The following is a 446,703-nucleotide window of genomic DNA, read 5'->3' as shown; positions in this document are numbered from 1 at the left end:
GCCGGCGGGACCCGCAGGACCGCCCGGGCAGGGGAGCGGGCACGCGCCGTACACGGGGGAGTGGAACGCCGAGGTGCTCGGTGACGGCCTGCTCGGAGTGCGCGGACGCACCCACGGGGTGATCCGGCTCCAGCAGGGCGTGCTGACGTTCGTGCCCGACTCCTCGCCCGCGCCGGCCTGGTCGGTGCCGTGCCACCAGCTCGCGGCGCGACGGCTCTCCTTCCTCGACCCCGCCGGCCTGCGCCTCGTGGGGCCCATGGGGGACCTGCGCTGCAACGTGAGCACCGAGCGGATCAACCGCTTCAGCCAGAACACCGCCAAGACCCTGCGCGAGAAGCGGTACGCCGAGGGGCTGGTGCGGCTGCTGCACGCCCACGGCGCGGGTCTCGCGCCGTGACCCCGCGCGGTGCCTGCCAACTCGGTGGGGGAATGCCCGGGCCTGGGCTATCGTTGTGCCGGTACAACTCAAGAGGGGCTGATCGGTTTCGACTTGGGACGTTAGTTCCAGGGGAAGCGGGTCGAGAAGCCAGCGTCATCTCGTAAACGATCGCTGGAACACACAGTTGCCGACTCTAATCGCAACGACTTCGCTCTCGCTGCCTGAGCAGTGATCGAAGGGTCTGACCGGGCATCCGTCCTCGTCCCGGACCCAGGCCTCATCTAGAGGACTTGCTGCTCATCTCCTGTCAGGAGGGGTGGGCGGGACTTTTTCCTGACTGAGCCTGTCGACGACGTGTCCGCGCGAGCGTCGGGGCCGAGAAAAGCGACATCACGGACTGCACCCGGAGAAGACCTGGATCGACGCTCGAGGACCGGGGTTCGATTCCCCGCAGCTCCACCAGCCAGCCCTCTTCACCAGAGCCGCCCCGAACCGTCGGGGCGGCTCTCGTGCTGTTCCGTGCGCCTCCGGCGCGCGCTGCCGGAAGAAGAACCTCGTACGCCGCGTAACACCGCGGTCGCCCCGCGGCAGGTAGGGGGCAAGAGACCCTCGCGGGTCTTCCCTCTCGAACAGGAGTACTCATGCACCTCTCCACCCGTGCCGCCGGTACCGTCTCCGCCCTCGCCCTGTCGCTGGGCGCCCTCGCCGCGCCCGCCGTGGCCAGCCCCCCGGAGACCCCGAAGAAGCCGGGGGCGTGCACCCAGCAGCAGGCCAAGGTGGACCGGGCCACGGCCGCCCTCGAGCGGGTCACCGCCGTCTTCGAGCGCCAGCAGGCCAAGGTCGAGAACGAGAAGGCCGCGAAGTCGGGGGCCGCGACCAAGGGCCAGCTCCGGGCCGCCGAGCGTCGCCTCGAGAACGCCAAGGACGACCGGTCCGAGGCGAAGAAGGACAAGAAGGCCCAGCAGATGCGCCTCGCCAAGGCCGTCGAGCGCCTCGCGACGTGCGAGGCCGAGCAGCCGGAGCAGCCGCAGGGCTGATCCGCCCTCACAGACCGCGGCCCCGTCCTGCCTGCTCAGGCCGGGGCCGCTCTGCGTGAGGGGTCGGTCGAGGGCCGCTCAGCCGCGCAGCCGTCGGAGCCCGCGGTGCCGGGCCACGCGCACGGCGACCGGGCTGATCCCGAGCACGGCCGCCGCCTCCCGGTTGTCGAAGCCGAGCCCGTCGACCAGGCCCACGACCTCACGCTCGCGGTCGGGGAGCGCGGAGATCGCGTCGCGGACCGCGTCCCGGGCGTCGACGACCAGGGTGGGGTCGGGCTCCGCAGGCAGGTGCTCCTCCACCTCGCCGGGATCGGTGCCGCGGCGCTGCGCGCGCCGGTGGGCGTTGGCGCTCAGCTTGTGGGCGATCCCGAAGAGGTAGCCGGCGAAGTCGGACGACGAACCCTGGAAGTCAGCGATCTTCGACGCGGCCACCAGCCAGGCCTCCGCGGCCACGTCCTCGGGCGACGCCATGCTGTCGCGGGACGGACGCGTCGACAGCCACGCGACGAGCCGTCCGGTGTGCGCCTGGTGCAGGGTCCGCCACGCGTCCTCGTCCCCTTCCTTGGCGGCGGCGACGAGAGCGTCATCGGCCACGGGCAGACGACTTCCTGATGCGGGGGTTCCCCTGCCGGGACTGGGCCTTCGGCTCGGGGACCGCCGTCGCCCGGGGCCGGGTGGTCGGTCGCGCCGTCGGCCTCGGCGTGGGCTGCGCCGGCTCGCTCCGGGCGGGGGTCCCGGCGCGGTCCAGCCGACGCTGCTGGCCGGGGTCGTCGGTGCCCGTGCCCCTGCCCCTGCCCTGCGGGCCCCCGTCCTGCGGGCCGGGGTTCCGGGGTCCCAGCCCCTGCCGGCCCCGGCCCTGCTCGCCCGGGACAGGCGTCGACCCCGGGCCACGTGTCGATCCGTTGCCGGGCGTCGACGGCGGCTTCCCCGGTCGACTCGGCTCCCCGCGCCCGCGCCGGGGTCCGGCGTCCTCGCCCCGGCCGCGGTCCCCGCGGACGTCGGGGTCCGCACCGGGACTGGCTGCGGGCGTGGGTGAGAGGGAGGGCGTGGGCGCGGGCGCCGGATCCGCGGGCGGGGCAGGGCGTCCCGGCACACGCAGGTCGAGCTCGGGGAGGCCGGGCAGGTCGACGGCTCCGGTCGCCCAGGCACCGCCCACCAGGAGCAGCAGCATCGAAGCGGCCGCAGCGCCGACCACCGCGAGCCGACCGCGTCGGGTCGGGGACGGCCGGCTGTGCCGGGCCGCCTCGGCGAGCTGCGCGACGACGTGGTCGGGCGTCTCGACGTCCGGCACGTGCAGCCGGAGCTGCGGCGACCTCGAACCCATGCGGAACCTCTCGGTGGTGCGTCTGACGGCGGCGTACGACGAGCGTCTCGCGGCACCCGTCTGCCAGGGACATGCCGCCGCCGGCCAGAAGTGTTTCACCGTCTCTGCCGCGGTGGGTCGGGCCGGCGACCAGCCGATACCGTGACGCCACCCGCTCGCCCCCTGCCCGCAGGTCTCCGTTGCGCCTGAAGCCCCTGTTCGTCACGTGCTCCCTGCTGCTGGCGCTCACCGCCTGCGTGGACGGGTCCGACTCCGAGGACGCCGCCGGAAGCGGGGCGACGCCGTCCGGCGCTGCCTCCGCCTCGACGTCCGGCGACCCGTCGGCCTCGGCGGAGGCGCAGGCGCTGGCGGAGGAGGTCGAGCCCTCGCCCACGCCGGTGCTGGAGATGGGCCAGACGCTCGAGGTCGAGGCCGCCCGCCTGCGGGGCCCGAAGGGCTGGGACAGCGACGACGCCCCCACCGACACCATCAAGATCCTCCAGTCGAAGGAGGACATGTGGGCCTTCATCTCGATCGCGGAGACCGAGGACGAGCTCGGCATCACCGAGACCGACATCCGGCGCAAGGGCAGGGTGGCGATGGACAACCACTCCAGCTCGCCGGGAGTGAGGCTGCGCAAGCCGGGCGAGCTCGGCGGGGTGCCCGCCTACCACCTCTCCGGGAAGTCCGACGACTTCACGTGGCTCGAGAAGTTCGGGGTGACGCACAACGGCTACTCGGTGTCGCTCCAGTTCGAGCTGCCGACGGACTACTCGCCCGCCCGCCGCCAGCGGATCGTCGACTCGGTGCTGGCCACCTTCGAGTGGAAGTGACTCCGAGCCGCTACAGCTTCCGCTTGCGGACCTTGGACGCCGTGACCTTGCGGCCCTTGACGGTGACCTTCGCGACGCGCTGGGTGCCGGTGAAGGGGTTGGCGACCCGCAGCGTCGCGCGGCCCTTGCGCACCTTCGCGTTGCGCAGGCCGGCGGGGTCGTCGCGCCGGTCCCACGCCTTCGCCTTGCGCACCAGCACCTTGCGGGCCTTCTTCGGCCCCTTCTTGCGGGCCTTCTTCGCGACCTGCTTGCGCAGCTTCTTCACCGCGGCGGGGAAGCCGGCGTTGGCGGCCGTGGTGGCGGCGACCTGGTCGTAGGTCTCGCCGGCGACGAAGAGGGCCGGGTCGACGGGCACGGCGCCGTTGGGGCCGTAGGTGTAGTCGTGGATCCGCTTGGCAGCCGGCTGGCCGACGGGGACGGTCTCCCCGACCACCACCCGGTCGAGGACGGTGACGACGGTCTCGGGGTTGCTGATCCCCTGCTCCGTGAGGTGGAACTCGGTGACGGTGGCGACCTGCCCCGCGGCCCCGGGGTCGACGTCGGTGATGACGAAGACGACCTTCTGGTTGTCCGTCCCGGGGATCGCCTCGAAGCTGATCACCCCGGTGACGTCGGGGTCGGCCTGGATCTCCGCGTCCTGCTTGGCCGCGAGACGCCGCGGGTCGGATGCCTCGACGAGGGCCGCCCCCGCGCCCGGGGCCGGCCGGGCGACGCCTGCGAACGACGCGAGCACCCAGGCCCGCACGTCGGCCGCGACGGCCTCGCCGGCCGGGCTGCCGGCCGTGTAGGCCACGTCGCCCTGGTGGAGGGTGCCGCCCTCGAGGACGAGCGCCCGGTCGGCGGAGAAGGCGAGGGGGGAGCCCGGGGTCGCCGTGCCCGCTCCGTCGACGAAGGTGGTCGTCGCAGCGGCCGGGGCCGTGGAGGCGACCGCGTCGGCCACGAACGCCGGGAAGTTGTTGCGCAACCCGCGGGTGTTGAGCTCGAAGCGCCGGGGGTCGGCCTGGTCGCTGCCTGACGGGGCGGCCTGTGCGGGCGCCACGACGGCGGTCAGGGTGGCGGCGAGGGCCAGGGTGGAGAGGCGGGCGATGGACTTCTTCAACGTCGTGCTCCGAGTCGGCTCGAGTGCGGCGGAGGGCTCCCCGGCCCTCCGCCGCCGTGTCTACCACAGGCCGTGCGGGCCTCAGCCGGTCGGAGCCACGGGGTCCACGTCGCGGATCACGGTGCCGTCGCGCAGGGTGACGTCGTAGCGCAGCAGCGGCGCGGGGTCCGTGCCGAGGTGGTCGTCGAGGTCCTCGGGGTCCAGCACGCGACCGGGCCACCAGGCGGCGTACGTGCCGTCCACCACGGAGGCGTCGACGCTGAGGTCGGGGGCATGGATCGTGACCCCGACGACGTCGGGACCCACCTCCCCGTTGGTCGTCGCCGCGCGCTCCGCCGCGCCCAGGCCGAAGGGGCCGCCGCCGACGCTGAACTCCGCCATCGGCCCCTCGACGAGCTCGCTCCCCGCAGGGACCGCCCAGCCGCCCCCGCCGGTGACGGTCGAGACCACGTCGGAGGCGTCGCCCGACACCCCGGCCGGCAGCCGCCCCAGGCAGGCGACGGAGAACTGGGTGCGATCGGCCGCCGTGCCGGTCAGCAGCACCGAGACCCAGTCGCCCCGGCGGTCGGTCAGCCGGGTCGCGAGGTCGGCGGTCGGCAGCTCGGGCGCGCCGTCGCCGCCGACCGTGTCGCCCACCTGGTCGAGGCACGCCTCCCGCAGGACGGCAGCGTCCCGCTCCGACGCGGCGACGGGCTCGGCCGTCCAGGAGGCGAAGGCCGGATCGCCCCCGGACCCCAGGGGGAGCACCACGCCGGCGCCCGCCAGCACGAGGGCCGCTGCCGCGCCCCACGCGAGGCGACGGGCGGGCCGGTGGCCGGGACGGCGGGCGGGGAGGGGCGCGGCGTCGCCGGACGGCAGCGCGGGGTCCGTGGCCAGCACGGACTCCAGCAGCGCGGCCTTCCGGTCGGCGTCGACCGGGGTGTCGCGAGGGGCGGGGTCCAGGGCCCGGAGCCGGGCGTCGAGGGTGCGGTCGTCGATCATCGGGAGCCCTCCTGGGCGGGGGTCGCCGCGGCGCGGGGGCCGCCGGCGAGGCGACGGACGGGGGAGAGGACGGGGGTGGGCGCCTCGTCGAGGTGGCGGGCCAGGCTGGCGCGGGCCCGGGCCAGGCGCACCCGGTACGCCGCCCCCGAGATGCCGAGGACGAGACCGGCCTGCGTCGAGGTGAGGTCCTCCCAGACGGCGAGCGCGAGGACCTCCTGCTCCGCGGGAGCGAGCCGCGCCCAGGCCTCGGTCATCTCGAGCCGGTCGCCGGGGTCGCCCGCAGCGCGGGAGGAGCCCGCGCCCGACCGGGTGGCGGCCAGCCGGACCGCCACCGCGCGCTGCCGGCCCTCGCCGCGAGCGGCGTTGAGCAGGCAGTGCCGCGCCACCGTGTAGAGCCAGGGCAGCGCCTCGCCGGGGCGCCGGGGGACGTCGTCCAGCCGCCGCCAGGCGACGAGGAAGGTCTCGGCGACGGCGTCGTCGGCCCGGGCGGGGTCGGTCCGGCGCAGGGCGAAGCGGAGGACGGGGTCGTGGTGGTCGGCGTACAGGGAGCGGAACCGCTCCTCCCGCGCCGATCTCGTGCGTCTCATGCCCCTCTATGTCCGGACGGGCCGCCACTGCAACGGGCGGCTCCGCGGCGTCTCCCGGACCGCACGCTAGCGTCGCCGCGCGCCGCTACCCTCGCGACATGACGGGGGAGTGGACGACGGGCGGAACGACGGTCGAGCTGGCGGAGGTCGCGCGCCTCGAGCGGGAGCGCGACGGGCTGGTGGAGCGGCTCGCCGCCGCGAACCGCCACCTGGCCGAGGCAGAGCGTCGGTACGACGAGGCGGCCGGCGCGCTCGCCGCCGAGCAGGCCGACGTGAGGCGGCTCGAGCAGCTCTCGGTCACCCGGATCCTCGCCGGGCTGCGGGGCAGCCGGGACGCCGACCTCGACCGCGAGCGTGCCGAGGAGCAGGCGGCCGAGTACGCCGCCGCCGAGGCCGCCGCGCGCCGGGACGCCGCGCGCGAGGAGGTCGACCACCTCGTCGGACGCCTGGCCGCCCTCGGCGACCTGGACGCCCGACGCGAGGAGCTGCTCGTCCGTCGGGAGGCGGAGGTCGCGGCCGACCCCCGGTCCGGTCCCACCCGGGACAGGCTCGCCGAGCTCGCTGGCCGCCAGGGCGTCCTCGAGGCCGAGGCGACCCAGCTGGACGAGGCGCTGGCCGCCGCCGACGCGGCGCGGCGCTCGCTCGACGAGGCGGCCCGCCACCTCGGCAGCGCCGGGTCGTGGGCCACCTACGACACGTTCCTCGGCGGCGGGATGGTGGGCGACCTGATGAAGCACCAGCGGCTCGACCGCGCGGGCGACCTCATGAGGCACGCCGACGCCGCCCTGCGCCACCTCGCCACCGAGCTGGCCGACGTCGAGGTCGGTGCCGTCGGCGAGGTCGGGGTGACCGAGCTCGCCCGGACGTTCGACGTCTGGTTCGACAACGTCTTCAGCGACTGGGCGGTGCGCGAGCGGATCAGGCAGGCGGCGGCCCGGGTGGCCCACCTGCTGCGCGGCGTCGACGAGGTCGGTGCCGACCTCGTGCGCCGCCGCGCGGGCGTCGGCGCGGCGCTGGCGGAGGTCGAGGAGGGTCGTCGGGCCCTGCTGTCGTCCTGAGTCGCGGAGCCGCCCGGTAGCCTCCGGACGTGGGCGCGGTCTCGAGGGCGGACGAGTTCCAGCGCCGCCATGGCGTGGTGGGGTTCCCGCTCGCGGTGGTCTACAAGTACTTCGACGACCAGGGGCCCTACCTGGCCGCCGCGCTGGCCTACTACGCGTTCGTGGCGATCTTCCCGCTGATGCTGCTCGGCACGTCGATCCTCGGCTTCGTGTTGCAGGGCCGCCCGGAGTGGCAGGACGCGATCCTCGACTCGGCCTTCGCCCAGTTCCCGATCATCGGGGACCAGCTGGGCCGGCCCGAGGGCCTGCAGGGGTCGGTGAGCGGCGCCGCGATCGGCGGCCTGGCAGCGCTCTACGGGTGCCAGGGGCTCGGCCAGGCGCTGCAGAACACCCAGCACACCGCGTGGTCGGTGCCCCGCAACAGCCGCCCCAACCCCGTCTACGCCCGCGTGAAGACGCTGCTGCTGCTCATCACGGCCGGCCTGTCGCTGCTCGCCGTCTCGGTGGTCTCGACCCTGGCCAGCACCACCGACGTCTTCTCCGACGCGCTGGCCGGCGAGGTGCGGCTCGCCGTGCAGGTGGTCACCGTGCTCGTGGTCGGCACCTTCCTCACGCTCCTCTTCCGGTTCGCCGCCACCGGGCAGCACTCGGCGGTCCGGGCGGCGCCGGGCGGCTTCGCCCTCGCGGTGATGTGGCAGGGGCTGCAGCTCGGCGGGGCGGCGTACGTCGAGAACGTCCTGCTCGGCACCACCTCGATGGCCAAGACCTTCGGCCTCGTCCTGGGGCTCGTCGGCTTCCTCTGGATCGGCGCGGTGATGGCGGTGCTGGCCACCGAGATCAACGTCGTCCTCGCCCGGCGGCTCTGGCCGCGGGCGTTGCTCACGCCGTTCACCGACCGGGTGCGGCTGACCGACGCCGACCGCCGGGCGTACGCCGGCTACGCGCGGATGCAGCGCCACAAGGGGTTCGAGCGGGTCGCGGTCGAGTGGGAGGACGAGCCCGTCGACGACCTCTACGCCGCGGACGTCCCGCAGGAGCCAGAATCTTGACTTGATCCAGTTTGGGTGGCAGGGTTCGAGGCATGCACGCACCGGACTTCGCGTCCGCGCTGCGCGGCGCCTCCCTGCGCGTGACCCGCCCCCGGCTGGCCGTGCTGGCCGCCGTCCACGCGGAGCCGCACCTCGACACCGACACCGTGATCGGCCGGGTCCGCGAGGACCTCGGCGCCGTCTCCCACCAAGCCGTCTACGACGTGCTGCGGGCGCTCACCGACGCCGGGCTGGTCCGGCGGATCCAGCCCGCCGGCGCGACCGCCCGCTACGAGGCGCGGGTGGGGGACAACCACCACCACGTGGTCTGCCGCGGCTGCGGCGAGATCGCCGACGTCGACTGCGCCGTGGGCGCCGCCCCCTGCCTCGCCCCCTCGCACGACCACGGCTTCTCGATCGACGAGGCCGAGGTCGTCTACTGGGGCACCTGCCCGCGGTGCGCCGCGGCCGCACCGGCCTGAGCCGGACCCGCTCCGTCCCCTTCGCACACCTCCACAGATCAGCCCTCACCGGAAGGAAGCAGATGACCGACAGCCAGGACCCCAGCACCCCCCAGGACGCGCAGGGGGTGGACCGGAAGGCCGCAGAGGGCTGCCCGGTGATGCACGACTCCGCGACCGGCAGCGGCGGCAGCGAGAGCGAGAACCCGGCGATCCCGTCGCCGGAGCCGAAGGTCGCCCGCCCGCGCGGCAACCGTGACTGGTGGCCCAACCAGGTCGACCTCTCGGTCCTGCGGGCCAACGCGCCGGTCAGCGCCCCCGTCACCCCGGGCTCCTACGCCGAGAAGTTCGCCGAGCTCGACCTCGAGGCGCTCAAGGCCGACGTGGTCGCCGTCATGCACGACTCCCAGGACTGGTGGCCCGCCGACTTCGGCCACTACGGCGGCCTCTTCGTCCGGATGAGCTGGCACGCCGCCGGCACCTACCGCATCTACGACGGCCGCGGCGGCGGCGGCACCGGCCAGCAGCGCTTCGCCCCGCTCAACAGCTGGCCCGACAACGTGAGCCTGGACAAGGCCCGCCGCCTGCTGTGGCCGGTGAAGAAGAAGTACGGCCAGAAGATCTCGTGGGCCGACCTGCTGGTCTTCGCCGGCAACGTGGCGATCGAGGACATGGGCCTGCCGACCTTCGGCTTCGGCTTCGGCCGCGAGGACGTCTGGGAGGCCGAGGAGATCTTCTGGGGTCCCGAGGACACCTGGCTGGGCGACGAGCGCTACAGCGGCGAGCGCGACCTGGCCGAGCCGCTCGGTGCGGTCCAGATGGGCCTGATCTACGTCAACCCCGAGGGCCCGGCCGGCAACCCCGACCCGCTGGCCTCGGCCCGCGACATCCGCGAGACCTTCCGCCGGATGGGGATGAACGACTACGAGACGGTCGCGCTGATCGCCGGCGGCCACACCTTCGGCAAGACCCACGGCGCCGGCCCGGCCGACCACGTGGGCCCCGAGCCCGAGGCCGCCCCGCTGGAGCAGCAGGGCCTGGGCTGGAAGTCGACCTACGGCTCCGGCAAGGGCGACGACACCATCACCTCGGGCCTGGAGGTCACCTGGACCTACCACCCGACCCGCTGGGACAACGAGTTCTTCCACATCCTCTTCAGCTACGAGTGGGAGCTCTTCGAGTCGCCCGCCGGGGCGAAGCAGTGGCGGCCGAAGAACGGCGCCGGCTCAGACATGGTGCCGATGGCGCACGACCCGTCGACGCGCCGCGAGCCGCGGATGCTCACCTCCGACCTCGCGCTGCGGTTCGACCCGGAGTACGAGAAGGTCTCCCGGAACTTCTACGAGAACCCCGAGGAGTTCGCCGAGGCCTTCTCCAAGGCCTGGTACAAGCTGCTCCACCGCGACATGGGCCCGGTCAGCCGCTACCTCGGCCCCTGGGTGCCCGAGGCGCAGTCGTGGCAGGACCCGGTCCCCGCCGTCGACCACGAGCTCGTCGACGACTCCGACGTCGCCGCGCTCAAGGCCAAGGTGCTCGACTCGGGCCTCTCGGTCTCCGACCTGGTCGGCGTCGCCTGGGCCTCGGCCTCGACGTTCCGCAAGACCGACTTCCGCGGCGGCGCCAACGGCGCCCGGATCGCGCTGGCCCCCCAGCGCGAGTGGGAGGTCAACGACCCGGCGACGCTGACCCGCGTGCTCGACGCCCTCACCGGCATCCGCGACGAGTTCAACGCGGCCCAGTCCGGCAAGGCGGTCTCGCTGGCCGACCTGGTCGTGCTGGCCGGCAACGCGGCGGTCGAGAAGGCCGCCCGCGACGCCGGGGTCGAGGTCACCGTGCCGTTCCACCCGGGTCGCACCGACGCCACCCAGGAGCAGACCGAGGTCGACTCGTTCAAGGTGCTGGAGCCGCGGGCCGACGCGTTCCGCAGCTACGTGCGCGAGGGCGACAAGGTGCCCGCCGAGATCCTCATGGTCGAGAAGGCCTACATGCTCGACCTGACCCCGCCCGAGATGACCGTCCTGCTCGGCGGCATGCGGGTGCTCGGCGCCAACCACGGCGGCACCCGCCACGGGGTCTTCACCGACCGCGTCGGCGTGCTGTCGAACGACTTCTTCGCCACGCTGCTCGACATGGGCACGGAGTGGAAGGTGTCCGAGCAGGAGGAGGGCGTCTACGAGGGCCGCGACCGGGAGACCGGCGAGGTCGTCCGGACCGCCACCGCGGTCGACCTGACCTTCGGCCACCACTCCGAGCTGCGGGCCCTGGCCGAGGTCTACGCCGCCGACGACGCCCAGGAGAAGCTCGTGCACGACTTCGTCGCCGCCTGGACCAAGGTGATGGAGCTCGACCGGTTCGACCTGCACCAGTGAGCTGACGCGGCCACGGCCGCAGCCACGGCGCACGGGCCCGGCCCCCCGCACCCGCGGGGACCGGGCCCGTGTCCCATTTCAGGGCTGCCCGCGTTGCCGGCCGTCCCGGGGGTCGGCTAGACAGGGCCGCGTCGTGCGCCGGCGCGACGTGGCTCTTGGGAGGGAACCACCATGCTCGTCCGCGCGCGCCGTCTCGCCGGCGTCCTCACGACCTTCGCGAGTCTGTGGGCGCTGCTCGTGCCGACCCCCGAGGTCGCCCCCGCCCCGGCGGGGACGCCGCAGGCGTCGGTGGCCCACCTCAGCGCGCCGCGGGGCTACGTCGAGTCTGAGCACGTCCTGGCCGGCCGCGCGAGTGCCTACGAGGCCGTCGGGACATGGGGTGCCGACGGCCGCTGGCACGCGCGCGCGGTGGGGGAGCGGACGCCGTACCGGACGCGGGTGATCGTCAACCGGCCGGCCGACCCGCGGCGGTTCAACGGCACGGTCTACGTCGAGTGGCTCAACGTCTCGTCGGGCATCGACATCGCGCCCAGCTTCGCGCAGGCCCGCGACCAGATCCTCTCCAGCGGCGCCGCGTGGGTCGGCGTCTCGGCCCAGCGCGCGGGGGTGGAGGCCGCCAAGCGGATCGACCCCGCCCGCTACGGGTCGCTGGAGGTTCCGGGCGACGCCTTCAGCTACGACATCTACTCCCAGGCCGGGAAGGCGGTGCGAGCCCGGGCGAGGCAGCTGCTGGGCGGGCTGCGGCCGCACCGGGTGATCGCCACCGGCGAGTCGCAGTCGGCGTTCCGTCTCACCACCTACGTCAACGCGTTCTCCCGCACCACGGGCGTCTTCGACGGCTTCCTGGTCCACTCCCGGTTCGCCCCGGCGGCGCCGCTGGGCGAGGGGCTGATGGGTCCGGTGTCGCCGCGGATCCGCGAGGACGTCGCCGTGCCGGTGCTCCAGCTGCAGACCGAGAGCGACCTCGGCGGCTGGGAGGCGGTCCGACAGCCCGACCGCGGCAACGTGCACACCTGGGAGGTGGCGGGCGCTGCCCACGCCGACGTCCACACGCTGGAGTCCAGCGCCGGGACCGACCTCGACCCCGAGTCCGCCGCCGCCCGGATGGGCTGCGCGCGCCCGATCAACGACTTCCCCTTCCGCTACGCCGCCGACGCCGCGTACGCCGCGCTGGAGCGCTGGGTCCGGACGGGTCGCCGTCCCGCCTCCGCCCCGCCGCTGGAGATCGTCGACGACTGGCTGCAGCGCGACGCCGACGGCATCGTGCGGGGCGGGCTGCGGCTGCCCGACGTGGAGGTGCCGCTGGCGGTGCACAGCGGCCAGGGGAACTACGCGCTGAACGGCGGCTTCTTCTGCCTCCTCTTCGGCACCACGGTGCCGCTGCCGGCCGAGCGGCTCGCCGCCCTGCACCCGAGCGTGGACGCCTACGTGGAGGCCTACACCGCGGCGGCCGACGCGGCGCTGCGGGCCGGCTTCATGACCCGGTCCGACCGGGACGCCGCCGTGGCCTCGGCGCGGGCCCGGGCCGAGGCCGTGCTCGTCCCGTAGCGAGGCTCAGGCGGGCCCGTCGGCGTTGCGGCGACGGGTCTCCCACGCCTTCCGGGCGGCCCGGCTGCGGCGCCGGTGCGCCCGCTCGGCCTCCTGCCGGGCCCGTGCGGCGGCGCGCTCCGCCCGGCGTACGGCGTTCTCCGCGCGCCGGCGCTCGGCCTCGACGACCGCGGGGGAGCGGACCGGCCACACGTAGGGCAGGTCGTCGGGGACGTCGGTGAAGAGGTCGGCGTAGTGCTCCGGCTCCTTGCGCAGCAGGGCGGAGCGGTGGCTGCGGTGCAGCGCCTCGTCGCCCAGCCACGTGGGGAGCGCCCCGGCGGCGGCCAGCTCGGCCTCCGACCGGACCCGGGAGACCCCGGCGGCGGCCAGGTCGGCGCCGATGGTGGCCGCGCAGGTGTCGCCGAAGCCGCGGTCGGTCCAGGCCTCGCAGCAGGTGAAGCCGTAGCGGCCGAGGGCCTCCTCGTGGCCCTTCCACATCAGCACGGCGGGGTGGTGGGCCCAGCCGTAGCCGGGCCGGGTGAGCGCCCGGACGACCTGGATGGTCTCCACCCGCTGCTTGCCCAGCCGCTTGTCGTCGAGCACCCGCGCCGAGCGCGCGAAGTCGGCGTACGGGAGGAAGGTCTGCACCTCCCCGAGGCTAGCCAGCCGCGCGAAGGGCCCCGGCTGCCCGAGCTGCCCCAGCCGCCGGGTTGCCGGGTCGCCTGCTCAGCTGGCCGCCGGCAGCCGCATGGTCTCCATCCGCAGCGCCGAGCCCTCGCGCAGCGGGACCTGCTCGCCGGTGCCGGTGAAGCCGTGCGCCTCGTAGACGGCCCGCGCCGCCGCGTTGCCCTCCGTGACGTGGAGCCGCACCTCGAGGTCCCGCTCGTGGCACCAGGCCACGAGCTCGCCGACCACCCGTCGGCTCAGCCCCAGGCCGCGGGCCCGCGGGGCGGTCCAGATGCCCCACAGCCACGCCGTCCGCGACTGGGGGTAGGCCAGGGCACCGCCCATGGCGACGGGCTCCTCGTCGTCGAGCAGCAGCAGGGTCGGGCCCGCCCCGTCGGCCAGCCCGCGCCAGACGGGCTCGGGGTCGCGGAGCGCCTGCTCGAGGCTCACCTGGAACGAGTCGGGCGAGTCGGCCAGCGCCTGCAGCCGGATCGTGCGCAGGGCCTGCCAGTCGTCGCCGGACAGGAGGCGGGAGGAGAAGGGCATCGGGCCATCGAACTGGGTGGGGGGCCGCCGATCAAACGGTTGAGACGAGCGCCACAGAGGTCGTCGTCCCGGGCTCCCCGACCGGGTCAGGGGCGCAGCGCCGCGCGGTAGGCGCAGCGCGTGGCCAGGGCCTTCTCCATGTCGTCGGTGACCCCGGTGAAGAACTGGCGGCGGTAGGTCTCGTCGGTGACCGCGTAGACGGCGAAGTAGAGCCCGGAGAAGGCGGCGAGGAAGACCGAGACGCGGACCAGCTCCCAGGAGAGCTCACCCACCGCCGAGGTCGGGGCCACGCCCACCCAGCTGGTGACCACCTCCTCGGGGATCGCGACCAGCCCGAAGCCCAGGAAGAAGGCGAAGACGGCGACGCTGAGCAGCAGCACCTGGACCGCCTGGGAGGCGAGCAGCACCAGCACCAGGTTGGCCCGCTCGAGCCGGGTGGGCGGGGGCAGGTCCTCGATGCGGCCGACGGCTCCTGCGAACCGGACGAAGGGCGTCCCGGCGCAGGCGCCCGCCACCGTCTCGCGGTCGAGCTGGGCGGTGAGCGCGTCGACCTCCTCGGGGAGCCGGAAGAGCAGGAAGCCCACCGCGGCCGCGGCGAAGCCCAGGACGGCCGTCCACATCACGCCCCCGGAGAGCCGGGCCGCGACCTGCCAGACCTCGGCGTTGATGAAGAGGAAGGTGATGAAGAGCATGAGCATCGGCAGCGCCCGCGCCACGAGCGGCACCATGAGCCCGAGCGAGGAGAAGGTCTTGCCCGTCGCCCACCGGAGCCAGAGCCAGATCCGCAGGGTGGCCAGGGCGTAGCCGGCGACGACCACGCCGACGGCGGTCAGCGCGGCGGCCCCGGCGACGTACCGGTCGGAGAGCGGCAGGGCGACGCCGAAGGTCACCGCCGCGAGCAGCGCGGCGGTGACGGCGACCGCGACGAGCCGCCCGCGGCGCAGGCCCCGCTCGACGCGGGCGCGGACGCCGTCGACGAAGTAGGGGAGGCCGTGGTCGAGGAACCACCGCTCCCCGGCCGCGAGCCCCGTCGGGGCCGCGGCGCCGCGGGGCTGGGGGTCGCGCTGCTGGAGGGCCACGCGCGGCATCGTCCCACGACCGCGGCTCGGCGGCGGTCGCGGTGTGTCCGCGACCACACCCCGGGCGGCTCGTGCGAAGGTCGCCCCATGCGCCTGCTGCTGACCGCCCTGCTCGGGTTGACGGTCTCCCTGCTCGCGGTCCCCGCCCCGAGCGCCACCGCGACGTCCGGCCTCGTCCTCCTCGCGCTGACCAGCGAGCCGGCCCGCGCCGACGAGCCGGCCGCCGTGCGGCTGGTCGCGACCGACGCCGCCGGCGTCGCCGTGCCCGGGCTCGTCGTGGGCGTCGAGCGGCTGGTCGACGGTGCCTGGACGCTGGTCCAGCCCGTGACCACGGACGCCGCGGGAGCCGCCTCCCTGCCCGTCACGGCGTCCCGGGAGCCGGCCGCCAACCTGCTGCGGGCGACGTACCCCGGCGACGCCGCCCGGCCGCCGGCGGCGTCCGCCGAGCACGCGCTCTCGCTGGTGCCGCGCGAGGGCCGGGTCCGGCTCCGGGGCCCCCGCACGGTCGTCGACGAGCGCAGCGCCACCCTGCGGGTGGAGTGGGCGGCCGCGACCGGGCAGCCCGTCGCGGGGACCGCCACGCTGCAGCGCCGGCTGGTGGCCGTGCCGGGGGAGTCCATGACGCCGAGGCAGCGGCGCCGCCAGCCGTGGCGCAGCGTGCAGCAGGTCGAGACCGGCGCCGACGGCACCGCGGTGGTCGAGGTGGCCCCGCGGGCCACCTTCCGCTGGCGCGTCGTCGCCCCGGAGCTGCCCTGGGTGACGGGGGCCCGCAGCCGGGTGCGGACGCTGCGCAACCTCCCGCCGGGGATCCCGGTGCGGCTGCCCGCCGGGGCGCCGCGCCCGCGGCGCACCCTGCCGCCGCAGCAGCGCGCCGTCGGCACCGGGGCCAACCCCGTGGTGACCCCGCTGCCCGACCCGGTGTGGAACCACATGCGCGGGCGCTCCTGGCGGCCCGGCTGTCCGGTCGGCCGCAGCGACCTGCGCCTGGTCCGGGTCAACTACCACGACTTCGACGGCTACCGCCGGCGCGGGGAGCTGGTGGTCCACGCGGCCGCGGCCGGCAACGTCGCGGCCGCCTTCGCCGAGCTGCACGCGCGCCGGTTCCCGGTCCGCTCGATGTACCGGGTCGACCGCTTCGGGTGGTCGGCCCGGCTGCGCGGCGCCGACGACTACGCCTCCATGGCGGCGGGCAACACCTCGGCGTTCAACTGCCGCCAGGTGGTCGGCAACCCGGCGGTCCGGTCGCCGCACTCCTGGGGGCGCTCGGTGGACCTCAACCCGTGGGAGAACCCCTACCGCAGCCGTCACGGCCTGGTGCCGAGCCCGTGGTGGGCCGGGCGCGAGCACCCGCGCTACGCGTGGCGCAGCCACCAGCACCCCGTGGTGGCGCTGATGCGCCGGCACGGTCTGAGGTGGACCTACGGCCGCAGCGACAACCACCACTTCGACGCGGTGGGCGGCGTGCGCGGCCGGCCCGCGGCCGGCCTCCCCGAGCGGCTCGCCGACCTGCTGACCGGCGACGCCTGCGGCGGGGTGTGCAAGTGAGCGCCGACGGCTGCCTCTTCTGCGCGATCGCCGCGGGCGGGGCGGCGGGGGAGGTGGTCCTGGAGACCGACGAGGTGGTGGCCTTCCTCGACGTCCGCCCCGTCTTCAAGGGGCACGTCCTGCTGGTGCCCCGCGAGCACGTCGTGACCCTGCCCGACCTGCCGCCCGGGCTGCGCGACGGCTTCCTGGCCGCGGCCCAGCGCCTCGCCACGGCCGTCGTGGACGGGCTCGGCGCCCAGGGGTCGTTCGTGGCGATGAACAACGTCGTGAGCCAGTCGGTGGCGCACCTGCACCTGCACGTCGTGCCGCGGACGAAGGGGGACGGGCTGCGCGGCTTCTTCTGGCCGCGGACGAAGTACACCGACGACGCCGAGCGGCGCGCGTACGGCGACCGCCTGCGCGCCGTGCTGTGACTGGGCGGACCGCCCGAGGACCGGGTCCGGGGCAGCACCTAGAGTGACGACCCGGGAGCGGGGACGGTCCTCGCACACGCAAGGAGGAGGCCTCTCATGGGTCGTTTCGACGGTCGCGTCGCAGTCATCACCGGAGCAGCCCGCGGGATCGGTTTCGGCACCGCGCAGCGCTTCGCAGCAGAGGGCGCCAGCGTCGCCATCATCGACCTCGACGAGTCGGCCGCGGCCGAGGCGGCGGGCCGCCTCGAGCTGACCGGCCGGGCCAAGGCCGTCGGCATCGGCTGCGACGTCAGCGACGCCGCCTCCGTCGACGCCGCGGTGGAGCGCTTGGTCGCCGAGCTGGGCGGGATCCACGTCCTCGTCAACAACGCCGGGATCACCCGCGACAACCTGCTCTTCAAGATGACCGAGCAGGACTGGGACCTCGTGATGAACGTGCACCTCAAGGGCGCCTTCCTCATGACCAAGGCCGCCCAGAAGCACTTCGTGGAGCAGAAGTACGGCAAGATCGTGAACCTCTCCAGCGTCTCCGCCCTCGGCAACCGCGGCCAGGCCAACTACTCCGCCGCCAAGATGGGCGTCCAGGGCTTCACCCGCACCCTCGGCATCGAGCTGAGCCCCTTCGGGATCAACACCAACGCCGTGGCGCCCGGCTTCATCGCCACCGAGATGACCGACGCCACCGCGGCCCGGCTGGGCCTGGGCGTGGAGGAGTTCCGCGAGCTCAACGCGAAGAACAACCCGGTCCGCCGGGTCGGCTTCCCCGAGGACATCGCGGCGGCCGTCGCCTTCCTCGCCAGCGACGAGGCCTCCTACATCACCGGCCAGACGATCTACGTCGACGGCGGCGCCAAGCTGGTCAGCTGACACCCCAGCAGCACCCCGACGGGGAGACCTGCCTCACGCCGCACGCGTGGGCAGGGCTCCCCGTCTTGAGTTGACGAGGGGTCATGTGCCTAACCTCTTGGGTCCTCGCACGAGGGCCACAAGTGAAGAGCCGCACCGGGCACGCCGAGTCCTGCCCGCCCGGTCGTCGGCACCGTTCCACCAGATCGAGGGCAGGAGTGGGGGACCCACAGGATCCGTGCCGCGCAAGCGGCTTGGGGTGAAGCCACGAGGCCGTGGCGGAGCACTTTCCAGCTCCAACCCGACAGCTCACCTCACAGGCGTGGGAAAGGACACCACTCCATGCCTGCGACAACTCGCACCCTCGGCGCGCGCCCCGACTCGCGCCGTACCCCCAGCAGCACCCGCTCGAAGCTCGGCGCCCACGTCGGCGGAACCCTCGTGGTCGGCCTCGTGGCCGGCCTGGGGATCACCGCCCCGGCCGCCGCACCGGCCTCCGCCGCGCCGGTCCGGCAGGTGGACGTCACGCAGTCGCCCGGCTCGCCGGCCACGACCGCCGACCAGCCCGACCGCACCGCCAAGGACCGGCGGCTCGCCCGGAAGGCGCGGAAGGCCAAGCGCGCCAAGGTCCGCGCCCGGAAGGCGAAGTGGGCCGAGATCCGTCGGATCGGACGGGCCAAGAACGTCGCCCTCGCCCAGCGCGGCGACTCCTACGGCTACGGCGCCACCGGCCCGAGCTCCTTCGACTGCTCCGGCCTGGTGCAGTTCGCCTACCACCGCGCCGGGCTCAAGGGGATGCCGCGCAGCTCCTCCGCGCAGGCCGGCCACACCCGCCGGATCCCCAAGTCGGCGATGCGCCCCGGCGACCTGATGTTCTTCGCCAACGGCGGCGGCGTCTACCACGTCGGGATCTTCACCGGGCGCGGCAAGGGCGGCGTCCCGCTGATGGTGCACTCCTCGCGCCCGGGCACCCCGGTCCAGGTGGCGGCCCCGTGGACCTCGAGCTGGTTCGCCGGCACCGTCCGCTGACCGCGCGGAGCGGATCCGCGCGTCCTGCCGCGGCGGGGGCTCCTGCACCCGCAGACTTGCCTCGGGTCCTCCGGGCCCCTGCCCCTGCACCACAGAATCGGAGAACGACGTGCGCCGCCCCCTCGCCCTCACCGCCGCCCTGCTGTCGCTCTCGCTGCTCCTCGCGGGGTGCAGCGGGGGCGACGGCGACGACGCCGCCCCCACCGCGACGGAGCCGTCCGCCAGCGAGTCGGCCCCGCCCGAGCCGGCCGCGCCGGAGACCTGGCCGCTGACCGGCCTGGAGGCGGCCGAGGGGCGCACCACCGCCGCGCGGCACCCCGTGATGGTCACCAAGATCGACAACACCGCGAGCGCCGCCCCCCAGCTGGGGCTCGGCAAGGCCGACCTCGTCGTGGAGGAGCTCGTCGAGGGCGGCACCACGCGCCTGGCGGCCTTCTTCTACAGCCAGCTGCCCGAGGTGGTCGGCCCGGTCCGCTCCATGCGGGCCAGCGACATCGGCATCGTCACCCCGGTCGAGGCCGACGTGATCACCAGCGGGGCCGCGCAGGTCACGAAGAACCGGATCAACGGCGCCGGCATCACCTTCTTCGAGGAGGGCGCCCGCGGGTTCTTCCGCGAGTCGAGCCGCTACGCGCCCTACAACCTCATGGCCCGCCCGCGCGAGGTCGCGACCGCGGCGAAGCAGGAGGCCGCCCGCCCGGCGGACTACTTCACCTTCGGCGACCCGGCGGCCCTGCCGAAGGGCCGGAAGGCGAGCACGCTGTCGGCCGACTTCGGCCGGCACACCACCACCTGGCAGTTCGCCGACGGTGCCTACCGCAACGTCGGGGGCTACATGGGCGCCGACGACCAGTTCGTCCCGGACACGGTGCTGGTGCTGCGGGTCCGCGTGGGCGACGCGGGCTACCGCGACCCGGCGGGGAGCTTCGTGCCCGAGACGATCTTCGAGGGCCAGGGCCCGGCCCTGCTCTTCCACGGGGGCCGGGTCGTGAAGGCCACCTGGTCCAAGCGGAGCCTCGGCGCCCAGCTCGTCCTGCGCGGCAAGGGCGGCGAGATCGCGGTGCCCCCGGGTCGCACGTGGGTCGAGCTGGTGCCCCAGGACGCGCACGGCGGCGCGGTCACCCACTCCCGGTAGGTCGTAGGGGGTTCAGGCGTCGCGGGGGAGCACCCGGGCGGTGACCTCCGCGAGGTCGGCCCCGGACTCCACGAGCTGGCGGACCGCGGCGAGCAGGAGGCCGACGACCTGCTCCACCCGCGCCACCTCGGTCTCGGGGTCGTCGCTCAGCGCCACGGCGGCGCCTGCGGTGTTGAGGGCGCCGAAGAAGAGCCGGCTGAAGGTGCGCACGGTGGCGTCGTCGGTGGTCCACCCGCCGGCCCCGAGGATCCCCTCGAGGATCCGGTGCACCAGGGCGAAGGTCGGCCGGGACTCCTCGGCGCGGACCCGGTCGGGGCCCAGCACGGCGGGGCCCTCCTGGACGACGATGCGTCGGTAGGCCGGCCGGCGGACCACCTCGAGGAAGACCCGCAGCCCGCCCGAGGCCTGCCGCCACGGGTCGGTCTCGGCGGCCACGGCCTGCTGGATCTCGCGCGCGGACGCCTCGTCGACGCGGGTGAAGACGGCCTCGAAGACGCCGGTCTTGCTGTCGAAGTGGTGGTAGAGCGCGCCCTTGGTGACCGACGCCCCGGCGACGATCGAGTCGAGCGAGGTCGCGGCGTACCCCTGCTCGGTGAAGAGCCGCTGGGCCACGTCGAGCAGGTCGCGCCGGGTGGCGGCGGAGAAGTCCTGCCTCCGGGTGGCCCCGCCGGCGCGGGACGCCTTGAGCTCGGTCATCCGGGCAGTCTAGGGCTTGGGGTGCGCGGCGCCGGGTTGTGTGCAGGCTCACCCGCGGCTCGTTTGCATACCGTCGGTATGGTCGCGTAGCGTTCACTCGTGCTCAGGACCTCGGTCCCTCCCCATGAGCCAGACAGCCCCGACCTGCTGCGCCTCGCGGTCGCTCCCGAGACGACCGCACCTCCCTCCCTCCCTGTGCGCCGGGTCGGGGCTGTCGCACGTCCGCGTCCCTGCCCCATGATGGAGCCATGGACGACGGAGCCGGACGCGGGACCGAGCAGGTCGACGCGCTCCGCGCCGGCGGGCTCCTGGTCGCCACCGCCGGGATGACGGACCCCAACTTCGCCGGCACGGTCGTGCTGCTGCTCGACGTGGACGACGCCGGCGCGCTCGGGGTGGTCCTCAACCGGCCGTCGCCGGTGCTGGTCGCCGAGGTGCTGGAGCCCTGGGGCGACGTCGTGGTCGCCCCCGAGGTGCTCTTCCGCGGCGGTCCCGTGCGGCCCGAGGGCGCCCTGGCGGTCGCCCTGCTGGCCGACGACCGCGACGCTCCCGTGGGCTTCCGGGCGGCCTGGCACTCCGACGCCGGGGTGCTGGGGATGCTGGACCTGGACGCCCCCGTGGAGGTCGTCGCCGGGTCGCTGGCCGGGCTGCGGATCTTCGCGGGGTACGCCGGGTGGGGCGCCGAGCAGCTGCAGGGCGAGGTGGGGCGGGGGGACTGGTACGTCGTGCCGAGCCTGGCCGGCGACGTGTTCCGCCCCGATCCCCGCGGGCTGCGGCGCGAGGTCCTCCGCCGACAGCCCGGCGAGCTGGCGTGGCACGCCACGCGGCCTGCGGATCCTGCCCTCAACTGACCTATGCTGGCCGGACCATGACCCAGATCGGATTCTCGCCCGGAGCCTCGACCGTCGAGGACACCCGCACCGTCCCCACCGACGACGGGGACCACGAGCGGTTCTCGCACTACGTGCCGAAGGACAAGCTCACCGAGGCGATGGTGATGGGCACCCCGGTGATCGCCCTGTGCGGCAAGGTCTGGGTGCCCAGCCGGGCGCCGGAGAAGTACCCGGTCTGCCCCGAGTGCAAGGAGATCTGGGAGTCGCTGAAGCCCGGCGGCGGCGAGCCCGGCGGTGGGGGCAACGACGCGTGAGCGACCGGGCAGACTCCGCCCCCGTCACTCCCGCGCTCTCCCCGGCCTGGCCCGAGCGCGCCGCGTGGGGCACCGCGCCGTCGCTGCGGGCGTGGCAGGCCGCGGCGATGGCGAGGTACCTCGAGGAGCAGCCGCGCGACTTCCTCGCGGTGGCGACCCCGGGGGCGGGCAAGACGACGTTCGCGCTCACCGTCGCCGCCGACCTCCTGGGGCGCCGGGTGGTCGACCGGGTGACGATCGTCGCGCCCACCGAGCACCTCAAGGTGCAGTGGGCCGAGGCCGCGCAGCGGGCGGGGATCCCGATCGACCCGGCGTACGCGGCGGGCAAGGGCCGCACGTCGCAGGACTACCTCGGTATCGCGGTGACCTACGCCGGCGTCGCGGTCAACCCGCTGGCGATGCGGATCCGCACGGAGCGGTTCAAGACCCTGGTGATCCTCGACGAGATCCACCACGCCGGTGACGCGCTGAGCTGGGGCGAGGGCGTGCGCGAGGCGTTCGAGCCCGCGACCCGGCGGCTGGCGCTGACCGGCACGCCGTTCCGCTCCGACGTCAACCCGATCCCGTTCGTCACCTACGCGCCCGGGCCCGACGGGATCCCGCGCTCGGTCGCCGACTACACCTACGGCTACGCGCAGGCCCTGGCCGACCACGTCGTCCGTCCGGTGCTCTTCATGGCCTACTCCGGCGAGATGCAGTGGCGCACCCGGATGGGCGACGAGATCACGGCCCGCCTCGGCGAGCCGCTGACCAAGGACATGCACGCCCAGGCGCTGCGGACCGCGCTGGACCCGCAGGGCTCGTGGATGCCCTCGGTGCTCGCGGCCGCCGACAAGCGCCTCTCCGAGGTGCGCCGCCACGTGCCCGACGCCGGCGGGCTGGTCATCGCCTCCGACCAGGACTCCGCCCGGGCCTACGCCAAGATCCTCAAGCAGGTCTCGGGGGAGTCGCCGACGGTCGTGCTCTCCGACGAGAAGGCGGCCTCGAAGAAGATCGGTGCGTTCACCGACTCCGAGGACCGCTGGATGGTCGCGGTCCGGATGGTCTCCGAGGGCGTCGACGTGCCGAGGCTGGCCGTCGGGGTCTGGGCGACGACCACCTCCACGCCCCTGTTCTTCGCCCAGGCCGTGGGCCGCTTCGTGCGCGCGCGCCGGCGCGGCGAGACCGCGTCGGTCTTCCTTCCGTCGGTGCCCCACCTGCTCGGCTTCGCCTCCGAGATGGAGGTCGAGCGCGACCACGTGCTCGGCCGCAAGGTCAACGACGACGGCGACATCTTCGCCGCCGAGGACCAGCTGCTCGCCCGCGCCCAGCAGGGCGAGGGCGCCTCCGACGAGCTCGAGGGCGTCTTCGAGGCCGTCGGCTCCACCGCCTCCTTCGACCGGGTGCTGTACGACGGCGGCGAGTTCGGCCACTCCGGCGAGGTGCACGTGGGGTCGGAGGAGGAGATGGACTTCCTCGGCATCCCCGGGCTGCTGGAGCCCGACCAGGTGCGCGAGCTGCTCCACTCGCGGCAGAGCGAGCGGGCCGCGCGCCAGAAGGCGGCCGCGCCGCGTCGCGGGCCCGTGGCCGCCGACGACCCCGTGACGGCGCTCTCCACCCACGAGCAGCTCGCGGTGCTGCGGCGCGAGCTCAACGGGCTGGTGGCGGCGTGGTTCCACCGCACCGGGCAGCCGCACGGGGTGACCCACGCGGCGCTGCGCAAGGAGTGCGGCGGTCCTGCGGCCGCGGTCGCGAGCGCCGACCAGCTCCACGCGCGGATCGAGACCCTGCGGAACTGGGCGGTCCGGAAGAGCTCCTGAGCGCCTAGACTCCGGCTCATGGCTGCCGAGACCTCGCAGACCCTCGACCGCGGGATCCGCGTCCTGGCGACGCTCGCGGGGGAGCCGGACGGCATGACGGTCACCGAGCTCGGGGCCCGGCTCGGGGTCAACCGCACGGTGGTCTACCGGCTGGTCTCCACGCTGGAGCAGCACGCGCTGGTCCGCCGCGGGCCCCAGGGCCGCCTGCAGGTCGGCCTCGGCGTGCTCCACCTGGCCTCGGCCGTCCAGCCGGTGGTGCGCGACCTCGCGGTCCCGGTGCTGCGGCAGCTGGCCGAGACCGTCGGCTGCACCGCCCACCTGACCGTGGCGGACGGCGACGAGGCGCTCGCCCTGGCGGTGGTGGAGCCCTCGTGGACCGACTTCCACGTGGCCTACCGGGTCGGCGCGCGCCACCCGCTCGACCAGGGAGCGGCGGGCAAGGCGATCCTCCTGGGGCGCCGCGGCTCGGAGCAGGGGTTCGTGGCCACGCAGGGCGAGCTCCAGTCGGGGGCGCACGGCCTGTCGGCCCCCGTGCGCGGGGTCCAGGGCCTCGAGGCGTCCGTCGGCATCGTCACGCTGGGCCAGCCGGTCGACGAGTCGGTGGTGGCGCCGCGGGTGGTCGCCGCGGCCGACGAGGTCGCCCGCCGGCTCCGCTGAGCGAGGCGCGGGCCAGCGGCAGGACCCGGTGGGGGACCTGCTCGGCGAGCGCGATCACGGTCGAGCTGCGGACGATCGCGGGGTCGTCGAGGACGAGGTCGATCACCCGCTGCAGGTCGGCGTTGGAGCGGGCCACCACCCGGGCCCACATGTCCCCGGCCCCCGTGATCGTGTGCGCCTCCAGCACTTCGGGCACCTCGGCGAGGTGGTCGGCGACCGACTCGTGGCCCGCGCCCTGCCGGATCTCCAGGGTGAGGAACGCCGTCACCGGGTAGCCCAGCGCCTCGGGGGAGAGGTGGGGCGCCCAGCCGGTGACGACGCCGTCGGCCGCCAGCCGGTCGAGGCGGGACTGGACCGTCCCGCGAGCGACCCCCAGGCGCCGGGACGCCTCCAGCACGCCAATGCGAGGCTCCGCGGTGAAGAGATCGAGCAGCGTGACGTCCAGGTCGTCCATCGCGGCCCCCTTGGGTGGACAAGTTGCACAGCGTGTCGGCACACGATTGCACATCCTGTCCCGTCTTCCCATGCTGTGGTCCATGACACAGCTCTCCTCGGCCCCCGACTCCTCGACCGCCACCGGCCCGGCCCCGACCGGGCAGCCCTCGACCGGTGGTGGGCTGACGGCGGAGGAGCTGCGCGCCGACCTCACCCTGGAGCAGCTGCGGGAGCTGGTCGGGCTGGTCGAGTACGACGCCAGCCGGGACCCCTTCCCGGTCACGGGGATGGACGCGATCTGCTTCGTGGTGGGCAACGCGACCCAGGCCGCCACTTTCTACCAGCTCGCCTTCGGCATGGAGCTGGAGGCCTACCGCGGCCCCGAGACCGGCCTGCGCGACGCCAAGGTCTTCGTCCTGCGCTCGGGCTCGGCCCGGTTCGTCCTCTCCGGCGGCGTCGCCCCCGACAGCCCCCTGCTCGACCACCACCGCCGGCACGGCGACGGGGTCGTCGACCTCGCGCTCGAGGTCCCCGACGTGGACCGGTGCATCGAGCACGCCCGGGCCGTCGGCGCCACGATCCTCGAGGAGCCCCACGACGTCTCCGACGAGCACGGCACGGTCCGCACGGCCGCGATCGCCACCTACGGCGAGACCCGCCACACCCTCGTCGACCGCTCCCGCTACTCGGGTCCCTACCTGCCCGGCTTCGTCGCCCGCTCCTCGACCGTCGCGCGCCGGGAGGGGCACCCACGCCGGCTCTTCCAGGCGGTCGACCACTGCGTCGGCAACGTCGAGCTCGGCCGGATGGACGAGTGGGTCGAGTTCTACAACAAGGTCCTGGGCTTCACGAACATGGCCGAGTTCATCGGCGACGACATCGCGACCGACTACTCCGCGCTCATGTCCAAGGTGGTCGCCAGCGGCAACCACCGGGTGAAGTTCCCGCTCAACGAGCCGGCCGTGGCGAGGAAGAAGTCGCAGATCGACGAGTACCTGGAGTTCTACGACGGCGCCGGGTGCCAGCACATCGCCCTGGCGACCAACGACATCCTGCGTTCGGTCGACATCATGCGCGACAACGGCATCGAGTTCCTCGACACCCCCGCCTCCTACTACGACGACCCCGAGCTGCGGGCCCGGATCGGCGAGGTGCGGGTGCCGATCGAGGAGCTGAAGAAGCGCGGGATCCTGGTCGACCGCGACGAGGACGGCTACCTGCTGCAGATCTTCACCAAGCCCGTGGGCGACCGGCCCACCGTCTTCTACGAGCTCATCGAGCGGCACGGCTCCCTCGGCTTCGGCAAGGGCAACTTCAAGGCCCTCTTCGAGGCCATCGAGCGCGAGCAGGAGGCGCGGGGCAACCTCTGAGGGACGGGGGCGACCTCCGAGGTGTCGCCCCCTCAGTGCAGGAGCAGCCCGACCCCGAGCGAACCCATGACGACGGCGACGGCGGAGTCGAGGACCCGCCACGCCGAGGGCCGGGCGAAGAGGCCGCGCAGCAGGCGGGCGCCGTACCCGAGCGCGAAGAACCACGTCGTGCTGGCGAGCAGGGAGCCCAGCAGGAACCACCAGCGGTCGTCCTCGAAGCTGTTGGCCACGGTGCCGAGCATGAGGACGGCGTCGAGGTAGAAGTGCGGGTTGAGCCAGGTCAGCGCCAGCGCCATCAGCACCGCGCGGCGCCGGCTCAGCCGCTCGCCGGACGCGGCCTCGAGGGCCTCGGGACGCCAGGCGCGCAGGGCGGCGTGCAGGCCGAAGGCGATGAGGTAGACGCCACCGAGCACCTGGGCCACGGGAAGCACGCCGGGCCAGCGCTCCAGCACCACGCCGAAGCCCGCGACGCCGGCGGTGATCGCGACGGCGTCGGAGAGCAGGCAGGCCAGCACGATCGGGAGGACGTGCTCGCCGCGGATGCCCTGGCGCAGGACGTAGGCGTTCTGCGCGCCGATGGCGACGATGAGGGCGAGGCCGGTCAGCAGGCCGGTGAGGACGACGTTGATCACGTGGGACAACGCTAGGCGCGCGGGAGACCTAAGACCAGCGCAGCATTGTGAGGAATCATTAGGATGTCTCATGTGAAAGACCTCACCCAGCTCGACCCCGCCGCGTTGCGCACCCTGGCCACCGCCGTCCGCCTCGGCACCTTCGAGGCAGCGGCGCGCGAGCTGCACGTCACCCCGTCGGCGGTGAGCCAACGGGTCAAGGCGCTGGAGACCCGCGTGGGCCGCGTGCTGGTCCACCGGGTCAAGCCGCTGGAGGCCACCGCGGCCGGTCAGGTGCTGGTGCGGCTGGCGGCCCAGCAGGAGCTGCTGGAGCGCGAGGCCGTGGCCGAGCTGCGCGAGGACGAGGAGGCCGGCGAGGACGCGCCGTACGCCGTGGTGCCGCTCGCGGTGAACTCCGACGCGCTGCACACCTGGTTCGTGGACGCGCTGGTCGCGGTCCAGGCCGACCACCGGGTGACCTTCGAGCTGGTCCGCGAGGACCAGACCCGCACGGCGGAGCGGCTGCGGCGCGGCGACGTGATGGCGGCCGTCACCTCCGACCCGCGACCGGTGCCGGGCTGTCGCGTGGTCCGCCTGGGGCGGATGCGCTACGTCGCGGTGGCGACGCCGCGCTGGGCGGCGGCGCACCTGGCGGACGGCCCCCCGTCGGTGACGCTGGCCCGGGCCCCGATGCTCGCGTTCGACCGCAGCGACACCCTGCAGCACGACTTCCTGCGCCGGGTCACCCGCCGGCGGCTCACCCCGCCGGTCACCTACATCCCCTCGGTCCAGCAGTTCGACGCCGCCGTGCGGCGGGGGATGGGCTGGGGGATGCTGCTCGAGCGCCAGTCCGCCGCCGACCTCGCCCGGGGCCGGCTGGTGGAGGTCGCGCCGGGGCGCCACGTCGACGTGCCGCTCTTCTGGCAGCACTGGCGGCTGGAGTCGCCGGTGATCACCGACCTCACCGCCGCCATGACGGCGGCCGCCGGCTCCTGGCTCGACTGACCGGAGCCCGCGCTCGGGCCGGGCTCAGAGCACCTTGGAGAGGAAGGCCCGGGTCCGCTCGTGCTGCGGGTCGGCCAGCACGGTCTCGGGGTCGCCCTCCTCGACGATCACGCCGCCGTCCATGAAGACCAGGTTGTCCCCGACCTCGCGGGCGAAGCCCATCTCGTGGGTGACCACCATCATCGTCATCCCCTCGGTCGCGAGGTCCTTCATCACCGCCAGCACGTCGCCGACCAGCTCGGGGTCCAGCGCCGACGTGGGCTCGTCGAAGAGCATGAGGTCGGGCTGCATGGAGAGCGCCCGCGCGATCGCCACCCGCTGCTGCTGGCCGCCGGAGAGGTGGGCCGGGTAGGCGTCCTCCCGCTCGGCCAGGCCCACCTTCTGCAGGTTGGCCCGCGCGATCGCCACCGCCTCGTCCTTCTTGCGCCCGGCGACCTTCTCCTGGGCGATGGTGAGGTTGCGCAGCACCGTCATGTGGGGGAAGAGGTTGAACTGCTGGAAGACCATCCCGATCCGGGCCCGCAGCCGGTCGACGTCGGCGTCGGGGTCGGTGATCTCCTCGCCCTCGACGAGGATCCGGCCGCTGGTCGGGGTCTCCAGGAGGTTGACGCAGCGCAGCAGCGTCGACTTGCCGGAGCCGGACGGACCGATCACGCAGACGACCTCGCCGCGGCCGACGTGGAAGTCGATCCCCTTGAGCACCTCGTTGTCGCCGAAGTACTTGTGCAGGTCCTGGACGTCGATCGCGGCCTCGCCGCGGGCCGCGGCCCGGTCGGCGGCGCCCTGGTGACGCGGCTGCTGGCTGGTCGGGACGGTCTGGTCGGATGACATCAGCGGGCCCTCTCCGCGCGGCTCTCCATGCGGCGTACGACGATCGACAGGGGGACGGTGATCAGCAGGTAGCACAGGCCGACCACGATGATCGGGGTGAGGTTGGAGGCGCTGTTCATGCCCTCGCGGCCGAACTTCGTCAGCTCGTAGCTGGAGAGCGACAGGCCCAGGATGTAGACGAGCGAGGAGTCCTTGGTCAGCAGGATCAGCTCGTTGGTCAGCGGCGGCAGGATGATCCGGAAGGCCTGCGGGATGACGATGCTCACCATGGCGCGCGAGTGCGACATGCCCAGCGACCGGGCCGCCTCCATCTGCCCCTTGGGCACGGCCTGGATCCCGGCGCGGATGGTCTCCGCCATGTAGGCGCCGCCGACCAGGCCCAGGGCCAGGGTCACGACGCCGAGGTTGCCGAAGGGGATCTCCCGACCCGGGAACGCGAGCCGGAACCCGACGCCCAGGGCGATGAAGACCACCAGCGCGGGCAGGCCGCGGAAGATCTCGATCACCGCGGTCGCCAGCCACCGGTAGGGCCCGACGCTCGAGAGCCGCATCAGGGCCAGCACCAGCCCCAGCACGAGGCCGAAGGCGAAGCCGCAGGCGGTGTAGATGATGGTGTTCTTCAGCGCGATCGTGATGACCCGGGGGAACTGCTCGCGCACGAGGTCGGTGTTGAAGAACGCGCGCTGCAGCTGGGCCCAGTCGGCGACCGCGACGAGGGCGACGACGACCGCGACGAGCACGGCGTACTGGACGTAGCGCCACCTGGCGGCGCGCTGGCGGGGACTCGCCATGGAGGCTCCTGCTCGGGATCGGGGGTGGTCGGCCGGGGCCCGGTCAAGCCCGGGGCCCCGGCCCCGGCGTCACTCGGCGCTGGTGCCGAACCACTTCTCGTAGGCGGCGTCGTACTCGTCGGAGGCGATCGCGTCGTTGATCACGTCGAGGAGGGCGTCGTTGCCGTCCTTCTTGACGGAGAAGCCGTAGACGTCGCCGGTCTCGAACTCGGCGCCGACCTCGACGTCGTCGTTCTGCGAGGCGAAGTAGTTGAGCAGCCCGTTGTCGTTGACGCCGGCGTCGGCGCGCCCGGTCTTGACGGCCTGCTGCATGAGGGCGGAGTCCTCGAAGGAGATGATCTCGGCGTCCTCGGGGGCGTTCTCACGGGTGTAGTCGGCGCCCGTGGTGGCGTCCTGGACGGCGATCTTCTTGCCCGCCAGGTCGTCGAGGGACTCGTAGCCGGCGCCGGCCTTCATCAGCAGCGCCTGCTTGGCCTCGAAGTAGGAGTCGGTGAAGTCCATGACCGCCTCGCGCTCCTCGGTGATCGACATGGCGCCCGCGGCGACGTCGCACTGGCCCGTGTTGAGCGCCTCGCCCGAGGTGATGGTCTCCCACGACGTGTCGATGACCTCGGTGTCGAGGCCCTCCGCGTCGGCGGCGATCTTGAGCACGTCCACGTCGAAGCCCACGACCTCGCCGCCCTCGGTGAACTCGAAGGGCTCGTAGGGCAGGTGGGTGCAGATCGTGAGCGTGCCGTCCTTGACCAGCTCGACGCCGGAGTCGGTCGTCGTCGTCTCGGTGTCGGAGGCGCAGCTGGCGAGGACGAGTGCGGCGGCCGCGAGGCCGATCCCGGAGGTGATCGCGCGAAGTGTCATCCCGGCACGATAGCGCCGGGGTGTGTCGCACGTCTCTCCGGGTGTGCGCCCCCGGGGGTCACGGTTCCGCCACAATGCTGCGGGAGCGAGGCCTCGGCGGGGGCCGGCAGCCGAGGGCCCACCGGGCCGGGAGCAGGGGGAGCGACGTGTCGAGCGCGCAGGACGGCGGGGATCCGATGACCCCGGGCGAGACGCCCGAGGGGTGGTACGCCGACCCCAAGGTCGCCCACCCGGCCGCCGAGCGGTGGTGGAACGGCGCGCAGTGGACGGCGCACACCCGCCTCTCCATGCCCGACGACGTCCACGACCGCCTCGGGGTCGCCGTGCCCGAGCCCGGGGCGCCCGCGCAGCACAGCCCGCTGCTGCCGCCGGTCCCGCAGGCGCCGCCGCCCGCCCCGCCGGTCCCGCCGCGCGAGCGGCCCGAGCCCGTGACGCCGTACGGCGTGGCCCTGGCGTCGTACGGCCCGCGGATCGGCGCGTTCTTCCTCGACCTCCTCGCCGTGGCGCTGATCTCCTTCCCGCTGTCGGCGGTGCTGGGTGTCGGCGACGGCGACCTCACGGACTGGGTCGCCGACCTCGTCCCGATGGTGGTCTTCTGGGCCTACCACTACGGGCTGCTGGCCCGCAGCGGCGCCACGTGGGGGATGAAGGCGCTGGGCATCGGGGTCCGGCCCTGGCTCGAGCACGCCCGCCTCACGCCCAGCCAGCTCGCGACCCGCACGCTCGTGGTCTCGATCGTCCACCTCTCGGCGGTCCTGCCCGGGACGGGCACGATCGCCGGGTTCGCCTGGCTGTTCGTCGCCGGCAGCATCCTGGTCGAGGGCAACCAGCGGCGCGGGCTGCACGAGACCTGGTCGGAGACCTGCGTGGTCCGGACCCGCTGACCGCGGGCCGCGCCGTACGCCGTGGGGTCAGCGCCCCAGGAACCGCGCGGGACGCTTCTCCACGAAGGCGAGCACGCCCTCGGCCACGTCGTCGGTGCGCAGCAGCAGGGACTGGTGCCGGCGCTCGGTCTCCAGCGCCGGTTCGAGCAGGTCGAGCGTGGCGGCGTTGACGGCCCGCTTCGTCGCGGCCTGGGCCAGCGGGGCGCCGGCGGCGAGCCGGGCGACGAGGCGCTCGACCTCGGCGTCGAGGTCGCCCTCGGCCGCCAGGTGGGAGACCAGTCCGGCCGCGTGCGCCTCGGCGCCGCCGAGGGGGTCGCCGAGCAGCGCCATCCGCATGGCGCGGGCGCGCCCGACCGCGGCCGCGACGGTGGCCGTCGTCCCGCCGTCGGGCATCAGCCCCACCCGGGCGAAGGAGAGGACGAAGGACGACGTCGGGGCCGCGACCACCAGGTCGCAGGCCAGGGCGAGGGCGCAGCCGAAGCCCGCGGCCACCCCGTCGACCGCCGACACCACGGGCTGGTCGGCCCGCACCACGGCGCGGACCAACCGGTTGGCGCGGTCCATCGCCGAGACGTCCAACCCGTCCTGGGCGGGCTGCCCGGCCTGGTCGGAGAGGTCCGCGCCCGAGCTGAAGGCGCCGCCGGCGCCCGCGAGCAGCACGACGCGGACGTCGTCGCGCCCCGGCAACGCCTCGAGCTGGGCCGTCATCTCGTCGACCATCGCGGCCGTCAGCGCGTTGCGGACGGCGGGTCGGTCCATGACCATCCGCAGGACCCCGCTCTCGCAGGAGACCCGCAGGTCAGCCAAGACGGACCCCCGCCTCGGCGAGCTCGACGAGCGCGGCGGTCGTGGACTCCTCGCCCACGCCGGCGCAGAGGTCGACCAGCACGCGGGTCGCGAAGCCCTCCCGGACGGCGTCGAGCGCGGTGGCCCGGACGCAGTGGTCGGTGGCGATCCCGCACACGTCCACCTCGTCCACCCGGTGTCGGCGCAGCCACTCCGCCAGCGGCACCCCGTCGGTGGTGGCGCCCTCGAAGCCCGAGTAGGCGGCGGCGTGCTCGCCCTTGAGGAAGACCGCGTCGAAGGGCTGGGGGTCGAGGTTGGGGTGGAACGCCTCCCCGTCGGTGCCGACCTCGCAGTGCACGGGCCAGGAGTCGACGAAGTCGGGCTCGTCCGACCAGTGCCCGCCCGGGTCGACGTGGTGGTCCTTGGTGGCCACCACGTGGGAGTAGTCGGGCGCCTCGGCCGCCTTCGCGTGCCAGCGGCCCACCAGGTCGGAGACCTCGGCGGCGACCCTGGCGCCGCCGGCCACCGGCAGCGAGCCGCCCTCGCAGAAGTCGTTCTGCACGTCCACGACGATGAGTGCGCGAGTCATGTCTCGCAGGCTAGCCCGAGAGCCCGCGTCTGCCGAGGGGCCACGAACCGTCCACAGGGCCCGGCACCAGGAGGACGGCGCGCTTCGTCATCCCCGGGTGCGAGCCCGACTCGCGCCACGAGCCCTCGCGCGCGGCAAGGTGGGGCCGGTGGAGGAGCTGTCGGCCGCGGAGGTGCGCAGGACCGGCCGGGGCGAGTGGGTCGGTGACGCGTGGGTCGGCGTGGCCCGGGGCGTGTGGCGGTCGCGCGACGCGGCCGACGAGGTCAGGGCTGAGCTGCGCGCCTGGCAGAGGGTGCTCGCACCCGCCTGGGTGTTCACCCACCTCACGGCCGCGCGGCTCAGGGGGTGGTGGCTGCCGCCCCTTCCGCACGACCTCCCGGTCTTCGTCGCCGCCCCACGGGGGACCGGCCGGGTCAGGCGCCCGGGCCTGGTCGCGATCCGGAGGTCGGCGGCCCCCGAGCCGGAGGGGCTCGACGGGCTGCGGGTCGATCCTGCCGCCGAGGTGCTGGCGGCGTGCGCCCGCGACCTGTCGCTGCTGGACCTCCTCTGCCTCGTCGAGTCAGCGCTGGCGGCGGGGGACTGCACCCTCGACGACGTCCGGGCGGTGGCTGCTCGCGGCGGGAAGGGGGCGCCCCGGCTGCGAGCCGCCTGCCGCATGGCCCGCGGGGACGCCGAGTCGGTCTGGGAGGTGCTGCTGCGAGAGCTGCACCGGTGCGCGGGAGCAGAGGTGGTGGCGCAGCACGAGGTGCTCGACGACCAGGGCCGGTTCCTCGCCCGGGCCGATCTGTGGCTCGTGGGCACGCGGACGATCCACGAGTACGACGGCGGAGACCACCTCGACGTCGGTCAGCAGCGTCGCGACCTGCGCCGGGCGCGGGGACTGGCCAACGAAGGGTGGACGCGGCGCGGGTACGCCGCCCAGGACGTGCTGCACCGGGGCGTCCGGGTCCTGGCGGACATCGACGTGGCACTCGGCCGGCCCCACGTGCCGGGTCGGATCCGCGCCTGGCACGAGCTGCTGCGCGACTCCCTCTTCACCCCGTCGGGCACGGCCCGGCTCCGGGCCCGGTGGACATCGGACTCGTCGCCGCGACACGCCCGAAGACCGTCGGGAAGTGGTCACTCGGAGTGGTGTGAGAGGCCACTGAACCCCTCCGGGTGACCACTTCCTGTGACGGGTCGGGCGAGTCGTCCCCGGACGCCCTCGTCGAGGTCAGGCGTCGAGGTGGATCGTCTCGATGGCCGGCTGGCCCTTGCTGAGCTGGCGGGCCGGGAGGGGGAGCTCGTCGCGGGAGGCGAGGTGCCGGGCCCGGGCGTCGGCGAGGGGCTCCCGGCCGACCACCTCCCCGTCGCGGACCAGCGGGACGAGCAGGGAGCGGTCGTCGCCGTCGTCCGCGGGGGCGGCGCCGATCCCGACCACCTCGGCCTGGGCGGTCCCGTCGGGGCCGCGCCGGCGCAGGGCGAACTTGCGGCCGCCCACCGAGCCCTTGTCCTTGCTCTTCTTCGCCACCGGCACCATCGTCCCCGCGTCGTCCTCGCGGGCGACCAGCTTGTAGACGAAGCCGCTGGTGGGGTGGCCCGAGCCGGTGACCAGCTGGGTGCCCACGCCGTACCCGTCGACCGGGGCGGCCGCGAGCGCGGCGATCGCGTGCTCGTCGAGGTCGCTGGTCACCACGATCCGCGTCTCGCCCGCCCCCAGGGCGTCGAGCTGCGCGCGGACCTGGTGGGCCAGCACGCCGAGGTCGCCGGAGTCGAGGCGGACCGCGCCGAGCCCGGGGCCGGCGACCTCGACGCCGAGGCGCACGGCCTCGGCCACGTCGTAGGTGTCGACCAGGAGCGTGGTGCCCCGGCCCAGCGAGTCGACCTGGGCCCGGAAGGCGTCGGCCTCGGTGTCGTGGAGCAGGGTGAAGCTGTGCGCCGACGTGCCGGCGGTCGGGATGCCGTGCCGCCGGCCGGCGGCGAGGTTGGAGGTGGTGTCGAACCCCGCGACGTACGCCGCCCGGGCGGCCGCCACGGCTGCCTCCTCGTGGGTGCGCCGCGAGCCCATCTCGATGCACGGGCGACCCTGCGCCGCCCACGTCATCCGGGAGGCCGCGGAGGCGATGGCGGAGTCGTGGTTGTAGACCGACAGCAGCAGGGTCTCCAGGACCACCGCCTCGGCGAAGCTCGCCTCCACGACGAGCAGGGGGGAGTAGGGGAAGTAGGTCTCGCCCTCGGCGTAGCCCCAGACGTCGCCGGTGAACTCGTAGTCGGCCAGCCAGGCCAGCGTCTGCTCGTCGACCACCCGGGCCTCGTCGAGGAAGCCGAGCACGGCGTCGTCGAAGCGGAACCGCTCCACCAGGTCGAGGGCGCGACCCACGCCCGCCACCACCCCGTAGCGCCGCCCCTCCGGGAGGCGGCGGCCGAAGAGCTCGAAGACCGAGCGGCGCTGCGCCGTCCCGGCGGCCAGCGCGGCCTGGAGCATCGTCAGCTCGTAGTGGTCGGTGAGCAGGGCGGAGGACGGGAGGTCCGAGGGGCTCGACTGGGTCACGGCCGACACTGTGCCACGATGAGGGGGTGTCCGCTCCGAGCCCCGTCGAGGTCGATCCCGACCTGAACGCCGACGAGTCGACGTTCCTGGACAAGCCGTGGGTGACGATCGTGTGGAACGACCCCGTCAACCTCATGTCCTACGTGACCTACGTCTTCCGGACCTACTTCGGCTACGACCGGAAGAAGGCGGAGAAGCTGATGCTCGAGGTGCACCACGAGGGGCGTTCGGTGGTGAGCACCGGCACGCGCGAGGAGATGGAGCGCGACGTGCAGGCCATGCACGAGTTCGGCCTCTGGGCGACCATGGAGCGCGCGACGTGACGGGCTTCTCCCGGCACCGGCGCAGCGGGCGGACGATCGCCCACTTCACCGGTCTCGAGGCCGACCTGCTGCGCTCCCTGGCCGCCCAGGTCGTCGAGCTCCTGCGCAACGAGCGGGCGGTGCCGGCCAGCGAGGTCGACCCGCTGGAGGCTCTGCTCGACTTCTCCGGGCCGACGACGGAGCCCGAGGACCCGGTGCTCCTGCGCCTCTTCCCGACCGCCTACACCGACGACCCCGAGTCGGCGGCGGAGTTCCGCCGCTACACCGAGGGTGCGCTGCGCGACGGCAAGGAGCGCACCGCCGTCGCCCTCATCGACGCGCTCGAGGAGGCCGGGCTGCCGCCCGACCTCGACGAGGACGGGCTCGTGATCGACGTCGAGCTCGAGCCCGCCGAGGCGCTGGACTGGCTGCGCGCGCTCAACGACATCCGGCTCGCCCTGGCCACCCGGCTCGGCGTGGTGGAGGGCGACGAGGAGTACTGGGAGTCCCTGTCCGACGACGACCCGCGCACCCAGGCCCACGACATCTACGAGTGGGTGGGCTACCTCCAGGAGACCCTGGTCGGCGCCCTCGACTGAGCACCCGCGTCGGCCCGGCCCCGGCGGGACCGCGCGCGTCCGGCCGTCTCAGGGGAGGGCGACCACCCCGCGGGGTCGGTCGTCCGCGCGGCTCCGGCGCGGGGCGGTGAGGCAGCCGGCCTGCAGTCCCGCGGTGCGCAGCCCCGCGAGGTCGCCGGCGCCCCAGACCACGTTCGCCCCGTCCGAGACGGGGAACATGAGCTGCTCGGCGCCGCTCGCGTGGCCCAGGCCGACGGCGTGGCCGATCTCGTGGGTGAGCGCCTCGAGCAGCTCCGCCGGCTGCCAGGGATGGTCCGCGCGGAGCACGGCGCCGCCCTCGACGATGCGCCAGACGTCGCCCAGCGCGGCGCTCCGAGCGCGCCTGCTGTCGGAGGCGCCGCCCCAGCCGATGGTCCGTCCGGCGCCGCCGAAGGGGGCGTGGGTCTGCGCCGCGGTGCCGAAGCCGACGACGAGGGTGGCGTCCGACGGGTACGCCGCGTGCGGGCCGCGGCCGTCGAAGAGCGCGGCGGTCGGGCCCAGGTGGCGGAACCGCAGCCCTGTCGCCAGCGCCACCTGCCGCACGGCCTCGGCGACGGCCTCGGCGGCGCCGGAGGGAGCCCCGTCGAGGTTGGTGCGGTAGTCGACGACCCGGCACGGGTCGTGGCGCAGCGGCAGGTCCGGGCCCAGCTCGGTCCAGTCGCCGGCCGCGCCGGGTGGCGTCCAGGTGGGCGTCACGGCGTACGGCGTCGTGGTCGAGGCGCCCTCCGCGCTCGTCGCGGTCTCGGGGACCAGCACGCGGGTGCTCAGCGAGGCGAGCCAGTCGGTGGGCGCGGCGAGCGCGAAGGAGCCGTCGGGCGCCACGACGGTGCTCGTCAGGTCGAACCAGCCGCTGGGCAGCGCGGCCTGGAGGACGGCGGTGCGCCCCGCTGCGTCGGGGGCGTGGACGAGACCGGTCACGGGGAGGGGGATGCCCAGGGCCGCGCCGGGCGCCGACCACGACGTCGTCACCGCGGTGGCGGCCTTCGGGACGGCGACCCGCACCACGAAGCGGGAGGTGGCGAGGAGCCGGCCCCCTCCGCGCGCCCGCAGCCGCAGCTCGCGCTCCGCCTCGGCGGCGCCCGAGCGGAGCCGGAGCCGGAAGGTGCCGCGCGGCGTCGTTCGGGCGCGGGCCCTCGTGCGCCACCTGCCGTCGACGCGCTCGGAGACCGTGACCGTGCGCCTCCCCGAGCCGACCCGGAGGGTGCCCCGGACGGCGAACCGGGTCCGCGGTGCGACCTCCTGGGGTGCGCGGAGGACGACCCGGGACGCCGTGGCCCCGGTGCTGGCCCCGGCGCCGGCCCCGGTGCTGGCCCCGGTGGTCGTCGGGACCGCGGCCTCGGTCACCGCGAGGGGACCGGCCAGGGCGAGCGCGGCCAGGGCGACGACGGTCGGGGCGACGACGGCGGGGCGGGCGGACGGGGCGGTCACGCGGAGACGCTAACCCGACCGGCCCCCCCCCGGGACGGCGACCTCGCTGGGCGGGTCACGGTGGCACCGGGCGGGTCACGGTGAGACTGGGGGAGGGGCGGTTCGGGGGGCCGTCCTAGGATTCGGGACGTGTTGACCATCAGCCGCGAGATCCACGACGCCATCGTCGCGCACGCCAGGCGGGACCACCCCGACGAGGCGTGCGGCATCGTGGCCGGCCCGGAGGGGAGCGACACCCCCACCCGCCTGGTCGAGATGGTCAACGCGGCGTCGAGCCCCACCTTCTACGAGTTCGACTCGACCGAGCTGCTCGCGCTGTACAAGGAGATGTGGGCGCGCGACGAGGAGCCGGTGGTGATCTACCACTCCCACACGGCCACCGAGGCCTACCCCAGCCGGACCGACATCGGGCTCGCCAGCGAGCCGGGCGCGCACTACGTGCTCGTCAGCACGCGCGACAGCTTCGACGAGGCCGGAGGGAATAACGACGGCCCCGTGGAGTTCAGGTCCTACAGGATCGTGGACGGCGAGGTGACCGAGGAAGAGGTCACCGTCGTCGACAGTCCCGGCACCGCACCAGCACCGACGACGAGGAGCACCGACTGATGGCCATCGAGGTCAGGATCCCCACCATCCTGCGTACCTACACGGGCGGCGAGAAGGCGGTGACGGCCGACGGCGGCAACCTCGCCGAGCTCATCGACGACCTCGAGGCCAACCACCCCGGCATCGGGGAGCGCCTGCTGGACGGCGGCGACCTGCGCCGCTTCGTCAACGTCTACGTCAACGACGAGGACGTGCGGTTCATCGGCGGGCTCCAGGCCGAGCTCAGCGACGGCGACCAGGTCGTCGTGCTCCCCGCGGTCGCCGGCGGCTGACCGCCGTGTCCGGTCGGCGGACCTTCGTCCTGGTCGACGGGGAGAACATCGACGCCACCCTGGGCAACTCGCTCCTGGGTCGGCGTCCCCTCCCCGAGGAGCGACCCCGCTGGGAGCGGGTCACCGACTACGCCGAGGAGCTGTGGGACCAGCCGGTCACCGGGCTCTTCTTCCTCAACGCCAGCAACGGCCAGTTCCCGCAGCCGTTCGTGCAGGCGCTGCTCGCGATGGGGTACCGGCCCATCCCGCTGGCCGGCCGCGCCGACGAGAAGGTCGTCGACATCGGCATCCAGCGCACGCTGCAGGCGCTGGTCGGCCGGGACGCCGACGTCCTCCTGGTCAGCCACGACGCCGACTTCGCCGACGACCTCGCGGCGCTGCTGGGTGACGGCCGCCGGGTGGCGGTGGCGGCCCTGCGCGAGTACGCGAGCTCCCGGTTCGACGCCCTCGGGCTCGAGCTGCACGACCTCGAGGACGACGTCGCCGCCTTCAACGTGCCGCTCCCGCGGGTGCGGATCATCTCCCTGGACGACTTCGACCCGGAGCAGTTCCTGCGCTGAGCCGGGCCCCGCCCCGCCGTCCCGTCTCCTGAAAGGCCGTCGCCATGCGCCACGACAACCTGCTCGCCTCCGTCGGGGACACGCCGCTCGTCGGCCTGCCCCGCCTCTCTCCGAGCCCTGACGTGCGACTGTGGGCCAAGCTCGAGGACCGCAACCCCACCGGCTCCATCAAGGACCGGCCGGCGCTGCGGATGATCGAGATGGCGGAGGCCGACGGCACCCTGCGGCCCGGCTGCACGATCCTGGAGCCCACCAGCGGCAACACGGGCATCTCGCTGGCGATGGCGGCCAAGCTCAAGGGCTACCGGATCGTCTGCGTGATGCCGGAGAACACCTCCGAGGAGCGCCGGCAGCTGCTGCGCATGTGGGGGGCCGAGATCGTCTCCTCGCCGGCCGCCGGCGGATCCAACGAGGCGGTCCGGGTGGCCAAGCAGATCGCCGCCGAGCACCCCGACTGGGTGATGCTCTACCAGTACGGCAACCCCGCCAACGCGCTCGCGCACGAGGAGGGGACCGGACCCGAGATCCTGGCCGACCTGCCCGAGATCACCCACTTCGTCGCGGGCCTCGGCACCACCGGCACCCTGATGGGCGTCTCCCGCTTCTTCCGGCGCGCCAAGCCCGACGTGCGGGTCGTCGCGGCCGAGCCCCGCTACGGCGAGCTGGTCTACGGCCTGCGCAACCTCGACGAGGGCTTCGTCCCCGAGCTGTACGACGCCTCGCTGATCGACTCGCGGTTCAGCGTCGGTCCCCGCGACGCCGTCCGGCGGGTCCGCGAGCTGCTCGAGCTCGAGGGGATCTTCGCGGGCATCTCCACCGGCGCGATCCTGCATGCCGCGCTGGGCCAGGCCGCCAAGGCCGTCAAGGCGGGGGAGCCCGCCGACATCGCCTTCGTCGTCTGCGACGGCGGGTGGAAGTACCTGTCGACCGGCGCCTACGAGGGCACGGTCGACGAGGCCGAGGGCCGGCTCGAGGGGCAGCTCTGGGCGTAGCCCCGGGGCTGCGGGGGGCGGCCTAGGCTGGTGGGCATGTCGACCCGCCCGTGGCTCCTGCCCGTCCTCGCGCCGGTCCTGCTCCTGGCGGGTCTCGCGGCCGGTCCCGCGGGGGCGGTGCCGCTGCCCGACCCGCGGCCGACCCCCGCGCCGGCGCCCGCGCCCCGGGCCGTCCCGAGCGACGGCCCGTCCATCGCGCCCACGCTCGAGCCGACGCCCACGCCGACCCTGGAGCCCACGCCGACCGCGACGCCCGCCGCACCGGTGGCGACGCGGCTCCCGCGGATCCGCGGGGAGGCCCGGTGGACCCGCACCCTGCGCGCCGACCCCGGACGCTGGACGCCACGCCGGGAGACGACGCGCTACCGCTGGCTCCGCGACGGGGAGCCCGTCCCCGGGGCGCGCGGGCGGACCTACCGGATCCGGCCCGACGACGTCGGGAGCCGGCTGCGCGTCGAGGTGCGGGTCCGGGTCTCCGGGCTGCCCGTCGGGGTCGCGGTCTCCCGGCCGACCCCGCGCGTCCGGCACAGGGTGCCCGCCCGGCGGGTCGTCACCTACCACGTCGAGACCCGGGGCGACGTCTCCGGCGTCCCGCGCTTCGCCCGGCTCGCGCAGCAGACGTTCGACGACCCCCGGGGCTGGCGCGACGCCGGGGTCGAGCTGCGCCGGGTGCGGGCCGGCGGCCAGTTCAGCCTGGTGCTGGCGGAGGCCTCGTGGCTGCCGCGCTTCTCGTCGGTGTGCAGCAGCACCTGGAGCTGCCGGGTGGGCCGGTACGTCGTGATCAACCAGACCCGCTGGAACCACGCGTCGCCGGCCTGGAACGCCGCCGGCCGCAGCCTGCGCGACTACCGGCACATGGTGGTCAACCACGAGACCGGGCACTGGCTGGGGCGCGGCCACCGGACGTGCCCCGGACGCGACCGCCCGGCGCCGGTGATGATGCAGCAGTCCAAGGGGACCGGAGGGTGCCGGTTCAACCCGTGGCCGCTGCCGTCCGAGCGCTGAGCCGGGTCAGGGCGCGACGAGGTCGAGCGGGGTGACCCCGAGCTGGCTGCCGGGGACCGGCGGCAGCCCGAGGAGGCCGAGCGACACGTTGGCGACCATGCCGTTGCGGATCGGCTGCCGGGCGTCGTCGTACGCCGGCCGGCCGTGCCCCGGGTCGGCGTAGTCGTCGTTGAGGTCGTAGAGGTCGGCGCCGGCGCTCACGCCGGGCGCCCGGACGAGGAACGGGACGCGGTAGTTGGCCGCGCGCGCGTGCTCGGCGTGGCCCTTGCCCGGCGTCCCGCCGTGATCGGCGGTCAGGACCACCGCGGTGGGGACGGCGGCCGCCCCGGCGGGCCCGCGCTCCACGGCCGCGAGCACCCGGCCGAGCAGCCGGTCGGTGCTGCGCACCGCGCGCAGGTAGGCCTCGCGCATGAACCCGTGTGCGTGGCCGGCGACGTCGGGAGCGGACAGGTGGAGGAAGCGGAAGGCCCGGTCGCGGGACCGCACGTCGCTGACGAGCGAGCGCACCAGGCTGCGGTTGTCGCCGTCGATGACCACCAGGTCGAGGTCGTCGGACCAGGAGCGGGTCCAGAGCGAGAACTTCTTCTTGCTGGCGAAGAGGGCGGTGGAGCCCCCGTGGTCGGCGACCGTGGAGAAGACCGAGCCGACCCGCTCGCCGGCGGCGCGCTGCACCGTCGACGGCGTCCTGCGGTCGTCGTTCCAGGTGACCCCGTGGCCGCCGAGGTCGCGGGAGATCCGGCGCCCGGTCACCATCCCGGTGTGGTTGGGCAGGGTGAGCGTCATCTCCACCTGGGTGCGCGCGTTGAGGGTGCCGGCGCTCTCGTCGACGAGGCGGTGCAGGTGCGGGGCGCGCGAGCGGCCGAGGCGGCGCAGGGCCCGCGGGTTGAGACCGTCGACCGAGACGACGAGCACCGAGGCGACCCGCGGCGTGGTGCTCGGGTCGGCCCAGTCGGCCTGGGCGGCCGGCCCCGTCGGCGCGGCGGGGGAGAGCAGGCTCGTGAGCACGCCGAGGACGGTCGCCAGGCCGGCGGCGGCGGGGACGAGGGAGGTCACGGGGACGACGGTAACCCGGCGAGGTCGTCCGGACCGGAACGACGCGGGCACCGACACCGCGGGTGTGACCCAGCGCTCGGGTGACCTCGGTCGCGCTCGGGTGACCCGGCGCGGTCGACCCTCTAGCCTTGCCGACTGTGTCTCCAACAGCTCCCGGGGTGGTCGACGCCCCGATCGGCATCTTCGACTCCGGCTTCGGCGGCCTGACCGTCGCCCGCTCGGTGATCGACCAGCTGCCCCACGAGTCGATCGTCTACTTCGGGGACACGGCTCGGCAGCCCTACGGCGCCAAGCCGATCGGGGAGGTGCGGGAGTACGCGCTGGAGTGCCTGGACCACCTCGTGCAGCTCGGCGTGAAGGCGCTGGTCATCGCGTGCAACTCCGCCAGCGCCGCCATGCTGCGCGACGCCCGGGAGCGGTACGACGTCCCGGTCGTCGAGGTGATCTACCCGGCGACCCGGCGCGCGGTCGCCGCGAGCCGGACCGGCCGGATCGGGGTGATCTGCACCCGGGCGACCGCCGAGTCGATGGCCTACGAGGACGCCTTCGCGGCGGCTCCCCACATCGACCTGCACGTGCAGGCGTGCCCGTCGTTCGTCGACTTCGTGGAGGCCGGGGTGACCGGCGGCGAGGAGCTGCTCTCGGTGACCCACTCCTACCTCGACCCGCTGGTCTCCGAGGGGGTGGACACGCTGGTCCTGGGCTGCACCCACTACCCGCTGCTCACCGGCGTCATCTCCTACGTGATGGGCGGCCAGGTCACGCTGGTCAGCTCCGCCGAGGAGTGCGCCAAGGACGTCTACCGGATGCTGGCCACCCGCGGGTTGATGCGGGAGGGTGGGGAGGCGACGTACACGTTCCTCACCACCGGGACGGCGTCGGAGTTCGAGACCATCGGACGCCGTTTCCTCGGTCCGGAGCTCCGGACCGCGCACCAGTTCGTCGGAGGGATGGCATGAGGCTGACCGTCGTGGGGTGCTCCGGGTCCTACCCGGGGCCCGACTCCCCAGCCAGCTGCTACCTGCTGGAGGCCGAGCACGAGGGTCGCACCTGGCGGGTGCTGATGGACCTGGGCAACGGCTCGCTGGGCGCGCTGCACCGGTACGCCGACCCGCTCCAGGTCGACGCCGTGCTGCTCAGCCACCTGCACGCCGACCACTGCCTGGACCTCTGCGGCTACCACGTGCTGCGCAAGTACCACCCCGCCGGACCGCAGCCCCGGATCCCGGTGTGGGGTCCTCAGGGCACCGCCCACCGGATGGCCCGGGCCTACGACCTGCCGCTCGAGCCCGGGATGACCGGGGAGTTCGACTTCCGCGAGTGGGACGGCGCGCTGCGGCTGGGGCCGTTCGACATCGAGGCCGTGCCGGTGGTGCACCCGGTCCCGGCCTTCGCGCTCCGGGTCACCTGCGGAGGGGCCACCCTGGCCTACACCGGCGACACCGGGCCGTGCGCCGCCCTGGACGACGTGGCGCGCGGGGCCGACCTGCTGCTCGCCGAGGCGTCGTTCGAGGAGGGCCGGGACAACCCGCCCGACCTGCACCTGACCGGTCGCGACTGCGGGCTGCTCGCCGAGCGCGCCGGCGTCGGGCGCCTGCTGCTCACCCACGTGCCGCCGTGGCACGACCCCCAGGTGGTGCTGGGGGAGGCGCGCGAGGTCTTCGGCGGCCCGCTGGAGCTCGCGCACCCCGGCCAGGTCGTCGAGCTGGGGGACTGAGCGGGTCGACCCCGTGCCGCCCCCCTCGCGCGGGCGGTCGGCGGGGGCGGGTGAAATTCGCTGGACGTCTGCGGCAGGCTGTCCCCCATGATCGAAGTGCAGGGACTGACCAGGAGGTACGGCGACTTCCTCGCCGTCGACGACGTGACCTTCAGCTGCGAGCCCGGGAAGGTGACCGGGTTCCTCGGGCCCAACGGCGCGGGGAAGACCACCACGATGCGGGTGATGGTGGGGCTCACCGCCCCGACGCGGGGGCGCGTGACCATCGGCGGGCACGCCTACCGCGACATCCCCAACCCCGGGCGGCACGTGGGCGTGCTGCTCGACGCCGGGGCGCAGCACGGGGGGCGCACGGGTCGGGAGATCCTGCAGCTGGGTGCCGCGACGATGGGGCTGCCCGACTCGCGGGTCGACGAGATGCTCGCCATGGTGTCGCTCTCGCCGAAGGAGGCGAAGCGGCGGATGCGCAACTACTCCCTCGGGATGAAGCAGCGGCTCGGCATCGCCCACGCGCTGCTCGGCGACCCCTCGGTGCTGATCCTCGACGAGCCGGCCAACGGCCTCGACCCGGCGGGCATCCGGTGGATGCGTGACCTGCTGCGCGGCTACGCCCAGCGGGGCGGCACCGTGCTGCTCTCCAGCCACCTGCTCAACGAGGTCGAGCTGATCGCCGACGAGATGGTGCTGATCGGCCAGGGCAAGATCGTCGCCCAGGGCGACAAGAGGTCGTTGCTCGCGAGCCGGGGCGGCGGGACGCTCGCGGTCTCGCAGGACAACGCGGCGCTGGCCGAGCAGCTGCGCCGCCAGGGCTTCGAGGTCGCGCCGGCCGGCGACGGCCTGCGGGTCGGGGCCGACGCGGCTGAGGTCGGCCGGGTCGCGCTGGAGGCTCGCGTGGTCCTCACCGAGCTGCGCCCCAGCGGCGGCGGGCTGGAGGACATCTTCCTGGAGCTGACCGGAGGGACCCAGCGCGAGCAGGTCGCCGGAGCCGGTACCGGAACGACCGTGGACACAGGAGCGAACGCATGAGCACGACCATGACCCTGGACACCAGCGGCACCGCGGCGGTGCCCTTCGGCCGGCTGCTGAAGGTGGAGCTGCGCAAGTCGTGGGACACCCGGGCCGGCCTGTGGCTCGTCGGCTCGATCGTCGCGATCACCGCGGTCGTCATGGTGGTCGTCTTCTTGGTCAGCGACAGCGACGAGCGGACCTTCGGCAACTTCGTCGGGGCCGCCTACGCGCCGCAGAGCGTCCTGCTCCCGGTGCTGGGCATCCTCCTGGTCACCAGCGAGTGGAGCCAGCGCACCGCCATGGTGACCTTCGCGCTCGAGCCGTCGCGGTCGCGGGTGGTGGCCGCCAAGACCGCGGCCGCGATGATCCTCGGCGCCGGGGCGTTCGTCGCCGCCGTCGGGCTGGCGGCGCTGGCGACGCTGCTGGGGGGTGCGGACGACGGGTTCCGCGGCTTCGAGTGGGTGGACACCGTGCCGTTCCTGCTGCTCCAGCTCTTCACGGTGCTGCAGGGCCTCGCCTACGGCCTGCTGTGGCTCAACACCCCCGCGGCGATCGTGACGTTCTTCGGTCTTCCGATCGTGATGAACCTGGTCTTCACCCTGGTCGACTGGCTGCGCGACGCAGCGGCCTGGGTGGACCTCACCACCGCCCAGCTGCCGCTGTTCGAGAACGACATCGACCTCAGCGGCGAGCAGTGGGCCCAGCTGGGCTCCACGGTCCTCCTCTGGATCGTGGTCCCCTTCGTGCTCGGCTGGCTGCGGCTCCTGCGCGCCGAGGTGAAGTAGTCCGGACGGGAGCGACCTGAGGGACGTTGGTCCCGAAGCGGTGCGGGGGTCCCGAAGATGTGCGTCGGGACCCTCGCGTCTGCCTAGGATCCCCCCATGTCAGCCAGCCTGCTGCGTGGTCTCCGCATCCTCGAGATGATCCGCAACGAGCCCCTCGGCGTCTCCGAGGTGGCCCGTCGGATCGGTGTCGACAAGGCCGGCGTCTCGCGGGTGCTGCGCTCCCTCATCGAGGAGGGCTGGGTCGAGCGGATGGGCCGACTGCACGTCCTCGGTCCGCGGGCGCTGCTGCTGACGGCCGACGCCCGGACCACCCCGCTGCTGCACCGGGCCGGGGCGACCGTGCGCCGGCTCCGCGAGGAGACCGGCCACGCGGCCGTCGTGATGCAGCTGCGGCCCCAGGGCCCGCTGCCCCTGGCCATCGAGTGGAGCGAGACCACCCCCGAGGTCCAGGAGGAGGCCTTCGAGCACCTCTGGGCGACCGCGGGCGGGCTGGCGCTGCTGGCCCAGCTGCCGGAGGAGGACCTCGACGACCACCTCGACGTCGACCCCTGGCCGTCGCGCGCCGGGGGGCCGGCCAGCGTCGACGAGGTCCATGCCCTGCTGTCGCAGGCCCGCAGCGGCGTACCGCTCGTGGAGAGGTCCTGGAACGTCCAAGGCCTCGGCTGCGTGGCGGTGCCCTGGCGCAGCGGCCACGAGGACGACGCCGTGCCCGCGCCGACCGCCGTCACGCTGCTCGGCCCCGAGACCGACATCCTGCGCGACCACGACCGCCTCGTCGAGCTGCTGCGCGCGGTGGGCGAGGACGTCGCCTGACGCCTGGCCGACTAGGGTCGGGCGCATGACTGAGACCGGCCACGCCCCCGCCCAGACGCGCGCCGACGGACGCGCCGACGACCAGCTCCGCGAGATCCGGTTCACCCGGGGCTGGCAGGACCACCCGGCCGGGTCGGTGCTGGTGGAGTTCGGACGCACCCGCGTGCTCTGCGCCGCGTCGACCTCGGTCGGGGTGCCGCGCTGGCGCAAGGGGTCGGGCCTGGGCTGGGTCACCGCGGAGTACGCCATGCTCCCGTCGGCCACCAACACCCGTTCCGACCGGGAGTCCGTCAAGGGACGGATCGGCGGACGGACCCACGAGATCTCGCGGCTGATCGGCCGCTCGCTGCGGGCGGTCATCGACTACCGGGCCCTCGGCGAGAACACGATCCAGCTCGACTGCGACGTCCTGCAGGCCGACGGCGGCACCCGGACGGCGGCGATCACCGGCGCCTGGGTCGCGCTCGCCGACGCGGTCGCCCACCTGCGGGAGACCGGCGCCCTGGCGGGGGAGCCGCTGACCGGCTCGGTGGCGGCCGTCAGCGTCGGGATCATCGACGGCGTGCCGCGGCTCGACCTCCCCTACGAGGAGGACGTGCGCGCGGAGACCGACATGAACATCGTGATGACCGGCGAGGGGAAGTTCGTCGAGGTCCAGGGCACCGCCGAGGGCGCGGCCTTCGACCGTGCCGAGCTCGACCGGCTGCTCGGGCTGGGGGAGAAGGGGTGCGCCGACCTCACCCGGCTCCAGCAGGAGGCGCTCGCCGGTCCCCTGCCCGGGAGGGCCGGTGCCTGAGGTCTTCCTGGCGTCGCGCAACTCCAAGAAGGTGGCGGAGATGCAGCGCATCCTCGCCGAGCACGTGCCCGACGTGGTGGTTCTCGGCCTCGACGACGTCACGCCGTACGAGGAGCCGGTCGAGGACCAGCCCACCTTCGAGGGCAACGCCCTGCTGAAGGCGCGTGCCGCGGTGGCCGCGACGGGGCGCCCGTCGGTCGCCGACGACAGCGGCCTGTGCGTGGACGCGCTCAACGGCATGCCGGGCGTGCTCTCGGCCCGGTGGAGCGGTCGGCGTGGCACCGACCGCGAAGAGGTCGACACCCGCAACAACGTGCTGCTGCTCGACCAGCTCGCCGACGTGCCCGACGAGCGCCGCACGGCCCACTTCACCTGCGCCGTGGCGCTCTGCCTGCCCGGCGGCGAGGAGCACGTGGTGCACGGCCGGATGGACGGCCGCATCATCCGCGAGCAGCGCGGAGCCGGGGGCTTCGGGTACGACGTCCTGTTCGTCGCCGACGAGCACGCGGCCGAGGGGCTCACCAGTGCCGAGCTCGACCCCGCCGAGAAGGACCGGATCTCCCACCGGGGCCGGGCCCTGCGCGAGCTGGCGCCGGTCGTGGCGCGGGTGCTCGCCTGAGCCGAGCCGTCGGGGCCCTGTCGGGGCCGTCGAGGGCCTGGTGCGGGACCGTCAGCCGACGCGGGCGGGGACCGGCTCGTCGGTCGCCACGCGCCGGGAGACCCAGCTGCCCCAGAGCGCCGCGAAGACGAACATGATGATCGAGTAGACGGCGGCGGGCACCGAGATCTCGGTGGAGTCCAGCACCTCGACGGCGACGAAGATCGCCAGCGTGGAGTTGTGCACCCCGATCTCCATCGACGACGAGATCGACTGCGGGCCCGAGACCCCGAGGGCCCGGGGGACGGCGTACCCGATGACGAGGCTCGCGGCGCAGAAGAGGGCGGCGACGAGACCGATGTCGGCGACGTAGTCACTGACGTTCTCGCGCTGGTCGACCAGGATGCCGATCACCAGGATCGCCAGGATGGCCGCGGAGCCGGCCCGGACAGGGCGGTCCATCCGCTCGGCGAAGCCGGGCCTGCGGGCACGGACCAGCATGCCCAGGGTGACGGGCGCGATGATGAGGGCGAAGACCTTGACGATCTCGACGAGCGGCATCGAGACGTCGTCCTGCCGGTCGTACCAGGCGATCGCGGCGCCGGTGATCAGCGGCAGCGTGACGACGGCGACGACCGAGTTGAGGGCGGTCAGCGAGATGTTGAGCGCGACGTCGCCCCGGAAGAGGTGGCTGAAGAGCGCGGCCGTCGTGCCGCCGGGCGAGGCGGCGAGCAGCAGCATGCCGATGCCCAGCAGCGCCGGCAGGTCGAAGACGACGACCAGGCCGAAGCAGACCAGGGGCAGCAGCACCAGCTGACAGGCCAGGGCGATCGTCACCGCCCTGGGGTTGCGCAGCACCCGCCGGAAGTCCCCGACCGTCAGGTCGAGGCCCAGCCCGAACATGATGATGCCGAGGGCGATGGGCAGCCCGATGGTCGTCAGCGCGGAATCCATGGCCGGACCGTAGTGGCTCAGGTCACACGCTGGGAAGGCCTGGCCCACGCACCGGCCCACGCACCGGCCCACGCGCCGGCCCACGCACCGGTCGGGGACCGGCGCGGGAGCCTGTGGGTGCCGAAGGCGGGACTCGAACCCGCACACCCGAGGGCACAGGTACCTAAAACCTGCGTGTCTGCCAGTTCCACCACTTCGGCCGCGCGGGCGAGTCTAGGCGGCGTCGAGCCCCAGGTCGCGGCGGAGCTTGGCGACGTGGCCGGTGGCCTTGACGTTGTACTGCGCGACCTCGACCCGGCCCTCGGGGTCGACGACCACGGTGGAGCGGATGACGCCCTCCACGACCTTGCCGTAGAGCTTCTTCTCGCCGAAGGCGCCGTACGCGCGCAGCACGTCCTTCTCGGGGTCGGAGAGGAGGGTGATCGTCAGGCCGTCGCGCTCGCGGAACTTCGCCAGCTTCTCGGGCTTGTCGGGGGAGATGCCGACCACCTCGTAGCCGGCCGCCTGGAGCGAGGCGAGGGAGTCGGTGAAGTCGCACGCCTGCTTCGTGCAGCCCGGAGTCATCGCGGCCGGGTAGAAGTAGACGATCACCCGGCGGCCGCGCAGGTCGGCGAGGGAGACCTGGTCGCCGGTGTCGGAGGTGAGGGTGAAGTCGGGGGCGGTGTCGCCGACGGCGAGGCGGTCGCTCACGGATGCTCCTGGGGGTCGCGGGACGGGCGTCCACGACCGTACCCGGCGGGCCGCGCGGCCCGCGCGGTGGTTGGTAGCCTTCCTCGTGTGACCCACGACGTGTCCGCGCTCGAGCGCGAGATCGAGACCACCCGGGAGCGGCTGGCCGACACCATCGACCAGCTCCTCTACCGCGCCCACCCCAAGACCATCGTGAATCGCGAGGTGACCTCGGTGAAGGCGCACTTCGTGGACCTCGACACCGGGGCGCCGCGCACCGACAACATCCTCAAGGCCGCCGCCTCCGTGGCGGGCGTGGTGCTCCTCTTCGCGGTGATCCGCAAGATCGCGCGTGACTGAGCCCGTCCCCGCGCGCGGCGACCGGCCCGGGGTCGCCATCAAGATGCTGCACGACCGGATCCTGGTCGACCTCGACCAGGAGGCCGGCGAGCGGCGCTCCACCGGCGGGATCGTCATCCCCGCCACGGCGGCGATGGGGGCGCGGCGGCTGAGCTGGGCCCGGGTGGTCGCCACCGGCCCGCACGCCCGCGCCGTCCAGGTGGGCGACCGCGTCCTCTTCGACCCCGAGGACAAGGCCGAGGTCGAGGTCAACGCCGACGTGTACGTCGTGATGCGCGAGCGCGACGTGCACGCCGTGGCCGCCGAGCGTCTCGAGGGCGGCGCGACCGGGCTCTACCTGTAGTCCTGCGGGACCGCTGGTCCTCGGCCCGGAGGCGCCCCCTCGAGCTGGGCTCCGTCATCCCGCCGGGCAGGAGCTGACGGCCTCGAGGGTCTTCTTGGCCAGCAGGTCGGAGCCGAGCCAGTTCGGGTGCACCGTGTCGGTGGTGATCGGGCCGTACGGCGCGTCGGCGGCGTAGTAGTCCTTCACCGCGTTGTTCCAGTGGGCGAGGCGGACCTTGGAGTTCTTGTTCTGCAGGTCGAACAGCGCCCAGAAGTTGAACTGGTCGGCCCAGGTGTTGATCTTGGCGACCAGGGTCTGGGCGTTGACCGTCGTCAGCACGAAGCAGCTGGCCGACGGGAAGGTGGCGATCATCCGGTCGAGGTCGGCCCGGGCCTTGGCCAGGGTCGTCGAGGCGGCGTCGCCGGGCGTGTTCGCGTCGTTCGTGCCGAGGTGGATGACCACGATGCTCGGCTTGAGCGAGCGGCGGGCCAGGTCGTTGGCGGTCGCCTGCTGGTCGGCGATCGTCGCCCCGGGCCACCCGTGCACCGCGACCCGGAACCTCGGGTCGAGGTACTGGTGGAGCGCGCTGTGGGCGTTGTAGGTGATCGAGTCCCCGATGACGGCCACCGTGCGGGCGCCGGCCTTGCCCTGGTAGGGCTCCACCGGCTGCCGCGGCCCGACCGGGACGGCGGTCGCGGGCGCAGCGGTGCCCACCGCGAGGGCGAGGGTGGCGAGCAGGGACGCGGCTGCTGCGGCGTACCGGCGGGGACGGGCGGGCTGACGGGACGTACGGCGCACGTGGGGCTCCTCCGAGAGTGGGTGCCTGACCGTCCCAGCCCCCTGACCCGGCGACAAGGGGGTGTCCCGACGGGCGGACGTGGCCGCCCGGCGGGGCCAGGAAATGCCAGAACCGCAGCTCACGACGGTGACCTGCGGTTCCTGCTGCGGTACGCCATCAGGGACTCGAACCCCGAACCCGCTGATTAAGAGTCAGCTGCTCTGCCAATTGAGCTAATGGCGCCTGAAGCGAGAGAAAGACTACCAGCGGGTGGAGCGGGAGAGAAATCGAGGGGGCCTCGGAGGTCGCCGTCACATGGACGAGCCGGGCTCCAGCCGCCCGCCCGCGGCGACCGAGGTCCGCGGCCCCACGACGGAGTCGCGGCCGACGAGCACGAGGTCCTCGTCCCGGGCCAGTCGGGCGGTGGGCGAGGACCCCACGACGGCGTCGTGCCCCACCTCCACCCGCTCGTCCAGGACGCCGGTCGTGACCCGTGCCCCCCGGCGTACGACGACGCCCTCGAAGAGCACGGCGTCCTCGACCACCGCCCCCTCCTCGACGACCACGCCGGGACCCAGGACGCTTCCCCGGACAGTCCCGGAGACGACGCAGCCGGGGGAGAGGAGCGAGTCCGTCAGCTCCCCGCCGGGGCGCACCCGGGCGGCCGCCCGGTCGGGCCAGTGGGTGATGACCGGCCGGTCCGGGTGGTCGAAGACGTCGACCTTGCCGGCCAGCAGGTCGCGGTGTCCCTGCAGGTAGACCTCGGGACGGCCCAGGTCGCGCCAGTAGCCCGGCAGGGGGACGGCCCGGACCAGCCCGCGCTCGACCAGGTCGGGGAGCAGGTGGTCGCCGAAGTCGCCCAGCCCGCTGTCGTCGTCCTCGGTCTCGCCCGCCAGCCGGGCCCGCAACCGGTAGAGCGTCTCCAGCAGGGGGGCGGTCTGGTAGACGAAGACCTCGGTGGCCACGGTCCCGGAGGCGGGGCGCGAGGGCTTGGCCGCCACCGCGGTGACCTGCCCGTCGGCGCGGGCCTCCACCACGACGTTGTGGGCGGCCTCCTTCTTCGTCACCTCGCTCGTCAGCACGGTCGCGGCCGCCCCGGAGGAGCGGTGCTCGGCGACCACGTCGCGCAGGTCCGCGTTGAAGACGTGGTCGGCGCTGGTCACCACCAGCGTCTCGGCGGCCCGGGCCTCGAGGTCGCGGGCCATCCGCAGGAGCAGGTCGCCGTTGCCGAAGGCGAAGCCGTCCTCGGTCGCCGGCCCACTGCCCGTCTGCGGCACCATCCGCCGGAAGCCGCCACGGGCCCGGTCGAGGTCCCAGGGGCGTCCGGCGGCGAGGTACTCGTCGATCGAGGCCACCTGGTACTCCAGGCTGACCCACACGTCGGAGATCCCGGAGTGCACCATGCTGCTGAGCGCGAAGTCGATCAGCCGGTGGGTGCCGCCGAAGGGCAGCGCGGGCTTGGCCCGCTCGCGGGTCAGCACGTCCATCCGGGAGCCCTGGCCCCCGGCCTGCACGAGCGCCAGCACGTCGTCCCTCACAGCTCCTCCAGCACGGCCTGGGCGGCGTTGTGCCCGCCGATGCCCGACACCGCCCCGCCGCGCCGGGCGCCGGAGCCGCACAGCAGCACCACGTCGGAGTCGGTCGCCACGCCCCAGCGCTGGGCGGGCGTCTCGAGACGGGCGCGGCCGGGGGACCACGGCCACTCCAGGTGGCCGTGGAAGATGTGTCCCCCGGGCATCGCGAGGTCCGCCTCGACGTCCTGGGGGACCTTCGCCTCCAGGCAGGGGCGCCCGTCGGCGTCGGTCATCAGGCAGGAGCGCAGGGGCTCCTCGAGGTGCTCGTCCAGGGAGGCCAGGGCCCGCTCCACGGCCAGCGTCCGGGCCGCCTCGGGGTCCTCGGCGAAGAGCGTGTCGGGGGTGTGCAGCCCGAAGTAGGTGAGCGTGTGCGCCCCGGTGCCGGCCAGGTCGCCGAGGATCGAGGGGTCGGTGAGGGAGTGGCAGTAGACCTCGCCCGGCAGCACGTCGGGCATCCCGCCCGCGGCCGCCTGGGCGTACGCCGCCTCGAGCTGGTCGAAGCGCTGGGCGAGGTGCAGGGTCCCCGCAAAGGCGACCTCCGGGTCCACGCCGGACCGCAGCCGGGGCAGCCGCTCCAGCAGCATGTTGATCTTCAGCTGCGCGCCCGACGGCTTGGTGCCGGGCTCGGCCTCCTCGCCGAGCAGGATCCGCAGCACCCAGGGGGCGACGCCCGAGAGCACCCGCCGGCAGGTGACGCCGCGCTCGCGGGTGCCGTCGTGCCAGCGGACCTCGGCCCCGTCGGGGCCCGGCCGGATCGCGCTGACCCCGGCGTCGGTGACGAGCTCGGCCCCCGCGGAGGCGGCGGTGCGCGCGAGGGCGTCGGTGACGGCGCCCATCCCGCCCACGGGGACGCGCCACTCGCCCGTGCCGTTGCCGACGAGGTGGTAGAGGAAGCACCGGTTCTGCACGAGGGAGGGGTCGTCCAGGGAGGCGAACGTGCCGATGAGGGCGTCCGTGGCTACCACGCCGCGCACCGTCTCGTCGCGGAAGCGCCGGCGCAGCGCCGCGCCGAGGGGCTCGGTGACCACGTCGCGCCACAGGGCGGGGTCGACCCCGGCGGCGACGTCGCGCTCGGTCGGCAGCGGCTCCAGCAGGGTCGGGGCGACGGCCTCGGCGAGCGTGCCGACCTCGGCGTAGAACGCGCGCCACGCGTCGTGCTCGTCGTCGCTCCCGGTGAGCTCGCGGAACGACGCCCGCGTCGCCTCGCCCTCGGGCCGCTCCACCAGGAGGCCGCCGTGCCGCCCGTCGCGCAGGTACGGCGTGTACGACGCGGTCCGTCGCGAGACCAGCCGGACGTCGAGGTCCAGGTCGGCCATCAACGCGTCGGGCATGAGGCTGACGAGGTAGGAGTACCGGGAGAGACGGGCCGGCTGACCGGCGAAGGCCTGCGTCGAGACGGCTGCGCCGCCGAGGCGACCGAGCCGCTCGAGGACCAGTACCGAGAGGCCGGCGCGGGCCAGGTACGCCGCGGACACCAGTGCGTTGTGCCCGCCGCCGACCACGACCACGTCGTAGTCATTTCTAGTCATGCCCGTGTTCACTCGGTCAACCTAGTCCACCGAACGGGTGATCCCGGCACCGAACCGTCGCCCCCGGGTTACCCGCGAGTTTAGGCTCGGGCCACCGGCACCGCTGCGCACGGGAGGAGGGCCAGATGGCACGTCGCGATCGCGTCGGCTTCGGCTTCCTCCTGCTCTTCTTCGTGCTGGTGGGCGGCTTCGTGCTGTGGTCCCAGCCCGGGAGCACCACCGTCGCCGAGGCGTTCCCTGTCGGCCTCATGGCGGGCTCCCTGCTGGTTGTGCCGAGGCCCCTGCGCCCCGCGGTGCTCGCCCTCCTCACCGTCGTCGCGGCCGGCCTCTACCTGGCCGCGGGTCGCGAGCCGGTCGTCGCCGTCGGCTGGGCGCTGGCGGCGGGGCTGGGCGCCGCGGTGATGAGCGAGGGCACCACCGCCCGGGGGACCCGCCGTCCGGCCCTGCTCAACCAGGACGACCTGCGCTACTTCGTCGGCGCCTGCGCCGCCGCCTCGCTGCTCGCCGCCGGCATCTGCGCCGGCGTCGGCGCGTGGGCGGGCCTCGCGGAGTGGTGGGTGATCCTCCTGGCCGTCGCCCTGCCCCACCTGGCCTCCTACCTCGTCATGGTCCCGCACTTCATGGGGCGTCCCCGGTTCCGCGGGGTGGCGGCCCTGCCCGAGCGGGTCACCCAGTGGGTGCTGACCGTCGTGGCGACCGTCGTCGTCTTCTCCCCGCTCGACCTCCCGGTGAGCCTCGCCTTCGTGCTGATCCCGTGCCTGGGCTGGGCCGCGCTGCGGGCCCCCATGCGGGAGAGCCTCGTGCAGCTCCTCGTCGTGGCCACGATCGCCCACTCGATGACCGTCCAGGGCATGGGCCCGATGGCCGCCGACGCCTCGGCCACTCCGGTGCAGGCCGAGATGCTCGGCGTGGTGCTCGCCCTCCTCGTCTGCGCCTGCGCCCTCACGACGATCCCCTACGCGATCGCGGTCGGCGCCCAACGTCGGGAGAGCTGGCAGGCCCGGCGCGCCCAGGCCCGGGTCGAGCAGCTGGTGCAGGGCGCGTCGGGGATAGCCATCATCGGCACCGACGGACTGGGCTGCATCGATCTGTTCAACCCCGGCGCGCAGTCGCTGCTCGGCTACTCCTCGGCCGAGGTCCTGGGGCACTCGCCCGCGCTCTTCCACGCCCCGGGGGAGATCACCCGGCTCGCCGGCGTCCTCGGGGTCGAGGACGACTTCGTCGCCGTGGCGCACCGCCTGTCCGGCGCCGACGAGGGCTCGATGGACGTGGAGTTCCTGCACCGCGACGGGGACGTGCTCACCCTCCAGCTCGCGATCTCCCGGGTGCACGACGAGAAGGGCCGCATCATCGGCTACGTCAGCACCGGCGAGGACGTCACCCAGCGGGTGCGGGAGCAGCGGGTGCTGGAGGAGGCGCTCGAGGTCGAGCGCAAGGCGCTGGAGCACCTGCGCGAGATCGACGCGGTGAAGGACTCCTTCGTCTCGGGCGTCAGCCACGAGCTGCGGACCCCGATCACCAGCATCCTGGGCTACCTCGAGATGCTGGAGGAGGGCGGCTTCGGGCCGCTCCGCCAGGGCCAGGTGCAGGCGCTCGGCCGGGTGAAGGGCAACAGCCGCCGCCTGCTGTCCCTCATCGACGACCTGCTCATGCTCTCCCGCATCCAGGACGGCAGCCTCGCCGTCGCCACCTGCCAGCTCGACCTGCGCGACGTCGTCGCCCAGGCCCACGAGGAGATGGCGCCCGCGATGCTGGCCGCGCAGATCGACTGCTCCCTGGTGCTCCCCGACGACGAGGTGCTCGTCACCGGCGACGAGGAGCGGCTCGGCCGGGTGCTGGTCAACCTGCTCGGCAACGCCATCAAGTTCACGGACCCGCTGGGCCGGGTCGACGTCTCGCTGCAGGTCGACGCGCAGGCGGCGGTGCTCGCCGTGCGAGACACCGGCATCGGCGTGCCGGTGGAGGAGCAGGCGCAGCTCTTCGAGCGGTTCTTCCGCTCCACCGTCGCCCACGAGCGGGCGACCCAGGGGAGCGGCCTGGGCCTGTCCATCGCCCGGGCGATCGTGGAGACCCACGGTGGCGTGATCGAGGTGGAGTCGGGCCACGGCGTGGGCTCGACCTTCCGCGTGCTGCTGCCGCTGGAGGGCGCGGCCCCCGTGCCCGTCCAGGTCCAGCAGGGCGCCCTCGCGGCGCGCACCTCCGCGGCGGACGACGAGGAGGAGTCGTCAGCGGCGGCCGACGAGCCGGGCATCCTCGCGAGCTGAGGTCCCGGACCCCGTCCACCCCGGGAACGCATCAGGTCCGGGAAAGCGTCAGGGCCGGACCCTCGGGTCCGGCCCTGCGTGGTTCCCCGAGGGGATCCGTTGGGGTGAACGACGGGACTCGAACCCGCGACATCCGCGACCACAACGCGGCGCTCTACCAGCTGAGCTACGCCCACCATGAAGCCCCGGGAGTGCCGGGGCCGGGAAACAGTGTAGCCCTACGTCGCGGAGGTGTCCGCATCGGGAGCGACCTGCTCCTGCTGGTCGTCGCCGGCCGGGGCGGCCCCGGGCTCCCCGAGGCCTGTCAGGGCGCCGGCGTGCCGCGCGGCTACGGCCTTGGCGGTGGCCGAGTCGGGGCCGGGCGGCGCCACGAAGACCGCCTCGCGGTAGTAGCGCAGCTCCTCGATGCTCTCCTGGATGTCGGCCAGGGCGCGGTGGTTGCCCCGCTTGGCGGGGGAGGCGAAGTAGGCCCGTGGGAACCAGCGCCGCGACAGCTCCTTGATCGAGGAGACGTCCACGTTGCGGTAGTGCAGGTGGCCCTCGAGCGTGGGCATGTCGCGGGCGAGGAAGGCACGGTCGGTGGCGATCGAGTTGCCGGCCAGGGGAGGCCTGCTGCCGTCGGGGCAGTGCTCGCGCACGTAGGCGAGCACCTGCTCCTCGGCGTCGGCCATCGTGGTCCCGCCGTCCAGCTCCTTGAGCAGGCCCGACGTCTCGTGCATGGACCGGACGAACTCGACCATCTGGTCCAGCGCCTCGGCGGGCGGCTTGATGATGAGGTCGACCCCCTCGCCCAGCACGTTGAGGTCGAAGTCGGTGACCAGGGCGGCGACCTCGATCAGCGCGTCCGCGCCGAGGTCGAGGCCCGTCATCTCACAGTCGATCCACACCAGTCTGTCGCTCACGCCGCCCACCCTAGCCGCGCCCGCCGACGGAGCGGGGCGCGCCCAGGGTGTCCCCGCGCGCCCCGTGGCGGGAGCCGCACGGCTCCTCGCAGGTCCTCAGGCGACGCTCAGCCTGCGCGGCTAGGGTGAGGATCGTGCACCACCCCGCAGCGCGCCCCTGGATCGGCACCCTCGCCCGTCTGGTGACCGGTGGGGTCTGGATCGTGGCGGGTGCCCTCAAGCTGCCCGACCCGATCGGCAGCGCCCGCGCCGTGCGCGCCTACGACGTGCTGCCCGAGGCGGTGGTCCCGACCCTCGGGGTGCTCCTGCCGGCGGTCGAGGTCGTCGTGGGGGCCTGCCTGGTCCTGGGTGTGCTCACCCGGGCCTCGGGCGTGCTCTCGGCGCTCCTCTTCGTGGTCTTCGTCGCGGGAATCGCGCAGGCGTGGGCGCGCGGCCTCGAGATCGACTGCGGCTGCTTCGGGGGCGGGGGCGAGAAGGAGGGGGCCTCCTCGGAGTACCCCCTCGAGATCGCCCGCGACGTGGCGCTCCTGGGGGCCTCCCTGTGGCTGGTGCGGTGGCCGCGGACGCGGCTGGCCCTGGACAACCTGATCTTCCGCCCGCACGGGCGAGACGACGACGTGGAAAGGAACGACGATGGCGAGCTCGCCGAAGAAGAAGCCGACCCGGTCAAGGGCTGAGGAGAAGGCGGCGCAGCAGGCCCGCCGGGAGGCCCGGCGCGAGAAGGCGGCCCGCCAGGCCGAGGCGCTGCGGCTGGAGCAGGCCCGGCGCAAGCGCAACGAGCGACTCATCGTGGGCGGGATCGTGCTGGCCGTCGTCCTGGCCATCGGCGGCGTGTTCTGGTACCAGGACCACCGCGCCGACCAACGGGCCAACGCGCCGGTTCCGGAGAACACGACCGACGGCTTCGCCCTCGCCGTCGGCGACGAGTCCGCGCCGCGCACCGTCGAGATCTACGAGGACTTCCTCTGCCCGGCCTGCGGCAACTTCGAGCGGGCCACCGCCGAGGGGCTCGCGGAGGCCGCGGAGGCCGGACGGGTGCAGGTCCGGTACTACCCCTTCGAGCTGCTGGGCCGGCTCGGCGACTACTCCAAGCGCTCGGCCAACGCCTTCGGCGTCGTGCTCGACGCCGCCGGGCCCGAGGTGGCCAAGGAGTTCCACGACCTCCTCTTCGAGGAGCAGCCGGACGAGGGCGGGGACATGCCCGACGACGACTGGCTGGTCGACCTCGCGGTCGAGGCCGGGGCCGAGGAGTCCGAGGTCCGCGACGGCATCGAGGACATGGAGTTCGAGCTCTGGGTGGAGAACGCCAACGAGCACGCCTTCGACCAGGGCATCCAGAGCACGCCCACGGTGCTGCTGGACGGCGAGCCGTTCACGGGCCAGCCCGACGAGCTGCTGGCGGAGCTGCAGTGAGCCCGGTCGACCCCGTGAGCCCCGCGCAGCCCGCCTCCGACCCCGGCCTCGCCGCGTTCGTCGCGGGCCTGCCCAAGGCCGAGGTCCACGTCCACCACGTCGGGTCGGCCTCGGAGCGGATCGTGCTCGAGCTGGCCCAGCGCCATCCCGGGACCGTCCCGACGGACCCCGACGAGCTGGCGGCGTTCTACGAGTTCCGCGACTTCGCCCACTTCATCGAGGTCTACCTCGCGGTGGTCGACCTGGTCCGGACGCCCGAGGACGTGCGGCTGCTGACCTACGAGGTCGCCCGCGAGATGGCGACGGGGCAGCACGTGCGGTACGCGGAGCTGACCTGCACGCCCTTCACCTCGGTGCGGCCGCTGGAGGCCGACCGGGGTATGCCGGTCGAGGCCTACACCGAGGCCATCGAGGACGCCCGCACGGCGGCCGAGCGCGACTTCGGCCTGGTGCTGCGCTGGATCTACGACATCCCGGGAGAGGCCGGGATCCCCGCCGCCGACGCGACGCTGCGCTACGCGCTCGACCACGCCCCCGAGGGGCTGGTCGGCTTCGGACTGGGCGGCCCCGAGGTGGGGGTGCCCCGCCCGCAGTTCCAGCGCCACTTCGAGGCGGCCCGCGCGGCCGGTCTGCGCTCGGTGCCGCACGCCGGGGAGACGACGGGCCCCGAGACGGTCTGGGACGCGCTGCGTCTGCTGGGCGCCGAGCGGATCGGCCACGGCACCACCGCGGCGCAGGACCCCGAGCTCCTGGCCCACCTCGCCGCCACCGGCGTCCCGCTCGAGGTCTGCCCGTCGTCGAACGTCGCCACCCGGGCCGTCGCCTCCCTCGCCGAGCACCCGATCGTCGCCTTCCGGGACGCGGGGGTCCGGTTCTCGGTCAACTCCGACGACCCGCCGATGTTCGGCACGACCCTCAACCGAGAGTACGTGATCGCCGCCGACCTCCTCGGGCTGGACCGGGCTGGCCTCGTCGACCTGGCGAAGGAGGGTGTCGCCGCCTCCTTCGCGCCCGACCACGTCCGGCGCGCGCTGACCGACGAGATCACGGCGTACGGCGCGGCGCACGACGTCGGACCGGGTGCCGCCCCCGGCGCCCGGCCCGTCTAGCGTGGGTGGCATGCCCAGCGACGACGCGCCCCTGATCCCGACCATGAAGGACCGGATGCTGGCCGGCCAGCCCTACGTGGCCGACAGCGAGATCGCGGCGCTGACGGCGGCCGCCCAGCAGCGGATGGCGGCGTACAACGCCTCCGACCCGGGCGATCCCGCCACCCGGCGGCGCCTCCTCGAGGAGCTGCTCGGCGAGGTGGGGGAGGACGCGGAGCTCCGGCCGCCGGTCTACGTCGACTACGGCGACCGGATCACCGTCGGCCCGCGCACCTTCGCCAACTTCGGGCTCACCGCGCTCGACGTCGCCCCGATCACGATCGGCGCCGACGTGCAGATCGGGCCGCACGTCCAGCTGCTCACCCCGACCCACCCCCTGGACGCCCAGCAGCGCAAGGACAGGTGGGAGAGCGCCGCCCCCATCACCATCGGCGACAACGTCTGGCTCGGCGGCGGGGTCGTCGTCTGCCCGGGCGTCACGATCGGGGAGAACACCGTGGTCGGCGCGGGCGCCGTGGTGGTCACCGACCTGCCGGCCAACGTGCTGGCGGTCGGCCAGCCGGCGAAGGTGATCCGTCACCTCTAGGCCCCGCACTCGGTGCGCGGCGGGACGGCTGGTTCCGGATCCTGAGATTTCCCGGTCGGGCAAATCCGCCGGGGCGTCCCGCGGCGAAAACCCTGCAGACGGGCGGCATCGGGCAGCCCGCGCACAGGGGAGGAACCCATGAAGATCCGCACCTCGCTCGCCACGCTGGCCACGACCGCCCTGCTCGCCGCAGGCGTCGCGACTCCGGCCCAGGCCGCCGACCCGGAGCCGCTGGGCAACCAGAGCCTCGCGGCCGTGCTGACTTCCGACGGCAACCAGTTCGACGGCAACGCCGCCGACTTCGACATCCTCACCGAGGCCGTCCTCGCGGTCCTCGCCGCCAAGCCGGACAGCCCGGTCTCCGTCCTCACCGACGGCGACGTGCCGCTGACCGCCTTCGCGCCGACCGACCTCTCGTTCCGGCTGCTGGCCAAGGACCTCTCGGGCCGCTTCCAGTGGTCGGAGAAGCAGGTCTTCCAGACCCTCGTCGACGCGGTGGGCGTGGACGCCATCGAGCAGGTGCTGCTCTACCACGTCATCCCCGGCGCCACGATCGACTCGAAGGCGGCGCTGCAGTCCGACGGGGTGGCTCTCGACACCGCCCAGGGCGGTCAGGTGACGGTGGACGTCCTGGCACCGCGGCTCGGGATCGTGCAGCTGCGCGACGCCGACCGCAACGACGTCGACCCCTTCCTGAAGCCGGGGAAGCTCGACATCAACAAGGGCAACAAGCAGATCGCCCACGGCATCTTCCTGGTGCTCCGCCCGCTCGACCTCTGACGCGACCCCCGGCCGCCCGCGGCCGGACGACGAGGCACCCGTGCGGGGCCGGGCCGGTGGCCCGGCCCCGCACGGGCCTTTCCGGTCGGCGCCCCCGGCAGGATTCGAACCTGCGACCGGCGGATTAGAAGGCCGCTGCTCTGTCCAGCTGAGCTACGGAGGCACGGGTCGCCGGCTCCGGCGCGAAGGACGACAGGAGTGACGTCGTCGTCGCTCGCTCGAGGCCTCCGACCCTGCCCGGAGTGTAGACGGAGCCGTCGTCCGTCCTCGCGCGACGGCCCGCGAGGGGGTCGGCGATGGGACCGCGCCGTCCCACCACGGCGTTACCCGATATCGGTGATGGACGCGGTGGTGCGTCATGCGACTGACTGGAGGTCGGCCAGGTACGACTCGGGGGAACTGGACCGGACACGAGCCTCCTGGCATGACACTGCGAGGAGGCAGACGTGACCACTGAGCTCAAGCGCTTCACCGAGGCGTACGCGACCCTGACCGTCGCGACCTACGAACCGCTCATCCTGCGCTGGGTCTCCCTGTGGGGGCTCTCGGCGATCTCGACCGACCTGGCGACCCGCCAGCCCAAGCTCAAGCAGATGTCGGACCTTCCGCTCGCGATCGCGATGGGCGGGACGCCGCGGCAACGGGCCGGCGTGCGCGGGCTGAAGAAGCTGCGGTACGCCGGCGAACAGGTCAACCCCTCGGCGTACGACGCCGACGGGGTCAGCCTGCCCAGCGGGCTCGTGGCCCGGGCCGACGACGCACAGGTCGTCGGCGACCCGGTGACCATCGGGCGGATCGGCTTCGCCCGCGGCGTCACGCGGCGGGTGACCGCGGGGCTGAGCAAGGTGGTGGAGGTCGCCGGTGACGAGCGGCGGGCAGCCGCCGCGGAGGCGGTCGCCTCCGTGGGGGTCGCGGGGCGGGACCTGGCCAAGGCGCTCGGCCGCCGCCGGGTGGAGATCTCGAAGACGACGTCGCCGGAGGACATCGCCTCCTACAGCGCCGTGCAGACCGTCCCGGTCGTGCTCAACCCGCAGATCGGGACGCTCCCGGACGACTTCGACCTGCCCGTCGTCCGGCGGCAGATCTTCGGTGCCCTGGTGGAGGCGGTGGACAAGGCGCTCGCCGCGGACCCCCGCAAGCTCGTCCTCGACCTCAACCCGTACCTGAAGGACAAGTCCTTCGCCTTCATCCCCGTGAAGGTCGAGGAGGCGCTCTCCCCGGTCGGGGTGGCGCACTTCTACCGCCAGCTCTACTTCAACGTCGAGGAGGGGGTCGGTCCGCTGGAGCAGGCCTTCACGGTCGCGCCCCTGGAGACGCTGGAGGTCGTCTACGAGTCCTCCCGCAAGCAGATCCACGAGGAGCAGCTCGAGCAGGGCTCCGAGGAGGTCAGCGAGATCGCGAGCGAGGTGAAGAACCTCGACGAGGTCTCCGACAAGGTCTCCTCGATGATCCAGCGGGACTCCTCCGCCGCGATGTCGGTCAGCGCCTCGGGCGGTGTCGGGGTGTGGCAGGCGTCCGCCGAGGCGTCGGCCGACATGAAGGTCTCCAGCCAGCGCAGCCGCGAGGAGACCTCCCGCCGGCTCAAGGAGGTCACGACCCGGGCCTCCGAGCGGATCACGAAGACCTTCACCCTCAAGACCCGCGACGTCACCGAGATCACCAGCTCGAGCATGACCCGGCGGGTGATCCGGAACGACTCCGCGGACCCTGTCAGCTACGGCCTGCGGCGGGTGCTCCGCCGGGTCCGGGTGAAGGTCCAGGACCTCGGCCCCCAGCTCGTGTGGCAGGTCTACGTCTGCGAGCCCGGCACCGGCCTGGCCAGGAGCCGCTTCGTCCACTTCCGGACTCCCTCCGAGGTGGCGCAGCCCGACGTGCCGCCCGGCTCCCCGCCGCGGCCCGCCGGCGGGACCGACACCGGCACCACGAGCTCCGACGTCGGGTGGGACGCGTCGAAGAAGTCCTTCTTCGTCACGCTCGTCGTGGCCGCCGGGTCGGGCCGGACGGTGAAGGCGGTGGCCATCGACTCCATCACCGACCTCGAGGGCGGGGGCAAGGACGACCTCGCGCCGTCCCCGCGCAACGGCATGCAGTGGGACGCCTCCTGGAACGCGACCACGGGCACCTACACCGTGAAGATCGGGATCCTCGAGGGCGACTCGGCCAGCGTCAGCCTGACCTACACCTACCAGTGGGAGCCCAGCCCGGCGGTCGTCGCCGCCTGGGAGGACCAGGTCGAGGCGCTGCGTGCCGAGGCCGACGAGGCCCGGCTCCAGCAGCAGTTCGAGCGGGAGAAGGCGCTGATCACCGAGACGAGCCGGATCCGCACCCGGCCCCCGGCCGACCTGCGCCGCGAGGAGCGCTACGAGGTCCTGAACCGGATGATCTCCACGCTCTTCGGCCGGGGCGACGACCCGTCGATGCCGACCCCGCTGGAGATCGAGTACTTCCACCGCTTCTTCGACATCGAGTCGATGTTCACCTACACGCACCCGTCGTGGTGGCGGCCCCGGTACGCCCCGGTGGCGACCGGGCTCGCGCGGTCGGAGTACGCGATCACGGCCGACTCCGAGCCCGCCCCGATGGGTTCGAGCCTCGGCTGGATGATCCAGCTGGACGGCGACACCCGGCGCAACGAGTTCATCAACAGCCCCTGGATCAGGGCCTGCCTGCCGATCAGGAAGGGCCGCGAGCGGGAGGCCCTGGCGTGGCTGGCGACGCACGTGGAGGGGGAGCGGGGCTACGACCCGGACAAGCAGCCCCTCAAGGGCGTGCTCGACGCCATCGCGGCCCGCCGGGCCGCCGAGGGCGGCCTGGGCGTGGACGGCCCGGAGTACGTCACCGCCGACACGGCGGTCGCCGATGCGGGGATCGACCCCGCCCAGCCGGAGGGGATCTTCCCGGTGGTCGACGAGTTCGACGTGACCCTGCCGACCGACGGCTTCGTCTACGAGCGCCTCGACATCGCCGGCGGGAGCTGAGCGGCGGGGCGGGGGAGGGAGGAGCCGTGCCGGGCCAGGCCCTGGCCACGCTGCCGACGGTGCTGTGCGGTCCGGTGCTGAGGCGGACGGAGGCCGAGCAGGTGCACGTCTGGCTGGCCACGTCGGAGCCGCTGCAGCAGCCCGAGCTGCACCTGCACGCCGTGGTCGCCGGCCGGGGCGGGCCCACGCTGGGTCCCCGTCTCGGCGGCGGCCAGGCGGTCGGCGGCGCCCCCGCGGCCCGGTCCCTGCAGCTCGGCGACCGCCTCTGGGTCCACCTGCTGCGCGGGACCGCCGGCACCTCCACCCCGCTGCCCACCGACACGCTCCTGGCCTACGACGTGATCGAGGCGGGTGGCCGACAGCGCCGGCTGCGCGACCTGCTCGACCTCTCGACCGTGGTGCTGGCCGGCCTGCCGCTGCCGACCTTCGTCGTGCAGGGGACCCGGACCCCCGCCCACGTGCTCTACGGCAGCTGTCGCAAGCTGCACGGCCCGGGGACGGACAACGCCCCGGTCCTGGAGCGGCTGCTCGAGCGGTACGCGCGGGACCCGCGGCACCGGCCCCAGACCCTGCTGCTGGGCGGGGACCAGGTGTACGCCGACGACGTCTCCGACGTGCTCGTCGGGCACCTCAACGCCTTGGGCGCCCAGGTGCTGGGCCGGGTCGAGCGGCTCCCCGGTGTCGCCGACGCCTCCCGCATCCCGGTGCACGGGCGGCAGCGCCTCGTCGAGGGGGTCGGCCACCTGACCTCGGGCGAGGCCGCCAACCACCTGCTCACCCTCGGGGAGTGGGTGGCGGCCTACCTGCTCTCCTGGAACCCCGACACCTGGCCGGCGCGACTGCCCACGATGGGGGAGACCTGGGGTCGGGTCGACCACCGCCAGCGACCGCCGGTCGCGGAGTGGGCGACGGCGTACGAGGAGCAGCTCAGGTCGGTGCGGGACTCCCGCACGGGCTCGGCGTCGATGCGGCGCGTGCTGGCCAACGTGGCGACCTACATGGTCTTCGACGACCACGAGGTCACCGACGACTGGAACCTCAACCCGCGGTGGGTGCAGCACGCGCGGCGCAGCGCGCTGGGGCGCACCGTGCTGCTGCACGGCCTGGCCAGCTACTGGGCGTTCCAGGCGTGGGGCAACGACCCGGCCCAGTTCCGTGACCCGTTCGGGACGGCCGTCGCCGACTACATGCGGACGGGGAACGGCGGGGACCGGGCGCTGCGCGTCCTGGACGACCACCCCGACTGGGGCTTCGTGGCCCCGACCGTCCCGCGGACCGTGGTGCTCGACACCCGGACGCGCCGCGCCCCCACCACCGGTTACGACGTCGTCGACGGTGTGCCGATGCCGCGCGCCACCACCGCGCCGCGGCTGCTGGACGCGGGCGGGCGGTCGGTCGTGCGCCAGCGGCTCACGGCCGCCCGCAAGGTCGACCGCGCCGCCATCGTGCTGGCCCCCTCGCCGGTCTGGGGGCTGGAGGACATCGAGTCGGTCCTGCAGCCCCTGGGGTACGTGGCCCCCGCGGCGGTCGACTTCGAGTCGTGGAGCGCCAACCCGCGCAGCCGGCTGGACCTCATGACGATCGCGCAGGACCTGGGGGTGCGACCGCTCGTGGTGCTCTCGGGCGACGTCCACTACGGGCTCTCGGTCGCCGCCCGGGCCACGGTCCGGGGGACGGACCACCACTACGCGCAGTTCTGCTCCTCGGCGATGAAGAACCAGGCGGGCGGCAAGCTCGCGTGGGCGCTGCGGATCGCGGGGTTCGAGCTGCCCGCCCCCGACACCCGAACGCACGTCTGGATCGGCGGCGGGGCGGACGGCCCCACGAGCCGGCTCACGGTCGACCCCCTCCAGCTCGCCACCGACCCCGTCTACGCGCTGCAGACGGAGGGGCTCCTCGCGCTCAACCGGGCCCTGCTCGGAGCGGAGGCGTGGACGGAGCGCCGGGCCTACCACGAGATGGCCTCCCACCTCGCGGGCCTGGTGGGGAGCGTGGAGGTCGCGCGCAACAACGTCGGCCAGCTGTGGATGCGCGGCGACGTCGTGAACCACCAGCACTGGCAGCTCGAGCGGACGACGCTGCGCGCCGTGGGCCGCCTGAGCTGGTCGACGTCCAGCTGGCCCGTCTGACCGGTTCCCGCCGCGGCCGTCCGCGCGTCGGGGGCCGGGGCGGACGGGGGATGGTCAGCGGGCTCCCGATGCCCTAGCGTGCGGCGGGTGAGGCTCGTCTCGGGACGGGCCCGGGCTTGGGAGGGCCACATGGAGGACCGTGCTGTCGCGCGTGCAGGTCGTGGACGTCCGGGGAGGGTCGGCGTCGTCGGGCTGCTCCTCGCGCTGGTCGCGGGACTGCTGACGGGCTCGGCGGGAGCCGCGGGCGCCCAGGTGGCCCCGGTGGACGTCACCGGGACGCTGACGCTCGCCTCCTCCGGGGAGCCCGTGCCGGGGGCCTCGCTAGAGCTCACGGTCCCGGCCGAGGGCGGGGGCCGGGCGACCGCGGCGTACACCACCACCGACGCGCAGGGCGGGTACTCCGTGCAGGTCCCGGTGGGTCGCTACGACGTCCTCGTGACCCCGCCGGACCGGCCCTTCGGTCCGCAGGTCGAGCTGGAGGCGGTCGTGACGGGTCCCGGTGTGGTGGACCTCGTGCTCGACGACACAGCGACCCTGCTGGCCGGCCGGGTCACCGGTGACGGTGCACCCGTGGCCGCCACGGTGGCGCTGCAGGTGAAGGGCCCGACCCCGGGCCTGGCGACGGTCGCGAGCGTCCGCACCGACGCGCAGGGCGCCTACCGGTTCCCCGCCTACGCAGGGACGGGCGACGGGTCCTTCTACGTCTCCGTCAGCCCCGACGACCGGGACCGCTGGGCGGCCGAGTACCACCAGGACGCCGCCGAGTGGCAGGCCGCCGACCTCGTCGCGGTGCCGCGGAGCGAGCCCCTCGACTTCGCGCTGGCCGCCCCCGCGGCCACGGACAACACGATCCGCGGACAGGTGACCGCCGACGGGACCGGCGTCCCCTCCTTCGTGCGGCTCTACCGGGCCGACGCCGAGGGCGTGGCGCGCGAGGTGGCGCCGGGCTCGTTCCGCCCGACCGACGGCGCGGGACGCTACGAGGTCACCGCGCTGCCGCCCGGCACCTACTACGTCCAGGCGGCACCGCAGGACGACGGGGGAGGAGAGCTCCTGCCGGCGTTCCACCTCGACGCCGCCGCGCTGTCCGACGCGCGAGCCGTCCAGCTGGCCGGCGGGACCGACGCGGTGGCGGACGTGCACCTGCGCCGGGCGCCCGTGATGGGCGGGCTCGTGACCGGCCCGGCGGGCGAGCCGCTGGCGGGGGTGTCGGTCACCCTCGAGGGCCGGGCGCCCGGGAGCGGGCAGATGTTCGAGGGCGGCACCACCACGACCGCGGCCGACGGCCGGTGGCAGCTCCGCGCCCGGACCGACCTGGAGTACCGGGTCTCCTTCGCCCTCGAGGGCTACCCGACGCAGTGGTACGACGGCGCCTCGCGCGAGGAGGACGCCCGCTGGGTCCGCGCCGACGGCACGCCGGTCGACGCCCGGTTGGAGCGTTCGACGGGCACCCAGCCGCCCCCGCCCTGGTGGCAGGAGCTGTGCACCGCCCCGTGGGCGGGACCGCCATGGCTGCGCGCCCTGGTCCGGTGGGTGTGTGGCGTGCAGGCCCAGGTGCCGGCTCCGCGCCGCTGACCTCCGCCGCTGACCTCCGGGGCATGGCTCAGTAGCGGCGCCGCATCGTCCAGACGTTGTGGCCGTCCTCGCGCTCCAGCAGGAGCTCGTCGAGCGCGGCCTGGGCCAGCGCGATCCCGCGACCGGACTCGGCCAGGGGGTCGGGCATCGCGGCGTCGAGGTCGCCGTCGTACTCCTGCCCGTCGTCGGCGAGCACCCCCTCGAGCAGGCCGGGCAGGACCCGCAGGGTGAAGGTCCAGCGCAGCTCGCCGCGCGGGCGCCCGTGCTCGACGACGTTGTTGGCCAGCTCGACCACGGCCGTCTCCAGCATCATGAACGCCTCGGGGTCGATCTCGGAGTGCGCCTCGCGGCCCTGCTCGAGCAGGGCGTGCAGGCTCGCCAGGCCCTCGGGGACCGCCCACCCCGTGAGGCTCAGCGTCCCGTCGTCGGCCTCACCAGCCATCGCGGGCCTCCGCGACGCCGGCGTAGGGCTTCAGCACCCGGTCCAGGTTGGTCAGGCTGAGGACCGACAGGACCTGCTCGGAGGCCCCGGCGATCCGCAGGTCACCGCCGGCGACCCGTGCCGCCTTGAGCCCGTTGACCAGGGCGCCCAGGCCGGAGGAGTCCACGAAGGGCGCGGTGGAGAGGTCCACGACCAGGCGGCGGGCGCCGCCGCCGATCGCCTCCTCGACGGCGGACCGCAGGGCCGGGGCAGCGACCATGGTCAGCCGTCCGTCGCAGCGCAGGACGGTGACGCCGTCGGTCACGCTCTTCTCGATCTGCATCAGCTCTCCAGCTCCTCGGGGGTGGTGGTGACGTGTGCCGGGATGCCGGCGCCGTGCTCCTCGTCGGACGGCCGGTGCAGCGCCGCCTGGTAGATCACGCTCATCACGAGCAGGTCGTACCCCACCCAGACCACGTTGACCGCGGTCCCGATGGTGCTGGTGGCCGAGCCGGTCCACAGCCGGACGACGCCGACCACGCAGGCGGTGACCAGCACCACGGTGGCGAGCAGCTGGGGCCAGATCAGCCGCCACGGGAAGCCGCCGCCGGCCTGCCGGGTCTTGGGGGTCACCACGAAGCCGAGCGGGCGGCGGAGGAAGACGTTGGCCGCGGCGGTGGTGCAGGCCCGGATCCAGAGCGGGAAGAGGGCGAGGCTGTACTGGTGGCCCCGCCACGTCTTCACGCCGTAGCCGACGACGAGGAAGAGCAGCTGGTTGAGGACCACGTAGGGCAGGAACCGCTGCAGGAACTCCATGCCGTAGGCGTTGACGGGCAGCACCCCGAAGCAGAGGTAGAAGACCGGGGCCGCCATGAACGCCACCGCCGCGAAGCCCGACAGGTAGCTCCACATCGTCCCGAAGTACATGAGGCGCTGGGCCACGGTGAGCCCGCGCTGCACGAGCGGGTTCTCCTTGAGCAGCACCTGCAGGGTGCCCTGCGCCCAGCGGAGCCGCTGCTGCAGCATGGTCCGCAGGTCCTCGGGAGCCAGGCCGTGGGCCAGCACCTCGTGGTGGTAGACCGAGCGCCACCCGAGCGCGTGCAGCCGCATGCAGGTGGCCATGTCCTCGGTGACCGAGACGGTGGCCAGCGGCATCATCGGCTGGGCCTCGTCACCGCGGTCGACGTCGACCGCCCGGGCGAGGGCGCGAACCGACTCGAGCGCCCCCAGGGGTGACCACTCCCGCTCCGCGAGGCGGTCGAGGGCGGCGTCGTCCACGACGAGCGCGCCCATCTCCTGGTCGACCTCGACCGGCAGCTCCCCGATCGCGGCCAGGTCCTCGGCGATGCCGGCGAAGTCGCGCTCGACGGCGCCGCGGCTGACGCCGTCGACGGCCTGCTGGAAGGCGTAGGTCACCTCGGCGACGGGGGTGCCCGCGCGCAGGTCCCGGCTGCCCTGCCGGGCCGACTCGCGCAGCTGCTCGAGGTCGCGCGCGAGCGCCGGGTCGGTGCGCCGTGCCGCCCGGGCGGCCCTGGCGAGGATGCGGCGCGAGGTGCGCAGCGCGTCCTCCACGGCGGCCCCCACCTCGCGGACGTAGCCCACGATGCCCAGCTGCATGAGGGCCTCCCGCCGCAGCACGGCGTTGGAGCCGCAGAAGAAGGCGGCGTTCCAGCCGTCCTTGCCCTGCTGGATGGGACCGTAGAAGAGGGGCGCCTGGCTGCCCAGCGGGTCGGAGTCGGTGACGTTGGTGAACCACTGGGGAGTCTGCACCAGGGCCACCCGGTCGTCGCGGAACCAGCCCAGCGTCCGGTCCAGGATCGCGGGGTCGGGGACCTGGTCGGCGTCCAGGACCAGCATGAACTCCCCGTCGGTGGCGAAGAGCGCGTTGTTGAGGTTCCCGGCCTTGGCGTGACGCGGCCGGTCGGTCCAGTCCTCGCTGCGGGTCAGGTACCCCACGCCGAGGCGCTCGGCGGCGGCCGCCAGCTCGGGGCGGTTGCCGTCGTCGAGGACCCAGGTGCTGTGCGGGAAGCGGATCCGCCGGGCGGCCTCGGCGGTCTTCATCACCATCTCGACGGGCTCGTCGTAGGTGGTGATGAAGACGTCCACGGTGGCGCCCTCGGGCGGGGGAGGGGCGTCCCCGCGCACCTTGATCCGCCAGACGGTCAGCCCGAAGAGGTAGGCGTCGACCAGGGCGTAGGTCTCCGCCACCACCAGCGGCACCGCGATCCACCAGTTCTCCCAGTTGACCGACCAGCCCCAGCGCCACACGACGTACGACGTCCCGGTGAGGAGGGTGCCGAGCACCAGGAGGCGGACGAGCAGCTGTCGCATCACGGGAGGTCCCTCCGGACCACCACGGCGGTCAGGTCGTCGTCGATCTCGTGTCGGGACAGGTACTCCTCGATGGCCGCGACGATGGACGCCGGCTCCCGCAGGTCTCTCACCAGCGCGGCTGCCGCGCCCACCGCCGACTCCTCCTCGGGGTGGATCTCCAGCACGCCGTCGCTGACCAGGAAGAGCATCTCGCCAGGGGCGATCCGGTCCTTCCCCGGCGTCCAGGAGTCGTCGTCGAGCGTGCCGAGCGGCAGGTCGTGGGAGGCGAGCCGCCGGGCCGGGCCGTCGGGCGGGACCACCAGGGCCAGCCCGTGCCCGGCGTCGACGTACTCGATGTCCCCGGTGGTGGGGTCGATCCGGCAGGCGAAGAGGGTGGCGAAGGTGCCGGTGGCGGTGAAGTCGTCGGCCATCCCGCGGGCGGTCCGGCGGACCGCCTCGGCGAGCGGGTTGAAGGCGGAGCAGACCCGCATCATCGACCGGATGCCGGCGGTGAGGACTGCCGCCGTGAGTCCCTTGCCCATCACGTCGGCGACCACGAGCTGCAGCCGGTCGTCGAGCAGCTCCCAGTCGTAGTAGTCGCCGCCGACCAGCCGGGCGGGGACGCAGCACGCCGCCATCGTCCACCCCTCGAGGTCGACGGTGCGGTAGGGGAGGAGCCGTCGCTGGACCTCGCGGGCCTGCAGCTCGTCGGCGTCGACGGCGAGCTCCCGCTCGACCCAGCCGGCCAGCGTCCGCAGCAGCTCGCGCTCGGTGTCCCCGAACTCCCGGGGCTGGTCCCCGACCAGGCACAGCGACCCCACCAGCTCACCGCCCGGCGCCGCCAGCGGCTGGCCGGCGTAGAAGCGGACGTCACCCTCGCCGACCACCCGGGGGTGGTCGGCGAAGCGGTCGTCGAGGCGGGCGTCGGGCACCACCAGCTGGTCGGGGGAGGTGACGGTGCGCGAGCAGAAGGACTCCTCGCGCGGGGTGTCCCCCAGGTGCAGCCCGACGGCGGCCTTGGTGAACTGCCGGTCGGTGTCGACCAGGTTGACCGCCACCATCGGCACGTCGAAGAGCCGCTGGGCGAGCCGGACCACGCGGTCGAAGCGTTCCTCCGGGGGAGTGTCGAGGACGTGCAGGCGGTGCAGCGCCGACACCCGTCCGCGCTCTGCGGCGTCACCCGCTGCGTCCACCACCACGTCCCCCTCGTGCCTCGGCCTGTCGACACGACCTCATACCCCTTCTTGGGGATGGGCAAGCCGCCACGCCGCCAGTCCGGTCAGTCGCAGGTGTCGCAGAGCCCGGTGGCGGGCAGCTGCATGAAGCACCGGGGGCAGGTCGCCGCCTTGGGCGGGTCGGGCTGCCGAGCCTTGCTCACGGTCTCCTTGGGCGCGCGGGGCTGGCGCGGCTCCCGGGGGGCCCTCGGGGCCGAGGTACGGGTCCCGCCGGGGCGGCGCGCGAGCTCGCGGCGGGGCGGGAGGGCCGGCTCCCCACCGCCCGGAGGCAGCTCCGCGCCGTGCCGCCGGTAGCACTCGAGCCGCTCCTCGGCGGCGTGCTGCTCGGGGTCGGTCACCACGTCGCCGCGGACGCTGTTGACCGTGTCGGCGTACCACTCGCTCATCCGGCCGTCGGGGCCCACGCAGAGCGCCCCGAGGAGCGGCTCGGCGCGCCGTCGGCAGTCCTTCGCGACGCGGTAGAGGACGTCGCCCATCCACAGGCTGGGGGCCTGCCGCTGCCGGATCTTCGTGCGCTGCTGGACGGCCTGGGCGAGCTCGGCCACGGTGATCACGGCGTGGTACTCGGTGGCGGTGTCGGCCAGCACGTGGCGGGCGGCGAGCGCGAAGGTCTCGCGGGTGGTCTCGACGTCCAGCGTGCGGGCTTCGATCCAGGCGACTTCGTCCACGCGGACGAATGTAACCGGCGACCGGGGAGCGGCCATGAATGGGTTGGCGGTTGGTGGGCACGGCACAATGGACGACCTGTGCCGCCACGGCGGCCGTCGCACCGCCCGCTCGACTGCTTCCTATCGTGAGGAAAGACCACCGTGACCGTCATCGAGAGGAAGCCGGCGAGCCAGATCGCCCACCTCCGTCCGGAGGACGTCGAGGCCCTCGGCCGCGAGCTGGACGAGATCCGGCAGTCCGTGCTGGACAGCCGGGGCGAGCGGGACGCGGCGTACATCCGACGGGTGATCGCCGCTCGGGCCGGCTTCGAGATCGCCGGTCGGCTCGTGCTCGTGGCGGGCAGCCGGCGCCGACCCGCCTGGGTGGTGGGCGCCGCGTGCCTCTCGGTGGCCAAGATCCTCGACAACATGGAGATCGGCCACAACGTCCTGCACGGCCAGTGGGACTGGATGCGCGACCCCAAGATCCACTCCGAGACCTGGGACTGGCAGCACGCCTCGCCCCCCTCGCAGTGGAAGCGCGCGCACAACGTGCAGCACCACCGGTTCACCAACATCCTCGGCAAGGACAACGACCTCGGCTACGGGATCATGCGGGTCGACGAGGACCAGGAGTGGAAGCCCCGCTTCCTCGTGCAGCCGTTCTGGAACGCGGTCAACGCCCTGATGTTCGAGTACGGCATCGCGACCTACGACATCGAGCTGGGCGACCACCTGCGCGAGAAGAAGGGGATCACCCCCGAGCTGCGCCGGCGGATCGCCGACACCCTGGTCCAGACCGGCAAGCAGGTCGTGCGCGACTTCGTGGCCTTCCCGGCGCTCTCGGGGCGCGGCTGGAAGTCCACCCTGGGCGCCAACGCCACCGCCACCGTGGTCCGCAACGTGTGGAGCCACTCGGTCATCATGTGCGGCCACTTCCCCGAGGGCGTCGAGACCTTCGAGCAGCCCGAGCTCGACGAGGACGAGACCCGGGGCCAGTGGTACCTGCGCCAGATGCTGGGCTCGGCCAACATCTCGGGCTCGCCACTCATGCACCTCATGTGCGGCAACCTCTCCCACCAGATCGAGCACCACCTCTTCCCCGACCTGCCGAGCAACCGCTACCAGGAGATCGCGCCGCAGGTGCGGGCCGTCTTCGACCGCTACGGGCTCTCCTACAACTCGCGCCCCCTGCCGCGGCAGGTGGCCAGCGCGTGGCACAAGGTCCTGCGGCTCTCGCTCCCCAACGGCTGGCTGGAGGAGACCACCTGGTCCTCCGCCCCCCGCCGGGTGGTCGGGCTCTTCCGTCGCCCCCGCGAGGAGCGCCGCGCCGGGGCCGCCGCGGCCCTGGCGATGGGGCGCGCGGCGCTCGTCTGAGCGGCGACCCCGCGCGACCGCGGACGTCATCACGGTCGGTCGTCCGGGATCTCCGCGCGACCGCGGACGTCGTCACGGTCGGTCGTCGGGGGGACCTCCCGTGATGACGTCCCGAGGGTCGTGGGGTCGCCTCGGCCGGGGCCCGGGCTCAGCCCAGGACGCCGGGTGCCGCTCCCTCGTCGTCGACCCAGTCCTCCTCGTGGGCGAGCCGGTCGCGCTCGCCCTTCCGGTCCCGGCCCGTCCTGCCCTTCCCGCCGCTCCCGGAGGCACCCCCTGCTGCGGCGCCGCGGCCGCCGGCGGCCCGGGAGCCGGAGGAGCCCGGCGCTCCGGTCGGCGTACCCCGCCCGCCGGACGCAGCGCCGGCGGCCCCGGCCGCCCCGGCGCGGGGTGCGGCACCGCCGGCGAGCGCCGAGCCGGACCTGCCGGCCCCCAGCGCACCGCCGGACGCGGCGGCGGAGGTGGCGGCGGAGGTGGCGCCCAGGGGGCGGACGCCGGCCGCGGCGCCGCCCGGAGCCGCGCCGGCCGCGCCGGCGTGGGCCGCGACACCCGCCGCCGGTCCGGGCGGAGGGCCGGGCAGGAAGGCGCCCGGCGAGACACCCGGCGAGGCACCGACCGAGGCGCCGGCGGAGGACGCGGCGATCCCGGAGGAGACCGAGGCGGAGGACTGGCCCAGGCCACCGGCGACCCCGGGGGCTCCGCTCTGCGTCGAGCCGCCCACGCTCCCGGTCTGCTCGGGCGTGAAGTCGATGTCGAAGTCGGGCGGCTCGTACTCCATCCGCGGAGGCAGCCCCTGGCGCTCCCGCTCCATGCGCTCCTGGCGCTCGCGCTCCACCTGCTCCTCGCGGTCGCGCCGCTCCTGCTCCTCGCGGTCGCGTCGTTCCTGCTCCTCGCGCTCCAGCCGCTCCCGCTCCCGGCGTTCCTGCTCCTCGCGCTCCAGCCGCTCACGCTCGCGGCGCAGCCGTTCCTCCTCCTCGCGACGGCGGCGTTCCTCCTCCTCGCGACGGCGGCGCTCCTCCTCGGCCCGGCGACGTTCCTCCTCCTCCTGGCGCTCGCGCTCGCGGCGCCACCGCTCCTCCTCGTCGCGGCGCCGCTGCTCCTCGCGCTGGCGCTCCCGCTCCTCCTGCTCGGCGCGGTCCTCCTCGAGCCACCGGCCGCGGGCCTCGAGCAGCTCACGCGCGTCGTCCTCGGCGTCCCGGCGGCGGGGCGGCAGCGGGGGCAGCGGCGCCCGGCCGCCGGTGCCGGGGGCGACCGGGACCTCGGGGTCGGGCAGGCCGTGGATGGCCTTCATCCGCTCGACGGAGGTGTCGAACGTCGAGTCGAGCGACTCCAGGGCCTTCCTCGCCGCCTCCTCCTGGTTCATGTGGGAGATCAGGAAGCTGTCGTTCCGCTTGCTCCACGCCAGCATGTTGCTGTTGAACGAGCTGACGTCGTCGTCGCTCGGGTTTGTGGGCAGCGTCGGCGGGGTGCCCGGGTCGGCCGGCTCGGAGAACGAGGCGTGCGTCTCGATCGCGTGGCTCAGGGCGTCGGAAGCGGACGAGAGCCCGCCGGCGCCCTTGCGCATCAGGCGGGCCTCGCGCAGCAGCGCCGAGCTGGACTCGGTGAGCGCGGCCTGGACGGCCTCCCCGGTGAGGCCCCCGATGGTCTCGTCGGCGTCGGGCGAGACCCTCGCCAGGGCGTCGGCCATCAGGGCGAGCGCGTCGGCGGCCCGCACCCAGCTCATGGCCGCCTGTGCGATCGGCAGGTCGTTGGCGCGCGCGACGGCGGCAGCCAGCTGGTCGCGGTAGTGGTGGCTCGGCATCAACGGTCCCCCCGGTCAGGTGCGTGCTGCCAGGGGCGCTGGGCGACCCGGTCGGTGGCGGCCTGGAGGGCACGCAGGTGTGCCGAGCTCTCCTCGTCCTTGGTCTGGATCTCGGCGGTGAACTGCCGCAGGCTGTCGGACTGGGTGTCGAAGGACTGGGCCATCGTGCGGATCGCCTCGACGAAGCGCTGGTGGACCAGCTCGGTGTGCTGCGCGAGCCGGTGGCCCCGCTCACCGAAGTTGCGCGCGGCGACGGGCTGCACCAGGCCGGGGCGCAGGGCCTCCCCGGCCGTGAGGAGGGCGTTCCTGATCTTCGCGATCTCGGCGTCGGAGACGTTGAGGGACTTCAGCCTGGACACGGCGGCGTCGACCGCGCCGGTCAGGCCCGTGGTCGGGTCGGGAAGCATGGCACTCCTCGGGCTGGTGGTGCCGGGTCGGAGGACTGCACGACCCGGGCGTCTCACGCCCGAACCCCCGGACCCCCACCGGCGGAACGCTCCCTAGTGTGGAGCAACCGTGACGGAGGGGGAACAGATCTCATGAAGCGGATCGTGGGCGCGGGTGCCGTGCTCCTGGCGGCGACCGGCCTGCTGGGGGCGTGCGGCGAGGAACGGGCGGCGGACGCGGGACGGGACGGGTCCGGGACGTCCGTGGCCGGCAGCCCGACGGCGTCTCCCACGGCGTCTCCCGGGGAGGACGCGCCGGTCGTGCCCGCCTCGGGCCTCGAGCTGGCGATCGAGGGGCTCTCGGTGCGGGTCCCCGAGGGGTGGGTGCGGGCCGAGCTCGTCCTCGACATCCCCAACACCGCCGACGCGGAGACGCCCGACAAGAGCCAGTCGGTCTCGATCACCGCGCCCCTCTACCGGGTGGGCGACGACCTGGACCGCGAGCAGCTCGAGGCCAACATGCGTCGCGACGACTTCCGGGTGCTGGAACCGACCGAGATCGCGGGCCACACGTTCGCGCGCGGCGTCCGCCGCGAGCGGGGACGGGTCACCCTGCGCCACGTGGCGGTGGTCGACCACGTGCAGCGGGCCGTGAGCCTCTACTTCGAGGGGCACGTCCCGCCCGAGGAGCAGGAGGCCGTGACGGCGTCCGTCCTGGCCACCGTCGAGCTCGGGTGAGCGCCGCCCCGCCCCGCGCCGGCGTCAGGCCGTCGCGGCGCTGACGACCTCGCGCCGGTCGTCGGGGTGACGCCGGGTCAGCCCGCGGCGGTCCAGCAGGTCGAGCAGGGGGAGGACGACGCGCCGGGTGGTGCCGAGCCGCTGGCGCGCCTCGCTCGTGGTGAACGGCTGGGGCAGCGAGACGAGCAGGCCGGCCGCCGCGCGGTCGGCGCCCGGGAGGAGCACGATCCCGGGGGCGACCCGCAGGAGCCGCCCCGCCCGCTCGGCCGCCGCGACCCCGCGACCGTCCAGCCCGAGCTCGGCGAGCCGGTCGGCGGTGGGGGCGGCGAACGCCGCGCGGCCCAGGTCGGCCTCGACGGCGCGCACGGCCCGCTCCACCGCCGGGGGGAGGACGGCGGACGACGCTCCCGCCGCGTCCGGGGCCAGCACGCGGCCCGCGCGGACCACCAGCGGCGCCGGGGACGTGCCCGCGAGCGCGGCGGCGAGCAGCCCGGGGTGCGGCAGGGAGAGTCGCTCGGCCAGCGCGACCAGGGGCACGCCCCGGTCCAGGGGGTGCTGGGCGTCGTGCGCGGCGACCGCCTCGGCCGCGGCGCCGGCCACCCGCGCGGCGCGGGCGGCGGAGAGCCACCACCCGGCCGCCCGGAGGGTCCCGGCGGGAGGGTCGCCCGAGAGGACCGACCCCGGGACGCCGAGGCGGCGCAGGAGGGTGGCGGGGACCAGGCCCCGGCGGGCGACCTCGTGCGCGAGGTCGGGCTCACCGGGGTGCCCCGCGAGCTGCCGGGCCAGCGCCGCGGCGGCGCCCCGGCGACGCAGCGTCGGGGGCGCGGGGTCGAGCACCCGGACACCGTGCACCGCCCGGCTGCCGGGGTCGCGCAGCAGCGCGCGGTCGCCGACCCGCAGCGGCAGGGGGCGCTCCAGGACGAGCCGGAGCACGCCGGGGCCCAGGGGGCGCAGCCGGGCGGGGACCGAGGCCGCGCCCACGTGCAGCTGGAGGTGGGCCGGCCAGCGCTCCGTCGTGCCGCCGGCCGTGCCGTCGGAGGAGGACGACCGGTCCGGAGCGACCCGGACGTCGACGACGTCGCTGTGCTGGAAGGCGTCGGGGGTGACCAGCGCCGCGCCCCGGTCGAGGACCTCGAGGTCGTCGCCGACCACGTTGAGCGCCACCCGGGCGACGCCCGTCGCGGCCTCGACGGGGGCGCCCAGCGCCTGCACGCCCCGCACCCGCACGCGGGCACCGCCGACGGCGAGCTCGTCGCCGCGGGCCACCCGCCCGGCGGGGAGGGTGCCGGTCACGACGGTGCCGGCGCCGCGGACCGTGAACCGCCGGTCGACCCAGAGCCGCACGTCGGCCCCCGCGTCGGGCTCGGGAAGGCGGGCGAGCACGGCCGACAGCGCGGCGCGCAGGTCGTCGAGGCCGGCGCCGGTGCGCGCCGAGACCGGGACCACGGGGGCGTCGCGCAGCGACGTGCGGGCCACCTCGGCGGCGGCCCGGGCTGCCGCCGGCGCCGGGTCGGCCAGGTCGGAGCGGGTCACGGCCACGACGCCGTGCCGCACGCCGACCGCGTCGAGGGCGGCGAGGTGCTCGGCGGCCTGCGGCATCCAGGGGTCGTCGGCCGCCACCACCAGCAGGGCGGCCGGGACGGGCCCGATCCCCGACAGCATGGTGGAGATGAACCGCTCGTGGCCCGGGACGTCGACGAACGCGACGTCGCCCAGCCCGGGCAGGGAGGTCCACACGTAGCCGAGCTCGATGGAGAGGCCGCGCCGCCGTTCCTCCTCGAGCCGGTCGGACCGCATGCCGGTGAGGGCGTCGACGAGGGTGGACTTCCCGTGGTCGACGTGGCCGGCCGTGGCGACGACGTGCACCGGTTCAGCCCTCGTCCGCCGGCGTGCCGGCGGCGCGGAGCGCCTCGTCCGCGGCGACGACGCCCACGACGAGGGCGTCCTCGTCCTCCGGGAGGACCGCGAGCAGGTCGAGCAGCAGGAGGCCCCGCTCGACCCGCCCCACGACGGGGGCCGACCGGTTGTCGCGCAGCGGGACGGCGTAGCGGACCGGGAGGGTGAGGGCGACGCTGGGCAGGACGACGCCCGGCGCCCCGCCGCCGCCCACGGCGGCCTCGGTGTCGACCACCCCGACCTCCACGGCACCGCCCAGCATCGGGACGAGCCGGTCCCGGAGGTGCCCGGCGCGGCGGCGGAGCTCCTCGGGACGGGTGGCCAGGGCTCGGACCACCGGCGCGGGCGGCCCCACCAGGGTGGCCTCGAGGGCGGCGAGGGTGAGCTTGTCGACCCGCAGCGCGCGGGCGAAGGGGTGCCGGCGCAGCCGCTCCACGAGCTCCGCCCGGCCCAGCAGCAGGCCGCACTGGGGCCCGCCGAGGAGCTTGTCGCCCGAGGCGGTGACCAGGTCGGCGCCGGCCCGCAGCGCCGCCGACGCGCTCGGCTCGTCGGGGAGCCTGGGGTGCGGGGCGAGGAGACCGGAGCCGATGTCGGCCACCACCGGCACGGGGCCGTGGGGGCCCTCGGTCCCCGCCAGCTCGCGCAGGTCGACCGAGGAGGTGAAGCCGGAGACCCTGAAGTTGGACGGGTGCACCTTGAGCACGAAGGCGGTCCGCTCGCCCACGGCGGCCCGGTAGTCGTCGAGGCGGACCCGGTTGGTGGTGCCGACCTCGCGGAGCCGGGCCCCCACCGACTCCAGCAGCTCGGGGATCCGGAAGCCGTCGCCGATCTCCACCAGCTCGCCGCGGGCCACGACGACCTCGTCCCGGCCCCCGTGGCCGGCCCCGGTGAGGGCGCAGGCGACCAGCGCCAGCGCGGCCGCCCCGTTGTTGACGACGTGGACGCCGCCGGCCTCCGGGACGGCGCCGGCCAGGGCGTCGAGCGCGGACCGCCCGCGCCGGCCCCGGCGACCGGTGGCGAGGTCGAGCTCGACGTCGGTGGCCCCCGCGGCGACCCCCAGGGCGTCGACCGCCGCCGACGAGAGGGGGGCGCGGCCGAGGTTGGTGTGGACCAGCACCCCCGTGGCGTTGACCACCGGGTGCAGGGCGGTCGCCGCGGCGGGCAGCGCGTCGAGCGTCGCGTCGAGCACCGCGGAGGGCGGGATCTCGCCGTCCCGGCAGCGCTGCTGGGCCTCCCGGACGGCCGCCTTCACCAGGCGGCCGCCGAGGCGCTCCGCGGCCTCGACGAGCGCGGGGGCGGCGAGCACGTCGTCGGTCCGGGGCACCGAGCGCCGCGGGTCGGCCGGCTCCTGCGACGGGTCCCGCACGCTGCCCCTCCCGAGCTCGGCCACCGGTGGCGACGTGGCGGAGGCGGACGGGAATCGAACCCGCCGGCCCTGGATGCCAGGACCCTACGGTGTTGAGGACCGCGCCCGTCACCAGACGAGAAACGCCTCCCCGCTACGTCACGGGTCACTCTAGGGGGGTGCTGGCTGGGGTGCTGGCCGGGGACGGCGGAGCGCAGGCCGTGTGGGCCCACCTGCGTAGGGTCGGCGCATGACGACTCCGGCGGGAATCCGGCTGACCCAGCTCGCAGCGGGCGGGGGGTGTGCCTGCAAGGTGCCCCCGGGCGAGCTGGAGAAGGTGCTGGCCGGGATGCCCGGCGGGCTGGTCCGCGCCGCCGGCGGCCCGCAGGGCGCCGAGGGCGAGCTCCTGGTCGGTCTGGACGACGGTGACGACGGGGCGGCGGTCCGCCTCGCCGGCGGGCAGGCGCTGATCGCGACCACCGACTTCTTCACCCCGGTCGTCGACGACCCCTACGACTGGGGCCGGATCGCGGCGGCCAACGCGCTCTCCGACGTCTACGCCATGGGCGGCGAGCCGCTCCTGGCCCTCAACCTGCTGGCCTGGCCGCGCGACAGGGTGCCCTTCGAGGTGGCCGTCGAGGTGCTGCGCGGCGGCGCCGACGTCTGCGCCGAGGCGGGGTGCCACCTGGCGGGCGGCCACAGCATCGACGACCCCGAGCCGAAGTACGGCCTGGCGGTGAGCGGGCTGGCCGACGCCGACCGGCTGCTGCGCAACGACGCGGCCCGGCCGGGGACGCCGCTCACCCTGACCAAGCCGCTCGGCCTGGGGGTGCTCAACAACCGGCACAAGGCGACGGGCGAGCGTTTCGACCACGCCGTCGAGGTGATGACCACCCTCAACCGGGACGCCTCCCGGGCGGCGCTGGCCGCCGGGGTCACCGCCGCCACCGACGTCACCGGCTTCGGGCTGCTCGGCCACCTGTTCAAGATGGCCCGGGCCAGCGGGGTCACCGCCGTCGTCGACAGCGCCGCCGTCCCCTACCTCGACGGGGTCCGGGAGTCGTACGCCGCCGGCTACGTGCCGGGCGGGAGCCGACGGAACCTCGACTGGGTGCGACCCCACCTCGAGTCGGCGGTCGGGGAGGACGAGCTCGTGCTGCTGGCGGACGCCCAGACCTCCGGAGGTCTGCTGGTCGCCGGGGAGCTGCCCGGGCACCCGGTGATCGGCGAGATCGTCGCCTCCGGCGGGTCGCCGCTGGTCATCCGTGCATGAAGGGCGCAGAGTGGGGTACAGGCGCCAGCACGTGAGGAGGACCACACCGTGAAGACGTTCCTTGACTGGCCGGTGCTGCGGCAGCTGCGCGGCGACGACGTGCTGGGCCGCGGCTCCGCGGTCCGGTCGCGGCGTACCGAGGAGCTCACCTCGCGCACCACCGAGGCCGACCACGTCGCGCGCAGCGTGTGCCCCTACTGCGCGGTGGGCTGCGGCCAGAAGGTCTTCGTCAAGGACGGCGAGGTCACCCAGATCGAGGGCGACCCCGACAGCCCGGTCTCCCGCGGGAGGCTCTGCCCCAAGGGGTCGGCGAGCAAGAACCTCGTGACCAGCCCGCTGCGCCAGACCAAGGTCCGGTACCGGCGCCCCTACGGCACCGAGTGGGAGGACCTCGACCTCACCACGGCCATGGAGATGATCGCCGACCGCGTCGTCAGGACGCGTCGCGACTACTGGCAGGAGCACGACGAGCAGGGCCGCCGGGTCCGCCGCACGATGGGGATCGCCAGCCTCGGAGGGGCCACCCTCGACAACGAGGAGAACTACCTCATCAAGAAGCTCTTCACCGCCATGGGCGCCATCCAGATCGAGAACCAGGCGCGTATTTGACACTCCGCCACCGTCCCCGGTCTGGGGACCAGCTTCGGGCGCGGCGGCGCCACCGGGTTCCTCCAGGACCTCGCGAACTCCGACTGCATCATCATCCAGGGTTCCAACATGGCGGAGGCGCACCCGGTGGGCTTCCAGTGGGTCGTCGAGGCCAAGGCACGCGGTGCCAAGGTCATCCACGTCGACCCGCGCTTTACGCGGACCAGCGCGCTGGCGGACACCTTCGTGCCGCTGCGCGTCGGCACCGACATCGCGTTCCTCGGCGGCATCGTCAACTACGTCCTGAGCAACGAGCTCGACTTCCGTGAGTACGTCGTGAGCTACACGAACGCGGCGACCATCGTGAGCGACGACTTCCTGGACACCGAGGACCTCGACGGGCTCTTCTCCGGGTTCGACCCCGAGACGCGTACCTACGACACCGAGTCGTGGCAGTACGCGACCCAGGAGCAGGACGCCGCGGGCGACGACGAGGCGATGCAGCGGGAGACCGCGAGCGCCATGCAGCACGAGACGCACGGCATGCAGGTCGAGGGCCAGCCGCCGCGGGACGAGACGCTGCAGCACCCGAACTGCGTCTACCAGGTCCTGAAGCGGCACTACGCCCGCTACACGCCCGAGATGGTCGCGCGCACCTGCGGCGTCACCGAGGAGGCGTTCCTCGAGGTCTGCCGGGCGTGGACGGAGAACTCCGGCCGCGACCGGACGACGGCGCTCGTCTACAGCGTGGGCTGGACCCAGCACTCGGTCGGCGTGCAGTACATCCGGACCGGCGCGATCCTGCAGCTGCTGCTGGGCAACATGGGCCGTCCGGGCGGCGGCATCATGGCGCTGCGCGGCCACGCCAGCATCCAGGGCTCCACCGACATCCCGACGCTCTTCAACCTGCTGCCCGGCTACCTGCCGATGCCCAACGCGCAGGACCACACCACCCTGGAGGAGTGGGTCGACGCCGTCCGGCACCCGGGCGCCAAGGGGTTCTGGTCGAACGCGGACGCGTACGGGATCAACCTGCTCAAGGCCTACTGGGGCGAGAAGGCGACGCCCGAGAACGACTTCTGCTTCGACTACGTCCCCAAGGTCTCGGGCGACCACGGCACCTACCGGACCGTGCTCGACATGATCGACGGGAAGGTCAAGGGCTACTTCCTGCTCGGCCAGAACCCGGCGGTCGGCTCCGCGCACGGCAAGGCGCAGCGGCTGGGCATGGCCAACCTCGACTGGCTGGTGGTCCGCGACCTCTTCGAGATCGAGAGCGCCACCTTCTGGAAGGACTCCCCGGAGGTCGCCACCGGTGAGATCGTGCCCGAGGAGTGCGCCACCGAGGTCTTCCTGATGCCGGCCGCCTCCCACGTGGAGAAGGAGGGCACCTTCACCCAGACGCAGCGGATGCTGCAGTGGCGGGAGAAGGCCGTCGACCCGCCGGGCGACTGCCGCTCCGAGCTCTGGTTCTTCCACCACCTGGGCCGGATGGTCCGCGAGCGCCTGGCCGGGTCCACCGACGAGCGGGACCGTCCGCTGCTCGACCTGGCCTGGGACTACCCGACCCACCACGCCGGGCACCAGCCCGAGGGCTGGGGCGAGCCGAGCGCCGAGGCGGTGCTGAAGGAGGTCAACGGCTACGAGGTCGCCACCGGGCGACCGCTGTCGACCTTCGCCGAGATGAAGGCCGACGGCTCGACCCTGGGCGGCTGCTGGATCTACACCGGGGTCTACAAGGACGGCGTCAACCAGGCCGCCCGGCGCAAGCCCGGGAGCGAGCAGTCCTGGGTGGCGCCGGAGTGGGGCTGGGCCTGGCCGGCCAACCGCCGGACGCTCTACAACCGCGCCTCGGCCGACCCCGAGGGCCGGCCGTGGAGCGAGCGCAAGGCCTATGTCTGGTGGGACGAGGAGGCGCAGGAGTGGACCGGCCACGACGTGCCGGACTTCGAGAAGGGCAAGCCCCCGTCGTACCGCCCGGGACCGGACGACGACGGCGTCGCCGGGATCGCGGGCGACGACCCGTTCATCATGCAGGGCGACGGGAAGGGCGCGCTCTACGTGCCGGCCGGCCTGCTCGACGGGCCGCTGCCCACCCACTACGAGCCGGTGGAGTCGCCGTTCCCCAACCCGGTCTACGGCCAGCAGGCCAACCCGACGCGCAAGGAGTACAGCCGGGCCGAGAACCGGATGAACCCCAGCCCGCCGGAGGAGCACTCGCAGGTCTTCCCGTTCGTCTTCACCACCAGCCGGCTCACGGAGCACCACACGGCCGGCGGGATGAGCCGGTACGTCGCGCGGCTGGCCGAGCTGCAGCCCGAGATGTTCGTCGAGGTCTCGCCCGAGCTGGCCGCCGAGCGCGGGCTGGAGAACGGCGGCTGGGCCACGATCGTCACCGCCCGGGCGGCGATCGAGGCCCGCGTCATGGTCACCGACCGGCTCACCCCGCTGCGGGTCGAGGACCGGGTGGTGCACCAGGTCTGGTTGCCCTACCACTGGGGCCAGGGCGGCATCGTCACCGGCGACTCCGCCAACGACCTCTTCGGCATCTCCCTGGACCCCAACGTGCTGATCCAGGAGAGCAAGGTCGGGACCTGCGACGTGCGGGCCGGGCGGCGGCCGAGCGGCGCCGACCTGCTCGGGCTGGTCGCGGAGTACCAGCGCCGCGCCGGCGTCGACCACGACCTGCTCCGGCCGATCGTCACGACCGGGCCCGGCGCCCTGGTCGACGACGAGGGCGACGAGACGCCCCGGCCGGCGGGCGACGACGGGACGGACGGGCACGACGGGCACGACGACACGAGCGGAGACCACCAGTGATCGGCGGCAGGAACAGCCTCTCCGGGCCCGTGGACCCCACGGCCAACGCGGGGTACGGCGACGAGCACCCGAAGCGGAAGGGGTTCTTCACCGACACCAGCATCTGCATCGGGTGCAAGGCGTGCGAGGTCGCCTGCAAGGAGTGGAACGACGTCCCGGCGGACCACTTCGACATGACGGCGACCTCCTACGACAACAGCCACTCGCTCAACGCCAACCAGTGGCGCCACGTCGCCTTCATCGAGCAGCCCAAGCGTCTCGGCTCGCAGGACCCGGGACTGCGGCCGCCCGAGGTGACCGACCTGGGGATGCCCTCCGTGCGGCCCACCGACACGGCCGGCGCGGTCGCGGACGGCGCGGGCGGGACGGGCGTGGGCGCCGAGGGGGAGAAGCCCGACTTCCGCTGGCTGATGTCGTCCGACGTCTGCAAGCACTGCACGCACGCCGCCTGCCTCGACGTCTGCCCGACCGGCTCGCTCTTCCGCACCGAGTTCGGCACCGTCGTGGTGCAGGACGACATCTGCAACGGCTGCGGCTACTGCGTCCCCGCCTGCCCGTACGGCGTGATCGACCGACGCAAGGGGCCCGACGGCGCCAAGAACGTCGGCATCGCGCAGAAGTGCACGCTCTGCTACGACCGGCTCGGCGCCGGCCAGACGCCCGCCTGTGCGCAGTCCTGCCCCACCCAGTCGATCCAGTTCGGCGACGTCGACGAGCTGCGGGAGCGCGCCAACGCCCGGGTGGCGCAGCTGCACGAGGCGGGCGTGATGGATGCCCGGCTCTACGGCAACGACCCCCACGACGGCGTCGGCGGGACGGGGTCGATCTTTCTGCTGCTCGACGAGCCCGAGGTCTACGGCTTCCCGCCCGACCCGCTCGTCACCACCGCCGACCTGCCGCACATGTTCCGGCGCGCCTCGGCCGCCGCGGCCACGCTGCTGGTCGGGGCGGCGCTCGCCTTCGTGGGGAGGCGGCCGTGACCGGGCCGGGGCAGCACCGGGCGGACGGTCCCGAGCAGGCGCACCCCGACGACGAGCGGCAGACCACCGCGGTGATCGGCTCCGCGGGCGGCCGCCGACCCCGCCGGGCCGGAGGCCGGCGGAAGCACGGTCCGGGGATCGAGCAGGTCGTGCCCGACGCCGAGTTCACCTCCTACTACGGGCGGCCGATCGTCAAGGCCGCCCCGTGGGAGCACGACATCCCGGCCTACCTCTTCAGCGGCGGCCTCGCCGCCGGCTCCGCGCTGGTCGCCGCCGGCGCCGACCTGACCGGGCGCCCGCAGCTGCGCCGTACCAGCCGGCTCGGGGCGCTCGTCGCCCTCGCCTTCTCGGGCGCCGCGCTCGTGCACGACCTGGGCAAGCCCTCCCGCTTCGTCAACATGCTCCGGGTCGCCAAGCTCACCTCGCCGATGTCGGTCGGCACCTGGATCCTCACCGGCTACGCGCCGGGCGCCGGCCTCGCCGGCCTCGCCGAGCTGCTCGACCTGGTGCCCGCCGACCGACGTCGCGACGGCGTGCTCGGCAGCGCCTCGCGGGTCCTCTCGTGGGTGGACCGGCCCGCCGGGCTGTGGGGCGCCCTCTTCGGCCCGCCGCTGGCGGCCTACACCGCGGTGCTGCTCTCCGACACCGCCACCCCGTCGTGGCACGAGTCCTACCGCGAGCTGCCGTTCGTCTTCGTCGGCTCCGCGGCCGCCGCCTCCGCCGGGCTGGGGCTGATCGGCGCGCCCGTCCACGAGACCGGGCCGGTCCGCCGCCTCGCGGTCGGCGGCGCCGTCCTCGAGCTGGTCGCCGAGCACCGGATGGAGCGGTCGATGGGGATCACCGCCGAACCGCTGCACGAGGGTCGGGCGGGCCGGCTGATGAGGGCCGCCAAGGTGCTCACCGCGGCCGGCGCGGTCGGCGCCGCCCTGAGCGGACGCAGTCGCGCCCTCGGCGTGCTGTCGGGCGCCGCCCTGATGGCGGGGTCGGCCTGCACCCGGTTCGGCGTCTTCGAGGCCGGCATCGAGTCGGCGAACGACCCGAAGTACACCGTCGTCCCCCAGCGCGAGCGCCTGGCACGGGAGGGCCCGCGGCACTTCCCGGAGTGAGAACGGGGTACGGGGGTGGCACCCGCAGGACACCCGTCACCCCGGCAGCATCTCCGCAGCATCTCGGCAGGTCTCGGCAGCATCTCGGCAGGAGGACGCGTCATGGTCGACCAACGGCACGACACCCGGACGGACCGGAGCCCGGGCGGCTTCCGCTGGCTCCTGGTGGGCGCCGGGCTGCTGCTGCAGTTCTCCATCGGTGCCGTCTACGCGTGGAGCGTCTTCGGCGGGGCCCTGGAGAACGCCGAGTCGTGGCAGCTGAGCAAGGTGCAGGCCTCCATGCCGTTCACCGTGACGATCGCCATGATCTTCGTCGGCAGCTACCTCGGCGGCCGGCTCCAGGACGTCAAGGGACCGCGGCTCGTGGCCCTGCTCGGCGGGGTCGTCTACGCCGTCGGGATCATCCTGGCCTCGTTCACCAACGGGAAGGACGACTACTGGCTCGTCATCGCGGGCTACGGCGTCATCAGCGGCTTCGGCCTCGGGGTGGCCTACATCGTGCCGATCGCGATGCTGCAGAAGTGGTTCCCCGACAAGACCGGCCTCATCACCGGCCTGGCGGTCGGCGGCTTCGGCTTCGGCGCCGTCCTCACCTCACCGGTCGCCCAGTGGCTCATCGACCGCGACCCCGAGGACCCCACCAGCGCCTTCCTGCCGCTGGGCATCGCCTACCTCGTGATGTCCCTGGTCGGCGCCTCGATCTTCCGCAACCCCCCGGAGGGCTACACCGTGCCCGGGTTCGAGAAGTCCGGCGGAGGCGCGTCGTCGGCCGGCCGCGACTACACCCAGGGCGAGGCGCTGCGCACCCCGCAGTGGTACCTGCTCACGGCGATCCTCACCCTGAGCGTCAGCGCCGGCATCTCGCTCATCTCGCAGGCCAAGCTGAGCGCCACCGACATCGCCGGCTACAGCGTGGGCGGGGCGGCCACCCTGGTGGGCGTGCTGGCGATCTTCAACGGCGGCGGCCGGATCTTCTGGGCCGCCGTCTCCGACAAGATCGGGCGGATGCGCACCTTCGCCGCGATCCTCGCGCTCCAGGGCGTCTGCCTCATCGCCCTCCCGCACGCCGGCAGCGCGGTCCTCTTCGCGGTGCTCGCGGCGGTCATCTACCTCTGCTACGGCGGCACCTTCGGCACGATGCCGGCGACGGCGGGCGACTTCTTCGGCGTCCGCAACGCGGGCGCCATCTACGGCCTCATGCTGGTCGGCTGGAGCCTCGGCGGCGTGCTGGGCCCGCTGCTCACCTCGGCGCTGCTCGGCGAGGACGAGGCCTACACGCTCGCCTACACCACCATCGGCGTGGTGGCGCTGGCCTCGGTGGCGCTGACCTTCGTCACCAGGGTGCCGAAGGGCCGCACCACCGAGGCCGTCCGCGGCTGAGCGCGCCCCTCAGGCCCGGGCGGGCTCGGGCGCGTCCTGCGAGGCGTCCCGGCGGGCCGCCGGCACGGTGAGGCCCTCGGCCCCGACCACCTCGCGGTCGGACCAGGCCTGCCCGCGGCGCGGGGCGTCGTACGCCGTCCGGTCGAGGATGCCCTCGCGCTTGGCCACCAGCGTCGGCACGAGCGCCTGGCCGGCCACGTTGGTGGCGGTGCGGCCCATGTCGAGGATCGGGTCGATCGCCAGCAGCAGGCCCACGCCCTCCAGGGGGAGCCCCAGGGTGGAGAGGGTGAGGGTGAGCATGACCGTGGCCCCGGTGACGCCGGCCGTCGCGGCCGAGCCGATGACGGAGACGAACGCGATCAGCAGGTAGTCGGTGAGCGAGAGGTCGACGCCGAAGAACTGCGCGACGAAGATCGCCGAGATCGCGGGGTAGATCGAGGCGCAGCCGTCCATCTTGGTCGTGGCCCCCAGCGGCACGGCGAAGGCGCTGTAGGCGCGCGGCACGCCGAGGTTGCGCTCGGTGACGGCCTGGGTGACCGGCATGGTCCCGATCGACGAGCGCGACACGAAGGCCAGGGAGATGGCGGGCCAGGCGCCGGAGAAGAACTGCCGGACCGACAGCCCGTTGGCCCTGAGCAGCGCCGGGTAGACGACGAAGGCGACCACCGCGAGGCCGACGTAGACGGCGACGGCGAAGGTGCCGAGCGAGCCGAGGGCGTCCCACCCGTAGGTGGCGACCGCCTTGCCGAGCAGGCCGACCGTCGCGACGGGGGCGAGCAGGATGACCCACCACAGGACCTTCTGCACCACGGCCAGCGCGGAGCGGACCAGGCCGAGGAACGGGTCGGCCGCCTCGCCCACCTTGAGGGCCGCGATGCCCACGGCGATGGCGACCACGAGGATCTGCAGGACGTTGAACGACAGGCCGACGGAGCCGTCCGCTCCCGGGGTGGCCTGGAGGCCCAGGAAGTTGGCCGGCACCAGGCCGTTGAGGAAGTCCAGCCAGGAGCCGGTGGTCGACGGGGCCGCGGCGGAGTCGGCGGTGACCGAGGTGTGGCGGCCGGGCTCCAGCACCAGGCCCAGCGCGATGCCGATCGCGACGGTGACCAGCGCGGTCCCGGCGAACCACGCGAGCGTCTTCCACGCCAGGCGGGCGGCGCCCGCCACCTCGCGCAGGTTGGCGATGGAGGCGACGATGGCGAGGAAGACCAGCGGCGGGACGATCGCGCGCAGCAGGGTGACGAAGATGCCGCCCACCTGGGTGAGGGTCTCGGTGAGCCAGTTGGGGTCGGCGACCCCGGCGGCGTCGACGCCGTCGGGGCCCATCTCACGTGCCACGAGGCCGAGGACGACGCCGAGCACCAGGCCGAGCAGCACCTGGGTGCCGAAGGACGGGAGACGCCGGCGCCGACGCGGTGCTGCCTCGGGCGCGTCGGAGGGTGCGTCGGACGGCGGGACGGAGGCGGGGGTGGGACTCAAGGGGTGACCTTTCGAGGAGCGCGCGGCAGCGGTCGCCGGCCGCGGGGGAGGCGGGGCGGGGGACGGCGTCCGCTCCGGGCCGCTGGGAGGCGGGCGGGCGACGCGGTCGGCGACGTCAGCGACAGAGGGTGCTCTGGGTGCGCAGGAGGTCGACGACGAGGCGACGCGTCAGCAGGTCGCCCTCGGTCGTGGTGTCTCCTCGCACGACCGGCACAACGTCGGCGCCGCCCGCGGCATTCCCCGCGGCGCTCCCGGGTACTCCCGGGTCGACCGGACGCCGCGAGAGGAGCGAGATGTCGAGCCACCACCCGTCCACCGCCGCCGGGAGAACGTCGTGAGGCCGCGCTGGAGCAGCGGTCCTGCCGGGTTGGTGCTGGTCCGGCACGGCGAGAGCGAGGGGAACCTCGCCGACGCCCGCGCCAGGGAGCAGGGGGCGGAGCGCCTGGAGCTGGACGCGCGCGACGCCGACGTCCCGCTCTCGGCCGCGGGCCGGGAGCAGGGCGGGGCGCTGAACCGCTGGCTGCACGGTCTGGCCGACGACGACCGGCCCACGCTGGTGGTGAGCTCGCCCTACGAGCGGGCCGCCCAGACCGCCCGTCTCGCGCTCGAGGGGCTCGACGTGCCGCTCGAGATGGACGAACGGCTCCGCGAGCGCGACCTCGGCCTGTTCGACGGGATGACGGGCAAGGGGATCCGGGCCCGGCACCCCGAGGAGGCCGCCCGTCGCGACCGGCTGGGCAAGTTCTGGTACCAGCCCCCGAGCGGGGAGAGCTGGGCCGACGTGGTGCTGCGGGTGCGCAGCCTGCTGGCCGACCTGCGGCACGGGCACGACGGTGCGCGGCTGTGGCTCTTCACCCACCAGGCCGTGATCATGTCCTTCCGGCACGCCCTGGAGGACCTCACCGAGGAGGAGCTGCTCGAGGTCGACCGCCGGGTCCAGATCCCCAACGCCTCCCTCACCGGCTACCGCCGCGAGGGCGACCTGCTGCAGCCGGTCTCCTTCGCCGACACCTCGGCGGTCGACGCGGACGCGGGGGCCGAGGTGACGCGGGAGCCCGCGCAGGGGGGCCGGGGCGATGGGCAGGCCTGAGCCGCGGGTGCTCACCCCGTCGGTCCTGCGGGACCGGCCGCTGCCGCGACCGGGCGACGACAAGCACGCCCGCGGCCAGGTCCTCGTGGTGGGTGGCGGCCTCGCCACCCCCGGCGCCGTGCTGCTGGCGGGGGAGTCGGCCCTGCGCGCCGGCGCCGGCAAGCTGCAGGTCGCGACGGTGGCCGGCACCGCCCCGGCGGTCGCGGTGGCGCTGCCCGAGGCCGCCGTCCACGGACTGCCCGAGCGCAACGGCGAGGTCTCGCCCGAGGCGACCGCCCGGGTGCTGGAGGTCGCGCACGGGTGCGACGCGGTGCTGCTCGGCACGGGGGCCGGCGACGTCGAGGCCGCGGCGTCCCTGCTCGAGCGGCTCGTCCCGCGGCTCGACGGACCAGTGGTGCTCGACGCCCTCGGCTCCTCGTTCCTCACCCGGCACCCCGACGGCCTCCACCACCTCGCCGGCCGGAGCGTGCTCACGGTCAACCCCGTGGAGCTCGCCCGGACCGCGCACCGGTCAGAGGAGGAGGTCGCGGCCGACCCGGTGGGCGTGGCCCGCGAGGTGGCCGCCGCCTCCCGCGTGGTGGTGGTCTGCGGCGGTACCGAGAAGCACGTGGTCGGACCCGACGGCGAGGCGTGGGTGGTGCCCGGCGGGGGGCCCGGCCTGGGCGTCTCCGGCTCGGGCGACGTGCAGGCCGGGGTCGTCGCCGGCCTCCTCGCCCGGGGGGCGGACCCCGCGCTGGCCGCCCTCTGGGGGGCGCACCTGCACGCTCGTGCCGGAGAACGCCTCGCGTCGGCGGTCGGGAACGTAGGCTTCCTCGCGCGCGAGCTGCCCGGGCAGGTGCCGGCCCTGCTCGCCGAGCTGGCCTGACTGACGCGCCGCCGCGGCGCGCGGGCGGCGAGGACGACGACCGCGCACGACCGAGAACGACCGAGAACGACTGCGAACGACTGCGAACGACTGGAGCGTGATGGGGGAGCCGGACGACACCGGGGCGACCGAGGTCCCGTGGCCGCTGGTATGGGGACAGGTGGCCACGACGGTCGGCGGCCACCTCGCCGCGGGACGGGGGCACCTGGTGACCCGGGACACCGTCCGGCTCGCGACGGTGCTCGCGCTGCAGGCCGTCGGCGTGGTGCCCTCCCGCCTCACCCTGGACCTTCCGCGACCCGGGGTGCAGGGGGTCGTCCCGCTCGCCGACCTGCTCCTCGACGGCCCCGGCGGCACGGTCCTCGACCTGCGCCTCCCGTGGGACGCCGAGCCGGGACGCAACACCCACACGATGGGCGTCCTGGTGCGAGACCTCCTGCGGATCAGCACCGTCCCCGCCCGGCAGCGTTGGCTCGTGCAGGTCCTCGCGACCGAGCGGATGGGCCATCTCGCCAGCGCCGCCGTCCGCCGCGGCCTGCCCTGGCCCGACCGCCCGGGCACCCGCATGCTGCTCGACCGGCAGGCCCTGGACGACCTGCCGCCCGGGGCGGCCGCCGAGCTGGCCGGTGGGCGGTGGCAGCTGCCCGTCGTCGTGGCCTGCGCGGGGGTCTGGCCGGTCTCGGACGACCTGGGCCTGCACGCCTACGAGGTCTCCGTGCCGCTGACGGGCCCGAAGGCTGCCTGGGCGCCCCGGGAGGAGCCGCCGCGGTCGTCGGCCGGACCCGGGGGCGTGGTCCTCGAGCCGGTCCCGATTCCGGAGCAGGTGCTGGAGCGGGCCCGGCCGGTCGCCCCGCCGTCGCCCCGGGGCACCGCGCGGGCCGAGGTGCTCGAGGCCGTCCGGGCGCTGGTGACCCGTCAGGGCCACGACGTCGTCCACGTCGCCGACGTGCTCGCGCACGTGCGGAGCTCGGGCAGCCGGTTCGCCGAGGCGACCGTGCGGACGATGCTGACCCAGCACATGTGCGCGCAGGTGCAGGGCCGCGGAGTGGCGTCGTACGACGACCTGGACCAGGTCGACGAGCAGCGCTACCGGTTGCGTCCCGGCCGCTAGGACCCGGGGCGGGGCCGGGGCGACGCCTCAGACGTAGCGGCGGTCGTCGGGCTCGGGGTCGCCGTCGGCCCCGTCGTCGACCCGGCCCTCGCGCAGCCGCTCCAGGCCGGCCATCACGTGGTAGAGCACCACCGCGGCGACCGTGCCCAGCGCGATGCCGGTGAAGGTCATCCGGCCGGCGTTGAGGGTGAGGTCGCCGATCCCGATGATCAGGGCGGCGGCCGCCGGGTACTGGTTGACGGCCCGGCCGAAGTCGACGTCGTTGTCGATCCAGATCTTGACGCCGATCAGTCCGATCAGGCCGTAGAGGGCGACGGTGACCCCGCCCAGCACCCCGGCCGGGATGGTGTTGAGCACGGCGCCGAACTTGGGGGAGAGGCTCAGCAGCACGGCGACGACGCCCGCCACCCAGTAGGCGGCGGTCGAGAAGATCCGGGTCGCGGTCATCACGCCGATGTTCTCGCCGTACGTCGTGGTCGCGGAGCCGCCGCCCGCGCCGGCGAGCGCGGTGGCCAGGCCGTCGGCCAGCAGCGCGTTGCCGGTGCGCTCGTTGATCGTCGGGTCGCCGACGAGGTGGGCGACGCTCTTGACGTGGCCGACGTTCTCGGCGACGAGGACCAGGACGACGGGGAGGAACATCGGGACGACCGACCACGTCACGCTCGGGGCGGTGAGGTCGGGCAGGCCGAACCACGCGGCGTCGGCCACCGGCCGGCAGCTGAGCGCCACCGGCTCGCGGGTGCACGCGAAGTCGATCTGGTCGGTGAGGGCCGCCGCCGCGTAGCCGACCGCGACGCCGATGAGGATCGAGAGCCGGGCGGCGAGCCCGCGGAAGACGACGGCGACGACCACGATGGTCGCCAGCGTCAGCGTGGCGATCCACGGGGACTGCTGGAAGTTGCCGGTCGCGGCCCCGCCGAGGTTGAAGCCGATGAGGGCGACGATCGCGCCGGTGACCACCGGCGGCATCAGCACGTCGATCCACCCGGTCCCGGTGACGTTGACGAGCAGGCCCACGGCGGCGAGCAGCACGCCGGTGACCATGATCCCGAAGAGGGCGGCCCCCATGCCGTGGTCGCCCATGGACGCCTGGATCGGCGCGATGAACGCGAAGGAGGAGCCCAGGTAGCTCGGCACCCGGTTGCGGGTGAGCAGCAGGAAGAGCAGCGTGCCGAGGCCCGAGAAGAGCAGCGTGGTCGCGACGGGGAAGCCGGTGAGGATCGGGACCAGGAAGGTGGCCCCGAACATCGCCACGACGTGCTGCCCGCCGAAGCCGAGGGTGCGCGGCCACGAGAGCCGCTCGTCGGGGCGGACGAGGGCGTCGGGGGCGACGCCCCGGCCGTCTCCGTGCAGGGTCCAAGCCATGTGAGCCTCCTGGGTGCGTGCTGCGGGCGTCGAGGTCGCCCCCACGACCGGGCGGGACTCTACCGAGCGTCCCGGCATCCCTCATCCGGGGGCTTACGTGTGATCTGGATCACGTCGTACGGTGCGGCGAGTGCCGGCAACGGGGCCGGCGGACGAAGGAGATCTCGGATGCGCAGAACCAGGACAGTGGCAGCTGCCGTGCTCACGGTCGTGCTCGCCGGCGCGCTGGCGGCGGCCCCCGTCGAGGCGTCGCCCCGCGGGTCGGACCACGCCCAGCAGAAGGCCCAGCAGAAGGCCCACCCGAAGGACCATGGCAAGGGCCACGGCAAGGGCCACGGCCACGGGCACGGCAAGGGCCACGGGCACGGGCACGGGCACGGCAAGGGTCACGGGCGCGGGCACGACGAGCTGGGCAAGCTGACCCGCAAGGTGACCGCCAAGGGCGTGCTGCGGCACCTGGACGCGCTGCAGGACGTCGCGGACCGGTACGGCGACCGCGCGGCGGGCCGGCCCGGCTACGAGGGCAGCGTCCGCTACGTCGAGCGCCAGCTGCGGAAGGCCGGCTACGAGCCCCAGGTCCAGGAGTTCACCTTCGAGTACGTCGAGGACGACTCCGTCCTCGAGCGCCTCGACCCCGCACCCAGGAGCTTCGAGGAGGGGGTCGAGTTCCTCCGCAACAGCTTCGACTCCGGGACCCCGGAGGGCGAGGCCACCGGGTCGCTCGTCGTCGTCGATCCCGGCAGCGCCAGCAGCGGCTGCGAGGCCGCGGACTTCGCCGGCTTCCCGGCCGGGCAGGTGGCGCTGGTGCAGCGGGGCACCTGCGGCTTCGCCGTCAAGGCGCTCAACGCCCAGGCGGCCGGTGCGTCGGCGGCGATCGTCTGGAACAACCAGCCCGGCCTCGTCTCGATGATCGGCGACGCCACCGGCCTGACCATCCCCGTGGTCTTCGCCGTCCAGGAGGCGGGCGCGGACCTCGCGGCCACGCCCGGCGCGACGGTGCGGGTGGTCGTCGACTACACCGCCGAGGAGCGGACCACCTGGAACGTGCTGGCCGAGACGCGGCGCGGCGACGACGGGAACGTCGTGATGGCCGGCGCCCACCTCGACAGCGTCCAGGACGGCGCCGGGATCAACGACAACGGGTCGGGCAGCGCGGCGCTGCTCGAGACCGCGATCCAGATGCGGAAGGTCGAGCCGCGCAACACGGTCCGCTTCGCCTGGTGGGGCGCCGAGGAGGAAGGCCTGCTCGGGGCCGAGCACTACGTCGGCCAGCTGACCGACGAGCAGCGGGAGGCGATCGCGCTCTACCTCAACTTCGACATGGTGGCCTCGCCGAACTACGTCTTCGGCGTCTACGACGGGGACGACTCCGGCGGGACCGCCGAGCCGGGCTTCATCCCGCCGGGCTCCGCGGAGATCGAGGACGTCTTCGAGGAGTTCTACACCGACCGCGGCGAGCCGTTCCAGGACAGCGAGTTCTCCGGCCGCTCCGACTACGGCCCCTTCATCGCCGTCGGCATCCCCGCCGGTGGCCTCTTCACCGGGGCCGAGGTCGAGAAGACCCCGGAGGAGGCGGCCCTCTACGGCGGCGTCGCCGGGGCGTCGTACGACCCCTGCTACCACCTGGCGTGCGACAACCTCACCGGCGAGGGGCAGGACGAGGCCCTCTACGACCTGCTGCGCCAGGACCAGCACCTGGTCGGCAACGTCAACGTGCACGCCCTCGACGTGAACGCCGACGCGATCGCCACCGCCGTGTGGACCTTCGCCCGGGACACCTCGACGGTCGAGGCGGGCGCACCGCAGGCCGACCGGGGAGCCGACCGCAGCCGCGTCCGACGGCAGGACCACACCGGGCACGGGGCGACGCCGCGACGTCGCTGAGCGGTGCGAGGGGGCCGGTCCGGGTAAGGGAAGTGGCATGACCCGGATCGGCTTCCACGCCTCGCACGAGCAGATCAGCCCGCGGCAGCTCCTCGCCGATGTCCAGCACGCCGAGCAGGCGGGCTTCCAGATGGCGATGTGCTCCGACCACCTCGTCCCCTGGAGCGCCCGGCAGGGGCACTCCGGCTACACCTGGGCCTGGCTCGGTGCGGCGCTGGCGACCACCTCGCTGCGGCTCGGGTGCGTGAGCGCACCCGGCCAGCGCTACCACCCGGCGGTGCACGCCCAGAAGATCGCCACCCTGGCCCAGATGTTCCCGGGACGGTTCTGGGTCGCGCTGGGCAGCGGCGAGGCGATGAACGAGCACGTCACCGGGGACCGCTGGCCGTCGAAGGAGGAGCGGACCCGCCGCCTGGAGGAGTGCGTCGACGTCGTGCGCCGGTTGCTCGGCGGCGAGGAGGTCAGCCACGACGGACTGGTCAGGGTCGACCGGGCACGGGTCTGGGACCTGCCCGACGAGCCGCCGCCGCTGGTCGGCCCCGCCGCGAGCGTGGAGTCCGCGGCGCGGGTCGCGGCCTGGGCCGACGGGCTGGTGACCTTCAACCGGCCGGTCGAGGTGCTGCGCGACCTCGTGGCGGCCTACCGGGACGCCGGCGGCCGCGGACCGCTGGCCCTGCAGGTGCACCTGTCGTGGGCGCCGACCGAGGACGAGGCCGTGCGGATCGCGACGGACCAGTGGCGGACCAACGTCTTCGGCGGGACCGTGCCGTGGGACGTCGACACCCCGGCCGCCTTCGACGCCCTCGCCGAGCACGTCGGCGTCGACTCCGTGCGCCGCGCGGTGCGGATCTCCGCCGAGCCGGCGCAGCACGTCGAGTGGCTGGAGGAGTACGCCGCGCTGGGCTTCGACGAGATCTACCTGCACCACGTCGGGCAGGAGCAGGCCGGCTTCCTCGACACCTTCGGCGAGAAGGTGCTGCCGGCCGTGGCGACCCGGGCGGGGGGTGCGTCGTGAAGGTCACCGACACCAGCGACCTGTGGTGGAAGAACGCGGTCATCTACTGCCTCGACGTGGAGACCTTCCACGACGGGAACGGCGACGGCACCGGCGACCTGCGCGGGCTGGCCCAGCGGATCGACTACCTGGCCGAGCTCGGCGTCACCTGCCTGTGGCTGATGCCGTTCTACCCGAGCCCGGACCGCGACGACGGCTACGACCTCAGCGACCTGTACGGCGTGGACCCCCGGCTCGGCACGCACGGCGAGCTGGTCGAGGTGATCCGCACCGCCCACGACCGCGGCATGAAGGTGATCGCCGACCTCGTCGTCAACCACACCTCCGACCAGCACCCGTGGTTCAAGGCGTCCCGACGCAGCAAGGACAACCCCTACCGCGACTTCTACGTGTGGCGCGACACCGAGCCCCCGGACACCTCCGACCTCGTGGTCTTCCCCGACCGGGAGGACTCCATCTGGACGCTCGACGAGCGGACCGGGGAGTGGTACCTCCACCACTTCTACTCCCACCAGCCCGACCTCAACCTCGCCAACCCCGTCGTGGTGGACGAGATCCTGCGGACGGTGGGCTTCTGGCTGCAGGTGGGCTTCGACGGCTTCCGCGTCGACGGGATCCCCTTCCTCGAGCAGACCTCCGAGGAGATCGGGGACCCCTCGCTGGTGGTCGACCCCCACGACCTGATGCGCCGGGTGCGGGCCTTCCTCAACCGGCGCAGCGGCCACGCCATGATGCTGGGCGAGGTCAACCTGCCCCACGAGCAGCAACTGGCCTTCTTCGGTGGCGGGGCCGGCGACGAGCTGCACATGCAGTTCGACTTCCTGGCCATGCAGGCGACCTACCTGTCGCTGGCGCGCGAGGACGCCGGACCGCTGGCCGGGGCCCTGCTGGCCCGCCCGGAGATCCATCCGACCTGCCAGTGGGCCACCTTCCTGCGCAACCACGACGAGCTGACCCTCGACAAGCTCACCGACGACGAGCGTCAGGAGGTCTTCGACGCCTTCGGCCCCGACCCCGAGATGCAGGTCTACTCCCGCGGGCTCAAGCGCCGGCTCCCGCCGATGCTGGGCGGGGACCCCCGCCGGGTCCGGATGGCCTACAGCCTGCTCTTCTCCCTGCCCGGGACGCCGACCCTCTACTACGGCGAGGAGATCGGGATGGGCGAGGACCTCGCGGCCGACGGCCGGATGGCCGTGCGCACCCCGATGCAGTGGGCGGCCGGGCGCACGGGCGGCTTCTCCTCGGCGCCGACCCGGCGGCTGATCCAGCGCCCCACGCCTGACGGCTACGGGCCCGACCACGTCAACGTCGCGAGCCAGCGCCGGGACCCCGACTCGCTGTGGACCTTCGTGCGCACCCTGATCGGCACCTACCGGATGTGCCCCGAGATCGGCTGGGGCGACTTCTCGCTCCTCGAGCAGCCGCACCGACAGGTGCTGGCCCACCGCTGCGACCTCGACGGCACCGCGCTGCTCGCGGTGCACAACCTCTCCGCCGACCCGGTCGTGGTCGAGCTGCCCGTCGAGGGGCTGGGGGAGGGGCGGGAGCTGGTGGACCTGCTGGCGCACGATCGGGTGGAGACGAGCGACGGGCGCGTGCAGGTCAGCCTCGAGGGCTACGGCTACCGGTGGCTGCGCCTGCGTCCCGACGACGGGCTGCGGCTGCCCTGACGGCGTACGCCGGGGCTCACGGGAACGGCGGCGGCCCCGTCACCACCCCGCGCACGGCCCGCTCGAGCACCAGCCGCGCCAGCGGGTCGGTGACCCGCCGGGGCCGGAGCAGCAACGCCGACGGCAGCTCGACCAGGCAGCAGCGCACGGTCACCAGGGCCGCCCGGTCCTGGCGCTGCCACAGCAGCGCGGCCAGCTGGCGCACGAGCCGGTCCAGGTCGTGGCGCAGCTGCGCCAGCTCCTGCTGCTGTGCGGGGGTGAGCGCGTCGGTGGTCAGGTCGCGGGGGCGGACCGAGAGGAGCAGGCGCGCGCCCTCCTCGTCGTGTCTGGCGTGCGCCGCGGGCGCGGTGGCGGCGACGACCAGCGCCTCGACGGGACCGCCACCCTCGTCCAGCGCCCGGGCCACCCCCGCCCGCTGACGCTCGACGAACCGGCGCGCCTCCCGGGCCCAGGTGAGGGCGAGCAGGCCGTCGCGGGAGCCGAACGCGTGGTAGATGGCGCCGTTGCTCATCCCCGAGGCCGCGCTGAGGGCACGGATGGTCAGGGCCCCGCGACCCTCCCGCGCCCACAGGGTGCGGGCGTGGTCGAGGACCTCGTCCAGGTCGTGCTCGCGCCGTCGTCCCACGCCTCGCCCCGACGTCGTGCCGCTGTCCGTGCCGGTTCGGCCGGTCAGCCCTGCGGGCGGGCGAGCGCCTCGACGACGTGGGCGTACATCGTCTGCTTGATCGTCCCCAGCGTCGGGCGGTGCTTGCCGGCCCGGTCGCGGACCAGGTCGGCCGCGGCCCCGGGCAGCTGCCCGAGGTCGGTCGCGGCGTCGACCAACCCCGTGGCGGCCGCCTCGGCGCCGCCGAACCGGCGGCCCGTGAGCATCGAGGTGACGGCGGCCTGCGGGGTCAGCTTGGCGGTGATCAGCGCCGACATCCCTTCGGTGAAGGGGATCTGGATGTCCACCTCGGGGAAGCAGAAGTAGCCGCGGTCGGACCGCATCACCCGGTGGTCGTGGGCCATCGCCAGCATGGCGCCGCCGCCGAACGCGTGGCCGTTGATCGCGGCGACGGTCGGCACCGGCAGCGTCAGGACCTGGGCGAAGAGCGCGTGGATGCTGTCGACGTAGCTGCCGAGCTGGTCGGGGTGCTGACCGAGCCACTCGAGGTCGAGCCCGTTGGAGAAGAACTTGCCCGACGCGGTCGTCACCAGCGCGGCCGGCTCGTCGGAGTCGGCCACCTCGTCGAGGAGCTTGGTGGCGGCGGCCAGCCAGTCGGGGGAGAAGCGGTTCTCGTCCTCGCCGAGGTGGAGCGTCCAGATCGGGCCGTCGGTGGTCAGGGTGGGCATGGGCTCTCCTCGCAGGTCGGTCGGGCCGGACGACAATAGCAGAGCGGATGCTCTGGAACAGCGCTCGGAGGTCACCTCGCGTCGGGGTGCCACACGGCGACCGGCAGGTCCACCCGACCCGAGCCCCGGAGCGGGACGCCCTCGGCGGCGAGCAGCCGCCCCGCCGTGCCCTCGTGGCAGTCGGCGGGACGCCCGTCGGCCCGCACCACCCGCCACCACGGCACCCCGCCCCCGTGCAGCGCCATCACCCGGCCCACCAGGCGCGGCCCGCCGCGGCCCACCGCGTCGGCCAGCAGCCCGTAGGTCACCACCCGGCCGGGCGGCACCCGCTCCACCAGCGCCAGCACCGCCTCGACGTATGCCTCGTCCAGCACCCGCCCGCCGGTCACGCGCAGGCCCCGGCGGGTGCGCGCTGCAGGAGCACCAGCACCTCGTAGTGGCCGGTGTGGGGGAACATGTCGAGCAGCTGCGCGCGGACCGGCCGCAGCGACGGCATGGCGGCGAGGTCGCGGGCCAGGGAGCCGGCGTGGCAGCTGGAGTAGACGACGGTCGGCACGCCCGAGGAGTCCAGCCATCCGGCGAGGTCGGCGCCGACGCCCCGGCGCGGCGGGTTGACCACCACGACGTCGGGCGCGTGGTCGGACGCGAGCGCCCACGCGGTCGCGTCCGCCGCCTCGAAGGTCGCCCCGGTCAGCCCGTGCTCGCGCGCGGTCGCCCGGGCGCTCGCCACGGCCTCGGCGCTCACCTCCACGCCGTGCACCCGCCGGCCCGGGGTCGCGAGGTGCACCGCGAAGCCGCCCACCCCGCAGTAGAGGTCCCAGACCTCGGCGTCGGGCGGGGCCGCCTCGGCCACCCACGTCGTGGCCTGCCGGTAGAGCGCCGTCGCGACCTCGGTGTTGGTCTGGAAGAAGGACTGCGGCCGCAGGTGCAGCACGAGGCCGTCGACGCGCATCGGCAGGGTCTCGCCGTGCAGCACGATCTCGCGCTCGCCCTCCAGCACCGCCTTGTGCTCGGGCTGCAGATTGGCCGAGACCACGCGCAGCCGCGGTAGCGCCGTCAGCAGGGCGGGCAGGTGCTTGCGGATCCGGGCCACCGGCTCCTGGGAGCGCAGCACGAACCGCACCATCAGCTCGCCGTCGGGGGACTCGGTGACCAGCAGGTGCTTGAGCTCGCCGCGGCGGGCGGCGACGTCGTACGGCGCGAGCGCGGCGTCGGTGACGAAGCCGGCGAGCACGGGGAGGGCGTCCCGCAGCCCCTGGGTGTGCAGCGGGCAGTCCCGCAGGTCCACCCCGGCCCGTCGCTCGTCCAGGATGCCGAGGGTCGGCGCGGCGACGGTCCCGCCGACCACCATCTTGGCCTTGTTGCGGAACCCCGCGTCGGCCCCGGCGACGGTGGGGAGCCACCGCGTCCCGCCCGCGGGCGCCAGCGGGTCGAGCAGCTCGCGCACGTGCCGCTCCTTCGCCGCCAGCTGGTCTGGGCGCGGCACCTCCAGCCAGGAGCAGGAGCGGCACCGGTGGGCGTCGAAGTGGGCGCAGTCCATGACCCGACGAATCTACCCCGGCGCAGGAGCCCCTCTAGGATGGGCGACGCAGAGGGTCCTGCGCGTTCTTGGAGGTGGGTACGGCGCGCGCCGTCCGTGCCTGCCCGAAAGTCCTCCCGTGTCACCCCTCGCCTCCTACCGGCGGCTCTACGAGCTCGCCGGCCCCGCCTACGTGGTCGTCGCCTTCCTGGGCCGCCTCCCGCTCTCGATGTCCCAGCTCGGGACGCTCCTCCTCGTCTCGGCCGCCACCGGCAGCTATGCCACCGGCGGGCTCGCCGCCGGGGTCCTGGCCGTCGCCAACGCCGTCGGCGCACCCGTCGCCGGGGCGGTGGCCGACCGGGTCGGCCAGCGCCCCGTCGTGCTCGCCCAGTCGCTGGCCGGGGCCGCGACCCTCGGCCTGCTCGTCCACGCCGCCGGGCGCGACGGGGTGCCGTCGGGTGCGCTGGTGCTGGCCGCCGCCCTCGCCGGTGCCTGCATCCCGCAGGTCGGGCCGCTGGCCCGGGCCCGCTGGCGGCCCCTGGTCGGGCGCGGCCACCCGCACCGACGTCGGCTGCTCGACACCGCCTTCTCCTACGAGGGCGCCATGGACGAGGCGTCCTTCGTCCTGGGGCCCGCGCTGGTCGGCGTCCTGGTGGCGCTCGCGTCCCCGGCCGTGGCCATGGGCACCGCCGCCGTCCTGCTCGTGGTGGTCGGCACGGCGTTCGCCCTCCACCCCAGCGCGCGGCTCACGGGTGCGGGCGACCGCGAGGGGGCACGTCCGGGCGGGGCCGCGCGGGAGCGGTTCCTCACGCCGTTCTTCGTCGTCCTGCTGGTGGCGCTGCTCTGCGTCGGGGCCCTCTTCGGGGCGACCCAGACCGGCACGACGGTCCTGGCGGACTCGGTGGGGCAGCCCGGCCTGGCCGGGCTGGTCCACGCGGTCCTCGGCGTCGGCAGCGTCGTGGCCGGCTTCGGCACCGCCCTGCTGCCGGCCGGCTTCGTGCAGGAGCGCCGGATGCTCGCCTCCGCCTCGCTCCTGCTCCTGCTCTCGCTGCCGCTGCTGGCGGTCGACTCGCTGGGCGGGCTGGTGCTCGTGGTGCTCGCCCTGGGCTTCGCGGTCGCGCCCTACCTGATCAGCGTCTTCAGCCTCGGCGAGCGCGCCCTGCCGCCGGGCCGCTCGTCGCTCGGCCTGAGCCTGCTGGGCAGCGCGGTCGGGATCGGGTACGCCGTCGGGGCCGGCCTGGCCGGCCGGCTCGCGGACGCGCTCGGCGACGGGCGCGGCCACACGGCGGCGTTCGCGGTGACGGTCTCGGCGACGGCGGTCGCAATCGCGCTGGCCGCGTCGCTGCAGCGGCCGGCCCGACGGCTGGCCGCGGCCGCGTCAGCCGCGGAGCCGGCCCATCCACTCCTCGACGTCGTGTGAGGCGCGGGGGAGCGCCGCCGAGAGGTTCCTGCTCCCGTCTGCGGTGACGAGGACGTCGTCCTCGATCCGGATGCCGATCCCGCGCAGCTCCTCGGGAACGAGCAGGTCGTCGGCCTGGAAGTAGAGCCCGGGCTCCACGGTGAGCACCATGCCCTCGGCCAGCTCGGCCTTGGTGTAGGCCTCGGGCGCGGCCCGGCCGCAGTCGTGCACGTCCATGCCGAGCATGTGCGAGGTGCCGTGCAGCGTCCAGCGGGCGTAGACCTTCGACGACGGGTCCAGCGCCTCCTCGGCGCTGACGGGGAGGAGGCCGAGGTCGGCCAGCCCGTGGGCCAGCACCTCCATCGCCGCCTCGTGGGCCGCCAGGAAGGCCGCGCCGGGCCGGACCGCCTCGATGCCGCGCTGCTGGGCGGCGAGCACCAGCTCGTAGAGGTCGCGCTGCAGGTCGGTGAAGGTGCCGGAGACGGGGAGCGTCCGGGTGACGTCGGCGGTGTAGAGGTTGCGGCCCTCCACGCCCATGTCGAGCAGGAGCAGCTCGCCGGGCACGACCGGCCCGGTGTTGTCGATCCAGTGCAGGGTCGTGGCGTGGGAGCCCGCGCCCACGATGGAGTCGTAGCCGATGTCGTTGCCCATCGCACGGGCCCGGCGGAAGAAGGTGCCCTCGATCCAGCGCTCGCCGTGCTCGAGCACGCGGTCCCACTCGCGCACGGAGTCCTCGAACCCCAGCGTGGTGACGTCGCACGCCTCCTGCAGCTGGGCGACCTCCCAGTCGTCCTTGACGAGGCGCATCTCGGAGACCACGCGGGCCAGGTCGGCGTCGGCGGTGTCGTCGCCCTCGACCAGCCGGTCGACGTCGGCGCTGACCCCCCGGTGCACCCGGGTCTTGGGGCCGGCCGCCAGGGCCTCGGGCAGGTCGGCGACGTGGCGGACCTCGAGGTCGAGAGAGGCGGCGACCTCCTCGAGGGAGGGACGCTCGCCGGCCCAGAGGGCGCCGTACTGCCGGTCGCGGAAGAACTCGTCGGAGTCGCGGCCCGAGCGGGGGCGCGCGTAGAGCACGTGCCGGTCGTCCTCGACCACCAGGACCGCGTCGGTGGTCTGGTTGCCGGAGAAGTACGTGTGGGCCGTGTCGGGGCGGAACCGGTAGTCGGTGTCGTTGGAGCGCACCTTGAAGGTGCCGGCGGGGAGCACGAGCCGCTCGCCGGGGAACGCCTCGGCCAGGCGGGCCCGCCGCGCGGCGGCCAGGGGGGCGACGTCGTGGCGAGGGACGTCGCGGGCCGGGTCGGCCCAGCCCGTCCGCATGAAGGCGGCGTAGGCCTCGGGCACCGCCGGGTCGTGGGACTGCGTCCCAGGGTCCCGGCCGTCGGGCTCCGGGTCGGTCCGCGGGGGTGTGGTCGACTCGCTGCTCGGCTGCTCGCTCACGCCGATCACTGTACGCCGGGGGACGTTCCTCCCGTTAGGCTGCCGCCCATGTCCAGCCACGGTCGCGACAGCGTCGCGTTCACGCTCGTCGTGACCCTCCTGGCGCTGCTGGGCGGCGTGGTGATGATCCTCCTGATCGCGCTCTCGGGAGCCCCCTCCACGCTGGCCCTCGCCACCCTGCTGGCGGTGCTCCCCGTCGGGCCGCTGCTCGGCTGCTTCCTGTGGCTGGACCGCTACGAGCCCGAGCCCCGTCGGCTGCTCGTCTCCGGCCTCGCGTGGGGCGCCTTCGTCGCCACCGCCGGTGCCGTCGTGCTCCAGGGCGTCGGCGGCTTCGTCGGCGGCTTCGGCGACGCGCAGATGCTGGCGGTCGTGGCACCGGTCACCGAGGAGGCGACCAAGGGGCTCTTCCTGCTGCTGCTCCTGTGGTGGCGCCGCGGCGAGCTGGACGGCGTCCTCGACGGCATCGTCTACGCCGGCATGGTGGGCGTCGGCTTCGCGTTCGTGGAGAACATCCTCTACCTCGCCGCGGCCTACGACGGCACCGACGCGATGGGCCCCGGCGGGACCGAGGCCGTGACCACCGTCTTCGTGCTCCGGTGCCTGATCAGCCCCTTCGCGCACCCCCTCTTCACGTCGTTCATCGGGATCGGGGTCGGGGTGGCCGTGGCGAGCCGCAGCGGAGCGCTCCGTGTGCTGGCGCCGGTCGCGGGGTACGTCCTCGCCGTGCTGTCCCATGGCCTGTGGAACGCCTCGACCCTCGCGGGCGCCGGGGGCTTCGTCCTCGTGTACCTGACCACCATGGCCCCGGCGTTCGTGGGCGTCGTCTGCTTCGCGGTCTGGCTGCGGCGCTCGGAGCGCCGGATGCTGGCCCGGGCGCTCGACGACGCCGCCCGCCGCGGGCTGCTCCCGGCCTCCGACATCGCCTGGCTGGTGGACCTGCGCGCCCGCCGCGCCGGCCGCCAGCACGCCCGCCAGCGCGGCGGCGAGGACGCGGAGCGGGCGATGCGCGACTACCAGCAGGCGGCCGTCGAGCTCGGCTTCCTGCACCACCGGTACCTCCGCGGCACCGCCCCGGCCGACTTCGCCGTCCGCGGCCAGCACTTCGTCCGCCGGCTCAACGCCGCGCGCCCCTACGTCTCCTTCCCCGGACAGGTGGTCCCCACGCGATGACCGAGCCCCAGACCCGGCCGGAGTCCCCGGCGGGGGATCCCTCGCCCGACGCCGGACGGATGCTGACCGCGCTGGTCCAGCTGCGGGGCGCGCTCCAGCAGGCCGTGCTGCCGCTGGAGGTCCCCGAGGTCGAGGTGCACCGCAGCGCCCGCGCCGACATGATCGCCCAGCTCGAGGACTACGTGATCCCGCGGCTGATGACGATCGAGGCGCCGATGCTGGCGGTCGTCGGCGGGTCGACGGGGGCGGGCAAGTCGACCCTGGTCAACTCCCTGGTGGGTCGGCGCGTGACCCAGCCGGGGGTGCTGCGCCCCACGACCCGGTCGCCCGTGCTGGTGCACAACCCCGAGGACGCCCACTGGTTCGGCCAGGACCGCCTGCTACCCGACCTGGAGCGCGTGACCACGGCGACCAACGACCCCTCGGCCCTGCAGCTGGTGCCCTCCGAGACCGTGCCCGCCGGGCTCGCGGTGCTCGACGCCCCCGACATCGACTCGGTCGAGGAGGCAAACCGGACGCTGGCCGCCCAGCTGCTCGCCGCGGCCGACCTGTGGCTCTTCGTGACCTCCGCGGCCCGGTACGCCGACCAGGTGCCGTGGCAGTTCCTGCGCGAGGCCGCCGAGCGCTCGGCGGCAGTGGCGATCGTGCTCGACCGCACCCCGCCCGAGGCCGTCGAGACGGTGGCCAGCCACCTGGCCCGGATGCTCGCGAGCCGTGGGCTCAAGGACTCGCCCCTGTTCACCGTCCACGAGGGACCGGTCGACGACGAGGGGCTGCTGCCCGCCTCGTCCGTCGCCGAGATCCGCGGCTGGCTGGAGTCGCTGGCCGCCGACGCCGAGGCCCGCGCCGGGGTGGTGCGGCAGACCCTCGAGGGGGCGATCCGCAACGTCGCCCAGCGGACCCACCTGGTCGCCGACGCGGAGACCTCCCAGGTGGAGGCGCTGACCCGGCTCCGGGAGGACGCGGAGAAGGCGTACGCCGCGAGCACCGCCGCCGTGCGGGAGGCCTCGGCCGACGGCACGCTGCTGCGCGGCGAGGTGCTGGCCCGGTGGCAGGAGTTCGTCGGCACCGGCGAGCTGCTCCGCTCGCTCGAGACCCGGGTGGGGTGGCTCCGGGACCGCATCGTCAACGCCGTCAAGGGCAAGCCGCAGCAGGCCGAGCGGGTGCAGGTCGCGGTGGAGTCGGGGCTGGAGACGCTCCTCACCGAGCACGCCGAGGCGGCCGCGGAGCGGGCGGAGGCCTCCTGGCAGTCCCTGGCCTCCGGCCAGGCCCTCCTGCGGGACGCGGGCGAGGACCTCGGCCGGGCCTCGCGCGACTTCCGCCGGCGCGCCGAGCGGGCCGTCCGCGACTGGCAGCGCGACGTGCTCGAGATGGTCCGGGAGGAGGGCGCCGACAAGCGGACCACGGCCCGCTTCCTCGCCTACGGAGTCAACGGCCTCTCCGTCGCGCTCATGGTGGTCGTGTTCGCCCACACCGGCGGCGCCCTCGTCGGCGCCGAGGCCGGCATCGCCGGCGGCGGGGCCGTGCTGGGCCAGAAGCTGCTGGAGGCGGTCTTCGGGGACCAGGCGGTCCGGTCGCTCGCCGAGCGGGCCCGGCAGGACCTCGAGCGGCGGGTCGCCGAGCTCTACGACGCCGAGCGCGCCCGCTACCTCGACCTGCTCGCCTCCCTCGGCGTCGACGAGGGGTCGCCCGAGACGCTGCGCCAGGCAGCGCGCCGGGTCGACGACCTGCGCTTCGCCCAGTCCGCCCGGCAGGAGCCGGGCGCGGGGTCGGCGCAGGGGTCTGCGCAGGCGTCGGTGCCGGGGTCCGGCACCGGGACGGGTGTGGCCGGTGGGACGGGAGACTAGGGTGGGCACCGTCAACCGAACATCCCGGCAGAGGACACCATGACGTCTCTTCTCGAGGGCGCCAAGAAGCTGGTGACCCGTGGCTCCGACATCGGCGCGCGGGTCGAAGGCCTCGCCCAGGCCGTGGAGGCGAGCCGCGGCCGGCTGGACGACGAGGTCGTCGACGCCGCCGGGGCCACCGCCGCCCGGGCCGCCCACCGACTGCGCCTCTCGGCCGACCACACGGTGGTCGCGCTCGCCGGGGCGACCGGGTCGGGGAAGTCGTCGACGTTCAACGCCCTCACCGGGCTCGAGCTCAGCGCCGTGGGGGTGCGCCGTCCCACCACCTCGTGGGCGACGGCCTGCGTCTGGGGCTCGGAGGGCGCGCCCGAGCTCCTGGAGTTCCTCGGCATCCCCGAGCGGCACCGCGTCGCCCGCGACAACCTGCTCTCGCAGGGTCGGGAGGACACCGCGCTCCAGGGCGTCGTCCTGCTCGACCTGCCCGACCACGACTCCACCGAGGTCAGCCACCACCTCGAGGTGGACCGGCTCGTCGCCCTCGCCGACATGCTGATCTGGGTCCTCGACCCGCAGAAGTACGCCGACGCCGCGATCCACGACCGCTACCTCGCGCCCCTCGCCACGCACAAGGACGTCATGCTCGTGGTGCTCAACCAGATCGACCGGGTGCCGGAGGAGCGTCGGGAGACGATGCTGGGCGACGTGCGACGGCTGCTCGCCGCCGACGGGCTCACCGGCGTCCCCGTGCTGGGCGTCAGCTCGCGGGAGGGCTGGGGCGTCGACGGGCTCCGCGAGGAGATCGCCCGCAAGGTCGCCAGCAAGAAGGTCACCAAGCAGCGGCTCGAGGCCGACGTCCGCGCCAGCGCGCTGCGGATGCGGACGGTCACCGGCGAGGCGGCCGCCCCCACGCTCTCCCGGGAGCGCCTCGAGGCGCTCGAGGACTCCTTCGCCGAGGCCGCCGGCGTCCCGACCGTCGTGAAGGCGGTCGAGGAGTCCACCCGGGTCCGCGCCAACCGGGCGACCGGGTGGCCCGCGACGGCCTGGCTGAGCCGGTTCCGGCCCGACCCCCTCAAGCGCCTCCACCTCGACCTGGGCCAGGTCGGGCGCGAGCTGACCGGCACGCCGCGCAGCTCGGTCCCCGAGCCCACCCAGGTCCAGCGGGCCCGGGTCGACACCGAGGTGCGGGCCCTCGTCGACGACGTCACCGCCGGCATGCAGCCGGCCTGGGGCCACGCCGTGCGCCGGGCGTCGGTCTCCCGCCTCCCCGACCTGGGGGACCGGCTGGACAAGGCCCTGGCGGCCACCGACCTCGGCGTCGAGAGGCTGCCGGTCTGGACGGGCCTGCTGCGGGCCCTGCAGTGGGTGCTCGTGGTCGCCGCTCTGGTCGGCGGCGCCTGGCTGGCCCTGCTGGGGGTGGCCACCTACGCGCGGGTGCCCGAGCCGCCCACCCCGGAGTGGAACGGGTGGCCGCTGCCGACCCTGCTGCTCCTCGCCGGGCTCGGGCTCGGGCTGCTGCTCGCGCTGGGGGCCCGGGTGCTCGTCTCGGCCACGGCCCGGCGCCGTGCCTCCGTCGCCGACCAGCGGCTGCGGCAGGCGATCGGCGAGGCGACCGAGGAGCTGGTGGTGGCCCCGGTGCAGGCCGAGCTCGACGCCTACGGCCGCGCGGTCGACGGGCTCGCCACCGCCCTGCGCTGACGGGCCGCCCGCCCTCCACAGGGGGACCCGGCGGACCCCTCCTCCACAGCCGCACGCGGCGGCGCCGCGCGGACGCCGCCGTCGCGGCAGCCTCGGGGTCGGGCAGACGGCCCGCGACGAGGCGAGGAGGAGCCAGATGAACGACAGCACGATCACCTTCAGCGGCTGGGTGGGGTCCGAGGTGACCCTCACCGAGGGCGTCAACCAGGTGGCGGTGGCCAGCTTCCGGGTGGGGTGCACCCCACGGCGGTTCCGGGGCGGGCGCTGGGAGGACGGCGAGACGATCTGGTACGCCGTGAAGGCGTGGCGGACGCTGGCCACCAACGTCGCCGCCTCGGTGCGGACGGGGGAGCCGGTGGTGGTCTCCGGCAAGCTCGTCGCCGACGTCTGGAAGCGTGAGGACGGCACCGTGAGCACCCGCTACGTCGTGGTCGCCTCCTCCGTGGGCCACGACCTGACCCGGGGGACGAGCGTCTTCCGGCGGGTCAGCCGCAGCGAGCCGGCCCCCGTGGCCGAGGACGACCCGGTCCGCGAGGTGCTGCACTCCTACGAGGAGGGCGGTCCCCGGCTCGACAGCGACGGCCGGGTGGTCGCCGACGCGGCCGCCGACGGGTCGGACCGCGCCGTCGCCGAGCCTGCGGCCTAGGAGCGATGCGGGGCGGGAGGGTCGGCACCGGTAGGGTCGCGGACATGGCTGAGTACGTCTTCACGCTGCGCAACGTGCGCAAGGCCCACGGCGACAAGGTGGTCCTCGACAACGTCACCCTCTCGTTCCTGCACGGCGCCAAGATCGGTGTCGTCGGTCCCAACGGGGCCGGCAAGTCGACCCTGCTCAAGATCATGGCCGGGCTCGAGCAGCCCAACAACGGGGACGCCTTCAAGGACCCCGAGGCCACGGTCGGGATGCTGCAGCAGGAGCCCCCGCTGACGGAGGGTCGCACGGTCCTGGAGAACGTCGAGGAGGCCGTGCACGACATCAAGAGCAAGATGAAGCGGCTCGAGGACGCCTACATGGAGATGGGCGAGCCCGACGCCGACCAGGACGCCCTCATGGCCGAGACCGGCGACCTCCAGACCTACCTCGACAACCACAACGCGTGGGACGTCGACAGCCGCCTCGAGCAGGCGATGGACGCGCTGCGCTGCCCGCCGCCCGACGCGCTCGTCGACAACCTGTCGGGTGGCGAGCGACGCCGGGTCGCGCTCTGCAAGCTGCTGCTCCAGCAGCCCGACCTGCTCCTCCTCGACGAGCCCACCAACCACCTCGACGCCGAGTCGGTCCAGTGGCTCGAGGGCCACCTGAAGACCTACCCGGGCGCCGTCCTGGCGATCACCCACGACCGGTACTTCCTCGACAACGTCGCCGAGTGGATCGCCGAGGTCGACCGCGGCTCCATCCACGGCTACGAGGGCAACTACTCCACCTACCTGGAGACCAAGAAGGAGCGCCTCAAGATCGAGGGGCAGAAGGACGCCAAGCGCGCCAAGATGCTGGAGAAGGAGCTGGAGTGGGTCCGCTCCAACGCCAAGGCCCGGCAGACCAAGAGCAAGTCCCGCCTTGCCCGCTACGAGGAGCTCGCGGCCGAGGCCGACAAGGCGCGCAAGATCGACACCGCCGACATCAACATCCCGCCCGGCCCGCGGCTGGGTGACGTGGTGCTCGAGGCCCGCAGCCTCACCAAGGGGTTCGAGGACCGGGTCCTGTGGAACGACATCAGCTTCACGCTGCCCCGCGCCGGCATCGTCGGCGTGATCGGCCCCAACGGCGTCGGCAAGACCACGCTGTTCCGGATGATCACGGGCGACGAGAAGCCCGACTCGGGCGAGCTGGTGGTGGGCCAGACGGTGAAGATCTCCTACGCCGACCAGAGCCGCGGCGGGATCGACCCCAACAAGAACGTCTGGGAGGTCGTCTCCGACGGCCTGGACTTCATCAAGGTCGCCAACTTCGAGATGAACAGCCGCGCCTACGTCGCGTCGTTCGGCTTCAAGGGACCCGACCAGCAGAAGAAGGCCGGCGTCCTCTCCGGCGGTGAGCGCAACCGCCTCAACCTCGCGCTCACCCTCAAGATGGGCGGCAACATGCTGCTCCTCGACGAGCCCACCAACGACCTCGACGTGGAGACCCTGTCCGCGCTGGAGGACGCGCTCCTCGACTTCCCCGGCTGTGCCGTGGTCACCTCCCACGACCGCTGGTTCCTCGACCGGGTCGCCACGCACATCCTCGCCTGGGAGGGCGACGAGGAGGACGGCGGCAAGTGGTTCTGGTTCGAGGGCAACTTCGCCTCCTACGAGGAGAACAAGATCGAGCGCCTGGGCCCCGAGGCGGCGCGACCGCACCGGGTCACCCACCGGCGGCTCACCCGCGACTGACGTCGGTGCCGGACCCGATCCGACGGCCGGTACCGCCCTCGGTGACGCCGCCCGTGCCGGTGGCGCGGAGCGGCTCGCTCGAGGACGCGCTGCTGTCCCGTTTGACCTTCCACGTCGTCCTGGCGTCGGTGCTCGTGGCGGCGTGGGCCGCCCTCGGGCTGGAGGGTGCCGCCCGGGGGGCCGGGCTGGCCGCCGGGCTCGTCGGAGCGGCGGCGCCGACGATCGGGGCCGCGCGCGTCTGGCCGCACCCGGTGCGGTGGGGCCTGGTGGCACTCGGCACGCTCGCGGTCGTGCTCACCCTGGTGCTCGCCGACGGCTGACGCCGCGTCCGGTGGAGGCACCGGCAGGAGCCCCGCAGGGTGGGGCGCCGCTCAGGGGGAGGCGCGCAGCTCCATCTCGGGGTGGCGCGCGATGAGGTGGTCGGCCACCGCGTCGAAGACGCGGCCCATCGCCTCGAAGTCCTGCGGGTCGGCGAGGTCCACGATGTTCTTGCGCACGCCCGTCACGTGGACGTGGGCGGCGTCGCGCAGCAGCTCCATCCCCTTGTCGGTCAGCCTCGCGACGACGCCGCGACCGTCCTCGGGGGAGGCGGCCCGCTCGACGTAGCCGCTGCGCTCGAGGCGCGCGATGGTGTGGGTGACGCGGCTCCGGCTGTGGGCCAGGGCGTCGGCGAGCTGCGCCATCCGCATCGCGCGGCCCTCGCGCTCGGAGAGCCGGACGAGGATCTCGTACTCGGCCAGCGAGATGTCGTAGGCCTCCCGAAGGTCGTCGTCCAGCCGGTCGAGCAGCAGGGTGTGGCCCAGCATCAGGGCCCGCCACGCGCGCTGCTGGGACTCGTCGAGCCACCTGGTCGCCCCCGGATCAGTCATGGGAGGACCCTATCGGCTCGCACGGCTCGTGAACGGCAACGCCCTCCCCGGGCGCCGCGAGGCGCCCGGGGAGGGCGTGAGGTGCCCGGGTGGACGGGTCAGACCCGCTCGAGGATCAGGGCCATGCCCTGCCCGCCGCCGACGCACATGGTGATGAGGCCGGTGGACTTGTCGTGCCAGTCCAGGCTGTTGAGCATCGTCGCCTGCAGGCGGGCACCCGTCATGCCGAAGGGGTGGCCGACCGCGATCGCGCCGCCGTTCACGTTGAGCCGGTCCAGGTCGATCCCCAGCTCCTGGTAGGAGGGGACCACCTGGGCGGCGAACGCCTCGTTGATCTCGACCAGGTCGATGTCGCCGATGCTCATGCCGGCGTTGGCCAGCGCGCGCTTCGTGGCCTCGACGGGGCCGAGCCCCATGATCTCGGGGGAGAGGCCCGACACGCCGGTCGCCACGATGCGGGCGAGCGGGGTGACCCCGAGCTCGTCGGCCTTGGTGTCGCTCATGACGACGACGGCGGCCGCGCCGTCGTTGAGGGCGCAGCAGTTGCCGGCGGTGACGACGCCGTCGGGGCGGAAGACCGGCTGGAGCCCGGCGAGGGCGTCGTACGTGACCCCGGCGCGCGGGCCGTCGTCGGCGGTCACCACGGTGCCGTCGGGCGTGGTCACCGGCGTGATCTCCCGGGCCCAGAAGCCGTCGGCGATCGCCTTCTCGGCGAGGTTCTGGGAGCGGACGGCGAACTCGTCGAGCTCCTGCCGGCTCAGGCCGCGCAGCCGGGCGACGTTCTCCGCGGTCTGGCCCATCGCGATGTAGACGTCGGGGAGGAGGCCCTGCTCGCGCGGGTCCTGCCAGTCCTGGCCGCCCTCGGCGAGCTTGGCGGTGCGGCTCTGCGCGTCGTCGAAGAGCGGGTTGACCGTGTTCGGCAGGTGGTCGGAGGTCCCCTTGGCGAAGCGGGAGACGGTCTCGACGCCGGCGGAGACGAACACGTCGCCCTCGCCGGCCTTGATCGCGTGGAAGGCCATCCGGGTGGTCTGCACCGAGGAGGAGCAGTAGCGGGTGATGGTCGCGCCGGGGACGTCGTCCATCCCGTTGAGCACGTTGACGACGCGGCCCATGTTGTTGCCCGACTCGCCGCCGGGAAGGCCGCAGCCGAGCAGGGTGTCGTCGACGGTGTTGGGGTCGAGGCCGGGGACCTTGTCGAGCGCCGCCTTGATGATCCCGGCAGCCAGGTCGTCGGGGCGCAGGTCCTTGAGGGACCCCTTGTTGGCGCGCCCGATCGGCGAACGAGCTGCGGAAACGATCACGGCCTCGGGCATGGGGGGTTCCTCCTGGAGGGACGGCGGCACAGTCGCGTCCACCCTACGTGGGCGGCGCGCCCGCGGACATGTGCCGACCGCCCAACGGTCGCCGTCGCCGGGGGACGCGGCCGGGCGCCCGGCACGCGGGCGTCGACGCGCGTCCGACGGATGAGAGCATCGACGGCGTGCGTCACCTCTACGAGTGCCCCTTGCGCTGGGCCGACCTCGACGTCCTTCACCACGTCAACAACGTCGTCTACGTCGACTACCTCCAGGAGGCGCGGGTCGACATGCTCCGCACGCACTCCCCGGCCGGCCGGCCCGGCCTCGCCGGCGAGCGTCCGGGGGAGGGGCTCGTCGTCGTCGGCCACGACATCACCTACCTGACCCCGCTGGAGCTGCGCCCCGAGCCGGTGCGCATCGAGTGCTGGGTCACCGAGGTTCGGGCGGCCAGCTTCACGATGGCCTACGAGATCTTCGACGAGGTCGACGGCGTGCGCACCACCTACGCCCGCGCCACGACGGTGCTCACGCCCTTCCTCTTCGCCGAGGAGCGCCCGCGGCGGCTGAGCGCGGCCGAGCGCGAGGTGCTGGCCCGGTTCCACGAGCCGGCCGAGCCCGCCGCCCCGCTGCTCGCGGCCACCCCCGCCGGCGAGCCCGCCGCGGTCCTGCCGCTGCAGGTGCGCTTCAGCGACGTGGACGTCTACGGCCACGTCAACAACGTCAAGTACCTGGAGTACTTCCAGGAGGCCCGCTTCCGAATGATGGGCGAGCTCGCCACCGAGGAGTCGGGCGGGCGGCAGGTGGTGGTGCTGGCCCGCACCCAGGTGGAGTACCGCGTGCCGATCCTCTTCCGTCCCGAGCCGTACGAGGTGCGCTCGTGGGTCACCCACGTGGGGTCGCGCTCGGTCAGGGTGGAGTCGGAGATCCGGGACGCCGGCACCCTGATGAGCCGGGCCGCGGTCGTGCTGGTCTTCTTCGACCCGGTGACCCAGCGCAGCTGCGAGCCCGACGACTCCGTGCGGCGGATGCTGCAGGGTCTCGTGGGCGGCTGAGCGCCACCCCGGTGCTGCTCAGCGGAGCAGGTCGCCGGTGCTGTCGGGCACCTCGTTGGTGTTGACCATGAACTGCGCCGCGTGGGTGACGTAGTCCCAGAACTGCGCGTCCTGCTCCGGGGTCAGGGCGACCTTGTCGAGCCCGGCCCGGAAGTGGACCAGCCAGCGCTGCGCCGCGGTCGGGGTGACCGCGAAGGGGGCGTGCCGCATCCGCAGGCGGGGGTGGCCGCGGGTCTCGGAGTAGGTGCCGGGGCCGCCCCAGTACTGCACGAGGAAGAGGGTGAACCGCTCCGTGGCGGGGCCCAGGTCCTCCTCCGGGTACATGGGACGGAGGACCGGGTCGTCGGCGACGCCCTCGTAGAACGTCTCGACGATCGTGCGGATCGTCGCCTCGCCGCCGATCTCGTCGTAGAAGCTCACGACCCCATTGTGCAGGTCCCGGACGAGCTCAGGACCGCGGGTCCGCCTCGTCCTCGTCGCGGACCTCCGAGGCCCACTCGACGTACCGCGTGTGCGGCATCACGATCCCCTCGTGGTCGAACCGCGCCTTGATCCGCTCGCGCAGGGTGCGCGCCACCGACCACTGCTCCATCGGCGCCGTCTTGAGCGTGACGCGCACGACGATCCCGTCGACGGTCATCGCCTCGACCCCGGGCTCCTCGGGCTCCTCGATCACGCGGCCGCGGAAGTCGTCGTCCTCCCAGATCCCCCGGAGCACCTCGGCCAGCACTCGCCGGACCCGGACCAGGTCGGTGTCGTAGGTGACGGTGACGTCCAGCACGGCCCGCGCCCAGTTCTGGCTCATGTTGCCGACCCGCAGGATCTCGCCGTTGCGGACGTACCAGACCGTGCCGTTGAGGTCGCGCAGCCTGGTGACCCGCAGGCTCACGGCCTCGACCGTGCCGGAGGCCTCCCCGAGGTCGACGACGTCGCCGACGCCGTACTGGTCCTCCACCAGCATGAAGATGCCGGAGAGGAAGTCCTTGACCAGGGTCTGGGCGCCGAAGCCGAGGGCCAGGCCGAGGATCCCCGCGCTGGCGATGATGGGGGCGATGTTGACCCCCAGCTCGGAGAGGATCATCGTCGTCACGATCGCGAGCACGACCCCGCTGATGATGCTCTTGAGCAGGCTGCCCATCGTCTTGGCGCGCTGCACCCGGCGGGTCCGCGCGGCCAGGTCGCGCGGCGACGACTCGGCGCTGCGGCCCAGCCGGGCCGAGGTGGTCATCGCCGCGCGCGCCACCCGGTCGGGCACCATCCCGGCCTCGGCCCGGTGCACCACCCGGTCGACCAGGCGGTGCAGCACCCAGCGGAGCAGGAGGGCGCCGAGCACCAGGAGCCCGATGGTGAGCGGCTTGCCGATGACGATGTCGGCGAGCTCGGCGAGCCGGTCGTTCCCGGTGGCCCGGTCGGTCCACTCGCACAGGGTCTGGTCGTCCTCGCACGGACCGGAGGTCTGGAAGGGCAGCACAGGCATGGCCCTCAGTATGGCGAGGGGCTGGTGAGGATCCGTGGGCGCCTGAGGGAGCCGGGGGCGTCCGCGATATCCTCACGTCCGTGACCTCCACGACCTCCTCCCAGACCAGCCCCGCCCGCGTCCTGCGCTCGTCGCTGCGCCTGCTCGTGCCGGCGGTCGTGGTGGGGTCCGTGCTGCTGGGCGCCCCGGCGCTCGCCGACGTGCCGGAGGGCTGGTCCGACCCCGACCCGGTCTCCGCCATGGACTTCCTGCTCGTGCTGATCCTGCTCCCGCTGGGCGCCGCCGCCCTGGTCGCGCTGCTCTTCTACGCCCCGATCCTGGCGCGCGGGGAGAAGCTCTCGACCCGCTCGACGCCGGTGGAGGACCAGTGGCTCGGCGGCCCGCGCGGCGGTCGTGCCGAGCTGGAGCAGTCGAAGGCCCCCGCCGAGGAGACCGGTGGGGCCAGTGGCAGCTGGTGAGCTGACCGCGAGGCAGCGCGCCGAGCTCGACCGGGCCATCCGGTCGGCGGAGCAGACGAGCCGCTTCGAGTTCTCCGTCTTCCGCGGCGTGGTCACCGGACCGGCCCGGGCGTTCGCCGAGCGCCTGCACGCCGCGCTCGGCACGCCCGAGCGCAGCGTCCTGGTGGTCGTCGACCCCACGGCGCGCCTGCTGGAGGTGGTCACGGGCGCCCACGTGCGGCGCCAGCTGACCGACGAGGAGGTCGCGCTGGCCGTGGTCGCCATGCAGTCGGCGTTCGCCGAGGGCGACGAGGTCGGCGGCCTCAAGCGGGGGATCACCCTGCTGGCCGAGCACGCCGTCGGTCCTCGCACCCTCCACTCGCGCGCCTGACCCGCAGCAGCGCCTGACCCGCAGCCGAGCGACCCCCGGCCGTCCCCTCGGACGTCATCAGTGGCGGTCGCCGGGACGACCCTTCCTGACGACGTCCCTGGAGGGCCCCTCGGACGTCATCAGGAGAGGTCGCCCGGACGACCCTTCCTGATGACGTCCCGGGAGAGCCCGTCAGGCGCCCGCGGCGTCGCGCTGCTGCGCGGCGAGCGCGCGGCGCACGTCGGCCAGGCCCTCGCGGACGTAGCGCAGCGCACCCTTCGGCGCGGTGGCACCTTCCAGCCAGGCCTCGACCCGGGCGGCGAGCGCGGGCGAGGCGAGGGCCTTCGGGAAGCCGTACTCGAGCACGGTGGCCGCCTTGTGGAAGCCGAGCGTGTCGATCAGGCTGTCGGCCGCCTCGAGGTACTTCTCCAGGTAGGGCGCGACGACCTCGTCCTGGCCGTGGCGGAAGATGGAGAAGACCATCTCGCGCGACGTCTCGTTGGGCGTGGCCGGGTCCAGGATCGCGGCCCAGCCGGCGGCCTTCGCCTCCGACGTGGGCTGGGCCACCCGGGCGGCCGCGGCCTTCTCCTTGCCCTCGATGGTGCGGTCCCGCTCCAGCTCGGCGTCGATGGCGGCGTCGTCGGCCCGGCCGGCGGCCGCAAGGGCCGTGATCAGCGCCCAGCGCAGGTCCTGGTCGACGGCGAGCCCGTCGATGTCGACGGTCCCCTCGAGGATGCCCCGGACGTCGTCCAGCGCGTAGTCGGAGCGCGCAGCCGCTGCGTAGGACCGGGCGAAGGTGAGCTGGTGGTCGCTGCCGGGCTCGGCGGCCAGCAGCAGCGCGCGCAGCCCCGCCTCCCACTCGGCCCGGAGCTGGTCGCGGCCGGCCGGGTCGGAGTAGAGGTTGACGGCCATCGCGGCCGACACGGGGATCCGGGTGACGCCCCAGGCGTCGGTCTCGGAGCCGATGTTGGCCAGCACCAGCCGGACGAAGTCGCGGGCCGGCAGCTCGGCGTCGCGGGTCATGTCCCAGGTGGCGCCCCAGACCAGCGCGCGGGCGAGCGAGTCGTCGAGCCGGGAGAGGCCCTCGACCGCCGTGGCCAGCGACCGCTCGTCGAGGCGGATCTTGGCGTAGGCGTGGTCCTCGTCGTTGAGCAGCAGCAGCGCGGGCTGCCGGACGCCGACCAGCTCGGCGACCTCGGTCGACTCGCCCTCCACGTCGACCTCGACGTAGTCGCGACGGACCAGGCGACCGTCGACCTCGTCGTACAGGCCGATGCCGAGGCGGTGACGGCGCAGCGTGGGCTGCTCGGGCGCGGCACCCTGGAGCACGCGGAAGGAGGAGTAGGCGCCGTCGGCGTCCAGCTCGAAGTCGGGTCGCAGCGTGTTGACGCCCGCGGTCTGCAGCCACTCGGCGGCCCAGCCCTGGAGCTCGCGGCCCGACGACCTCTCCAGCGCCGCGAGCAGGTCGTCGAAGGTGGCGTTGCCGAAGGCGTGGTCCTTGAAGTACTGCCGCAGGCCGGCGACGAACGGCTCGAGGCCCACCCACGCGACGAGCTGCTTGAGCACCGAGGCGCCCTTGGCATAGGTGATCATGTCGAAGTTGACCTCGACCGCGTGCAGGTCGACGTTGTCGGCCGCGATCGGGTGGGTGCTCGGCAGCTGGTCGGCGCGGTAGCCGGTCTGCTTGCGGGCGTTGGCGAAGCCGGTCCACGCGTCGGTGAACTCGGTGGCCTCGGCCTCGCACCAGTAGCAGGCCCACTCGGCGAACGACTCGTTGAGCCAGAGGTCGTCCCACCACTTCATGGTCACGAGGTTGCCGAACCACATGTGGGCCATCTCGTGGGTGATGACGGAGGTGCGGAACTCGTAGAACGAGCGGGGCTGGCGGCTGCGGGGGAGGTACTCGTCGCGCAGCGTCACGCACCCGGCGTTCTCCATCGCGCCCATGTTGTACTCCGGCACGTAGAGCTGGTCGTACTTGCCGAAGGGGTAGGGGAAGTCGAACTTCTCCTCGAAGAACTCGAAGCTCGCCTTGGTGGTGGCGACGAGGTTCTCGGTGTCCATGTGCTCGACGAGGGACTGCCGGCAGTAGTGGCCGAGCGGGATGGTGCCGTACTTGCCCTCGTAGGTGTCGAGCACCTCGTGGTACTCGCCGGCGACCACGGCGGTGATGTACGTCGACATCCGCACGGTCGGCTCGAACCGCCACACGGCCTTGCCGCTCTGCCCCTCGACGGCGACCGGCTCGGGGGTGGGCGAGTTGGAGACGACCTTCCAGTGCTCGGGGGCGGTGACGTGGAAGGTGAAGCTCGACTTGAGGTCGGGCTGCTCGAAGGTGGTGAAGACGCGGCGGGCGTCGGGCACCTCGAACTGGCTGTAGAGGTAGACGCGGTCGTCGGCGGGGTCGACGAACCGGTGCAGCCCCTCGCCGGTGTGGCTGTAGGTGCAGTCGGCGCGGACCACCAGCACGTTGTCGGCCTGCAGGTCGTCGAGCGCGATCCGGCTGTCGGCGTACGCCGTCGCGGGGTCGAGGCTGCGGCCGTTGAGGGTGATCTCGTGCACCTCGGCGTCGACCAGGTCGGCGAAGGTGCTCGCCCCGGGCTCCCGGCAGGTGAACTCGAGGGTGGTGGTGGAGCCGAAGGTCTTGTCACTCGTGGTGAGGTCGAGCTCGACGGTGTAGGACGTCACGTCCAGGAGGGCGGCGCGGGTCGCGGCCTCGTCCCTGGTCAGGTTGGTTCCGGGCATGGGCTGCATCATGTCACCCGGCACCGACCTGTCCAGGGAGCCCTGCGTCAGGGCCGGGTGCTTGACTGTCGGGGTGAGCGACAAGACGAACGCCGACTTCTGGTTCGACCCGCTGTGCCCCTTCGCGTGGATCACCTCCCGGTGGATCCTCGAGGTGGAGCAGGTGCGCGACATCGAGGTCACGTGGCACGTGATGAGCCTGGCGTACCTCAACCAGGACAAGGACATCCCCGACGACTACCGCGAGATGCTCAGGCCGGCCTGGGGCCCGGTGCGGGTCTGCCTCGCGGCCGAGCAGCGGCACGGCCGCCAGGTCCTGCTCCCGCTCTACACGGCGATGGGGAAACGGATCCACCTCGAGCAGCAGCCGATCAGCCGCGAGCTGATCGCCGCCGCCGTTGCCGAGGCGGGGCTGGAGGCGGACCTCGTCGACGCCATGGACGACTCCTCCCTGGACGAGGCCGTGGCCCGCTCCCACCACGAGGGCATGGACCAGGTGGGCGACGACGTCGGCACCCCCACGATCGCGATCGAGGGTGCCGCCTTCTTCGGGCCGGTGCTGTCGAGCATCCCCCGCGGCGAGGAGGCCGGCCAGCTGTGGGACGGCTGCGTCGCCGTGGCCAAGGTGCCCTACTTCTACGAGCTCAAGCGCTCGCGGACCGGAGAGCTCGACTTCAGCTAGCCGCCGGAGGCTCCGGCGGCGGCCGAGGCGGCCACCGCCGCGGCGACCGCGGACTGGGCGGCCGCCACGGCGTCCCGGACGGCCTTGGCCGCCCAGTCGCCCTCGGCGATCGCCTTGGCCCGATGCTTCACCTCGCCGGCGCGCAGGCCCCTCCGGTCGACCACCCGGTGCGCCTGGTCGACGGCCTGCAGCAGCGCGACCACGCCCGCGGTCCGGGGGTCCGGCGTGAGCCCCTGCACCAGGACGCCCTGCAGCCGCTCGCGCACCTGGCGCTCGTGGGCGAGGTCGGCGGCCGGCCAGGTGGTGCTCGGGAAGAGGCCGAGCACCTTGCGCTCCCGGCGTTCGAGGAGACCGCGGTCGGCCAGCCGGTCCTGGAGGATGTCGCGGACCCCCTTGCCGAGCCGGTTGACGAGGTCCTGGGCGGTGCGGGGCTTCTCGGCCACCACCTGCAAGGCCTCGGCGAGCAGGGGGTCGGGGCGGACGGGGGAGCGCAGCTGGCGTGCGTGCACCTTGGCGCTGTGCCAGAAGCCGCGCTTCTCCTCGACCTCGACGCCCCCGTCGAGGGCCAGCTCGACCAGCAGCGCGCCGCCGAGGAGCGGTCGCGCGTGCGACGCGGCGGCCATCCGGCCCCGCTCGTCGTCCATCAGCAGCAGCAGCACGTCCTCGGCGATCAGCAGCTCCATGGGCGGCAACCTAGCGCCGACGCGGGCGGGGGACACGCGCCTCACTAGGATCGGGCTCATGACGAAGGTTCTCTCCGCAGTCGCCTGGCCGTACGCGAACGGCCCGCGCCACATCGGCCACGTGGCCGGGTTCGGCGTGCCCTCCGACGTGTTCAGTCGGTACATGCGGATGGCCGGTCACGACGTGCTCATGGTCTCGGGCTCCGACGAGCACGGCACCCCGATCCTCATCGCCGCCGACGAGGCGGGGCTGACCCCGCAGCAGCTGGCCGACCGCAACCACCGGCTGATCGTGGAGGACCTGGTCGGTCTCGGCCTCTCCTACGACATGTACACCCGCACCACCACCCGCAACCACCACGCCGTGGTCCAGGAGATGTTCCGCGGGGTCCACGAGAACGGCTACTTCGTCGAGCAGACGACGTACGGCGCGATCTCGCCGTCCACCGGGCGCACCCTGCCCGACCGCTACATCGAGGGGACCTGCCCCCTCTGCGGCACCCCGGGTGCCCGCGGCGACCAGTGCGACGCCTGCGGCAACCAGCTGGACCCGCACGACCTCGTCGACCCGGTCTCGCGGATCAACGGCGAGAAGCCCGAGTTCGTCGAGACCCGCCACTTCTTCCTCGACCTGCCGGCGCTGGCCGAGGCGCTGGGGGAGTGGCTCGACGAGCGCGACGCCTCGGGGACCTGGCGGCCCAACGTCATCAAGTTCTCGAAGAACATCCTGTCCGAGATCCGTCCGCGCGCCATGACCCGCGACATCGACTGGGGCATCGCGGTGCCTCTCGAGGGGTGGGTCGACAACCCGACGAAGAAGCTCTACGTCTGGTTCGACGCCGTGATCGGCTACCTGTCGGCCTCCATCGAGTGGGCGCGCCGCACCGGCGACCCCGAGGCCTGGCGGCAGTGGTGGAACGATCCCGAGGCCCTGTCCTACTACTTCATGGGCAAGGACAACATCACGTTCCACAGCCAGATCTGGCCGGCCGAGATGCTCGCCTACAACGGGCAGGGAAGCAGGGGCGGGAGCCAGCACGAGTACGGCGTGCTCAACCTGCCGACCGAGGTCGTGAGCTCCGAGTTCCTCACCATGGAGGGGCGCAAGTTCTCGTCCTCCAAGAAGGTCGTCATCTACGTCGCCGACCTGCTGTCGCGCTACCAGGCGGACGCGTTCCGCTACTTCGTCGCCGCCGCCGGTCCCGAGAACCAGGACTCTGACTTCTCGTGGTCGGAGTTCGTGCAGCGCACCAACTCCGAGCTGGTCGCCGGCTGGGGCAACCTGGTCAGCCGGACCGCGACGCTGGTGGCCAAGAACTTCGGGGAGATCCCGTCGGCGGGCGACCTGACCGACGCCGACCGGGCCGTGCTGGAGGCCTGCCGCGCGGCGTTTGACGAGGTCGGCGACAACATCGGCCGCAACCGGATGCGGCACGCGATCACCGCGGCGATGCGGACGGTGGCCGAGGTCAACAAGTACGTCACCGACTCCGAGCCCTGGAAGATCAAGGACGACCCCGACCGCCTGGCGACCGTGCTGCACGTGATGACGCAGTGCGTCCAGGACCTCAACACCCTGCTCAGCCCCTTCCTGCCGTTCACCGCCAACGAGGTGGACCGGGCGCTCGGCGGCGCGGGCGACGTGCAGCCGCTGCCGCGGATCGAGGAGGCCGACGACCTCGACGGCGGCCCGGGGTACCCCGTGATCACCGGGGACTACTCCACGATCCGGCCCTGGGGAAGCCTGCCCGTCGTCGTCGGGACGCCGGTCAGCAAGCCGGCGCCCGTCTTCACCAAGCTCGACCCCGCCCTGGTGGACGACGAGCTCGCCCGGCTCGGCCTCTGAGCCGGGACGTGGGCGACGGAGGATGACGCGCGCGTCGGCGGGGCCGGTGGAGGTCACCTACCGTGCTGGGGTCTCCCAGCGCTACGAGGTCGCGGACGCCGACGGCCGGACGCTCGCGACCGGCGCGCGCCGGCGTACGGCGCCCCGCGAGACCCTGCTCCTGCGCGCCGTGGGCCTGCTGGCGCACCTGCTCGATTGACCGGCACACTCGTCCCGCACCCGCCAGCACCCCCGTCAGGACCCGTCAGCACGCAGGAGGAACGATGGCGCTCCACCCCCAGGCGAAGGCCGCGCTCGAGGAGTCGGCCGACGAGACGTCGGTCGCCGACCCGGCGTTCGACGTCGCCGCCGAGCGGGCCGCGGCGCACGCGGCGGCGCTCGTGGCGCCGCGCGAGCCCGTCGGCCAGGTCCTGGACCTCGTCGCCGACGGCGTGCCGGTGCGGTTCTACCGCCCCGACGCCGAGGAGCCGGCCGCCCTCGTGGTCCACCTGCACGGCGGCGGCTTCGTGCTCAACGACGTGGAGGTGCACGACCCCGCCGCCCGTCGGCTGGCCAACCGCTCCGGGCTCGCGGTGCTCAGCGTGGGGTACCGCAAGCCGCCAGAGCACCCCTTCCCGGCGGCCCCCGACGACGTCTCCACCGTCGTGCGCTGGCTGGGCGCGGGCGGGCTGGCCGAGCTGGGACTGCCGCCCCTGCTCCCGCTCGTGGCCCACGGCGACAGTGCGGGCGCCAACCTCGCGCTGGTCGCCGCCCTGCGCCACCCCGGCACCTTCGCCGCGACCGCCCTGATCTACCCGTTCCTCGACCCCGGGATGGCGGGGGAGTCCTACCGCACCGGGGCCGAGGGCTTCGACCCGGCCGAGGCGCGCTGGTACTGGGAGCAGTACGCCGCCCGCCCCGAGGACCTGCAGCACCCCGACCTGGCGCCGCTGCGCTCCGACCGGCTGCACACCCTGCCGCCGACGCTGGTGGTGACCGCCGAGCACGACCCGCTGCGCGACGAAGGGGAGCTGCTGGCCGCCCGTCTGTCCGACCTCGGCGTCGAGGTCGTGGGGACCCGCTACCTCGGGATGGTGCACGGCTTCTGGCGGCACGCGGACGCCTTCGACGCCGCGGAGCCGCTGATGCGGCAGGTGGCGGGCTTCCTGCGCCAGCACGTCTGAGAGGATCTGCCCATGCGCGTGCACCTCGGTTCAGACCATGCCGGCCTCGAGCTCAAGGACCACCTGATGAACTGGCTGGTGGACGCCGGCCACGAGGCCGTCGACCACGGGCCCTTCGTCTACGACGCGGTCGACGACTACCCGGTCTTCTGCCTGCGCGCGGCCGAGGCCGTCGCCGCGGAGCGGGCCGAGGGGCAGATGAGCCTCGGCGTCGTCATCGGCGGCTCGGGCAACGGCGAGCAGATCGCCGCCAACAAGGTCCTGGGCGTGCGCTGCGCCCTCGCGTGGTCGGAGGAGACGGCCGCGCTGGCCAAGGAGCACAACGACGCCAACGTGGTCTCGGTCGGCGGCCGGATGCACACGCTGGAGGAGATGACCCGCTTCGTCGAGGTCTTCCTCACCACGCCCTTCTCGGGCGACGAGCGGCACGTGCGCCGGATCGGCCAGATGTCCGACTACGAGCAGACCCGCGAGCTCCCTCCGCTGCCCGACTCCGCCCTCACCGGCCCGGATGCCTGAGGGTCACACACTCCGCCGCCTCGCGGACGACCTCTCCGCGGCCTTCGCGGGCCGGACGGTCGCCGCGAGCAGCCCGCAGGGCCGGTTCGCCGCCGAGGCGCGGCAGCTGGACGGGGCGACCCTGGTCGGGGCCGACTCCGCGGGCAAGCACCTCTTCGTCGAGCTCGAGGGCGACCGCTTCGTCCACGTGCACCTGGGGCTCTACGGCAGCTTCGCCGTGCACGCCGACGTCCCCGTGGTCCCGCCGCCGATCGGGCAGGTGCGCCTGCGCCTGGTCGCCGACCGCGGAGCCGGCTCCTCGGCGTACGCCGACCTGCGCGGCGCCACCCGCTGCGACCTGGTCGGTCGCGGGGCCGTGGCCGAGACGCTGGCCCGCCTCGGTCCCGACCCGCTGCGCCCCGACGCCGACCCCGAGCTCGCCTGGGAGCGGGTCCGGCGCAGCCCCCGCCCGGTCGGCGACCTGCTGATGGACCAGGCCGTGCTGGCCGGCGTCGGCAACGTCTACCGCGCCGAGGTCCTCTTCCGGCAGCGGCTGCACCCCCTGCGTCCCGGCCGGACCCTGCGACGCGGCCAGTTCCGCGCGGTCTGGGACGACCTGGTGGGGCTGATGGCCGAGGGCGTGCGGCTCGGCCGCATCGACACGGTCCGGCCCGAGCACACCCCCGAGGCGATGGGCCGTCCGGCCCGGCGCGACGACCACGGGGGCGAGGTCTACGTCTACCGGCGTGCCGGTCAGCCGTGCCTCGTGTGCGGGAGGGCCGTGCGCACCGACGTCCTCGCCGGCAGGAACCTCTTCTGGTGCGCGCGGTGCCAGCCGCGTTTCAGGTCGCGAGCCCTAGGCTCGGGGGAACCCACCCCTGAGGACACCCATGGCTGAGCCGAGCTCGGTGCTGGCCGCGTCCACCCGACGCGTCCGGCAGCACTACCAGAGGGCCGTGCGCACCGGCATGTCCGAGCAGCTGGTGCTCCTCGTCGTCGTGACCCTGCTGATGGCCGCGGCCATCATCGGGCTGCCGAACGCCGCGCCGCTGATCCTGCTCGTCGTCCCGATGGTGATCTCCAGCCTCCTGCTGGGCCCGCGCCAGCTGCCGTGGTTCATCGTCTTCGTCCTGCTCACCCTCGCCGTCACGGTCACCCAGCAGCCGACGATCACGCTGCGGGTGGCGGTCAGCGTGATGGTGATGTTCGGGCTGGGGTTCATCGTCCTGCTCGGCTCGTTCCGGCGCTCCCGCCTCGGGGTTGCCGGGGTGATGGGGGAGTCGATGCTGGTCGACCTGCGGGACCGGATCCTCAAGCAGGGCGCGATCCCGCCCCTGCCGCCGCGCTGGCACGTCGCCTGGGAGCTGCGCTCCGCGGGCGGGACGCCGTTCGCCGGCGACTTCGTCGTGGCGAGCCGCTCCACCCCGGAGCGGCTGGAGGTCGCGGTCGTCGACGTCTCCGGCAAGGGCGAGGACGCCGGCACGCGCGCCCTGCTCCTGTCGGGCGCCTTCGGCGGCCTGCTCGGCGCGATGGCGCCGGCCGACTTCCTGCCCGCGGCCAACGCCTACCTCCTGCGCCAGGACTGGGAGGAGGGGTTCGCCACGGCCGTGCACCTCTCCCTGGAGCTGTCCACGGGTCGCTACGAGCTCCGCTCCGCCGGGCACCCGCCCGCGGTCGTCCACGACGCGGGCAACGGACGCTGGGGCGTGGTGGAGCCGCAGGGCCCGCTGCTCGGCCTCATCGACGGCGCCGAGTACCCCGCGGCGACCGGCCGGCTGCGTCCCGGCGACGCGATGCTGCTCTACACCGACGGGCTGGTCGAGGACCGCGGCCTCGACATCGCGCTGGGCATCGACCGGATGCTCGGCCGCGCGGAGCGGATCCTGCGCGGGGACTTCGAGGACGGCGCGGCCCGGCTCATCGACAGGCTGGGGGCCCCCGACGACGACCGGGCCCTGCTGATGGTGCACCTGCGCCCCTGATCGGGTGCTGGACGGCCCCGCCTCGGTTGTGGCCCGGGGTCCGTGGTGTGGCACCATGGCGTCGCGCCTGGCGACGGGAGACTGCCGCGAGCGCGCAGGCGGATGTAGCTCAATGGTAGAGCCCCAGTCTTCCAAACTGGCTACGCGGGTTCGATTCCCGTCATCCGCTCCAAGGCGCCCCTGACCGACCCGGCCGAGGGCACTTGGCGGGGCGTAGCGTAGTGGCTAGCGCGCCTGCTTTGGGAGCAGGAGACCGCAGGTTCGAGTCCTGTCGCCCCGACTCTCCCTGCACGTACCCGCACGACCAGCACGAATCAACACCCGAGACGATCCACCGATGAATGGAGACCACCTGTGAAGAGCGCCGTCGAGAACTTGAGCCCGACCCGGGCCAAGCTGACTGTCGAGGTGCCCTTCGAGGAGCTCAAGCCGAGCCTCGACGCGGCGTACAAGAACATCGCCAAGCAGATCAACGTCCCCGGCTTCCGCCGCGGCAAGGTCCCGCCGGCCGTGATCGACCGCCAGGTCGGCCGCGGCGTCGCGCTGGACGAGGCGGTCAACCAGGTCGTCCCCGCCAAGTACATCGAGGCGATGCAGGAGAACGGCCTCGAGCCGCTCGCCCAGCCCGAGATCGAGGTGACCCGGCTCGAGGACGGCGAGGTGCTCGAGTTCTCCGCCGAGGTCGACGTCAAGCCGCAGTTCGACCTGCCCGACTACGAGGGCGTCCAGGCCGAGGTCGAGGACACCGTCGTCACCGACGAGGACGTCGAGGAGCAGGTCCAGGCCCTGCGCGAGCGCTTCGGCACCCTGGTTGACGTCGACCGGGCCGCGGCCGACGGCGACTTCGTGACCATCGACCTGCGTGCCGACCAGGACGGCGAGACCGTCGAGGGCGGCGAGGTCGCCGGGATGTCCTACAAGGTGGGTCGCGGCGGCATGCTCGACGGCCTCGACGAGGCGCTGGTCGGCATGGCCGCCGGCGACGAGAAGACCTTCTCCTCCCAGCTGGTCGGCGGCGACCTCGTGGGCCTTGACGTCGAGGTGACCGTCAAGGTGACCGGCGTCCAGGAGCAGCAGCTCCCCGAGCTCGACGACGAGTTCGCCCAGCTGGCCTCCGAGTTCGACACCGTCGAGGAGCTCACCGCCGACGTGCGCGAGCGGCTGGGCCGGGGCAAGCGCCTGGAGCAGGCCGCCGCCGCCCGGGACGCCGTGCTCGAGGCGCTGCTGGAGAAGGTCTCGATCCCGCTCCCCGACACGCTGGTCACCGACGAGCTCAACGCCCGCCGCCAGAACGTCGAGCAGCAGCTCGCCTACGCCGGCATGACGATGGAGAAGTACCTCGAGGACGAGGGCCAGACCCAGGAGGAGTTCGAGGCCGACCTCGACCGCCGGGTCCGCGACGCCGTCACCGCCCAGTTCCTGCTCGACGCGATCGCCAAGAAGGAGGAGCTGGGGGTCGACCAGAACGACCTCTCCCAGCACATGGTGATGCGGGCCCAGCAGTCCGGCCAGGACCCGCAGGAGTTCGCCAACCACATGTTCGAGCACAACCACATCCCCGAGCTCGTGCAGGAGATCCTGCGGGGCAAGGCGCTGGCCCGGGTCGTCGAGGCGGCCGAGGTCAAGGACGCCTCGGGCCAGGTCGTGGACCTGAAGAACCTGCGTCCCGACGGCACCGTCGGCGAGCCGGAGGCCGAGGCCGCCGAGGGCGAGACCCCCCAGGCTGCCGAGGCCGACGAGAAGGCCTCCTCGGAGGACTGAGCACCCGCACCACCACGACGAGTCCCCGTCCGGGCTCCGACCCCACGAGGTCGGCCCTGGCGGGGGCTCCGTCGTTTCCGCCCCCTTTCGCTCGGTAGTCCCCCACGTCCTGACCACGGTCGACGGCGTGTCGCGGGTCAGAACGTGAGGGACTGTCCGGGAGGGGTGTGCGCTGTGGGCGAACAGGGGCCGATATGCCGTGGAACTGTCGGAGCCACGGGCTAGGGTCACTGGCGTGAACCCGAACTCCAGTGCCTCCCTGACGACGCCGCAGATGAACGGCGGTGCTTCCTACGGGCTCGACGACCACATCTACCAGCGCCTCCTCAAGGAGCGGATCGTCTTCCTCGGCTCCGAGGTCCGCGACGCCAACGCGAACGCGATCTGCGCCCAGCTCCTCCTGCTCTCGGCGGAGGACCCCGAGGCCGACATCTTCCTCCACATCAACAGCCCGGGTGGCTCGGTGGACGCGGGGATGGCGATCTACGACACGATGAACTACATCCCCAACGACGTCGCGACCGTGGGCATGGGCCTGGCCGCCTCGATGGGCCAGTTCCTCCTCTGCGCCGGCACCAAGGGCAAGCGCTACGCCCTGCCGCACGCGCGGATCATGATGCACCAGCCCTCCTCGGGCATGGGCGGCTCCGCGTCGGACATCAAGATCCAGGCCCAGCAGTCGCTGCACATCAAGCGGGTGCTGCTCGACCTGATCGCCCAGCACACCGGCCAGAGCGTCGAGCAGGTCGAGGCGGACGCCGACCGCGACCGCTGGTTCACCGCCGAGCAGGCCCGGGAGTACGGGCTGGTCGACCAGGTGATCAAGAGCGCCCGCGAGGCCGCCGACGAGGGCCGGCCGGCCCACTCCTCCGACTCCGACAAGGACTGACGCATGAACTACTACATCCCGCAGTGGGAGGAGCGGACCTCCTACGGGTTCCGCCGCATCGACCCCTACGCGAAGCTCTTCGAGGAGCGCATCATCTTCCTCGGCTCGCCGATCTCCGACGACGTGGCCAACGCCGTCATGGCGCAGCTGCTCTGCCTGGAGACGATGAACCCCGACCAGGACATCTCGATCTACATCAACTCGCCGGGCGGCTCGTTCACGGCGCTGACCGCGATCTACGACACGATGCGGTTCATCAAGCCCGACGTGCAGACGGTCTGCCTCGGCCAGGCGGCCTCGGCCGCCGCGATCCTGCTCGCCGCGGGCACCCCCGGCAAGCGGATGGCGCTGCCCAACAGCCGCATCCTCATCCACCAGCCCTACACCGAGGGCACGTTCGGCCAGACCTCCGACATCGAGATCCAGGCCAACGAGATCCTGCGGATGCGCGAGCTGCTGGAGAAGATGATCGCCGAGCACAGCGGCAAGGACCTCGAGACGGTCAGCCGCGACATCGAGCGCGACAAGATCCTCACGGCGGCCCAGGCGGTCGACTACGGTCTGATCGACTCGGTGCTGGAGCCCCGCTCCAGCGCCCTCGCGCTCGGCTGAGCCGAGCCGGACACACGCACGACGTCGGTCTCCGTGTCCCGCCCCGTGACGGGGCGGGTACGGGGTACCGTCTAGGAGTTTCGAAGCACGTTGCCGGGTCCGCCCGGCCGAACCGGAGGATGATCGCCCGTGGCACGCATCGGTGACGGCGGCGACCTGTTGAAGTGCAACTTCTGCGGGAAGAGCCAGAAGCAGGTCAAGAAGCTCATCGCCGGGCCCAACGTGTACATCTGCGACGAGTGCATCGAGCTCTGCAACGAGATCATCGAGGAGGAGCTGGCCGAGGGCACCGAGGTCGGCCTCGAGGAGCTGCCGAAGCCGAAGGAGATCTTCGAGTTCCTCAACTCCTACGTGATCGGCCAGGAGCACGCCAAGAAGTCGCTCGCGGTCGCGGTCTACAACCACTACAAGCGCGTCCAGGCCGGGCTGAGCACGCCGGGCAAGCACCACAAGGACGAGGTCGTCGAGGTCGCGAAGTCCAACATCCTCGTCATCGGCCCGACCGGCTGCGGCAAGACCTACCTGGCCCAGACGCTGGCCCGCATGCTCAACGTGCCGTTCGCCATCGCGGACGCGACCGCGCTGACGGAAGCGGGCTATGTCGGCGAGGACGTCGAGAACATCCTGCTCAAGCTGATCCAGGCGGCCGACTACGACGTCAAGAAGGCCGAGACCGGGATCATCTACATCGACGAGATCGACAAGGTGGCCCGCAAGGCCGAGAACCCGTCGATCACGCGGGACGTCTCTGGCGAGGGCGTCCAGCAGGCGCTGCTCAAGATGCTCGAGGGGACCACCGCGTCGGTGCCCCCGCAGGGCGGGCGCAAGCACCCGCACCAGGAGTTCATCCAGATCGACACCACCAACATCCTCTTCATCGTGGGAGGCGCGTTCGCCGGGCTCGAGCACATCGTGGAGCAGCGGGTGGGCAAGAAGTCCCTCGGCTTCACCGCGGAGGTGCGGGGCGAGGCCGAGCGCGAGGCCGAGGACCTGATGGCCCAGGTGCGCCCCGAGGACCTGACCAAGTTCGGGCTGATCCCCGAGTTCATCGGGCGGCTCCCGCTCATCGCGAGCGTGAGCAAGCTCGACACCGAGGCGCTCGTGCAGATCCTCACCGAGCCCCGCAACGCGCTGGTCAAGCAGTACCAGCGCCTCTTCGACCTCGACGGGGTCGAGCTCGAGTTCACCGACGGAGCCATCGCCGCGATCGCGGAGAAGGCGCTGGAGCGGGGGACCGGAGCCCGAGGGCTGCGCGCCATCATCGAGGAGGTCCTGCTCCACGTGATGTACGACGTCCCGTCCCGCGGGGACGTCGCCAAGGTGATCGTGAGCTCCGAGGTCGTGCGTGGCGAGGCCACTCCGACCCTCGTCCCGCGCGAGCCCGAGAAGAAGAAGCGCTCGGCCTGACCGGTTCGGCCTGACCGGTTCGGCGTGACCCGTCCGGCTGGGTCCACCTAGTCATTTGTGACCATTTGGTCCCGACGACCGTGATGACCGGCGCGGACCGCCCCACAATGGGGGAGTCAGACTCTCTCGGGACGGAAGTGGGGCCAGCGCATGAGTGCCGAGCACAAGCGTCCGCTGATGGCGTTCTTCGCCGTGACCGTGCTGTGTGCCCTGTTCCTGGGTCACGCGGTGCGCAGCGAGGCGATCGTCGGTGTGCTCCGCGCGCTGCCCGGGCCGGCCGCCGTGCTCGGCCACGACCCCCGGGACGTCGCACCCGACGGTCCCCCGGCGCGAGCGCTCGACCGCGAGGACGAGAGTGCCCCGGTGGCGGAGGTCGAGGTCGCGGCGTCCCCGTCGGGCGCAGCCGACCGTGGCCCTGCGGTCGTGGAGATCACGCGCCGCTCGACGCAGACGAAGATCCGCCGGGCACCCCGGACCGTTCCTCGGGCGCCCCGGATGTCCGAGCCGCCCGTGGCGCCACCGGTCACGCCGCAGCTGCCCGTCCCGACCGCGACGCCCACTCCGCTCCCCGCGCTGCCGACGCCGACGGTCTCGCTGCCGACGCACCCGGTGCACCCCACGTTGCCCGCCCGGCCCACGCTGCCCGTCCGGCCCACGCTGCCGCCGCGCCCGACTCTGCCGCCCACGACTCGTCCGACGCTGCCGCCCACGACTCGTCCGACGCTGCCGCCCACGACCCGTCCGGTCATCCCGCTGCCCGCGCGGCCGACGCCTGCGGCGCCGACCTGGGCCCGCAAGCCGGTTCGGCCGGCCCCGACGCCCGCGGTGCCGTCGCCGACCGCTCGACCCACCCTCCCGGCGACCCCCGCCCTCCCGGTGCGTCCCCCCGTCTGGCTGCCGACTCCCGGACCACGCCCGGGCACCCCTGCCTCGGCCGGTCAGCGCTGGGCGACGCCCAGCCCCGCACCGACCCCGGCCGCCACGCCGTCCGCCACCCCCTCCGCTGCCCCGGCCGCGCCGCTGGCGACGCCGAGGATGCCCGGACAAGACCTCGGACAGGTCGTCGGCCCGCCCTCGCGTGGTCCGCAGCACCCCGGCCGCGGCTGACCCACGTCCGCCCCTGACGCACGTCCGCCCCTGACGTACGCGCGACCCTCACGCACGCGCGTCCCTGACGCACGCGCGCGGAGTACGGCCGCGGGCGCGGACGCGTCCGCGTCGTCGCCGGGCAGGCGAGTGACGACCCCGGTCCCGGGCTCACGTGGAGGGACCGGACCCGGGCCAGCGGGGCACGGTTCCTCGGAGCGTCGGTGGGTGCTCCCGCCGTGAACTTGGCTCGGGTTCCTGCGGGTTGGCTCGGCGTGCAAGGGGCACGAACTTCAGCGATCCCCGCTCAGGCGGGGATTCCAGGCGGGGGATTCCAGGGGGGATCCCGGCGGGGCGGCCGCGGAGCCGAGGGGGCTCCGCGACCGACCCGGTGCCGAGTGGCGGGCGGGTGAGCGAGCGGGCGGGCGGACGCCGGGCGGTCAAGCCTCGGGCGTCGGGGCCAGCTCGGCCTCGACCTGGATCTCTTGGGCCGCGTCGTCGACGACGAACTCCAGCTCGCCGGTGATCTTGCCGGCCTTGCGCAGGTCGTCGGCGGCCGACTCGGCACCCGCGACGAGGGCGGCCGGGCCGGAGACGCGCACGCGGGACAGCTCGTGGCGCATGGAGACCTTCGCCTTGGACTTGGCGCCCCGGACGCCGGCGAGGGCGGCGGCGACCCCGGCGAGCGACTGCGGGTCCGCGGCCGCCGCCGAGCCGAGCTCGAGCGGGGTCGGCCAGGCCTGGGTGTGCACGGAGCCCTCCCGCCACCACGACCAGACCTCCTCGGTCGCGTAGGGCAGGAACGGGGCCAGCAGGCGCAGCTGGACGTGCAGGGCCACCGCGAGGGCCGCCCGGGCCGACTCCGTGGCGGGGCCGCCCTCCTCGGCGTACGCGCGCTCCTTGACCAGCTCGACGTAGTCGTCGCAGAACTCCCAGAAGAAGCGCTCGGTCACCTCCAGCGCGGTGGTGTAGTCGTAGGCCTCGAACGCCTCGGTCGCGACGCGGACCACCGACGCGAGACGGCCCATGAGGGCGCAGTCGACCGGCTCGGAGACGGTCACCGGGCTGGGGTTCGTGGCGCCCACGCTGGACAGGACGAACTTCGCGACGTTGAGCACCTTCATGGCCAGCCGGCGGCCGACCTTCATCTGCGTCTCGTCGAAGGGGGAGTCGAGGCCCGGTCGGGCGAGGGCGGCGCGCCACCGCACCGCGTCGGCACCGAACTTCTCCAGGATCTCGGTCGGGACGACGACGTTGCCCTTGGACTTCGACATCTTCTTGCGGTCGGGGTCGAGGATCCAGCCCGACAGCATGGCGTGCGACCACGGCGTGACGCCGTTCTCGAAGTGGGAGCGGACCACGCGGGAGAAGAGCCAGGTGCGGATGATGTCGTGGCCCTGGGTGCACAGGTCCATGGGGAAGACGCGCGAGAAGAGGTCGTCGTCGGTGCCCCACTGGCCCGCGATGTGCGGGGTCAGGGAGGAGGTGGCCCACGTGTCCATCACGTCGGGGTCGCCGAGGAAGCCGTTCGGCTTGCCGCGCTGGCCCTCCTCGTAGCCGCGCGGGGCGTCGGTCGACGGGTCGACCGGCAGCTCGGCCTCGCTCGGCAGCAGCGGGTGGTCGTAGTCGGGCTCGCCCTCGGCGTCCAGCGGGTACCAGACCGGGAAGGGGATGCCGAAGAACCGCTGCCGGCTGATCAGCCAGTCGCCGTTGAGGCCGCCGACCCAGTTGTCGTAGCGGTGCTTCATGTGCTCGGGCAGCCACTGGATCTCGGCGCCGCGCGCCAGCATCTCCTCGCGCAGCTCGGTGCTGCGGCCGCCGTTCGTGACGTACCACTGGCGGGTGGAGACGATCTCCAGCGGCTTGTCGCCCTTCTCGTAGAAGTTGGCCATCCGCTGGGTGGGCCTGGGGTCGCCGACCAGGTCGCCGGTCTCGCGGAGCTTGGCGACCATCGCCTCCCGGGCGGAGAAGACCGTCTTGCCCGCCAGATCGTCGAAGTGCGCCGCGGCCTCGTCGGCCGCCAGCCAGGCGGGCGTCTCGCGGGTGAAGCGACCGTCGCGGCCGATCACGGTGCGCACGGGCAGCTGGAGCTCGCGCCACCACTGGACGTCGGTGAGGTCGCCGAAGGTGCAGCACATCGCGATGCCCGCGCCCTTCTCCATCTCGGCGGCCGGGTGGGCCACGACCGGGACCTCGACGCCGAAGACCGGCGAGGTGACGGTGGTGCCGAAGAGCGGCTGGTAGCGCTCGTCGTCGGGGTGGGCGATCAGCGCGACCACCGACGGGATCAGCTCGGGCCGGGTGGTCTCGATCTCCACGGTGCCGCCGTCGGGCCGGTGAAAGGCGACGCGGTGGTAGGCGCCGGCGTACTCCCGGGCCTCGAGCTCGGCCTGGGCGACCGCCGTCTGGAAGGTGACGTCCCACAGCGTCGGGGCCTCCTGAAGGTAGGCCTCGCCGCGCGCGAAGTTGCGCAGGAACGCGCGCTGGCTCACCGCCCGGGCCCGCGTGCCGACCGTCGTGTACTGGTGGTCCCAGTCGACCGAGAGGCCCAGGGTCCGCCACAGCTGCTCGAAGACCTTCTCGTCCTCCTGGACCAGCTGGTCGCAGAGCTCGACGAAGTTGGGCCGGCTGACCGGCACCTGCCGCTTGGGGTCGGGCTTCTCGGGCGGGGTGAAGTCGGCGTCGTAGGGGAGCGACGGGTCGCAGCGCACGCCGTAGAAGTTCTGCACGCGTCGCTCGGTGGGCAGGCCGTTGTCGTCCCAGCCCATCGGGTAGAAGACGCTCTTGCCGGTCATCCGCTGGTAGCGCGCGACGAGGTCGGTGTGGGTGTAGGAGAAGACGTGGCCGACGTGCAGGGAGCCGCTCACCGTGGGCGGCGGCGTGTCGATCGAGTAGACGTTCTCCCGCGGCTGGGTGCGGTCGAAGCGGTAGGTGGCGTCGTCCTTCCACCGCTGGGACCACTTGGCCTCCAGACCCTCCAGGGCCGGCTTGTCCGGTACGACGACGTCGCGCGGGGCCGGCGTCGTCGTGGACAGGTCGGGGGTCTGGTTCTCAGTCATGGAGGGGAGTCTATGAGCGGGCGGGACGGGCGACTAAATGAGTTCTCACGCGCGGGCGCCGCTCCTACGCTGCCGGGGTGAGCGCCGCCCGCGTGGAGATGTTCGACGACCCTGCCGCCTTCCTCGCGGCGGCGGGGGAGCACCTCGCCGCCGACCCCGTGGTCGGCACGGTGCTGACCACCCGGGTGGTCCGGGCCGTCGCGGAGGTCGCCGCCGGCGTCGCCCAGGACCCGCGGAGCTGGTACGCCGTCGCGCGCGACGCGGGCGGCGCCGTCCGCGGGGCCGCCATGCGCGCCGTCCCCTCCGGGGCGCGCCCCGTCTACGTGCTCCCGATGCCCGGGGCGGCCGCCAGGGCGCTGGCCCGCCTGCTGCACGAGCGCGGCGAGGAGGTGCACGCGGTCAACGGGGCCCTGCCGGCCGCCCGGGTGGTGGCGGAGGAGACCGCGCGGCTGACCGGGGGCGCGGGGGTGGAGGTGCGGCTCCGCACGCGGCTGATGCAGCTCACCCGTCCGCCGGCCGACGTGCCGGTGCCGCCGGGTCGGCTCCGCCCCGCCCGCGCCGACGAGGTGGACCTCTGCCTGGCCTGGTTCGCCGAGTTCGCCGCCGACGCCGACCGGCAGGCGGGGCGCGGGTCCGGCCACGTGCCGGTCACCGAGGACCGCGACTCGATGCTCCGCAACCGGGTCCTGCCCGGGCGCCTGCTGCTCTGGGAGGACCCCTCGGGGGAGGTGGTGCACCTGACCGGCGTCAACGCCCCCGCCCTCGGGGTCGCGCGGATCGGGCCCGTCCACACCCCCGAGCGGCACCGCGGGCGGGGCCTGGCCGCGGCGGCCGTCGCGGAGGTGTCGCGCCGGCTGCTCGCCGACGGGGTCCGCCCGTGCCTCTTCACCGACGCCGACAACCCGGTCTCGAACGCGCTCTACGAGCGGCTGGGCTTCGAGCCGGTCGCGGAGACCGCCGACCTCGCGGTGCGGCCCGGCCCGGGGGAGGGCCCTAGACTCGGGACATCATGACCGAGTCTGCGCAGCCCCGTCCCGCCGAGACCTTCGCGGAGGCGGAGGACGCCCTCCTCTCGCGCTGGCCCGAGACCCGGCTCGAGCCCTCGCTCGACCGGATCCAGGCCTTCACCGAGCTGCTCGGCGACCCGCAGCGCGCGTTCAAGGTCGTGCACCTCACGGGGACCAACGGCAAGACCTCCACCTCCCGGATGGTCGACACCCTGCTGCGCGCCCTCGAGCTGCGCACCGGCCGGTTCACCAGCCCGCACGTCGAGAAGATGTCGGAGCGGATCAGCATCGACGGCGAGCCGCTGGACGACGAGGCCTTCGTCCGCGCCTTCAACGACGTGGCGCCGTACACGCACCTGGTCGACGCCGAGCAGGACCACCCGCTCTCCTTCTTCGAGACGGTCGTGGGGATGGCGTACGCCGCCTTCGCCGACGCCCCGGTCGACGTCGCGGTGGTCGAGGTCGGGATGGGCGGCTCGTGGGACGCCACCAACGTGGTCGAGGCCGACGTGGCGGTGGTGCTCCCGGTCGCCGTCGACCACGCCCAGTACCTCGGCCCCGACGCGGTCTCCATCGCCGCCGAGAAGGCCGGCATCATCAAGCCCGGCAGCACCGCGGTCCTCGCCGCGCAGACCCCCGAGGTGGCCGCCGTCCTGGTCGAGCGGGCCCGGGAGGTGGGCGCCGACCTCGTGCTCGAGGGCGTCGACTTCGGCGTCCTGTCGCGGGTGCCCGGCGTCGGAGGCCAGATGGTCTCGCTGCAGGGCCTGCGCGCCCGGTACGACGACGTCTTCCTGCCCCTGCACGGCGCCCACCAGGCGCAGAACGCCGCCGTGGCGCTCGCCGCCGTCGAGGCGCTGACCGGCGACGCCCCGCTCGACGAGGACCTGGTCCGCGCCGCCTTCGGCGAGGTCACCTCGCCCGGCCGGCTCGAGGTGATCCGCCGCTCGCCGACGATCGTGCTCGACGCCGCCCACAACCCGGCCGGTGCCGAGGCGACCGCGGCGGCCCTGGCCGACTCGTTCTCCTTCTCCCCGCTGGTCGGCGTGGTCGCGGTGATGGGCGACAAGGACCACGAGGGGCTGCTCGCGGCGTTCGAGCCGCACCTGGCCCACGTCGTGGTCACCCAGAGCTCCACGCCGCGCGCGATGCGGGCCGAGGCGCTCGGCGAGGCGGCGGTGCAGGTCTTCGGCCAGGACCGGGTGACCGTCGTCCCGCGCTTGGCCGACGCGATCGACCGCGCCGCGGCGCTGGCCGAGACCGGGCAGTCCTTCGGCGAGTCGGTGGGGTCGGGGGCGGTCCTGGTCACCGGCTCGGTGGTCACCGTGGGAGAGGCCCGCGCCATGCTGCGCCCCGCGGCTCCCCGCGGCACCCCCCGGGCCCGGCTCGTCACCGGCGGCACGGGCGACGAGGCGCTGCGCCGGCTCGGCCGCGAGACCGACGACCCCGACGGTGACGACGCGGCGACCGGGGCGGAGGACGACGCGTGAGCGCCGAGGCCCCGACGCCCCGCGTCGCCGAGCCCAACACCGAGCGGTCGCCGCGACGCGGCATGTGCGCGGCCGTGCTCGGCCTCGAGGCGATCGCCCTCGGGCTCACCACCCCGGTGATGATCACCCTGGCCGACGTGCCGACGGGCACGGCCCTCGCGATCGGGCTGGGCCTCGCCCTGGCCTCGCTGCTGCTCGCCGGCATGCTGCGCGCGGAGTGGGCCTACCGGGCGGGCTGGGCGATCCAGGTGGCGGCCGTCGGGCTCGGCTTCGTGGTCCCGATGATGTTCCTGCTCGGCGGCATCTTCGCCGGCCTGTGGGGCGCGGCCGACTGGCTGGGCCGCAAGATCGAGCGCGAGCGGGCCGAGGCCTGGCGGGCCTACCGGGCGGGCGAGCAGCCGGCGGGTCCCGCCCCGACCGGTCCCGACCAGGGCGGGCCGGCGCAGGGGGACTGACCCCGCGAGGGCGTCAGCGCGCGAGCGAGCGCGCCAGCACCTCGAGCGCGCGGTCGAGCTGGTCGTCGTCCGGCCCGCCGAAGCCCACCACGAGGCCGGTCAGACCGCTGTCCCGGCAGTAGTCGGCCAGCAGGTTGACCCGGAAGCCGGCCGCCCGCGCGTCGGCCACGGCCCGCACCGCCCGGTCGTGGGGGAGCAGCCAGGTCGAGTACATCCCGGCCACCGGCCCCGCCAGCTCGGCGTGGGGCTCCAGCGCGGCCACCACCCGCGGTGCCCGCTCGGCGTACACGCGGCGGGCGCTGCGGACCACCGCGTCGACGTAGCCGTCGCGCAGCAGCGCCCAGAAGGCGCGCTGCACCGGCCAGGCCGGGACGTCGTGGGTGATCCGCCGGTGCTCGTCGACCCGCTCGCGCAGCGCCGGCGGGACGACCATCCAGCCCAGCCGGAGCGAGGGGAGGACCGACTTGGAGGCCGTGCCGAGGTAGGCGACCGTCTCCGGGTCGAGGGAGGCCAGCGCGGGCACCGGCGCGACGTCGTAGCGGAACTCGGAGTCGTAGTCGTCCTCCACCACCACCGCGTCCGTGCGACGGGCCGCCTCCAGCAGCGCCAGCCGGTGGGTGGCCGGCATCAGGTGGCCCAGCGGGTGCTGGTGGGCTGGGGTGACGTACGCCGCGACGGCTCCGGCCAAGCGCTCGGCAAGGCGCTCGGCCAGCCGGTCGACCGGGGCGTCGGCCGACGACAAGCGGGGGGGCAGGTCGAGCACCTCGCGCCCGGCCGCCCGCACGGTCAGGACGGCGGCCCGGTAGCCGGGGTCCTCGGCGGCGACCGGGCCGGGGGGCAGGGCGGTGAGCAGCTGGCGCAGCCCGGTGGTGGTGCCCGAGGTGAGGAGCACGTCGTCGGGGTCGACCCGCAGGCCGCGGACCCGGGCGAGGCGCTCGGCCAGGGCGGCCCGCAGCTGCGGGAGACCGCGCGGGTCGTCGTACCCACGCGGCGGGCGGGCCGCGGCGACCTCCCGCCAGGCGCGGCGCCAGGCCGCGTCGTGCCGTCGGTCGACCCACGGGGTCCCCGCGTCCATCTGGATGAGCCGGGAGAGGTCGTCGGGGGCGGCGGGAGGGGGCGCCGCGGCGGTGTGCGGCGCGGGGCCGCGCGGTGCGGTGCCCGGCAGCGAGAGGTGGGGCCGCTCGGCCACCCAGCTGCCCGAGCCGCGCCGGGCCGAGAGCCACCCCTCGGCCCGCAGCTGGTCCCACGCCTGCTCCGCCACCGCCCGGGAGACGCCCAGGTCGGCCGCCAGGGCGCGGGTGCTGGGCAGCCGGGTGCCGGGGGCCAGGCGTCCCGCGACCACCAGGCGCCGGACCTGGTCGGCCAGCTGGGTCCCCAGCGGGCGCGGGTCGTCGCGGTCGAGGGTGAGCGCGAGGGCGGGACCCACGGGGACCTCCCGGTCAGGTGACGGCGGCTGGGCACGGACCCGGACAAGTGGCTGGTGCAAATGTCTCGGAAATGGCCCATGACGCCGGGCCACTCGGGCGCCAGCATAGGGCCGTGAACGAGACCGCCGTGACCGCCGCCGCCCCGCTCGAGCCCACCGCCCGGACCCGCGCCTCCCGCGGACGCCACCGGGTCGTGACCGATCGCGCCCGGATGCTCGCGCTGCTCCGGGACGCCCAGGTGGCCCACGTGGGCGTGACGGTGGGCGACCACCCGGTGGTGCTGCCCACGGCGTTCGCCGTGGACCCCGACGGCCCCGACCGCGACGGCTCGCTCTACCTGCACGGCTCGGTCGCGGCCGGCTGGCTCGGCGCCGCCCGGGGCGCGCAGGTGTGCGTCACCGTCACCGAGCTGGACGGCCTCGTGGTCGGCAGGTCGGCGTTCCACCACTCGATGAACTACCGGTGCGCGGTCGTGATCGGCGCTGCCCGGGTGGTCGACGACCCCGCGGAGCGGCAGCGCGCCCTGGACCTGGTCGTCGACCACATGGTCCCGGGGCGGGCCGCCACGCTGCGGCCCAGCACCCGCAAGGAGCTGGCGGCCACGGTGGTGCTCGCGGTGCCCCTGCACGAGGCGTCGATGAAGGAGCGCCAGGGGGCGCCCGTCGACGACCCGGCCGACGTGGCGGCGGGTGGATGGGGCGGCCACGTCCCGGTACGGCGCGTCGTGGGGGCCCCGGTCGCCGACGCCGACGCCGTGGGCCCGGTCCCCGACGAGGTGGCTAGGCTGCGCGCATGACCCAGCGCACCCTCGTCCTGCTCAAGCCCGACGCCGTCAAGCGCGGCCTGGTGGGGGAGATCCTGTCCCGGTTCGAGGCCAAGGGCCTCTCCCTGGTCGCGATGGAGCTGCGGACGATCGACTCCACGCACTCCGACGGGCACTACGCCGAGCACGTCGAGCGCGACTTCTACCCGCCCCTGCGCGACTTCGTGACCAGCGGGCCGCTGGTCGCGGTGGTGCTCGAGGGCGACGAGGCCGTCGACGTCGTCCGCCTGCTCAACGGTGCGACCGACGGCCGCAAGGCGCTGCCCGGCACGATCCGGGGCGACCTCTCGCTGTCCAACCGCGAGAACCTCGTGCACGGCTCCGACAGCCCCGAGTCGGCGGCCCGCGAGATCGCGCTCTGGTTCCCCGGGCTCGCCGACTGACCCCGCGGCCACGCGCGACCTCCCGCGCGTGTCCTGCCGAGATCCGGCCGTCGCGCTCCCTACGCTGAGTCCCGGGCCACACCCGTCGCACGACGGGTCGTGGCGCTTCCCCACCGGCGACCAGTGAAGGCACCTGCGCATGGCGAACAGCGTCATCGGCCGCGACATGGCGGTCGACCTCGGCACCGCCAACACGCTGGTCTACGTGCGCGGCAAGGGCGTCGTCCTCGACGAGCCCAGCGTGGTGGCGATGAACACCGGCACCGGCGAGGTGCTGGCGGTCGGCCACGAGGCGAAGCGGATGATCGGCCGGACCCCCGAGTCGATCGCGGCGATCCGGCCGCTCAAGGACGGCGTCATCGCCGACTTCGACGCCACCGAGCAGATGCTGCGCTACTTCATCCAGCAGGTGCACCGTCGGCGCTACTTCGCCAAGCCGCGCATGGTGATCTGCGTGCCCAGCGGCATCACCGCGGTGGAGCAGCGGGCCGTCAAGGAGGCGGGCTACCAGGCCGGCGCGCGCCGCGTCTACATCGTCGAGGAGCCGATGGCCGCCGCGATCGGCGCCGGGCTGCCGGTCCACGAGGCGACCGGCAACATGGTCGTCGACGTCGGCGGCGGCACCACCGAGGTCGCGGTCATCTCCCTGGGCGGCATCGTCACCAGCCTCAGCGTCCGCACCGCCGGCGACGACCTCGACCAGGCGATCATGGCGTGGATGAAGAAGGAGTACTCCCTCATGCTGGGGGAGCGCACCGCCGAGGAGGTCAAGATGACCCTCGGCTCGGCCTTCCCGCTGCCCGAGGAGCCCGAGGCCGAGATCCGCGGCCGCGACATGGTCTCCGGCCTGCCCCGCACCGTCGTGGTCTCCAGCGCCGAGGTCCGGCACGCGATCGAGGAGCAGGTCACCGACATCGTCGACGCCGTGCGGGCCACCCTGGACCAGACCCCGCCCGAGCTGGCCGGCGACATCATGGACCGGGGCATCGTGCTGACCGGCGGGGGCGCGCTGCTGCGCGGCCTCGACGAGCGGCTCCGTCACGAGACGGGGATGCCGGTCCACGTCGCCGAGCACCCCCTCGAGTCCGTGGCCTTCGGCGCCGGCCGCTGCGTCGAGGAGTTCGAGGCCCTCCAGCAGGTCCTCGTCTCCGACCCGCGGAGGACCTGATGGCCCCCCTCGACCGGGAGCGCCGCTGGCGCGGCCTCGACGACGGGCCGCGGCCGAGCCGGTCCACGCTGGTCGCGCTCGTGCTGGCCGCCGCGACCCTGATGACCCTCGACCAGTCCACCGGGGACGACTCCCCGGTCGAGCTCCTGCGCACCGGGGTCGGGGAGGCGTTCGCCCCCGTGGAGTCGGTGACGTCGGCGGCCGTGCGGCCGTTCACGGCGGTCCCCTCCTGGTTCCGGGCCAAGGACGAGCTGCGCCGCGACATCCGCGAGCTGGAGGCCGAGAACGCCGCGCTGCGCGAGCAGGTCGCCACCACCGACTTCGACCGCAACCGCCTCGCCGAGTTCGACGGCCTGACCCGGGCCGCCGCCGACCTCGGCCGCAGCCTCGTGCCCGCCCGCGTCGTCGGCTACGGCCCCGCCCAGTCCTTCACCCGCACCGTCACCCTCGACGCCGGCTCCGAGGCCGGGCTGCGGCCCGACATGACCGTCGTCAACGACGACGGCCTCGTGGGCCGCGTCGTCCGGGTCACCCAGCGGCACGCGACCGTGCTGCTCGTCGTCGACGCCGAGTCGACCGTCGGCGGCCGGATCGGCTCCTCCATGGAGCTCGGCTTCCTGCGCGGCGGCGAGGACGGCACCCTCGACCTCGAGCTGGTCGACCAGAAGGTGGTGCCGGCCCAGGGCGACACCGTGGTCACCTGGGGCAGCGACGGCGCCGGTCCCTACGTCGCCGGGGTCCCGGTCGGCCGCGTCACCGACGTCTTCGCCAGCGTCCGCGAGCAGTCGCAGCGTGCCGTGATCGAGCCCTTCGTCGACTTCTCCGCCCTCGACGTGGTCGGCGTGGTCGTCCCCGAGGGGACCGGCAGCGACCGCGCGGTGGTCCGCGCCGACGGGCGGATCGGATGAACCCGACCCGCGCCGCCGCCGGCCTGCTCGCCGTCCTGGTCGCCCTCGCGCTCCAGGTCTCCTTCTTCCCGCACCTCGCGTGGCAGGGCGTGGTGCCCAACCTCGTGCTGCTCGTCGTCGTCGCGGCGGCCCTCTCCCGCGACGCCGGCTACGCCCTCCCGCTCGCCTTCGTGGCCGGCGTCCTGCTCGACCTCGCCCCGCCCGCCGACCACGTCGCCGGCCGCTGGGCGCTCGCCCTGGTCCTGGTCGCGTGGGTGGCCGCCCGGGTGCGCCCCGACACCCGGCCCTCGACGGCCGTCGTGCTCGCCTGCGTGGCGGCCTGCTCGTTCGTCGGCACCTCCGTCTTCGCCCTCACCGGCCTGCTGCTGGGCGAGCCGGTGGGCTCCGTCCCCGAGATCCTCGGCGTCCTCGGCGTGGCGGTCCTGTGGGACCTGCTGCTCACCCCCTTCGTCCTCCCGGTCACGATGCGGCTGCTCGACAGGATGGGCGCGACGGGGCGGGAGAGGGCCGTGGCCTGATGGCCGTGACCCGGTCCGAGCGCAGCCGCCTGCGCCTGCTCGTGGTGCAGGCGCTGGTCTTCTCGCTCTTCGCCACCCTCTTCGTCCGCCTCTACTACCTCCAGGTCGTCGGCGGCGAGGGCTACCAGGCGCAGGCGGCCGACCAGTCGGTGCGCGACATCGTGGTCCAGCCGCAGCGCGGCCTGGTGGTCGACGCGATGGGCCGCCCGCTGGTCGCCAACCGTCTCTCCTGGGTGGTCTCGGTGGACCGCAGCGTGCTCGCCAAGCTCGGCGAGGAGGAGCGCGGCCAGCTCGTCGAGCGGGTCGCCGCCGTCGTCGGCCAGAAGCCCGGCCAGGTCGAGCGCAAGCTGCTGGACTGCGGCGACGAGGGGGCCCGGGCGGGTGTCTGCTGGAACGGCTCGCCCTTCCAGCCGGTGCCGGTGGCCACCGACGTCGAGCAGGCCGTGGCCCTGCGGGTGCTCGAGCAGCCCGAGGACTACCCCGGCGTGATCGCCGAGCAGCAGCACGTCCGCGCCTACCCGCGGCCCCACGGCGTCAACCTCGCCCACGTGCTCGGCTACCTGAGCCCGATCACCGAGGCCGAGTTCGACCGCGCGAGCGAGGCCGACGACCGCTCCCTCAACGGCGCCTCGGTGGTCGGCCGCGCCGGGGTGGAGAAGCAGTACGACGCGTGGCTGCGCGGGATGCCGGGCTACCGGCGCGTGGCGGTGGACTCCATGGGCCGGGTCAAGGGCGACGCCGGCGAGGTGACGGCCACCCCGGGCGACACCCTGGTCACCTCGATCGACGCCAAGGTCCAGGGCGTGGTCGAGCGCGAGCTGGCCCGGTCGATCGCCTTCCAGCGCACCCAGGTCGACAAGGTCACCGGACGCCCCTACGAGGCGGACGCCGGCGCCGCCGTGGTGCTGGAGACGCAGACCGGCCGCGTGGTCGCGATGGCCAGCCAGCCGACGTACGACCCCGACCTCTGGGTCGGCGGGATCAGCGAGAAGGACCTCACCCGGCTCTACTCCGAGGAGGCCGGGACCCCGCTGCTCTCCCGGGCCACCCAGGGCCAGTTCGCCCCGGGCTCGACGTGGAAGCCGTTCATGTCCGCCGCCGCCCTCGGCAACGGCTACAGCACCGACGCGGCGCTGCCCTGCTCCTCGGGCTTCCAGGTCGGCAACCGGGTCTTCAAGAACTTCGAGTCGGGCGCTCACGGCACCATCGGCTTCGCCCGGGCCCTCGAGGTCTCGTGCAACACCTTCTTCTACCGGATCGGCTACGACTACTGGCAGCGGTTCGGCTCCGACGTCGCCGACGTGGAGGCTCGCGACCCGCTGGTCGAGGGCGCCAAGGAGTGGGGCTTCGGCGCCGAGACCGGGGTCGACCTGCCGGGGGAGGCGCCGGGGCGGATCGCCGACCGGGCCTGGAAGCGCTCCTACTACGAGTCGCAGAAGGACTACTACTGCGGCCTCGCCGGCAAGCCGCAGGACGCCGAGACCTCCGACTTCGTCTACAGGTTCGCCCGCGAGTTCTGCGTCGAGGGGTTCGCCTACCGGGCCGGCGACGCGGTCAACTTCTCCATCGGCCAGGGCGACACCATCGTCACCCCGCTCCAGCTCGCCCGGGCCTACGCCGCCCTCGGCAACGGCGGCGTCCTCTACGAGCCGCGCGTCGGCAAGGCCGTGGTCAGCCCCGACGGCACGGTGCTGCGCCGGATCCCGCCGCGCAAGCAGGGTCGGGTCGAGGCGTCGAAGCAGACGCTGGCCTACCTCGACGAGGCGCTCAAGGGCGTCTCGACGCGGGGCACGATGAACTGGCGGCTGATCGGCTTCCCGCTCGACCGGGTCCAGATCCGCTCGAAGACCGGCTCGGCCGAGGTCTACGGCAAGCAGACCACCGGCTGGGTCGCCTCCTACACCGAGGACTACACGGTCGTGATGATGATCAGCCAGGGCGGCACCGGCTCCGGCAGCGTCGGCGAGTCGATCCGCACGATCTGGGAGGCGCTCTACGGCGTCGAGGGTGACCAGGTGGTGCCGCGCAAGGCGGCGATCCCCGGCGGGAAGCCCCCGGAGAAGCTCCCCTCCTTCCAGCCCGACGGGACCATCCTGCCGCCGGCGCGGAGGTCGTCGTGAGCGGCCCCGGCACCCCGCGCCCGAGGGGGTCGCTGCGCGCGCCCGGCCTCGACTGGGTGCTCCTGCTCGCCGTCGCGGGGCTGCTGGTGGTCGGCACGCTCATGGTCTGGTCGACCACGTCGGGCCGCGACCTGCTCACCGGCGGCGACTCCACGGCGTACCTGCGCAAGCAGCTGGTCAACGTCGCGATCGGCGTCGTCCTGCTCGTCCTCGTCACCGCCACCGACCACCGCTGGGTGCGGATCCTGGCACCGCTGGTCTACCTGGCCTCGGTCGTCGGGCTGGTGCTGGTCCTGCTGATGGGCTCGACGATCAACGGCTCCCGGTCGTGGCTCCAGCTGGGCGGGATGTCGGTGCAGCCCTCGGAGTTCGCCAAGCTCGCCGTCGTCGTCGGGATGGCCCTGCTCGTCGCCGAGCGGACCGAGGGCAGCTGGCGCCGCTCCGTGGGCACCGTCGACGTGGTGGGGATGCTCCTGATCGCGGGGATCCCCGCGGCGCTGATCATGGGGCAGCCCGACCTCGGGACGATGCTCGTCCTCACCGCCACGGTCTTCGGCGTGCTCGCCGTGGCGGGGGCGCCCCGCCGCTGGCTGGCCGGCCTCGTGGTGGCCGGCGTCGCCACCGCCGCGCTGGCGGTGAGCGGGGGATTCCTCAAGGAGTACCAGCTCGCCCGCTTCATGGCCTTCACCAATCCCGACCTCGACCCGCGGGGCGCCGGCTACAACACCGAGCAGGCCCGGATCGCGGTGGGCAACGGCGGGCTCTTCGGCCAGGGGCTCTTCGACGGTTCCCAGACGCAGTCGGGGTTCGTGCCCGAGCAGCACACCGACTTCGTCTTCACCGCCGTGGGGGAGGAGCTCGGGCTCGTGGGCGCCGGGCTCGTCATCCTGCTCACGGGCGTGGTGATCTGGCGGGCGCTGGCGATCGCGGGGGCCACCGACGACATGTTCGGCCGGGTCGCCGCGGCGGGGATCGCCTGCTGGTTCGGCTTCCAGGCGTTCCAGAACGTGGGGATGTGCCTGGGCATCATGCCGGTCACCGGCGTGCCGCTGCCGTTCGTCTCCTACGGCGGCTCCTCGGTCTTCGCGGGGATGCTCGCGGTCGGGCTGCTGCAGAACGTGCACCTGCGGGCGAGCGCCGGGCTGCCCACCCGCTTCCTCGCCCCGGCCCGGGTGCTGTCGGCGCGCTGAACGTCGTCGGCCGCCCCGCCCCGGTCGCGGCCTGTGCCGTCGGCCGCGTCGGCGGCTGCGTCGTCGCCTGCGCCTCCCCGGGGGTTCCCGCGTAGGCTTGGCCGGTCGTCGTACCCGTCCGAGAGGTTCCCCCATGTCCCACGTCACCGACACCCCCGCGGAGCTGTCGAGCGACGTCGCGTCCGTCTTCCACCTGCTGGAGCCGCGCCTGCCGTCGGTCTCCAAGCCGATCCAGTACGTCGGCGGCGAGCTCAACTCGACCGTCAAGGAGTGGGACTGCGGTGCGGCCGTGGGGAGCGAGACGGTCCGCTGGGCGCTGATGTACCCCGACGCCTACGAGGTCGGCCTGCCCAACCAGGGCGTCCAGATCCTCTACGAGGTGCTCAACGAGCGCGACTGGATCCTGGCCGAGCGGACCTACTCGGTCTGGCCCGACATGGAGAAGGTGATGCGCGAGGACCGGATCCCGCAGTTCACCGTCGACTCCCACCGCCCGGTCCGGGCCTTCGACGTGCTGGGCCTGAGCTTCTCCACCGAGCTCGGCTACACCAACATGCTCAACGCCCTCGACCTCGCCGGCATCCCGCTGCACGCGGCCGACCGCGGCGACGACGACCCGGTGGTGCTCGCGGGCGGGCACGCCGCGTTCAACCCCGAGCCGATCGCCGACTTCGTCGACGCGGCCGTCCTCGGCGACGGCGAGGAGGTCGTCCTGGCGATCTCCGAGGTGGTGCGCGAGTGGAAGACCGAGGGGCGGCCCGGCGGCCGCGACGAGCTGCTGCGCCGGCTCGCGGTGAGCGGCGGCGTCTACGTGCCGCGCTTCTACGACGTCCAGTACGCCGCCGACGGCTCCATCGAGGCGGTCGTCCCCAACCGCCCCGGCATCCCGTTCCGGATCCGCAAGCACACCCTGATGGACCTCGACGCCTGGCCCTACCCGGCCAAGCCGCTGGTGCCACTCGCCGAGACCGTGCACGAGCGGTTCTCGGTCGAGATCTTCCGCGGCTGCACCCGCGGCTGCCGGTTCTGCCAGGCGGGGATGATCACCCGCCCCGTCCGCGAGCGGTCGATCAAGACGATCGGCGACATGGTCGAGAACGGCATCCGCAAGTCGGGCTTCGAGGAGGTCGGCCTGCTCTCGCTCTCGAGCGCCGACCACACCGAGATCGGTGACGTGGCCAAGGGACTGGCGGACCGCTACGAGGGCTCCAACGTCTCCCTCTCGCTGCCCTCGACCCGTGTCGACGCCTTCAACATCTCGCTGGCCAACGAGTTCTCCCGCAACGGCCGACGCTCCGGGCTCACCTTCGCCCCCGAGGGCGGCAGCGAGCGGATGCGCAAGGTGATCAACAAGATGGTCACCGAGGAGGACCTGATCCGCACCGTGGCCGCCGCCTACTCGCACGGCTGGCGCCAGGTGAAGCTCTACTTCATGGTGGGCCTGCCGACCGAGACCGACGAGGACGTCCTCCAGGTCGCCGAGCTCGCCAAGAAGGTGATCGCCAAGGGCCGCGAGGTCTCCGGTCGCAACGACATCCGCTGCACCGTCTCGATCGGCGGCTTCGTGCCCAAGCCGCACACGCCGTTCCAGTGGGCGGCGCAGCTCGACCACGAGACCACCGACGAGCGGCTCAAGAAGCTGCGCGACACGGTCCGCGAGGACAAGCGCTTCGGCCGGGCGATCGGCTTCCGCTACCACGACGGCAAGCCCGGCATCGTCGAGGGCCTGCTCTCGCGCGGCGACCGCCGGGTCGGCCGCGTGATCGAGGAGGTGTGGCGCGACGGCGGCCGGTTCGACGGCTGGAGCGAGCACTTCTCCTACGACCGCTGGATGGAGTCGGCCGAGCGCGCGCTCGCCGGCACCGGCGTCGACGTGGCCTGGTACACGACCCGCGAGCGGGACCTCGACGAGGTGCTGCCCTGGGACCACCTCGACTCGGGGCTCGACAAGGACTGGCTCTGGGCCGACTGGGAGGACGCGCTCGCCGCGGCCGAGGGCGCCGACATCGAGGTCGAGGACTGCCGCTGGACGCCCTGCTACGACTGCGGGGTCTGCCCCGAGATGGGCACCGAGATCCAGATCGGCCCCACCGGCCAGAAGCTGCTCCCGCTCAGCGTCGTCTGACCCCGTCCCTCACCCTCACCCTCACCCGCCGCCCGGGGCGGGGGCGGGTTGGGGGCCGGCTCAGGGGGCGCGGCGGTCCGACGTCCACTCGCAGGGGCTGACGCCCGCGACGAGGGTGTCGACGACCACCGCGTCGTGGTCGGAGACGCTGCTCGGCAGCACCCGGGCGGCGCGGGGCACCACGGCCTCGTGCAGGAAGACGTAGTCGATCCGGGCGCCGGGCGCGCGGCCGGCCGTGGGACCGCGCCCCACACCGACCTGCAGCCACGCGTCTCCCAGCGCGGAGGTCAGCGTGGCGTAGGGAGCGGTCACGGGGGAGGCGTTGAAGTCCCCGCCCAGCACCACGGGGGCGCCGCCCCGCTCGACGAGGACCCGGACCTGGTCGGCCTGCCGCCGGCGCAGCGGGTCGGAGGTGTGGTCGAGGTGGGTGTTGTAGACGTCGACCTCCTCGGGGCCCACCGCGAGCCGGGTCCGCAGCACGCCGCGCTGCTCCTTGCCCGGGTCGTTGGGCAGCAGCACGTGCTCGGTGTCGAGGATCGGGAAGCGCGACAGGGTGGCGACGCCGTACTCCGCGCGACCGCCGTGCCGGACGTTGGGAGCGAACGCGTGCTCCATGCCGAGCTCGGCGCCCAGCACGGCCGGCATGTCGATGCCGCCGCTGCGCGGCCGGAACCGGTCGACCTCCTGGAGCATCACCACGTCGGCGCCCGAGGCCCGGATCTCCGCCACCACCTGGGGGAGGTCGCGCCCGCGCGGTCCCAGCCCGCCGTGGATGTTGAAGGTGGCCACCTTGAGCGGCGTGACCCGGGGGGTGGGCACGCAGACGCGGGTGGTCGCGCCGAACGGGGTCGCCGGGGTGGGCAGGCGGGTGGCGGGCCGGCCGCCGGGCGACGGGTCACCCGGTGTCGGGCGGGGGGTCGCCCGCCCGGAGGGGCCGGTGGGGGCGGCCGGGCTCGCCGGCGACGCGCTGCCGGACGGCGACGCAGTGCCGGACGGTGGGGCCGTCGCAGTGCCGAGCGGCGACGCGGTCGGGCTGGGGGCGACCGTGGCGGTGCCCCGGTCGCCGCGGTCGGGCTGCGCCTGCAGGGCGGTCTGGGCCGGGCCGGGCGCGGGGTCGAACGACAGCACGCCGAGCACGACGACGCAGGCGGTGCCCAGCGCCGCCACCAGCACCCAGGGAAGGGCGCCACTCCAGCGGGTCATCCGGGCTCCGAGCGGTCTGGGACGTCCACGCCATGATAGGCGGGTGCGCACCGTGACGGACGAGGAACGCCGCAGCCGCCTCGGGGTGCGCCACGGCCTCGCCCCCTCCACCCGGTACGCCGACCCGGTGGCCGCCGCGACCGGCCTGACGGCGCTGCACACCACGGAGGTGGCCAGCGTGCCGCTGTCGCTGCGGGCCCGGGTCGACGGCGTCACCGTCGACGACGTCCGGGGGGCCCTCGAGCGGGACCGGTCGCTGGTCGTCCAGCTCGGGATGCGCCGGACCCTGTGGACCGTGCCGCGGGACCTGCGCGCGGCCGTCCTCGCCGGTCCCGCGGCGCGGGTGGCCGAGGCCGAGCTCCGCCGCCTGGCCAAGGACGTGGAGGAGGCCGGCCTGGCCGCCGACGGACTGCGGTGGTTCGCCGGCGTCCGCGACGCGACGCTCGAGCACCTGGCGGCGCACCCCGAACCCCTGTCGGTCCCGCAGCTGCGGGCAGCGGTCCCCGCCCTCTCGGCCCGGGTGGTGCGCGGCACCGGCCGCTGGACCACCCCGGTCTGGGTGGCGACCCCCGTCACGACCGTGCTGGGCGCGCGCGGCGACCTCGTCCGCGGCCCGAACGCGGGGGAGTGGTGGCAGCCGCGGCCCACCTGGACGACGACCGAGCGGTGGCTGGGGACCCCGCCGCCGCTGCCGACCGCCCAGGAGGGGTACGCCGAGCTGGTCCGGCGCTGGCTGTGGACGTGCGGCCCCGGCACGGAGGACGACCTCGTCTGGTGGCTGGGCTCGACCCGCGGTGCGGCCCGGGCGGCGCTGGCGCAGGTGGAGGCGGTCGAGGTGCGCCTCGAGGACGGTGCCCCGGCGTACCTGCTCCCCGACGACCTGGAGCCCGTCGGCGCCCCCGAGCGCTGGGCGGCGCTCCTGCCGACCCTCGACCCGACCACCATGGGGTGGCGGCACCGGGAGTTCCACCTCGCCGACGGCGTCCGGCCCGGGGTCTACGACAGCGCCGGCAACGGGGCGACGACCGCGTGGTGCGACGGGCGGGTCGTCGGCTGCTGGGTGCAGGACGAGGCCGGGGTCGTCGAGGTGGTGCCGCTGGCCGACGTGGACCGTGCCTCCCGCCGGCTGCTGGACGCGGAGGCCGGGCGGCTGACTCGCTGGCTGGACGGGGTGCGCGTCACCAACGCCTACACCGCGAGGCAGCGCAAGTCGGCGCCCCTGCCCTGACGCGGTTACGGTGTGCGCGTGCGCCAGCAGCCCGAGCAGCAAGCCCCCCCGGTCCAGCGCCTGCGGATCCGCTACGCCAAGCGTGGCCGTCTGCGGTTCACCAGCCACCGGGACTTCAGCCGCGCCTTCGAGCGCGCCGTCTTCCGGGCCCGGATCCCGATGGCCTACTCCTCGGGCTTCAACCCGCACCCCCGCATCTCCTACGCCGGCGCCTCCCCGACCGGTGCCGCCTCGGAGGCGGAGTACGTCGAGCTGGGGCTCGCCCAGGTCGTGGACCCGGCCCAGGTGCTCGCCGACCTGGACGAGGCGCTCCCCGACGGGCTCGACCTGCTGGTCGTCGTGGAGTCGGAGGGCGGCTCGCTCAGCGACCGGCTCACCGGGAGCCGCTGGCGGGTCGGCCTGCCCGGCGCGGGCGACCTCGCGCCACTGGTGGCCGACTTCCTCGCCCGGGACGAGGTGCTCGTCGAGCGGATGACCAAGAAGGGCCTGCGCGAGTTCGACGCCCGCGGCGCGGTGGTCTCCCTGGTGCCCGCGACCGAGCCGACCGGGGCCGTCCTGGACCTGGTCCTGCGCCACACCGTGCCCGCGGTCCGCCCCGACGACGTGCTCACCGCCCTCACGAAGGTCGCCGGTCCCGACGCCGGGGCGTCCCTCGGCTCGGGGGCTCCGCTGCTCACCCGGCTGGAGCAGGGCGTGCTCGACGAGATGACCGGCACCATCGGCGACCCGCTGGCCTCGCCGTAGCGACCGCCGGGGCGTCGGTGTGCGATACTCGCCACGGTCGTTCCCGACGACGTACGTCGCCAGGAGGGGCCCGACGACGTTCTCGCCGTCCGACACCAGTCGGTCGGCACGAGGATGGAGGTCGACGCCAGACCGCGACGCGGCCCGGGCGAGTCGGTGACAGCGATCCGCCCACGTTCCACCCGTGACACCTGGGGGTGGGGCAGGCCCGGCGACCGCGGCAGGTGCCGACGGACATCCCTCGACGCACCCGCGGAGGGTGTCGTTGCCACCGAAGGCTTTGCGCCGTGGCCCTGTGCATCCGGGTCCGGCGTCCTACACACCGGTGCCGAGCACCGGTCGAGGAGCGCACATGCTCGACGAGAACCCTGACAACACCCAGGACGCCGGCCAGGACACCGGCCAGGACACCGGCCAGGACACCGGCCAGGACACCGGCCAGGGCCAGGAGGGCGCGGGCGCCCCGCCGCCGGCCCCCGAGGGCGAGGCCCCCGCCAGGCCGGCGCGCAAGACCGCCGCGCGGAAGACCGCCGCCACCAAGAAGGCCGCGCCGGCCAAGAAGGCGGCCCCGCGCAGGACGGCTGCCAAGAAGACCGCCGCGGCCGGGGCCGACGCCGCGGACGCGGTCGCGACCGACGCAGGAGCCGGTGACGCCCCGGTTGAGGTCTCCGCCGAGGCAGCCGCCGAGGCGCCCGCGAAGAAGGCGCCGGCCAAGCGGGCGCCTCGCAAGAGCGCCGCGAAGAAGGCGGCCGCCGCCGACACCCCCGACGCTGCTGCGGAGACCGTCGCCGAGCCCGCCGCCCAGCCTGTCGCCGAGGAGCAGGGCGGGGCAACCCTGCCGCTCTTCCAGGCGCCCGAGCCGGTCAAGGCACCCGCCCGACGGACCCGCAAGCGGGCGGCCGCCCCGGCGGCGGAGGCGCCCGCCGTCGATGCCGCGTCCGCGGCCCCCGTCGACGCCGCGGCCGCCGAGCTCGCCGCGACGCTCGAGGCCACCGCGAGCGTGGAGTCCGGCAGCACCGACGGGGCCGGCGCCGCCGAGCCCGCGGCGCCCAAGGTCACCCGCACGACCCGGTCGGCGCGCAGCCGCGGTGGCCGTGCCGCCAAGAAGACCGCCGCCGTCCCGGCCGAGGACGACGCCACCACCTCGGCGGAGGACGAGGCCGCGACGGCCCTCGAGGAGCAGCCCGGGACCGACGTGTCGGCCGCGCCCGCCGCGCCCGCCGAGGACGCCGAGACCGCCGAGGACGCGGAGGACGCGGACGTCGCCGGGGCGGAGACCGCCACCGACGACGACACCGACGACACCGACACCGACGACACCGACACCGACGACGACAACGACGCCGAGGACGCCGAGTCGGACGGCGACGGCGCCCCCTCGCGCCGCCGACGGCGTCGCGGCGGCCGCCGTCGCCGCAAGGCGGGCGACAGCCAGGACGACGACGCGACCGACGACAGGTCCGGCGACCGGTCTGGCGGCAGGCCCAGCGACAAGGGAGCCGACCGCAGCGACGACGAGCAGGACGGCTCCGGCGACGAGGGTGACTCCTCCGAGGACGACTCCTCGTCCGAGGAGGGCTCGTCGGGCTCGCGTCGCCGCCGTCGGCGGCGGCGCAGCGGGGACTCGTCCTCCGCCGAGGGGTCCGACGACCCGGAGAACACCGTGACTCGGGTCCGCCGGGCCCGCTCCGCCGAGGACCAGATCACCGCGGTCTCCGGCTCCACCCGCCTGGAGGCCAAGAAGCAGCGTCGCCGCGAGGGCCGGGAGGCCGGCCGCCGCCGCGCGCCAATCGTGAGCGAGGCCGAGTTCCTGGCCCGTCGCGAGGCCGTCGACCGGATCATGGTGATCCGGCAGCGCAAGGACCTGACCCAGATCGCGGTCCTCGAGGACAAGGTGCTCGTCGAGCACTACGTCGCCCGGGAGTCCCAGACCTCCCTGATCGGCAACGTCTACCTCGGTCGGGTGCAGAACGTGCTCCCCTCGATGGAGGCCGCCTTCATCGACATCGGCAAGGGCCGCAACGCGGTGCTCTACGCCGGCGAGGTCAACTGGTCGGCGCTGGGCCACAAGGAGGGCCAGCCCCGCAAGATCGAGTCGGTCCTGTCGTCGGGCCAGAGCATCCTCGTCCAGGTCACCAAGGACCCGGTCGGCCACAAGGGCGCCCGGCTCACGAGCCAGGTCAGCCTGGCGGGCCGCTTCCTGGTCTACGTGCCCGACGGCACCACCAGCGGCATCTCCCGCAAGCTCCCCGACACCGAGCGCAACCGGCTCAAGACGCTCCTCAAGGAGATCGTCCCCGACAGTGCCGGCGTCATCGTCCGCACCGCCGCCGAGGGCGCCAGCGAGGAGGAGCTGACCCGCGACGTCGAGAGGCTCAAGGCCCGCTGGGAGGACATCGAGGCCAAGGCGAACGGCAACGCGCCCCAGCTGCTCTACGGCGAGCCGGACCTCACGCTCAAGGTGGTCCGCGACCTCTTCACCGAGGACTTCAAGAAGCTGGTCATCGAGGGTGACGACGCCTGGGACACCGTGCGCGGCTACGTCGACCACGTCGCCCCCGACCTCGCCGAGCGGGTCGAGCGCTACGAGCCGGCCGACAACGCCTCCGCCCAGCAGGGCGACGTGTTCTCGGCGTACCGGATCGACGAGCAGATCGCCAAGGGCCTGGACCGCAAGGTCTGGCTGCCGTCGGGCGGCTCGCTGGTGATCGACCGCACCGAGGCCATGACCGTGGTCGACGTCAACACCGGCAAGTTCACGGGCTCGGGGGGCAACCTCGAGGAGACGGTGACCAAGAACAACCTCGAGGCGGCCGAGGAGATCGTGCGGCAGCTGCGGCTGCGCGACATCGGCGGGATCATCGTCGTCGACTTCATCGACATGGTGCTCGAGTCCAACCGCGACCTCGTGGTCCGGCGCCTCGTCGAGTGCCTCGGTCGCGACCGCACCCGCCACCAGGTCGCCGAGGTGACCTCGCTCGGCCTGGTGCAGATGACCCGCAAGCGGATCGGCACCGGCCTCCTGGAGGCCTTCTCCACCGACTGCGAGCACTGCCAGGGCCGCGGCCTCATGGTGCACTCGGCGCCCGTGGAGGCCCGCTCGTCCTCCGACGACGAGGGGCGCCGCGGCGGCCGTCGGGGTCGCGGCGGGCGGGGCAAGGAGTCGGGCTCCGGCAACAGCGGGGGCAACGGTTCCGGCAACGGCTCCGGCAACGGTGGGAGCGGCGACGGCGGCTCCGGCCGGAGCGCCACGCCCCAGGCACCCTCGCCCAAGGTCGTGGCGGCCATGGCGAAGCCCGAGAACGCGAAGGCGGAGCAGGTCGCCGGCACCGCGCCCGACGAGCCCGCGGCCGAGGAGCCGGAGGCCAAGGAGCCGGTGGCCGAGGTGGCGTCGGCCGACGTCTCCTCCGACGGGACGACGCCCGAGTTCACCGTCGAGCTGACGGTCGAGACGGCCGACGCGCCGGCCCCCGAGCCCGAGCCCGCGCCGACGCCCGAGCCAGCCCCCGAGCCCGCCCCCGAGCCCGCCCCCGAGGTGGCGCCGGAGGCGGCAGCGGAGGCCGCGCCCGCGACCGGGACGGCCCCCAAGGTGGTCACCCGGACCCGGCGCCGGGCCGCGTCGCGCCCCGCGGGTCCGCCGGTCGGGCAGTCCGCCGCAACGTCCGAGTCCGACCCGGCCTCCGGCGACGCGAGCGGCGCGCCCGCCGGCGCGGAGGCGGGGGAGCAGGCGGGAGACCCGTCGGAGTCCCACGTGGAGCACGTCCCGGTCAAGAAGAAGGGCGCCCGCAAGCGCTGACGCGGACCGGGGGCGACCGCGTTTTGCGCGGGCGTCCCCGGGTCCGTAGTATTGACCCTCGGTGTTACGACACCTCTCCACTGCTGTGCGTGCAGCGTGACCCAACCGGTCGCCAGTCAGGTCCGCAGGCGGTGGACGCCCCGAGTTTTGGTTTGTTGATGGACGTTCGAGTCCGACGAGGAGAGTGAGTCGCGGTGTACGCGATCGTGCGGAGTGGCAGCAAGCAGCAGAAGGTTGCTGTGGGCGATGTCATCGAGATCGACCAGGTCCTGACCACCCCCGGTGAGTCCGTGACGCTTCCCGTCGTGATGGTCGTCGACGGCGAGTCCGTCACCGCCACCGGCCTGGACAAGGCGTCGGTGACGGCCGAGGTCCTCGGTCGCACCAAGGGCCCGAAGATCATCATCCAGAAGTACAAGAACAAGACCGGCTACAAGAAGCGCCAGGGTCACCGCCAGAAGTACACCCAGGTCAAGGTCACCGACATCTCCGTCTGAGCGGCTCCACGCCCCTCGCGAACCCTCACGAAGGACTGAACTCATGGCACACAAGAAGGGTGCGGCGTCGACCAAGAACGGTCGCGACTCCAACGCACAGCGCCTCGGCGTCAAGCGCTACGGCGGCCAGGTCGTCGGCGCGGGCGAGATCATCGTCCGCCAGCGCGGCACGCACTTCCACCCCGGCAGCGGCGTCGGCCGCGGCGGCGACGACACCCTGTTCGCGCTGGTCGCGGGCGCGGTCGAGTTCGGCACCCGGCGTGGCCGCAAGGTCGTCAACGTCGTCCCGGGCGAGTGACCTGACGCTCACCGCAGCACACACTTCCTACGAAGGGCGTCCCTGGACCGGGGACGCCCTTCGTGCGTTCCACCCCTGAGGAGAACCCATGGCCGTCCCCACGTTCGTCGACCGCGTGACGCTCCACGTCAGCGCCGGTCGCGGCGGCAACGGCGTGGCGTCCGTGCACCGCGAGAAGTTCAAGCCGCTCGGCGGCCCCGACGGCGGCAACGGCGGACCGGGCGGCTCCGTCATCCTGCGGGTCGACCCGCAGGTGACCACCCTCATCGAGTACCACCACAGCCCCAAGCGCAAGGCCGAGAACGGCGGCCACGGCGCGGGCGACCACAAGAACGGCGGCCACGGCAAGGACCTCGTCCTGTCCGTCCCCGACGGGACCGTGGTCACCGACGCGCAGGGCAACCTGCTCGGGGACCTGATCGGGGCGGGCAGCGAGATGGTCGTCGCCAGCGGCGGCCGGGGCGGCCTCGGCAACGCCTCACTGGCGTCCTCGAAGCGCAAGGCGCCCGGCTTCGCCCTCCTCGGCGAGCCCGGCGACGAGCTCGAGATCCACCTCGAGCTCAAGGTCGTCGCCGACATCGGCCTCGTCGGCTACCCGAGCGCGGGCAAGTCCTCGCTGATCGCCGCCATCTCGCGGGCGCGGCCCAAGATCGCGGACTACCCCTTCACCACCCTGGTGCCCAACCTCGGCGTCGTGAAGGCCGGCGACACCGTCTTCACGGTCGCCGACGTCCCCGGCCTGATCGAGGGCGCCGCGGAGGGTCGTGGGCTGGGCCACGACTTCCTGCGCCACATCGAGCGGTGCGCCGCGCTGGTCCACGTGGTCGACACGGCCTCGATCGAGCCCGGCCGCAACCCGGTCGACGACCTCGAGGTGATGGAGTCCGAGCTCGCCCGCTACGGCGGCCTGGAGGACCGGCCCCGCCTCGTGGCGCTCAACAAGATCGACGTCCCCGACGGGGCCGAGATCGCCGAGATGGTGGTCGACGACCTCCGGGAGCGCGGCCTGCTCGTCTTCCCGATCTCCGCGGCGTCGGGGGAGGGGCTCCGCGAGCTCACCTTCGCAATGGCCGAGATCGTCTCCCGCGCCCGGACGGCCAAGCCCGAGGTCGAGCCGACCCGGATCGTGATCCGGCCGCCGGCCGTGGGCGGAGGGGGCGACTTCGAGGTCACCCGCGACGGCGACGCCTGGCGGGTGCGCGGCGAGAAGCCCGAGCGCTGGATCCGGCAGACCGACTTCAGCAACGACGAGGCCGTGGGCTTCCTGGCCGACCGGCTCAACCGGCTCGGCGTCGAGGACGCGCTCGTCAAGAAGGGGGCGGAGGCCGGCGACACGGTGCTCATCGGCCACCCCGACAACTCGGTGGTCTTCGACTTCAAGCCCGAGCTCGAGGCCGGCGCCGAGATGCTGGGCCGCCGCGGCGAGGACCAGCGCTTCGACGAGCAGCGCCCCGCGCGCACCCGACGGCGCGACATCGACGCCGCGATGGCCGAGCGCGGCGAGAACGAGACCCGCGCCGACGTCGCCCGCCGCCTCGACCGCGGGGAGTCCTTCGGCCCGACCTCCTACGAGATCGGGTCGGCCGACGACCCCGACTGGGCAGAGGACGACCCCGACGCATGAGCGGCGGGGTCGCCCTGCGCCCGGCCGTCGTCGAGGCGCGCAGGATCGTGGTCAAGGTGGGCTCGTCGTCGCTGACCAGCGCCGCCGGGGGGATCGACGAGGCCCGGGTGGCGGGGCTCGCCGACGTGCTGGCGGCCGTGCGCGCCCGCGGCGCGGAGGTCGTCCTGGTCTCGTCGGGGGCGATCGCCGCCGGCCTGGCGCCCCTCGGGCTGAGCCGGCGTCCGCGGGGGCTGCCCGCCCAGCAGGCCGCCGCCTCGGTCGGCCAGGGGCTGCTGGCGCACCACTACCAGCGGGAGTTCGCCCGGCACGGCATCGTCACCGGCCAGGTGCTGCTCACCGTCGACGACGTGACCCGGCGGGCGCACTACCGCAACGCCTACCAGACGTTCGCCAAGCTGCTGGAGCTCGAGGCCCTGCCGGTCGTCAACGAGAACGACACGGTCGCGACCTCCGAGATCCGGTTCGGCGACAACGACCGGCTGGCGGCGCTGGTCGCCCACCTGGTCCACGCCGACCTACTGGTGCTGCTCTCCGACGTGGACGGCCTGTACGACGGCCCGCCCGACCTCGCGGGCACCCGCCTGCTCTCCGACGTCCGCGGAGCGGCCGACCTGGACGGGGTCCGGATCGGCAGCGCGGGGGCCGCGGGCGTGGGGACAGGCGGCATGGTCACCAAGGTCGAGGCCGCGCGGATCGCGACGGGCGCGGGGATCCCGGTCGTGCTCACCTCCGCCGACCGCGCGGTCGAGGCGCTGGGCGGCGCACCCGTCGGCACCCTCTTCCACGCCCGCGGACGGCGCCGTCCCACCCGCCTGCTCTGGCTCGCCCACGCGTCGGAGCCGCAGGGCCGGCTCCAGCTGGACGCCGGCGCCGTGCGCGCCGTCGTCGAGCGACGCGCCTCGCTGCTCGCGGCCGGGATCACCGGGGTGGCCGGCCGCTTCGTCGCCGGCGACCCCGTCGACCTCGTGGACCCCGAGGGCCGCGCGGTCGCCCGGGGCCTGGTCAACTTCGACGCCGACGAGGTGCCGGGGTTGCTCGGCAAGTCCACCCACCACCTCAAGCGCGAGCTGGGCGCCGGCTACGAGCGCGAGGTCGTGCACCGCGACGACCTGGTCGTGCTCGAGCCCCGCCTCGCGGGATCGTCCGCGGACGCCGCGCCGAGCCGGTAGTTTCGGCCCCCGTGACCCTCCTGCTGCGGGCCGGGTTCGGGGCCTGCCTGCTCGTGGGGGTGCTCCTCACCGGGCTCCGCGTCCTCCAGCCCGGCCACGGCCTGCCCGCCAGGCTGGTCTCCTTCACCCCCTTCGGCCTGCCCGCCCACCTGCTCGCGCTGCTGCTGCTGGCGGCCCTGGTGCTCCTGCCGCGCGTGTCCCGGCTGCGCCGCGCGGGGCCGGGGCGCCCGCCGGGCCGGCGTACCGCCGCGGCGCTGGCCGCCCTGCCGGTCGCCGGCGTCGTGCTGCACGCGGGGTGGCTCCTGCCGCTGCACGTCGCCGACGGCGCGGAGCCCGACGCCGAGTCGCTGCCCCTCACCGTGATGACGGTCAACCTGCTCAAGGGGGAGGCGGACCCCGAGGAGGTGGTGCGGCTCGCCGCCCAGGAGGACGTCGACCTGCTCGCGGTGCAGGAGGTGACGCCGTACTCGCTGCTGCTCATGGAGGAGGCGGGGCTCAACGTGCAGCTGCCCTTCCACGCCGGCGAGGCGATCTACGGAGTGGAGGGCACGATGCTCTTCTCCCGGCACCCGCTGGCCGCCGAGCGGGACGTCCCGACGCAGTGGACCTCGTTCCGGGTCCGCGTCGACGTCGAGGCGGCCCCGGCCACGCCCGAGGCGCCCGAACCGGTCCACGTGGTGGTGACCCACCCCGAGTCCCCGATGGGGGACGCGTCGGGGTGGCGGGCCGACCACGCGGTGCTCCGGGACGCCGTGGCCGCGGACCCGCCCGACCTGGTGCTCGGCGACCTCAACGCCACGCCGGACCACCGGATGCTGCACGACCTGCTCGACCTGGGGCTGCGCGACGCGGCCGAGGCGGCCGGCTCGGGCTGGCAGCCCACCTGGCCGGCCCCCGGCGCGGTCGGCCGTGGTCCGCTGTCGGTGCCGCCGGTGATCACCATCGACCACGTGCTCACCGGCTCGGGCTGGGCGGCGACCGGCACCCGCACCCACTGGGTGCCGGGCACCGACCACGCGGCGCTCGTCGCGGAGGTCTTCCGCCGGTAGGGGAGGCGACCGCCACCCGGCACCGCAGGACGGCCGACGACAGGGGGCGCCGTAGGCTGAGGGACGACATGAACACCGCCGCGTCGACCTCCCCGGTCTACCTCGACCACGCCGCCACCACGCCCATGCTGCCGGAGGCCGTCGAGGCGATGGTGCGCCAGCAGGGCGTGCCGGGGAACGCCAGCTCGCTGCACGGCTCCGGACGGCAGGCCCGCCGGGTGGTCGAGGAAGGGCGCGAGCGGATCGCCCACGCGCTGGGCTGCCGCCCCGGCGAGGTCGTCTTCACCTCCGGCGGCACGGAGTCGGACAACCTCGCCCTCAAGGGGATCGCCTGGGCCCGCCGCGCCCGGGACCCCCGGCGCACCCGGGTGCTCGTCACCGCCGTGGAGCACCACGCGGTCCTCGACCCCGCCCACTGGCTCGCCGACGCCGACGGGTTCGAGGTCGAGCTGCTCGCCGTCGACGCGCGCGGGCGGCTGGACCTCGACGCCTACCGGGCGTCCGTGGAGCGGGACCCCGGGTCGGTGGCGCTCGTCTCGGTGATGTGGGCCAACAACGAGGTCGGCACCGTGCAGCCGGTCCGCGAGGTCGTCGACGTCGCCGCCGCGCACGGCATCCCCGTGCACAGCGACGCCGTGCAGGCCGTCGGCGCCCTGCCCGTCGACTTCGCCGCCAGCGGCCTCGACGCGATGACCTTCACCGGCCACAAGCTCGGCGGCCCCCTCGGGGTCGGGGGCCTGGTGGTGCGCCGCGAGGTCGAGGTCGGCGCCCTGCTGCACGGCGGCGGGCAGGAGCGCGACATGCGCAGCGGCACGCTCAACCCGCCGGGCATCGCCGGGCTCGACGCCGCCGTCGCGATCGCGGTCGAGGGCCAGGCCGGGCACGCGGACCGGGTGGGCGCGCTGCGCGACGAGCTGGTCCGCCGGGTCCTTGAGGTGGTGCCCGACGCGCACCTGCACGGCGACCCCGTCGACCGGCTGCCGGGCAACGCGCACCTCGGCTTCCCCGGCTGCGAGGGGGACTCGCTGCTGATGCTGCTCGACGCGCAGGGGATCGAGTGCTCGACCGGCTCGGCCTGCTCGGCCGGGGTGCCGCAGCCCTCCCACGTGCTCCTGGCCATGGGCTGCGACCCCGACCAGGCGCGGCACTCCCTGCGCTTCTCCCTCGGCCGCACGAGCGTGCCCTCCGACGTCGACGCCGTCGTGGCCGCCATCGGTCCCGCCGTCGAGCGGGCGCGCGCCGCCCACCGGGGTGCCCGGTGAGGGTGCTCGCGGCGATGTCCGGCGGGGTCGACTCCGCCGTGGCCGCCGCCCGCGCCGCCGAGGCCGGCCACGACGTGACCGGCGTCCACCTGGCGCTCTCGCGCAACCCCGCGTCGTACCGCACGGGCGCCCGCGGCTGCTGCACGATCGAGGACAGCAACGACGCCCGACGGGCCGCCGACGTCATCGGGATCCCGTTCTACGTCTGGGACCTCTCCGACCGCTTCCACGACGACGTCGTGGAGGACTTCATGGACGAGTACGCCGCCGGCCGCACGCCGAACCCGTGCCTGCGGTGCAACGAGAAGATCAAGTTCGCGGCCGTGCTCGACCGGGCCCTGGCGCTCGGCTTCGACGCGGTCGCCACCGGCCACTACGCCCGGCTGCGGACGGGCGACGACGGGCTCGTCGAGATGCACCGGGCGGTCGACCACGGCAAGGACCAGTCCTACGTGCTGGGGGTGCTGACCCAGGACCAGCTGCGGCACGCGCTCTTCCCCCTCGGCGACTCCACGAAGCCGGCCGTGCGGGCCGAGGCCGAGCGACGCGGCCTGCTGGTCGCGGACAAGCCCGACAGCCACGATATCTGCTTCGTCGCCGACGGCGACAACGCCGGCTGGCTGCGGGAGAAGCTCGGCGACCGGGCGCCCAACCACGGCGGCCAGATCAGGGACGAGGCCACCGGCGAGGTGCTCGGCACCCACGAGGGGACCTACGGCTTCACCATCGGCCAGCGCAAGGGGCTGCGGATCGGCCGGCCGGCCCCCGACGGCAGGCCGCGCTTCGTGCTCGACATCGAGCCGGTCAGCGGTACCGTGACGGTCGGGCCCCGGGAGCGGCTGCGGGTGGAGCGGATCGACGCCTTCCGGCCGCGCTGGTGCGGCACCGTGCCCGACCGGCTGGAGGGCACCGTGCAGCTCAGGGCGCACGGTGCCGAGCACCGGGCCGTGGTGCACGTGGCGGGCGACGACGTCCGGATCGAGCTCCTCGACCCCGCGGAGGGGATCGCCCCCGGCCAGGCGGCCGTCGTCTACGACGGGACCCGCGTGGTCGGCTCCGCCACCATCACCGCCGCCCACCGCGTGGCCACGGACGGGGCGACCGACGGGCCGACCGACGGGCCGACCGACGAGGCGGCCGCCGGGGCGACCGACGGGGTGACCGCCCGGTGACGCTGGCGACCGGCATCGGCTCCCTCCCGGGGCCGGGGGACCGGGACGCCGCGCAGGCGTACGCCGAGGCGGTGCGGACGGTGCTCGGCGAGCTGGGCGAGCCGCCCGGCCTGCCCTACCTGCCCGAGCTGCCGGGCCGCGGCGCCGGTGCGGCGATGACCGGCCGGGCGCTCGCCGTGGTGGCCGGCCTGGCTGCCGACCTGCAGCCTGCCGGGTGGCGGCTGGTCGACGCCGTCGGCGTCGACCAGCGCCGCGCGCGCTCGCTCCTCGCCCAGGACCTGGACCAGCTCGAGGAGCAGGCGCAGGGTTTCGCGGGCCCCTTCAAGGTCCAGGTGGCAGGCCCGTGGACGCTGGCCGCGACGGTCGAGAAGCCGCGCGGCGACAAGGTGCTCGCCGACCACGGCGCGCGTCGCGACCTGGCCCAGGCGCTCGCCGAGGGCGTCGCCGGGCACGTGGCCGACCTGCGCCGCCGGCTGCCCGACGCCTCGCGGCTGGTCGTCCAGGTCGACGAGCCGGCGCTGGCCGCGGTGCTGGCCGGCGGCGTGCCCACCGCGAGCGGCTTCGGCCGGCACCGGGTGGTGCACCCGCCCGAGGCCTCGGCGGCGCTCGAGTGGGTGCTCGGGGCGGTCGCGGACGCCGGGGCGGAGCCGTGGGTCCACGCCTGCGCCCCGGGCACGCCGCTCGACCTGCTCCGCGGGGCCGGGGCCCGCGGGCTCGCGGTCGACCCCGACGTGCTCTCCGCGGCGGACCACGACGTGCTCGGGGCGACGCTCGAGGCGGGGGAGACCGTCGTGCTCGGGGTGGTGCCGGTGACCGACCCCGCGGCGCCGCTCGAGGACTCCCGCCTGGTCGAGCGCGTGCTGCGCTGGCTCGACATGCTGGGCTTCGACCCCGAGGAGGTGGCGGGCTCGCTCGTCGTCAGCCCCGGGTGCGGCCTCGCCGGCGCGTCGCCGGAGTGGGCCCGCCGCGCCACGGGGCTGGCCCGTGGCACGGCCCGCGCGCTGACGGCCGGCTGAGCCGCGTCAGGAGACCGTGACCGTCACCGTGCTCGGGGCGAGGGCGTAGTTGGTGCCCTGGTCGAACTGCCACACCGACACGCAGTGGGTCCCCGGGGCGAGGCCGTACAGCGACACCTCCTGGCTCGCGCCCACCGGCACCTCCCAGAGGTCGGTGCGGACCGTGGTCGCGTCGTCCCCGGGGACGGCCGTGCAGACGCCCGGCGTCGCGTGGACCTCCAGGCCCGGCGCGCCGAAGCCCCACGTCCCGAGCCAGCCGGGGACCGGGGGCTCCGCCCCGCGGACCACGGTGAGGTCACCGGCCCCGCCGTAGGAGTCGGGGGTCCAGGTGACCGGCCCGGTCGCGGGGATCCGCTCGATCGCGTCGCACCACTCCTGCTGGCGCACCTTCGGGCGGCCGCCGTACATCCGGGCGGCCCGCTTCAGGTCGACGCGCTCGAGCACCCGGCAGCGCCACCGGCCGGGCTTGGCGGTCGCGGAGAGGTCCTCGCCCAGGCACTCGCGCTGGGCCACGCCGTTGACGTGGCTGCTGTTCATCACCGAGCAGCGGCTGTCGTCGTGGCGCAGCCCGAGGACGTGCCCGAGCTCGTGCGCCACCACCAGCGTCTGTCCCGGGAAGGCGCAGCCCTGCCCGCCCTCGTCCCCGCCGTGCAGGATGTTGACGAAGGCCCGGCCGCCGGGCACGTAGCCCAGGGACGCGAGCCCCGAGCCGCAGCCCGAGGGGACGTTCGTCGAGTCGCGGATGACGAGCGCGGCCCTCGAGGCCTTGCGGACCTTGACGAACCTGATCTTCACCCCGCTGCGGTTCCACAGCTTCACGGCCGCGCGCACGGCGTCCCGGTCCTTCGTCCGGTCGACGTAGGTGATCCGGCCGCGTGGCCACTTCCGGATGCCGCGGGCGCCCGCGGCGGCGCTGCCCGGCTCCTCGTCGAAGGCCGTGGCGACCACGGGACCGCTCGTCCGGTCGGGGACCGGGGCGTCGGCGGAGGAGGCGGCCGCGGCCGTCGTGTGGGTCGAGGTGGCGGCCGGGACGGCCAGCCCCACCAGGAGGGGGGCGAGCAGGCCGAGGAGCCCGGTGGCGGCGGCGGTGCGGGACGGACGAGCTGGCACGAGGACCCCCTGGTCGAACGGGACCACCCGTGCAGCGGCCCGAGGACCGACAGCGTAGGGGGAGCGGGTCCGGGGAGGGTGTCGGTGCCGCACGGCAAGATGTGCCCATGAGCACGCCCGAGGTCATCCCCGCGTCCGCAGCGGCCCGCGAGCGCCACCAGGAGCTCGCGGAGCAGGTGGAGGAGGCGCGCTGGCGCTACTACGTCCTCGACGACCCGACCCTCGACGACGCCGACTTCGACCGCCGGATGCGCGAGCTGGAGGAGCTCGAGGAGGCCCACCCGGAGCTGCGCACCCCCGACTCGCCCACCCAGAAGGTCGGGGGAGCGGTCTCCACGGAGTTCACCGCGGTCGACCACCTGCAGCGCATGGAGTCCCTCGACAACGCGTTCTCCGACGAGGAGCTGGAGGCGTGGTACGCCCGGCTGGCGAAGGACGGGATCACCGACGCCGAGCTGCTCTGCGAGCTCAAGGTCGACGGCCTGGCGATCAACCTCCTCTACGAGGAGGGGCGCCTCGTCCGCGCCCTGACCCGCGGTGACGGGCGCACCGGCGAGGACGTCACGCCCAACGTGCGGACCATCGCCTCGGTGCCGCACCGGCTGGCGGCCAGCGAGGAGTTCCCCGTGCCGGCCCTGGTCGAGGTGCGCGGCGAGGTCTTCCTGCCGCTCGAGGCCTTCGAGCGGCTCAACTCCTCGATGGCCGACGCCGGCAAGCCGCTCTTCGCCAATCCGCGCAACGCGGCCGCCGGCTCGCTGCGGCAGAAGGACCCCCGCGTCACCGCGACCCGGGCCCTGGGGATGGTCTGCCACGGGATCGGTGCGCGCGAGGGCTTCGAGCCGGTCGCCCAGTCCACCGCGTACGCCGCACTGGCGGCGTGGGGGCTGCCCACCAGCGACCGGGTCCGCGTGGTGCCCGACCTCGACGGGGTGAAGGAGTTCGTCGCGCACTACGGCGAGCACCGTCACGACGTGGAGCACGAGATCGACGGCGTGGTCGTCAAGGTCGACCGGGTGAGCCTGCAGCGGCGGCTCGGCTCGACCAGCCGCGCCCCGCGGTGGGCGATCGCCTTCAAGTACCCGCCCGAGGAGGTCAACGCCCGGCTGCTGACCATCGAGGTCAACGTGGGGCGCACCGGGCGGGCGACGCCGTTCGGCGTGATGGAGCCGACCCGGGTGGCAGGCTCGACCGTCGAGCGGGCCACCCTGCACAACGCCCACGAGGTGCGCCGCAAGGACGTCCGTCCCGGCGACACCGTGGTGCTCCGCAAGGCCGGCGACGTCATCCCCGAGATCCTCGGGCCGGTGCTGCCGTTGCGCCCCGAGGGGCTGCCCGAGTGGGAGATGCCGACCCACTGCCCCTCCTGCGGCACGGCCCTCGCCCAACAGAAGGAGGGCGACAAGGACCTGCGCTGCCCCAACCACGAGGCGTGCCCCTCCCAGGTCCGCGAGCGGGTCTTCCACGTGGCCGGCCGCGGCGTCTTCGACATCGAGGGACTGGGCTACGAGGCGGCCGACGCCCTGCTGGCCGCGGGCGTGATCGCCAACGAGGGCGACGTCTTCGACCTCGACGAGGCCGGCCTGCTCCGCACCGAGCTCTTCACCCGTGCGGCCAAGAAGGCCGAGCAGGCCGACGGCAGCGGACCGCGGGTGCTCAGCGCCAACGGCCGGCGCCTCCTGGACCACCTCGACCGGGCCAAGCAGGTGCCGTTGTGGCGGGTGCTGGTGGCGCTGTCGATCCGGCACGTCGGTCCCACCGCGGCCCGCGCCCTGGCCACCCGGTTCGGGTCGATGGCGGCGGTCCGCGACGCCGACGAGCAGCAGCTGGCCGACGCCGAGGGGGTGGGGCCGACGATCGCCACCTCCGTCCGGGAGTGGTTCGACGGGGAGCAGTCCGGCTGGCACCGCGCGATCGTGGAGAGCTGGGAGCGGGCCGGCGTCACCATGGAGGACGAGCGCGACGAGTCGGTCGCCCGGACCCTGGAGGGGCTCACGGTCGTGGTCACGGGTTCCCTGGAGCGCTACACCCGCGACTCGGTCAAGGAGGCGATCATCGCCCGCGGCGGCAAGGCGTCGGGGTCGGTGTCGAAGAAGACCGACTTCGTCGTGGTGGGGGAGAACGCCGGCAGCAAGGCCGACAAGGCCGAGCAGCTCGGGCTCACCGTCCTCGACGAGGCCGGCTTCGAGCGACTGCTGGCCGAAGGGCCCGAGTCGGCCGACCCCGAGGAGTGAGCAGGCCCGCCCCCGGTCGACGCCGGCTCTAGGAGTCCGCCAGGACGAGCCGGGCGCAGCCGAGGGCGAACTGACGCGCGAAGTCGGGGTGCTCCCGGACGTCCTTCTCGATGCTCTCGACGTCGCCGGGGGTGATGCGGCCCCCGCCCCGTTCGGCCCGCAGGCGCAGCACCTCACCGGCCATCGCCCGGCACTCGTGGATCCGCCACAGCGGTGCGCAGATGTCGCGCCCCATGAAGTCGTGGCCCGCCCCGGTGCCCTGCCGGGCGGGACGCTGGGCGATCTCGTCCAGCAGCACCTCGTGCAGGTGGGTGAAGACGGCGACGAGCTCCTTCTCCCCGCTGGTGGGCCCTGCGGCCTCCTCGACGCGAGCGGCGGTCACGGCGGCGGTCTCGGTGCGTCGGCGGGAGAAGAACCTCATGACGCACCAGTGTCCGGCAGGACCCGGCCACGGTCGAGGGAGCACCGCGGCGTCCACCTCCGGCACGGGCCCATAGGATGGGCGGCTGATGCCCCGCTCGTCTGGCAAAGGATGCTGATGCCCGAAATCACCCGCGACGAGGTCGCGCACCTGGCCACCCTGGCCCGGATCGACCTCTCCGACGCCGAGCTCGACCACCTCGCGCCGCAGCTGAGCGTGATCCTGGACTCGGTGGCCTCGATCAGCGAGGTCGCCAGCGCCGACGTGCCGCCCACGTCGCACCCGCTGCCGCTGACCAACGTCTTCCGTGAGGACGTCGTCGTCCCGGGGCTGACCGCCGAGCAGGCGCTCGCCGGTGCCCCCGAGTCCGAGCAGCAGCGCTTCTCCGTGCCGCGGATCCTGGGGGACGAGCAGTGAGCGCCGCGACGAGCACCGACTGGACGCGGCGCACCGCCGCCGAGATGGCCGACGCCCTGGCGGCCGGTGAGGTCACCAGCGTCGAGCTGACGCAGGCGCACCTCGACCGGATCGCCGAGGTCGACGGCGACGCCGCGGCCGGCGTCCACGCGTTCCTCCACGTCGACGCCGAGGGGGCGCTGGCCCAGGCGCGCGCCTCCGACGAGCGCCGCGCCGCCGGCGAGCCGCGGGGCACCCTGGACGGCGTGCCGATCGCCGTCAAGGACGTGCTGGCCACCGAGGGCCTGCCCACCACCTGCGGGTCGAAGATCCTCGAGGGCTGGGTGCCGCCGTACGACGCCACCGTCGTGCGCCGGATCCGGGAGGCGGGCCTGCCGATCCTCGGCAAGACCAACATGGACGAGTTCGCCATGGGCTCCTCCACCGAGCACTCCGCCTACGGCCCGACCCGCAACCCCTGGGACCTGGACCGGATCCCGGGTGGGTCCGGCGGCGGCTCGGCGGCCGCGGTGGCCGCCTTCGAGGCGCCGCTGGCGCTGGGCACCGACACCGGCGGCTCGATCCGCCAGCCGGGCGCCGTGACCGGGACCGTGGGAGTGAAGCCGACCTACGGCGGGATCTCCCGCTACGGGCTGGTCGCCCTCGCCAACTCCCTCGACCAGGTCGGCCCGGTCACCCGGACGGTCCTGGACTCCGCCCTGCTGCACGAGGTGGTCGGCGGCCACGACCCGCTCGACAGCACCTCGGTCGACCAGCCGCTGCCGTCCTTCGTCGAGGCCGCTCGCCAGGGTGCGGGCAAGGACCTCACCGGCGTGACGGTCGGCGTGATCAGCGAGCTGCGCGGCGAGGGCTGGCAGCCCGGCGTGCTCGCCCGGTTCGACGAGGCCGTCGAGCGGATGGTCGCCGCCGGCGCCGAGGTGGTCGAGGTCTCGTGCCCGAGCTTCGTGCACGCCCTGGCCGCCTACTACTTGATCCTCCCCGCCGAGGCGTCCAGCAACCTCGCCAAGTTCGACGCGATGCGCTACGGGCTGCGGGTGCTCCCCGAGGGCGTGGACGCGCCGAGCGCCGAGGAGGTGATGCGCGCGACCCGCGACGCCGGCTTCGGCGACGAGGTGAAGCGCCGGATCATCCTCGGCACCTACGCCCTCTCGAGCGGCTACTACGACGCCTACTACGGGCAGGCGCAGAAGGTGCGCACGCTCATCTCGCGCGACTTCGAGGCCGCCTTCGGGCAGGTCGACGTGCTGCTCAGCCCCACGGCGCCCACCACGGCGTTCCGGCTGGGGGAGAAGCTCGACGACCCGCTGGCGATGTACCTCAACGACCTCGCCACCATCCCCGCCAACCTGGCCGGCGTCCCGGGCCTCTCGGTGCCGTGCGGCCTCGCCGAGGAGGACGGGCTGCCCGTGGGGCTGCAGGTCCTGGCCCCGGCGCTCGCCGACGACCGGCTCTACCGGGTCGGCGCCGCGGTCGAGGCCCTGCTGACCGAGGAGTGGGGTGGTGCGCTCCTCGACCGCGCCCCCGAGCTGAAGGGAGCCGCGCAGTGAGCGCGCAGACAGTCGACCTGCTCTCCTTCGAGGAGACGCTGGAGAAGTACGACCCGGCCCTGGGGCTGGAGGTCCACGTCGAGCTGAGCACCCTGACCAAGATGTTCTGCGGCTGCCCGACGGAGTTCGGGGCTGAGCCCAACACGCAGGTCTGCCCGACCTGCCTGGGCCTGCCCGGGGCGATGCCGGTCGTCAACCGCAAGGCGGTCGAGGGCGCCATCCGGATCGGGCTGGCGCTCAACTGCCAGATCGCCGACTGGTGCCGGTTCGCGCGGAAGAACTACTTCTACCCCGACATGCCGAAGAACTTCCAGACCTCGCAGTACGACGAGCCGATCGCCTTCGAGGGGTGGATGGACGTCGCGCTCGAGGGCGAGGACGGCGAGCCCGAGACCTTCAGGGTCGTGATCGAGCGCGCCCACATGGAGGAGGACACCGGCAAGACGCTGCACGTCGGCGGTGCCACCGGCCGGATCCACGGGGCCGACTACTCGCTCGTCGACTACAACCGCGCGGGCATCCCGCTCATCGAGATCGTCACCAAGCCGATCCGCGGGGCGGGGGAGCGCGCTCCCGAGGTCGCCAAGGCGTACGTCGCCCAGTTGCGCGAGCTGATCGTCGCGCTCGGGGTCTCCGACGCCCGGATGGACCAGGGGTCGATCCGGGCCGACGTGAACCTGTCGCTCGCGCCCCGGGGCTCCAACGTCCTGGGCACCCGCACGGAGACCAAGAACGTCAACTCGCTGCGCTCCGTCGAGCGGGCGGTGCGGTACGAGATGCGGCGGCACGCCGCCGTCCTCTCCTCGGGCGGGTCGATCCTGCAGGAGACCCGGCACTGGCACGAGGACACCGGGATCACCACGAGCGGCCGGGAGAAGTCCGACGCCGAGGACTACCGCTACTTCCCCGAGCCCGACCTCGTCCCGGTGGCCCCCTCGCGCGAGTGGGTCGAGGAGCTGCGGGGCACGCTCCCGGAGAACCCGACGCAGAAGCGCGCTCGCCTCCAGGCGGAGTGGGGCTTCTCCGACCTGGAGATGCGCGACACGGTCGGCGCCGGCGCGCTGCTGTTGATCGAGCGGACGGTCGCCGCCGGCACCGCGCCCCAGGCCGCCCGCAAGTGGTGGCTGGGCGAGATGGCCCGCCGGGCCAACGAGACGGGCACCGAGATCGACGCGCTGGGCGTGACGCCCGAGCAGGTCGCCGCGGTCCAGGCGCTCGTGGACGCCGGGACCCTCAACGACAAGCTCGCCCGTCAGGTCTTCGACGGGCTGCTGGCCGGCGAGGGGACGCCCGACGAGATCGTCGCGGCCCGCGGGCTCGCGATCGTCTCGGACGAGGGCGCCCTGTCGGCCGCGGTCGACCACGCCATCGCCGCCAACCCCGACGTGGCCGACAAGATCCGCGACGGCAAGGTGGCGGCCGCGGGCGCCCTGATCGGTGCGGTGATGAAGGAGATGCGGGGCCAGGCCGACGCCGCCCGTGTCCGCGAGCTGATCCTCGAGAAGCTGGCCTGACCCGCCGTCCGAGCCCGACCACGAGCCCGCCGCCCCCCGGACCGATGTCCGGGGGCCGGCGGGTTCGTCGTATGGTGGATCGGTCGCGACACCCGTCGCGGCGCACGCACGCCCACAGGTGGGGGAAGCCGGTCCGACTCCGGCGCTGACCCGCAACCGTAGGCACGGTCCGTCCGTGCGAGCCGGAGCACCCGCTGTGACGCGTCCGAACATTCGCTGTCGAGGAACACGGCGGGTTCGATCCCCTCGTGGACCGTCGCCGCCCAGCAGCGGGATGGGAATCCACATGAAGCACGCCGTACACCACCCGGTCCGCCACGGGGCCCACCGCCGGGTCGCCGCCATCGCGGCCTCGGTCCTCCTGGTCGCAGCAGCGGCCACCGCCTGCGCCGACGGGGAGGGCGCCTCCGACGCGTCGCCCCCGGCCGAGGCGGGGCCCGCGCCGGTCGAGCTCGCCGCCGCCTGGCTGCTCGATCAGCGCAACGCCGACGGCCTGCTCGAGGTCACCACGGAGTGGGAGGGCGAGACCACCACGGCCGCCGACCCCGGAGGCAGCGTCGACCTGGTCCTGGGCCTGTCGGCCACCGGTCTGCACGCGCAGGAGGCCGCCGAGACCACCGACGCCGTGGCCGCCGACCTCCCCGCCTACGTGGGGACGGGCAAGGAGGTCTACTCCGGGGCGTCGGCCAAGGCGCTCGCCCTCGCGCTCGACCAGGGTCGTGACCCGGAGGAGTTCGGCGGCCTCGACCTCCGCGCGCGGGTCGAGGAGACCGTGGTCGGCAAGGGGCCCGCCGTCGGGCGTCTGCAGGACCGGTCGGAGTACGGGGACTACGCCAACTCCATCGGCCAGGCCTACGCCGCCGCGGCCCTGACCCGGGTCGGGAGCGACGCGGCCGACGAGGTGACGGCGTTCCTCCTTCAGCAGCAGTGCGAGGAGGGCTTCTTCCGCCTGGCCTTCTCCGACCCCGGAGCCCGGGACCAGACCTGCGACGGCGACCGCTCGGTGAGCGTCGAGCAGGCGCCCGACACCACCGCCCTGGTCGTGCTCCAGCTGGCCGGGCTGGCCGAGGAGGGCGCCTCCGGGGAGGTCGACGGGGCCCTCGACCGCGCAGCCGCCTGGCTGCTCGAGCAGCAGGCGGAGGACGGCTCGTTCAGCGACCCCGAGAACGGCACCAACACCAACACCACCGGGCTGGCCGGCTGGGCGCTGGCCGAGCTGGGCGAGGACGACGCGGCGGCCCGGGCGGCCGAGTGGCTGCAGGCGCTGCAGGTGTCCGAGGACGACGAGGAGCTCGCCGACGAGGCCGGGGCCGTCGCCTACGACGCGGCCAGCCTGGAGGACGCGCGCAGCCACGGCCTCGACGACCCGCTCGACCGCTCCCCGTGGGTGGTCGCGGCCGTGCAGGCGTTCCCCGCCCTCGCGGCGGACGGCGACGGCGAGGAGTGAGCGTGGTCGCCCTCCGTCGCCGGGCAGTGACCGGCACCGCCCGGGCGGGGCTCGTGGGGCTCGCCCTGCTGCTGGGGTGCCTGGTCGTGACGGCGGGTCCCGTGGCCGGTCCGGCCGCGGCCGTGCCGGCGCCCTGCCCCGACGACGGCGTCGTCGTCCTGGTCGAGCCGGGCCGGCTGGCCGCGGAGGTCGGGGGTGACGACGCCCGGGTGGCGTGCGACCCCTCGGCCGACGGCGAGCGGGCCGGCACCTCCTTCGCCGACGCTGGATTCACCCTCGACCAAGCAACCCGGAGCCCCGGGTTCGTCTGCCGGGTGGAGGGCGCGCCGGCGAGCGACCCGTGCGTCAACGCGGCGCCGGCGGACGCCTACTGGAGCCTGTGGTGGGCCGAGGCGGACGGCGACTGGGTCTACTCCACGCGCGGCGTGGGCACCCTGCGGGCACCGCAGGGGGGCCACCTGGCGCTGGTCTGGCACGAGGGCGACGGGGAGGCCGAGCCGCCGGCCACGAGCCCCGAGGAGGCCGCCGCGGCGGTCCGGGCAGGAGGCGGCGACGTGCTGCCCGCGGAGCGGGAGCCCGGCGTCGCCGACGCCGGGGGGCTGCCGGTCTGGGTCCCCCTCGCCGTCCTCGGCGGGCTGCTGGGCGCCGGAGTCGTGCTCACCCTGCGGCGCCGGAGGGCGTGAGCGACGGTGCCAGGAGGAGGACGGTCCGCCCGGGAGCTGCACCCGGTGGCGTGGTGGGCCTGGGCGGCGGGCCTGGCCGCCGCGGCGTCCGCGACCACCAACCCGTGGTTGCTGGCGCTGCTGGCCGCCGTCACGTGGGTCGTCGTCCAGGCGTGCCGCGGCGACGGCAGCTGGGCCCGCGCCTTCCGGCTCTACCTCTGGCTCGCCGCGGTGACGGTCGTGGTCCGGGTGCTGTTCCGGGTGCTGCTGGGCGGGGTCGACGGCGGGCACGTGCTGCTGCGGCTGCCCGAGGTGGGGCTGCCGGAGTGGACGACGGGGATCCGCCTGCTCGGCCCCGTCACCCGGGAGGCGCTCCTGGCGGGCCTGTACGACGGGATGCAGCTGGCCGTGATCCTGCTGGCCTTCGGCGCGGCCAACGCCCTGGCCAACCCCAAGCGGCTGCTGAAGTCGCTGCCGCCGGCCCTCTACGAGATCGGCACGGCGATGGTCGTCGCCGTCTCCGTCCTGCCCCAGCTCGCCGACAGCGCGCGACGGGTGAGGCACGCCCAGGAGCTGCGCGGCAGCGGACGCACCGGGCGTCGACTGGCACGTCTGCGTGGGCTGCGCCGGGTGCTGGTCCCGGTGCTGGAGGACGCCTTCGAGCGGTCCATGGCGCTGGCCGCCGGCATGGACGCCCGCGGCTACGGGCGCACCGGGGAGGCGAGCGCGGCCGAGCGGCGCACCACCGGCGCCCTGCTGCTGGCCGGCCTGCTGGGCACCTGCGTGGGGGTCTACGGCTTCCTCGACACCACCACGCCGCGCTGGCTCGGTCTCCCCATGCTGGCGCTCGGTGCCGGCTGCGCCGTGCTGGCGCTGGTGAGCGCCGGACGACGGGTCGGCCGCAGCCGCTACCGCCCCGACCGGTGGCAGCCTGAGGAGCTGCTGGTGGTGGCCGGCGGGCTCGCCGCGGGGGCCGGGCTGTGGTGGGTCGCCGACGCCGCGCCGAGGGTCGCCCACCCGGGGGTGGCGGGGGCCCCGGCGCTCGACCTCGCCGCCCTGCTGGTCCCGCTGACCGCCCTGCTGCCGGTGCTGGTGGCGCCGCCGGCGCCGACGGTCGCGACCCGTCAGCCCGCCGGGCCGCCCGCGGGCCGGCCCCGCGCCCACGACGTCCACGAGGAGGTGGCCCAATGATCGAGCTGCGCGAGATCCGCTTCTCCTACCCCGGCCACGAAGTGCTGGCCGGGATCGACCTCGCCGTCGAGGAGGGTGAGCTGCTCCTGCTGGCCGGACCCACCGGCGTCGGCAAGTCCACCCTGCTCGGGGTGCTGTCGGGCCTCGTGCCGGAGCACACCGGAGGCACGCTGTCGGGCGACGTGCTGCTCGACGGCGTCAGCATCCTGGGCCGACCGGCCCGGGACCGGGCCGCCGACATCGGCTACGTCGGCCAGAACCCGGCCGCCTGGTTCGTCACCGACACGGTCGAGGAGGAGCTGGCCTACGGGATGGAGCAGCTCGGCCTGCCGGCCGCCACGATGCGCCGGCGCGTGGAGGAGACCCTGGACCTGCTCGGCATCGCCGACCTGCGCCACCGCGACCTGCGGACGCTGTCGGGCGGGGAGCAGCAGCGCGTCGCCATCGGCTCCGTGCTCACCATGCACCCGCGGGTCGTCGTCCTCGACGAGCCCACGTCCGCCCTCGACCCCACCGCCGCCGAGGACGTCCTGGCGATCCTCACCCGGCTGGTCCACGACCTCGGGCTCTCGGTGGTGGTGGCCGAGCACCGGCTGGAGCGGGTCGTGCCCTTCGCCGACCGGATGGTGCTGCTGCAGCCCGACGGCACGGTCCTGGTCGACGTCCCCGAGGCCGTGATGGCCCACTCGCCGGTGGCGCCGCCGCTGGTCGAGCTCGGCCGGGCAGCCGGCTGGTCGCCGCTGCCGCTCAACGTGCGCGACGCGCGCCGCCGGGCCCGCGAGCTGCGCACCCGTCTCGACGCGCTCGCCCCGGCGGCCGAGCAGCGCACGGCCCCGGGGGAGCCCGTGCTCACCGCCCGCGATGTGGTGGTCACCCAGGGGCGCTCGGCGGTGCTGCGCGGGGTCGACCTCTGCCTCCTGCCGGGCCGCGTGACGGCCCTGATGGGGCGCAACGGCGCCGGCAAGTCCACGCTGCTGTGGGCGCTGCAGGGCCGGCTGGCGCGGGCCTCGGGCCAGGTCCGGGTGACCGGCGCGGACCCGCACACCCTCGACGGGGCCGAGCGCCGTCGGCGTACGGGGATGGTCCCCCAGACGGCCGCCGACCTGCTCTACCTGGAGACCGTCGGCGCCGAGTGCGCCGACGCCGACGCCGACGCGGGCGCCCCCGGGCGGACCCGGGCCGTCCTGGACCGGCTCGCGCCGGGGATCGACGACGAGACCCACCCCCGCGACCTCTCGGAGGGGCAGCGGCTCGCGCTGGCCGTCGCGGTGGTGCTCGCCGCCCGGCCGCCGGTCCTGCTCCTCGACGAGCCCACCCGCGGCCTCGACTACCCGGGCAAGCTCGCGCTCGCCGGACTGCTCCGGGAGCTCTGCGACGCGGGCCACGCGGTGCTGGTGGCCACCCACGACGTCGAGTTCGTGGCCGGGGTGGCGGACACCGTCGCCGTGCTGGCCGAGGGCGAGGTCGTCTCGGACGGGCCGACGCTCGAGGTGGTGGTGGAGTCGCCGTCCTTCGCCCCGCAGGTCCACAAGGTGCTGGGGTCGCCCTGGCTCCGGGTCGACCAGGTCACCGCCGCCCTCGCGACCGCGGGGACGGCCTGATGCGGCCCGGCGCGGGGCCGGACGCCCCGGCGGTGCGGATCGGGCCGCGCAGCGCCGCGGCGCTCGTCGGGGTCTCCGCGCTCGGGCTCATGATGCTGGGGTGGCCGTTCCTGCTCGACGTGCCCGACGGCGCGCGGGTCGACCCGCCGTTCCTCTTCCTCGCGCTGCTGCCCCTGCTGCTCGTGGCGGTGCTCGCCGAGATGACCGAGGGCGGGATGGACGCGCGGGTGCTGGCGGTCCTCGGTCTGCTCTCGGCGATCAACGGGGTGGTCCGCGGCCTGGGTGCGGGGGTGGCGGGCCTCGAGCTCGTCTTCTTCCTGCTGATCCTCGGGGGCCGGGTCTTCGGGCCCGCCTTCGGCTTCATCCTCGGCGGGACCTCGCTCTTCGTCTCGGCGCTCTTCACCGCGGGCGTCGGCCCGTGGCTGCCCTTCCAGATGCTGGTGGCCGGCTGGGTCGGGATGGGGGCGGGCCTCCTGCCTCGCAGGCCACGCGGCCGGTCCGAGGTGGCGATGCTGATCGGATACGGCGTCCTCGCCGCCTACGCCTACGGCGCGCTGATGAACCTGTGGAGCTGGCCGTTCGTGCTGGGGATCGAGGTGCCCGGACGGGAGGGCACCGAGCTCTCGTACGTCGCGGGAGCACCGCTGCTGGAGAACCTCCAGCGGTTCGGGCTCTACACGCTGGTCACCTCCACCGGGGGGTGGGACACCGGCCGGGCGCTCACCAACGCGGTCGCGCTGGGGGTGCTGGGTCCCTCGGTCCTGGCCACCCTGCGCCGGGTCGCGAGGCGCGCCGTGGTGGTCCGGGTCAGCGCTGCAGCGTGACCCGCAGGATGCGGTCGTCGTCGTCGGCCGGGGTGCCGCGCCCGTCCCGGTTGGACGTCGTCATCCAGAGGCTGCCGTCGGGCGCCGTCACCACGGTCCGCACCCTCCCGTAGTCCCCCACGAAGTGACCGCGCGGCTGGCCGGTCCCCGAGGTCGTGCCGGAGGCGCCGCCGCCCGGGACCGGCACCTGCCACAGGCGCGTGCCGCGCAGGGCGCCCAGCCACAGGGACCCCTCGGCGAAGGCCAGCCCCGAGGGGGACGCCTCGTCGGTCGACCAGACGCGCGCCGGGTCGACCAGCCCGCCGGCGTCCACGCCGGGGTTGTCGGCCGCGCGGCCCTCGACCCGGGGCCACCCGTAGTTGCCGCCCTCCTCGATCCGGTTGAGCTCGTCCCAGGTGCTGGCCCCGAACTCGCTGGCCCACATCGTGCCGGCGTCGTCCCAGGCGAGTCCCTGGACGTTGCGGTGGCCCAGCGTCCAGACGGGGGAGCGGGGGTCGGGGTTGCCGGGCGCCGGCTCGCCCTCGGGGGTGATCCGCAGGATCTTGCCCGCCAGCGAGGACTCGTCCTGGGCGAGCTCGGCCTGGCCGACCTCGCCGGTGGAGGCGTAGAGGTGGCCGTCGGGGCCGAACGCGAGCCGACCCCCGTCGTGGATGGCGCCGGTCGGGATCCCGGTGAGGACGGGTTCCGGCTCGCCGAGCCGGCCACCGGCGAGCTCGGCCCGCACGACCCGGTTGTCCTCGGCCGTGCTCACGTAGAGGAACACCTGCCGGTCGTCGGCGAAGTCGGGCGAGACCGCCAGGCCCAGCAGGCCGCCCTCGGCGCCGGCACTGGCGTCGGCGACCCGACCGACCTCCCGGGTCCGCCAGCCGTCGGCGCCGCCACCGTCCGGGGTCAGGTGGAGCACCCGGGCGGAGTCACGCTCGGTCACCAGCGCCGACCCGTCGGGGAGGAAGTCCAGGCCCCAGGGCACCTCCAGCCCGGAGGCGACGGTGCCCGAGACCCGGGGGCGCGCCGGTCCCGCGGCTCCGCCGGAGGCGTCCGGCGAGCCGGCCCCCGGCGAGGACGGGCCGGAGGACGAGGTCAAGGACGGGGCTGAGGGTGCGGGAGCGGAGGCGGTCGGGGCGTCGGCGTCCCCCGACGGCTCGGGGTCGTCGGCACAGCCGGCGAGGACCAGGGCGGCCACGAGGGTGCCCGCGGCAGCGGCGGCACGGCGGGCGGGCGCGGTCGGGGGCATGCGTCCTCCAGGGCTCGGGTCCGGCCAGCGTACGCACCCGGGCGGAACCCGACCGGCCCCGTGGGGCGGCTCTCAAGGGTGCTGGAGCAGCTCGACGTCTGGCTCGCGCGGCGCCCGTGCCGAGCGGGTCGCCCCCGCGCTGGCGACGACGACGCAGGCGATCGCGGTCCACTGCAGGACGCCGAGGGTCTCCCCGAGGACCAGCAGGGCGGCGAGGGCCGCGGCCGCCGGCTCCAGGCTCATGAGGACGCCGAAGACCGACGGCCGGAGGCTGCGCAGGGCGACGAGCTCGAAGCTGTAGGGGATGACCGAGCTGAGCAGGCCGATGAGGGCTCCCAACGCGAGCACCTCCGGGTCGAGCATGCCGTCGAGGTCGGCGAGCAGCGCGAAGGGGGCCAGCAGCACCGCGGCCCCGGTGCTGGCGACCGAGAGGCCGTCGAGGCCGGGCCAGCGCCGGCCGGTCTGGGCGCTGAGCAGGATGTAGCCCGCCCAGGCGGCGCCGGCCAGCCCGGCGTACGCCACGCCGACCGGGTCGAGGTCCGTCCGCTCCCACCCGAGGGCGACCACGCCGAGGGCGGCCAGCGCGACCCAGAGCAGGTCGCGCGGGCGGCGGGACCCGGCGACGGCGACGGCCAGCGGGCCGATCAGCTCGATGGTGACCGCCACCCCCAGCGGAAGCCGGGCGAAGGACTGGTAGATCGACCAGTTCATCGTCGCCAGCATCGCGGCGAAGCCGGCGACCACCCACCAGTCGTGGCGGCTCCGACCGGCGAGACGCGGACGGGCGACGAGCAGCAGGACCAGGGCGCTGGCGGCCAGCCGCAGCCAGACCAGGGCGGTGGGGTCCACGCGGTCGAAGAGCTCCTTGGCCAGGGCGGCGCCGAGCTGGACCGACGCGATGCCGGCCAGCACCAGCCACACGGCCCGCCGCGGGCCGCCCGTCACCGGGCGTCCCGCACGGGCTCGTCGGCCCTCTCCGGGGTCGCTTCCCCGTCCGACCCGTCCGACCCGTCCGGCCCGCCCGCCCCGCCGAGGCCGTGCTCGTGGCGCAGGCGCGCGAGCGTACGACGTGCGATGGCCAGCTCGCTCTCGAAGTGGGCGAGGCCCCACTCCGCCACGAGCGACGGGTTGTGGAAGGTCTGGCCGACCGCGTCCTGCCCCGTCAGCGAGCGCCGGACCGCGGCGAGGTCGGAGTGCGCGGCCAGCACCTGACCGACGTACTCCTCGAGCATCTGCACGAGCGTCTCGGGCTCGGTGAGGTGGCCGATCATCAGCCGCAGTGCCTGGGGGTGCTTGAAGACCGGCATCCCGACCGGCGCCTCCTGCATCCAGCGCTCCATGGCCCGGCGTCCCTCGTCGGTCACCGCGTAGGTGGTGCCGCGGCCCTCGCCGGAGCGCCGCACGAGCCCGGCCTCGGTGAGCCGGGCCAGCTCGGAGTAGACCTGGCTCATCGCCGGCGAGGTCCAGTAGAAGCGCATCGTGTTGTCCGCGCGCTGCTTGAGCTCGTAGCCCGTGAGCTCGTCGCCGAAGGTGAGCAGGCCGAGCAACGCGTAGGAAGTCACCGGAAAAAGGGGTTGCGCCGGGGCCATGACCCGAGCGTACTCTTCCTAATTGGAATAGTCGGGACGGGGAGGGACGGCGTGGCAGAGGTGACGGGGAACGCGATCGAGGCGCTCGACCTGGTCAAGCACTTCGACGAGACCGTGGCGGTCGACCACGTGAGCTTCGCGGTGCCGACCGGGAGCGTGCTGGGGCTGCTGGGCCCCAACGGGGCGGGCAAGACGACCACCGTGCGGATGATGACGACGTTGACCAGGCCGACGAGCGGCACCGCCCTCGTGGCGGGCCACGACGTGGTCCGGGACCCGGCCGGGGTGCGTCGCTCCATGGGGCTCACCGGCCAGTCGGCGACCGTCGACGAGCTGCTCACGGGCCGGGAGAACCTGCGGCTCGTCGGCCAGCTGTACGGCCTGGACCGCCGGACCGTGCGGCGGATCTCCGACGACCTGCTCGAGCGGTTCTCGCTGGCCGACGCCGGCGACCGCGTGGTCAAGACCTACTCGGGCGGCATGCGCCGGCGCCTCGACCTCGCGGTCAGCCTGGTCGCGACGCCCCCGGTCCTCTTCCTCGACGAGCCCACGACCGGGCTCGACCCGCGCAGCCGGGTCGAGCTGTGGGACGTGCTCCGCGAGCTGGTCCGCGACGGCACCACCCTGCTGCTCACCACGCAGTACCTCGAGGAGGCCGACCAGCTGGCCGACAACATCGTGGTGGTCGACCACGGCCGGATCATCGCCGAGGGGACGCCCCTGCAGCTGAAGGACGCCTCGGGCAAGGCGGCGCTGGTGGTCACCGTCTCCGACGGCGCCGACCTCTCCCGGGCGGCGGAGCTGATGCGCCGCGTCGTCCGGGAGGTCCACGTCGACGAGGCGGCCCGGCGGCTCACCGCCCCGGCGCAGGGGCTGGGCGACATCACCGAGGTGGCCGGCACCTTCGCCACCAGCGGGATCGAGCTCGACGACCTCGGGCTGCAGCGCCCGAGCCTCGACGACGTGTTCCTGCACCTCACCGGCCGCCGCGCCGAGGAGACGACCGACGACGAGAGCGACGGCGGGGCCGGTGGGTCCCGCCTGGAAGGGGTGCCGGCATGAGCACCGAGACCGTCCGGCCCGCACTGAGGGGCTCGCTGGAGCGGCCCGAGATCCGGCGCACGACCCTGCTGCAGCAGTCGCTGGCCATCACCCGCCGCAACATGATCCACATCAAGCGGATGCCCGAGATGCTGATGGACGTCACCGTGCAGCCGGTGATGTTCGTGCTGCTCTTCGCCTACGTCTTCGGTGGGGCGATCGCCGTGCAGGGCGCGGCGTCGGGCTACCGGGAGTGGCTCCTGGGCGGGATCATGGGACAGACGATCGCCTTCGCGTCCTTCATCGTGGCCGTCGGGCTGACCGCCGACATCGACAAGGGGATCGTCGACCGCATGCGCTCCCTGCCGATCCACCCGTCGGCGGTGCTGGTGGGCCGCAGCTTCTCCAGCCTCATCCACTCCGGGATCGGGATCGCGGTCATGTCCCTCACGGGGCTGGTGGTGGGCTGGCGGATCCGCGGCTCCTTCCTCGACGCGGTGCTGGCCTACGTGCTGCTGCTCCTGTGGGGCTTCGCGATGATCTGGCTGGGGATCCTGGTCGGCTCCGCGCTGCGGTCGGTCGAGGCGGTCAACGGGGTCATGTTCACCACCATCTTCCCGATCACCTTCCTCTCCAACGCGTTCGCGCCGACCGAGCGGATGGGGGACTTCCTGCGCACGGTCGCGGAGTGGAACCCCATCTCCTCGCTGGTGCAGGCGGTGCGCGAGCTGTGGGGCAACACCGGGCCGGCGCCGGCGGAGGCGGCGCTGCCGCTGCAGCACCCGGTGCTCTCCACCGTGATCTGGACGCTCGTGCTCACCGCGGTGCTCGCGCCGCTCTCGCTGCGCGCCTTCCGGCACCGCACCCAGGACTGACGACACCGCACCGGACGAGGGAGACGACATGGACGACGCGACGCACGCCACGGCCGGCGGGGCCGAGCAGGGCGGCACCGGGCACGGCGGCACCGGGCAGGGCAGCGGAGGGAGCACGCTCCTGCTCGTCGGCACCCGCAAGGGGCTGTGGCTCGGCACCTCCGACGCCCGGCGGGCGGAGTGGAGCTGGACGGGCCCGCACTTCCCGATGGAGGAGGTCTACTCCGTCATGGTCGATCCCCGCGGCGCCGTCCCGCGGGTGCTCGCGGGGTGCTCCTCCAGCTGGTTCGGCCCGCAGGTGCGCTGGAGCGAGGACCTCGGCGAGACCTGGCAGGAGACGCCCAACGGCGCCGTCCGCTTCCCCGAGGACACCGGCGCGACGCTGGCCCGGGTCTGGCAGCTCGTGCCGGGCGTGGAGGACGGGGTGGTGTGGGCGGGCACCGAGCCCGGCGCCGTCTTCCGCTCCGAGGACGGCGGCGAGCACTTCGAGCTCGTCCGCGGGCTCTGGGACCACCCGCACCGCCCCGAGTGGAGCGAGGGGTTCGGCGGGCAGGCGTTCCACACGGTCCTGCCGCACCCCCGGGACCCCGGCTCGGTCCTCGCGGCGCTCTCCACCGGCGGTGCCTACCGCACCGCCGACGGCGGCCGCTCCTGGGAGCCGGTCAACCGGGGGGTCAAGGCCGAGTTCATGCCGGGGGAGCGGTCCTACCCCGAGTTCGGCCAGTGCGTGCACAAGGTCGCCCGGGACGCCGTCGACCCCGACCGGCTCTTCCTGCAGAACCACGGCGGGGTCTACCGCTCCGACGACGGCGGCGACTCCTGGCAGGACATCGCCCCCGGGCTCCCCTCGGAGTTCGGGTTCGCGATGGTGACGCACCCGCGCAAGCCCTCCACGGCGTACACGTTCCCGATCGCCGACGCCGGCGCGCGCTGGCCGGTCGACAGCCGCGCCCGGGTCTGCCGGACCACCGACGGGGGCGAGACGTGGGAGCAGCTGGGCGAGGGGACGCTGCCCGACTCGTTCTACGCCGCCGTGATGCGCGACGCGATGTGCGCCGACACCCAAGACCCGGTCGGCCTCTACTTCGGCGGCCGCAACGGCGCGGTCTGGGGGTCGGGGGACGAGGGGGCCACGTGGACCGAGCTGCACCGCGACCTGCCCGACGTGCTCGTGGTGCGGGCGGCCGTGCTGCCCTGAGCGCGGCCCGGGCCGCGCGGGTCAGGCGCGCCGGCGGCCCAGGACCAGGTAGGCCAGGGGGCCGAAGGGCTGCACGAGGAGGGCGGGCCCCCACAGCGCCCTGGGGCCGCGGACCTCGGCGGCCGTCCGGCTCCGCAGGTCCTTGGCCGCCCACGCGCTGAGCGCCACCTCGGCGGCGCCGAGGACGACGACCGCCGTCCGCTGGGTGGTGGTCAGGTCTGCCCAGGACTTCTTCGCCATGGGCGACAACCTAGCCCGTCCCGCGACCCCTTGACCCGTGCCGCGCTCCGGGGGAGGGTGGCGGCCATGACCGAGACCGACACCGAGCTCGCCGGCCACGCCGGGACCCTCTTCGTCCGCCGCTGGACGGGGGAGCGCACGCGCTACGTGGTGCTCCTCGTGCACGGGTACGGCGAGCACACCGGCCGCTACCCCCACGTCGCCGAGCGGCTGGTCGCCGACGGCGCCGCGGTCCTCGCCCCCGACCACGTCGGGCACGGCCGCAGCGACGGCGAGCGCGTCCTCGTCGAGGACCTGGAGCGGGTCTGCGACGACCTGCACCGCGTCGAGGAGCTCGCCCGCGCGGAGCACCCCGGCCTGCCGGTGGTCCTGCTCGGCCACTCCATGGGCGGGCTGGTCGCCGCCCGCTACGCCCAGCGGTACGGCGACGGGCTGGCCGCCGTCGTCCTCTCGGCGCCCGTGCTGGGGCGGTGGGAGGCGGTCGAGCAGCTGCTCGCCGCCGAGGAGATCCCCGACGTGCCGATCGACCCGGCCACCCTCAGCCGCGACCCGGCGGTGGGGGAGGCCTACGCCGCCGACGAGCTCGTCTGGCACGGACCCTTCAAGCGCCCCACCCTCGAGGCGCTCCGGGCGGCGACGGAGCGGGTCGGCGCGGAGGGCGCCGTCGACGTGCCGATCCTCTGGCTGCACGGCGAGGACGACCGGCTGGTGCCGATCGGCCCGTCGCGCGAGGGGTTCGCCACCCTCGGCGGCCGTCGGGCGGAGCAGAGGACCTACCCCGGGGCCAGGCACGAGATCCTCAACGAGACCAACCGCGACGAGGTGCTCGACGACGTCCTCGCCTTCGTGGGGCGTCACCTGCCCTGAGACCGGACGCCGCCCCAGGGAGGGCGAGTCGTAGGCTGCGCGCATGAGCGCGTCCGACCAGCAGCAGCCCGACATCAAGCCCCGTTCCCGCGACGTCACCGACGGCCTGGAGCGGGCCGCGGCGCGCGGCATGCTCCGTGCGGTGGGGATGGGCGACGAGGACTTCGCCAAGCCGCAGATCGGCGTCGCCTCGAGCTGGAACGAGATCACGCCCTGCAACCTGTCGCTGGACCGGCTCGCCAAGGCCGTGAAGAACGGCGTGCACGCCGCGGGCGGCTACCCCCTGGAGTTCGGCACCATCTCGGTCTCCGACGGCATCTCGATGGGCCACGAGGGGATGCACTTCTCGCTCGTCAGCCGAGAGGTCATCGCCGACTCCGTGGAGACCGTGATGATGGCCGAGCGGCTCGACGGATCCGTGCTGCTGGCCGGCTGCGACAAGTCGCTGCCCGGCATGCTGATGGCCGCGGCGCGGCTCGACCTCGCCAGCGTCTTCCTCTACGCCGGCTCCACGATGCCCGGCCAGGTCGACGGCAACGACGTGACGATCATCGACGCCTTCGAGGCCGTCGGCGCGTGCCTCGCGGGCAAGATCACCCGCGACGAGGTCGACCGGATCGAGCGCGCGATCTGCCCGGGCGAGGGTGCCTGCGGCGGCATGTACACCGCCAACACCATGGCCAGCGTCGCGGAGGCGCTCGGGATGAGCCTCCCGGGCAGCGCGGCCCCGCCGGCCGTCGACCGCCGCCGCGACGGCTTCGCGCACCGCTCCGGCGAGGCGGTCGTCGAGATGCTGCGCCAGGGCATCACGGCCCGCCAGGTCATGACCAAGCCGGCCTTCGAGAACGCGATCGCCGTGGTGATGGCGCTGGGCGGCTCGACCAACGCGGTGCTCCACCTGCTCGCGATCGCCCGCGAGGCCGACGTCGACCTCACCCTCGACGACTTCAACCGGATCGGGTCGAAGGTGCCGCACATCGGCGACCTCAAGCCGTTCGGCCGCTTCGTGATGACCGACGTCGACAAGATCGGCGGCATCCCGGTCGTGATGAAGGCGCTCCTCGACGCCGGCTTCATGCACGGCGACACCCTCACCGTCACCGGCCGCACCATGGCCGAGAACCTCGAGGCGCTCGCCCCGAAGCCGCTGGACGGCGAGGTGCTGCGCGCCTTCGAGAAGCCGATCCACGCCACCGGCGGCATCACGATCCTCAAGGGCTCCCTGGCCCCCGAGGGCGCGGTCGTCAAGAGCGCCGGCTTCGACGACACCACCTTCACCGGCACCGCCCGCGTCTTCGACGGCGAGCGCGCCGCCCTCGACGCGCTGGCCGAGGGCCGGATCCAGCCGAACGACGTGGTCGTCATCCGCTACGAGGGGCCCAAGGGCGGCCCGGGGATGCGCGAGATGCTCGCCATCACCGGCGCCATCAAGGGCGCGGGCCTCGGCAAGGACGTCCTGCTCATCACCGACGGGCGCTTCTCGGGCGGCACGACCGGCCTCTGCGTCGGCCACATCGCCCCCGAGGCGGTCGACGGCGGTCCGATCGCGTTCGTCCGCGACGGCGACCGGATCACCCTCGACGTCGCGAACGCGACCCTCGAGGTGGAGATCGACGACCTGGAGGCCCGCAGGGTCGGGTGGGAGCCCAACCCGCCGAAGTACACGCGCGGGGTGCTCGGCAAGTACGCCAAGGTCGTGCAGTCCGCCGCCCACGGCGCCGTCACGAGCTGAGCCGGGAGCCGGGGGAGTCGGGATGGGCAAGGTCCACGAGCGGATCGACGGCCGCCTGAGGGAGTTCGTCGAGGCCCAGCCGGTCTTCTTCGTGGCCACCGCGCCCTCGGGCGACGGCGGGCACGTCAACGTCTCGCCCAAGGGCCTGGTCGGCACGTTCGCCGTGGTGGACGACCACACCGTCGCCTACCTCGACCTCACCGCGAGCGGCGCCGAGACGATCGCGCACCTGCGGCAGAACGGGCGGATCACCGTGATGTTCTGCTCGTTCGACCGCACGCCGAACGTCGTCCGCCTGCACGGCCGCGGGCGGGTGGTGAGCCGGTACGACGACGACTTCGAGGCCTGGGCGTCCCGGTTCGACCCCCACCCGCACGCCCGGGCCGTGATCGTGGTCGACGTCGAGCGGGTGAGCGACTCGTGCGGCTACGCCCTGCCCCTCATGAGCCTCGACGACGAGCGGGACCTGCTCACCCCGAACATGGACCGGCGGGGCCATGAGCATCGACGGGCTCCCCGCCTTCGACGACGATCCGACGGGGGGTTCCGATCCCGTCGTGAGAGCGGCACCGCTACTGTGCGGGCCATGACTCGGGGGAGAACACTCACGTCCACGGCCGCCCTGCTGCTCGCGGGCAGCCTGCTCGCCGGCCTCCCGGCGACCGCCACCGCCCGCGACGGGGCGACCGGAGCGGCCCCGACCGTCCCGACGGCTGGGAGGGCCGCCGAGGGTGCCGCCGGCTCCGCGGGCCGGGCACCGGCTGTGCTGGCGCGCCGCGCCACACTGCCCGGCGGGGGGCGCAAGGTCTTCGCCCGCAACCGGTTCCTCGTCGCCTACTACGGCACGGCCGGCACCGGCGTCCTCGGGGTGCTGGGCGAGGCCGACCCCGACACCGTCCACCGGCGCCTCGTCCGCGCCGCGAAGCCCTTCCGGCTCGCCCGCAAGGAGCGGGTGCAGCCCGTCTACGAGCTGATCGTCACGGTGGCCGACGCGGTCCCGGGCGCCGACGGCGACTACTCCCACGACATCCCGCGGGAGCGGGTCCAAGAGTACATCGACGCCGCCGAGCGCAACGGCGCGCTGCTGGTCCTCGACGTCCAGCCCGGTCGGTCCGACTTCCTCACCGTCGCGAAGCGGTGGGAGTGGGCGCTCCAGCACCCGTGGGTGGGGCTCGCCCTCGACCCGGAGTGGCGGATGGGCCCCGACCAGGTGCCCGGCCAGGTCATCGGCTCCGTCCGGGCCAAGGAGGTCAACGACGTCTCCGCCTGGCTCGACGCGCTGACCGCCCAGCACGCGCTGCCGGAGAAGGTCTTCATGCTCCACCAGTTCCGCGAGTCGATGGTCGGCCGGATCAAGAAGGTGCGCGACCGGGCGAACCTCGCGGAGGTCCAGCACGTCGACGGCTTCGGGACGCCCGCCCAGAAGCAGGCCACCTTCCGCGCGGTGGCCCGGCCGAAGCAGTTCGACCTGGGCTTCAAGCTCTTCTACGACGAGGACGTGCCGCGGATGCGGGCGCGGGCCGCCCGCAGGCTCCGACCCGAGGTCCGGTTCGTCAGCTTCCAGTAGGAGTAGCGTGCCCGGATGAGCAGCGTCCGGCTCCGCGGCACCGACCTGACCGGCACGGTCCTGCCCGTCCTGCGGGACCACCACGTCCACCTGGGGCTGGTCGACGGCTCCCTGCTCGCCCGCGGGGCGCTGGGTGCCGTCGTCGACCTCGGCTGGTCGGCCGACGTGGTGGCGCTCGCGGCCGCCTGCCCCGTCCGGGTGCACCACGCCGGTCAGTTCCTCGCCGCGCCCGACGGCTACCCGAGCGACCGCCCGTGGGCGCCGCACGGCAGCGTCCGCCCGGTCGCCCACCCCCGCGAGGCCGAGGCGGCCGTCGCCGAGCAGCGCGCGCTGGGCGCGAGCGTGGTCAAGGTCACCCTGCACCGCGGGGCCGGGCCGGTGCTCGACCTCGCCACCTGCAGCGCCGTGGTGGCCGCGGCGGGGGAGACCCCCGTGGTGGCCCACGTGGAGGGTCCGGGGATGGTCGAGCTGGCGCTGGCCGCCGGGGTCGACGTCCTCGCCCACACCCCGTGGACCGAGGCGCTCGACGCCGACGTCGTCGCGGAGTGCGTGGCGGCAGACATGGCGTGGATCAGCACCCTGGACATCCACCGTCACGGCGCGTCCACCCCCGGGCAGCGGACCGCGATGGCCAACCTGGCCGCCTTCCACGCCGCGGGCGGCCGGGTCCTCTACGGCACGGACCTCGGCAACGGTCCGCTGCCCGTCGGCCTCGACCTGCGCGAGCTGGCGCTGCTGCGCGAGGCCGGGCTGGACGACGAGGCGCTGCTCGCCGCGCTCACCGACGGTTGGCCGGCGCCGCTCGAGGACGACCTCGTCACGTTCCTGCCCGGGGCACCCGACGAGGACCTCCTGGTCCGGCTCGCGGTGGCCGTCGCCGTACCCTCCTCGGAGGTCGAGTCGCCCTGACCCGTCGCGACTCGCACCGCCCCGCCCCGACCTGCCTGACCTGACCCGACCCCTGCCCGGCCCACCCTGACACCCGGGCAGCCCCGAGGAGCAAGCCGTGCCCGACCTCGACCCTCGCCCCCGGGACGCCGCCGACCCGCTCGCAGCCCACCGCGCCCACTTCGTCGGTGCGGGGTCCCCGCTGGTCTACCTCGACGGCAACTCGCTGGGCCGTCCGCTGGCGGTCACCGCCGACCGGCTCGCCGGCTTCGTGCGCGAGGAGTGGGGCGGCCGGCTGATCCGCGGCTGGGACGAGGGCTGGATGGAGCTGCCGACGTCGCTGGGGGACCGGATCGGCGGGGTGCTGCTCGGCGCCGCCCCCGGCCAGCTCGCGGTCGGCGACTCCACGACGGTCTGGCTCTACAAGCTGCTGCGCGCCGCCGTCGACGCCCAGCTGGCGCGCGACCCGGCGCGGACCGAGATCGTCGTCGACACCGACAACTTCCCCACCGACCGCTACGTCGCCGAGGGGGTCGCCGCGGAGCGGGGCTGCACCGTCCGCTGGGTCGAGGTCGACCCCACGGGCGGGCTGACCCCCGAGCTCCTGGCCCCCGCCGTGGGGGAGCGCACCGCGGTGGTGCTGCTCAGCCACGTGGCCTACCGCTCCGGCCACCTGGCCGACGTCGGTCGGCTCACAGCCGTCGCGCACGCCGCCGGAGCGCTGCTGCTGCTCGACGTGTGCCACTCGGCCGGCTCGGTGCCCGTGGCGCTCGACCAGTGGCAGGTCGACCTGGCGGCCGGCTGCACCTACAAGTACCTCGACGGCGGGCCGGGGTCCCCGGCGTTCGGCTACGTCGCCGCCCGTCACCACGGCGTCCTGACCCAGCCGATCCAGGGCTGGATGGGGCACGCCGAGCCGTTCGCGATGGGGCCCGGCTACCGACCCGCTCCCGGCATCCGGGGCTTCGTCTCCGGCACCCCGCCGGTGCTCGGCATGCTCGCGGTGCAGGACATGCTGGACCTGCTGGAGGAGGTGGGCGTGGCGGCCGTGCGCGCCAAGTCGGTCGCGATCACGGAGTACGTCGTCGAGCTCGCCGACGCCTGGCTGGCCCCGCTGGGCGTGCGGCTGGGCTCCCCGCGGGACCCGGCGGCGCGGGGCGGCCACGTGACCCTGCTGCACCCCCGGATGCGGGAGGTCGTGGCCCGGCTGTGGGAGGGCGACGTGCTCCCCGACTACCGCGACCCCGGGGGCCTGCGGATCGGGCTCTCGCCGCTCTCCACCTCCTTCGCCGAGGCGCACGAGGGGATGCTGCAGGTGCGTAGGCTGCTGGGATGATCCGCTTCCCCGCACCGCTGCGTCCCGGCGACCGGATCGGCGTCACCGCCCCGTCCTTCGGGGTGCCCACCGCCCTGCGACCACGGCTGGACCTGGCGGTGGCGTGGCTCCGCGACCGCGGTCACGAGGTCGAGGTGGGGGAGTGCCTGGGCGGGGACTCCGGGCACGTCAGCGCGCCGGTGGAGCAGCGGGCCGCCGAGCTGAACCGGATGCTGCTGGACCCGACCATCCGGGCGGTCGTGCCTCCGTGGGGCGGCGAGACTGCGATCGACCTCGTGGACCGGCTCGACTGGGACGCGCTGGCCACCGCCGAGCCGACCTGGGTCGTGGGCTTCAGCGACATCAGCACCCTGCTGCTCCCGCTCACCACCCGGCTGGGCTGGGCGACCCTGCACGGGTCGAACCTCATGGACACCCCCTACGAGCCGTCGCCCGGCCTGGCGCACTGGACGGCGCTGGCCGGGGCGACGGGACCCGTCACCCAGCGGGCGTCGGGGCTCTTCCGCACCAGCGGCTTCGACGACTGGGAGCGCGACCCCACGCCCACGGCGTACACCCTCGACGGGACGGGCACCTGGGAGGTCGTCGGTGGCGGCGGGCTCGACGTGACCGGCCGGCTCGTCGGCGGCTGCATCGAGACGGTCGTCAACCTCGCGGGGACGCCGTACGGGGACGTGGCGGCGTTCGGGCGCGAGCACGCCGAGGACGGGCTCGTCGTCTACGTCGAGGCCTCCGACGACCCGGCGCTCGAGATCTGCCGCAACCTGCACGGGCTGCGGCTCGCCGGCTGGTTCGAGCACGCGAACGCGATCCTGGTCGGACGCACCTCGGCGCCGCCGTCGGACCACTTCACCCAGCGCGACGCCGTCCTCGACGCGCTCGGCGGGCTCGACGTGCCGATCGTCCTGGACGTCGAGTGCGGCCACGTGCCGCCCTACCTCCCGCTGGTCAACGGGGCGCTCGCGCACGTCACCGTCGCCGGCGGGACCCGCGAGATCGTCCAGGAGCTGGCGTAGATACGCGATTTCGCCGATGCGCGCCGGCCCCTCACTGGTCTAGACCTCTAGGGGTGGGTGGTCGAACCGACGGCCGCCCCCGACGAGGGGAAGCACCATGAAGAAAGCACCGTCTCGCACCGCCTCGGCGGTGGTCGCCTGCCTGGCCGTCGTGCTGGCCGGCCTCGTCGCGCTCACTCCTGCCGGAGCCTCGCTCCAGGACCAGGTCGGCGCCGCCGCCCAGCAGAACTGGAGCAAGGTCTGGAGGCAGAAGATCCGTCCCCGGGCCGACCGCCGCTACTACACCAAGGCCCAGGCCAAGGACCGGTTCGCCGAGGAGGACGACGTCTGGACCAAGGCCGAGTCCGACGCGAAGTACGCGACGAAGACGGACACCTGGACCCGTGCCGAGTCCGACGCGAAGTACGCGACGAAGGCGGACACCTGGACCCGTGCCGAGTCGGACGCCAAGTACCAGACGAAGCCGGCCGTCTACCGAGGCAACTACGTGCTGTCCGGCGTCGGGGCCGGGGCGCTGGTGATGGACGCGCTCTCGTACGGCGTCACGCTGGCCGCGCCGCCCGCCGCGCACTACATCAGGACGGGCGACCCGGTCCCGGCCGGTTGCTCCGGCACCGCCGCGGCACCCAACGCGGAGCCTGGCCACCTGTGCGTCTTCGAGTCCACGGCCTTCAACATGCAGCCGAACCGGTACGTGAGCAACCTCGCCTTCGCGACGAACACCGCGACCCAGACGGGCGCCAACATCTACGGCTTCGTGGCGGCCGCGGGGAACGGCTACTTCGCGGGGACCTGGGCGATGCGGCCCGGAGGGACGGCGACCGCCACCAGCGGCGCCGCTGCGCCGAGGTTCAGCGGCCTCGGCGCCGAGGTCCCCTAGGGGCGCGCGGGTGGGCTCGGCGCCCGGCGTCGCGCGGGTCAGTCCCGTCGGCGAGCGGCTGGGCGCTGAGCTCGCGCTGCTGCCACTCGAGCCGTCCGGCCTCGGCGAGCCTGGTGAGGGCGGCCCACCGCCCACCGCGCAGGAGGGCGGGGCCGCCGGCCAGGCCGTGGGCGCGGCCCACCCGGTTGTTGGCCTCGTCGACGCGGGAGTCGTCGGGGTCGGCGGAGCCCCGCTCCTGGGCCTCGCCCACCGCCACGGCCAGCGCCTCGCCGTGCCGGGCGGCGAGGTGGGCCTGCCAGGCGAAGTGCCGGACGGCGTTCTGCTCCCGCCACCCGCTCCCGACGACGCGGGCGGAGACGAGGAGGGCGAGCACGGAGGTGACCACCACGTCGGTCGCCGTCCGCCGGTCGGCGCCCGCCTCCCGGGCGGCCCGCCACAGTCGTGGCACCCCGCCGGAGAGCAGCCGGAGGGCCTGGCGGAGCCGGAGGACGGGCACCCGCCGAGTCTGCCAGAGTGGTCGGCATGGACCAGCGCCTGAGCTTCGTCACGCTCGCCGTGGCCGACGTCTCCGCGAGCCGCCGCTTCTACGCCGAGGGTCTCGGCTGGGAGCCGACCGTGGACGTCCCGGGGGAGGTGGTGATGTTCCGGGTCGCCGACAAGGTGGTGCTGTCCCTGTGGGCCGCTGCCGCCTTCGAGGCCGAGACCGGGAGCCGGGTGGCGACCGGCGTGGTGCCACCGCTGACGCTCGCCCACAACGTCGCCTCCCGCGCCGGGGTGGACCGGGTGCTCGAGCAGGCAGCCTCCGCCGGCGCCGAGGTCGTCGCGCAGGCGCAGGAGCGGGAGTGGGGCGGTTACTCGGGCTACTTCGCCGATCCCGACGGGTTCCGGTGGGAAGTCGCGTTCAACCCGGGGGAGCTCGGCGAGTCCGTGCTGCCGTAGGTCCGCCCCGCCACATGCTGGGACCGCCGTACCAGATAGTGGGACGCCTGGCAGACTGGCTTGACGTCGGTCGCCGGCGACGGCGACGGTTGTCCCATGCGCCTCGAGAACCTTCTTGTACGCACGCGACGCGTGGACTGAGCCCGACCCCTCAGCACACGCGTCACCCCTCGTCGCCGACAATCGGCCGAGGGGTTTTTTGTTTTGGTCGGACCAGCAGTGCATCGACAGGGCCCGCACGGGCCGGCAGCAGTGCCACAGCAGTGAGGAAGAGACCGATGAGTGAGCAGGACGGCAGGATCACGGGGGCGCAGAGCCTCGTGCGCTCGCTGGAGAACGCGGGTGTCACCGACATCTTCGGGATCCCGGGCGGGGCCATCCTCCCGGCGTACGACCCGTTGATGGACTCCACCCGGATCCGGCACGTCCTGGTCCGCCACGAGCAGGGCGCCGGGCACGCGGCCCAGGGGTACGCCGCCGCCAGCGGCCGGGTGGGCGTCTGCATGGCCACCTCGGGCCCGGGCGCGACCAACCTCGTCACGCCGCTCGCCGACGCGCACATGGACTCGGTGCCGATGGTCGCCATCACCGGACAGGTGGGCGCCTCGATGATCGGGACCGACGCCTTCCAGGAGGCCGACATCCGCGGCATCACGATGCCGATCACCAAGCACAACTTCCTGGTCACCGACCCGGCCGAGATCCCGCGCACCGTCGCCGAGGCGTTCCACATCGCCTCCACCGGCCGCCCCGGCCCGGTGCTGGTCGACGTCGCCAAGTCGGCGCTGCAGGCGATGACCGACTTCGCGTGGCCGACCGAGCTGCAGCTGCCCGGCTACCGGCCGATCACCAAGCCGCACTCCAAGCAGATCCGCGAGGCGGCCCGGGTGATCCTCGAGGCCAGCCGCCCCGTGCTCTACGTCGGCGGCGGCGTGATCCGCTCCGGCGCCCACCGCGAGCTGCGCCGGCTCGCGGAGTTCACCGGGATCCCGGTGGTCACCACGCTGATGGCCCGGGGTGCCTTCCCCGACAGCCACCCGCAGCACCTCGGGATGCCGGGGATGCACGGGACCGTCGCCGCGGTCGCCGGTCTCCAGCGCTCCGACCTGATCATCTCCCTGGGTGCCCGGTTCGACGACCGCGTGACGGGCAACCTCGACTCGTTCGCCCCGCACGCGCTGGTGGTGCACGCCGACATCGACCCCGCCGAGATCGGCAAGAACCGGCACGCCGACGTGCCGATCGTCGGCGACGCCAAGGAGGTCCTGGTCGACCTGCTCGCGCTGCTCGAGGCCGAGGCCGAGGCCGGCCGCACCGGGGACTACGAGCAGTGGATCGAGTTCGTCGCCGGGGTGAAGAAGCGCTACCCGCTGGGCTACGACCGGCCGGCCGACGGCACCCTCGCGCCGCAGTACGTCATCGAGCGGCTCGGCGCCATCGCCGGACCCGAGGCCATCTACGCCTCGGGCGTCGGCCAGCACCAGATGTGGGCGGCGCAGTTCGTCTCCTACGAGAACCCCAACACCTGGATCAACTCGGGCGGGCTCGGCACCATGGGGTACGCCGTCCCGGCCGCGATGGGCGCCAAGGTCGCGATGCCGGGCTCCACGGTCTGGGCGGTGGACGGCGACGGCTGCTTCCAGATGACCAACCAGGAGCTGGCGACCTGCGCGATCAACGACATCCCGATCAAGGTGGCGGTGATCAACAACGAGTCGCTCGGCATGGTGCGGCAGTGGCAGACGCTCTTCTACAACGAGCGCTACTCCAACACCCACCTGGACTCCAAGCGGATCCCCGACTTCGTCAAGCTCGCCGAGGCCTACGGCTGCGTCGGTCTCGCCTGCGACAGCGAGGCCGACGTCGACGCGACCATCGAGAAGGCCATGGCGATCGACGACCGTCCCGTGGTGGTTGACTTCCGGGTGCACCGGGACGCGATGGTCTGGCCCATGGTCGCGGCCGGCACCAGCAACGACGAGATCAAGTACGCCCGGGACCTGGCCCCCAAGTTCGACGAGGATGACCTGTGAGCAAGCACACCCTGTCCGTCCTGGTGGAGAACAAGCCGGGCGTCCTGGCCCGGGTCGCGGCGCTCTTCAGCCGTCGCGGCTTCAACATCGACAGCCTGGCGGTCGGCCCGACCGAGCACCCCGAGGTCTCGCGGATGACGATCGTGGTCAACGTGGAGGACCTCCCGCTGGAGCAGGTCACCAAGCAGCTCAACAAGCTGGTCGAGGTGATCAAGATCGTCGAGCTCGAGGGCCGGGGGTCGGTGCGCCGCGAGCTGCTGCTGGTCAAGGTCCGCGCCGACGTGGAGACACGCGGCCAGGTGCTCGACGCCGTCCAGCTCTTCAAGGCCAGGGTCGTCGACGTCGCTCCCGACGCGGTGACCATCGAGGTCACCGGCAACTCCGAGAAGCTCGCCGACTTCATGCGGGTGATCGAGCCCTTCGGGATCCGCGAGCTCGTCCAGTCGGGGATGGTCGCCATCGGTCGTGGCTCGCGCTCCATCACGGAGCGCTCGTCCCGCCCGACCACCGTCCCCGTCCCCGTCCCCGCCGCGGCCGGCTGACGCCGACCGCTCCAGAACCCCACGAAACACACCCCCAAAGGAGAGCCCCTGTGGCTGAGATGTTCTACGACGACGACGCCGACCTGTCCCTGATCCAGGGCAAGAGCGTCGCGGTGATCGGCTACGGCAGCCAGGGCCACGCCCACGCGCTCAACCTGCGCGACTCGGGCGTCGACGTCCGCGTCGGCCTGCCCGAGGGGTCGAAGAGCCGGGCCAAGGCCGAGGACGAGGGCCTGCGCGTGCTCACCCCCGCCGAGGCGGTGGAGGAGGCCGACGTGATCGTCGTGCTGACCCCCGACCAGGTGCAGCGCCACGTCTACAAGGAGGCCATCGAGCCGAACCTCGCCGCGGGCGACACCCTGGTCTTCGGCCACGGCTTCAACATCCGCTTCGGCTACATCACCCCGCCCGAGGGCGTCGACGTCATCCTGGTGGCCCCCAAGGCCCCTGGCCACACCGTGCGCCGCGAGTACGTCGCCGGCCGGGGCATCCCCGACATCATCGCCGTGGAGCAGGACGCCTCGGGCCAGGCCTGGGAGCTCGCGAAGTCCTACGCCAAGGGCATCGGCGGCACCCGCGCCGGCGTCATCAAGACCACCTTCACCGAGGAGACCGAGACCGACCTCTTCGGCGAGCAGGCCGTGCTGTGCGGTGGCGTCTCCCACCTCGTCCAGGCCGGCTTCGAGACCCTCACCGAGGCGGGCTACCAGCCGGAGATCGCCTACTTCGAGGTGCTCCACGAGCTCAAGCTGATCGTCGACCTCATGTGGGAGGGCGGCATCGCCAAGCAGCGCTGGTCGATCTCCGACACCGCGGAGTACGGCGACTACGTCTCCGGCCCGCGGGTGATCACCCCGGCGGTGAAGGAGAGCATGAAGGCGATCCTCTCCGACATCCAGGACGGCTCCTTCGCCAAGCGCTTCATCGACGACCAGGACAACGGCGGCGCCGAGTTCCTCAAGCTGCGCGAGGAGGAGGCCGGCCACCCGATCGAGGCGACCGGCAAGGCGCTGCGCTCCCACTTCTCCTGGAAGCAGGAGGACAGCGACTACACCGAGGGCTCGGCCGCGCGCTGACCCCCGCCCTCTCCGGCCCGGGGAGGGACCGCAGGACAGGAGAAGGGGCCCGACCCGCCGAGATAATCGGCGGGTCGGGCCCCTTCGTCCTGTCCGCGGGGTCGGGGTCTCGCCTCACTTCACCTCGGTGCGGGTGACCCGCCAGACGCCGAAGGCCAGAGGGAGCACCAGCCACAGCAGGCCCGAGGTGCCGATCTGCGCCCACTGCTCGCCGGTGGGCACGTCCTCGAAGAGGACCGTGTAGGAGAAGTAGAAGTCGACCCACGGCTGCAGGTCGGCGAACCACTCCTGGACCATCCCGAGCGCGAAGAGCGCGTTGGGCAGCACCAGGGAGAAGACGAAGTAGCCGACGACGGCCACCGGCGAGCTGCGGAGGACGACCCCGAGGGTGAAGCCCATCATCAGGCCCAGCACGTTGGCCAGGACGATCGTGGCGAGGTTGGCCGCGTCCACGTCCCAGACGGTCGGGGCGCCCGAGATCGCCGTCCCGACCACGTTGCCGAGCGCGCCGATCGCGAGCGCGACGCCCATCGAGACGACGCCGACGCCGACGGCGCAGACCGCCTTGGCCAGGAGCACCCGGCCGCGGTGGGGGACGAGCGTGAAGGTGGTGAGCGTCCCGCGCTGGCTCCACTCCGCGGTGACGGAGAGGATCGCGACCATCGGCAGCAGGATCGCGATCGGCATGCCGATGGCCGCCGAGAACTGCTCGAAGGTCTGGGACTCCTCCGGGGCGAAGGCCACCACGGCGGCCGTGGCCAGCAGCGCCGAGATGGCGATCCCGGCCAGCAGCCAGAACCCCGAACGGGTGTCGAACATCTTGGTGAGCTCGACCCACGCCAGGCGGCGGAAGGGGATCGGCGCGTGGGCGGCGGCCGCGCGGGCGGAGGGCGACCCCTCGGTCCCGGGCGAGGTCCCGGGCGAGGTCCAGGGCGAGGTGGTGCCGGCCGAGGTGGTGCCGGGGGTGTCGACGGTCAGGCTGGTCGCGCTGGTCATGCTGCTGCTCCTTCTCGGAGGTCGGACGAGGTGGGCGAGGGGTCGGCGTCGACGGAGTCGCGCTGCGCGGCGGCGGTGAGCTGCAGGAACATCTCCTCCAGCCCGGCACCGTCGGCGGGCCGGAGCTCGGCGAGCGGGAGGCCGGCGGCCAGGGCGACGTCGCCGACCGCCTCGCAGCCGGCGTCGCTGTGGACCAGGCCGTCGGTGCCGACCGTCGCGGCGTGCCCCGCCGCGTGCAGGGCGGCCACCAGCTCCGGCGTGCGGCGGGAGCGGGCGACGGTCCCCGCAGACTCGAGCAGCTCGGCCTTCGAGCCCCGGGCCACGATCCGGCCGCGGCCGATCACGACGAGGTCGTCGGCGACGACCTCGACCTCGTGGAGCAGGTGCGAGGAGAGGAGCACGGTGCCCCCGGCGTCGGCGAACCCGCGGAGCAGGTCGCGCATCCAGCGGATCCCCGCCGGGTCGAGGCCGTTGGCGGGCTCGTCGAGGACGAGCACCTCGGGGTCGCCCAGCAGGGCGAGCCCGATCCCGAGCCGCTGCCGCATGCCGAGGGAGTAGTGGCGCACCCGCTGGCCGCCCTCCTCCTCGGTCAGCCCCACGCGCTCCAGGGTCTCCTCGACCCGGGCCCGGGGGAGCCCCATGGTGCGCCGGGCGATCGCGAGGACCTCGCGACCGGTGCGCCCGGCGTGCTGGGCCGAGGCGTCGAGCAGGACCCCGACCTCGCGCCCGGGGTTGGGCAGCTCGGCGTAGGGACGGCCGTTGACCAGGGCGTGGCCGTCGGTCGGACGGGTGAGGCCGGTGAGCATCCGCATGGTGGTGGACTTCCCGGCGCCGTTGGGGCCGAGGAAGCCCGTGACCCGGCCGGGCGCGGCGGTGAAGGAGACGTCGTCGACGGCGAGGTGGTCGCCGTAGCGCTTCGTGAGCTGGTCGAGGGTGATCATGCCGAGCAGCCTCGCCCGGTGGCGGCAGCCGGCGCATCGGGGTGAGCGCGGGTCCCCACCCCGGCCCGACCCCGAGGGTGCCTCGGGGTCGCCCCGGGCGGGGTCGGGGGAGGAGAGGGGGAACATCCGGCCGCCCGGCCGGGTTGGCCCGACATGCGCATCGAGATCTGGAGCGACGTCGTCTGCCCGTGGTGCTACATCGGCAAGCGACGCCTGGAGACCGCCCTGGCCGACTTCGAGCACGCCGACGAGGTGGAGGTCGTCTGGCGCTCGTTCCAGCTCGACCCGGGGGCGCCGCGGGACGGCGGCGAGCTGGCGATCGACTCCATCGCCCGCAAGTACGGCCAGAGCCGCGAGGGCGCCCGGCAGATGATGGACCAGGTCGAGGCCGTCGCCGCGGAGGAGGGGCTGGTCTACCGGCTCGGGGAGACCCCGCACGTCAACACCGTCGACGCCCACCGGGTCATCCACCTCGCCCTGGCCGAGGGCGGCCCGGCGCTGCAGGGAGCCGTCAAGGAGGCGCTGCTGGCGGCGTACTTCACCCACGCCCGCAACGTCGCCGACCACGAGGTGCTGCGTGAGGTCGCGGTCGGGGCCGGGCTGGACGCGGAGCGCGTCTCCGCGCTGCTCGCCTCCGACGAGCTCACCGCCGAGGTCTGGGCCGACATGGAGCAGGCGCAGCGGTACGGCGCCACCGGCGTCCCGTTCTTCGTCGTCGACGGCCGGTACGGCGTCTCCGGGGCGCAGCCGGCCGACTCGCTGGCGCAGGTGCTCGACCGTGCCTGGCAGGAGGCCCACCCGGCGCCGCTGGTGATGCAGAGCGACGCCGCCAACGGCGTCTGCGGACCGGACGGCTGCCCGGTCTGACCCCGTCGGATCGGGCTAGGGTGGCCCCGGCACAGCGTCGTGCACCCGCGGCCCCCGGGCCGCCCCACTTCCTCCCCCGCAAGGACCCGCTGTGACCCACCGACCCGTCGTCCTGATCTCCGAGCCGCTGAGCCCGGCCACCGTCGCCGAGCTCGGTCCGGAGTTCGAGGTCAGGACCTGCGACGGCACCGACCGCGAGGCGCTGCTCGCCGAGGTCGGCGCGGCCGACGCGCTGCTCGTCCGGTCCCAGACCCGGGTCGACGCGGAGCTGCTCGACCGCGCGCCGCGCCTCAAGGTGGTGGCGCGCGCGGGGGTCGGCCTCGACAACGTCGACGTGCGCGCCGCCACGCAGCAGGGCGTCATGGTCGTGAACGCGCCCACCTCCAACCTCGTGAGCGCGGCGGAGCTGGCGGTCGCCCTGCTGCTGGCCGCCGCCCGGCACGTGAGCCCCGCCCACGCGGCGCTCCGGCGCGGCGAGTGGGAGCGGACCCGGTTCACCGGCACCGAGCTCTTCGAGAAGACGCTCGGCATCGTGGGGCTGGGTCGCGTGGGGGTCCTCGTGGCGCAGCGGCTCGCCGCCTTCGGGATGCGCGTGATCGCCTACGACCCCTACGTGCAGGCGGGTCGGGCGGCGCAGATGGGCGTCCGCCTGGTCGACCTCGACACGCTCCTGCTGGAGTCCGACTTCATGTCGGTGCACCTGCCCCGCACCGTCGAGACCGTGGGGCTGATCGGGGCCGCCGAGCTGGCGCGGGTGAGGCCCGGGCTGGTGCTGGTCAACGCGGCACGCGGCGGGATCGTCGACGAGGCGGCCCTGCACGACGCCCTGAAGACCGGCCGGGTCGCCGCCGCCGGCCTCGACGTCTTCACCGAGGAGCCGTGCCCCGACTCCCCGCTGCTCGCCCTCGACAACGTGGTCGCCACGCCCCACCTGGGGGCGGCCACCGCCGAGGCGCAGGAGAAGGCCGGCGTCGCGGTCGCCCGCTCGGTCCGCCTGGCGCTGGCCGGCGAGCTGGTGCCCGACGCGGTCAACGTCCAGGGCGGGGTGATCGCCGAGGACGTCCGCCCCGGCATCCCGCTGACCGAGAAGCTCGGGCGCGTCTTCACGGCGCTGGCCGGCGAGGTCGCCCAGCAGATCGACGTCGAGGTGCGCGGCGAGATCACCGAGTACGATGTCCGCGTCCTCGAGCTGGCCGCCCTCAAGGGAGCGTTCTCCGACATCGTCGAGGAGCAGGTCTCCTACGTGAACGCGCCGCTCCTGGCGGCCGAGCGGGGCACCTCGGTGCGCCTGGTCGCCGACCCCGAGAGCCCCGACCACCGCAGCCTCATCACGGTCCGGGGCACGTTGGCCGACGGCTCCCAGGTCTCCGTGGCCGGCACCCTGGTGGGCATCGCCCAGCGCGAGCGCCTGGTCGAGGTCAACGGCTTCGACGTCGACCTCGAGCCGACCGAGCACCTCGCCTTCTGCGTCTATGCGGACCGTCCCGGCATCATCGGGACGGTCGGCGGGATCCTGGGTGACGCTGGGGTCAACATCGCCGGCATGCAGGTCTGCCGTCGCGACCGCGGCGGGGACGCGCTGGTCGCCCTCTCGGTCGACTCCGCGATCCCGGCCGAGGTCCTCGCCGAGATCCAGGTCGCGATCGACGCCGTCTCGGTGCACGCGGTCGACCTGGCCTGACGGCCTCCCGGCGTCGCGTGGGTGACGGGACGTCCGGTGCGGAAGGTTCCGCGTGACCGGGCCCCTGACCTGTGACTAGGGTGTGCCGCACGTTCACGACCTCCGGGGGAATCCATGCTCGCTCGACGTCTCCTTGCCGCACTGCCGTTGGTGCTGGTCCTCATGCCGGGCGGTCACGCGTCCGCCGCCGGGCCGGACGGTGCGACGGTGCCCGACGCCTTCGACCGCCTCGACCGCAGCCAGCGCGCCGCGGACGGCGCCCGGAGCCGCGCGCAGGCCGACGGGTGGGCCGAGGGCGTGGTGCGTCGCTCCGCGTCGCTGCGCGACGTGGAGTCGACGTCCGCCAACCCCCAGCACCAGCTCACCTCGGTCGACGTCGCCGTCGACCTCGAGGCACAGGTCCTCACCACCACCGCGTCCTTCGCGCAGGCCCCCACCGACGCTGAAGCGGTCCTCGGGGTCGTGCTCGGCACCTGGGACGGCAGGTCGTGCGTCTCCGCCTTCACGGCGCTCACCACCACCGTCTCCTCCCAGGTGCAGGGCCAGTTCACCGACGGCACCGGCGTGCCGCTCAGCCGCACTGTGGGAGGGGCGTCGGTGACCCTCACCAGCGCGGCGCATCCCCTGCTGCGGGACAGCGCGTTCGAGTGCGCCTACGCGGTCGTTCTCCCGACCGACCAGAACGGCGCCGTGCTGAGCAGGGCCTTCGCGGAGGCGTTGGACGAGACCCACCGGCCCGCACTGGAGGTCGATCCCGACCAGCTCATGGTCGGCGCCCGCGCCGGCCGCTGGGCCTCGCTGCGGGTCACCCTGCGCAACACCGGCAAGGGCGACGCCGGACCGGTGCGGCTCACCGCCGCTGGTTCGGGCGTGCAGGTGCGACCGGGCGTCGTGGAACTGCCCGCCCTGGCCGGCCGCTCGTCGGAGTACGTCGAGCTGAAGATCCGCCTCACGGCCCCCAAGAAGGCGAAGGGCAAGGGCAAGAAGGGCAAGAGGACGAAGAGCGCCAAGGCGCCGCGGCCCCGGCCCGTGACCCTGACGGCCACCAGCGCGGGCGCCTCGCCGGCCACGGCGCGGCCCCAGGTCGCGATCACCCCCAAGCCCACCGTGCCGAAGAAGCTGGAGGGCAGCTACTGGTGGGGCTGGGAGTCGACCACCACCATGTCCAGCGCGGGGTGGATCACCCACGGGGTCTGGTTCGTGGACGCGAAGTGGGCCTACACCGGCTGGGCGGAGGGGCGTCGGCCCCGGTGCTCGGCCAAGGTGAAGGAGTGCCAGCGCTACACCTACAACAAGCGCAAGGGTGTCGTGAAGATCGGCAAGAAGCGGGCCAAGGTCACCTCCGAGGGTTTCGCGTTCGTCCACCCGGGCGCGGGGGAGAAGCTCGACTTCCACCCGCTCACGCTGCCGGCCAAGGGCACGAAGCTCCAGACCGACCTGATCCACCAGAACTGGTCGGGCACCTGCATGCTGATGTGCAACAGCTGGACGGAGAACCTCTCGTTCGGCTCAGACGGGAGGTTCGCCCTGAGCCGGGTCACCATCGGCAGCTGGCCGGGCCTGGGCAGCGTCTGGAGCATCCTGCCGCCCGACCAGCGCGGCACCTACCGGGTCGTCCGCAAGGGGATCGTGGAGCTCACCTACGACGACGGGACCAGGAAGCGGCACGTGATCGGGATCGAGCACGACCCCAGCGGGAAGCCGAACCCGGTGGCCGCCGGACTGCTGCTCGACGACGTGAACTACTACCACTGAGGCGCCGCGCTGGGACAACGCGCTGGATCGACGCCCGGGGGGCCGCCGCCCGCGGTCAGCGGCGGGTGGCGATCAGCGCCGAGGCGTCGGGCGCGATCATCACCTCGACGGCGGTGAACCGGTCGTCGGTGAGCCACTCCTCGCGCAGCGTGTCGACGCGGCCGAGATAGATCGGGGGCCACGACTCGCACGGGGTGAAGTCGTCGAGCACGACCAGCCCGCCGGGCTCGACGAGGTCGGCGACGGCGTCCACACGGACGCTGTCGGGGTCGCCGGAGTCGAGGAAGAGGAGCGAGAAGGGCCCCTTGCTGCTGAGGGTGGACCAGTCGGCCTGGAACACCTCGACCGACGGGTCGTCGGTGAAGATCTCGGCGGCCGCGGCGGCCAGCGCGGGGTTCAGCTCGGCGGTGAGGATCCGGGCGTCGGTGCGCACCCCCGAGCGCAGCCAGGCGGTGCCGACGCCGCACCCGGTGCCGAACTCCGCCATGACGCCGCCCCGGGTGGCGGCCAGCGTCGCGAGCAGCCGGCCGGTCTCGTTGCGGCAGAACGAGACGTAGCCCGCCTTGCGCGAGACGTCGAAGGCGCGCGCGACGATCTCGGGGAGTTCGGGGGGAGCACTCATGCCCCCGAGTCTCTCATCCTGGGAATTGCGTCTCGCAAGGTGGACTCCTGGCGGGATGCCGGTGCGCGGTCGTGGCGACGGGAGTATGGTCGGCCCATCATGCGGAGCGTCTTCGTACTCATCGACTGCCGCGGCGAGGCCTGACAGAGGGCCACCTCGCCGCGGTGCTCGGCGTTGACGTGGCCCTCGACCAGCAGCCCCCACTGCGTCGCGGCGCCCCGCTCCTCCGCACGACGTGACCCGCCTCCGGTGTGGCCGGCGTTCCCCCTCCCACGCGATCCGTGGTCGAGACCGGGACCGCCCGCCGCGACGCACGGGTGCTGCGCCCCGCAGCACCCGCACCCGTCCAGCACACCGTCACCACCCGCGCACCCTTGCGCCCGACGCACTTCCGAGGAGCACGCCATGTACGACATGTACCCGGCCGAGTGGGGCCCGGCCCGCCACGACCCCGACAGCCCGCACAGCCTCCAGGCCCTGCAGACCGCGCTTGACCTGCGAGACAACGGCGGCCAGCGCCCCGACGACAACTAGCCTCACGCCATGACCCAGACCCCTGCAGCCCCACCGGTCACGCTCGCCGTCATCCCCGGCGACGGGATCGGTCCGGAGGTCACCACAGAGGCACTCAAGGTGCTCGACGCGGTGGCCCCGGGAGCCTTCGACACCACCCGCTACGACCTCGGCGCGGAGCGCTACCTCGCGACCGGCGAGGTGCTCCCCGACTCGGTCCTGGCGGAGGTCCGTGCCCAGGACGCGATCCTCCTCGGCGCGGTCGGCGGCAAGCCCAACGACCCGAACCTGCCGCCCGGCCTGCTCGAGCGGGGCCTGCTCCTGCGCCTGCGCTTCGAGCTCGACCACTACGTCAACCTGCGCCCGTCCCGGATCTTCCCCGGCGTCCCGTCCCCGCTCGCCGATCCCGGCGAGGTCGACTTCGTCGTGGTCCGCGAGGGCACGGAGGGCCCCTACACGGGCAACGGCGGCGCGCTGCGGGTCGGCACGCCGGCCGAGGTGGCCACGGAAGTCAGCGTCAACACGGCGTACGGCGTCGAGCGCGTGCTGCGCGACGCCTTCGCCCGCGCCCAGAAGCGTCCGCGCCGCAGGATCACCCTGGTCCACAAGACCAACGTGCTCGTGCACGCCGGCTCCGTGTGGTGGCGCCTCTTCGAGGAGGTCGGCGCCGAGTTCCCCGACGTGACCCGCGACTACATGCACATCGACGCGGCCACCATCTTCATGACCACCGACCCGGCCCGCTTCGACGTGATCGTCACCGACAACCTCTTCGGCGACATCATCACCGACCTCGCCGCCGCCATCACCGGCGGCATCGGCCTGGCGGCCTCCGGCAACGTCAACCCCGACCGGACCACCCCCTCGATGTTCGAGCCGGTCCACGGCTCCGCGCCCGACATCGCGGGCCAGCAGAAGGCCGACCCGACCGCAGCGATCCTGTCGGCCGCCCTCCTGCTCGACCACCTCGACCGCCCCGACGAGGCCGCGCGGGTCGAGAAGGCGGTCCTCGAGGACGTCTCCGCGCGCCGCGCGGGCGAGGTACGCCGCACGTCCGAGGTGGGCGACGCGATCGCCGCCCGCCTCTGACGTGGCCTCCGCGCACCTCGCCCCGGCACGGTCCGGCGGCGCCACCGCAGGGACCCTCGCCGGGGCGGGGGCCCGGCCCGAGCAGATAGCCTGACGCCCATGGAGATCAGCACCACCCTGTCGACCAACCCCGTGGAGGACCAGCGCCTCGCGGAGGTGCTCGCCAGTCCCGGTTTCGGCCAGCACTTCACCGACCACATGCTCACGGTCGAGTGGACCCCCGACGAGGGGTGGCACGACGCACGGATCACCCCCTACGGCCCGATCTCGCTCGACCCGGCCACCGCGGTCCTGCACTACGCGCAGGAGACCTTCGAGGGGATGAAGGCCTACCGCCACGACGACGGCAGCATCTGGACCTTCCGCCCCGAGGAGAACGCGAGGCGGATGGTCCGGTCCTCGCAGCGGCTCGCGCTGCCCGAGCTGCCGCCCGAGGAGTTCGTGCAGGCGGTCGACGCCCTGGTCGCCACCGACCAGCGCTGGGTCCCCGACAGCGTGGGGGAGAAGAGCCTCTACCTGCGGCCCTTCATGTTCGCCTCCGAGAAGTTCCTTGGGGTGCGCCCCGCGCAGCACGTCACGTTCATGGTGATCGCGAGCCCCGCCGGCTCCTACTTCCCCGGGGGCGTGAAGCCGGTCAGCCTGTGGCTGACCGAGGAGTACACGCGCGCCGCCCGCGGCGGGATGGGCGCGGCCAAGACGGGGGGCAACTACGCCTCGTCGCTGGTCGCGCAGCAGGAGGCGAGCCGCCACGGCTGCGATCAGGTCGTCTTCCTCGACGCCCAGGAGCACCGGTACGTCGAGGAGCTCGGCGGGATGAACATGTACTTCGTCCACGCCGACGGCCGTGTCGTCACCCCCGAGACCGGGGGCACGATCCTCGAGGGGATCACCCGTGCCTCCGTCATCGAGCTGGCCGGCAAGCTGGGCCACGAGGTCGAGGAGCGGAAGTTCGCGATCGACGAGTGGCGCGAGGGGGTGGCCTCGGGGGAGATCGTCGAGGTCTTCGCCTGCGGCACCGCCGCGGTGATCACCCCGGTCGGGGAGCTCCGCTCGGCGCAGGGCACGGTCCCGGCTCCCCGCAGCACCGAGCTGACCATGCGGATTCGCCAGGCGCTCGTCGACATCCAGTACGGCCGGGCCGAGGACACCTTCGGCTGGATGCACAAGGTCTGCTGAGGCACGGGTCGGCCTCCCGCCCGGGAGGCCGACCGCTGGGTACGCTCGCCGGGTGACCGCCGCCCCCCGCCAGCAGCATGGACCCGCCGGGCGCACGGCCCCGGGGCTGCGGATCGGGGGCTACCAGCTGCTCACCCGCCTGGGCGAGGGCGGCATGGGCGTGGTGCACCTCGCCGCGCGACCGGGCGGTCCGCGGGTGGCCCTCAAGGTGCTCCGTCCCCAGGTGGTGGGCGACGACGAGGCCCGTGCCCGGCTGGCCCGCGAGGTGGAGACGCTGAGCCGGGTCCGCAGCCCGCGGGTGGCCGAGGTGCTGGACGCCGACCCGTGGGGCCAGGTCCCCTTCGTGGTCACCCGCTACGTCCCCGGGCTCTCGCTCCAGGAGCACGTCCGCCAGGAGGGACCGGTCCGCGGCGACGACCTGGTCCACCTCGCTGCCGCCCTCGCCGAGGCGCTCGCGGCGGTGCACGCGGTCGGCGTGCTCCACCGCGACGTCAAGCCCTCCAACGTGCTGATGGAGGGACGCAACCCCGTCCTCATCGACTTCGGCCTCGCGCGCCTCGCCGACGACCCGCGGATCACCCGGGTGGGGTGGCTGATGGGCACCCCCGGCTACCTGGCTCCCGAGATCCTGCACGGCCACGACCCGACGCCGGCCTCCGACGTCCACTCGTGGGCGGCCACGGTCGCCTGGGCCGCCACCGGCCGGCGCCCCTACGGTGCCGGCCCCGACGTCGCCGTGATGGACCGCGTCCGCCGCGGGGAGCACGACCTGCGCGGGCTCGACGGCCCCCTCCGCCGGGTGGTGCTGGCCGCCCTCGACCCCGAGCCGACGGCCCGGCCCAAGGTGGCCGAGCTGCGGGCGTGGCTGCGCGACGGCGTCCCCCCGGGCCGCCCGGTGCCGCGGCCCCTCCCGGACGAGCCGCGCACCCTCGCCCTCCCGGTCCCGGGGACTGACGACTGGGACGACGACCCGACCGACGACTGGCGGGACGACTGGCGGGACGCCCCGACCGACGACGGGCGGGACGACTGGCAGGACGCCCCGACCGACGACTGGTCTGACGAGGACGACGACGAGGACGAGGCGTGGGTCCCCTGGACCGGGGACGACCGCGCCCCGGAGCCGGTGCCGCCGATGGAGCGGCTGCGACGTGCGGTCCTGCTCGGCGGCACGGCGACCGCCGCGGCCGCGGCGCTCGCGTGGGCCCCGTGGCTCGCGGCGGCGACCCTGGTCGTCCTCGCCTGGCTCCTGCGCAGCGGCTCCCGCGCGGCGTCGGCGGTCCGCGACCGGCGGCTGGCCCGGGGCGCCCGCTGGTACGACGGCGTGCTGGCCTCGTTCTCCACCCCCTACCACCTGCTGGCCGCGGTGCCCGGGACCCTGCTCCTGGGGGCCTGGGCGGCGGGGGTCGCCCTCGCGGTGGGCCTGCTCTGCTTCGCCTTCGCGGTGGGGGAGTCCCTCTCGCTGGGGCTGGTGGGCGCGGGCTTCGTGCTGGGGCTGTGGGCCGGACCGGGGAGCGGCCGGGTGCGGCGTCCGGTGGGTCGGGTGGTCCGCCCGGTGGCGGCTCGCGGCGTCGGCTGGCTCGTCGCGGCGGCGGTCGTCGGGGCCGTCGCGTCCGGGTTCGTCTCCCTCGCCGCCCAGGGCACCCACTGGGACCCGGCCTCCGACGCGCCCTGGCGTGCGGTCCCGATCCCCGGACTCCGCTGACGCACGGTCCACGCGCGTGGCACGATGCCGTCTGTGCACGACCAGGTGATCATTCGCTAGCGCGTCGAGGACCCCCTCGACGCGCAACCTTCCGTACCCCGGGAGGTTTTTTTTGTTGCCCGGACCCGACCCGAGAGATGCCGAGATGGACCTGCAGGGCTCGTTCCACGTCTACGACACCACCTTGCGCGACGGCGCGCAGCAGGAGGGGCTCAACCTCTCCGTCGCCGACAAGCTGACGATCGCGCGCCAGCTCGACGACCTCGGCGTCGGGTTCATCGAGGGCGGCTGGCCCGGTGCCAACCCCAAGGACACGGAGTTCTTCCGCCGCGCCGCCACCGAGCTCGACCTGCGCCACGCCCGGCTCGCGGCCTTCGGCGCGACCCGCAAGGCCGGCGTACGGGCGGCCGACGACCCGCAGGTGGCCGCGCTGCGCGACTCGGGGACCCCGGTCGTCACGCTCGTCGCGAAGTCACACGACCGGCACGTCGAGCTGGCCCTGCGCACCACGCTCGAGGAGAACCTCGCGATGGTCGGGGACACCGTCGCCCACCTCGTCGCCGAGGGCCGCACCGTCTTCCTCGACGCGGAGCACTTCTTCGACGGCTACCGGGACAACCGCGCCTACGCGCTCGAGGTGCTCCGGACCGCCTACGAGGCGGGCGCCGAGGTGGCCGCCCTCTGCGACACCAACGGCGGCATGCTGCCGGGCTGGGTCTCCCACGTCGTGGCCGACGTGCTCGACGCGACCGGTGGCCGGGTCGGCATCCACTGCCACAACGACACCGGCTGCGCGGTCGCGAACAGCCTCGCGGCGGTGGACGCGGGGGCGACCCACGTCCAGGGCACGCTCAACGGCTACGGCGAGCGCACCGGCAACGCCGACCTCGTCACCGTCGTCGCCAACCTCCAGCTCAAGCTCGACCGGCAGGTGCTGCCCGAGGGGCTGCTGCGCGAGGCCACCCGGATCGCCCACGCGGTCGCGGAGGTCACCAACGTCCCGCCCGCCGGCCGGCAGCCCTACGTCGGCGCGTCGGCGTTCGCCCACAAGGCCGGGCTGCACGCCTCGGCCATCAAGGTCGACCCGAACCTCTACCAGCACCTCGACCCCGTCGAGGTCGGCAACGACATGCGGCTGCTGGTCTCCGACATGGCGGGCCGCGCCTCGATCCAGCTCAAGAGCCGTGAGCTGGGCTTCGACCTCGGCGACTCCGACGAGGACCGCGAGCTGATCGGCCGCGTCACCGACCGGGTCAAGACGCTCGAGCAGCAGGGGTACACCTTCGAGGCCGCCGACGCCTCCTTCGAGCTGCTGCTCGTCGAGGAGGCGGAGGGCCACCGGCCGTCGTACTTCGAGGTGGAGTCCTGGCGGGTGATCACCGAGAGCGCCTCGCGCGGCTCCGGCGCGGGTGAGGAGGCGCTCTCCGAGGCCACGGTCAAGCTGGTCTCCTCGGGCGTCCGGTTCGTCGTGACCGGCGAGGGCAACGGCCCCGTGAACGCCCTCGACGCGGCGCTCCGCCAGGCCATCTCGCAGGCCTACCCCGAGGTCGCCAAGTTCGAGCTCATCGACTACAAGGTCCGGATCCTCGACGCGGGCCACGGCACCGACGCCGTCACCCGCGTCCTGATCGAGACCTCCGACGGGGAGTCCTCCTGGGTCACCGTCGGGGTGGGTGCCAACGTGGTCGAGGCCTCGTGGGAGGCGCTGGTCGACGGCCTCACCTACGGGCTCCGGCGCCACCACGTGGACTGAGCCGGCGGTCCGCGGCGCGCGGACCGGGCGGGTCCCTCGGGTTCGGTCCATCATAGGAGGGCAGTATGGAGGCCATGCCTGCGCACCACCAGCACCCGCCCACCCGCACCCGACCCCTGCCCCGCCTGCTCCCCGCTCTGCTCGTCTGCTTGGCCGTCGCGCTCGTCGCCGGACTGGCGGGCCCTGCCCCCGCTGCCCGTGCGGGGGAGGAGCCGGCCCCGGTGTCCGCCACTCGCGAGGCACCCGACGGTGGTGAGGACGGGACCGGACGCCTGGTCCTGGTGCTGGACTCCTCGGGGTCGATGGCCGAGTCCGCAGCCGGTGGCGGCAGCAAGATCCAGGCGGCCAAGGACGCGCTCGGCCGGGTCGTCGACGAGCTGCCCGACGAGGCCGAGGTCGGGATACGCGTCTTCGGGTCCGAGGTCTTCGACCGCAGCGAGCCGGGCGCCTGCACAGACTCCCGGGCGGTGGTCCCGGTCGGGCCGCTGGACCGCGCAGCCCTGACCGGGGCCGTCCGCGACTACGAGCCCTACGGGGAGACCCCGATCGGCCACGCGCTGCGCGAGGCCGGCCGGGACCTCGGCCCGGCCGAGGACGGCGTCGCCCGCACGATCGTGCTGCTCTCCGACGGCGAGCCCACCTGTGAGCCCGACCCGTGCGAGGTGGCCGCCCAGCTGGCAGACCAGGGCATCGACCTGACCATCAACGTGGTCGGCCTCGACGTCTCCGGCCGGGCCCGCGAGGCCCTGCGGTGCATCGCCCGCCGGGGCAACGGCACCTATTACGACGCCTCCTCGGCCGAAGAGCTGTCCAGCAGCCTGGTCAAGGTCAGCGTGCGGGAGATGCGACGGTTCCGGCTCGACGGCGAGCGGGTCCTGGGAGGGGAGACCGTGGAGGACCCGCTGCCGCTGCAGCCGGGCACCTACGTCGACACCTCCCGGGGCGATGACCTCGTCCGGACCTATCTCGTGGAGAAGCCGGTCGACGGAGGGCTCACCGCTTCGGTCCTCGTCCGGCCGCGCAAGGACGACGAGAACTGGCACACGGCCATCCACCTCAAGCTCCTCACGCCGGAGGGCGCGGAGTGCGAGAACTCCATCGCCCAGGAGTTCCAGATCCTCGGCCTGACCCCGATCTCGGCTGCGGGGATCGAGCACCACCAGCTCAGTCGGGGCTGGCGGCAGGAGGAGTGTCTCGCCGCCGATCGGTTGGTGCTCTCCGTCCAGCTGACCTCGGAGCCGTCGGACTACCTGCTCCGGGTGGGCACGCACGGCGAGATCGACAACCTGGCCCTGCTGCCGGGCCCGCTGGACGCGCCCGACGAGGAGTGGGTCGACGTCGTCGACCTGCCGCGGAGCGGGGAGAGAGTGCCGGTCGTGGGCGGCGTGCACTTCGCCGACGCCCCGGCCCTGGAGCCCGGCACGACCTACGCCGACACCCTGCGTCCCTCCGAGCAGCTGGTCTACCGGGTCCCGGCGGAGTACGGCCAGGCGGTTCGGCTCTCGGCCCGGGTGCGACCGGACGCGCGGGCCGCGGACCGTCTGGGCTTCCAGGGCAATCCCGTCCGGCTGTGGGCGCACACCGCGCTGTGGCAGGCGGTGCCCGCCGTCGCGGGTCATCCGGAGGTGCGGGGCAACAGCATGTACTCCGGCAGGGAGCCGGTGGTGCTGACGGCTGTCGTGCCGCCCCTGCGGCTGGCCAACGGGGAGGCGCCCCTGTGGCGCCACCAGACCGCGACCCGCGGTGGCGATCAGGTCTTCGTGCTCGGCATGGGTGCCCTGGACGAGGACCGTGACTTCGCCGTACCCGTCGAGCTGCGCGCCGAGGTGCTCGGCGACGTTGAGGGTGTCCCGGAGTACACCGAGGGGGAGCAGGGTCCCGGGCTCGAGGCCACGCAGACGCCCTCCGGCGAGGCGTCCGCGACCGGGCCGGAGGAGGACGAGGACGACGACGGCGCCGGAGCCACGGTCGGGTCCGACCCGGACCTGCTTCCCTGGGGTGTCGCGGTGGGCGCCGTCCTCCTGCTCCTCGTGGTCGGGGGGCTGCTGGTCCGCCGCTCCCGCAGGGCTTCGGGTCCCGCGTAGGGTCCGGGCATGGCAGAGCTGCACGACCTGACGGCCCTCGAGCAGGGCGCGGCGGTGCGCCGCGGCGAGGTCTCTCCCCTCCAGCTGCTGGACCACTACCTCGCCCGAGCCGACGACGTCGGCGCCTTCGTCACGGTGGTCCCCGACCTCGCCCGGGCACGGGCGGCGGCGCTGCCCCGGGAGGCGGCCTCGCCGCTGCACGGCGTCCCCACGGCGATCAAGGACCTGCACCCCACGACGGGGGTGCGGACGACGTTCGGCTCCGCCGCGTACGCCGACCACGTGCCGGAGCTGTCCGACCACCTGGTCCGCTCGGTCGAGGACGCCGGCATGGTGTGGTTCGCCAAGACCAGCACCCCGGAGTTCGGCTCGCCCTGCTACACCGAGCCCGAGGGGCTGCCGCCCGCGGTGACCCCGTGGGACCGCACGCGGATGGCCGGCGGCTCCTCGGGCGGCGCCGCGGCGGCGGTGGCCGCCGGGCTCGTGCCGGTGGCGCCGGGCTCGGACGGCGGCGGCTCCATCCGGATCCCCGCCTCGTGCTGCGGGCTGGTGGGGCTCAAGCCCTCGCGCGGGCGGATCAGCGGGGGTCCGGCGTACGGCGACCCGGTGGGGCTGGCCACCGCCGGCCCGCTCGCCCGGGACGTGCGGGACGCCGCGGCGCTGCTCGACGTGCTCGCCGGGCCGCGGACCGGCGACCCGACGTGGGCGCCCGAGCCCGGCTCCACCTTCCTCTCGGCCTGCGACCGCGCGCCCGGACGGCTGCGGGTCGCCCGGTTCCTGGAGCCGGTGCTCGCCGACACCGAGGTTCACCCGGAGTGCGTGACGGCGTACGAGGACGCCTCCCGGCTGCTGGAGTCGCTGGGCCACGAGGTCGAGGACGTCCCCGTGCCGTTGCCGCGCGAGGCGGTGGCGGTCTTCGAGGTGTGCTGGTCGGTGCTGACGGCGCTGTCCCGGGCGCCCGAGGGGCGCGAGGGCGACCTGCGCCCGCTCACCCGCTGGCTCGCGGCCCGGGGGGAGCGGGTCTCGGGCCCGGAGTTCGGCCTGGCCATCGGCGAGATGCGGCGCCTGGCCGCCGCGGCGCTGATGGCGCTGGCGCCCTACGACCTGGTGCTGACCCCGACGCTGGCCTCGCCGCCGTTGCCCGTGGGGGCGTTGCGGGACGACGAGGACCCCGCCGCGGACTTCGCGGCGCAGACCCGCTTCACCCCCTGGACGTCCGCCTGGAACGTCACCGGGATGCCGGCGGTCTCGCTGCCGCTGCACCAGACCGCCGACGGCCTCCCGGTCGGCGTGATGCTCGCGGCCCGACCGGCCGAGGACCAGCTGCTGCTGTCGGTCGCGGCGCAGGTCGAGGCCGCGGCGCCGTGGTCGCAGCGTCGGCCGCCCGGCTGGTGAACGGGCCTTGACCGGGCTGTGACGGGGGGCGTGGCCCGGGTCAGAACCGGTAGCCGAAGGCGTCGACGTCGTCGGCGAACGCCTCGGCCACCCGGTCGCGCATCTCGTCGGTGTAGGCGCGGCGGTAGTCGGTCGGCGGGCCCGCGTTGCGCCGTTCGACCGCTCCGTCGGGGACCGCGACCCCGGCCTGCGCGAGGGCCGCGACGAGGTCGTCGGCGAAGGTCTCGGTGCGGCCGATGAAGTCGGCCCGGCGTCCGGGCGCGCGCAGCCAGTCGAGCTGCGGGGTGCCGAGCCGCGGGACCTCGCGGGTGCCGCGCAGCACGAACTCCTCGAAGTCGGCGTACTCCTCGCCCACCTTGCGCCAGAAGCTGTTGGCCTCGAGGCGTCGGGCCACGAAGTCGTTGCCCGACTCGGCGGCCGCGTTGCGGCGCAGCACCATCGCGTGCCAGGAGAGCAGACGGGCCCACGGGTTGCGCACGAAGCCGAAGACGAAGTAGTCGGACAGCTCCGGGTGGACCCGGAGCGCCGACCGGAGCTTGGCGTGCCGCGTCCCGGGGAGCCCCTGGACCCGCTCGGCGTCGGGCAGCAGCCGCTCCAGCAGCGTGTCGGTGGAGAGGCCACCGGTCTTCTGCACGTGCACGAAGAGGAGGCGCTGCCGGTGGGAGACGATCACGCCGGTGAGGATAGTCGGCTCAGTCGTCGCCCAGCCCGCGCGCGTGCAGCGCCTCGCCCGTCACCCGGGCGTGGGCGACCGTGCGGATCACCATCGGGGTGAGCAGGGCGCGGGGGCTGCGGCCCAGGCCCCGGGCCCGCGCGGCGTCGGCGGTCTCGGCCGCGACGGCCAGGGTGAGCGGGATCGAGCGCAGCACGAGGCTGAAGGCGAGGGCCACCCGCTCGGGCCGCACCCCCAGCGAGCGCAGGGGGCCCAGCGCCCGGACGATCGCGTCCAGCATCGCGTCCACCGGCGTGGTCGTGGTGACCACCGTCGCGAGCAGGATCAGCGCGACCAGGTCGGTCACCTGCTCCGCGGCGAGCGCCCAGCTGCGCTGCAGCAGGTGGTAGAGGCCGACCAGGAGGCCGAGCAGCAGCAGGCTGCGGAGGGCGCGCAGCGTGTCGGCCAGCCCGAGGCCCGAGGAGGCGACCAGGGCGAGCGCCACCGCCAGCGCGCCGACCCCGGTGAGGGGTCCGCGCAGGACGATCACCACCACGCCCGCGGCCAGCATGCCGAGCAGCTTGGCCCCGGCCGGCAGCCGGTGCAGCCAGCTGGTGCCCGGCCGGTGGGCGTCGAGCAGGGGGAGCTGCCTCACGCGGTGGCCCGGTAGTGCGCGACCGCGGCCTCCGCGGGCCCATCGAAGGCGACCCTGCCGCCGGAGACCACCAGCGCCCGGTCGCAGCGTGCGGCCAGGTCGAGGTCGTGGGTCACGAGGACCAGCTGCTGGGGCAGGCCCAGCAGCAGGTCACCGATCATCCGGCTGTTGGCGAGGTCGAGCAGGGTCGTGGGCTCGTCGGCGACCAGCACCGCCGGGTCGGTGGCCAGGACGCCGGCCAGCGCCAGGAGCTGCCGCTGCCCGCCCGACAGGGTGTGGACGCTGCGGTCGGCCAGCGGGTCGAGGCCGAAGCGGGCCAGCACGGCACGGGCGGTCGCGAGCCGTGCGGTGCGGTCGCGGTGGGTGCGGCGGAGGGAGAGCGCCACGTCCTCCAGGACGGTCGGCATCACCAGCTGGGCCGAGGGATCGGTGAAGACGAAGCCGACGCGTCGCCGCACCTCCTTGCCCTCGCGCGCGACGTCGAGCCCGTCGACCCGCACGGCACCCGAGCTGGGGGCGACCAGGCCGTTGAGCAGCCGTGCGAGGGTCGACTTGCCGGAGCCGTTGGGGCCGACGAGGGCGATCCGTCGCTGGGTGAGGTCGAGCGTCGTCTCCTGCAGGATCACCACGTCGCCGTCGGGGCCGGGAGCCCGGACGGCGACCCGGTCGAGCTCGAGGCGGGTCACGCCCCGATGGTCTCGCGCTCCGGTCGGTCGACCGGCCGGGGGGTGCCGAGCAGGTCGGGGAAGGCGCGGTGCACGGAGGTGGCGACCAGCGCCATCACGACGTTCTTGACGATGTCGCCCGCCCAGAAGAACTTGTCGATGTCCCAGGCGCCCTCCCACGTGGTGGGCAGGCGCCAGACCAGGCCGGCCATCCCGCCGGTGTGGATCAGCAGGGCGCTGGACAGGAAGCCGGCGGCGAAGACGAGCGGCACCGAGGAGGCGACCTTCTGCCGGGGGAGGCGCTCGACGAGGAAGCCACACAGGGCCGCGGCGAAGGGGAACGCGAGCAGGTAGCCCATGGTGGGGCCCTGGAAGACGCCGAGCCCGGCGGCGCCGCCCGAGAAGACGGGCAGGCCTGCCGCGCCCACCACCAGGTAGAGGGTCACGGCGAGGAAGCCGCGGCGCGCGCCGAGGACGGCGCCAGCCAGCAGCACGCCGAAGGTCTGCAGGGTGACGGGGACCGGGAGGCCGATCTTGAGGCCGGGGAGGATCGCGCAGACCGCGATCAGCGCCGTGAAGGCGGTGACCAGGGCGAGGTCGTGTCCGGGACGGGAGGGGCGCAGGCTCACGGTGGGATGCTTTCGGCGAGGGCGTCGTGGAACTGAACGCTGGTCAGGTGAACGGCGTTCAGGTTAAGGTCGGCGACGCACCCCGTCAACCGGTCCCGGGAACGTCTCGCGGCGCCGGCCGGGGCCGGGCAGGGCCGGATGAAGGGAAGGCGACGCGTGGGGTACCGACGCGAGGACGTGGTCGAGCGGGCGATCGAGGTGCTCGACCGCTACGGACTGCCCGACCTCACGATGCGCCGGCTGGGCCAGGAGCTCGGGGTCCGGCCGAGCGCGCTCTACCACCACTTCGCCAACAAGCAGACGCTGCTGGCGGCGGTGGCCGACGAGCTGCTCGCCCGGGGCCTCTCCGCGGCGCCCGACGGGCCGTGGGACGAGCGGGTCGCCACCGCCGCGCGGCGGCTGCGGGACTCGCTGCTCGCGTGGCGTGACGGCGCCGAGCTGGTCGCGACCGTGCACGCCTTCGGGCTCGGCGCGGACGCCGCTCCCGCGAGCCTCGCGGGCGAGCTGGCCGGCAGCGGGCTCGACGAGGAGCTCGTGCGGACCGCCACCCGCACCCTGCTCCACCTCGTGCTGGGTCACGCCGCCGAGGAGCAGACGCGGCTGCAGGCGGCGAGCGCGGGTGCCATCGACGCGGAGCCCGAGCAGGGGAGCGACTTCGAGGAGTGCCTGCGCCTGGTGCTCGACGGCATCCGCGTGCGGGCGGGGGACCGGGTCGTCCGGTCCTGACGCCGTGCGCGACGGCGCCGGCCCGCGCGTCGGCCCGCGCGTCGACCCGGTCGCCGGCCCGGTCGTCGGCTCAGAGGGGGGTCGTCTCCACGACGGCGCCGTGCAGCTCGGCGAGCAGCACCGCGCCGGCCAGGTCGAGCCGCGTCCGCTCGAGGTGGGCCGCGCGGAGGTCGACGCGGTCCAGCGACGCGCCCGTGAGGTCGGCGCCCGTGAGCCTGGTGCCCCGCAGCTCGGCGCCGTCCAGGGCGGTGCCGCGCAGGGTGGCGCCGCTGAGGTCGGCCCCGGTGAGGTCGGCCTCGCGCAGGTCCACGCCCGACAGGTCGGCCCGGGCCAGGTCGGCCCCGCGCAGCGAGACGCCGCGCCACTGGCCGCCGACGACCGTCACCGGCCGCAGCGTGCACTCCGCGAACGTCGAGCCCACCAGCTTGCAGCCGCTCAGGGTGGCGTCGAAGAGGTTGCACCCGCGGAGCGTGCAGAGGACGAGCGCCGCCGACTCCAGCGTCGCGACGTTGAGCCGGCAGCCGTCGAAGGTGCACTCCTCGAAGTGGGTGCCCCGCATCAACGCCTCGGTGAGGTCGACCCGGCGGAAGGTGCAGCGGACGAAGCGCGTCCCCGAGAGGTCCTCGCCGTACCAGTCCTCGTCGGTCCAGGTCCGGTCCTCCTCGCTGCGCACGGTGGACACGCTAACGGGACGCCGCGCGGGCGCCCGCCAGGCCGAGCGGCCACCGGTGCAGCACCCGGCAGCCGTCCTGCTCGTACCACGCCAGGTCGAGGTGCTCGGCCCGGCCGTGGGCGGGCAGCAGGCCGCCCAGGGCCGCCCGCGTCGAGGCCTCGGTGACCTCGTCCGACAGCGCGTCGAGGGTGAGGTGCGGCACGGGGTCGGGGAACGCCCCGGCGTACGGCGGGCACTGCGGGAAGGCCGCGACCAGCCGCCGGGTCAGCTCCCGGAAGGGGCCGGCGGGCTCCGGCAGTGCGTGGACGATCCCGTTGGGGAAGGTGCCGGTGCGCTCCAGCACGAAGTCGAAGGGCGGCGTGGCCGCGGCCACGGCAGCGACCGCCGCGAGGTCCTCGGGCCCCGGCGAGGGGAGGAACGGGCCGAGCGCCGTCACGTGGGCGTGGACGAACGCGGGGTCGGCCGACACGTAGGCCATGTCGTGGTGGGCGGTCCGCTCCCGGACCCACGGCTCCAGCGCCGGCACCGGCACCTGCAGGACCGAGTGGCCCGGGTACCGCGGGTGGTCGCTCACCGCGGCTCGCCGGCCGGATCGGGCAGGTCGACGGCGTCGGCCACCGCGAGCAGCCGGTCGCACTCCGCGAGGAGCCGGGCCCGCAGCGGCGCGGCGCGCTCGGCGAAGCGGCGTTGGGCGGCGGCGTACTCCTGCTTGCCCTCGGGCGTCTCGATCCGCACCGGCACGAAGGGCTCACCGTCCACATCGAGCCCGGAGAGGTCGTAGGGCGCCGCCCGCATGTCGAGCACCCGCACGTCGCGGGCCAGCTCGAAGCAGTCGGCGACGAGGTCGGAGCAGACCATCGGGGTCAGCCGGAAGGCGTGCTTGTAGAGGTCCATCGCGGCGTGCAGGCAGCCCGGCTGCTCGAAGTCGACGCGGTCGTCCCGGCCGGGACGCAGCACGTTGAGCGGTCGCGCCGAGGGGGTGAAGAAGCGGTAGGCGTCGAAGTGCGAGCAGGCGATCCGGTGCCCCTCGACCACCGCGTCGGTGCCCTCGGGGCCGAGCCGCAGCGGCCAGTCGGCGTGCCGGGTCTCGTCCTCGGCGAGGCGGTGGACCATCGCCCACTCGTGCAGCCCGAAGCAGCGGTACGAGGCCGGTCGGGCCGCCGTGGCCGCCAGCAGCCGGCGCAGGGCCACCAGCAGCGGCCGCTGCCCGGCGACGTACGTCGCGGAGACCGAGACCGCGTCGACCGCGCCGCCCTCGCCGGGGACCCGCTCGTAGCCCTTGAGGCCGGCGTGCTCGTCGGCGCCGGCCAGGGCGACGCCGAAGCCCGGGTGCCAGCGGCGTAGCTGGGCGGGGCGCTGGGAGTAGTAGGTGAAGAGGAAGTCGTGGACCGGGTGCTTCACCCCGGACCCGCGCCGCGACAGGTGGGCGGCGACGAAGGGCTCGACCCGGTCGGCGTGGGCGCGGGCGGACCGCCGCCACGTGTCCTCGTCGAGCAACCGGGGGGAGGGAGCCGTGCGCACGCGGCCAAGGGTAGGCGGCCACGGGTGGGCGGATAGGCTCGGCGGGTGCGTATCGCCAGATTCACCACCGGGGAAGAGCCGATGTACGGCGTCGTGACCGGGGAGGTCGACGAGCTCGGCCAGCCCGCCGAGGACAGCGTCGTCGTGGCGCTCGCCGGCGACCCCCTCTACGTGGGCGTCAAGCTGCTGCAGGTCGAGCACAAGCTCTCCGACGTGCGCCTGCTCGCGCCGGTGCTGCCGCGGAGCAAGGTGGTCGGGATCGGCCGCAACTACGCCGACCACGCCGCCGAGCTCGGCCACGAGGTGCCCGACGAGCCGATGATGTTCATCAAGCCCAACACCTCGGTGGTGGGCCCCGGCGACCCGATCTGGTACCCGCCGCAGACCTCCGACCTGCACTACGAGGGCGAGCTCGCCGTCGTCATCGGCCGGATCTGCCGCGACGTCCCGCCGGAGCAGGCCACCGACGTGATCCACGGCTACACGATCGGCAACGACGTCACCGCCCGCGACCTGCAGCGCAAGGACGGCCAGTTCACCCGGGCCAAGGGGTTCGACTCGTTCTGCCCGCTCGGGCCGTGGATCGAGACCGACCTGGACCCGCAGACCTTCGCCGACGGGGTCGCGATCCAGACCCACCTCAACGGCGACCTGGTCCAGGACGGCACGACCGCCGACCTGGTCCACGACGTGCCGTCACTGGTGGCGTACGTCTCGAGCGTGATGACGCTGCTGCCCGGCGACGTCATCCTCACCGGCACCCCTGCAGGCGTCGGACCCATGCAGGTCGGCGACGAGGTCGAGGTCTCGATCGCCGGCATCGGAACCCTCACGAACAAGGTGGCCCAGCGTTGAACAGCACCCCCGCACGTCCGGTCCGCGTCCGGATGGCGCCCAGCCCGACCGGCAGCCCCCACGTGGGGTTGGCCCGCACGGCGCTCTTCAACTGGGCGTTCGCCCGGCACCACGGCGGCACCTTCGTCTTCCGGATCGAGGACACCGACAAGGAGCGCAACACCGTCGAGTCCTACGAGTCGCTGATCGACCTCATGCAGTGGCTCGGGCTCGACTGGGACGAGGGGCCGCTGAAGGGCGGTCCGTACGGCCCCTACCGGCAGTCGGAGCGCGGCGACCTCTACGCCGACGTCCTGACGAGGCTCCGGGAGAGCCGCTACACCTACGACTGCTACTGCACCGGCGACGAGCCGACCGCCCGGCGCAAGGCCGCCGGCTCGAAGGTCATGGGGTACGACGGCTTCTGCCGCGACCTGACCGACGAGCAGGTCGAGGCCTTCCGCGCCGAGGGACGCAAGCCGGTCGTGCGCTTCCGGATGCCCGAGGGCGAGATCGGCTTCGACGACCTGGTCCGTGGCCGGATCACCTTCCAGACCGAGTTCGTGCCCGACTTCGCGCTGTGCCGGGCCAACGGCGACCCGCTCTACACCCTCGTGGCCCCCGTGGACGACGCGTTGATGGAGATCACCCACGTGCTGCGCGGCGAAGACCTGCTCTCCAGCACCCCGCGCCAGATCGCCCTCTTCGACGCCCTCAAGGCCGTCGGAGTCGCGAAGGAGACCCCGCAGTTCGGCCACCTGCCCTACGTGATGGGGGAGGGCAACAAGAAGCTCTCCAAGCGGGACCCCGAGGCCCACATGGAGCTCTACCGCGAGCAGGGCTTCCTGCCCGAGGGGCTGCTCAACTACCTCGCCCTGCTCGGCTGGGCGATCGCCGCCGACCGCGACGTCTTCACGCTGGCCGAGATGGTGGAGAAGTTCGACCTGGCCGACGTGAACCCCAACCCGGCCCGCTTCGACCTCAAGAAGGCCGAGGCGATCAACGCCGACCACATGCGGATGCTCTCGCTCGACGAGCTGACCCACCGGGTGATCCCGTTCCTCAAGGCCGAGGGCGTGCTGGGCGACCCGGTGCACGACGCCGACGCCCGCATGCTCGAGCTCGCCATGCCGCTGGTGGCGGAGCGGATGAACAAGCTCACCGAGGCGGCTCCGATGCTGGCTTTCCTCTTCGTGGCCGAGGAGGAGTTCGTCCGCAGCGAGGAGCTCGACGAGCCCGGCCTCGAGGTCGTGCGAGCGGCGCACGACGCGCTGCAGGCCCTCCAGACGTGGTCGACCGCCGAGATCGAGCAGGCGCTGCGCACCTCCCTGGTCGAGGAGCGCGGGCTCAAGCCGCGGCACGCCTTCGGCCCGGTGCGGATCGCCGTCAGCGGCCGCAAGGTCTCGCCCCCGCTCTTCGAGTCCATGGAGCTGCTGGGCCGGGAGCGGAGCCTGGGCCGCCTCGCCGCCGCCCTGGGCTGACGTGGACGTCGCCCCGCCCGTCCCCGGGACCGCGCCCGGCCGCGAGACGCCGGCCGAGGCGCGGCTGGAGTACCACCGGCTGCACCGGGCGGGGCCCCGCGGCGCGTGGCGCCCGCTGCTGGGCGTCCTGGTCGTGCTGGTCGGGGCCTTCCTGCTGGCCCCGCTGGTCTGGCAGCTGGTCTTCGCCGTCGGCTTCGTGGCGCTGGGCGAGCCGCTCGTGGACTCCCTGCAGGAGCTCGTCGACACCCGGGACCCGTCCCCGCTGACGCTCGCCTTCCTCAACGTCGTCCTGGCCAGCGCCATCGGGCTCGTCTGGGCGGCCAGCAGGCTGCTGCACCGCCTGCCGCTGCGCTGGGTCACCTCCGTCGGGCCGCGGATGCGGTGGCGGTACTTCACGGCCTGCTTCGGCCTCTCGGTCCTCGCGCTGGTCGCCACCCTCGTCGTCACGGCCCTGGTGCCCCAGGACGTCGCGGGAGCCGCGGTGGAGGCCAACGACTTCACCAGCACGACGCGCGACTTCCTCCTGGTCGTGCTGCTGCTGACGCCGTGGCAGGCCGCGGGGGAGGAGTACCTCTTCCGCGGCTACCTCACCCAGGCCATCGGCGGCCTCGTGGGCGGTGAGCTGCTCGCCCGGGTCCTCGCCGTGGTCGTGCCGGCCCTGCTCTTCGGCCTCGCGCACGGCGCCCAGGACCTCCCGGTCTTCTTCGACCGCTTCGCCTTCGGCCTGGTCGCCGGGGTGCTGGTGGTGGTCACCGGGGGGCTGGAGGCGGCGATCGCCATGCACGTGCTCAACAACTTCCTGGCCTTCGGCCTGGCGCTGGCCTTCGCCGACCTGGGCGACGCGCTCAACCCCACGGGTGGCAGCTGGTGGAGCCTGCCGGGCACCCTGACCCAGTCCCTCGTCTACCTCGGCCTCGCCTGGTGGGCGGCGCGCCGGATGGGTCTCCCGCGGACGGTCGACCGGGGCGTTTTGGCCGGGCCGGACCGCCCCGTGTATCGTTCTGGCTCGGCTCCCCAGGGGGCCTGAGGGCGCCCCGACGGGCCCTGACAGTGGGATATGGTGTAATTGGCAGCACGACTGATTCTGGTTCAGTTAGTCAAGGTTCGAGTCCTTGTATCCCAGCGAAATCCCGGCCGCAGGCCGGGATTTGGTGCGAAACGACAGGTTCGTCTAGAGTTTCGCTCCGTTGCCCGGGGCCCCGGTCCCGAGCAGCACAGCTCAAGCCCCCGTTGTGTAGCGGCCTAGCACGCCGCCCTCTCAAGGCGGTAGCGCCGGTTCGAATCCGGTCGGGGGTACAGAGTGTGGAGGGCCCCGGAAGGCGAGACGCCGACCGGGGCCCTTCGTCGTTCCCGCTCGGTGGGAGGATCCGGGGGTGACCACCGACACGTCCCCGTCCGACGACGGGAGCCGCCAGGTGCGGGTCCGGGTGGCCCGCGCCGAGGACGGCCCGCGCCTGCGGGCGATCGACCTCGCGACCTGGGACCCGGCCGTGACCCCCATGCCCCGGAAGTCCCCCGAGGAGCCGTTCTTCTCCGACCGGCTCGACCCCGCCGACGCGCTGGTGGCGACGCGGGCGGGCGTGCCGTGCGGCTTCGCGCTGCTCCAGCAGCACCTGTCGGAGCCCTCCCGGGCGCACGTGCTCCTGCTCAACGGCCTCGCCGTCGATCCGGCCCACCAGGGGCACGGGGCCGGGCGACTCCTGCTCGACGCGACGCTCGCGGCGGCCCGGGCGCGCGGCCTGCGCAAGGTCGGGCTGCGGGTGCTCTCGACCAACCCGACCGCCCGCCGGCTCTACGAGTCGGCCGGCTTCGTCGTCGAGGGCGTGCTGCGCGGCGAGTTCGTGCTGGAGGGGCGCGAGGTCGACGACGTCCTCATGGCGCGTCGCCTCGACCCGGGACCACCGGCCTGAGGCGGAGCCTCGCCCGCCCGGGCTGCCGTGTCCGATTTCCGCGAGACGTCGACCGGGACGAGGGGCAGGATGGGGGCATGACCCGAACCCCCGACGGACCCGGCGGACTCGACCCCGAGTCCTGCTACCGCGCCGTCCGCAGCCGGGACCGGCGGTTCGACGGGGTCTTCTACACCGCGGTGCGCACCACCGGCATCTACTGCCGGCCGTCGTGCCCGGCGCGGACGCCGGGCCGTCGCAACGTCACCTTCCACCCGACCGCGGCCGCGGCACAGGCCGCCGGCTACCGGGCCTGCAAGCGCTGCCTCCCGGACGCGGTGCCCGGCTCGCCCGGGTGGGACGCCGCCGCCGACGTGGCCGGCCGCGCGATGCGGCTGGTGGCCGATGGCGTCGTCGACCGCGACGGGGTCGAGGGGCTCGCCGCCTCGCTCGGCTACTCGCCGCGCCACCTGGGGCGGCTGCTGGTCCGCGAGCTCGGCGCCGGCCCCCTGGCCCTGGCCCGGGCCCGCCGGGCCCAGACCGCCCGCGCCCTCCTGCAGGGCACGGACCTGCGACTGGCCGACGTCGCCTTCGCGGCCGGGTTCTCCAGCGTGCGCCAGTTCAACGACACCGTGCGGGAGGTCTACGGGAGCACCCCGTCCGACCTCCGGGGCCGGGGTGCGGCGGCGCCGACGCCCCGCGGCACCGTGCCCGTGCGGCTGGCGGTGCGCACGCCGTTCGCCGGGGCCGCCCTGCGCGAGTTCCTGGCCCGGCGCGCGGTGCCGGGGGTGGAGCTCGTCGCAGGGACGACGTACTCCCGGACCCTGCGGCTGCCGCACGGTCCGGGCACCGTCAGCGTGGAGCTCCGCGACCTCGACGGTCCCGGGACCGCCCTGGTGCCGGCCACCTTCGTCCTCGCCGACCTGCGCGACACGTCGGCCGCGGTGGAGCGCGTGCGCCGGCTCCTGGACGCCGACTGCGACCCGGTGGGCGTCGCCGAGGTGCTGGGCTCCGACCCGTTGCTCGGCGGTCTCCTGCGTCGTGCGCCGGGGCTGCGGGTGCCGGGGCACGTCGACGGCGCGGAGGTGGCGTTCAGGGCCGTCCTCGGCCAGCAGGTGAGCGTCGCCGCCGCCCGGACCGCCGCCGCCCGGCTGGCCGGTGCGACGGGGGAGCAGGTCGTCACCACCGTGCCCGGCCTGGACCGGCTCTTCCCCGAGGCCGGGGCGGTCGCCGCCCTGGACCCGGGGACGCTGCCCATGCCCCGGGCCAGGGGGCGCGCGCTCGTGGGGCTCGCGGCGGCCCTGGCCGGGGGCGGGCTCCGGCTGGACCGCGGCGCGGACCGGGACGAGGCCCGCGCCGCGATGCTCGCACTGCCCGGGATCGGTCCCTGGACGGCCGACTACGTCGGCATGCGCGCGCTCGGGCACCCCGACCTCTTCCTGCCGACGGACACCGGTACCCGCGACGCGCTGCGTCTGCTGGGCCTGGACCCGGCCGCGGCGGGGGCGACGAGCCGGGCGTGGCGGCCCTGGCGCTCTTACGCGCAGGTGCAGCTGTGGCACAGCCTGTCGGACGGTGACGGCAGCGGGGACCGGCAGGGACCAGGCCGTCAGGGACCAGGCCGTCAGGGACCAGGCACGAGCAGACGTGAGGAGCGGGACCCATGTGGACAGTGACGGACTCCCCGGTGGGGGAGCTGCGGATCACCGAGCGGGACGGGGCGATCACCCGGATCGAGTTCTCGCCCTTCGCGCCGGCCGGCGACGCCGGGCGGGGCGAGCGTCGGGACGACCACCCGGTGCTGGCCGAGGCGGTCCGCCAGCTGGCGGCGTACTTCGCCCGCGAGCTGACCGTCTTCGACCTGCCGCTCGCCCCGGTGGGCAGCGACTTCCAGCAGCGAGTCTGGCAGCAGCTCAGGTCGATCGGCTACGGCGAGACGGCGTCGTACGGACAGGTTGCCCTGCGGCTCGGGCTCACCGTCGCGGCGTCGCGCGCGGTCGGCCTGGCCAACGGCCGCAACCCGATCCCGATCGTCGTGCCCTGCCACCGGGTGATCGGCGCCAACGGCACCCTCACCGGGTACGCCGGCGGCCTCGAGCGCAAGCAGTTGCTGCTCGGGCTCGAGACTGAGGGCCTCTTCTGACCCGTGCCCGTCCGGCCACGCCGGACGGGCGGCCGGTCACTCGGCGGCGGCGCGGCGCAGGGACTCCGAGAGCCGCTCGGCGGCAGCCAGGACGGCGGGGGCGTGCATCCGGCCGGGCTGGCGGGAGAGTCGCTCGAGGGGGCCGGAGACCGAGACCGCCGCGATGATCTTGCCGCCGGGGGAGCGGACCGGCGCCGAGACCGACGCCACGCCCTGCTCCCGCTCGCCGACGCTCTGGGCCCATCCGCGGCGGCGGATCCCCGAGAGCGCGGTCGCCGAGTACGCCGCGTTCTGCAGGCCGCGGTGCATCCGCTCCGGGTCCTCCCAGGCCAGCAGGACCTGGGCCGCGGAGCCCGCCCGCATGGTGAGCTGCGAACCCACGGGGATGGTGTCGCGCAGGCCGCTGGGGCGCTCGGCAGCGGCGACGCAGACCCGGTGCTCCCCCTGGCGGCGCCACAGCTGGGCGGACTCGCCCGTGATGTCCCGGAGCCGCGCGAGCACCGGGCCGGCCGCGGCGAGCAGGCGGTCCTCCCCCGCTGCCGCCGAGAGCTCGGCCAGGCGCGGGCCCAGCACGAACCGGCCCTGCATGTCGCGGGCCACCAGCCGGTGGTGCTCCAGGGCCACCGCGAGACGATGTGCCGTGGGTCGGGCCAGTCCGGTGCCGGCCACGAGCCCGGCCAGGGTGGCAGGTCCGGCCTCCAGGGCGGCGAGCACGAGAGCGGCCTTGTCGAGGACCCCGACTCCGCTTGAGTTGTCCATATGGCAATACTGACGTCTCAGAAGTTGGGATGCAAGAGTAGCCTCGACACATGACCCAGATCGGGTATGCCGCCCCGGCATGCCCCGGCAGAGAGGAGCAGGTCCATGGGCAAGACCCTGGCCGAGAAGGTGTGGGACGAGCACGTCGTCCGGAGTGCTGAGGGTGAGCCCGACCTGCTCTACATCGACCTCCACCTCATCCACGAGGTGACCAGCCCGCAGGCCTTCGACGGGCTGCGGCTCGCCGGCCGCCGGGTGCGTCGTCCGGACCTGACCCTGGCCACCGAGGACCACAACGTCCCGACCCTGGACTGGGACAAGCCGATCGCCGACCCGGTCAGCCGGACGCAGGTCGAGACCCTGCGCAAGAACGCCGCCGAGTTCGGCGTCCGCCTGCACCCGCTGGGCGACGTCGAGCAGGGCATCGTCCACGTGGTCGGCCCCCAGCTGGGCCTGACCCAGCCGGGGATGACGATCGTCTGCGGCGACAGCCACACCTCGACCCACGGAGCCTTCGGCGCCATCGCCTTCGGCATCGGCACCTCCGAGGTCGAGCACGTGCTGGCGACCCAGACGCTGACCCAGGCGAAGCCCAGGACCATGGCGGTCACGGTCAACGGCAGCCTGCCCGAGGGCGTCACCGCCAAGGACCTCGTCCTGACGCTGATCGCCCACACCGGCACCGGCGGCGGACAGGGCTACATCGTGGAGTACCGCGGCCAGGCCATCGAGGAGCTCTCGATGGAGGGCCGCATGACGGTCTGCAACATGTCGATCGAGTGGGGCGCGAAGGCCGGGATGATCGCCCCCGACCAGACCACCTTCGACTACATCCAGGACAAGCCCGAGGCTCCGAAGGGCGGCGACTGGGACGCCGCGGTCGCGCACTGGCGCACGCTGGTCACCGACGACGACGCGGTCTTCGACAAGGAGATCGTGCTCGACGCCTCGACGATGACGCCCTTCGTCACCTGGGGGACCAACCCCGGCCAGGGCGTGCCCCTGGGCGGCAACGTCCCCAGCCCGGACGACTTCGAGGACGAGGGCGACCGCCTCACCACGCAGAAGGCGCTGGAGTACATGGGCCTCGAGGCCGGGACCCCGATGCGCGAGGTCAAGGTGGACACCGTCTTCGTGGGTTCCTGCACCAACGGCCGGATCGAGGACCTGCGGCTCGCGGCCCAGGTCCTGGAGGGGCACCGGGTCGCCGAGGGCACCCGCCTGCTCGTGGTGCCGGGCTCGGCGCGGGTGCGGCTGCAGGCCGAGGCCGAGGGCCTGGACAAGATCTTCGTCGCCGCCGGTGCGGAGTGGCGTGGCGCCGGCTGCTCCATGTGCCTGGGCATGAACCCCGACCAGCTCGCACCGCAGGAGCGGAGCGCGTCGACGTCGAACCGCAACTTCGAGGGGCGCCAGGGCAAGGGCGGGCGCACCCACCTGGTCTCGGTCCCCGTCGCGGCCGCCACCGCGGTCCGCGGCACCCTGTCGTCCCCGGCCGACCTGGAGCTGGTCGGCGCCGCGAGCAAGGAGAGCTGACGTGGAGAAGTTCACCACCCACACCGGCGTGGGCGTCCCGCTGCGCCGCACCAACGTGGACACCGACCAGATCATCCCCGCGGTCTACCTCAAGCGCGTGACGCGCAGCGGGTTCGAGGACGGGCTCTTCGCCGCGTGGCGCAACGACCCGGCGTTCGTCCTCAACCAGCCCGCCTACGCGAACGGCTCCGTGCTCGTCGCCGGGCCCGACTTCGGCACGGGCTCCTCGCGCGAGCACGCCGTCTGGGCGCTGCAGAACTACGGCTTCAAGGTCGTCGTCTCCCCGCGCTTCGCCGACATCTTCCGCGGCAACTCCGGCAAGGCCGGCCTGCTCGCGGCCCAGGTGGACGAGAAGGTCGTGCTGCGGCTCCAGGACCACCTCGAGGCCCACCCGGGTGCCGAGGTGACCGTCGACCTCGAGAGCCGCACGATCCGTGCCGGCGAGGGCGAGGACGCGATCGTCGCGGAGTTCGACATCGACGACTACACCCGTTGGCGGCTGCTCGAGGGGCTCGACGACATCGGCATCACGCTGGGCCACGAGGACGTCATCACGAGCTTCGAGGGCACCCGACCGAGCTGGAAACCCGCCACCCAGTAGGGAAAAACTCCCGCCAACACGGCGACGGTGATTGTGGCGACCGCCACAAGTACCTAGCGTGACGGGCATGACGTCGAGCATGGGCTCGGCCCGCACAGTTGGTTGGAAGGGAAGCTAGTGAACAAGTCACAGCTCATCGACACCCTGGCCGCGCGCTTCGAGGGGAACCGCAAGGCCGCGGCCCACGCGCTGGAGTCCGTGCTCGACACGATCACCCGCGAGGTCGCCAAGGGCGAGAAGGTCGCGATCACGGGCTTCGGCTCGTTCGAGAAGCGGGTGCGCAACGCTCGCTGGGTCCGCAACCCGCAGACGGGGGAGCGGATGAAGTCGAAGAAGACGTCGGTGCCCGCGTTCAAGGCCGGGCAGGACCTGAAGAACATCGTCAGCGGGGCCAAGAAGCTGCCGAAGCTCACGGTCTCGACGGCGACCAGCACCACCCGGAAGGCGGCCTCGCTCGCCGGTGCCGCCACCAAGAAGTCGGCCCCGGCGAAGAAGACCGTCACGGCGTCGAAGGCGGCGCCGGCCAAGAAGGCGGCTCCCGCCAAGAAGGCCGCGCCCGCCAAGAAGACGGCCGCGAAGGCGACGGCGACCAAGAAGACGGCCGCCGCCAAGACGACCGCCACCAACAAGACGGCCGCCGCCAAGACGACGACCGCGAAGACGACGACCGCCAAGACGAGCGCCGCCAAGAAGGCGCCCGCCAAGAAGGCGTCCACCACCACCAAGGCGGCGGCCAAGAAGGCGCCCGCCAAGAAGGCCGCGAAGAAGGCCTGACCGGCGGGTCCGACGACCCGCCGCCACGACCCGTCCGGGCGACCGGGCGGGTCGTGGCACGTCCGGGGGGCCGGTGGGAGCGGACGGTCGAGGCAGTAACCTCTGTCACACCGAAGGGGGAGCGTCCGGGCGGACGCCACGAGGAGAGGGAGGTCGGACGCCGGTGCCGTTGCGCAAGCTCACGATGCGGCACGGCTGGGGCTTCCTGGCCGGCAACATCATCCTGCGGCCCACCCTGGGTGCCACGACGACGCACACGTGGACCGGTGCGGAGAAGATCCCCGCGAGCGGCGGGTGCGTCCTCGTCCTCAACCACATCTCCCACGCCGACCCCCTCGTCAGCGCCCACTTCGTGTACGACGCGGGGCGGCTGCCGCGGTACCTCGCCAAGTCGGCCCTCTTCCGGAGCAACAAGTTCGTGGTGGGCGTCCTGCGGTCCACCGGACAGATCCCCGTGGAGCGGCTCACCAAGGACGCGGTCGGGGCCTACGACGCGGCCGTCGCCGCGGTCCAGAGGGGGGAGTGCGTCGTCGTCTACCCCGAGGGGACGCTGACCCGCGACCCCGACCTGTGGCCGATGCGTGGCAAGTCCGGGGCCGCCCGGATCGCCCTGGCCACCGGGGTCCCGGTGCTGCCCGTGGCGCACTGGGGCGCCCACCGTCTGCTCCCGCCGTACTCGAAGCGGCCGCACCTCCTGTCCCGGACCCACCTGACCGTCCGGGTCGGTGACCCCGTCCCCCTCGACGACCTGCGCGAGCGCGCCACCGAGCCGGGCGTCGTCCAGGAGGCGACCGACCGGATCATGGCCGCGCTGGTCGCCGAGCTCGAGGAGGTCCGGGGCGAGAAGGCGCCCGCCGAGCGGTTCGACCCGCGACGCGCCGGGCTCCGCCAGATCGGCAACCCGAACGACCCGGCGACCCGACGTCGCCGCTCCAGGACCACCGGCAAGAAGAGGAAGAGATGACGAAGGTCGCAGTGTTCAGTGCAGGGTCTTGGGGCACCGCCTTCGCCCTCGTCCTCGCCGACGCCGGCAACGACGTGGTCCTGTGGGCCCGGCGCGAGGAGCTCGCCGAGGCCATCCGCACCCGGCACGAGAACGCCGACTACCTCCCCGGCATCCAGCTGCCCGAGACCGTCACCGCGACCAGCGACCCCGCGGAGGCGCTGGCCGGTGCGGAGGTCGTGGTCTTCGCGACCCCGGCGCAGTCCTTCCGCGAGAACCTCACGGCCTGGGCGCCGTACCTCGAGGAGGACGCGCTCCTGGTGAGCCTGATGAAGGGCGTCGAGCTCGGCACCCTCAAGCGGATGAGCGAGGTCATCGCCGAGGTGACCGGGGCCGGCCCGGAGCGGATCGCGGTCGTCAGCGGGCCCAACCTGGCGAAGGAGATCGCCAAGCGCGAGCCCGCCGCCTCCGTGGTGGCGTGCGCCGACGAGGAGGTCGCCCGCCGCCTGCAGCGGATGTGCCACACGCCGGCGTTCCGTCCCTACACCTCCACCGACGTGCTCGGCTGCGAGCTGGGGGGTGCCTACAAGAACGTCGTCGGCCTCGCGGTCGGCATGGCCGTGGGGCTGGGCTTCGGCGACAACACCACCGCCTCGGTGATCACCCGGGGCCTGGCCGAGACCGCGCGCCTGGCGCTCGCCCTGGGGGCCAACCCGATGACCCTCATGGGGCTGGCCGGCCTGGGCGACCTGGTCGCGACCTGCTCGTCGCCGCTGTCGCGCAACCGGACGTTCGGCGAGAAGCTCGGCAAGGGGATGACCACCGAGGAGATCTACGCCTCGACCTCCCAGGTCGCGGAGGGTGCGAAGTCCTGCGCGTCGCTGCGGGCGCTGGCCGAGGCCAACGGGGTCGACGCGCCGATCGCGGCGCACGTCGACGACGTGCTGGCCGGGCGGCTGACCGCCTTCGACATGATGAACGCCTTCATCGCCCGCGACACCAAGGCCGAGACCGACTGAGGCGCCCCGGTGCCGCCGACGGCGGCACCGGCCGGGATCAGCCGGGCAGGACCAGGTCGTCGAGCGCCCGGACCAGGTCGGCCCAGAGGTCCTCGACGTCCTCGATCCCGACCGACAGGCGGACGAGGCCGTCGGGGATGGTGGCGGGCTCCGACTTCCACCGGCGACGACGCTCGAAGGTGGACTCGACGCCGCCGAGCGAGGTCGCGTGCACCCACAGGGACGTCTTGCGGGTGAGGAGGTCGGCGGCCAGGGCACCCTCGGCCATGACGACGGAGATGATCGCGCCGAAGCCCGGGTAGCGGACCTCGCCCACGGCGGGGTGCTCGCGGAACCTGCGCACCAGCTCGGCGGCGTTGGCCTGGGCCCGCTCGAGCCGCACGTGCAGCGTGCGCAGGCCGCGCAGCGTCAGCCATGCCTCGAAGGCGCCGGGCACGGCGCCCACGAGGTCGCGCCGGCCCTTGAGGACCCGGAGCAGCTCCTCGTCGCGGGTGCAGACCGCGCCCATCAGCACGTCGCTGTGGCCCGCGAGGTACTTGGTGGCGGAGTGGACGACCAGGTCGACCTCGTCCTCGAGGGGGCGCTGCAGCAACGGGGTGGCGAAGGTGTTGTCGACGACGACGTAGGCGCCGGCCGCGTGGGCGGCCGCCCGGATGGTGGGGATGTCGGCCACCTCCAGCGCGGGGTTGGTGGGGGACTCCAGCCACACCAGGGCGGCGCCGTCGCAGGCCGCGACCACGGCGTCGGTGTCGGTGATGTCCACGAGCTCGGTGCGAAGACGGCCGCGGGCCTCGAGGTCGGCGAGCTGCATGACGGTGCCGTTGTAGGCGTGCCGGGGGGCCACCACCTTCGCGCCCTGCCCGACGAGGTCGAGCACGGTCGCCACCGCGGCGAGGCCGGAGGCGAAGGTGAGGCACCGTCCGCCCTCCAGGGCGCCGATCGCCTCCTCCAGAGCCGTCCAGGTGGGGTTGCCGTGCCGGCCGTACTCGATGTCCCCACCCGCCACGAAGGTCGACGCCATCGTGATCGGGGCGTTGAGGGGGGCGTCCGGCTCGTGCGCCGGGCGGCCTACCGTCACGGCCAGGGTGGCGGGTCGCAGCGTGGGGCCGGCGGGGGTGGGGGCGTCGGTGGGCATGGGCCCGACTCTAGGCCGCTAGGGTCGGGCCCGATGAACTCGCCCGCCACCGCCAAGCCCCGCGTCGCCGTCGTCTTCGGCGGCCGCTCCTCCGAGCACGCCATCTCGTGCGTGACCGCCGGGGCGGTGCTCGACGCCCTCGACCGCGAGCGGTACGACGTGGTCCCGGTGGGGATCGCGCCCGACGGCCGCTGGGTGCTCGAGAGCGACGACACCGACCGGCTCCGCCTCACGTCGGCCGAGCGGCTGCCGCACGTCGACGGCGAGCGGGCCTCGGTGCAGCTGCTGCGCGAGGAGGGGCACACCGACCTGGTCGTCACCGAGGCGTCGCAGCCGCCCCGCGCGCTGGGCCAGGTCGACGTGGTCTTCCCGGTGCTCCACGGTCCGTGGGGGGAGGACGGCACCATCCAGGGGATGCTCGAGATGGCCGGGGTCCGCTACGTGGGCGCCGGGGTGCTGGCCTCGGCCGTGAGCATGGACAAGGCCTACATGAAGGTGGTCCTCGAGGCCGCCGGGCTCCCGGTCATGCCCGGCGTGGTGATCACCCGGCGGGAGTGGGAGCGCGACCCGGACGTCTGCCGGGAGCGGGTGGCCGCCCTGGGCTTCCCGGTCTTCTGCAAGCCGGCCCGCGGCGGCTCCAGCATCGGGATCAGCAAGGTGCACGACGCCTCCGAGCTCGACGCCGCCGTGGCCGAGGCGCAGCGGCACGACCCCAAGGTGCTCGTGGAGGTCTCGGCCGAGGCGGCGCGCGAGGTCGAGTGCGGGGTGCTGGAGGCGCTCGACGGCACCGTCGAGACCTCGATGCCCGCCGAGATCCGCATCGGCGGGGACCACGAGTTCTACGACTTCGCCGCGAAGTACCTCCCCGCCGAGCACACGGCGCTCGACGTCCCCGCCGACCTGCCCGACGACGTGGCGGCCCGGATGCGCGAGCTCTCCGTCCGCGCGTTCGAGGCGGTCGGGGGCGAGGGCCTGGCCCGCGTCGACTTCTTCGTGCTGCCCGACGGGCGCCTGGTGGTCAACGAGCTCAACACCATGCCCGGCTTCACCCCCACCTCGATGTACCCCCGCATGTGGGAGGCGTCGGGCCTCGGCTACCGCGAGCTGGTGGACCGCCTGGTGCAGCTGGCCCTGCGTCGCGGCACCGGCCTGCGCTGACCTGTCGGGGTCCCGGGCCGCGGCCCTAGTGGCAGGGCAGCGTCTCGTCGAGGTGCTCGACGACGAGCGGCCCCAGCGCCGCCATGGCCGAGTCCGCGCCCGACGCCCGGCGCTCGGCCGGCACCCGCACCTGCAGCCGCGGGGTGTGGCTCATCGCGGTGATCTCGATCGGTCCGCCGGTCTCGCGCAGCTGGGTGTCGGGCATGAACCACCCGGCCCCGCCGACCGGGGTGCAGGCGGCGAACTCGTCGTACTCCTCCGGCTCGTCGGCTCCGCACACGAGCACGACGGGCGGGTCGCCCCACGCGGCGGTCGTCCCCGCGTCGGGCTCGACCTCGCGCCGTTCCTGGCCGAACAGCTCGGCGGGCAGCTCCGCGACCAGGGACTCGCACCGCTCCCGGTCGTCGCCGGGGAGCTGCGGGGCGGCCACCTCCACGGCCCCGCCGCAACCGGCGAGCAGCAGCGCGGCGAGCACGACGACGCCCCGCGGTCCGCGGGACCCGGGGCGTCTGGGGGTGGAGCGTGGCACGGGGTGGTCGGCGCCGGCGCCGACGTCAGATGTGGACGACGGGGCAGGTGAGCGTGCGGGTGATGCCGTCGAGGCTCTGCACCTTCGAGACGACCAGCTTGCCGAGCTCGTCGACGTTGCGGGCCTCGGCCCGGACGATCACGTCGTAGGGACCGGTGACGTCCTCGGCGAGCGTGACGCCGTTGACCTGGGAGATCGCGGCGGCCACCTCGGCAGCCTTGCCGACGTCGGTCTGGATCAGGATGTAGGCCTGGACGACCATCAGGGCTCCTCAGGGGTGGCGGGGTGGGTGGGACGTGTCCTGCGTCAACCTACACCGGGCCGGCCCCCGGTCCAGACGCTCGGGGCGGCCGTCGTGCGGGTCCCGAGGGGCTCCCGACGCGGCGATCTGGTGGGATGTCCCCATGCCCGAGACCCCCGTGCAGCCCGTCCCGCCCGACGCCACGCTGGCGGACGTGGGCGAGTTCGGCCTCGTCTCGCGGCTGGTCGCCCTCTTCGACCAGGGAGAGCACGTGCTCGTCGGGCCCGGGGACGACGCGGCGGTGCTGCGGGTCCGCCAGGGCCACGTGGTCGTCTCCACGGACCTCCTCGTCGAGGGACGGCACTTCCGTCGCGACTGGGTGGACGCCGTCGACGTGGGCCGGCGGGCCGCCGCCCAGAACCTCTCCGACGTCAACGCCATGGGCGGCCGGGCGCACTCCCTCACGGTGGGGCTGGCCGCGCCGGCCGACCTGCCGGCGGCCTGGGTGCTGGAGATGGCCCGCGGCTTCGCCGAGGAGTGCGCCGCGGTGGGGGCGAGCGTGGTCGGCGGCGACCTGACCCGGGCCGACGAGGTGGTCGTCTCCGTCACCGTGATCGGCGCCTGCACGCAGGCCCCGGTGCTCCGGTCCGGCGCCGAGCCCGGTGACGTCGTGGCCCTGCGGGGCCGGCAGGGGTGGGCGGCCGCCGGCCTCGCCGTGCTGGCGCGGGGGTTCCGCTCGCCGCGGGTGCTGGTGGAGGCCTACCGGCGCCCCGAGCCGCCGTACGACGCCGGGCCCGAGGCCGCCGCCGCGGGAGCCACCGCGATGATCGACGTCTCCGACGGCCTGGTCGCGGACGCCGGCCACGTGGCGGCCGCCTCGGGCGTGCGGATCGACCTGCGCCGGGGCGCCTTCGACGTGCCCGAGCCGCTGGTGGCCGTGGGCTCCGCCCTGGGGGCCGACCCCTTGGGCTTCATCCTCACCGGGGGCGAGGACCACCCGCTGCTGGCCACCTTCCCGGCCGGCTCGGTCCCGCCCGGCTGGCTCGTGGTGGGAGAGGTCCACGAGGGGGAGGGCGTCACCGTCGACGGCGCCCCGCACGAGGGCGCGGGTGGCTGGACGCACTTCTGACCTCGATTTCTCCACCGCCGTGGTGGTCGGATACGCTGGTGCGGTTGCTCGCTGGCCGGGATGCCCCGGCCTGGGCGAGCGCCTCGACGAAACCAACACGAACTGATCGGAGTGCACGGTGGCTGCCGTCTGCGACATCTGCGCCAAGAAGCCGGGCTTCGGCAACAACCGTCCGTGGTCGCGCAAGATCACGAAGCGCCGCTTCAACCCCAACATCCAGCGCGTCCGCGCCACGGTGAACGGCACCCCCAAGCGGATGAACGTCTGCACGGGCTGCCTGAAGGCCGGCAAGGTCTCCCGCTGACCTGAGAGCGTCCAGGAGGCCCCGCGAGCGACATGCTCGCGGGGCCTTCTGTTGTCCGCGGGCGGCGCCCACTAGCCTGTGGGGCGCACCCGTGCGGGACCCCGGCGCGGGCCGGCGAGAGGGGAGGAGCGACGCATGGAGCAGGTGCCCCACGGGATCGCCCTGGACACCATCCTGCGGTTCGTCGACGTCGGCACCGACGCCCTCAGCGCCGCCCGCGAGGAGATCGACGCACTCAACGTCTACCCGGTCCCCGACGGGGACACGGGGACCAACATGTTCCTCACGTTCTCGGCTGCCCGTGACGCGATCCGCGAGGCGGCGGGGCGCGGCGCGTCGGTCCCGGAGTGCCTCGCGGTCTTCCGCCGTGGCGCGCTCCTCGGCGCGCGCGGCAACTCCGGCGTCATCCTCAGCCAGATGCTCGGGGCCGTGGCCTCCCGCATCGAGCGCTCCCGCCCCGAGGAGTCCTACGCCCTGGTGATGGCCGACGCCCTCGCCGTCGCCACCGACGCCAGCTACGCCGCCGTGGGCCAGCCCGTGGAGGGCACGATCCTCTCGGTCGCCCGAGCCGCGAGCGACGCGGCGCAGAAGCTGGTGGCCGACGACGCCGACGGCTCGCTGCGCGCCAGCCACGTCTTCTCGGCGGCGGCCGCCGCGGCGCGGGAGGCGCTGGCGCGCACCCCCGAGCAGCTCCGCGTGCTGGCGGACGCCGGGGTCGTCGACGCCGGCGGGCGGGGCCTGAGCGTGGTCCTCGACGCGGCCGAGCGGGTGCTCACCGGGCGGGTGCCCGTGGTCGAGGGCCGCAAGGGGGTGCCGCGGATCCCCGTCGTCCTCCCCGCCGGCGACCTCACCGCCGAGGGCCCCTCCTACGAGGTGATGTACCTGCTGGACGCCGAGGAGCAGGCCGTCGTCGCCCTGCGCGCCGCCCTGGCCGGGCTCGGCGACTCGCTCGTCGTGGTGGGCAGCGAGGGGCTGTGGAACGTGCACGTGCACGTCGACGACGTGGGCGCCGCCATCGAGGCCGGCCTCGCCGCCGGGCGGCCGCACCGGATCCGGGTCACCCACTTCGCCGAGCAGGTCGCGGAGCAGTCCGCGCGCCACGAGGCCACGGGGCCCGGCGCGCTCAGCGGCCGGCGCATCGTGGCGGTGGCCGCCGGCGCCGGGCTCACCCGGCTCTTCGAGGACGCCGGGGCCGTGGTGGTGCCCGCGGGCCCCGGTCGCCGGCCGTCGACCGGCCAGGTGCTGGCCGCGATCGAGGAGAGCGGCGCGGCAGAGGTCGTCGTGCTGCCCAACGACCCCGACTCGGTGCGCGTCGCCGAGATCGCGGCCCGCACGGCCGAGGAGTCGGGCCGGGTGCGCGTCGCGGTGATCCCGACGCAGGCGCAGGTCCAGGGGCTGGCGGCGCTGGCGGTCCACGAGCCCGGCCGGGCCTTCGAGCAGGACGTGCTGGAGATGACCGCCACCGCGCGGCACGCCCGGCACGGCGCGGTCACGGTCGCCGCGAAGCGGGCGATCACGATGGCCGGCCCCTGCGAGCCCGGCGACGTCCTGGGGGTCGTCGACGGGGACTTCGCGGTGGTCGGGCAGGAGCTCTTCGAGGTGGCGGTCGAGGTGCTGGAGCGCCTGGTCGGCGCGGGTGGCGAACTGGTCACGGTCGTCGCCGGCGCGGACCCCCGGGCCGGCGAGCTCGCCGCGCGGTGCGCCGAGCGGGTCGAGTCCGCCCACCCCCACCTGGACGTGGTGGTCTACGACGGCGGCCAGGAGCGCTACCCCCTCCTGGTCTCCGTGGAGTAGCCGATGGGATCCATCACTCCCGACTCCCCGGTGGCGGCCGTCTTCGGCCGAGCCGTGAAGAAGCGCGCGCTCGTGGAGGAGAAGCTCGGTCTGCGGACGGTCGGGGACCTGCTCCGTCACTTCCCGCGGCGCTACGAGGCCACCGCCGAGCTGAGCGAGGTCGGCCGCCCCCGGGAGGGGGAGATGCTCAGCGTGGTCGGGCGGGTCCGCTCCAGCCAGGTCAAGTCCTTCACCAACCGGCGCACCGGCCGGCTGCAGCACCGTCTGGAGGTCCGGGTCGAGACGGCCGGCCCCGAGCTGAGCCTCGCCTTCTTCCTGCCGCACAAGGGGATGGCGGAGAGCGAGGCGCGGCGGCTGGCCCCGGGCTCCCGCGGCATATTCACCGGCAAGGCCCAGTTCTTCCAGCGCACGTGGCAGCTCGCCTCCCCGCACGCCGTGGTCTTCGCCCCGGCCGACGGCGGACCGGGCGGGTCGGGCGACGCCGACGAGGCGACCGCCGCCGCCGACGTGGCCCTCGCCGCGAGCCTCAAGGGGCTGATCCCGGTCTACCCCGTCACCGCCGGCCTCTACTCCTGGGACCTCCAGAAGATCGTGCAGGTCGCGCTCGAGCTGGTGACGGGGGTGGAGGAGCCCCTGCCGCCCGAGCTGCTGGAGCGCCACGGCCTGCTGGACGTGATGACGGCGCTGCGCTGGATCCACGGCCCCGACGACCAGCGGCAGCTGGGCGCGGCGCGCAAGCGGTTCCGGTTCCACGAGGCGCTGGTGCTCCAGCTCGTCCTGGCCCGGCGCCGGGCCGCCCAGCGAGCCGTCGGGACGCAGGCGAGGGACGGGGGTGGAGGCCGGCTGCTGGCCGCCTTCGACGCCCGGCTGCCGTTCGAGCTGACCGCCGGGCAGCGCGAGGTCGGCGAGGTGCTGGCCGAGGAGCTCGGGCGACCCCACCCGATGAACCGGCTGCTGCAGGGCGAGGTGGGCTCCGGCAAGACGCTGGTTGCCCTCCGCGCGATGCTCCGGGTCGTGGACTCCGGCGGACAGGCCGCTCTCCTGGCGCCCACCGAGGTGCTGGCCCAGCAGCACCACCGCAGCATCCTGGCGATGATGGGGGACCTCGCGGCCGGCGGGATGCTCGGCGGAGCCGACGAGGCGACGGGCGTGGCCCTGCTGACCGGCTCGATGCCCCGGGCCCAGCGGGCCGAGGCGCTGCTGCGGATCGCCAGCGGCGAGGCGGGGCTGGTCGTGGGCACGCACGCGCTGCTCGAGGAGCACGTCTCCTTCGCCGACCTCGGTCTCGTCGTGGTCGACGAGCAGCACCGCTTCGGCGTGGAGCAGCGCTCCGCGCTGACCGACAAGGCCGGCAGCCCGCCGCACGTGCTCGTGATGACCGCGACCCCCATCCCGCGGACCGTGGCGATGACGGTCTTCGGCGACCTCGAGACCTCGGTCCTCCGCGAGCTGCCGGCGGGCCGGGCGCCGATCCAGACCACGGTGGTCCCGCTGGCCGACCGCCCGAGGTGGGTCGACCGGGTCTGGGAGCGGGTCGCCGAGGAGGTCGCCAAGGGCCACCAGGCCTACGTCGTCTGCCCGCGGATCAGCGGGGACGAGCCCGAGCAGGGGGAGCAGGACCAGCGGGACGTCGACGAGGACGGGCGGGACACGACCCCGGCGCGGCAGCTCGCGGCCGTCGAGGAGGTGGCCGAGCAGCTCGCGGCAGGGCCGCTCGCCCAGGTCCGGGTCGCCCGGCTGCACGGGCGGATGCCGGCGGAGGAGAAGGAGGCCACCATGCGGGCCTTCGCGGCGGGCGAGGTCGACGTGCTCGTCGCCACGACGGTGATCGAGGTCGGCGTGGACGTCGCCAACGCCACCACCATGGTGCTGATGGACGCCGACCGCTTCGGCGTCTCCCAGCTGCACCAGCTGCGCGGCCGGGTCGGCCGCGGAGGCCTTCCCGGGCTCTGCCTGCTGGTCTCCGCGGCCGAGGAGGGGACCCCGGCGCGCGAACGGCTGGACGCCGTGGCCGCCACGACGGACGGCTTCGAGCTGAGCCGCGTCGACCTCGAGCAGCGGCGGGAGGGCGACGTGCTGGGCAAGAGCCAGAGCGGCCACCGCTCGAGCCTGGAGAACCTGCGCGTGCTGCGCGACGAGAAGACGATCGTCACCGCCCGGGAGGCCGCCGAGCGGATGCTCGCCGAGGACCCGGAGCTGCTGGGGGCGCCGCTGCTGGCCCGCGCGGTGCGCGAGGTCGAGGAGTCCCAGGCCTCGACGTTCATGGAGAAGGCATGACCCGGATCATCGCGGGCGTGGCGCGCGGACGCCGTCTCGCCACCCCGCCCGGGGACGCGACCCGTCCCACCAGCGACCGGGTGCGGGAGGCCCTCTTCTCCGCCCTCGAGTCCTGGGCCGGGTCCTGGCAGGGCCTGCGGGTGCTCGACCTGTACGCCGGCTCCGGCGCGGTGGGCCTCGAGGCCTGGTCGCGCGGGGCGACCGCGGTCACGCTGGTCGAGCAGGACCGCCGGACGGCCGGGGTGGTGCGGGCCAACGCCCGCAGCCTCGGTGCCCCCGCGGCGTCAGCCCGCGGCGCGGACGGGGTGGAGGTGGTGGTCGGCTCCGTCGCGACGGTCCTCGCCGGCCCCGCGCCCGCGGCGTACGACGTCGTCTTCAGCGACCCGCCCTACCCGCTGCCCGACGAGCGGGTGGCCGACGACCTGGCCCGGCTCGTGGCCGGCGGCTGGCTGGCCGCCGACGCCCGGGTCGTGGTGGAGCGCTCCGCGCGCGGTCCGGCACCCCGGTGGCCGTCGGGCCTGGAGGCGGGGCGGGAGCGCCGCTACGGCGAGACGGTGCTTTGGTACGGTCACGCGGTCGGCCCCGCAGGGGACGAGCACGACCCCCAGCAGGAGGAGAACCAGTGAGCCGCGCCGTCTGCCCCGGGTCGTTCGACCCGGTCACCCACGGGCACCTCGACATCGTGAGCCGGGCCTCCAAGCTCTTCGACGAGGTGGTCGTCGCCGTCGGCGTCAACGCCTCGAAGAACCGGCTCTTCACCGCCGAGGAGCGGATGGAGATGCTGCGCGAGGCGTGCGCCGGGTTCGGCAACGTCCGGGTCGCCGGCTTCACCGGCCTGCTCACCGACTTCTGCTCCGAGCAGGGGATCGCCGCCATCGTCAAGGGGCTGCGGGCCGTCAGCGACTTCGACTACGAGCTGCAGATGGCGCAGATGAACGCCAGCCTGGCGCCCATCGAGACCGTCTTCGTGCCGACCGCCCCGGAGTACTCCTTCCTCGCCTCGAGCCTGGTCAAGGAGGTCGCCGCGCTCGGGGGCGACGTGTCGGGCCTGGTGCCGCCGGCCGTGCTGGAACGGCTCCTCGCCCGGCTGGCCGAGCGGGCCGCCGGGCAGGCCTGACCCGTTTTGCCGCCCACCCGCGCCGCCGGTTAGACTCCCTGAGTTCTGCCTTGCCCCAGCACTGAAAGTGGACCACTGAACAGCTTGGACCCGAGAGCGCCGCTCGTGCTCGACACTCGCGAGCTCGGCCGCCGCCCGGGGTCCCAGCGTGAGGTGGTCCGTTCGGTGCCGGCACCGGCAGAGCTTGGCATCGAAGTCCTTCGTGTCCCCGAGGGGTCGCCGGTCGAGCTCGACCTGCGCCTCGAGGCGGTCATGGAGGGCGTGCTGGTCACCGGTGTGGCGAGAGCCGCGCTGGAAGGCGAGTGCGTGCGGTGCCTGGAAGGGATCGACGACGAGGTCGCCGTCAACTTCCAGGAGCTGTACGTCTACGACGACGTCCGGCACGACAGCTCCGACGAGGAGCTGGACGACGAGGCCAGCAAGCTCGAGGGCGACCTGCTCGACCTCGAGCCCCTGCTGCGGGACGCGGTGGTGCTCGCACTGCCGTTCCAGCCGCTGTGCCAGGACGACTGTCCCGGGCTGTGCGTCGAGTGTGGCGCGCGGCTCGCGGACGACCCGGACCACGGGCACGAGGCGGCGGTCGACCCGCGCTGGGCGGGGCTGCAGGCCCTGAAGCAGGAAGAGGACTGAAGGTCGGGACCCCGACCGGACGAGAGCACGAGGCCGTCAGGCCCTGGCAAAGGAGATCACAGTGGCTGTCCCCAAGCGGAAGATGTCGCGCAGCAACACGCGCCACCGTCGCTCGCAGTGGAAGGCTGTCGCGCCCACGCTGGTGACCTGCGCCAACCCGGCCTGCGGCGCCAAGCACCTGCCGCACCGCGCGTGCGGCGAGTGCGGCCAGTACGGCGCTCGCGCCGACCGTCGCCAGGTCCTCTGACCGAGGTCTCGCAGCTGAGCACGGAGCAGCTCCGGGCAGCACTCGGTGATCCGGTCCTGGACGCCGAGCTGCTGGACCGTGCGCTGACGCACCGCTCGTTCGCCTACGAGAACGGCGGCCTGCCGACCAACGAGCGCCTCGAGTTCCTCGGGGACTCGGTCCTCGGGGTCGTCGTGACCGAGACGCTCTACCGCGCCCACCCCGACCTCTCCGAGGGCCGCCTGGCCAAGCTGAGGGCGGCGGTGGTCAACGCGCGCGCCCTCGCGGACGTCGCGCGCACGATCGGGCTGGGCGAGCACGTCAAGCTCGGCCGCGGCGAGGAGACGACCGGCGGCCGGGAGAAGGCCTCGATCCTCTCCGACACCGTCGAGGCGGTGATCGGCGCGATCCACCTCTCCGGCGGGCTGGAGGAGGCGGCGACCGTGGTCCACCGCCTCTTCGACCCGTTGATGGAGGCGGCGTCCGCCATGGGCGCCGGGCTCGACTGGAAGACCTCGCTGCAGGAGCTCGCCGCCGAGCACCAGCTCGGCGTGCCCGACTACGTCATCCAGGACGACGGCCCCGACCACGCCAAGACCTTCACCGCGCAGGTCCGGGTGGGGGAGTCCCTCTACGGCCACGGCACCGGGCGCTCCAAGAAGGAGGCCGAGCAGGCCGCGGCGCGGACCGCCTACGAGGAGATCGCCGAGGCGCAGCGCACCGACGGGGTCCCGAGCGGGTCCTGAGCCGTGCCCGAGCTGCCCGAGGTCGAGGTCGTGCGCCGTGGCCTCGAGCGCCACGTCGTGGGTCGGGGCGTGCTCGACGTCGAGGTCCTGCACCCGCGCCCGCTGCGCCGCGACCCCCTCGGGCCCGAGGGCTTCGCCGCCGCGGTGACCGGGCGCACGCCGGTGGCGGTGCGCCGACGCGGCAAGTACTTCTGGCTCGCCCTGGACTCGGGCGACGCCGTCCTGGGACACCTCGGCATGAGCGGCCAGATGCTGGTGCAGCCCCCCGGGACGCCCGACGAGCGGCACCTGCGGGTCCGGCTGCGACTGGCGGGGGACCGGGAGCTCCGCTTCGTCGACCAGCGGATGTTCGGCGGGCTGGCGTTCTCGCCGGAGGGCGCCTCGCTGCCCACCGAGATCGCCCACATCGCGATGGACCCGCTGGACCCGGCCTTCGACACCGCCGACGTGGCGGCGCGGATCCGCCGTCGGCCCAGTGCGGTGAAGCGCCAGCTGCTCGACCAGGGCCTGGTCTCCGGGATCGGCAACATCTACGCCGACGAGGCCCTGTGGCGGGCCCGGGTGCACGGTGAGCGACCGGGCGACCGGCTCACCCGGGGCCAGGCCCTCGAGGTGCTGGGCCACGCCCGTGAGGTGATGGAGTCGGCCCTCGCCCAGGGCGGCACGTCGTTCGACGCGCTCTACGTCAACGTCAACGGCGAGTCGGGCTACTTCGACCGCAGCCTCCACGCCTACGGGCAGGAAGGCCGTCCGTGCGAGCGGTGCGGGACGCCGATCCGGCGGGTGGCCTTCATGAACCGGTCGTCCTTCTTCTGCCCCCGGTGCCAGCCCGTGCCCCGGGCTCGGCGCGTCGCCCGCTGACCCGTCGTGCCGGGCCGACGCCGGCCCGCCCCGGGCCGGGTCCCGCCGAGTTGACCCGGCGGCCTGCCGGTGGGACTCTTGAAGACGGCCGCACCGCGGTCTCCTGCGCCGGTCCCCGGCGGTCCCCGGGCCGCGACGATCTCCGGCGTCCCACGTGTGCTCCCCACTCCTGAAAGGTTGACGATGGCCAAGGCGCTCCTCGGACATCTCGGCATCGACCAGCGCGGCAGCGCCCAGCTCACCTCGGAGAACGCCCGGCTGCGCGCGCGCGTCGCCGACCTCGAGGCGCTGGTCCACCGCCTGCAGGACGAGAACGACCGGCTCACCGACCTCCAGGCCGCTGCGCTCCTCGACGACCAGGCCATGCAGGAGATGCAGCCCGCCTGATGCGGGCGTGACCCGGCTCCTCGACACCCTGGTGCCCCGTCGGCTGGGGCGCGACTTCCGACGCCTCCTGGCCTCGGTCTGGGCCAGCAACGTCGGCGACGGCATCGCCCTCGCGGCGGGCCCGCTGCTGGTCGCCCAGCAGACCGACGACGCGCGCCTGGTCGCCCTGGCGGCGGCCCTGCAGCGCGTCCCGTGGTTGCTGCTCGGCCTCTACGCCGGCGTGGTCGCCGACCGGCTCGACCGCCGCCACGTCGTCGTCGTGGCCAACCTGCTGCGGGCCCTCGTCCTCGGTGTCCTCTGCCTCACGGTGGTGACGGGGCACGTCGGCATCGCGGTGGTGCTGGCCGCCATGCTCGCGCTGGGGCTCGCCGAGGTCTTCTCCGACACGACCACCTCCACGCTCACCCCGATGGTCGTGGCCGGCCCCGACCTCGGGACCGCCAACTCCCGCCTCCAGGCCGGCTACCTGGTCGGCAACCAGCTGGTCGGGCCGCCGCTGGGGGCGTTCCTCTTCGCGGCGGGCACGGCCTGGCCGTTCCTGGTGCAGGCCACCACCGTGCTGCTGGCCGCCGTCCTGGTCTCCCGGATCGCGGCGGCCCGGGGCGCCGTGCGCGAGCCGGGCGGGACCGCGGTGCGCCACGACGTCGCCGAAGGGGTGCGCTGGTTGCGCCGCCACGCCGCGATGCGCACGTTGGCGCTGGTGGTCTGCGCCTTCAACGTGACGTGGGGCGCCGCCTGGTCGGTCCTGGTGCTGTGGTCGCTGCACCGCGTGGGCATGGGGGAGGTGGGCTACGGCCTGCTGACCACCGCGGCCGCCGTCGGCGGCCTCGTCGGCACGGCGACCTACGGGTGGCTCGAGCGGCACCTGGACGCCGCGACCCTGATGCGCGGCTGCCTCCTGCTCGAGGTGCTCGTCCACCTGGCGCTGGCCCTCACCACCACCGGCTGGGTCGCGTTGCTCGTCATGGTGGCCTTCGGGGGCTACTCGTTCGTCTGGTACAACGTCTCGGTCTCGGTGCGACAGCGCGCGGTGCCCACCGAGCTGCAGGGGCGGGTCGGTTCCGTCTACCTCGTCGCCGTCTTCGCCGGGATGGTCGTGGGCCAGCTCCTGGGCGGCGCGATCGCCGAGCGGTGGGGGCTGGCGGCCCCCTTCTGGTTCGCCTTCGCCGGCTCCGCGGTGACGCTGGCCCTGGTGTGGCGCACCCTCGCCCACGTGGCCGCCGCGGACCGCCCGCCGGGCTCCCGCCCCGCAGGCGGCCGCGCGGGTAGGGTGACCGCGGTCGAGCCGTAGCCGTGAGGAGTGCCGGGTGTACCTGAAGAGCCTGACCCTGAAGGGGTTCAAGTCCTTCGCGTCGGCCACGACGCTCCAGCTGGAGCCGGGGATCACCTGCATCGTCGGCCCCAACGGCTCGGGCAAGTCCAACGTCGTCGACGCCCTCGCCTGGGTGATGGGCGAGCAGGGCGCCAAGTCGCTGCGCGGCGGCAAGATGGAGGACGTCATCTTCGCCGGCACCTCAGGACGCCCGCCGCTGGGTCGGGCCGAGGTCGCCCTCACGATCGACAACGCCGACGGTGCGCTCCCCATCGACTACGCCGAGGTGACGATCAGCCGCACGATGTTCCGCAACGGCGGCTCGGAGTACGCGATCAACGGCACCTCCTGCCGGCTCCTCGACGTCCAGGAGCTCCTCTCCGACTCGGGGATCGGGCGCGAGATGCACGTGATCGTCGGCCAGGGGCAGCTCGACTCGATCCTGCACGCCACCCCCGAGGACCGGCGCGGGTTCGTCGAGGAGGCCGCCGGGGTGCTCAAGCACCGCAAGCGCAAGGAGAAGGCGCTCCGCAAGCTCGACTCCACCGAGGGCAACCTGACGCGGCTCAACGACCTCATCACCGAGATCCGTCGCCAGCTCAAGCCGCTCGGCCGCCAGGCCGAGGTGGCCCGACGGGCGGCCACCGTGCAGGCGGAGGTGCGCGACGCGCGGGCGCGCCTCGTCGCCGACGACCTGGTCACGGCGCGCACGGCCCTGGCGCAGGAGATGGCCGACGAGTCGGTCCTGGTGCAGCGTCGCGAGGCGGTCGAGGCCGAGCTCGCGGCGGCCCGCGAGGCGGAGGCCCGGCTCGAGGCGGCGCTGCGCGAGGACCTGCCGGCCCTGGCCGCCGCCCAGGAGTCCTGGTTCGCGCTGTCGGGCCTGCGTGAGCGCCTCCGCGGCACCCAGTCGCTGGCCGCGGAGCGCGTGCGGAACGCCCGCGGCTCCTCCGAGGAGGGACAGGTGGCGGGGCGGGACCCCGAGGAGCTGGAGGCGCAGGCGGCCCGCGCGCGGCAGCAGGAGGAGCAGGCGGCCGCCGAGGTCGACCAGCTGCGGGGGTCCCTGGAGCAGGCGGTGGCGGCCCGACGGTCGGCCGAGGACGCCGCGGCCGACGAGGAGAAGCGGGTGGCCGGCCTCGTCCGCGCGGCCGCCGACCGGCGCGAGGGGCTCGCCCGCCTGCAGGGCCAGGTGAACGCCCTGAAGTCCCGCGCCGCCGCCGCCGACGAGGAGCTCGGCCGGCTGGACGCCGCGCGCCGGGAGGCCCTCGAGCGGGCCGAGCGCGCGCAGCGCGACTTCACCGCCCTCGAGACCGAGGTGGCCGGCCTGGACGCCGGCGAGGAGGGTCTGGACGCCGAGCACGAGGCCTCGGTCGAGGCGCTCGACGAGGTCGAGGAGCGCCTCGCCCAGGCGCGCGACTCCCTGCAGACCGCCGACCGGGAGCGCGCGGGGCTCGTCGCCCGCAAGGACGCGCTCGAGCTCGGGCTGCGCCGCAAGGACGGCGCGGGCGCCCTGCTGGCGGCCTCCGACGAGGTGTCGGGGCTGCTCGGCTCCGCGGCCGCGCTGCTCCAGGTGCGTCCCGGCTACGAGGCCGCGGTGGCAGCCGCGCTGGGGGCCGCCGCCGACGCGGTCGTCGTCGACGGCCCGGAGCGGGCCCTGGGGGCGCTCGCGCACCTCAAGGAGCACGACCTGGGGCAGGCAGGCCTCCTCGTGGCGGGTGACGCGGAGAGGGCCGACGGGGACGACGGCGACCCCCGCCTGCCCGGCGCCCCGGCGCTGCCCGCAGGGGCGGCGTACGCCGTGGACGTCGTGACGTGCCCCGACCGGCTGCGCCCCTCGATCGAGGGGCTGCTGGGGCGGGTGGTGGTGGTCGACGACCTCGACGCCGCCTCCGAGCTGGTCCGGACCCTCCCGGGGGCCCGCGCCGTGACCCGGGAGGGCGACCTCCTCGGGCTGCACTTCGCCGCGGGCGGCTCCGACCACCAGCCGAGCCTGCTGGAGGTCCAGGCCGCGCACGACGAGGCGACCGAGCAGCTCGCCGCCGCGACCGCCACCACCGAGCGCCTGGGCTTCGAGATCTCCGGCCTGGAGGCCCAGCGGCTCGAGGCGCTCAAGCGCGTCGACGTGGCGCTGGCCCGCCTCCACGAGTCCGACGCCACGCTCGCGGCGATCGCCGAGGAGCTGGGCCAGCACGGGTCCCAGGCCCGCGCCGCCCGCGGCGAGGCCGACCGGCTCGAGCGGGCCATCGCCACGGCCACCGAGGCGCGCGAGAAGGACCTGGCCGGGCTCGCCGACCTTCAGGCGCGGCTCGACCAGGCCGAGGGTGCCCCTGACGAGGAGCCCGACACCACGCGGCGCGAGGAGCTCAAGGAGGCCGCCCGCGCGTCCCGCCAGGCGGAGACGGACGCGCGGCTCGCCCTGCGGACCGCCGAGGAGCGGGCCCGGGCCGTCCACGGGCGCGCCGACCAGCTGCTCCGGGCGGCCGCCGCCGAGCGGGAGTCCCGGGCCCGGGCCCGGGCCCGTCGGGAGCGGATCCTGCGCGAGGGCCGGGCCGCGGAGGCCGTGGGCGCCGCCGTCGCGGTGGTGCTGCACGCGCTCGAGGGCGCGGTCAACCGGGCAGCCCACGAGCGCGGCGAGGTGGAGCGGTCCCGTCACGGGCGCGAGCAGGAGCTGCTCGAGGTGCGCGCCCGGATGCGCGACCTCGGACGCGAGCACGACGAGCTGGTCTCCTCGGTGCACCGCGACGAGATGGCCCGGGCGCAGCAGCGGATGCGGATCGAGCAGCTGGAGGAGCGGGCGCTCGACGAGCTCGGGCTCGCCCCGGAGACGCTCGTCGCCGAGTACGGTCCCGACCAGCACGTCCCGTTCTTCGGCGAGGTCGCCGAGGGGGAGCCGGCGCCCGACCCCGCGCCCTTCGTGCGCGCCGAGCAGGAGAAGCGCCTGCGGGCGGCCGAGCGGCAGCTCAGCATGCTCGGTCGGGTCAATCCGCTCGCGCTCGAGGAGTTCTCCGCGATGGAGGAGCGGCACCGGTTCCTCACCGAGCAGCTGGAGGACCTCAGGCGGACCCGCAAGGACCTGCTCGACATCGTCGCCGAGGTGGACCAGCGCGTGGAGCAGGTCTTCACCGAGGCCTACGCCGACGTCGAGAAGGCGTTCGACGCCACGTTCGCGCGCCTCTTCCCGGGCGGGGAGGGGCGGCTGGTGCTCACCGACCCGGCCCACATGCTCACCACCGGGATCGAGGTCGAGGCCCGGCCGCCCGGCAAGAAGGTCAAGCGGCTCTCGCTGCTCTCCGGAGGGGAGCGGTCGCTGGTCGCCGTCGCCTTCCTGGTCGCGCTCTTCAAGGCGAGGCCCTCGCCCTTCTACATCCTCGACGAGGTGGAGGCCGCCCTCGACGACACCAACCTCGGCCGCCTGCTGCAGATCTACGAGGAGCTGCGCGAGAACTCCCAGCTCCTCGTCATCACGCACCAGAAGCGGACGATGGAGGTCGGTGACGCCCTCTACGGCGTCACGATGCGCGGCGACGGCGTGTCGACCGTGATCAGCCAAAGACTGCGCGACGCCGACCCCGGGGCGGCGGCGGAGCGCGAGGACCGGAGGGCGGAGTCCGCATGAGCACCCCCAGACCGACCAGGGCCGACTACGTCGCCTGGCGCACCGTGACCACGCGGTGGCGCGACGACGACGCCTACGGGCACCTCAACAACGCGACGTACTACGAGCTCTTCGACACCGCGGTCAACGCCCACCTCTTCGAGGCGACCGGCACCAACGTGCGACTGCTCCCCAGCATCGGGGTGGTGGCCGAGACGGGCTGCCGCTACTTCCGCGAGATCGGCTTCCCCGAGCCCATCGAGACGGGGCTCGTGGTCGACCGGGTCGGGCGGTCCTCGATCGTCTACCGGATCGGGCTCTTCCAGGGGGACGGCGACGAGGCGGCCGCCGAGGGCCGCTTCGTGCACGTCTACGTGGACAACGCGCGGGGAGCGGGGGACCGGCCCGTCGTGCCGCTGCCCGACGAGATCCGCGCCGCGGTGCTGCCGCTGCTGCGGGAGCCGGACGACGCCTGAGCCCGCGGGCGGGCCCGGGGCGTCCGCGGGTGTGGCGCACGCGACACGCCACGGGCCGCTGCGGCTGCGACCCGGGCCGGCCCGCCGTGCCAAGGTGGAGGGTCTCGGAACCGAACCACAGGAGCTGGCCCCGTGCTGACCATCGTCCTCGTCATGCTGTTCACCCTGCTGGCGGCTGGTGCCGTCCTCGCCTACGTGGCCTTCCCGCACCGTGGGGAGGACCTGCCGGTGCTCCCCGAGGCGGGTCGGGCCGTCCGTCGACGCCTGGGGGCCCTGCCCGTGCTCGACGAGGAGGAAGCGGAGGAGGGCGTGCGGGCGCGCCTCCCCTGAGCCCGGGGCGGCACCGTCTGATTGGATTGGGGCATGGGTGACCTCCTCTACCTGATCATCGGCATCGCTGTCCTCAGCGTGGTGGCCGTGGCCGGTCTCCTCGCCAGCGGCCGGCGCGCGCGACGCCTGCCGCCCGGCGCGGGGACCGACGTCCTCGACCGCGGGACGACCGCGACCCCGCAGGCGCCACCGGTTCCGGCCCGACCGGAGGCCCCGGCCGCCCCGGAGGCGACGCCCGAGGCGCCCGCCGTCCCCACGCTCGAGCGGCCCGAGGGGGTCTCATCCCGCCTGGTCCGGCTGCGCCAGCGCCTGGCCCGCTCGCAGGGCGGCCTGGGCCGTGGCCTGCTCGCCCTCCTCTCCCGCGACCGCCTGGACGAGGACACCTGGGAGTCCGTCGAGGACACCCTGCTCACCGCCGACATCGGGGTGGGGCCGACCCAGGAGCTCGTCGACCGGCTCCGCACCCGGATGCGGGTGGAGGGCGGCTCGACGCCCGACGTCCGCACGGTCCTGCGCGAGGAGCTGCTCTCCCTGGTCGACCCCGGCCTCGACCGTCGCCTGCAGGTCAGCGGCGAGGACGGCAAGCCCGGCGTGGTCCTCGTGGTCGGTGTCAACGGCGCGGGCAAGACCACCACGGTCGGCAAGATCGGCCGCATCCTGGTCGCCCAGGACCGGCGCGTGGTGATGGGCGCCGCCGACACCTTCCGCGCCGCCGCGGTGGAGCAGCTGGCCACCTGGGGCGAGCGGGTCGGCGTCGAGGTCGTCCGCGGCCCCGAGGGCGGCGACCCCGCCAGCGTGGCCTTCGAGGCCGTCCGGACGGGCGCGGCCGACGGCGCGGACACTGTCCTGGTCGACACCGCCGGGCGCCTGCAGAACAAGGCCGGGCTGATGGACGAGCTGGGCAAGGTCAAGCGCGTGATCGAGAAGCAGGCCCCCGTGACGGAGGTGCTGCTCGTGCTCGACGCCACCACCGGCCAGAACGGGATGATCCAGGCGCGGGTCTTCTCCGAGGTGGTCGACGTGACCGGCATCGTCCTGACGAAGCTCGACGGGTCCGCCAAGGGCGGTATCGTCGTGGCGGTCCAGCGCGAGCTCGGCGTCCCGGTCAAGCTGGTCGGGCTCGGCGAGGGCGCCGACGACCTGGCGCCGTTCGACGCCGAGGCCTTCGTCGACGCGCTGCTCGGCTGAGGCAGCACCCACCGACCAGGAGGCCGCGGACGTGGATCGACCCAGCATCACCCGGGTCCGACGCGCCGTCGGGCGGGTCGTCGAGGGCCGCTCCACCGTGCCGGTGGCCGGGGGCCGGCTCGGGGCCGACGCATCCCTCCTGATGGGTTCGCCGCTCTTCGACGAGGAGTGGTACTCCCTGGTCACGGGCGAGGAGGGGTCCCGGCTCGAGCTCGTCCGGCACTACCTGCGCACCCCCGTCGCCCGTCGCCCGTCGCCGCACCCGCTCTTCGACCGGCAGTGGTTCGCCGAGCACCACCCGGCCGACCTGTCCGACCGGGACGTCTTCCTCGTCTACCTGCGTCGTCGTGCCTGGCGCGCCACCACCCACCCCCTCTTCGACACCCGCCGCTACCTGCGGCGCACGCCCGGGGCGCGGGCGCACCCGCACGGGCCGCTCGGCCACTACCAGGAGGTGGGCGCCGCGGCGGGTGCCGCCGCCAACCAGTGGCTCCTCGACCCCGACGGCGGACCCCACCCCGACCTGCTCGCGTGGGTGGCCGCGCGCCGCGCCGAGTGGAGCCGGCGCCGCACCGCCGTCCAGCGTCCCGCCGCCACGCGGGAGGAGCTGAGGCGGGGCCGGGAGGTGCTGGCCAGCTACGACCACGTCAGCCCCGAGGTGCCCTCCGGGGCCCCGTTGGTGTCGGTGCTGCTCGCCCCCGGCCGGGACGCCGGCCACCTCGCGACGTCGCTCCGGTCGCTGCGCGCCCAGGTGCTGGGTGCCTGGGAGGTGCTGGTGCTGGACGAGGGTGTCCTGCCCCAGCTGGAGGAGGTCGTCGCCGCCGAGCTGCCCGAGGGGCGCTGGGCGCTCGTGCCGGCGCCGTCGTCGCGGGCCGCCGCCCTCAACCGTGCCCTGGCGGTGGCGCAGGGGGAGTGGGTCGCCTTCCTGGAGTCGGGGGACACCTGGACCCCGGACCGGCTGCGCCTTCTCACCGCCGTGGGTCAGGTGGAGGACGAGGACGCCCTGGTCGACGTGCTCCGCCGGGTACGCCGCGACGGCTCCTCCGCGCTCGCCGGCGGAGGGCTGCCGCGCGGGCAGGTGACGGAGCGGCTCACCCTCGACCTGGGCCGGCTGCTCGTCCGGCGGCGCGTCCTCGAGGAGCTGGGCGGCTTCGACGAGGAGATCCCCGGGGCGTGGGACTTCGAGCTGGTCACGCGTCTCGCCCCGCGGTGCGGGCTGCGCGGCGTCCCCCTGCAGGGGGTGACCCGGCACGCGCTGTGGGCGGCCGAGGCCAAGCGACGCCCCGCGGGCGACCGACCGGTCCTCGAGCACGCGACGGTCAAGGCGTGGGCCGACGTGGTGCTCAACCGCTCCCTGGTCGACTGGGAGGAGCTCGCCCGGACCCGGCGCGACCCGGGGCTGGTCTCGGTCGTCGTCCCCACCTACGCCGACTGGGAGATGACGCGGGCCGCGGTGGAGAGCGTGATGGCCGCGGCGGAGACGGGCGACCAGCGCGTCGAGTGCCTGGTGGTCGACAACGGCTGCGACGCCGAGGCCTCCGTGGTCCTCGACTCGCTCCCGGTCCGGTTCCCCGACGTGCGCGTGCTCCACCTGGCCACCAACCACGGCTTCGCCCTGGGCAACAACCTCGCCGTCCCGCACGTGCGCGGCGGCACCGTCGTCTTCCTCAACAACGACACCACGGTGGCGGAGGGCTGGCTCGAGCCCCTGGTCCGGGCGCTCTCGGACCCCGACGTGCTCGGGGCGCAGTCGCTCCTGCTCTACCCCTCGGGGGTCGTCCAGTCGGCCGGTGTCGCCTTCCCCGTCACCGGGGGGCTCCCGCACGCCTTCCTGCAGGGGTTCCCCGTCGAGGACGCCGCGGGCGTCGAGGAGCTGGCCTTCCACGCCCTGACGGGCGCCGCCCTCGCCCTGCGCACCGACGACGTGGTCGACCTCCGGGGCTTCGACCCGGTGTTCCGCAACGGGATGGAGGACGTCGACCTGTGCCTGCGGCTCGCCGCCCGGCGACCGGGCCGGTTCACCGTGCGCCCCGACTCACGGGTCACCCACCACGAGTCGCAGACGCCCGGCCGCTTCGACGCCTTCGACACCAACCGCATGCTCTTCCTGCGCCGCTGGGAGCACGCCCTGCCGGGCGACGACGAGGAGCTGTGGACGACCAGGGGGTTCCGCGTGGTCGACCGGGCGGTCGCCTTCCGGCACCGCAAGCAGCGGCGGCTCGGGATCCCCGAGCCCGTGCTGGTCCGCGCCCCGCGGCTGACGGTCGCCGAGCAGCCGCCGCGGTTGCGGTGGGCGATCAAGAACCCCGCGCCCACCGGGCCGGAGGGGGAGCGCTGGGGGGACACCCACTTCGCCCGCGCCCTGGCCGCTGCCCTGCGTGAGATGGGGCAGGAGGTGGTGATCGACCACCGCGAGGAGCACGAGCGCTACACGGGCCGCTTCGACGACGTCGCCCTCGTGCTGCGGGGCCTCGCCCCGTACCGCCCGTCGCTGGAGCAGGTGACGATCGGCTGGGTGATCTCCCACCCCGAGATGCTGCCGACCGCGGAAGCGGTCTCCTACGACCGCCTCCTGGCTGCCTCGGCGACGTGGGCCCAGCGGCGCTCGCGCGACTGGGGGATCCGGGTCGAGCCGATGCTGCAGGCCACCGACCACCGGCTCTTCCACCCCGACCTCGCGGTCCCGGACACCGGCCACCCGGTGCTGTTCGTGGGTGGGTCGCGCAAGGAGTACCGGCCGATCGTGCGGGCCGCCGTCGAGGTCCGGCTCCCCCTTTCCATCTACGGCAGCCAGTGGCGGCCCTTCGTGGCCGGCCGGCTGATCAAGGACACCTACCTGCCCAACTCCCGGTTGGGGGCCGCCTACCGGTCGGCGGGCGTGGTGCTCAACGACCACTGGGAGGACATGCGGGTGGAGGGGTTCCTGTCCAACCGGCTCTTCGACGCCGCCGCCGCGGGCGCACGGGTCGTGACCGACGACGTGGTCGGGCTCGGCGACCTCTTCGGGCGCTCGGTGCAGGTGATGGAGTCGCCCGAGCACCTCGTGGCGCTCACCTCCTCGAGCCACCCCGACGACATCTTCGGCTCCGACGCCGAGCGCCGGGAGGTCGCGGCCCGGGTCCGGCGCGAGCACTCGTTCCGGGCGCGGGCCGCGCGCCTGGTCGAGATCGCCCTCGAGGCGCGCCGGGAGCGGGGCTTCGACCGCTGACCGGGGCGGTCAGGCCGAGCGGCTGGTCCGGTCAGCGACGTCGTCGCGGGCCAGCTCGAGGTGCCGGCGCAGCTCGGTGTCGCCGAGGCCGTCCGGGACCGGGGACGTGCTGTCGGAATCGAGCACGGCGGTGAGCAGGTCGGGGTGCAGGGCTCGCCCCACGAGCGCGCGCAGGTGGTCGCGGAGCCAGGGGTCGTGGCGGAACTCGCCCGTCCGCTCGCCGGCGGCCAGCTCGCGGACGTCGGGGCTGCGGGCGAGGTAGGACTCCTCGAGCCGCCCCTCCTTCCACCGCCGGTAGTCGGCCATCCCGTGGTGGTTGGGGCTCGGCTTGAGGTCGGGAGAGGCCTCGTAGCCGCGGCCGGCGTTGACCACCTTGCGCTCGAACTGGGTCCAGGAGCGCCACGGCAGGTGCAGCACCTCCATGGAGACGTCGGGGTCGGGCTGGCCGTTGCTCGGCATCGAGGTGAAGTGGTTGCCCTGCTGCACGACGATGTCGGACTCGCCCCGGTGCACGGCGTTGGGGGTGGGCTGGGCGTGCAGCCCGATCGCCCGCAGCGTCTCGTTGCTGCGCAGGTCGCGCCAGACCAGGCGGGACAGGCCGCTGCCCGACCACCCGGCCGGCCCGATCATGTTGACCACGGGGACGGTGAAGGCGTTGAGGTACAGGGGCGTGCGCTCCAGCGCCTCCCGCACGGTGAGGTCGCGGTCGACGGGGACCAGGAACTCGTCGGCATCGAGGTTGAGGACCCAGTCGGCGCGGAAGCGGGTCCGGGCCCGGCGGGCCATCCGGGTCACGACGTCGCGCTGCTGCTTGCGGTGCTCGGGGTCGTGGTGCAGCTCCACCAGGCCCGTCGCGGCGTAGGCCTCGAGCACCTCGCGGGTCCCGTCGACCGAGGCGTTGTCGGTGACGACGAGCTGGTCGAGGCCCTGGGCGAGGTGGTGCTCGACCATGGCGGCGACGACGTCGACCTCGTCGCGCACCATCAGGGTCCCGATGATCCTCACAACCCCGCACCCTAGTTCACCGGGCGCACCCCTGACGCGTTCACACGTCCGTAACAGGACGGGCGCAGACGTTGCACGCCGGCAACATCCGGCGGCACACCTCGAAATCTCCTCGGCAGAAGGTTGCTGGCATCACTCCCCGAGGCAACTGGAGGTCCAATGGACTACGGCTACCACGCCTGGATGCTCATGTCGGCATCCCTGGTCCTGATGATGACGACGCCAGCACTGGCGCTCTTCTACGGCGGCATGAGCCGCTCCAAGTCCGTGCTCAACATGATGATGATGTCGTTCTCCGCGACCGGCGTCATCGGTGTCGTCTACGTGCTGTGGGGCTGGTCCATGTCCTACGGGTCGCAGGACGTGGCGATGCTCTTCGCCAACCCGTTCGAGCTCTTCGGGCTCAAGGACGTGGGCGGCCAGGACTACATCTTCGTCGGCTTCCAGCTGACGTTCGCGGTCATCACCGCCGCGCTGATCAGCGGGGCGGTCGCCGACCGGCTCAAGTTCTCGGCGTGGATGCTGTTCCTGCCGCTGTGGGCCACGCTCTCGTACTTCCCGCTCGCCCACATGGTGTGGGGCGGCGGCTTCCTCAGCGGCGCCACCAACGGCCTCGCCGACCTGGTCTTCTCCGGTGACGGGGGCGCCGAGGTGGCCCCGATCGACTACGCCGGTGGCACCGTGGTGCACATCAACGCCGGTGTCGCCGGCCTGGTCCTCGCGCTGCTGCTCGGGAAGCGCCTGGGCTTCGGCAAGGAGCCGATCAAGCCGCACAGCCTGCCGCTCACGATGATCGGCGCCGGCCTCCTGTGGTTCGGCTGGTTCGGCTTCAACGTGGGCTCGGTCGTCTTCGGCGGCGAGAGCGCCGAGGCGGACGCCGCGCAGTTCCTCAGCGAGACCAGCCTGGTCTGGCTCAACACCACCGTGTGCACCGCCGCCGCCATCCTCGGCTGGCTCGTGATCGAGAAGATCCGCGACGGCAAGGCCACCTCCCTGGGTGCGGCCTCCGGCGTGGTCGCCGGCCTGGTGGCCGTCACCCCCGCCTGCGGCTCGCTGTCGCCGATCGGCGCGATCGTGCTCGGCCTGGTGGCCGGTGCGGCCTGTGCCCTGGCGGTCGGCCTCAAGTACAAGCTGGGGTACGACGACGCGCTGGACGTCGTCGGCGTCCACCTGGTCGGTGGCCTGGTCGGCACCGTGGGTCTCGGCTTCCTCGCCACCAGCGGCGGCCTGTTCTACGGTGACGGCGTCAAGCTGCTGGTCGTCCAGGTGCTGGTCGCCCTCTTCGCGATGGTCTGGTCGGCGGTGGCCACCGTGGTCGTGGCGATGGCCGTCAAGGCCCTCATCGGCCTCCGGGTCGACGAGGAGGTCGAGGTCGAGGGCATCGACTTCGCCGAGCACGGGGAGTCGGGCTACGACTTCGGCGGAGCCGGCGGCACCCGCCGCGGGGTCATCGGTGGCGCTGCCACCTCGGAGCAGGTCAAGGAAGGAGCCACCGCATGAAGCTGGTCACCGCGGTCATCAAGCCGCACAAGTGGGAGGACGTCCGGGAGGCGCTCGAGACCTTCGGGGTCGCCGGGATGACGGTCTCCGAGGTCAGCGGCTACGGCCGGCAGAAGGGCCACACCGAGGTCTACCGGGGTGCGGAGTACGACATCGCCCTGGTGCCCAAGATCCGGATCGAGATCGTGGTCGACGACGCCGACGCCGAGGACGTCGTCGGGATCATCGTCAAGACCGCGCAGACCGGCCGGATCGGTGACGGCAAGGTCTGGGTCAGCCCGGTCGACACCGTGGTCCGGGTCCGGACCGGGGACAAGGACGGCGCCGCTCTCTGAGCCCGCCCGCCCCGCACACCAGGAGGCCCGTCCCGGGCGGCGCTCGCCGCCCGGGACGGGCCTCGTCCACGTTCCCCACCAGGAGGTCCGATGACCCACGCCGAGCGAGCAGACCGCACCGCCCGGGCCGACGCCCTGTGCCGCGGGGCCTACCGGGAGGCCGGAGGTCCCGAGTCGGGAGCCTGCCTCGTCGCGGTCGGCGGCTACGGGCGCGGCGAGCTGGCGCCGTACTCGGACCTCGACGTCGTCCTCGTCCACGACGACGACGTCGACCCCGGCTCTCTCGCGTCGACCCTGTGGTACCCGCTGTGGGACTCCGGGCACCGGCTCGACCACTCCGTGCGCTCGGCGAGCGAGATGCTCGCCGCGTCGGCGGCGGACCTCCGGGTGGCCCTCGGGCTGCTCGACCTCCGCCACCTCGCGGGTGACCCGAACCTCACCCTCCGGCTGCGCACCAACGTGCTGGCCGCCTGGCGCCGCTCGGCGCGCGAGCGGCTCCCCGAGCTGGCCGCGATGGTCCGGCACCGGCACGAGCTGGTGGGGGAGCTGGCGCACGTCGCCGTCCCCGACCTCAAGGAGGCGGCCGGGGGGCTCCGGGACGCGTGCGTCCTGCGCGCGCTCGTGGCGACCTGGCTGGTCGACGTGCCGCACGTCGAGCTGGAGCGGGGACGCCAGGCGCTGCTGGACGTCCGCGACCTCCTGCACGCCGCCTCGGGGCGACCGGTCGACCGGGTCGGCCCCGAGGCGTGGGCGCAGATCGCGGCGGGCACGGGCCTGCCCGACGCGGAGGCCGCGCAGCGCCACGTACGCCGTCACGGCCGGCGGATCGCCCACCTGTCGCGGCTCACCTGGCGCCGCACCGAGGCGGTCCTGGCCCGGCCGCGGACCTCGGGAGCCCGGCGGCCGCGGCTGGAGCCGCTCGCCCCCGGGGTCGCGGAGTCGTCGGGCGAGGTGGTGCTGGACGGGCGGGTCGACCCGGCGCGGGAGCCACTCCTGCTGCTGCGCGCGGCGACGGAGGCGGCCGAGCGGGACCTCGTGCTGGCCCCGGCGACGGTGGCGCGCCTCGTGGCGGAGGGGCCCGCGCTGCCGGTCCCGTGGCCGGAGGAGGGGCGGCACCTGCTCGTCCGGCTCCTGGCCTCGGGACCGGGGCTGCTCGGCGTCTGGGAGACGCTCGAGGAGACGGGTGGACTCGACGTCCTGCTGCCCGAGTGGGAGCGGATCCGCCTGCTGCCGCACGCCTCGGTGGTCCACCGCTTCACCGTCGACCGCCACGTCGTCGAGACCTGCGTCGAGGCCTCCCGCCTGATCCGGCGCGTGCGGCGCCCCGACCTGCTCATGGTGGCGGCGCTGCTCCACGACATCGGGAAGGGGTCCCTGGTCGAGCACAGCGTGGCCGGCGAGCCCGTCGCCCGGGAGGTGGCCGCGCGGCTCGGGTTCGTCCCCGAGGACGTGGCGGTGGTCGGGCTGCTGGTGCGCCACCACCTGCTGCTGCCCGGGCTCGCGACCTCGCGCGACGTGGACGACCCCGCCACGGTCGCGGAGGTCACCGGCAGGGTCACCAGCCCGCTCGCCCTCGAGCTGCTGGCGGCGCTGACGGAGGCGGACGCACGGGCCACCTCGGAGAAGGCCTGGACCAGTTGGCGGGCCGGACTGGTCGACGCGCTCGTCCGCCGGGCGGCGGTCGAGCTCTGCGCGGCCGCCGGGGAGGACGTGACCGGCGCGACCGCCGTCGACCCGGAGCTGCCCGTCCCCGTCGCGCTCGCGGACGGCTCCGTGACGGTGGCGCTGAGCGTGGAGCCCAGCGACGACGGCAGCCGGATCACCGTGATGGCCCACGACCGGGTCGGCCTGCTCGCGGACGTGGCCGCGCTGCTGGCCCTGCAGCGGCTCCCGGTCCGCGGGGCCCGGGCCTGGTCGCAGGGCGACCTGGGGGTCTCCCGGTGGGAGGTGTCGGAGGTCGACCTCGAGCCGGCGGTGCTGCGGCAGCAGCTCGAGGCCATCGCCGAGGGCCGGATCGACCCGGGCGGCCGGGTGCGGCGGCTGGAGACCGCCGGGCTCGACCCGTCCGTCGTGGTGCGTCCCGAGGCGTCCCGGCACGCGACCGTCCTGGAGGTGCGGGCCGCGGACCGTCCGGGTCTGCTGCACCGGGTGCTCTCCGTCGTGGCGGGGCTGGGGATGACGGTGCGCTCCGCCCACGTGGACACGCTGGGGCCCCAGGCCGTGGACGTCTTCTACCTCCAGGAGCTCGGGGCGGGGGCGCTCGCGGAGGACCGGGCCGCCTCCGCGGCCCACGCGGTGCGGGCGGCCCTGACCTGAGCCGGGGCCGCCGCGCCGGACGACGCCGCCCGTTAGGCTGGTGCGCAGCCCTCGTGGCCCCACCCGCTCCACCCGCCCCGAGACCCGGGCCCTCCGACGCAAGGAACGCACGTGTTCGCCACTCTGTCCGACCGGCTCGCCGAGACCTTCAAGAACCTCCGTGGCAAGGGGAGGCTCTCCGAGGCCGACATCGACGCCACCGCCCGCGAGATCCGGATCGCCCTGCTGGAGGCCGACGTCTCCCTGCCGGTGGTCAAGGAGTTCGTCGCCGCGGTCAAGGAGCGGGCTCGGGGCGAGGAGGTCAGCCAGGCGCTGAACCCCGCCCAGCAGATCATCAAGATCGTCAACGAGGAGCTCGTCACCATCCTCGGCGGGGAGACCCGTCGCCTCCGCTTCGCCAAGAGCGGTCCGACCGTCATCATGCTCGCGGGCCTGCAGGGTGCCGGCAAGACGACCCTCGCGGCCAAGCTGGCCCTCTGGCTCAAGGAGCAGGACCGCACGCCCATGCTGGTGGCGGCGGACCTTCAGCGGCCCAACGCCGTCAACCAGCTCCAGGTCAACGGCGAGCGCGTCGGCGTCCCGGTCTTCGCCCCCGAGCCCGGCAACGGCGTCGGCGACCCGGTCCAGGTGGCCCGCGCGGCGATGGACGAGGCGAGGCGGACCCTCCACGACGTCGTCATCATCGACACCGCGGGCCGCCTCGGCGTCGACGCCGAGCTGATGAAGCAGGCCGCCGACATCAGGGACGCGGTCGACCCCGACGAGGTCCTCTTCGTCGTCGACGCGATGATCGGCCAGGACGCGGTCACCACGGCCCAGGCCTTCCTCGACGGCGTCGGCTACGACGGCGTGGTGCTGACCAAGCTCGACGGCGACGCCCGCGGTGGTGCGGCGCTGTCGATCGCGTCCGTCACCGGCAAGCCGGTCATGTTCGCCTCGGCGGGCGAGAAGATGACCGACTTCGACCTCTTCCACCCCGACCGGATGGCGTCGCGGATCCTCGACATGGGTGACGTGCTCACCCTGATCGAGCAGGCCGAGAAGGCGTTCGACCAGGAGCAGTCCCTGGCCGCGGCCGAGAAGCTGCTGCAGGGCAAGGGCGACTTCACCCTCGACGACTTCATGCAGCAGATGCAGCAGCTGCGCAAGCTCGGGTCGATGACCAAGATCATGGGGATGCTGCCCGGGATGGGCCAGTACCGCGAGCAGCTCGAGAACTTCGACGAGCGCGAGCTCGACCGGATCCAGGCGATCATCTCCTCGATGACGCCGGCCGAGCGGGCCAACCCCAAGATCATCGACGGCTCGCGCCGGGCCCGCATCTCCAAGGGTTCCGGCACCACGGTCTCCGACGTCAACCAGCTGGTCGACCGCTTCTTCGAGGCCCGCAAGATGATGCAGCAGATGGCCCGGGGGGGGATGCCGGGCATGCCGGGGATGCCGGGGATGCCCGGCCTCGGCGGGGGCAAGCGGGGCAAGCAGCCCAAGAAGGGCAAGGGCAAGGCGAAGCGGGTCTCCGGCAACCCGGCCAAGGCTGCCGCCCAGAAGGCCGGCGGCGGCAAGACGACCGCAGCCCCGGGCAGCGCGTTCGGTGCCGGCGCGGGGGAGATCGACTACGAGAAGGCCGCGGCCGCCCTCGACCTGCCCAAGGACTTCACCAAGTTCCTCAAGTGAGGCCCGGGTGACCGGCACCCTGCTGGTCGTCGACGCGGCCAACGTCGTCGGAGCCCGGCCCGACGGCTGGTGGAAGGACCGTGCCGGCGCCGCGCGTCGGCTGCACGAGGCGCTGCTCGTCGCCGACCTCCCTCACGACGACGTCGTGCTCGTGCTCGAGGGCGCCGCCAAGGGCGGGGTCCGGCCGGGTCGCGACGCGCACGTGCGGACCGTCCACGCCCCGCGGGACGGCGACTCGGAGGTCGTGGCGCAGGCCCGCGCCGGCTGCGAGGCCGGATGCCGGGTCACTGTCGTCACGGCCGACCGGATGCTCCGGGCCCGGGTGGAGGGACTGGGGACGACGGTGACGAGTCCGGGCTGGCTGTGGGACCGGCTGTGAGGGCGTCGTCCCGCTCCTGACCGGGCCGCGCCGCGCCGTCGGCCCGCTCGGCGTGCTCGGCGTGCTCGGCGAGCCGGTGCGTGCGCACGGCGGCGAAGGTCCAGAGCTTGTTGAGCACGAAGGACAGCGGGGTGACCACGAGGATGACGATGAGCTGGCCCCAGTAGAGCCGGGTCCGGAACCCGGTCGAGTCGTCCAGGACGTCGGTGGGCAGCGCGAGCGGGCTGCCCTGGTGCATCAACGAGGTCAGGAGGACCAGGCCGATCCCCTGCCCGAGCGCCCCCACCGCGAGGAAGGGCCAGTACTCCGACCACCACCGAGCGTGCCGGGCCGAGACGAACGTCCAGGTCCGGTTCAGCTGGAAGTTCCAGAGGTTCGCCACGAGGAACGCCAGCGTCGAGAAGACGTGGTACCAGCGGATGCTGTAGTCCGTCAGCGGCAGCCCCACGACGGCGTCCTCGGGGTGGGCCCCCAGCCGGTTGACCACCACCAGCGTGGCCAGGTTGACGACCACGCCGGAGGCCCCGACCAGTCCGAACTTCAGGAACAGCCCGAGATTGCGGCGGCCCCGGGCCGCCTGCCCTTCCACAGTCACCCGAGGACAGTAGCGGCCGGGTGACGTGACCCGTGTCATACGGTCGTCCCATGAACGCGACGAGGTTCACCGGTCCGGTCCTTCCCACGGGAGAGGCCACGCAGCTGTGGGTGGTCGACGGGAGGGTCACGCACGAGCCCCAGCCGGGCGCCGAGACGGTGGCGTCGGGGTGGATCGTCCCGGGCCTCGTCGACGCCCACAACCACCTCGGGCTCGACGACCCCGGCGCGGTGAGCGACGAGGAGACGGAGCGCCAGGCCCTGGCGGACCGCGACGCCGGGGCGCTGCTGCTGCGTGACTGCGGCTCCCCGGCGGACACCCGGTGGGTGCAGGAGCGGGAGGACCTGCCCCGCCTGATCCGCGCCGGTCGGCACGTGGCGCGCACGCGCCGCTACATCCGCAACTTCGGCCACGAGGTCGAGCCCGAGGAGCTGGCGGAGCACGTCGCCCGCGAGGCCCGGTCGGGGGACGGCTGGGTGAAGCTGGTGGGGGACTGGATCTCCCGCGAGGAGGGCGACCTCGCCCCCTCCTTCCCCCCCGCCGCGTTCGCGGAGGCGATCGAGGTGGCGCACCGGCACGGCGCCAAGGTCACGGCGCACTGCTTCGGCCGCGAGGTGCTCCAGGGGCTGCTGGACGCGGGCATCGACTGCATCGAGCACGGGACCGGCCTCTCGGTCGACCACGTGGAGCAGATGGCGGCCGCCGGGGTCGCCCTGGTCCCGACGGTCATGCAGACCGCGAAGTTCCCCGAGTTCGCCGCCGGCGGGCGGGAGAAGTTCCCCGACTACTCCGCCACCATGGAGGAGCTCTACGCCCGCCGCCGCGAGGTCCTCATGTCGGCCCACGAGGCCGGCGTCGCCATGTACGTCGGCAGCGACGGAGGAGGTCCGGCTCGCCACGGCCACCTGGCCGGCGAGGCGCTCGCGATGGCCGAGATGGGCCTGCCCGTGGAGGACGTGCTGGCCGCCGTCTCCTGGCGGGGCAGGGAGTGGCTCGGCTGGAACGCCGACCTGGCGGAGGGGGCGCCGGCCGACTTCGTGGTCTACGACCGTGATCCACGCGGCGACCTGTCGGTGCTCTACGAGCCCGCCCGCGTCGTGCTCCGTGGCCGGGTGGTGGCCTGAGGCTCCGCCCCTCGGGAGGAGCGCGATTGGTGGGAGGCCGCCCGGGTCTGGCAGACTCTTCCCCTGTGTCCTGTCCGTGCGGACCCTCTCATCCGGACGCGGCAGTGCCCCCCGATCGATCCACCCCGGTCCCCACCTGGCTGCGGGTCGCTCACCAACCACAACTTCGCAAGGAGACACCACAGACGTGGCCGTCAAGATCCGTTTGAAGCGCCTCGGCAAGATCCGGGTGCCGCAGTACCGCATCGTCGTCGTGGACTCGCGCAAGAAGCGCGACGGTCGCGTCATCGAGGAGATCGGCAAGTACCACCCCAAGGAGGAGCCGTCGCTCATCGACGTCGTCTCCGACCGGGCGCAGTACTGGCTGGGTGTCGGCGCGCAGCCGACCGAGGCCGTCGAGGCCATCCTCAAGGTCACCGGTGACTGGCAGAAGTTCAAGGGCCTCCCGGGCGCGGAGGGCACCCTGCGGGTGGCCGAGCCCAAGCGGGACAAGCTCGAGATCTTCAACGAGGCCCTCAAGGAGGCCGCGAGCGAGCCCAAGGGCGGCGCCGTGACCAAGAAGGCCAAGAAGGACGACAAGAAGTCCGAGGAGAAGGCGGAGGAGAAGGCGGCCCCCGTGCCCGCCGACGAGACCCCCGAGGTCGCCGCCGACACCGCCGAGGCGGCCGAGGAGATCACCGCCGAGGACGCCGGCAAGAGCGAGGCCTGAGCATGCTCGCCGACGCCTTGGAGCACCTCGTCCGCGGGGTGGTGGACCACCCCGACGACGTCTCGGTCCGGGACAAGGAGCTGCGTCGGGGCTCGATCCTCGAGGTCCGGGTGCACCCCGACGACCTCGGCAAGGTGATCGGCCGCAACGGCCGGACCGCGACCGCGTTCCGCACCGTCGTCTCGGCCCTCGCCGGCCGCAACGGCGCGCGGATCGACTTCGTGGACGTGGACCGGAGGCGCTGACCGCGCGCCGACCGGCACCGCTCGTGCGTGGGCGCCACCCCTCGGGGGTGGCGCCCACGATGCATTTCGGGCGGTGCGCTCCCTCTACGCTGTGCGCGTGGAGAGCATCGACGTGGTCGTGGGCAGGATCGGCAAGCCGCACGGCGTCCGGGGCGAGGTGACGGTCGACGTCCGCACCGACGAGCCGGAGCTGCGGTTCGCGACCGGCACGGCCCTGCGGGCCGAGGCGCCGCGTGGCTCGGCCTCCCGGCTCGAGCGGCTCACGGTGCGCTCGTCGCGCTGGCACCAGGGGGTGCTGCTGCTGGGCTTCGAGGAGGTGTCGGACCGCAACGGCGCCGAGGCGGTCCGCGGCACCGTCCTGCACGCCGACCTGCCGGCCGACGCCACCCCGGAGGATCCCGACGAGTTCTACGAGCACCAGCTGGTGGGCCTGGCCGTCGTGGACGAGTCGGGGGAGCGGATCGGCACCGTCGCCGGCCTCGTCCCCGGGGCCGCCCAGGACCTGCTGCGGGTCACCGCCCTCGACGGGCGGGAGACGCTGGTCCCCTTCGTGGCCGCGCTGGTCCCCGAGGTCGACGTCGTGGCACGCCGGGTGGTCGTGGCCGACAGGCCCGGCCTGGTCAGCCCCTTCCCCGACGAGGCGTGACGTGCGGATCGACGTCGTCAGCATCTTCCCCGAGTACCTCGCACCCCTCGATCTGAGCCTGCCCGGCAGGGCCCGGGAGAACGGCCTGCTCGAGCTCGCCGTCCACGACCTGCGTCGCTGGACGAGCGACCGGCACCGCACGGTCGACGACACGCCGTACGGCGGGGGCGCGGGCATGGTGATGAAGCCCGAGCCGTGGGGCGCGGCGCTGGACGAGCTGCTGGCCGACAGCCCGGGCGCGACCGTGGTGTTCCCGACGCCCAGCGGGACCCCCTTCACCCAGGCCGAGGCGCGCGAGCTCGCCGGCCACCCGCACCTGGTCTTCGCCTGCGGGCGCTACGAGGGGATCGACCAGCGGGTGATCGACCACGCGGCCGAGGTCGCGCAGGTGCGGGAGGTCTCGCTGGGTGACTACGTGCTCAACGGCGGCGAGGTCGCGGCCCTCGCGGTGACCGAGGCGGTGGTCCGGCTGCTGCCGGGCTTCATGGGCAACCCCGACTCCCTCGTGGAGGAGTCGCACGAGGACGGGCTGCTGGAGTACCCGGTCTACACGAAGCCCGCGACGTGGCGCGGCCACGAGGTCCCGCCCGTGCTGCTGTCGGGCAACCACGGTGCCGTCGCCGAGTGGCGGCACGCGCAGGCGCTGCGCCGTACGGCGGAGCGGCGCCCCGACCTGCTGCACGCCAGCGCCGTCGTCGACGGCTGGGAGGTGGTCCCGGCGCGGCGCGGCGACGCCCCCGAGATCCTCACGCTGCAGCTGGCGTGCTGGGCTCGCGAGGCGATCCTCAACGAGGACCTCTCCATCCCCCCGCTGCACGAGGACCTGGCCGACGTCGAGGAGTCCGTCGGTTCGTGGGACACCTACGTCGTGCGCGTCGCGGGCCGCCTCGTGGGCTCCGTGCGCGGTCGCCGTGACGGGGAGACCTGGGAGGTCGGCCGGCTCATGGTCGCCCCCGACCAGCGGGGTCGTGGGCTGGGGCGCCTGCTCCTCGACCACGTCGAGCAGGTGGCCCCTGCCGGGGTGCGCACGGCGCGGCTGTTCACCGGCAAGCACAGCGCCGACAACCTGCGGATGTACCGGAAGGCGGGGTACCGCGTGGCCGAGGTGCTCGGCGGCCCGTCCGGCCCCGTCGTGCTCACCAAGCGGATTTCCCGCTGAGCCCGGCCGTCTGGCAGAATCCTTCCTTGGTCCTCACCGACCCAGGGTCGCCCCGGAGCACGCACGCGGGGGGCCTGCGCCGGCCGCCTGCCACAGGGGGTGCCGGTGCGCCGGTCGAGACGTGCGGACCGTCCGTGCACGAACGCAACCCGCGGCTGACCTGTGGCGATCGCGAGGAGAGAACATGACCAACGTCATCGCCGAGCTCGGCAACGCCATCAAGCGCGACGACGTCCCGGACTTCCGCGCCGGCGACACCGTCAAGGTCCACGTCAAGGTCACCGAGGGCAACCGCTCCCGTGTCCAGGTCTTCCAGGGCGTCGTGATCCGCGTCCACGGTGCCGGCGTCGGCCGCACCTTCACCGTCCGGAAGGTCTCCTTCGGCGTCGGTGTCGAGCGCACCTTCCCCCTGAACTCCCCGATCTTCGAGAAGATCGAGGTCGTCACCCGCGGTGACGTGCGTCGCGCGAAGCTCTACTACCTGCGCAACCTCCGCGGCAAGAAGGCCAAGATCAAGGAGCGCCGCGAGGGCTGATCCTCGTCCCGCACCCACCAGTCGTTAGTCTCTGGGCGTGACTGTCGAAGACCGCGATTCCTCCCCACCGTCCGACGGCGGGAAGGAGCCGCGGTCTTCTGCTTCCCGTCCCCGCAAGCACCTGCCGCTGTGGCAGGAGACCGCGCTCCTGCTGGGCGTCGCGCTGGTCCTGGCGATGGTGGTCAAGACCTTCTTCGTGCAGGCGTTCTACATCCCCTCGGAGTCCATGGAGCCCGGGCTGGTGGAGGACGACAGGATCCTGGTCCAGAAGGTCTCCTACTGGGGCGGCGGCGAACCGCAGCGTGGCGACGTCGTGGTCTTCAAGGATCCGGGCGGCTGGCTGACGGGGAGCATCGTGGAGCCGCCCGACAACCTCGTCGTGCGCGCCATGACCCGGATCGGCCTCTACCCGTCCGGCGGGCACCTGGTGAAGCGCGTCGTCGGGGTGGCCGGTGACGTCGTGGAGTGCTGCGACGACGCGGGCCGCATCTCGGTCAACGGGCAGCCGCTGACCGAGGACGACTACGTGAAGGACGACCCCGAGACCCGGTGCAACGGCCCGATGATCTCGTCGTGCGACTGGAAGGCGGGCCCCGTCCCCGACGGCCACCTCTTCGTGATGGGTGACAACCGCGGCGAGTCCGCCGACTCGACCCACAAGATGTGCCTGCCCGACGAGACCGACTGCGTCCCGGGCCGGGAGTTCGTCGACGCCGACCTGGTGGTGGGCAAGGTCTTCCTGGTGCTGTGGCCCTGGGACAACTTCCGGTGGGTGAAGCGGCCCGGCACCTTCGACGACGTGGCGGCCCACGGCGAGCGATGACCCTCAGCCCGAGCCTGCCACGAGGTGCCACGGTGCGGCGCGACGCCGGGCTCTACGGCTACGAGCGCGCGCTGGGCCGGGTGGGCCTGACCCCCGTCGCGGGTGTCGACGAGGCGGGCCGGGGCGCCTGTGCCGGGCCCTTGGTCGCGGCCGCCTGCATCCTTCCCGCAGGACGTCGGGGCGTCGTGCCGGGGCTCGCCGACTCCAAGCTGCTCACCGAGCGGGCCCGCGAGGCCTGCTACGAGCAGGTCGTCCGGCGCGCGCTGGCGTGGTCGGTCGTGGTCGTCGGCAACGAGGAGTGCGACCGGCTCGGGATGCACGTCGCCAACGTCGAGGCCCTGCGGCGCGCGGTGGCGTTGCTGGACCACCGGCCCGCCTACGTGCTGACCGACGGGTTCCCGGTCGACGGGCTGGAGGTGCCGGGGCTGGCCGTCTGGAAGGGCGACCGTGTCGCGGCCTGCATCGCTGCCGCCTCGGTGCTGGCCAAGGTGACCCGCGACCGCCTCATGGTGGACCTGGACCGCGAGTGGCCGGCGTACGACTTCAAGACGCACAAGGGGTACATCACCTCCGCGCACACCGCGGCGCTCGCCGAGCACGGGCCCTGCCCGGCCCACCGCCTGCGCTTCGTCAACGTCCGCCGCGCCGCGGGCCTCGAGCCCCCCGCCCCGGAGGAGGGGGACCGGCCCGGCCCGGCGTCCCGGGGCGAGGGTGGGGCGCCGGATAGGGTCGTGCGGAACCCCCACCACCAGGAGAGTCGATGAGCGCCGAGGATCTCGAGAAGTACGAGACCGAGATGGAGCTCACCCTCTACCGGGAGTACCGCGACGTGGTCTCCATCTTCAAGTACGTGGTGGAGACCGACCGCCGCTTCTACCTCTGCAACCAGGTCGACGTGAAGGCGCGCACGGAGAACGGCGACGTCTTCTTCGAGGTCTCGATGAGTGACGCGTGGGTGTGGGACATGTACCGCCCGGCCCGGTTCGCCAAGAACGTCAAGGTGCTGACCTTCAAGGACGTCAACGTCGAGGAGCTCAGCCACCAGGAGATGGACCTGCCCAAGGAGTGACTCCTCGGCGCACGCCTCGCGCCGGACGTTGACCTCATCTCCACGTTCTCCTGCGCGAGCCGCATTTTGTACCTAACATCGGGTATGAAGTCCTGCTGGAGGTGATGCCCATGAGTCCGCACGTCCTCGACCGGCGACCTTCGGCGCGACGACGTGACGAAGGCGGCGCGGCGGCCGTCGAGTTCGCCCTGGTGATGCCGATGCTGCTCCTCCTGGTCTTCGGCATGGTGCAGTACGGCCTCTACTTCTGGTCGGCGCAGGGCGGTGCCACCGCCGCCCGGGAGGCGGCCCGTCGCGCGGCCGTCGGCGACCTGGCCTCCTGCTCCGCCTTCCAGGCCGACGTGCGGGACCGCATCGACTCGCTGGGCGACGCCGGCGGCGCCACCGTCACCCGCACGTACACCAAGGGGGCCGGCAACTCCGGCACCGACGTGCAGGTCGGCGACCTGGTCACCGTCACCGTCCAGTTCACCAGCATCGACCTGGGCATCCCCCTCATCCCGTTCATGGACGACGGCCTGGTCACGCAGTCGGCCGACTCCCGGGTGGAGGGCGTGCCCGACGCCTCCGTGGGTGACTGCACGTGAGTCGGCGCCGCGACGAACAGGGGTCGGTCGCCATCTTCGCGGCCGGCACCGCCCTGCTCCTGCTGATGGTCGCGGCCGTCGCGACCGACCTGGGCAACGCCTGGGCGCGCGGGCTCACGGTGCAGAAGTCCGTGGACGTGGCCACGCTCAGCGCCGGTCACCTGCTGCCCCGGACGCCGGCCAACGAGCCGCAGATCCGGCAGGAGGTGGCGGACTACCTCAACAAGGCGGGCAACAAGGTCCGGGGCCAGGAGGACGTGGTCTCCGCGGCCCAGCTCGGCAACGGCGACCCGTCGGACGGTGAGGTCTCCTTCCCCGACGACGTGACCATGCGCGTGGTGGCGCCGCCCGCCACCGTCGACTACGCCTTCGCCGACGTGTTCGGCGTCGACGAGCAGGACGTGACGAAGGAGGCGACGGTGCAGGTGCGCACCCCCGTCCCCGCCGTCGAGGGAGTGATGCCGATGTGGGTGCCCGCCTCCTGCGTCTACGGTCCGCTCGCCGGCGACGTCGCGGCCCAGCCGGCCCCGGACGCGAGCCCGCAGTACACCAACCCCTCGCGGATCCAGGAGCACAACCAGCTCCGGGTGACGGACGTGTCGCCGGGCGCGGCGCCGTACGCGACCGCGGGCCAGCAGGTCGCCGTCACGATCGACAGGATCCCCTCGGGCCGCACGTGGGCGGTGCTGAGGTTCACCTTCGGCGACACCCAGTACGCCGACTACCAGGTCGCGCTGCCCGCCGGGGCGTCGACGGCGACCGTGAACGTGTCGCTGGACGCCCCGACGCACCGGTTCCCCGACAACTCCACGGTCAGCGACCCGACGAACACGTGGACCATCACGAGCACCGTGGGCACGTGGCAGGTCTGGGTCCTGGTCCCCGACACGTCGGGGACGGTCGCCCCCAGCGTGTCGAGCCACCCGCTCGCTCCGACCACCCTCCTGGTCAACAAGCCCGGCCGGGCCGGCGAGTTCGCCGTGACGGGAGGCGGCCAGGTCGGCTGCAACGAGCACCAGCGCGGCAACTTCGGCCAGCTCGACAGCCCGCGGCAGGGGATCATCCAGAAGCAGAAGGTCTACGCGTGGAACGTGGCCGAGGGCCTGGACCACGAGCTGGTCCCGTTCGACTCCCCGGCCAGCTTCGAGTGCGCCGCCGACGGCAGCCCCGCGGGCGCGCTGATCGACAGCGTGCCTCTGGACGGGCGCAACTGCCTGTACGTCGACCCGGGCAACGACCCCCAGGGACTGACCGGCGGCCTGCTCGGGGGCAGCGCCGGGGTCCCGCCGGGGAGCGGGCGGCTCGAGCGGCCCACCGACCCCGAGTGCGGGCGCTCCGACCTCAACCTGGGCGGTGGACGCACCTACAACAACGACACGCTGTCCTGCTTCCTCAAGGACGGCTACACGCTGTCCGACATCGCGAAGGACACCGGGGTGCCGGCCGACGCCCTCGACTCCCGGATCTACGAGTCCCCGCGGTTCTTCTGGGTGCCGGTGGTGTGGCAGGGCGACCGGATGCTGAAGAAGTACCTGGCGATCAAGACGTTCGCCCCGGTCTTCCTGACCGACGAGTCGACCTCGTCCGGCCCGTCCGCCACCAACGGGCTCACGCTCAACCCCGGCGGCAAGGTCCAGAGCATGACGATGTTCGGCTTCAACCCCGACGCCCTGCCCATCCCCCCGAACGCGGACACGGTCGAGTACCAGCCGGGTGCCCGCAAGGTGCTGCGCCTGGTCGACTGACCCGTCCGGGACGCCCGGACCGGGAGGCCCGCGCGGGCCGCTGGTCCTCCACAGGGGGCATGCGCACGCGTGTCGTCCACAGGATGCGAGGCGTCCACCCGCACCCAGGTGCCCCGGGGACCACCCTTGGCAGCGGAAAGGGGTGGGGGAGATGACTGGAGGCAGGGCCGTGGCCACGGGCCGCAACGCGGCGCTGGGGGCGTACGGCGAGGAGATAGCCGCGCGCCACCTGGTCGGGCAGGGCATGGTGCTGCTCGACCGGAACTGGCACGGGGAGTCGGGGGAGATCGACCTGGTGCTCCGGGACGGACGCACGCTGGTCGTCTGCGAGGTCAAGACCCGCACGAGCAACGCGTTCGGCACCCCCCACGAGGCCGTGACCCGGGAGAAGCTCCGGCGGCTGCAGCGGCTGGCCGCCCAGTGGGTGCACGCCCGCGGGGTGCATCCCGACGGCATCCGGATCGACGTCGTCGCGGTGATGCGGCCCCGCCGGGGCCACGCCACGATCGAGCACGTCAGGGGTGTGGACTGATGGTCGCCACCGCCTACACGTTCGTGCTGGAAGGGGCCGTCGGCCACCTCATCGAGGTGCAGGTCGACATCTCGCCCGGCGTCGTCGGCGCGACGATCGTGGGGCGTCCCGACGCCTCCCTGCTGGAGGCGCGGGACAGGGTCCGCATGGCGATCACCCACGGTGCGCCCCCGTGGCCCAGCACGCGCCGGGTGACGATCCTGCTCGCCCCGGGGGACCTGCCCAAGCGGGGGACCCACTTCGACCTCGCGATCGCGCTGGGGATCAAGGCCGCCGACGGCGGCGTGCCCAAGGAGGCACTGTCCGGGACCGTCCTCATCGGCGAGCTGGGCCTGGACGGCCGGCTGCGTCCGGTGGCGGGGGTGCTGCCCATGGTGATGGCGGCGGCCCGGAGGGGTTTCCGGCGCGTCTTCGTGCCCGAGCCGCAGGCGCGCGAGGCGGCGATGGTGCCGGGCCTCGAGGTGTTCGGGGTCCGCTCGCTGGCCCAGGTCGTGGCGCAGCTGCGGGGGGAGGAGGTGCCGGTGGCGGAGCCGGTCACGGGTCCCTCCGGCAGCCAGCTGCTCAGCTGGCGCGGCGAGGACCGCTGCGACGCGCTGGACATGACCGACCTGATCGGCATGGAGGACGCCAAGTTCGCCGTGGAGGTCGCGGCGGCCGGCGGGCACCACCTGCTGCTGTCGGGGCCCAAGGGGGCGGGCAAGACCAGCCTCGCGGAGCGCATCCCCGGGATCCTCCCGGACCTCGGCCGGGACGAGTCGCTCGAGCTCACCGCCGTCCGGTCGCTGTCCGGCCCGCTGGACCCGGTGGACGGCCCCTGCACCCGACCTCCCTTCCGGGCCCCGCACCACGACGCCTCCCGGACGAGCATCCTGGGCGGCGGCAGCGGACGGGTCCGGCCCGGCGAGCTGAGCCGGGCCCACGGCGGGGTGCTCTTCCTCGACGAGTTCCCGCTCTTCCGCGCCGACGTCATCGACGGGCTGCGACAGCCCCTGGAGAGCGGGGAGGTCCGGGTGGTCCGCGGCGAGGAAGCCGCGGTCTTCCCGGCGGGAGGCATGGTCGTGCTGGCGGCGAACCCGTGCCCGTGCGGGGAGTACCACCCGTCGGCGGGGCAGAACCGGTGCGACTGCCCCGAGGTGGTGCGGCGGGACTACCGGCGCAAGGTCTCCGGCCCGGTCACCGACCGCATCGACATCACCCGTCACGTGGCGCCCACGGGGCCGCGGGGCCGGGACCCGCTGGAGCGGCGGGAGGGCTCCGCCGAGATCCGGGAGCGGGTGGCCGGGGCGCGGGAGCGGCAGGCGGAGCGCTACGCCGGCCTGGCCTGGCGACTCAACGGCCAGGTGCCGGGGCACGTCCTGCGCGAGGAGTGGCCCCTGCCCGACGACGGCCGACGCCGGCTCGACGACGCCCTGCTGGCGGGGCGGCTGACCCGGCGCGGGGCGACCCGCGTGCACCGGGTCGCCTGGTCGCTGGCCGACCTGCGCGGAACAGGCGGACCCACCGACGCCGACGTGGACGCGGCGCTGCGCCTGCGCTCCGGTGACCCGCTGCCCGGCCGCCTGACGGCTGCCCGGTGAGCGCCACCGAGGAGGAGCGGCTGGCCCGGGTGGCGCTCAACCGGCTGGCCGAGCCGGGCGACCCGAGGATGGCAGGGCTCGTGACCGAGCTGGGCGCCGAGCGGGTCCGTGACCTCCTGCTCGCGGAGCGCTCCCTGGACGGGGTGCGGACCGACGTGGCGGCACGGCTCGCCTCGCTGGACCCGGCGGCGGAGCTGGAACGGGCGGACCGGGTCGGGCTGCGGTTCGTGGTGCCCGGCGACCGGGAGTGGCCGGTGGGGCTCGACGACCTGGCCCGCGCGGGGACGGTGGGCGAGCGCGGGGGAGTGCCGCTCGGACTCTGGGTCCGGGGGCGGGTCCGTCTCGACGAGCTCTCCGACGCGGTCGCCGTGGTGGGGTCCCGCAGCTCCACCGGCTACGGCGACACCGTCGCCCGGGACCTCTCGGCCGTGGCCGCCCGGGCGGGCTGGTGCGTCGTCTCCGGCGCGGCGTTCGGCATCGACCAGGCGGCGCACCGGGGAGCCCTGGCCGTCGACGGCCCCACCCTCGCCGTGCTGGCGTGCGGTGCGGACCGTGCCTACCCTGCGGCGCACCGCGGGCTGCTCGGGCACGTGGCCGACGCCGGGGCGGTGGTCTCCGAGAGCGCGCCGGGGTGCTCCCCGATGCGCGTCCGGTTCCTCGCCCGCAACCGCCTGATCGCGGCCATGGCCCGCGGGACGGTCGTGGTCGAGGCCGCCGTGCGCAGCGGCGCCCTGAGCACGGCGACCTGGACCGAGCGGCTGCAACGTCCGCTGATGGGGGTGCCGGGCCCCGTCACGGCGGCGGAGTCCCAAGGGGTGCACGAACGGATCCGCTCCGGGGCGGCGGTCCTCGTGACCGGCGGCCACGACGTGCTCGAGCTGCTGGGCCGCCCGGGCGAGCACCTGGTGGAGGTGCCGAGGGCGGAGCCCCGCCCCCGGGACCGCCTGACCACCCGGCAGCAGCAGGTGCTGGACGCGGTGCCGGTGGCTCGTCCGGCGGGGGCGGACTCCGTCGCCCGGACGGCCGGGATCGGGGTCCGTGAGGTGTACCGGGCGCTCTCGCTGCTCGAGCAGCAGGGGCTGGTCAGGCGGAGCCCCGGCGGGTGGACCCTCGACCGGGCCGCGCGAGCCTGAGCGCGGGCGGCGCCCACGGCTCCTACGATCCACCCATGAGCGCGACGGACTCCTCGGCCCTGCTGCCGGAACGGTGGGCCGAGGTGCTCGGGGCCTACGAGCGGCACCTCGCCGTGGAGCGGGACCTGTCCTCCCACACGGTGCGGGCCTACCTCCAGGACGTGTCGGGGATGCTCCAGCACGCGGCGCTGCTGGGCCACGAGGAGCTCGAGGAGATCGATCTCCGGACGCTGCGCAGCTGGTTGGCCAAGCAACAGACCCTGGGGCGTTCCCGGCGTACCGTCGCCCGCCGGGCCAGCGCCGTACGGCGGTTCACCGCCTGGCTCGCCAGGACGGGCCGGACGACCGGCGACCCGGGGGCGTCCCTGCTCTCCCCGAAGCTGGACCGCACCCTGCCCTCGGTCCTGCGCGCCGACGAGGCGGCCGACCTGATGCGCGTCGCGGCCGAGCGCGCGGACGACGGGACCCCGCTGGGCCTGCGGGACGCGGCCCTGCTCGAGGTGCTGTACGCCACCGGTGTCCGGGTGGGCGAGCTCGTGGGGCTGGACCTGGACGACGTGGACACCGAGCGCCGCGTGCTCCGCGTGCTGGGCAAGGGGCGCAAGGAGCGGGTGGTGCCCTACGGGCAGCCCGCCGCCCTCGCGCTCGCCGCCTGGACCGGGCGAGGGCGACCCGCGCTGCTCGGCGGGGCCTCGGGACCGGCCCTCTTCCTGGGCGCCCGCGGCGGCCGCGTCGACCCGCGGGTGGTGCGCTCGGTCGTCCACGCCCGGCTGCGGGACGTGCCGGGCGCCCCCGACATGGGCCCGCACGGCCTGCGGCACACGGTGGCCACGCACCTGCTGGAAGGCGGGGCGGACCTCCGCTCCGTCCAGGAGCTCCTCGGGCACGCCTCCCTGTCGACGACCCAGCTCTACACCCACGTCACGACCGACCGGCTCCGTCGCGCCTACCGCCAGGCCCATCCCCGGGCGTGACGCTGCGCCACCGGGCGCGGGTCGCGGCGGCGCCGCCGAGCGGGAGCAGGCGTACCCGCGCGCGAGCCACCAGGCTCAAAGGATCCAGGTAGGTCGTGCCCCGGCGCAGCCCCCAGTGCAGGCAGGCGGCCGGGTGGCAGTGCGAGAAGGGCAGGGTCAGGAGGCCCAGGCGGTCGCCCGCGCTCACCTCGGTCCCCACCGAGACGAGCGCGACCACGGGCTCGTAGGTCGTCCGGGTCGCGCCGTGGTCGACCACGACGGAGGGCTTGCCCGCGACCCGACCCGCGAAGGAGACGCGTCCGGCCAGCGCCGCCCGCACCGCCTGCCCGGGCCTGCCGGCCAGGTCCACGCCCCGGTGCCCCGCCTGCCACCGCTGCACCGGGGGCGCGAAGCCGGCCACCACCCTCGGCCGGGGGGCCAGCGGCCACGTCCCGGGCGACGGTTCGGCGGCCGGAGCGGCGGCCGGGGCGGCCACGGGGGCGACGGCCAGCACGACTGCCAGCACGACGGCCGGCACGGAGACCAGCGCGGAGACCAGCGCGGTGGCCCGCGCGGCGAGGCGCACGGCTGCGGGCGAGGGCGGGGCGGGGGAGCGGCGCATGCCGCGATCCTGGGTCCTCCGGACCCGCGCGAGGGAGAGGATGGGTCCGGGCTGGGGAGCGCCGCCGCCCAGGGCCTCCCGCCGGCCGGCTGGGGACGGCGAGCGGCCCGGTCGATTGGGCGTGCGCGGACGCGGAGGGATACTCTGCTCCCAGCAGCCCTCGCGGGCTGACTTCGCACGCTCGCAGACCGCGACGGGGTCGTCTCCTCAAGGCCCCGACCGCCCGTGGGCGCCGTCCTCGGTCCCGGCTCGAGAGAGTCGGGTGGGGCCGCGCGTGAGCGTCAGGGCCTCCGGCACCCGTCGGCGGCGACAACTGAGAACACCTGCAGGACGCCACCCACGCCGCGCGCGTGCCGGACGGCGAGCCTGCGCGACACAGGAGAACACCATGGCAGTCGTGACCATGCGCCAGCTGCTCGAGAGCGGCGTCCACTTCGGGCACCAGACCCGTCGCTGGAACCCCAAGATGAAGCGCTTCATCATGACCGAGCGCAACGGCATCTACATCATCGACCTCCAGCAGTCGCTGGCCTACATCGACCGGTCGTACGCCTTCATCAAGGAGACCGTCGCCAAGGGCGGCACGATCATGTTCGTGGGCACCAAGAAGCAGGCCCAGGAGGCGATCGCCGAGCAGGCGACCCGCGTCGGCATGCCCTACGTCAACCAGCGCTGGCTGGGCGGCATGCTCACCAACTTCCAGACCGTGCACCAGCGGATCAACCGCCTCAAGGAGCTCGACGAGATCGACTTCGAGGACGTGGCGGGCAGCAGCCGCACCAAGAAGGAGCTGCTGCAGATGCGCCGCGAGCGCGACAAGCTCAACAAGTCCCTCGGCGGCATCCGCGAGATGACCCGGACCCCGTCCGCGGTCTGGATCGTCGACACCAACAAGGAGCACCTGGCTGTCGAGGAGGCCCGCAAGCTGCGGATCCCGATCGTCGGCATCCTCGACTCCAACTGCGACCCCGACGTCGTCGACTTCCCGATCCCGGGCAACGACGACGCCATCCGCGCGGTCGGCCTGCTGACCCGCGTGGTGGCCGACGCCGTCGCCGAGGGCCTCATCGCCCGCTCGGGTGCCAAGTCGGGCGCCGAGTCCGGCGAGACCGTGGCCGCCGGCGAGCCGCTGGCCGAGTGGGAGCGCGAGCTGCTCTCGGGTGACGCCGACAAGGCTGCCGTCGAGGCGACCGGCGGCGACTCCGCCACCGAGGACACCCCCGCCTCCGAGGCGACCGGTGCCTCCACCGAGGCCGCCGAGGCCCCCGCTGCCGAGGCGACCGAGGCCCCCGCCGCCGAGGCGACCGAGGCCCCCGCTCCCGAGGCCACCGAGGCCCCGGCCGAGCAGGCCTGACCCTCCTCGCCCCGCGAGACCACCCTCTGACCCAGGAAGAAGGAACATGGCTAACTTCTCCGCAGCCGACGTCAAGAAGCTCCGCGAGCTGACCTCCGCCGGCATGATGGACTGCAAGAAGGCGCTCACCGAGACCGACGGGGACTTCGACAAGGCCGTCGAGCTCCTCCGCGTGAAGGGGGCCGCGAAGGCCGCCAACCGTGCCGCCGAGCGCGAGGCCTCGGCCGGTCTGGTCGCCCACTCCGGTGGCGCCCTGGTCGAGCTGAAGTCCGAGACCGACTTCGTCGCCAAGAACGACGACTTCGTCGCCACCGCCCAGCGGATCGCCGACGCGGCGGACGCCGCCAAGGCTGCCGACGCGGAGGCGCTCAAGGCCGTCGAGCTCGACGGCAAGACCGTCGGCGAGGTCGTCGAGGGCCTGGCGATCACCATCGGCGAGAAGATCGAGCTGGGCCAGGTCGCCCACTTCGACGGCAAGGCCGTGGCGTACATGCACAAGCGCGCCGCTGACCTGCCGCCCGCCGTCGGCGTCCTGGTGGAGTACACCGGCGACGACGAGGCCGCCGCCCGCGGCGCCGCGATGCAGATCGCGGCCATGCGCCCGCAGTACCTCACCCGCGACGACGTCCCCGCCGACGTCGTGGCCAAGGAGCGCGAGATCGCCGAGGCGACCTCGCGCGAGGAGGGCAAGCCGGAGCAGGCGATCGCCAAGATCACCGAGGGTCGCCTCAACGGCTTCTTCAAGGACGTCGTCCTGCTGGAGCAGCCGTCGGTCACCGAGAACAAGAAGACCGTCAAGGCGGTCCTCGACGCTGCCGGCGTGACGATCACGCGCTTCGCGCGGTTCGAGGTCGGCGCCTGACCCGATAGGGTTCGCAGCACAGAGCAACGACGAGGAGGCCGGTTCGGTGGAACGACACGAGACCATCGAACCGGCCTTCTCGTGTCCCCGCACCACCTCGCCCCGGCGGAAGGAACTCGCGTGACGGCGTACAACCGTGTCCTGCTCAAGCTCTCCGGAGAGGTCTTCGGCGGCGGCCGCCTGGGTGTCGACCCCGACGTCGTCTCCAAGGTGGCCCGGCAGATCGCGACCGTCGTGCGCTCCGGCGTCGGCGTCAGCATCGTCGTGGGCGGGGGCAACTTCTTCCGCGGGGCCGAGATGCAGCAGCGCGGCATGGACCGCGCCCGGGCCGACTACATGGGGATGCTCGGCACCGTGATGAACTGCCTCGCCCTCCAGGACTTCCTCGAGAAGGAAGGGATCGAGACCCGGGTCCAGACCGCCATCACGATGGGCCAGGTCGCCGAGCCCTACATTCCGCGCCGGGCCATCCGGCACCTGGAGAAGGGCCGCGTCGTCATCTTCGGCGCCGGCGCCGGCATGCCCTTCTTCTCCACCGACACCGTCGCCGCCCAGCGGGCGCTCGAGACCCGGTGCGAGGTGGTCCTCATGGCCAAGCAGGGCGTCGACGGCGTCTACACCGCCGACCCGCGCACCGACCCGACCGCGACCAAGCTCGACACCCTGACGTTCTCCGACGCGCTGCAGCGTGGGCTCAAGGTCGCCGACGCCACGGCGTTCGCGCTCTGCATGGAGAACGACATGCCCCTGATCGTCTTCGGCATGGAGGACGAGGGTGCCATCCTGCGGATCGTGCAGGGTGAGAAGATCGGCACGCTCGTGAGCCAGCACCCCTGAGCGACCCCCGTCCCGCGCACCAGTCCGCCCCCTGACCCCACCGGTTCGAGAGTAGGTAGCAACACGTGATCAACGACATCCTCCGCGAGGCGGAGCAGAAGATGGACAAGTCGGTCGAGGCGACCCGCGAGGAGTTCGCCACGATCCGCGCCGGCCGCGCGAACCCGAGCATGTTCAACAAGATCGTCGTGGACTACTACGGGTCGCCCACGCCGCTGCAGAGCCTGGCCACCTTCACCTCCCAGGACGCGCGCGTCATCCTCATCGCGCCCTACGACCAGGGTGCGATGGACGCGATCGAGCGGGCCGTGCGGGACTCCGACCTGGGCGTCAACCCCTCCAACGACGGGCGGGTCCTGCGCTGCGCGTTCCCCGAGCTCACCGAGGAGCGCCGCAAGGAGTACATCAAGCTCGCCAAGGGCAAGGCCGAGGACGGGCGCATCTCCGTGCGCAACGTCCGGCGCACGGCGAAGCAGTCGCTGGAGAAGCTGGAGAAGGACGGCGAGGTCGGCAAGGACGACGTCGCCGGCGCCGAGAAGCGCCTCGACGCCCTGACCAAGACCCACACCGACCACATCGACGAGATGCTGAAGAAGAAGGAAGCCGAGCTGCTCGAGGTCTGAGCGACACCCATGAGCACCTCCTCCCCGCCGGCCCACCCGCCGCAGAAGGACCACGGCCGCGCCGGCAGGAACCTGCCGGCCGCCGTGGCGTCCGCCGTCGTCCTCCTGTCCCTGATCGCGGGGACGCTGTACTTCTGGAAGACGGCGTTCGTGGTGGTCGTGGCGGTGGCCGTGGTCGTCGGCGTGTGGGAGCTCCGCCGGGGCTTCCTGGCCAAGGAGATCGACCTGCCCGAGCAGCCGTTGTGGCTGGGCGGCGTCGTGATGGTCTTCGTCGCCTACTTCTGGGGTGCCCCCGCCCTGGTCACCGCCACGGCGGTGACGGCCCTCGTGGTCATGCTGTGGCTCCTGCGGCGCGGCGTCGAGGGGTACGTGCGCAACGCCACCGCCTCGGTCTTCGTCCTCGTCTACCTGCCGTTCCTGGCCTCCTTCGTGGGCCTGCTGCTCTCCGAGGGCGGCACCACCGGCTTCGAGCGGTGGGACGACGGGGTGCGGGGCATCGTCGTCTTCATCCTCGTGACGGTCGCCTCCGACACGGGCGGGTACGCCGCCGGGGTGCTCTTCGGCAAGCACCCGATGGCCCCCGTGATCTCCCCCAAGAAGTCCTGGGAGGGATTCGCGGGCTCGCTGCTGGCCTGCGTGGCCGCCGGCTGGTTCCTCGTGACCGCGCTGCTGGACGGCCCCTGGTGGGTGGGCGTGGCCGTGGGCCTGAGCACCGTCGTGATGGCGACCCTGGGCGACCTCGTCGAGTCCGTGATCAAGCGTGACCTCGGGATCAAGGACATGTCCCAGGTCATCCCGGGGCACGGTGGCCTGATGGACCGGCTCGACTCGCTGCTCGCCACGGTCGCGCCGACCTGGCTGCTGCTCCACTACCTCGTCTTCTGACCCCCCTAGGATGGTCGACCATGACCACTGAGCAGGCCCACCAGCACCCGGGGGCGCCGCAGGCCGCGGCCGACGAGACCCCGTCGCGGCGTGACTGGTGGCACAGCAGCCACCCGACCTTCGCCGCCCTCACCGGCTTCTTCACCGGGATGCTCCTCGTCACCGTCCTGCCCGGCGGCTTCGCCGCGGTGCTCCGGCTGCTGTTCGACTACGAGACGGCGGAGAAGTACTTCCCCCTCGTCCTGGTGCTGCTGGTGGTGCCCGCCGCGCTGCTGGCACGGCGCAAGACGCGGCGGTTCGGCCAGTTCGTCTTCGTCGGCATGGTGCTGACGGCCGTGGTCGTGCTGGGCGTCGTCTCCTTGGTGCTCTACTTCATGGTGCAGGCCGACGCCTGAGGTTGGGCCAGCGCCCGTCGGGGTGGGAGGATCGGCCAGATGTCCGAGACGCCGAAGCTCCTGCCCCTCGTGTTCGACGAGCCCCGTGGCCGCAAGAAGCCGCCACGCCACCTCGCCGACCTCGACCTCGCCGAGCGCCAGGAGCTCCTGGTGCAGCTGGGCCTCCCGGGCTTCCGGGCCAAGCAGCTCTCGACCCACTACTTCGGTCGGCTGGTCGACGACCCCGCGGAGATGACCGACCTGCCCGCCACGCAGCGTGACGAGCTGGTCGCCGCGCTGCTGCCCGACCTGATGACCCCCCTGCGCACCCTCGAGGCCGACAAGGGGACCACCCGCAAGACGCTGTGGAAGCTCTTCGACGGCGCGTTGGTGGAGTCCGTGCTCATGCGCTACCCCGACCGGGCCACCGTGTGCGTCTCCAGCCAGGCCGGCTGCGGGATGGCCTGCCCGTTCTGCGCGACCGGCCAGGGCGGGCTGCAGCGCAACATGTCGACCGCCGAGATCGTCGAGCAGGTGGTCTCCTCCGCCCGGTCGCTGGCCCGCGGCGAGGTGCCCGGCGGGCCGGGCCGGGTCTCCAACGTCGTCTTCATGGGGATGGGCGAGCCGCTGGCCAACTACAAGGCCGTGATCGGGGCGGTGCGCCGCCTCACCGACCCCGCACCGGGAGGGCTGGGGATGAGCGCCCGCGGGGTGACCGTCTCCACCGTCGGCCTCGTGCCCCGGATCAACCAGCTCGCCGGGGAGGGGATCCCCGTGACCCTGGCCCTCTCGCTGCATGCTCCCGACGACGAGCTGCGCAACGAGCTGGTCCCGATCAACACCCGGTTCTCCGTGGCGCAGACGGTGGAGGCCGCTTGGAACTACGCGCGGACGACGAAGCGCCGGGTCTCCATCGAGTACGCGATGATGCGCGGCATCAACGACCAGGGCGAACGGGCCGACCTCCTCGGCGACGTCCTCAACGCGTACGGCGACTGGGGCTGGGTGCACGTCAACCTCATCCCGCTCAACCCGACACCCGGCTCGAAGTGGACCGCCTCGGACCCCCGCGACGAGCGCGAGTTCGTGCGCCGCCTCGAGGCGAAGGGGATCCCCACCACGGTCCGCGACACGCGCGGTCGGGAGATCGACGGCGCCTGCGGGCAGCTGGCCGCCTCGGAGTGACCGGCCCTCAGGGCCGCCCCCCGCCGGTCGCCAGCACCAGCTCGGCGGCCTCCTCGACGGTGTCGACGAGGTGGACGTGGCCCTCCATGGCGCGGCCGCGCGCCAGCGCGGCGAGCAGCGGCCACGCGGGGACGGTGCGGGTCCAGTGCTCTCGCCCGACGAGCACCATCGGCGCGATGGCCGACTCGTCGGCGTAGTAGTTCTCGCAGGCGTCCTGGAAGACCTCCTGGACCGTCCCGGCAGCCCCGGGAAGGAAGACGATCCCGCGGTCGCACAGCTCGAGCAGGATGGCCTCCCGGGTGGCGTTGCGGAAGTACTTCGCCACCACGGTCGCGAAGGGGTTCGGCGGCTCGTGCCCGTAGTGCCAGGTCGGGATGCCCAGGGTGGGGGTGCCGGCCTCCGGGCTGCCGAGGCGGACGAGCACGTCGCGGGCGGCGCCGACCCAGGCGTCCACGTCGGGGCGGAAGGAGGGGACCCTCGCCAGGAGGTCCAGCGCCTCGGCGAGGTCCTCGGCGGGCCGGTCGGCCGTCCGGGCGCCCAGGTTCGCCGCCTCCATCGCCCCGGGACCGCCGCCGGTGGTGACGACGAGCTCCCCGCCCAGCGCCCGCCCCAGGCGGGCGGCGTCGGCGTAGTCAGCGCTGCCCCGCGGCAGGGCGTGGCCGCCCATCACCCCGACCAGCCGCCGGCCGGCCACCCAGTCGGTGAGCGCGTCGTCGACCGCGTGGTCGTGCAGCGCGCGCGCCAGGTCGGGGTCCGCGCCGGAGCGCGACCACGCGTAGGCACGGGCGTCCAGCGAGTCGTCGTACCGCTCGGTGTCGTAGAGCTCGGCCACGGTGTAGAGACGGCTGCGGTAGGGGTCGACGGGGACGCCCGGCAGCTGGGGGAAGACGAGCGCCCCGCGGTCCCGCAGCAGGTCCTCGGCGCCGGGGGCGAAGGTGCAGCCCATGAAGAGCGCGCCGGCCGGGTCGCGCCCGGCCAGGCTGTCGGCGTGGTGCCTCAGGTCGAGGCCCTTCAGCTGCCAGCCCGCGAGGCCGTGCACGCCCGTGGCGAGCCTCGCGTCGAGCTCGGCGAGCGTCTCGACCTCCACGACCGTCCCTCGTCGGTGCCTCACGGGCAGAACCTAGCGCGGCGCGGCGAGGGCGTCGCCGGGGCGCCGTCAGAAGGCGTGCGCCAGCAGGTCGGCGAAGAGGTCCTGCTCGTCGACGTCCAGGCCGCGCGCGCGGAACCACCGGCACATGTTCGTGCAGTCGCGCAGGAGGAGCTCCGGCCCCTGCGGGTTGCCAACCAGGTCGACGACCTGGGGCAGGTCGATGAGGACGAGGCGCTCCCGTTGCGCGAGCACGTTGTACGGCGACAGGTCGCCGTGGACGAGCCCGGCCTGGGTCATCGTGGTCAGGGCCTCGGCGAGCTGGTCGAACCAGTGCTGCAGCAGGTCTCGCCCGGGACGGGTCTGCGCCAGCCGGGGTGCGGTGGCGCCGTCGTCCTCGATCCACTCCATGAGGATCTCGGTCCCGTCGAGCTGCACCGGGTAGGGGACCGGGAGGCCGAGCCGCCAGCAGCGGCCCAGCGCCGACCACTCCGCGGCCGCCCACTCGCCGGCCGCGACGGTGCGGCCCCACGTGGAGCGCCGCTTCAGGGCGCGAGCGTCGCGCGAGCGGCGGACGGAGCGGCCCTCGGTGTAGACGGCGGCCCGGTGGAAGGCGCGGTGGTCGGCGTCGCGGTAGCGCTTGGCGGCCATCACCACGCCTCCCGCCGGGTCGTGGGGGTCGGCGCGCTCGACGAGGTGGACGTCGGCCTCCTTGCCGGTCTTGAGGATCCCCAGCTCGGTGTCGACGGCGCCCTGGGAGGTCACCACCCAGGCGGGGCGCGGCTCCGGACCGCGCATCAGCGACTCGACCTCGGACCAGGTCGACCAGCGCTGGGTGCGCTCGTCGATCTCGTCGTACGGACGGAACTCCGGGACGGGGTCAGCGACGGGGGCGAGGTCGGCGACCTCGGACAGGACGTGGTGCTCGAGGGACATCGGGGCGGCTCCAGCCGGGAGGGAGGTGGTCTGCGGACAGGCAGAGGACAGTCGTGGACATGTCGCGCCTCCTTCGTCTCCCGGTGGGTGCGGCGCACTCGGACCGGCCCATCGTGAGCCTGTCGGGCCCGGCTGGGCAACCGGTTTTCGCGGTACGTTGGCGAGCATGACCCGGCCCCCCAGCCCGCGGACCCCTCGCCCGCTCGCCGCGGCGCTCGCCACCCTCGCCCTCGTCGTCGCCCTGGGCCCGTCGGCCGCGGCCCACCCGGGGGTCCGGCACACCGGGCTCGCCGACCCGGGGCCGGGGAGCGCCGGCGTGGGGGACCCCTACTTCCCGCTCGACGGCAACGGCGGCATCGACGTCCAGCACTACGACGTCCGGGTCGGCTACGACTTCGAGCAGGGTCGGCTGCGCGGTCGCACCACGCTGACCCTCGTGCCGACCCAGGAGCTCTCCTCCTTCCACCTGGACCTCGTGCTCGCAGCCTCCGAGGTGACCGTCGACGGCGTGCCGGCCGCGCACCGACGCACCGAGGGGCACGAGCTGGTGGTCCGGCCGGCGGCCGCCCTCCAGCCGGGGATCCCGGTCGAGGTGGAGGTCACGTACGCCGGCCGCCCGGGGCGCGAGCGCTACCGGGGCGCCTCCAGCTGGCTGGCCGACCGGCACGAGGTGGTCACCATGAACCAGCCGCACATGGCGCCGTGGTGGTTCCCCGCCAACGACCACCCCACGGACAAGGCGACCTTCGACGTCTCCGTGCGAGTGCCCCGCGGGCGCCAGGTCGTCGCCAACGGCGACCTCGTCTCCCGCCGCACGCGCGGCGCGACCGCCACCTGGCACTGGCGTGCGGTCGAGCCGATGACCACCTACCTGGCGTTCTTCGCGGCCGGGCGCTTCGACGTGGAGCGCGGGGTCAGCGACGGGCTGCCCTGGACCGTCGCGGTCTCCTCGCGCCTGCCCCGGGCGGAGCGGAGGGCGTCGATGCGGATGCTGCGCCGCACCCCGGCGATCCTCCGGCGTCTCGAGCGGGACCTGGGCGACTACCCCTTCACCAGCACGGGCGGGGTCGTGACGTCGCTGGACCCGGGCTTCGCGCTGGAGAACCAGACCAGGCCGACCTACCCGGTCCTCACGCGCGGGCAGGAGTGGCTGCTGGTCCACGAGCTGGCCCACCAGTGGTTCGGCGACAGCGTCGCGATCGCACGCTGGCGCGACATCTGGCTCAACGAGGGGGCGGCCACCTTCATGGAGCAGCGCCACGAGGAGCTGCGCGGGGTACGCACGGCCGCGGACTGGCTGACCCGGACCCACGCCGGAGCGCCCGACTCGTTCTGGCGCCTGGCGATCGCCGACCCGGGGCCGCGGAGGGTCTTCGACGACGCCGTCTACGTGCGCGGCGGGATGGCCTTCCAGGCGTTGCGGAACCGGATCGGGGAGGAGGCCTTCTGGACCCTCCTGCGGACGTGGCTCGAGACGCGCCGCGGCGGGTACGCCACCTCCGAGGAGTTCGAGGCCCTCGCCGCCGAGACCAGCGGTCAGGACCTCACCGACTTCTTCCGGGTCTGGCTCCGCGAACCGACCCGACCCGCCGCCACCCAGGAGAACGGACTGATCTGAGATGGGATACCGCGCGGAGCACGACGAGTCGACCCGCGACCCCGAGGCCTGGTGGGGTCGCCAGGCGGGGCTGGTGGACTGGTTCACCCCACCGCGCCGGGTCCTGGACGACGACCACCCGCCCTTCTACCGCTGGTTCCCCGACGGGACCCTCAACACCTGCTACAACGCGCTGGACCGGCACGTGGTGCGCGGTGCCGCCGACCGGCCGGCACTGATCCACGACTCGCCCGTGACGGGGACGAAGCGGACGCTCACCTACGCCGAGCTGCTGGCCGAGGTGGCCGCCTTCGCGGGCGTCCTGCGGCACCTCGGGGTGACCAAGGGCGACCGGGTGGTCGTCTACATGCCGATGATCCCCGAGGCCGTCGTCACGATGCTGGCCTGCGCGCGGATCGGCGCGGTGCACTCGGTCGTCTTCGGCGGGTTCGCGCCGCACGAGCTCGCGGTGCGGATCGACGACGCGACGCCGACCGTCGTGGTGAGCGCGAGCTGCGGGATCGAGCCGGGGCGCACCATCGAGTACAAGCCGCTGCTGGACCGGGCCCTGGAGCTCGCCCAGCACGCCCCGGCGGCCGTCGTCGTCAAGCAGCGGCCCCAGGTCATGGCGTCGCTCGTCGACGGCCGGGACGTCGACTGGGACGTCGCCATGCGCGCCGGACGGACCGACCCCGCGGAGTGCGTCCCGGTCGCGGCGACCGACCCCCTGTACGTCCTCTACACCTCCGGCACCACCGGACGACCGAAGGGCATCGTCCGGGACAACGGCGGGCACGCGGTGGCGATGGCGTGGTCGCTGCGCCACGTGTACGACGTGGGGGAGGGCGACGTCTGGTGGGCCGCCTCCGACGTGGGGTGGGTGGTCGGCCACTCCTACATCGTCTACGCCCCGCTGATCGCGGGAGCGACCACGGTGCTCTACGAGGGCAAGCCGGTCGGGACCCCCGACGCCGGCGCGTTCTGGCGGGTGGTCGCCGAGCACCGGGTCAAGGCGCTGTTCACCGCGCCGACCGCGATCCGGGCGATCAAGAAGGACGACCCCGAGGGCACGCACCTCGCCGACCACGACCTCTCCAGCCTGCAGACCCTCTTCCTCGCCGGGGAGCGGCTGGACCCCGAGACCTGGCAGTGGGCGGGCGAGCGCCTCGGCGTCCCCGTGGTCGACAACTGGTGGCAGACCGAGACCGGCTGGCCGATCGCGGCCAACCTGCGCGGGCTGGAGCCGATGGAGGTCAAGCCGGGCTCGCCGTCGGTGCCGGTGCCGGGCTTCGACGTGCAGGTGCTCGGCCCCGACGGCGCACCGGTGCCCGCCGGGCAGGAGGGCGCCATCTGCCTCCGGCTCCCGCTGCCGCCGGGGACGCTCACCACCGTGTGGGGCGACGACGAGCGGTTCGTGGCGTCGTACCTCTCCGCGCACGAGGGCTACTACCTCACCGGGGACGGAGGCTACCTCGACGAGGACGGCTACCTCTTCGTGATGGGGCGGACCGACGACGTGATCAACGTGGCGGGGCACCGGCTCTCCACGGGTGCGATGGAGGAGGTCGTGGCGCGGCACCCCGCGGTCGCCGAGTGCGCGGTGATCGGGGTCGCGGACCAGCTCAAGGGCCAGCTTCCCCGCGGCTTCGTCGTGCTCAAGAGCGGCGTGGACGCCGACCCCGACGAGGTCCGCGACGAGCTGGTCGCCATGGTGCGCGCGGAGATCGGGGCGGTGGCCGCCTTCAAGGAGGTCACCGTCGTCGGGGGGCTCCCCAAGACGCGCAGCGGCAAGATCCTGCGGCGCACGATGCGCGAGATCGCCGACGGCAAGGAGACCCCCGTGCCGTCGACCATCGAGGACGAGAAGGTCCTGGAGGAGCTGCGCCCCGTGCTGCGCCGCGAGTAGGCCCCGCACGAGGCGCTGCGCCAGACTGTCCGGGTGAAGCAGCGCGACGTCGTCATCCTCGGCAGCACCGGCTCCATCGGCACCCAGGCCCTCGACCTGGTCCGGGCGAACCCCGACCGGTTCCGCGTGGTCGGGCTGACGGCCGGGGGCGGCCGTGCCGACCTGCTGGAGCAGCAGGTCGCCGAGTTCGGGCCCGCCTTCTCGGGCGTGGGGGAGGAGGCCTCGGTGGAGGCCGCGTCGATGGCCTGCGACGTCGTGCTCAACGGCATCACGGGAGCGGTGGGCCTGCGCCCGACGCTGGCCGCGCTGGAGGCCGGCAGCACGCTGGCGCTCGCCAACAAGGAGTCCCTGATCATCGGCGGGCCCCTGGTCCGCGACCTCGCGCGCCCGGGCCAGATCGTGCCCGTCGACTCCGAGCACAGCGCCATCGCGCAGAGCCTGCGGGCCGGCAGCCGCGGCGAGGTGCGCCGCCTCGTGCTGACCGCCTCGGGAGGCCCCTTCCGGGGCCGCACCCGGGCCGAGCTCGACGACGTGACCCCCGACCAGGCCCTCGCCCACCCCAACTTCGCCATGGGCAGGGTGATCACCACCAACTCGGCCACCCTGGTCAACAAGGGGCTCGAGGTGATCGAGGCGCACCTGCTCTTCGACGTCCCCTTCGACCGGATCGACGTCGTGGTGCACCCCCAGCAGCTGATCCACTCGATGGTCGAGTTCGTCGACGGCGCGGTGGTCGCCCAGCTGGGCCTGCCCACGATGCTGGTGCCGATCTCGCTGGGGCTCGGGTGGCCCGACCGGGTGCCCGACGCCGAGACCCCGATCGACTGGACGAAGGCGGCGGACTGGCGCTTCGAGCCGCTCGACGACGAGGTCTTCCCCGCGGTGCGGCTGGCCCGCCGGGCGGGGGAGGCCGGCGGGACGGCCCCGGCCGTCTACAACGCCGCCAACGAGGAGTGCGTCGAGGCGTTCCACGCCGGTGGGCTGCGCTTCGGGCAGGTGGCGGAGACGATCGCGGGCGTGCTGGACCGGCACGGCGTACCCTCGGAGGAGAAGCTGACCGTGGACGACGTCCTCGCCGCCGACACGTGGGCGCGCGCGGAGGCCCGCCGCATGATCCGAGGGGACCTGACCGCTCCATGACCGCGTTGCTCTACACCCTGGGCGTGGTGTTCTTCGTGCTGGCCATCCTGGTCTCGATCGGGCTGCACGAGCTGGGCCACATGGTGCCGGCGAAGAAGTTCGGCGCCAAGGTCACCCAGTACTTCATCGGCTTCGGGCCCACCGTGTGGAGCAAGCAGGTCGGCGAGACGGAGTACGGCATCAAGGCGGTGCCGCTCGGCGGCTACGTCAAGATCGTCGGGATGCTGCCGCCCGGGGCCGCCGAGCTGGCCGAGCCGGCCGGCTTCGACGAGCACGGCGAGCCCGTCTTCCGGGTCCGCCAGTCCAACACGGGGCTCTTCACCCAGCTGGTCTCCGACGCCCGCACCGCGGAGTGGGAGCTGGTCCAGCCGGGCGACGAGGAGCGCCTCTTCTACCGCCTCCCGGCCTGGAAGAAGATCGTCGTGATGGCGGCGGGCCCGACCGTCAACATCGCCATCGCGCTGGCGCTCTTCGCGCCGCTCTTCGCCAGCTACGGCAACCCCAACGACGTGCGGATCCTGCCCGAGGTGGCCGACGTCTCCGCGTGCGTGGTGCCGGCCGCCGAGGACCAGCGCGTGTGCCGCGAGGACGACCCGGTCGCCCCCGCGTACGCCGCGGGGCTGCAGGAGGGCGACGAGCTCGTCAGCTTCAACGGCGTCCCGGTCACCGACTGGGAGGTGCTGCAGAAGCAGATCCGTGGCAACGAGGACGGGAGGGCCGAGATCGTGGTCCGGCGCGACGGGACCGAGCGGACCCTGGTCACCAACACGACGGTCACCGCGCGCCCGACCTCCGCCGAGGACCAGACCCTCGTGGAGGTCGGCTTCCTGGGGGTCACCCCGGCGACCGAGCTGGCCACCGGCGGGCTGGGCTACACGCTGGGCCAGATGGGCCGGATGACCGTCGACACGGTCGAGGCGCTCGGCCAGCTCCCGGTGAAGGTGTGGGGCGTCGCGAAGGCGATCGTCGGGCTCGAGGAGCGGGACCCGCAGGGCCCCGTCTCGATCGTCGGCGGCGGTCGCCTCGCCGGTGAGGCCGTCTCGCACGAGGTCGCGCCCACGACCGACAAGCTGGCCTTCCTCGTGATGCTGGTGGCGGGGTTCAACTTCTTCATCGGGATGTTCAACTTCGTCCCGCTGCTGCCGCTGGACGGCGGCCACATCGCGGGCGCGGCGTACGAGGGCCTGCGCCGCTGGGTGGCCAGGCTGCGGCGCCGGCCGGACCCGGGACACGTCGACGTCGCACGGCTGCTGCCGGTCGCCTACGTCGTCGGCCTGGCGCTGCTGGTGATGGGCGTCGTGCTGATCGTCGGGGACCTGGTGGTCCCGGTCAGCCTCACCGGGTGACCCGGGTGACCCGGGTGACCCGGGTGGCGGCGGGGCCCGGCCGGTAGCCTTGACGGCATGACTGCCATCGGCCTGGGCATGCCCGCGCTACCCCCTCCGGTCCTCTCGCCCCGACGCCCGACCCGCCAGATCAAGGTCGGTTCGGTGGGCGTGGGCAGCGAGCACCCGATCTCCGTCCAGTCGATGACGACGACCGTCACCTCCGACGTCAACAGCACGCTGCAGCAGATCGCCGAGCTCACGGCCGCCGGGTGCGACATCGTGCGGGTGGCCTGCCCGAGCCAGGACGACGCCGACGCGCTGCCCCAGATCGCCCAGCACTCGCAGATCCCGGTCATCGCCGACATCCACTTCCAGCCGAAGTACGTCTACGCCGCGATCGAGGCCGGCTGTGCCGCCGTCCGGGTCAACCCGGGCAACATCCGCCAGTTCGACGACCAGGTCAAGCAGATCGCGCAGGTCGCCAAGGACCACGGCACCTCGATCCGGATCGGCGTCAACGCCGGCTCCCTGGACAAGCGGCTGCTGGAGAAGCACGGCAAGGCCACCCCGGAGGCCCTGGTGGAGTCGGCCGTCTGGGAGGCCGGCCTCTTCGAGGAGCACGACTTCCACGACTTCAAGATCTCGGTCAAGCACAACGACCCGGTCGTGATGGTCCGGGCCTACGAGCTCCTCGCCGAGGCGGGGGACTGGCCGCTCCACCTCGGCGTGACCGAGGCCGGGCCGGCCTTCCAGGGGACGATCAAGTCCGCCACCGCCTTCGGGGCGCTGCTGAGCCGCGGCATCGGCGACACGATCCGGGTCTCCCTCTCCGCCCCGCCGGTCGAGGAGGTCAAGGTCGGGCTGCAGATCCTGCAGTCGCTCAACCTCCGCGAGCGAAAGCTCGAGATCGTCTCGTGCCCCAGCTGCGGGCGCGCCCAGGTCGACGTCTACACACTGGCCGAGCAGGTCACCGCGGGCCTCGACGGGCTCGAGGTGCCGCTGCGCGTCGCCGTGATGGGGTGCGTGGTCAACGGTCCCGGCGAGGCGCGCGAGGCCGACCTCGGTGTCGCCTCCGGCAACGGCAAGGGGCAGATCTTCGTCAAGGGCGAGGTCATCAAGACGGTGCCCGAGTCGCGGATCGTCGAGACCCTCATCGAGGAGGCCATGCGCATCGCCGAGGGGATGGAGCCGGTCGAGGGCGGCGGGGCCTCGGTCTCCGTCTCCTGACCGACCGCGTCCGGCGCGTCCCGTCGGGTGCCGACGGCGAGAGTATGGTCGCCGCGTGACCCGTGACGAGATCCAGGTCCTCGGGGTACTGGACCTCCAGGAGTTCCTCGAGCTGACCGCGCGCGACCCGGTGGTCAACGTCTTCGTCGACCACCGGGCCCGCACCACCCGGCTGGACCCGCGCTGGCTCGGCGGCGAGGTCTGGGGCCGGTTCGTGGACGACGAGATGGTGGCCGCGTGCCACGTGGGGGCCAACCTCGTCCCGGTCCAGTGCGACGAGGAGTCGGCCACCCTCTTCGCCCGGCGGGCGGCCCGGGTGGGGCGTCGCTCGTCCACCCTGGTCGGCCCCGAGGCCGCCGTCGCCACGCTGTGGCGCGAGCTGGACGGCGCGTGGGGGCGTCCGCGCGAGGAGCGGTGGCGCCAGCCCCACCTGGAGATCTCCGGCCCCGCCAGGGCCGAGCCCGATCCCGAGGTCCGCGCGACCACCCACGCCGACCTCGATGTCCTCTACCCGGCCTGCGTGTCGATGTACACCGAGGAGGTCGGCGTCTCGCCCGAGGCCGGCGGGAGCGGGGACCTCTACCGGGCGCGCATCCAGCAGCTGATCTCCCGGGGCTGGTCGTTCGCCCGGTTCGACGCGGGTCGGGTCGTGTTCAAGGCGGAGGTGGCGTGCGCGTCGCCGTACGCCGCCCAGGTGCAGGGCGTCTACGTCCCGCCCGACCTGCGGGGCCGGGGCCTCGCCACCCACGGCATGGCGGCCGTCGTGGAGCTGGTCCGGCGCGAGGTCGCCCCCGTGGTCTCGCTCTACCTCAACGACTGGAACGAGGGCGCCCGCACGGCCTACGAGCGGGCGGGCTTCACCGAGTCGGCCCGCTTCGCCACCATCATGTTCTGACCCGACGCAGGGTCGCCGGACCTCAGGCCCCGCGACGCAGCTGCGGGACCGGGCCGGGGTCGGTCGCGTTGTCGCACGCGTCCGGGGTGCAGCGGACCAGCGCCGAGCTGCGACGACCGTTGACCTCCAGCAGCACCGTCGCCGGCCCCTCCCAGCCCGTGGTGCCGAACCAGCCCGTGCGCCACTGCGCCAGCTGGCGGCCGCGGGTCGTGCGGAGCCAGACGCTGCCGGGCCCGATCCCGTCGGCCAGCAGGTCGATCGTGGTCATGTGGCGCCCGTCGGGGGAGAAGTCGTCGACCCGCTCGGTGCAGGAGCGCCAGAGGGCCCGTCGCGGCTCGGCCAGGGTGGAGACCACGGTGCAGCCGCCCTGGTAGGGGTCGCCCGTGTAGGTGGCGAGGCGTCCCGCCGCGAGGTCGGCCGCGCCGGCGCGCCGGGCCACCAGCGTCGTGCGGCGGCCGGTGGCGAGGTCGAGCCGGAAGGTCAGCCCCTCGGTGCTGAGCAGCGCCCGGCGTCGGGTGCTGTCCAGCAGGTCGACGTAGCCGGGGAGCCGGTGCCGGTGCACCAGCGCGCCCGTGCGTGCGTCCCAGGCCGAGACCCGGGTGGTCGGGGCGCCTCCGCGGGAGGTCGCGCGGGCCTGGACCAGCCGGCGGCCGTCGGTGCTGAGCCGGACGGACTCGGAGTCGCGGCCCCGGAGGAGGACCTCGGTGCCGTCGTCCGGCAGCAGCCTGACCACCCGGGCCCGGCTGCCGTCGTCCCGGCTGGTGCGGAGCACGAAGGCCGTGCCCGACCGGCCGAGCAGCCCCACGCGGCCGGCGTCGAGCTCGACGCGACGGGCGCCGTCGACGAAGGTCGAGCCCTCGACGTGGGGCACCGCGGCGTCGGGGCCCCGCGGCAGGTCGCGGGGCTCGAGGAACGCCGCCGCGCGGGCGTCGTCCTGTCCGGCGCCCGCGGGGCGCGTGGCCCCCGCGGGCCCCGGGGCGACGGCCCCCGCGGCCAGGGCGGTGGAGGCGACGAGGAGGAGGAGGGATCTGCTGAGGGAGGTGCGCATGGCGGGCTCCGGTCCGGTCGTGGTGGTGTGCCGTGGTGTGCCGGCAGGGAGTGGACGCGGCTGCCGGCGCGGAGGTTGCCTCGGCGCTCGCCTCCGTTCGGCGACACCCGACGCCGCCAGTAGCCTTGCGCCCATGATCCTCCGGATGTCCCAGCTGTTCGTGCGCACGCTCCGTGACGACCCCGCGGAGGCCGAGGTGCCCAGCCACCGGTTGCTGGTGCGCGCCGGCTACGTCCGCCGCGTCGCCCCGGGCATGTACACCTGGCTGCCGCTGGGGCTGCGCGTGCTCCGCCGGATCGAGGACGTCATCCGCGAGGAGATGGACGCGATCGGTGCCCAGGAGGTGCTCTTCCCGGCCCTGCTGCCCAAGGAGCCCTACGAGGCGACGAACCGCTGGGAGGAGTACGGCGACAACCTCTTCCGGCTGACCGACCGCAAGGGCGGCGACTACCTCCTGGGGCCCACCCACGAGGAGATGTTCACGCTGCTGGTCAAGGACCTCTACTCCTCCTACAAGGACCTGCCCCTCGCGCTGTACCAGATCCAGACGAAGTACCGCGACGAGGCGCGACCGCGGGCGGGCCTGCTCCGTGGACGCGAGTTCGTGATGAAGGACTCCTACTCCTTCGACGTCGACGACGCGGGGCTGGAGGCCTCCTACCAGCGCCACCGGGACGCCTACGTGCGGATCTTCGACCGCCTGGGCTTCGACTACGCGATCGTCAAGGCCACCTCGGGCGCGATGGGCGGCTCCCGCTCGGAGGAGTTCCTGGCCCGCACCGAGGTGGGGGAGGACACCTACGTCCGCTGCACCGCCTGCGACTACGCGGCCAACGTGGAGGCCGTGGCGGTGCGCCCGCCCGCCCCGCTGCCCCTGGCCGACGCCCCCGCGGCGCACGTCGAGGACACCCCGGCCACGCCCACCATCGAGACCCTGGTGGACCACCTCAACGCCCACCTCCCGCGCGAGGACCGTCCGTGGCGGGCGGGCGACACCCTCAAGAACGTCCTGGTGGTGCTCCGGCACCCCGACGGCACCCGCGAGCCGCTGGCCATCGGCCTCCCCGGCGACCGGGAGGTGGACCAGAAGCGCCTGGAGGGCCAGCTCGAGCCGATCGAGGTCGAGGCGATGGACGAGGAGGAGCTCCGCCGGCACCCCGCCCTGGTCAAGGGCTACATCGGCCCCGGCGCGCTCGGCGAGGAGTCGCCCTCGGGGATCCGCTACCTCGTCGACCCCCGCGTCGTGGAGGGCAGCCGCTGGGTCACCGGCGCGGACGCCGAGGGCCGGCACGTCGTGGACCTGGTCGCCGGGCGCGACTTCACCGCCGACGGCACCATCGAGGCGGCCGACGTGCGCGACGGCGACGCCTGCCCCGCCTGCGAGCACGGCAGCCTGGAGTCCGCGCGCGGCGTCGAGATGGGCCACATCTTCCAGCTGGGCCGCAAGTACGCCGAGGCGCTCGACCTCAAGGTGCTGGACGAGAACGGCAAGCTGGTGACCGTGACCATGGGCTCCTACGGCATCGGGCCCTCGCGCGCGGTCGCCGCGATCGCCGAGAACACCCTCGACGAGATCGGCCTGTGCTGGCCGCGCGAGGTCTCCCCGGCCGACGTCCACGTCGTCGCCGCCGGCAAGGACCCGGCCCTCTTCGAGGCGGCGGAGCGGCTGGCCGGCGAGCTGGACGCGGCGGGACTGACGGTGATCTACGACGACCGGGCCGGCAAGACCAGCCCCGGGGTGAAGTTCAAGGACGCCGAGCTCATCGGCGTCCCCACGATCGTCACGGTCGGCCGTGGCCTGGCCGACGGGCTCGTCGAGGTCAAGGACCGCAGGACGGGGGAGCGCACCGAGGTCGCCGTCGCGGAGGCGGCCGGCCACGTCCGCGACGTCGTCCGGGGCTGAGGGACGAACCTCGGGGTTCTGCGGGTTTACGCACTGCAAGTTCATGCAACCTGAATCGCTTGGTCCGTCTGGACGCTGTGTTGCAGACTCATGCCAGTGGTAGCTGATCCTCGACCCAGGCTCTGAACCACACCGGGCTGTTGCTGACCAGCCCTGCCGGCCCGCGGCCTCGGCGCGCTGGGGGAGATCTCGGGACTCCCCCAGGGTGACGAGACCGCGGGCCGTTCCCATTTTCCGACGTGCCCACCGGCCGGAGTCAGAGCTCGTCGGCCCCGGGGAACGGGCGGGGCAGCCCGTCCCAGGCCAGCACCGCCACGGCCGACTCCTGCAGCTGCTCGACGGACCAGGCGCGCAGCCGGCCCGACGACGCCGCGACCAGGTCGGCGTACACCGCCAGGCACCTCTCCTCGACGAGCGCTCCGGCGGCGAGGGCGAGCGTCGTGGTGCCGAGCTCCGGCAGCTCGTAGGCGGCGGCCGCTGCGACGGGCTCCGCCTCCCGTGCACGGAGCTGGTCGACCAGCAGGTCGCGGCGACCCAGGTGGACGGCGTGTCGTGCGGCGGCCAGGGTGAACGCCCCGCCCTGCCCGGCGGCGGGGGCGGCGCTCGCCGCCTGCGCGGCGACGACGGCGAGGACGTGGACGGCGGCGTGCTCGGCCGCCAACGCCGCCTGGAGCCGCTCCAGGGTGCTCACGGCGAGCCCTCCGCGAGCGCGAGCTGCTGGGCCAGGCCGGCGCCCAGGCAGGCGAGCAACCGGGCCACCCGGCCGTCGTCGACCTCGCGGGCCCCGTCCAGGACCGACGCCAGGCGGGTGCGCTCCGCGCGCAGCAGGACCCGCAGGGCGGCCTGGGACCGCCGCGGCACGGCGGGGCCCGGCGTCGCGAGGGGGGCGGGCGGGTCCTCCCCGAGCGTCGCGGCGAGGACGCGCAGGTGCTCGGCCTGGGTGGTGCGCAGTCCCTCGAGCGCGGGGGCGAGGCCCGGGTGCGCCGCCGTGGTTGCCGTCAGCCGGGCCGCCGCCGCGGCCGCACCTGCCCCGACCTCGTCGAGCAGCGATCGCCCGGGGTCGGGGAGGGAGTCGGCCGACCGGTCGGGCCCGGGCACGTCGCACCCGGTGCCCACGAGCAGGGCGGCCCCGCCGGTGGCGACCAGCACCGCCCGCCGCGACGCCGTGCTCCCACCGGGGCGGTGGCGTGGGGGCGAAGGGCGCACCCGGGGAGCGTAGCCCGGCCGGAAGCCCTAGATTGGGCCACCCACCCCGGGAGGTCCTCGTGCACGTCGTCCAGAGCGGGCGGGGCCCGCGCCTCGCCTCCCTGCTCGCGGTCCTGGCCGTGGCGGGACTCGTCGCAGGACTCGTGGCAGGACTCGGGGCGCTGCTCGCGCCGACCGGGGGACGACCCGCGCCCGACCCCGGTGCCGTCCTAACGACCGCCGGGGCCCCGCCAGCGGTCGCCGCCCGGCCCGTCGCGGCCCGGGCCCGCGTCGGCTGCCGCCCCTCCGTGGCCCTGCTCAACCCCGACGCGCTCGTCCCGTGGTGGAACGCGCTGCGGGTGGTCGGCACCCGCCGCGCCGACGTGCTCCTGGTCGGCGACTCGATCACGGAGGGCGCCGGCACCAGCTGGGACGGGCGCCTGGCCAGCGCCCTGCAGGCCGCCCTGCGGGAGCGGTTCCCGCTGCCCGACGCCCAGGGAGCGGGCCACCTGCCGGCCACCACCTGGTCGGGCCTGCAGCCGCCGGGCCTGCGCGTCGTCTCCGGCGGCGTCGAGCGGGTCAGCAGCCACGGCCTCGGCTCCAAGGCGCTGGGGCTCCGCGCCGGGGCCGTCGTGGAGCTCGCCGTCACCGGCACCCGCGTGCGCGTCTGGTCCAGCGACCCGGGGGGCCGGGCGACGGCCTCGGTGGCCGTCGACGACGGGCCCGCCGTGCGGCTGGCCGACACGCCTGGCGCGCCGGGCGGCGGCTGGCTCTCCCCGGCGCTCGCGCCCGGGAGCCACGTGGTGCGGGTGGTGGCGGGGGCGCGTCCGGTGCTCCTGGAGGGGTTCGAGGTGCTCGGCTCCGAGGCCGACCTGACCGCGGGCGTCCACGTCCTCGACGGGAGCCACGGGGGCTGGTCCTCGCACGGGTGGGTGCCCTCGCTGCGCCGCTCGGCCGAGCGGCACTGGCGGGCGGCCGCGGCGACCGCGCCCGACCTCACCGTCGTGAACCTCGGGGTCAACGACTGGTTCTGGCACACCACGCCGCGTCAGCTGCGCAGCAACCTGGAGCAGGTGGTCGCCCGGGCGAAGGCCGCGGACGACGGGCCGCACGCCGTGCTCCTCGTCGTGCCCTACCGCGTGGTGCGCGACCCCGACCGCTGGCCGCCCCAGGAGTGGGCGCCGCTGCGCCGGACGCTGCTGGGGATGGCGGGGGGCGACGTGGCGGTCCTCGACCTCGGGCGGCGGTGGCCCCGCCTGGTCCCCGGCGGTGGGCACGAGTCCGGGCTGATGCTGGAGGACCGGCACCCCGTCCACCCGGACCCGGCGGGGCACCGCCGGATCGCCGCCCTGGTGACGAGGGCGCTCACCCCGCGCGAGCCCTGCGACTGAGCCCGGACGCCGTCGGCCAGTTATGGTGGGCGACGACAACAGCACAAAGGAGGTCGACCGCGTGGGAAACGCCAAGGGTGACGCCACCCGGGACCGCATCGAGGCGGAGCTGACGACCCCCCTGACCGTGCTGGGGCTCGACGTCGAGGCCGTGGAGCTGACCCCGGCCGGCAAGCGTCGGGTGCTGCGCGTCGCGGTGGACAAGGACGGCGGGGTGACCCTCGACGACGTCGCCGAGGCGACGCGGGAGGTCTCGCGCGTCCTCGACGACTCCGACGTGATGGGCGAGCAGCCCTACCTGCTGGAGGTGACGTCGCGCGGCGTCGACCGTCCCCTCACCCTGCCCCGGCACTGGCGGCGGAACGCCGGCCGGCTGGTCCGGGTCCAGCTGGTGGAGGGCGGTCAGCTGACCGGACGGATCGGGACGAGCGACGAGACCGGGGTGGAGCTGGTCGTGGACGGCGAGACCCACCGGGTCGAGCTCGCCGACGTGGCCAAGGCCCTGGTGCAGGTCGAGTTCAACCGCAAGGACGAGGACGAGGACGACTGATGGACATCGATCTGGGCATCCTGCGGATGCTGGAACGCGAGAAGGAGATCTCCTTCGACGTGCTCGTCGAGGCGATCGAGCAGGCGCTGCTGACGGCCTACCACAAGACCCCCGGCGCCCAGGACCGGGCGCGGGTCCAGCTGGACCGCAAGACCGGGCACGTGGCGGTGCTGGCCTCCGAGCTCGACGCGGAGGGCAACGTCGTGGCCGAGTACGACGACACCCCCGACGGCTTCGGCCGGATCGCCGCGACGACGGCGAAGCAGATCATGCTGCAGCGGCTCCGCGACGCCGAGGACGACATCCGGTTCGGGGAGTTCTCCGGCAAGGAGGGCGACGTCATCTCCGGCGTCATCCAGCAGGGCCGCAACCCCGACGACGTGATGGTCGACCTCGGCAAGCTCGAGGCGCTGCTGCCGGTCGGCGAGCGGGTCCCGGGCGAGACCTACACCCACGGCACCCGGATCAAGTGCCTGGTGGTCTCGGTCCGCAAGGGGATGCGGGGCCCGCAGATCACCCTGTCGCGCACCCACCCCAACCTGGTCAAGAAGCTCTTCGCCCTGGAGGTGCCCGAGATCGCCGACGGCACCGTCGAGATCGCGGGGATCGCCCGTGAGGCGGGGCACCGGACCAAGATCGCGGTCCACTCGCGGGTGCCGGGCGTGAACGCCAAGGGCGCCTGCATCGGCCCCATGGGCCAGCGGGTCCGCAACGTCATGTCGGAGCTGCACGGCGAGAAGATCGACATCGTGGACTGGTCCGAGGACCCCGCCGAGCTCGTCGCGCACGCCCTGTCCCCGGCCCGCGTGACCTCGGTCGAGGTGCTGGACGCCGCCGCCCGCGCCTGCCGCGTCGTGGTCCCCGACTTCCAGCTCTCCCTGGCCATCGGCAAGGAGGGGCAGAACGCCCGGCTGGCCGCGCGGCTCACGGGCTGGCGCATCGACATCCGCTCCGACGAGGAGCCCCGCGAGGGGGAGTAGGCGGGCGGGGCCCCGGTCCCCGGTTCGGAAATCGATGGTCCCTCGCGGTAGGCTGGTCCCAGTGGTTCGTACGACGACTCTCCCTGCCCCCGGTCCGGTTCGGACCTGTGTGGGGTGTCGGCGTCGGGCCGCGAAGAGCGAGCTGCTGCGCGTGGTGGCAGGCGCGGGGACCGACGGCCGTCCGGCCGTGGTGCCCGATCCCGCCGGCACGGCACCCGGGCGAGGGGCGCACCTGCACCCCACCTCCGAGTGCCTGCAGCTGGCGGTGCGCAGGCGGGCGTTCCCCCGGGCCCTCAGGGTCCGTGAGGCGCTCGCGCTCACGCCGCTGGAGGACCACCTCACCGCTCGTCCCACCGTGATCGACCGACAAGAAACTGGAGCAGGCAGCTCATGAGCACTCGATGAGTACTTTCCGATGAGCCAGCACCACCACTAACGGTCCGCAACACCCCTCCGCGGGGCTCGGGCCAGAAGGAGCAGCGTTCTAACGTGGCCAAGACCCGAGTCCACGAACTCGCCAAGGAGTTCGGCGTCGAGAGCAAGTTCGTTCTCGAGAAGCTCAAGGAGATGGGGGAGTTCGTCAAGTCGGCGTCGTCGACGGTCGAGCCCCCCGTCGAGATGCGCTTCAAGAAGCAGTACGGCGAGCAGCTGAAGGCTGCCGGTGCCTCCGCACCGGCCCCCGAGGCCGCCGCCCCCGCCCCGAAGGCCCCCGCCGCCCAGGCGCCGGCGTCCCCGGCGGCCCCCGCAGCGACGCCCGACGCGGCGCCCGCCGCCGGCGCGGCGCGCCCGGGCCCCCGTCCCGGCCCCAAGGCCAAGCCCGCCCCCGCCCCCGAGCCGGCGGCGGCGGAGCCGGCCGCCCCGGCCCCCGTCGAGGAGCCGGCTGCCCCCGCTGCGCCGGCCGCCGCGACCCCGCCCGCCGCGGCCGCGCCCAAGCCTGCAGCGCCGGCGCCCAAGGCGCCCAGCCCGGCCCCGCGTCCTGTGGGCCGCCCCGGCGCCCCGCGCCCGGGCAACAACCCGTTCGCCCCGAGCCAGGGCATGGGCCGTCGCCCCGCCGCCCCGGCGCCCGGCGCCGGTGCCCCCGGCGACGACCAGCGGCCCCCGCGGCCGCCGGCAGCCCGTGAGGGCGGCGCCCCGGGTGCCCGACCCGGCATGCCCCGGCCCAACCCGGCCATGATGCCGAAGTCCCCGGCCGCCTTCGGCCGCGGACCCGGCGGCGCCCCCGGGCGTGCGGGTGCCCCCGGGCGCCCCGGTCCCGGTGGTCGCGGCGGTGCCCCGGGTCGCCCCGGTGGCGGCGCGGGCGGTCCCGGCGCCGGTCGTCCCGGTGGCGGCTTCGGCCCCGCCGGCGGCGGTCGCCCCGGCGGCGGTCGTCCCGGCCAGCGCGGCCAGACCCAGGGCGCCTTCGGCCGCCCCGGCGGCCCGTCGCGTCGTGGCCGCAAGTCGAAGCGGGCGCGTCGCCAGGAGTTCGAGGCCATGCAGGCCCCGACCATCGGCGGCGTGCGGGTCCGCAAGGGCGACGGCGAGACCGTGCGCCTGCCGCGCGGCGCCTCGCTGACCGACTTCGCCGAGAAGATCAACGTCGACGCCGCAGCCCTGGTGCAGATGCTCTTCTCGCTGGGCGAGATGGTCACCGCGACCGAGTCGGTCAACGACGAGACGTTCGAGCTGCTCGGCGAGGAGCTCAACTACGTCGTGCAGGTCGTCTCCCCGGAGGACGAGGACCGCGAGCTCCTCGAGTCCTTCGACCTGGAGTTCGGCTCCGACGAGGGCGACGAGTCCGACCTGGTGGTCCGGCCGCCGGTCGTCACCGTCATGGGTCACGTCGACCACGGCAAGACCAAGCTCCTCGACGCGCTGCGCAACGCCAACGTCGGCGCCAAGGAGGCCGGTGGCATCACGCAGCACATCGGTGCCTACCAGGTGCACACCGACGTCGACGGCGAGGACCGCCGGATCACCTTCATCGACACCCCGGGTCACGAGGCGTTCACCGCCATGCGTGCCCGTGGTGCCCAGGCGACCGACATCGCGATCCTCGTGGTCGCGGCCGACGACGGCGTCATGCCCCAGACGGTCGAGGCGCTCAACCACGCCCGCGCCGCCGAGGTGCCGATCGTGGTCGCGGTCAACAAGATCGACAAGCCCGACGCCGACCCGACCAAGGTCCGCGGCCAGCTCACCGAGTACGGCCTGATCCCCGAGGAGTACGGCGGCGACGCGATGTTCGTCGACGTCTCGGCCAAGTCCGAGCTCAACCTGGACAAGCTGCTCGAGGCCGTCGTCCTCACCGCCGACGCCTCGCTCGACCTGCGGGCCAACCCCACGCAGGACGCCCAGGGCCTGGTCGTCGAGGCGCACCTGGACCGCGGTCGCGGCCCGGTGGCCACGGTCCTGGTCCAGCGCGGCACCCTGCGGGTCGGCGACTCGCTGGTGGCCGGCCCGGCGTACGGCCGGGTGCGGGCGATGCTCGACGAGTTCGGCAACGAGCTCACCGAGGCGGACCCGTCGCGGCCGGCCATGGTGCTCGGCCTCAGCGCCGTCCCGGGCGCGGGCCAGAACTTCATCGTGGTCGACGACGACCGGATGGCCCGTCAGATCGCCGAGAAGCGCGAGTCCCGCGAGCGCGCGGCCATGCAGGCCAAGCGTCGCGTGCGCCGCACCCTCGAGGACTTCATGGCCTCCATGGAGAAGGGCGAGAGCCAGGAGCTCAACCTCATCCTCAAGGGCGACGTGTCCGGCTCGGTGGAGGCCCTCGAGGACTCGCTGGCGCAGATCGACGTCGGCGACGAGGTCACCCTGCGCGTCATCGACCGCGGTGTCGGTGCGATCACCGAGACCAACGTCGACCTGGCGGCCGCCTCCGACGCCATCATCATCGGCTTCAACGTCCGCCCGCAGGGCAAGGCGGCGCAGATGGCCGACAAGGAGGGCGTGGAGATCCGGTACTACTCGGTGATCTACCAGGCCATCGAGGAGATCGAGGCTGCCCTCAAGGGCATGCTCAAGCCGGAGTACGAGGAGGCCGTCCTCGGCCAGGCGGAGATCCGCGAGATCTTCCGCTCGTCCAAGGCGGGCAACATCGCCGGCTGCATGGTCACCTCGGGCACGGTCCGCCGCAACGCCAAGGTGCGGGTGCTGCGCGACGGCAACGTCGTCGCGGACAACCTGGACCTGTCCTCGCTGCGGCGCGAGAAGGACGACGCGTCCGAGGTCCGCGAGGGCTTCGAGTGCGGTCTGGTGCTCCGGAACTTCCAGGACATCAAGATCGGCGACGTCGTGGAGTCGTTCGAGCTGCGCGAGATCCCGCGCTCCTGACACACCCCAGGGTCGGCGCCAGCTGCGAGGCTGGCGCCGACTCGACATTTTGACGAAGGTAGGAACATGAGCAACCCACGGGTGCGGAAGATCGCCGACCGGATCCAGGTCGTCGTCGCCGAGATGCTGGAGCGGCGGATCAAGGACCCGCGCCTGGGCTTCGTGACCGTCACCGACGTCCGGGTCTCGGGCGACAGCCAGCACGCGACCGTCTTCTGGACGGCGCTGGGCGAGGAGGACGAGGCGGCGGGCTCCGCGGCCGCCCTGGAGTCGGCCCGGGGCCTGATCCGCTCCGAGGTCGGCAAGCAGCTCGGCACCCGCCACGTGCCGACGCTCGAGTTCGTCCGGGACGCCCTCCCGGAGACGGCCCGGCACCTCGACGAGGTCCTGGCGGCGGCGCGCGCGAGCGACGAGGCCGTCGCCGCCCAGCGCGCCGGTGCGACGTACGCCTCCGAGGAGGACCCGTACCGCAAGCCCCGGCCCGACGCGGACGACGGCGACGACGAGGACGACGAGGACGACGCGGACGACGACGCGTGAGCGCCTCGGCCACCGCGGGTGAGGCGCCGGCCGGGATCGTCGTGGTCGACAAGCCCGGCGGGACGACCTCCCACGGGGTCGTGTCGCGCGTCCGTCGCCTGGCGGGCACCCGCAAGGTCGGTCACGCCGGCACCCTGGACCCGATGGCGACGGGCGTGCTGGTGCTCGGCGTCGGCCGGGCCACCCGGCTCCTGGGCCACCTCATGCTCACCGAGAAGGCCTACGACGCCACGGTCCGGCTCGGCGCGACGACCACCACCGACGACGCGGAGGGCGAGGTCCTCGAGGTGCGGGACACGTCCCACGTCACCGAGGAGCAGGTCCGCCGCGGGCTCGAGCGGTACGTCGGCCGGATCGAGCAGGTGCCGACCGCCGTCTCGGCGATCAAGGTCGACGGCCGCCGGGCCTACGCCCGGGTGCGCGACGGCGAGGAGGTCGAGCTGGCGGCCCGCCCCGTGACGATCCACGAGCTCGTGGTGCACGAGGTGGACCTGCCCGACGTCCGGATCTCGCTGCGCTGCTCCAGCGGCACCTACGTGCGGGCCCTGGCCCGGGACCTGGGCCGAGACCTCGGCACGGGCGGCCACCTCACGGCGCTCCGTCGCACCGCCGTCGGCCCCTTCGACCTGGGGTCCGCCCGGACGCTGGAGCAGCTGGCCGACGACTTCCGGGTGGTGCCGATCGCCGAGGCGGCCAGGAGCACCTTCCCCGCGGTCGACCTCGACGAGGCCGAGGCCCGCGACGTCCGGGTGGGTCGACGGCTGTCCCGCACGTTGCCCGGAGCGGGGGAGCACGCGGTCTTCGCCCCCGACGGCGAGTTCCTGGCGCTCTACGAGCCCTCGGGCGAGGGAGCGCGTCCGGTCGCCGTCTTCGTCGGCTGAGCCGCCCCGTAGCATGCCCGTCGTGCAGATTTGGCGATCGCTCGCGGACGTCCCGGCCGACCTCGGACCCACCGTGGTCTCGATCGGCAACTTCGACGGCGTCCACCGTGGGCACCGGCACGTCCTGGAGCAGGCACGGGCGACGGCCACGCGGCTGGGCGTGGGGACCGTGGTGGCGGTGACCTTCGACCCGCACCCCATGGCGGTCCTTCGCCCCGAGCACGCCCCCACCACCCTCACCTCGGTCCCGACCCGCGCGGCGCTGCTCGCCGAGGCCGGCGTGGACGCCGTGTTCGTCGTCGCCTTCGACCGCGAGGTCGCCGCCTGGGACCCGATGACCTTCGTCGACCGCATCCTGGTCGACGCGCTCTCCGCGCGGGCCGTGGTGGTCGGCGCCAACTTCCGCTTCGGTCACAAGGCCGCCGGCGACGTCGCCCTCCTCACCCGGGCGGGTGCCGAGCGGGGCTTCGAGACCGAGGGCGTGGACCTCGACGGCGGTCCGCAGGTGTGGAGCTCGACCTACGTCCGCCAGTGCCTCGCCGCGGGCGACGTGAGCGGGGCCGCGGAGGCGCTGGGTCGCCTGCACTCCGTGCGCGGCGTCGTGGTCCGCGGCGACCAGCGCGGCCGCGAGCTCGGGTACCCCACCGCCAACGTGCCGACGTCCGCGGCGGAGGCGGCGCCCGCCGACGGCGTGTACGCCGGCTGGCTGGTGCGCCGCGACACGGGCGAGCGACACCCGGCCGCCATCTCCGTCGGGACCAACCCCACGTTCGCCGGCCAGCGGGCGCGTCGGGTGGAGTCCTACGTGCTGGACCGCGACGACCTGGAGCTGTACGGCGTCGAGGTCGAGGTCGAGTTCGTCGAGCGGCTCCGCGGGCAGGTCGCGTTCGAGGGGGTCGAGGCCCTGGTCGCCCAGATGCACGAGGACGTCGGCCGGGCCCGCGAGGTCCTCCGAGCCTGACCCGGCAGCGCCCGCTCAGGCGGGCGAGACCCGGACCGGGAGGCCGTTGAGCGCCGCGTTGCCCGACACGTCGAGCCGTTCGGGGTCGGTGAGGTCGTTGGCCGAGACGCCGGGCACCGTCCCGGCGTGCGTGGTGCCCGAACCGGGACGGCCGTGGCCGTAGCCGTGGGGGAGCGAGACCACGCCCGGCATCATGTCGCTCGTGGAGCGCACCTCCACCACCACCTCGCCGACCCGGGAGGCGACGCGGACGCGCTCCCCGTCGGCGATCCCGCGCGCGGCCAGGTCGTCGGGGTGCGCGTGCAGCTCGTGGCGCGCGCGCCCCTTGGTCAGGCGGGGGGTGTTGTGCATCCACGAGTTGTTGTCGCGCTGGTGCCGGCGCCCCACGAGCAGCAGCGTCCCGTCGTCCCCGGTCGGGGGCGACCCGAGCGCCTCCCGGACCCGGGGGAGGTCGTCGACGACGAGCGCCGGCGCGAGGTCGACCCGGCGGTCGGACGTGCGGAGCCGCTCGGGGAGGCGCCCCGGTCGCAGCGGTCCCAGGTCGACCCCCTGCGGCGTCCGCCGCAGCCGGCGCAGGGTGACGCCGGTCCGGCTGGTGGCCAGCAGCAGGGCCACCGTGCGGGTGGGGGAGAGGGCGAGGCGGGCGGCGCTCCGCAGTCGCTGCGCCCGGGGCACCCCCAGCCGGCGCTGCAGGCGGCGGACCAGCCCGGCGTGGATCTGCCAGTCGTGGCGCTGCGTGCGGTCCGGCGCCACGACGGCGGGCGAGAACCGGGCGGTGTCGCGGACCGCCAGCGCGTGGAAGACGAGGTCGTAGTGGTCCCGCTCGAGGTGGGAGGTGGGCGGCAGGACGACGTCGGCGTGCCGGGTCGTCTCGTTGACGTAGAAGTCCAGCGAGACCATGAAGTCCAGGCCCGGCAGGGCGCGGTCCAGCGCCGCGCCGTCGGGCGTGGAGAGCACCGGGTTGCCGCTGCTGGTGACCAGGGCGCGCACCTGGCCGGGACCCGGGGTGGTGATCTCCTCCCGCAGCGCGGCCACCGGGAGCTCGCCGCCGGTCTCCGGGAGGCCTCGGACGCGGGAGTGCCACCTCCCGTGGTGACCCTTCCCGACCAGCCCGCGCCCCACGACGTCGACGGCGGGGGTGGTGAACATGGCGCCCCCGACCCGGTCGACGTGGCCGGTGAGGATGTTGAGCAGCTGCACGGCCCACTGCGCCACCGTGCCGAACTCGGTCGTGGAGACGCCCATCCGGGCGTGGACGACGGCGCGCGGCGTCGCGGCCAGCTCCCGGGCGAGGCGCTCGACCACCTCGGCCGGCACCCCGCTCGCCTCCGCGGCGCGGGCCGGGGTGTGGCCGGCCACCGCCTCCCGGACACGGTCGACCCCGTCCGCCCACTCCGGCACGGAGGCGAGCCCCTCCGCGAGGACGACGTGCAGCATCGCCAGCAGCACGTGCACGTCGGTGCCAGGGCGCACGAAGTGGTGCTCGTCGGCGAGCCTGGCGGTCTCGGTGCGCCGCGGGTCCAGGACCACCATGCGTCCGCCCCGGGCGTGCAGCTCCCGCAGCCGGGCGGGGAAGTCGGGGACCGTCATCATCGAGCCGTTGGAGACCATCGGGTTGTGGCCCAGGACGACGAAGAGGTCGGTGCGGTCGAGGTCGGGCACCGGGAGGAGCAGCTGGTGCCCGTAGAGCAGCCGGGCGACGTGCTGGTGGGGGAGCTGGTCGACGGAGGTCGCGCTGAACCGGTTCCGCGTCCCGAGCGTGCGGAGCAGCGCGCTGCCGTGGGTCATCGAGCCGAGGCTGTGCACGTTGGGGTTGCCGAGGTACACCGCGACGGCGTCCCGGCCGTGCCGCTCGACGGTCGCGGCCAGCCGGTCGGCGACCAGGTCGAGCGCCTCGTCCCAGCCGATCTCCTCCCACCGCGGGTCGTCGGCGGGACCGTGCCGCCGTACCGGCCGCCGGAGCCGGTCGGGGTCGTGCAGGACGTCGGCGATCGCCACGCCCTTGGGGCAGACGTGGCCGCGGGAGAGCGGGTCGTCCTCGGCCCCCCGCACGCCGGTGACGACGTCGTCGACCAGGGTCAGCTCGAGGCCGCAGATCGCCTCGCACAGGTTGCAGGCGGTGCGGCGCCGCACTTCGGGGCTGCCGGCTCGGGTGGTGCTCATCGCCCGATCCTGCCACCGCGCGGCGCCCCGGCACATGGTCTGCGCGCACAACCCCTCCCGCCGCGCCGAGGGCGCGGCCGGGACCCGGCGAGCGGATGGCCCGGACACGGCCGGGGCATCGCCGGGGCAGGGCTGGGGCACGGCTGGGCATGGGTGCGAGCCCGCCGGGGTACGGAGCCGGCCGCGGGCGCCGCGGTGGCGCCCGGACACGACTCGAAGGAGCCACCAGATGGGTTACGGAGGAGCGGTCGGACTGATCGTGCTGGGACTGATCCTGTCCCTGGCCATCAGCGAGGAGCAGGTCGGCCCGGTGAACCTCGGCATGGTGGGGTGGATCCTGACCCTGGCCGGCGTGGCGCTGCTGCTGCTGAGCATCGTGCAGCAGAACTCGCGCCGTCGGCAGAGCACGGTGGCAACCACCACCGACGCGCACGGCCGCACGGCCACCACCGAGCGCCACGTCGAGGCCGACCCGCCGCCCCCGCCCGCCGTCTGAGGCGGTGCGGTCCCGGCCCGGTGATTGGGCGGCCCCGCCGTCGCGCTGATATCCTCGTCCGGTTGCCCGCGTGCGGGCGACGTGCCGTCCAACGGCCGCGGATCGAGAGTGCCCGGGTGAACAGGCCCCGGCGCGCCGCGCAACGAACGAGCCCCTGGTGGGCCGGAAGGGAGCCTGCGCATGTCCATCGGTACTGACGCGGAGACCAAGAAGAAGATCATCGCCGAGTACGCGACGACCGAGGGTGACACCGGTTCGCCGGAGGTGCAGATCGCGCTGCTGTCGCACCGCATCGCCCACCTGACCGAGCACCTCAAGCAGCACAAGCACGACCACCACAGCCGTCGTGGCCTGCTGCTGCTGGTCGGCCAGCGTCGCCGTCTCCTCAACTACCTGCAGAAGACGGAGATCGACCGCTACCGGTCGATCGTCGAGCGCCTCGGCCTTCGCCGCTGACGTCGTGAGGGCCCACTCCCCGGAGTGGGCCCTCCTCGGCATTTCTCGCTACATTGGCAGGTGCGTGCAGAGCACTGCCCGCCTGCGACGTCCCCCTCGGGCCGTCGCACACAACTGAAGATCCATCATCCAGGAGCGACCCGCCGACTCGGCCCGGTCCTCGGTAGTGGCCCTCAGGAGCCGACCGTCGCGGTCGGGCGCCTGCGAGCCTCGATCGAAGACCGGCCCATGCCCCGCACGGGGCTGGTCGTCCGCGGGTGCGCTCCGCGAACAGAAGGGACCACTACGTGGAACCCACCATCTCCGCCGTCGAGACCGTCCTCGACAACGGCAAGTTCGGCAAGCGCACCGTCAAGTTCGAGACGGGCCTGCTGGCCCGCCAGGCCGCCGGCTCGGTGACCGCCTACCTCGACGACGAGACCATGCTGCTCTCGGCGACCACCGCCAGCAAGCAGCCGAAGGACCACTTCGACTTCTTCCCCCTCACGATCGACGTCGAGGAGCGGATGTACGCCGTGGGACAGATCCCCGGCTCGTTCTTCCGGTCCGAGGGCCGGCCGGGCGAGGACGCGATCCTCACCTGCCGCCTCATCGACCGCCCGCTGCGCCCGACCTTCAAGAAGGGCCTGCGCAACGAGGTCCAGGTCGTCATCACGGTGCTGTCGCTCGACCCCGACATGCCGTACGACGTGCTGGCGATCAACGCCGCCTCCATCTCCACCCAGCTCTCCGGCCTGCCCTTCTCCGGCCCGGTCGGCGGCGTCCGCGTGGCGCTGATCGACGGCCAGTGGGTGGCCTTCCCCAGCCACAGCCAGCTCGAGGACGCGGTCTTCGACATGGTCGTGGCCGGCCGGGTCACCGAGACCGGCGACGTGGCGATCATGATGGTCGAGGCGGAGGCCACCGAGGCCGTCGTCGAGCTCGTCCAGGGCGGCGCGAAGGCGCCGACCGAGGAGGTCGTGGCCGAGGGTCTCGACGCGGCGAAGCCCTTCATCAAGCAGCTGTGCGAGGCCCAGGCCGAGCTGGCCAAGGAGGCGGCGAAGCCCGTCCAGGAGTTCCCGATCTTCCTCGACTACGAGGACGACGTGTACGCCGCCGTGGAGTCCGCTGCCAAGGACGAGACCACCGAGGCGCTCACCCTCGTGGGCAAGCAGGAGCGCGAGGAGCGGATGGACGCCATCAAGGCCTCCCTGCTCGACCGCATCGGCGGCGACTTCGCGGGTCGCGAGAAGGAGATCGGCGCCGCGTTCCGGTCGCTGACCAAGAACCTCATGCGCGAGCGCGTGCTGCGCGACAAGATCCGCATGGACGGTCGCGGCCTGGCCGACATCCGGCCGCTGCACGCCGAGGTCGGCCTGATCCCGCGGGTCCACGGCTCCTCGCTCTTCGAGCGCGGCGAGACCCAGATCATGGGCGTCACCACCCTCGACATGCTCAAGATGGAGCAGCAGCTCGACACGCTCTCGCCCGAGAAGCACCGTCGCTACATGCACAAGTACGTCTTCCCGCCGTTCTCGACGGGCGAGACCGGCCGCGTGGGCTCGCCCAAGCGCCGCGAGGTGGGCCACGGCGCCCTCGCGCGTCGCGCGCTGCTGCCCGTGCTGCCGAGCCGCGAGGAGTTCCCCTACGCGATCCGCCAGCTCTCCGAGGCGATGGGCTCCAACGGCTCCACCTCGATGGGTTCGGTCTGCGCCTCGACCCTGTCGCTGCTCCAGGCCGGCGTGCCGCTGAAGGCGTCGGTCGCGGGCATCGCGATGGGCCTCGTCTCCGGCGAGGTCGACGGCAGGACGGAGTACGTCGCGCTGACCGACATCCTCGGCGCCGAGGACGCGATGGGCGACATGGACTTCAAGGTCGCCGGCACCCGCGAGTTCGTCACCGCGCTCCAGCTCGACACCAAGCTCGACGGCATCCCCGCCGAGGTCCTGGGGTCGGCCCTGAAGCAGGCGCGCGACGCCCGCCACGCCATCCTCGACGTCATGGCCGAGGCCATCGACGCCCCCGAGGAGATGTCGGTCCACGCCCCGCGGATCATCACCGTCCGCGTGCCCGTGGACAAGATCGGCGAGGTCATCGGCCCGAAGGGCAAGGTGATCAACCAGATCCAGGACGACACCGGCGCGACGCTGTCGATCGAGGACGACGGGACCGTCTACATCGGCGCGACCAACGGCGAGGCCGCCGAGGCTGCCAAGGCCGCGGTCAACGCGATCGCGAACCCGACGATGCCCGAGGTCGGCGAGCGCTACCTCGGCACCGTCGTGAAGACCACCAACTTCGGTGCGTTCGTCTCGCTGATGCCGGGCAAGGACGGGCTGCTGCACATCAGCAAGCTGCGCGGCCTGGCCGGTGGCAAGCGGGTGGACAACGTCGAGGACGTCGTCTCCGTCGGCCAGAAGATCCAGGTCCAGATCGGCGAGATCGACGACCGCGGCAAGCTGTCGCTGGTGCCGGTCGTCGAGGACGAGGCGGGCTCCGAGGAGTCCGGGGACCAGGACGCCGGGACCGAGTGACGAAGCGCCCCAGGACGACCGGCCAGCAGGTTCCTGCTGGCCGGTCGGCCGTTTCCCAGTCGTTGGTGGGTCAGCCGGTGGGCTCCACCCGAACCCTGCAGACGGTCCGCGACGCGGAGGGCCAGGTCACCTCCCGCGTGCGACGCACGCTGCTGCCCGGCGGTCTCCGGGTCATCACCGAGCAGATGGCGGGCGTGCGCTCGGCGAGCATCGGCGTGTGGGTGGCGGTCGGGTCGCGCCACGAGTCGCCCTCCCTGCACGGGTGCTCGCACTTCCTCGAGCACCTGCTCTTCAAGGGGACCCGCGAGCGCTCGGCGATGGACATCTCCGTCGCCCTCGACGCGGTCGGCGGCGAGTTCAACGCCTTCACGGCGAAGGAGTACACCTGCTTCCACGCGCGGGTGCTGGACGACGACCTGCCACTGGCCGTCGACGTCCTGGGCGACATGATCACCTCCTCGCTGCTCAGCGAGGAGGACGTCGAGGCCGAGCGCGAGGTGATCCTCGACGAGATCGCCATGCACGACGACGACCCCGACGACGTCGTGCACAACCTCTTCGCCCAGCAGGCGTGGGGCGACAGCCCGCTCGGCCGCGGGATCGCCGGGACGCACGAGTCGATCTCGGCGCTCACCCGGGCCCAGGTCGCGCGCTTCCACCGGCGGCACTACCGGCCCGCCTCCATGGTGGTCTCGGTGGCGGGCAACGTCGACCACGCCTCCGTGGTGCGTCAGGTCCGTCGCGCCTTCGACCGCAACAGCTTCCTGATCGGGGACGAGGCGCCCGTGCGTCCGCGCACCGGCGCGCCGGCCCGCCGCGTCAACGCGGGCACGACGACGGCCCACCGCCAGCTCGAGCAGGTCAACCTGGTGCTGGGCGTGCGGGGGATCACCCGCAGCGACCCGCGGCGCTTCGTGCTGGGGGTCCTCAACACGGCGCTGGGCGGGGGGACCTCCTCACGCCTCTTCCAGGAGGTGCGCGAGCGCCGTGGCCTGGCCTACTCCGTCTACTCCTTCGGCAGCCACCACGAGGACGCCGGACTCGTCGGCGTCTCGGTGGGGTGCCTCCCGTCCAAGGTCGACGAGGTGCTCGAGGTGGTCCGCTCCGAGCTGCGCCGCGTCGGGTCCGAGGGGATCTCGGAGGAGGAGGTGCGCCGGGGGCAGGGGCAGCTGCGCGGCAGCGTGGTCCTGGGGCTGGAGGACAGCGGCGCCCGGATGTCCCGGCTGGGGAAGGCCGAGCTGCTGCACGGCGAGCTGCTGAGCATCGACGAGATGCTCGCCCGCATCGACGCGGTGACGGTCGAGGAGGTGCGCAGCCTGGCGGCGGAGCTCTTCTTCCAGCCCGAGGTGCTGGCCGTCGTGGGTCCCGCGCCGGAGGCGGACCCGGCGTCCTGAGCCCCCGGCTCGGTCCGCCGGTCAGCCCGGTGGGCAGAGGAGCAGGGCGGTGCCCGCGCAGGCGGCCGCCCAGAGCACGCTGACGAACGTGCCGATCAGGAACCGCTCCGCGATCCCGGTGTGCTCCTCGTTGCGCAGCTCCGGGTAGCGGCCGAGCCCCTTGACGGCGAGGCTCACGGCGATCCCCTCCGGCCAGCGGAGCAGGACGGAGACGACCACGGCGCCCCGTTCGAGGGCACCGATCCAGGCGCCCCCGCGGAGCACCTCGGCCGCCCTGCGCACGGAGCCGGGCCGCTGGTCCTCGCGCCCGTCGACGAGCCGGAAGACGGCGGTCGTGAGCGGGCCACCGCCGAGGACGGCGAGCAGCACGCAGGTCGTCCGGACCGCGACGGGGAGGGCGTCGGGGGCGCCGAGCAGCCCGGGACGGAGCGCCCCCGCTCCGGCGGTGGCGAGCAGGAGCACCACCTGGAGGCCGCCGAGCCAGGGGGAGCGCTGCCACCGCCACCCCGTCGCGGCGGCGAGGACGGCGGCGGCGAGCAGGCCCAGGCACAGCCAGGCCGTGGCGGTCAGGTCGTCGGCGGGCACGTCGGTCATCCTCCCGTCCGCAGCCACTGCCCGGCCAGGACGGCGACCAGCTCGCGGGCGCGGCGCGCCTCCACCAGGCCCGCGGCGGCGGCGCGCTGGCTGACGGCCGACTGGGTGATCCCGAGCCGGCGTCCGGTCGCCTCGTAGGAAAGGCCCTCGTCGACGAGGTCGGCCACCTCCCACCCCTTGGCGGTGCGCCGGCCCAGCACCGCGGCCCACAACCAGCACACCGACTCCAGGTGGCGCGCGGTGGGGGTCTCGCCGGCGACGCGCAGCTGCCACGGCGCGGTCCGGGTGGAGGAGACCGCCTCCCGGGCAGCGACGAAGGCAGACCCGCGGGCCTCGCGCGCCTCGGTGGGAAGGGGGGTCTCGACGAGACCCAGCCCGAGGCCCACGTGCCAGTGGCCCTCGCGCAGCAGGAGCTCCAGGACGGGGGGCAGGGCCGCCGCGTCGTCCAGGACGCCCTGGAACTCGTCGCCGGCGGTGCGCTGGAAGCCGAGGAGCGCCGGCACCGTGGCCAGCCGTTCGAGGACGGGGCCGACCGCGTCGGGGCGACGTCGGCTGTCGCGCTGGTCGACGGTCAGGACGACGCAGCGCTGTCCATCAGGTCCAGGACTCATGCCCTCGATCATCAGGTTGTGACCTCATGATGTCAAGCATGAGGTGTGGGCCTACTTGCGCCCGATGATGCCGATGACCGGCGGGGCCTTCTGCTCCACGATCGAGACGCGGAAGCCCGCGCTCACCAGGGCGGCCGAGGTCTTCTCGACGATGTTGGGGACGAGCTCGGGGCGCACCGTCTCGTAGAAGAGGTAGACCGAGCCGCCGGGGACGAGCCGCTCGTGCAGCAGGGCCACCTCGTCCTCGCAGGGTCGCACCCAGAAGAGGTTGACGTTGAACGCGAACACCTTGGTGAGCCGCTTGACCGGGACCCGCAGCGTGGCCAGGTCGATCTGCCGGACGGTGAGCCGGCCCGCCTCGACGTGCTTGGCGTTGCGGCGCTTCGTCCGGTCGACCCCCGACTCGGAGCGGTCGATCGCGAAGAGCTTGCCGGTCTCCAGGCGGGCGCAGATGAGCTCCGCCCCGGCTCCCGGCCCGCAGCCGATCTCCAGCACCTGGTCGTGGGGCTGGACGTCCATCAGGTCCACCGCCCACCGGATCCGGGGCGGAATCGTCTGCACTGCCATGGTGGACAGCCTGCCATTGCCGGCCTCGGGAGTCAGCCACCGCCTCCCCCGCGTCGTGGGCCCGCCAGGGCCGACGGCGACGTGGGCGCTAGATTGCCGGGCGTGACGGATGAGCGAGAAGGACGTCGGGCACGGTTGCGCGTGGGGGTCCTCGGGGCCCGGGGCAAGGTGGGCCGCGAGGTGTGTCGGGCGGTGAGCGAGGCCGCGGACACCGTCCTCGTCGCCGAGGTCGACGCCGGGGACGACATCGAGGCGCTGGTCACCGCCGGTGCGGAGGCCGTCGTCGACTTCACCCACCCCGACGTGGTCATGGACAACCTCGAGTTCTGCGTGCGCCACGGCATCCACGCCGTCGTCGGCACCACGGGATTCGACGAGGAGCGGCTCGAGCGGCTCCGTGCCTGGCTGGCCGACAGTCCCGGCACCGGGGTCCTGGTCGCCCCGAACTTCTCCGTCGGCGCGGTCCTGATGATGCGGTTCGCCGCGCTGGCCGCCCCGTTCTTCGACTCCGTCGAGATCGTCGAGCTGCACCACCCGGACAAGGCCGACGCGCCGTCCGGGACCGCCCGGCGCACCGCCGAGCTCGTCGCCGCCGCGCGCGAGGCCGCCGGCTCCGCGCCGATGCCCGACGCCACGAGCACCGCCCTCGACGGGGCCAGGGGCGCGTCGGTGTCGGGGATCCCGGTGCACGCGCTCCGCATCCGGGGCATGGTCGCCCACCAGGAGGTCGTGCTGGGGGAGCTGGGCGAGACGCTGACCATCCGCCACGACTCGATGGACCGGGCCGGCTTCACCCCGGGCGTCCTGGCCGGACTGCGTGCGGTCGGCGACCACCCCGGGCTGACGGTGGGCCTCGAGCACGTCCTCGACCTGCCGGCCTGAGCCCCGCTGCCCGCGCCCCACTGCCCGAGCCGCCGCCCGAGCGTGCGCGGCTGGGCCCCGGTCCTCAGAGGGCGCGGACCAGCGCGGCCGCCAGGGCCGCCGCGAAGACGACCACGAGGAACGGCGCCCGGAGCAGCAGCGCGACCACCGCGACCGCGAGGCCGACGAGCCGGGCGTCCACGACGAGCGCGGAGCCGCTGGCCAGCACCTGCACCGTCAGCAGCGCCGCGAGGAGCGCCACCGGGATCAGGTCGGCCGTGCGGGAGACGACGGGGTGGGCCAGCACGGCCGGGGGCACCGACAGACCGGCGAGCTTGAGCAGGTAGCAGCCGCCGCAGGCGACGAGCACGGCGGCCCACATCAGGCGGTCCTCCCCGGACGCCGGGCGGCGGAGAGCGCTCCGACGAGGAGGGCGACCCCCGCGGCGCCGAGGACGGGCACCCCGGCCGCGGTGAGCGGGACCAGCCCGAGGGCGACGGCGGCGGCGAGGACGGCGACCAACCGGTGCCCCCGCGAGTCCAGGCGTGGCCAGAGCAGCGCCAGGAAGGCGCCGCCGACCGCGGCGTCCAGGCCGTAGGCACGGGGGTCGCCCAGGGCGTTGCCGGCCAGGGCACCGACCAGCGTGGCGAGGTTCCAGAGCGCGAAGATCCCCAGCCCGGTCGCCCAGAAGCCGGTGCGGGCGGCTGCCCGGCTCTCGCGGGTGGCGGCCATGGCGGTCGACTCGTCGATCACGAGGTGCGCGGCGAGCAGGCGCCGTGGCCCCCGGTGCTGCAGGAGCGGGGCCAGGCGCAGGCCGTAGAGCGTGTTCCGCGTGCCCAGGAGGGCTGCCGAGGCGGCGCCCGACCACGCGCTCCCGCCGCCGGCCACGACGCCCACCAGGGCGAACTGGGACGCCCCGGTGAACATCAGCAGCGACAGGGCGCAGGACTGCAGCACGCTGAGCCCCGACGCGACGGAGATCGCGCCGAACGAGACGCCGTACAGGCCCGTGGCGACGGCGACGCCCGCCGAGTCCCGCAGGATGCGGGACCGGTCCGCGGGTGGCAGCGGGGCGTCGAGGGGGCCGGTGTCGGGCACCGGGGGAGGGTAGCCCGCCGGTCAGCGGCGGCGGGGGCGCGGGTGTGCGCGGGCGTCGCGGACGTCGTGGGGCTCGTGCACGAGCAGCCAGGCGCTGAGCGTCCCGAGGAGGACGCCGAGCGAGGCCCCGCCGCTGACGAGGACCGGGACGGAGTCGAGCACGCCGGCCCAGACGCCCAGCCCGACGAAGACGGCCAGCGCCGTCGCGACGACCACGAGCTGGTGGAGGCGGGGGAGTGGTCCTAGCACCGGAACCTCCTGGGGGCGGGTCCGGCGTCGTCACCGGACTTCCTCCATCCTGCCCCTCGGGGCAAGGATGTCAACAGTGGAGCGTCCCCGGGTCAGGCGATCGCGGTGTGCAGGCGGACCTGCTTGACCGCCGGCCCGCCGTCGGTCTCCGTGGCCAGCTCGCGGTGGGCGCCGTCCGGGCCCCAGCCGGCCGCGACGAGGAAACCGCGGAGGGCGTCGTCGGTGCTGGCCACCCACGTCACCGCACGGGTGAAGCGGTCGGCGACCAGGGTGTCGACGCAGGCCTGCAGCAGGCGGGACCCGTGGCCCTTGGCCCGCTCGTCGGGGTCGACGGTGATCTCGGCGACCTCGCCGTCCGCCACCGGGTCGCAGTCGGGGTCCGCCGCGGGAGAGGTCAGGGCGAAGCCGACCACACGGTTGCGCTCGAGGGCCACCAGCACCCGGTTGCGGGCGTCCCGGGGCCGCCCCAGCGCCTCGCGCCAGACGGGGAGGAGCTCGTCGGGCTCCTGCGGGAGCGCCTCGGCCGGGACGACACCCGCGTAGAGGTCGGCCCAGGCGCGGACCTGGAGCGCGGCGATGGCGGGCGCGTCGTCGGCCCAGGCGACGCGCACCGAGACGTCGGCGGTGGGGGAGCTCATGCGGTCCATCCTGCCGTGCCCGGGCCGCGTCCGGCACGGCGGACGGGGTCCCGACGGTGGCGTTACACCTGTGCGGCGGGTCTACACAGAGGTGTCATACGCGTGCTAGCGTCGCCACATGGGTGCGGAGGAGGCGTCCGAGGACGCCCGCGAGCTGGAGCGGCTGCTCGCCGAGGACGGCAGGGTCGAGCCGACGGACCGCGTGCCGGCGGCGTACCGCCGGGCGCTGGTGCGCCAGATGGCCCAGCACGCCCACTCCGAGATCATCGGCATGCAGCCGGAGGGCGCCTGGATCGAGAGCGCCCCGAGCCTGCGGCGCAAGGCCATCCTCATGGCCAAGGTGCAGGACGAGGCGGGCCACGGCCTCTACCTCTACGCCGCCACCGAGACGCTCGGCGTCGAGCGCGAGGAGCTGCTGGCCAAGCTGCACGCGGGCGAGCAGAAGTACTCCTCCATCTTCAACTACCCGACGCTGACCTGGGCCGACGTCGGGGCCATCGGCTGGCTGGTCGACGGTGCCGCGATCGTCAACCAGGTGCCCCTGTGCCGCTGCTCCTACGGTCCCTACGCGCGGGCGATGGTGCGGATCTGCAAGGAGGAGTCGTTCCACCAGCGCCAGGGGTTCGAGATCCTCCACACGCTCGCCCGGGGGACGCCCGCACAGCGGGCGATGGCGCAGGACGCGGTCGACAGGTTCTGGTGGCCCAGCCTCATGATGTTCGGCCCGCCGGATGCCGACTCCACCCACAGCGCGCGCTCCATGGCGTGGGGCATCAAGCGGTTCTCCAACGACGAGCTGCGCCAGCGCTTCATCGACATGACGGTCCCGCAGGCCGAGGTGCTCGGCCTCACCCTGCCCGACCCCGAGCTGCGGTGGAACTCCGAGCGCGGTCACTACGACCACGGGCCCGTGGACTTCGCCGAGCTCGCGCGCGTCGTCGCCGGGGACGGCCCGTGCAACGCCGAGCGCCTGGCCCACAAGGTCCGGGCGCACGAGGAGGGTGCCTGGGTCCGCGAGGCGGCAGCGGCGTACGCCGCCCGGCACGGTCACCAGGGGGCGGCGTGACGGCGTGGGAGGACCCGCTCTGGGAGGTCTTCGTCCGGGCGCGGCGCGGCCTCTCCCACGTGCACGTCGGCTCCGTGCACGCCCCGGACGCCGAGCTCGCCCTGCGACACGCCCGCGACGTCTTCACCCGTCGGCAGGAGGGGGTCTCCCTCTGGGTGGTGCCCGCGTCGGCGGTCACCGCCAGCCGCCCCGAGGACCGGGACGCCTTCTTCGGGCCCGCGGCCGACAAGACCTACCGGCTGCCCACCTTCTACGACGTGCCCGAGGGGGTCGAGCACCTGTGACGACGACGCTGGTCCCGGGATCGGCCCGGGCGCTCCTGGCCCTGGGGGACGACGCCCTCCTCGCCAGCCAGCGGCTCGGCTGGTGGATCAGCCGGGCGCCCGTCCTGGAGGAGGACGTGGCCCTGGCCAACATCGGCCTCGACCTGCTCGGGCAGGCGCGCGGCCTGCTCGCGCGGGCCGGGGAGCTCGAGGGCCGCGGTCGCGACGAGGACGCCCTCGCGTTCTGGCGCGACGCCCCCGACTTCCGCCACGTCTGCCTCGTCGAGCGGGACCAGCGGGACTTCGGGACCACGATGGTGCGGCTCCTCCTCCTCGCCACCTGGCAGCGCGAGCTCTACGCGCGCCTCGCCGCCAGCTCCGAGCCCGGGCTCGCCGCCGTCGCCGGCAAGGCGGTCAAGGAGGTCGCCTACCACGTGGACCACGCCCGGGCCTGGGTGCTCCGGCTGGGCGACGGCACCGAGGAGTCCCACCTCCGGGTGCAGCGGGCCCTGGACGCCGAGTGGCCCTGGGTGTCGGAGCTCTTCGACGGCTCCTGGCTCGATCCCGAGGTGGTCGCCGCGGGAGTGCTGCCGTGGCCGGACGAGCTGCGTCCCACCGTGCTGGGCGAGGTCGCCGCGGTGCTGGCCCGTGCCACCCTGCGGCTCCCCGACGGGCTCGCGGACGGGCTCGCGCCCGAGCCCGGTGGGAGGCTCCGGGGTCGGCACGGGGAGCACACCGACGAGCTGCCCGGGCTGCTGGCCCGGATGCAGCAGGTCGCCCGGGCCCACCCGGGGGCGACGTGGTGACCCGCGCCGTCCCGTCCACGCGGGCCTGGGAGGTGGCGGCCTCCGTGCCGGACCCGGAGCTGCCCGTGGTCACCATCGAGGACCTCGGCATCCTGCGCGACGTCATCGAGGACGACCAGTGCCGGGTGCACGTGCAGATCACCCCGACGTACTCCGGCTGTCCCGCGACCGAGACGATCCGCGAGGACCTCGTGACCCGGCTGTCGGAGGCCGGCTACCGGCAGGTCTGCGTCGAGCTGGTCCTCGCCCCGGCGTGGACCACCGACTGGATCACCCCCCGCGGCCTGGAACGGCTCGCCGCCCACGGGATCGCGCCGCCGGGGCGGGTCGCGGGTGTCGTCGACCTGGTCCTCGGCGTCAGGTGCCCGCGGTGCGGCAGCACCCGGACCCGCGAGGTCAGCCGCTTCGGCTCGACCGCCTGCAAGGCGCTGCGCGTGTGCCGGGAGTGCCGCGAGCCCTTCGACCACCTCAAGCCGCTGTGAGGGGCGAGCTGCTCGAGGTCGCCGGCGTGCGGCCGCTCACCGACGACGCCCTCGAGATCTCCTTCGCCCTCCCGCCGCGGCTGCACGAGGCGTGGCGCTACCGCGCCGGCCAGCACCTCACGCTGGTGGGGGCCGACGGGGCGCGGCGCTCCTTCTCCCTCTGCAGCCCGCCCTCGGCGCGGGAGTGGCGGATCGGGGTGCGCCGGCTCCCCGGCGGCGCCTTCAGCGACGACGTCGCCCCGCGCCTGGCCCCGGGCGACGTCCTGGAGGTGCTCCCGCCGTCGGGCCGGTTCTCGGTGGAGGCCGACCCGACCCGACGCGCTTCCTACGTGGCGGTCGCGGGCGGATCCGGGATCACCCCGCTGCTGGCGATCGTCGGGACGCTCCTGGAGGAGGAGCCCGGCTCGTGCGTCACCCTCGTCCGCGCCGACCGCAGCAGCGGCTCGGTCATGTTCCTCGACGAGGTCCTGGACCTCAAGGACCGCTTCCCCACCCGCCTCCAGCTCGTGCACGTGCTCTCGAGGGAGCAGCAGGAGTCACCCCTGCTCACGGGACGGCTCGACGCCCCGCGGTTCGAGGCCCTGCTGGCGGCCCTCGTGGACCGCGAGCGGGTGGACGAGTGGTTCCTGTGCGGGCCCCAGGGGATGGTCGAGTCCCTGCGGGCGCACCTGGTGGCGGGCGGGGCCACCCGCGTGCACACCGAGCTCTTCCACGCCGAGCCGGTCGCGCCGGCCCCGCCGGCCGGACCCGACGCCGCGCGGCGGACGGAGGACGCGGGCGAGGGGGCCAGGGTCACGGTGCGTCTGGACGGACGCACCACCGACCTCGTCGTCGCCCGGGGCGGGCCTCCGGTGCTGGAGGCGGTGGCTGGGGTCCGCCAGGACGTGCCGTGGGCGTGCCGTGGCGGCGTCTGCGGCACGTGCCGGGCCCGGGTGGTCGAGGGCGAGGCGGTCATGGACCTGAACTACGCCCTCGAGCCCGACGAGGTCGCCCGCGGCTACGTCCTGACCTGCCAGGCGCACCCGGTCGGCCCGCGGCTCGTCCTGGACTACGACGCCTGAGCCGGCGACGCCGCGGGTCGTACCGTCGCAGCGCCGAGCACCGCGAGACCGAGGCCGAGCGCGACCCCGGGCCACCAGCCCGGGCGGGTGCCGTCGCCGAGCAGGGCGAGGCCGACCAGCGCGGGCACGAAGGTCTGCGCCGTGATCATCGGCGCGGTGGCCGTCGTGACGAGCCCGCCCGCCAGGCCGCGGGAGTAGAGCCAGAAGGCGACGAGGCCGAGCAGCGGGACGAGCAGGGCCGCGACCGCGGCCGCCGGCTCGAGCGGCCACGCGACCCCGCGCACCGCGAGCGCGGACCCGGCGTACCCCAGGCCCGCCGTCCAGCCCAGGAGGGCCGCCCGGGACGCGGGCGCCGCCCCGGCGAGCAGCACGAGGGCCGCCAGCAGGAGCGCGAGCGACCCGGGCAGCCACCAGTCGGCGCGGACGTCGCCGGGCGGGCCGGCCGCGCGAGCCAGGAGGAGGAGCCCGAGGGAGACCGCCAGCACGCCGCGCCACGCGTGCGAGGGCAGGCGACCGTCGACCCTGCCGGCCGCCACGGCCGTGACCGGCAGCGACAGCGCGACCGTCGCCTGGGCGAGGTAGATGGGCAGCCACCAGATCGCCACGGCGTGCAGGACGAAGCCCGCCAGGTAGGCCGCCACCACGAGCAGGAGGAGGGGGTCGCGCAGGCCGTGGCGCACGAAGTCGAGGAGCCGGTCGGTGGACGGCAGGCGTCGCGCGGCCCGCGCCTGGGCCACGGCCGCCAGCCCGAAGAGCACGGCCGAGGCGACCCCGGCGGCGAGCCCCCAGCCGGTCTGCGCCTCCATGCCCGTCAGCGCCGCACGCCCCTCAGCGCCCACACCGTCAGCGCCCCACACCTCAGCGCCCCGCACCTCAGCGGTAGTGCTCGGGCAGCTTCTCGCCGATCCGGACCTGCGCCTTGGGCAGCCGCAGGAACTTCATCTGCATGGCCCGCATCACCGCGTAGTACGTCGTGCCCTTGGTGGGCGCGTCGGGGAACCGGCGGCGGAGCTCGCGGCGGAGACGGAAGCGCATGAGCACGCCGTCCAGCACGATCATCACCAGGCCGCCGAAGAGGACGAGGTTGCCCAGGTAGGCCAGCTGCTCGTTGCCGGTCCAGCCCATGACGAGCGTGACCAGCATGATCGGGATGAGCAGCTCCACCACGGAGAGGCGCGAGTCCACGAAGTCCCGGATGAACCGCTTCACGGGCCCGCGGTCGCGCGCCGGCAGGTGGCGCTCGTCCCCGGTCTTGAGGGCCTCGCGCACCTTCGCGTTGGCGTCCACCCGGGCGGCGCGCTTGGCGGCGGCCAGCTCCTTGCGGGTCCGCGGCACCTTCGCCCGGGCGCGGGCGGCCGCCTCGGCCTCCTTGCGGGAGGGCGTGGGGCGACCCTTGCCCTGGGGGCGCCGCGGGTCGGCGGTCTCGGGCGCGCCACCCGCGGAGGGAGTGGTCGGCGCGTCGGTGGACGGGGCGGCCGGAGCGGCGGGGCCGGCCGCGGCGGGCCGGTCGGACTTCGTGCGTCGGAGCAACGGGGGACCTTCGTGAGAGGTGCGGCGGGAACCGCTCCAGCCTACCGCCCGGGGGCCCCTCGTCCCGTCTTGCGCTTGGCCCTAGGGTGAGAACCACCGCACCAGCGACCAGCACGAGGGAGGGGCCCGCCCCCATGAGTCTCATGAAGCGCATCAGCCTGATCTTCCGGTCCAAGGCCAACAAGGCCCTGGACCGTGCCGAGGACCCCCGGGAGACGCTGGACTACAGCTACCAGCGCCAGCTCGAGCTCCTCTCGAAGGTACGTCGCGGCGTCGCGGACGTCGCGACCAGCCGCAAGCGGGTCGAGCTGCAGGTCAACCAGCTCACCCAGCAGGCCGACAAGCTCACCGGCCAGGCCCAGAAGGCGATCGACATGGGCCGCGAGGACCTCGCGCGCGAGGCGCTGACCCGCAAGTCCGGCCTCGCCACCCAGATCCAGGACCTCCAGGCCCAGCACGCCCAGCTCCAGGCGGAGGAGGAGAAGCTCACCCTCGCCCAGCAGCGGCTGCAGGCCAAGGTCGAGTCCTTCCGGACCCGCAAGGAGACCATCAAGGCGACCTACACCGCGGCCCAGGCGCAGACCCGCATCAACGAGGCGATGTCGGGCATCGGCGAGGAGATGGGCGACGTGGGGCTCGCCATCCAGCGCGCCGAGGACAAGACCGCCCAGATGCAGGCGCGGGCCGGCGCCATCGACGAGCTGCTCGCCTCCGGCGCCCTCGACGACGTCTCCCAGCCCGGTGGCGGCGACGACATCGCCCGCGAGCTGGACGCGATGAGCTCCACCTCCGACGTGGAGGCCGAGCTGGCCCGCCTGAAGTCCGGTCGGGCCCCCGAGGCCCTCGAGCCCGGGACGGGTGCCGCCGCCGGCGACGTGCTGGGGGAGGAGACCTCCCGGTCGACCACGGAGGGTGAGGCGCGATGATCGTCCGGATCCTGGGCGAGGGCCAGTTCGACGTCCCCGAGGACGCGGTCGACCGGCTCAACGAGCTCGACGCGGCCGTGGAGCAGGCGGTCGAGGCTGGCGACGAGGCGTCGTTCCGCTCCGCCCTGGAAGCGCTCCTGGACGGTGTCCGCACCGCCGGCACCCAGCACGAGCTGGACAGCCTGGACGAGTCCGACCTGATCCTCCCGATGGCCGACGCGGCGCTCGACGAGGTGCGCGCGATGCTCAACGACGACGGCCTCATCCCGGGCTGACATGTCGCAGACCCGTTTCATCAAGGACACCGGGCTCACCGCCCGGATGACCCTGGTGATGTTCCTCCTCGGGGCGCTGCTGGTCGGCCTCGTCGTCACGCTGATGTACCTCTTCAGCGACTTCGCGCTGCTCATCGGTTTCGCCGGGATCGGCGTCGCCTTCTACCAGTGGTGGAGCTCCGACAAGGTCGCCATGCGGGCGATGCGCGCCCGGGAGGTCACTCCCGAGGAGGCCCCCGAGCTGCACGGCATGATCGACCGGCTCTGCGCGATGGCCGACATGCCGAAGCCGCGGGTGGGGGTCGCCGACCTCGCGATCCCCAACGCCTTCGCCACCGGGCGCTCGCCCGACCGGGCGGTGGTCTGCGTGACCACGGGCATCCTGGGCAAGCTGACCGCCGAGGAGCTGGAGGGCGTGCTGGCCCACGAGCTCTCCCACGTGGCGCACCGCGACGTGCTGGTGATGACGCTCGCGTCGTCGGCGGGCATCGTCGCCGGCATGCTGACGCGCAGCGCCCAGTTCGGCGGGCTGACCCGGGGTCGGGGCAACAACAACCAGGGCACCGCGGCCGCCTTCGCGATCGCCCTGGTCGTGAGCCTGGTGGTCTACGCCGTCAGCTTCTTCCTCACCCGGCTCTTGTCCCGCTACCGGGAGCTCTCCGCCGACCGCGCCGGTGCCTACCTGACCAGCAAGCCGGCCGCCCTGGCCTCGGCCCTGCAGAAGATCACCGGCGAGATGTCGATGATCCCTGAGCAGGACCTCCGCGGGACGAAGGCGATGAACGCCTTCTTCATCGCCCCCGCCGTCAGCGGCGCCTCCCTGCGGACGATCACGGCCACGCACCCCTCCCTGGAGCAGCGGCTCGAGCAGCTCGCGCGGATCCAGGGCGAGCTCTCCCGGCCGACGGGCTGACCGGCGTGGGCTTCTGGGACTCCCTCATGGGGCGGGCGCGCCCCAAGGCGCCCGACCTGGACGCGCTCTTCCTCGTGCCGAGCGCGGCGGTCACCCTGCAGACGGCCGCCGGGCTCCTGCCGACCGGCACCGGTTCGGTCTGCTACCGGGCTGCGGCGGGCGCGGCCTTCGCGCAGACGCAGGACGACGTGGTGGCGCTGCTCGGCAGCGATCCCGGGGCGCCCCCGGTCACCACCACCCAGGATCCCTACGGCTACACCTGGCTCGTGACGGAGGGGGACCCCGGCGACGTCTCGGGGCTCTGCACCGACCTCCACGCCGTCAACACCAGCCTGGCCGGCCAGGGCTTCGGGCACTCCCTGCTCTGCACCCTGGTGCCCTTCCGCGGACCCGACGGGCGGACCGTCGGGCTCGTCTACCTCTACAAGCAGGGCACCTTCTACCCCTTCGCGCAGGTGCCGGGGGAGAAGCGGCGCGACAACCTGCTCGAGCTCCAGGTCCGCGACCTCCTCGCCGGCGAGCTCCCCATGGAGAAAGACCTCCAGAGGTGGCTCGCGGTGTGGGATGCTCCGGGACTGTGAGCCCCGACACCCCTGACGACCGCGCCGATAGCCCCGCGAGCCCCGCGAGCCCCGCGGGGACGCCTCCCGAGGTGACCGCCGACCTGCAGCGGCTGGCGGCCGCGCTCGCGGACGCCGACGACCTGGCCGCCCTGCGCCGTCTCGAGGCCGCGCTCGTCGCGGCCGACGCCCGCGCCTTCGACGCCCACGAGGCGGCCGCCCGCGCGGAGGCCGAGGTGGCCCGGGTGGTGGGCCAGGTCGCGCACGACCTCAACAACCCCCTCGCCGCGGTCTCCATGTCGCTGGAGATCGCCCGCGACCAGGTCGACGACTCGCAGCAGCTCCTGGTCTCCCTGCTGGAGCGCGCCAGCGGCAGCGCGGCGCGGATGAAGCGGATGACCGCCGACCTGCTGGACCACGCCCACGAGCCGAGCGCGGGCACCACCGACCTGCAGGCCGAGCTGGAGGCGGTGCTGGCGGCCCTCGAGGGCCTGCTGCCGAGCGAGGTCGTGGTCCAGGGCACCCTGCCCACCGTGCCCGGCGCCCCCGGCGACTGGCGCGTCGTCCTCACGGGCCTGCTGGAGAACGCCGTGAAGTTCGCGACCGACGGCGCGGCCCCGCGCGTGGTGGTGGCGGCCGAGTCCCACGACGACAGGTCCCGCGTGACCGTGACCGACGACGGCCGGGGCATCCCCGCGGAGGACCGCGAGCGCGTCCTGGAGCCCATGGTCCGCCTGGACAAGCGCGTCCCCGGGCTCGGGCTGGGCCTGGCCACCGTCCGACGCGTCGTCACCGCCCACGGGGGCGAGGTCGGGGTCGAGGAGGGTCCCGGCGGCGGCACCACGGTGTGGCTCTCCCTGCCGGTGACGTCGGCGTCCTGACTGCCGCCCGCCGGGGGTCCGCGCGCGGTGCGCGTGCGGGGGGTGCGCATAGGATGCGCCCATGACGATCGACCTGCCGCTGCTGCCCCTCGGCAAGGGCCGGGACCTGGACGCGGAGCGCGGAGTGGAGTGCCCCGGCGACCTCCCGGTCGCCTCCGACCCGACCCTCGTCGCCCGCGCTCGCGCGGCGAAGGAGGCCCTCGGCGACCGGGTCTTCGTCCTGGGCCACCACTACCAGCGCGACGAGGTGATCCAGTTCGCCGACGTGACCGGCGACAGCTTCAAGCTCGCGCGCGAGGCGGCGGCCCGCCCGGACGCGGAGTTCATCGTCTTCTGCGGCGTCCACTTCATGGCCGAGTCCGCCGACATCCTCACCTCCGACGACCAGCAGGTCGTCCTGCCCGACCTCGCGGCGGGCTGCTCGATGGCCGACATGGCCCGTCTGGCCCAGGTCGAGGACTGCTGGGAGGCCCTCGAGGCAGCGGGGATCGCCGACCAGGTCGTCCCCGTGACCTACATGAACTCCTCGGCCGACATCAAGGCGTTCTGCGGCAGGCACGGCGGGGCGGTCTGCACCTCGTCCAACGCCGACGTGGCGCTCGAGTGGGCGTTCGGCGAGAAGGGCGGGGTCGACTCCGACGCCAAGGTCCTCTTCCTCCCCGACCAGCACCTGGGGCGCAACACGGCCGTCCTGCAGCTCGGCATGGACCTGGACGACTGCGTCGTCTGGAACCCCCTCCTCCCCGGCGGCGGCCTGACGCCCGAGGAGCTGCGCGACGCGCGGATGATCCTGTGGCGCGGCCACTGCTCGGTGCACGGCCGGTTCAGCGAGGACGTCGTCGACGAGCTGCGCGCGACCCATCCCGACCTCAAGGTCCTGGTCCACCCCGAGTGCCGCCACGAGGTGGTGCTCAAGGCCGACCTGGTCGGCTCCACCGAGTTCATCATCAAGACGATCGAGGCCGCGCCCTCCGGCACCACCTGGGCGATCGGCACCGAGCTCAACCTCGTCAAGCGGCTCGCGGACGCCCACCCCGACAAGAACATCGTCTTCCTCGACCGCAACGTCTGCTACTGCTCGACGATGAACCGGATCGACCTGCCGCACCTGGTGTGGGCGCTGGAGTCGCTCGTCGGCGGCACGGTGGTCAACCGGATCGAGGTGGACGCCGAGACGCAGGCCTGGGCGCAGGTGGCGCTGGAGCGGATGCTCGCCCTGCCGGGACGTTCCCAGCGGGACTGACCCGGGCGCTCAGAGCAGGGAGCTCAGGGCAGGGCGCTCAGAGCAGGGCGCCGTGGTGCAGGTACGGCGTCGGGGGCTTGAGCCCCTTGAGCCCGAGGTAGCCGTCCAGCCGGACGTGCAGCCCGGCCTCCATGGCCGTCTCCACCGCCCACTGGTTGGCGCCGGTCACGTGGGCGACGCGCGTGGTGCGGCCCTCGGGCACCGCCGCCAGCGCGTCCCAGAGCAGCCGCGTGGCGGTGCGCCGGTTGTCGGCGGCCAGGAGCTGGACGCCGTCCAGGTTGCTGTAGGCGTAGCCGCGCCCGGTCCGGTGGTCGATGACGCGCAGGCGGTGCACCGAGCGGAGGAAGGCGTGGTCGTGGCCGCGGCCGGCCCCGCGGGCCGTGCGGTCGAGCGAGTCCATCCACTCCTGGTCGCCGGAGGTCCCGGCGCGCAGGTGGCGCAGCTCCGGGACGGCGCTGCGGTCGACCGTGCCCTCCAGCCGCATCTGGGGGTGCAGGTCGAAGCCCGCCAGGCGGTACCGCCTGGCCGCCCGGGGGTCCGACGACGCGCTGAGCATGCCCCGCACGCAGCCCCGGGAGTAGGTGAGCGCGGCGTCGAGCAGTGCCTTGCCGATCCCCAGCCCCTGCCAGCGGGGGAGGACGGCGTACGTCGAGAGGAACCAGGTCGTCTCGCGCCGGAAGGAGGTCGCGAAGCCGGCCACGTCGTCGCCGAGCTCGGCGACCCAGCAGCCGTCGGCGTCGCTCTCCAGCAGCCGCGCGGTCCGCGCGATCCACACCTGGGCGGCCTGGACGGAGCGCCCCACCGGGGCGGCGCTGCCCGGCACGGCGAGGCGCTGCTCCAGGTCGAGGAACGCGTGCGAGGAGAGGCGCTCGACGACCCGCAGGTCGTCGCGGTGCAGGGGTCGGATCCGGAGGTCGGGACGCTCGGGTTCCGGCACGACTGTCATGACCCGGGCATCGTACGCCGACGCCGTGGGGCGACACGGCAGTATGGGCACATGCGTGTGCTCGTCGCCCCGGACAAGTTCGCCGGCACCCTGACCGCCGTCCAGGCCGCCGCGGCGATCGCGAGGGGGTGGTCGCGGCACGCGCCCGACGACGTCCTCGACCTGGCCCCGATGGCCGACGGGGGGCCGGGCTTCGTCGACGTCCTGCACGCCTCGCTCGGGGGGGAGCTGCTCGCCCTGTCGGTCCACGGGCCCGCCGGGGGCCGGGTCCCGGCCTCGCTGCTCCTCGTGGACGGCGTCGCCTACGTCGAGTCGGCTCAGGCGTGCGGGCTGCACCTCGCCGACGGGACCGACCCCCTGGACCGGACCACCCGTGGCGTGGGCGAGCTCCTGCTGCACGCCCGGGACGCCGGGGCGCGCACGGTCGTGGTCGGCCTGGGCGGCTCGGCGACCAGCGACGGGGGCGCCGGCCTGCTGGCCGCGCTCGGGGCGACCGCCGACGTGCCGCTGGACGCGGGACCGCGGGCCCTCGCCGGGGTCGGCCGGGTGGACCTGTCGGCGGCGCGGGCCGCGGTGGCGGGCCTCGAGCTGGTCGCGGCCACGGACGTCGACAACCCGCTGACCGGCCTCTTCGGCGCCGCCCGGACCTACGGCCCCCAGAAGGGGATCGCCGAGGAGGAGCTGGTCGCGGTCGACGTCGCCCTGGAGCAGCTCGCGGCGGCGTGCGACCGTCGTACCTCCCTGGAGCCGGGGGCGGGCGCCGCCGGCGGCCTGGGCTTCGCCCTGCTCCTGCTGGGCGCGCGGCGCGAGCCGGGCATCGGCCTCGTGGCTGCCGCGGTGGACCTGGCCGCGCGGGCCCGCCGGGCCGACCTGGTGCTGACGGGGGAGGGGGCCTTCGACTTCTCCAGCCGGGCGGGCAAGGTGCCCTACGGGGTGGCGGAGGTCGCCGGCGAGCAGCTGCGTCCCTGCGTCGCCCTGGCGGGCAGGGTGCTCGTCGGCTCCCGCGAGATGCGGGCGCTGGGCATCGAGTCGGCCTACTCGGTGGCGGAGGCGTACGGCGAGGAGCGGGCGCTGGGCCGACCGGCCGACGCGCTGGCCGACCTCGCCCAGCGGGTGGCCCGGAGCTGGTCGACGGGGTGAACCGGGAGCCCGGGACCCCGCGAGGAATAACCACGACTGTGAGACCCTTGACCCGATGAAGACGTCGACGACGTCGGACCACCACGAGCTGACCCACGGGAGATCGAGATGACCGAGCAGGTCGAGACCACCGAAGAGCGCCGCACCGACCAGATCAACCTGAGCCCGGTCGCGGCCGCGAAGGTCAAGAGCCTCCTGGAGCAGGAGGGCCGGGACGACCTCGCGCTGCGGATCTCCGTGCAGCCGGGCGGTTGCTCGGGCCTGCGCTACCAGCTCTTCTTCGACGAGCGCACGCTCGACGGCGACGTGACCACCGACTTCGACGGCGTCACCGTCGTCGTCGACCGGATGAGCGTGCCCTACCTCAACGGCGCCATGATCGACTTCGTGGACTCGATCGAGAAGCAGGGCTTCACGATCGACAACCCCAACGCGACCGGATCCTGCGCCTGCGGCGACTCGTTCCACTGAGCCGACGCGGCTCGCCCCGGCGAGTCGTCCGGACACGAAGAAGCCCCCGCCTGCCGGCGGGGGCTTCTCGTCGTCCGGGCTGGCGGACGGTGGGCCTCAGTCCAAGTGCAGGTGCAGGGCATTGGCGAGCCGGGCCGCTGCCGCGCTGACCCGGATCTCGCTCTTGCGCACCTCTCGGGGGTAGTCCTCGAAGTGGATGCTCGGCGCCTGCTGGACTGCAGCCCTGGCCACCCGCTCCAGGCGGAGGGAGGACACGACCGCACGAGCATCGGCGCGCATCTCGCTGGGCGTCGACAGCTCGTCATGGGTCAAGTGTGAACCTGGGGTGGGGATGGCCATGGCCACGACGCTAGACGTTACCGATTGGTACTCCCAGCGGAACTCGCTAGTAGTGTGCGGAGACATGTCGTTGCTGATCGCAGGCTCCGTGGCCACCGACCACCTCATGTCCTTCGCGGGCAGGTTCTCCGACTCGCTGGTGGTCGACCAGCTGGACAAGATCTCGGTCTCGTTCCTCGTCGACGACCTCGAGGTCCGGCGCGGGGGCGTGGCGGCCAACATCTGCTTCGGCCTGGGCAACCTGGGCCTGCGCCCGGTCCTGGTCGGGGCGGTGGGGGAGGACTTCGCCGACTACCGGGCCTGGCTGGAGCGGCACCAGGTCGACTGCGACTCCGTGCACGTCTCCGAGACCCGGCACACGGCGCGGTTCGTGTGCACCAACGACACCTCGATGGCGCAGATCGCCTCCTTCTACCCCGGCGCGATGAGCGAGTCGCGGGAGATGGAGCTCAAGCCGATCGTCGACCGGGTGGGCGAGCCCGACTACGTGCTGATCGGTCCCGACGACCCCGAGGGGATGCTCCGCCACACCGACGAGTGCCGCCAGCGCGGGTACCGGTTCGTGGCCGACCCGTCGCAGCAGCTGGCGTTCGGCGACGGCGACCTGATCCGCCAGCTCGTCGAGGGCGCCGACATGCTCTTCTCCAACGAGTACGAGGCCTCGCTCATCACCCAGAAGACCGGCTGGAGCGCCGAGGAGGTCCTCGACCGCGTCGGCACCTGGGTGATCACCCTCGGCGCCCAGGGCGTGCGGGTGGAGGCCAAGGGGCGCGAGACGATCCGGGTCGCCGCCGTCCCCGACGTGGTCCCGGTCGAGCCGACGGGGGTGGGCGACGCGTTCCGCGCCGGCTTCCTCGCGGCCCTGGCGTGGGGGCTCGACCACGAGCGGGCGGCCCAGCTCGGCTGCCTGCTTGCGGTCCACGTGGTGGAGAAGGTCGGCACCCAGGAGTACACCCTGTCGCGGGCCGCCTTCCTCGAGCGGTGCACCCGCGCCTACGGCCCCGAGGCGACCGCCGACATCGAGCCGCACCTGCGCACGCTGCACCCCTGACGCGCCGCCCGTCGGGCGGCCGCGCGCCCGTCGGCGACCGGCGCGCGCGTCACGCGAGGCGTCGTACGACGTGCCGCGGGACGCCGTCGTCCGCGGCGTCCTCGCCGACGTACTCGTGCCCCCGCATCCGGCACCACGCCGGGACGTCCACGCGCGCGGCCGCGTCCCGGGTGACCACGGCGACCGTGCCACCCACCGCGACGTCGCCGACGTGCCGGGCGAGCTCGATCACCGGCATCGGGCAGAGCATCTCCCGGCAGTCCAGCTCCAGGTCGGCGGGGCTCACAGTCCCACCCGCCCACGCAGGGTCGCGACCACCTCGGGCAGCACCCGGAGGAGCTCCTCGACCTGCCCGGGGTCGGTGTCCCGGGCCAGGGACAGGCGCACGTTGCCGTGGGTGAGGACCCCCATCGCGGCCAGCACGTGGGAGGGACGCAGCGTCGAGGCCGTGCAGGCCGACCCGCTCGCGACCCCGAAGCCGCGCCGGTCGAGCTCGGTCACGAGCGCCTCCCCGTCGACGTAGAGGCAGGAGAAGGTGACGAGGTGGGGGAGCCGGTCGACGGGGTCGCCGACCACCTCCACGTCGGGGACCGTGGCGGCCACGGCGCGCACCCGGTCGACGAGCGCCGCCTGCGCTGGGCCCAGGGTGTCCCGCTCGGCCACCACGGCCTGCAGCGCGGCGGCGGCGGCCAGGGCGGCGGGCACGTTCTCGAAGCCCGTCCCGCGCTCGTCGACGCGGTCGTCGGCGGGGAAGGGGTTGCGCCAGCGCGCCCCCTTGCGCACGAGCAGCAGGCCGACGCCCGCGGGACCGCCCCACTTGTGCGCGGAGGCGGCCGCGGCGGCCCAGCCGCGGGGCAGGGGGAGCCGGCCGGTGCTGGCGCACGCGTCGACGAAGAGCGGGACGTCCCCGAGCAGGTCGGCGAGCCCGGCGACGTCGTGGACCGTGCCGACCTCGTGGTTGGCGTGCTGGACGGCGGCGACGGTGACCCGGCCGGTCGGCCCGCCCGCCGGGCGCAGCACCTCGTCGACCACCCCCGACAGCGCCTCGCCGGTGACCCGGCCGGTGCGCGTCACCGGGACCTCTCGGACCGGGTCGCCGGTCCACCGGGCCGCGTGCAGCACGGCGGAGTGCTCCACCGCGGAGTGGACGAGCGTGGGGGTCCCGCCCCCGCTGGTGCCCCGCCCGCGGTGCAGGCCCAGCAGCCCGCGGTGCACCGCCTCGGTGCCCGAGGCGGTGAAGGTGACCTCGTCGGGACGCACGTCGAGGCTCTCGGCCACGGCCTCGCGCGCGTTGTCGAGCAGCAGCCGGGCGCGTCGGCCCTCGTGGTGCAGGCGACGCGGGTCGGCCCAGCCGTGGTCCAGGGCGGCCAGGAGCGTCTCCCGGGCCGCGGGGTGCAGCGGCTCGGAGGAGGCGGCGTCCAGGTGCGCGCGGGTGGTGCTCACACCCGCGAACCTAGTCCGTGGGGCGCGTGGGGCAGGACGGGGGAGGACGAGGGGCGACCCGCTCCGCTCACGGCGCCGTAGTTCCGATAGTGTTCTGCCCATACGTGACTGCCCAAGAGAGAGGCTCGTTCGTGGGTCTGCAACTCCCCTCGCGCGCAGTCGCACCCGTCAAGAGGGTCGCGACCGCCACCGTGCTGGGTCTCACCCTGTTGCTGCTGGGTGCGTGCTCCGCTGAGGACAAAGATCAGATTTCCCGTCTCGCGATGCCGTCGCCGGTGACCGAGCAGGGCCCGGCGACCTTCGAGCTCTGGAAGTGGGCCTGGGTCGCCGCCATGGTGGTCGGCGTCCTGACCTGGGGCCTCATCTTCTACTCGTCGTGGCGGTTCCGCCGGCGCAGCGAGGACGAGGTCCCCGTCCAGGTGCGGTACAACCTGCCGCTCGAGATCTTCTACACGGTCGCGCCGATCATGATGGTCGTCGTCTTCTTCTACTGGACCGTCAACGTCCAGAACGAGATGACCGAGATGGTCGACGACCCCGACGTGACCGTCGACGTCGTCGGGCAGCAGTGGTCCTGGACCTTCAACTACACCGAGCAGGGTGAGGGCGGGAGCACGCCGTACACGGTGGGCACGACCCAGATCCAGCCCGACCTGGTGCTCCCCGTCGACCAGCGCGTGCAGTTCAACCTGCACTCGCCCGACGTCATCCACTCCTTCGGCGTGCCGGCCTTCCTCACCAAGCTCGACGTGGTGCCCGGCCGGGTCAACAAGTTCCAGGCCACGCCCAACGAGATCGGCACCTACGTCGGCAAGTGCTTCGAGCTCTGCGGTGCCTACCACTCGCGGATGCTCTTCAACGTGCAGGTGGTCAGCCAGGCCGACTACGAGCAGTACCTCGCCGACCTCGAGGAGCAGGGAAGCGTCGCCGACGCGCCCCTCCTCGGCGGCTCCGACGCCCTGACCCAGGCCGGGCTCGACGACCCGTCCGAGGACGAGGTCGAGGAGGCCGGGCAGGCCGAGGACGACGACGAAGAAGGAGGCCAGGAGTGACCGCGCTCGCTGAATCCCCGCAGGTCACGGGCACGCGGCCGAAGCGGACCCTCGGCCAGCAGGCCGTCCGTCTGCTGACCACCACCGACCACAAGCTGATCGGGAAGATGTACCTGGTGACCTCGTTCATCTGGTTCATCCTCGGCGGCCTCATGGCCATGGTGATCCGCTCCGAGCTGGCCTTCCCGGGCAACCAGGTGGTCAACGACGAGCTGTACAACCAGCTCTTCACCATGCACGGCACGATCATGCTGCTGCTCTTCGCCACCCCGCTCTTCTTCGGCTTCGCCAACGTGATCATGCCGATCCAGATCGGCGCCCCCGACGTCGCGTTTCCGCGGCTCAACATGTTCAGCTACTGGCTGTTCCTCTTCGGTGGCCTGATCGCCGCATCGGGCTTCCTCACGCCGGCCGGCGCGGCCGACTTCGGCTGGTTCGCCTACACCCCGCTCTCCGACGCCGTGCGCTCGCCCGGCGTGGGCGGTGACCTCTGGATCATGGGTCTCTACATGGCCGGTCTGGGCACCATCCTCGGCGCGGTCAACTTCATCACCACGATCATCTGCATGCGTGCGCCCGGCATGACCATGTTCCGGATGCCGATCTTCACGTGGAACGCCCTGATCACGAGCATGCTCGTGCTGATGGCCTTCCCGATCCTCGGTGGCGCGCTGCTCTCCCTCGAGGCCGACCGCCTGCTCGGCGCCCACGTCTTCGACCCGGCGCACGGCGGGCCGATCCTGTGGCAGCACCTCTTCTGGTTCTTCGGCCACCCCGAGGTCTACATCATCGCGCTGCCCTTCTTCGGCATCGTGTCGGAGATCCTGCCGGTCTTCAGCCGGAAGCCGATCTTCGGCTACGTCGGCCTGGTCGGCGCGACCATGGCGATCGCGGTCCTCTCCATTGCGGTGTGGGCCCACCACATGTTCGTCACCGGTGCCGTCGACCTGCCGTTCTTCTCCGGCATGACGTTCCTCATCGCGGTGCCGACCGGTGTGAAGTTCTTCAACTGGATCGGGACGATGTGGGGAGGCTCGATCTCCTTCGACACCCCCATGCTCTGGTCGATCGGCTTCCTCACGACCTTCCTCTTCGGCGGTCTGACCGGCGTCATCCTCGCCAGCCCCCCGCTGGACTTCCACGTCTCCGACTCGTACTTCGTGGTGGCGCACTTCCACTACGTCGTCTTCGGCACCGTGGTCTTCGCGATGTTCGCCGGCTTCTACTTCTGGTGGCCCAAGTTCACCGGCCGGATGCTCGACGAGCGCCTGGGCAAGCTGCACTTCTGGCTGCTCTTCCTGGGCTTCCACTCCACGTTCCTGGTGCAGCACTGGCTCGGCGTCGAGGGCATGCCCCGTCGCTACGTCGACTACCTGCCCGAGGACGGCTTCACCACGCTCAACCAGATCTCCACGGTGGGCGCGTTCCTGCTGGCTGCCTCGACGTTGCCGTTCCTCTGGAACGTGTACCAGAGCCGCAACGCGCCGCTCGTCGGCACCGACGACCCGTGGGGCTGGGGCCGCTCGCTGGAGTGGGCCACCTCCTCCCCGCCGCCGCGCCACAACTTCCACCAGCTGCCCCGGATCCGTTCCGAGTCCCCCGCCTTCGACCTCCACCACCCGGAGATCGCCGCGCTGGAGCTCGAGCAGAACGAGGCCGAGCGGGAGGGTCGCTTCGCCGACGCTCCCGACGTGGAGGGCCGCGAGGAGCTCCTGCGCGAGCGCGGTGCCACGACGACCCACGACCAGGACAAGGACGGTGACGCCCGATGAAGGCCGAGGCATGGATCTTCGTGATCACGGGGGTCTTCTTCACCCTGGTCTCGCCCGCCTACTGGGTCATCACCAACGACTGGACCGGCACCTCGGCCCTCGTGATGACGACCTTCCTGGCCTGGATGATCGCCCTCTACCTGGGCTTCCACGCCTCGCGGATGGATCCCCGTCCCGAGGACCGCAAGGACGGCGACATCGTGGAGGGTGCCGGCGAGCTCGGCTTCTTCCCGCCGTACTCGTGGTGGCCGCTGTGGTGCGCCCTGTGCCTGTCGCTGATCGTCTACGCGATCGCCCTGGGCGCCTGGTGGCTCGTCATCATCGGGTTCGGTCTCGGCGCCATTGCGCTCTGCGGGTGGGTGTTCGAGTACTACCGCGGGGAGCACGCGCACTGACGCGACGTCCCTGACACGCACGAAGGCCCCGGACCTGCGGTCCGGGGCCTTCGTGCTGCCCGGGGGGAGCGGTCAGCCGGCATCGGCGGCCAGGAGCCGCCGTACCCGGGGAGCGACCTCCGTCCCGAAGAGCCGGATGCACTCCATGAGCTGCGCGTGCGGCATCGGCCCGTTGGAGTACTTGAGGTCGAAGCGCGACAGGCCCAGGGCCCCGACGGCGTCCGCGACCTTGCGGGCCACCGTGTCGGGCGACCCCACGAAGAGGGCACCGTGGTCGGCCTCGGCCTCGAACTGGTCACGGGTGACCTCGCCCCAGCCGCGCTCCCGGCCGATCCGGTCCCGGTTGGCCTTGAAGTGGGGGAAGAGGGCATCGCGCGCCTCCTCGTCGGTCTCGGCGACGTATCCCGGGCAGTGGGCGCCCACCGGCTGCTGGGGACGTCCGAGCTCGTCGAGGGCCCGACGGTAGAGCTCGGCGAAGGGGGCGAAGCGCTGGGGGGCTCCGCCGATGATCGCCAGCATCAGGGGGAAGCCGTACCGGGCCGCGCGCACGACCGACTCGGGGGAGCCACCGACCCCCACCCAGGCCGGGAGCTGGCCCGCCGCCGTCTTGGGGTGGACGTGGGTGGGCGGCAGGGGGCGCCGGGTGCGCCCCTCGAACGAGACGGCCTCCTCCGAGCGGAGGCTGGCGAAGAGGCGCAGCTTCTCCTCGAAGAGGATCTCGTAGTCCGACAGCTCCAGCCCGAAGAGCGGGAAGGACTCCGTGAACGACCCACGTCCGAGCGTGACCTCGGCGCGCCCGGAGCTCAGCGCGTCCAGGGTCGCGAAACGCTCGTAGACCCGGATCGGGTCGTCGGAGCTGAGGACCGTCACAGCGGTGCCCAGCGTGATCTGCTCCGTCCTGGAGGCGATGGCCGCCAGCACCACGTCGGGCGCGCTGATGGCGTAGTCGTCCCGGTGGTGCTCGCCGACGTTGAAGACGTCGAGTCCCACCTGGTCGGCGAGGACGGCCTGCTCCACGACGTCGCGCAGCACCTGGTGGTGGGGGAGGGGGTGGCCGGAGGCGTCGACGGTCACGTCGCCGAAGGTGTCGAGGCCGAGCTGGAGCTCCATGGGGGTCCCTTCCTGGACGTGGGGGTGCGAAGGCATCAAAGCACGAACGCCCGGCCCCCTCGACGAGGGGACCGGGCGCTCGGTGGTGCTGGTGCGGGAATCAGTGGCGGGGGCGGAGCTCCTCGCCCTCGACGGCGTGGTGGCCGTCGAACTGGTGCCCGTCGGCGGAGTGGTCGAGGCCGGCCTGCAGCTCGGCCTCGTGCTCCGCGTGGTGGTGCGCAGCCTCGAGCTCCTCGCGCGTCGGCTTCTGCACGTTGTGCGCGTTGAGCCAGGCGGAGAGGCGGGCCCGGATCCGGTTGGCCCGGGTCCCGGGAGCCGGCACGCCGTTGTGGTCGACGTCGCTCTCGAGGGTGTAGACCTCGTCCCGGTCACGAGCCGTGAGGGTGTACTGCCTGGCCGGGGCGAGCGGCAGGTGCCGCTCGCTGTAGCCGCCCTCGGGGGACCGCATGATGATGCCGGTCTCGTAGCCGTGCAGGAGCTTCTCCTGGTCGTGACGCTGGAGCGAGATGCACCAGCGACGCGTGATCCAGAAGGCCAGCAGCGGACCGAAGAACACGGCTGCCCGCATGAAGTACGTGATCTGGTTGATGCTCAGGTCCAGCTTGATGGCGATCAGGTCGTTGCCGCCTGCGGCCCACATGAGGCCGTAGAAGGTCATCAGCGCCACCATGACGGCCGTGCGCGTCGGCGCGTTGCGGGGCCGCTGCAGGAGGTGGTGCTCCCGCTTGTCGCCGGTGATCCAGGCCTCGATGAAGGGGAGGAGCAGCACGATCACGAAGAGCAGGATCGGCAGCACGAGGATCGGCAGGAAGACGTTCCACGAGAGCGTGACGCCCAGGAACTCCGACTCCCAGCCCGGCATGATGCGCAGCGCGCCGTCGGGCCAGCCCATGTACCAGTCGGGCTGCGAGCCCGCGGTCACCTTGGACGGGTCGTACGGGCCGTACTTCCACACCGGGTTGATCGTCATGAAGCCACCCATGAGGGCGGTGACGCCGAAGACGATGAAGAAGAACCCGCCGGCCTTGGCCGCGTAGACGGGGAGCATCGGGTAGCCGACGACGTTCTCCTCGGTCCGGCCGGGGCCGGGCCACTGCGTGTGCTTGTGGTACACGAGCAGCAGCATGTGGGCCGCGATCAGGGCCAGCAGCAGGCCCGGGATCAGCAGGACGTGGACGATGTAGAGCCGCGGGATGATCGAGTCACCCGGGAACTCGCCGCCGAAGAGGAAGAACGACAGGTAGGTGCCGACCACGGGGGCCGACTTCATGAAGCCGTCCGCGGCCCGGACGCCGGTGCCGGAGAGCAGGTCGTCGGGGAGCGAGTAGCCGGTGAAGCCCTCGAGCGTGCCGAGGATGAGCAGCAGCATGCCGATCACCCAGTTGAGCTCGCGCGGCTTGCGGAAGGCACCCGTGAAGTAGACGCGCATCAGGTGGATCATCATCGCGGCGATGAAGATCATGGCGGCCCAGTGGTGCATCTGCCGCATGAGCAGGCCGCCGCGGACGTCGAAGGAGATGTCCAGCGCCGAGACCATGGCCTCGGACATGTAGACGCCGCGCAGCTGGTCGTAGGAGCCCTGGTACTGCACCTCGGACATGCTGGGGTTGAACCACAGGGTCAGGAAGACGCCGGTGAGGAGCAGGACGACGAAGCTCCACAGGGCGATCTCACCGAGCATGAACGACCAGTGGTCGGGGAAGACCTTGCGCAGGTTCTTCTTCATCGCGCCGGCGAGGCCGAGGCGCTCGTCTGCCCAGGTGGCGACGCCGCCCGCCCTGGAGGGCTTCTTCGCGGTCGCCGCGGTGGTGGCGTTGCTCTTGGCCACCTTGCTGGTGTCGATGCTCACGGTTAGCCACGCTCCCAGTAGCTCGGACCGACAGGTTCGGTGAAGTCGCTCTGCGCGATCAGGAAGCCCTCGTCGTCGACGGCGAGGGGCAGCTGCGGCAGGGCGCGGGCGGCCGGTCCGAAGACCACCCGGGCGCTGTCGGCCAGGTCGAAGGTCGACTGGTGGCACGGGCAGAGGAGGTGGTGCGTGGTGCGCTCGTTGAGCGAGATCGGGCAGCCCACGTGGGTGCAGATCTTGGAGTAGCCCACGATGCCGTCGACGGTCCAGTTCTCCCGGCCGCGACCGTGGGTGATGTCGTCGGGCTCCATGCGGAGCAGGATTACGGACGCCTTGGACTTGGCGACCTGCAGCGGGGCGCCCTCGAGCACGTGGTGCCCGTTCTCGTCGAGCTCGAAGATGGCGGCCGGCTGGGCGTTCACCAGGTCGCCGATCTCCAGGTCGGAGGGACGGATGGGGGTGCCGAGCACGTCGCGGACGACCCGCTCGCCCTGCTTCCACAGGGTGTGCTCGAGGCCCCCGCCGTTCTCGGGGTCCACGACGTCGTCGGACCAGGGGAGCGGACCGAGGTCACGCAGCAGAACGACGGCCGGGAGGCCGAGAGCGCCGACCGCGCCGAGCAGCGAGTTGCGGACGAGCGGGCGCCGGCCGATGCCGGACTCCTGCAGGCCGGCGTCGAGCGCGGCGAGGGTGGCCTCGCGGTCCTCCTCGCTCGAGGCTGCGGGGTGGCGGTACTCGACCATCTCGTGGTCGGCCATGAGCTTGCGCGCCCACTGGATGATGCCGATGCCGATGAGCAGCAGGGCCAGACCGAGCGTGCCGCCGAGGGCGACCGTCGAGGCGCCGAAGCCGCCGAGGGTGTCCGCGTCCTCGCCGACCTCGAAGGTGAAGTAGGCGACGACGAAGAGGATCGCGAAGACGACCGACAGGCCGAAGAAGGTCGCGACCTGGCGCTCCGCGCGCCGCTCGGCGCGCTCGTCCACGTCGGTGGGGCGCCACTCGTGGGCCGGGAGGCCCGGGTCCGCGATGGGGTCGCCCTCCACCGCGGGCAGGTTGGGGTCGTTGTGGGTCACGCTTCCACCTTGTCCTTCTTCGAACGGGTCGAGTGCGCCGCGATCCAGACCGCGAAGCCGACCAGGCTGCCGATGCCGATCAACCAGGCGAAGAGGCCCTCGGAGACGGGGCCGAGGCCGCCCAGGCCGAAGCCGCCGTACTCGGGCTCCTCCTCCAGGGACTTCAGGTAGGCGATCACGTCCCGCTTGGCCTCCGGCGGGATGTTGCCGTTGGAGAAGACGTCCATGGCCTGCGGGCCGGTCAGCATGGCCTCGTAGATGTGCTTCTCGTCGACGCCCTTGAGGGACGGCGCGTAGCCGCCGCGGGGCATGGCTCCGCCGCTGCCGTTGAAGTTGTGGCACGCGGTGCAGTTGGTCAGGAAGATCTGGCCGCCGCGGACGATCGCCTCCTGGCGCTCCTCCTCGCTCAGCCCGTCGACGCTGTAGTCCTCCTCCGACGGAATGGCGGGACCGGGGCCGAGGCTGGCGACGAAGGCCGCCATGGCGGCGATCTCCTCGTCGTTGTAGACGGGGTCCTTGCGGGGCGCCTGATGGCTCGGGCTGGCCATCGGCATCCGGCCGGTGGCGACCTGGAAGTCGACCGCGGCGGCGCCGACGCCGACCAGCGACGGGCCGATGTTGTAGCCCTCGCGCTCGGTGGCGACGCCCTCGCCGTTGAGGCCGTGGCAGGACGAGCAGCCGACCAGGAAGAGCTCCCGGCCCTGCTCCACGAGCTGGGCGTCGGTCTGCGCCTGCTGGGCGGTGGCGGGGGAGAAGGCGGCGTACAGGCCGCCCGTCATGACCAGGCCCAGGAGCAGCACGGCAAGTCCCGCGAGCGGACCCCGGCGGTGCCGGGAAAGCCGTCCAGCGGTTCGATTCAGGAAGCGCACTTGACTAGTTCCTCTTCAGATCCGGGTCCGGTGACTCATTGGATGAGGTAGATGGCGGCGAACAGGGCGATCCACACGACGTCGACGAAGTGCCAGTAGTAGGACACGACGATCGCGCTCACGGCCTGCTCGTGCGTGAAACGGCGGGCCAGGTAGGTGCGGCCCAGGACGAAGAGGAAGGCGAAGAGGCCTCCGGTCACGTGGATGCCGTGGAAGCCCGTCGTCAGGTAGAACATCGTGCCGTAGGCCGAGTCCTGGATGGTGACGCCGTGGTGCACGAGCTCGACGTACTCCAGCGCCTGGCCGGCGATGAAGACGGCACCCATGACGTAGGTCAGGACGAACCACTCGCGCAGGCCCCAGCCCTTCACCGCGAAGATCGAGCCGGTCCGGCCGACCTGGCCGCGCTCGGCGGCGAAGACGCCGAGCTGGCAGGCCACCGAGGACAGCACGAGGATCGTCGTGTTGCCGGCCGCGAACGGCACGTTGAGGTGCGCCGTCTCCTGGGCCCAGAGGTCGGGGCTCACCGCGCGGATCGTGAAGTACGCCGCGAAGAGGGCCGCGAAGAACATGAGCTCGCTCGCGAGCCAGATGATCGTCCCCACGCTGACCATGCTGGGTCGGTCGTGGTGCCCGTGCAGCCGGGATGCCGGAATAGCCGTTGCTGTCGCCACGGGAGCCATTATGTAGGTAGTCGTGCCGAAGGGCACCCCGACCCCCCGGGTTTGGGAGGGGTGCGTCCCTTCTCGTGCCGTCAGGCGGTGGTCGGAGCGTCGACGCGCGGCTCGGTCGCGCCCGTCCGGGGGTCGGCGCGCATGAACTTGGAACGGCGCAGGAGCGTCCCGGCGACCATGGCCAGAACGAGGGCCGCCCAGAGCGCCGGGACCTGGTTGGCCGCGAGGGCGAAGGCGTTGTCGGTCCACGGGTTGCCCGTGGAGTTCATGAAGCCGTCGATGCCCGCGCCGAGGCTGAAGACGAAGAGCTGGGCGGCGACGAGCGCGGGGAGGAGGCGCGTCTGTAGCGGGGAGAGGTGGGCGAGGGCGTGGAGGCAGAGTGGGCCGAGGGAGACCATCACCTCGAGGCCCAGCCGGTAGCCGAAGAAGGCGTCGCCCCCGGTGAATCCCGTCATCTGCGCCTGCACGGTGGAGTATGCGAGTCCCCCCACTGCGACCCAGCGCGCGTGGTCAGGCGCGGTGCGCCAGCCCCGGACGATTGCCGGCAGCAGGAGCGCCATGGCGGGGGTCCAGACGAAGATGCCCGAGTACGGGGAGAACCACATCCCGAGGTGGCTCAGGAGGCTGTCCGTGACGCCCCGGGTCGCCACGATGTCGGCGTAGACGGATGTCCGGTAGCCGCCCGTCGGGATCCAGCTCTGGTACCACCAGTGCGTCCACAGGCTGGCCAGGCCCAGGCCGGTCGCGCTGACCACGCCGATCGTGAGGGCGATGCGGGGGCTCCGCCGGGACCAGGCCAGTCCGAGACCGAGGAGGGCGACCACGAGGACGACGTGGACCCGTCCCCACAGCCCGATCGCGCCGAAGAGGCCCACCGCCCACCAGATCCGGCGATCGCTCGCCCACACCATGCCGACGATCCCGAGGGTGGTGAGGGTGTGCGTCCACATGGCGTCGGCCGCCACCGACCACAACGGGGTGGTGAAGGCCAGCGCTCCGGCGGCGAGCAGTCCCGTCCTGGTACCGAGGCGTCGCTGGGCGTAGCTGAAGGCGAGGGTGACGGTCAGCGCGGTGAGCACCGCCGCGAACAGGGCGGCGGGCGTGGACGAGAAGTCGGCCGGCCCAGAACCTGTCCCGGCCAACAAGTAGGCGGGCACGGCCGCCGCGACGACCCCGGGAGAGCGGTGCACGACGAGATCGCCCGCCGCGTTGTACTGGATCCCCATGATGTCGCCGGGCGTCACCGCGAAGCCGAGCGCGGCCTCCAAGTCGAAGCCGTTGAGGGCGGGCGAGCCAGTCGACACCAGGTGCCACGCGGCGAGGCTGGCGCCCACGCAGTCGGTCGAGGAGACATCCGAGACAGTCACCAGGTACACGGCGCCCACGACGAGGAAGACCGCGACGGGGAGGAGGCGGCGGTCGCCTCGGGCGATCGGACCAATGCTCATGTCGTCATGCTGCCGGAAACCGACGGACGTCGTGGGCGTATCGTGAGAAGGGTGCTGCGGGTGGCGTCAGGAACTGGGTTGGACCTGCCCGAACCGACCTTGGGGGTCCTGCTCACCGACTGGGGGCTCGCCCCGCTGCCCTTCGTCGTCACCGTGTGGGCGGTGGGCCTCTACGCCCTCGGGGTGCAGCAGCTGCGGCGGCGGGGGGACCGTTGGCCCGTCGGGCGGACGGTCGCGTTCGTCGGGCTGGGGATGGGGTCGTTCCTCTTCGCCACGTCCTCGGGTCTCGCCCGCTACGACACCGTGCTGCTGTCAGCGCACATGGTCCAGCACATGGTGCTCTCCATGGTCGTGCCGCTCTGCCTGGCGCTGGGGGCGCCGGTCACGCTGGCCCTGCGCACCCTGCCGCGGGCGCCGCGGGGCTGGCTGCTGGCGGTGCTGCACTCGCGGGTCGCCCGCGTGCTGGCGTTCCCGCCGCTCGCGTTCGCCCTCTACGTCCTGTCGCCCTGGGCGCTCTACTTCACGGACTGGTACGACGCGAGCCTGCGGTCGACGTACGTCCACGAGATGATGCACGTCCACCTCGTGCTGGTCGGCACGATCTTCTTCTGGCCGCTCATGGGGGTCGACCCGGTGCCGGGCCGGGTGGGCTACCCGTTCCGGCTCCTCCTCACGGTCCTCACGCTGCCGTTCCACGCCTTCCTCGGCGTGACGATCATGGGGCAGAGCGAGCTGCTGGCCGGCGAGTGGTACCTGGCCCTGCGGGCGGGCCCCATGGGCGCCTGGCTGCCCGACGCCATGGACGACCAGCACCGGGCCGGCGGGATCCTGTGGGCCTCGGGCGACCTGATCGGCATCGTCTTCCTCGTCGTCCTGTTCGCCCAGTGGGCCCGCTCCTCGATGAAGGAGGCGGAACGGGAGGACCGCCGGCTGGACCGGATCGAGGCGCGGACGCAGGCACCCCGCGTCGACGGGTAGCATCGCGGACGTGATGGACACGAATGCCTCGAAGACCGCCCCGCTGAAGGTGCTCGTCTACTCCGACGACATCAACACGCGTCAGCAGGTCATCCTCGCCCTCGGACGTCGTCCGCACCCGGACCTCCCGGAGCTGGAGTACGTCGAGGTGGCGACCGAGCCGGTCGTCATCGCGACCATGGACGCCGGCGGGATCGACCTGGTCGTCCTCGACGGCGAGGCCGTCCCCGCCGGGGGGATGGGCATCGCCAAGCAGCTCAAGGACGAGATCTACGACTGCCCGCCGGTGCTGGTGCTCACCGGGCGTCCGCAGGACGCCTGGCTCGCCACCTGGTCGCGCGCCGAGGCGGCCGTCCCGCACCCGCTGGACCCGATCCAACTGGCGGAGACCGTCGTGGCACTGCTCCGCTCGCGCGTGCCCGCCACCGCCTGATCGCCGTGGTGGCCACCTCGTGGCCGGAGGTCCTCAGCGACCTCGTGGCCGGACGCGACCTGTCCCTCGAGCAGGCGCAGTGGGCGATGGGCCAGGTCCTGGCCGGCGAGGCGACGTCGGCCCAGATCGCGGGCTTCGCCGTGGCGCTGCGCGCCAAGGGCGAGTCGGTCGACGAGATCCAGGGCCTGTCGGACGCGATGCTGGCGGCCGGCAACGCCATCTCCGTCCCCGGCCGGCTCCTCGACGTCGTCGGCACGGGCGGGGACCGCTCGATGTCGGTCAACATCTCCACCATGTCGGCGATCGTCGCCGCGGCGGCGGGTGCCCGGGTCGTGAAGCACGGCAGCCGCTCGGCGTCGTCCCAGTCGGGGTCGGCCGACGTCCTCGAGGCGCTCGGGCTCCGGCTCGACCTCCCGCTCGACCGCGTGGCGGCCGTCGCCGAGGAGGTCGGGATCACCTTCTGCTTCGCCGCGGCCTTCCACCCGGCCATGCGGCACGCCGCGGCCCCCCGGCGCGAGCTGGGGATCGCCACCACCTTCAACTTCCTCGGTCCGCTCTCCAACCCCGCCCGCCCCGCGGCGCAGGCGATCGGGTGCGCCGACGCCCGGACGGCGCCGCTGATGGCCGAGGTCTTCGCCCGCCGCGGCGTCGACGCCTGGGTCTTCCGGGGGGACGACGGCCTCGACGAGCTGACCGTCACCACCACCTCCACCGTCTGGAGCGCGCACGGCGGACAGGTGCGGGAGTGGTCGGTCGACCCCGTCTCGCTCGGGCTCCCGCTGAGCCCGGCGGAGTCGCTGCGCGGCGGCGACGCCGCCCACAACGCGGAGGTCGTGCGTCGCCTCCTGGCGCGGGACCGGGGGCCGGTGCGGGACGCCGTGCTGCTCAACGCCGGCGCGGCCCTCGCGGTGCACGCGGGCGGCGAGGGCGGTCCCGACGCCCTGGCCGCCGGGATGGCGCGGGCCTCGGAGGCCCTCGACTCGGGCGACGCCGCGGCGCTGCTCGACCGCTGGGTCGCCGTCTCAGCCGGCTGAGTCGTCCAGCCAGTCCTCGGGCGCGACCAGGTGGACGAGCTCCGTGCTCCCGTCCTGGACTGTGTCCTCTGCGTTCCATCCTGCCCCGTCCTCCAGCGCGTAGGCGAGGGGGGTGTGGGCGATCACCAGGGCGTGGGTGGCCCCCAGTTCCCTGAGTTCGTCGTCCCACCCGGGCTCAAGGTCGACGATGTCCGCGTTCCTCCTGAGCTCGTCGTCGGTGAACATGTCGCCGTAGCCGTGCATCACGACGTGGAGGTGGGGGTAGAGCCACAGGTCGGTGCCGCCCATGCCCCAGTCAGTGAGGAGCGGGGTGCTCTGGGGGAGCGACGCCAGCGTCGCCGAGGCGTCGGTGTCGCCGCGGGGCACTGCGGTCGAGGTGAAGGGGACCGCAGCCGCGAGGGCCGCCGAGGCCACGACGCCGAGTACGACGAGCGTGCGGGCGTCCGTGTGCCTGCGGGCCCGGCCCCGATCGGCGCTGAGGGAGCCCAGCGAGTCGGCGAGGAGGGGAACGAGCATGGCGACGGCGACCGGGACGGAGCGCTGCGCGTAGACCAGCCAGAGCAAGGCCAACGCGAGGAGCGCGAGCTCTAGCCACGACTGGTCGCCCCGCCGTAGGCGGAGCAGGAGCGTGAGGCCCGCCATGCAGGCGGCAAGGGCAGTGGTCGGATCCGTGAGCTCCGGCGCCCCCCACTCGGCGAAGTACGTCGAGATGCCCCCGACCCTCGTCGTCGCGGTCCACAGCGCGGGCCCCACCGGCGTCAGGCCGGCCACCACGCAGGAGAGTGCCGGCACGGCCCACACCTGCCACAGCGGGTGGGAGCCGGCGTCCCGCGTCCCAGCCTTCCGGTCCAGGGTCGAGCCCAGGGCGGCGACGACGCCGACCAGCACGCCGGCCACCCACATGCCGTGCACCATGGCCCACAGCCACGTCAGGGGGACCGTCCACCACGGCACGCCGCCGCCACGTCCCGTGCGCAGCCAGGCCGCGGAGACGAGGACGAGGAAGACGTAGCTGGCCACTTGCGGGCGGGCGGAGAGGAAGGGGAGGCTCGCCGCCACCGTCAAGCAGGTCACGGGGGCAGCGACGAGGAGCCCGCCCAGCCGGTGCCCGACGAGCGCCACCACCACGACGTATGCGAGGGTGACGGTGCCGGTCAGCCAGGCGACTCCCGCCAGGCCGGCGAACGACTCCACCCAGGCGTAGAGCACCTGGCTGAGCCACTGCGTCGGAGCCCAGTCGGCGGTGGCGAACGGCGTGACGGAGCCGGGATCCCAGGGCTTCCAGCCCTCGAGGAACTCTCGCCCGAGCCGGAGGTGGAAGAACGTGTCCGGGTTGGTCACCGGCACGGCGAAGCGTCTGACCACCACCGCGAGCAGGCCAGTCAGGACGACCAAGGGCACGAACCGTAGGGCGGGCCAAGGGGCCGGCAGGTCGGGGGCCGAGGGGTGGTTGGGCTCTGGCACGCCCATACCCTGCCACGGCGGCATCGGACGGGAGGCGTCTTTCGCGGAGGTCGACGGGCTCAGATCCGGAGGACGAATGCGTCACCGCGCGGGGTGAACCCCACGCGGTCGTAGTAGGGGGCAACCATGGAAGGCGAGGTCACGACCTGCTGGATACGACCCTCGCGCAGGAACTGACTGTGCCGCCACACGAACTCGCCGGGCGAGAAGTCCCGGAAACGGGGAGTGACGTAGTCAAGGACGACGTATGCCTCGTCGTCCTGAAGGCGCAGCAGGACGACGCCGACGGTCTCGTCGAGGAGCTGGACGAGGAAGGCCCGGTGGTCCTCCCGGTGGGGGTCCCAGACGAAGTCGGGCTGGAACTGGAGGATGTCGGCCTCGTGGACCCGCAGCACGTGGCGCAGGTACTCGTCGTTCGGCCGCACCTCGAGCACCTCGTAGGCCGACGGGTCGTGCCGTCCGCGCACCAGCCGGACGATGAACCAGGCGTTGATTCCGCAGAGGACCACGTTCATGCCGACCATCGGCCAGACCTCGACGACGGCGTTGAAGACGACGAGCACGGCACATGCGGCGAGGTTGAGCAGGCGGAAGCGGAGGACGCGCGACTGCAGCAGTGAGTAGACGAGCAGGGCACTCCCGCCCCAGCCGAGGAGGTCGAGCCAGAGGCCGTCGAGCGCGTCCACCGGAGTCGTGCCCCGCGTCAGTCGAGGCCGAGCGAGAAGGCGGCCTCGAGGTCGTGGCGCGAGTAGGTGCGGAACGCGATGTGGGTCTCGGTCTCGAGCACGCCCGGCACCTTGTTGAGCTGGTCGGCGACCACGGCGGCGACGTCCTCGTGACGGGGGACCCGGACCAGGGCGATGAGGTCGATCTGGCCTGTCACCGAGTAGACCTCGCTGATCCCCTCGAGGGAGGCGATGGCCTCGGCGACCTCGGGGATGCGGGCCACGTCGGCCTTGACGAAGACGATGGCGGTGATCATGGCGTCGAGACTAACGAGTCGGCCGGTGCACGGGGGAGGGCAGCCGCTGCTCGTCGAAGGGGACCAGCCCCTGGCGCGACTGGTGGACGGCGTCGTGGAGGGCCAGGTGCCGCCCGGCGCCCGACACCGGGCAGGTCCACTCCCCTTCGACCTCGATGAGCCGGACCCCGGGGGACTCCAGCCAGCGCAGGACCTTCTCGGTCTCGGCGGCGCTGGCGGCCGGGACCGGCCCTGGCCCGGGTGGCACCGTCTCGGCCGAGGCGGTGAGCTCGGCGACGAACTGGTGGGCGTCGGCGCCGGGCGGGATGACGCCGGCCGCCGCGAGCCGACCGTGCCGCACCACGTGGACGGCCCAGCGCCCGTCGTCCTCGCGCCGGCCAGCCACGAGCTGAGGGCACCGGGCCAGGGTCGAGAGGCGCTGGGTGCGGGCGGCGGCCCGGACGAACGCGGCCAGCCGGTCGCGGTGCACCCCGGCCTCCTCGAAACGCTCCTCGGCCGCCAGGAACGCCATCCTCCGGTCGATCCGCTCGACGACCGCGTCCGGACGGCGCAGGAGGGCGTCACGCAGGCCGCCCACCATCTCGCCGTAGGTCTCCGTGTCCACGGAGCCGTCGCAGGGGGCCAGGCACCGGTCCATCTCGGCCAGCACGCAGGCGGACCTGGACGGGGCGAGCGGGAGCCGGCCGCTGCACTGCCGGACGGGGAAGACGTCGTGCAGGGCCTCCAGGCTCCTCTCCGCGACCCGTCGCGAGGCGAACGGGCCCAGGTAGTCGGCGTCGTCGTCGAGCACCTGCCGCACCAGCGAGAGGCGGGGCCAGTGCTCCCGCGTGAGCTTGACGAAGTGCACCTTCTCGGGGAACCGCGAGCGGCGGTTGTAGCGCGGCTTGTGCTCCCCGATGAGGCGCAGCTCGCGCACCTCCGCCTCCAGTGGCGTGGCGCACTCGATCCCCGTGACCTCGGTCGCGAGGTTGACCATCTCGCCCATCCGCGACCGGGTCTCGGAGGCGGTGAAGTAGGTGCGCACCCGGGTGCGCAGGTCTCGCGACGTGCCGACGTAGAGCACCCGGCCCCGGTCGTCGCGGAAGAGGTAGACCCCGGGGGAGTGCGGCAGGGACTCGGCGAGGTGACGCTTGCGGCGCTGGGCGGTGGTCACCTTGGCGCTGAAGGTCTGCAGCTCCTCCAACGTGTGCACCCCCAGCCCGCCGAGCCGCTCGAGCAGGCCGTGGAGCACGTCCACGGTGGCCCGCGCGTCGGCCAGCGCGCGGTGGTTGGGCGTCGTGCCGGAGCCGAAGAGCCGGGCCAGGCTCGACAGCTTGCAGTTGGGCGTCTCGTCGCGGGTGACGACCCGGCGGGCCAGCTTCGCGGTGTCGACCACCTCGAACCGGGGCCACGGCCGGCCCTGCTCCCGCGCGAAGTGCTGCAGGAAGCCCACGTCGAACGGGGCGTTGTGGGCCACCAGCACGCTGCCGGCGGCGAACTCGAGGAAGGCCGGGAGCGCGGCGTCGATCGAGGGCGACCCGGCGACCATCGCGTCGGTGATGCCGGTGAGCACCGCGATGAACGCCGGGATGCCCGCCCCGGGGTTGACCAGTGTCTGGAACTCGCCCAGCACCTCCCCGCCGCGCACCTTGACCGCGCCGATCTCGGTGATCATCGAGCCGGCCGCCGCGGAGCCGCCGGTGGTCTCGAGGTCGACCACGGTGAACGTCAGGTCGCGCAGGGGGCGGCCGAGCTCGTCGAAGGTGCGCTGGGCCTCCCACCGGCCGGGGGCGGTTGGTGCGGTGCTGCTCATGGCCGGGACGGTAGACGCGTGCGCCGACAGGACCGGCGAGGCTCGCGGACTACGCTGGGCGCGCCAGTCGTCGAGAGGTCGTCGAGAGGGTCGTCGAGAGGAACCAGCGGTGGTCCCGGAGCACGCCGAGGGCGCGTCGAGCGGGCTCGATCGGCTGCCCGCGCCGGTCCGGCGCCGGGTCGTCGCCCTGGCCGCGTCGGCGCTCCCGCAGGTCGCCCCGCTGCCGCCGGGCCTGAGGAAGGTCGCCGCCTTCGCCCCCGCTCGACGGGCGCGCGCGGGCGGCCCGGCGATCGAGGCCGCCCTGGCCGACGACGCCTTCCGTCGCCGGGTGGCGACCCAGCTGCTCGCTGCGGGCGAGCTCCCGACGGGGGAGGACGTCGTCGCGGCGGACCCGGTGGCCCGCGCCGCCGCGAGCTGGCTGCACCGGTCCGAGGGGTGGCCGGAGGAGCTGGACGCGGCGCTGGCCGGGCTCCCGCCCGCAGGGGACGACGGACCCGATCCCGAGGTCGCGGGCCTGCGGGAGAGGGTCGCCCGTCTGGAGGCCGCGGCGCGCGAGGACCGGGCCCGGGCGCGGGCCGACCAGCGCGTCCTCAAGGACGAGAACGCCGACCTGCGTCGCAAGCTCGGCGCCGCCCGCGCCGCGACCCGCGCCGCCGTGGCCGACCGGGAGGCCGCCGAGGTGGCGGCCACCCAGGTGCGGCAGGAGGCGGACCTGGCGGTCCGCCAGGCGGACGCGGAGGTACGGCGGCTGCGGACGGAGGTCGACCGGCTCGCCCGCGAGCGCCTGGCCGTGCGCAGGGACGACCGCGCGGGGCGCGACGAGGCGACGGTGCGCGCCCGGCTGCTCCTCGACACGGTCGTGGAGGCGGCGCAGGGGCTGCGGCGGGAGCTCGGCCTGCCCCGGGTGGACGGGGTCCCCGCCGACGCCGTGCGGCTCCCCGAGGCGGGCGAGGCCGCACCCGGGGCCCGGCCGGCGGAGACCCCGGAGACGCTCGAGACGCTGCTGCGCCTGCCGCGGGCCCGTCTCCTCGTGGACGGCTACAACGTGAGCAAGACGGCGTGGCCGACCTCCACGCTGGAGGCGCAGCGGACCCGCCTGGTCACGGCGCTCGCGCCGGTCGTCGCACGGACGGGAGCCGAGACGACCGTGGTCTTCGACGCCCACGAGGCGGGGTCGCGCCCCGTGGTGCGGGCGCCGCGCGGGGTCCGGGTGGTCTTCAGCCCCGCCGGGGTGCTGGCCGACGACGTGCTGCGGGACTTCGTGGCGGCCGAGCCGACGGGCCGGCCGGTGGTGACGGTCACCAGCGACGCCGCGCTCGGCCGGGACCTGGGCGCGGACGGAGCCCGGGTGGTGCCCGCGGAGACGCTCGTGGGGCTGCTCGGCTGACGGGCGGCACGCCGCTCGCGGGTCCGCTCCGGTGCGTCCTGTCGGTGGACGGTGCTTGGGTTCGGGGCATGACGACGAGAATCGACTGCGACACCTGCGTGGTGCGCGGCCTGGCCTGCCACGACTGCGTGGTGACCGTGCTGCTGGGCCCTCCGCCGGAGCTGACCTTCGAGGACGACGAGACCGCGGCGCTGGAGGCGCTGGCGGCGGGAGGGCTGGTGCCACCCCTGCGGATGGTCCGGCCGATGGACGGCCCCGTCATCGAATCTGCGTAATTCGGGGTCGCGTTCCGCGGAGTTTTGGACGCCCGCGACGCAGGCGACTAGCCTGTCGCAGGGCCCGTGGGGCCCCTTCCCGACACCTGAGCACAGAGGAGACCGGCGCCTCGTGAGCCCCGACCTGAAGCGACTCGGCGGCGTCGCCGTCGCCCTGACCGCAGTCGTCGCCACCGGCCTCGTCGTCTCGCCCGTCCAGGCGGAGCCCGACATCGACGAGGTGCGCGCGAAGGTCGACCGGCTCTACCACGAGGCGGAGCAGGCGCAGGAGCGCTACCACGACGCCAACCTGCGGCTGGAGGAGCTCACCGAGGAGCTCGGCTCGCTCAAGGCCGACGAGAAGCGCCAGGACGCACGGCTCCAGGTGGTCCGCGAGCAGGTGCAGGAGTCCATCGTCCGGCAGTACCAGGGCGAGAGCATCTCCACCGTCGGCCAGGTGGTGGTCTCGGAGGACCCCAGCGCGTTCCTCGGCCAGCTCTCCACGATGTCGGCCTTCAACGACCTGCAGAACGACCTTTTCGACTCCTTCACGACCGAGGCCGAGGCGCTCGGCCTCCGGGAGGAGGCGACGCGGGAGCGGCGCGCCGAGATCTCCAGCGCCACCGCCCAGCTCGCCGAGGAGAAGGAGGCGGTGGAGACCCGCCTTGCCGAGGCCAAGCGGCTGCTCGGTCGCCTCGAGGCCGAGGAGCGCGAGGAGCTGCAGGCCTCGCGCAGCGGCTTCACCCGTCTGCCCAGCAGCGTGCCGGCGTCCGGGCGTGCGGCCGCCGCAGTGAAGGCCGCGCTCGCGCAGGTCGGCGACGCCTACGTCTACGGCGCCGTGGGCCCCGACGCCTACGACTGCTCCGGCCTCACCATGATGGCGTGGGGCGCAGCCGGTGTCGGCCTCCCGCACTCCTCCAGCGCCCAGTTCGGGTCCGGCACGCGGGTCGCCCAGAGCGACCTGCAGCCCGGCGACCTGGTCTTCTACTACAGCCCGATCAGCCACGTCGGCATGTACATCGGGAACGGGCTGATCGTGCACGCGGCCAACCCCAGCAGCGGGGTCCGGGTCGACGGCGTCTTCTCGATGCCCTACGTCGGCGCCGTCCGGCCGGGCTGACCCGTCTCCTGAGATGATCTCCGCGTGACGACGCGGAGACTGCCCGACCCCTCCGCCCGACGGGTCGCCTGGCTCTTGGTCGTGGTCGCGTCCAGCGCCTTCGCGGTGGCCGCGTGGTGGCTCGTGCCCTGGGAGCCCGTCCCGGGCGGGACCCCCGACCCGGTCGCTCCCTCCTCGCTCTTCACCGCCGAGGAGCTGGCCCGGGCGGAGGCGTTCTCGGCCGCGGCCCGCGCGTGGAGCTGGAGCTCGCTCGCGTTGACCCTGATCGTCCTGGTCGCGGCTGCGGCCAGCCGGCGGGGGGAGCGGCTCGTCGAGCGCCTTCCCGGCCCCTGGTGGCTGCGGGCCACGCTGGCCACGGCGCTGCTCCTGGTCGTCGCTCGCCTCGTCACGCTGCCCCTCGCGGTCGGGGCGTGGCGACTGCGGGTCGACCGCGGACTCTCCACCCAGAGCGCAGGACCCTGGCTGGCGGACCTCGCCAGGTCGGAGGCGGTCGAGGTCCTCACGGTCGCGGCGGTGGTGCTCGTCCTGGTGGGCACCCACCGTCGCTGGCGGACGTGGGCCCCGGTGGTGGCCGCGACAGTGCTCGGCGGCTCGGTCGTGGTCGGCTCCTACGCCTACCCGCTCGTCGTCGAGCCGCTCTTCCACTCGTTCGAGCCACTGCCCCCGGGTGCGTTGCGGGACGCCGTGACCGAGGGGGCGGCGGAGCAGGGCGTCGCCGTCGACGACGTGGTGGTCGCCGACGCCTCGCGCCGGACCACGACCCTCAACGCCTGGGTCTCGGGCCTGGGCGGCAGCCGGAGGGTCGTCCTCTACGACAACCTGGTGCAGGAGGTGCCCCGGGGGCAGGTCCTGGCGGTGGTGGCCCACGAGCTGGCCCACGCCCGGCACGGGGACGTCGCCGTGGGGACGGCGCTCGGGGCCCTGGGGACCGCGGGGACGGTGGGGCTGGCCACGCTCGTCGTGCCGCGCCTGTCGCGGCGCTCGCTCGGTGACGTGCGGGTCGTGCCGCTGGTGGTGGCCCTCCTCGTCGTGGGAGGGCAGCTGGCGCAGCCGGTGCAGAACGGGATCAGCCGGCGGGTCGAGCTGCGCGCCGACGTGACGGCCCTGGAGTCGGTGCCGGACCCCGAGGAGTTCGTCGCCCTGCAGCGGCAGCTGGCGATCAGGTCGCTCGCCGACCCGACCCCGCCGCGGTGGTCCTCGTGGTGGTGGGGGAGCCACCCGGGGGTGCTCACCCGCGTGGCCTTGGCGGCGCGAGCGGGCTCAGCGACCGCTGGGGGTCTGCCTGCTCAAGGGTTGCACTGAGCCTGGGTGATCTTGGTCTTGAGGCTGCCGCACGAGTCGTCGAAGAGGCCGACGACGGCGCCCCCGAAGAGGAAGACGCCCGTGATGATGATCGCGGCGATCCCGGCGATCAGGAGCCCGTACTCGACGGCGGAGGCTCCGCGCTCATCCCGGGCGGCCGTGTGGTCCACCGGGGTCTCGCAGCTCGGGTGCATGTCAGCCTCCTTCTCAGGTCGTGGAACGGAAAGCACGACGGCGCGGCCCACGGGGAGGGCCGCGCCGTCGCCGGAGATCAGTTGCCCTTGTTGCTGATCTGCGAGGCGGTGCCGGTGAAGATGTTCGACACCAGGTCGCCGAACGCGAAGACGGCGACGACGATGATCGCGGCGATGCCGGCGACCAGCAGGCCGTACTCGACGGCGGAGGCGCCGCGCTCGTCGTTCTTGGCCTTCGCGGCGTCCAGCATGATGGTGAGGTACTGAAGCATGGTGTGGTCCTTTCGGGGAATGCACTGGGATTCTGGTCCGGCAGGCACTCGCCTGATCCGTTGACCCAATCCTCCGAGAGTTCGCAGATTTGTGAGATCGGAAGACCGGTCACGCTCGTCTAGTCACAAGTGACTAGGCCGACGCGTGGTCGGACGACGCTCAGTAGCCCGTCGGGTTCATCGAGGAGAGCAGACCGCTGCGCATCGCCGTGACGAGGGCCTGGGCGCGGTTCGTGGCACCGAGCTTCTGGTAGATCCGGGTGATGTGGGACTTCGCGGTCGACTCGCTCATGTAGAGCTGGGAGGCGATCTGGCCGGCGCCGAGGCCGTCGGCCAGGAGCACCAGCACCTCCTGCTCCCGGTCCGAGAGGCGTGAGGTCTCGCCGCTCATCCGCCTGATCATCGCGGCGGAGAGGCCGGCGCAGAGGAACGTGCGGGGCGAAACGGCGGCGTGCTTCGCCGCCTTGACGACCTCGGTGGACGGCGCGTCCTTGCCGACGAAGGCGGAGGCGCCCGCCTCCATCGCCGCGAAGATCTGCTCGTCGCCGGAGTGCATCGTCAGCACGACCAGCCCCGTCTCGGGTGCCTCCTTGCGCACCGCACGCACGATGTCGAGCCCGGTGCCGTCGGGGAGCTGCAGGTCGGTGACCACGACCTGAGGACGGTGCTCGGCGAACTGCTCGAGGGCCTCGCCGACGGAGCCCGCCTGCCCCACCACGTGGGTCGAGGGGTCGAGGGAGAACGCCGTGGCGAGGCCCGCCCGGATCAGCTCGTGGTCGTCCACGAGGAGCACGGAGATGGGGGTGGCGCCGGTGGAGGTGGTCATGAGGCCTTCACGTTCCTGTCGTAGGCAGTGGTCTTCCGGGAACCCGGGCGGTCGAGCGGCGCGCCGACCTGCACGGAGACGACCGTGCCCCGGGAGGGGCTGGAGCGCACGTCGAGCACGCCGCCGATCAGGGCGGCGCGCTCCTTCATGATGGAGAGGCCGTGGGAGTCGCGCCGCCCGCCCTGCAGCCCCTGGCCGTTGTCGGAGACGACGATCTGCGCGCTCGGTGCCTGCACCCGGCAGTGCACGTCGATCCGCGAGGCGCGCGAGTGCTTCACGGCGTTGTTCATCGCCTCCTGGGCGATCCGCAGGAGCTCGGCCTCCACCTCGTGGCGCAGCCGGCTCGTCCGCTCGTCCACCGTCACCTCGATCGGGGTGCCCGAGACGTCGCTGAGGTGGCGGGCCAGCGTGGCGATGCCGGCGCCCAGGCTCTCGCTGGACCCCGCCTGCGTGCGAAGCGTCATCACCGAACGACGGACCTCGGCGACCACCCCGGTGATCATCCCGCGCAGCTGGAAGAGGGCGTTCTGCTGCTCGGGGCTCGAGGCGGTCGAAACCAGAGCGTCCACGACGTACCCCATGGACGCGATGTCCTGGGCGACGCCGTCGTGCATCTCGCGGGCGAGGCGTCGGCGCTCGTCCGACATGGCGGCGTCGCGGAACGCCGCGAAGAGCTGGGCGGTGTCGAGCCGGAGCGCCGCCGGGGCGAGCAGGTCGGCCAGCGCCCGCAGCCGCTCAACCGTCTCCGCTCCGTCGGGGGAGCCCTCGGGGGCGAGCCGGCCGGTGACGACGGCGATCGGGCTCTGCTCGTGGGAGACCGGGAACCCGAAGTCGTGGCCCAGCACGCGCGGGTGCCCGTCCTCCCACACGGCCTGGGCCAGCGCGTCGCTCTCCTCGCCCTGGAGACCTTCCTGGGAGGAACGGGTGACCAGGGGGAGCAGGGCGCCGTCGCGCCGGACGTGCAGGACGACCACCTCGACCGGGAGCTCGGAGCTCACCGCCTCCAGGATCTCCCCGCCCATGCTGGTCGGGTCCAGTCCACCCTCGAGCTTGCCGGCGAGGTCGTTGAGCTCGGTGATCAGTGACCGGGCCTCCCGGTAGGCGGCGCTGGGGTCGTCGCGGTCCGCGGTGCTGACGAAGAAGCCGGCGATCAGCCCGAGGCCGAGCCCGGTGACCATGAAGAGGAAGACGTCGATGACCTGGGAGCTGTCGGGCGTGGAGCCCACGAGGAACATCACCAGCGCGACCGAGGTCAGCTGGAGGACCAGCGACTCGGCCACGCCGACCAGGCCGCGGAGCAGCCCGTGGACGAAGGGGGGCACCGCGAGGCCGGCCAGCAGGGCCGGGGTGGTGTCGTAGAAGGCGCCGGCCAGCACGCCCACGGCCAGGGCCTCGGCCGCGCAGAGCGCGTGCAGCGGCGCCTGGGTCCGCAGCAGCCACCCGGTGGCGACCCAGAGGGCCGCCAGGCCGAACAGACCGCTGAGGGCGTCGACGTCCCGCCCCCACGCGATGGACATCGCGACGGTGACCAGGACGAACGCCCGGGCTCCCTCGATGAGCCCCGCGTGCTGGATCCGCTCGGCCCTGCCTGGCATCAGGCGAACGTGTCCATGATGCTGATGACCGCCGGCCCGATGACCACGATGAAGAGGGTCGGCAGGATGCAGAAGATCAGCGGGACCGTCATCTTGACAGGCACCTGCTGGGCCTTCTCCTCGGCCTTCTGCCGCCGCTTCACGCGCATCTCGGACGACTGCACACGCAGCACCTGGCCGATCGGGATGCCGAAGGCGTCCGCCTGCACCAGCGCGCTGACGAAGCTGCGCAGGTCGTCGAGGTTGGTGCGGGTGGCCAGGGCCCGGAGGGCGTCGGCCCGCCCGGTGCCGATCTGCATCTCCCGCAGCACCCGGGAGAACTCCTCGGCGAGGGGACCGTCGGTGTTGCGCGCGACCTGCTGCACCGCGGCGTCGAAGGCGAGCCCGGACTCGACGCTGATGGTGAGCAGGTCGATGGCGTCGGGGAGACCGCGGCCGATCGTGTTCTGCCGGTCGTGCGCCTTCTGGTACAGGTACATGCTGGGGCCGAAGTAGCCGGCGACGGCACCGAGCGCGACGAAGACGACGCGCCCGACGAGGCCGAAGCTGAGCATGAACGAGAAGAGGAAGAACGCGGCCAGCCCGACGACGGCGCCGATCACCTTGAGGGCGACGACCCGGTCCACCGTCCATCCGCTCGGGTTGCCGGCCAGCTCGAGCTTGCGGTAGATCCGCTCGGTGCTGTCGGCGCCGGTGAACCGGCGGCCGATGGCCAGGGCCCGTCCCTGGAAGGGCGCGACGACCCGCTCGGCGAAGGGGCGGTCCAGCTCGGCGGTCAGCTCCCGGGGCACGTCGCCCATCGACTCCAGCGCCGCCAAGGAGCGGCTCAGGCCCGCCTCCCGCGCCGGGGCCGCAGTGGCCATCGAGGCGAGAAGGATGGCCACGAGCACCAGCATGGCCCCGAGCACCAGATAGATCGTCATCAGACCTCCACCTTGATCAGTCGACTCATCCAGAACGCGCCCACCCCAAGCATCGTGGCGGCGCCCCCGAGCATCAGCCACCCGAGCGGCTCGGCGAAGAGGACGCTGACGTAGTCCCAGCTGGTGAGCATGAGGTAGACGAGGAAGACCGGCGGGAGCCCGCCGAGCACGTAGGCCGAGATCTTGCCCTCGGCGGCGAGCGCCTGGACCTGTCGGCGCATGTACTCCCGCTCCCGGATCGTGCCGGCCACGGTGTCCAGCAGCTCGGCGAGGTTGCCGCCCACCTGGCGCTGGATCTTGATGGCCATGACCACCCAGTCGAAGTCCTTGCTGTCGAACCGCTCGGCGACGCCCTGCAGCGCGTCCTCGAGCGAGACGCCCAGCCGGGTCTCGACGAGCACGCGGCGGAACTCGCTGGCGATCGGCTCGGCGCCCTCGCGGACGATGGTGTCGACCGACTGGGCCAGCGAGAGGCCGGCGGACAGGGAGCCCGACATCAGCTGGAGGGTGTCGGGGAGGCTCGCGTTGAACTTCTTGAGGCGCTTCTTCCGGGCCCGGCCCAGGTAGAGCCAGGGGAGCAGCGCCCCGGCGGCGACGAAGAGCAGGCCGACGACGAGGTTCCCGCCCCCGACCAGCACGCCGACCAGCCCGGCGCCGATCACGATCCCCGTGTGCAGCAGCAGCCACTCGGCGGCCCGGAAGCCGCTGTCGGCGGCCTCCAGCCGGCCGGCGATCCGCTCCTCCAGCGACTTGTTGCGCTTGAGCACCTGCTCGGCCGCGCCCTTGAACTGGGCGAACGTGTCCTCGTTGCTGCCCCGGCCCGGCTTGCCCGAGGCCGTCCCGGCGCCCGCGGCGAGGCCGGCGTACGCCGCGACCCGCTCCTCGGCGGTCATCTCGCGGCGCGAGAAGCCGGTGAGGAAGGTGCCGACGAAGACGAGGAGGCCCAGGCCGACCAGGGCGACCGCCGCCCACATGGTCCACTCGGGCACCACGATGCCGCGGTCGGCGGAGGGCAGGGTGACCCGGCGCGGGGCCTCCGCGGCGTCCCGGACCGGGGCGAACACCTCGGCGGAGAGGGCGCCGGTCGCCGTGGGCAGGGTGACCGAGACGGTCGCCTCGGAGCCCACGGCCTCCGGGACCTGCGCGGTGACCAGGACCTGGTTGGCCAGGACCTGGGCCTCCTCCGCAAAGGCGGCGCCGAGGGCGTCGACGTCGGCGCTGATGACCTCGCCGTTGCCCGCGCTGCTCAGCTCGGTGAGGGGACCGAGGTCCCCGTCCTGCCCGAGGGCGACCACGTCGACGAGCACACCCGTGCGGGAGATGGCGGCGGTGACCTCGTTGAGGGCGGTCTGGCTCGTGTCGGCCCCGTCCGAGAGCACGAGGAGGCTGCGCTGCCCCTCCGTCCCGGCGAGCTCGGCGGCCGTGACCACGCCGTCGTACAGCCTCGTCTGCCGGGCCAGGGAGAGACCCGCGATGGCGTCGCGGGCGGCCTGCCGGTCGGTGGTCGGCGCCACCGCCGGGACGACGGCCTTGTCGAAGGTCACCAGCCCGACGCGCACGTCCGCCGGGACGGAGGTGAGGTAGGCCTCGGCCGCCGCCCGGGCCGCGTCGAAGCGGGCCCCCTCCATCGACTTGCTCGTGTCGATCACCAGGACCGTGGTGCGCTGCACCTCCTGGCCGCCGGCGGCCTCGGCCGACGACTCGGCCGGCGTGCCGTCGAAGGAGACCTCGACGCCCGCCAGGTCGACCTCGGCGTCCGGCGGCACGGCGACGAGGACCTGGACCCCGCCCTCGGTGGTCTGGACGTGGGTGATGCCGGCGTCGTCGATCGCGTGGGCTGCGCCGGGGAGGCCGAGCAGCGCCGCGGCGCCGAGCGCGACCAGCAGGCGGGGGAGGGCACGCATCAGAACCTCTCGGGCGCGAAGATCAGCGGGTCGACGGAGACGTTGTTGTAGGCGAGCTTCTCGAGGAACTTCGGGCGGAGCCCGGTGGCCTTGAGGCCGCCGAGCGCGCGGCCCTCGGCGTCGAAGCCGGCCGAGTGGTCGTAGAGGAAGACGTCCTGGAGGGTGATGATGTCGCCCTCCATCCGCTCCACCTCGGTGACGTGGGTGATGTGGCGCGAACCGTCCTTGAACCGCGTCTGGTGCACGATCAGGTCGACCGCGGAGGCCACCTGCTCCCGGATGGCGCGGACCGGCAGGTCCATGCCCGCCATCAGGACCAGCGTCTCCATGCGGGAGAGCGTGTCGCGCGGACCGTTGGAGTGGACCGTGCAGATGGAGCCGTCGTGACCGGTGTTCATCGCCTGCAGCATGTCGAGAGCGGAGGCGTCGCGGACCTCACCGACGATGATCCGGTCGGGCCGCATGCGGAGGCTGTTCTTCACGAGGTCGCGGATCGTCACCGCGCCCTTGCCCTCGATGTTGGAGGGGCGGGACTCCAGGCGCACCACGTGCTCCTGCTTGAGCTGGAGCTCGGCGGCGTCCTCGATGGTGACGATGCGCTCGTCGGCGGGGATGAAGGAGGAGAGCACGTTGAGCGTGGTCGTCTTGCCGGCGCCGGTGCTGCCGGAGACGATGATGTTGAGGCGGCCGCGCACGCACGCGTCCAGGAAGTCCTTGGTCCGCTGGCTGATCGAGCCGAACCGGACGAGGTCGTCGGCCGTGAGCGGGTCGGTCGAGAACTTGCGGATGGTCAGCGCGGAGCCGTCGATCGCCAGCGGCGGCACGACGGCGTTGACGCGGCTGCCGTCGGGGAGGCGCGCGTCCACCATCGGGCTGGACTCGTCGACCCGGCGGCCGATGCGGGACACGATCTTGTCGATGGTCCGGCGCAGGTGCGCCTCGTCCTGGAAGATCGCGTCGGCCGGCACCAGGCGTCCCTTGCGCTCCAGCCAGATGCTGTGCGCGCCGTTGACCATGACCTCCGAGACCTCGGGGTCGCGCAGGTAGGGCTCGATCGGCCCGTAGCCGAGGATGTCGTCGCTGATCTCGCTGGTGATCTGCTGGCGGTCGGCGGCGCTGATCGGCCGGTCCGACTTCTTCAGCACGTCGGCGAGCGCCGCCCGGACCTTCTGGTCCAGCTCGCTCTGCTCGAGGTTGGCGTCGTAGAGCTGCGGTCCGAGCTGGCGGAGCAGCTCGGCGTGGACCGAGGCCTTGAGCTCCTCGATCCGCTCGGAGTTCAGCGCCTGCGGACGTCGGGCGCCCACGGCCGCGTCGGGGGCCGGCGCGCGACGGTCGTTGAGCGGGGAGTCGGAGGCACCGGCCGGGGGGACCGGCGGGGGGACGGGCCGGTCGTCGGCCACGACCTCGGTGAAGGGGGTCTCGGCAGGCACCTGGGCCGGCATGCCCGCCAGCGGCGTGCCGGCGGCGGCCGCGGCCGCCTCCTCGGCACGCCGGCGGGCCGCCAGCCGCTCGGAGAGGTTGCTCATCGTGTCATCTCCTGCTGATGCGGAAGCGCTTCTGGGGCTCCTCGCGCTTCTCGGTGGGTGAGGGGGCGACGGGCGGGACGGCGGCCGGCTCGGGGGCGGTGGCCCTGGGGGCCTTCGGGGCCTTGAGGCCGCGACCCTTCTGCGAGGGGACGTCGGCCGGTGCAGCCGTCTCGTGGCCCATCAGCCTCTCCGCGAGGGTCCGGACGGCCTTGGACGACGGGTGGGAGGGGGAGGAGAGCATGAGTGGACGGCCGGCGTTGGTCGCCTTGGCGATGTCGAGGGAGGTGGCGACGCGCGCCGCCACGTCCATGCCGAGGATCCCCTCGACCTTGTCGGCCCCGATGCCGACCTGCTCGTCGGCCCGGTTGAGCAGCAGGTGCCGGTGGCCCTCGGCGACGCCCAGCACGTCGAGCGTCTCCAGGGCCACCTTGACGTTCTTCAGGGTCGGCACGTCGAGCGTCGCGACGATGATGCACTCGTCGGTCTCGTCCAGCGCCGTCAGCGTCTGCTCGTCGAACGCGGGGGCGGTGTCGAGCACCAGGTAGTCGAAGTGGTCCTGCAGGGTGCGCAGCAGCCGCGTCACCAGCGTGCCGGTGACCCGCTCGCGGGCGTCGGGCTGGCTGGGGGCCGCCAGCACCATGAGCCCGCTCTCGTGCGGGGTCATGAGCTCCTCGATGAAGGCGTAGTCCATGGACTGCTCGCCGCCGATGGCGTGCTCGATCGAGTGGGTCGGGAAGAGCTGGAGCGTGATCGCGATGTCGCCGAACGCCAGGTCGAGGTCGACCACGCAGACCTTGTTCTCGCCGCCGCGCATGAGCGCGATGCCGAGGTTGACCGACATGGTGGTCTTCCCGACCCCGCCCTTGGGGGAGAAGATCGTGATGACGCGACCCTGGCGGGACGTGGGTGCGGCGTTGCCCCGCAGCGCCGCCCACAGGGCGTGGGCGCGCTGCAGGGCGGCGTTGACCTGGGGCAGGTCGCTCGCGGTCACGACCTCCCGCACCCCGGCGTGCATCGCCTGGGTGAGCACGTCGGTGTCGACGTTGTCGCGCACCAGCACGACGCTCGCGGTGGGGTGGGCGGTGCGCATGCGCTCCGAGATCGCCATCGCCTCGGCGACCGAGAGGCTCGGCCCGAGGACGACGGCGTACTCGTCGGTGCGGTGCGCGAGCCAGCCGAAGAGCCGGTCCTGGCTGTCGACCACCTGTGTGCCCGCCGGGAGCACGGTCAGGAGGGCCGCAGCCTTGGCCGGGTCCGCGTCGAGAAGGATGGGCATCGTGGTCGCCTAGCTGAAGAGGTTCTGGAGGTTCATGCCCGGGTTGGGCTGGACCTTGGTCGTCCCGGTGCGGAGACCGAAGGAGAGCTCGCCGTTCGCGGCGGCGAACATGATCTTCTCCGCCTGCTGCTGGTCCACAGCCAGGGTCAGGAGGGTGCGGGGAAGCTGCTCGGTCGTCTCGGCCCCGGTCGGGTCGGTGGAGGTGGAGGTGACGAGGGTGGTGGAGCCGGCGGCCAGGACCTTGACGTCCGGGAGCAGGAGGCGGGTGAAGGCACCGCCGTCGGGGGTGCTCCCGTTGAGCCAGATGGCGACGTCGGAGCCGGCGGAGACGAAGCCGGCGACCCGGGCGGTGTCGGTGAGCTGCACCGACACGGCGAGCTTCCCGTTGGGGATCGGCAGGGCGGAGGACTCGCCCACCCCGCCGAACTTCTCGGGCAGGATCTGCTCGCCGGGGTAGATGTTGGTGTTCGCGGCCAGGCCCTCGAGGGTGTCGACGGTGGTGACGGCCGTGGGCAGGACGCTGTTGCGCGGGAGGCTCTGGCGCTGGATCTTGCCGTTGGCGGCGGCGTCCGCGATGGTCTCGCCGGTCACGATCGGGCTGACGGCGGTCAGGACCTCGACCGTGTCGTACTCCTCGGCCGCCCGGTTGTCGGCGCTCTGCACGTAGAGGTACACGAGCGAGGTGCCGAGCAGCGCCACGACGACCGCCACGACGAGCAGGAGCTTGCGTCGATCCATGGGTTGAGCCTCCGGTCTCAAGCAGACCGGGGCCCTTCGCGGCCCGGCACTGCGTTCCTGTCCATTCCGTCACACCATGCCCAACGGGCGAGACTGGTGTGGCGGAAACTTCGGATCGAACGCTAGTGGTCTGTACCGGGTCTTGTTCGCGTTTTCGTCAAGGAAGGTAGAGCGCCTCGACCTCGTCCCGGAACTCCCGCATGACGACGTTGCGCTTGAGCTTGAGGCTGGGGGTCAGGTGCCCCCCTTCCTCCGTCCACGCGGCCGTCAGGACGCGGAACTTCCGGATGGACTCCGCCCGCGAGACGGCCTTGTTGGCGTCCTCCACGGCGGCCTCGATCTCGGCCCGCAGGTCGGGGTCGTCGGCCAGGTCGGCCACGGCCCCCTTCTTGCCCCGGGTCTCGGCCCAGCGGGGCAGGGTCTCGGGGTCCAGGGTGATCAGGGCGCCGATGAAGGGCTGCCCGTCCCCGACCACCATGCACTGGTCGATGAGCACGTGGGCCCGCATCCGGTCCTCCAGCACCGCCGGTGCCACGTTCTTGCCGCCCGCGGTCACCAGGATCTCCTTCTTGCGACCGGTGATCCGGACGAAGCCCTCGTCGTCGATCTCCCCGACGTCGCCGGTGTGGAACCACCCGTCGGCGTCGACCGCCTCGGCGGTGGCCGCCTCGTTGTTCCAGTAGCCGGCGAAGACCTGCCCGCCGCGGAAGAGGAGCTCCCCGTCGTCGGCCACCCGCACGGTGGTGCCCCCCAGGGGACGGCCGACCGAGCCGACCTTGTGCGCGTCGACGAGGTTGACGGTCAGGGCGGCGGTGGACTCGGTCAGGCCGTAGCCCTCCAGGATCGTCAGGCCGATCCCGCGGTAGAAGTGGCCGAGCCGCTCGCCGAGGGGAGCGCCGCCGGAGACCGCGTGCACGCAACGGCCGCCGAGGGCGTTCTCGAGCTTGGTGTAGACGAGCTTGGTGAACAGCGCGTGCTGGATCCGGAGCGAGAGCGGGACGCGCCCCTTGTCCCGGGCCTTCGACCAGGCGATCGCGGCCTCCGCCGCCCGGTTGAAGATCTTGCCCTTGCCGTCGGCGGCGGCGTTCTGGGAGGCGCTGTTGAAGACCTTCTCGAAGACCCGGGGGACGGCCAGGATGAACGTCGGGCGGAAGACCTGCAGGTCGGCGACGAGGTTCTTGATGTCGGCACTGTGGCCGAGCACCACCCGCCGCTTGACGCAGCCGATCTGGATGATCCGGGCGAACACGTGGGCCAGCGGCAGGAAGAGCAGGGTGGAGGCGCCCTCGGCGAAGAGCTCGTCCAGCTCGTCGACGGCGACCCCGAGCTCGAACATGAAGTTGCCGTGCGTGAGCATGCAGCCCTTCGGCACGCCGGTCGTCCCCGAGGTGTAGATGAGCGTGGCCAGGTCGTCCGGCCCGGCAGCGGTACGGCGTCGCTCGAGCTCGTCGTCCTCGATCTCCTGGCCGAAGCTGGTGAGGACCTCCACCGCCCGGTCCTCCAGGCACCACACGTGGTGCACGTCGAGGTCGCCGCGGACGCTCGCCACCCGCGCGGTGTGGTCGGCCGTCTCGCCCACCACGGCCCGCGCCCCCGAGTCGGCCAGGATCTGGCGCACCTGGTCGGCCGACGAGGTCTCGTAGACCGGCACGGTCACCGCGCCGGCGAACCAGATCGCGTAGTCGAGCAGCGTCCACTCGTAGCGGGTCCTGGAGATGAGGGCGACCCGGTCACCGGGCTCGACACCGGCGGCGATGAACCCCTTGGCCACGGCACTGACCTCTGCCAGGAACTCCGAGGCGGTGACGTCGACCCACTCCCGGCCGGTGTTGCGCCGGAAGACCACGTCGTCCCCGGCGATCCGGGCGTTGGTGACGACGTCGTCGGTGAGGTTCCCGGTGGAGGGGATCTCGGTCGTCAGGGGCGTGGAGAACTCACGCAAGTCAGGTGCCTCCTGGGTCGGGGATTCAGGGCGAACGTTACCGCCGGGTCGGGGCGCCACCTGATCCGGTAGGGTCGCCAGCCTGATCCGGATCCGTCGGCCGTGACCCGGCCGGCCGCGAACGAGTGGGGCAGGGATGGCCGAGCAGACCACCTCGTCGATCGTCATCGACGCCGAACCGCGAGCCGTCATGGACGTGATCGCCGACTTCGAGGCGTACCCCGCCTGGGCGAAGGGCGTCCGGACGGTCGAGGTCGTGGACCCCGGCACGGGGGACCGGGCCGACCAGGTCTTCTTCTCCCTCGACGTCTCTCCCATCAAGGACGAGTACACGCTGGCCTACGAGTGGGACGGCGACCGCGCGGTCACCTGGACCCTGGTCGAGGGCAAGATGCTGCGGGCGCTGGACGGCGCCTACCTGCTCAAGGAGCGCGGCGACGGGTCCACCGAGGTCACCTACCGGCTGGCGCTCGACGTCTCGATCCCCGTGATCGGCATGCTCAAGCGCAAGGGCGAGAAGATCCTCATCGACGCCGCGCTCAAGGGCCTGAAGAAGCGCGTCGAGTCGCTCTGACGTTGAGAGTCCTGCTCTTCACCGGCAAGGGCGGTGTCGGGAAGTCCACCGTCGCGGCCGCCACCGCCGCAGCCTCCGCCCGCGCGGGGCTGCGGACCCTGGTGCTCTCCACCGACGCCGCCCACTCCCTGGCGGACGCCTTCGCCGTCCCCGGCCGCAGCGAGCCCGACGAGGTCGCCGACCGCCTCTTCGTGCAGCAGGTCGACTGCCAGCGCCGGTTCGAGGAGTCGTGGGGCGAGGTGCAGGAGTACCTGCGCGGCGCCCTGGACCTGGCGGGCGTGGATCCCGTCGCGGCGGAGGAGCTGACCGTGCTCCCCGGTGCCGAGGAGGTGATGGCCCTCCTCGAGCTGCGCCGGCACGTGCGCTCCGGGGAGTGGGACGTGGTGGTCGTCGACTGCGCGCCGACGGCGGAGACCCTGCGGCTCCTCGCGCTCCCCGAGGCGCTGGGCTGGTACCTGCGCCGGGTGCTGCCCGGGGACCGCAGGCTCGTGCGGGCGCTGGTCCCCGCCCTCGGACGCGCCGCCGGGGTGCCCCTGCCCGGCGAGCCGGTCCTCGAGGCGCTGGACCGGCTGCACCGCGAGCTCGACGAGGTACGGCAGGTCCTGACCTCCCCCGGGGCAAGCGTCCGGTTGGTCCTCACCCCCGAGCGACTGGTCCTGGCCGAGGCGCGGCGGCTCTGGACGATGCTCTCCCTCTTCGGCTACACCGTCGACGGGGTGGTCTCCAACCGCGTCTTCCCGACCGAGGGCCACGGGGCCTGGGTGGACGGCTGGGTCCGCGCGCAGGGCGAGGTCCTGGCCGACGTCGAGCGCTCCTTCGCGGGGCTGCGCACGTGGCGCGTGGAGTACCAGCCGGACGAGCCCGTCGGCGAGGCGGCGCTGGCCGCGCTCGGAGCCGGGCTCTACGGCACCGACGACCCGCTGGCCGTGGTCGGACGCGTCCCCCCGTTCGAGGTGGTCCGGACCGCGGGGGGCTTCCTGCTCTTCCTGCGGCTGCCCCTGGTCTCCGCGGGCGACGTCGACCTCGTCCGCCGCGACGACGACCTCGTGGTCACGGTCGCCGGGCACCGGCGCGTGGTGCCGCTGCCGGCCGCGCTGGCTCGGCTGCGGGTGGCGGGCGCCCGGGTCGAGGACGGACGCCTGCAGGCCCGGTTCGAGGAGGCAGGATGAGCGACCCCCAGCCCGACCCCCGGCCCGACCCCCGGCCCGCGGAGGAGGTGGGGACCCTCGGCGAGGAGGCGGCCCGGCTGCTGGGCGTGCTCGCCGGCTGGGCCGGCGAGCACGCGGGACCCGCGCCGGGGGCCGACGAGGAGCGCACCCGGGCCGACCACGCCGGCGACGGGGACCCCGGGGGCCACCCGGGCCACCCGGGCCATCCTGGCCACCCGGGGGAGGCGCCCGAGTGCACGGTCTGCCCCGTCTGCCGCGCCCTGCACGCGGTGCGCGGGATCGACCCCGAGGTGCGCGCCCACCTCACCTCCGCGGCGACCCACCTCCTGCAGGCGGGGCTGGCCGCGTTCGCCCAGGTCTCCCGTGCCGACCAGCCGGCGCGCCCGGACGGCGCCGACCGCCCCGGCGGGGCGGGCGGGAGGGTCCAGCACATCGACCTCGAGGAGGGGTGGCCCGACGAGCCTCCTGCGGAGGAGGCGCCCCGGTGACCGGACCCGTGTGGGTCGGCGTCGACGTCGGGGGGACGAAGATCCTGGCGGGCGAGGTCGGCGCGGACGGCGCGGTGCGCCGTACGGCGGTGCGCCCCACCCCGGGCCGGGACGTGCCGGTGGCGTGGCTCGAGGACGTGCTCACCGAGGCCGTCCTCGAGGTCGCCGACGGGCGGCGGCTCGCCGGGGTCGGGCTCGCGGCCGCGGGCTTCGTGGACGCGGACGGCGAGCGGGTCGCGTTCGCGCCGCACCTGCCCTGGCGCGACGACCCGGTGCGGGCGCGCCTCGCGGACCGGTGGGGCGCGCGCGTCGCCCTCGACAACGACGCCAACTGCGCGGCCTTCGCCGAGGCCGAGCTGGGTGCCGCGCGGCAGGACTCCTCCGCCGTGCTCGTCACGGTCGGGACCGGTCTCGGGGGCGGGATCGTCCTGGACGGACGCGTGCTCCGAGGCGCCGGCGGGATGGCGGGCGAGCTCGGCCACATGACCGTGGTGCCCGACGGCCTGCCCTGCGAGTGCGGGGGACGCGGGTGCTGGGAGCAGTACTGCTCGGGCCGCGCGCTCCTGCGCCTGGCCCGCTCCGGCTGGGGGAGCGGCTCCCTGCTGGAGGAGCTCTGCGACGGGGACCCCGCCCGCCTCACGGGTGCCCTGGTCAGCCGCGCCGCGGCCCAGGGGGACGACCACGCCCAGCGTGCCCTGGCCGACGTGGGGCGCTGGCTGGGCCTCGGCCTGGCGAACGTCGTGGCGGCGCTCGACCCGGGGTGCCTGGTCGTCGGCGGCGGCGTCTCGGCGGCGGGGGAGGGGCTCCTGGATCCCGCCCGCCGTGCGCTGACTGCGTCCCTGGTGGGCGCCGCGCACCGTCGGGTGCCGCCCGTGCGACTCGCGGCCCTGGGGGCCGGGGCGGGCATGGTCGGCGCGGCGCTGCTCGCGCGCCTGGACCTGCCCCGCCGGTGACGCCGGCGCGGTCCGGTCGGGGTCAGGCCCGGCGGTAGCCCGGGACGAGCTCGTGGGCGAGCTGCTCGAGGAAGAGACCCACGTCGGTGACGATGCCGCGGGCCTGGGACGAGCCCCGGTCGGCCAGCTTGGTCACCGTGGCGGGGTTGATGTCGACGCAGACGAGGGGGATGGAGGCGGGCAGGATGTTGCCGGTGGCGACGGAGTGCAGCATCGTGGCCACCATCAGGCAGAAGCCCACGTCGGGCAGCTCGGCCCGCATCGCGCGCTGGCCGTCGAGGACGTCGGTGTGCACGTCGGGGAGGGGCCCGTCGTCGCGGACCGAGCCGACCAGCACGAAGCGCTTCCCGTGCGTGACCAGCGCGTGCATGATGCCGCCGGTGAGCACCCCGCTCTCCACGGCCGCCGCGATCGACCCCTCCTTGCGGATCGTGTTGAGCGCCCGGATGTGGTGCTCGTGGCCGTGCTTGACCCCCCGGCCGTGCGCCAGGTCGACCCCGAGGCTGGTGCCGTAGAGGTTCGCCTCGATGTCGTGGGTCGCCAGGGCGTTGCCGGCGAAGAGGACGTCGACGAAGCCGGCCTCGACCATCGCGACCATGGCGGGCGCGGCCCCGGTGTGGACGACGCCCGGACCCCCGACCCAGAGGACCTTGCGACCGGCCTCCTTGGCCTCGCGCATCCCCTCGGCCACCTGCCGCACGAGCACCGCCTGGGGCTTCTCGGAGGAGACGTCGGACTCCATGAACCCGAAGTGCTCCTCGTCGCGCGCGACCTCGGGCACGGTGACGCGGATCCCGGAGGCGCCGCAGACCACCTGCATGCCGACCCGGACGTCGGACATCGGCAGGGTGACGACCCGGGTCCGGTCGCCCTCCCGGGTCACGACCAGCCCGCAGTCCATCTCGGGGTTCTCCACGGGGAGCCACGTGCCGTCGAGACGGACCTTCGTCGGGAGGTTGGTCGTGGAGTAGAAGCCGTCGGGGAAGACGCCGTCCTGGTCGCACGGGGAGACCGAGGCCTCGCCGGGGTCGACCATGTTGACGCCTCGGGTCTGCAGCCGCATGAGCAGCCGCTGGAGCGCCTCGTCGTCGACGGAGGTCACGGTGATGGTGGCCGTGGAGGTGTCGGCCGCCTCCCGTCCGACGTCGATGGAGTCGATCACCCAGTCGCCCTCGTACTCGCGGATGTCGTCCAGGATCTGCGACAGCACGCCGCTGTCCATCAGGTGTCCGGTGACCTCGACGGTCTCGCTGCTGCTCACGGACCCGACTGTAGTGACCGGGTCCACCGCGGCGACACCCGCGGGACGGGAGGGTGCCGTCACCCGGGGACGCACGGGGCGTCAGAGCCTGGCGCCGTTGTCCCAGGGGTCGCGGGGGCTGGTGTCCATCGAGGCCACGAGGTAGACGAAGCCCACGACGAAGGCGACGCAGAGCCCGAGCGAGACGAGCCGCGGCGGCACGGTCCCGAGCACGGCCAGCACCAGCAGGAGCAGGGGCGAGCCGAGGGTGGCCACCCACGCGGCCCGGCGCAGGGGGGACGTCCGCGGCAGCGGCGGTGGCGGCGGCGGGACGAAGCGTTCCTCGTCCTGCTCGGGCCACGGCTCGGCGTCCGCCTCGGCCCCGGGGGTCGGCCCGAGGTGGGCGGGGTCGTCACCCGGGAAGGGGTCGGGCGGGCCGGGGGAGGGCGCCGCCGCGTCGTCGGCGGGGGGCGCCTCGGCCCCGGCCGGTCCGTCCCAGTCGGCCAGCGAGGGTCGCTCCCCGTAGTTGTCGACGATCGCCTGCCAGGCGGCGTCGTCGTCCCGCGCGCTCACGCCTCGAGGCTATCCGGACACCCGTGACGAGGGTGGGCGGTCAGCGGGTGACCCGGGCCACGAACGCCGCCGTCTCGGCCTCGATGACGGGGGCGTCGTGGTCGAGCGTGGCGACGTGCCAGCTCTCGGTGAGCGTGCGGACCGTGACGTCGGTGCTGGAGACCGAACGGCGGACGATCTCCACCGACGAGGGGTCCACGACGTGGTCGACCTCGGACTTGAGGAAGAGGAGCGGGCACGTCACCGCACCGAGGTCGGCCCGCAGGCGCTTCCACGCGGTCATCATCGAGTGGGTGGCCCGCAGCGGGGTGCGGGTGTAGCCGTGCTCCCGGACGCCGGGCTTCCTGATGTCGTCGGCGATCCCGGGCAGCGACGGCACCACGTGCTTGAGCAGCGGCAGCGCCAGCACGTCCTTGCGGGTCGTGTGCACGGCGGCGTTGACCACCACGAGGCCCGCGACCTGGTCGCCGCGGTCCGCCGCGAGCCGCAGCGTCAGGGCCCCGCCCATCGAGAGCCCGCCGACGACGACCGCGTCGTGCTGGGCCCGGAGCCGGTCGAAGGTGCGCTCGACCTCCCCGTACCAGTCGTCCCAGGTGGTCGCGTTGAGCTCCTGCCACGACGTGCCGTGGCCGGGCAGCCGCGGCACCTCGACGGCGTACCCGTGGGCGGCCAGCGCCTGCCCCCAGGGACGGACGGAGGCGGGCGAACCGGTGAAGCCGTGGCTGAGCAGGACCCCGATGCTGCGCCCCCCGGTACGGGCCGGATCGGCGGGCAGGGAGAGGGGCGCGGCCGTCGGGTCGAGGGGCATGGGCGCATTCTGCACGAGGCGGTTCGGAGGGGATAGGCTCGCGCCGTGCTCTACTGGTTCTTGAAGCGGATCGCCCTCGGGCCGCTGCTGCGACTCGTCTTCCGGCCGCACTCCTCGGGGCTGGAGAACGTGCCGGCCGACGGGCCCGCGATCCTGGCGAGCAACCACCTGTCGTACGCCGACTGGCTCTTCATGCCGCTCACCCTGCCGCGCCGCGTGACCTTCGTGGCGAAGGCCGAATACTTCACGACGCCGGGCATCAAGGGCTGGTTCCAGAAGAAGTTCTTCAGCGGCTCGGGCCAGGTCCCCATCGACCGCAGCGGCGCCAACGCGGCGGAGGGCGCGCTGAAGTCCGCCAAGAACATCCTGGCGCAGGGCGACCTCTTCGGGATCTACCCCGAGGGCACCCGTTCGCACGACGGCCGCCTGTACCGAGGCAAGACGGGGGTGGCCAGGCTCGCGCTCGAGACGGGCGCGCCCGTGGTCCCCGTCGCCGTGGTGGGCACCGACGTGGTGGCGCCCCCCGGCAAGAAGTTCGGGAGCATCACCCGGCCGGTGGTGCGCTTCGGCCGGCCCCTCGACTTCTCCCGCTACGAGGGCATGGAGAACGACCGCTACATCCTGCGGTCCATCACCGACGAGATCATGTACGAGATCATGCGCCTCTCCGGCCAGGAGTACGTCGACATGTACGCCGCCAAGGCCAAGGAGGAGTCCAAGCGGGCCGAGGAGGAGGCGCGGCGCGCGGAGCGGGGCGCCGACCAGGAGCACGACTCCTCGCAGCCCGAGCCCCCGTCGAGGAAGGCGTCCTGACCGGGACGCACCGCCCGGCCCGCGCCGAGGACCCCGCCGTGGTCCAGGTCGCGGACCGGCTCTTCGCCGCGCTCGCGGTGCTGAGGGTCGTCGTGACCCTCAACATGCTCGGGCTCACCCTGTGGCGCTGGCAGAACTTCGACCGTCCGGCCGCGACCCTCGTGGTCCTCGCGGGGCTGCTCGTGTGGACCGTGGTCGTGCTGGCCGCGAGCCGCGTGCCGGCGCGGCGCACCACCTGGCTGATGCTCGCCGACCTCGCGGTCGCCGTCGGCGCCATGGCCTCCACCCCCTGGCTCAAGGGCGAGGAGTTCCGCGCGACCGTGCCCGGGTTCTGGGTGATGGGCGCGCTGCTGGCCTGGGCGGTCCACTGGCGCTGGCGCGGCGGCCTCGTGGCCGGCACCGTGCTGGCCGTCACCGACGTCGCCATCCGCAGCGAGCTCACGCAGACCAACTACGGGCACATCTTCCTGCTCCTGCTGGGCGGCACCGTGGTGGGCTACATGTGTCAGTCGCTGCAGGAGATGGCCGCTGAGCGGGCCCGGGCGGAGCGCGAGGCGGCCGCCGCCGCGGAGCGCACCCGGCTGGCCCGAGCCGTGCACGACGGCGTCCTCCAGGTGCTCGGCCTGGTCCAGCGGGCCGGACCCGAGGACCGGTGGGACGAGCTGGGTCGCCTCGCCGCGGAGCAGGAGACCCGCCTGCGCTCGCTCATCCACGCCCAGGACACGGTGGACGAGCACGACCGGGACCCCGGCGGGAGCGACCTCTCGGCCGCGCTCGAGGCGTTGGCCTCGCGCACCGTCACGGTCTCGACCCCGGGCGTGCGGGTGCCGATGGCGGCCGACCGTGCCGCCGAGCTGGTCGCCGCGGTGCGCGCCTGCCTGGACAACGTGCGTCTCCACGTGGGGCTCGACGCGCCCGCCTGGGTGCTCCTGGAGGAGCTGGGGGACCGCGTCGCGGTGAGCGTCCGGGACGAGGGCCCGGGCTTCGCCGAGGAGCGGCTGGCCCAGGCGGAGCGGGAGGGACGCCTGGGCGTGGCCTCGTCCATCCGGGGCCGGGTCGCGGAGCTGGGCGGCACCTGCTCCCTGGTCACCGGGCCGGGAGGCACCGAGTGGGAGCTGGAGGTGCCGCTGAGCGGCTCCGCCGGCGACGGCGCCGCGGCTCGTGGGACGGAGGCCCGGTGACGATCCACAGCAGCCACCCCTTCGCCTCGCCGGAGCCCGAGCGGGACCCGTCCCGCCGCTTCCGCGGCCGGATCGGGGGCGTGGTCACCCTGTGGACCGCGGGGAGCGACGACCGGGCCGGGCTCACCGTCTCGTCGGTGGTGGTCGCGGGCGGGGAGCCGCCGCGCGTCCTGGCGCTGCTCGACCCCGACTCCGACCTGGCGGAGCGCCTGCTCGAGACGGGGCTGGGGCTCGTGCACGTCCTGGACTGGCGCCACCGGGACCTCGCGGACGCCTTCGCCGGCGTCGCCCCCGCGCCCGGTGGGCCGTTCCGGACGGCCGACTTCGTCGACCACCCCCACGGCCCGCGGCTGGCGTCGGCCGGCGCCTGGGCGGCGGTGGTGCTGGAGGAGACCCGGGAGGTCGGCTGGTCGCTGCTGGTCACCTGCCGGATCGAGGAGGTCGTTATCCGCGAGGACGACGACGGCGGGGCCGACGGGGCCGCGTCGCCGCTGCTGCACCTGCGGGGGCGCTACCGGCGCGTGGACCGTGCGGGTGGTGCCGGCGCCCACTAGGGTGCGGCGCGTGAGCGAGCAGCCGATCCGGGTGATGGTGGTCGACGACCACCCCATGTGGCGCGACGCGGTGGAGCGCGACCTCCAGGCCGCGGGGTTCGACGTGGTCGCGGTCGCGGCCGACGGCGCCCAGGCCCTGGCCCGGTTCACCGCCGCCCGTCCGCGGGTGGTCGTGCTGGACCTGCAGATCCCCGAGCCGAACGGGGTGGAGGTGACCCGGCGGGTGCTCGAGGCCGACCCCGCCGCCCGGGTGCTGGTGCTGTCGGCGTCGGGGGAGCAGGCCGACGTGCTCGAGGCGGTCAAGGCCGGTGCCACGGGCTACCTGGTGAAGTCCGCCTCGAAGGCCGACCTCCTCGATGCCGTGCGCCGGGTCGCGCAGGGGGACACCGTCTTCACGCCCGGGCTGGCCGGTCTGGTCCTCGGGGAGTTCCGGCGGATGACGGTCCCCGCCGACGCCGACGCCGGGCCCGCGGTCCCCGAGCTCACCGAGCGGGAGACCGAGGTGCTGCGCATGGTGGCCAAGGGGATGAGCTACAAGCAGATCGCCGAACGCCTCTTCATCTCCCACCGGACGGTGCAGAACCACGTCCAGAACACCCTGCGCAAGCTCCAGATGCACAATCGCGTCGAGCTGACCCGCTACGCCATCGAGAAGGGCCTGGACGCCGACTGACGGGTCCGGCCGAGCGGGCACGCCTCACCCGTCTTGCGGCCCCCGGGCGGGGTGCGGCTGGCCGTCGGGGCGGCGTCGACCAGGTCGTGGCGGACGGCGTACCGGCTTGAGGCGGGTGTCGGGGATCCCGAGCTCGTCGGCGATCCCGTTGCCGAGGAAGACCCGTTCGAGGCCGCGCACGACCGGCGGAGCGAGCGCGTGCAGGCGGGGGTGCGGCAGCAGCTGCTCGATCTCGGGCACCAGGAAGTCGCTGTTGATGCTGCCGACCAGCCGGCGGCAGTAGTCGTCGACCTCAGGCCGGGTGAGCAGGTAGATCTCCTCCAGCGCCTCCTGCGCCTCGCGGTCGCGGGGCAGGAGCTCGTCGGTGATGCCGAGCAGGTTTCCCACGTAGCGCCAGCGGGCGTAGTAGCCGGCCACCTCGCGGGGAGGTAGGGGGCGTCGATCGCCGCCATCCGCGCAGCGGGATCAGGCAGAACTGGATCAAGGTGTAGGCGAGGAACGCCTGGCTGATCGGCACGCCCTACGCCTCCTCGTCCCAGCGCTCGTCGTCGCGGAGCGCCGCGCGGACGAGGGCGTGGATGAGCCGCACGCGGACCGTGAGCTCGAAGCCCGGGGCGTGGCGGTGCAGTCCGCCGGCCCTCGTGGCCTCGACGAGCCAGGAGCCCACCTCGATCGTGCGGGCCCCGGCGTCGTCGAGGTAGCGCCCGGTCATCTCCAGCGGACGCGAGGCGGCGGAGTTCGCGTACCCGCTGACCAGGGAGGCGGCCCCGAGCACGATCCCCGCCTGGCGGGTGTAGCGCCCCAGGTGACGGGCGGTCTCGTCGATCTCGTCGAGGTCGACCCAGTCGGGCACGGCGTCGAGCTCGGCGAAGAGGGCGCGCAGGGACGCCGGGGCGTCCGGCACGGCCCCGATCCCCTCGCGGCAGGCCGTGCGTAGCATCCGCATCGCGCGTCCGCGCCCCAGCGTCGGGAAGTCGGCGACGAACGCGTCGGCCAGCGGGTCGCCGTCCCTCATCGCCGCGAGGTAGGTGGGCGCCAGCGTGGGGAACCGCGGCCGCGCCTCGTCGGCGAAGCGGACGGAGGTCGGGAGGCCGGGCGTCCCCGTCGGCGTGGTCTGCGTCACAGGAGCAGGCTAGTCCCCTCCCCGCCCTATGCTCGAGAGGTGCCGACGACGGACCCGCTGCTCGCCCTGGCCGACGAGCTCTACGCGCTGCCGCCCGGCGACTTCACGGCGACCCGCGACGCCCGGGCCAAGGAGCTCCGCGGCGACGACCGTGCGCTGGCCGACCGGGTCAAGGCGCTGCGCAAGCCTTCCACCGCTGCCTGGGTGCTCAACCTGCTGGTGCGGCGCGAGCCGGAGCAGGTGGCGCAGGTGCTCGGCGTGGGGGAGGCGCTGCGCGAGGCCCAGGCCACCCTCGACGGCGAGCGGCTGCGGACCCTCACCCGGCAGCGGCGGCAGGTCACCGCCGCGCTCGCCACCACGGCCAGGGCCCGGGCGCGGGAGGCGGGCCACCGGGTCACCCCGGCGGTGGGGGAGCAGCTCGAGGCGAGCCTGACCGCGGCCCTGCTGGACGAGCACGCGGCCGCCGCGCTGCGGTCCGGGCTGCTGGTCACGGCCCTGCACGCCACCGGGGTCGGGCAGGCGGACGTCTCGGGCGCCGTCGCCGTGCCCGCGGCCCTCGGGCACCTCGTGACCGCCCGGCCGGCGACGGAGGAGGAGACCGCCGGCGAGGACGCGCGGCCGGGCCTCCGGGTCGTCCCCGACCCCGACGCCGACCGCAAGCGCCGGGCGGCCGCCGAGGAGCGGCTCGCCGCGGCCGAGGCGCGGTTGGCCGAGGCGCGCGAGGAGGCCGCCGACGCCGACGCCGGGGTCTCCGAGCTGCAGGCGCGGAGCCTCCAGCTGGTGGCGGAGGTCGAGGAGCTGAGGCGTCGCATCGCCGAGCTGGAGGCGAGCGCCGAGGAGGTGGACGAGGAGCTCGAGGAGGCGGAGGCCGTGGCCGAGGAGGCGCACGACGCGGTCACCGCCGCCGAGTCCGACGTGGGGGAGGCGCGCCGCGCCCTGGAGGCGCTCGCGTCGCGCTAGTCCTGCTCCCGGTCCCAGCCCTTCGCGCGCTCCACCGCGCGGCCCCACCGGCGGTACGCCGCGTCGGCCTCCTGCCGTCCTGCCCCCGGGGCGAACCGACGGTCCAGCTGCCAGGTGTCGCGCAGGTCGTCGGTGGAGTCCCACGTCCCGGTCCCCAGACCGGCGAGGAACGCCGCACCGAGGGCCGTGGTCTCCACGATCCGGGGGCGTTCCACGGGCACCCCGAGCTGGTCGGCCTGGACCTGGCAGAGCAGGTCGTTGGCGGCCGCGCCGCCGTCCACCCGCAGGGACGCCAGGGCCGGCATGGTCTCGAGGACGTCGCGGACCTCGAAGGCGATCGCCTCCAGGGTGGCCCGGACGACGTGCGCCCGGGTGGTGCCGCGGGTGAGACCGATGACCATGCCCCTGGCGTGAGGGTCCCAGTGGGGGGCGCCGAGCCCGGTCAGGGCCGGGACGAAGACGACGCCGCCCGAGTCGGGCACGGTCCGGGCGATCCCCTCCGTCTCGGCGGCGGACCCGATGAGCTGGAGCCCGTCGCGCAGCCACTGGACCGCGGCGCCCGTGACGAAGATCGAGCCCTCCAGCGCGTAGGTGGTGGTGCCGTCGGGCGCCCGCCAGGCGGCGGTGGAGAGGAGGCCGGAGGTGGAGCGCGGTGCCGAGGTGCCGGCGTTGGTGAGGATGAAGGAGCCGGTCCCGTAGGTGCACTTCGAGTCCCCCTCCTCGAAGCACGTCTGGCCGAAGAGCGCGGACTGCTGGTCGCCCGCGATCCCCGCCACGGGCAGGGAGAGGCCGCAGAAGGCCGCCGGGTCGGTCACCCCCACCTCGCCCCAGCTCGGGACGACGTCGGGCAGGGCGTCGCGCGGCACCCCGAAGAGCGCGCAGAGCTCGTCCGACCAGTCGCCGGCCTCCAGGTCGAAGAGCAGGGTGCGCGAGGCGTTGGAGACGTCGGTGACGTGCCAGGTCCCGCGGGTCATCCGGCTGACGAGGTAGGAGTCCACCGTCCCCACGGCGTACCGGCCGGACTCCACGAGCGCCCACGTGTGGGGCTCGTGCTCGCGCAGCCAGGCGAGCTTCGTCCCGGAGAAGTAGGGGTCGAGCCGCAGCCCGGTCAGCTCGGCGACCCGCTCCTCGTGGCCCTCGTCGCGCAGGCGGGCGCAGAGGTCGGCGGTGCGCCGGTCCTGCCAGACGATCGCCCGGCGCGGGGAGCCCAGCGTCTCCCTGTCCCACAGCAGCACGGTCTCGCGCTGGTTGGTGATGCCCAGGGCGGTCAGCTCGTCGCGGTCGACCTGCTCCAGCACCGCGCGGGTCGCCTCGAGGGTGGCCTGCCAGATCTCCTCGGGCGCGTGCTCCACCCACCCGGGACGGGGGAAGTGCTGCGGGAACTCCTGGTAGCCGCGTGCGGTGATGGTCCCCGCTGGGTCGATCACGACCGCGGTCACTCCCGTGGTGCCCGCGTCGATGGCCAGGATGCTCATGCGTCTTCCCTCTCGTCGTCCCGCAAGTCGTCGCTGCTGCTGCGGAGGATCTCCAGCACGCGCCGGTCGATCCAGCGGGGTGTCAGGGCGGTGTCCACCCTCATCTCGTAGTTCTGCGAGCCGACCCACTCGGCGACGTGCTCGTGGCCGAGCGCCGTGGTGCGCCGCCGCAGCTCGTCGGCCAGCTCGGGCGTGACCGTGACCTTCTCCTCGTCGGTGGAGGCGGTCAGGTAGAAGTCGTTGAGGTCCAGCAGCCTCGCCAGCTCGGTGACCGGGTGGGGGTGGTCGTCGACGCGCAGGTCGACCGCGACGTCGTCCCGCCCGCCGTACCCCGCCCCCTCGCGGACCACGAAGAGGGCGGCGGACTGGCGCCCCCGCCGGTCGCCGCCGGCGGCGTCGCCGGACGCGAGCGCGACCAGCAGCCGGCGGGCGAGGGGGAGGCCAGCGGTCGACGTCCACGCGTCCACCATCGCGTCCAGCACCTCGGGGCCGGCCAGGATGTTGCCCTGCGCGGCGAAGCCAGGGCCCGTGCGGTGGCCCGCCCAGTCGAAGCAGCGGTCGCCGGTGAAGGCGGCGGCCGAGCCGTCCAGGTCGACGAGGCCAACCTGACGGTCCTCGCGCCCGTCGTCCTCCTCCAGCAGCCGCGCCAGCGCGACCTCGGCGGTCGCGCCCTCGTCGAGCAGGGCCAGCGCCTCGCCCTTCCACGCCACGTTGGCGTCGGCCTGGGTGGCGATCGCGCCCACGCAGGCGACCGCCGCGGGGACCGCGGAGCCCACCGCGAGGAACCGGGACGCCACGGCCACCCCCCACGAGAGCCCGTCGTCGCTGCGGGCCACCAGGGAGAAGGTCATGGCCCCAGACCCTAGTGGCCCCCGGCGTCGCGGCGGCGCCACCCGCAGCCGTCCGTGTCGGCGGAGGAGCCGGGGGAGCGGGTCAGGCGGGCGGGAGCTGACCGGTGGCGCGCAGCACCTCGGTGAACCACGGCTGCTCGACGTCGAAGGCCTTGTGGCCCGCGATCCGGTCGAGCTCGATCGCCCGGAGCTCGTCCCCGCGCTCCTCGTCGTGGCCGACGACCCCCGCCTCGCCGCGCAGGGCGCTCGCCACCGCCAGCTCGGCGACCTCGCGGATCAGCGCCAGGTCGGTCTCGTTGGCCGGCGCGGAGCGGGAGAAGTAGCCCGACTTCTGCACCATCGTCTTCTCGGCCCCGATCCGCTCGGCGAACGCCTGCGCGAAGTACCGGCCCGGGTTGACGGTGTCGATCTTGACGTGCCCGAAGGCGTCGCGGTCCACGGGCCGGCCGGACGCCTCCAGCTCGGCCACGATGTCGGCGACGCCGGCCCCCTCGGCGAGGAAGATGTTGACGCAGCCGATCTCGTCCATCACCGCGCGGAGCCGCTCGGCCTCGGCGTCCAGGTCGATGTGGAGCTCGGGGAGGTAGACGGCGTGGATGTTCCACCGCTCGGGCGTGAGGCCCAGGCTCGGCAGCCACTGCTGGTCGGCGTGCCAGTCGAGGTAGTCGCGGGCCGCCGCCGCGGTCAGCCAGCCGCAGTTGCGCCCCATCACCTCGTGGACGATCAGCATCCGCGGGCTGGAGCCGTGCTCGGCGAGGACGTTGCGGGCGAAGAGCGAGGCCTGCTCGGCGGCGGTCTGGGCGCCGAGGCTGGTGCGCACCGGCACGATGTCGTTGTCGATCGTCTTCGGGAGGCCGACGACCGTCAGGTCGATGTCCTGCTTCCGCAGGTACGCCGCCAGGTCGGCCGCGGCGGTGCTGGTGTCGTCGCCGCCGATGGTGTGCAGCACGGAGACGCCGTCCTCGACGAGCCGTCGCGCGGCCACCTCGAGGGCGGTCTCGTCCTCGCCGATGAGACCCCGGGCGCGGCAGTCCTCGTCGTTGGTCAGCTTGACCCGGCTGTTGCCCAGCGGGCTCCCGCCGAAGTGGTGCAGGACGGCGGCGTCGCGGCGCGCGGCGTCGTCGACCAGCACGCTGTCGCCCGTGAGCAGGCCCTGGTAGCCGTGCCGGTAGCCGAGGACCTCGGTCCCGGGGGAGACCTTCGTCCACGTCTCGATCAGCGCCCCCACCGCCGAGGAGAGGCACGGCGCGTAGCCGCCTGCGGTCAGGATCGCGACGCGGGTGGGAGCCATGCGCGCCATCCTAGGTTTGATCGCACGGCTGGGGAAACGTTGCTTGCCACGGGGTCCGTCGGGGACCACAGTGGAGCGGACAGCTCCGAGCAGGGTGAGGGGAACGCGATGCCGGACTCACAGGGTCGGGGGGAGGCGGTCGCCGCCCCCAAGCCGGGCCAGCCGGAGGAGCCGGAGCTGCGCAGGGTGATGGGGCCCCGCCTGCTGCTCCTCTTCATCGTCGGAGACATCCTGGGGGCCGGCGTGTACGCCGTGACCGGCGAGATCGCCGGGGTGGTCGGCGGCCTCGTCTGGGTGCCGTTCGTGCTGGCCTTCGTCGTCGCCACCCTGACCGCCCTGAGCTACCTCGAGCTGGTCACCAAGTACCCGCAGGCGGCCGGCGCGGCGCTCTACGCGCACAAGGCGTTCGGCATCCACTTCGTCACGTTCCTGGTGGCCTTCGCCGTGGTCTGCTCGGGCATCACCAGCGCGTCGACGTCGGCCAACGTGCTGGCGCAGAACCTCACCGGCGGGCTGGTGGTCAACGGCTGGCTCGACGAGGCCCCCGGCACCGGCGTCATCATGGCGATCGCCATGTCGTTCATGGTCCTGCTGGCGCTGATCAACCTGCGCGGCGTGGGGGAGTCGGTGAAGTTCAACGTCGTGCTGACGCTGGTCGAGATGACCGCGCTCGCGATCGTGATCGGCGTCGGCTTCTGGGTGATGGCGCAGGGGGAGGGCGACCTCGGCCAGGTCTTCACCTTCAGCGACGCCGACGACAAGGGCATGTTCATGGCCGTCACCTTGGCCACCTCGATCGCGTTCTTCGCCATGGTCGGCTTCGAGGACTCGGTCAACATGGTCGAGGAGACGAGGGACCCGGAGCGGATCTTCCCGCGCATGATGCTGACCGGCCTGGGCATCACCGTCATCGTCTACGTGCTGGTGGCGCTGGCGGTGGTGGCGGTCCTGACGCCGACCGAGCTCGAGACCATCAACGAGTCGGAGGGCCGGGCCCTGCTCGAGGTGGTCAGCAAGGGTGCCCCCGACTTCCCGATCGACCGCGTCTTCCCCTTCCTCGCCGTCTTCGCGGTGGCCAACACCGCGCTCATCAACATGCTGATGGCCAGCCGGCTGCTCTACGGTCTGGCCCGACAGGACGTGCTGCCCCGCGTGCTCGGGAAGGTCTCGCCCGGGACCCGCTCGCCCTGGGTCGGCATCCTCTTCTCCACCGCGCTGGCGATCGGCCTGCTGTGGTACGTCGCGAGCCAGTCCGACTCCCCGGTGGTCACCAACCTGTCGACCACCACGGCGCTGCTCCTGCTGGCCGTCTTCACGGTCGTCAACGTGGCCTGCCTCGTGCTGCGCCGCGAGCCGGACAGCGGGTTCTTCCGTTCGCCCGGCCCGACGCCCGCGCTCGCGGCCCTGCTCTCCCTGGGCCTCATCGTCGTCCCCTGGGGCGAGCGAGAGCCGATCGTCTACGAGGTCGCGCTGGGCCTGCTCGGCATCGGCGTGGTCCTGTGGGTCGTCACCTGGCTGGTCAACCGCGGTGGCCGGGCCAAGAAGACCGGGTTCCGCGACATCGAGCACCTGGAGGACGTGGAGTGACGCCGTCCAGCGCCGGAGTCGAGGTGGGGCCGGGCCGGGGGCGGACGTAGGCTGGTCGGGTGAGCACCGTCCCCACCCTCGAGCAGCTGCACGCCATGGGCGCCGCCCAGCAGCCCACCTACGGCGACCCCCGCGAGGTGGAGCGGGCCGTCACCCGCCTCCGCAAGTCTCCTCCGCTGGTCTTCGCCGGCGAGTGCGACGAGCTGACGGCCAAGCTCGCCGCGGTCACCCGGGGCGAGGCGTTCCTGCTCCAGGGCGGCGACTGCGCCGAGACGTTCGACGGGGTCACCGCCGACAACGTGCGCAACAAGCTGCGGGTGCTGCTGCAGATGGCCGTGGTGCTCACCTACGCCGCCTCGGTGCCGGTGGTCAAGCTGGGCCGCCTGGCGGGCCAGTACGCCAAGCCCCGCTCCTCGGACACCGAGACCCGCGACGGCGTCACCCTCCCGGCCTACCGCGGCGACGCGGTCAACGGCTACGACTTCACCGAGGCGTCCCGGATCCCCGACCCGCACCGCCTGGTCGAGGTCTACAACGCCTCCGCGGCCACCCTCAACCTGGTCCGCGCCTTCGTCACCGGCGGGTACGCCGACCTGCGGCAGGTGCACGCCTGGAACACCGACTTCGTGCGCGACTCGCTCGCCGGGCAGCGTTACGAGACCGTGGCCGCCGAGATCGACCGGGCGCTCACCTTCATGCGGGCCATCGGGGCGGACCCCGACGAGTTCCACCGCGTCGACTTCCACTCCAGCCACGAGGCGCTGCTGCTGGAGTACGAGCACGCCATGACCCGGATCGACAGCCGCACGCAGGCGCCGTACGACGTCTCCGCCCACTTCCTGTGGATCGGGGAGCGGACGCGCCAGCTCGACGGCGCCCACGTGGAGCTGCTGAGCCACGTGCGCAACCCCGTGGGGGTCAAGCTCGGTCCCACGACCAGCGCCGACGACGCGCTGGCCCTGGCCGCCCGGCTCAACCCGGCCAACGAGCCCGGCCGGCTCACCTTCATCACCCGGTTCGGCGCGCAGCGCATCCGCGAGGGTCTGCCCGAGATCGTGGAGAAGGTCACCGCCGCCGGGGTGCAGGTGGCCTGGGTCTGCGACCCGATGCACGGCAACACCTTCGAGGCGTCCTCTGGCTACAAGACCCGCCGCTTCGACGACGTGATCGAGGAGGTCCAGGGCTTCTTCGACGTGCACCGCACCGTCGGCACCTGGCCCGGCGGCGTCCACGTGGAGCTGACCGGCGACGACGTGACGGAGTGCGTGGGCGGTGGCGAGCTGCTCGACGAGGCGGGTCTGTCCGACCGCTACGAGTCGGTCTGCGACCCGCGGCTCAACCGGGTGCAGTCGCTCGAGCTGTCGTTCCTCGTCGCCGAGATGCTGCGCAAGGCCTGACCCGCAGCCCCCCTAGGATCGGGCGCGTGACCGACCTCGTCGACCTGCGCTCCGACACCCTGACCACCCCCACGCCGGCGATGCGCCGGGCGATGGCCGAGGCCGAGGTGGGGGACGACGTCTTCGGCGAGGACCCCACCGTCCGGGCGCTCGAGGAGCGGGTGGCGGGGCTGCTCGGCCACGAGGCCGCGCTCTTCACACCCACGGGGTCGATGGCCAACGTGCTGGCCGTCGGGACCGTGGTGGGGCCGGGGGAGGAGCTGCTCTGCGAGGCGTCCGCCCACGTCGCGCGCGCCGAGCTCGGCGCCCACGGGGCGGTCACCGGGCTGACCATGCGGACCTGGTACCACCCGCGGGGCGGGGTGGACCTCGAGGCCGTGCGGCGGATGTTCGCCCCCGACCTCGGTCCCTACTTCGTGCGGACGCGGGCGATCTCGGTGGAGAACACCCACAACTTCGCGGGCGGTCGGGTCGTGCCACTGCCCGAGCTCGAGGCGTTGCGCGCGTTCGCCACCGCACAGGGGGTGGCGGTGCACCTGGACGGCGCGCGCCTGTGGAACGCCCACGTCGCGACGGGCGTCCCCCTGGAGCGCTACGGCGCGGTCGCCGACGTGGCCGCCGTCTGCCTCTCCAAGGGGTTGGGCGCCCCGGTCGGTTCCCTGGTCGTGGGTCCGGCCGACGCGATGGCGCGGGCCCGGGTGCAGCGCAAGCGGCTGGGCGGGGGGATGCGCCAGGTCGGGGTCCTCGCGGCCGCGGGCCTGCACGCCCTGGACCACCACCTCGAGCGGCTCGCCGAGGACCACGAGCACGCTCGCACCCTGGCCTCGGCGTGCGGGGTGGACCCGGCCGAGGTCGACACCAACATCGTCCTCCTCGAGCGCGACGACGCCCCCGCCTTCGTCGGCGCCGCCGCGGCCGAGGGCGTGCGGGTCACCCAGGTGGGACCCCGGACCGTGCGGCTCGTGACCCACCTGGGTGTCGGCTCGGCCGAGGTCGCCCGGGCGGCCGAGGTGCTCGCCCGGCTCAGCTCCTGACGGTGGCCGCGGCCCGCCCGACGGCGGGCGGCAGCCGGCGCACGACCTGCGCCAGCTCGCGCAGCTCGTTGCCGAGCAGCGCCTGCGGCCCGTCGCAGAGCGCCTCCTCGGGGTTGGGGTGCACGTCGACGATCACGCCGTCGGCCCCCACGCCGATGGCGGCCCGGGTCAGCGGGACCACCAGGTCCTTGCGGCCCCCCGCGTGCGAGGGGTCGACGATGATCGGCAGGTGGCTGGTCGCCTGCACCACCGGCACCGCGGAGATGTCGAGGGTGTTGCGGGTGGCCGGCTCGAAGGTGCGGATCCCGCGCTCGCAGAGCACGATGTCGAGGTTGCCGCGCTGGGCGATGTACTCCGCCGCCATCAGCCACTCCTCGATGGTCGCCGTCATGCCGCGCTTGAGCAGCACCGGCTTGCCGGACTCGCCGACCGCCTGGAGCAGCCCGAAGTTGGCCATGTTGCGGGTGCCGATCTGGAGCATGTCGGCGTGCCGCGCCACGACCTCGACGTCGCGCGCGTCCACGACCTCGGTGACGATCGGCAGGCCGGTGGCCCGGCGGACCGAGGCGAGAATCTCCAGCCCCTCCTCGCCGAGGCCCTGGAAGGCGTACGGCGAGGTGCGCGGCTTGTAGGCGCCCCCGCGCAGCAGCGTCGCACCCGCCGACTGCGCCATCCGGGCGGCCGAGAGGGTCTGCTCGGCGGTCTCGACGGCGCAGGGTCCGGCGATGAACGTGAACGTGTCGGGTCCGATCGGCACCTGGGCGCCCTCCGGTCCGACCCACACGGTCGAGCGCTGGGGGTGGTGCTGGAGGCTGACCAGCTTGTAGGGGTCGGAGATCCTGTGGACGTCGGCCACCCCGGGCAGCGCCCTCAGGTTGAGGTGGTGGAAGGACTCGATGTCCCCGACGAGCCCGATGATGGCGCGCTCGACCCCCTTGGAGACGAACGCCTCACCGCCGACGCTCTCGACGCGCGCGACGACGTGCGCGATCTCCTCGTCGGTGGCACCGGGGGACATGACGACGACCATGGGACTGCTCCTTCGTGTGGCCGGCCGCGGCCACCAGACGCAGAACGCCCCGGGCCGAGGCCGGGGGCGGTGGTGGTGGTGCGAGGGCGGACTACGACGTGACGCCCTGCGCGGGTGCTCCCGGCAGGTGTCCGAAGAAATACGTCGTCCTCACCCGGAGGACGGTAGCCCACCGGCGCCACGGCACCGACCGGTCACCACCATGTGGACCCGGGCGCCTCACACGACGAGGTGCTGGACCTCGCCCTCCACGACCCGGCGACGCGGTACCAGCTCGACCACGAGCATCGCCGTGAGCACCATGAGTCCGCCGGCGACCAGTCGGAGGGTGACCTGCTCCCCGCCCAGCAGCACCGCGAAGCCGGCGGCGAAGACCGGCTCCATGCTCATGACGATCGCGGCCCGGGTCGGGGGGAGGTGCCCCTGCGCCCAGGTCTGGACGAAGAGCGCCGCGGCCCCCGCGACCAGCGCCATGTAGACGAGCGAGAGCCAGTCGCCCTGCGTGGCCGGCAGCACGACCCCGTCGGGGACGGTGGCGACGAAGCACAGGCCGGCGATGACGAGCAGCTGCAGGATCGACATCCCGAGCGCCTCCTCGGGGCGCGACCACGCGCCGAGCCCGACGATGTGCAGGGCGTAGAGGACGGAGGCGACGAGCGTGATGCCCTCGCCGTAGCCGACCGCCACCCCCTCGAGCGTGAGGACGGCGAGCCCGCCGGTCGCCAGCGCCACCGCGGCCCAGGTGGTCCGGGTGATCCGGGTGCCGAGCAGCAGCGCGGCCAGGAGCGGGGTGCACACGACGTACATCCCGGTGATGAAGCCGCTCACGCTCGCCGCGGTGTGCGCGAGCCCGGCGGTCTGGAGGACCTGCGCGGCGCCGTAGAGGAGGCCGAGGACCAGCGCGTGCCGACGGCTCGCGGGCGAGAGCCGGGCGACGGCGCGCGGGGCGACGAGCAGCATCGCGGCGGCCGCGATCGCGAAGCGGACGGCGAGGAAGTCCAGGGTCGGGACGCGGTCGAGCAGGTCCTTGATGAGGAAGAACGTCGAGCCCCACGAGGCCGTCATGGCCAGCAGGGCGACGGTGGCGACCAGCGCCGTGCGCCGCTCAGTCAAGGAACGCCGCGTCCCGCAGCTTGCGCAGCACGGTCAGGTCGGGGTCGCCGGCGTCCCGGGAGCCGGGGGTCTCCAGCACGAAGGGGACGCCCGCCGTGGCCGGGTGGGCGAACAGCTCGGAGAACGCCGTGAGCCCGATGTGGCCGTCGCCGATCTTCTCGTGGCGGTCCTTGAAGGCCCCGCGGACGTCCTTGGAGTCGTTGGCGTGGACCAGCCGGAGCCGGCCGGGCCCGCCGATCTCGACGATCCGGTCGACGGTGGCGGTGGCGCCGCCCGGCTCGTCCAGGGGGGCGCCCGCGGCGAAGACGTGGCAGGTGTCCAGGCAGATGCCGGCCCGGGGGTGGAAGTCGAGCGCGGCCAGGTAGGGCTCGAGGTCCTCGACCCCGGCGCAGAGCGAGCGTCCCTGCCCGGCGGTCGGCTCGAGCAGCAGCCACGGGGCGTCGTCGCCCTCGAGCGTCTCCAGGATCGGCAGCAGTCCCTCGCGGACCTGGCGCATCGCGGCCTCCAGCCGGGCAGCGCTGCCGGTCGGGTCGACGTACGAGCCGGTGTGCACGACCACCCCCTCGGCGCCGATCTCGGCGGCGCGGCGGAGGTTGTGGGCCACGACGGCGACCGAGCGCTCGTAGGTCGCGGGGGTGGGGGAGCCGAGGTTGACGAGGTAGGGCGCGTGGATGAAGCTCCGGGTCCCGGTCTCCTCGCAGCTGCTGCGGAAGCGCGCGTCCTCGCCCGCGTCGCCCGCCGACAGGGCCCAGCCCCGGGGGTTGCCGACGAAGACCTGGAGGGTCTCGTGGCCGAGCTCCCGGGCGCTGGCCAGGGCGCCGCTGGCGAGCCCCTTGCCGACCTGCACGTGGGTGCCGATCGGGTTGCGGAGCTCGGGCGTCATGGGCCCAGCCTAGATCGGGCGACCGCCCGCTGGCCGGCCAGGTGGCTCCGTGCCGGAGGGTTCAGATGAGGTAGAGCGTGACGGTCGACCCCTTGGGCACCATCTCGCCGGTGTCGGGATCGCTGGTCAGCACGAAGCCCAAGCCGATGTACTGCCCCGACTCCTCCACGAGGACCTCGAACCCGAGGGCCTCGAGCTCCTGCCGGGCGGCGTCCACGCCCTTGGCGATGACCCGGGGCATCTCCACCAGCTCGGGGCCGAGCGAGACGACGAGTCGCACGGTGTCGCCCTTGTAGAGCGTCGCCGTGGCCGGGTCCTGGCTGATCACGGTCCCCTCGGGCACCGTGTCGCTGTGCTCCTCGGCCTGCTCGACCACGAGCTTCTGGCGCTCCAGTGCCTGCACGGCGCGCTGCGCGCTCTGTCCGGTCCAGTCCGTGACCTCGCGGGGCTTGCGGCCCTTGCTCACCACGACGTCGACCGCCGCCCCCGGCTTGAGGACGGTGCCGGCGGCGGGGTCGGTCCCGATGACGGCCCCCTCGGGCACGTTCTCGCTCCAGCGGTCGACCCGCTCCCCGTAGGCGAGGTTGGTCCCGAGGATCGCGTCCTGCGCGGCGTCGAGCGGGGTCCCGGCCAGGTCGGGCACCTCGTAGCGCTCGGGTCCCTGGGAGAGCGCCAGCGTGACCGTCCCGCCGTCCAGGACCCGGCCGCCGGGCTCGGGGTCGGTGGAGACGACCTGCCCGGGCGGCACGGTCTCGGAGAACGCGGGGTCGCCGACCTCGGCGTCGAGCCCGGCCGACTCCAGGGTCGAGACGGCCTCGGCCTCGGTGAGGCCCAGCACCCCGGGGGTCGAGGTCCAGCGCGCGTAGCCGAACCACCAGGCGCCACCGCCGACCCCGGCCACCAGGAGCAGGGCGAGCAGCAGGAGGACCGGACCCCGCCAGCGCCGGCGCCGGGCGCCCTCGCGCCGGTCGTCGGCCCGCGGGGACGGCAGGCGGGGGATGGGGGAGGCCCCAGCCGCGTCGTCGGTGGTCCGGGCCGGGACCACCGGGTCGTCGGTGGGGACGGGCCCGGCGGTCGGCGCCGCGTCGAGGACGGCGAGGCCGGCCCCGGCCGGGGAGAGCGAGAGCTGGCGGGTGTGGTGCTCCTCGGCGTCCGCCGCCGACGGGGGCGCGGGGACCGCGGCCGGCGGGTCCTCCACCAGGTCCACGAAGCCGTCCCGGTCGGCCTCGACCTCCACCTCGAGAGGCGCGGCGGCGGGGGTCGGCCGCAGGTCGGCCTCGAGGTCGGGGTCGCTGGCGAGACCCTCGCGCAGGGCCTGGGCGACCCGGTGCACCTGGTGCAGCAGGACGCCGGCGTCGGCGGGCCGCTGGTCGCGGTCGCGCGCCGTGGCGCGGGCGACGAGCGCGTCGACGTACGACGGGATCCCCGGCACGCGGGCCGAGGGCGGCGGGACGTCCTCGTGCACGTGCTTGTAGGCGACCTGGATGGGGGAGTCGCCCTCGTGCGGCTTGTGGCCGGTGAGCAGCTCGTGGAGCACGACCCCGACGGCGTACACGTCGGCGCGGGGGTCGGCCTCGCCGTGCACGACCAGCTCGGGCGCGAGGTAGGAGACCGTGCCGATCAGGACCCCGGTGGCGGTGTGCTGGGTCTGGCCGCTGACCGCCTTGGCCAGGCCGAAGTCGGCCACCTTCACCTGCTCGGGCTCCCCGGGCCGTGGCTCGCCGATCAGGACGTTCTCCGGCTTGACGTCGCGGTGCACCAGGCCGGCGCGGTGGGCGGCCGCCAGCGCGGAGAGCACCGGCTCGAGGAGCTCGAGCGCGCGAGCCGGTCGCAGCGGCGCCTCGTCCCGGACCACGTCGCGCAGGGTCCGGCCGGGCACGTGCTCCATCGCCAGGAAGAGGGTGCCGTCGTCGTCGCCCTGGTCGTGGACGGCGACCACGTGCGGGTGGGAGAGCCGGGCAGCGGCCCTGGCCTCGCGCACGAACCGCGCCGCGAAGGCCTCGTCGTCACCCATCCCCGGGTGCATCACCTTGACCGCCACCGTGCGGTCCAGCCGCAGGTCGTGGGCCTCGTAGACGCCCGCCATCCCGCCGCGCGCGATCCGGCGGTCCAGGCGGTAGCGACCGTCCAGCACCCGCCCGACCAAGGGGTCGGCGGGCGCCTGCGCGGCGCGCCTGGAGGCTCGCTCGTCTGCCTGCACGGGGGACCTCCGTGTCACCGGATGGGGAAGGGTGCCTGCCGCCATCGTACGGACGTGGCCGGGAGCGTGCCCGGTGGCACGTCCCACGGCGTGGCGCCGGGGTGGCAGCATGGGCCCCATGAACGACGTACCGCTCGCCGAAGCCGACCTCGACGCCCTGGTGCCCGAGTGGGTGGACTGGGCGACCGCCGCGAAGATCCTCGGGGTCTCCGTCAGCCGCGTGCGCACCATGATCCGCGAGCACGAGCTGGCCGCCGCCGTGCCCCGGCCGGGTGCCGGCCAACAGGTCCCGGCCGGCTTCCTGCAGGACGGCCTCGTGGTCAAGGGGCTGCCGGGCCTGCTCACCGTCCTGCACGACGGCGGGTACGACGACCGCGAGTGCATCGCGTGGCTCCACACCGACCTGGACCTGCCGGGGCGACCGATCGACGCGCTGCGGGAGAACCGCGGCTCCGAGGTCAAGCGCCGCGCGCAGGCGATGGCGTTCTGACCCCCGCCGTCCGGCAGCCCGCCGAGGCGCTCGCGTCCTAGACGGAGCGCTGCGTGACGGCGGTCGCGAGGTCGCGCAGCACCGCGCACGCCGAGGGGTCGAGTCCCGTGGCGTCGAGGGCGGCCAAGGCCTCCTCGACCAGCCGCTCGATGAGCGCCTCGACCGACTCCCGGGCGCCCGACTCCTCGATGAGCGTGCGCAGGCGGTCCACGGCGGCCTCGTCCAGCGGGGTGCCGAGGGCGGCGTCGAGCTCGTCGGCGGCCGGGCCGCCGGCGGCCAGCGCCTTGGCGACCAGCACGGTCCGCTTGCCCTCGACGAGGTCGTCGCCGGCGGGCTTGCCGGTGACGTCCGGGTCCCCGAAGACGCCGAGGACGTCGTCGCGCAGCTGGAACGCCTCGCCGAGCGGGAGGCCGAAGGCGGTGAGCCGTTCCAGCACCTCGGGCGTCGCCCCCGCCAGCGCCGCACCGACGTGCAGGGGCCGCTCCACGGAGTACTTCGCCGACTTGTAGCGCAGCACCGTCATCGCCGTCTGCTCGTCCGCCCGGGCGCGAGCCTGCACCGACACGTCGAGGAACTGGCCCGCCACGACCTCGGAGCGGCAGAGGTCCAGGACCTCGAGCGCCGGCACGACCCGCTCCAGGGGGAGGCCGCAGCGCCGGAGGAGCTCGTCGGACCAGGAGAGCATGAGGTCGCCGAGCAGGATGGCCGCGGCCGCGCCGTACTGCTCGGGGTCGCCGCCCCAGCCGGCGGCGCGGTGCTCGGCCTCGAAGCCGCGGTGGGTGGCCGGACGGCCCCGGCGGGTGTCGGAGGCGTCCATCAGGTCGTCGTGGACCAAGGCGCTGGCGTGCAGCAGCTCCAGCGAGGCGCAGGCCCGGGCCAGGGCCCGCTCGTCGCCGGCCGCGGGGTCGACCGCGAGGTGGCCCCACCAGCAGAAGGCGGCCCGGAACCGCTTGCCCCCGGCGGTGGCCGCCCGCGCCTCGGCCAGCAGCCTGGCGGCGTCGGGGCCGAGCGGACGGAGCCGCTCCTCCTGGGCGTCGAGGAAGACGTCGAGCTCACGCTGGACCGCGTCCCGGAAGCCGCTCGGGTCCCAGCCGTCCCGCGGTCGTTCCGGCTGGCTGGTCGGGACGGAAGGCTGGGACACGCGGCCAGACTAGCCAGTGGACGCCCACGGACGTGGCCTCGGTCCCCTCCTAGGATCCGGGCATGCCTCCAGCCCGCCCCGACCGGATCGGCGACCTCCTGCGCGACGGGGGGCGCTCCTTCTCGTTCGAGTTCTTCCCCCCGCGCGACGCCGAGGGGGAGCAGGTGCTCTGGGCCTCGATCCGTGACCTCGAGCCGCTGAACCCGACCTTCGTCTCGGTCACCTACGGCGCCGGGGGCTCGACCCGCGACCGGACCGTGGCGATCACCGGCCGGATGGCCCGCGAGACCACCCTGCTGCCGATGGCGCACCTCACCTGCGTCGGCCACACCCGTGCGGAGATCGCCCGGGTCCTCGACGACCTCGCGGCGGCGGGGGTGCGCAACGTGCTCGCGCTGCGGGGCGACCCGCCCGCCGGCCCGGGCACTCCGTGGACCTCGACCGAGGGCGGGGTGGAGCACGCCGACGAGCTGGTCGCCCTGGTGCGGGGGACGACCGACCTGTGCGTCGGAGTCGCCGCCTTCCCGGAGGGGCACCGGGACGCGGAGAGCCTGGACGCCGACGCGAGGGTGCTCCGGGCCAAGTACGACGCCGGCGCGGAGTTCGCGATCACCGACATGGTGCTGCGCGCCTCCGACTACTTCGGGCTGGTGGAGCGGGCGCGTGCCCTCGGCGTCGACTTCCCGATCATCCCGGGCATCATGCCGATCCTGGGGCTCGGCTCGATGCGCCGGATGGTGGAGATGTCGGGCCGCGAGATGCCCGCCGAGGTCGAGGAGCGGATCGCCCCGCTGGCCGAGGACCCGGCGGCCGTGCGGGCCGAGGGGATCCGGATCGCGACCGAGCTCTGCGACGCGCTCCTGGCCGGCGGCGCGCCGGGGCTGCACTTCTACACGCTGAACAGGTCCCGCGCGACCCGCGAGATCTGGGAGGCGCTGCGCCTCGCGGTCTGACGCCGGCTCGCGGTCCCGGACCTCCGGACCGGTCGGCCCGGTAGCGTCTGGGGGCATGCCTCGCACCGTCACCGTCCTCGGCCACGGCTCGGCCCGGGCGGTCCCCGACTCCGCGGTGGTCCGGGTGGCCGCCGCCCACCGTGCCCCCACCGTCGCGCAGGCGGTCGCGGGCGTCGACTCGGCGGTCGCCGCCATCGGCCGCGTGGCGCGCGGACTCTCCGAGGTGACGACGGTGGCGACCACCGGCCTGTCGGTCTGGCCGTGGCGGGACGCCGGCGCGCCCGGGGCGCCGGAGCCCGAGGGATTCGAGGCCTCCCACCAGCTGCGGATCCGGTGCCCCAACCTCCCGGAGGCCTCCGCCCTCGTGGTGGGGCTGGCCGAGGAGGTGGGGGACAGGCTGCGGATCGAGGGGGTCCAGCTCGAGGTCTCCGACGAGACCGGGGCCCGCGACGCGGCCCGCGAGGCAGCCTGGTCCGACGCCCGGCGCCGTGCCACGCACCTGGCCGGCCTCGACGGGGCGACGCTGGGCGACCTGCTCGAGGTGGCCGAGGACGACGCCGGCGGCCCGGGGCCCGGGGTCTTCCTGGCCACCACGCTGGAGCCCGGCGAGACGACGATCACCGCCCGGGTGCGCGTCACCTGGCAGCTGCTCTGAGGGCGCCCGCGCCGAGGCGTCAGGCGGGCCCCAGCGCCTGGGCGACGAGCGCGGCGGAGAGGCCGACGAAGGGGATCCCGGAGCCGGGCGTGGCGTGCGCCCCGGCGGCGTAGACGCCCGGGACGGGGGTGGTGGGCCCCAGGCGCCGCCGCACGGTCGCACGCCCCTGCCACTGCACGCCGAGGGGCGAGCCGCCCCACTCCCGCCGCAGGGTCCCGGGGTCGCGGACCACGTGCTCGACGACGCGGTCCCGCACGTCGAGCCCGCGGTCGGCGAGGCGGGCGAGCACGTCCTGGCCGGGGGCGCCGCGGAGCTGGACGGTCCAGGACGCGGCGCCCTCGGGCGCGGTGCCCCACGGACGGACCACCGCGAGCGGGTCGGAGTGGCCGGCGTGCAGCACCAGGTCGTGCGCGAGGGGCGGCGGCTCGACGAGCCCGAGGTGGTGGAGGGTGGGCAGCGGGGCGGGCCGGGTCCGCCGGACGTGGCGGCGCAGGACCGGGAGGGTCCGGGGGTCGACCGCGCAGACCACCGCGTCCGCGTCCAGCTCGCCGACCGAGCTGGCGACCGCCACCGCCCGGCCGCCGCGGAGCACCACGTCGTGGGCGGTGGTGCCGGTGAGCACCTCGACCTTGCGCGTGGCCAGGCGCCGTGCCAGCGCCTCGCCCAGCGCCGCCGTGCCGTCGGCGACACGCCAGGCCCCGAACTTCTGCTCCACGTAGGAGACCGTGCCCGCCCAGGCCGGAACCCGGCGCGGGTCGTGCCCGTCCACGGCCAGGGGGTGGGCGGCGACCAGGCGCAGTCGCTCGTCGCCCAGCGTCCGGCGCAGCCGCCGGTCCAGCGACTCCCGGCGGCGCAGCAGCCCGACCGTCTTCCGGTCGGCGAGGCCCGGGTCCCAGGGGCGCTCGAGGTAGTCGCGACGCAGCAGCTCCCACTCGCGACCGAGCGCGTCGACGTACGCGGTCCAGCGGGCGCCGAGCCCCGGTCCGAGCGCCTCGAACGCCGCCTTCTGCGCCGCCCGCGACCCCCCGGTGAGCCGCAGCGACCCGCCGTCGCGGAAGCGGTGCTCGCGGATGACCTCGACCGGCACGAGCTCCAGCTCGCGCTCCAGCGGCCGGCCGGACTTGCGGAAGAGGTCGCGCAGGACCGCGGGCAGCAGCGTGGTGCCTGGCCCCGCGTCCCAGGTGTGGTCGCCCTGCCGGACGACCCCCAGGGCGCCGCCCGGGGCGGCGGCCCGCTCCAGCAGCACCACCCGGTGGCCCAGCTTGGCCAGCCGGGCCGCGGTGGCGCAGCCACCCAGCCCGCCCCCGATCACCACGACCCGCACGGCGTCAGGGGTGCCCGTCGGGGCGGTCGGGGTCGTCCTGCGTCCGCGCCTGGGCCGCGATCACCCGGGCGAGGGCCTCGGCGTCGCGGCCGACCACGGTGGTGCCGTCGTCGGCGGTGAGGATGGGGCGCTGCAGGGCCCGGGGGTGGGCGGCGAGGGCCTCGAGCCACCGGTGGCGGTGGGCGGCGTCGCGCGGCAGGTCGATGCCCGCCTCGCCGGCCTCGCGGGGACGGGCCAGGTGCCAGGGCTCGACGCCGAGGCGGGCCACCACGTCGGCGAGCTCCTCGACGCTCGGCGGGTCGTCGAGGTAGCGGCGCACGTCGGCGGTGAGGCCCGCGTCGGCGAGGGCGGCCGTCGCGGTCCGGCACTTGCTGCAGGCGGGGTTGAGCCAGATCTCCATCAGTCGACCTCGATCTCTCTCGCCCCCGTCATCGCCACCAGCTCCTCGAAGGTGGTGGAGTAGACGGCGGCGGGGTGGCCGGCCGCCGCCCAGACGGTCGGGTGCCGCCGCAGCCAGGTGTCGACGTACGTCGGCACGGGCGCCGGGTGGCCGAGCGGCGACACGCCGCCGATCACCTGCCCGGTGTGGGTGCGGACGAAGTCGGGCGTCGCCCGGGTGAGCCTCGGGACGCCGATCCGGGCCGCGGTGGCGGCCGTGTCGACGCGGTGCGCGCCTGACGTCAGGACCAGGACGGGGGAGCCGTCGGCGTCGAAGAGCAGGCTGTTGGCGATGGCGCCCACCTCGCAGCCCAGGGCTGCGGCGGCCAGCGCGGCGGTGTGGGCCGACTCGGGCAGGACCACCACGTCGCCGGTACCGTGGCGCCGCGCGTGCTCCTCGCGGAACGCCGTGATTGCTGCGTGCTCGGTCGCCACGGGTGCGACCCTAGCCAGTGCCACCCACGCTGCCCCCGGCAGCCCCGACCCCAGGGAGCTCCATGATCGTCCGGCCCCCCTCGGTGATCCTCGCCGCCCGCGTCGCCGTCGCGCTCCTCCTGGCCGCCGCGGTCACCACCGTGCTGACGTGGTGGCGCCGCGAGGACCTGCTGACCTCCTGGGCCGAGGGCAACGCGGGGGCGCGGGCGATCCTGGCCGAGGGCGGCCTGGCGGCGGTGGAGGAGACGCTGGCGGTGCCCGCCTTCGTGCCGGTGACGGTCACCTCGTTCGTCGTCCTGGTGATGCTCGTGGGCGTGCTGCTGGCCTTCTTCGTCGAGGGGTTCGGCTGGGCCCGGCTCGCGCTCGCGGTCATCGCGCTCTTCGGCGTCTTCCTCGCCGTCCTCTGCGTGGCCAGCGGGATCCCCACCCTCTTCGTGGTGATGTCGGTCGTCATGGTCCTGCTGTGCCTGGCGCTGCTGGTGCTGCTCTTCCACAAGGACACGAACCGGTACTTCCGGGAGGTCTGACCCCCGCGGCTCCTCGTCGTTGACCCGCTGTCGGTGGGTGGGTGTACCTTTGGCCTTGTTCGAACGCGTGTTCGAAGCGGCCTCCCGGTCCTGGCGCTCGTCGCCGTGCACGAGGAGGCCGTCGGAGGGGTCGAGGGAGCTTCTGAGGAGGAGCCATGCGGCGGTACGACGATCCCGTGGACGTGCGGAGGGGCCCGGTGCCGGGCGGCGGGGCCGAGGGGCCCGAGCAGTTCCTGTGGCGCGGTCGGCTGTGGAAGGTGCGGGCCGTGGTCGCGCACTGGGTGGAGGCGACCCCCTGGTGGCAGGGGTCGGGTGCCGCGGCCCTCGCCGCGGGTGACGTCCCGGCTCCCGGTGCGGGGGCGACCGACCTCCTCGCCGAGCGCGAGGTGTGGCGGGTCGAGGCCGGGCGGGGGGCCCTGCTCGGCTCGCCTGGCGGGGTCTTCGACCTCTCCTTCGACGCCGGTGCGGGTCGTTGGCAGCTCGTCGGGTGCGTGGACTGATGGCCGGCGCGAGCCGGACGGGCCCGGCCAACCCCCACCTGCTGCCCGCGACCACCCACTCCTACCTGGCCAGGGCAGCGGAGTCCCTCCAGGAGGCGATGCTGGCCCGGGACGTGCCGAGCCGCTACGCCTGCGCCCACGTCGCCGCCCTGCGCGCCGCCGCGGCCCTGCTGGCCGCCCGGGCGCACCCCGCCCCCGGCGGTCGCCGGCGGCAGAAGAACGCGTGGGTGCTGCTGGCCGAGGTGGCTCCCGAGCTCTCGGAGTGGGCGACCTTCTTCGCCGCCGGCGCGGGCAAGCGGGCCGCCGCGGAGGCGGGGTCCACCCGGGCGGTGAACGAGCGCGAGGCCGACGACCTCGTGCGCGACGCCGACCGGTTCCTGGCCGTCGTGGAGTCGACGCTGGGCCTGGTGCCGCACACCGCCGCCCCGGGGCGGCTGCTGACGGCGACCGGACCAGGCGGTCAGACCGGTGTCGCCTGATCCCTTCGCCCACCTCCACGTGGCCTCGGGCTACTCCCTGCAGCACGGCGCCTCGCACCCGTCCGCCCTGGTCGAGCGGGCCGCCGGGGCGGGGATGGACCTGCTCGCCCTCACGGACCGGGACGGCACCTACGGGGCCGTGAAGTTCGCCAAGGCGTGCGCGGCGGCGGGGATCAGCCCGGTGCTGGGGGTCGACCTCGCGGTGGAGCCGGGCCGTCCCGCGGCGCGGCCGTCGGCCTCCCGTCGCCGCACGCCGGTGCGGGGCGGGGCGTTCCGGGAGGAGACGCGGCCCCGGGTCACCCTGCTGGCCGAGGGGCGCGCCGGCTGGGCCGCGCTGTGCCGCCTGGTCTCCTCGGTGCACCTCGCGGGGGAGCGTGGCCGACCCGTCGCGACGACCGAGCTGCTGGCGCCGCACCTCGCCGAGGGGCACCTGCTGGTGCTCCTGGGCCCGACCTCCGAGCTGGGGACCACGGTCGCCCGGCACCGGGACGACCTGGCCCGCGAGGTCGTGGACTCCTGGCTGCGGCTGGTGCCCCGGGAGAACCTCCTCGTCGAGCTGGTCTCGCACCGCCGGGCCGGCACCCGGGAGGGCTGGGGGCCCGGGTCGACCCCGCACGCGGCCCGGATGGCAGGACTCTCCCGGGAGCTGGGCCTGCGTGCCGTCCTCACCAACGCCGTCCGGTACGCCGACCGCGCGGACGCGCCCACCGTGGACGTCCTGGACGCCGCTCGGCGCCTGGTCCCCCTCGACCCGCGGCACGTGGACCGGGGCAACGCCGAGGGCTTCCTCAAGTCCGGCCGCCAGATGCGGGAGGTGGCCGACGAGGTCTGCCGGGCGGCCGGGCTGGGAGAGCGCGAGGTCGCCCGGCTGCTCGCCGGCACCCGGGCGGTGGCCGAGAGGTGTGCGCTCGACCCCCGGGCGGACCTCGGGATCGGGGAGGTCCACTTCCCCGAGCTCGAGGTCTCCTCCGGGGCGGCGGTCCGGGTGCCCCGGCTCGTCGGGGAGACGGAGGCCGACGCGGTGCTGCGGGCGCGGTGCGAGGCAGGGATCGGCCGGCGCTACGGGAACGGCCCGCGCCAGCGCATCTGGAAGCGGCTCGACGACGAGCTCCGGGTCGTCGCCTCCCTGGGGTACGCCTCCTACTTCCTCACCGTCTCCGACGTCACCGACCTGGTCCGCGAGATGGGGGTGCGGTGCGCCGCCAGGGGGTCGGGAGCCGGGAGCCTCGTCAACTACCTGCTCGGGATCTCCGGCGTCGACCCGCTCCGGCACGACCTGCTGATGGAGCGGTTCCTCTCGCCGCTGCGCCAGTCGCTGCCCGACATCGACGTCGACGTGGAGTCGGCCCGCCGGCTCGAGGTCTACGAGGCGATCCTCGACCGGTACGGCGCCGAGCGCTGCGTGTGCGTGTCGATGATGGAGACCTACCGGGTCCGGCACGCCGTGCGCGACGTCGGTGCGGCGCTCGGGATGCCGCCCGGCGAGGTGGACGCCATCGCCAAGGCGTTCCCGCACGTGCGGGCCCGCGACGTGCGGCTGGCGTTGCGGGACCTCCCCGAGCTGCGGACCAGCGGCCTGGGGGAGGAGCGCCTGGACCTGCTCTTCTCCCTGGTGGAGCGGCTGGACGGGCTGCCCCGCCACGTCGCGGTGCACCCCTGCGGGGTGCTGCTCTCCGACACCACGCTGCTCGACCGGACCCCGGTCGAGGCCAGCCACGCGGGGTTCCCCATGAGCCAGTTCGACAAGGACGACGTCGAGGACCTCGGTCTCCTCAAGCTGGACGTGCTGGGGATCCGCATGCAGTCGGCGATGGCCCACGCCGTGGCCGAGATCGAGCGGGTCGACGGGGTCGCGGTGGACCTCGACGACGAGGAGCAGGTCCCCTTCGACGACCCGGCCACCTACGAGCTGGTCAGCTCGGCCAGGACCCTCGGGATCTTCCAGATCGAGTCCCCGGGCCAGCGGGAGCTGGTGGGCAAGTCCGGGATCGACTCCTTCGAGGAGATCATCACCGACATCTCGCTCTTCCGGCCGGGTCCGGTCAAGAGCGACATGATCACCCCCTACCTCGAGGCGAAGCAGGGGTGGCGGCCGGCCACCTACCTGCACCCCGACCTGGTGCCGATCCTGGCTCCCACCCACGGCGTCGTGGTCTTCCACGAGCAGGTCATCGAGATGATCGCCTGCTTCGGCGGGGTCTCCTTCGCCGAGGCCGACGAGCGGCGCCGGGCCCTGGGCGACGTGGAGGGCATGGCGCGGACCCGGGAGTGGTTCGAGCCCACCGCGGTCGCCCGTGGCTACCCGCCCGAGGTGGTCGCGCGGGTGTGGGAGGTGCTGCAGGCCTTCGCCTCGTTCGGCTTCTGCAAGGCGCACGCCGCGGCCTTCGCCCTCCCCACCTTCCAGTCCGCCTGGCTCAAGACGCACTGGCCGGCGCACTTCCTGGCCGGGGTGCTCACCCACGACCCGGGCATGTACCCGAAGCGGTTCATCCTCGACGACGCCCGGCAGTTCGGGATCGGGATCCGGGGCCTGGACGTCGACCGCTCCGAGTGCCACTACGCCGTGGAGCGGTCTCCCCGGGACGAGGCCGGCTACGCGATCCGGCTGGCGCTCTCCGAGGTGAAGGGAATCAGCGAGGCGGAGGCGGCGAGGGTCGTGGCGGCCCGGCCCTTCGCCTCGGTCACCGACTTCTGGCACCGGGCCGCCGTCTCCAGGCCCGTGGTCGAGCGGCTGGTGCTCGCCGGCGGCTTCGACCGCATCCACCGGATCGAGGACTCCGACGAGGCGGTCCGGTCCCGGGACCGACCCACCCGGCGCGACCTGCTCCTCCAGGTGGCCGAGCTCGACCGCCACGGCCGTGCGCTCCAGCGGTCCGCCCGAGGGCGGGGCCGCGGTCTGGCCGGCCGCCCCGTGGCCGACCGTGCGGCCGGCCGCGCGGGCCTGGCCGCCTCCCGCAACAGCAGCGACCCCAGCGCCCGCCAGGGCGTCTGGCAGCAGGCCTCCGCCCAGTCCAGGACGCCACGCCCCGTGCGGGTGGACTCGGTCCAGCTCGCCCTCGGCCTGGGTGACGAGCCGGTCGCGGAGCAGGTCTCCGGGCTGCCGGAGCTCACCTCGGCCGAGCGGGTGGCCGCCGAGCTGGAGATCCTCGGGCTGGACGTCAGCCGGCACGTGGTCGACGACCACGCCGAGCTCCTCGGGGCCCTGGGGGTGGTCCGGAGCCGGGACCTCCTGGCCTGCCGCAGCAAGGCGGAGGTCCTGGTGGCGGGGGTGAAGGTCGCCACCCAGACCCCGCCGGTCCGGTCGGGCCGCCGGGTGGTCTTCCTGACCCTCGACGACTCGACCGGGCCGGTGGACGCCACCTTCTTCGAGGACGCCCAGGGGCCCTACGCCGCCACGGTCTTCGGCTCCTGGCTGCTGCTGGTGCGGGGGGAGCTGCGTCGCACCGGTCCCCGGGGGGTCTCCGTGCGTGCCACGGGCGCCTGGTCCCTGCCCGACCTGCAGGGTCTCTGGCGGGGGGCGGACTCCGCCGAGGAGGGCCTGGCCAGGGTGCGCGAGGTGCTGGCGCGACGACCGGGCGCCACGGCCGAGCCGGCCCACCGGCGGGTGCTGGTGCACAGCAGCGGGTACCGGATGTCGCCCTACGCCGACATCAAGCCGGCGGGTGAGGACGCCGCCAGCGCGGGGGCCCTCAGCAGGGCCCTCGACCCGGCCGCCGGCGGGGCGCCCGCGCGGGCCCTGTGGCACCGGAGCCCCGGGAGCCCGGGGTGAGCGCCGCGGCCCAGGTCCTAGGGTGTTCCCCATGCCAGCGAGCGAGCGGACCGACCGACCCAGCGCACGACGCCACGCAGCACGCTCGTCGGTGGTCTGGGACGCGCTGGAGCCCCTCTTCCCCGAGGGCGGGGGCCTCGAGGTCCTCGACATCGGCGGTGGCACGGGCGGCTTCGCGGTCCGGGTCGCCGAGCGAGGTCACCGGGTCACCGTCGTCGACCCCAGTCCCGACGCGCTCGCGGCCCTGGACCGTCGCGCCCGGGAGCGGGAGGTCACCGTCACCGGTCGGCAGGGCGAGCTGTCCACCCTCCTGGAGACCATCGGCCCGGCGAGCACCGACGTGGTGCTCTGCCACGGGGTGCTGGAGGTCGTGGAGGACGCCGGGTCGGCCATGTCCGTCCTCGCCCAGGTGCTCCGACCGTCGGGCAGCCTCAGCCTCCTCGTCGCCCAGCGCCACGCGGCCGTGGTGGCCCGCGCCATGGCCGGCCACTTCGAGCAGGCCCGTGCCCTGCTCGACTCGACCGACCACGGGCGCGGAGGCCGTCGCTTCACCCACGACGAGCTCCTCGGGCTGGTGGCCGGTGCCGGTCTCCGTCCCGGGGTCGTGCACGCGGTCAGGGTCTTCGCCGACCTCGTCCCGGGCTCGCTGCTCGACCTCGAGCCCGGCGGTGCGGCGGCGCTGGTGGAGCTCGAGCGGGCCGTCGCGGAGCGCCCCGAGTACCGCCCCCTGGCGGCCCAGCTGCACGTGGTCGCCACCCGCTGACCGCTGCCTGGGGGGCCCGCGATGAGGGCCGTGCCGTCGATCCTGCACGTCGACATGGACGCCTTCTACGCGTCGGTGGCGGTGCGGGACAGGCCCGACCTCGCCGAGGTCCCGGTCATCGTCGGCGGCGGGAGCAGGGGAGTGGTCCTCTCGGCCAACTACCTCGCCCGCAGCCACGGCGTCCGTTCCGCCCTGCCCATGACCCGGGCGCGGCGGATGTGTCCCGACGCCGTGGTGCTGGCTCCTGACTTCGAGGCGTTCGGCCGGGTCTCCGCCGCCGTCATGGAGAACTTCCGCAGCATCACCCCGCTCGTCGAGGTGATGAGCCTGGACGAGGCGTTCCTCGACGTCTCGGGTGCGGCGCGACGCCTCGGCAGCCCGCGCGAGGTCGCGGAGCGGCTCCGGGCCACGATCCACGACGAGCAGCGGATCACCTGCTCGGTGGGGATCGCCGCCTCGCCCACCGTCGCCAAGCTGGCGAGCCGACGGGCCAAGCCCGACGGCGTGCTCGAGGTCGCCCCCGGGGAGGTCGTCTCGTTCCTCCACCCCCTCGACGTGGGCGAGCTGTGGGGGGTGGGGGAGAAGACCCGGGCCATGCTGCACCGGCTGGGGCTGCACACGGTCGCCGACCTCGCGCACACGCCGGTGCGCACCCTGCAGCGGGCGGTGGGGCCGGGACTGGGGGCCCAGCTCCACGAGATGGCGTGGGGGGTGGACCGGCGCCGGCTCGTCGCCCGCCGGGGGGCCGACGAGCCAGACCGCTCGATGGGGGCCGACGAGACCTTCTCGCGGGACACCGACGACCGGGAACAGGTCGTCCGCGAGCTGCTTCGGCTCTCGGCTCGGGTGACCGGACGGATGCGGACGGCCGGCGTGGCCGGGCGCACCGTGACGCTGAAGGTCCGGTTCGCGGACTTCACGACCCTCACCCGGTCCCGGACCCTGCCCGAGGCCACCGACGTCACCGTCGAGGTCTACCGGACGGCGGTCCGGCTCTTCGACGGCCTGGGGCTCCAGCGTGCCCGGCTCCGCCTGGTCGGGGTCAGGGTCGAGGGCCTGGTGCCGCGCGAGCGCGTGCAGCGCCAGCTCGTCCTGGGCGAGCGCGACGAGGGGTGGGAGGCCGCCGACCGGGCGGTCGACGCGGCCGCGCGTCGGTTCGGCTCGGGGGCGGTGCGGCCCGCCACGCTGCTCGGGTGAGCCCCCGCCCGGCCGGGACACGCCGGGACGAGGCGAAAGTGCCACCCCGGCCGCCGACCTATTTTTCCCCTGCGGCTACCGTGATGGACAAGCGCTGCCTAGACTTGACGTTGCGGATGTGCCGCGCATCACACCGGTCGGGAGGAAACGTGCCGCTCTCGGAAGAAGAGCTGCGACTGCTCGAGCAGATGGAGCGTGCTCTCGTCGAAGAAGACCCCAAGTTCGCCCACACGTTGCGGGGGACGGCCTTCCAGCGAGCCGCTCGACGTCGTGCCGTGCTCGGTGGCGTGGTCTTCGCCGCCGGTGTCGCCATCATGATGACGGGGGCGATCGCCTCCCTGCCGGTGGTCGGGGTCGTGGGCTTCGTGGTGATGCTCGCCTCCGCCACCGTGGTCGTGACCTCGCTCCGCCACCCCCACAAGGCGGCCGAGCCCATCCCCTTCAAGGACGCCCCGCAGGGCTTCAGCGTGATCGAGGGCGGCCGCAAGGGTCGCCGTCCCCGCTCCCAGGCCCGCTCCTCACACTCCTTCATGGAGCGGATGGAGGAGCGCTGGCGCCGGCGTCGCGAGGGCGGCGGGTTCTGACGTCCCGACCCGGGTCTCCGGTCCCGGGTCGACCGGTCGACCCTGTCCCCACCTGGCCGACCGTGGTCTGACGGCGTCCACCTGACCGACCAGGTCGACCTCAGTTCACCTGACCGACCAGGCCGGCCTCAGTCCACGTGGTCGACCAGGCCGGTGCGACCCGCCGACGTCAGCGGCGCCGGGCGCTCGACCGGGCGACGGAACAGCGAGGCCGGCCACCACGTCGCCCCGCGGACGCGCCGGGGTCCGGCCCCGGCGGTGATCGCCGCGCGGCAGGTGGCGAGGTCGCGCAGCCACGACTTCTCCCTGGCCGGGACGGCGCCCGGCCTCCCGTAGCGGGAGAGCTCGAGCACCCGGGCCAGTCGCCGCAGGGCCGCGTCGGCGCCGGGGTTGAGCGTCGGCGCACCGTCGTCGACCTCCTCGGGGTGCTCGGTGCCGAACCACCCCGCCACGAGGTCCGCGGTCGCGCGCGGGGAGCGTCCCGCGGGCCACGGGAGGCCGTGGTCGAGACAGTGGTCCCGCAGCTCTGCCCAGAGGCTCTCGACGTCGCCGCGCTCCTCCCGGCGCTCGCGGCGGCGTCGGCGCACCAGGCGCGGAGCGAGCGCGAGCCCCACGACCAGGGTGAGCAGGGCGACGGAGCCCAGCAGGCCCCGCCACGGCACGCCCCCGTCCGCCTCGTCCGCGTCCAGGGCGGTCTCCGGCGCGACGTCCTCGCGACGCTCGCGCGGGACCTGCTCCTCGCTGGCCCGCGGCACGGACGGCTGCTCGGCCTCCTCGACCGTGGGGAGCTGTCCCGTCGTCCAGCCCGGGGCCTGCCGCGCCCGGTCGGGCGGGGTCGGCTCGAAGCGCACCCAGCCGGACCCGGGGAAGAAGAGCTCGGGCCAGGCGTGCAGGTCGTGCGAGGAGAACTCCCAGCGGCCCGGCCCCACCTCGGTCGGCTCGAGGAAGCCGACGGCGACCCGCGAGGGGATGTCGTGGACCCGTGCCATCAGGGCCATCGCCGCCGCGAACTGCTCGCAGTAGCCCTCGCGACCACCCTCGTCCAGGAACGCCTCGAGCTCGCTGCTGCCGACGGCGTCCACCTGCGCGAGGCTGTAGGAGAACTCGGTGCGGAACCACTCCTGCAGGGCGCGAGCCTTCCGGAAGCGGGAGGGCTCCTCGCCCGCGACGGACTGGGCGAGGGTGCGGACGACCGACGGCAGGTCGCTCGGCAGCCGGACCATGTCGCTGCCCACCTGCGAGACCCCGGAGGACGCGTCGTCGAGGGCTGCCACGTCGTACGCGAGCTGCACCCCCCGCATCGTCCACTCCAGGCCGGCCACCGTCGCGTCGTCGTCCCCGGCGATGAAGTCCATGGTGGCGCGGTCGTAGCGCCAGTCGCCGGGGGCCTCGATCCGGGACACGTGCTCCACCGTGGGGAGCCACTGCGAGTCCAGGCCGCCGGTCGCGCGGAACTCGTAGCGCGACTCGCTGCGGTCGAGGTCGGAGGAGACCCCCAGCAGCGGCGGCATGTCACCGTCGGCGAGCTGGTCGGCGGGCACCTGGCGGTCGCCGCTGCTCCACTCCTCCCCGTTGAACCGGGTGAGCACCGAGAGCTTGACGTAGGTGGGTCGCTCGCCCCGGGTGGTCACCTCGAGCAGCGGCACGTCGGCCCCGCGGGCGAGGTCGCGCCGCATGTCCACGAGCGGGTTCTGGATCGAGATCCCGTCTCCGCCGCCGCCGCTGCCCGGGCCGTCCCAGATGGCGAGGTCGAGCGTGGGGACCAGGGCGGGAAGGGCGACGGCGACCAGGGTCGTGCCGGCCCCGATCGCCACCGCCGAGGAGCGGAGCGGCCCCGCCCGACCGGCCAGGGGACGGTCGCGCGGGTCGTCCTGGGCCCCGGTCGCACCGCGCCCCCACCTGGTCACGGCGTCCTCCTGCTGCAGGAACAGGAGCGTGAGGAACGAGACGGCGACGAACGCGAAGGACCACCACGGCACGGCGTCGTCGACGAAGGTGACGGGGACGCTGTAGAGCGCGAGCAGCAGCAGGCCCGAGGTGCCGACCAGCCGCAGGGAGACGGCGACGAGGTCGACGAGCACCAGGGCGGCCGCGCCAGCCAGCAGGACCAGCGGGGAGAGCGAGGGAGCCTCCGCGGGGACCGGTGCCACGTAGCGGTTGGCGGTCGCCACGGCGTCCCGCACCGCCTCGGCGAAGGCCGCGGAGGCCGAGGACGTCGGCAGCGGGGAGCCGGTCACGACGAGCAGCAGGAGGGAGCCCACGACGACCACCTGCGCGAGCGCGACGAGCAGGGCGGGAGCCGCGAGCCAGCGCAGGAGCGCCCCCGTGGCGGCACACGCGGCGCCGAGCAGGAGCAGCGGGCGCAGGAAGTCGGCCTCCACCGAGAGCGCCTCCCAGGTCCCGACGACGGCCCACACCGTCAGCGCCGCGACGGCCGAGACGAGCAGGCCCTGCGGCAGCGATCCGCGCATCCCGGTCACGACCCCACCCGGGTGGCACCCGTGGCGGAGGGGGCGGCACCCGCCCCCCGGGCCGCCTGGCTGCCCAGCTCCTGCCAGACCGCGTCCAGCCGGTCGGCGGGCCCCAGCGGGGCCGCGCGCCAGCCCGACGCGGAGAGGACGGCGCGGGACTCCGTCGCGACCGCCGGGAGGTGGGGCGCCCACGCGTCGACGTCCAGGGCCAGGGCCAGGGCGGTGCCGGCGTGGTGGTGCAGCCGCGTCATGAAGGGCTGGTCGGCGGGCTGCAGGGCGCCGACGACGGCGACCACCAGGCCCTGGCCGGCCTCGGCCATCCAGCGCGAGTCCATGAGGGGACGGGCCTCGAGCTCGACCACGGCGAGCGCCTCGAGGAGCGGGCCCGTGTTGGCCCGGGCGTCGCGGGCGTGCCACGCCGTGCCCGGGTCCTCGCCGGCCGCCGTCACCAGGCGCACGGCGTAGCCACGGCTGGCCAGGTGGACCGCCACCGAGGCGGCCGCGGAGACCGCGGTCTCGAGCGAGGAGGCGGCGCCCTGGCCCCGGTGCGCCCCGACCCGGTTGTCGAGCACCACCGTGGCGCGGGACTGCCACGGCTGCTCCTCGCGGCGCACCATCAGCTCGCCCATGCGCGCCGAGCTGCGCCAGTGCACCCGTCGCAGGTCGTCCCCCCGGCGGTAGTCGCGGACCGTCACGTCCTCGGCGCTGCCCGTCGCGAAGGAGCGCGGCCGGTTGTCGCCGGCGCCCGACCAGGCGCCGCCCAGGGGGATGGGGGGCAGGGGAGTGGTGCGCGGCGTCACGGTCAGCGGCGCGGTGGTGTGGAAGGCACGCCCGAGCTCGACCAGGCCGAACGGGTCGGCGACGCGGATCGTCATCGGGCCCACCTCGTGGTGGCCGCGCACCTCGGAGCGGAGCCGGTAGGTGACCCGGCGCTGCCACCCGTGGCCGATCCCCTCGAGCACGAACCGGGGCCGGGCCCCGAGGCTGTAGGGGACGTGCTCCTCGAGCATCAGGACACCCGTGGGGGTGCGGCCCTCGTTGGTCAGGGTGAGGGAGACGGTGGCCGTCTGGCCGGCCGCCACCAGACGGGGCGAGACCTCGCGGTGCAGCGCCAGGCGGTAGCGCGAGCGGGCCAGGAAGAGCGCGGAGGCCAGCGGCAGGAGGAGCACCAGCAGGCCCACCCGGACCAGCGCCGACTGGCCCAGGACCACCGCGCACGCGACGGCCGTGAGGCCGCCGGCGAGGAAGGCGCGGCCGCGCAGGGTCAGCGCGCCGAGCGCCTCACGCACGTCGGGCCTCACGCACGGCCGGGCTCCGGGACGGGCACGCCCTCGAGCAGGTCGGCCAGCACCGCCTGGCTGGTGCGGCCGGTCATCGCCGCCTCGACGGTGGGCAGCAGCCGGTGGGCGAGCACCGGCTCGGCCAGGCGCTGCAGGTCGTCGGGGAGCACGTAGTCGCGCCCGGCCAGGGCGGCGACGGCCTTGCCGGCGCGGACCAGGTGCAGCGTGGCACGGGGGGAGGCACCGAGGTTGAGCTCGCGGGAGTGCCGGGTCGCGGTCGTCAGCGCGACCGCGTACTGCCTGACCGCGTCGGAGACGTGCACCTGCCCGACGATGTCGACGAGCTTGCGCAGCGCCCCCGCGTCGGTGACCGGCTCGAGGTCGTCGAGCGGGTTGCGCGAGGTGTGCGAGTCGAGCATCGCGATCTCGGCGGACTCGACGGGGTAGCCGACGGAGACCCGCGCCATGAAGCGGTCGCGCTGGGCCTCGGGCAGCGCGTAGGTGCCCTCCATCTCGATGGGGTTCTGCGTCGCGATCACCATGAAGGGCGACTCGAGGTGGTAGGTCGTGTTGTCCACGGTGACCTGCCGCTCCTCCATGCACTCGAGCAGCGCGGACTGGGTCTTCGGCGACGCCCGGTTGATCTCGTCGCCGACCACGATGTTGGCGAAGATGCCGCCGGGCCGGAACTCGAACTGGCGGGTCTCCTGGTTGAAGACCGAGACCCCGGTGACGTCGGAGGGCAGCAGGTCGGGGGTGAACTGGATCCGGCGGACGGTGCAGTCGATGCTCCGCGCCAGCGCCTTGCTCAGCATCGTCTTGCCGACGCCCGGGACGTCCTCGATCAGCAGATGGCCCTCCGCCAGCAGGACGACCAGGGCGGCGTTCACGACGTCCGGCTTGCCCTCGATGACCCGTTCCACGTTCTCCCGCACCCGGGTGGTGACCCGGTGGAGGGTGTCCAGGTCTGCCCCGCCGGCCGCAGGCACGCTCACGCTCGTCTTCCCCTCGTCGGGACGCGATCGGGTGCCGCGTCGTTCCGTGGACGTCCACGGTAGTCGACCCGTGGGGGGCCGGACCGGTCGTCGACGTGCGCGCCGGGGTCCCTCCGGGGTCCCTCCGGGGTCCCTCCACCTTCCTCCACCGGAGGCATGGCTTCCTCCACCAGCGCTCCACCCGCGCTCCCCACGACCCTCCGCACGCCGTCGCGGGCCCCGTCGTACGCCGCTGAACTGCGGGTTCGCCTCACGAACGCTCCCCGGGGCGGCGGGCGACGGTCGAGGAGCGTCGGGGTCCCGTGCCGGGCAGCCGCGTGAAAAAAGCGGCGCGACATCATCGATCTTGGTCGAGAGTGGTGAATCGTGGGGTACTGTGGTGGAAAGTGGTGGAAGGGTCGACACAGGGGGTGCCCGGATGTTCTTCGGGACCTACACGCCCAAGCTCGACGACAAGGGCCGGCTCTTCCTCCCCGCGAAGTTCAGGGACCAGCTGACGGAGGGGCTCGTGGTGACCAGGGGGCAGGAGCGCTGCTTGACGATCTGGTCGCTGGAGGACTTCGGCCGGCTCACCGAGCGCCTGGCCCAGGCCCCGGTGACCAACAAGGGCACCCGTGACTACGTCCGCATGCTCTTCGCGGCCGCCAGCCAGGAGGTGCCCGACAAGCAGGGCCGGATCTCCATCCCGCCGGTCCTGCGGGAGTACGCGTCGCTCTCCAAGGACGTCGTGGTGATCGGCTCGATGAACCGCATCGAGATCTGGGACCCGGCCTCGTGGGCGAGCTACAGCGAGGAGCAGGAGCAGGTCTTCTCCGACCTCAGCGACGAGGTCTTCCCGGGGATCTGAGCCACCCGCCCCACCGACGGCACCGCAGCACCGCAGCACCGCAGCACCGCAGCACCGCACCACCGCAGCACCACAGCACAACTCCACAGCGACGGCGCAGGGCCAGGTCTCGTGCCCGCTCCCTCACACCTTCTGGGGTCACTTCCCCGGCACCAGACGGTCTCCCTCTGAGGTCACTTCCCCGACCTCAGACGGCCTTCCCCGACGGGAGCGGGCAGGGACCTGACCACTGCGGCGCCGCAGCAGGACCAGCAGCAGCAGACGAGCAGCAACCAGCAGCAACCAGCCAGGCCGGCACCGCCGGGTCGAGCACGTGAAGGGTCGGGACGATGCAGAGGACGCACGCAGGCACCGCCGCCGCGACGCGGCCGCTGCGGGTGCGCGAGCAGGCCCGGGAGGCGCTCGCGGTGATGGCCTTCTCGGCCGTCGCGTCGGGTGCCGTCGTGGTCGCCCTCCTGGTGCTGATGGCGATGGGCGAGTAGGGCGGACATGGCGAACCCCCGGCACGTCCCGGTCCTGCTGGACCGGGTCGTCGCGCTCCTGGCACCCGCGCTCGAACGCCCCGACGCCGTGCTCGTCGACTGCACCCTCGGCCTCGGCGGCCACACCGAGGCCGTGCTCGAGCGGCTCGGCTCGACGCGCGTGATCGGGATCGACCGCGACCCCGAGGCGCTGCGCCGCGCCGGCGAGCGCCTGGCCTCCTTCGGCGACCGCTTCACGGGCGTCCACGCCACCTACGACGAGATCGGCGAGGTGGTCGCCGCCCAGGGGCTCGACCACGTCGACGCGGTCCTCTTCGACCTCGGCGTCTCCTCCATGCAGCTCGACGTCCGCGAGCGCGGCTTCGCCTACGCCGAGGACGCCCCGCTCGACATGCGGATGGACGGCACCGCCGGGCAGACCGCCGCCGACGTGCTCAACACCTACCCGGCGGGGGAGCTCACGCGCGTGCTCAAGGAGTACGGCGAGGAGAAGTTCGCGCGCAAGATCGCCGCTGCCGTCGTGCGGGAGCGGGAGCGGGAGCCGTTCACCCGCTCCGGCCGCCTCGTCGAGCTGCTGTACGCCGAGATCCCCGCGCCCGCCCGGCGGACCGGGGGACACCCCGCGAAGCGCACCTTCCAGGCGCTGCGGATGGAGGTCAACGACGAGCTCGGGGTGCTGCGCCGGGCCCTGCCGGCGGCGCTGGCCGTCGTCGGCGTCGGCGGCCGCGTGGTCGTGGAGTCCTACCACTCGCTGGAGGACCGGATGGTCAAGCGCGCCTTCGCCGAGGTGACGCGCCTCGACGTCCCCGACGACCTGCCCTTCGTGCCCGAGGGCGCCGAGCCGCCGATGCGCCTGGTGACCCGGGGGGCCGAGGTGGCCGACGAGCAGGAGATCGCCCAGAACCCGCGCGCGGCCTCGGTCCGCCTGCGAGCCGTCGAACGAGTCCGACCCGACCGAGGAGCAGCCCGATGAGCAGTCCCGCAGTCCAGATCCGCTCCCGCGTCGCCTCCCTCGGCGAGGCCGCCGTCACCCGGGCGCGCCTCACGGTGGTGCCCCAGACGCGCAGGCGGCCGGCGGCCCGTGTGCCGTTCGTCTTCCTCGTCTCGGTGGTGCTGCTCACCGGCGTGATCGGCCTCCTGATGTTCAACACCTCCATGCAGCAGGCCTCCTTCACCGCCACCCGCCTGGAGCAGCAGGCCGCGACGATGGCCGCTCGCGAGCAGGTGCTGCGGATGGAGCTCGACGACCTGCGCGACCCCCAGCGGGTCGCGCTCCGGGCCCAGCAGATGGGCATGGTGATCCCCTCGACGCCGGTCTTCCTCTCCCTCGAGGGGGAGGTGATCGGGGAGCCCACCCCCGCCACGCCGGAGGACGGCGTGCGGATCCTGCCCCGCCCCGAGGGACTCCCCGCCGACCTCCGTCCGACCGTCGACGTCGTCGAGGTCCCGCCCGCCCCGTGACCTGCCTCCCGCCCTCCGGCGGGACGAGCCGGGCACGAGGCCGCCACAGCCGGGCCCGCGGTCGCAGGAGTCGCCGCGACACGGCTCCCGCCTGGCCGGAACGGCCGCCCGGGACAGGTATCAATGTCGGAGCAGTCGTCGAGAAGGAGTGCCACCGTGCCCACCACCCCCGGTCCGTCCCCGGCCCCGCGCCGGAGCCCCCGGGCCGGACGCCTGGGCCGTCGCGGCTCGCCGATGCTGCGGCTGCGGTTCGGGTTCCTCCTGATCGCGATGGTGCTGTCGGTCTTCGGCGGTCGCCTGGTGCAGCTGCAGGGCATCGACCCGCGCTCCTACGCGCAGATGGCCGCGGCCGAGGGGGTGGAGGACGTCGTCCTCCCCGCCACCCGGGGCGAGATCGTCGACCGGACCGGCGCGCCGCTGGCCGGCTCGGTCGCCGGGCGGATGGTGGTCGCCGACCCGAAGATGACGGCGGACGACGCGCCCGCGCTGGCCACCCTGCTGAGCACCGAGCTGGGGGTCGACTACTTCGCGCTGCTGGAGAAGCTGCGCGAGGAGGGGAGCCGGTTCGAGTACGTCGCCCGGCGGGTGCCCGCGACCGAGGCCGACCGGGTGCTCGAGCTGGTCGCCGACGAGGGCTTCGCGGGGATCTCGCTGCGTGACGACCCGGTCCGCGACTACCCCGCGGGGGACGTGGCCGCCAACCTCGTCGGCTTCATGGGGGTCGACGAGCCGCTCGGCGGCCTCGAGCGCACCTTCGACGCCCAGCTCTCCGGCACCGACGGGCACGCCCGCTACACCGTGGGCAGCGGGCACCGGGTCCCGCTGGGGGAGCGGTCGGTGACGAAGCCGCAGGACGGCGAGACGCTGCGCACCACCCTCGACCTCGACCTCCAGTGGTTCGTGCAGAAGGTGCTGGCGGAGCAGGTGCAGAAGTACCGCGCGGCCAGCGGCGCGGCCGTGGTGATGGACTCCCGCTCCGGCCACCTGCTCGCCGTCGCCGACGTGCCGACGTTCGACGCCAACGACCCGCAGGCGAGCCCCGAGGAGGACCTAGGCTCGCGTGCCTTCAGCGACGTCTTCGAGCCGGGCTCCGTCCAGAAGGTGCTCACCGCCGCGGCCCTGGTCGACGCCGGCAAGGTGACGGCACGGACCCGGATCAAGGTCCCCGACCGCCTCGCTCGGCAGGACCGGGCCATCAACGACTGGTGGGACCACGGCACGATCCGCCTCACGATGGCGGGGGTGATCGCGAAGTCGTCCAACATCGGCACTGTCCTCGCGGCCGACGCGCTGGCCATCCCCGAGCTGGTGGGCTACCTGAACCGCTTCGGTCTCGGCCGCCCGACGGGCGTCGGCGTGCGCGGGGAGACCGGCGGCCTGCTCAAGTCGGGCGACGTGATGACGTCGCAGGAGAAGGACCGCGTCGCCTTCGGGCAGTCCCTCTCGGTCAACGCCGTGCAGATGACCGCGGCGGTCAACACCATCGCCAACGACGGGGTGCGGGTCTCCCCGAGCCTGGTCCAGGGGACCGCCACGGCCGACGACGGCAGCGTCGTGGGCACCGACGTGGCCACCCGCGAGCGGGTGGTGAGCACACGGGCCGCCCGGCAGACCGCCAAGATGATGGAGCGGGTGGTCGACCCCGAGGCCGGAGTGGCGCCCAGCGCGCAGGTCGCGGGCTACCGGGTGGCCGGCAAGACCGGCACCGCCCAGCGGGTCGACCCCGAGTGCGCCTGCTACGACGGCTCGTTCTCCCTCTCCTTCGGGGGCTTCGCCCCGGCGGACGACCCGCGGTTCACCGTCTACGTGGTCATCCACGACCCGGGCGTCGACGGCGGCGGCGGCTCCGTGGCCGGCCCGGTCTTCAGCCGGGTGATGGGCCACGTGCTGACCAAGTACCGCGTGCCTCCGACCGGCTCCGCGCCGTCGCGGCTGCCGGTGGAATGGTGACCCCCCGGCCGGTCGCCGCTAGTGTCCCCGGGGTGGTGGGCAGTCCGACGACCAGACCCGTGCGACCCCCGCGGCTGAGCGTGGCGGAGCTCGCGGAGTGGCTGGGCACGCACGTCGCCGTGCGCGTCCTGGGCGAGGGACGCACCGAGGTCACGGGCCTCTGCCTCGGCTCGGCCCGGGTGCAGCCCGGCGACCTCTACGTCGCGCTCCCGGGCTCCCGGGCGCACGGGGCCGCCTTCGCCGCCGACGCCGTGGCCGCCGGAGCGGTCGCGGTGCTCACCGACCCCGAGGGCGTCGCGCTGGCGTCCGTGGACGTGCCGGTCCTGGAGGTGGACCGGCCCCGGCGGGTGCTGGGCGAGCTCTCGGCGCACCTGTACGGCGACCCGGCGGGCGCGCTGCGGATGATCGGCGTGACCGGCACGCAGGGCAAGACCACCACCACCCGGCTGGCCGAGGCGGCGCTGCAGGCGTCGGGGACGACGGCCGGGGTGATCGGGACCGTCGGGACCCGGGTCGCCGGGCAGGACGTCGCGACCTCGCTGACCACCCCGGAGGCCCCCGACCTGCAGGCGCTGCTGGCGGTGATGCGCGAGCGGGGCGTGGAGGCGTGCGCGATGGAGGTCTCCAGCCACGCCCTCGTGATGGGTCGGGTGGACGGCCTGGTCTTCGACGTGGCCACCTTCCTCAACCTGGGCCGCGACCACCTCGACTTCCACGCCGACCTCGAGGAGTACTTCGCCGCGAAGGCGTCGCTCTTCACCCCGGAGCGGACCCGCCGGGCGCTCGTCAACGTCGACGACGAGCACGGCCGGCGGTTGGCGGAGTCCGTCGAGGTGCCGGTGCGGACCTTCTCCGCGTCGGGGGCCGCGGCCGACTGGCGGGCGGTCGACGTCGAGACCAGCGCGCGGGGATCCACCTTCACGGTGGTGGGGCCGGGGGGCGAGCGGTTCGCCGCCGGCTTCCCGCTGCCCGGGGGCTTCAACGTGGCCAACGCGCTGGCCGCCGTCGCCTCCTGTGCGGAGGCCGGCCTCGACGCCGGGGCCGTGGCGGGTGCGATGGCGCAGGGGCCCGGCGTCCCCGGCCGGCTGGAGCCGGTCGACGAGGGCCAGGCGTTCACCGTGGTCGTCGACTACGCGCACAAGCCCGACGCCGTCGAGGCCGCGCTGGCCACGCTGCGCCCGCTGACCTCCGGCCGGGTGCTGGTCGTGATCGGCGCGGGCGGTGACCGCGACCCGGGCAAGCGACCGGTGATGGGCGGCATCGCGGCCGCCCACGCCGACGTCGTGGTCGTCACCGACGACAACCCGCGCAGCGAGGACCCGGCCGCGGTCCGCGCCGCCGTCCTCTCCGGCGTCCCCGATGATGCCCGGGCGGAGGTCCTGGAGGTGGGCGACCGGCGCCTGGCGATCCGCGAGGCCCTGCGCCGGGCCCGGCCCGGCGACATCGTGCTGGTCGCGGGCAAGGGGCACGAGAGCGGCCAGGAGGTGGGCGGCGTGGTCCACCCCTTCGACGACCGCACCGTGGTGCGCGAGGAGCTGACGGCGCTGTGATCCCCGTGCAGCTGGGTGCCCTGGCCGACCTCCTCGGGGGGCGGGTCGTGGGACCCGAGGGAGCCGCCGCCGTCGTCGTGCGGGCCGAGGCGTTCCTCGACAGCCGGGACGTGGTCCCCGACGGCCTCTTCGTCGCGCTGGCGGGCGAGCGGGCCGACGGCCACGACCACGCGACCGCGGCGGTCGCGGCGGGCGCCGCCGCCTACCTGGGCTCCCGCGAGGCGGGACCCCCGGGCGTGGTCGTCGACGACGTCGTCGCCGCCCTGGGCCGGCTGGCCCGCCACGTGGTCGACTCCCTCCCCGGCCTGGTCGTGCTCGCGGTCACGGGCTCCCAGGGCAAGACCGGGACCAAGGACTACCTGTCGGCGGTGCTGGCCGGCGCCGGGCCGACCGTGGCCACGGCCGGCAACTTCAACAACGAGCTCGGCGTCCCGCTCACCGTCCTGCGCGCCGGCCCCGGGACGGCGTACCTCGTCGTGGAGATGGGGGCCCGGGGCGTCGGCCACGTGGCCCGCCTGTGCGAGATCGCCCCGCCGCGCGTGGCGGCCGTGCTCAACGTCGGCACCGCCCACGTGGCGGAGTTCGGCAGCCGGGAGGCGATCGCCCGGGCCAAGGGCGAGATCGTGGAGGCGCTCGACGCCCGGGGCACGGCGGTGCTGAACGCCGACGACCCCCTGGTGCGCGCGATGGCGCCGCGGACCCGGGGGCGGGTGCTGACCTTCGGGAGCGACCCCGCCGCCGACGTCGCCGTCCGCGGCGTCGAGGGCGACGACCTCGGACGGTTCCGCTTCGAGCTGGGCCACGCGGGGGAGTGGCACGAGGTGCGCCTCACCCAGCTCGGGGCCCACCAGGTGCCGAACGCCGCCGCGGCCGCCGCGATGGCGCTGGGGGCCGGCGTCCCGCTGGACCGCGCCGCCGCGGCGCTGACCGCCGCGGTTGCCACCTCGCGGTGGCGGATGGAGCGGCACGAGCGGGCGGACGGCCTGCTCGTCGTCAACGACGCCTACAACGCCAACCCCGAGTCGGTGGTGGCCGCCCTGGACACGCTGGTGCGGATCGGCGCGGCTCGGAGCGGACGCACGGTGGCCGTGCTGGGGGAGATGCGCGAGCTGGGGGCGGAGGAGGAGGCCCAGCACCGCCGGGTCGGGGCGCACGCGGCGGACGCGGGCGTGGACCTGCTCGTCACGGTCGGCCCGGTGGCCGCGCGGATCGCCGAGGCGGCCCGGGACCGGCCCGGGTGGGCCGGGCGGGCCGTCGTGACCGACACCCGTGACGAGGCGCTCGCATGGGTGCGGGAGAATGTCACGGCCGCCGACGCGGTCCTGGTCAAGGCATCACGCGGTGCGGCGCTCGAGCACATCGCGCACGGACTTCTGGAGGAAGGGGACGCTGCTCGATGAGAGCCATCCTGTTCGCAGGCGGACTCGCCCTCATCTTCTCGCTGCTCGGCACCAAGGTGGCGATCAGCGTGCTGTCCCGCCGCGGCTACGGCCAGGAGATCCGCGACGACGGCCCGACGACGCACCACACCAAGCGGGGCACGCCCACCATGGGCGGCATCGTCATCATCGGCGCGTCGGTGGTCGCCTACTTCCTGGCCAAGCTGATCACCGGGCAGGTCCCGACCGCGTCGGCCCTGCTGCTGCTGTTCCTGTTCGTGGGGCTCGGGACCGTGGGGTTCCTCGACGACTTCATCAAGATCGTCAAGCAGCGCAGCTTGGGGCTGCGCAGCAAGGCCAAGATGATCGGGCAGACGGTCGTGGCCCTCGTCTTCGGCTGGCTGGCGCTGTCGCCGATGCTGGAGGACGAGCGCGGCGAGACGCCGGCCTCGCGGCACATCTCCTTCATCCGGGACTTCGACTCCTGGGTGGTGCCGACGGTGCTGCTCCTGTTCTTCCTCTGGTTCCTCATCACCGGCTTCAGCAACGCGGTCAACCTCACGGACGGCCTGGACGGCCTCGCGACGGGCGCCTGCATGCTGGTCTTCGCGGCGTACACGCTCGTCAACATCTGGCAGAACAACCAGTCCTGCGCCATCCAGCAGGGGAGCGCCTGCTACGAGGTGCGCGACCCGCTCGACCTGGCGGTGGTCTCGGCCGCGATCATGGGGGCCTGCTTCGGCTTCCTGTGGTGGAACGCCTCGCCCGCCCAGATCTTCATGGGAGACACCGGCTCGCTGGCCCTGGGCGGCGCGCTGGCCGGGCTGGCGATCCTCACCCGCACCGAGCTCCTGCTCCTGGTGATCGGCGGGCTCTTCGTCATCGAGACGCTCTCGGTGATGCTGCAGGTCGGCTTCTTCAAGGTGACCAAGGGGCGCCGGATCTTCCGGATGGCCCCGCTGCACCACCACTTCGAGATGCTCGGCTGGGAGCAGGTGACCGTCGTGGTCCGGTTCTGGATCATCACCGGGCTCGCCGTGGCCGCCGGTCTCGGCATCTTCTACGCCGAGTGGGTGGCGGGGATCGGATGAGCCGCCCGGACCCGCACGGCCTCGGCCGCACCGACTCCTGGGACGGCGTCCGCGCCGTCGTCGCCGGCTTCGGCGTCTCGGGCTTCGCCGCCGCCGACAACCTCACCCACCTCGGCGCGCAGGTGGTGGCGCTCGACGCCGTCGCCTCGCCCGACAAGGAGGAGAAGGCCACGCTTCTGCAGGTGCTGGGGGCCGACGTGCGCCTGGGCGCCGGCGCGACCGACCGGCTCCCCGAGGAGGCCGACCTCCTGGTCGTCTCGCCGGGCTGGCGGCCGGACAACCCGCTGATCCGCGAGGCCGAGGCGCGCGGCCTCCCCGTCTGGGGCGAGGTGGAGCTCGCGTGGCGACTGCGCCACCCCGACCACGCCGCGCCGTGGCTCGCCGTGACCGGAACCAACGGCAAGACCACCACGGTGCAGATGCTCGACTCGGTGCTCCGCGCCGCCGGGCTGCGCTCGGTGGCCGCGGGCAACGTCGGCCTGCCCCTGGTCGAGGCGGTGATGGACCCCGAGCCGCACGACGTCCTGGCCGTCGAGCTGTCCAGCTTCCAGCTGCACTACGCCTCCTCGGTGCGGGCGGAGTCGGCGGCGGTGCTCAACGTCGCCGAGGACCACCTCGACTGGTACGACTCGATGGAGGCGTACGCCGCCGACAAGGCGCGCGTCTACCACCAGGTCGAGCGCGCCTGCGTCTACAACGTGGCCGACGAGCGGACCCGGCGGATGGTCGAGGAGGCCGACGTGGTCGAGGGGGCCCGCGCGATCGGCTTCACCCTCGGCGTGCCGGGCGTCGGGATGCTGGGGCTCGTGGACGAGATCCTGGCCGACCGGGCCTTCATCGAGGAGCGGGGGACGAGCGCCGCCGAGCTCTGCACCCTCGACGACCTCGCCTCGCCGGCGCCCCACTTCGTCGCCAACGCGCTCGCCGCCGCGGCCCTCGCGCGGGCCCACGGCGTCGACCGCGCCGCGGTGCGCGAGGGGCTGCGCGCGTTCCGTCCCGACGGCCACCGGATCGAGCACGTCGCCGTGGTCGACGGGGTGACGTGGATCGACGACTCCAAGGCGACCAACCCGCACGCCGCCCTCTCCTCGCTGCAGGCCTACGAGCCCGTGGTGTGGGTGGCGGGCGGCCTGGCCAAGGGGGCCCGCTTCGACGAGCTGGTCGCCGCGGTACGCGGTCGGCTGCGCGGTGCGGTGCTGCTGGGCCGCGACCGCCACGTGGTGGCCGACGCCCTTTCGCGACACGCGCCCGATGTGCCCGTCATCGAGATAGGGGACGGGGAGACTGGGGACCCCATGGAGCGCGTCGTCGACGCGGCAGCCGGACTCGCCCGCCCGGGCGACACCGTCCTGCTCGCGCCGGGCTGCGCCTCCATGGACATGTTCGCCGGTTACGGCGCACGGGGCGACGCCTTCGCCGCAGCCGTGCGACGCAGGGCGGGCCGCCAGGACTGAGACGACGACCGAGGGGAGGCGCCCGATGGCCACCGTGCACCCCGAGGACGTCGCCCGACGCGGCGGCACCGTCGCGTGGGGCCGGAGCGTGCGCCACGCCCTGGACCGGCCGCTCACGTCGTACTACCTGCTCCTGGGCGCCTCCGCGCTGCTGCTCACGATCGGGCTGATCATGGTGCTCAGCGCCTCCAGCGTCCGGTCGTTCCGCTTCTACGACGACTCCTACGCCATCGTGAAGCGGCAGTTGATGTGGGTGGCGCTGGGGATCCCGGCGGCCTGGCTCGCCTCCCGCTTCCCCTACTCGGCGATCCGTCGCCTGGCCTGGCCGGGCCTGGGAGTGGCCGTGCTGCTCCTCCTGCTCGTCCAGGTGCCGGGGCTGGGCGTCACGGTCAACGGCAACACCAACTGGCTCGCGCTCGGCCCCCTCCAGCTCCAGCCGTCGGAGATCGCCAAGCTGGCCATCGTGCTCTGGGCCGCCCACGTCTACGCGCGCAAGGAGCGCCGCCTCGACCGGCTGCACCACGTGATGGTGCCCGTCGTGCCCGGGCTGCTCGCCGTCATCGTGCTGGTGGTGCTGGGCCACGACCTCGGCACGGCGCTGGTGCTCTTCGCCATCCTGCTGGCGATGCTCTGGATCGTCGGCGCCCCCACCCGCCTCTTCGTCTTCTCCAGCTCGGTGATCGGGGTCGTCGCGCTCTACCTCGCCTCGACCAGCTCGGAGCGGCGGGAGCGGCTGACCAACTTCGTGGACCCGTTCAAGGACTACCACGACACGGGCTGGCAGCCGGCCCACGGCCTCTACGCCCTCTCCACCGGCGGCTGGTTCGGCGAGGGCATCGGCGGGTCCACCCAGAAGTGGGGCGACCTGCCCGAGGCCCACACCGACTTCATCTTCGCGGTGCTCGGCGAGGAGCTGGGGCTGGTCGGCACGCTGCTGGTCATCGTGCTCTTCCTGACGATCGCCTTCGCCGCGACCCGGGTCGCGGTCGCCACCGAGGACCCGTTCGTCCGCTACGCCACCTTCGGGATCGTGGTCTGGCTGCTGGGCCAGATGATCATCAACGTCGGGATGGTGCTGGCCCTGCTGCCGGTGATCGGGATCCCGCTGCCGCTGATCTCCTACGGCGGCTCGGCCCTGCTGCCCTCGCTCGTGGCCCTCGGCCTGCTCATCGGCTTCGCCCGCCGCGAGCCGGAGGCTGCCGCCGCGTTCGCCGCCCGCCGCCGGAGCCGCTCCACCGGGGTGGCCGCCGCGTCCCCGACCGGCCGGGGTGCCGGCCGGGCCGACTAGTCTGGAACGGATATGCGCGTCCTGCTCGCCGGCGGTGGAACCGCCGGCCACACCTCGCCCCTGCTCGCCACCGCCGACGCCCTGGTCCGCCTGCGCCCGGGCACCGAGATCACCTGCCTCGGCACCAGCGCCGGCCTCGAGGCCCGGCTGGTCCCCGAGGCGGGGCTGCCGCTCGAGCTCGTGCCGCGGGTGCCCCTGCCGCGTCGCCCAGGGGCCGACCTGCTCCGGACGCCGTCGCGGCTGCTGGCCGCCAGGCGCGCCGCCCTCGAGGTCGTCGACCGGGTGCGCCCCGACGTCGTCGTCGGCTTCGGCGGCTACGTCTCGGTCCCGGCGTACCTCGCCGCCCGCGCCCGGCGCCTGCCGCTCGTCGTGCACGAGGGCAACGCGCTCCCGGGGATCGCCAACCGGCTCGGGGCGCGGCTGACCCCCCACGTGGCCACCAGCTTCCCCGGCACCGACCTGCCGCACGCCCGCTACGTCGGGCTGCCCGTGCGCCGGATGATCTCCACCCTGGACCGGTCCGCCCTGCGGGAGCAGGCGCTGACGGAGTTCGGCCTGCGCCCCGACCTGCCGGTCCTGCTGGTCACCGGGGGCTCGCAGGGCGCGGCGCGGATCAACGGCGCCGTCCTGGGCGCGGCCGCCGACCTCGCGGCCGCGGGCGTCCAGGTGCTCCACGTGGTGGGACCCCGCCAGGAAGCGCTCGCGCCCGTCGGGGAGGTGCCCTACGTCGTGCGGCACTTCGTCGACCGGATGGACCTCGCCTACGCCGCGGCCGACGCCGTGCTCTGCCGGGCCGGCAGCAACACGGTCACCGAGGTCTCGGGGGTGGGCCTGCCCGCGGTCTTCGTCCCCCTGCCCATCGGCAACGGCGAGCAGGCGCGCAACGCGCGCCCGGTCGTCGACGCGGGCGGAGGGTTGCTCGTCGCCGACGAGGCCCTCACCCCCGAGTGGGTCGGGGCCACCCTCCCCGGCCTGCTCACCGACGCCGACCGGCTGCGCGCGATGGGGGCGGCCGCCTCGGGGGTGGTCCCGCTGGACGCCGACGAGAAGCTGGCGCGGATGGTGCTGGAGGCGGCCCGATGAAGCTCCCCGTCCCCACCGACCTGCTGCCCGTGGAACAGCTCGGCCGCGTCCACTTCGTCGGGATCGGCGGCGCCGGCCTCTCGGCCATCGCCCGGCTCATGCTCGCCCGCGGCGTGCCCGTCTCCGGCAGCGACGGCGCGGACTCGCCGACCCTCGCGCGGCTCGCCGAGCTCGGTGCGGTGGTCCACGTCGGCCACGACGCCGCCCACGTCGCCGGCGCCGACACCCTGGTGGTGTCGACGGCCGTGCGCGAGGACAACCCCGAGGTGGTGGCGGCCCAGGCCGCGGGGCTCCGGGTGTGGCCGCGCTCGGCCGGCCTCGCCTCGCTGATGGCCGGGCGCCGCACCGTCGCGGTCGCCGGCACCCACGGCAAGACCACCACCACCTCGCTGCTCACGGTGGCGCTGCAGGCCGCCGGCGCGGACCCGACGTACGCCGTCGGCGGCGACCTGGCCGCGACCGGCACCAACGCGGGGGAGGGCGGCGGCGACCTCTTCGTCGCCGAGGCCGACGAGAGCGACGGCGCCTTCCTGGTCTACCGCCCGCACGCCGCGGTGGTCACCAACGTGGAGGCCGACCACCTCGACCACTTCGGCACCGAGGAGGCCTACCGGGCCGCCTTCACCCAGTTCCTCGACCGGATCGACCCCGAGGGCTTCCTCGTCTGCGTGGTCGACGACCCGGGCGCGGCCGACCTGGCGGCCGCGGCGCGAGCCCGGGGACTGGCCGTCGTCGGCGTCGGGGAGTCGGCGGCGGCCGACCTGCGCCTGGTGGACCTGAGCTTCGAGGGCACGCGCTCCTCGGCGACGGTGCTCTCCGACGGCGAGGAGCTCGGCCGGCTGCGGCTGCGGATCCCCGGGCGGCACTACCTGCTCGACGCGGTCGCCGCGCTGGCCGCCGGCCTGCGGCTCGGGTTCGGCTTCGACGACCTGGCGCGCGGCCTCGAGGGGTTCACGGGCACCCGTCGCCGGATGGAGGCCAAGGGCGAGGCCGCCGGGATCCGGGTCTACGACAGCTATGCGCACCACCCCGTCGAGATCGCCGGGGACCTCCAGGCCGCGCGGGCGGTCGCGGGGGAGGGGCGCGTGGTCGTGGCGTTCCAGCCCCACCTGGTCTCCCGCACGCGGATCTTCGGCCGCGAGATGGGCGAGGCCCTGGCGGCCGCCGACGAGGTGGTCGTGCTCGACGTCCACCTCGCCCGCGAGGACCCCGACCCCACGGTGACCGGCGAGCTCGTGGCCCGGGCCTGCCCGCTCCCGCCCGACCGCGTCGCCTTCGTCCCGGCGATGGACGACGTGCCTGCCGAGCTGGTCCGCCGGGCGCGCCCCGGCGACCTCGTGCTCACCCTCGGCGCCGGCTCGGTGACAACGCTGGGTCCGCGGGTCCTGGCGCTGCTGGCGGAGGAACGGCCCTGATGGTCCGCCTCCCCGGCCGCGGCGGCGACCCGGCGCAGCGCGACGCGTCCGGCGTCGAGCGGACCCGCCGCCGCTTCGCGCGGCGGCAGTGGGCGCGCCGCTGGGGCGTCTGGCGCCGGCTCGGCCTGGCGCTCGTGGCCCTGGCCGTGGTCGCGGGCGGGGTGTGGCTGGTCTGGTTCTCCGCGGTCCTCGGCGTCGACCGGGTGGAGGTGCGGGGCAGCGAGGTCCTCACCGAGGCGCAGGTGCGGGAGGCCGCGGGCGTGGAGCCCGGGCGCCCCCTGGCCCGGGTGGACCTGGAGGCGGTGCAGCGGCGCGTCGAGACGCTCGCCGCGGTCCGCGGCGCCGAGGTGCGTCGTCAGTGGCCCGACGGGGTCCTGGTCGAGGTCGAGGAGCGGACCGCCGTCGCCGTCGTGGACCTGGGCGGCAGCCTCCGCGGGCTGGACCGCGACGGCGTCGTCTTCACCTCCTACGAGCAGGACCCCGGGGGGCTCCCGCGGGTCCGGGTGGTCGGGGAGCCCGACCGCCAGGCCCTGCAGGAGGCGGCCGAGGTGGTCTCGGCCCTCCCGACGGACCTCGCCGGGCGCGTCGACCACGTCGACGTCGAGACGGTCGACCGCATCTCGCTGGTGCTGCGTGACCGGCGGGTGGTCCTCTGGGGCTCCGCCGAGCGGTCCGAGGAGAAGGCCCGGGTGCTGGAGGCGCTGCTCACCGCGCGCGAGGCCGAGCGGTACGACGTGAGCGTCCCCGGCCAGCCGGTCACCGCAGGCTGACCCGGCGCCCCGCCCTGGCGGGACGCACCTCCACGTCCGGCGAAAAGTTTCCGGATGTCGCGTCGCCCGGCGTGTTGGACTCGACGCGGCGGGTGGGCCGCCTACTGTCTTCCCCAACGCGAGGTTGACATAACTATAACCCTCAGGCTCACGGTTAGGGTTCCGGCCCGGCCGCGAGGGAGGGGTCGACCCGCACCTCCCACCACAGACCACCGCAGGGCCGTGACGGCCCGCACCAAGGAAGGCGTAGACCGTGGCAGCAGCCCAGAACTACCTGGCGATCATCAAGGTCGTGGGCATCGGTGGTGGTGGCGTCAACGCCGTCAACCGGATGATCGAGGTCGGCCTCAAGGGCGTCGAGTTCATCGCGATCAACACCGACGCCCAGGCCCTGCTCATGAGCGACGCCGACGTCAAGCTCGACATCGGCCGCGAGCTCACCCGCGGGCTCGGCGCGGGTGCCAACCCCGACGTGGGCGCCAAGGCGGCCGAGGACCACGCCGACGAGATCGAGGAGGTCCTCAAGGGGGCCGACATGGTCTTCGTCACCGCCGGCGAGGGCGGCGGCACCGGCACGGGCGGCGCGCCGGTCGTGGCGCGCATCGCCCGCTCGCTCGGGGCCCTGACCATCGGCGTCGTCACCCGGCCGTTCGCCTTCGAGGGCCGGCGTCGCGCCAACTCGGCGGAGGAGGGGATCAGCCAGCTGCGCGAGGAGGTCGACACCCTCATCGTCATCCCCAACGACCGGCTGCTCTCGATCAGCGACCGCAACGTCTCCATCCTCGACGCCTTCAAGCAGGCCGACCAGGTCCTCCTGCAGGGTGTCTCGGGCATCACCGATCTCATCACCACGCCGGGCCTGATCAACCTCGACTTCGCCGACGTCAAGTCGGTCATGGCCAACGCCGGCTCCGCCCTCATGGGCATCGGGTCGGCGCGCGGCGAGGACCGCGCGGTGGCGGCTGCCGAGATGGCCGTCTCGAGCCCGCTGCTGGAGGCCTCCATCGAGGGCGCCCACGGCGTGCTGCTCTCCATCGCCGGCGGCTCCGACCTGGGCCTGTTCGAGATCAACGAGGCCGCCGCGCTGGTCTCGGAGGCGGCGCACGCCGAGGCCAACATCATCTTCGGCGCGACCATCGACGACGCCCTCGGCGACGAGGTGCGGGTCACGGTGATCGCCGCGGGCTTCGACGGCGGCATGCCGAAGCGCCGGGAGAACAGCTCGGGCTTCAACCGGCCGGTCGCCCAGGCGCAGCAGGAGCGGCCCGCCCCGGCCCAGGCCCGGCAGCCCGCCCGGCCCGAGCCCGACGCCGGCGAGGCCCGCCGCGGCCCCGCCGCGCCGTCCCAGGCGGCGCCGGTCGGCGGACGCCAGGGCTCGGCCCCCGCGCCGGCCCAGGGCCGCCCCGCCGGTGGTCGCGACGCCGCGCCCGCCGAGCGGCCCCGTCCCGCCCGCACGGTGGAGTTCGAGGACGACGACCTCGACATCCCCGACTTCCTGAAGTAGTCGACCCGGCCCCGTGTTCGTCTTCCGCGACTCCCGTGAGGGCGACGCCTCCCGCACGCGGGTGGACGTCGCCTTCACCGACGCGTCCCTCGACCTCCGGGAGCAGCGCCCCGACGCGATCGCGCAGGTCGAGGCGGTCGCGGGCGTCCCCTTCGCCCGGCTCGTGCAGGTGCACGGCGACGACGTCGTGCTCGTGACGGCTCCGACCGGCCACGACGACGTGCCCACGGCGGACGCGGCCGTCACCACGACCCCCGGGCTGGGACTGATGGTCCGGGTCGCCGACTGCGTGCCCGTCCTGCTGGCCGACCCCGACCGGGGCGTGCTGGGGGCCGTGCACGCCGGACGGTCGGGGATGGTCCTGGACGTCGCCACCCGCGCCGTGGAGCGGATGCGCGACCTGGGCGCGGAGCACCTCGTCGGCTGGGTCGGCCCGCACGTCTGCGGCGCCTGCTACGAGGTCCCCGAGGGGATGCGGGAGGAGGTCGCGGCCCTCGTGCCCGAGGCCCGGGCGCAGACGTCCTGGGGGACGCCCGCGCTCGACGTCGGCGCCGGGGTCCGCGCCCAGCTGGAGCGGGCGGGAGTGGAGGTCGTCGAGGTGGGTGGCTGCACGCGCGAGCGCGAGGACCTGCACTCCTACCGCCGCGACGGGCACCGCTCCGGCCGCTTCGCCGGACTGGTGTGGGCGTCGTGAGCCGGCGGGACGAACTGGCCCGCAACCTCGAGGTCGTGCGGGGGCGGATCGCCGCGGCGTGCGCCGCGGCCGGCCGGGAGGACGACGTCACCCTGGTCGTCGTCACGAAGTTCTTCCCCGCCTCCGACATCGAGCTGCTGCACGGCCTGGGCGTGCGCGAGGTCGCCGAGAACCGCCACCAGGAGGCGGCCGCCAAGAGTGCGGGGCTGGCCCACCTGGACCTGCGCTGGCACTTCGTCGGCGGCCTGCAGAGCAACAAGGCGGCCGCCGTGGCGGCGTACTCGCACGTCGTCGAGTCGGTGGACCGGCCCAAGCTCCTGGCCCCGCTCGCGCGGGGTGCCGAGGCTGCCGGGCACCGGCTCGACGTGCTGCTCCAGGTGAGCCTCGACCCCGCCGGGTCGGAGCACCGCTCCGGGGTCGCCCCCGAGGGCCTCGACGAGCTGGCGTCGCGGGTGGCGGGCGAGGAGTCGCTCAGGCTCGCGGGCCTGATGGCGGTGGCCCCGCTGGGGGAGGACCCCGACGAGGCCTTCGAGCGCCTCGCGCGGGTCCGCGGCTCGTTCCTCGCGCAGCACCCGGAGGCGGGGATCCTCTCCGCCGGGATGAGCGGCGACCTGGAGCAGGCGGTGCGGCACGGGGCGACACACGTGCGTGTCGGCTCCGCGATCCTCGGTCCCAGACCCGAGGTCTTGTAATGTCCGAGAAGATGCAGACGCCCCTGGTGGGCGCCACGACGTACCGGAGGAAATGGTCATGAGCGGCGCGATGCGCAGGATCGGCGAGTACCTCGGCCTGCTCGAGGACACGGGACGGTACGACGACCACGCCGCCGAGGACTACACGGCGGAGACCAGCGCGGTCGCCCGGCCGGAGGAGCGGGTGCCCGCCCGCCACCCGGCCCCGGTCGCAGACCTCTCGGAGCGGCGCCGTCCGGCGCCGGTCCCCGACCCCGGAACGGTCCACGAGTTGAGCCGAATCACCACCCTGCACCCCCGTACCTACAACGAGGCCCGCACCGTCGGTGAGCAGTTCCGCGAGGGGATCCCGGTGATCATGAACCTCTCGGAGATGGACGACGCCGACGCCAAGCGCCTGGTCGACTTCGCCGCCGGGCTGGTCTTCGCGACCCGCGGCAGCATCGAGCGGATCACCGCCAAGGTCTTCCTGCTCTCCCCGCCCAACGTGACCGTCGCGGCCGAGGAGAAGGAGCGCCTCGTCGAGGGCGGTTTCTTCAACCAGAGCTGAGGCACGCCCGTGGTGGTCGTCGGAACGGTCCTGTACGCCGTCCTCTGGTGCTTCCTGGCCCTGATGTTCGTCCGCTTCGTCGTGGACTGGGTCCAGGTCTTCGCGCGCCAGTGGTCTCCCAAGGGACCCCTCCTGGTGGTGCTCGAGGGCGTGTACTCCGCGACCGACCCACCGATCAAGGCCGTGCGCCGCTACGTCCCGCCGGTCCGGCTGGGCTCCGTCGCGCTCGACCTGAGCTTCATGATCGTGCTGATCGCGGCCTACCTGCTGCTCTGGGTGGTCAGCGGCACGTTCGGCGTCGCGGGCGGCTGACCCCGCCTCGAACCTCCAGCCACACGGGTACCTGAACGCGCCCGCCCACCGGGCGCTATTGTTCCCACAGCAGCACCACGAGTTTGCCGACGAATTGCCGACGAAGAGATTGGGTGAGGTCATGCCGCTGACGCCTGAGGACGTGAGCAACAAGCGCTTTACTCCTGTCCGTCTCCGCGAGGGATACGACATGGGGGAGGTCGACCAGTTCCTGGACGAGGTCGAGGCAGAGCTTGCCCGGTTGACCAAGGAGAACGACGACCTGCGGGCCAAGCTGTCCGCCGCGCAGAAGGCGGGGGCCGGCGCGCCCGCCGCCTCGCCGTTCGCGCTCACCCCGGAGCCGGTCAAGGCCCCGGAGCCCGAGCCGGAGCCGGTCAAGGCGCCCGAGCCGGTCAAGGCCCCCGAGCCGGTGGCCGCCGCGCCCGCCGTCGAGACCATCAAGGTCGAGACCGTCCCGGACGCCTCCAACGCCGCTGCCCGCCTGCTGGAGATCGCCACCCGCAACGCCGACGAGCTCGTCGACGCCGCGAAGAACGAGGCGGACCGGATCGTGGGCGAGGCCCGCACCAAGGCCGAGCGCCTCGAGGCGGAGTCCAAGACCAACTCCGACCGGGTCGAGGCCGAGGCGCGCCAGCGCGCACAGATGCTCGACGCCGAGACCGCGGAGCGTCGCCAGCAGATGTTCGGTGACCTCGAGAAGGAGCGGGACAAGCTCAACGGCGAGGTGGAGACGCTCCGTTCGTTCGAGCGGGAGTACCGCTCGCGTCTCAAGACCTACTTCACCCAGCAGCTGGAGGCGCTCGAGGGCACGGCGAGCCTCGAGAACCCGGCCCCGGGGGAGGGTGTGCCCGCCCCCAAGCGGCTGCGCTCCATCCTGGGCGACGACGAGGGCTGAGACCCTCCACCCGATCGGCAACGGAACGGCCGGCTCCCCGTGGGGAGGCCGGCCGTTCTGCGTGACCCGGGCCGCTGACCACCCCTTGGGCGAGGCGGGTTGAGCAGGCGTCTGTCACGGACTACTCTCCACTCCCAACATGTGGCACCTGCCACATCTTTTTCTTTGTCTCAGGGGGCGCGACATGGCTCGCAGTGCTCGGAAGTCCCTGGCGGGTTCGGCGGCAGCCGTGGCGAAGCGGGTGATCGGGCGCACGACCCCGGCGGTGGAGGCGGGAGGGGGTGCGGCGCCCGCGCCCGCGACGAAGGCGCCTGCGAAGAAGGCGCCCGCGAAGGCGCCCGCGAAGGCGCCCGCGAAGGCGCCGACGAAGACGGCGTCCGCCAAGACGGCGTCCGCCGGCAAGGCGCCTGCCGCGAAGAAGGCGCCGGCGAAGAAGGCAGCGGCGAAGAAGGCAGCGGCGAAGAAGGCAGCGGCGAAGAAGGCGCCCGCGGCCGTGAGGACCACCCAGAAGTCATCCAGCAGGTCGAGCGAGAGGGCCGTCCCGGTGAAGAACGCACCCGTCAAGAAGGCTCCCGCCAGTTCCCTCGCGGTGAAGGAGGGGGAGGAGAGGTGGTCGAAGCAGGAGCTCGACGAGGTGCTCGCCGACCTGCACCTGCACCGCGACCGCCTGGTGGAGATCATGGAGGCCCAGGAGCAGGAGCTCAACGGGCTGATGAAGGACGCGGGTGACGGTGCCGGCCACGACCAGGCCGACCTCGGGGCCACCAGCTTCGAGCGGGACCACGAGCTGACCCTGATGAACAGCGAGCGGGAGATGCTGGCCCAGATCGACCGGGCGCTGGCCCGGATCGACGACGGCACCTACGGCGTCTGCGAGTCCTGCGGGGAGCCCATCGGCAAGATGAGGGTGATGGCTTTCCCCCGTGCGACACTGTGCCTGTCATGCAAGCAGCGCGAGGAACGTCGCTGAGTCCCAGCGACCTCACCCCCGGTCCACGTCGTCCCCGCCCCCGGCGGATCTTCGCCGCGGTGGCGGCGGTGGGCCTGGTCGTCGACCAGCTCACCAAGCAGTGGGCGCTCTCCGCGCTCGAGGGGGGCGACCGCCAGCTGCTGGGCGACTGGTTCAGCCTGCACCTCGTCTTCAACCCGGGCGCGGCCTTCAGCCTCGGCACCGAGTTCACCGTCGCGCTCACCTGCCTGGCGATCGTCGCGGTCGTGGTCGTGCTGTTCCTGAGCCGACGGCTGGGCAGCCGGCTCTGGGCCCTGGGCCTGGGGCTGCTGCTCGCCGGGGTGTCCGGAAACCTGGTGGACCGGGTGTTCCGCGACCCGTCGCCCTTCCGCGGCCACGTGGTCGACTTCCTGCGCCTGCCCAACTGGCCCGTCTTCAACTTCGCCGACGTCTTCATCAACGTGGCGGCGGGGCTGATCATCCTGCAGAGCTTCCGAGGCATCGCCCTGGACGGCCGCCGCGACACCGACGGGCCGACTGCGTCCGACGAGCCCGGGGAGGCCGCGTGAGCGGCCACGCCGAGCACCGCACGGTCCTGGTCCCCGAGGGGTTGGCGGGGGAGCGGGTCGACGCGGCAATGGCGCGGATGTTCGGCTTCTCCCGGACCCGGGCGTCGGAGCTGATCGCCGAGGACCTCGTCCGCCTCGACGGGTCCAGCGTGGCCAAGAGCGAGCGGGTCCACCCCGGTGCGATGCTGGAGGTCACCATCCCGGTGGAGACCGACCCGCTGGCCGTGGTCCCCGAGGTCGTCGAGGGCATCCGGATCATCCACGACGACGACTCGATCGTCGTCATCGACAAGCCCGTGGGGGTGGCGGTCCACCCCAGCCCCGGGTGGAACGGCCCGACGGTGGTCGGCCACCTCGCCGCGGCGGGCTTCCGGATCGCGACCTCCGGCGCGTCGGAGCGCCAGGGGATCGTCCAGCGGCTCGACGTGGGGACGTCCGGCGTCATGGTGATCACCAAGTCGGAGCACGCCTACTCGCTGCTCAAGAACGCGTTCCGACGTCGTACGGTCGAGAAGACCTACCACGCCCTCGTCCAGGGCCACCCCGACCCGCTCGAGGGCACGATCGACGCGCCCATCGGCCGGCACCCGAAGTTCGACTACAAGTTCGCCGTGATGGGCGACGGCCGGCACAGCGTCACCCACTACGAGACCCTCGAGGCGCACCGGTTCGCCAGCCTGCTCGAGATCCACCTGGAGACGGGCCGGACCCACCAGATCCGTGTCCACATGAGCGCGCTCAAGCACCCCTGCGTGGGCGACCTGACCTACGGCGCCGACCCGGTGCTCGCCCGCCGGGTCGGGCTGGAGCGCCAGTGGCTGCACGCGATGAAGCTCGGCTTCGAGCACCCCGACACGGGCGAGCACGTCGAGTACGAGTCGACCTACCCCGACGATCTGGCGCACGCCCTGGAGACGATCCGGGACGAGCGCTGAGCAGGGCGAGGACGCCGCCGGACCTCTCGCTGAGGCCGGGTGAGCGGTCTGACCTGCCGAGGGTCGCCGAGCTCTACCTGCGGGCGCGGCTGGCCGCGGTCCCGGCGATGCCACCGTCCGTCCACGGCCCCGACGAGGTGCGGGGCTGGGTGCGCTCGTGGGACCTCGGCACCCACGAGCTGTGGCTGGCCGAGGACGGCCAGGCCCTGCTGGGCTTCGCCCTGTTCACGCCCACCTGGCTGGACCACCTCTACGTCGAGCCCACCGGCCAGGGCCGCGGGGTCGGCTCGGCGCTGGTCTCGCTCGCCCAGTCCCTGCGGCCCGGCGGCCTGGGGCTGTGGGTCTTCGAGTCCAACACGGGGGCCCGGCGCTTCTACGCCCGGCACGGCTTCGTGGAGGTCGAGCGGACCGACGGCTCCGACAACGAGGAGGGGTGGCCGGACCTCCACCTGGCCTGGCCCGGCTCCCCCGTCCGGGGCTCGTGAGGCGTCCGGAGGCGCGGCCCGACCCCGGCCGCCGTGTCATGTCGGAGGGGCCTGACAGCCTGTCGTAGGCTGGCGTCCTTCCCCCGGGATGCGCCAGCCGCGCATGCCTCAGCGACCCCCCGGAAGGTGTGGAAGAGCCACTCATGTCGGCCGGTTCCAACGACAACTTCGTGCACCTGCACGTCCACACCGAGTACTCGATGCTCGACGGCGCCGCTCGCCTCCAGGACATGGCCGAGCGGACGGCCGAGCTCGGCATGCCCGCGATCGCCATGACCGACCACGGCAACGTCTTCGGTGCCTACGAGTTCTACAAGAAGGCGCGGAACGCCGGGATCAAGCCGATCATCGGCATCGAGGCGTACTTCACCCCCAACATCTCCCGGTTCGAGCGCAAGCGGGTGAACTTCTACCAGGGCGGCCCCGACGACGTCTCCAGCCGCGGCGCCTACACGCACATGACGCTGCTGTCCGAGACGACGGAGGGGATGCACAACCTCTTCCGGCTCTCCACCGGCGCCTGGCGCGACGGCTTCTTCCAGCACCCTCGCGCCGACCGCGAGCTCCTCTCCCAGCACGCAAAGGGCCTGATCGGCACCACCGGCTGCCCGTCGGGCGAGATCCAGGTCCACCTGCGCCACGGCAACTACGAGGCCGCCCGGCAGACGGCCGGCGACTTCCAGGAGATCCTGGGTCGGGACAACTACTTCCTCGAGCTGATGGACCACGGCCTCTCCATCGAGACGCGCGTCCGCGACGGGTTGCTCAGGCTCGCCAAGGACCTGGACATCCCGCTCCTGGCGACCAACGACTCCCACTACGTGCGCCAGGAGGACGCCGCGAGCCAGGAGCACCTGCTCTGCATCAACTCCGGCTCCACCATGGACATCCCGGCAGGCGACGGTCCGGGGCAGCGGTTCGCCTTCTCCGGCGACGGCTACTACATCAAGAGCCCCGCCGAGATGCGCTCGCTCTGGGTCGACAAGTACGACCTGCGCGAGGCCTGCGACAACACCCTGTGGATCGCGGAGCGCTGCGACGTCCAGTTCACCGAGGGCAACGGCACCTACATGCCGCGGTTCCCCTGCCCGCCCGGCGAGGACGAGAACTCCTGGCTCGTCAAGGAGGTCGAGCGGGGGCTGAGGGTGCGCTACCCGAACGGCATCCCCGACAAGGTGCGCAAGCAGGCTGACTTCGAGGTCGGCGTCATCACCCAGATGGGCTTCCCCGGCTACTTCCTCGTCGTCGCCGACTTCATCAACTGGGCCAAGGACAACGGCATCCGGGTCGGCCCGGGTCGCGGCTCCGGAGCGGGCTCGATGGTGGCCTACGCGATGCGGATCACCGACCTGGACCCGTTGGAGCACGGCCTGATCTTCGAGCGGTTCCTCAACCCCGACCGCATCTCGATGCCCGACTTCGACATCGACTTCGACGAGCGCCGTCGCGGCGAGGTCATCAAGTACGTCACGGAGAAGTACGGCGACGACCGGGTCTCGTACATCATCACGTACGGCACGATCAAGGCGAAGCAGGCCGTGAAGGACTCCTCGCGGATCCTGGCCTACCCGTTCTCGATGGGCGACCGGATCACCAAGGCCATGCCCGCGGCGGTCATGGGCAAGGACGTCCCGCTGCGGGACATCTTCAACCCCGACCACAAGCGCTACGGCGAGGGTGGCGAGTTCCGTTCCCTCTACGAGGCGGAGGCCGACGTCCGGCGCGTGGTGGACACCGCGATGGGGATCGAGGGACTCAAGCGCCAGTGGGGCGTCCACGCCGCCGGCATCATCATGTCGAGCGAGCCGCTGGTCGACGTGATCCCGCTGCTCAAGCGGCCCTCCGACGGCGCGATGATCACCCAGTTCGACTACCCGACGTGCGAGTCCCTCGGGCTGATCAAGATGGACTTCCTGGGGCTGCGCAACCTCACGGTGCTCGACGACGCGGTGAAGAACATCAAGGCCAACCGCGACCAGGACGTGGTGCTCGAGGACCTGACGCTCGACGACCCCGCGACCTACGCCCTGCTCCAGCGGGGCGACACCCTCGGCGTCTTCCAGCTCGACGGCGGTCCGATGCGGGCCCTGCTGCGCTCGATGCGCCCCGACACCTTCGAGGACATCTCGGCCGTCGGTGCGCTCTACCGTCCGGGCCCGATGGGTGCGGACTCCCACAACAAGTACGCGCGCCGCAAGACCGGGCGCGAGCCCGTCGAGCCGATCCACCCCGAGCTGGCCGAGGCGCTCGAGGACATCCTCGGCGAGACCTACGGGTTGATCGTCTACCAGGAGCAGGTCATGGCGATCGCCCAGCAGCTCGCGGGCTACACGCTGGGCCAGGCAGACCTGCTCCGGCGCGCGATGGGCAAGAAGAAGAAGGAGGAGCTGGACAAGCAGTTCGAGACGTTCTCCTCCGGCATGCGGGAGCGCGGCTTCTCGATGGCCGCGGTCAAGACGCTGTGGGACATCCTGCTCCCGTTCTCCGACTACGCCTTCAACAAGGCGCACTCCGCCGCCTACGGCCTCGTCTCCTACTGGACCGCCTACCTCAAGGCCAACTTCCCGGCCGAGTACATGGCGGCGCTCCTGACCTCGGTCAAGGACGACAAGGACAAGATGGCGATCTACCTCAACGAGTGCCGCCGGATGAAGATCGCCGTCCTGCCGCCCGACGTCAACGAGTCCGCCTCCAACTTCACCCCGGTCGGCACCGACATCCGGTTCGGCCTCACCGCGGTCCGCAACGTCGGCGGCAACGTGGTCGACGGGATCGTCGCCGCGCGGGAGGAGAAGGGCCGGTTCGCCGACTTCAACGACTTCATGGAGAAGGTGCCGGCGCTCGTCTGCAACAAGCGCGTCATCGAGTCGCTCATCAAGGCCGGCGGCTTCGACGAGATGAAGCACCGGCGCCGCGCCCTCGTGACGATCCACGAGACCGCCGTCGACCAGTACGTCGACATCAAGAAGAACGAGGCGATCGGGCAGGACTCGCTCTTCGGGGGCCTGGACGAGGCCGACCAGGGGTTCGGCATCTCCGTCACCGTCCCCGAGATCGACGAGTGGGACAAGATGACCCTGCTCGGCCACGAGCGGGAGATGCTGGGGCTCTACGTCTCCGACCACCCGCTCATGGGGCTCGAGCACGTCCTCTCGGCCGGCACCGACTGCACCATCGGCCAGCTCATGCTCGACGAGGAGCGCCAGCACGGCAGCACCCTCACCGTGAGCGGCCTGGTCACCGCCGTGAACCGCAAGATCACCAAGCGGGGCGACGCGTGGGCCACCATCACGCTGGAGGACCTCGACGGCGCGATCGAGGTGCTGCTCTTCCCGAGCGCCTACCAGCTCGCCGCGCCGTACCTCTCCCAGGACGCCATCATCCGGGTGAAGGGCCAGCTCTCCCGCGACAAGGACCAGCCCGAGCTGCGCGGGCAGGAGGTCACGCTCCCCGACCTGACCGACGGGCCCAGCGGGCCGGTGGTGATCAGCCTGCCGTCGACGCGCTGCACCGCGCCGGTCGTCGAGCAGCTGCGCGACGTGCTCTCCACCCACCCGGGCATGACCGAGGTCCAGCTGCGCCTCCTCACGCGCACCTCGACCAAGGTGATGAAGCTGGACAACCGGCTGCGGGTCACCGCGAGCCCCGCCCTCTTCGCCGACCTCAAGCAGCTGCTCGGGCCGGGATGCCTGTCCGGCTGACCCCGGGGGCGGCGCGGGCCCGGCACCTCGTCGTGCTGCTCCTCCTCTGGGCGGTGTGCGGCGCCCTGCTCGGGGTGGCCTGGTTCGCCCTCTGGGAGCCCCCGGTGGGGCAGGCCTACGAGGGGCAGTGGTTCCTCACCCGGGAGGGGCTGGACCAGGACGCGTCGGCGACCGCGTTGTTCGCGCTGCTCGGCGTGGCCGGTGGCCTGCTGCTCGGCGTCCTCACCGCCGTGTGGGGCCGGGACCGGGAGCTCGTCACCCTCGGGGCCGCCTGCGTGGGGTCCGTCCTCGCGGCCTGGCTGATGTTCCAGGTCGGGCACGCCCTCGGGCCCCCCGACCCGCGCGAGGTCGCGGTCGGGGCGGCGCCGCTCCAGGAGATCCCTGCCGACCTCCGCCTGGCGGGCGCCGACGCGGACCCCTGGCCGCTGTGGTTCGAGTCGAGCGCCTTCAGCGCCCTGCCGGGCGGGGCGCTGCTCGGGATCGTCGGGGTCTTGCTCAGTTCGGGGACCAGCGGGTCCGCGCGACCTCGGTCGCGGGCAGCGAGGGGATGACGTTCATCGCCCGCAGCTCCTCGCGGAGCAGCCGGGTCACCAGCCGGAGCCGCTCCGCGGTGTCGTCGGCCTCCAGCAGCGACTGGCGCTCGGCCATCGGGAGCGGGGCGAGCGCCGCCAGCGTCCACGACAGGTAGTGCGGGTCCCGGGGCAGCGCGCCCGAGAAGGGGTCCTCGCGGAAGCGGGAGATCGCGGCCCGGTAGGCCGTGAAGGTGGCCCGTGCCCGGGAGGTCAGCTCGTCGGCGACCGGCACCTCGCCCTCGTCCAGGCCGGTGACCCGGGCCGCCGGGAACTCCCCGTCGGTGAGCAGCCGGTCCAGCCGGAACCGCCCGCGGCCGACGGCCACCACGTCGAAGCCGCCGTCGGCGAGCGGCTCCACCTCGGTGAGCTGGAGCAGGCAGCCGACCCGGTAGAGCGACTGGGCGCCGTGGTCCCCGACCTCGTAGCCCTCCCGGATCGCCACCGACCCGAAGAGCCGGCGGGCGGGGTCCGGCTCCGTCACGAGGTGGCGGACGAGGGCGCGGTAGCGGTCCTCGAAGACGTGGAGCGGCACGGACATCCCCGGGAACACCACGGTGCCGAGCGGGAACATCGGCAGCTGCTCGGGAGGGGACTCGCTCACCCGTCCAACCTAGTTTGTCCACTGCCGGTCCGGGCAGTGGGCGCGCAGGGAGCCACACCTACACTTGTCCCCATGATCCGCCGCCTCGACCTCCGGGACGCCGACGCGTCCCTCGACTACCGCGCCGCGGTGCCGCGCGCCGAGTTCGACGTCGAGTCCGCGGTCCATGTGGTGCGACCCCTCTGCGAGGACGTCCGGGTCCGGGGCATCGAGGCGGTCCTCGAGCTGACCGAGCGGTTCGACGGGGTGCGGCTGAACGACGTCCGCGTGCCGATGGAGGCGCTCGGCGCCGCCCTGGAGGCGCTCGACCCCGCCGTCCGCGCCGCGCTCGAGGAGTCCGTGCGCCGGCTGCGGGCCACCTGCGAGGCCGAGCTCGAGGACGACGTCGTCACCGAGCTGGGCCCCGGTGCCGTGGTCACCCACCGCAAGGTCCCGGTGGACCGGGTGGGGCTCTACGTCCCCGGCGGCCTGGCCCCCCTGGTCTCCTCGGTGGTGATGAACGTCGTCCCGGCCCAGGTCGCCGGCGTCGGCTCCATCGCCCTGACCAGCCCGCCCCAGAAGCACAACGGCGGCCTGCCCGAGTCGACCATCCTGGCCGCCTGCGCCCTGCTCGGCGTGGACGAGGTCTACGCCGTCGGCGGCGCCCAGGCGATCGCGATGCTCGCCCACGGAGCCGGTCCCTGCGCTAAGGTCGACCTCGTCACGGGCCCCGGCAACATCTGGACGGTCGCGGCGAAGCGGCTGCTCAAGGGCGTCGTGGGGATCGACTCCGAGGCCGGCCCCACCGAGATCGCGATCCTCGCCGACGACACCGCCGACGCCGCGCACGTGGCCGCCGACCTGGTCTCGCAGGCGGAGCACGACCCCATGGCGGCCTCCGTGCTGGTCACCGACTCCGAGCGGCTCGCCGCCGAGGTCGAGGCCGAGCTGGACAAGCAGGTCTCGGCGACCCGCCACGTCGAGCGGGTCCGCACGGCCCTGACGGGGGAGCAGTCGGGCATCGTCCTGGTCCGCGACGTCGAGCAGGGCCTGGCGGTGGTCAACGCCTACGCCGCCGAGCACCTCGAGATCCACACCGCCGACGCCTCCGCCGTCGCCGCCCGGGTCCGCAACGCCGGTGCCGTCTTCGTCGGCACCTGGGCGCCCGTCTCCCTGGGCGACTACTGCGCGGGCTCCAACCACGTCCTGCCCACGGCGGGCTGCGCCTGCCACTCCTCCGGGCTCTCGGTCCGCGCGTTCACCCGGTCGGTGCACGTCGTCGACTACACCCGCGAGGCGCTCGAGGCGGTCGCCGACCACGTGGTCACCCTGGCCGAGGCGGAGGACCTTCCGGGCCACGGCGAGGCCGTGAAGGTCCGTCTCCGGTGACCTTCCCGCCGCTGCGCGAGGACCTGGTCGGACTGGAGCCCTACGGCGCCCCGCAGGTCGACGTCCCCGTCCAGCTCAACGTCAACGAGAACCCCTACCCGCCGTCGGAGGCGGTGGTGGCCGACGTGGCCGCCTCCGTGGCCGCGGCGACGGCTACCCTCAACCGCTACCCCGACCGGGAGTTCGTGGAGCTCCGCCGGGCGCTGGCCGACTACCTCAACTCCTCCGGCGGCTCCGGCATCACGCCCGACCAGGTGTGGGCGGCCAACGGCTCCAACGAGGTGATGCTGCAGCTGCTGCAGGCCTTCGGCGGTCCCGGCCGCTGTGCGCTCAGCTTCGCCCCGACGTACGCGATGTACCCCGAGTACGCCCGCGACTCGGTGACCGCCTGGGTGCAGGGCCGGCGCGCCGAGGACTTCAGCGTCGACCTCGACGCCGCCCGCGAGCTGGTGCTGGAGCACCGCCCCTCGGTCGTGCTGCTCCCGTCGCCGAACAACCCCACCGGGACCGCGCTGCCGCCCGAGGCGGTGACGGTCCTGTGCGAGGCGGCCGGCGACGGGCTGGTGGTGGTCGACGAGGCGTACGGCGAGTTCCGCCGCGCCGGCACCCCCAGCGCGCTGGAGCTGCTGCCCCGGCACCGCAACCTCGTCGTCACCCGCACCATGAGCAAGGCGTTCGCGCTCGCGGGGGCGCGGGTGGGCTACTTCGCCGCGGCGCGCGAGATCTGCGACGCGGTCCGGGTCGTGCGGCTGCCCTACCACCTCTCCGCGGTCACCCAGGCGACGGCCCTGGCGGCCCTGCGGCACGCCGACGAGCTGCTCGGCCGCGTGGACGACCTGCGCCGCGAGCGCGACCTGCTGGTCGACTGGCTCCGGGCACGGGGGCACCAGGTTGCCGAGAGCGACGCCAACTTCGTCTACTTCGGCCGGTTCGACGACCGGCACGCGGTCTGGCAGGGCCTGCTGGACGCCGGCGTGCTGATCCGGGAGGTCGGCCCCGACGGCTGGCTGCGGGTCTCGGTCGGGACGCCGCAGGAGATGGCAGCATTCAAGGAAGCCCTGGTGGACGTCACCACCCGGGGCGCGAGCGAGGAGCAGGGATGAGCGAGCAGCAGGTCGGTGGACGTCGTCGGACCGCGGTGGTCGACCGCGAGACCCGGGAGACCAAGGTCCACCTCGAGCTCGACCTCGACGGCTCGGGCCGCACCGACGTGCACACCGGCGTCGGCTTCTACGACCACATGCTGACCGCCCTGGGCCGGCACGCCCTGGTCGACCTCACCGTCCGGGTCGACGGGGACACCCACATCGACGCCCACCACACGGTCGAGGACACGGCCATCGCCTTCGGTGACGCCCTGCGCAGCGCCCTGGGGGACAAGGTCGGCATCCGCCGCTTCGGTGACGCGACCGTGCCGCTCGACGAGGCGCTGGTCCAGGCGGTCGTCGACGTCTCCGGCCGGCCGTACTGCGTCCACGACGGCGAGCCCGAGGGCCAGCAGTACGTCCAGATCGGCGGCACCGGCGCGCCGTACGTCGGGTCGCTGACCCGCCACGTCTTCGAGTCGATCGCGCACCACGCCCACATGGCGATCCACGTGCGGGTGCTCGGCGGCCGGGACCCGCACCACATCGTGGAGACCCAGTTCAAGGCCTTCGCCCGGGCGCTGCGCGACGCCGTGGCGATCGACCCGCGCGAGACCGGGGTGCCCTCGACGAAGGGTGCCCTGTGACGACGGGGGACCCGGTCCGACGCCCCACGGTCGCCGTCCTCGACTACGGCTCGGGCAACCTGCGCTCGGCGGTCCGGGCGATGGAGCGGACCGGGGCCGAGGTCGTCCTCACCGCCGACCGCGAGGTCGCGGAGGGCGCCGACGGGCTCGTCGTGCCCGGCGTCGGCGCCTTCGCCGCCTGCATGGCCGGGCTCCGGGCCGTCCGCGGCCACGAGATCATCGGTCGCCGGCTGGCCGGCGGCCGGCCCGTGCTCGGCATCTGCGTCGGCATGCAGGTCCTCTTCGCCAAGGGCATCGAGCACGGAGTCGAGACCGAGGGGTGCGACGAGTGGCCCGGGGTGGTCGAGCGGCTGCAGGCGCCGGTGGTGCCGCACATGGGCTGGAACACCGTCGAGGTGCCCGGGGGGAGCGCCCTCTTCGAGGGCCTCCGCGACGAGCGCTTCTACTTCGTCCACTCCTACGGGGTCCGTCGCTGGGAGCTGGTCACCAACGACCGGACCCGCGCCCCCCTGGTCACCTGGGCCGAGCACGGCGGTGACCGCTTCGTCGCGGCCGTGGAGAACGGCCCCCTCACCGCCACCCAGTTCCACCCCGAGAAGTCGGGCGACGCGGGCGCCGCACTGCTGCGCAACTGGGTCGCCACCCTCTGACCGAGCCCGTCCCGTCCCCTCCCGCCCGGCCAGGGCGGCCCGTCACCAGGAGTCACACCGTGCCCGACCACCTCGAGCTGCTCCCCGCCGTCGACATCGCCGGGGGTCAGGCCGTCCAGCTCGTCCAGGGGGTGGCCGGCTCCGAGAAGCGGTTCGGCGACCCGGTCGAGGCCGCGCTGCGCTGGCAGGAGGCCGGCGCCGAGTGGCTGCACCTCGTCGACCTCGACGCGGCGTTCGGGCGCGGGCACAACCGCGAGCTGCAGGCCGAGATCGTCGGCCGCCTCGACATCAGGGTCGAGATGAGCGGCGGGATCCGCGACGACGAGTCGCTGGAGGCCGCCATGGCCGCCGGGTGCCGCCGGGTCAACATCGGCACCGCCGCCCTCGAGCAGCCCGAGTGGTGCGCCCGCGCGATCGCCACCCACGGCGACCGGGTCGCGATCGGCCTGGACGTGCGCGGCACCACGCTGGCGGCCCGGGGGTGGACCCGCGACGGCGGCGACCTCTTCGAAGTCCTCGAGCGACTCGACTCCGAGGGCTGCGCCCGCTACGTCGTCACCGACGTCAACAAGGACGGCATGCTCCAGGGGCCCAACCTCGACCTGCTGCGCACCGTCTGCGCGCGCACCGACCGCCCGGTCGTGGCCTCGGGCGGGGTGACCGAGCTGGCCGACCTCGAGGCGCTCGCCGCGCTCGTCCCCGACGGTGTGGAGGGCGCGATCATCGGCACCGCGCTGTACGAGGGCCGGTTCACCCTCGAGGAGGCGCTCGCCCTGACCCTGCCGCGCACGTCGTGAGCCTCGCCGTACGGGTGATCCCGTGCCTGGACGTCGACGGCGGCCGGGTGGTCAAGGGGGTCAACTTCCAGGAGCTGCGCGACGCGGGCGACCCCGTCGAGCTGGCCAGAGCCTACGACGCCCAGGGCGCCGACGAGCTCACCTTCCTCGACATCTCGGCCTCGCACGAGGGGCGGGCGACCACCCTCGAGGTGGTCTCCCGCACCGCCGAGCAGGTCTTCATCCCGCTCACCGTCGGAGGGGGCGTCTCGTCGGTGGCCGACGTCGACCGGCTGCTGCGGGCCGGTGCCGACAAGATCGCGGTGAACACCGCCGCCATCCGTCGTCCCGAGCTCGTCGCCGAGATCGCCGACCGGTTCGGCAGCCAGGTGCTCGTGCTGTCCGTCGACGCCCGGCGGGCCGCCGGGACCCCCTCGGGCTTCGAGGTGACCACCCACGGCGGCCGCCGGTCCGCCGGTCTCGACGCACTCGAGTGGGCGGCCCGCGCGGCCGAGCTGGGGGCGGGCGAGATCCTGCTCAACGCGATGGACGCCGACGGCACCCGGGACGGCTTCGACCTCGACCTGGTCGCGGCGGTGCGCCGCGCGGTCTCGGTGCCGGTGATCGCCAGCGGTGGAGCGGGACGGCTCGAGCACTTCGCCCCCGCGGTGGCCGCGGGCGCGGACGCGGTCCTCGCCGCCACGGTCTTCCACTTCGGCACCATGACCGTCCCCGAGGTGAAGGACGCGCTCGCCGCTGCCGGCCACCCGGTGCGGCGGCAGCCCGTCCGGTCCTAGGCCCCGTCGAACGCCGCGCGGAAGCGGCGCACTAACTCCTCTGGGCCGTCGACGGCGACGTCGCGGGTCGGTCGGCCGAAGAGGAGCAGGAGCAGCTCCGAGGGCCTGCCGGTGAGGACGACCGGCTCCGCTCCCCGGCGCAGCACGGCTCGCCGGCCGTCCCCCGTGGCGGCCACCACGGGGACCCCGGCGGGCCGGACGAGGGCGAGCCCGGCCAGGCGCAGCTGCGACCAGAGGGTCGACTCGTCCGCTGCGGCCAGCTCGCGGGGCGCCCACCCGGGCCGTGCCCGGCGCAGGTCCTCGTGGTGGACGAAGAGCTCGACGGTGTTCATGGCACGGTCCAGTGGCCCCGGCAGCCACGGGGGCGGGGTGCGCAGCGTGGTCACCGACTCCGAGAGGGGCCGGCTCCGGTGCCGGGCCATCGCACGCTCCACCAGGCCGTGCAGCGGGGGCACGACCTGGCCGATCCCGGTCGCCGAGCGCTCGCGGACCAGCAGGTGGGCCACGAGGTCGCCGGTGTCCCACCCCTCACAGCAGGTGGGGGCGTCGGGCCCGAGCGCGAGGGCCGTGTCGCAGAGGGCGGCGCGCTCCCGGCGCGCGAGCGAGTCGGTCATGCGTCCCAGCGTAGGGAGGGCACGGTCAGGGCAGGTGGGCGAAGTCGGCCTTGCGGATCCGGGCGTGCACCCCCTTCACCAGGTCGACCACCTGGGAGATGTTGAAGTCCGTGGCGGCCGACAGGTAGGCGTACGCGTGCCGGCGGTCCATCCCGAACCGCGCCGCGAGCAGCGCGACGGCCGCCCGGACGCAGTCCTGCACCGCCACGTCGAGGTCCGGGTCGAGCCCGGTCGGGACCAGCAGGTCGGTGGTCTCCGCCAGGGGACCGGCCAGCTCCCCGAAGGCCGTCACCGCCTCCTCCCGGGGCACGACGTCGAAGCGCAGCCGGACCCGCAGCGAGGCCTCCATCGCCGTGAGCGCCACCTCGCCGTCGCCCTGGGCGAAGTGGGGGTCGCCGACGTAGGCCAGCGCCCCGTCCACCAGGACGGGGAGGTGGAGGGTGGAGCCGGCCGTGAGCAGGTTGATGTCGAGGTTCCCGCCGTGACGTCCGGGTGGGACCGAGTGGGGCCGCTCGCCGCCGGGGACGGCGACCCCCATGATCCCGAGGAACGGGCGCAGCTCGAAGGTGACCTCGGAGGCGCTGCCGGGCGCCAGCCGCATCCGGCCGCGCCCGTCCTCGCCGACGGTGGCGAAGACGCTGAAGACCTCGTCGCCCCCGCAGGGGAACTCCTCCGGCAGCGCGCCGCGTCCGTGCCGGTTGGAGACCACGCCGTAGGGCACCCGGGGCACCGTCTCGACCACCCTGACCGAGAGCAGGTCGCCGACCCGGGCACCGCGGACCAGGACCGGGCCGGTGGTGACGTGCGGGCCGTCCACGCCGAAGGTGCGCGGGTGGTCGGAGGCCGCCAGCGCGACGGCGTCGTCCAGCACCCCGGGGGCGCCGGCCGCCTCGAAGAACCTCCTGGGGTCCCGGCCCTGGTCCTCCAGCAGGCCCTCGTGGCTGAGCGTGTCGACCACCACCTCGTCGCCGGCGTCCACGCGGAGCACCGGGGCGTCCGTGGCACAGGGCAGCCGCCCCCACACGACGTGCTCGGGGGAGGAGGGCAGGTACGTCGCGCCGGCGGGCAGCGCGTCTCCCGGCTGGAGGATGGGCGGCGTGGTCACGCGGGGAGGCTAGGCGGCGCGTGTTACGACGGCGTGACGGACGCCGACGCGCCGGCGACGCGGCTGTCGGTGGCCGGGAATAGCGTGGGGGCGCGCCGGGGTTGGCGCAGGGAGCCGGGTGCCCGTCACGCCCTCGGTCGACGGTCGAGCGACGAGGAGGCACACGCGCGGTGGAGGAGAAGGAGACGTTTCGGGCCTCGACCACCCGGGAGGGGTTCGCGGTTCTGGGGGTGGCCATCCGCCGGGAGCCGCTGATCTTCGCGCTCTCCACCCTGGGCAGCGTCCTGTTCGCCGTGCTGACCGTGGCCGACGCGTGGGTGCTCGGCTGGGCGACCGACCACGTGGTCATCCCCGCCTTCACCGACGGGGAGATCGGCATCGGCCTGCTGTGGGCGGTGGTCGGGCTCTTCACGGGCGTCGCGCTGCTGCGCGCGGTCGGCATCGTGGCCCGACGCCTCGGGGCGGGCCTCATGCAGTACCGGATGCAGGCGCACACCCGCCGGGCGGTCACCCGCCAGTACCTCGCGCTCCCGCTCTCCTGGCACCAGCGGCACCCGACCGGCCAGCTGCTCTCCAACGCCTACTCCGACGTCGAGGCGGCGTGGGGTCCGATCGCGCCGCTGCCCATGGCGCTGGGCACCGTCGTGATGATGGTGATCGCCGTCGTGCAGATGCTCCTCGCCGACGTGGTGATGGCCGGAGTCGGCCTGCTCGTCTTCCCGGCCGTCGTGGGCGCCAACCTGGTCTACCAGCGCCTCTCCTCGCCCCTGATGACCAAGGCGCAGGGCCTGCGCGCCGAGCTGAGCGAGATCGCGCACGAGTCCTTCGACGGCGCCACGGTGGTCAAGACGCTGGGCCGGGAGGCGGAGGAGACCGAGCGGTTCCGGCTGAAGGCCCACGAGCTGCGCGACGTCGTGACCCGCGCGGGCCGGGTCCGGGCCGTCTTCGACCCGGTGCTCGCGGCGCTGCCCAACCTCGGCGTGCTCGTCGTGCTGGCCGTCGGGGTCTCGCGGGTCCTCTCGGGGGCGACCGACGCCGGCGACGTGGTCACCGTCGCCTACCTGCTCACCATCGTGGCGTTCCCGATCCGCGCCATCGGCTGGCTCCTGGGCGAGTTCCCCCGCAGCGTGGTGGGGTTCCGCCGCACCCGGGCGGTGCTGCGGGCGACCGGCAGCATGCCGTACGGCGACCGCGAGCTCCCGGCGTCCACGCGCGGGGCCCACCTCGAGGTGGAGGGCGTGGGCTACGCCTACGAGGACGCCGAGCCCGTGCTGGGCGAGGTGACCTTCGACGTCGAGCCCGGTCGGACCGTGGCCGTCGTCGGGCCCACCGCCTCGGGCAAGAGCACGCTGACCTCGCTGCTGGCGCGGCTCCTGGACCCCGACCGGGGCCGGGTGCTGCTGGACGGCACCGATGTGCGCGAGCTGCGCCGGGGCGCCCTCGCCGGGGCGCTGGCCCTGGTGCCGCAGACGGCGTTCATGTTCGACGACACGGTCCGGGGCAACATCACCCTCGGCGCGGACGTCCCCGACGACGAGGTGTGGGCGGCGCTGCGGACCGCGCAGGCCGACGGCTTCGTCGCCGCGCTGCCGCACGGCCTGGACACGCAGCTGGGGGAGCGTGGCACCTCGCTCTCGGGCGGGCAGCGCCAGCGGGTCTCGCTCGCCCGTGCCCTGGTCCGCCGGCCCCGGCTCCTGGTGCTCGACGACGCCACCTCCGCGGTCGACCCCGAGGTGGAGGCGCGGATCCTCGCCTCCCTGCGCGACGCCGGGGCGGAGACGACCCTGGTCGTCGTCGCCTACCGGAAGGCCACCATCGGCCTCGCCGACGAGGTGGTCCACCTCGACGGGGGCCGGGTGGTCGACCGCGGCACGCACGCCGAGCTGCTGCGCCGCAACCCGGACTACGCCCGTCTGGTCAACGCCTACGAGGACGACGTCGACGGCGCCGAGCGGCACGTGGAGGAGCGGGCATGAGCACGACGACGAGGCAGCAACCGACCTCGGGGACGACGGTCACGACCGGCGAGGAGATCGGGGCGATGGCCACGATCCGCCGCGGGATCGCGATCTCGCCCGAGCTGGTCCAGGGCATCAGGGTGACCTTCGTGCTGGCCGTCCTGGCCTCCCTGGGCCAGGTGATCGTGCCGGTGGCCGTGCAGCAGACGCTCGACCGCGGGCTGAACGGGCCCGACGGGCCGGACGTCTCGTTCGTCGTCTGGATGGGCGTCGTCTCGGCCGTCGGGGTCGCGCTGACCGCCGGCGCCTCCTACCTGATGACCAGCCGGCTCTTCACCGCCGCCGAGCGCGGGCTGGCGACGCTCCGGGTCAAGGCGTTCCGCCACGTGCACGACCTGCCGGTGCTGACCCAGAACACCGAGCGCCGAGGGGCGCTGGTCTCGCGCGTCACCACCGACGTCGACCAGGTCAGCCAGTTCCTCGTCTTCGGGGGGCTGATCCTGGTGGTGAGCGTCGGCCAGGTCCTCGTCGCGACCGTGATCATGGTCGTCTACAGCTGGCAGCTGGCCCTGGTGGTCTGGCTCTGCTTCGCCCCCCTCTTCGGCTCCATCCGCTACTTCCAGCGCAAGCTGTCCGAGGCGTACGGCGTGGTGCGCCGCCACGTCGGCACCCTGCTCTCGGCGATCGCGGAGCCCGTCGTGGGCGCCTCCGTGGTCCGGGCCCACGCGGTCGAGGACCGCACCCAGGCCCGGATCGACCACGCGATCGACGACTTCAAGGCGGCGAGCCTGAAGGCGCAGACCTACACGGTCGTCTCGTTCTCCCTCGGCGGCATCTCCGCGGGCCTGGCCAACGCCGGGGTGCTGGTGGTCGGCGTCCTCCTCGGCATCACCGGGGAGATGACGGCCGGCGAGGTCCTCGCCTTCGCCTTCCTCGTGACGCTCTTCGTGGGTCCGGTCCAGATGGGCACCCAGATCCTCACCGACGCCCAGAACGCCATCGCGAGCTGGCGCCGGGTGATCGGGATCCTCGAGACGCCCGCCGACCTGGTCGACCCGGGGGAGGCGGGGCAGGTGCTGCCCCGCGGTCCCGTGGACGTGCGGTTCGACGGCGTGACCTTCGCCTACCCCGGCGGACCGCCGGTGCTCCACGGGGTGGGCCTCGAGATCGCCGCCGGCACCCGGGTCGCCATCGTGGGGGAGACGGGCTCGGGCAAGTCCACCTTCGCCAAGCTGCTCACCCGGCTGATGGACCCGACCGAGGGGGCGGTGCTGCTCGACGGGGTCGACGTCCGCGACGTGCGGGCCGACAGCCTGCGCCGCAGTGTGGTCCTGGTCCCGCAGGAGGGCTTCCTCTTCGACGACACCGTCGCGGCCAACGTCCGGTACGGGCGGCTCGACGCCACCGACGAGGAGATCCTGGCGTCGGCCCGCGAGCTGGGCCTCGCGGACTGGGTGGCGGGTCTCCCCGAGGGGCTCGCGACCCGCGTGGGCCAGCGCGGCGAGTCCCTCTCGGCCGGCGAGCGCCAGCTGGTCGCCCTCCTCCGCGCGCACCTGGCCGATCCCGACCTGCTGGTCCTCGACGAGGCCACCAGCGCGGTCGACCCCGAGCTCGAGATGCGGATCGGACGGGCCCTGGAGCGCCTGATGACGGGCCGCACCTCGGTGACCATCGCCCACCGGCTCTCGACCGCCGAGCAGGCCGACGAGGTGGTGGTGGTGGACCGCGGCCGCGTCGTGCAGCGCGGCCCGCACGCCGAGCTCGTGGGCCAGGCGGGCTCGACCTACGCGGGGCTGCACGCCTCCTGGGTCGCGCAGCACGGGCGCTGAGCGGATACTGGACGTCGTGACCACCCTGGACCCTGCCGTCGCCGACCGACTCAAGCGCACCGCCGAGGGGCTCGTCCCGGCCGTGGTGCAGCAGCACGACACGGGGGAGGTCCTCATGCTCGGCTGGATGGACGACGAGGCGCTCGCCCGCACCCTGGCGACGGGTCGGGCCACCTACTGGTCCCGCAGCCGGCGGGAGTACTGGGTCAAGGGCGAGACCTCGGGCCACCGGCAGTGGGTGCGGGAGGTCCGTCTCGACTGCGACAAGGACACCCTGCTCGTCAAGGTCGAGCAGGAGGGGGGCGCCTGCCACACCGGCGACCGCACCTGCTTCGACGCCGACCTCCTCTGGGCGGGACCGTCGCGTGGCTGACCGCACCTTCGGCCCGGCCGTGCTGGCCGGGCTCGCCGGCGGAGGCCTCTCGGCGGTCGCGGGCAGCCGCGACTGGGTGCGCCTGGAGGCCTCCTCGGGCGAGGACGCGGCCGCCCGGGTCTTCTGGGAGGGTGCGCCGGGGCTGGCCCAGATGCCGCTGGCGGCCGCGCTCGGGCTGGTCGTGCTCGCCTGCTGGGGCGTCCTCCTCGTCAGCCGCGGCCGGCTGCGCCGAGCCGTGGCGGGGCTCGCCCTGGTCGCCTCCGTGGGTCTGCTCGCCACCTGGGTGGTCGCGCTGCTGACGCTCCCCGACGACGTGGCCGACCGGCTCGCCGCGGCGGGGTTCCCCGCGGGCGCGCTGGAGCGCACCGGGTGGTGGTGGGCGGCGCTCCCGGCGGCGCTGCTGGCCGTCGCGGCGGCGGCGGTGGCGCTCGTGCGCGTCCCCTCGTGGCCGGCGATGGGGTCCCGCTACGACTCGCCGTCCGGGCCTGCGGACGCCGCTCGCGCAGCGGGGACGGACGCCGGCACGCCCGCGGCGGAGCAGGACCCCACCGACCTCTGGCGCGCCCTCGACGAGGGCCGGGACCCGACCCGCGACCCCGCTCCCTGACCGGCCCCCTAGAATGGCCGCGACCCCGCCCCCCGCTGACCTTGGAGCGCACCAGCATGGCTGACAACCACGGCAACACCCCTGCAGCATGGACCGCGGTGTCGGTCGCGTTCGTGGGCTTCGTGATCGGCAGCATCGCGCTCATGCTCGACCCCGTCAGCCTGGTCCTCTTCTGGGTGGGCGCCGTCCTGGCCCTCGTCGCCCTCCCGCTCTTCCTGGTGATGGACAAGATGGGCTACCACCAGTCCAGCCACTGAGCCTCCGGGCCGGGCGGCCCGCCGCCCGCCGCGGAGCACCCCACAGAAGTGAGTGAACCCGTGTCCGTTCTCGACGACATCGTCGCCGGGGTCCGGGAGGATCTGGCCCGTCGCGAGGCCGAGGTGCCGCTGCGCGACCTCCGGGCCGCGCTGGCCGACGTCGACCCCGCCCGCGACCCGATGCCTCACTTCCGGGCCCCCGGGTCCAGCGTGATCGCCGAGGTGAAGCGCCGCAGCCCGAGCAAGGGCGACCTGGCCGACATCCCCGACCCGGCCGCGCTGGCGACCGCCTACGCCCGCGGCGGGGCCGCCGCGATCTCGGTGCTCACCGAGGAGCGCCGTTTCGGCGGGTCGCTGGCCGACCTGCGCGCCGTGCGGGCCGCCGTCGACGTGCCGCTGCTCCGCAAGGACTTCATCGTCGAGCCCTACCAGCTCGTCGAGGCCCGCGCCGCCGGGGCCGACCTCGCCCTCCTCATCGTCGCGGCCCTGGACGACGACCGGCTGCGGCTGCTCCACGACACCGCCCGCGAGCTGGGACTCACCGTCCTGGTGGAGGTGCACGACGAGGAGGAGACGCGGCGCGCGGTCGACCTCGGCGCGGAGCTGGTCGGCGTCAACGCCCGCAACCTCAAGACGCTCGCGGTCGACCCCGCCACCTTCGGCCGGCTCGCCCCGCTGGTCCCCGACGACCGCGTCAAGGTGGCCGAGTCGGGGATCGACGACGCGGCCGCCGTGGCCGGGTTCGTGGCGCAGGGGGCCCGGGCGGTGCTGGTGGGCGAGGCGCTGGTGCGCGACGGCGACCCCGAGCAGGCCGTCCGCTCGATGACGGGAGTGACGGCATGACCACCACCGGCAGCGGTGCCTTCGACGCCGACGAGCGCGGCTTCTTCGGCGACTTCGGGGGCCGCTTCATGCCCGAGGCGCTGATCGCCGCCCTCGACGAGCTCGACGGGGCCTGGCGCGAGGCGATGGCCGACCCCGGTTTCGTCGCCGACTTCGAGAAGATCCTGGCGGAGTACGCCGGGACCCCGAGCCGGCTGTACCACGCCGAGCGGCTCTCCCGGCAGGTCGGCGCCAAGGTCCTGCTCAAGCGCGAGGACCTCAACCACACGGGCGCCCACAAGATCCGCAACGTGCTCGGGCAGGCCCTGCTCACGCGGCGGATGGGCAAGACCCGGGTGATCGCGGAGACCGGGGCGGGCCAGCACGGCGTGGCCAGCGCCACGGCCGCCGCCTACTTCGGACTGGACTGCACCGTCTACATGGGTGCCGTCGACACCCGCCGCCAGGCCCTCAACGTGGCGCGGATGCAGCTGCTCGGCGCGACCGTCGTGCCGGTGGACTCGGGCAGCGCCACCCTCAAGGACGCGATCAACGAGGCCCTGCGGGACTGGGTCGCGAGCGTCGACCACACGGCGTACCTCTTCGGCACCGCCGCGGGGCCGCACCCGTTCCCGAGCATGGTGCGCGAGTTCTGCCGGGGGATCGGCGACGAGGCCAGGTCACAGTGCCTGGAGCAGCACGGCCGGCTCCCCGACGCCGTCGCCGCCTGCGTCGGCGGCGGCTCCAACGCGATCGGCATCTTCACCGCGTTCCTCGACGACCCCGAGGTGGAGCTGCTCGGCTTCGAGCCCGGGGGCGACGGGGTGGAGACCGGGCGCCACGCGGCGACGATCCACGCCGGCGCGAGCGGGGTGCTGCACGGCGCCCGCACGTTCGTGCTGCAGGACGAGGACGGCCAGACCGTGGAGTCGCACTCCATCTCGGCCGGCCTCGACTACCCGGGCGTCGGCCCCCAGCACGCGCACTTGGCCCGGGTCGGACGCGCCTCCTACCAGCCCGTCACCGACACCGAGGCGATGGAGGCCATGGCCCTGCTGAGCCGCACGGAGGGGATCATCCCGGCGATCGAGAGCGCCCACGCGCTCGCCGGCGCGCTGCGCGAGGTCCCGGCGCTGCTCGAGCGCCACGGGCCCGAGGCGACCGTGCTGGTCAACCTCTCGGGGCGAGGCGACAAGGACATGGGCACGGCGATCGAGTGGTTCGGCCTCGGCCGGGCCGAGGGGGAGGCCCCGTGACCACCCGGACGGCGTTCGACCGCGCCCGCAGCGAGGGCCGGGCCGCCCTCGTGGGCTACCTGCCCGCCGGCTTCCCCGACGTCGACGGCTCGGTCGCCGCGCTACGGGTGATGGTCGACTCCGGCTGCGACGTCATCGAGATCGGGCTGCCCTACAGCGACCCGGTGATGGACGGCCCCACCATCCAGGCGGCCGCCCAGCGGGCCCTCGACGGCGGCACCCGCACCCGTGACGTGCTGCGGGTCGTGGAGGCGACCGCCGCCACGGGCGTCCCGACGGTGGTGATGACCTACTGGAACCCGGTCGAGCGCTACGGGGTCGACCGGTTCGCCGCCGACCTCGCGTCGGCCGGGGGAGTCGGGCTGATCACGCCCGACCTCACGCCCGACAGCGCCGACGAGTGGCTCGCCGCCGCCGACGCCCGCGAGCTCGACAAGGTCTTCCTCGTCGCGCCGAGCTCCACCGACGAGCGGATCGCGATGACCACCTCGCACTGCCGCGGCTTCGTCTACGCGACGGCGGTCATGGGGGTGACGGGGGCGCGGAGCACCACCAGCGAGCTCGCCCAGCCCCTGGTGGCGCGCACGAAGAAGGCCACCGACCTCCCCGTGGGGGTCGGCCTCGGGGTGAGCAACGGCGACCAGGCGGCGGAGATCGCCGGCTACGCCGACGGCGTGATCGTCGGCTCCGCCTTCGTCCGGGTCCTGCAGCAGCACGAGGGCGACCTCGGGGCCGGCCTGCGGGCGCTCGGCTCGCTCACCGAGGAGCTCGCCGCCGGGGTGCGCCGGCCCGTCGGGACCGCCCGATGACCCTCCGCCGCCTGGCCGCGCTGCCCGTCGCCCTGCTGCTGCTCCTGCTGGTCGCGTGCGGCGGCAGCGAGGACGCCGGGTCGCCCTCGCTCGACGGCGACGGGCTGCACGGCACCGCGCTCGACGAGCCGTACGACGTCCCCGACGCCGCGCTCGTCGACACCGAGGGGGCGGCGTACTCGCTGGCCGACGCCGACGCCGACCTGACCCTGGTCTTCTTCGGCTACACCCACTGCCCCGACGTCTGCGGCCTCGTCATGTCGACGATCGCCAGTGCGCTGGTGCGCCTCGACGAGGCGGACCGGGAGCGCGTCGACGTGGTCTTCGTGACCACGGACCCCGCCCGCGACGACGCCCGCACCCTGCGCGCCTACCTCGACGGCTACGGCTCCGGCTTCACCGGCGTGACCGGCGAGCTGCCCACCATCGTCGCCGCGGCCCGCGAGCTGGCCGTCTTCGTGGAGAAGGGCGAGGAGCTGCCCGGCGGTGGCTACGAGGTGACCCACAGCGACCCGGTCCTCGGCCTCGAGCCCGGGGCCGGCGCCACCACCGTGTGGTCCGCGGACACCTCCTCCCAGCAGCTCGCCGAGGACCTCGGGGAGATCCTGTCGCGATGACGTCCTCCCTGCTGCAGGTCACCGTGCTCGCGATCCCCAGCCCGGCCGAGGGCGTGTGGTACCTCGGACCTCTGCCGCTGCGCGGCTACGCGCTGTCGATCATCCTCGGCATCGTCGCGGCCGTCTGGATCGGGGAACGCCGCTGGGTGGCCCGCGGGGGCACCTACGGAGAGGTCCAGGACCTCGCCGTCTGGGCGGTGCCCTTCGGCCTGGT

434 protein-coding genes, 9 tRNA genes, 1 other RNA gene, 3 pseudogenes and 1 riboswitch (2 of these 448 only partly in view) are annotated in these 446,703 nt (G+C 74.0%); of the genes and pseudogenes, 307 read left to right on the top strand and 140 right to left on the bottom strand.

The window, feature by feature from the left end:
• From DNK53_RS08970 to DNK53_RS08960, 3 genes are all read left to right on the top strand, one after another.
• Positions 1–397, top strand: the 3' portion of a protein-coding gene (locus tag DNK53_RS08970; protein WP_110181930.1) for a hypothetical protein. It extends 116 nt beyond the left edge of the window; only the last 397 of its 513 coding nucleotides appear in the window; the start codon falls outside the window, past its left edge; its stop codon occupies positions 395–397.
• 74 nt (positions 398–471) lie between these two features.
• Positions 472–841, top strand: a transfer-messenger RNA (tmRNA) gene (ssrA, locus tag DNK53_RS08965).
• A 179-nt stretch (positions 842–1,020) separates the two neighbouring features.
• Positions 1,021–1,416 (top strand): hypothetical protein, encoded by a 396-nt coding sequence (locus DNK53_RS08960; RefSeq protein WP_110181929.1) that lies wholly within the window; start codon positions 1,021–1,023, stop codon positions 1,414–1,416.
• A gap of 78 nt (positions 1,417–1,494) precedes the next feature.
• Here DNK53_RS08960 and DNK53_RS17475 read toward each other — a convergent pair whose 3' ends face one another.
• Positions 1,495–2,010 (bottom strand): RNA polymerase sigma factor, encoded by a 516-nt coding sequence (locus tag DNK53_RS17475; protein ID WP_162599846.1) that lies wholly within the window; start codon positions 2,008–2,010, stop codon positions 1,495–1,497.
• Positions 2,011–2,919: 909 nt separating this feature from the next.
• Between DNK53_RS17475 and DNK53_RS08950 the strand changes: the two genes are divergently transcribed.
• Complete coding sequence (locus DNK53_RS08950) at positions 2,920–3,552, top strand: hypothetical protein (RefSeq protein ID WP_110181927.1); 633 nt, start codon at positions 2,920–2,922, stop codon at positions 3,550–3,552.
• A gap of 10 nt (positions 3,553–3,562) precedes the next feature.
• On the opposite strand, the gene DNK53_RS08945 is transcribed toward DNK53_RS08950, so the two are convergent.
• The 3 genes from DNK53_RS08945 to DNK53_RS08935 all read right to left on the bottom strand — a co-directional run bounded on the left by DNK53_RS08945 (position 3,563) and on the right by DNK53_RS08935 (position 6,219).
• Positions 3,563–4,651, bottom strand: a complete 1,089-nt coding sequence (locus DNK53_RS08945; RefSeq protein ID WP_110181926.1) for a hypothetical protein — start codon at positions 4,649–4,651, stop codon at positions 3,563–3,565.
• Positions 4,652–4,732: 81 nt separating this feature from the next.
• Complete coding sequence (locus DNK53_RS08940; RefSeq protein WP_110181925.1) at positions 4,733–5,632, bottom strand: hypothetical protein; 900 nt, start codon at positions 5,630–5,632, stop codon at positions 4,733–4,735.
• Complete coding sequence (locus DNK53_RS08935) at positions 5,629–6,219, bottom strand: RNA polymerase sigma factor (RefSeq protein ID WP_110181924.1); 591 nt, start codon at positions 6,217–6,219, stop codon at positions 5,629–5,631. The genes DNK53_RS08940 and DNK53_RS08935 overlap by 4 nt, the downstream gene beginning before the upstream one ends.
• A gap of 98 nt (positions 6,220–6,317) precedes the next feature.
• Between DNK53_RS08935 and DNK53_RS08930 the strand changes: the two genes are divergently transcribed.
• The 5 genes from DNK53_RS08930 (at position 6,318) to DNK53_RS08910 (ending at position 12,683) form a co-directional block, all read left to right on the top strand.
• Positions 6,318–7,277, top strand: coding sequence for a hypothetical protein (locus DNK53_RS08930; RefSeq protein WP_110181923.1), 960 nt, complete (start codon positions 6,318–6,320; stop codon positions 7,275–7,277).
• A 29-nt stretch (positions 7,278–7,306) separates the two neighbouring features.
• A complete protein-coding gene (locus DNK53_RS08925) occupies positions 7,307–8,326 on the top strand; it encodes a YihY/virulence factor BrkB family protein (RefSeq protein WP_110181922.1) in 1,020 nt (339 codons plus the stop codon).
• A 32-nt stretch (positions 8,327–8,358) separates the two neighbouring features.
• The gene (locus DNK53_RS08920) at positions 8,359–8,787 is read left to right on the top strand and encodes a Fur family transcriptional regulator (protein WP_110181921.1); all 429 of its coding nucleotides are present in this window, start codon (positions 8,359–8,361) and stop codon (positions 8,785–8,787) included.
• Positions 8,788–8,849: 62 nt separating this feature from the next.
• On the top strand, positions 8,850–11,135 hold the full coding sequence (gene katG / locus DNK53_RS08915) for a catalase/peroxidase HPI (protein WP_110181920.1): 2,286 nt from the start codon (positions 8,850–8,852) through the stop codon (positions 11,133–11,135).
• Between the two features lie 171 nt (positions 11,136–11,306).
• Positions 11,307–12,683, top strand: coding sequence for an alpha/beta hydrolase domain-containing protein (locus tag DNK53_RS08910; RefSeq protein ID WP_110181919.1), 1,377 nt, complete (start codon positions 11,307–11,309; stop codon positions 12,681–12,683).
• Between the two features lie 6 nt (positions 12,684–12,689).
• On the opposite strand, the gene DNK53_RS08905 is transcribed toward DNK53_RS08910, so the two are convergent.
• The 3 genes from DNK53_RS08905 to DNK53_RS08895 form a co-directional block, all read right to left on the bottom strand.
• On the bottom strand, positions 12,690–13,310 hold the full coding sequence (locus tag DNK53_RS08905) for an MSMEG_6728 family protein (RefSeq protein WP_204163829.1): 621 nt from the start codon (positions 13,308–13,310) through the stop codon (positions 12,690–12,692).
• 78 nt (positions 13,311–13,388) lie between these two features.
• Complete coding sequence (locus DNK53_RS08900) at positions 13,389–13,874, bottom strand: GNAT family N-acetyltransferase (protein WP_110181918.1); 486 nt, start codon at positions 13,872–13,874, stop codon at positions 13,389–13,391.
• A gap of 86 nt (positions 13,875–13,960) precedes the next feature.
• On the bottom strand, positions 13,961–14,953 hold the full coding sequence (locus DNK53_RS08895) for a hypothetical protein (RefSeq protein ID WP_110181917.1): 993 nt from the start codon (positions 14,951–14,953) through the stop codon (positions 13,961–13,963).
• An 87-nt stretch (positions 14,954–15,040) separates the two neighbouring features.
• Here DNK53_RS08895 and DNK53_RS08890 point away from each other — a divergent pair, with 87 nt between their 5' ends.
• The 5 genes from DNK53_RS08890 (at position 15,041) to DNK53_RS08870 (ending at position 19,921) form a co-directional block, all read left to right on the top strand.
• Positions 15,041–16,498 (top strand): M15 family metallopeptidase, encoded by a 1,458-nt coding sequence (locus DNK53_RS08890; protein ID WP_110181916.1) that lies wholly within the window; start codon positions 15,041–15,043, stop codon positions 16,496–16,498.
• Positions 16,495–16,911: an HIT family protein gene (locus tag DNK53_RS08885; RefSeq protein WP_110181915.1), complete on the top strand. Its 417-nt coding sequence runs from the start codon at positions 16,495–16,497 to the stop codon at positions 16,909–16,911. Before DNK53_RS08890 ends, DNK53_RS08885 begins: the two co-directional genes overlap by 4 nt.
• 96 nt (positions 16,912–17,007) lie before the next feature.
• On the top strand, positions 17,008–17,778 hold the full coding sequence (locus tag DNK53_RS08880; RefSeq protein ID WP_110181914.1) for an SDR family NAD(P)-dependent oxidoreductase: 771 nt from the start codon (positions 17,008–17,010) through the stop codon (positions 17,776–17,778).
• Between the two features lie 168 nt (positions 17,779–17,946).
• A riboswitch (cyclic di-AMP (ydaO/yuaA leader) is annotated at positions 17,947–18,095 on the top strand.
• Positions 18,096–18,099: 4 nt separating this feature from the next.
• Positions 18,100–18,786 (top strand): C40 family peptidase, encoded by a 687-nt coding sequence (locus DNK53_RS08875; protein WP_110181913.1) that lies wholly within the window; start codon positions 18,100–18,102, stop codon positions 18,784–18,786.
• 109 nt (positions 18,787–18,895) lie between these two features.
• Entirely contained in the window at positions 18,896–19,921 is a 1,026-nt protein-coding gene (locus DNK53_RS08870) for a DUF3048 domain-containing protein (protein WP_162599845.1), read from the top strand.
• A 12-nt stretch (positions 19,922–19,933) separates the two neighbouring features.
• On the opposite strand, the gene DNK53_RS18340 is transcribed toward DNK53_RS08870, so the two are convergent.
• Positions 19,934–20,617 (bottom strand): TetR/AcrR family transcriptional regulator, encoded by a 684-nt coding sequence (locus tag DNK53_RS18340; protein WP_110181911.1) that lies wholly within the window; start codon positions 20,615–20,617, stop codon positions 19,934–19,936.
• Between the two features lie 248 nt (positions 20,618–20,865).
• Here DNK53_RS18340 and DNK53_RS08860 point away from each other — a divergent pair, with 248 nt between their 5' ends.
• The 4 genes from DNK53_RS08860 to DNK53_RS08845 are packed head-to-tail and all read left to right on the top strand — an operon-like array spanning position 20,866 to position 24,220.
• A complete protein-coding gene (locus tag DNK53_RS08860; protein ID WP_110181910.1) occupies positions 20,866–21,468 on the top strand; it encodes a YqgE/AlgH family protein in 603 nt (200 codons plus the stop codon).
• A 17-nt stretch (positions 21,469–21,485) separates the two neighbouring features.
• Complete coding sequence (locus DNK53_RS08855) at positions 21,486–21,764, top strand: DUF3039 domain-containing protein (RefSeq protein WP_110181909.1); 279 nt, start codon at positions 21,486–21,488, stop codon at positions 21,762–21,764.
• The gene (locus tag DNK53_RS08850) at positions 21,761–23,563 is read left to right on the top strand and encodes a DEAD/DEAH box helicase (protein ID WP_110181908.1); all 1,803 of its coding nucleotides are present in this window, start codon (positions 21,761–21,763) and stop codon (positions 23,561–23,563) included. Before DNK53_RS08855 ends, DNK53_RS08850 begins: the two co-directional genes overlap by 4 nt.
• A gap of 18 nt (positions 23,564–23,581) precedes the next feature.
• Positions 23,582–24,220 (top strand): IclR family transcriptional regulator, encoded by a 639-nt coding sequence (locus DNK53_RS08845; protein ID WP_110181907.1) that lies wholly within the window; start codon positions 23,582–23,584, stop codon positions 24,218–24,220.
• Here the strand turns inward: DNK53_RS08845 and DNK53_RS08840 are convergent.
• Positions 24,135–24,674 (bottom strand): Lrp/AsnC family transcriptional regulator, encoded by a 540-nt coding sequence (locus DNK53_RS08840; protein WP_110181906.1) that lies wholly within the window; start codon positions 24,672–24,674, stop codon positions 24,135–24,137. The two genes, DNK53_RS08845 and DNK53_RS08840, sit on opposite strands and share 86 nt — an antisense overlap.
• Positions 24,675–24,756: 82 nt before the next feature.
• Between DNK53_RS08840 and hppD the strand changes: the two genes are divergently transcribed.
• Positions 24,757–26,025: a 4-hydroxyphenylpyruvate dioxygenase gene (gene hppD, locus DNK53_RS08835; RefSeq protein WP_110182415.1), complete on the top strand. Its 1,269-nt coding sequence runs from the start codon at positions 24,757–24,759 to the stop codon at positions 26,023–26,025.
• Between the two features lie 32 nt (positions 26,026–26,057).
• Here hppD and DNK53_RS08830 read toward each other — a convergent pair whose 3' ends face one another.
• The gene (locus DNK53_RS08830; protein WP_239456439.1) at positions 26,058–26,657 is read right to left on the bottom strand and encodes a LysE/ArgO family amino acid transporter; all 600 of its coding nucleotides are present in this window, start codon (positions 26,655–26,657) and stop codon (positions 26,058–26,060) included.
• Between the two features lie 72 nt (positions 26,658–26,729).
• Between DNK53_RS08830 and DNK53_RS08825 the strand changes: the two genes are divergently transcribed.
• Positions 26,730–27,641: a LysR family transcriptional regulator ArgP gene (locus tag DNK53_RS08825; RefSeq protein ID WP_239456438.1), complete on the top strand. Its 912-nt coding sequence runs from the start codon at positions 26,730–26,732 to the stop codon at positions 27,639–27,641.
• A gap of 24 nt (positions 27,642–27,665) precedes the next feature.
• On the opposite strand, the gene DNK53_RS08820 is transcribed toward DNK53_RS08825, so the two are convergent.
• The 3 genes from DNK53_RS08820 to DNK53_RS08810 all read right to left on the bottom strand — a co-directional run bounded on the left by DNK53_RS08820 (position 27,666) and on the right by DNK53_RS08810 (position 30,118).
• Positions 27,666–28,472, bottom strand: a complete 807-nt coding sequence (locus DNK53_RS08820; protein ID WP_110181904.1) for an amino acid ABC transporter ATP-binding protein — start codon at positions 28,470–28,472, stop codon at positions 27,666–27,668.
• Positions 28,472–29,263: an amino acid ABC transporter permease gene (locus DNK53_RS08815; RefSeq protein WP_110181903.1), complete on the bottom strand. Its 792-nt coding sequence runs from the start codon at positions 29,261–29,263 to the stop codon at positions 28,472–28,474. The genes DNK53_RS08820 and DNK53_RS08815 overlap by 1 nt, the downstream gene beginning before the upstream one ends.
• A gap of 69 nt (positions 29,264–29,332) precedes the next feature.
• Positions 29,333–30,118 (bottom strand): transporter substrate-binding domain-containing protein, encoded by a 786-nt coding sequence (locus tag DNK53_RS08810; RefSeq protein WP_110181902.1) that lies wholly within the window; start codon positions 30,116–30,118, stop codon positions 29,333–29,335.
• Between the two features lie 146 nt (positions 30,119–30,264).
• On the opposite strand from DNK53_RS08810, the gene DNK53_RS08805 reads away from it, so the two are divergent.
• Positions 30,265–31,002, top strand: coding sequence for an RDD family protein (locus DNK53_RS08805; RefSeq protein WP_162599844.1), 738 nt, complete (start codon positions 30,265–30,267; stop codon positions 31,000–31,002).
• A gap of 27 nt (positions 31,003–31,029) precedes the next feature.
• Here the strand turns inward: DNK53_RS08805 and DNK53_RS08800 are convergent, their stop codons facing one another.
• Entirely contained in the window at positions 31,030–31,809 is a 780-nt protein-coding gene (locus tag DNK53_RS08800; RefSeq protein ID WP_239456437.1) for an enoyl-CoA hydratase-related protein, read from the bottom strand.
• A complete protein-coding gene (locus DNK53_RS08795) occupies positions 31,802–32,377 on the bottom strand; it encodes a nicotinamidase (protein ID WP_110181900.1) in 576 nt (191 codons plus the stop codon). Before DNK53_RS08795 ends, DNK53_RS08800 begins: the two co-directional genes overlap by 8 nt.
• Positions 32,378–32,525: 148 nt before the next feature.
• Here DNK53_RS08795 and DNK53_RS08790 point away from each other — a divergent pair, with 148 nt between their 5' ends.
• Positions 32,526–33,539, top strand: a complete 1,014-nt coding sequence (locus tag DNK53_RS08790) for a hypothetical protein (protein WP_110181899.1) — start codon at positions 32,526–32,528, stop codon at positions 33,537–33,539.
• A gap of 51 nt (positions 33,540–33,590) precedes the next feature.
• Here DNK53_RS08790 and DNK53_RS08785 read toward each other — a convergent pair whose 3' ends face one another.
• The gene (locus DNK53_RS08785) at positions 33,591–34,916 is read right to left on the bottom strand and encodes a nicotinate phosphoribosyltransferase (RefSeq protein ID WP_110181898.1); all 1,326 of its coding nucleotides are present in this window, start codon (positions 34,914–34,916) and stop codon (positions 33,591–33,593) included.
• A gap of 17 nt (positions 34,917–34,933) precedes the next feature.
• On the opposite strand from DNK53_RS08785, the gene clpS reads away from it, so the two are divergent.
• Both clpS and DNK53_RS08775 read left to right on the top strand, forming a co-directional pair.
• A complete protein-coding gene (gene clpS / locus DNK53_RS08780) occupies positions 34,934–35,230 on the top strand; it encodes an ATP-dependent Clp protease adapter ClpS (protein WP_204163827.1) in 297 nt (98 codons plus the stop codon).
• The gene (locus DNK53_RS08775) at positions 35,227–35,808 is read left to right on the top strand and encodes a DUF2017 domain-containing protein (RefSeq protein WP_110181896.1); all 582 of its coding nucleotides are present in this window, start codon (positions 35,227–35,229) and stop codon (positions 35,806–35,808) included. The genes clpS and DNK53_RS08775 overlap by 4 nt, the downstream gene beginning before the upstream one ends.
• Positions 35,809–35,856: 48 nt before the next feature.
• Here DNK53_RS08775 and DNK53_RS08770 read toward each other — a convergent pair whose 3' ends face one another.
• On the bottom strand, positions 35,857–37,254 hold the full coding sequence (locus tag DNK53_RS08770; protein WP_110181895.1) for a matrixin family metalloprotease: 1,398 nt from the start codon (positions 37,252–37,254) through the stop codon (positions 35,857–35,859).
• A gap of 129 nt (positions 37,255–37,383) precedes the next feature.
• On the opposite strand from DNK53_RS08770, the gene DNK53_RS08765 reads away from it, so the two are divergent.
• From DNK53_RS08765 to DNK53_RS08745, 5 genes are read left to right on the top strand one after another with little or no spacing between them, the layout of a single operon-like run.
• Positions 37,384–37,860, top strand: coding sequence for a M67 family metallopeptidase (locus DNK53_RS08765; protein WP_110181894.1), 477 nt, complete (start codon positions 37,384–37,386; stop codon positions 37,858–37,860).
• The gene (locus DNK53_RS08760; RefSeq protein WP_110181893.1) at positions 37,860–38,132 is read left to right on the top strand and encodes a MoaD/ThiS family protein; all 273 of its coding nucleotides are present in this window, start codon (positions 37,860–37,862) and stop codon (positions 38,130–38,132) included. The genes DNK53_RS08765 and DNK53_RS08760 overlap by 1 nt, the downstream gene beginning before the upstream one ends.
• A gap of 5 nt (positions 38,133–38,137) precedes the next feature.
• Positions 38,138–38,692 carry an NYN domain-containing protein gene (locus DNK53_RS08755; protein ID WP_110181892.1) on the top strand — a complete coding sequence of 185 codons (555 nt, stop codon included), beginning with the start codon at positions 38,138–38,140 and terminating at the stop codon, positions 38,690–38,692.
• A gap of 44 nt (positions 38,693–38,736) precedes the next feature.
• Positions 38,737–39,684, top strand: a complete 948-nt coding sequence (locus DNK53_RS08750; protein WP_110181891.1) for a PLP-dependent cysteine synthase family protein — start codon at positions 38,737–38,739, stop codon at positions 39,682–39,684.
• A 36-nt stretch (positions 39,685–39,720) separates the two neighbouring features.
• Positions 39,721–40,689 (top strand): DUF3152 domain-containing protein, encoded by a 969-nt coding sequence (locus DNK53_RS08745; RefSeq protein WP_110181890.1) that lies wholly within the window; start codon positions 39,721–39,723, stop codon positions 40,687–40,689.
• A 6-nt stretch (positions 40,690–40,695) separates the two neighbouring features.
• Here the strand turns inward: DNK53_RS08745 and DNK53_RS08740 are convergent, their stop codons facing one another.
• Positions 40,696–41,742 carry an alkaline phosphatase family protein gene (locus DNK53_RS08740; protein WP_162599843.1) on the bottom strand — a complete coding sequence of 349 codons (1,047 nt, stop codon included), beginning with the start codon at positions 41,740–41,742 and terminating at the stop codon, positions 40,696–40,698.
• A 128-nt stretch (positions 41,743–41,870) separates the two neighbouring features.
• On the opposite strand from DNK53_RS08740, the gene murI reads away from it, so the two are divergent.
• The 7 genes from murI to rdgB all read left to right on the top strand — a co-directional run bounded on the left by murI (position 41,871) and on the right by rdgB (position 47,480).
• Positions 41,871–42,701 carry a glutamate racemase gene (gene murI, locus DNK53_RS08735; RefSeq protein WP_420846490.1) on the top strand — a complete coding sequence of 277 codons (831 nt, stop codon included), beginning with the start codon at positions 41,871–41,873 and terminating at the stop codon, positions 42,699–42,701.
• Positions 42,698–43,459 carry an MBL fold metallo-hydrolase gene (locus DNK53_RS08730; protein ID WP_110181887.1) on the top strand — a complete coding sequence of 254 codons (762 nt, stop codon included), beginning with the start codon at positions 42,698–42,700 and terminating at the stop codon, positions 43,457–43,459. Before murI ends, DNK53_RS08730 begins: the two co-directional genes overlap by 4 nt.
• Before the next feature lie 87 nt (positions 43,460–43,546).
• The gene (locus tag DNK53_RS08725) at positions 43,547–44,485 is read left to right on the top strand and encodes an ABC transporter ATP-binding protein (protein ID WP_204163826.1); all 939 of its coding nucleotides are present in this window, start codon (positions 43,547–43,549) and stop codon (positions 44,483–44,485) included.
• Entirely contained in the window at positions 44,482–45,252 is a 771-nt protein-coding gene (locus DNK53_RS08720) for an ABC transporter permease (protein ID WP_110181885.1), read from the top strand. The genes DNK53_RS08725 and DNK53_RS08720 overlap by 4 nt, the downstream gene beginning before the upstream one ends.
• A gap of 96 nt (positions 45,253–45,348) precedes the next feature.
• On the top strand, positions 45,349–46,065 hold the full coding sequence (locus tag DNK53_RS08715) for an IclR family transcriptional regulator (RefSeq protein ID WP_110181884.1): 717 nt from the start codon (positions 45,349–45,351) through the stop codon (positions 46,063–46,065).
• A gap of 25 nt (positions 46,066–46,090) precedes the next feature.
• Positions 46,091–46,861 (top strand): ribonuclease PH, encoded by a 771-nt coding sequence (gene rph, locus DNK53_RS08710; protein WP_110181883.1) that lies wholly within the window; start codon positions 46,091–46,093, stop codon positions 46,859–46,861.
• Positions 46,854–47,480, top strand: a complete 627-nt coding sequence (gene rdgB / locus DNK53_RS08705; protein WP_110181882.1) for an RdgB/HAM1 family non-canonical purine NTP pyrophosphatase — start codon at positions 46,854–46,856, stop codon at positions 47,478–47,480. The genes rph and rdgB overlap by 8 nt, the downstream gene beginning before the upstream one ends.
• Positions 47,481–47,531: 51 nt before the next feature.
• Here the strand turns inward: rdgB and DNK53_RS08700 are convergent, their stop codons facing one another.
• The 3 genes from DNK53_RS08700 to bcp form a co-directional block, all read right to left on the bottom strand.
• Positions 47,532–48,413, bottom strand: a complete 882-nt coding sequence (locus tag DNK53_RS08700; protein ID WP_110181881.1) for a bile acid:sodium symporter family protein — start codon at positions 48,411–48,413, stop codon at positions 47,532–47,534.
• Positions 48,414–48,531: 118 nt separating this feature from the next.
• Positions 48,532–48,613: transfer RNA gene (locus tag DNK53_RS08695), tRNA-Leu, on the bottom strand.
• Positions 48,614–48,626: 13 nt separating this feature from the next.
• A complete protein-coding gene (bcp, locus tag DNK53_RS08690) occupies positions 48,627–49,103 on the bottom strand; it encodes a thioredoxin-dependent thiol peroxidase (protein WP_110181880.1) in 477 nt (158 codons plus the stop codon).
• An 87-nt stretch (positions 49,104–49,190) separates the two neighbouring features.
• On the opposite strand from bcp, the gene DNK53_RS08685 reads away from it, so the two are divergent.
• On the top strand, positions 49,191–49,442 hold the full coding sequence (locus tag DNK53_RS08685; RefSeq protein WP_110181879.1) for a DUF3618 domain-containing protein: 252 nt from the start codon (positions 49,191–49,193) through the stop codon (positions 49,440–49,442).
• Positions 49,443–49,485: 43 nt separating this feature from the next.
• Complete coding sequence (locus DNK53_RS08680; protein ID WP_110182412.1) at positions 49,486–49,785, top strand: GroES family chaperonin; 300 nt, start codon at positions 49,486–49,488, stop codon at positions 49,783–49,785.
• Between the two features lie 54 nt (positions 49,786–49,839).
• On the opposite strand, the gene DNK53_RS08675 is transcribed toward DNK53_RS08680, so the two are convergent.
• The 4 genes from DNK53_RS08675 to DNK53_RS08660 all read right to left on the bottom strand — a co-directional run bounded on the left by DNK53_RS08675 (position 49,840) and on the right by DNK53_RS08660 (position 53,645).
• Positions 49,840–50,562, bottom strand: coding sequence for an SGNH/GDSL hydrolase family protein (locus DNK53_RS08675; protein ID WP_162599842.1), 723 nt, complete (start codon positions 50,560–50,562; stop codon positions 49,840–49,842).
• A 150-nt stretch (positions 50,563–50,712) separates the two neighbouring features.
• Positions 50,713–50,785 (bottom strand) — tRNA-Lys (locus DNK53_RS08670).
• 68 nt (positions 50,786–50,853) lie between these two features.
• On the bottom strand, positions 50,854–52,080 hold the full coding sequence (locus DNK53_RS08665) for a glucose-1-phosphate adenylyltransferase family protein (RefSeq protein WP_204163825.1): 1,227 nt from the start codon (positions 52,078–52,080) through the stop codon (positions 50,854–50,856).
• Complete coding sequence (locus DNK53_RS08660; protein ID WP_110182410.1) at positions 52,077–53,645, bottom strand: phytoene desaturase family protein; 1,569 nt, start codon at positions 53,643–53,645, stop codon at positions 52,077–52,079. The genes DNK53_RS08665 and DNK53_RS08660 overlap by 4 nt, the downstream gene beginning before the upstream one ends.
• A gap of 125 nt (positions 53,646–53,770) precedes the next feature.
• Here DNK53_RS08660 and DNK53_RS08655 point away from each other — a divergent pair, with 125 nt between their 5' ends.
• Complete coding sequence (locus tag DNK53_RS08655; protein WP_110181877.1) at positions 53,771–55,909, top strand: ATP-binding protein; 2,139 nt, start codon at positions 53,771–53,773, stop codon at positions 55,907–55,909.
• A gap of 100 nt (positions 55,910–56,009) precedes the next feature.
• Here DNK53_RS08655 and DNK53_RS08650 read toward each other — a convergent pair.
• Positions 56,010–56,085: transfer RNA gene (locus DNK53_RS08650), tRNA-His, on the bottom strand.
• A gap of 42 nt (positions 56,086–56,127) precedes the next feature.
• On the bottom strand, positions 56,128–56,778 hold the full coding sequence (gene orn / locus DNK53_RS08645) for an oligoribonuclease (protein ID WP_204163877.1): 651 nt from the start codon (positions 56,776–56,778) through the stop codon (positions 56,128–56,130).
• 167 nt (positions 56,779–56,945) lie between these two features.
• Here orn and DNK53_RS08640 point away from each other — a divergent pair, with 167 nt between their 5' ends.
• From DNK53_RS08640 to DNK53_RS08620, 5 genes are all read left to right on the top strand, one after another.
• Positions 56,946–57,488, top strand: coding sequence for a DoxX family protein (locus DNK53_RS08640; protein ID WP_110182409.1), 543 nt, complete (start codon positions 56,946–56,948; stop codon positions 57,486–57,488).
• Positions 57,445–58,224, top strand: coding sequence for a DsbA family protein (locus tag DNK53_RS08635; RefSeq protein ID WP_110181875.1), 780 nt, complete (start codon positions 57,445–57,447; stop codon positions 58,222–58,224). Before DNK53_RS08640 ends, DNK53_RS08635 begins: the two co-directional genes overlap by 44 nt.
• A gap of 14 nt (positions 58,225–58,238) precedes the next feature.
• Positions 58,239–59,333 carry an adenosine deaminase gene (locus DNK53_RS08630; protein ID WP_110182408.1) on the top strand — a complete coding sequence of 365 codons (1,095 nt, stop codon included), beginning with the start codon at positions 58,239–58,241 and terminating at the stop codon, positions 59,331–59,333.
• Between the two features lie 10 nt (positions 59,334–59,343).
• Positions 59,344–59,919: a sugar O-acetyltransferase gene (locus tag DNK53_RS08625; RefSeq protein WP_204163824.1), complete on the top strand. Its 576-nt coding sequence runs from the start codon at positions 59,344–59,346 to the stop codon at positions 59,917–59,919.
• 138 nt (positions 59,920–60,057) lie between these two features.
• Complete coding sequence (locus DNK53_RS08620) at positions 60,058–60,699, top strand: fasciclin domain-containing protein (protein WP_110181874.1); 642 nt, start codon at positions 60,058–60,060, stop codon at positions 60,697–60,699.
• An 89-nt stretch (positions 60,700–60,788) separates the two neighbouring features.
• Here DNK53_RS08620 and DNK53_RS08615 read toward each other — a convergent pair.
• Positions 60,789–60,862: transfer RNA gene (locus DNK53_RS08615), tRNA-Arg, on the bottom strand.
• Positions 60,863–61,145: 283 nt separating this feature from the next.
• On the opposite strand from DNK53_RS08615, the gene DNK53_RS08610 reads away from it, so the two are divergent.
• From DNK53_RS08610 to DNK53_RS08600, 3 genes are all read left to right on the top strand, one after another.
• Positions 61,146–63,677 carry a hypothetical protein gene (locus DNK53_RS08610; protein WP_110181873.1) on the top strand — a complete coding sequence of 844 codons (2,532 nt, stop codon included), beginning with the start codon at positions 61,146–61,148 and terminating at the stop codon, positions 63,675–63,677.
• A 26-nt stretch (positions 63,678–63,703) separates the two neighbouring features.
• Positions 63,704–65,806, top strand: coding sequence for an alkaline phosphatase D family protein (locus tag DNK53_RS08605; protein ID WP_110181872.1), 2,103 nt, complete (start codon positions 63,704–63,706; stop codon positions 65,804–65,806).
• Between the two features lie 129 nt (positions 65,807–65,935).
• The gene (locus tag DNK53_RS08600; protein ID WP_110181871.1) at positions 65,936–67,381 is read left to right on the top strand and encodes a carboxypeptidase-like regulatory domain-containing protein; all 1,446 of its coding nucleotides are present in this window, start codon (positions 65,936–65,938) and stop codon (positions 67,379–67,381) included.
• Positions 67,382–67,409: 28 nt separating this feature from the next.
• Here DNK53_RS08600 and DNK53_RS08595 read toward each other — a convergent pair whose 3' ends face one another.
• The 5 genes from DNK53_RS08595 to DNK53_RS08575 all read right to left on the bottom strand — a co-directional run bounded on the left by DNK53_RS08595 (position 67,410) and on the right by DNK53_RS08575 (position 72,018).
• Positions 67,410–67,823, bottom strand: coding sequence for an ATP-binding protein (locus DNK53_RS08595; protein WP_110181870.1), 414 nt, complete (start codon positions 67,821–67,823; stop codon positions 67,410–67,412).
• Positions 67,813–68,145 (bottom strand): STAS domain-containing protein, encoded by a 333-nt coding sequence (locus DNK53_RS08590; RefSeq protein ID WP_110181869.1) that lies wholly within the window; start codon positions 68,143–68,145, stop codon positions 67,813–67,815. The genes DNK53_RS08595 and DNK53_RS08590 overlap by 11 nt, the downstream gene beginning before the upstream one ends.
• Complete coding sequence (locus DNK53_RS08585; protein WP_110182406.1) at positions 68,145–70,133, bottom strand: glycosyltransferase family 2 protein; 1,989 nt, start codon at positions 70,131–70,133, stop codon at positions 68,145–68,147. The genes DNK53_RS08590 and DNK53_RS08585 overlap by 1 nt, the downstream gene beginning before the upstream one ends.
• Positions 70,133–71,314: a PP2C family protein-serine/threonine phosphatase gene (locus DNK53_RS08580; RefSeq protein WP_110181868.1), complete on the bottom strand. Its 1,182-nt coding sequence runs from the start codon at positions 71,312–71,314 to the stop codon at positions 70,133–70,135. The genes DNK53_RS08585 and DNK53_RS08580 overlap by 1 nt, the downstream gene beginning before the upstream one ends.
• Positions 71,315–71,394: 80 nt before the next feature.
• Positions 71,395–72,018, bottom strand: coding sequence for a hypothetical protein (locus DNK53_RS08575; RefSeq protein WP_110181867.1), 624 nt, complete (start codon positions 72,016–72,018; stop codon positions 71,395–71,397).
• 141 nt (positions 72,019–72,159) lie between these two features.
• Between DNK53_RS08575 and DNK53_RS08570 the strand changes: the two genes are divergently transcribed.
• The gene (locus tag DNK53_RS08570; protein ID WP_110181866.1) at positions 72,160–73,374 is read left to right on the top strand and encodes a fatty acid desaturase family protein; all 1,215 of its coding nucleotides are present in this window, start codon (positions 72,160–72,162) and stop codon (positions 73,372–73,374) included.
• A 148-nt stretch (positions 73,375–73,522) separates the two neighbouring features.
• On the opposite strand, the gene DNK53_RS08565 is transcribed toward DNK53_RS08570, so the two are convergent.
• Entirely contained in the window at positions 73,523–75,172 is a 1,650-nt protein-coding gene (locus DNK53_RS08565) for a hypothetical protein (protein ID WP_110181865.1), read from the bottom strand.
• Positions 75,172–75,579, bottom strand: a complete 408-nt coding sequence (locus tag DNK53_RS08560) for a hypothetical protein (protein ID WP_110181864.1) — start codon at positions 75,577–75,579, stop codon at positions 75,172–75,174. The genes DNK53_RS08565 and DNK53_RS08560 overlap by 1 nt, the downstream gene beginning before the upstream one ends.
• Positions 75,580–75,711: 132 nt before the next feature.
• Here DNK53_RS08560 and DNK53_RS08555 point away from each other — a divergent pair, with 132 nt between their 5' ends.
• The gene (locus tag DNK53_RS08555) at positions 75,712–76,296 is read left to right on the top strand and encodes a hypothetical protein (RefSeq protein ID WP_110181863.1); all 585 of its coding nucleotides are present in this window, start codon (positions 75,712–75,714) and stop codon (positions 76,294–76,296) included.
• A 24-nt stretch (positions 76,297–76,320) separates the two neighbouring features.
• On the opposite strand, the gene selB is transcribed toward DNK53_RS08555, so the two are convergent.
• The 3 genes from selB to DNK53_RS17470 all read right to left on the bottom strand — a co-directional run bounded on the left by selB (position 76,321) and on the right by DNK53_RS17470 (position 79,688).
• Positions 76,321–78,162, bottom strand: coding sequence for a selenocysteine-specific translation elongation factor (selB, locus tag DNK53_RS08550; RefSeq protein ID WP_110181862.1), 1,842 nt, complete (start codon positions 78,160–78,162; stop codon positions 76,321–76,323).
• A 4-nt stretch (positions 78,163–78,166) separates the two neighbouring features.
• Positions 78,167–79,558, bottom strand: coding sequence for an L-seryl-tRNA(Sec) selenium transferase (selA, locus tag DNK53_RS08545; RefSeq protein ID WP_110182405.1), 1,392 nt, complete (start codon positions 79,556–79,558; stop codon positions 78,167–78,169).
• Positions 79,559–79,593: 35 nt separating this feature from the next.
• Positions 79,594–79,688, bottom strand: a tRNA-Sec gene (locus DNK53_RS17470).
• Positions 79,689–79,787: 99 nt separating this feature from the next.
• Here DNK53_RS17470 and selD point away from each other — a divergent pair.
• The 6 genes and pseudogenes from selD to DNK53_RS08515 all read left to right on the top strand — a co-directional run bounded on the left by selD (position 79,788) and on the right by DNK53_RS08515 (position 87,684).
• Positions 79,788–80,810 (top strand): selenide, water dikinase SelD, encoded by a 1,023-nt coding sequence (gene selD / locus DNK53_RS08540; protein WP_110181861.1) that lies wholly within the window; start codon positions 79,788–79,790, stop codon positions 80,808–80,810.
• Between the two features lie 48 nt (positions 80,811–80,858).
• Positions 80,859–81,419, top strand: a complete 561-nt coding sequence (locus DNK53_RS18540) for a molybdopterin-binding domain-containing protein (RefSeq protein WP_110181860.1) — start codon at positions 80,859–80,861, stop codon at positions 81,417–81,419.
• Positions 81,420–81,431: 12 nt separating this feature from the next.
• Positions 81,432–84,218, top strand: a pseudogene (gene fdh, locus DNK53_RS08530) (formate dehydrogenase); the annotation flags it as partial.
• 29 nt (positions 84,219–84,247) lie between these two features.
• Positions 84,248–85,198 carry a 4Fe-4S dicluster domain-containing protein gene (locus DNK53_RS08525; protein WP_239456435.1) on the top strand — a complete coding sequence of 317 codons (951 nt, stop codon included), beginning with the start codon at positions 84,248–84,250 and terminating at the stop codon, positions 85,196–85,198.
• Positions 85,195–86,304: an NrfD/PsrC family molybdoenzyme membrane anchor subunit gene (nrfD, locus tag DNK53_RS08520; RefSeq protein WP_204163822.1), complete on the top strand. Its 1,110-nt coding sequence runs from the start codon at positions 85,195–85,197 to the stop codon at positions 86,302–86,304. The genes DNK53_RS08525 and nrfD overlap by 4 nt, the downstream gene beginning before the upstream one ends.
• 102 nt (positions 86,305–86,406) lie before the next feature.
• Positions 86,407–87,684 (top strand): L-lactate MFS transporter, encoded by a 1,278-nt coding sequence (locus tag DNK53_RS08515; protein WP_110181858.1) that lies wholly within the window; start codon positions 86,407–86,409, stop codon positions 87,682–87,684.
• A gap of 9 nt (positions 87,685–87,693) precedes the next feature.
• On the opposite strand, the gene DNK53_RS08510 is transcribed toward DNK53_RS08515, so the two are convergent.
• Positions 87,694–89,163, bottom strand: coding sequence for a dicarboxylate/amino acid:cation symporter (locus tag DNK53_RS08510; RefSeq protein ID WP_110181857.1), 1,470 nt, complete (start codon positions 89,161–89,163; stop codon positions 87,694–87,696).
• 334 nt (positions 89,164–89,497) lie between these two features.
• Here DNK53_RS08510 and DNK53_RS08500 point away from each other — a divergent pair, with 334 nt between their 5' ends.
• From DNK53_RS08500 to DNK53_RS08490, 3 genes are all read left to right on the top strand, one after another.
• Positions 89,498–90,253, top strand: a complete 756-nt coding sequence (locus DNK53_RS08500; RefSeq protein ID WP_110181855.1) for a histidine phosphatase family protein — start codon at positions 89,498–89,500, stop codon at positions 90,251–90,253.
• Positions 90,240–91,118 (top strand): NAD(P)H-hydrate dehydratase, encoded by an 879-nt coding sequence (locus tag DNK53_RS08495; RefSeq protein WP_110181854.1) that lies wholly within the window; start codon positions 90,240–90,242, stop codon positions 91,116–91,118. The genes DNK53_RS08500 and DNK53_RS08495 overlap by 14 nt, the downstream gene beginning before the upstream one ends.
• A gap of 160 nt (positions 91,119–91,278) precedes the next feature.
• On the top strand, positions 91,279–92,229 hold the full coding sequence (locus DNK53_RS08490) for a hypothetical protein (protein ID WP_162599841.1): 951 nt from the start codon (positions 91,279–91,281) through the stop codon (positions 92,227–92,229).
• A gap of 27 nt (positions 92,230–92,256) precedes the next feature.
• Here DNK53_RS08490 and DNK53_RS08485 read toward each other — a convergent pair whose 3' ends face one another.
• Entirely contained in the window at positions 92,257–93,594 is a 1,338-nt protein-coding gene (locus DNK53_RS08485; RefSeq protein WP_110181852.1) for a uracil-xanthine permease family protein, read from the bottom strand.
• Positions 93,595–93,762: 168 nt separating this feature from the next.
• Here DNK53_RS08485 and DNK53_RS08480 point away from each other — a divergent pair, with 168 nt between their 5' ends.
• From DNK53_RS08480 to DNK53_RS08470, 3 genes are read left to right on the top strand one after another with little or no spacing between them, the layout of a single operon-like run.
• Positions 93,763–95,478, top strand: a complete 1,716-nt coding sequence (locus tag DNK53_RS08480) for a M28 family metallopeptidase (RefSeq protein WP_162599840.1) — start codon at positions 93,763–93,765, stop codon at positions 95,476–95,478.
• Positions 95,479–95,515: 37 nt separating this feature from the next.
• Positions 95,516–96,493, top strand: a complete 978-nt coding sequence (locus tag DNK53_RS08475; RefSeq protein ID WP_110181850.1) for a TIGR03885 family FMN-dependent LLM class oxidoreductase — start codon at positions 95,516–95,518, stop codon at positions 96,491–96,493.
• Entirely contained in the window at positions 96,490–98,163 is a 1,674-nt protein-coding gene (locus DNK53_RS08470; protein ID WP_110181849.1) for an alpha-amylase family protein, read from the top strand. Before DNK53_RS08475 ends, DNK53_RS08470 begins: the two co-directional genes overlap by 4 nt.
• Before the next feature lie 16 nt (positions 98,164–98,179).
• Here DNK53_RS08470 and DNK53_RS17465 read toward each other — a convergent pair whose 3' ends face one another.
• From DNK53_RS17465 to rlmC, 4 genes are all read right to left on the bottom strand, one after another.
• Positions 98,180–98,788: a TetR/AcrR family transcriptional regulator gene (locus DNK53_RS17465; RefSeq protein ID WP_162599839.1), complete on the bottom strand. Its 609-nt coding sequence runs from the start codon at positions 98,786–98,788 to the stop codon at positions 98,180–98,182.
• A gap of 44 nt (positions 98,789–98,832) precedes the next feature.
• Positions 98,833–99,495 carry an enoyl-CoA hydratase/isomerase family protein gene (locus DNK53_RS08460; protein WP_110181848.1) on the bottom strand — a complete coding sequence of 221 codons (663 nt, stop codon included), beginning with the start codon at positions 99,493–99,495 and terminating at the stop codon, positions 98,833–98,835.
• 71 nt (positions 99,496–99,566) lie between these two features.
• On the bottom strand, positions 99,567–99,884 hold the full coding sequence (locus tag DNK53_RS08455; protein WP_239456434.1) for an MGMT family protein: 318 nt from the start codon (positions 99,882–99,884) through the stop codon (positions 99,567–99,569).
• Positions 99,881–101,035, bottom strand: a complete 1,155-nt coding sequence (gene rlmC, locus DNK53_RS08450) for a 23S rRNA (uracil(747)-C(5))-methyltransferase RlmC (RefSeq protein ID WP_110181847.1) — start codon at positions 101,033–101,035, stop codon at positions 99,881–99,883. Before rlmC ends, DNK53_RS08455 begins: the two co-directional genes overlap by 4 nt.
• A 118-nt stretch (positions 101,036–101,153) precedes the next feature.
• On the opposite strand from rlmC, the gene DNK53_RS08445 reads away from it, so the two are divergent.
• Positions 101,154–102,434 carry an MFS transporter gene (locus DNK53_RS08445; RefSeq protein ID WP_110181846.1) on the top strand — a complete coding sequence of 427 codons (1,281 nt, stop codon included), beginning with the start codon at positions 101,154–101,156 and terminating at the stop codon, positions 102,432–102,434.
• On the opposite strand, the gene DNK53_RS08440 is transcribed toward DNK53_RS08445, so the two are convergent.
• On the bottom strand, positions 102,393–103,850 hold the full coding sequence (locus tag DNK53_RS08440; protein WP_338041009.1) for an aminopeptidase P family protein: 1,458 nt from the start codon (positions 103,848–103,850) through the stop codon (positions 102,393–102,395). The genes DNK53_RS08445 and DNK53_RS08440 overlap by 42 nt on opposite strands.
• A gap of 48 nt (positions 103,851–103,898) precedes the next feature.
• Here DNK53_RS08440 and DNK53_RS08435 point away from each other — a divergent pair, with 48 nt between their 5' ends.
• The 6 genes from DNK53_RS08435 (at position 103,899) to DNK53_RS08410 (ending at position 111,255) form a co-directional block, all read left to right on the top strand.
• On the top strand, positions 103,899–105,020 hold the full coding sequence (locus DNK53_RS08435) for a PrsW family intramembrane metalloprotease (RefSeq protein WP_110181845.1): 1,122 nt from the start codon (positions 103,899–103,901) through the stop codon (positions 105,018–105,020).
• Entirely contained in the window at positions 105,017–106,867 is a 1,851-nt protein-coding gene (locus DNK53_RS08430; protein ID WP_239456432.1) for a dynamin family protein, read from the top strand. The genes DNK53_RS08435 and DNK53_RS08430 overlap by 4 nt, the downstream gene beginning before the upstream one ends.
• A gap of 39 nt (positions 106,868–106,906) precedes the next feature.
• Positions 106,907–108,562 carry a YfjP family GTPase gene (locus DNK53_RS08425; protein WP_110181844.1) on the top strand — a complete coding sequence of 552 codons (1,656 nt, stop codon included), beginning with the start codon at positions 106,907–106,909 and terminating at the stop codon, positions 108,560–108,562.
• A gap of 136 nt (positions 108,563–108,698) precedes the next feature.
• A complete protein-coding gene (locus DNK53_RS08420; protein ID WP_110181843.1) occupies positions 108,699–109,208 on the top strand; it encodes a single-stranded DNA-binding protein in 510 nt (169 codons plus the stop codon).
• A gap of 44 nt (positions 109,209–109,252) precedes the next feature.
• The gene (ettA, locus tag DNK53_RS08415; protein ID WP_110181842.1) at positions 109,253–110,935 is read left to right on the top strand and encodes an energy-dependent translational throttle protein EttA; all 1,683 of its coding nucleotides are present in this window, start codon (positions 109,253–109,255) and stop codon (positions 110,933–110,935) included.
• Positions 110,936–110,976: 41 nt separating this feature from the next.
• Positions 110,977–111,255: a hypothetical protein gene (locus DNK53_RS08410; RefSeq protein ID WP_110181841.1), complete on the top strand. Its 279-nt coding sequence runs from the start codon at positions 110,977–110,979 to the stop codon at positions 111,253–111,255.
• Between the two features lie 51 nt (positions 111,256–111,306).
• On the opposite strand, the gene DNK53_RS08405 is transcribed toward DNK53_RS08410, so the two are convergent.
• A complete protein-coding gene (locus DNK53_RS08405) occupies positions 111,307–111,804 on the bottom strand; it encodes a MarR family winged helix-turn-helix transcriptional regulator (RefSeq protein WP_110181840.1) in 498 nt (165 codons plus the stop codon).
• A 98-nt stretch (positions 111,805–111,902) separates the two neighbouring features.
• Positions 111,903–113,117, bottom strand: a complete 1,215-nt coding sequence (locus DNK53_RS08400; RefSeq protein ID WP_110181839.1) for an acetyl-CoA C-acetyltransferase — start codon at positions 113,115–113,117, stop codon at positions 111,903–111,905.
• 167 nt (positions 113,118–113,284) lie between these two features.
• Here DNK53_RS08400 and DNK53_RS08395 point away from each other — a divergent pair, with 167 nt between their 5' ends.
• Positions 113,285–114,154, top strand: a complete 870-nt coding sequence (locus DNK53_RS08395; RefSeq protein WP_239456431.1) for an acyl-CoA thioesterase — start codon at positions 113,285–113,287, stop codon at positions 114,152–114,154.
• An 18-nt stretch (positions 114,155–114,172) separates the two neighbouring features.
• Here the strand turns inward: DNK53_RS08395 and DNK53_RS08390 are convergent, their stop codons facing one another.
• Together DNK53_RS08390 and DNK53_RS08385 are read right to left on the bottom strand one after the other, a co-directional pair.
• Positions 114,173–114,574, bottom strand: coding sequence for a globin (locus DNK53_RS08390; protein ID WP_204163821.1), 402 nt, complete (start codon positions 114,572–114,574; stop codon positions 114,173–114,175).
• A 28-nt stretch (positions 114,575–114,602) separates the two neighbouring features.
• A complete protein-coding gene (locus tag DNK53_RS08385; RefSeq protein WP_110181837.1) occupies positions 114,603–115,631 on the bottom strand; it encodes a mechanosensitive ion channel family protein in 1,029 nt (342 codons plus the stop codon).
• An 80-nt stretch (positions 115,632–115,711) separates the two neighbouring features.
• Between DNK53_RS08385 and DNK53_RS08380 the strand changes: the two genes are divergently transcribed.
• Together DNK53_RS08380 and DNK53_RS08375 are read left to right on the top strand one after the other, a co-directional pair.
• On the top strand, positions 115,712–116,089 hold the full coding sequence (locus DNK53_RS08380) for a hypothetical protein (protein WP_110181836.1): 378 nt from the start codon (positions 115,712–115,714) through the stop codon (positions 116,087–116,089).
• Entirely contained in the window at positions 116,076–116,459 is a 384-nt protein-coding gene (locus tag DNK53_RS08375) for a DUF5130 family protein (RefSeq protein ID WP_110181835.1), read from the top strand. The genes DNK53_RS08380 and DNK53_RS08375 overlap by 14 nt, the downstream gene beginning before the upstream one ends.
• Positions 116,460–116,630: 171 nt before the next feature.
• Here DNK53_RS08375 and pepN read toward each other — a convergent pair whose 3' ends face one another.
• A complete protein-coding gene (gene pepN, locus DNK53_RS08370) occupies positions 116,631–119,183 on the bottom strand; it encodes an aminopeptidase N (protein WP_110182398.1) in 2,553 nt (850 codons plus the stop codon).
• A gap of 73 nt (positions 119,184–119,256) precedes the next feature.
• Here pepN and DNK53_RS08365 point away from each other — a divergent pair, with 73 nt between their 5' ends.
• Positions 119,257–119,865, top strand: a complete 609-nt coding sequence (locus DNK53_RS08365) for a mycothiol-dependent nitroreductase Rv2466c family protein (RefSeq protein WP_239456430.1) — start codon at positions 119,257–119,259, stop codon at positions 119,863–119,865.
• Here DNK53_RS08365 and DNK53_RS08360 read toward each other — a convergent pair.
• A complete protein-coding gene (locus tag DNK53_RS08360) occupies positions 119,862–120,548 on the bottom strand; it encodes a GOLPH3/VPS74 family protein (RefSeq protein WP_110181833.1) in 687 nt (228 codons plus the stop codon). The two genes, DNK53_RS08365 and DNK53_RS08360, sit on opposite strands and share 4 nt — an antisense overlap.
• A gap of 58 nt (positions 120,549–120,606) precedes the next feature.
• Here DNK53_RS08360 and metG point away from each other — a divergent pair, with 58 nt between their 5' ends.
• The 13 genes from metG (at position 120,607) to DNK53_RS08300 (ending at position 131,813) form a co-directional block, all read left to right on the top strand.
• A complete protein-coding gene (metG, locus tag DNK53_RS08355; protein ID WP_110181832.1) occupies positions 120,607–122,394 on the top strand; it encodes a methionine--tRNA ligase in 1,788 nt (595 codons plus the stop codon).
• 22 nt (positions 122,395–122,416) lie between these two features.
• Positions 122,417–122,593, top strand: a complete 177-nt coding sequence (locus tag DNK53_RS17460; protein WP_162599838.1) for a hypothetical protein — start codon at positions 122,417–122,419, stop codon at positions 122,591–122,593.
• Positions 122,594–122,657: 64 nt separating this feature from the next.
• Positions 122,658–123,557: an alpha/beta hydrolase gene (locus DNK53_RS08350; RefSeq protein WP_110181831.1), complete on the top strand. Its 900-nt coding sequence runs from the start codon at positions 122,658–122,660 to the stop codon at positions 123,555–123,557.
• 12 nt (positions 123,558–123,569) lie between these two features.
• On the top strand, positions 123,570–124,076 hold the full coding sequence (locus DNK53_RS08345; protein WP_110181830.1) for a ribose-5-phosphate isomerase: 507 nt from the start codon (positions 123,570–123,572) through the stop codon (positions 124,074–124,076).
• Complete coding sequence (locus tag DNK53_RS08340) at positions 124,069–124,953, top strand: Fpg/Nei family DNA glycosylase (RefSeq protein ID WP_110181829.1); 885 nt, start codon at positions 124,069–124,071, stop codon at positions 124,951–124,953. Before DNK53_RS08345 ends, DNK53_RS08340 begins: the two co-directional genes overlap by 8 nt.
• Entirely contained in the window at positions 124,946–126,037 is a 1,092-nt protein-coding gene (locus DNK53_RS08335; protein WP_110181828.1) for a PP2C family protein-serine/threonine phosphatase, read from the top strand. Before DNK53_RS08340 ends, DNK53_RS08335 begins: the two co-directional genes overlap by 8 nt.
• Positions 126,038–126,135: 98 nt before the next feature.
• Positions 126,136–126,209, top strand: a tRNA-Gly gene (locus DNK53_RS08330).
• 35 nt (positions 126,210–126,244) lie between these two features.
• A tRNA-Pro gene (locus DNK53_RS08325) sits at positions 126,245–126,317 on the top strand.
• Between the two features lie 74 nt (positions 126,318–126,391).
• On the top strand, positions 126,392–127,798 hold the full coding sequence (gene tig / locus DNK53_RS08320; RefSeq protein WP_110181827.1) for a trigger factor: 1,407 nt from the start codon (positions 126,392–126,394) through the stop codon (positions 127,796–127,798).
• A 274-nt stretch (positions 127,799–128,072) separates the two neighbouring features.
• The gene (locus DNK53_RS08315; RefSeq protein ID WP_110181826.1) at positions 128,073–128,687 is read left to right on the top strand and encodes an ATP-dependent Clp protease proteolytic subunit; all 615 of its coding nucleotides are present in this window, start codon (positions 128,073–128,075) and stop codon (positions 128,685–128,687) included.
• A 3-nt stretch (positions 128,688–128,690) separates the two neighbouring features.
• A complete protein-coding gene (locus DNK53_RS08310; RefSeq protein ID WP_110181825.1) occupies positions 128,691–129,299 on the top strand; it encodes an ATP-dependent Clp protease proteolytic subunit in 609 nt (202 codons plus the stop codon).
• 129 nt (positions 129,300–129,428) lie between these two features.
• Complete coding sequence (gene clpX / locus DNK53_RS08305; protein WP_110181824.1) at positions 129,429–130,706, top strand: ATP-dependent Clp protease ATP-binding subunit ClpX; 1,278 nt, start codon at positions 129,429–129,431, stop codon at positions 130,704–130,706.
• A gap of 150 nt (positions 130,707–130,856) precedes the next feature.
• Positions 130,857–131,813 (top strand): hypothetical protein, encoded by a 957-nt coding sequence (locus DNK53_RS08300; protein WP_110181823.1) that lies wholly within the window; start codon positions 130,857–130,859, stop codon positions 131,811–131,813.
• A 419-nt stretch (positions 131,814–132,232) separates the two neighbouring features.
• Here DNK53_RS08300 and valS read toward each other — a convergent pair whose 3' ends face one another.
• Positions 132,233–134,851 (bottom strand): valine--tRNA ligase, encoded by a 2,619-nt coding sequence (gene valS / locus DNK53_RS08295; protein WP_110181822.1) that lies wholly within the window; start codon positions 134,849–134,851, stop codon positions 132,233–132,235.
• A 77-nt stretch (positions 134,852–134,928) separates the two neighbouring features.
• Between valS and DNK53_RS08290 the strand changes: the two genes are divergently transcribed.
• From DNK53_RS08290 to DNK53_RS08280, 3 genes are read left to right on the top strand one after another with little or no spacing between them, the layout of a single operon-like run.
• The gene (locus tag DNK53_RS08290; RefSeq protein ID WP_204163820.1) at positions 134,929–135,864 is read left to right on the top strand and encodes a GNAT family N-acetyltransferase; all 936 of its coding nucleotides are present in this window, start codon (positions 134,929–134,931) and stop codon (positions 135,862–135,864) included.
• On the top strand, positions 135,861–137,345 hold the full coding sequence (locus DNK53_RS08285) for a bifunctional folylpolyglutamate synthase/dihydrofolate synthase (RefSeq protein ID WP_110181821.1): 1,485 nt from the start codon (positions 135,861–135,863) through the stop codon (positions 137,343–137,345). Before DNK53_RS08290 ends, DNK53_RS08285 begins: the two co-directional genes overlap by 4 nt.
• Complete coding sequence (locus DNK53_RS08280; RefSeq protein ID WP_239456429.1) at positions 137,342–137,800, top strand: DUF4233 domain-containing protein; 459 nt, start codon at positions 137,342–137,344, stop codon at positions 137,798–137,800. The genes DNK53_RS08285 and DNK53_RS08280 overlap by 4 nt, the downstream gene beginning before the upstream one ends.
• A 13-nt stretch (positions 137,801–137,813) precedes the next feature.
• Here DNK53_RS08280 and pdxR read toward each other — a convergent pair whose 3' ends face one another.
• Complete coding sequence (gene pdxR, locus DNK53_RS08275) at positions 137,814–139,226, bottom strand: MocR-like pyridoxine biosynthesis transcription factor PdxR (protein ID WP_110181820.1); 1,413 nt, start codon at positions 139,224–139,226, stop codon at positions 137,814–137,816.
• Positions 139,227–139,339: 113 nt separating this feature from the next.
• Here pdxR and DNK53_RS08270 point away from each other — a divergent pair, with 113 nt between their 5' ends.
• From DNK53_RS08270 to DNK53_RS08235, 8 genes are all read left to right on the top strand, one after another.
• On the top strand, positions 139,340–140,023 hold the full coding sequence (locus tag DNK53_RS08270; RefSeq protein ID WP_239456428.1) for a pyridoxamine 5'-phosphate oxidase family protein: 684 nt from the start codon (positions 139,340–139,342) through the stop codon (positions 140,021–140,023).
• Complete coding sequence (ndk, locus tag DNK53_RS08265) at positions 140,020–140,433, top strand: nucleoside-diphosphate kinase (RefSeq protein ID WP_110181819.1); 414 nt, start codon at positions 140,020–140,022, stop codon at positions 140,431–140,433. The genes DNK53_RS08270 and ndk overlap by 4 nt, the downstream gene beginning before the upstream one ends.
• 139 nt (positions 140,434–140,572) lie before the next feature.
• On the top strand, positions 140,573–141,601 hold the full coding sequence (locus tag DNK53_RS08260) for a rod shape-determining protein (protein WP_204163818.1): 1,029 nt from the start codon (positions 140,573–140,575) through the stop codon (positions 141,599–141,601).
• Complete coding sequence (gene mreC, locus DNK53_RS08255) at positions 141,601–142,509, top strand: rod shape-determining protein MreC (protein WP_110181818.1); 909 nt, start codon at positions 141,601–141,603, stop codon at positions 142,507–142,509. Before DNK53_RS08260 ends, mreC begins: the two co-directional genes overlap by 1 nt.
• Positions 142,506–143,027, top strand: a complete 522-nt coding sequence (mreD, locus tag DNK53_RS08250) for a rod shape-determining protein MreD (protein WP_110181817.1) — start codon at positions 142,506–142,508, stop codon at positions 143,025–143,027. The genes mreC and mreD overlap by 4 nt, the downstream gene beginning before the upstream one ends.
• 5 nt (positions 143,028–143,032) lie before the next feature.
• Positions 143,033–145,147, top strand: coding sequence for a penicillin-binding protein 2 (mrdA, locus tag DNK53_RS08245; protein ID WP_239456427.1), 2,115 nt, complete (start codon positions 143,033–143,035; stop codon positions 145,145–145,147).
• On the top strand, positions 145,144–146,337 hold the full coding sequence (rodA, locus tag DNK53_RS08240) for a rod shape-determining protein RodA (protein ID WP_110181815.1): 1,194 nt from the start codon (positions 145,144–145,146) through the stop codon (positions 146,335–146,337). The genes mrdA and rodA overlap by 4 nt, the downstream gene beginning before the upstream one ends.
• 133 nt (positions 146,338–146,470) lie before the next feature.
• Entirely contained in the window at positions 146,471–148,462 is a 1,992-nt protein-coding gene (locus tag DNK53_RS08235) for a TIGR03960 family B12-binding radical SAM protein (RefSeq protein ID WP_110181814.1), read from the top strand.
• 60 nt (positions 148,463–148,522) lie between these two features.
• Here DNK53_RS08235 and DNK53_RS08230 read toward each other — a convergent pair whose 3' ends face one another.
• Entirely contained in the window at positions 148,523–149,665 is a 1,143-nt protein-coding gene (locus tag DNK53_RS08230) for an endonuclease/exonuclease/phosphatase family protein (RefSeq protein WP_162599837.1), read from the bottom strand.
• A gap of 43 nt (positions 149,666–149,708) precedes the next feature.
• Here DNK53_RS08230 and DNK53_RS08225 point away from each other — a divergent pair, with 43 nt between their 5' ends.
• The 11 genes from DNK53_RS08225 to DNK53_RS08175 all read left to right on the top strand — a co-directional run bounded on the left by DNK53_RS08225 (position 149,709) and on the right by DNK53_RS08175 (position 163,520).
• Entirely contained in the window at positions 149,709–150,893 is a 1,185-nt protein-coding gene (locus DNK53_RS08225) for a winged helix DNA-binding domain-containing protein (RefSeq protein ID WP_110181812.1), read from the top strand.
• Positions 150,894–150,911: 18 nt separating this feature from the next.
• Positions 150,912–151,637 carry a TIGR03936 family radical SAM-associated protein gene (locus DNK53_RS08220; RefSeq protein ID WP_110182393.1) on the top strand — a complete coding sequence of 242 codons (726 nt, stop codon included), beginning with the start codon at positions 150,912–150,914 and terminating at the stop codon, positions 151,635–151,637.
• A gap of 352 nt (positions 151,638–151,989) precedes the next feature.
• Entirely contained in the window at positions 151,990–155,433 is a 3,444-nt protein-coding gene (locus DNK53_RS08215) for an Rne/Rng family ribonuclease (protein WP_110181811.1), read from the top strand.
• A 194-nt stretch (positions 155,434–155,627) separates the two neighbouring features.
• Positions 155,628–155,930, top strand: a complete 303-nt coding sequence (rplU, locus tag DNK53_RS08210) for a 50S ribosomal protein L21 (RefSeq protein WP_110181810.1) — start codon at positions 155,628–155,630, stop codon at positions 155,928–155,930.
• Positions 155,931–155,973: 43 nt separating this feature from the next.
• Complete coding sequence (gene rpmA, locus DNK53_RS08205; protein ID WP_110181809.1) at positions 155,974–156,228, top strand: 50S ribosomal protein L27; 255 nt, start codon at positions 155,974–155,976, stop codon at positions 156,226–156,228.
• A gap of 88 nt (positions 156,229–156,316) precedes the next feature.
• A complete protein-coding gene (gene obgE / locus DNK53_RS08200) occupies positions 156,317–157,852 on the top strand; it encodes a GTPase ObgE (RefSeq protein ID WP_110181808.1) in 1,536 nt (511 codons plus the stop codon).
• Positions 157,849–159,021 (top strand): glutamate 5-kinase, encoded by a 1,173-nt coding sequence (gene proB, locus DNK53_RS08195; RefSeq protein WP_110181807.1) that lies wholly within the window; start codon positions 157,849–157,851, stop codon positions 159,019–159,021. The genes obgE and proB overlap by 4 nt, the downstream gene beginning before the upstream one ends.
• Positions 159,022–159,032: 11 nt before the next feature.
• Complete coding sequence (locus DNK53_RS08190) at positions 159,033–160,070, top strand: endonuclease/exonuclease/phosphatase family protein (RefSeq protein ID WP_110181806.1); 1,038 nt, start codon at positions 159,033–159,035, stop codon at positions 160,068–160,070.
• 68 nt (positions 160,071–160,138) lie between these two features.
• Positions 160,139–161,332: a cysteine desulfurase family protein gene (locus tag DNK53_RS08185; protein ID WP_110181805.1), complete on the top strand. Its 1,194-nt coding sequence runs from the start codon at positions 160,139–160,141 to the stop codon at positions 161,330–161,332.
• A complete protein-coding gene (gene mnmA / locus DNK53_RS08180) occupies positions 161,329–162,504 on the top strand; it encodes a tRNA 2-thiouridine(34) synthase MnmA (RefSeq protein ID WP_204163817.1) in 1,176 nt (391 codons plus the stop codon). The genes DNK53_RS08185 and mnmA overlap by 4 nt, the downstream gene beginning before the upstream one ends.
• Positions 162,501–163,520, top strand: coding sequence for a uroporphyrinogen decarboxylase/cobalamine-independent methonine synthase family protein (locus DNK53_RS08175; protein WP_110181803.1), 1,020 nt, complete (start codon positions 162,501–162,503; stop codon positions 163,518–163,520). The genes mnmA and DNK53_RS08175 overlap by 4 nt, the downstream gene beginning before the upstream one ends.
• Positions 163,521–163,526: 6 nt before the next feature.
• Here DNK53_RS08175 and DNK53_RS08170 read toward each other — a convergent pair whose 3' ends face one another.
• Positions 163,527–164,630 (bottom strand): M57 family metalloprotease, encoded by a 1,104-nt coding sequence (locus tag DNK53_RS08170; protein ID WP_162599836.1) that lies wholly within the window; start codon positions 164,628–164,630, stop codon positions 163,527–163,529.
• A 107-nt stretch (positions 164,631–164,737) separates the two neighbouring features.
• Here DNK53_RS08170 and ligA point away from each other — a divergent pair, with 107 nt between their 5' ends.
• The gene (gene ligA, locus DNK53_RS08165; RefSeq protein WP_110181801.1) at positions 164,738–166,861 is read left to right on the top strand and encodes an NAD-dependent DNA ligase LigA; all 2,124 of its coding nucleotides are present in this window, start codon (positions 164,738–164,740) and stop codon (positions 166,859–166,861) included.
• Positions 166,862–166,889: 28 nt separating this feature from the next.
• Here the strand turns inward: ligA and DNK53_RS08160 are convergent, their stop codons facing one another.
• Positions 166,890–167,282, bottom strand: a complete 393-nt coding sequence (locus DNK53_RS08160) for a hypothetical protein (RefSeq protein ID WP_110181800.1) — start codon at positions 167,280–167,282, stop codon at positions 166,890–166,892.
• Positions 167,283–167,399: 117 nt separating this feature from the next.
• Here DNK53_RS08160 and gatC point away from each other — a divergent pair, with 117 nt between their 5' ends.
• The 8 genes from gatC to DNK53_RS08120 all read left to right on the top strand — a co-directional run bounded on the left by gatC (position 167,400) and on the right by DNK53_RS08120 (position 176,485).
• Positions 167,400–167,699: an Asp-tRNA(Asn)/Glu-tRNA(Gln) amidotransferase subunit GatC gene (gene gatC, locus DNK53_RS08155; protein ID WP_110182392.1), complete on the top strand. Its 300-nt coding sequence runs from the start codon at positions 167,400–167,402 to the stop codon at positions 167,697–167,699.
• Between the two features lie 44 nt (positions 167,700–167,743).
• A complete protein-coding gene (gatA, locus tag DNK53_RS08150) occupies positions 167,744–169,246 on the top strand; it encodes an Asp-tRNA(Asn)/Glu-tRNA(Gln) amidotransferase subunit GatA (RefSeq protein ID WP_110182391.1) in 1,503 nt (500 codons plus the stop codon).
• Positions 169,243–170,760 carry an Asp-tRNA(Asn)/Glu-tRNA(Gln) amidotransferase subunit GatB gene (gene gatB, locus DNK53_RS08145; RefSeq protein ID WP_110181799.1) on the top strand — a complete coding sequence of 506 codons (1,518 nt, stop codon included), beginning with the start codon at positions 169,243–169,245 and terminating at the stop codon, positions 170,758–170,760. Before gatA ends, gatB begins: the two co-directional genes overlap by 4 nt.
• Positions 170,761–171,046: 286 nt before the next feature.
• Complete coding sequence (locus tag DNK53_RS08140) at positions 171,047–172,207, top strand: prenyltransferase/squalene oxidase repeat-containing protein (RefSeq protein ID WP_110181798.1); 1,161 nt, start codon at positions 171,047–171,049, stop codon at positions 172,205–172,207.
• A 2-nt stretch (positions 172,208–172,209) separates the two neighbouring features.
• On the top strand, positions 172,210–172,890 hold the full coding sequence (locus tag DNK53_RS08135; RefSeq protein ID WP_110181797.1) for a hypothetical protein: 681 nt from the start codon (positions 172,210–172,212) through the stop codon (positions 172,888–172,890).
• Between the two features lie 6 nt (positions 172,891–172,896).
• Entirely contained in the window at positions 172,897–174,060 is a 1,164-nt protein-coding gene (locus tag DNK53_RS08130) for an energy-coupling factor transporter transmembrane component T (RefSeq protein WP_110181796.1), read from the top strand.
• Complete coding sequence (locus DNK53_RS08125) at positions 174,057–175,661, top strand: ABC transporter ATP-binding protein (RefSeq protein ID WP_110181795.1); 1,605 nt, start codon at positions 174,057–174,059, stop codon at positions 175,659–175,661. The genes DNK53_RS08130 and DNK53_RS08125 overlap by 4 nt, the downstream gene beginning before the upstream one ends.
• Complete coding sequence (locus tag DNK53_RS08120; protein ID WP_110181794.1) at positions 175,661–176,485, top strand: ECF transporter S component; 825 nt, start codon at positions 175,661–175,663, stop codon at positions 176,483–176,485. Before DNK53_RS08125 ends, DNK53_RS08120 begins: the two co-directional genes overlap by 1 nt.
• Here DNK53_RS08120 and DNK53_RS08115 read toward each other — a convergent pair.
• From DNK53_RS08115 to DNK53_RS08105, 3 genes are all read right to left on the bottom strand, one after another.
• Positions 176,469–177,719: a PQQ-dependent sugar dehydrogenase gene (locus DNK53_RS08115; RefSeq protein ID WP_110181793.1), complete on the bottom strand. Its 1,251-nt coding sequence runs from the start codon at positions 177,717–177,719 to the stop codon at positions 176,469–176,471. The genes DNK53_RS08120 and DNK53_RS08115 overlap by 17 nt on opposite strands.
• Before the next feature lie 72 nt (positions 177,720–177,791).
• A complete protein-coding gene (locus DNK53_RS08110; protein ID WP_239456425.1) occupies positions 177,792–178,664 on the bottom strand; it encodes an EamA family transporter in 873 nt (290 codons plus the stop codon).
• Entirely contained in the window at positions 178,661–179,281 is a 621-nt protein-coding gene (locus DNK53_RS08105) for a PadR family transcriptional regulator (RefSeq protein WP_162599835.1), read from the bottom strand. Before DNK53_RS08105 ends, DNK53_RS08110 begins: the two co-directional genes overlap by 4 nt.
• A gap of 78 nt (positions 179,282–179,359) precedes the next feature.
• Here DNK53_RS08105 and DNK53_RS08100 point away from each other — a divergent pair, with 78 nt between their 5' ends.
• Genes DNK53_RS08100 through DNK53_RS08090 form a run of 3 tightly spaced genes read left to right on the top strand, consistent with a single transcriptional unit; the run spans position 179,360 to position 182,422 of the window.
• Complete coding sequence (locus DNK53_RS08100; protein WP_110181791.1) at positions 179,360–180,370, top strand: ATP-binding cassette domain-containing protein; 1,011 nt, start codon at positions 179,360–179,362, stop codon at positions 180,368–180,370.
• A complete protein-coding gene (locus DNK53_RS08095) occupies positions 180,367–181,224 on the top strand; it encodes an ABC transporter permease (RefSeq protein ID WP_110181790.1) in 858 nt (285 codons plus the stop codon). Before DNK53_RS08100 ends, DNK53_RS08095 begins: the two co-directional genes overlap by 4 nt.
• A gap of 28 nt (positions 181,225–181,252) precedes the next feature.
• A complete protein-coding gene (locus tag DNK53_RS08090) occupies positions 181,253–182,422 on the top strand; it encodes a WD40/YVTN/BNR-like repeat-containing protein (protein WP_239456424.1) in 1,170 nt (389 codons plus the stop codon).
• A 21-nt stretch (positions 182,423–182,443) separates the two neighbouring features.
• Here DNK53_RS08090 and DNK53_RS08085 read toward each other — a convergent pair whose 3' ends face one another.
• A complete protein-coding gene (locus tag DNK53_RS08085; protein ID WP_110181789.1) occupies positions 182,444–182,662 on the bottom strand; it encodes a hypothetical protein in 219 nt (72 codons plus the stop codon).
• A gap of 66 nt (positions 182,663–182,728) precedes the next feature.
• Here DNK53_RS08085 and DNK53_RS08080 point away from each other — a divergent pair, with 66 nt between their 5' ends.
• From DNK53_RS08080 to DNK53_RS08050, 7 genes are all read left to right on the top strand, one after another.
• Positions 182,729–183,529 carry an alpha/beta hydrolase gene (locus tag DNK53_RS08080; RefSeq protein ID WP_110181788.1) on the top strand — a complete coding sequence of 267 codons (801 nt, stop codon included), beginning with the start codon at positions 182,729–182,731 and terminating at the stop codon, positions 183,527–183,529.
• A gap of 43 nt (positions 183,530–183,572) precedes the next feature.
• Entirely contained in the window at positions 183,573–185,261 is a 1,689-nt protein-coding gene (gene ilvD, locus DNK53_RS08075) for a dihydroxy-acid dehydratase (RefSeq protein ID WP_110181787.1), read from the top strand.
• A gap of 22 nt (positions 185,262–185,283) precedes the next feature.
• The gene (locus DNK53_RS17455; RefSeq protein WP_162599834.1) at positions 185,284–186,828 is read left to right on the top strand and encodes a pyridoxamine 5'-phosphate oxidase family protein; all 1,545 of its coding nucleotides are present in this window, start codon (positions 185,284–185,286) and stop codon (positions 186,826–186,828) included.
• Between the two features lie 15 nt (positions 186,829–186,843).
• The gene (locus tag DNK53_RS08065) at positions 186,844–187,737 is read left to right on the top strand and encodes an amidohydrolase family protein (protein WP_110181786.1); all 894 of its coding nucleotides are present in this window, start codon (positions 186,844–186,846) and stop codon (positions 187,735–187,737) included.
• A 97-nt stretch (positions 187,738–187,834) separates the two neighbouring features.
• Positions 187,835–189,052: a kynureninase gene (locus DNK53_RS08060; protein WP_110181785.1), complete on the top strand. Its 1,218-nt coding sequence runs from the start codon at positions 187,835–187,837 to the stop codon at positions 189,050–189,052.
• A complete protein-coding gene (locus tag DNK53_RS08055) occupies positions 189,049–190,068 on the top strand; it encodes a S66 family peptidase (RefSeq protein WP_110181784.1) in 1,020 nt (339 codons plus the stop codon). The genes DNK53_RS08060 and DNK53_RS08055 overlap by 4 nt, the downstream gene beginning before the upstream one ends.
• 97 nt (positions 190,069–190,165) lie before the next feature.
• Entirely contained in the window at positions 190,166–190,948 is a 783-nt protein-coding gene (locus tag DNK53_RS08050) for a hypothetical protein (protein WP_162599833.1), read from the top strand.
• Here the strand turns inward: DNK53_RS08050 and DNK53_RS08045 are convergent.
• A complete protein-coding gene (locus DNK53_RS08045; protein ID WP_110181782.1) occupies positions 190,920–191,444 on the bottom strand; it encodes a hypothetical protein in 525 nt (174 codons plus the stop codon). The two genes, DNK53_RS08050 and DNK53_RS08045, sit on opposite strands and share 29 nt — an antisense overlap.
• Before the next feature lie 26 nt (positions 191,445–191,470).
• Here DNK53_RS08045 and DNK53_RS08040 point away from each other — a divergent pair, with 26 nt between their 5' ends.
• The 4 genes from DNK53_RS08040 to ilvC all read left to right on the top strand — a co-directional run bounded on the left by DNK53_RS08040 (position 191,471) and on the right by ilvC (position 195,538).
• Entirely contained in the window at positions 191,471–191,887 is a 417-nt protein-coding gene (locus DNK53_RS08040; RefSeq protein WP_110182388.1) for a VOC family protein, read from the top strand.
• Positions 191,888–192,165: 278 nt separating this feature from the next.
• Positions 192,166–193,920 carry an acetolactate synthase large subunit gene (locus tag DNK53_RS08035; protein WP_110181781.1) on the top strand — a complete coding sequence of 585 codons (1,755 nt, stop codon included), beginning with the start codon at positions 192,166–192,168 and terminating at the stop codon, positions 193,918–193,920.
• Positions 193,917–194,462 (top strand): acetolactate synthase small subunit, encoded by a 546-nt coding sequence (gene ilvN, locus DNK53_RS08030; RefSeq protein ID WP_110181780.1) that lies wholly within the window; start codon positions 193,917–193,919, stop codon positions 194,460–194,462. Before DNK53_RS08035 ends, ilvN begins: the two co-directional genes overlap by 4 nt.
• A 50-nt stretch (positions 194,463–194,512) precedes the next feature.
• On the top strand, positions 194,513–195,538 hold the full coding sequence (ilvC, locus tag DNK53_RS08025; protein WP_110181779.1) for a ketol-acid reductoisomerase: 1,026 nt from the start codon (positions 194,513–194,515) through the stop codon (positions 195,536–195,538).
• Positions 195,539–195,652: 114 nt separating this feature from the next.
• Here the strand turns inward: ilvC and DNK53_RS08020 are convergent, their stop codons facing one another.
• Together DNK53_RS08020 and DNK53_RS08015 are read right to left on the bottom strand one after the other, a co-directional pair.
• On the bottom strand, positions 195,653–196,534 hold the full coding sequence (locus DNK53_RS08020) for an ABC-2 transporter permease (protein WP_110181778.1): 882 nt from the start codon (positions 196,532–196,534) through the stop codon (positions 195,653–195,655).
• Positions 196,531–197,475, bottom strand: coding sequence for an ABC transporter ATP-binding protein (locus DNK53_RS08015; protein WP_204163816.1), 945 nt, complete (start codon positions 197,473–197,475; stop codon positions 196,531–196,533). The genes DNK53_RS08020 and DNK53_RS08015 overlap by 4 nt, the downstream gene beginning before the upstream one ends.
• Before the next feature lie 153 nt (positions 197,476–197,628).
• On the opposite strand from DNK53_RS08015, the gene DNK53_RS08010 reads away from it, so the two are divergent.
• The 3 genes from DNK53_RS08010 (at position 197,629) to DNK53_RS08000 (ending at position 201,778) form a co-directional block, all read left to right on the top strand.
• Positions 197,629–198,342, top strand: coding sequence for a DsbA family oxidoreductase (locus DNK53_RS08010; RefSeq protein ID WP_110181777.1), 714 nt, complete (start codon positions 197,629–197,631; stop codon positions 198,340–198,342).
• 91 nt (positions 198,343–198,433) lie between these two features.
• The gene (serA, locus tag DNK53_RS08005) at positions 198,434–200,023 is read left to right on the top strand and encodes a phosphoglycerate dehydrogenase (protein ID WP_110181776.1); all 1,590 of its coding nucleotides are present in this window, start codon (positions 198,434–198,436) and stop codon (positions 200,021–200,023) included.
• 114 nt (positions 200,024–200,137) lie between these two features.
• Positions 200,138–201,778, top strand: coding sequence for a hypothetical protein (locus DNK53_RS08000; RefSeq protein ID WP_162599832.1), 1,641 nt, complete (start codon positions 200,138–200,140; stop codon positions 201,776–201,778).
• A 55-nt stretch (positions 201,779–201,833) separates the two neighbouring features.
• Here DNK53_RS08000 and DNK53_RS07995 read toward each other — a convergent pair whose 3' ends face one another.
• Positions 201,834–202,400 carry a class I SAM-dependent methyltransferase gene (locus DNK53_RS07995; RefSeq protein WP_110181774.1) on the bottom strand — a complete coding sequence of 189 codons (567 nt, stop codon included), beginning with the start codon at positions 202,398–202,400 and terminating at the stop codon, positions 201,834–201,836.
• Positions 202,401–202,805: 405 nt separating this feature from the next.
• Here DNK53_RS07995 and DNK53_RS18335 point away from each other — a divergent pair, with 405 nt between their 5' ends.
• The 7 genes from DNK53_RS18335 (at position 202,806) to DNK53_RS07965 (ending at position 212,115) form a co-directional block, all read left to right on the top strand.
• A complete protein-coding gene (locus DNK53_RS18335) occupies positions 202,806–202,934 on the top strand; it encodes a hypothetical protein (protein ID WP_275425738.1) in 129 nt (42 codons plus the stop codon).
• Positions 202,935–202,943: 9 nt separating this feature from the next.
• Positions 202,944–204,002 carry a 3-isopropylmalate dehydrogenase gene (locus DNK53_RS07990; protein ID WP_110181773.1) on the top strand — a complete coding sequence of 353 codons (1,059 nt, stop codon included), beginning with the start codon at positions 202,944–202,946 and terminating at the stop codon, positions 204,000–204,002.
• A gap of 99 nt (positions 204,003–204,101) precedes the next feature.
• Positions 204,102–205,178 (top strand): branched-chain amino acid aminotransferase, encoded by a 1,077-nt coding sequence (locus tag DNK53_RS07985; protein ID WP_110181772.1) that lies wholly within the window; start codon positions 204,102–204,104, stop codon positions 205,176–205,178.
• A 52-nt stretch (positions 205,179–205,230) separates the two neighbouring features.
• Positions 205,231–206,883 carry a serine/threonine-protein kinase gene (locus tag DNK53_RS07980; RefSeq protein WP_110181771.1) on the top strand — a complete coding sequence of 551 codons (1,653 nt, stop codon included), beginning with the start codon at positions 205,231–205,233 and terminating at the stop codon, positions 206,881–206,883.
• 145 nt (positions 206,884–207,028) lie between these two features.
• A complete protein-coding gene (gene cimA / locus DNK53_RS07975; protein WP_110181770.1) occupies positions 207,029–208,636 on the top strand; it encodes a citramalate synthase in 1,608 nt (535 codons plus the stop codon).
• Positions 208,637–208,701: 65 nt separating this feature from the next.
• On the top strand, positions 208,702–210,720 hold the full coding sequence (locus DNK53_RS07970) for a vWA domain-containing protein (protein WP_110181769.1): 2,019 nt from the start codon (positions 208,702–208,704) through the stop codon (positions 210,718–210,720).
• A gap of 9 nt (positions 210,721–210,729) precedes the next feature.
• Positions 210,730–212,115 carry an amidase gene (locus DNK53_RS07965; RefSeq protein ID WP_110181768.1) on the top strand — a complete coding sequence of 462 codons (1,386 nt, stop codon included), beginning with the start codon at positions 210,730–210,732 and terminating at the stop codon, positions 212,113–212,115.
• A gap of 40 nt (positions 212,116–212,155) precedes the next feature.
• Here DNK53_RS07965 and DNK53_RS07960 read toward each other — a convergent pair whose 3' ends face one another.
• Genes DNK53_RS07960 through DNK53_RS07945 form a run of 4 tightly spaced genes read right to left on the bottom strand, consistent with a single transcriptional unit; the run spans position 212,156 to position 214,716 of the window.
• Complete coding sequence (locus tag DNK53_RS07960) at positions 212,156–212,788, bottom strand: sulfotransferase family 2 domain-containing protein (RefSeq protein WP_162599831.1); 633 nt, start codon at positions 212,786–212,788, stop codon at positions 212,156–212,158.
• A gap of 19 nt (positions 212,789–212,807) precedes the next feature.
• Complete coding sequence (locus tag DNK53_RS07955; RefSeq protein WP_239456423.1) at positions 212,808–213,422, bottom strand: energy-coupling factor transporter transmembrane component T family protein; 615 nt, start codon at positions 213,420–213,422, stop codon at positions 212,808–212,810.
• A complete protein-coding gene (locus tag DNK53_RS07950) occupies positions 213,419–214,108 on the bottom strand; it encodes an energy-coupling factor ABC transporter ATP-binding protein (protein ID WP_110181766.1) in 690 nt (229 codons plus the stop codon). The genes DNK53_RS07955 and DNK53_RS07950 overlap by 4 nt, the downstream gene beginning before the upstream one ends.
• A complete protein-coding gene (locus DNK53_RS07945; protein WP_110181765.1) occupies positions 214,105–214,716 on the bottom strand; it encodes a biotin transporter BioY in 612 nt (203 codons plus the stop codon). The genes DNK53_RS07950 and DNK53_RS07945 overlap by 4 nt, the downstream gene beginning before the upstream one ends.
• 156 nt (positions 214,717–214,872) lie before the next feature.
• Between DNK53_RS07945 and DNK53_RS07940 the strand changes: the two genes are divergently transcribed.
• Positions 214,873–215,442, top strand: coding sequence for a TetR/AcrR family transcriptional regulator C-terminal domain-containing protein (locus DNK53_RS07940; RefSeq protein WP_110181764.1), 570 nt, complete (start codon positions 214,873–214,875; stop codon positions 215,440–215,442).
• A gap of 70 nt (positions 215,443–215,512) precedes the next feature.
• On the opposite strand, the gene DNK53_RS07935 is transcribed toward DNK53_RS07940, so the two are convergent.
• Genes DNK53_RS07935 through DNK53_RS07925 form a run of 3 tightly spaced genes read right to left on the bottom strand, consistent with a single transcriptional unit; the run spans position 215,513 to position 217,636 of the window.
• Positions 215,513–216,115: a pentapeptide repeat-containing protein gene (locus DNK53_RS07935; RefSeq protein WP_110182385.1), complete on the bottom strand. Its 603-nt coding sequence runs from the start codon at positions 216,113–216,115 to the stop codon at positions 215,513–215,515.
• 10 nt (positions 216,116–216,125) lie between these two features.
• Positions 216,126–216,689 (bottom strand): 2'-5' RNA ligase family protein, encoded by a 564-nt coding sequence (locus DNK53_RS07930; RefSeq protein ID WP_239456422.1) that lies wholly within the window; start codon positions 216,687–216,689, stop codon positions 216,126–216,128.
• Entirely contained in the window at positions 216,686–217,636 is a 951-nt protein-coding gene (locus DNK53_RS07925; RefSeq protein WP_239456421.1) for a 3-methyladenine DNA glycosylase, read from the bottom strand. Before DNK53_RS07925 ends, DNK53_RS07930 begins: the two co-directional genes overlap by 4 nt.
• Positions 217,637–217,681: 45 nt before the next feature.
• On the opposite strand from DNK53_RS07925, the gene DNK53_RS07920 reads away from it, so the two are divergent.
• The 8 genes from DNK53_RS07920 (at position 217,682) to DNK53_RS07885 (ending at position 223,983) form a co-directional block, all read left to right on the top strand.
• On the top strand, positions 217,682–218,491 hold the full coding sequence (locus DNK53_RS07920) for a fumarylacetoacetate hydrolase family protein (protein WP_110181762.1): 810 nt from the start codon (positions 217,682–217,684) through the stop codon (positions 218,489–218,491).
• 32 nt (positions 218,492–218,523) lie between these two features.
• Positions 218,524–219,951 carry a glutamate--tRNA ligase gene (gltX, locus tag DNK53_RS07915; protein ID WP_239456492.1) on the top strand — a complete coding sequence of 476 codons (1,428 nt, stop codon included), beginning with the start codon at positions 218,524–218,526 and terminating at the stop codon, positions 219,949–219,951.
• 1 nt (position 219,952) lies between these two features.
• Positions 219,953–220,978: a CPBP family intramembrane glutamic endopeptidase gene (locus DNK53_RS07910; protein ID WP_110181760.1), complete on the top strand. Its 1,026-nt coding sequence runs from the start codon at positions 219,953–219,955 to the stop codon at positions 220,976–220,978.
• A 24-nt stretch (positions 220,979–221,002) separates the two neighbouring features.
• A tRNA-Gln gene (locus tag DNK53_RS07905) sits at positions 221,003–221,074 on the top strand.
• 100 nt (positions 221,075–221,174) lie between these two features.
• Positions 221,175–221,247: transfer RNA gene (locus DNK53_RS07900), tRNA-Glu, on the top strand.
• A 77-nt stretch (positions 221,248–221,324) separates the two neighbouring features.
• On the top strand, positions 221,325–221,861 hold the full coding sequence (locus DNK53_RS07895; protein ID WP_204163814.1) for a GNAT family N-acetyltransferase: 537 nt from the start codon (positions 221,325–221,327) through the stop codon (positions 221,859–221,861).
• A gap of 77 nt (positions 221,862–221,938) precedes the next feature.
• Positions 221,939–223,516, top strand: a complete 1,578-nt coding sequence (locus DNK53_RS07890; protein ID WP_110181759.1) for an AlkA N-terminal domain-containing protein — start codon at positions 221,939–221,941, stop codon at positions 223,514–223,516.
• Positions 223,504–223,983: a methylated-DNA--[protein]-cysteine S-methyltransferase gene (locus DNK53_RS07885; protein WP_110181758.1), complete on the top strand. Its 480-nt coding sequence runs from the start codon at positions 223,504–223,506 to the stop codon at positions 223,981–223,983. The genes DNK53_RS07890 and DNK53_RS07885 overlap by 13 nt, the downstream gene beginning before the upstream one ends.
• A gap of 36 nt (positions 223,984–224,019) precedes the next feature.
• On the opposite strand, the gene DNK53_RS07880 is transcribed toward DNK53_RS07885, so the two are convergent.
• Positions 224,020–224,742 (bottom strand): IclR family transcriptional regulator, encoded by a 723-nt coding sequence (locus tag DNK53_RS07880; protein WP_101524018.1) that lies wholly within the window; start codon positions 224,740–224,742, stop codon positions 224,020–224,022.
• A gap of 105 nt (positions 224,743–224,847) precedes the next feature.
• Here DNK53_RS07880 and leuC point away from each other — a divergent pair, with 105 nt between their 5' ends.
• From leuC to DNK53_RS07855, 5 genes are all read left to right on the top strand, one after another.
• A complete protein-coding gene (gene leuC / locus DNK53_RS07875; RefSeq protein ID WP_110181757.1) occupies positions 224,848–226,275 on the top strand; it encodes a 3-isopropylmalate dehydratase large subunit in 1,428 nt (475 codons plus the stop codon).
• A 1-nt stretch (position 226,276) separates the two neighbouring features.
• Positions 226,277–226,876: a 3-isopropylmalate dehydratase small subunit gene (leuD, locus tag DNK53_RS07870; protein ID WP_110181756.1), complete on the top strand. Its 600-nt coding sequence runs from the start codon at positions 226,277–226,279 to the stop codon at positions 226,874–226,876.
• Between the two features lie 117 nt (positions 226,877–226,993).
• On the top strand, positions 226,994–227,650 hold the full coding sequence (locus DNK53_RS07865; RefSeq protein WP_110181755.1) for an HU family DNA-binding protein: 657 nt from the start codon (positions 226,994–226,996) through the stop codon (positions 227,648–227,650).
• A 163-nt stretch (positions 227,651–227,813) separates the two neighbouring features.
• Complete coding sequence (locus DNK53_RS07860) at positions 227,814–228,614, top strand: lysophospholipid acyltransferase family protein (protein WP_204163813.1); 801 nt, start codon at positions 227,814–227,816, stop codon at positions 228,612–228,614.
• Positions 228,611–229,612: an NAD(P)H-dependent glycerol-3-phosphate dehydrogenase gene (locus DNK53_RS07855; protein WP_110181754.1), complete on the top strand. Its 1,002-nt coding sequence runs from the start codon at positions 228,611–228,613 to the stop codon at positions 229,610–229,612. Before DNK53_RS07860 ends, DNK53_RS07855 begins: the two co-directional genes overlap by 4 nt.
• A gap of 37 nt (positions 229,613–229,649) precedes the next feature.
• On the opposite strand, the gene DNK53_RS07850 is transcribed toward DNK53_RS07855, so the two are convergent.
• The gene (locus tag DNK53_RS07850; protein WP_110181753.1) at positions 229,650–230,747 is read right to left on the bottom strand and encodes a trans-sulfuration enzyme family protein; all 1,098 of its coding nucleotides are present in this window, start codon (positions 230,745–230,747) and stop codon (positions 229,650–229,652) included.
• Between the two features lie 33 nt (positions 230,748–230,780).
• Between DNK53_RS07850 and DNK53_RS07845 the strand changes: the two genes are divergently transcribed.
• A complete protein-coding gene (locus tag DNK53_RS07845) occupies positions 230,781–231,905 on the top strand; it encodes a D-alanine--D-alanine ligase family protein (protein ID WP_110181752.1) in 1,125 nt (374 codons plus the stop codon).
• 25 nt (positions 231,906–231,930) lie between these two features.
• On the opposite strand, the gene DNK53_RS07840 is transcribed toward DNK53_RS07845, so the two are convergent.
• Positions 231,931–232,380, bottom strand: a complete 450-nt coding sequence (locus DNK53_RS07840) for a DUF3515 domain-containing protein (RefSeq protein WP_162599830.1) — start codon at positions 232,378–232,380, stop codon at positions 231,931–231,933.
• Between the two features lie 79 nt (positions 232,381–232,459).
• A complete protein-coding gene (locus DNK53_RS07835) occupies positions 232,460–232,696 on the bottom strand; it encodes an Lrp/AsnC family transcriptional regulator (RefSeq protein ID WP_110181750.1) in 237 nt (78 codons plus the stop codon).
• 142 nt (positions 232,697–232,838) lie between these two features.
• On the opposite strand from DNK53_RS07835, the gene DNK53_RS07830 reads away from it, so the two are divergent.
• The 17 genes from DNK53_RS07830 to DNK53_RS07750 all read left to right on the top strand — a co-directional run bounded on the left by DNK53_RS07830 (position 232,839) and on the right by DNK53_RS07750 (position 252,252).
• Entirely contained in the window at positions 232,839–233,804 is a 966-nt protein-coding gene (locus DNK53_RS07830) for a thiamine-phosphate kinase (protein ID WP_110181749.1), read from the top strand.
• A 118-nt stretch (positions 233,805–233,922) separates the two neighbouring features.
• A complete protein-coding gene (gene rpmB / locus DNK53_RS07825) occupies positions 233,923–234,108 on the top strand; it encodes a 50S ribosomal protein L28 (protein WP_056885645.1) in 186 nt (61 codons plus the stop codon).
• A 135-nt stretch (positions 234,109–234,243) separates the two neighbouring features.
• Positions 234,244–235,902: a DAK2 domain-containing protein gene (locus tag DNK53_RS07820; RefSeq protein ID WP_110181748.1), complete on the top strand. Its 1,659-nt coding sequence runs from the start codon at positions 234,244–234,246 to the stop codon at positions 235,900–235,902.
• Positions 235,903–235,905: 3 nt separating this feature from the next.
• Complete coding sequence (locus tag DNK53_RS07815; RefSeq protein ID WP_110181747.1) at positions 235,906–238,179, top strand: ATP-dependent DNA helicase RecG; 2,274 nt, start codon at positions 235,906–235,908, stop codon at positions 238,177–238,179.
• On the top strand, positions 238,176–238,805 hold the full coding sequence (gene rsmD, locus DNK53_RS07810) for a 16S rRNA (guanine(966)-N(2))-methyltransferase RsmD (RefSeq protein ID WP_110181746.1): 630 nt from the start codon (positions 238,176–238,178) through the stop codon (positions 238,803–238,805). The genes DNK53_RS07815 and rsmD overlap by 4 nt, the downstream gene beginning before the upstream one ends.
• Positions 238,802–239,296 carry a pantetheine-phosphate adenylyltransferase gene (coaD, locus tag DNK53_RS07805; RefSeq protein WP_110181745.1) on the top strand — a complete coding sequence of 165 codons (495 nt, stop codon included), beginning with the start codon at positions 238,802–238,804 and terminating at the stop codon, positions 239,294–239,296. The genes rsmD and coaD overlap by 4 nt, the downstream gene beginning before the upstream one ends.
• 105 nt (positions 239,297–239,401) lie before the next feature.
• A complete protein-coding gene (locus DNK53_RS07800) occupies positions 239,402–239,926 on the top strand; it encodes a YceD family protein (RefSeq protein WP_239456420.1) in 525 nt (174 codons plus the stop codon).
• Between the two features lie 61 nt (positions 239,927–239,987).
• Entirely contained in the window at positions 239,988–240,173 is a 186-nt protein-coding gene (gene rpmF, locus DNK53_RS07795; RefSeq protein WP_110181743.1) for a 50S ribosomal protein L32, read from the top strand.
• A complete protein-coding gene (rnc, locus tag DNK53_RS07790) occupies positions 240,128–240,898 on the top strand; it encodes a ribonuclease III (protein WP_110181742.1) in 771 nt (256 codons plus the stop codon). Before rpmF ends, rnc begins: the two co-directional genes overlap by 46 nt.
• Positions 240,899–240,901: 3 nt before the next feature.
• The gene (mutM, locus tag DNK53_RS07785) at positions 240,902–241,759 is read left to right on the top strand and encodes a bifunctional DNA-formamidopyrimidine glycosylase/DNA-(apurinic or apyrimidinic site) lyase (protein ID WP_110181741.1); all 858 of its coding nucleotides are present in this window, start codon (positions 240,902–240,904) and stop codon (positions 241,757–241,759) included.
• A 183-nt stretch (positions 241,760–241,942) separates the two neighbouring features.
• Positions 241,943–242,146, top strand: a complete 204-nt coding sequence (locus DNK53_RS07780; RefSeq protein WP_110181740.1) for a hypothetical protein — start codon at positions 241,943–241,945, stop codon at positions 242,144–242,146.
• Positions 242,147–242,153: 7 nt separating this feature from the next.
• Complete coding sequence (locus DNK53_RS07775) at positions 242,154–243,437, top strand: MFS transporter (protein ID WP_110181739.1); 1,284 nt, start codon at positions 242,154–242,156, stop codon at positions 243,435–243,437.
• A 16-nt stretch (positions 243,438–243,453) separates the two neighbouring features.
• Positions 243,454–247,071 (top strand): chromosome segregation protein SMC, encoded by a 3,618-nt coding sequence (gene smc / locus DNK53_RS07770; protein WP_110181738.1) that lies wholly within the window; start codon positions 243,454–243,456, stop codon positions 247,069–247,071.
• Positions 247,068–247,526, top strand: a complete 459-nt coding sequence (locus DNK53_RS07765) for an acyl-CoA thioesterase (RefSeq protein ID WP_110181737.1) — start codon at positions 247,068–247,070, stop codon at positions 247,524–247,526. The genes smc and DNK53_RS07765 overlap by 4 nt, the downstream gene beginning before the upstream one ends.
• Before the next feature lie 132 nt (positions 247,527–247,658).
• Complete coding sequence (locus DNK53_RS07760) at positions 247,659–247,856, top strand: hypothetical protein (protein WP_110181736.1); 198 nt, start codon at positions 247,659–247,661, stop codon at positions 247,854–247,856.
• 33 nt (positions 247,857–247,889) lie between these two features.
• Complete coding sequence (gene ftsY / locus DNK53_RS07755) at positions 247,890–249,044, top strand: signal recognition particle-docking protein FtsY (RefSeq protein WP_110181735.1); 1,155 nt, start codon at positions 247,890–247,892, stop codon at positions 249,042–249,044.
• A gap of 31 nt (positions 249,045–249,075) precedes the next feature.
• Positions 249,076–252,252, top strand: a complete 3,177-nt coding sequence (locus DNK53_RS07750; RefSeq protein WP_110181734.1) for a glycosyltransferase — start codon at positions 249,076–249,078, stop codon at positions 252,250–252,252.
• Between the two features lie 9 nt (positions 252,253–252,261).
• Here DNK53_RS07750 and DNK53_RS07745 read toward each other — a convergent pair whose 3' ends face one another.
• Positions 252,262–253,257: a glycosyltransferase family 2 protein gene (locus DNK53_RS07745; RefSeq protein ID WP_239456419.1), complete on the bottom strand. Its 996-nt coding sequence runs from the start codon at positions 253,255–253,257 to the stop codon at positions 252,262–252,264.
• A gap of 159 nt (positions 253,258–253,416) precedes the next feature.
• Here DNK53_RS07745 and DNK53_RS07740 point away from each other — a divergent pair, with 159 nt between their 5' ends.
• From DNK53_RS07740 to DNK53_RS07720, 5 genes are all read left to right on the top strand, one after another.
• Complete coding sequence (locus tag DNK53_RS07740) at positions 253,417–254,757, top strand: ammonium transporter (protein WP_204163812.1); 1,341 nt, start codon at positions 253,417–253,419, stop codon at positions 254,755–254,757.
• Complete coding sequence (locus tag DNK53_RS07735) at positions 254,754–255,092, top strand: P-II family nitrogen regulator (protein WP_110181733.1); 339 nt, start codon at positions 254,754–254,756, stop codon at positions 255,090–255,092. The genes DNK53_RS07740 and DNK53_RS07735 overlap by 4 nt, the downstream gene beginning before the upstream one ends.
• A 90-nt stretch (positions 255,093–255,182) precedes the next feature.
• Positions 255,183–257,408, top strand: a complete 2,226-nt coding sequence (locus DNK53_RS07730; protein ID WP_110181732.1) for a [protein-PII] uridylyltransferase — start codon at positions 255,183–255,185, stop codon at positions 257,406–257,408.
• Between the two features lie 111 nt (positions 257,409–257,519).
• On the top strand, positions 257,520–259,082 hold the full coding sequence (gene ffh, locus DNK53_RS07725; protein WP_110181731.1) for a signal recognition particle protein: 1,563 nt from the start codon (positions 257,520–257,522) through the stop codon (positions 259,080–259,082).
• A 7-nt stretch (positions 259,083–259,089) separates the two neighbouring features.
• Positions 259,090–259,461 (top strand): hypothetical protein, encoded by a 372-nt coding sequence (locus DNK53_RS07720; protein ID WP_110181730.1) that lies wholly within the window; start codon positions 259,090–259,092, stop codon positions 259,459–259,461.
• Here DNK53_RS07720 and DNK53_RS07715 read toward each other — a convergent pair.
• Positions 259,376–260,056 carry a GtrA family protein gene (locus DNK53_RS07715; RefSeq protein ID WP_239456418.1) on the bottom strand — a complete coding sequence of 227 codons (681 nt, stop codon included), beginning with the start codon at positions 260,054–260,056 and terminating at the stop codon, positions 259,376–259,378. The genes DNK53_RS07720 and DNK53_RS07715 overlap by 86 nt on opposite strands.
• A gap of 50 nt (positions 260,057–260,106) precedes the next feature.
• Between DNK53_RS07715 and DNK53_RS07710 the strand changes: the two genes are divergently transcribed.
• From DNK53_RS07710 to DNK53_RS07640, 16 genes and pseudogenes are all read left to right on the top strand, one after another.
• Entirely contained in the window at positions 260,107–261,180 is a 1,074-nt protein-coding gene (locus tag DNK53_RS07710; protein ID WP_110181728.1) for an amidohydrolase family protein, read from the top strand.
• Between the two features lie 187 nt (positions 261,181–261,367).
• A complete protein-coding gene (gene rpsP, locus DNK53_RS07705) occupies positions 261,368–261,889 on the top strand; it encodes a 30S ribosomal protein S16 (RefSeq protein WP_110181727.1) in 522 nt (173 codons plus the stop codon).
• A 2-nt stretch (positions 261,890–261,891) separates the two neighbouring features.
• Positions 261,892–262,134: an RNA-binding protein gene (locus DNK53_RS07700; protein ID WP_110181726.1), complete on the top strand. Its 243-nt coding sequence runs from the start codon at positions 261,892–261,894 to the stop codon at positions 262,132–262,134.
• A 97-nt stretch (positions 262,135–262,231) separates the two neighbouring features.
• The gene (gene rimM, locus DNK53_RS07695; protein ID WP_204163811.1) at positions 262,232–262,780 is read left to right on the top strand and encodes a ribosome maturation factor RimM; all 549 of its coding nucleotides are present in this window, start codon (positions 262,232–262,234) and stop codon (positions 262,778–262,780) included.
• Position 262,781: 1 nt separating this feature from the next.
• Positions 262,782–263,456: pseudogene (gene trmD, locus DNK53_RS18020) on the top strand (tRNA (guanosine(37)-N1)-methyltransferase TrmD); the annotation flags it as partial.
• A gap of 33 nt (positions 263,457–263,489) precedes the next feature.
• Positions 263,490–263,939, top strand: coding sequence for a GNAT family N-acetyltransferase (locus tag DNK53_RS18015; protein ID WP_239456490.1), 450 nt, complete (start codon positions 263,490–263,492; stop codon positions 263,937–263,939).
• A gap of 184 nt (positions 263,940–264,123) precedes the next feature.
• The gene (gene rplS, locus DNK53_RS07685) at positions 264,124–264,474 is read left to right on the top strand and encodes a 50S ribosomal protein L19 (RefSeq protein ID WP_110181724.1); all 351 of its coding nucleotides are present in this window, start codon (positions 264,124–264,126) and stop codon (positions 264,472–264,474) included.
• Between the two features lie 37 nt (positions 264,475–264,511).
• Positions 264,512–265,297: a signal peptidase I gene (gene lepB, locus DNK53_RS07680; protein ID WP_239456417.1), complete on the top strand. Its 786-nt coding sequence runs from the start codon at positions 264,512–264,514 to the stop codon at positions 265,295–265,297.
• Positions 265,294–266,061, top strand: a complete 768-nt coding sequence (locus DNK53_RS07675) for a ribonuclease HII (protein ID WP_110181722.1) — start codon at positions 265,294–265,296, stop codon at positions 266,059–266,061. The genes lepB and DNK53_RS07675 overlap by 4 nt, the downstream gene beginning before the upstream one ends.
• Positions 266,058–266,366, top strand: coding sequence for a DUF2469 domain-containing protein (locus DNK53_RS07670; protein WP_110181721.1), 309 nt, complete (start codon positions 266,058–266,060; stop codon positions 266,364–266,366). The genes DNK53_RS07675 and DNK53_RS07670 overlap by 4 nt, the downstream gene beginning before the upstream one ends.
• Positions 266,367–266,476: 110 nt before the next feature.
• Positions 266,477–266,953 carry a TadE/TadG family type IV pilus assembly protein gene (locus tag DNK53_RS07665; RefSeq protein ID WP_204163810.1) on the top strand — a complete coding sequence of 159 codons (477 nt, stop codon included), beginning with the start codon at positions 266,477–266,479 and terminating at the stop codon, positions 266,951–266,953.
• Complete coding sequence (locus DNK53_RS07660; protein ID WP_110181719.1) at positions 266,950–268,698, top strand: TadE/TadG family type IV pilus assembly protein; 1,749 nt, start codon at positions 266,950–266,952, stop codon at positions 268,696–268,698. Before DNK53_RS07665 ends, DNK53_RS07660 begins: the two co-directional genes overlap by 4 nt.
• A gap of 151 nt (positions 268,699–268,849) precedes the next feature.
• Positions 268,850–269,230, top strand: coding sequence for a YraN family protein (locus DNK53_RS07655; RefSeq protein ID WP_110182378.1), 381 nt, complete (start codon positions 268,850–268,852; stop codon positions 269,228–269,230).
• Positions 269,230–270,807, top strand: coding sequence for a YifB family Mg chelatase-like AAA ATPase (locus DNK53_RS07650; protein WP_239456416.1), 1,578 nt, complete (start codon positions 269,230–269,232; stop codon positions 270,805–270,807). Before DNK53_RS07655 ends, DNK53_RS07650 begins: the two co-directional genes overlap by 1 nt.
• A complete protein-coding gene (gene dprA, locus DNK53_RS07645) occupies positions 270,804–271,940 on the top strand; it encodes a DNA-processing protein DprA (RefSeq protein ID WP_110181718.1) in 1,137 nt (378 codons plus the stop codon). Before DNK53_RS07650 ends, dprA begins: the two co-directional genes overlap by 4 nt.
• Before the next feature lie 35 nt (positions 271,941–271,975).
• Positions 271,976–272,914 (top strand): tyrosine recombinase XerC, encoded by a 939-nt coding sequence (locus DNK53_RS07640; RefSeq protein ID WP_110181717.1) that lies wholly within the window; start codon positions 271,976–271,978, stop codon positions 272,912–272,914.
• Here the strand turns inward: DNK53_RS07640 and DNK53_RS07635 are convergent.
• Entirely contained in the window at positions 272,862–273,515 is a 654-nt protein-coding gene (locus tag DNK53_RS07635) for a M23 family metallopeptidase (RefSeq protein ID WP_110181716.1), read from the bottom strand. The genes DNK53_RS07640 and DNK53_RS07635 overlap by 53 nt on opposite strands.
• Before the next feature lie 388 nt (positions 273,516–273,903).
• Here DNK53_RS07635 and rpsB point away from each other — a divergent pair, with 388 nt between their 5' ends.
• From rpsB to rlmN, 7 genes are all read left to right on the top strand, one after another.
• Positions 273,904–274,869: a 30S ribosomal protein S2 gene (rpsB, locus tag DNK53_RS07630; protein ID WP_110181715.1), complete on the top strand. Its 966-nt coding sequence runs from the start codon at positions 273,904–273,906 to the stop codon at positions 274,867–274,869.
• 46 nt (positions 274,870–274,915) lie between these two features.
• Complete coding sequence (tsf, locus tag DNK53_RS07625) at positions 274,916–275,731, top strand: translation elongation factor Ts (protein ID WP_110181714.1); 816 nt, start codon at positions 274,916–274,918, stop codon at positions 275,729–275,731.
• 120 nt (positions 275,732–275,851) lie between these two features.
• Complete coding sequence (gene pyrH, locus DNK53_RS07620) at positions 275,852–276,568, top strand: UMP kinase (protein WP_204163809.1); 717 nt, start codon at positions 275,852–275,854, stop codon at positions 276,566–276,568.
• Positions 276,569–276,636: 68 nt separating this feature from the next.
• Positions 276,637–277,191, top strand: a complete 555-nt coding sequence (gene frr / locus DNK53_RS07615; protein ID WP_204163872.1) for a ribosome recycling factor — start codon at positions 276,637–276,639, stop codon at positions 277,189–277,191.
• A gap of 9 nt (positions 277,192–277,200) precedes the next feature.
• Positions 277,201–278,076, top strand: a complete 876-nt coding sequence (locus DNK53_RS07610; RefSeq protein WP_110181711.1) for a phosphatidate cytidylyltransferase — start codon at positions 277,201–277,203, stop codon at positions 278,074–278,076.
• Positions 278,077–278,096: 20 nt separating this feature from the next.
• Positions 278,097–278,471 (top strand): hypothetical protein, encoded by a 375-nt coding sequence (locus tag DNK53_RS07605; protein ID WP_204163808.1) that lies wholly within the window; start codon positions 278,097–278,099, stop codon positions 278,469–278,471.
• A gap of 39 nt (positions 278,472–278,510) precedes the next feature.
• A complete protein-coding gene (gene rlmN / locus DNK53_RS07600; protein WP_110181710.1) occupies positions 278,511–279,635 on the top strand; it encodes a dual-specificity RNA methyltransferase RlmN in 1,125 nt (374 codons plus the stop codon).
• Between the two features lie 7 nt (positions 279,636–279,642).
• Here rlmN and DNK53_RS07595 read toward each other — a convergent pair whose 3' ends face one another.
• Positions 279,643–280,746, bottom strand: a complete 1,104-nt coding sequence (locus DNK53_RS07595) for an LOG family protein (RefSeq protein WP_110181709.1) — start codon at positions 280,744–280,746, stop codon at positions 279,643–279,645.
• A gap of 45 nt (positions 280,747–280,791) precedes the next feature.
• Positions 280,792–281,658, bottom strand: a complete 867-nt coding sequence (locus DNK53_RS07590; protein WP_110181708.1) for a serine protein kinase RIO — start codon at positions 281,656–281,658, stop codon at positions 280,792–280,794.
• A gap of 166 nt (positions 281,659–281,824) precedes the next feature.
• Here DNK53_RS07590 and DNK53_RS07585 point away from each other — a divergent pair, with 166 nt between their 5' ends.
• Genes DNK53_RS07585 through DNK53_RS07560 form a run of 6 tightly spaced genes read left to right on the top strand, consistent with a single transcriptional unit; the run spans position 281,825 to position 289,751 of the window.
• Positions 281,825–283,276 carry a M1 family metallopeptidase gene (locus tag DNK53_RS07585; RefSeq protein WP_110181707.1) on the top strand — a complete coding sequence of 484 codons (1,452 nt, stop codon included), beginning with the start codon at positions 281,825–281,827 and terminating at the stop codon, positions 283,274–283,276.
• A 1-nt stretch (position 283,277) separates the two neighbouring features.
• On the top strand, positions 283,278–285,161 hold the full coding sequence (locus DNK53_RS07580; protein ID WP_110181706.1) for a propionyl-CoA synthetase: 1,884 nt from the start codon (positions 283,278–283,280) through the stop codon (positions 285,159–285,161).
• 33 nt (positions 285,162–285,194) lie between these two features.
• Positions 285,195–286,301 (top strand): 1-deoxy-D-xylulose-5-phosphate reductoisomerase, encoded by a 1,107-nt coding sequence (gene dxr / locus DNK53_RS07575; protein ID WP_110181705.1) that lies wholly within the window; start codon positions 285,195–285,197, stop codon positions 286,299–286,301.
• Positions 286,298–287,647, top strand: a complete 1,350-nt coding sequence (locus DNK53_RS07570) for a M50 family metallopeptidase (RefSeq protein ID WP_110181704.1) — start codon at positions 286,298–286,300, stop codon at positions 287,645–287,647. The genes dxr and DNK53_RS07570 overlap by 4 nt, the downstream gene beginning before the upstream one ends.
• Positions 287,648–287,704: 57 nt before the next feature.
• Positions 287,705–288,856 (top strand): flavodoxin-dependent (E)-4-hydroxy-3-methylbut-2-enyl-diphosphate synthase, encoded by a 1,152-nt coding sequence (ispG, locus tag DNK53_RS07565; protein WP_110181703.1) that lies wholly within the window; start codon positions 287,705–287,707, stop codon positions 288,854–288,856.
• A gap of 55 nt (positions 288,857–288,911) precedes the next feature.
• Complete coding sequence (locus DNK53_RS07560) at positions 288,912–289,751, top strand: GNAT family N-acetyltransferase (RefSeq protein WP_110181702.1); 840 nt, start codon at positions 288,912–288,914, stop codon at positions 289,749–289,751.
• Positions 289,752–289,773: 22 nt separating this feature from the next.
• Here DNK53_RS07560 and DNK53_RS07555 read toward each other — a convergent pair whose 3' ends face one another.
• Positions 289,774–290,799, bottom strand: a complete 1,026-nt coding sequence (locus tag DNK53_RS07555) for a hypothetical protein (RefSeq protein WP_110181701.1) — start codon at positions 290,797–290,799, stop codon at positions 289,774–289,776.
• Between the two features lie 133 nt (positions 290,800–290,932).
• Between DNK53_RS07555 and DNK53_RS07550 the strand changes: the two genes are divergently transcribed.
• Positions 290,933–292,702, top strand: coding sequence for a proline--tRNA ligase (locus DNK53_RS07550; RefSeq protein ID WP_110181700.1), 1,770 nt, complete (start codon positions 290,933–290,935; stop codon positions 292,700–292,702).
• 256 nt (positions 292,703–292,958) lie between these two features.
• On the opposite strand, the gene DNK53_RS17450 is transcribed toward DNK53_RS07550, so the two are convergent.
• A complete protein-coding gene (locus DNK53_RS17450) occupies positions 292,959–293,393 on the bottom strand; it encodes a DUF4439 domain-containing protein (protein WP_162599829.1) in 435 nt (144 codons plus the stop codon).
• Positions 293,390–293,908, bottom strand: a complete 519-nt coding sequence (locus DNK53_RS17445; protein WP_162599828.1) for a hypothetical protein — start codon at positions 293,906–293,908, stop codon at positions 293,390–293,392. The genes DNK53_RS17450 and DNK53_RS17445 overlap by 4 nt, the downstream gene beginning before the upstream one ends.
• A 59-nt stretch (positions 293,909–293,967) precedes the next feature.
• On the opposite strand from DNK53_RS17445, the gene DNK53_RS07540 reads away from it, so the two are divergent.
• The 8 genes from DNK53_RS07540 (at position 293,968) to DNK53_RS07505 (ending at position 302,502) form a co-directional block, all read left to right on the top strand.
• Positions 293,968–295,278 (top strand): SGNH/GDSL hydrolase family protein, encoded by a 1,311-nt coding sequence (locus tag DNK53_RS07540; protein WP_110181698.1) that lies wholly within the window; start codon positions 293,968–293,970, stop codon positions 295,276–295,278.
• Positions 295,279–295,339: 61 nt separating this feature from the next.
• Positions 295,340–295,828 carry a ribosome maturation factor RimP gene (gene rimP / locus DNK53_RS07535; RefSeq protein ID WP_239456415.1) on the top strand — a complete coding sequence of 163 codons (489 nt, stop codon included), beginning with the start codon at positions 295,340–295,342 and terminating at the stop codon, positions 295,826–295,828.
• Positions 295,828–296,808, top strand: coding sequence for a transcription termination factor NusA (nusA, locus tag DNK53_RS07530; protein ID WP_110181696.1), 981 nt, complete (start codon positions 295,828–295,830; stop codon positions 296,806–296,808). Before rimP ends, nusA begins: the two co-directional genes overlap by 1 nt.
• 34 nt (positions 296,809–296,842) lie before the next feature.
• A complete protein-coding gene (locus DNK53_RS07525; RefSeq protein WP_110181695.1) occupies positions 296,843–297,202 on the top strand; it encodes a YlxR family protein in 360 nt (119 codons plus the stop codon).
• A gap of 95 nt (positions 297,203–297,297) precedes the next feature.
• Entirely contained in the window at positions 297,298–300,120 is a 2,823-nt protein-coding gene (gene infB / locus DNK53_RS07520) for a translation initiation factor IF-2 (protein ID WP_110181694.1), read from the top strand.
• A gap of 66 nt (positions 300,121–300,186) precedes the next feature.
• A complete protein-coding gene (gene rbfA, locus DNK53_RS07515) occupies positions 300,187–300,660 on the top strand; it encodes a 30S ribosome-binding factor RbfA (RefSeq protein WP_110181693.1) in 474 nt (157 codons plus the stop codon).
• Positions 300,657–301,541, top strand: a complete 885-nt coding sequence (truB, locus tag DNK53_RS07510; protein ID WP_110181692.1) for a tRNA pseudouridine(55) synthase TruB — start codon at positions 300,657–300,659, stop codon at positions 301,539–301,541. The genes rbfA and truB overlap by 4 nt, the downstream gene beginning before the upstream one ends.
• Before the next feature lie 22 nt (positions 301,542–301,563).
• Positions 301,564–302,502 carry a bifunctional riboflavin kinase/FAD synthetase gene (locus DNK53_RS07505; protein ID WP_110182376.1) on the top strand — a complete coding sequence of 313 codons (939 nt, stop codon included), beginning with the start codon at positions 301,564–301,566 and terminating at the stop codon, positions 302,500–302,502.
• A 15-nt stretch (positions 302,503–302,517) separates the two neighbouring features.
• Here the strand turns inward: DNK53_RS07505 and DNK53_RS07500 are convergent, their stop codons facing one another.
• Positions 302,518–304,665, bottom strand: a complete 2,148-nt coding sequence (locus DNK53_RS07500; protein WP_110181691.1) for a molybdopterin-dependent oxidoreductase — start codon at positions 304,663–304,665, stop codon at positions 302,518–302,520.
• A gap of 229 nt (positions 304,666–304,894) precedes the next feature.
• On the opposite strand from DNK53_RS07500, the gene DNK53_RS07495 reads away from it, so the two are divergent.
• From DNK53_RS07495 to DNK53_RS07480, 4 genes are all read left to right on the top strand, one after another.
• On the top strand, positions 304,895–305,161 hold the full coding sequence (locus tag DNK53_RS07495; protein ID WP_110181690.1) for a DUF6458 family protein: 267 nt from the start codon (positions 304,895–304,897) through the stop codon (positions 305,159–305,161).
• A 180-nt stretch (positions 305,162–305,341) separates the two neighbouring features.
• Positions 305,342–305,617, top strand: coding sequence for a 30S ribosomal protein S15 (rpsO, locus tag DNK53_RS07490; RefSeq protein ID WP_110181689.1), 276 nt, complete (start codon positions 305,342–305,344; stop codon positions 305,615–305,617).
• A 287-nt stretch (positions 305,618–305,904) separates the two neighbouring features.
• Positions 305,905–308,130, top strand: a complete 2,226-nt coding sequence (locus DNK53_RS07485) for a polyribonucleotide nucleotidyltransferase (protein ID WP_110181688.1) — start codon at positions 305,905–305,907, stop codon at positions 308,128–308,130.
• 77 nt (positions 308,131–308,207) lie between these two features.
• Positions 308,208–309,524, top strand: a complete 1,317-nt coding sequence (locus DNK53_RS07480) for a M16 family metallopeptidase (RefSeq protein WP_239456414.1) — start codon at positions 308,208–308,210, stop codon at positions 309,522–309,524.
• Between the two features lie 21 nt (positions 309,525–309,545).
• Here the strand turns inward: DNK53_RS07480 and DNK53_RS07475 are convergent, their stop codons facing one another.
• The 3 genes from DNK53_RS07475 to DNK53_RS07465 are packed head-to-tail and all read right to left on the bottom strand — an operon-like array spanning position 309,546 to position 311,296.
• Entirely contained in the window at positions 309,546–310,109 is a 564-nt protein-coding gene (locus DNK53_RS07475) for a hypothetical protein (RefSeq protein WP_239456413.1), read from the bottom strand.
• Between the two features lie 5 nt (positions 310,110–310,114).
• Positions 310,115–310,729 (bottom strand): ArgP/LysG family DNA-binding transcriptional regulator, encoded by a 615-nt coding sequence (locus DNK53_RS07470; RefSeq protein WP_110182374.1) that lies wholly within the window; start codon positions 310,727–310,729, stop codon positions 310,115–310,117.
• Between the two features lie 51 nt (positions 310,730–310,780).
• Entirely contained in the window at positions 310,781–311,296 is a 516-nt protein-coding gene (locus tag DNK53_RS07465) for a class I SAM-dependent methyltransferase (RefSeq protein ID WP_110181686.1), read from the bottom strand.
• A gap of 135 nt (positions 311,297–311,431) precedes the next feature.
• Here DNK53_RS07465 and dapB point away from each other — a divergent pair, with 135 nt between their 5' ends.
• On the top strand, positions 311,432–312,178 hold the full coding sequence (gene dapB / locus DNK53_RS07460; protein ID WP_110181685.1) for a 4-hydroxy-tetrahydrodipicolinate reductase: 747 nt from the start codon (positions 311,432–311,434) through the stop codon (positions 312,176–312,178).
• A 64-nt stretch (positions 312,179–312,242) separates the two neighbouring features.
• Here the strand turns inward: dapB and DNK53_RS07455 are convergent, their stop codons facing one another.
• The 4 genes from DNK53_RS07455 to DNK53_RS07440 form a co-directional block, all read right to left on the bottom strand.
• On the bottom strand, positions 312,243–312,539 hold the full coding sequence (locus DNK53_RS07455) for an AzlD domain-containing protein (RefSeq protein ID WP_110181684.1): 297 nt from the start codon (positions 312,537–312,539) through the stop codon (positions 312,243–312,245).
• Positions 312,539–313,255 carry an AzlC family ABC transporter permease gene (locus DNK53_RS07450; RefSeq protein ID WP_110181683.1) on the bottom strand — a complete coding sequence of 239 codons (717 nt, stop codon included), beginning with the start codon at positions 313,253–313,255 and terminating at the stop codon, positions 312,539–312,541. Before DNK53_RS07450 ends, DNK53_RS07455 begins: the two co-directional genes overlap by 1 nt.
• A 21-nt stretch (positions 313,256–313,276) precedes the next feature.
• On the bottom strand, positions 313,277–313,504 hold the full coding sequence (locus DNK53_RS07445; protein WP_162599827.1) for a hypothetical protein: 228 nt from the start codon (positions 313,502–313,504) through the stop codon (positions 313,277–313,279).
• A 92-nt stretch (positions 313,505–313,596) separates the two neighbouring features.
• Positions 313,597–314,142 carry a GNAT family N-acetyltransferase gene (locus tag DNK53_RS07440; RefSeq protein ID WP_110181681.1) on the bottom strand — a complete coding sequence of 182 codons (546 nt, stop codon included), beginning with the start codon at positions 314,140–314,142 and terminating at the stop codon, positions 313,597–313,599.
• A 118-nt stretch (positions 314,143–314,260) separates the two neighbouring features.
• Between DNK53_RS07440 and paaA the strand changes: the two genes are divergently transcribed.
• From paaA to DNK53_RS07415, 5 genes are read left to right on the top strand one after another with little or no spacing between them, the layout of a single operon-like run.
• Positions 314,261–315,208 carry a 1,2-phenylacetyl-CoA epoxidase subunit PaaA gene (gene paaA / locus DNK53_RS07435; RefSeq protein WP_110181680.1) on the top strand — a complete coding sequence of 316 codons (948 nt, stop codon included), beginning with the start codon at positions 314,261–314,263 and terminating at the stop codon, positions 315,206–315,208.
• Entirely contained in the window at positions 315,205–315,492 is a 288-nt protein-coding gene (gene paaB / locus DNK53_RS07430; protein ID WP_110181679.1) for a 1,2-phenylacetyl-CoA epoxidase subunit PaaB, read from the top strand. The genes paaA and paaB overlap by 4 nt, the downstream gene beginning before the upstream one ends.
• Positions 315,489–316,277: a 1,2-phenylacetyl-CoA epoxidase subunit PaaC gene (gene paaC / locus DNK53_RS07425; RefSeq protein ID WP_239456412.1), complete on the top strand. Its 789-nt coding sequence runs from the start codon at positions 315,489–315,491 to the stop codon at positions 316,275–316,277. Before paaB ends, paaC begins: the two co-directional genes overlap by 4 nt.
• Positions 316,274–316,759 carry a 1,2-phenylacetyl-CoA epoxidase subunit PaaD gene (gene paaD, locus DNK53_RS07420; RefSeq protein WP_239456411.1) on the top strand — a complete coding sequence of 162 codons (486 nt, stop codon included), beginning with the start codon at positions 316,274–316,276 and terminating at the stop codon, positions 316,757–316,759. The genes paaC and paaD overlap by 4 nt, the downstream gene beginning before the upstream one ends.
• The gene (locus DNK53_RS07415; RefSeq protein WP_204163807.1) at positions 316,756–317,820 is read left to right on the top strand and encodes a 2Fe-2S iron-sulfur cluster-binding protein; all 1,065 of its coding nucleotides are present in this window, start codon (positions 316,756–316,758) and stop codon (positions 317,818–317,820) included. The genes paaD and DNK53_RS07415 overlap by 4 nt, the downstream gene beginning before the upstream one ends.
• On the opposite strand, the gene DNK53_RS07410 is transcribed toward DNK53_RS07415, so the two are convergent.
• The gene (locus tag DNK53_RS07410; protein WP_110181676.1) at positions 317,808–318,626 is read right to left on the bottom strand and encodes a hypothetical protein; all 819 of its coding nucleotides are present in this window, start codon (positions 318,624–318,626) and stop codon (positions 317,808–317,810) included. The two genes, DNK53_RS07415 and DNK53_RS07410, sit on opposite strands and share 13 nt — an antisense overlap.
• 67 nt (positions 318,627–318,693) lie before the next feature.
• Positions 318,694–319,350 (bottom strand): DUF3043 domain-containing protein, encoded by a 657-nt coding sequence (locus tag DNK53_RS07405; RefSeq protein ID WP_110181675.1) that lies wholly within the window; start codon positions 319,348–319,350, stop codon positions 318,694–318,696.
• 134 nt (positions 319,351–319,484) lie between these two features.
• Between DNK53_RS07405 and DNK53_RS07400 the strand changes: the two genes are divergently transcribed.
• The 6 genes from DNK53_RS07400 to nadA all read left to right on the top strand — a co-directional run bounded on the left by DNK53_RS07400 (position 319,485) and on the right by nadA (position 324,148).
• Positions 319,485–320,276: a PspA/IM30 family protein gene (locus tag DNK53_RS07400; protein ID WP_110181674.1), complete on the top strand. Its 792-nt coding sequence runs from the start codon at positions 319,485–319,487 to the stop codon at positions 320,274–320,276.
• On the top strand, positions 320,273–320,551 hold the full coding sequence (gene pspAA, locus DNK53_RS07395; RefSeq protein WP_110181673.1) for a PspA-associated protein PspAA: 279 nt from the start codon (positions 320,273–320,275) through the stop codon (positions 320,549–320,551). The genes DNK53_RS07400 and pspAA overlap by 4 nt, the downstream gene beginning before the upstream one ends.
• A gap of 1 nt (position 320,552) precedes the next feature.
• Complete coding sequence (gene htpX / locus DNK53_RS07390; RefSeq protein WP_110181672.1) at positions 320,553–321,464, top strand: zinc metalloprotease HtpX; 912 nt, start codon at positions 320,553–320,555, stop codon at positions 321,462–321,464.
• A 5-nt stretch (positions 321,465–321,469) separates the two neighbouring features.
• A complete protein-coding gene (gene pspAB, locus DNK53_RS07385; protein ID WP_110181671.1) occupies positions 321,470–322,045 on the top strand; it encodes a PspA-associated protein PspAB in 576 nt (191 codons plus the stop codon).
• Between the two features lie 71 nt (positions 322,046–322,116).
• Positions 322,117–322,905, top strand: a complete 789-nt coding sequence (locus DNK53_RS07380; RefSeq protein WP_162599826.1) for a sensor histidine kinase — start codon at positions 322,117–322,119, stop codon at positions 322,903–322,905.
• A gap of 61 nt (positions 322,906–322,966) precedes the next feature.
• Positions 322,967–324,148 (top strand): quinolinate synthase NadA, encoded by a 1,182-nt coding sequence (nadA, locus tag DNK53_RS07375; protein ID WP_110181669.1) that lies wholly within the window; start codon positions 322,967–322,969, stop codon positions 324,146–324,148.
• A gap of 37 nt (positions 324,149–324,185) precedes the next feature.
• Here the strand turns inward: nadA and DNK53_RS07370 are convergent, their stop codons facing one another.
• The gene (locus DNK53_RS07370; protein ID WP_110181668.1) at positions 324,186–325,094 is read right to left on the bottom strand and encodes a GNAT family N-acetyltransferase; all 909 of its coding nucleotides are present in this window, start codon (positions 325,092–325,094) and stop codon (positions 324,186–324,188) included.
• A gap of 51 nt (positions 325,095–325,145) precedes the next feature.
• On the opposite strand from DNK53_RS07370, the gene DNK53_RS07365 reads away from it, so the two are divergent.
• Positions 325,146–326,234: a glycerate kinase family protein gene (locus DNK53_RS07365; protein WP_110181667.1), complete on the top strand. Its 1,089-nt coding sequence runs from the start codon at positions 325,146–325,148 to the stop codon at positions 326,232–326,234.
• Between the two features lie 108 nt (positions 326,235–326,342).
• Positions 326,343–326,705, top strand: coding sequence for an iron-sulfur cluster insertion protein ErpA (erpA, locus tag DNK53_RS07360; protein ID WP_110181666.1), 363 nt, complete (start codon positions 326,343–326,345; stop codon positions 326,703–326,705).
• 96 nt (positions 326,706–326,801) lie between these two features.
• On the opposite strand, the gene DNK53_RS07355 is transcribed toward erpA, so the two are convergent.
• Positions 326,802–327,044 carry a hypothetical protein gene (locus DNK53_RS07355; protein WP_110182372.1) on the bottom strand — a complete coding sequence of 81 codons (243 nt, stop codon included), beginning with the start codon at positions 327,042–327,044 and terminating at the stop codon, positions 326,802–326,804.
• A 64-nt stretch (positions 327,045–327,108) separates the two neighbouring features.
• On the opposite strand from DNK53_RS07355, the gene DNK53_RS07350 reads away from it, so the two are divergent.
• Positions 327,109–328,095, top strand: a complete 987-nt coding sequence (locus DNK53_RS07350; protein ID WP_110181665.1) for a carbohydrate kinase family protein — start codon at positions 327,109–327,111, stop codon at positions 328,093–328,095.
• A gap of 49 nt (positions 328,096–328,144) precedes the next feature.
• Here the strand turns inward: DNK53_RS07350 and DNK53_RS07345 are convergent, their stop codons facing one another.
• On the bottom strand, positions 328,145–328,381 hold the full coding sequence (locus tag DNK53_RS07345; protein ID WP_110181664.1) for a sulfurtransferase TusA family protein: 237 nt from the start codon (positions 328,379–328,381) through the stop codon (positions 328,145–328,147).
• Positions 328,378–329,538 carry a cysteine desulfurase family protein gene (locus DNK53_RS07340; protein WP_110181663.1) on the bottom strand — a complete coding sequence of 387 codons (1,161 nt, stop codon included), beginning with the start codon at positions 329,536–329,538 and terminating at the stop codon, positions 328,378–328,380. Before DNK53_RS07340 ends, DNK53_RS07345 begins: the two co-directional genes overlap by 4 nt.
• A gap of 89 nt (positions 329,539–329,627) precedes the next feature.
• Between DNK53_RS07340 and ctaC the strand changes: the two genes are divergently transcribed.
• Genes ctaC through DNK53_RS07325 form a run of 3 tightly spaced genes read left to right on the top strand, consistent with a single transcriptional unit; the run spans position 329,628 to position 332,757 of the window.
• The gene (gene ctaC, locus DNK53_RS07335) at positions 329,628–330,590 is read left to right on the top strand and encodes an aa3-type cytochrome oxidase subunit II (protein ID WP_476739100.1); all 963 of its coding nucleotides are present in this window, start codon (positions 329,628–329,630) and stop codon (positions 330,588–330,590) included.
• Complete coding sequence (gene ctaD / locus DNK53_RS07330) at positions 330,587–332,362, top strand: aa3-type cytochrome oxidase subunit I (RefSeq protein ID WP_110181661.1); 1,776 nt, start codon at positions 330,587–330,589, stop codon at positions 332,360–332,362. Before ctaC ends, ctaD begins: the two co-directional genes overlap by 4 nt.
• Positions 332,359–332,757 carry a cytochrome c oxidase subunit 4 gene (locus DNK53_RS07325; RefSeq protein WP_110181660.1) on the top strand — a complete coding sequence of 133 codons (399 nt, stop codon included), beginning with the start codon at positions 332,359–332,361 and terminating at the stop codon, positions 332,755–332,757. Before ctaD ends, DNK53_RS07325 begins: the two co-directional genes overlap by 4 nt.
• Positions 332,758–332,829: 72 nt before the next feature.
• Here the strand turns inward: DNK53_RS07325 and DNK53_RS07320 are convergent, their stop codons facing one another.
• From DNK53_RS07320 to DNK53_RS07295, 6 genes are all read right to left on the bottom strand, one after another.
• On the bottom strand, positions 332,830–333,867 hold the full coding sequence (locus tag DNK53_RS07320) for an LLM class flavin-dependent oxidoreductase (protein WP_110181659.1): 1,038 nt from the start codon (positions 333,865–333,867) through the stop codon (positions 332,830–332,832).
• A gap of 100 nt (positions 333,868–333,967) precedes the next feature.
• Positions 333,968–335,716, bottom strand: coding sequence for a cytochrome bc1 complex cytochrome b subunit (qcrB, locus tag DNK53_RS07315; RefSeq protein ID WP_239456409.1), 1,749 nt, complete (start codon positions 335,714–335,716; stop codon positions 333,968–333,970).
• A 2-nt stretch (positions 335,717–335,718) separates the two neighbouring features.
• Positions 335,719–336,786 (bottom strand): cytochrome bc1 complex Rieske iron-sulfur subunit, encoded by a 1,068-nt coding sequence (qcrA, locus tag DNK53_RS07310; RefSeq protein WP_110181658.1) that lies wholly within the window; start codon positions 336,784–336,786, stop codon positions 335,719–335,721.
• Complete coding sequence (gene qcrC / locus DNK53_RS07305; protein WP_476739099.1) at positions 336,783–337,655, bottom strand: cytochrome bc1 complex diheme cytochrome c subunit; 873 nt, start codon at positions 337,653–337,655, stop codon at positions 336,783–336,785. The genes qcrA and qcrC overlap by 4 nt, the downstream gene beginning before the upstream one ends.
• A 35-nt stretch (positions 337,656–337,690) precedes the next feature.
• Positions 337,691–338,338, bottom strand: coding sequence for an aa3-type cytochrome oxidase subunit III (gene ctaE / locus DNK53_RS07300; RefSeq protein ID WP_110181657.1), 648 nt, complete (start codon positions 338,336–338,338; stop codon positions 337,691–337,693).
• 71 nt (positions 338,339–338,409) lie between these two features.
• Positions 338,410–339,777 (bottom strand): hypothetical protein, encoded by a 1,368-nt coding sequence (locus DNK53_RS07295; RefSeq protein ID WP_110181656.1) that lies wholly within the window; start codon positions 339,775–339,777, stop codon positions 338,410–338,412.
• Positions 339,778–339,855: 78 nt separating this feature from the next.
• Between DNK53_RS07295 and DNK53_RS07290 the strand changes: the two genes are divergently transcribed.
• The 3 genes from DNK53_RS07290 to trpD are packed head-to-tail and all read left to right on the top strand — an operon-like array spanning position 339,856 to position 342,222.
• Entirely contained in the window at positions 339,856–340,755 is a 900-nt protein-coding gene (locus tag DNK53_RS07290; protein ID WP_239456407.1) for a cytochrome c oxidase assembly protein, read from the top strand.
• Positions 340,756–340,768: 13 nt separating this feature from the next.
• The gene (locus DNK53_RS07285) at positions 340,769–341,188 is read left to right on the top strand and encodes an Rv3143 family two-component system response regulator (protein ID WP_110181654.1); all 420 of its coding nucleotides are present in this window, start codon (positions 340,769–340,771) and stop codon (positions 341,186–341,188) included.
• 8 nt (positions 341,189–341,196) lie between these two features.
• Positions 341,197–342,222 carry an anthranilate phosphoribosyltransferase gene (trpD, locus tag DNK53_RS07280; protein WP_476739101.1) on the top strand — a complete coding sequence of 342 codons (1,026 nt, stop codon included), beginning with the start codon at positions 341,197–341,199 and terminating at the stop codon, positions 342,220–342,222.
• Here the strand turns inward: trpD and DNK53_RS07275 are convergent.
• From DNK53_RS07275 to DNK53_RS07260, 4 genes are all read right to left on the bottom strand, one after another.
• Positions 342,211–343,617 (bottom strand): hypothetical protein, encoded by a 1,407-nt coding sequence (locus DNK53_RS07275; protein ID WP_162599825.1) that lies wholly within the window; start codon positions 343,615–343,617, stop codon positions 342,211–342,213. The two genes, trpD and DNK53_RS07275, sit on opposite strands and share 12 nt — an antisense overlap.
• A 128-nt stretch (positions 343,618–343,745) precedes the next feature.
• A complete protein-coding gene (locus tag DNK53_RS07270) occupies positions 343,746–344,372 on the bottom strand; it encodes a hypothetical protein (protein ID WP_110181651.1) in 627 nt (208 codons plus the stop codon).
• A gap of 17 nt (positions 344,373–344,389) precedes the next feature.
• A complete protein-coding gene (locus DNK53_RS07265) occupies positions 344,390–344,668 on the bottom strand; it encodes an Lrp/AsnC family transcriptional regulator (protein WP_110181650.1) in 279 nt (92 codons plus the stop codon).
• A gap of 10 nt (positions 344,669–344,678) precedes the next feature.
• Positions 344,679–346,460, bottom strand: a complete 1,782-nt coding sequence (locus DNK53_RS07260) for a DEDD exonuclease domain-containing protein (protein ID WP_110181649.1) — start codon at positions 346,458–346,460, stop codon at positions 344,679–344,681.
• Positions 346,461–346,569: 109 nt separating this feature from the next.
• Between DNK53_RS07260 and DNK53_RS07255 the strand changes: the two genes are divergently transcribed.
• The 4 genes from DNK53_RS07255 (at position 346,570) to DNK53_RS07240 (ending at position 350,523) form a co-directional block, all read left to right on the top strand.
• Positions 346,570–347,847 (top strand): NYN domain-containing protein, encoded by a 1,278-nt coding sequence (locus tag DNK53_RS07255; protein WP_110181648.1) that lies wholly within the window; start codon positions 346,570–346,572, stop codon positions 347,845–347,847.
• 68 nt (positions 347,848–347,915) lie between these two features.
• Positions 347,916–348,122, top strand: a complete 207-nt coding sequence (locus tag DNK53_RS07250) for a hypothetical protein (RefSeq protein WP_110181647.1) — start codon at positions 347,916–347,918, stop codon at positions 348,120–348,122.
• A gap of 112 nt (positions 348,123–348,234) precedes the next feature.
• A complete protein-coding gene (locus tag DNK53_RS07245) occupies positions 348,235–349,221 on the top strand; it encodes a C40 family peptidase (protein WP_110181646.1) in 987 nt (328 codons plus the stop codon).
• Between the two features lie 24 nt (positions 349,222–349,245).
• Positions 349,246–350,523: a M48 family metalloprotease gene (locus DNK53_RS07240; protein WP_239456406.1), complete on the top strand. Its 1,278-nt coding sequence runs from the start codon at positions 349,246–349,248 to the stop codon at positions 350,521–350,523.
• On the opposite strand, the gene DNK53_RS07235 is transcribed toward DNK53_RS07240, so the two are convergent.
• The 10 genes from DNK53_RS07235 to DNK53_RS07190 all read right to left on the bottom strand — a co-directional run bounded on the left by DNK53_RS07235 (position 350,508) and on the right by DNK53_RS07190 (position 361,719).
• Complete coding sequence (locus DNK53_RS07235; protein WP_110181645.1) at positions 350,508–350,717, bottom strand: Flp family type IVb pilin; 210 nt, start codon at positions 350,715–350,717, stop codon at positions 350,508–350,510. The two genes, DNK53_RS07240 and DNK53_RS07235, sit on opposite strands and share 16 nt — an antisense overlap.
• Before the next feature lie 77 nt (positions 350,718–350,794).
• Positions 350,795–350,989, bottom strand: a complete 195-nt coding sequence (locus DNK53_RS07230; protein WP_110181644.1) for a Flp family type IVb pilin — start codon at positions 350,987–350,989, stop codon at positions 350,795–350,797.
• Between the two features lie 160 nt (positions 350,990–351,149).
• Entirely contained in the window at positions 351,150–351,815 is a 666-nt protein-coding gene (locus tag DNK53_RS07225) for a response regulator transcription factor (protein ID WP_110181643.1), read from the bottom strand.
• Positions 351,812–353,410 (bottom strand): sensor histidine kinase, encoded by a 1,599-nt coding sequence (locus DNK53_RS07220; RefSeq protein WP_110181642.1) that lies wholly within the window; start codon positions 353,408–353,410, stop codon positions 351,812–351,814. The genes DNK53_RS07225 and DNK53_RS07220 overlap by 4 nt, the downstream gene beginning before the upstream one ends.
• Entirely contained in the window at positions 353,410–354,333 is a 924-nt protein-coding gene (locus DNK53_RS07215; RefSeq protein WP_110181641.1) for a type II secretion system F family protein, read from the bottom strand. The genes DNK53_RS07220 and DNK53_RS07215 overlap by 1 nt, the downstream gene beginning before the upstream one ends.
• The gene (locus DNK53_RS07210; protein WP_110181640.1) at positions 354,333–356,237 is read right to left on the bottom strand and encodes a type II secretion system F family protein; all 1,905 of its coding nucleotides are present in this window, start codon (positions 356,235–356,237) and stop codon (positions 354,333–354,335) included. Before DNK53_RS07210 ends, DNK53_RS07215 begins: the two co-directional genes overlap by 1 nt.
• Positions 356,237–357,763 carry a TadA family conjugal transfer-associated ATPase gene (locus DNK53_RS07205; RefSeq protein WP_239456405.1) on the bottom strand — a complete coding sequence of 509 codons (1,527 nt, stop codon included), beginning with the start codon at positions 357,761–357,763 and terminating at the stop codon, positions 356,237–356,239. The genes DNK53_RS07210 and DNK53_RS07205 overlap by 1 nt, the downstream gene beginning before the upstream one ends.
• 4 nt (positions 357,764–357,767) lie before the next feature.
• The gene (locus tag DNK53_RS07200; RefSeq protein WP_110181639.1) at positions 357,768–359,039 is read right to left on the bottom strand and encodes a CpaE/TadZ family protein; all 1,272 of its coding nucleotides are present in this window, start codon (positions 359,037–359,039) and stop codon (positions 357,768–357,770) included.
• A 9-nt stretch (positions 359,040–359,048) separates the two neighbouring features.
• Entirely contained in the window at positions 359,049–359,777 is a 729-nt protein-coding gene (gene cpaB / locus DNK53_RS07195) for a Flp pilus assembly protein CpaB (RefSeq protein WP_110181638.1), read from the bottom strand.
• A gap of 157 nt (positions 359,778–359,934) precedes the next feature.
• Entirely contained in the window at positions 359,935–361,719 is a 1,785-nt protein-coding gene (locus tag DNK53_RS07190) for an AMP-dependent synthetase/ligase (protein ID WP_110181637.1), read from the bottom strand.
• Between the two features lie 136 nt (positions 361,720–361,855).
• Here DNK53_RS07190 and DNK53_RS07185 point away from each other — a divergent pair, with 136 nt between their 5' ends.
• From DNK53_RS07185 to DNK53_RS07170, 4 genes are read left to right on the top strand one after another with little or no spacing between them, the layout of a single operon-like run.
• Positions 361,856–362,293 carry an SRPBCC family protein gene (locus DNK53_RS07185; RefSeq protein ID WP_110181636.1) on the top strand — a complete coding sequence of 146 codons (438 nt, stop codon included), beginning with the start codon at positions 361,856–361,858 and terminating at the stop codon, positions 362,291–362,293.
• Between the two features lie 2 nt (positions 362,294–362,295).
• Entirely contained in the window at positions 362,296–363,462 is a 1,167-nt protein-coding gene (locus DNK53_RS07180; RefSeq protein ID WP_110181635.1) for an ArsA family ATPase, read from the top strand.
• Positions 363,459–363,950, top strand: coding sequence for a hypothetical protein (locus DNK53_RS07175; RefSeq protein ID WP_110181634.1), 492 nt, complete (start codon positions 363,459–363,461; stop codon positions 363,948–363,950). Before DNK53_RS07180 ends, DNK53_RS07175 begins: the two co-directional genes overlap by 4 nt.
• Complete coding sequence (locus DNK53_RS07170) at positions 363,947–364,903, top strand: ROK family protein (RefSeq protein WP_110181633.1); 957 nt, start codon at positions 363,947–363,949, stop codon at positions 364,901–364,903. The genes DNK53_RS07175 and DNK53_RS07170 overlap by 4 nt, the downstream gene beginning before the upstream one ends.
• Positions 364,904–364,925: 22 nt before the next feature.
• On the opposite strand, the gene DNK53_RS07165 is transcribed toward DNK53_RS07170, so the two are convergent.
• The 3 genes from DNK53_RS07165 to DNK53_RS07155 form a co-directional block, all read right to left on the bottom strand.
• Positions 364,926–366,164, bottom strand: a complete 1,239-nt coding sequence (locus DNK53_RS07165) for an ornithine cyclodeaminase, nickel-pincer nucleotide-dependent (protein ID WP_110181632.1) — start codon at positions 366,162–366,164, stop codon at positions 364,926–364,928.
• 81 nt (positions 366,165–366,245) lie between these two features.
• The gene (locus DNK53_RS07160; protein ID WP_110181631.1) at positions 366,246–366,716 is read right to left on the bottom strand and encodes a hypothetical protein; all 471 of its coding nucleotides are present in this window, start codon (positions 366,714–366,716) and stop codon (positions 366,246–366,248) included.
• Between the two features lie 40 nt (positions 366,717–366,756).
• Entirely contained in the window at positions 366,757–367,524 is a 768-nt protein-coding gene (locus tag DNK53_RS07155; RefSeq protein WP_110181630.1) for an alpha/beta hydrolase, read from the bottom strand.
• Between the two features lie 45 nt (positions 367,525–367,569).
• Between DNK53_RS07155 and DNK53_RS07150 the strand changes: the two genes are divergently transcribed.
• Genes DNK53_RS07150 through DNK53_RS07135 form a run of 4 tightly spaced genes read left to right on the top strand, consistent with a single transcriptional unit; the run spans position 367,570 to position 370,745 of the window.
• Complete coding sequence (locus DNK53_RS07150) at positions 367,570–368,337, top strand: lysophospholipid acyltransferase family protein (RefSeq protein ID WP_110181629.1); 768 nt, start codon at positions 367,570–367,572, stop codon at positions 368,335–368,337.
• A gap of 38 nt (positions 368,338–368,375) precedes the next feature.
• Positions 368,376–369,518, top strand: a complete 1,143-nt coding sequence (gene macS, locus DNK53_RS07145; protein ID WP_239456404.1) for a MacS family sensor histidine kinase — start codon at positions 368,376–368,378, stop codon at positions 369,516–369,518.
• Positions 369,515–370,072, top strand: a complete 558-nt coding sequence (locus DNK53_RS07140; protein WP_110181627.1) for a flavin reductase family protein — start codon at positions 369,515–369,517, stop codon at positions 370,070–370,072. Before macS ends, DNK53_RS07140 begins: the two co-directional genes overlap by 4 nt.
• A 34-nt stretch (positions 370,073–370,106) precedes the next feature.
• Positions 370,107–370,745 carry a response regulator transcription factor gene (locus DNK53_RS07135; RefSeq protein ID WP_110182367.1) on the top strand — a complete coding sequence of 213 codons (639 nt, stop codon included), beginning with the start codon at positions 370,107–370,109 and terminating at the stop codon, positions 370,743–370,745.
• Between the two features lie 24 nt (positions 370,746–370,769).
• Here DNK53_RS07135 and DNK53_RS18330 read toward each other — a convergent pair.
• Together DNK53_RS18330 and DNK53_RS18325 are read right to left on the bottom strand one after the other, a co-directional pair.
• Positions 370,770–371,171 (bottom strand): annotated as a pseudogene (locus tag DNK53_RS18330) (oxygenase MpaB family protein); the annotation flags it as partial.
• 94 nt (positions 371,172–371,265) lie between these two features.
• Positions 371,266–371,868, bottom strand: a complete 603-nt coding sequence (locus DNK53_RS18325; protein ID WP_110181625.1) for an oxygenase MpaB family protein — start codon at positions 371,866–371,868, stop codon at positions 371,266–371,268.
• Between the two features lie 39 nt (positions 371,869–371,907).
• Here DNK53_RS18325 and DNK53_RS07120 point away from each other — a divergent pair, with 39 nt between their 5' ends.
• A complete protein-coding gene (locus tag DNK53_RS07120; protein ID WP_110181624.1) occupies positions 371,908–372,828 on the top strand; it encodes a hypothetical protein in 921 nt (306 codons plus the stop codon).
• On the opposite strand, the gene glpK is transcribed toward DNK53_RS07120, so the two are convergent.
• The 3 genes from glpK to DNK53_RS07105 all read right to left on the bottom strand — a co-directional run bounded on the left by glpK (position 372,825) and on the right by DNK53_RS07105 (position 376,445).
• Positions 372,825–374,303 (bottom strand): glycerol kinase GlpK, encoded by a 1,479-nt coding sequence (gene glpK / locus DNK53_RS07115; protein ID WP_110181623.1) that lies wholly within the window; start codon positions 374,301–374,303, stop codon positions 372,825–372,827. The genes DNK53_RS07120 and glpK overlap by 4 nt on opposite strands.
• Entirely contained in the window at positions 374,300–375,154 is an 855-nt protein-coding gene (locus DNK53_RS07110) for a DUF1028 domain-containing protein (RefSeq protein WP_110181622.1), read from the bottom strand. Before DNK53_RS07110 ends, glpK begins: the two co-directional genes overlap by 4 nt.
• Positions 375,155–375,236: 82 nt before the next feature.
• Positions 375,237–376,445: a pyrophosphate--fructose-6-phosphate 1-phosphotransferase gene (locus tag DNK53_RS07105; protein ID WP_110181621.1), complete on the bottom strand. Its 1,209-nt coding sequence runs from the start codon at positions 376,443–376,445 to the stop codon at positions 375,237–375,239.
• Positions 376,446–376,553: 108 nt separating this feature from the next.
• Between DNK53_RS07105 and DNK53_RS07100 the strand changes: the two genes are divergently transcribed.
• Genes DNK53_RS07100 through DNK53_RS07090 form a run of 3 tightly spaced genes read left to right on the top strand, consistent with a single transcriptional unit; the run spans position 376,554 to position 380,463 of the window.
• Entirely contained in the window at positions 376,554–378,032 is a 1,479-nt protein-coding gene (locus DNK53_RS07100) for an APC family permease (RefSeq protein WP_110181620.1), read from the top strand.
• A gap of 59 nt (positions 378,033–378,091) precedes the next feature.
• Positions 378,092–379,429: a class II 3-deoxy-7-phosphoheptulonate synthase gene (locus DNK53_RS07095; protein WP_338040999.1), complete on the top strand. Its 1,338-nt coding sequence runs from the start codon at positions 378,092–378,094 to the stop codon at positions 379,427–379,429.
• Positions 379,430–379,455: 26 nt separating this feature from the next.
• Positions 379,456–380,463, top strand: coding sequence for a threonine aldolase family protein (locus tag DNK53_RS07090; RefSeq protein ID WP_275425737.1), 1,008 nt, complete (start codon positions 379,456–379,458; stop codon positions 380,461–380,463).
• Here the strand turns inward: DNK53_RS07090 and aroF are convergent.
• The 4 genes from aroF to pknB all read right to left on the bottom strand — a co-directional run bounded on the left by aroF (position 380,453) and on the right by pknB (position 385,689).
• Positions 380,453–381,493 carry a 3-deoxy-7-phosphoheptulonate synthase gene (gene aroF / locus DNK53_RS07085; protein WP_110181619.1) on the bottom strand — a complete coding sequence of 347 codons (1,041 nt, stop codon included), beginning with the start codon at positions 381,491–381,493 and terminating at the stop codon, positions 380,453–380,455. The genes DNK53_RS07090 and aroF overlap by 11 nt on opposite strands.
• A gap of 219 nt (positions 381,494–381,712) precedes the next feature.
• A complete protein-coding gene (locus DNK53_RS07080) occupies positions 381,713–382,606 on the bottom strand; it encodes a DMT family transporter (RefSeq protein WP_239456403.1) in 894 nt (297 codons plus the stop codon).
• Positions 382,599–383,489, bottom strand: coding sequence for a deoxyribonuclease IV (locus DNK53_RS07075; protein ID WP_110181618.1), 891 nt, complete (start codon positions 383,487–383,489; stop codon positions 382,599–382,601). Before DNK53_RS07075 ends, DNK53_RS07080 begins: the two co-directional genes overlap by 8 nt.
• A gap of 61 nt (positions 383,490–383,550) precedes the next feature.
• Positions 383,551–385,689 carry a Stk1 family PASTA domain-containing Ser/Thr kinase gene (gene pknB / locus DNK53_RS07070; RefSeq protein WP_239456402.1) on the bottom strand — a complete coding sequence of 713 codons (2,139 nt, stop codon included), beginning with the start codon at positions 385,687–385,689 and terminating at the stop codon, positions 383,551–383,553.
• Positions 385,690–385,807: 118 nt separating this feature from the next.
• Here pknB and DNK53_RS07065 point away from each other — a divergent pair, with 118 nt between their 5' ends.
• Positions 385,808–386,179 (top strand): Rv2175c family DNA-binding protein, encoded by a 372-nt coding sequence (locus DNK53_RS07065; protein WP_110182362.1) that lies wholly within the window; start codon positions 385,808–385,810, stop codon positions 386,177–386,179.
• A 37-nt stretch (positions 386,180–386,216) separates the two neighbouring features.
• Here the strand turns inward: DNK53_RS07065 and DNK53_RS07060 are convergent, their stop codons facing one another.
• Complete coding sequence (locus tag DNK53_RS07060; RefSeq protein WP_110181617.1) at positions 386,217–387,320, bottom strand: polyprenyl synthetase family protein; 1,104 nt, start codon at positions 387,318–387,320, stop codon at positions 386,217–386,219.
• Positions 387,321–387,382: 62 nt separating this feature from the next.
• Between DNK53_RS07060 and metF the strand changes: the two genes are divergently transcribed.
• Together metF and DNK53_RS07050 are read left to right on the top strand one after the other, a co-directional pair.
• Positions 387,383–388,273 carry a methylenetetrahydrofolate reductase [NAD(P)H] gene (gene metF / locus DNK53_RS07055; protein ID WP_110181616.1) on the top strand — a complete coding sequence of 297 codons (891 nt, stop codon included), beginning with the start codon at positions 387,383–387,385 and terminating at the stop codon, positions 388,271–388,273.
• Positions 388,274–388,328: 55 nt separating this feature from the next.
• Positions 388,329–388,928, top strand: a complete 600-nt coding sequence (locus tag DNK53_RS07050) for an SIMPL domain-containing protein (RefSeq protein WP_110181615.1) — start codon at positions 388,329–388,331, stop codon at positions 388,926–388,928.
• A 19-nt stretch (positions 388,929–388,947) separates the two neighbouring features.
• Here the strand turns inward: DNK53_RS07050 and DNK53_RS07045 are convergent, their stop codons facing one another.
• The 3 genes from DNK53_RS07045 to DNK53_RS07035 are packed head-to-tail and all read right to left on the bottom strand — an operon-like array spanning position 388,948 to position 391,125.
• A complete protein-coding gene (locus DNK53_RS07045) occupies positions 388,948–390,252 on the bottom strand; it encodes a phytoene desaturase family protein (protein WP_110181614.1) in 1,305 nt (434 codons plus the stop codon).
• Positions 390,253–390,256: 4 nt separating this feature from the next.
• Positions 390,257–390,652 carry an ArsC/Spx/MgsR family protein gene (locus DNK53_RS07040; protein ID WP_110181613.1) on the bottom strand — a complete coding sequence of 132 codons (396 nt, stop codon included), beginning with the start codon at positions 390,650–390,652 and terminating at the stop codon, positions 390,257–390,259.
• Complete coding sequence (locus DNK53_RS07035; RefSeq protein WP_110181612.1) at positions 390,652–391,125, bottom strand: YbaK/EbsC family protein; 474 nt, start codon at positions 391,123–391,125, stop codon at positions 390,652–390,654. The genes DNK53_RS07040 and DNK53_RS07035 overlap by 1 nt, the downstream gene beginning before the upstream one ends.
• A gap of 62 nt (positions 391,126–391,187) precedes the next feature.
• On the opposite strand from DNK53_RS07035, the gene DNK53_RS07030 reads away from it, so the two are divergent.
• The 7 genes from DNK53_RS07030 (at position 391,188) to DNK53_RS07000 (ending at position 398,944) form a co-directional block, all read left to right on the top strand.
• Complete coding sequence (locus DNK53_RS07030) at positions 391,188–391,652, top strand: hypothetical protein (protein WP_110181611.1); 465 nt, start codon at positions 391,188–391,190, stop codon at positions 391,650–391,652.
• 155 nt (positions 391,653–391,807) lie between these two features.
• Entirely contained in the window at positions 391,808–392,152 is a 345-nt protein-coding gene (locus tag DNK53_RS07025; protein WP_110181610.1) for a DUF6504 family protein, read from the top strand.
• Positions 392,152–392,631, top strand: a complete 480-nt coding sequence (locus tag DNK53_RS07020) for an SAV_6107 family HEPN domain-containing protein (protein ID WP_110181609.1) — start codon at positions 392,152–392,154, stop codon at positions 392,629–392,631. Before DNK53_RS07025 ends, DNK53_RS07020 begins: the two co-directional genes overlap by 1 nt.
• Entirely contained in the window at positions 392,621–396,400 is a 3,780-nt protein-coding gene (locus tag DNK53_RS07015) for a DNA polymerase III subunit alpha (RefSeq protein ID WP_110181608.1), read from the top strand. The genes DNK53_RS07020 and DNK53_RS07015 overlap by 11 nt, the downstream gene beginning before the upstream one ends.
• A gap of 31 nt (positions 396,401–396,431) precedes the next feature.
• On the top strand, positions 396,432–397,163 hold the full coding sequence (locus tag DNK53_RS07010) for a class I SAM-dependent methyltransferase (protein WP_110182361.1): 732 nt from the start codon (positions 396,432–396,434) through the stop codon (positions 397,161–397,163).
• 21 nt (positions 397,164–397,184) lie between these two features.
• Positions 397,185–398,360: a DNA polymerase IV gene (gene dinB, locus DNK53_RS07005; RefSeq protein WP_110181607.1), complete on the top strand. Its 1,176-nt coding sequence runs from the start codon at positions 397,185–397,187 to the stop codon at positions 398,358–398,360.
• Positions 398,361–398,509: 149 nt separating this feature from the next.
• The gene (locus DNK53_RS07000) at positions 398,510–398,944 is read left to right on the top strand and encodes a DUF3040 domain-containing protein (protein WP_110181606.1); all 435 of its coding nucleotides are present in this window, start codon (positions 398,510–398,512) and stop codon (positions 398,942–398,944) included.
• A gap of 128 nt (positions 398,945–399,072) precedes the next feature.
• Here DNK53_RS07000 and DNK53_RS06995 read toward each other — a convergent pair whose 3' ends face one another.
• From DNK53_RS06995 to DNK53_RS06985, 3 genes are read right to left on the bottom strand one after another with little or no spacing between them, the layout of a single operon-like run.
• Positions 399,073–401,415 carry a transglutaminase TgpA family protein gene (locus DNK53_RS06995; RefSeq protein ID WP_239456488.1) on the bottom strand — a complete coding sequence of 781 codons (2,343 nt, stop codon included), beginning with the start codon at positions 401,413–401,415 and terminating at the stop codon, positions 399,073–399,075.
• A gap of 5 nt (positions 401,416–401,420) precedes the next feature.
• Positions 401,421–402,704, bottom strand: a complete 1,284-nt coding sequence (locus DNK53_RS18320) for a DUF58 domain-containing protein (protein WP_110182360.1) — start codon at positions 402,702–402,704, stop codon at positions 401,421–401,423.
• A gap of 8 nt (positions 402,705–402,712) precedes the next feature.
• Positions 402,713–403,690 (bottom strand): AAA family ATPase, encoded by a 978-nt coding sequence (locus tag DNK53_RS06985; protein ID WP_110181604.1) that lies wholly within the window; start codon positions 403,688–403,690, stop codon positions 402,713–402,715.
• Positions 403,691–404,108: 418 nt separating this feature from the next.
• On the opposite strand from DNK53_RS06985, the gene mraZ reads away from it, so the two are divergent.
• The 19 genes from mraZ (at position 404,109) to DNK53_RS18315 (ending at position 423,107) form a co-directional block, all read left to right on the top strand.
• The gene (gene mraZ, locus DNK53_RS06980) at positions 404,109–404,537 is read left to right on the top strand and encodes a division/cell wall cluster transcriptional repressor MraZ (RefSeq protein WP_110181603.1); all 429 of its coding nucleotides are present in this window, start codon (positions 404,109–404,111) and stop codon (positions 404,535–404,537) included.
• Between the two features lie 329 nt (positions 404,538–404,866).
• Positions 404,867–405,019, top strand: coding sequence for a hypothetical protein (locus DNK53_RS17440; RefSeq protein ID WP_162599824.1), 153 nt, complete (start codon positions 404,867–404,869; stop codon positions 405,017–405,019).
• 7 nt (positions 405,020–405,026) lie between these two features.
• Positions 405,027–405,992, top strand: coding sequence for a 16S rRNA (cytosine(1402)-N(4))-methyltransferase RsmH (rsmH, locus tag DNK53_RS06975; RefSeq protein ID WP_110181602.1), 966 nt, complete (start codon positions 405,027–405,029; stop codon positions 405,990–405,992).
• The gene (gene ftsL / locus DNK53_RS06970) at positions 405,989–406,480 is read left to right on the top strand and encodes a cell division protein FtsL (RefSeq protein ID WP_110181601.1); all 492 of its coding nucleotides are present in this window, start codon (positions 405,989–405,991) and stop codon (positions 406,478–406,480) included. The genes rsmH and ftsL overlap by 4 nt, the downstream gene beginning before the upstream one ends.
• Before the next feature lie 156 nt (positions 406,481–406,636).
• Complete coding sequence (locus DNK53_RS06965; RefSeq protein ID WP_239456401.1) at positions 406,637–408,430, top strand: peptidoglycan D,D-transpeptidase FtsI family protein; 1,794 nt, start codon at positions 406,637–406,639, stop codon at positions 408,428–408,430.
• A 59-nt stretch (positions 408,431–408,489) separates the two neighbouring features.
• Positions 408,490–409,980, top strand: a complete 1,491-nt coding sequence (locus DNK53_RS06960; RefSeq protein WP_476739098.1) for a UDP-N-acetylmuramoyl-L-alanyl-D-glutamate--2,6-diaminopimelate ligase — start codon at positions 408,490–408,492, stop codon at positions 409,978–409,980.
• A complete protein-coding gene (locus DNK53_RS06955) occupies positions 409,977–411,380 on the top strand; it encodes a UDP-N-acetylmuramoyl-tripeptide--D-alanyl-D-alanine ligase (protein WP_110181598.1) in 1,404 nt (467 codons plus the stop codon). Before DNK53_RS06960 ends, DNK53_RS06955 begins: the two co-directional genes overlap by 4 nt.
• Entirely contained in the window at positions 411,377–412,450 is a 1,074-nt protein-coding gene (mraY, locus tag DNK53_RS06950) for a phospho-N-acetylmuramoyl-pentapeptide-transferase (protein ID WP_110181597.1), read from the top strand. Before DNK53_RS06955 ends, mraY begins: the two co-directional genes overlap by 4 nt.
• Entirely contained in the window at positions 412,447–413,904 is a 1,458-nt protein-coding gene (murD, locus tag DNK53_RS06945; protein WP_110181596.1) for a UDP-N-acetylmuramoyl-L-alanine--D-glutamate ligase, read from the top strand. Before mraY ends, murD begins: the two co-directional genes overlap by 4 nt.
• Before the next feature lie 25 nt (positions 413,905–413,929).
• Complete coding sequence (ftsW, locus tag DNK53_RS06940) at positions 413,930–415,192, top strand: putative lipid II flippase FtsW (RefSeq protein WP_110181595.1); 1,263 nt, start codon at positions 413,930–413,932, stop codon at positions 415,190–415,192.
• Between the two features lie 12 nt (positions 415,193–415,204).
• Positions 415,205–416,275, top strand: coding sequence for an undecaprenyldiphospho-muramoylpentapeptide beta-N-acetylglucosaminyltransferase (murG, locus tag DNK53_RS06935; RefSeq protein ID WP_110181594.1), 1,071 nt, complete (start codon positions 415,205–415,207; stop codon positions 416,273–416,275).
• Positions 416,272–417,690, top strand: a complete 1,419-nt coding sequence (gene murC / locus DNK53_RS06930) for a UDP-N-acetylmuramate--L-alanine ligase (RefSeq protein WP_110181593.1) — start codon at positions 416,272–416,274, stop codon at positions 417,688–417,690. The genes murG and murC overlap by 4 nt, the downstream gene beginning before the upstream one ends.
• The gene (locus DNK53_RS06925; protein ID WP_110181592.1) at positions 417,690–418,460 is read left to right on the top strand and encodes a cell division protein FtsQ/DivIB; all 771 of its coding nucleotides are present in this window, start codon (positions 417,690–417,692) and stop codon (positions 418,458–418,460) included. Before murC ends, DNK53_RS06925 begins: the two co-directional genes overlap by 1 nt.
• Positions 418,461–418,713: 253 nt before the next feature.
• Positions 418,714–419,964 (top strand): cell division protein FtsZ, encoded by a 1,251-nt coding sequence (gene ftsZ, locus DNK53_RS06920; RefSeq protein WP_110181591.1) that lies wholly within the window; start codon positions 418,714–418,716, stop codon positions 419,962–419,964.
• A 13-nt stretch (positions 419,965–419,977) separates the two neighbouring features.
• Positions 419,978–420,658 carry a purine nucleoside phosphorylase YfiH/LACC1 family protein gene (locus tag DNK53_RS06915; protein WP_110181590.1) on the top strand — a complete coding sequence of 227 codons (681 nt, stop codon included), beginning with the start codon at positions 419,978–419,980 and terminating at the stop codon, positions 420,656–420,658.
• On the top strand, positions 420,655–421,350 hold the full coding sequence (locus tag DNK53_RS06910; RefSeq protein ID WP_110182359.1) for a YggS family pyridoxal phosphate-dependent enzyme: 696 nt from the start codon (positions 420,655–420,657) through the stop codon (positions 421,348–421,350). The genes DNK53_RS06915 and DNK53_RS06910 overlap by 4 nt, the downstream gene beginning before the upstream one ends.
• A gap of 58 nt (positions 421,351–421,408) precedes the next feature.
• On the top strand, positions 421,409–421,900 hold the full coding sequence (locus DNK53_RS06905; RefSeq protein ID WP_110182358.1) for a cell division protein SepF: 492 nt from the start codon (positions 421,409–421,411) through the stop codon (positions 421,898–421,900).
• Between the two features lie 9 nt (positions 421,901–421,909).
• Entirely contained in the window at positions 421,910–422,212 is a 303-nt protein-coding gene (locus DNK53_RS06900) for a YggT family protein (RefSeq protein WP_110181589.1), read from the top strand.
• 121 nt (positions 422,213–422,333) lie between these two features.
• Positions 422,334–423,107, top strand: a complete 774-nt coding sequence (locus tag DNK53_RS18315; protein WP_110181588.1) for a DivIVA domain-containing protein — start codon at positions 422,334–422,336, stop codon at positions 423,105–423,107.
• Between the two features lie 114 nt (positions 423,108–423,221).
• Here the strand turns inward: DNK53_RS18315 and DNK53_RS17435 are convergent, their stop codons facing one another.
• Entirely contained in the window at positions 423,222–423,671 is a 450-nt protein-coding gene (locus DNK53_RS17435; protein ID WP_162599814.1) for a hypothetical protein, read from the bottom strand.
• On the opposite strand from DNK53_RS17435, the gene DNK53_RS17430 reads away from it, so the two are divergent.
• The 6 genes from DNK53_RS17430 (at position 423,652) to DNK53_RS06865 (ending at position 430,297) form a co-directional block, all read left to right on the top strand.
• Positions 423,652–424,077: a TraR/DksA family transcriptional regulator gene (locus DNK53_RS17430; RefSeq protein WP_162599903.1), complete on the top strand. Its 426-nt coding sequence runs from the start codon at positions 423,652–423,654 to the stop codon at positions 424,075–424,077. The genes DNK53_RS17435 and DNK53_RS17430 overlap by 20 nt on opposite strands.
• Positions 424,078–424,136: 59 nt before the next feature.
• A complete protein-coding gene (gene lspA / locus DNK53_RS06885; RefSeq protein WP_239456400.1) occupies positions 424,137–424,625 on the top strand; it encodes a signal peptidase II in 489 nt (162 codons plus the stop codon).
• The gene (locus DNK53_RS06880) at positions 424,622–425,560 is read left to right on the top strand and encodes an RluA family pseudouridine synthase (protein ID WP_110181585.1); all 939 of its coding nucleotides are present in this window, start codon (positions 424,622–424,624) and stop codon (positions 425,558–425,560) included. Before lspA ends, DNK53_RS06880 begins: the two co-directional genes overlap by 4 nt.
• Positions 425,561–425,667: 107 nt before the next feature.
• A complete protein-coding gene (locus DNK53_RS06875; RefSeq protein ID WP_110181584.1) occupies positions 425,668–426,045 on the top strand; it encodes a GNAT family N-acetyltransferase in 378 nt (125 codons plus the stop codon).
• A gap of 143 nt (positions 426,046–426,188) precedes the next feature.
• The gene (gene dnaE / locus DNK53_RS06870; protein WP_110181583.1) at positions 426,189–429,746 is read left to right on the top strand and encodes a DNA polymerase III subunit alpha; all 3,558 of its coding nucleotides are present in this window, start codon (positions 426,189–426,191) and stop codon (positions 429,744–429,746) included.
• On the top strand, positions 429,731–430,297 hold the full coding sequence (locus DNK53_RS06865; RefSeq protein ID WP_110181582.1) for a hypothetical protein: 567 nt from the start codon (positions 429,731–429,733) through the stop codon (positions 430,295–430,297). Before dnaE ends, DNK53_RS06865 begins: the two co-directional genes overlap by 16 nt.
• Here DNK53_RS06865 and DNK53_RS06860 read toward each other — a convergent pair.
• Entirely contained in the window at positions 430,242–430,919 is a 678-nt protein-coding gene (locus DNK53_RS06860) for an LON peptidase substrate-binding domain-containing protein (protein ID WP_239456399.1), read from the bottom strand. The two genes, DNK53_RS06865 and DNK53_RS06860, sit on opposite strands and share 56 nt — an antisense overlap.
• 72 nt (positions 430,920–430,991) lie before the next feature.
• Between DNK53_RS06860 and hisD the strand changes: the two genes are divergently transcribed.
• The 6 genes from hisD to hisF are packed head-to-tail and all read left to right on the top strand — an operon-like array spanning position 430,992 to position 436,242.
• On the top strand, positions 430,992–432,287 hold the full coding sequence (gene hisD / locus DNK53_RS06855) for a histidinol dehydrogenase (protein ID WP_110181581.1): 1,296 nt from the start codon (positions 430,992–430,994) through the stop codon (positions 432,285–432,287).
• A complete protein-coding gene (locus tag DNK53_RS06850; protein ID WP_110181580.1) occupies positions 432,284–433,390 on the top strand; it encodes a histidinol-phosphate transaminase in 1,107 nt (368 codons plus the stop codon). Before hisD ends, DNK53_RS06850 begins: the two co-directional genes overlap by 4 nt.
• A complete protein-coding gene (gene hisB / locus DNK53_RS06845; protein WP_110181579.1) occupies positions 433,387–434,019 on the top strand; it encodes an imidazoleglycerol-phosphate dehydratase HisB in 633 nt (210 codons plus the stop codon). The genes DNK53_RS06850 and hisB overlap by 4 nt, the downstream gene beginning before the upstream one ends.
• On the top strand, positions 434,016–434,669 hold the full coding sequence (gene hisH / locus DNK53_RS06840) for an imidazole glycerol phosphate synthase subunit HisH (RefSeq protein WP_110181578.1): 654 nt from the start codon (positions 434,016–434,018) through the stop codon (positions 434,667–434,669). The genes hisB and hisH overlap by 4 nt, the downstream gene beginning before the upstream one ends.
• 59 nt (positions 434,670–434,728) lie before the next feature.
• Entirely contained in the window at positions 434,729–435,466 is a 738-nt protein-coding gene (gene priA, locus DNK53_RS06835; RefSeq protein WP_110181577.1) for a bifunctional 1-(5-phosphoribosyl)-5-((5-phosphoribosylamino)methylideneamino)imidazole-4-carboxamide isomerase/phosphoribosylanthranilate isomerase PriA, read from the top strand.
• On the top strand, positions 435,463–436,242 hold the full coding sequence (gene hisF / locus DNK53_RS06830; protein WP_110181576.1) for an imidazole glycerol phosphate synthase subunit HisF: 780 nt from the start codon (positions 435,463–435,465) through the stop codon (positions 436,240–436,242). The genes priA and hisF overlap by 4 nt, the downstream gene beginning before the upstream one ends.
• On the opposite strand, the gene DNK53_RS06825 is transcribed toward hisF, so the two are convergent.
• The gene (locus tag DNK53_RS06825) at positions 436,239–436,856 is read right to left on the bottom strand and encodes a TIGR03085 family metal-binding protein (protein WP_110181575.1); all 618 of its coding nucleotides are present in this window, start codon (positions 436,854–436,856) and stop codon (positions 436,239–436,241) included. The two genes, hisF and DNK53_RS06825, sit on opposite strands and share 4 nt — an antisense overlap.
• Positions 436,857–436,881: 25 nt before the next feature.
• Entirely contained in the window at positions 436,882–437,961 is a 1,080-nt protein-coding gene (locus DNK53_RS06820) for an acetamidase/formamidase family protein (RefSeq protein WP_110181574.1), read from the bottom strand.
• A 170-nt stretch (positions 437,962–438,131) separates the two neighbouring features.
• Here DNK53_RS06820 and DNK53_RS06815 point away from each other — a divergent pair, with 170 nt between their 5' ends.
• The 10 genes in view from DNK53_RS06815 to lgt are tightly spaced (at most 60 nt apart) and all read left to right on the top strand, a layout consistent with a single transcriptional unit that may run on beyond the window.
• Positions 438,132–439,937, top strand: a complete 1,806-nt coding sequence (locus tag DNK53_RS06815; protein ID WP_110181573.1) for an ABC transporter ATP-binding protein — start codon at positions 438,132–438,134, stop codon at positions 439,935–439,937.
• Positions 439,934–441,748 (top strand): ABC transporter ATP-binding protein, encoded by a 1,815-nt coding sequence (locus DNK53_RS06810; RefSeq protein WP_110181572.1) that lies wholly within the window; start codon positions 439,934–439,936, stop codon positions 441,746–441,748. The genes DNK53_RS06815 and DNK53_RS06810 overlap by 4 nt, the downstream gene beginning before the upstream one ends.
• A gap of 16 nt (positions 441,749–441,764) precedes the next feature.
• On the top strand, positions 441,765–442,121 hold the full coding sequence (gene hisI, locus DNK53_RS06805) for a phosphoribosyl-AMP cyclohydrolase (RefSeq protein WP_110181571.1): 357 nt from the start codon (positions 441,765–441,767) through the stop codon (positions 442,119–442,121).
• On the top strand, positions 442,114–442,728 hold the full coding sequence (locus tag DNK53_RS06800; protein ID WP_110181570.1) for a Trp biosynthesis-associated membrane protein: 615 nt from the start codon (positions 442,114–442,116) through the stop codon (positions 442,726–442,728). The genes hisI and DNK53_RS06800 overlap by 8 nt, the downstream gene beginning before the upstream one ends.
• Before the next feature lie 56 nt (positions 442,729–442,784).
• Entirely contained in the window at positions 442,785–442,985 is a 201-nt protein-coding gene (locus DNK53_RS06795) for an HGxxPAAW family protein (RefSeq protein WP_110181569.1), read from the top strand.
• A 60-nt stretch (positions 442,986–443,045) separates the two neighbouring features.
• On the top strand, positions 443,046–443,828 hold the full coding sequence (trpC, locus tag DNK53_RS06790) for an indole-3-glycerol phosphate synthase TrpC (protein WP_110181568.1): 783 nt from the start codon (positions 443,046–443,048) through the stop codon (positions 443,826–443,828).
• Positions 443,825–445,063, top strand: a complete 1,239-nt coding sequence (trpB, locus tag DNK53_RS06785; RefSeq protein ID WP_110181567.1) for a tryptophan synthase subunit beta — start codon at positions 443,825–443,827, stop codon at positions 445,061–445,063. Before trpC ends, trpB begins: the two co-directional genes overlap by 4 nt.
• Positions 445,060–445,872 (top strand): tryptophan synthase subunit alpha, encoded by an 813-nt coding sequence (gene trpA, locus DNK53_RS06780; protein WP_110181566.1) that lies wholly within the window; start codon positions 445,060–445,062, stop codon positions 445,870–445,872. Before trpB ends, trpA begins: the two co-directional genes overlap by 4 nt.
• Positions 445,869–446,489 carry an SCO family protein gene (locus DNK53_RS06775; RefSeq protein ID WP_110181565.1) on the top strand — a complete coding sequence of 207 codons (621 nt, stop codon included), beginning with the start codon at positions 445,869–445,871 and terminating at the stop codon, positions 446,487–446,489. Before trpA ends, DNK53_RS06775 begins: the two co-directional genes overlap by 4 nt.
• A protein-coding gene (lgt, locus tag DNK53_RS06770) for a prolipoprotein diacylglyceryl transferase (protein WP_110181564.1) crosses the window boundary here: on the top strand, positions 446,486–446,703 show its 5' end (the start). The gene runs 700 nt beyond the window's last position; 218 of the gene's 918 nt are visible here — the first part of the coding sequence; its start codon is at positions 446,486–446,488; its stop codon lies beyond the right edge, outside the window. The genes DNK53_RS06775 and lgt overlap by 4 nt, the downstream gene beginning before the upstream one ends.

This window comes from Nocardioides solisilvae, from assembly GCF_003194625.1.
GTDB classification, from domain to species: domain Bacteria; phylum Actinomycetota; class Actinomycetes; order Propionibacteriales; family Nocardioidaceae; genus Nocardioides; species Nocardioides solisilvae.
Note: the sequence above shows the minus strand (reverse complement) of the source record. Positions and strands in the feature narration are given on the sequence as shown.

What these genes read in the sequence shown, in the direction of transcription:
- DNK53_RS08960 (WP_110181929.1), top strand. Translation starts at nt 1,021, where the DNA reads ATGCACCTCTCCACCCGTGCCGCCGGTACCGTCTCCGCCCTCGCCCTG.
- DNK53_RS08940 (WP_110181925.1), bottom strand. Translation starts at nt 5,632, where the DNA reads ATGATCGACGACCGCACCCTCGACGCCCGGCTCCGGGCCCTGGACCCC.
- DNK53_RS08935 (WP_110181924.1), bottom strand. Translation starts at nt 6,219, where the DNA reads ATGAGACGCACGAGATCGGCGCGGGAGGAGCGGTTCCGCTCCCTGTAC.
- DNK53_RS08930 (WP_110181923.1), top strand. Translation starts at nt 6,318, where the DNA reads ATGACGGGGGAGTGGACGACGGGCGGAACGACGGTCGAGCTGGCGGAG.
- DNK53_RS08920 (WP_110181921.1), top strand. Translation starts at nt 8,359, where the DNA reads ATGCACGCACCGGACTTCGCGTCCGCGCTGCGCGGCGCCTCCCTGCGC.
- katG (WP_110181920.1), top strand. Translation starts at nt 8,850, where the DNA reads ATGACCGACAGCCAGGACCCCAGCACCCCCCAGGACGCGCAGGGGGTG.
- DNK53_RS08910 (WP_110181919.1), top strand. Translation starts at nt 11,307, where the DNA reads ATGCTCGTCCGCGCGCGCCGTCTCGCCGGCGTCCTCACGACCTTCGCG.
- DNK53_RS08900 (WP_110181918.1), bottom strand. Translation starts at nt 13,874, where the DNA reads ATGCCCTTCTCCTCCCGCCTCCTGTCCGGCGACGACTGGCAGGCCCTG.
- DNK53_RS08890 (WP_110181916.1), top strand. Translation starts at nt 15,041, where the DNA reads ATGCGCCTGCTGCTGACCGCCCTGCTCGGGTTGACGGTCTCCCTGCTC.
- DNK53_RS08880 (WP_110181914.1), top strand. Translation starts at nt 17,008, where the DNA reads ATGGGTCGTTTCGACGGTCGCGTCGCAGTCATCACCGGAGCAGCCCGC.
- DNK53_RS08875 (WP_110181913.1), top strand. Translation starts at nt 18,100, where the DNA reads ATGCCTGCGACAACTCGCACCCTCGGCGCGCGCCCCGACTCGCGCCGT.
- DNK53_RS18340 (WP_110181911.1), bottom strand. Translation starts at nt 20,617, where the DNA reads ATGACCGAGCTCAAGGCGTCCCGCGCCGGCGGGGCCACCCGGAGGCAG.
- DNK53_RS08860 (WP_110181910.1), top strand. Translation starts at nt 20,866, where the DNA reads ATGGACGACGGAGCCGGACGCGGGACCGAGCAGGTCGACGCGCTCCGC.
- DNK53_RS08855 (WP_110181909.1), top strand. Translation starts at nt 21,486, where the DNA reads ATGACCCAGATCGGATTCTCGCCCGGAGCCTCGACCGTCGAGGACACC.
- DNK53_RS08845 (WP_110181907.1), top strand. Translation starts at nt 23,582, where the DNA reads ATGGCTGCCGAGACCTCGCAGACCCTCGACCGCGGGATCCGCGTCCTG.
- DNK53_RS08840 (WP_110181906.1), bottom strand. Translation starts at nt 24,674, where the DNA reads ATGGACGACCTGGACGTCACGCTGCTCGATCTCTTCACCGCGGAGCCT.
- hppD (WP_110182415.1), top strand. Translation starts at nt 24,757, where the DNA reads ATGACACAGCTCTCCTCGGCCCCCGACTCCTCGACCGCCACCGGCCCG.
- DNK53_RS08820 (WP_110181904.1), bottom strand. Translation starts at nt 28,472, where the DNA reads ATGTCATCCGACCAGACCGTCCCGACCAGCCAGCAGCCGCGTCACCAG.
- DNK53_RS08815 (WP_110181903.1), bottom strand. Translation starts at nt 29,263, where the DNA reads ATGGCGAGTCCCCGCCAGCGCGCCGCCAGGTGGCGCTACGTCCAGTAC.
- DNK53_RS08810 (WP_110181902.1), bottom strand. Translation starts at nt 30,118, where the DNA reads ATGACACTTCGCGCGATCACCTCCGGGATCGGCCTCGCGGCCGCCGCA.
- DNK53_RS08795 (WP_110181900.1), bottom strand. Translation starts at nt 32,377, where the DNA reads ATGACTCGCGCACTCATCGTCGTGGACGTGCAGAACGACTTCTGCGAG.
- DNK53_RS08760 (WP_110181893.1), top strand. Translation starts at nt 37,860, where the DNA reads ATGGCCATCGAGGTCAGGATCCCCACCATCCTGCGTACCTACACGGGC.
- DNK53_RS08750 (WP_110181891.1), top strand. Translation starts at nt 38,737, where the DNA reads ATGCGCCACGACAACCTGCTCGCCTCCGTCGGGGACACGCCGCTCGTC.
- DNK53_RS08745 (WP_110181890.1), top strand. Translation starts at nt 39,721, where the DNA reads ATGTCGACCCGCCCGTGGCTCCTGCCCGTCCTCGCGCCGGTCCTGCTC.
- DNK53_RS08730 (WP_110181887.1), top strand. Translation starts at nt 42,698, where the DNA reads ATGAGGCTGACCGTCGTGGGGTGCTCCGGGTCCTACCCGGGGCCCGAC.
- DNK53_RS08725 (WP_204163826.1), top strand. Translation starts at nt 43,547, where the DNA reads ATGATCGAAGTGCAGGGACTGACCAGGAGGTACGGCGACTTCCTCGCC.
- DNK53_RS08720 (WP_110181885.1), top strand. Translation starts at nt 44,482, where the DNA reads ATGAGCACGACCATGACCCTGGACACCAGCGGCACCGCGGCGGTGCCC.
- DNK53_RS08715 (WP_110181884.1), top strand. Translation starts at nt 45,349, where the DNA reads ATGTCAGCCAGCCTGCTGCGTGGTCTCCGCATCCTCGAGATGATCCGC.
- rph (WP_110181883.1), top strand. Translation starts at nt 46,091, where the DNA reads ATGACTGAGACCGGCCACGCCCCCGCCCAGACGCGCGCCGACGGACGC.
- DNK53_RS08700 (WP_110181881.1), bottom strand. Translation starts at nt 48,413, where the DNA reads ATGGATTCCGCGCTGACGACCATCGGGCTGCCCATCGCCCTCGGCATC.
- DNK53_RS08680 (WP_110182412.1), top strand. Translation starts at nt 49,486, where the DNA reads ATGCTGCACGACCGGATCCTGGTCGACCTCGACCAGGAGGCCGGCGAG.
- DNK53_RS08660 (WP_110182410.1), bottom strand. Translation starts at nt 53,645, where the DNA reads ATGACTAGAAATGACTACGACGTGGTCGTGGTCGGCGGCGGGCACAAC.
- DNK53_RS08655 (WP_110181877.1), top strand. Translation starts at nt 53,771, where the DNA reads ATGGCACGTCGCGATCGCGTCGGCTTCGGCTTCCTCCTGCTCTTCTTC.
- orn (WP_204163877.1), bottom strand. Translation starts at nt 56,778, where the DNA reads ATGACGGGCCTCGACCTCGGCGCGGACGCGCTGATCGAGGTCGCCGCC.
- DNK53_RS08635 (WP_110181875.1), top strand. Translation starts at nt 57,445, where the DNA reads ATGGCGAGCTCGCCGAAGAAGAAGCCGACCCGGTCAAGGGCTGAGGAG.
- DNK53_RS08625 (WP_204163824.1), top strand. Translation starts at nt 59,344, where the DNA reads ATGCCCAGCGACGACGCGCCCCTGATCCCGACCATGAAGGACCGGATG.
- DNK53_RS08620 (WP_110181874.1), top strand. Translation starts at nt 60,058, where the DNA reads ATGAAGATCCGCACCTCGCTCGCCACGCTGGCCACGACCGCCCTGCTC.
- DNK53_RS08600 (WP_110181871.1), top strand. Translation starts at nt 65,936, where the DNA reads ATGGAGGACCGTGCTGTCGCGCGTGCAGGTCGTGGACGTCCGGGGAGG.
- DNK53_RS08595 (WP_110181870.1), bottom strand. Translation starts at nt 67,823, where the DNA reads ATGGCTGGTGAGGCCGACGACGGGACGCTGAGCCTCACGGGGTGGGCG.
- DNK53_RS08590 (WP_110181869.1), bottom strand. Translation starts at nt 68,145, where the DNA reads ATGCAGATCGAGAAGAGCGTGACCGACGGCGTCACCGTCCTGCGCTGC.
- DNK53_RS08585 (WP_110182406.1), bottom strand. Translation starts at nt 70,133, where the DNA reads ATGCGACAGCTGCTCGTCCGCCTCCTGGTGCTCGGCACCCTCCTCACC.
- DNK53_RS08565 (WP_110181865.1), bottom strand. Translation starts at nt 75,172, where the DNA reads ATGCCGAGCCACCACTACCGCGACCAGCTGGCTGCCGCCGTCGCGCGC.
- DNK53_RS08560 (WP_110181864.1), bottom strand. Translation starts at nt 75,579, where the DNA reads ATGCTTCCCGACCCGACCACGGGCCTGACCGGCGCGGTCGACGCCGCC.
- DNK53_RS08555 (WP_110181863.1), top strand. Translation starts at nt 75,712, where the DNA reads ATGAAGCGGATCGTGGGCGCGGGTGCCGTGCTCCTGGCGGCGACCGGC.
- selD (WP_110181861.1), top strand. Translation starts at nt 79,788, where the DNA reads ATGACGACTCCGGCGGGAATCCGGCTGACCCAGCTCGCAGCGGGCGGG.
- DNK53_RS08515 (WP_110181858.1), top strand. Translation starts at nt 86,407, where the DNA reads ATGGTCGACCAACGGCACGACACCCGGACGGACCGGAGCCCGGGCGGC.
- DNK53_RS08495 (WP_110181854.1), top strand. Translation starts at nt 90,240, where the DNA reads ATGGGCAGGCCTGAGCCGCGGGTGCTCACCCCGTCGGTCCTGCGGGAC.
- DNK53_RS08485 (WP_110181852.1), bottom strand. Translation starts at nt 93,594, where the DNA reads ATGGCTTGGACCCTGCACGGAGACGGCCGGGGCGTCGCCCCCGACGCC.
- DNK53_RS08480 (WP_162599840.1), top strand. Translation starts at nt 93,763, where the DNA reads ATGCGCAGAACCAGGACAGTGGCAGCTGCCGTGCTCACGGTCGTGCTC.
- DNK53_RS08475 (WP_110181850.1), top strand. Translation starts at nt 95,516, where the DNA reads ATGACCCGGATCGGCTTCCACGCCTCGCACGAGCAGATCAGCCCGCGG.
- DNK53_RS08460 (WP_110181848.1), bottom strand. Translation starts at nt 99,495, where the DNA reads ATGCCCACCCTGACCACCGACGGCCCGATCTGGACGCTCCACCTCGGC.
- rlmC (WP_110181847.1), bottom strand. Translation starts at nt 101,035, where the DNA reads ATGGACTGCGCCCACTTCGACGCCCACCGGTGCCGCTCCTGCTCCTGG.
- DNK53_RS08435 (WP_110181845.1), top strand. Translation starts at nt 103,899, where the DNA reads ATGTCCAGCCACGGTCGCGACAGCGTCGCGTTCACGCTCGTCGTGACC.
- DNK53_RS08430 (WP_239456432.1), top strand. Translation starts at nt 105,017, where the DNA reads ATGACCGAGCCCCAGACCCGGCCGGAGTCCCCGGCGGGGGATCCCTCG.
- DNK53_RS08425 (WP_110181844.1), top strand. Translation starts at nt 106,907, where the DNA reads ATGACGTCTCTTCTCGAGGGCGCCAAGAAGCTGGTGACCCGTGGCTCC.
- DNK53_RS08420 (WP_110181843.1), top strand. Translation starts at nt 108,699, where the DNA reads ATGAACGACAGCACGATCACCTTCAGCGGCTGGGTGGGGTCCGAGGTG.
- ettA (WP_110181842.1), top strand. Translation starts at nt 109,253, where the DNA reads ATGGCTGAGTACGTCTTCACGCTGCGCAACGTGCGCAAGGCCCACGGC.
- DNK53_RS08405 (WP_110181840.1), bottom strand. Translation starts at nt 111,804, where the DNA reads ATGACTGATCCGGGGGCGACCAGGTGGCTCGACGAGTCCCAGCAGCGC.
- DNK53_RS08400 (WP_110181839.1), bottom strand. Translation starts at nt 113,117, where the DNA reads ATGCCCGAGGCCGTGATCGTTTCCGCAGCTCGTTCGCCGATCGGGCGC.
- DNK53_RS08385 (WP_110181837.1), bottom strand. Translation starts at nt 115,631, where the DNA reads ATGCCTGTGCTGCCCTTCCAGACCTCCGGTCCGTGCGAGGACGACCAG.
- pepN (WP_110182398.1), bottom strand. Translation starts at nt 119,183, where the DNA reads ATGCCCGGAACCAACCTGACCAGGGACGAGGCCGCGACCCGCGCCGCC.
- DNK53_RS08360 (WP_110181833.1), bottom strand. Translation starts at nt 120,548, where the DNA reads ATGGAGCTGCTGATCGCCGAGGACGTGCTGCTGCTGCTGATGGACGAC.
- metG (WP_110181832.1), top strand. Translation starts at nt 120,607, where the DNA reads ATGACGAAGGTTCTCTCCGCAGTCGCCTGGCCGTACGCGAACGGCCCG.
- DNK53_RS17460 (WP_162599838.1), top strand. Translation starts at nt 122,417, where the DNA reads ATGACGCGCGCGTCGGCGGGGCCGGTGGAGGTCACCTACCGTGCTGGG.
- DNK53_RS08350 (WP_110181831.1), top strand. Translation starts at nt 122,658, where the DNA reads ATGGCGCTCCACCCCCAGGCGAAGGCCGCGCTCGAGGAGTCGGCCGAC.
- DNK53_RS08345 (WP_110181830.1), top strand. Translation starts at nt 123,570, where the DNA reads ATGCGCGTGCACCTCGGTTCAGACCATGCCGGCCTCGAGCTCAAGGAC.
- DNK53_RS08340 (WP_110181829.1), top strand. Translation starts at nt 124,069, where the DNA reads ATGCCTGAGGGTCACACACTCCGCCGCCTCGCGGACGACCTCTCCGCG.
- DNK53_RS08335 (WP_110181828.1), top strand. Translation starts at nt 124,946, where the DNA reads ATGGCTGAGCCGAGCTCGGTGCTGGCCGCGTCCACCCGACGCGTCCGG.
- DNK53_RS08315 (WP_110181826.1), top strand. Translation starts at nt 128,073, where the DNA reads ATGAACGGCGGTGCTTCCTACGGGCTCGACGACCACATCTACCAGCGC.
- DNK53_RS08310 (WP_110181825.1), top strand. Translation starts at nt 128,691, where the DNA reads ATGAACTACTACATCCCGCAGTGGGAGGAGCGGACCTCCTACGGGTTC.
- DNK53_RS08300 (WP_110181823.1), top strand. Translation starts at nt 130,857, where the DNA reads ATGAGTGCCGAGCACAAGCGTCCGCTGATGGCGTTCTTCGCCGTGACC.
- valS (WP_110181822.1), bottom strand. Translation starts at nt 134,851, where the DNA reads ATGACTGAGAACCAGACCCCCGACCTGTCCACGACGACGCCGGCCCCG.
- DNK53_RS08285 (WP_110181821.1), top strand. Translation starts at nt 135,861, where the DNA reads ATGACCGAGTCTGCGCAGCCCCGTCCCGCCGAGACCTTCGCGGAGGCG.
- ndk (WP_110181819.1), top strand. Translation starts at nt 140,020, where the DNA reads ATGACCCAGCGCACCCTCGTCCTGCTCAAGCCCGACGCCGTCAAGCGC.
- DNK53_RS08260 (WP_204163818.1), top strand. Translation starts at nt 140,573, where the DNA reads ATGGCGAACAGCGTCATCGGCCGCGACATGGCGGTCGACCTCGGCACC.
- mreC (WP_110181818.1), top strand. Translation starts at nt 141,601, where the DNA reads ATGGCCCCCCTCGACCGGGAGCGCCGCTGGCGCGGCCTCGACGACGGG.
- mreD (WP_110181817.1), top strand. Translation starts at nt 142,506, where the DNA reads ATGAACCCGACCCGCGCCGCCGCCGGCCTGCTCGCCGTCCTGGTCGCC.
- DNK53_RS08235 (WP_110181814.1), top strand. Translation starts at nt 146,471, where the DNA reads ATGTCCCACGTCACCGACACCCCCGCGGAGCTGTCGAGCGACGTCGCG.
- DNK53_RS08230 (WP_162599837.1), bottom strand. Translation starts at nt 149,665, where the DNA reads ATGACCCGCTGGAGTGGCGCCCTTCCCTGGGTGCTGGTGGCGGCGCTG.
- DNK53_RS08215 (WP_110181811.1), top strand. Translation starts at nt 151,990, where the DNA reads ATGCTCGACGAGAACCCTGACAACACCCAGGACGCCGGCCAGGACACC.
- rpmA (WP_110181809.1), top strand. Translation starts at nt 155,974, where the DNA reads ATGGCACACAAGAAGGGTGCGGCGTCGACCAAGAACGGTCGCGACTCC.
- obgE (WP_110181808.1), top strand. Translation starts at nt 156,317, where the DNA reads ATGGCCGTCCCCACGTTCGTCGACCGCGTGACGCTCCACGTCAGCGCC.
- proB (WP_110181807.1), top strand. Translation starts at nt 157,849, where the DNA reads ATGAGCGGCGGGGTCGCCCTGCGCCCGGCCGTCGTCGAGGCGCGCAGG.
- DNK53_RS08185 (WP_110181805.1), top strand. Translation starts at nt 160,139, where the DNA reads ATGAACACCGCCGCGTCGACCTCCCCGGTCTACCTCGACCACGCCGCC.
- ligA (WP_110181801.1), top strand. Translation starts at nt 164,738, where the DNA reads ATGAGCACGCCCGAGGTCATCCCCGCGTCCGCAGCGGCCCGCGAGCGC.
- DNK53_RS08160 (WP_110181800.1), bottom strand. Translation starts at nt 167,282, where the DNA reads ATGAGGTTCTTCTCCCGCCGACGCACCGAGACCGCCGCCGTGACCGCC.
- gatC (WP_110182392.1), top strand. Translation starts at nt 167,400, where the DNA reads ATGCCCGAAATCACCCGCGACGAGGTCGCGCACCTGGCCACCCTGGCC.
- gatA (WP_110182391.1), top strand. Translation starts at nt 167,744, where the DNA reads ATGGCCGACGCCCTGGCGGCCGGTGAGGTCACCAGCGTCGAGCTGACG.
- DNK53_RS08140 (WP_110181798.1), top strand. Translation starts at nt 171,047, where the DNA reads ATGAAGCACGCCGTACACCACCCGGTCCGCCACGGGGCCCACCGCCGG.
- DNK53_RS08125 (WP_110181795.1), top strand. Translation starts at nt 174,057, where the DNA reads ATGATCGAGCTGCGCGAGATCCGCTTCTCCTACCCCGGCCACGAAGTG.
- DNK53_RS08120 (WP_110181794.1), top strand. Translation starts at nt 175,661, where the DNA reads ATGCGGCCCGGCGCGGGGCCGGACGCCCCGGCGGTGCGGATCGGGCCG.
- DNK53_RS08115 (WP_110181793.1), bottom strand. Translation starts at nt 177,719, where the DNA reads ATGCCCCCGACCGCGCCCGCCCGCCGTGCCGCCGCTGCCGCGGGCACC.
- DNK53_RS08095 (WP_110181790.1), top strand. Translation starts at nt 180,367, where the DNA reads ATGAGCACCGAGACCGTCCGGCCCGCACTGAGGGGCTCGCTGGAGCGG.
- DNK53_RS08090 (WP_239456424.1), top strand. Translation starts at nt 181,253, where the DNA reads ATGGACGACGCGACGCACGCCACGGCCGGCGGGGCCGAGCAGGGCGGC.
- DNK53_RS08085 (WP_110181789.1), bottom strand. Translation starts at nt 182,662, where the DNA reads ATGGCGAAGAAGTCCTGGGCAGACCTGACCACCACCCAGCGGACGGCG.
- DNK53_RS08080 (WP_110181788.1), top strand. Translation starts at nt 182,729, where the DNA reads ATGACCGAGACCGACACCGAGCTCGCCGGCCACGCCGGGACCCTCTTC.
- ilvD (WP_110181787.1), top strand. Translation starts at nt 183,573, where the DNA reads ATGAGCGCGTCCGACCAGCAGCAGCCCGACATCAAGCCCCGTTCCCGC.
- DNK53_RS17455 (WP_162599834.1), top strand. Translation starts at nt 185,284, where the DNA reads ATGGGCAAGGTCCACGAGCGGATCGACGGCCGCCTGAGGGAGTTCGTC.
- DNK53_RS08065 (WP_110181786.1), top strand. Translation starts at nt 186,844, where the DNA reads ATGAGCAGCGTCCGGCTCCGCGGCACCGACCTGACCGGCACGGTCCTG.
- DNK53_RS08055 (WP_110181784.1), top strand. Translation starts at nt 189,049, where the DNA reads ATGATCCGCTTCCCCGCACCGCTGCGTCCCGGCGACCGGATCGGCGTC.
- DNK53_RS08050 (WP_162599833.1), top strand. Translation starts at nt 190,166, where the DNA reads ATGAAGAAAGCACCGTCTCGCACCGCCTCGGCGGTGGTCGCCTGCCTG.
- DNK53_RS08040 (WP_110182388.1), top strand. Translation starts at nt 191,471, where the DNA reads ATGGACCAGCGCCTGAGCTTCGTCACGCTCGCCGTGGCCGACGTCTCC.
- DNK53_RS08035 (WP_110181781.1), top strand. Translation starts at nt 192,166, where the DNA reads ATGAGTGAGCAGGACGGCAGGATCACGGGGGCGCAGAGCCTCGTGCGC.
- DNK53_RS08020 (WP_110181778.1), bottom strand. Translation starts at nt 196,534, where the DNA reads ATGACCAGCGCGACCAGCCTGACCGTCGACACCCCCGGCACCACCTCG.
- DNK53_RS08015 (WP_204163816.1), bottom strand. Translation starts at nt 197,475, where the DNA reads ATGATCACCCTCGACCAGCTCACGAAGCGCTACGGCGACCACCTCGCC.
- DNK53_RS08010 (WP_110181777.1), top strand. Translation starts at nt 197,629, where the DNA reads ATGCGCATCGAGATCTGGAGCGACGTCGTCTGCCCGTGGTGCTACATC.
- DNK53_RS08000 (WP_162599832.1), top strand. Translation starts at nt 200,138, where the DNA reads ATGCTCGCTCGACGTCTCCTTGCCGCACTGCCGTTGGTGCTGGTCCTC.
- DNK53_RS07995 (WP_110181774.1), bottom strand. Translation starts at nt 202,400, where the DNA reads ATGAGTGCTCCCCCCGAACTCCCCGAGATCGTCGCGCGCGCCTTCGAC.
- DNK53_RS18335 (WP_275425738.1), top strand. Translation starts at nt 202,806, where the DNA reads ATGTACGACATGTACCCGGCCGAGTGGGGCCCGGCCCGCCACGACCCC.
- DNK53_RS07990 (WP_110181773.1), top strand. Translation starts at nt 202,944, where the DNA reads ATGACCCAGACCCCTGCAGCCCCACCGGTCACGCTCGCCGTCATCCCC.
- DNK53_RS07985 (WP_110181772.1), top strand. Translation starts at nt 204,102, where the DNA reads ATGGAGATCAGCACCACCCTGTCGACCAACCCCGTGGAGGACCAGCGC.
- cimA (WP_110181770.1), top strand. Translation starts at nt 207,029, where the DNA reads ATGGACCTGCAGGGCTCGTTCCACGTCTACGACACCACCTTGCGCGAC.
- DNK53_RS07970 (WP_110181769.1), top strand. Translation starts at nt 208,702, where the DNA reads ATGGAGGCCATGCCTGCGCACCACCAGCACCCGCCCACCCGCACCCGA.
- DNK53_RS07965 (WP_110181768.1), top strand. Translation starts at nt 210,730, where the DNA reads ATGGCAGAGCTGCACGACCTGACGGCCCTCGAGCAGGGCGCGGCGGTG.
- gltX (WP_239456492.1), top strand. Translation starts at nt 218,524, where the DNA reads ATGGCGCCCAGCCCGACCGGCAGCCCCCACGTGGGGTTGGCCCGCACG.
- DNK53_RS07890 (WP_110181759.1), top strand. Translation starts at nt 221,939, where the DNA reads ATGACCCGAACCCCCGACGGACCCGGCGGACTCGACCCCGAGTCCTGC.
- DNK53_RS07885 (WP_110181758.1), top strand. Translation starts at nt 223,504, where the DNA reads ATGTGGACAGTGACGGACTCCCCGGTGGGGGAGCTGCGGATCACCGAG.
- DNK53_RS07880 (WP_101524018.1), bottom strand. Translation starts at nt 224,742, where the DNA reads ATGGACAACTCAAGCGGAGTCGGGGTCCTCGACAAGGCCGCTCTCGTG.
- leuC (WP_110181757.1), top strand. Translation starts at nt 224,848, where the DNA reads ATGGGCAAGACCCTGGCCGAGAAGGTGTGGGACGAGCACGTCGTCCGG.
- DNK53_RS07855 (WP_110181754.1), top strand. Translation starts at nt 228,611, where the DNA reads ATGACGAAGGTCGCAGTGTTCAGTGCAGGGTCTTGGGGCACCGCCTTC.
- DNK53_RS07850 (WP_110181753.1), bottom strand. Translation starts at nt 230,747, where the DNA reads ATGCCCACCGACGCCCCCACCCCCGCCGGCCCCACGCTGCGACCCGCC.
- DNK53_RS07845 (WP_110181752.1), top strand. Translation starts at nt 230,781, where the DNA reads ATGAACTCGCCCGCCACCGCCAAGCCCCGCGTCGCCGTCGTCTTCGGC.
- DNK53_RS07835 (WP_110181750.1), bottom strand. Translation starts at nt 232,696, where the DNA reads ATGGTCGTCCAGGCCTACATCCTGATCCAGACCGACGTCGGCAAGGCT.
- DNK53_RS07830 (WP_110181749.1), top strand. Translation starts at nt 232,839, where the DNA reads ATGCCCGAGACCCCCGTGCAGCCCGTCCCGCCCGACGCCACGCTGGCG.
- DNK53_RS07820 (WP_110181748.1), top strand. Translation starts at nt 234,244, where the DNA reads ATGGAGCAGGTGCCCCACGGGATCGCCCTGGACACCATCCTGCGGTTC.
- DNK53_RS07815 (WP_110181747.1), top strand. Translation starts at nt 235,906, where the DNA reads ATGGGATCCATCACTCCCGACTCCCCGGTGGCGGCCGTCTTCGGCCGA.
- rsmD (WP_110181746.1), top strand. Translation starts at nt 238,176, where the DNA reads ATGACCCGGATCATCGCGGGCGTGGCGCGCGGACGCCGTCTCGCCACC.
- DNK53_RS07780 (WP_110181740.1), top strand. Translation starts at nt 241,943, where the DNA reads ATGGCCAAGGCGCTCCTCGGACATCTCGGCATCGACCAGCGCGGCAGC.
- DNK53_RS07765 (WP_110181737.1), top strand. Translation starts at nt 247,068, where the DNA reads ATGAGCACCCCCAGACCGACCAGGGCCGACTACGTCGCCTGGCGCACC.
- ftsY (WP_110181735.1), top strand. Translation starts at nt 247,890, where the DNA reads ATGGGTGACCTCCTCTACCTGATCATCGGCATCGCTGTCCTCAGCGTG.
- DNK53_RS07740 (WP_204163812.1), top strand. Translation starts at nt 253,417, where the DNA reads ATGGACTACGGCTACCACGCCTGGATGCTCATGTCGGCATCCCTGGTC.
- DNK53_RS07735 (WP_110181733.1), top strand. Translation starts at nt 254,754, where the DNA reads ATGAAGCTGGTCACCGCGGTCATCAAGCCGCACAAGTGGGAGGACGTC.
- DNK53_RS07730 (WP_110181732.1), top strand. Translation starts at nt 255,183, where the DNA reads ATGACCCACGCCGAGCGAGCAGACCGCACCGCCCGGGCCGACGCCCTG.
- DNK53_RS07710 (WP_110181728.1), top strand. Translation starts at nt 260,107, where the DNA reads ATGAACGCGACGAGGTTCACCGGTCCGGTCCTTCCCACGGGAGAGGCC.
- DNK53_RS07700 (WP_110181726.1), top strand. Translation starts at nt 261,892, where the DNA reads ATGCTCGCCGACGCCTTGGAGCACCTCGTCCGCGGGGTGGTGGACCAC.
- rplS (WP_110181724.1), top strand. Translation starts at nt 264,124, where the DNA reads ATGACCAACGTCATCGCCGAGCTCGGCAACGCCATCAAGCGCGACGAC.
- DNK53_RS07675 (WP_110181722.1), top strand. Translation starts at nt 265,294, where the DNA reads ATGACCCTCAGCCCGAGCCTGCCACGAGGTGCCACGGTGCGGCGCGAC.
- DNK53_RS07670 (WP_110181721.1), top strand. Translation starts at nt 266,058, where the DNA reads ATGAGCGCCGAGGATCTCGAGAAGTACGAGACCGAGATGGAGCTCACC.
- DNK53_RS07665 (WP_204163810.1), top strand. Translation starts at nt 266,477, where the DNA reads ATGAGTCCGCACGTCCTCGACCGGCGACCTTCGGCGCGACGACGTGAC.
- DNK53_RS07655 (WP_110182378.1), top strand. Translation starts at nt 268,850, where the DNA reads ATGACTGGAGGCAGGGCCGTGGCCACGGGCCGCAACGCGGCGCTGGGG.
- DNK53_RS07650 (WP_239456416.1), top strand. Translation starts at nt 269,230, where the DNA reads ATGGTCGCCACCGCCTACACGTTCGTGCTGGAAGGGGCCGTCGGCCAC.
- DNK53_RS07640 (WP_110181717.1), top strand. Translation starts at nt 271,976, where the DNA reads ATGAGCGCGACGGACTCCTCGGCCCTGCTGCCGGAACGGTGGGCCGAG.
- DNK53_RS07635 (WP_110181716.1), bottom strand. Translation starts at nt 273,515, where the DNA reads ATGCGCCGCTCCCCCGCCCCGCCCTCGCCCGCAGCCGTGCGCCTCGCC.
- rpsB (WP_110181715.1), top strand. Translation starts at nt 273,904, where the DNA reads ATGGCAGTCGTGACCATGCGCCAGCTGCTCGAGAGCGGCGTCCACTTC.
- tsf (WP_110181714.1), top strand. Translation starts at nt 274,916, where the DNA reads ATGGCTAACTTCTCCGCAGCCGACGTCAAGAAGCTCCGCGAGCTGACC.
- DNK53_RS07610 (WP_110181711.1), top strand. Translation starts at nt 277,201, where the DNA reads ATGAGCACCTCCTCCCCGCCGGCCCACCCGCCGCAGAAGGACCACGGC.
- DNK53_RS07605 (WP_204163808.1), top strand. Translation starts at nt 278,097, where the DNA reads ATGACCACTGAGCAGGCCCACCAGCACCCGGGGGCGCCGCAGGCCGCG.
- rlmN (WP_110181710.1), top strand. Translation starts at nt 278,511, where the DNA reads ATGTCCGAGACGCCGAAGCTCCTGCCCCTCGTGTTCGACGAGCCCCGT.
- DNK53_RS07590 (WP_110181708.1), bottom strand. Translation starts at nt 281,658, where the DNA reads ATGTCCCTCGAGCACCACGTCCTGTCCGAGGTCGCCGACCTCGCCCCC.
- DNK53_RS07585 (WP_110181707.1), top strand. Translation starts at nt 281,825, where the DNA reads ATGACCCGGCCCCCCAGCCCGCGGACCCCTCGCCCGCTCGCCGCGGCG.
- DNK53_RS07580 (WP_110181706.1), top strand. Translation starts at nt 283,278, where the DNA reads ATGGGATACCGCGCGGAGCACGACGAGTCGACCCGCGACCCCGAGGCC.
- DNK53_RS07570 (WP_110181704.1), top strand. Translation starts at nt 286,298, where the DNA reads ATGACCGCGTTGCTCTACACCCTGGGCGTGGTGTTCTTCGTGCTGGCC.
- ispG (WP_110181703.1), top strand. Translation starts at nt 287,705, where the DNA reads ATGACTGCCATCGGCCTGGGCATGCCCGCGCTACCCCCTCCGGTCCTC.
- DNK53_RS07555 (WP_110181701.1), bottom strand. Translation starts at nt 290,799, where the DNA reads ATGCGCACCTCCCTCAGCAGATCCCTCCTCCTCCTCGTCGCCTCCACC.
- DNK53_RS07550 (WP_110181700.1), top strand. Translation starts at nt 290,933, where the DNA reads ATGATCCTCCGGATGTCCCAGCTGTTCGTGCGCACGCTCCGTGACGAC.
- nusA (WP_110181696.1), top strand. Translation starts at nt 295,828, where the DNA reads ATGGACATCGATCTGGGCATCCTGCGGATGCTGGAACGCGAGAAGGAG.
- DNK53_RS07525 (WP_110181695.1), top strand. Translation starts at nt 296,843, where the DNA reads ATGGTCCCTCGCGGTAGGCTGGTCCCAGTGGTTCGTACGACGACTCTC.
- rbfA (WP_110181693.1), top strand. Translation starts at nt 300,187, where the DNA reads ATGAGCAACCCACGGGTGCGGAAGATCGCCGACCGGATCCAGGTCGTC.
- DNK53_RS07500 (WP_110181691.1), bottom strand. Translation starts at nt 304,665, where the DNA reads ATGAGCACCACCCGAGCCGGCAGCCCCGAAGTGCGGCGCCGCACCGCC.
- DNK53_RS07495 (WP_110181690.1), top strand. Translation starts at nt 304,895, where the DNA reads ATGGGTTACGGAGGAGCGGTCGGACTGATCGTGCTGGGACTGATCCTG.
- rpsO (WP_110181689.1), top strand. Translation starts at nt 305,342, where the DNA reads ATGTCCATCGGTACTGACGCGGAGACCAAGAAGAAGATCATCGCCGAG.
- DNK53_RS07470 (WP_110182374.1), bottom strand. Translation starts at nt 310,729, where the DNA reads ATGAGTCCTGGACCTGATGGACAGCGCTGCGTCGTCCTGACCGTCGAC.
- DNK53_RS07465 (WP_110181686.1), bottom strand. Translation starts at nt 311,296, where the DNA reads ATGGCAGTGCAGACGATTCCGCCCCGGATCCGGTGGGCGGTGGACCTG.
- DNK53_RS07455 (WP_110181684.1), bottom strand. Translation starts at nt 312,539, where the DNA reads ATGTGGGCCGCCGTGCTCGTCGCCTGCGGCGGCTGCTACCTGCTCAAG.
- DNK53_RS07440 (WP_110181681.1), bottom strand. Translation starts at nt 314,142, where the DNA reads ATGAGCTCCCCCACCGCCGACGTCTCGGTGCGCGTCGCCTGGGCCGAC.
- paaA (WP_110181680.1), top strand. Translation starts at nt 314,261, where the DNA reads ATGGGTGCGGAGGAGGCGTCCGAGGACGCCCGCGAGCTGGAGCGGCTG.
- DNK53_RS07410 (WP_110181676.1), bottom strand. Translation starts at nt 318,626, where the DNA reads ATGGAGGCGCAGACCGGCTGGGGGCTCGCCGCCGGGGTCGCCTCGGCC.
- DNK53_RS07400 (WP_110181674.1), top strand. Translation starts at nt 319,485, where the DNA reads ATGAGTCTCATGAAGCGCATCAGCCTGATCTTCCGGTCCAAGGCCAAC.
- pspAA (WP_110181673.1), top strand. Translation starts at nt 320,273, where the DNA reads ATGATCGTCCGGATCCTGGGCGAGGGCCAGTTCGACGTCCCCGAGGAC.
- htpX (WP_110181672.1), top strand. Translation starts at nt 320,553, where the DNA reads ATGTCGCAGACCCGTTTCATCAAGGACACCGGGCTCACCGCCCGGATG.
- nadA (WP_110181669.1), top strand. Translation starts at nt 322,967, where the DNA reads ATGACGATCGACCTGCCGCTGCTGCCCCTCGGCAAGGGCCGGGACCTG.
- DNK53_RS07370 (WP_110181668.1), bottom strand. Translation starts at nt 325,094, where the DNA reads ATGACAGTCGTGCCGGAACCCGAGCGTCCCGACCTCCGGATCCGACCC.
- DNK53_RS07365 (WP_110181667.1), top strand. Translation starts at nt 325,146, where the DNA reads ATGCGTGTGCTCGTCGCCCCGGACAAGTTCGCCGGCACCCTGACCGCC.
- erpA (WP_110181666.1), top strand. Translation starts at nt 326,343, where the DNA reads ATGACCGAGCAGGTCGAGACCACCGAAGAGCGCCGCACCGACCAGATC.
- DNK53_RS07355 (WP_110182372.1), bottom strand. Translation starts at nt 327,044, where the DNA reads ATGGCCATCCCCACCCCAGGTTCACACTTGACCCATGACGAGCTGTCG.
- DNK53_RS07350 (WP_110181665.1), top strand. Translation starts at nt 327,109, where the DNA reads ATGTCGTTGCTGATCGCAGGCTCCGTGGCCACCGACCACCTCATGTCC.
- DNK53_RS07325 (WP_110181660.1), top strand. Translation starts at nt 332,359, where the DNA reads ATGAAGGCCGAGGCATGGATCTTCGTGATCACGGGGGTCTTCTTCACC.
- DNK53_RS07320 (WP_110181659.1), bottom strand. Translation starts at nt 333,867, where the DNA reads ATGGAGCTCCAGCTCGGCCTCGACACCTTCGGCGACGTGACCGTCGAC.
- ctaE (WP_110181657.1), bottom strand. Translation starts at nt 338,338, where the DNA reads ATGGCTCCCGTGGCGACAGCAACGGCTATTCCGGCATCCCGGCTGCAC.
- DNK53_RS07295 (WP_110181656.1), bottom strand. Translation starts at nt 339,777, where the DNA reads ATGAGCATTGGTCCGATCGCCCGAGGCGACCGCCGCCTCCTCCCCGTC.
- DNK53_RS07285 (WP_110181654.1), top strand. Translation starts at nt 340,769, where the DNA reads ATGGACACGAATGCCTCGAAGACCGCCCCGCTGAAGGTGCTCGTCTAC.
- DNK53_RS07265 (WP_110181650.1), bottom strand. Translation starts at nt 344,668, where the DNA reads ATGATCACCGCCATCGTCTTCGTCAAGGCCGACGTGGCCCGCATCCCC.
- DNK53_RS07260 (WP_110181649.1), bottom strand. Translation starts at nt 346,460, where the DNA reads ATGAGCAGCACCGCACCAACCGCCCCCGGCCGGTGGGAGGCCCAGCGC.
- DNK53_RS07250 (WP_110181647.1), top strand. Translation starts at nt 347,916, where the DNA reads ATGACGACGAGAATCGACTGCGACACCTGCGTGGTGCGCGGCCTGGCC.
- DNK53_RS07235 (WP_110181645.1), bottom strand. Translation starts at nt 350,717, where the DNA reads ATGCACCCGAGCTGCGAGACCCCGGTGGACCACACGGCCGCCCGGGAT.
- DNK53_RS07230 (WP_110181644.1), bottom strand. Translation starts at nt 350,989, where the DNA reads ATGCTTCAGTACCTCACCATCATGCTGGACGCCGCGAAGGCCAAGAAC.
- DNK53_RS07225 (WP_110181643.1), bottom strand. Translation starts at nt 351,815, where the DNA reads ATGACCACCTCCACCGGCGCCACCCCCATCTCCGTGCTCCTCGTGGAC.
- DNK53_RS07220 (WP_110181642.1), bottom strand. Translation starts at nt 353,410, where the DNA reads ATGCCAGGCAGGGCCGAGCGGATCCAGCACGCGGGGCTCATCGAGGGA.
- DNK53_RS07215 (WP_110181641.1), bottom strand. Translation starts at nt 354,333, where the DNA reads ATGACGATCTATCTGGTGCTCGGGGCCATGCTGGTGCTCGTGGCCATC.
- DNK53_RS07210 (WP_110181640.1), bottom strand. Translation starts at nt 356,237, where the DNA reads ATGCGTGCCCTCCCCCGCCTGCTGGTCGCGCTCGGCGCCGCGGCGCTG.
- DNK53_RS07205 (WP_239456405.1), bottom strand. Translation starts at nt 357,763, where the DNA reads ATGAGCAACCTCTCCGAGCGGCTGGCGGCCCGCCGGCGTGCCGAGGAG.
- DNK53_RS07200 (WP_110181639.1), bottom strand. Translation starts at nt 359,039, where the DNA reads ATGCCCATCCTTCTCGACGCGGACCCGGCCAAGGCTGCGGCCCTCCTG.
- cpaB (WP_110181638.1), bottom strand. Translation starts at nt 359,777, where the DNA reads ATGGATCGACGCAAGCTCCTGCTCGTCGTGGCGGTCGTCGTGGCGCTG.
- DNK53_RS07185 (WP_110181636.1), top strand. Translation starts at nt 361,856, where the DNA reads ATGGCCGAGCAGACCACCTCGTCGATCGTCATCGACGCCGAACCGCGA.
- DNK53_RS07175 (WP_110181634.1), top strand. Translation starts at nt 363,459, where the DNA reads ATGAGCGACCCCCAGCCCGACCCCCGGCCCGACCCCCGGCCCGCGGAG.
- DNK53_RS07155 (WP_110181630.1), bottom strand. Translation starts at nt 367,524, where the DNA reads ATGCCCCTCGACCCGACGGCCGCGCCCCTCTCCCTGCCCGCCGATCCG.
- DNK53_RS07135 (WP_110182367.1), top strand. Translation starts at nt 370,107, where the DNA reads ATGGTGGTCGACGACCACCCCATGTGGCGCGACGCGGTGGAGCGCGAC.
- glpK (WP_110181623.1), bottom strand. Translation starts at nt 374,303, where the DNA reads ATGAGCATCCTGGCCATCGACGCGGGCACCACGGGAGTGACCGCGGTC.
- DNK53_RS07110 (WP_110181622.1), bottom strand. Translation starts at nt 375,154, where the DNA reads ATGACCTTCTCCCTGGTGGCCCGCAGCGACGACGGGCTCTCGTGGGGG.
- DNK53_RS07105 (WP_110181621.1), bottom strand. Translation starts at nt 376,445, where the DNA reads ATGGCTCCCACCCGCGTCGCGATCCTGACCGCAGGCGGCTACGCGCCG.
- DNK53_RS07100 (WP_110181620.1), top strand. Translation starts at nt 376,554, where the DNA reads ATGCCGGACTCACAGGGTCGGGGGGAGGCGGTCGCCGCCCCCAAGCCG.
- aroF (WP_110181619.1), bottom strand. Translation starts at nt 381,493, where the DNA reads ATGGTCGTCGTCATGTCCCCCGGTGCCACCGACGAGGAGATCGCGCAC.
- DNK53_RS07075 (WP_110181618.1), bottom strand. Translation starts at nt 383,489, where the DNA reads ATGACGCCCGAGCTCCGCAACCCGATCGGCACCCACGTGCAGGTCGGC.
- DNK53_RS07065 (WP_110182362.1), top strand. Translation starts at nt 385,808, where the DNA reads ATGAACGACGTACCGCTCGCCGAAGCCGACCTCGACGCCCTGGTGCCC.
- metF (WP_110181616.1), top strand. Translation starts at nt 387,383, where the DNA reads ATGCCTCCAGCCCGCCCCGACCGGATCGGCGACCTCCTGCGCGACGGG.
- DNK53_RS07050 (WP_110181615.1), top strand. Translation starts at nt 388,329, where the DNA reads ATGCCTCGCACCGTCACCGTCCTCGGCCACGGCTCGGCCCGGGCGGTC.
- DNK53_RS07040 (WP_110181613.1), bottom strand. Translation starts at nt 390,652, where the DNA reads ATGGAGATCTGGCTCAACCCCGCCTGCAGCAAGTGCCGGACCGCGACG.
- DNK53_RS07030 (WP_110181611.1), top strand. Translation starts at nt 391,188, where the DNA reads ATGATCGTCCGGCCCCCCTCGGTGATCCTCGCCGCCCGCGTCGCCGTC.
- DNK53_RS07025 (WP_110181610.1), top strand. Translation starts at nt 391,808, where the DNA reads ATGCGGCGGTACGACGATCCCGTGGACGTGCGGAGGGGCCCGGTGCCG.
- DNK53_RS07020 (WP_110181609.1), top strand. Translation starts at nt 392,152, where the DNA reads ATGGCCGGCGCGAGCCGGACGGGCCCGGCCAACCCCCACCTGCTGCCC.
- DNK53_RS07010 (WP_110182361.1), top strand. Translation starts at nt 396,432, where the DNA reads ATGCCAGCGAGCGAGCGGACCGACCGACCCAGCGCACGACGCCACGCA.
- dinB (WP_110181607.1), top strand. Translation starts at nt 397,185, where the DNA reads ATGAGGGCCGTGCCGTCGATCCTGCACGTCGACATGGACGCCTTCTAC.
- DNK53_RS06995 (WP_239456488.1), bottom strand. Translation starts at nt 401,415, where the DNA reads ATGCGCGGATCGCTGCCGCAGGGCCTGCTCGTCTCGGCCGTCGCGGCG.
- mraZ (WP_110181603.1), top strand. Translation starts at nt 404,109, where the DNA reads ATGTTCTTCGGGACCTACACGCCCAAGCTCGACGACAAGGGCCGGCTC.
- DNK53_RS17440 (WP_162599824.1), top strand. Translation starts at nt 404,867, where the DNA reads ATGCAGAGGACGCACGCAGGCACCGCCGCCGCGACGCGGCCGCTGCGG.
- rsmH (WP_110181602.1), top strand. Translation starts at nt 405,027, where the DNA reads ATGGCGAACCCCCGGCACGTCCCGGTCCTGCTGGACCGGGTCGTCGCG.
- ftsL (WP_110181601.1), top strand. Translation starts at nt 405,989, where the DNA reads ATGAGCAGTCCCGCAGTCCAGATCCGCTCCCGCGTCGCCTCCCTCGGC.
- mraY (WP_110181597.1), top strand. Translation starts at nt 411,377, where the DNA reads ATGAGAGCCATCCTGTTCGCAGGCGGACTCGCCCTCATCTTCTCGCTG.
- murD (WP_110181596.1), top strand. Translation starts at nt 412,447, where the DNA reads ATGAGCCGCCCGGACCCGCACGGCCTCGGCCGCACCGACTCCTGGGAC.
- ftsW (WP_110181595.1), top strand. Translation starts at nt 413,930, where the DNA reads ATGGCCACCGTGCACCCCGAGGACGTCGCCCGACGCGGCGGCACCGTC.
- murG (WP_110181594.1), top strand. Translation starts at nt 415,205, where the DNA reads ATGCGCGTCCTGCTCGCCGGCGGTGGAACCGCCGGCCACACCTCGCCC.
- murC (WP_110181593.1), top strand. Translation starts at nt 416,272, where the DNA reads ATGAAGCTCCCCGTCCCCACCGACCTGCTGCCCGTGGAACAGCTCGGC.
- DNK53_RS06925 (WP_110181592.1), top strand. Translation starts at nt 417,690, where the DNA reads ATGGTCCGCCTCCCCGGCCGCGGCGGCGACCCGGCGCAGCGCGACGCG.
- DNK53_RS06905 (WP_110182358.1), top strand. Translation starts at nt 421,409, where the DNA reads ATGAGCGGCGCGATGCGCAGGATCGGCGAGTACCTCGGCCTGCTCGAG.
- DNK53_RS18315 (WP_110181588.1), top strand. Translation starts at nt 422,334, where the DNA reads ATGCCGCTGACGCCTGAGGACGTGAGCAACAAGCGCTTTACTCCTGTC.
- DNK53_RS06875 (WP_110181584.1), top strand. Translation starts at nt 425,668, where the DNA reads ATGCCACCGTCCGTCCACGGCCCCGACGAGGTGCGGGGCTGGGTGCGC.
- dnaE (WP_110181583.1), top strand. Translation starts at nt 426,189, where the DNA reads ATGTCGGCCGGTTCCAACGACAACTTCGTGCACCTGCACGTCCACACC.
- DNK53_RS06865 (WP_110181582.1), top strand. Translation starts at nt 429,731, where the DNA reads ATGCCTGTCCGGCTGACCCCGGGGGCGGCGCGGGCCCGGCACCTCGTC.
- hisD (WP_110181581.1), top strand. Translation starts at nt 430,992, where the DNA reads ATGATCCGCCGCCTCGACCTCCGGGACGCCGACGCGTCCCTCGACTAC.
- hisB (WP_110181579.1), top strand. Translation starts at nt 433,387, where the DNA reads ATGAGCGAGCAGCAGGTCGGTGGACGTCGTCGGACCGCGGTGGTCGAC.
- DNK53_RS06825 (WP_110181575.1), bottom strand. Translation starts at nt 436,856, where the DNA reads ATGACCGACTCGCTCGCGCGCCGGGAGCGCGCCGCCCTCTGCGACACG.
- DNK53_RS06810 (WP_110181572.1), top strand. Translation starts at nt 439,934, where the DNA reads ATGAGCACGACGACGAGGCAGCAACCGACCTCGGGGACGACGGTCACG.
- DNK53_RS06795 (WP_110181569.1), top strand. Translation starts at nt 442,785, where the DNA reads ATGGCTGACAACCACGGCAACACCCCTGCAGCATGGACCGCGGTGTCG.
- trpB (WP_110181567.1), top strand. Translation starts at nt 443,825, where the DNA reads ATGACCACCACCGGCAGCGGTGCCTTCGACGCCGACGAGCGCGGCTTC.
- DNK53_RS06775 (WP_110181565.1), top strand. Translation starts at nt 445,869, where the DNA reads ATGACCCTCCGCCGCCTGGCCGCGCTGCCCGTCGCCCTGCTGCTGCTC.